Here is a 461,373-nt window from a genome sequence, read left to right as displayed (position 1 = left end):
TTATCATAGTTGAAACGCAAACCGGGCAGCACATGGATCTCGTCGGTAATAGCCCAGTCTACCTGCGCAAAGATTGCTGCACCGGTAGTCTGTAACCTCGATTTGGTTTTGATACCGTAGCCGTCGAACAAGCCCGGCGTTTTCCATTTATCACTGGTGGTGCTTTGAGAAAAACGCCACTGTGCATTGCCCGATTCTTCGATGTGTACAGGATCGGTCTTCAGATCCTGCTTGATCGCAAATACACCGATCACACCACTTAGGCGATTGGAAAAGTTACCGGCATAACGCACTTCCTGTGTCCATTGCTGGTGCTTGGAAGTGGCCTGCGATAGTTGTAATACAGCGAGACCAGTAAAGTCCCGGTCGTTCGAGGGATCCCAGTTCCAGTAACGCCAGGCGGTCGTAGAGGTAAGCGTTCCTTTACCCAGCTTGACATCGATGTTCACCGAAGCGCCGCCCAGGTCATTACCTGAACGCCAGGTAGTATTGTGATCGATCAACCGTTCGAAAGGATTGCGGCTGGGCAACTGGTAATTGAGGTCTTTAATAATGTTGTCAAATTGGCGATAAGCAGCACGCTGCGTAGTCACCACACCAGCCACCACCTGTGCGTAGCCATCAGGGCGCTGGCGCGAAAGATCGCCGGTAGCAGTAATAGTTACCTTATCGCTCGGCGTAAACAACAGCTGACCACGAACACCGAGGTTGTTCAGGTCGTTCGTATGTTTTTGAGTCGCTACATTATAGATCAAGCCATCACGTTGAGTACCGGAAAAAGAAAGACGACCAGCCAGCTTTTTAGCGATCAGGCCGCCAGTTACGGAAGCCTTGGCTTGAATATATCCGAAGTTGCCATAGCTCGCTTCAAAAGTAGCACCTGGGGTAAAAGAAGGTTTACGGGTAGTGATGTTGAAAGCACCAGCCGTGGTATTCTTTCCAAAGAGCGTACCCTGAGGGCCGCGCAGCACTTCAATTTGCTCCACATCGATAAAATCGAGCGTAGTGGCGGCGGGACGGGCAAAATATACCCCATCAACATAAAACCCTACGCCGGGATCGATACCATCGTTGGTCAATCCAAAAGTTGAGCCCAAACCCCGCACATTCAGGGTCGTATTACGGGGATTTGAAGAATACAATTGAACGGTGGGTATCAGTTCCTTCAAGCGGTTTACATTAAAAGCACCGGTAGCTTCCACCTGGGCGCCACCGACCACAGAGATCGGAATGGGCACATCCTGCGCTGTTTCCAGACGCCGGCGCGAAGTAATGACGACTTCGGTCAGGTGACTATCACGTGCCAGTACTATATTCAGCGCCTCAGCCGACAACGAGGTCACTTCTATATCATGAGGCTTAAAGCCCACCGAGGTGATGCGGAGAACGAAAGGCAGCGATTTCTTTACAGCAATACTGAATAGTCCTTTATCATCAGCAATAGCATTGGCATTGGAGCCTTTGATCCAAAGCGTAGCGCCAGCGACCGGCAAACCGGTACTGTCTTTCACAACACCCGACAACACTTGCTGTGCAGCGGCTTTTTGCACCAGTAAAAAGAGGGGTAAAACAAGGAAAATCAACTTTCTCATACACAAAAAAGTTAAGGCATTAGTTAGTGGTTACTTAATCATCAGGTTCGTTACATATAGTGGGTGCACGTTGCCCGACGAAGTAAAGATAATGCAGAAATCATACAGTCTACCAATTTAGTAGGTAAAAGATTTTACTATTTGACCAAAGTCTATTACTTTAGTAGGTAATTATAACAGTCATGGTCTATACCATCACAACGGGATCTTCTATTAATCTACTCTTATACAGCTGTATAGCAGGATCCATCCTGCTCACGCCCGTGGCTTATTATGCAATCAGACTAATCAGGAAAAGAATGCGCCTCGTCAAATCGCAGGCCTTGCTGTTGGAAGAAGACTTCATTCCCTGAACAGCGTAAATACTTACTGCACCCAAAAGCAGTACTACTCCCCACCGCCGGCCTCGGTCCTCATTATTAACCACATATGTTGTAGATTTATACAAAACACTACGGCATGCCTATGGCCTCACCCGGCGTATCGGTGATCATTTGTTGTTATAACAGCACAGACCGGCTCGAAGCCACGCTTCAACACCTCGCCGCACAGCAGGTACCGGCTTCACTGTCCTGGGAGGTCCTGGTGATCGACAATGCCTCCACCGATAATACAGCGGTATTTGCCCAAAACACCTGGCAGCAAACCGGCGCCACCACGCCGCTGCGCGTTATTCATGAGCCACGCGCCGGTCAGCACTATGCCCGCAACAAAGGCGTGGCAGAAGCACAATATGAGACATTGGTGTTTTGCGACGATGACAACTGGTTGTGTAAAGCGTACGTTGCCACTGCTTTTGAAGTAATGGCCGGCGATGCCGCCATCGGCGCGGCAGGCGGCCGCAATGAACCAGTGAGCAATATTGAAACATACCCCGACTGGTTTCCAACCTATCGGGACAAATACGCCCTCGGCACACCAGCCACCGCATCCGGCGACGTATCCCAGAAAGGCTTTGTACTCGGCGCCGGCATGATCACGCGACGGACGCTTTTTCACCAGATGTTTGAAGAGCGCTACCCATCCCTGCTCAATGGACGCAATGGCGAAACACTCACTACCGGCGACGATTTCGAATATTGCAAACGGCTCTTGCTGCGGGGATATAAACTATACTACGATGAGCGGCTGTTGCTCCATCATTTCATACCGCGCGAACGGCTTACTATACCCTACCGTGAACGGCTGATGGACGGCATATTGCAGGCTGGCATCGTGCTGCAGGAATACGACCATGCCCTGCGCTTTTACAGGCGCAACAGGCATAAGAACCGTTGGCGGTTATTACTGCTTACTCCCTTTCGCATATGGCTGGCCCAAAAGGGATGGTCCAAACGGGTAATCGAAGAAGAAAAGCTTACCTTGTTCTATACAGCCCCCATCGCCTGGAACCCGCACCCCGTACGTACACCCATCAAAAAGTTTATGTACAGGCGCTAAACACCGCCACCTGTACCAACTGCAAGATCCAAAAACAATCAGCCAATGGGAAAACAACAAGCCAGCTACAAAATATTCTCCTTCTACAAAGGCAATGTAAATCCGCGTGTACCGCGTTATCAAAAAGCCGTATTCCGTTACTTTGGCCAAACTGTGCACCAGGTAGTGCGGGAGGATTTTGACCATGGTGATTTTCTCAACCATATCTGCCGCACAGAAACCGGGGTAGATTACCTCATCTTCTTCGACATAGACTGTGTGCCGGTCAGCAAAGCCTGGATAGGCTGGTTGCTCAGCGATCTGCAGCAACCACGCACCATCGCAGGGGCGGCACAAACAGCCAATCACCTGCGCAATGGAGAAAACCTGTACGTAGGTCCATTCTTCTTCGGCATATCGACCGCTTATCTTAAAGCATTGAACTATCCCGATATGCGGCTTACCGACACCATGGATGCCGGTCAAAACCTTACGGAAGTAATACAGCAAGAGGGAGGACATGTCAAATACTGGTGGCCCACACAAATAGAGAAAAAGGAATGGACCCTTTACCATCCCGTACACAACAGCTTTGGCCCGGGCACTACCTACGACAACCTGGTGTACCACGCCTTCTACTCACGTTTCGACCTGGCCGATCGCTTTATACTAAAATCAAAATCACTGTTGAAAGGTTCGTTCTACGGATACTGGTGGCCCTGGACAAAAGTGCCTTAGCAACTACCGCAGCAACAAGAAGAGTAATACAGGATACAATACCCACTTCACTGTTTTTCGCGTATTGAGCCGGTAAAAATGTAAAGGCTGCACGCGGCCGTCATCGTGAAATCTTTCCCCGATACCTTGTACCCGGCCACGCTGAAGATTCCCCACCAACATCCCCGTTTCGTATACCAGTCGCAACGCAAGCACATACCCCAGCATGGCTATGCTGCCCACCTGCCCTCTTTTAAAAGCCTGGATAGCAGTAGCGAGCACTTCGATGACCAGCACACCAGCTACGAATGAGAGAAGCATTCCAATTGCCGCAGGTTTAATGAACAGCAACAGCATGAATACTGGCAAACACAAGAGCAGCGTTTCTGGCGTATTGAAAAAGTCACGGTACGTATATCGTGGGTTAAGCTGGCCCAGCCAGCTATTGCCCAATCCATACCGAAAGGTTCTCCGGAAATCGGGCTTGCCACCGTGCCACCACGGGTGCCGTACAACAGCTGCAGGCAGACATTTATAATCGACACCACCGTTACTTTCACGGATGCGCAACAAAAGATCAATGTCTTCTCCGCCACCTGCCGCCGGGTACTGCGGCGAAAACCGCAACGATCCCATTGCCCGGCGACTGATCATGATGTTCGCAGTAGCCCCCCAGGCATAATGTGCACGCCGCCGGGCAATATCGAAAATATCCATGGCGCCCGTTGCCACAATAGCCCGGGTAAAATCCGTATCAGCCGCAGGCAACTCTACCAGACCGATAAAACCCGTTGCGCCGGGCGCCGAAAGGGCCGCGGCAGTATACACTTCCAGCAGGTCGGGCGCCACCGTTACATCATCATCGAGCAGCAACACCCAATCGCCGTTACCCGCGTCTATGCCATCATTTCGCGTGGCAGAGGCGCCGAGATTCTGCGCATGGTGCAGCAGGATTACATCCGTATCATTCACCAATGTAAGGATCGTAGCAGGAATTACAGCAGCCGGATCATCCACCACCAGGTAAAACCGGATGATCGCCGCCGGGGGCCGCCTCAGTTGCAGCATGGGCAGCAGGTAATGTTCATCGGGCCGGTACGAGGGAATGACCACATCAATGCTTATCTTCATGAACAATACATTTATGTACAAGACCCTGCCAGCGTTATGCGGGCGAAACATTCATCACCTAATGTAAAACATTAATCGCAAGAAGGGCCACACCATGAAAGCATATTTTACCATCTGCTCCAACAACTACCTGGCCTATGCATCCGTATTGGGCAGCTCACTGCGGATTGCCGAACCCGGAGCTTCCTTCTACTTGTTTCTCTGCGACGAAAAAGCACCGAACATAGACTATACCACCATCGCCGATCAAGTAATCCCACTGGCTGCTATTGAACCCCGCTTGCACGAACTCGCCGGCAAATACAATATCATCGAACTCAACACCTGCGTAAAACCTCATGTATTCCAATACCTGCTGACAGAAAAGAACTTCGACCAGGTTATATACCTCGATCCCGATATTTACGTATATAACAACCTTTCACCTAGCTTGCAGGTAGCTTTCGAAAACGCCTCCATACTCCTTACCCCCCATATCTATACTGCCATCCCCCTCGATGGCAAGCAACCACAGGAGTCGGTATTCCTCAACTTCGGTATCTACAACCTCGGATTCATAGCCGTTAAAAAGAATGAAGAAGTTAATCGCTTTCTAGCCTGGTGGAAAGAAAGAACCTATCAGCAGGGCTTTATCGATGTATACAATGGCATCTTCGTAGATCAGCTGCCGATCAACCTGGTACCCATCTTATTCAAAGGAGTACATATACTCCAGGACCATGGACTCAATATGGCGCCCTGGAACCTGCACGAGCGAATACTCAGCCAACAGGGCAAACAATACCTCGTCAACGAGCAAACCACCCTCAAGTTCTATCACTTTAGTTCTTTCAAACCCGGCAGGATCGAATTGCCCACCGCACGATACAACCGTTATAACCTCTCCGACCGGCCCGATCTGCTCGCGCTTTACCAGGCTTATGGAGAAGCACTCACACAGGCCGGCTACGGACAATACCACCTGCTCCCCTGCTCGTACGACAAGCCAAAAAAGAAAAAATGGTTCAGTAAGTAACCCTACCACCATTCCTTTTCACCATACCAATGCTTCCTGAATTTCTTCCAGCTGAATCGCCAGTACACCCACCAGCCAAGATGCTGTCTGATCAAACCAGGTTTGTGCCGGATGAACAAAACATCCCGCTCGCGGGAGGAAAAACCCGTCATATTGTATTGCACAATATCGACAGCATGCCAGGATCGGCGATACTGCCCATTACCCCATAGCTGTATATTGAGCGCATAATCCGCGAAGATTCGGTATTGAAGATCGTATTGATAACGGTGAAACACGCTGGCCGGGTAAAACACCGCTTGGTGATTTACACAATATTTAGCCAAGCGGTATTTGCTGAACGGGCCTCCCAGCAGCTCATACGAGGGCCGCGGCTCCTCCCGGTACACAGGTACACTGTTGGCATAGTAGATAGTATCCTCCTCCTTCAGCAAGGATACCAGCTCTGCAAAGCCGGGCAGCAAACGGTCATCCGTACCCAAAAAATGGATCCACCGCCCCCTGGCCATCTTGACGCCTTTGTTCAAGGCATCGTATATCCCTTTATCCGGTTCACTGATCCAGGACAATGGCAATACGATTTCTCCTTTCAACAACTGCACGGTATGGTCATCGCTTGCCCCATCAACAACTACAACTTCAAGGTCATCGATCGCTAAGGCACGAATGGAATCCAGGCAGGCTGTCAGCTGATCGCCCGCCTGGTAGGCGGCGATCACAATACTGATCGTTGGCGTCCTGCTAGCTGCGTTCATTCTCTATGTTACCGATTTTTATACTGTTAAAAAACTTATTTTTAGTACAGCGCCTGTAAATAGTAATGATGATATGACATACACGGTACATTCTCCCGTTCTGTTGTTGATCTTTAACCGGCCCGATAAAGGGGCGCAGGTATTCGAACGCATCCGGCAGGCAAAGCCCGCCCGACTGTACATAGCAGCCGACGCACCCCGGCCCGGAAATGAACAGGACAAAACGCTGTGCCACCAGGCACGCGCCATCATTGAACAAGTTGATTGGGATTGCCAATTGCATACACGCTTCCTCGATCAGCACCGGGGCTGCCGCATCGCCGTATCCGATGCCATTACCTGGTTCTTCCAGGCCGAAGAAGAAGGCATCATCCTCGAAGACGACTGCCTGCCATCCGTTAGCTTCTTCACGTTCTGCGATGCACTCCTGTCAACATACCGGCACGATCAACGAATTCATACCATCACAGGCACCAACCTGCAGCACGGACGTCAATGGGGCGAAGCGAGTTATTACTTTTCACGCTACAGCAACGTATGGGGATGGGCCAGCTGGCGCCGGGTTTGGAACCAATACGATCGCGACCTGCAGCAATACGACGAACAGAAAGTGCCGGCATTGTTGCGCACGATATTCAATGACCAGTTCCTTATCAAGGACTGGACCGAAAACTTCAAACGGCTGAAAGCAGGAGACATCGACACCTGGGATCACCAGCTCAACTTCCTCACCTTCTTCGAACATGCGCTTTGTATAACCCCCAACGTTAACCTCATCAGCAATATCGGCTTTGGCGGCCAGGCAACACATACCCATCAAACCGACAGCCAGCACGCCAACCTGCCTGCCGGTGAGCTCACGAACATCATTCACCCCACGCACATGATCCCCCAACCCGAAGCTGATTATTTTTTTCTGGCCAAAGAACATGACCTCGCCGAACGCTGGCGCATTTACAACAAACCCAAAAAAAGATTCAGGAGATGGCTGAAACATTTTTATCAACCGCCCAACCAGTCTGTTTAAGACCGTTGCTGCAGGCAGCATGCTTCGACTGAATGGTCTCATTATACTTCTGCTCGTTTTCCCCAATACGAAAACGGGAATTGTAATCATGATGAAGATGGTAACAAATAGCGGCGAGCTTCAGCCGCCTCTTTAAAACACCGGCATTGATCAGTCGGGCGGCAAACTCACAATCTTCCCAACCCCAGCCCTGGAAATCATTGTCGTAACCATTGATGGCAATATAGTCTTTCCGCCAGAAGGCCAGGTTACAGGCTTTGATATTGGCCGAGCTGTAAGGATTTGACCGGATCATCGGCGACAGTGCAGGAAGCCTGATCGCATTGAACCGGTTCGATACACCACGCGACAGGCAATGCAGGTGCTCTACCGAACCGGCCAGCACATTCGCTGTGGTTGCCGGCGTAAGGATCACCCGGCTCCCCTGCACAAACATAGACTCCCGGCGGGTTTGCAAATGATCCTCAACAAATCGTGGATGTAAAACGATGTCGCCGTCTACCTGGATGATGTAGTCGGCAGTAGCCTCCTTCATTACCTTATTTAGAATAAGGCTCTTCCGAAAGCCCTTATCTTCCTGCCAGGCGTAGGTGATGGGCACCTTGAACAGTGGCCTGAACCAGTCTATCAGCTTTCTAGTGGCTACGGTCGACCCATCATCGGCGATGAGGATCTCATCGGGCACCCGTGTTTGTCGTAAAATACTCTGTAATAAAGTCTTGAGCGCACCGGGCCAGTTATACGTAGAGATCAAGATACCTACCGAGGAATCCTTAAGCATGTGGATGTTATTGGTGAATACAGGTTCTGGATTAGAGGGGGCAAACAAGGGCAGAAAACAGCAGGGGGACGGATAAAAAAAGATAGGCTTTCAAGGTGCACGGCGCCGGACAGAACAGCAGATAGTTGGCCAGATCCCGGAATTTCAACGCACACGCCTGGCCAGGTTGAAATACCAGCGTTGACTCAAATTACTGAATATTATTATGTTTTCAAGTTTTTATATCAAAAAAATACAATACCCGTTATCGTTGTCTGCCGGTTTTTGATTTATATCATATCGGTCCCCAACACGCTGTTTTGCCTCCCGATCTGGCCCAAGCCCCCCTCCCAACGGGTATTTCCGCCTTGCGTAACCCATTTTTCCCGTTACCGGCAACAATCGCATAACGACCGGTCTACCTTGCGCCACAGATTTAAAACCGATTATGAACATGCAACGCTACACTGCATTATTACTGGCCGGCCTATTCTTATTAGGCGGTCCCGTATGGGCTCAACAAGGCACCGGCACTATTAAAGGTCACATTACAACCAATGATGATAGGTCCGCTGCCTGGGTAACCGTACTCCTGAAAGGCACTAAGAGAACCGTTAGCTCCGACGAGCAGGGCAACTTTATTATTAAGAATGTAAAGGCAGGCACTTACCAACTGGAAGCAAGCCTGATCGGCTATGAAAGCTCCACGAAAGAAGTAACGGTAGAAGAAAACAAAACCGTAACCATCAGCATTCCCCTCAGCGTGTCCAACCGCGAACTGCAGGAAGTGATCGTACGCAGCAGCAAAGGCGTCTACAACGCCAAACAAGGCTCGGCATCACTCCGCCTCAACGAACCCCTGCTCGAAGCACCGCAGAACATCCAGGTAGTCACCAGTGCCAACCTGGCCGATCAGCAGGTGATCAGCATGAGCGATGGCGTGATCCGCAATATCAGCGGTGCCGTTCGTCTGGAACATTGGGGCGATATGTATACCAACATCCACATGCGCGGATCGCAGATACAGGCCTTCCGCAATGGCTTCAACGTAGTAAGCTCCTTCTGGGGGCCGCTCACCGAAGACATGAGCATCGTGGACCACATTGAGTTTGTAAAAGGTCCCGCCGGCTTCATGCTCGCCAATGGCGACCCCAGCGGTATGTACAACGTGGTAACCAAAAAGCCCACTGGTCAGTCGAAAGGAGAAGCCAGCCTTACTGTAGGCAGCTATGACCTGTACCGTGCCGCGCTCGACCTCGACGGCAAACTGAGCAAGGATGGCAAATTGCTTTATCGCCTCAACCTTGCTGCCCAGAACAAAAAATCATTCCGCGATTTTGAATACAACAACCGCTATACGTTTGCACCGGTGATCTCGTACCAGGTGGATGAAAAAACAAAGATCACGGCCGAGTATGTGCTGCAAAATGCACGCATGTCCGATGTAGGCTCATTCTATGTATTCAACCCCAACGGTTATGCAGCCTTGCCCCGCAACACCACTTTCCTGCAGCCTGGCCTCGAGCCAACGAAGATCAACGACCACAGCTTTTCCGTAAATGTTCAGCACGATCTTAACGAAGACTGGAAGCTCACCGCACAGGCTGCCTATTACAACTATCAACAAAAGGGCACCAGCATGTGGCCGGGCGCTGTAAATCCCGACGGTAAAGTCATCCGCAGTGTAGGACTTTGGGATGCCAAAAGCGAAATGACCCTTGCACAGGTATTCGTAAATGGGAAACTGCAAACCGGCTCGGTACAACACCGCATCCTCGGTGGCCTCGATATGGGCAACAAACAATACTTTGCCGACTGGTCGCAATCGCACGCGCTCGATTCTGTGGGCGCAGAGTTCGATCCCCTCAACCCCAACTATGGAACACCGGTAAACGGCTTTCCGGTATGGGACCGTTCACTGAGCCTCGAAGCAAGATCGAGAAATGCCGGTGGCGATATCAACCAGCGTTATACAGGCATTTATGTGTCCGACGAACTGGGCTTTTTTGACAATACTGTACGCCTTACCCTCGCGGGCCGTTACACCTACGTAAGTCAGTCCAACTTCGGCGGAGCCGCCGAAGAAGCCAAACGCGTAACACCCCGTATCGGATTAAGTGTAAACCTCGACAGGAATACCACCGTATACGGCTTGTATGACGAAGCATTCTTACCACAGGCCGGTCATACCAGGGATAACAGTAAGATCCGTCCTATTACCGGTGGCAATATCGAGTTCGGTATCAAACGCGACTGGTTCAATGGCCGCTGGAATACCACCGCCTCTATCTACCGCATCATCAAGAACAACGAATTGACGGCAGATCCTACCAACGGAAGCAATGAGAACTACAGTGTCGTGATCGGACAGAAAAAAGCCGAAGGCTTTGAGCTGGACATACGCGGTACCCTCATCAAGAACCTGAACATCGTAGCCAACTACGCCTATACCGATGGTAAATTTACCGAGGTAGCCCCCGGAACGATCTATAAGGTAGGACAGGTTGTACCTGGATTCTCCAGGCACACCGTAAACAGCTGGGTGAACTACAAGTTATCCAACGGTCCGCTGAAAGGACTCGGTATATCTGGAGGCTTTACCTGGTTGCTCGATCGCGCAACGGCCGAATGGAGCGAAAAGCCCTTCAGCCAGGACTTGCCCGATTACTTCAAACTCGATGCCGGGCTCTTCTACGAAAAAGACAGGATCAAGCTTAGCCTGAACGTGTTTAACGTGCTCGATAAATACCTCTACACAGGTAGCTACTATGATTGGCTGAGCGCCTTCTACTGGCAGGCAGAAGCACCCCGCACCGTTCGTTTCGGCATCAACTACAAGTTTTAAAGAACCTTTGATAAAAACACCGAAGCCCCGCCTCCGGCGGGGCTTTTACATTGACCTTTTACGGGCTCTTCACAGTGCAGGGATTGGCAGCCCTTTTGCTGCAAAAAAGGTAATGACGCCCCACACCGATACAATACAACAGCAGCAGCAAAGACACCTGCTCGTGCAACTGCTGCAAAAACAGGGCATTACCGATCAACGCTTGCTAAGGGCCATCGCCGTCGTGCCCCGCCATCTCTTTATGCCCGACGCCCTGCAACACAAAGCCTACGAGAACAAAGCCTTTCCCATCGGCGAAGAACAAACCATCTCTCAACCTTATACGGTTGCTTACATGACAACCCTGCTGGAAGTAATGCCGGGAGAAAAGATATTGGAGATCGGCACTGGCAGCGCTTACCAGGCCGCCCTGCTGGCCGAGATGGGCGCCGATGTGTACACCATAGAAAGGCAAAAGAAATTATTCGATCGCTATAAGCAGTTCGATTACCTGCAACGATACCGTCGCCTGCATTGCTTTTACGGAGATGGTTACAAGGGACTGCCAGCCATAGCCCCCTTCGATAAGATACTCATCACCGCCGCTCCTCCGGGTATTCCCGAAGAACTTGGCACGCAATTAAAAACAGGTGGCTGGATGGTAGCGCCCGTAGGGCCTGCCGGCATGCAGCGTATGCTGCGCCTTACCAAACTGGCCAATGGAGAATTGACAGAAGAAGTATTCGACAAATTTGCCTTTGTACCCATGCTTAAAGGAAAACAGTAGACACGCCAACCCATAAAAAAACCATCCGGATGGATGGCTTGGCTCTCCCCTGAGCAAAAAAGGTTTTCCAGGGATTGAATCATTGTGTAACAAAGGAAAAGGCTAATGGACAAAAAGGTTATCCGTTTACAGATTGGTTCTTTCTCTTTTTACCGGTCTCCGCTTTTCGGGCCAGGAGTTGCCGTTCCGTGAGCTTGTAGATCTCTTCCATCTTTACCCCCACCAGTTTGCTGATCGCATACAACTCCCCCATCTCCAGTTTATCCAGTTGCTCGGTCAGCCGCGTCAATCGCCGGTGACTTGAATTAAGATCGGCAGCGATCACGCTCTTCGGAATATAGTTGAACAGCTGCGAGAATTCGGTTATTCTACCGACCTCGATCATCGTTTTGATGATATCGTATCTGTTATCCTTATTCATACAGGTTAGATGGACGAAGGTCGGGAGAACTTTTTTAACAGCCATCGTCACACCGTCACTAATAACTTTCACTTCATCACTTTCTTTCGCACAGGGCGAACTTTCATCATAACACCGCATACCTTTTTTCATACTACCCCATAATTTCCAAAAGAACACTTCATCACTTTCAGAGGGTCGCCTGCCCGTTAGCCACTGCCACCAAAAATCGTATCCACACAGCATTCTATTCAATCATGCGCCGCCCCCAACACCATGCGCATCCGCATCACATCACCGGCCGCTCCCACACGCATTACGCACCAGATTGCTAAGTTTTTTAGTACGTTTGCAGTACAACACTCCCACACTACAGACACTATAGCTGAAATACGTAACCGAAACTGGTTACCGGCCCTGTATTGCTTTTCCGAAAACAAAACCCTGAAGAACCCTGATAAAATAACCACAACCCATGTACCTGAATTGTAAAACATATTTCAGCCTGAAGTATGGCACCTTTTCAACCGAAGCCCTGGTAAAAGAGGGCGAAGAAAAAGGTATACCAGCCATGGCCCTTACCAACATCAACAGTACGGCTGATGCCTGGCCATTCGTGGCCCGGTGCCGCGAAGCCGGCATCAAACCCGTACTGGGTGCCGAAATACGCAACGGCGACGAACTGCTTTATATATTGATCGCCGCCAACAACAAAGGCTTTGAATGGATCAACAGTTTCCTCTCCGCCCACCTGCGCGAGAACAAACCTTTCCCCGCCCCTACCGCCATCACCACCTTCTTTTATGCCGCCGATGATGGCTTTGTCATCTATCCACTCGGCGCCAAGCCATTCGAGACATTGCTGCGCCATGAACGCATCGGTGTACGGCCCGCAGAGGTCAATAAACTGCACGGCATCGCTCCTGCGCACCGCGATAAACTCGTGATCCGTCAGCCAGTCACCTTCCGCGATCCCGATCACCACGCCGTACACCGCCTGCTGCGCGCCATCGACCACAACGTCGTAGCCTCCAAACTACCGGCAGCAGCCGTGTGCGATGCAACGGAATGTTTTCTGCCACAGGAAACCCTGCTTCGCGCATTTGCCGATCACCCGGTACTCATCACCAATACGCTGCGCCTGCTCGAAGCCTGCCATATTGAAATGGATCCTGCCGCCCGGAAGAACAAGAAGTATTTCACCACCTGTATCGAAGACGATGCCAGCCTCCTCCACAAGCTGGCACTCGATGGCCTGCGGCAACGGTATGGCAGGAACAAGGTGGCGGCAGAACGTGTCGAAAAGGAACTGAAAGTGATCCACGAACTCGGCTTCACGGCTTACTTTCTCATCGCCTGGGACATTATCCGCTATGCCCGTAGCCGTGGCTTTTACCATGTAGGCCGCGGTAGCGGCGCCAACAGCATCGTAGCGTACTGCCTCAACATCACCGATGTGGATCCCATCGAACTCAACTTATACTTCGAACGGTTCCTCAATCCCGAACGTACCTCACCGCCCGACTTCGACATCGATTTCTCCTGGCTCGATCGCGATGAGATCATCGACTATATCTTCAAGCGGTATGGCGAACAATATGTGGCCCTCGTAGGCGCCTATGTTACCTTCCAGGAGAGGGCCGTGGTGCGGGAACTGGGCAAAGTATATGGCCTGCCCGATGAAGAGATACAGGGACTGTCCAGGCTACCCTACGTAACACCGGCAGCCTTCAGCGCCTGGCAGCAACTGCAGGCCGATGCCACCAGCCTCGACGACTTTCACAAAGGTGTAGCCTATTACCAGGCCAACAATATACCCGTAAACTATCCGGCCATTATCGTGAGGCTCGCCCAAAAATACCGGCTTACCCACGAGGCAACGACTGCCCTCCAGCAATCGCCCCTCGCCCTGGGTATTGTCGACAGCATCGTATGGCAGTTGCTTTACTACAGTCGCTTCATCCATAATTTTCCCAGCCACATCAGCATCCACGCCGGCGGTATGCTCATCAGCGAAAAGCCTATCCACGCTTACAGCGCCACCTTCTTTCCGCCTAAAGGGTTTCCTACCACGCAGGTCGATATGCATGTGGCAGAAGATACCGGGCTCGACAAACTCGATATCCTCAGTCAGCGTGGCCTGGGTCATATCAAAGAAACCGTAAAGCTAGTATACGAAAACCAGGGCGTGCGCATACAGATCGACGAGGTAGAGAAGTTCAAGAAAGATCCGCTGGTAAAAAAGAGGCTGCGCTCCGTCAACACTATCGGCTGCTTCTATATCGAAAGCCCCGCCATGCGGCAGCTGCTCAGCAAGCTGCGCTGCGATACCTACGAAGCACTGGTGGTAGCCAGTTCCATTATACGGCCCGGCGTGGCCAGCAGCGGCATGATGCGCGAATACATCGTCCGCTACCTGAAGCCCGAAGAAATAAAGTACCTGCACCCCGTGATGGAAGAGATACTGGGCGAAACCTTTGGCGTGATGGTGTTTCAGGAAGATGTGATGAAAGTAGCCCACCACTTCGGCGGCTTCAGCCTCGCCCAGGCCGATACCCTGCGCAGGGCCATGAGCGGCAAATACCGCAGCAACAACCGTTTTGCCCTCATGAAAGAAACCTTCTTCCGCAATTGCGCCGAAAAAGGACATACGGCCGAACTCGCCGCCGAAGTATGGCGGCAAATGGAATCTTTTGCCGGCTATAGTTTCTGCAAAGCGCATTCTGCCAGTTTCGCTGTCGAGAGCTTCCAGGACCTCTACCTCAAAACCTATTACCCCATCGAGTTCATGGTGGGTGTCATCAACAATTTCGGCGGCTTCTATAGTACAGAGCTTTATTTCATCGAGCTGCGCAAGGCCGGTGGCATCGCCTGCCTGCCCTGCGTCAACAACAGCGAATACCTTACCTCCATCCAGGGAAAAGAGGTGCATGCCGGATTGGTGCACCTCAAGAACCTCGAACAGTCGGTCGCGTTCTACATTGTCAACGAACGCAGGCGGCATGGCCCCTACCTCAACCTGCAGGATTTCATTGCGCGCACAGCCGTTCCACCCGAAGCGCTCGATATCCTCATTTCGGTAGGGGCCTTTCGCTTTACCGGCAAATCGAAAAAACAATTGTTGTGGGAAGCCAATTTCTTACAAAAACGGTATACTACACCTGCCCTGCCCAATACCCTATTTGCCGAGAAACCGATGCATTTTCAGTTGCCCGAACTCATCGACAATCCCATCGATGATATGTATGATGAAATGGAGATCATGGGCTTTCCCTTCCGCAATCCGTTTGCGCTGATGGAAGCCACCACTACCAAAGGAGTGGCCGCCACCGAACTGCACCAGCACCTGGGCCGGCAGGTAGACATGATCCTCTACTTCATCGATTATAAAGTAGTGCCCACGGCCAACAATACACAGATGTCTTTTGGCGCCTTCCTCGATGAGCACATGAACTGGGTCGATACCGTACATTTCCCACCGGCCTTCCGCCAGTATCCGTTAAAAGGAAAAGGTTTCTACCACGTACGTGGCAAGGTGGTGGAAGATTTCGGCTACTATAGCCTCGAAGTACAGCACCTCGAAAAACTGGGCTACAAACAAAGAACTTACGCCAATCTCTAAGTGATGATACTCGCCGATCAACGACATATCGCCCATTTCGACCTCGACACCTTCTTCGTATCGGTCGAGTGCCTCAAGGACAGCCGCCTCAAAGGCAAACCCGTACTGATCGGTGGCAGTGGCGACCGCGGCGTGGTGGCCTCCTGCAGTTACGAAGCCCGTAAATTCGGCATCCATTCGGCCATGCCCATGAAACTGGCCCGCCGGCTTTGTCCACAGGCCGTCATCCGGCAGGGCGATATGGAATCATACAGCCAGTACTCCCGGCTCGTAACAGCCGTGATGGCCGATACCGTGCCCCTCTTCGAAAAAGCCTCCATCGATGAGTTCTACATCGACCTCACCGGGATGGATAAGTATTTCGGCAGCCTGCAGTTTACCGCCGACCTCAAAAAGAAAGTGATCAAAGAAAGCGGGCTGCCCATCTCGTATGCCCTGGCCGGCAATAAGCTGATCAGCAAGGTAGCCACCAACGAAGGCAAGCCCAATGCCGAAATGTGTGTAGCCTGGGGCGAAGAGAAAAGCTTCCTCGCTCCCCTCAGTGTGGCCAAAATGCCCGGCGTAGGCAAGGAAACCGCCTTCCTGCTGCTGAAGATGGGCGTGGAAACCATCCGGGTATTGAGTGAGATACCCATCGAGATGCTAACCAACCTGCTCGGTAAGCACGGACAGTCACTGTGGCGCAAGGCCCAGGGCCTCGATGAAACACCCGTGGTACCGTACCACGAACAAAAATCGATCTCTACCGAAAACACCTTTCAGCAGGACACGATCGATATTGCCTGGCTGCATGCCCAGCTGGTACGCATGACCGAACAGATCGCTTTTCAATTGCGCAATGAGAACAAACTCACCGGCTGCGTCACCGTCAAACTGCGCTACTCCAATTTCGATACCGTCACCAAACAAAAGAGCATTGCCTTCACCGCGGCCGACCACAAACTGCAAAAAGTAGTACGCGAACTATTCGACAAGCTCTACGAGCGGCGTATGCTGGTAAGGCTGGTGGGCGTGCGCTTTACCCAGCTGGTGCCCGGCAACGACCAGATCAATATGTTTGAAGACACCGAACACCAGGTACAGCTGTACCAGGCCATCGACAGCATCAAAAAACAATACGGCGAGCGGCTGCTGGTACGCGGCAGCGGACTATAACCGGCAGCCAGCCTCGCCGCCACCGGCGAAAGCCTGCCCATCAGCAGGAAATCGTTCGCTCCGGCATATTATTTTGCCTAATTTTCCGTTTTCAGCAGCACATCAAGCGACCCATGAACAAAACCGGAATTGTACTCAGCGGAGGCGGCGTAAGAGGCTTTGCCCACCTTGGCCTGCTAAAACTACTCGATGAAATTGGATTGAAGCCCTATGCCATATCCGGCACCAGTGCCGGGGCCATAGCCGGTGCCATGTACCTGGCCGGGCATTCGCCCGAGGCCATCCTCGGCATCCTGAAACAAAATGCCTACTTCGGCTGGTCCAACCTGCTGTGGCACAAAGACGGATTCTTTTCCATGCAGCCCCTGCTGCGCAGCCTCCAGAAACATATCCCCCAGAATAGTTTTGAAAGCCTGGCAGCCCGCTTCTTCGTCACCGCCACCGATTTCACACACGGCAAACAGGCGGTATTTTCCAGTGGCCCACTCTATGAACCCGTCATAGCAGCAGCCTCGGTGCCCGTGGTGTTTGCCCCGGTCAAGATCGGCGACAGCCTGCTGGTAGATGGCGGCCTGCTCAACAATTTCCCCATAGATCCCTTACTGCCGATCTGCGATCAGATCATCGGCAGCCACGTCAACAAATTACCGTCGGGCCACAACGTGATGAACCCCGTAGGCAAAATGAACATCCTCGAAAAATGTTTTCATATGGCTATCGCCGGTTCCGTAGAAGCTAAATTTGAACATTGCGCGGTATTGATAGAACCCGACCTATCCCGTTTCAGCATGTTCGATGTAAAGAAAGCAGAGGAAGTATTTGAAGCAGGATATGTGGCAGCGGCGAAAGTAAAAGGCAAGCTGGAGAAACTGATGCAGCCAGCCTGATCGCCGGCAGCAGCACCCGATCCCGAACGTCGCGTGGCCTTCACTCGAAATTCCGTTAACTTTAGCAGGCATACTACCATTACTGCTAAAAAACGATACCATGCTGCCAGTAAAGCCGTTTCTTGCCACGATCGCCGCACTGCTGACCACTTGCCTCGCCATAGGCCAATCTGGCCTTAAAAGCGACCAGGAGCCCTTCCGGCCGTTGCTGCACTTTACGCCGCAGGCGCATTGGATCAATGATCCTAACGGCATGGTATACCACGATGGCACCTACCACCTCTTTTTTCAATATTATCCCGATGGTACCAAATGGGGACCCATGCACTGGGGCCATGCCACCAGCACCGACCTGTTGCAATGGCGCGAGCACCCCATCGCATTGTACCCCGATAGCCTCGGCTATATCTTTTCCGGCAGCGCCGTCGTCGATGCACAAAACACATCCGGCTTCGGCAAAGACGGGCAGCTGCCCCTGGTAGCCATCTTCACCCACCACGATCCCACGGGCGAAAAGAACCATACCGGAAAGTTCCAGCATCAAAGCCTTGCCTATAGTATCGATAACGGCAACACCTGGATCAAGTACGCCGGCAATCCCGTGATCCCCAATCCCGGTATCATCGATTTCCGCGATCCCAAAGTAAGCTGGCACGAACCCACGAAACAATGGATCATGACACTCGCTACCAAAGACCGCATCACGTTTTACTCCTCCCCCAATTTGAAAGAGTGGACCAAAGAAAGTGAGTTCGGCGAAAAGCTGGGCGCCCACGGTGGCGTATGGGAATGCCCCGACCTGTTCACCCTTACCCAGGCAGGCGTGCAAAAATGGATACTGATCGTCAACATCAATCCCGGCGGCCCCAATGGCGGATCGGCCACCCAATATTTTATTGGACAATTCGACGGACATCAGTTCACCCCCGACGATGAACAAACGCGCTGGCTCGATTATGGTCCCGATGAATACGCCGGCGTCATTTTCAGCAATACCGGCAAGCGGCGGATATTTATGGGCTGGATGAGCAACTGGGATTATGCCGACCGCGTGCCCACCGCCACCTGGCGCGGCGCCATGACCCTCCCGCGCGACCTGCAACTCGTTAAAACAAGCGATGGCTACCGCGTGGCCTCCCTGCCTTCTCCCGAAGTGAATAAACGCGCCAAACTGCTCACAGAGCGCCGCAACGTCGATATGCACCTGGACAAAGTACCCTTCGTAACACCACCCAATACGCCCTATGCCATCACCCTTAGGGGAGCTCGCCTGCAGGAATTCTCCGTACGACTGTTCAATGACGCCGGAGAAGAACTGATCGTCGGGTACGACCAGCAAAAAGGTCAATGGTATATCGACCGCGGCAAGGCCGGACAAAAAGATTTTGCCAATGGCTTTGCCCGCAGGCATGTGGCGGCACGCTTTACCAACTCCCCGCAATGGGATCTCCGGCTCATCATCGATAAAACCTCCATTGAATTGTTTGCCGATGGCGGCTTAACAACCATGACCTCGATCTTCTTTCCCACAACCTTGCTAAACAAAAGCCAGTTATTAGCTACCGGTCCAGTCAAGGCCGACATCACGCAGGTGCATACATTTTCGCCAGATTGATCCGCATATTATACCTGTTCAGCCAGTAAAACATTCACTACAGCCGTTTGTGCCGCACAATCGGGCATCTGCAACTGTTTGTGCCCTTTCTTTGCCCCGATTATACCTGATAAATGAACACCCAACACAGCACAACGGCATTCGAGCGCCAGCTGAGGGATCGGGTATCGGCTTATTTCGAAGTCAACCATTGCTCGAAAAAAGCCAATACGACCGCCTGGATCAAAACCTGGTCTCTCCTGGCAGTCTGGGTCCTTACGCTCGGCCTCCTGTATACCATCAAGACCTCCTTTGCTGGTTACCTGGGCCTGTACCTGCTGCACGGAATCGCGGCCCTGCTGGTCGTGTTCAATATCGGACACGATGCGGTACACCAAACACTGTCACACAAAAGCTGGATCAACACTGCCTGGGGCTACACCTTCAACCTCATCGGCGGCAACAGGTATGCCTGGCACCTGAAGCACAACCTCGCGCACCATTCCGCCACCAATATCCACCAATACGATCTGGATATCGAGACCACACCCCTCTTTCGCGTATCGCCCCATAGCCGGTATCGCCGGCATTACCGCTATCAGCATCTATACATATTGCCGTTATACTGCTTGATGTCGCTGCTGCTCGTATTCGTGATGGACTTCAAAGCGATGATGCTGATGCGGTACAACCGATCCCTGCGAACCCGGGTAATCAAATGGATCGGCCTGATCGCCGGCAAACTCCTGTATATCGGATACATCATCGTACTACCGGTATACACTTTACCCCTTACTGCAGGCGAAGTAGTGACCTGTTTCCTCCTGATGCACGCCCTGGTAGGCCTGCTCATATCCCTGGTCTTATTACCTTCTCACTTCATAGCGCCGGTGGCTTATTATGAACCATCCGAAACAGGTGGTCTGCCCTCCACCTGGACCATTCACCAACTATTGACAACCGTCGATATAGCGCCCCGCAGCCGGCTATTGAATGCAACCGTAGGTGGGTTAAACGCCAATGTGATACACCATATATTTCCAGCCATCCACCATTGCCATTTTCTGCCCCTCGTAAAGATCCTGGCAAAAACGGCCGCAGACCATCATATACCCTACTACCAGTATTCATTATGGAAGGGGATGCGGCAGCATATGGCCTACCTCAAAAAAATGGGGCAACCCGAAAACATTCATCATCCTTAACTCATCATATGTCGCCACAGCCTACCGGTATAGAACAACTAGATGCAGCCATCGCTACAGCATGGGCCAATATCTTTCAGTCGTCCTGGGCAACACGGTTCACCAATGAACGTGTGCGCAAAGACAAAAAGATCTATGCCCTCTACCTTACCCAGGTGTATCATTACGCTTATCACACGCCCCGCGTATTGGCGCTGGCAGGCGCCAACTTCAGCAACACCGATATCCACCTCATGCAGCATTGCTTTGAACATGCACTGGAAGAAACCGGTCATGAACTGATGGCCCTGCACGACCTCAAGGCCCTCGGAGCGGGTTATTGCGAGACCACCCTCCCGAAGATGCTGCCAGCCACAGAAGCCATGATCGGGTATGTGAAATGCCTCGCCACCAGCGATACACCTTACCGCGTATTGGGGTATAGTTATTGGATCGAACGACCCTACCGCTACATACTCTCGTTCATGGAGCAATTGGAAAAGGAGATGGAGCTCACCAAAAGTCAGCTCTCCTTTTACTACAACCACCTGCACATCGATCAAAAGCATGGGGCCGATATAGAGCAGATCCTGTTGCGCGTATGCCAAACCGAGGCACAATGGAATGCCATCGTTGAAGCATCCATAAAAAGCATGCAGCTCATGGCCGGCATGCTGCAGGAGATCATCTCTGCCTACGAACAACTCGATAGCTCCGCCACCCATTTCTCAGCTATACAATCGATCCAATAAGCATGCATTTCGGAATCATCTCTCCACCCGTACCTGGCCACCTGTATCCCAATGGGATGATCGCCCGCGAACTCATCAACAGGGGATATCGGGTAACGATCTACAATATTCCCGATACGCAGCCATTGATAGAAGCATTGGGCATCGGTTTTCATCCGATAGCTACCGAAAGGTTCCCACTCAATACCTGGCATACCAGCTGGGCGCCTGCCCGCACAGGCAGCAACCTATGGCGGCATTACCATGTGCTCAAACAACATATTGCCATCGCCAAAGCGATGCTGGAAGAATTGCCTGCGCTGATCAGTCAGCACGGCATTGATGTGCTGCTCGTCGATCAGTTGCAGCCGCAGGGAGCGGCACTGGCAGCACAAGCCGATATCCCCTTCTTAACCCTGTGTTCCATACTTCCGATTGCCGTGCGGCGCGATGGCAGAATGCCACCGGCCTTTGCCTGGTGGCATCCCACGGGCACACCACTCAACGGTTTGCTCAACCGGGCGGCACACCGCGCAGCGGCCCTTTTTTCAACACCCTACCTACGCATGGTAAACCACCAAATGCGGCAATGGCAATTGCCGGCATACAACAGCCTCAACGATACCTTTAGCCCCTTACTGCAGCTGGGTGTGATACCTGCCGCCTTCGATTATCCCGAAGCAGCCCAACCTCCCCACTATATCCCTTGTGGTCCGTTTGTAGAAAAACGCGAGCAGGTTCCATTTCCCTGGGCTTCCTTTAATAAAGACAGCCGGCCACTCATCTATGTATCGATGGGCACCATCCGCAACAGCATCGCGCCTGTTTACAAAGCCTTGCTGAAGGCGCTGGAGAAGTTTACAGCCTACAAAGTAGTGTTGTCGCTGGGTGGTTGGACAGGCAATACCATAGAGCTGGACGAAATTCCCCGCAATATCCTGGTAGTCGGCTATGCCCCACAACCGGAATTATTAGCCCAGGCTGTTCTCTGCATCACCCACGCCGGACCCGGCACCGTCATGGAGTGCGTACACCATGGGGTGCCGATGGTATGCATACCCGTTACCGACGATCAGCCGGCCATGGCTGCGCGGGTCGAGTACCACGCCATCGGGCGGCGGATACCCTGGCGCAAAGTGAATGCCGCCAAATTGGAAAGGGCCATACGCGAAGTATTGACCGATGCTCGGTTCACGGAAAAATGCCGGCAATTATCGGCCACCATCCAAAAGGACAGCGGAGCTTCCAAAGCGGCCGATGCCATCGAAGCCGCTCTGAAGATCAGGCCCCTGACGGTTCCGGCTACACAAACAGTTTAAAACCAGCTCCGGCACATTCATGGCTGCAAACAAGTGGTTCATCCGAAATCACTGGCAAACGAGGTAGTTCAACGGTATTTTACGGCCATTGGTCCGAAATAAATACTGGTCATACCTCATGAAATACAGAACAATATATTTATTACCGATCAGCCTGTTGGCATTTGGCGTCGGCTGTAAACTAAGCGCCGGAAAACTACAGGATGCTGGTAGTAAAATAGCTAGTAGCACCGGCCAATACGACGAATCAATAAGAATTGAATTGGTAGAAGTTTACCATGAAGCCCAATGGGAAGTGCGCTCCTGGGAACGAAACTATTCTGATTATATCGGTTTTAAAAAGGGCTCCGAAACCGATCCCGAGAACGCTGACGTCCGCCGTTACTTGTGGCTAACCTATGAATTGAATACCGGCAAAATCTCCTTTAAGGTCAAGGGCCTTGAAGAAAAGTTGAATAATGGCAATAGCTTACTCCAAAAACAGGTCGAAGCTTACTTAAAAGCCATCAAATCATTGCTGGAGGTAGCAGAACAGGTGAAGTCCTATTACAAGAAGACCAATTACAAAGATGATGCGCTGCTAAAGGGCAAAGCCCTGCACACACAACTGACCAATGCGTTTGTTGTCTATTTCAAAGCAGAAGAGCAAGTGAACGATATGCTCGAAGCACTTGAGAAAAAAGAACTGGAAGATATGCTGATCGAATCCAAAGATAAACGGCCGGTCAAATACAAAGCACTTCTGGTGTATAAATCGGCAAGAGTCTTACTGGACGCCACCCAGGCGAAAGGAGAAAAGCCGGACACGGCAGCCATCATCCACGCAAGTGCCAGCTATGAAAAAGAATTGGAGAAGCTGCAGGTATTACTGGCAAAAGAAAAGGGTCACGCGTCAAAAGCACCGCTGTTGACCAACGCTGAAAACTTCTTTGGTGCCTGCAATAACCTGCTTATCACCAGCAAAAACCTAACGCGCACATTCAAGCAACCCAGGGTGCAAAGGGAGAAGATCGAAGACCTTCGCACATCGCTCGTAAATGACTATAATAGTGTGGCAGAATATTTCAGTTACGTGCGCGGTATTGAACTGTAACCGCATCGTCAATCGCCGCTTTCCCGCTGACAAAGCACCTCATTACATTACGTTCAAAGACACCAAACGAAAAGGCCCTGGCGATTGTTTGCCCGGGCCTTTGCCTTGATAGCAAATTGATAACTGTTAAAACCTGAAAGCCACGCTGGCGATAAAGTTCAAAGGTTTCTGCGGACTACCATTCGTATTCCAGAACTGCTCATCCGTCAGGTTATTGCCTTTTAAGGAGATGCGGTATTTAACCTGATCATAGAAGATCGCAGCGTTGATCAGGGTGTAGGCAGGTAATTTGAACACGTTGGTCGATTCGAACCAGGAGTCGCCTACATAGTTACCACCGGCACCAAAACCCAAACCACGGGCTTTACCCTGCCGCAGCGTATAGCTTACCCAGATATTGCCCACATGACGGGGGCTGAAGGTGATGTACTTACCTTCCAATGCAGCAGCAGCCTTGCTATATCGGTTTTCGTTGAAAGCATACCCCGCAACGATATTCAAACCCAATACCGGGTTGGCAATCACTTCTGCATCAAAACCCTTGCTGTTTTGTGTACCATCCTGCACAGTAAAGTTCTTGCCATTGATCACTTCGATACGCGTGGAGTTGGTAACCGCAATATCATACAGGCTCACACTGCCGCTCAGTTTGTTCTTCAGCAGTTCAAACTTCACACCACCTTCCCACTGATTACCGTATTGCGGCTTCAGCTCGAGGATCGTATTATCAGGCTGTGTAGCGGGAGCCAGGTTCACAAAGCCGTTTACATAGTTACCGAAAACAGACAGCTGGTCGGGAATAAGCTGGTACACCAGGCCCAGCTTGGGCGAAAGCGAGTTCTGATTGTAGGCGCCTACGAATTTACCGGTGGCCGGGGTAAAGGTACCATCAGTCGTAAAACGGTCGAAGCGCAAGCTCAGCATGGCCATCAACTGCGGCGTGATGTTGAACACATCAGAAACATAGGCGCTGTAATTGATTTGTTTGGTGCTCGTGGTGGCAAAACCCTTCTGGCCCGAGAGCAATTCCAATGTAGGTACGCTCAGGTCTTTGGAAGGCGTTTTACGGATATTCAGGGTATCGTAGTTCACCGTTGCCCGGTAAAGCTCGTTATAGTTGTAATTGTAATCAAGGCCCACCACAATCCTGTTGCGCATGGAACCGATCAGGAAGTCGCCGATGAAATTCTGCTGCAACTGGATATTGCCAAAGGTCTCAGGCGTTTGGTTACGCACCACCCGGGCAAAAGTAGAGTCGTTCATCATGGTCAGCGAGGTCCAGTACAAGTGCTTGTAAAAACCTTCCGAATACAGGAAATTGGTTTGTGATTTCCAGCCATTGGAGATCTTATAGGTAGCCTGTGCCTGCACATTGTTGATACCATTGGCGACATCCACGCTATTGTTGATCATAGAACTCTTGTAGCCTAAAGGCAGGTCCTTGAAGTTGCGGGCCGTAATATTGTTCAGGTTGCCCAGCGCCAGCGAAACGACAGTATAATTGCTTCTGGTGATCTCAGCCTCGATATCAAACGTAAGGCGATCGTTGACGATATACGTAAAGCTCGGCGCGAATGTATAGTTCTTAGCGTATCCCTGGTCCTGGAACGAACCTTCCGATTGAGCCGCGGCATTCAGGCGGAACAGTGCCGCCTTCTCCTTATTGAGCGGCGTATTGATATCGGCCGTGATCCGGGCAAGTTCAAAACTGCCCGCCGCCAGGCTCACCTCACCACCAAATTCATCGTACGGCTTCTTGGTAACATAGTTGAACACACCACCGAATGTGATGTTCCGGTTACCGCCAAATAGGGTACCCGAGGGGCCCTTGATCGCTTCTACCCTTTCGAGAATGATTGGGTTCAGGGGAACAATGGCGCTGGTCATCATCCCATTCCGCATACCGATCGAGTTGGCAAAGCCGCGCATGCTCATACCCTGAGAACCACCGGCAGCAAAATTGGGTACAGCGCCGGGAATATTACGGTACATGTCCTGGCGTTCCACCACTACTTGTTCCTGCGCCAGCTGACGGCCAACCACACTATATACTTGCGGGTTCTCCAGGTTACGGAGCGGCAGGCGCGCCACCTGGTCGGAGTTCTTATTGGCGAATTTGTTCTTGGCATTCGTGATCACTACTTCCTGCAGCTGCGTATTGGAAACAGTGAGTTGTAAGGAAACGCCGGTGATCTTGTCTTTTTCCACGACCACTTCCTGCACCAGGGTTTCATAGCCGATCAGCGAAACCTCCAGTTGATAGGTGCCGGTAGCTACTTTGTAAATCGCGAAAGAACCGTCTTCTTCAGTAATGGCAGTTTTATTGGAACCTTTCAATTGTACGGTTACAGAAGAGGCCGGCTTCTGGTCATTCGTCTTTATTTGTCCTTTAATAGTCCCCGATTCCGGGTTATTGGCAAAAACATAGAGGGGTAACAGAAAAAAGAGAACACGAAAAAGTTGCTTCATAAACAGGGAGGAAATTTCCGGCAAAGGTGCCCCCTGGAAAGGAGCCGCGCCTTCGCAATCGGGAAATCTCTTTACGAAATAAGAAACCTTTCTGTTCAAAATCTATCTCATCAGGTACATTTTGCCGTAACCGTTGTTGAAATACTGCGCGGTGTTGTCATTATCCGCTTTATACTTATCCAGCGATTTTCCGTTCAGCGTGGTCACCACACGGTATAAATACACACCATTGGCCAGTTTCTGACCGTACTGATCCGTGCCATCCCACTTAAACTCAGTAATATTTCTTCCAATATGTACCGGTCCCAGTTCGGCCATCGTAATTTCCCGCACGATCTTTCCCGTTACAGTCAGTATCTGCACTTTCAGGTTCTGCGGCAGTTCGCTGCCCGTTAAGGTAAACACAAAGGCTGTTGACGTGCTGAACGGGTTGGGATAGTTCAGCAGGTTCGAGATCATCGCTTTGTTGATCACTTTGAAAGCCACGCGGTAATCCCTGCCGGCCTTATTGCCACTCTCGTCCCTCCCCCTCACATGCAATTCGTATTCGTCACCCTCGGGATTGAGCTGATGGGTGAAAGCCGGGGTAAAATCCAGCACAGCCGAATTGTCTTTGCCACTGGTAGCCGGCGTAAACCGTAAGGTGTCATTGTCAACCTTAAACTCGCGCATGGTGCCATTGGGATATTTCACTTCCAAAGCCAACAGGCTGGTATCACTCAACAACAGGTGTTTGGCATCATCTTTCAACCGTATCTGTATGTGCGGTCTCGCCGATACGATATCGCGGTTGAGGATATGCACCCCATCGAACGTAACATCGAGGAAGGGATTCGTGTTATCCGGTTTCACATAAAAGTTACGGTACAGGAAATTATTGAAATGATATTGCTCAAACTGGTCATTGTCCGGGTTCACCTCTATATACAGGGTATTGTTGCCCACATACTCCTGGGTGGGAATATCCAGTTTCAGCTGTATGGTATCGCCCGAAACAAGTGCCTTTTGCTTCGGATAAGGAATTACATGCGGTACATTGTTGTGATCGGTGATCACTACTTTGATCTTCACACTGTCAAAATCATAATGACTCAGATTCTTATAAGCTATCCTGAACTTAAGCGCCTCGCCGATCTCGAGCGAATCCTTCCCCTCAAAATGCAGGTTGGCAGCAAGCGCTCCTTCGGGCAGCGGTTTGTAAAACACGCGCCAGTAATCGAGCTGGAAAGGGGTAAGGCGGATGGAATCCACATTGCGCATCCTCAACCGCATAAAGGGATATGTTTTGGCGTCCACATTCCGCAGATCCACATGCACATCGCCCTTGCCCAGTGTAAACAGCTTTTGTTCCGAAAACGTTTTGGTAATGCCGATCACATCGACGGTAGGCTGGTCGGTGGAAGGCGTTTCGAGCGACCGGCCCTTCCAGTCAACTTCAGTCCACGCAGCGGCCGGACCGAAGATGGGTGAATTGATATATCCAAGGGTGTCCGGTGTATAACACTCCACTGTCAAATTAACCCGGCTTGTAAGTTCTTTACCCACATCCCATTTCGGCACAAAAGAGGCATTGTCTCCTTTCTTGTATACGAAGGCCCAGGGAACGGATTTATAGACGGAATCGATATCGATGAAGCCAGCTTCCAGCAATTTATGGTACAACGACCTGTTGGCACCATACAGGAGTGTATCGTTCTTCCAGGTTTGTATGTACGACTGTGGGTTATTATGAAATGTACTCTTCACAACTACATAAGAGCCTACGGGGATACTGTCCATAAAGTCCATCATCAGTTTCCTGGTCTCAGGGTAGAGGTATTCGAATTCAAAATTGTACCACCTTGTTTTATGACAATTGGAAGAGCCGCTTTTGAACCGGTATAGATTATCAGGTATGGAGCCACCGTTGTCTTTTACGTTGATCCAGGGTTTAAACGTTACCGAGTCGAAAACATGAAACACCAGGGAATTGCCCACGCAAACACTCGCCATCATATCCCTGTCGTTCACTGTTACCCAGTATTCATCTTCCGTGTTGCAGGTACCGCCCCAGATGCAGTTCTTGATCTGGATCTTGTTCTTTCTTTTACCATATTTCCATTGGCGGCTACCCGCTTCCAGGTAAATACGCTCTCCGCCAGATTGTTCGTGCTGGAAAAAGTGCGATTGATTGTACCCTTCTACGTCTTTCATAAACGCGAAAGACTGGTTGAACCATTGGTAAGCACCGCCATTTACCGGCACGGGCGAAATACGCCAGTAATACACGGTACTGTCTTTGTAAGTAAGTTCAGGATCGTACTCGACAATACCGCCGGAGGCCGAGATTACCCGGCTTTTTTTATCGAGCGAGTTAAATTCGGCGCTCGTATCTATTTCCACCACATAGTCCTTCAATACGCTGAATGGATCGGCCGTGGTGGCGTAAAGTTTTTGCGTAGGTTCCTTGATGATCGAAAGATGGTAAGGGTAGGCCGGCCTCGCTTCATCCTGGAAAATATTGATCTCTTTAACAGCGGTATTATTACTTTCCGACACTTCATCGATAGCCCCTTCTTCATCGATCGTAACGGTGAGGATATGCCTTCCCTTATCGCGCGTGGCCACAATAGGAATATTGATGGTCACCGAATCACTGTGCGGAATGCCTGCTATTTTCTCTCGGTACACCACGGTAGTAGATCCGTCCGGGTATTGCTGTTTTACCTGCACTACGATGGGCTGGTCGGTCGCTTTACCCAGGTTCATCAGCCCCACCTTCATTTGAAAATGTGTTTCCGCGATCGATACAAAGGAGGGATTTATCCTGATCGATGATTCCTCTACCACATAATCGGGTTTGGCCTGTCCGTTGATACGTATGGCCGGGTCGCCATGAATGGTGATCTGCTCCATGTGTATCCTGCTCATAAAACCGGTGGCCCCGCCATCGAGCATGCGCTGAAAGGCATCGCGGGTCGTTTCACCCAGCGATTTTCCGGCATTGGCGGCGGTTATTTCCTGGTACAGCCTGGTGAGGTAGTAATGCAGGGTACCGATTTCGCCATAGTGGGTGCTGGCCACAAAGGCAATACTGCCGCGTTGTTTGGCGAGCACGAATTTCTCCGACAGGGTTTCGTTCGAAGTAAAACGTTGCCGGTAAAAAGTATAGAAATTACCCGCATTACAACCATTCACCAGGAATACGGGGTACTTGCCCTGGTTGTTATAGTTCTGCGGATTGTCGAGGTTAAACTCCAGCGTGGTGGCCGACGAGTGACCGAAATAGTTGAGCACGCTGAGGCCTTCGGAAAAAAGCTTCGAGATCTGATCACTGGCAAACTGATCGGAGGTATTGGCGGAGGTTTTGCAAAAGTTAGCCACCTTACCACCAAACGAAGGCCCTTCAGACATTTGCTTATACATGCCCATGTAGTTGCACACCACCGTGCCATGGTGGGCATCGCTGATGCCGGTAACCTGCACCATGTTTTTCATCCAGGCGCGGCCGGCAATGGTATTGGGTGCATTTTGCTGGGCGTTCTCATACTCCTTCACCTTCGCCAGGTAGTCTTCGATCTCGCTGCCGTGCACAACCGACAACCGGCCGATCGGCGTTACCGGGATCGTGCTCGACGTGGTAAGCGTGGTCATCAGGTTATCCGAAGCGGGGTAGCCAAAAGTAGGTACCAGATTGAGCTGGTCAGTAATAGGATCAGTGATGTTTCGCTGGTAATGCACGTAATGCATCCCCCGCCCCATCAGCAGCACATATTTTAATTCCCTCGAAAACTTTTCTCGTTCATAGCGAATAAAATTCCTGACCGAAAGCGGGTGTTTCTTGATACCAAATGCAAACTGATCGACCAGTTCATCGATCTCGGCCACCAGCACTTTAAAACCGCCGCCTTGCACCGATTCGCGATAAGCTTTATAATCAAGTACGGGATTATTACCCGCCGAGCCTTTATACAAAGAGGGATGTGTAATGATCAGGTAATTGCCTTGTTGGGCAGCCTGCGAAAAATCGGTAAAGGTTTTGGAGACCAATTCATTCACCATCCGCACGTTGCCTGCTTCGGCATTTACCAGTATCAGGTCGCGTGCTGTCGCGAGGCCTGGCAAAGCAAAGGAGATGTATCCAGGACGGGCAGTCAGGTTGCCCACGTAACGTTCGCCCGAGGCCCTATCGTATAACACAGGCGGCGTACTTCCATAGTCAAACTCGGTAATCTCTAAATGATAGCCCGCAGCTTTGGCGGGCAGTTTGAATTTAAAATTCTTTACCCCACCAAACTTGAAGAGGCGCGGATAGGTGATGTCGAAATAGGAAATGACCATCCGGTCGGTGCCAACGGCCGAGGCATTGGCAAACACCACATCGAACGTGCCGCTTTTAATGCGGTCATTGGGTAAAGTAACAGCCGTATGCAGGTCGTAGAAATAATTCATGGATTCATCCTTGACCAGCGAATTATTGACAGTGACTTTTATGTTCCGGGCATTCATGGCATTGCCGCTGGCCCCAAAGCGCATGGTGGCATCCGGGCCTCCTGCAAACACCTGTAAGTTGCTCACCTTCGCAACGAGATCACTGCCGGGCGCAATTGGGTTTGAAGACCAATATTCACCCCGGTCGTAGGCAGATGAATACAGGTATTCATTTAAGACAGACGCCCATCCCAGGTTCTGAGTATTCCTGAAATAATTACCGTAGGTGTAGGTCAACCATTCTTCCACAGGGGGCACCGGACCGCTGAGGTTGTTGACTACTGGCTGGTACTTCGACCCCGATTCGTCGGTATTGACGCTCAGAAAATACACCACGGTATCGGTGATCAGGTTATAGCGATCGGTATGTTGAAAAGCAGCATCAAAATACAGAGCCCGGTCTGGCGCACCATCATTGGGTTCGGCATAAAACTCGAGATAACCGGTAGCAGGCAAAGGCCCATTGGGTACCGAAGGATAAAAGGGAACGGGCTGGCCGTTGCGCCAAAGTTCAAAATACTGTACAGCGGTATTACCAAGCCCCACGGCATCGAGGGTAGCTTTGGAAATGCGCGTTACCCCTTCATTCGCCACTTTGAATTTATAATACGTTTGGTTGAATTTGATCCACTCGTTGTTATACGACTGTCCCTGGCCCTGCAGGGCAACCAACAAAAGCAATAACGTATATAACTTTTTCATAGAAGATCAGAAATGTGTTCAAAGCAAATCGAGCCAAAACAACCACAAAAAAGCATCCTTAATCCATATGCGAAAGTAAAATCGGTTAAAATGTCAATAATAGCTGTGCGACCATTGAAAATCAAGGTTGACCGGCAGCGGTAGAGTGGTTAAAAACACGAAGGCCCGGACGATGTCCGGGCCATTGGGCTATTTACATAGTAAGTATTAGAATAATCTTTCCTGCGGAGGCTTCACCCCTTCCAGGCGAAGGTACACGGTAGTTTGTCCGCGGTGGTGAGTCTGGTGTTCAAAAGCCTTTACTACTGTTTCACCTTTGGTGAGGTCGAAGCGGCCAAACAGTTTGATCTTTTCACTTTGCTGGGCGGGTGTGAGTTTTTTAATGGAAGCGATCATGTAATCGTATCCGGCCAATACCAGTTTGGTAATGTTCGCTTTCGATTTATCGGTCGTTGATTTCTCCAAACCGGTTACAGGAGGTTTCTCTCCGAGCGCTGTAGCCGCAAACATGTAGTTGGCATCGGTGAGGTGCAACATTTGTTCGGCAAAGGAGCGCATATCGGGCGTTGGCTTGAAACCATATCCCGAATCGGGCATCGCATCCAGATACTCTTTGGTGTAGGCTTTCGCCCTTTCCCATTCTTTAATAACGTCGTCGGTGGAAGATTGGCCTTGAGCGGCAATAGCGCCGGCAGTCAGTAAAAACAAGAAGGCCCATGTTCTGAGCATTTTCATACCTGATTGTTTTTTGAGTTGGTTACTAAGATGAAGTGATTGAGAGCAGTTCTCAAATCTTTATCGAAAGTAGCGAATTCGCGATCATAAAATTGACCACATATCAACAACTGTTTTGGGTTGCAATCCAATTGCGGGGCCTGTAAACCTATCCTTCCAGCTAATAAAAAAGCCGCTCGGATGGAGCGGCTTCTTTATATGTACCCGGGAAGGGAGTTGAACCCTTACTCGCCTTTCGGCAAACAGGATTTTAAGTCCTGCGCGTCTACCGATTCCGCCACCCGGGTGTCACTAGTGACGTAAAGGGAAAAAAAAAGCAGATACTAATGTAATCTGCTTTTTTTCTCTGAGCGGAAGACCGGGCTCGAACCGGCCACCCCGACCTTGGCAAGGTCGTGCTCTACCAAATGAGCTACTTCCGCTTATGAACTCACATCCGTGTAATCTTCAGTGAGTCAGTGTTTTATCTTTTTAAAGAGCTTGCTTCGTGATTGGGAGTGCAAAGATAGATAACTAATTGAAATCTCAAAATCTTTTTAAAATTTTTCTGATCTTTTTTCAATCAGTTATTTGTACTCCGGAGTATACAAAGTATTGGAAGGCACGTTCACTTCGGGCTTTCCTTTATAGCTGTGTTTGTACAGGCTATAGCAACCGCCCAATACAAAAGCTACCAAACAAAATACTTGCAGGTAAAACAAGAATACAGAGGAGTCAACCCAACTGCTCTTGAAGTCTTTACTCTTTGTGTGTTCTATCTCTTGATGTTGATCCATAATCAATTAAGTGATTGCGATGCAAAAATAATGATCCAATTGAAAAAATCAGCTTTTCTTGCCAACAATTTCTGCAAAGGTTTTCTTTCCTTCTACAAAGTGGCTCCAGACAACGCTTTTATGCAAATATCCCTGCAATTTTCCTGTGCGGGTAGGAGGAAAAACGCTTTGTTTTTGCTTGAAAAGCCACCAACTTATAAAAGCGACATGTGCTTTGAACACCGCGGTGAAATATTTTCCTTCGCCAGCAAATAACGATTTAAAAGCAGAAACAGTATCCAGCCAGAAACGATATAATATTTTCCAGGTAGCCATGCCGGCCGGCATATTCTTCGCCATCATGATGAGGTTGTTGCGGAAATTCAAAAACACTTTCTTCGAATTTCCTTTGGGCAACGTGCCACCACCTACATGGTATACTACCGACTGCGGACAAACATATACCTGGTGACCTGCCAGCTGCAAACGCCAGCACAGGTCGATCTCTTCCTGGTGTGCGAAGAAGAACTCATCCAGACCGCCCATTTCATGATACAACGACGCCCGAATGAACATCGCCGCGCCACTGGCCCAGAAGATCGGCGCCGCATCATCATACTGTCCCCTATCGGCTTCACAGAAATCGAACACACGGCCACGGGCCATGGGATAACCGAGGTAATCGAGCCAGCCGCCTGCAGCGCCTGCATATTCGAATAACAGGCGGTTATGGAACTGTAATAATTTGGGCTGGCAGGCTCCGATCGTCCTATCCCCTTCCATCAGCGCGATCACCGGTTCAATCCATCCCGGTGTTACTTCCACATCCGAATTGAGCAATACATAATAGTCGCCCTTTACCTGTTTCAGCCCTTCATTGTACCCTTTCGCAAAGCCGTAGTTGCCGCCGTTGCGCACGATCTGCACCTGGGGATAGTTGGTTTCTACAAAAGCGATGGAGTCATCGGTCGAAGCATTGTCGATCACGACGATGTTCCGGTTCGTCCAGGTAGAAGCCTGTACCGAAGGCAGGAACTGCTCCAGGAATTTGCGTCCATTCCAGTTCAGGATGGCTATGGATACCGAAGGTTGATTCATATAAGTAATCGGGGCGTCCGTTGTTACGGGATGCAAAGGAACGCATTTTATCAATTCTTAGTATTTTCCAACGTCTATACTACAGATTTACAACAACTTTATTAATTAGTTACATTGCAACCGGTACCGGATGTCGTTTCATCCGGTACAACCCAACAAAAACCGGCCTGTACATGATTAGACCGCTGTTAAACTGGAGAACGGGATTAGCCATCATCGCCATCGCCATCGTGAGTGGTACCATCTTCTATTCGCAGTTCCTCGCCAGGCGTATCGCCCAGGAAGAGCGACAAAAAGTGGCGCAATGGGTAGAAGCCGGCAAACTATTGCTGAACGATACTACGGGCATGAGCGATAAGCTGGTCAGCATCATCATCTCCGAAAACAGGACCATCCCCATTATCGAGACCGACGAGCACAACAATATCACCCAGTACATCAACCTCGACTCGGCCAGCATTGCGCAAGACACAAACTATGTCAAAGAAAAGCTCAAAGAATTTGCCAAGCAGAACGATCCTATCGGCTGGGCGGATCCGCGCGACAGTACGCGCATCAATAATTATTACTACGGACACACTACCCTATTGAACCAGGTGGCTTATTATCCGCTGGTGCAATTGCTGATCGTAAGTCTGTTTATTATCATTACGCTTACCGCACTCACCACCAGTTTCAAATCGTCGCAGAACCAGGTATGGGCGGGCATGGCGAAGGAAACGGCGCATCAGTTGGGCACGCCCCTCACCTCCTTGCAGGGCTGGGTGGAAATGATGCGTGATATGCCCGGCAATGAAAAGCTGGTGGCGGAGATGGAGAAGGACGTGGGCAGACTCAAGCTGGTATCCGACAGGTTTGGCAAGATCGGCAGTACGCCGCACCTGGAGCAGCACAATGTGGTGGCGCAGGTGGGCACCATGATCGAGTACATCCGCAAGCGGGCTCCCGGTAAAGTATCGTTTACGCTCGATACGGCGGGCATGGACAATATTCCGGCACATATATCGCCTCCGCTGTTCGACTGGGTGATCGAAAACCTGTTGAAGAATGCGTTGGATGCGATGGAGGGCAAGGGAAGTATTGCGGTGCAGGTAAAGCAGCAGGGGGAAGAAGTATTGATCGATGTGACTGATTCGGGCAAGGGCATTGCGCGGCAGAATATCCATAAAGTGTTCAAACCTGGCTTTACGACGAAGAAGCGTGGCTGGGGGCTTGGATTAAGCCTCAGCAGGCGGATTATCGTGCAGTACCACAAGGGGCAACTGTTTGTAAAGCAATCTGAACTGAACAAAGGGACCACATTCCGGATTGTTCTAAAAAAATAAAGAACTTTTTTCGCCAATTGCATTTTTATAACAGAAACGTGCTACATTTGCCTCCCGAATTTCAGATTACGGTCTGAAAAACGGAAAGGTCGCCCAGGTGTTGAAATTGGTAGACAAGCCACTTTGAGGTGGTGGTGCTTTCACCGGCGTGCTGGTTCGAATCCAGTCCTGGGCACACAGACCCCTTGTAAATAATTGATTTACAAGGGGTTTTTACTTTTAGGTTTGTCGATTTCGTTCGTTTTCTTTCGCTTTTGCCCGCTTTTTCTGACACCTAAATGACACTCAAAATGACACTCAAATTTTCCTCCGGGAAGCGGCACTTTGTCAGCAAACAAACATCATTATTTCTTAGTCGAATTTTCTCCAACATTTTACTCCAAGTCGATTCAAGATTTATTCTCCCTCCAACCGGTAGCCCCAATTCAATGTTCATGGCATTAAGGTTGAGCAATTCTTTTACCTTTTAATCTTGTGAAGTATGAATTTTTGGAAGAAACGGAATAAGAAAGGTGACAAGATCTATTTTCATTATGATTTTGGGCGTGGTAAAGGCCAGCGACCAGTCACCGGTGTATTTGTTTACACCAAGCCCAAAAACCAAATAGAAAAGAATCATAATAAGGAAGCTCTTGCTTTGCTGGAAACGAAAAAGTCAGAACTCATTTTAGACAGACAGGCCATCGGTAGTAGCTTCATGCCTTCACATAAATTCAAAAGTAATTTCCTGGATTATTACGAGGAATATGTGAGGTTAAACAAGAAGGAAAATAATCGACATGTTCAGGGTAGCCTCAATCATTTCCGTGAATTCTTAAATAAAGAAGCCAACCAAGACGTTAAAAGTATATCACCACTTGAGATAACTGAGAATCTCTGTAAAAGATATAGGCAATATCTTTTAGATAATTTCAACGGAGACACCCCTGCCAACTACTATGCTAGATTCAAACGTTGTATGGCAGCAGCAACCAAAGATGGTTATTACCGCATTAATCCTTGCGAAGATGTTAAATCAAAAACCAATCCATCCAAAAATCTGAAAGAGATTCTGGAAGTAGATGAGTACTTATTATTACTCAAAACTCCATTCTTTAATCAGGAAATTGCAGAAGCTTTTATATTCTGTTGCTATACCGGTCTGCGCTACGTAGATGTATATACCCTTAGTTGGGGACAAATCAAAGAAAACAAACTGGTCACAAGAATTATTCAGGCAAAAACCGGCCAGCCGGTTGAATTAACCCTCCATCCTATAGCAAAAGCGATTCTTAAACGAAGAAAAGAAAACAAACCCGAGGCGGATCCAAATGAAAAAATATTCCTACTGTTAACCAATGATGGTTGTAACAAAGCACTGCAGCAATGGGTGGATCGAGCAAGAATAAAAAAGCATATCACCTGGTCATGCGCTCGTCTCAGTTTTTCAATTCTTTTGCAAGATCAATTAGTGGATAATGCGACAGTAGCTTATTTATTAGGCCATACCAGTACGGAACATGTGAACAGGACATATAAAAGACACCGGCCAAAGGATCAATCCAAAACAATAGATCTACTTCCGTCGCCAGATCTTTTACCCTACTTTCTTCAACTTTAAAGCACCAGCGGCTACTTTCAACTTGGATGGCTGACCGGATAAAAAATGATCAAGGTCTTCCTTTTTAAAATAGCCGCTGCTGTTTTTATAAATGCCATATTCTTCGCATTTTATTGCAAATTGCGTTCTTCCCAAATTGCAATAAATCAAAGCCTCTTCCGGTTTTAAATATGGCTTAAAGCATAGAGCTATCGATCGCATTACCAGCAATTCATCATTTTTTATCATTTTTTCACTGTTTTCTACAACATGATAAACGAAACTGGAAAATACAATGAATTATCCTTGATTTAATCCGGGAAATATCTATTTGCTTAATTTGATGTAAGATGAATTAGAAAAAGTAGATAGAAAACTCATCTATTATTCAAGGCGCTCTGAGCTATCCGAAATAAATTTGGGGGTATTTTTTCCTTTTGCAAGGTACATGGTATAATACCGTGCTTTATAGCTTTCTCCTTGAACTCTTGTTCGTCTACGTTTTTATATGATGTAATGAATGCAATTCCATAGGGCTGGTCTCTCACCAATTTTTCCTTTTCATACCAAGCATTCGCTGCTCTCAGATATCTACAAATATCATCTTCTATACTTTCAGGGGATAGTCCAATCGTCAAAAATACATGATGTCTATAATACTCATCCATTATTACTCGCCAATAAGAATCGATAGTTTCTCTATCTTCGAATTCCTCCTTACTGAAAACTATAGTTGAGGAGTCGTCACCAAATTCAGGCGAATGAGGCAAGTACCCATGAATATGGGTAATTTCAACATCCGCAAATTTCTTAAATAAATCAAGAGGACTTGAGTTTTTTACGCTTAAACCATTAGTTTGAAGATACCATTCCAAAACACTGTCAAAATTATATGTGACAATGTGATTCACATTTCCCCGCATTTTTCCTACCATCAATGAAGTTATAGCAATCAAAAGGTCTTTTTTTGCCATTCCAAAATCAAATTCAATGCCTTCGTATAGTTTTTCTTTAACTAACGACAAATACCGTAATCCACTTTTATCTTTAATCTTCGACGATGCCCTTTTTAAATCCGTATCAGTAGTTATGGCATAACCAGGCAACACTTCTTTTGCACACCTGCTTACTAAATTGGTCCAATCAGGAAGATCAAGCCCCTTCGAAGCACCCGAACCGAGCATTAAACCAAGACATCCCTGCTTCAAATAGGAGCTTAGTAGATCAATACATTTATCTACATCGTCCATGTATTCCTCCAAGTTCAACCCGTAATAATTATTCATCGTCCAAAAGATTTTGAGAACTTAAAAATGTACTTTTTTCTAGACTTTTGATTTCTGAGAAATATAAATAGATATACCTAAGAAGCGCTAAATCCTCTAAATAAGTTTCTCGCTTAAGCCAAAATCTGAAGTTACCGATTCTGTCAAAAGATAATTCTATTTGACCTTTTGCGCCTTTCTTATCAATGTCCTTGTGTAAAAGATCACACTTTACTCTAAGCGCTGTTGCTTCAATTGATATTTCAGTACTGGAATTTAAAACATCATAAATTTTGGAGTTAAGGGGATTTACGCCTAACAAGCTTACCTTATTCGCATTAGCAGACTCTTTAACTTCAGCAGTATATTTTGTTATATCAATATTAAATCCTTTTCTTTCAATAGATGTCACTCTTTCTCCATTGACCCTGTCTTTCAGATAAGACAAAACTGATGGAACATTTGATTTCAAAAACTTTGGGAAAATGCCCTTTTCTTTAAAAGATTTCTCGATATACTTTGAGAACTTTGAATATGGAAAGCAAAGAAACCAAACACTCGAATCTGGATTAACTTTGCCATAATAAAAGTCATACCAATAATACACGGAACCCTTAACTTTTCTACTAATATTGCTAGTCAACAACGTTTCACTTCCGAAAGGCGACTCAAATTCCATTTGCATGTGAAACAATCCATCGCCCTTTGATTTGGAACCGCTTAAAACCTCACATTCATAGTGCCTGTCAAACACTTCAGGTATGCTATTCCAATTTCTTAATTTCTCGGATTCGAAGAAAAGTAAATAATAGTGATGCGATGTTGCAATAATAGATTCAATCATAGTTCATGAAGATGAGCTTAAGGAAATAAGTAGCCATGCCGATGTTCTTTCTTTTTTGGAATCGCCAAATAAGCGGGTACTGTCATTTGTTTCTCGAATTAGTTGATCAAGTGCAAATCTCACCTTGCTTTTAATCTCATTGCCTTGGAACGAATTTCTCTCAATATCATACAAAACTCCAGACTTACTATAATCCCCTTTCGGTAACCGATTCTTGTCCGAATTATCAAGATACAATTCAAGCTCGCCTACAAAAAAATTGTACACCATGTCCCCAACAACGATACAATTATAAAAACGCGTTTTTAAATCTTCATCCTTATCGTCTTCAAGCGCTTCTCTAATTCTTTTAAAAAGATAAGCATTTTGATTTTGATCAGCAATTTTATCGAGCACTAAGAGGAATTTCTTCCTGGCCTTGTTAAACCTCTCGGGAAGAGTTCCAGTTTCGTTTAAAGCGGTGATTATAAGGGTGCGCAAGATATATTGTCTTAAATCAGTTGCGACAGTAGTAACCGTCGACCAAGACGCCCAAATTGATTGTAGATATACTTCAACCTGCCTACTATAAATGTAAGAGTAGTCAATAACGTGTACGAATATTTCGGTAATGTCTTTGTAATGATTTAGTATAATCTCTTTAAGTTGTGGTGCAGATGGTAGATTATACTTTTTCTTCCTAGATGTATCCGTCTTTAACTCATTTATTTCTTTTTGATTACTAGGATAACTTAGTGATCCATAATAAGAATGATTGACACAATACCTAAATAAAACAAAAATAAAGAAATCCTTATAAGTCGTATTTGAAGGAAGGCCTCTTTTATTTATACTTTGAAAAACATCCGCCAGCTTTTGAAGATATTGCTCAAGCCATTTCTCGTAATCTCCGTTTTTAGAATTATGAAGAGGTAATAGAAGATTATTTAAAATCAATCGGACATGGTTATGAATAATTTCGTGGGTATAATTAATTACATTCCATTGAAGAGAGTTCGCCTCCACTAATACTTGAAGTGCGGCGGTTGCCGAAAAATCATATTCCCTAAATCCGAGTCTTCCACTAAAAAAAGCTAATCTAATAAAAAAATCACTCGGCAAAGACTTTAATGTCCTTAGAGGATTAGACTCCTTCAAAACACTATTCCGCACTGAGTCCTTTTTCCAAATCTCGACATCATGTCCCGAAAGGGACATGAATGAATTGAGAATGTTTAAATCCGAAAGCATACTAGATCCATATAGACAATCGTCGATGCTTTCAAACGGCAGGAAATAGAATGCACTTTCCAATTGCACAAGTAGCTCCGTTAAAGAAGAAATTGCAGAGCCTACCCCCAATAATGAATGTCTTTGAATTATTCCAAAATGATCAAATAACGGGAAGGTTCCTGAGTAAGTTTGGCTATAAACATACGAAAGAGCAGAGTTAAACTGAATCAATCGTCCGTTATAGTCATTTATAAGTTCCTCACGTATTTTAAGAAATGTATTATCTCTTAATACATCATCCGATTTCTCATTATAAGAATCATAAATAGATTTTAAATGGAAATTTTCAGGCACAAAATCTAAATCTCCATATAAAAAGGACAGGTCATTAATAAGCGCCAAGCTCGCATCAACAGTTTTGCAATGTTTCTCGTAGTATCTCGGCGTGAATTTTTTGGATGCACTTAGAAATTTATTCGCAGATAGGATAAATTCTGAAACGGTGAACTTCAAATGTAAAGGAAGCTTATCTGAAACCGTTATCGATATTTGATCAGCGACCGAAGTGTGATGATCCAACTGCGAATAAGGGAATTTGTGTTTTAATATCTTATTATCCTTAATACGCCAAGTTTCAGAAGCTGTAATATTCGCCTCTTGCTTGAGCTTCTCAATAATTTGTTTGGAGACCTCTCTCTTAGCTGGACGTTCTATTATGACCACATTCGCAAGCCCCAGAGAAAACCATATTTCATTATCAAGTTGAAGACTGCTAACTAATTCCTCGAGAATGGGAAAAATCTTAGGAACCATCAAAAACGTTATCAGTGTTCCATCTTCAAGTTCAGGCCGAGCTGACACGCCATCTTGTTTAACGGAAAACAAAGGGCTACTAATAAATGAATTAGCTAGTTGTAAAGAACTAGGATCCTCATCCGCGAAGTGAATTATAGCATCAGAATAATTGGGAAAACCTGTATCAACGCCTTCTACAACAAGAAAGAAACGAAAAATTTGACTCAAACTATTCCTGATTGATCCAAATCCTTAGATCGTCAGATTCTACATTGAAGTTAATCTCGCCAATATGCAATCCAGAAAATTCATGAACGATAGATTGGGGAACGAGGGGTTTGTTAGCTATACGTTCAGAGCTTAAACCATGCCCTTCATGAGATCCATCAGAAGCACCAATATAGTTAGCTTGCGGTTGACCGAAACCACCAAAGTACTCAAATTGAGTAGCCCAAATACTATATAATTGCTTCTTGGTAGGCATGTAAACTTAAATGGGACAGCGAAATTAGCAGAAATCTATGACAATCGATAGATAAGGGGTTAAAAAATTTTTTTTAAAACTCAAAATAAGTTTTTCCGCCAGATGTGAAAAATTCCAATAAACTACTAGTCAGTCACTTACAACAGCAAAAAAGGTTGGCATTCAGAGGGTAGTGAAATCTATTGCTAATGTAAAAGTATTTAACAATTGGCCAAAACCAAATTATACACCAAATAGCCTTATACTGTGGAAAACGTTATGAGTACCCGAAAAAGGTAAGGTTTCTCCCTATTCTATCAAAACGGCATAGACGCATCTTTGCATACTTTACAATCAAACATCACACCCTCAAATATTGAATACCTCAACTTATAATCGTCCTGAATAATCTTTCCGAGTACTCCCCCCTCACTCTGAAAAATCGCGTTAAAACACCCCCACATTTGCTTTAAGAATATGTAGAGAATGGAAAGGGGAAAAACATTAGGCATTCCGGTGGTTAGACCACTTCCAAAGCCAAATTACGTTACCGCTGAGGATCTACAGGAATTCAAAAAAGAGCTCTTGGTATCCATAAAAGCATTGATAGCCAGTATGCCAGATCAACCCAGTAAAAGATGGCTGAAGACCTATGAGGTAATGGAAATACTAAATCTTTCTGCCGGAACGCTCCAAACGCTTAGAAACAACGGTATTATTCCCTTTTCCAAAATTGGCGGTATCCTCTATTATGATGCTGACGAAATCAATAAGGTGATTGAACAGCAAAAAGGTTCTCCTATCGCCAAATACAAGAAATCGGCAACCCATAATAAAAAACAATAAACTATGAATACAGCTTTCCGATTATCGCCTACGATCCCCCCGCCTGTAGAACAGGTAAGGATCTACTTTAATCAAAAAGGAATGACTTCGGAAGAAGCCGAATGTTTCTTTCTTTTTTACGAAAAAAAGGGCTGGAAAGGGCGACGAGGAGATTTTCTTAAAAACTGGAAAAATCCCGCATATCAATGGATCGCGTGTATTCTCAAACATGAACCCTGGAGATACAATAAATCAATTCATTAACAATCGGCAAATAATATTTAACAGACCATGTACTATATATGCAAATTCACAAATTCATTGACGGTCTATGATGGAACTAAACATACCAGCCGGCAATTAGAACCCTCGGAGGTGGAACTTATAAAGAAGCTATTCCCCGAACTAATTCCGGAAACTAAGCTTTTAGCAGCAATCCAGATATCGCCTATAAATCCAAACAAGCTTCAACAATTAGAAAAAAACAAAAGCCAAGGCCCGCCAAAGAAAAATACACCAGGTCAATAAATTCTGTAGCATTTAAAGTATCAAATTATGCAGCAAAAGGCGAGGGAAATTTGGGTTGGAATTGCACCGGAAGATTTCAAGCAATTTGGGACTACTTTAAAGAAAGTAGAGGCAACCAACATTTTTCCTATACTCTTCGCTGAAGATGATTTCAAACAAATCGCCGAAAACACCTTCGTAAAAGGAAATGACCAGGTAATAAAGGTTTTCTACCAAGAAAGCAAATGGCAATTTCAAAACTTAAGAAATACGGAAGATCGCGGTTCCCTGATTCAATTTATTGCCAACCGCTGGAGTAATGAAAAGATTCAATTATGCAACAGCCCATCTATTTTATTTCTCGCCTCGACAGTAGCGAACGAATATTATACCTCGCACATAAAAACTCTCAAACAAGACCACAAAACCCATTTGCACCTTAACCCACCGGCTCCAAAACAAAAACGAATTCGATGAATAAAACCTTAAAAGAATACATGCCGATTTGGTAACCTAAAAATGCAGAATTAAACAAAATCCCATGGATTCAATAATTAACTGTAAAAACCTAGAACGACTATTGATAGAATTAGGATTTAACAATCCCAAAGAAATCTGTCAGAGTGCCTGCGAGTGGGCTGGGATACCAATCAATCGCCCCCCAGCGCCTAATGCGCATGTTCTAACCAGTACATGCACTGATCAGGACATCTACTACATTTTCACCATCGGCCAAAATTCAAACAGCACTTGGTTCATCCATTCAATTAGTGCCTCCTATCAAATGGATACCGAGCGCAATATTGAAGGCGTGAAGGTGATTGGCAAAGAATATTTTGAAAATGGCCAAATGCTACCAGGGAAATCAATAATTGACAAAGAAGTATTGGAGATGCTTGAATTGGAAAACATTGCCGAACGTCAATATAGACTGACAAACCATATTCCTGCGCCTTCAAACAATCTGAAACGAAGACTATAAATTCCAATAATACTTCCTTAAAGGCTGAAAGCCGGTTCCCCTGGACGGAACGGGAAGGGTGATCGCGCCGCTTTGGGCGCGCGAAGCAAGATGTATTGTTGTCAGCAATAAAGCGGGGAAGTCGAAAATGGGTAGAAGGAAGGCCAAGAATAATGAAGCACTGAAACACAAATTATTCACCAGAGTGAACGATTCAAAATTCAAGGAGTTTCAGGAACTACTTAAAAAAAATCCTCAGAATGACATGAGCAGTATGCTTCGATCTATTCTCTACAATACACCTGTTATTGTTTATACTAAAGATAAAACAGTAGATCTGCTTTTAGAGGAGTTAGCAGCCCTCCGAAGTGAAATAAAAGCAATTGGAGTAAATATCAATCAAATGACCAGATACTTCAATACTTACCCAGACCAACGACAAAAGGAATTCTATGCAAAAATTGGTTTTTCGGCTTTCCTCCGGATGGAAAATAAAATGGACCAGACCGTAGATCTAATTTCAAAACTTGGAAAAAAGTGGTTGTCCGAATAAAAAGTGGAAAATCGGTTCGTGGTGTTTTAAGTTATAATGAGAAAAAAGTAAGTGCAGGAAAAGCAGAATTGATACTTGCCTCAAGATTTGCGTGTGATTTGTCAGATTTAGGGTTTTCTGAAAAGTTAGCACGATTTGAAAGACTAAATAGCTTTAATCCCAAAGTCAAAACAAACACCCTGCACTTATCTCTAAATTTCTCGCCTTATGATAAAATAGATAGTGAAAAAATGCAAATGGTAGCCTGGGACTATATGCAAAGGATAGGATTCGGGAATCAGCCATATTTGGTTTACAAACACGAAGATGCAAATCATCCTCACATTCATATTGTCACAACTACTATTAGACCCGATGGATCACCAATCAATTTGCACAATATTGGAAAGCAATTATCAGAGCCAGCTCGAAAGGCCATTGAAATGGAATTTGATCTGATTCCTGCCGAATCTATGAAGAATAGTAAAACCCTACCCATAGACAGCAATGCCGGCACAAAACAACGAATATCGACAATTGTGCGAGAAGTAGTAAATAGCTACCACTTTTCATCACTTGACGAATTGAATTATATTCTAAAGCAATACAACATAACTGCCGACCCCGGCCGACCAGACAGCAGGATTCGCAATAACCACGGTTTAATATATTCAGATATCGACAAACATGGGACACGCACAGGCGTGGCTATTAAAGCGAGTTCTATATACGACCGACCTACGTTAAAAACGCTTGAAAAGAAGTTTTTCAAGGAAAAAGACAAAAAGCATCTTTATACAAGTCATTCTATAAAAACAATAAATTCTTTCCTCTCCACTAAAAAAACAATCTCCCTTTCAGAAATGCAAGAGTGGTTTGAAAAGAAACGAATCGATATTGATTTTATAAGGAACACAAATGGGGGCATAGAAGATCTTCTTATAGTTGACAATGTGAAAAAGGTAGTTCTTTCTGGCAAAGAAATAAATATTACAGTCAACCAGGTCATTGCCAAACTCCACGCCATAGCAGATATAGAACAAACTAAGACAAAATCATCTATCAACGGAAATAAAGAACAACAAGGAAACACACAAGCCGCAACATCTCCTTCTGTGTTGGAACTCCTTAATAAGCTCCTCGCAAGCGACTACGATCCAACAGCTCAATTGCCTGAGTTCATTAAAAAGAAAAGAAAGAAAAAAAGAAAGAAGCCATAGCAATATTATCCTTGAGTGATTGAAAATGTGTGAATATGCAAACAGGAGAAAATGCGCAGTCGCTGCGCCAGATACTTGATTTTATACGATTTGGGAGTATTTTTCTTTTACTGATCCACTATTACAGTGTATGCTATCCAGCTATTGTGGAGCTGAAGTTGAATGTTGAAATTGTCAACAAAGTTTGCTACAAACTTGCATCCAATTTTTCATTTTTAGGTGGAGTACACAAACCCAAAATCACTATTCTGATATTTCTGGCAATCTCCCTTTTCGGGATTAAAGGAAAGAAAAACGAAAAACTCACATCCCATTTAATAACGCTGTATTTAGTTATTGGACTTCTTTTTTTCTTTGCTTCTACATTCCTGTTAGACATTCAATTTCCTCCAACTAATGTCGCCGGAATGTATGTCGGGGTCACAAGTGTGGGTTATATTCTCATCCTTACAGGTGCAACAAAAGCAAGTCGTTTGTTACGGCTAAAAAACAAGAATGACGTTTTTAACGATCTTAACGAAACGTTCCCACAAACAGAGGAAAGGATAGAAAATGAATATTCTCTGAATTTCGAGATGGAATACTCCTTAAAGGGGAAAATCAGAAAAGGCTATATAAACTTCATAAACATATTCAGAGGAACAATCTGCGCGGGAACACCCGGAAGCGGCAAATCATTCTACTTTTTCCGTGAAGTTCTTTCCCAACTAACTAGCAAGGGATTTACATTTTGTTTATACGATTTGAAATTTCCCGATCTCTCAATAATACTCTACAATCATGTTCGAAAGAATCTCCATAAGTATCCAGTAGCACCAAAATTCTATATTATCAACTTTGACAACCTTGCTATAACACACCAATGCAATGTACTATATCCAGAATCGATGCTAGATCTTTCCGACGCCACGGAAAGTAGCAGAACATTGTTACTAGCCCTAAATTCTGATTGGAAAAAAAAGCAAGGCGATTTCTTCACGGAAAGTGCAATCAATTTTACTACAGCATTATTCTGGTTCCTGAGGAAATATGAAAATGGCCGGTATTGCTCCCTGCCACATGCAATTGAACTCTCAACTGTCGACTATGACAAATTATTTCCCGTACTCTCAATGGAAAAATCCATCGATGTATTACTCAATCCCTTTATCTCCGCATATTTACGATCTGCTACTGACCAGCTAGAAGGGCAAATCGCTTCTGCAAAAATTGCATTAGCAAGGTTAGTTTCTCCAAACTTGTATTATGTATTAAGCGGATCTGACTTCACACTAGATATTAATAATCCCACGGATCCAAAAATACTTTGCCTTGGTAGCAATCCTGCAAAACAAGCAACCTACGGTGCAGTAATTAGTTTATATCTCGAAAGAATGCATAAGCTGATTAATAAGAAAGGGCAAAGACCATGCGCCTTAGTTTATGATGAATTTGCAAGCCTGACCTCAAATGTTGATTATCTAATAAGTACTGCACGTTCAAATTTAGTTGCAGTGTTTCTTGGACTTCAGGACATGTCGCAATTAACACGGGACTACGGTAAAGAAATGGCAGAAGTAATTGTTAATGTGTGTGGCAATATAATTAGCGGCCAGGTACTTGGTGAAAGTGCAAAAACCCTTAGTGAAAGAATTGGAAAAGTTAACCAGGATAAAGAATCTCTTTCTATTAACGCAAATGATACTTCCTTAAGCAAAAGCACACAACTTGATAATGCTGTGCCTATATCAAGAATATCAAATTTAAGTAGTGGCGAATTCGTTGGTACTGTTTCTGATACTCCTACCCAGCAGATAAAAAAAAAGCCTTCTATTGCCGCATTATTAACGATCCACAAGCCATTAAAAAAGAAGAGCAGGAATATGAACAATTTCCAACAATTCGAAATATTGACGAGCACACTGTAATGCAAAATTACTACCAAATAAAGCAGGACATCAAAGACTTGATTGAAAAAGAAATGGCAAAGATAAAATCTGATCCAGGCGCTAAAAATCCGGAGAGTAAATCAAAGAAACCCAAAAGGGATAATAGAAGCAGATAAAAGCATTTTATAACTTAAATTATAATGTATGAATTATGAAAATTATGATTATTTAACTGAGACAGTACTACCAAGGTTTGGTGTTGGGGGTACATTTGACAAAAAACTGGAACAAGAAATGAGCTTGCCAACACTTCCTTCAACAATCGAATTGCGAGCAGCAACTACTTTCAACGAAAACAAAATGGAGTACAATTTCCGTCTCGATTATAACGAAGATAAGGAAAGATACTTTTTGAATTCTGTAGATGCAACCATTACAAGAAAGGATGGAACAAGCGAAAGTCAAATGTTCCGGTTGTACAACCAGTCTGGTTTAAATATTGAGCAAATGCACAATGTTGTTGAAGGTCGATTTGCCTGGCGGGAGTATATGAAATGGGACTCTGAACTTCAGCAATCAACAAAACAATCTGGATGGTTCTTTAAAGACACAAACAGGTTGGATGACGAAGGCAAGCCAATGATTCGCGTATTAAACGATGATGTTTCAAAATTTAACCTGATTACCGCATTGGGTGATATTCCATTAAACATTAGTCAAAAAGAGAAAAACGATCTTATAAGAGATTTGAAACAGGGCAACGAGGTTTCTCCCTTTATTAAACTTCCTAATGGAAACCGCGAAAAAGTGAGTGTCGTCGTTCACCCACAAAAAGGATTGCAGGTATTCAATAGCCAGGGAGAAAAACTGAGGTTTAGAAAGGTAGACAACAATGTGATTGCCATGGATAGTGGAAAAGTTAGCGAAAAAACTCTCCAGCTTATCGAAAAGGCTAAAGACCAGGAAACCGGACAAGCGGTTGATATGAATACAGGAAAAGGTAAAGGACGAAAAGCTAGTTAGCCGTTTACAAACCTAAAATGCGAGGCACAAAGGGGCAAATCTTGCTCCTTTGTGTATTTTTAAGAGAAATTATTTGCGAATAGTCTTTAAATTTATATAAAACCTATCTAACTATGAAACCACTAGCTACCATTTGCATTTTTGCATCGATCTTCTATAGTTGTTCGAATGGCCTCTCAAAAAGCGATGCTCTAAACATTATTGCAAAAGACTATCCCAAAGAAATTTACTACCAAGTCTTCACACTGGACCCCAATCATGTCAAGAAAATGCAGGACGCAGGATTCGTTTCGGAAGGGTTTGTCAGAATTGAACCCTATAACGGTGCTTTTACTAACAATAAAATAGTCTTCACAACAAAATCGCAAAACCTTTTGCTTCCTACACCCGATAAAGAACAAGAGAGACAAATTCAGCGAGTAAAAACTGCAGAACATCATTTACTCGAAGTGACGGATTTGCAACTTTCGGAAGATAAAGCAATGGTGGAATATTCATATCAGGTACGGAATCTTACACCATATTCCAAGTTGTATAAAAAAAAGCTCGTTGAAAATGAACATAGGAAAACAAAAGCCTATTTCATAAAGGATGGTAACAACTGGAGATTAGATCGCACTGGCGGCTTAGAATACCTGGTAGAATAAAACCTTAATTAACAAGACAGATAAGTAAACACCCATGCAAAAGCATGGGTGTTTTTATTTTAATAACTAGCATCCAATTAAAAATACCATAACACGAAAGAAACTTAAATATGAAAAATACAATTTCCGCAAAAGTAGATCCTGTATTACGTCTTACAAAGAAAGAAGTAGAAAACCCTCAAACGGTATTCGTCGACTTTATTTCGCACTTCCACTTACATGAAATTAGGGACGATTTATGGAAATGGCTTTGCGCTGCAATCACTAGCGACAACGTTTGGGTGCCTGATGGGTATTCGAGGAGCAACCTGGTATTTCTTTATGAAAATTTAGAAAAGCTTATCGAGGCCGTCTACGTTGTATATGAAAAACCACCGCACAAGAAACGCGAAGGAAAGCCCAGCAATCAAAAATGAATACTTTCAGTTAATTATGTCGCAATTAATCAATCCCCAAGTCTTCATGCATTTTTCGCCAATCGTTCCCAAATTCTATAATTTTTAATGCAGCTTCTCTTTTTTCTTCTGGTAAACATTGAATACAAGTAGGATATTCGAGCCCTTTGTAAAACCGTTTGCAATTAGGGCACAATTCCATCCTTTTTATATCAAAATTAAATGCGCATTTTTTACATGCAGTAATAGTATCCTCAAAAGAAAGATATTTAATACAGTCATTTAGATAAAGCAAAAACGCCTCCCTCTCAATCGTTTTAGAATCTTTAGTTTTGGCGCGTCCTCTTTGTAACCAATATCTAATATTTGATAGGTTATGCTTATTTCTCCATTGATCCTTTGATACAAAGCACTTATCTCTAGCTTCAACGTCATCTTCATTCTCAAGAAACTTTGAAATGAGCTCATCCACTGACCTGATAACTGTATCATCAAACTCCTCGTGACATACTGGACAGCGATATTTCGGAAGTATTTTCTTTCTTTCCCTAAGGCTGCTTCTCTTACAATTTGGACACAAAGGAACTGGCACATAATCATAATTTTGTATTATATACCTTTGTAAGTCGCCTTTATCAACTTCGGGCTTAGTGTTGATATACTCTTTCGTATATTCACTTGTAATATCTCTTAAATACTCGGAATATTTTCTTGGATGAGAATGATGCTGTATCGTTAATGTATCTGCACTGCTGCATATCTCACACTTATCTTTAAGAAATCCGGACCTTCTTTCCTTCCAGTCTTTTGTTTCCCAAGACCTTTGTCCTTCTTTAAAATCCTTCCAATATTGTACCTGGGCGAAGTCTATTTCGATTTCGCCATTTGTCAACTTATCCCTTAGCTCTATGAGCTCACCATATGTCAACATATAATTCTTAACTTATTCGATTATACACGTATTGTCTATCAAGCTAGTTGCTAACAGCTGCATTGCCGTATCCATATCGCGGAGATACAGCTAATTTAACTTTATTTACAAAACGTAACAGCAATTTTTTTGAAAAATAGCTGCATATTCCTTCATTTTAGGAAGTCTGTACTAAATACCACTAAAACCCTCAGTGGTGTCGGCAAATCAGATGTAATTGTTTAACTTCGGGGCCTATTGGCATAACCCCGGCTGTTGATCTGATCATTGTTTTATGAAACGTTATCATTTATTGGTAGTAGATGATGATCTTGATGATCACGAACTCATTCGATTTGCCCTCTCGCAAATCGCAACAAATATCATTGTAGAATTTGCAACAAGTGGCCTACAAGCACTCAACTGGCTAGGTTATAATTACTCCGCTGTCGATATGATCCTGCTGGATCTAAATATGCCCGTCATGAATGGTGTGGAATTCCTTCAAAGGAAGCAAAGCTTGCCTGATATTTCTGAAATACCAGTAATTATCCATTCGACGAATATTCAAATTGCTTTGAAAGAACGTGTTTGCACACCTGATGTTAAGAAAATAATTACGAAAGCGTCTTCAATGGATAAATTTATAGAAAATCTCAATGAAGCTTTGCAAGCATGCCTCTAGGCTGTTCCGAGAGAAGGGCCAATAGTTTCATTAATTTTGTATCGTCATTTGAATTCTGAATGACTGAATCAGAATGCTTTTACTTCCTTTGCAGTTTTGTCATCTCTCAACCCTAAAAATGACTGGTGACGAAGATCCCCGGACGGGGTCCTTTCTAAGAATTTAACCTGGCATACTAACTTCGGCTTCACCCATTGGACAAAATCCACTTTTCGGCGGCCCCATCGACCAGTTGAGGAGAGATTCGGAATTTCTGGAAAGGGGCATTTTTTGACAAATAATGGGTTGAGTTTTGCCATAATATCCTTCTGACTATTCCTATTAAAACCAGTTCCTACTTGTCCCTGAAATACTAGTTTATTTCGTTTGTATGCACCGAGAACAAGAGCACTAAACAGGCTCGGTGAACCCTCGTTTTTAGTATATCCACATACTATCATTTCCTCATCAACAACAGCTTTCACTTTTAGCCAATCTTTTGACCGATCGCCTGGAGCATATGTAGAGTCTTGTCGCTTTGCAATAATCCCTTCTAAACCTTGTTTTCTCGCTTGCTTAAAAAACGCTACTCCTTTAGCTTCTACCTCATCGGAGAATAATAATACATTGGATTTCGGCATAATTGAACGCAGCTTAGTACGTCGTTCCCTCAAAGGCAAATTCATTAGATCGTCCCCGTCATACCAGAGCAAGTCAAAAATATAATAGTAGAGGTTTCCATCTGCAGGAGAATTCCAATTCTGAAGGTCATTAAAAACCGAAACTCCCTTTGAATTTAACACTACAACTTCACCATCGACAATAGCATTTACTTTCCATTTTTTTAGCGCATCACTTATCGGAAAAAAACGAGCTGAATAATCTTTCAGGTTTCGACTATGCAATAAAACTTTCCCTTTTTCAACGTATGAAATTATGCGATACCCATCCAGCTTCATTTCAAATGCCCATTCTTCGTTATTAAACGGTTTGTCGGTAATGGTCGCTAACATGGGTCTTATATTCCTTGGCATTTTCATATCTGAAGGAAGTTTAACGGTGCATCAAAATCAATGGGTTTTAATTGCCAGAAATGCTCAGGAAACTTTTGTCTAAAATACTTCTCATCGGTGGCGCTGGCATTAAGATTGGAATTATAGAACTCAAGCAAATGAAGATATTCGCGGCAAAATTTGCTAAATTCGTCAAGGGAGGCTTGTTCTAAGGCTTTGATAATGACATCCTTATTATATAGTCCGCCACCCAGGCTATTTTCCTGTATCAATTCCCACACTTCCATGCTCAAATACGACTAAATTCCTATGCCAGCAGTAGTTTTAACTCGGGTCTCATTCTGCTTCCCGAGCTGGCATGTAAATTTTGTAGCAATATTAAACAAACACATATTTTATGGCAGACAATCCAAATAAGAAGAAAGCAGATGGCAAACGAGTAAGTCAACAACCGCACGAACAAGCGTATCAAAAAAGGAAAAAGTCGCAAAAAAGCACTAAGTCTAAAACCAGTAAAAAGAAATAGAAACGAATAGCCACTTTTAAGTGGCTTTTTGTTTTAAGACGTGACTTGAAATCAAATGACGACAAATTGGTCTTAAATAGAAATCAACCGTGATTTTAGAGGGTATATACCTAAGGTACCCGAACAAACAACATAAAAAGAAAAAAATATTGGACCTAAAAACTAGGTATAACGATCTTTTCATAATTTTCCTATATCAAATCTTATCTGTTAACCGCCTTCAGATTCCAGTTCCCAAGCGAATAAACCATGTTATAAGCTATAAGATTGCCGTTAGTAATGACGTGATAACACATATCAAAATCGAAATATGTGTTGATTAAATCTTTGTACCTTTGAAAAGTCTTAGGTAACCTGGAAAGCTTCTTTAATGCCCGACCAAAACAAACACGCTGAGGAATATTCACTTCTGCTTATTAGAGCTGGATCGGAAGCTGCTTTCAATGAATATTATGAAAGCAATTTCCAGGCATTTTTCATTTTTACGTTCAGGCTTGTTAATGAAGAAGAAATAGCCAAGGACATTGTATCCGAAACTTTTGCTACCTGTTGGGCGTTGAAAACTCGCTTTATGACAATGGCGGATATTAATGCTTACATGTATGTGACTTGTAGAAACAAAGCGTACAATTTTCTAAAATACGGCAGTGGATTTAAGAACAAAAAGGAAATTGCGGTCGATGATCCAGTTCAGCTTTCCGAAGAAATTGATGATTGTATAATTAATGGCATTATTCGGAATGAATTTTTACGCCAGTTAAACGATGAGGTGGAAAAACTTCCAGAACAGAGAAAGCTAGTGATCAAACTCTTCTTCTTTAAAGAATACTCCCTCGATGAAATTGCTAAAGAACTAAACATCACCTACCAACATGCGAAGGTTGTAAAATCTCAAGCCCTTGCTCAACTTCGCACTTTTTTAAAATTAATTGCTATATTAAGTTTTACCAGCAATCAATTGATTCTCAATCTAGTTAATGATAATTTCATATTATAATAACAAATATATAATATTGAAATTTACCTTTCGCATTACTACTTGTTTTATGCAGGGAGAGGCCAGTGTATAGACACACCTCAATATTGTTTATTTAAAGATAAGGGACTGCAATGTTTAACAAGGCGAACCAAATCAGTGAGCTTATTATTAAGTTCACTAAAGGAGAATTATCTGCTATTGAACAGGAAGAACTCGAAAAATTCATTCAACATTCACCTCAGAATGCAGAATTATTCAGAGAGTTAACTACCAACGAAGGCATTGAATCACTTTTGCAACTTTCAGCAAGAGCAAAGGCAATACAAGCCGCCACACCATCTCCAATTTCAAATTCCAAGGTCGTCCACATAAGAAGACAAAAATCGAACAGACTTTTTTACTATGTCGCAGCCGCTGCTGCAGTTATAATCATCATAACAACGGCAGTCTATATTAATTTACAAAATGAAAGCGCCGATAAAAGCATTGTGACTGCTGAACCTGGACTTCCCACTCCTTCACCAGGCCGCGCAAAAGCCATACTTAGGCTGGCTGACAATTCTATCATCGATTTAGACAGCGCAATTACTGGAATTATTGCACGTCAGGGAAACAGTGCAATTAGTAAATCGTCGGAAGGATCGCTACAATACTCACGATTACAAGGCACATTAAACTCGGATACTAATATACTTGAAACTCCTGTTGGAGGATATTATCAAATTAAATTGGAAGATGGTACTCTTGTCTGGATAAATGCTGCCTCAAAACTCCGTTACCCTACTGCGTTTACCGGCTCCGAACGAAGGGTACATTTAACCGGGGAAGCATATTTTCAGGTCGCCAAAGATTCAAAGCGACCTTTCTACGTTAACATTGATGACAAAGTTCAGGTTCAAGTTCTCGGAACACATTTCAACATCAATGGATATTACGATGAAGGAGAGATTAAAACCACTCTGCTGGAAGGAAGTGTAAAAGTATCAATTCAAAATCCTGATCAAAAGGAGTCTAAAACCTCTTTAGTACTCCAACCAGGTCAACAGGCCAAATATGATGAAATTCAGAATCACGGTCAGCTTTCAGTAGTCAAAGGTGCCGACTTAGACGGAGTAATTAGTTGGAAAGAGGGTTATTTCTCCTTTGAAAATACACCGATTACGACAGTAATGAAAGAACTCAGCAGGTGGTATCCTATTGAAGTTATCTACCCTAATGGGATTCCCAAAACAAAGGTTTCAGCCTATATCAAACGCGATCAACCCGCTCCCACAGTTCTAAAACTATTTGGCATCGCTAGCGACAAATTAAAAATTCAGGGAAACCAAATATTAGTCTACCCATAAACTATATAAAATGAAACGATTCCTGTTAATAATACAAATCTGCTTCGCATTTATCTTACAATCTTCAGCCCAGGATCATCTTGAAGAACCTGTGATCTGGAATTGGGAAGTAACGAAAAAGTCCGACAAAACCTATGAAGTAAAGTTCGTCGCAAATATTTCTAAGTCCTGGCACATTTATTCGCAGAATTTATCAAAAGACGCACCTGCTACACCAACGACATTTTCTTTTCTAAAGAATCCATTGATATTAATTGAGGGCAAACCAAATGAAATTGGTAAAAAGATAATTAAGAATGAACCGGTAATGAACGTTGACATTGCCTACTATGCAAATAAAGTGGAATTTGTTCAGGAAGTAAAGGTTAAAGGCAACGTTAAAACGAATTTAAGAGGTACTATTTCTTTTCAAGCCTGTACAAATACATTTTGCTTACCACCGGATGAGAAAACTTTTGAGCTGGCCTTTCAATAGCTAATACAGAGTCATGAAAAACACTGGGAAATTCAGAGAGCCTCGGAACTCCGTCAACCCGTTTCGGAGGGTAATACTATTTTCTCCGGGGCTTTCTTCTCCCATTTTGAAAGACCACAAAAATTCCATTTGCACATAAAATAAACCAATAAATGATCAAAATTAACCCGCAACCCCAATCAAATCGCCATCACCTGAAAGCTCCAATATCATCGTTCCCGACATTGCTCATTAGACTTTATCCCACGCATCACGTAGGTTCACTACGATTTTCAAAGCGTAGCACAACCTATTAAGCCTTTCCTAAAAGTTGATTAATTTAATCGAGGTCTGGAGCTGCAATCTCGAGTAGTTTCCACCAAAAATAGAAAGCCGGAAGTGTCATCACCACTCCCGGCTGGTATTCCGTTAACGGAATCTATTTTGGGGACCGTCGCGTATTTCGAGCAATGTTCACCCAAAACTTAACAAATTTATGAATTTCCAGACTATTGACTCGGAAGGCTTTTATCAAGCTGGCCGGCCAAAAATCAGTCATCCAATTAGTCGTAAAAACCTATTTCCAGGGAAACAAGTAAAAAAGATTATGAAGCTACTTTCACTCATAATTACCATTTGTTGCCTCCAAGCCAGCGCCATCGGATTAGGGCAAGGTACTATAACCCTGAAAGTATCCAATCAACCTGTATCGGAAGTGTTGAAAATGCTACGAAAGCAGGTAAAAATGCAGTTTGTCGTGGTTGATCCAGAACTCAAAGGGAGTACCCCTGTTACATTGAATTTGACAAACGTCACCATGGAAGAAGCGTTGCAAAAACTTTTTGAGAATCAACCTTATACTTATACAATCACCGACAAAGTGATTGTCATTAAAAAACGACCTACCCAGGATCCAGACCCGGCAAAAGATGGAAAAACAATAAGTGTGACCGGGAAAGTATTAAATGATGAGGGTGAACCAGTCCCCTCTGCCAGCATTAGAATAAAGGGCACAAACGAGGGAACAACAACTAACGAAAATGGTGTATTCTCAATTAAGACAAATGATAACGCGATACTAGTTATAAGTGGGGTTAATATTGAGACCATGGAAACGAGCGTTAATGGTAGAGAAAAACTTACTGTATTCGCAAAAACGCAAGTTAGTCCTCTCGAAGAAGTGGTTTCAAAAGGATATTACAAGGAAAAGAAATTAACAAGTGTAGGTAATGTTTCCAAAGTTTCAGGTGATGAACTTAGAAGACAACCAATCGGTAATCCGCTTATTGGATTACAAGGTCGAGTCCCAGGACTTGAGGTTACTCAAATTTCTGGAGTGCCAGGAAAAGCTCCAACACTAAGGATAAGAGGACGAAATAGTTTACTTAGTGGATTGAACCCACTTTATGTAATAGATGGCGTCCCACAGTATAATGGAGTTAGTAAAGGTAACTCCACCTTAGACAATCAATTTTTGGTTAGTAGTGTAGGCGTTCCGGGCACCCAATTCTACGGCCTTAGTAGCGCTGATATTGAGAGTATCGAAATATTAAAAGATGCAGATGCAACGGCTATTTATGGTAGCAGGGGTGCAAATGGAGTTATTCTGATTACAACCAAAAAGGCAAAAGCTGGTCCTTCAGAATTGCGAACAGACTTTGCCATGTCTTTCGGGATAAGTCAACCATCAAACAGATATGACCTTCTTTTCACAAAAGATTATCTCCAAATGAGAAAAGAAGCATATCAAAATGATCGCATTACAAATATCCCTTCTAATGCTTATGATATCAATGGAACCTGGGACTCATTGAAATATACAGATTGGCAAAAAGAGTTGTTAGGAAGTTCCGCAAAATATTACGACGTACAAGCTTCCATAAGCGGCAATTCTGGAAATATAAATTATCTGTTAGGAATTAATTATCATAAGGAAGAAACTCCCTTCATTGGAACTTTTTCTGATGAAAGAAAATCGCTACACCTGAACCTAAATCATTTAAATCGGGATAAGCGTTTAAGTATGAATTTTTCCCTTCTTTATTCGATAAACAAGAACACTTTGCCATCCAATGATTTAACGGCGGTTGCAATTTCTCTACCCCCTAACGCTCCCAATCTCTACAATGGAGATGGATCGTTAAATTGGGAAAATGGTACCTGGACAAATCCCTTAAGTTATCTATATAGAATCGGCAAAGGAGATAACTCTTTTTTGAACGCAAATTTAGAACTAGGTTATAGAATAATCAAAAACTTAAACATTAAAGTTAACCTGGGGTATAATACAAACAATCTTCATCAGAATAATATTGTTTACAAACAAGCCTATGAACCTGATAATATTTTTGCAGAATCGGAAAACTCCGAAGGATTTTCAACAATATCCAATTTTTCAACAGAACCGATACTTGAATACAAAGCCAAAATTAACCAGATAAATATTCAGGCATTAGTAGGTGCATCATACGCACAACAGGAACATAGCTATAGGGCAGTTCAAGGTATAGGCTTTACTTCCGATGAACTTATTGAAAATGTAACCTCTGCAAGCAAAGTAACGGTTCTAGGAGTTAGAGAAAGCAAATATAAATACGCCGCTACATTCGCTCGACTAAATTTCAATCACTCAAGCAAATACTTAGTCAATCTAACCGCTAGAAGAGATGGGAGCAGCAGATTTGGGCCCAACCGAAGGTATTCAAACTTTTACTCATTAGGTGCAGGTTGGGTATTTACCAATGAAGAATTTCTAAAAAATGCGTTTCCGGTGTTAAGTTATGGAAAACTTCGAGGAAGTTACGGAACAACAGGTAATGATCAAATTGGCGACTACCAATATTTGGAAACGTATAGCACTAATATAAACAATGCTAATACCTATTATGGAATGGTTGCTATGAGTCCTTCCAGGCTTGTGAACCCTGTATTTAGTTGGGAAAAAGTACAAAAGACAGAAGGTGGACTAGAGCTAGGATTATTAAATGATAAACTAATGCTCAGCTTTAGTTACTTCTACAATAAATCATCAAATCAACTTCTAAGTTACAAACTGCCGATCACAACAGGTTTCACTTCTGTTATAAGTAATATACCTGCTGAAATAGTAAATAGAGGCTTAGAAATTGAAACAACAATCGAGATACTAAAAAATAAAGCTCTTTCGTGGAAGTTGACAGGAAACATCACATTTCTAAAGAATGAATTGACAAAATATGATGATCTACCAAACTCGCCGTACGCTTCAGAATATGTTGTTGGGGAACCATTATCAATACTAAAACGATATGAATTTAATGGAGTAAATCGATCCACTGGCCTTTATCAATTTAAAGACCTCAATAACGATGGTCGAATTTCTTCTTTGGACAGGCTATACTTAGTGGATCCTAGTAGAGACTTATATGGCGGAATCTCGAACACATTGAATTATAAAAGATTCTCTTTGCTGTTTACGTTTCAGTTCGTCCATCAGCCTAAAGGAATTAAATTCAATACTAATTTTGCTGTACCTGGTTCAATGTTTAATCAACCGTCAGTTGTTATGGAGAGATGGCGAAAAGAAGGGGATTCAACAACAATTCAAAAGTTCACAACAAGCGGTGCTGCATATAACAGATACATTTTAAGTAACGCCGGATATGAAAATGCCTCATTTATAAGGCTTAAAACTTTGGTCCTTTCATATGATATAATAAAACCTACTCAACGCCCCAGAACTCTGTCTCAATTAACAATCCAATTCCAAGCACAAAACCTATTTACAATAACAGGGTATAATGGCCTTGATCCAGAAAATCAAGGATTATTTCCGCCATTGAAGACCTATGTCTTCGCTTTGAAAGCAGGTTTTTGACCTTAAGTATAAGACAAAACAAGAATGCTAAAACTTAATACAATTTCAAATGAGAATAGATATTACGCTTCGAAAGCTACTTTCGAAGCACAAACATACATGCCTTACACTTACCTTATTAAGCATATCATTGATATCTTGTGAGAAACTAGTTAACGTGCCTCCTCCTAACAATGAACTTGTGACGGAATCAATGTTTGCAAGTAATAGCACTGCAAATTCGGCGGCGCTAGGGCTTTATCAAAAAGTGTCAGACCTGAACATTTCATACGACCTCACAAGAATACTTGGACTCTACAGTGACGAACTACTTCTTTACAACCAATCTACAAATGACATAGATTTATACAGAAATGATCTTCAACCTGACAATCCGTATGCTTATTCTATGTGGAATTCGCTTTATCAAATGAGTTATCACGCCAATAGTCTAATTAACGGGATCAAAAACAGCGAAAGCTTAAATGCCAACCTAAAGAATCAAATCATTGGCGAATCGCTATTCTTTCGCGGCCTTTGCCATTTTTGGCTATTCTCTCTTTATGGAGAAATTCCACTTCAAATTTCCACTGATTATACTGTAAATGCGAAATTAAATAGGAGCGATTCCTCCTCAGTCATTTCTAATATTATTCAAGATTTATTAGAATCTGAAAAGCTCGTAAATGAATCTTATGTTGGCAAAGATGGCCTAACTACTACCAATGAAAAAGGCAGAGTTAATAAGATAGTAGTGAAATCATTGTTATCGAAAGTGTACCTTCAGATCGGTAACTATGAAAAAGCAGTTGAATATTCAACGCAAGTAATTAATTCAGGTTTGTTTTCAACAACATCAGAATTGACTACATTCTTTCTTAAGAATAGCAATGAAGCTATTTTTCAAATAACAATTGAGCCAAATAACACCACAGATGCTATAAATTTCGTTTTAACCACAACTCCAACAGATGTATCACTTGACACCTCTTTTGTCAAAACGTTTTCACCAGAGGATCAAAGAGTTCAAAGCTGGGTTGGATCTCTTGATGTAGATGATAATCGGTATTATTTTCCATACAAATATAAAAATGCGTCAGTAACGGACCCCAGCACAGAATACTTAACACTTCTTAGGATTAGTGAGCAATATCTAATCAGAGCGGAGGCGCTAGCAAAAAACAATAAGTTGGAAGACGCTAAGATTGATTTAAACAAAATTAGAAATAGAAGTGGATTACCAAATACCGCCGCAGTAACACAAGAAACTCTAGTTGATTCCATTTATCAGGAAGTTAAATGGGAAACATTTGGTGAATGGATGAATGGATGGCTTGCACTCAAAAGATACTCCAAATTCGACGCTCACATGAGCGAAATTTCAGCAATGAAGGGTGGACAATGGCAACCATATAAACGAGTATTCCCAGTTCCACAGCGAGAAATCGACGCAAATCGCAATTTGCTGCCTCAGAACAAGGAGTATTAATCCGGAAAGTCTCAGTCCATCTGCTTATAGGGTTGCAAGATTCTAGTGAATTATACCTCCGCATATTGCCAATAATCCAATCATGACAGCGTAATCGTCCGTTGCGACTATTATTGCTCAAACTATTTATCGCTGAATACAATGAAAAATCTGTTGTTCTTTTTTTCTTTATTCATGTCTTCGATAGCTGGACGTGCACAACATCCCATCGTCATAAATATGATGGACACAAGTAAAGTGGTCATAAGTAAGCATATCTACGGACACTTTGCCGAACACCTGGGTAGGTGTGTATACGATGGACTGTTGAGGAATGGAACACCCCGGAAAGATATGATTGCGGCTCTAAGAAAAATTAGAATACCTAATCTCCGATGGCCGGGAGGCTGTTTCGCTGACGAATATCATTGGCGTAACGGCATTGGGCCTCAAGATAAGCGCCCGAAAACAGTAAATACAACATGGGGAATGGTAGTGGAGGATAATAGTTTCGGAACCCATGAGTTCTTGGATCTGTGCGAACAAATAGGTGCTGAACCATATCTGGCCGGAAATATGGGCAGTGGTACACCCCAGGAAATGGCAGACTGGATCGAGTACATGAATTATGGGGGCATAAGTACGCTAACAAATTTACGCAGCCGTAATGGTCATCCAAATCAATATGGCGTAAGCTGGTGGGGCGTAGGGAATGAAAGCTGGGGCTGCGGCGGGGATATGACCCCCGAACACTATTCGAATCTGTATAAGCAATATGCTAATTTTTGTAAAAGCTATCCGGGTGTCCCTCGTCTTAAAAAAATAGTTTCCGGCGCAAATGCTGACGATTATCGGTGGACAGAGGTAGTCATGAAAAACATCCCGATTCACCTGATGTGGGGGCTGTCTTTGCATTACTATACTTGGCTTACAGGAAACTGGCCACCTACGGGTGGATCTACTAATTTTCCAAAGTCTGAATACACTACAGCAATGCGCCAGGCCTGGCGTATGGATGAAATAGTGACCAAACACAGCGCAATTATGGATCAGTACGACCCCCTGAAAAACATCGCTTTAGTGGTCGATGAATGGGGAATTTGGGTGAAGCAGGAACCGGATCAGGGATTACTCTATCAGCAGAATTCCCTCCGCGACGCTCTTCTTGCTGCCCTTACATTGAATATTTTTAACAATCACGCTGACCGTGTCCGTGGTGCCAACCTTGCTCAGGTAGCGAATGTTATTCATTCAATAGTCCTGACAAGCGGTGATAGCATGCTATTGACTCCAACTTATCACGTATTTGACTTATATAAAGTCCATCAGGACAGCCGACATATACTAGTTAAATATACTTCCCCATCCTACGTCCATGAAAAGGATACGATTGCATGTCTCAGTGTTTCTGCCTCCCGGGATAGTATTGGTCATATCCATGTTTCCCTTGTAAATATGGATGTGGAGAAATCATTAGATGTCTCAATACCCATATCAGGCCGAACAATATCCGGACAGATAATAACCTCCCCAAAAGTTACCGATCATAATACATTTGGCGATCCGGATAAGGTGGTTATTAAACCTTTCAATGGATTTTTAAAACAGGAAAAGACGGTTCAGGTCCTCCTTCCGCCGAAATCCATTGTCGTCCTGGAAGCAAGAGATGGAGTAGTACTTACATCGAATTCAATCGCCCCTGAATCAAATTCCACACAAATAAATAAAGCAGTAATAAAAAATAAGCAATGAAAGCACACCTTAATAAAATAATCGCATCCATCATATTTTTCCTGGCAATCAGTGAAATTGCCTTCTCCCAAAGTTTACCAGATGGTAGGAAGTATTTACAAATAGGTGATACCATGCCAGACTACACGTTTACAAACGTGAAAGATTATGCACAGTCAAACGTAAAAGTAACAGACTTTAAAGGGAAGTGGCTTGTACTAGATTTATGGAATAAGGGATGTTTGAGTTGTATCGAAAGTTTTCCGCATGTGGAATCATTACGTCAACAATTAGCAAACAAGGTACAGATTCTAATGGTTGGTCTTATGGACAAAGACCGTGGAATAGAAAGAATATATAATGAACACAAAAAATACTACAATTTAGAAATAGCGCACACCTTTGACTCAGCTTTTTTTAAGAAGTATAATATCAGAAACGGTCCTTACATAATTATAATTTCACCTGATGGAGTTATTAAAGGAATTACCGTTGGTTATACGGCTTCTGACATGGAAATGTTCCTGTCAGGTAAAACTCCAGCTCTTAATCCTGCATATAGCAAAATAGAGCGACTTAAAGCCATTGCGTCATATAAAAAGACCGATCTCTTTCTAACAAACAATAATGGTGGTACCGATACAGCATTTCTATTTCGGTCGTTGCTATCTAAGTGGAATAGGAATATGGCAGTAGATGTCAATTCTCTGAATATGCCTAGTGAATGCGGACCTGGCTGCTTTCAAGTATTGGGCGTTTCACTAGAATGGCTTTGTAAATTAGCATACCTAGGCGTATTCACCTGGGACCTTCCCGGAGACAGGGACGGATCAGATAAAGAAGTTTTATACGGAACATTTTGGCCAACACTAATCGTAAAAGAAAAGCAAAAGCGGCTTTTCTATGTTAATACAACAACTGATGAAGGAATATACTGTTATAGCTTAAAGACACCCGGCAACCAATCAAGTATTGCTAAAATACAATCGATAATGAGGAACGATTTAGCCAATTATTTCGGCATCAAAGCTAAGGTAATTCACAAAAGATTTCCTTACTGGAAAATTAGTGTAAACCGAAAAGCTCTTTCAAACCCCAATGACTCAATACAAGATGTCAGGGAACACAACTTAGCACAATTCTCAATTTCAAATTCAGAAATAATAAATCTCCAGAACTATCTCGCAAGTCACTTCCGCTCAGAAGACCGGATTTTTATTGTCGACAAAAAAGATGTCGACAAAAAGATATCCTTAAATTTCCAAGGAAAGCTCAATGAATTTGAGGTCTTTCGATCTTTGTTAAAAGAAAATGGAATCACCTTAAAATTGAAGAAAAAGAAAATGCGAGCTCTCGTTATAAAAGATTAAACAAATCACCCTTTTTAAACTAAGGCCAAATATTTTTAAACAAAGGGGTATTACAAGTAGTTGCATTTGTTCTCCCTAAATATATCCTCTTACTATCAGGGGTAGTACAGATAGGATTAGTCGAAACACCCGAGCAATCTGTTTCTTCCTCAACAAGTACACATTGGGAAGGGGATGCGCCCGAAGCGGGAATCAGAAAATAATAATAGTCTTGATATATATTATCGGCTTTAAAGGCTGAAAATCCAGCAATAATAACGCACAACAAAGTTATACCAAGGAAAAACGTAAACTGTTTCATAGTTAACTTTTATAATTTCAGTTATTCTTATGATTCTTGTTTTTTTCAATAGTTAAGACAAGCGGCTCTAAGATTTAGAGCCGCTTGTAATCCTACTAAGGATTAGTTGCTTTGAACAAAGGAGTGTTACACGCGGTAGCGCTTGTCCTGGCTTGATAAATCCTTTTGGAGTTGGGAGTTTCGCAAATAGGATTGGTAGTAATTAAGCCGCAATCTGTTTCTTGCTCGACAAGTACGCATTGTGCAGCTGTTCCACCGGAAGCAGGAACGAAGTAATAATAATAGTCAAGAGCAGTTTTTTCAGCTTTGAAAGCTGAGAATCCGGCAATTGCAACGCAAAGCAAAGTTGCGCCCAGGAACATTTTAAAACGTTTCATAAACAAGGCTGCTTTTTAAGGAAAAGCAATAAACTTTGATTTTGACTGCCTACTTTTTTTGTTGGTGGTTTTCGGCTATGACCACATTGTACGTACAAACGACTTTAGATATTATGAAGGAATATATACAGCAAAGCCATTACTCTATACAGTCTAATCATGGCATTCTCAAATTCAAAGGTTTTAAACATAGGCTAGAATTTTCGCCACTTCGTAGGGCATAAACCCGTCTGCCACTCGGTGTTATGCAAATTGGATCACCGGGAGAATAGAGACAATCAGTTTCCAACTCCACAAAAACACATTGGGCCGGAATTGAACTATGAGACGGTTCCAGGAAGTAGTAGTATTCAAATACCAGCACTTTCGACCTCGCGGCCAATGTACATACGAGAATTAAAGTTCCTGCAGTGGTAATAATAAAAGCTTTAAACTTTTTCATCGTAAACAATTTAAGTTATCATTCGCCTTCCGCGAAAGCTCCACAATGATATTAATGATAATATCAAAAAACCAGCATTAAAGTAGACGTGCTGTGTCCACGTCATTAGCCTTATAATACCACCACAGTTACATGGAAGCCTTTCCTTAGTTTGCAGCAGAATGATAATGTACGCAAGGAATACTGCCATTAAAACCGTAGCAAGTTGTAACCCCAACTTTCGATACTTTGGAATTACCATTAAGACTGAAATCAATATTTCCGAAACAGGTACAGCATAGGAAATGAACCCAGCAATCCATTCTTGCCTGAAAACATCAAATAAGCTGTTATAAAAAAGCCGATTATTGATAAAAAGCTTGTCAAAAGCCGTATATATATACAATCCAAAATATAATCCACACACAATATCAATAAACATCTCTTTGCTGGACAATCGGCGGCCAGGAATATTTATTCTAACAGTGTTCATAGAACCATTAATTATTGGTTGTTATATTCTTTTTTAAATATCCTTAAGGAATGAAAGTAACATGCTAGCCGAAACTTCGCCTCCATGCACAACCTTTAGTTTCTTTTTCTTGTCATACAATACGAAATAAGGAGTTGCTGTTGGCTTATAAAGCTTAAGGAAACTATACTGGTAATCCCATCCTAAATGAAAATTTGGATAATTATCTGTTTTGTAATATTCCCTAAATACACGAAGTCTTTCAAGCGGATCATGGGTAATAAAGTAAAAGTTTACATTCTTCAACGAATCCATATTCCTGATCCAGTCAGCAGTTTCACTTTGACAATGATCACAATCAGGACTAAAGTACACGAGTGCCACAGGTTTACCTCCGGGAATATCCCTCGTGTTGAATTTGGTTGCACTATCTATTTGCAACACTTCAAATTCAGCGATGGTCGGTCTTTTATCCCTTTCGGCACATGATACTATACCAGCAATCCATACAAGAATATAAATACTACATATTGAACTGTTCATTACTTAAAACTTTTATGCTGCTGTCGGCATTTTGTTATCTTCCTTAGACTTCTTTTCTTCTACACTAACTTCGTTAGCCGCCTGGTAGATCCTCTCGAATAATATTGCTCCAAAGCTTAACAAAAGGACCATCGAAAACAATTGGTAACGTAATACGATCGGTGCCGCAATCAGACTAAAACCAAAACTTACAAACCAGGTTAACAACGCCAAGCAAATTATCCGATTTTCCACTCTGTTGCACCGCTTAAAAACAGGAAATAACCCCGTCCCGATTAACATAAACAAGAAAAAAGAATTAATACCAGCCATAATCATAGGGTAAGCAAATACAGGCCTAATCTCCTTGTTACCAGATTTCAAAACAGGTGATTTAAAATGAAACCATTGTTGAATCTGTCGATCTACAGAGTCGCTTTTCAGGTTATAGGTCCCCAGAAATTCAGGAGGCGGAGATCCATACCACTTCAAGTTTTGCCATAAAAAGTTTTTAGCATAGTCTATTGGATGTTTAGTAATTAAGTATTTGGCGTAGTCTGCATACAATCCGCTCACCGATGCCCACATTTTGAAATAAGGTGTGATTGTATCACCCTTGTACTTCTCAAATAGATATTGCTTTAACGGGCTGCCGTCCACCCACATATAGTATAAAGCGACAGATGAATCTGGTCTTACCTTGAGCTTGCTTATCGAATCAATATGCTTAGTAACCATTTGGTGAAGCCTGGTAAATGGTTCAGGAGCTGGTGATTCTTTACTCATATCCATTGTTCTATACATAATCATCGCATTATTCGCCATGATCCATCCACTGAAGGCCGAGAATGTTTTCTCTCCAGTAATTGTTTTATAGGATGTCATTGTACTGTTAACAAACATTGCAATGAAAAGACCCGCTAAACCTAGACTAGCTATTTTTACCCGCCAATCATACCTGGCACACAAAAAAACTGCAATAGTTATAATTGGATAGTAGAGGGCATTATATCGAATAGTAAATAAGACAAAAAGTAGTATGCCGTGCGTAATTATTAACGTTCGATTTGGCTTGTATAACACCCAAATCAATTGGGTAAACCAGACCAGTGAAAATCCAGTAAATATAGCATCGCTCAACACATAATTGCTAATACTAAGCAGAGCAGGGTTTACACAGAAAAATAACAACATCAGCCATTGTATCGGTTTTCCAGGCTTTAGCAAAAACAAAACTGTAAAATAGAAATAGAGCAGTGAAGATTGAAGAATCAGGTATTGAATGGACACCAATACTAAATCCGAATGGCTGAATATATTTATCAATCGTAAAAACTTAGCGTATCCAATCGGCCAGATATTAATGTCATAGTTGCGAACCGCGGTATCCAAGTATACAAAGGAATCAAACATAAAATTGGCAAAAGGATAGAACCATTTGAAGACAGCAAATTGCAAGATGGAAAGCACAACAAAAATCCAGAAAAGCTTCTTTTGCTTCACAAACATATATTCTTTGAATGATTCCCGAGCAATCGCTATTGACTCAGGTGCAGTTCCATCTAATCCTCCCTGGCTGGACTTTTCCTCGTGATATTCCTGCTCCGTATTTATCTCCCAAAGATTGGCTTTGCTTGTAACGCCTTCGCAAATATTATCAACAGCTACCATTGCAGTCAACATACTATGGTCTGTATTGTTGTACTTGTGCATACCGTTTCTGCCGACCAGGAACAGGTTTGGGAAATCATTCAAATAATTTTGAATCACCTCAAAACGATCATATGTACCAAAATAAGCCGGGTAAGTTTTTTCCATCCGGTTGACGGTGCTGTCCAACACATCCTCAACAGTAATCAAGTTCATCTGAATTAATTCCTGTATAGCCAACTTTTTAATTTCTTCATCTGTCATATTCCAAATGGGATCTCCTTTTGTACAAAAGTATTCGAGCCCTAACCATACCGTATCAGGATCGGCTACCATGTAAGGGCCCCAGTTGTTATAGACCTGCATCCTTGCAACTTTAACATCCCTCTCCTGGATGTAGATCCAACTGTCCTTGGGAGTCTCTATGGTCATTTTCTTGACCAGTACCCCGGCATATACAAAATCCCTATAAATAAGCCCTTCAGCTACGTCTTTCACCTCTGCAGGTATTTCCCCTTCCATCCCGGCGATCAATTCCTTTATAGGCATGGTACTAAAAAAGTAATCACCTTCCAGCATTTCATGCTTTCCTGTAATACTATTATATGCAGTAATTCCAGTGACTTTATTGCCAGCAGTATGAATCTTTGTCACCTCATAATTTGAAACAACATTTCCTCCAAGGATCTCGACCTGTCTTGCAACTTCTTCCCACATTGCACCAGCTCCGGTAGCAGGATATAAGAATTGCTCAATCAGACTTGTTTCAGTGTTCTTTTGGTTAATATCCTGGCTTCCTTTCCTCTTTCCCTTTGTCAATGCCTTAGCAGCATGCAGTACTGCTTTGCTAAGTGAAACTCCTTTTACACGTTGCGCTCCCCAATCCGCGGATATATTTTTGCAATCAATTCCCCATACTTTCTCAGTATAATCTTTAAAAAAGATTCGATATAAAACATTTCCAAACTTATTGATCATGAAATCTTCAAGGCTATTTTGTGGTTTTTTCGGAAATAGCCTGGCATATAAGTATGAAAAGATTATTTTGATAGTCGTCCAAATTCCTAATTGTCCTAGGGTAGCAATTGACAATTGAATCGGATACATAAAGAACTGACGAAGGAAATATATGCGTGTGAGTCGTTGTATTACGATCATGGATTTCGCTGGAGGTAACCCATTTCCAGTTTCATCTTCTGCTGTAGTCAGAAATTCTCCCGTATCTATAACTCTAGACTTATTCTGATAACTAATTGTAAGCTTTTTGTCATTCGATGTGTGCAGCGGCATAATATTCGTCCACCAGTTCATTACCCTATCACTCTTAGAAAAGAATCGGTGCGGACCGAAGTCCATTTTATTGCCTTTATAGTTAACTGTCTTAGAAATCCCACCTACCTGCTTATCTTTCTCTAATACAATCGGCTTTACGTCTGTACGTTTGAGTAATTCATATGCGGCAGTTAGTCCAGCCGGCCCGGCACCAATAATGATCGCTTTTTTTTGCATCGGAACAAGGTTTAATGGAATGGTACGAAATGAGAACGGTCAAAAATCCGGGTGCCAATACAAAGTCTCAAATGCAATGGAAATATGTCATGGTATTAACACCCCGGATTAAGTATGTCGATTACTACACGAACTCTAGTGTTTTAAAAACAACCATGCAGCAAGAGCTGCCTGGTTGTCATTAAACATTGCTGCATAACACGAGCCTTTACCATGTTATATTATGAAAAAAGTAAACTTTAAATCTAACACAGCATTACACAATGCCTTTTTAAAAAATAAATCTTCAGGAATTCAATGCTATCGTTTAGGGGAGTGCTTTCTGTTACGATAACTAAGGTACATCCGAAAAACATTGAGTTCAGTAATTTGTAAAAGTTTCAAAAATAAATACAGTTTGCATTACAATAACTATATCATATACCTGTAGTTGCAATAATATTTACTTCGAAGATTAATGAAAGCAAAAGGACATATCAGAAAAAAGACAATCTAAGTATGATAAAAAACGAGAAGAACCGTTCGCATCAAAGCACTTTTTATTTTCTCGGGAAAATATCGATATTAGCGTTGCTGCAATTCGCTACTAAACCTATTCCTTTTTCTAATCCATTCACACATTAAACTTAGCATTAATGCAAATAACTGATAGAAATACAGCTATTCGCTTACTTATACCTTCAAATCACCTGGCGTTTTCTATTGACGGAACCGACTTAGAACTATCTAAACTCAAACCCCACCTTCAGGATACATTAAACAATCTTAGAAGTGACTTCAGGAGCAAAATTCAATTTCTTACCAATCCACTATTTGACAATTTTCTGAGCACTTCAAAAAATGGATGTACCCCTAGAGAAGAGGATTACGAAATAAACCAAAGCGGTACTTTTATACGGTCCTCTGGAAAAGGACAAACAACAACAATCTTCTACCAGGTTCAACTTTCAGGATGCAAAAAGAAATCAGATTTCAACGGCACGCTTATTATCCTGAATACATTATCGTCACTTTCTCAACCCTTCCTAATATTCTTCTGCATTGTTGAGAATAATAAAATAAACTCCTATTTGACGAGCGATGCAATTAGAAAAGGCATTCAGCCGAAAAGTTTTACTTCAAATGTCTCAGACCTGTTATTATACCTTAATCATACTTCATTTGAAACAAAAGTAGTTCCGGGCGCCAGTACATTGAATCATGGGGGAATTACTTACCATAATAAAACAATTTTACCAGTTGAGTTTTTATTTAATGCATAGTTGATTGAACAACTTTGCCTTTAAGATAGGGGGAAGCATTTATATGGCATTATCCAGTATAACCGATACGTTGGCCCTAACGGTAATAATTACCGCGCGTAGAACTACTTGGATACAAATGAAATAAATCCTTACATTGCGACAAGATTCCCCCAGTTTTCTTGACCTGTTATAGTTAACCTAACGCCTTTTTATTAACTAAAGTCAACGTTTATGGCAGAGCCTTGGAGTGCTAATCCACAAACGGAGGAGGATTTTATTGCCAGGTTAAAAGCAGGAGATGAGGATGCATTTAAAAGCATTTATACGCATTTTTCAAGCCAGCTCTACCTGTTCGCATACAAACAAATCTCTGATAGCCAGGAGTCTGAAGATATTGTAAGCAAAGCATTTATTAGCTTGCATGGAAATATTCAGAAATATTCTACTGTATTGCACATTCGCAACTCTCTTTATGTTTCGGTGAGTAATATGTGTTCGTCATTTCGTCGAAACAGACTCGTTCGTAAAAGAAAACTTCGGTCGATGTATTCCGGCGAAGTGCAGTCCCCTATCCTGACAGAAATTATTTATAATGAATTCATTAATGAACTTTACCAACTAGTAAAAAAGCTTCCTGAAGATCAAAAATCCATTATTGAAAAACTTGTAACCGAAGGAAAAAGTGTTACCGAAATTGCCAACGAGTTGCAAATTTCCGTAAATAACGTACGAGTGAAACATCATCGCGCATTGCTTTTCTTAAGAGCCCTCGCAGTAGTCCAAAAAATAAAATCCGGCATTACAATCATAATCTAGCTCATTTTCAACACATTACAAAACAAAAGAAATAAATACCGTACAGCTATAAAAAAAAGTTGTCATTTCTTGTAATGAAATGGAGATTCAGGATAAATAATAACAACAGTATTAATATCTCACGATCACAAATCCAACATGGAGAAAAGTGAACGGATAGAATGGTTATTTTTAAAAGCTCAATCAGAGGATCTTACCGAGGAAGAAATGGGGGTTTTGGCAAATTGGGTACAAGAAGATCCCAGGAATTTGGATTTCATTAATAGGATCACCGAGCAGCCTATTAAACATGATTTCGAAATTCTATCATCCTACAATCAGGATGCCGGTTGGGACGATTTAAAAAAAAGTATTAGTGCTCCTGGCACCGCGCATTCGCGTAAATACCAATGGTATTTCCTTCGGATAGCATTAGCGGCAATATTTATTGGGGCCGTTTGCTCGCTCATCTGGATACAAGTATGGTACAGCAAGGAAAAGAGCATTGAGGCAAACACTTTATTTAATCTTGACACTGTTTCAACAAGTAATGAATCAATTTTGATATTAAGTGATGGTTCTATATTGAAACTGGATAGTTTAAAACCAAATCAAAGTGTCCGACAGGCAGGAGTTGTTGTCACGAAAATAAACACGCGGGAATTAAATGTCAGAAACGATAATAATACAGTCAATGAGACCTTTAATCTCCTTAAGACCGCAAATGTAGCGAGCTGGAAGATTCACCTGCCGGATGGTTCAATAGCGTGGTTAAATGAGGGATCAGTTCTGAGATTTCCTGTCCAATTCAAAACAAATAGAGTTCTACATCTATTTGGCGAAGGGTTCTTTGATGTCAAAGAAATTAAGGTTAATACTGGAGTTGTTCCATTTAGCATTACACTTCCAGATAATTCACAAATACAGGTAATGGGAACGAGGTTTAATGTGAAAGCATATGACAAAGAAAGGACTATGACAGCATTGGTTTCAGGAACAGTTGTGGTTAACTATAAAAATAAACGGGCAATTCTGAAACCTGGTCAGGCATGTGTTAAAGACACGACAGCTTTTCAAGTTAAAAAAGTAGATACGAATATTGTCACAAAATGGATGGATGCCTATAGATGTTCTCCTTGTAATTTTCGGCAACTGCTTTTAGGCATTCAAGAAAAGTACGAAGTGAATATTTATGTCGAGCCCGGTTTGGAAAATATCACATTTGCATTACAAGGAAATATTATGGGTGACATGCCCTTGGAAGTTTTCCTTAAACACCTGGAAAGCTATCTTTTAGAAGACGAGGTACAATTCGATCTAAAAGGTAATCTTGTTACCGTAGCCAGAATACGAAAACAAAAGAAAGGGAATGCAAATCACAGTATTAAAGATTCTTTAAATAAACAGTAATTAAATGACCCGCAGGGTGTATCTACACCCTGCTTTTTTGGGCCAAATACATTACTATAAAATATATGTGAAAACTGAATTTACCTTAGCTCATGAAAGAAAATAAAACCAAAAGAGATCCGACTCACAACAATATTCATCTTTCTAAAGCGAGCAATGAATCAATGGAGGATGGAACAAGGTACTTGCCATGACTTTGATTTACTGCGAACGTACCGAGACCCAAGGGGAATCGGACTCGGCCAAACGTTGGGTCGTCATTTTCATCAACAGTACCTTCTATTTCCCACTAATCAAATTCGGACGGAATGTTTCTACATTCTGTTTCACAGGTAATCTTTTACTGACAATCCATTCTGGTTAAGAGGTAAACGGGATCGCGCGGCCCGTCGATGAATTAGTTAGAATTAGTGAACCTCATGACTTCTCTGGTTATAACTAATCATCCAGCTAATATCTCCAGTTCGGGGATTTAGTGCGCCTGTATTGTGGTCGTAACGGGCACACAGTATAATGTTGTACTAAATATCCATGAATAGATTAAAGCAAGTGACTTCTTTTTCAGTAATGTTTGTACAGCAATTGCCAGCCTGGGTGTTTCTACGGTTATCACGTATTAAAGCGGCCGGGGAGTATGTTTACTCTCCGGCTTTGTCAAACCTCAAAAAGATTGCCCTTAGGGCACCGAACAAACTAATTCTGTCTAGCTGATAAATAGCATATGACAGGACATTTACATGATTTTCGCGAGATCTTCATTAAATGGAAAAAAAACTGAATGGAAATGGAATGCCATCCAGTACGGAACTGTTGTCTAACAGATCCAAGCCTTGAACAGTAAAACACAACCGGGGAGCTAAAACAAAAGTGATAGATAACACTCTCCGGTTGTTTTTACTTTCCAACTGTTTTTAAATTGTATCTCAAAACAATCAGTTCCGACAAATAAACCTACTTATGAGAAATATTTTAACACTAATCCTTACACTTCTTGGGCTCTCTTGTAGCAAGAATTCAACCATAAGAGAAAATCCGGTTCCGGGGCAATCAACTAATATTCCGCAGGTATTACAAGATAAAGCAGACGATTATGCTTACTATAAATGGTCCGGAAATGCTGATGCAACACAAGACACAGTGTTCTTCAACTATACTGAGTCAAATATACAAGCTGATAGTACAGTATATCGACGAGAGGTATTGGATAAATATGCCACCGATGCCTTTAGATACGTTTTCAGCTCGGAAAAAGATAAGCCTAAGACCTGGGAGAATTTGTGGTATTTCTTTAATGTTCAATTCTTTTCCGACAGCCAGGACACAGTGATAATATTCAAATATCCATTAAAAGATAACTCAATGTTTTTCTTTTAATAATTTATCTACACCCAACCAATCTCCAGAAACAGAATAATCGGATAAAAAACCGAAATGATAGTTACTGCCGTGAAATGAATACGTGCAGAAGGAAATTCTATTGCTCAGCCCTCAAACAATGATCCTTATATGAAACAAGCGATTTTACTTGTGCTAGTTCTAATGATGTCTTTCAATCAAATTATCGCCCAATCCTCCACTATTTTGCCTTCAGTATCTACCCCAAGCGTAAAGGATAGACTGATACTGTTTGCCAATGCCTTTTGCGATTCATTTTATATAACACTAAATAAATTCAATACCAAAAAATACAAGGAAAATGCAAAAATTAAGTTCATCGTTAAATTAAAAGCAGATTCAGCGGAAAAATGCATATATAAATCAACCTGGGAAGGATGGCGAAAAATAATCGGCAGTTTCGTAACAGCTGACAGCACCTTCTACTACTCAGGGCTTGAAGTTATATTCTACGATAAAACACAAAGACCGTTTCGGTTTAACCATACGTATTCCCAAAAAGAAATATCGGAGTTAACTCGTCAAAAACGTCCAACGATTGACGAGCTATCAAAACAGTTAAAACTTCTAATTGAACATTCATTACTAATTAACGATAGTGGATTAGTTGTGTTAACAAAACAATCAATCGATCTTACACTTTTTAAAGATTCGGCAGTATGTGCAAATCAACAAATGGTAGATAATCTAGGCTTACGAATTACAAAGTTTCTAATGGCTTTTCTTCAACAAAACCAATTTCACCACTACCAGGCTAACCTTTATATTATTCGCCCCCCAGGAATAAAGATCGCCAAGTTCACAAGCCCCCAAACAAACATTTCAATAAAACAAACCACCACGACTACAGGACTTAAAACGAGAAATTTGCCAATTATTAACAGAGCACAAATCTTTTCAACAGCCATGATGGCCACGATGTCGGTACGTACATTCAGAAGCGATGGAGACTCTGCAAATTATATCAATTTGGAGTTACATGATGACATGAACTTGGAGGACATCGACACACTTGGACTATGGACCTACGGTTGGGGAATTCTTTTGGCTGACTTTATTGGAGATAGCCTGGAGGTTTATAAAGAAGTACGATTTACTAAATATGGACGCTATAATACATTGAAAGAGTACTCTCAGTCTTTGGTGCATCCCAATCCTTACCTCATTAGCAAAGAAGTTTTTGACGTTCCCATGAAGATTAAATTGTTTAATGCACGCTGCTGGCAATTACGTGACGGATTGGGAAAGCTAGAAATCCGAGGCAAGAAATTAGTCTTAAATCTAAAATGCAGTGTCCATTGGTTCAAAAAAGGGATAGCACAAATACAAATGCAGCTAGTAAATGATGGATTTGCCAAATTCGTCCTGGCCTACATACTACGCAATCAACTTTCAAATTATACAGGCTTCGAAGTTGTTTGGGAAAACGAAGAGTCGCACAATAGGCTTTCCTTTGATTATAACTGGAAGAATCCCATTTTCAGCGATATGCTGGAATTGCAAATAAATAATACAGAAACAACGACACTTTAGTAATTAACAAAACGGGCGTCCCTAGACAAACAACACCTTTTAAGTGAGTAAACCATTAAATATGACCAAATATGCCATACTAGCAATTATTATATTGGCTGCTATTATCGAAACTTTTATCGTCGCAAAAAGTTGCACAAGCAACATTAATTTCACTAACCATACCGAAACTCGCGATTTCTTTACTCCAGAGGACTTCACCCTTCAGGAGCGCGCATCATTATTCAGACATACATTGGGAGTAATAAATAGTTGCAGAGTGGTGAAGAATCATCCAGATAATCTGCAGACACTTAAATTTACTTTAATGTCCGAACTTCCACTGGAAGATATGATAAGGCCATTAATTGATGCTGCTACCTGGGCAAATGCTGTATTAGCGAAGGATTTTGTGTTAGCTGACAGCACTGTGAAGTACCAATCAATAAACTTTTGCCTCTGCGACACTCTTTATTCAAAACGGGAATGCACTTCACTTTACAGCTATAGTATTGAAGAAATGCCTACAGCAACGCGAGGCTCCTACGAAAAAAGTCTACTCTTGTTAGATGTAATTTCTAAAACTATTGCAGCCTTTCCGCCAGCACTCGATACGACGAACGGTAATTATATCTTTACAATTCCAAGGAAGGAAGCGGAAGATATTCCTTGGCAGAATTTAATCGCCGAAAGTGAAGATTTTGCCCGGCTATTCTACGTGTACATAATAATCTGGGATAAAAACATCCGCAAAGTCACCTTCTCTTATCCAGGAACCTTTGATAAAGATCCCACGAATTACTTTAAAGTTACTTATGACCGAAATGACCATTTATTCAAAGGCATAAAATCAGTCATAGACTCTACTAAATACCCAGCAGATATTTACTACTAAAAACTTAACTCGAACAATCTTCAAATATCACTGAACATGAAATATGCTTTAGAGATTTTACTTTACGTATCTCTCATTTCCTGCAATAACCTGAATACTAAATTCGAAACAACAACAAAATTGCAATCAATTAACAACAAAATAAAACAGGATGAAAATTATAGTGCCATGGACAGGGCTATAATAATGTCTATGGCTTTACGGGGTCAATGCACAAATAAAATTAAAATCTATGCTGGTTATGATACATTAACTCGCGACAGTTCAGTAGTATTAATTTTAAAAGCATTATATCCACACAATATCTTTGAAAACAATTATGATTCCGTTCGCAACCGCTTCGCAACCCTTTCCCGGTATATTAATTATTTTGTCCTGAACGACACCTCCATTAAACATCGACAAGTCTATTATATTTTGAAAGACTTTAATGAGAAATCATTTAACAAGCAATTCACGGTCACCCTACCACCGCCGGGAAAGTATGGATATGTAGATTCTACGGAAGAGAAAATGCAAGCCTTTCTCGCACTTCTTGGAAAAGGAACTGCAGAGGTTCTTTCTAATAATATTGAGTTTACCCAAAACACAAGCTATTCAAGCAATATAAATTTACCACTGTTCTTTTCAGATGTCACAAGGGGACTGGCCCGTGCTGGGTATATAAACTTCATGCATAAAGACAAGATCTGCGATACACTTTCCTTTACTTACAAGAACTCGGATGAAAACGGCCATTTGGTTGTAACCAAATTAATATATCCAAGAAACCACCAAGATTTTACTTCATTACGGGATGTAATAGATCAGGAAGTACTTTATTCAACATCAGTGCCGCCAGCAATGATGAAAAACGAATAACACAATCCTTTTTTAAATTTCTTGATAAATTGTAAATTAGATAAACCTTATTCCGATGATATCCCTCGATATACGAATCACAAGACTCTTAGAATCTCATTTCGGCATCTATTATACGCTGAAAAACACCTGCATTTCGCTTGCTGACACGACCATCGTAACGTCGGCGCGATTGGAAAATAGTGTCTGCGCCTGTACTGAATCCATTACACCGATAGAGTTTATCAGGAACCATCATATTCGTCACATGGGAGATATTCATCAAATAGATGGAAAATTATTGTGGCAATTGTTTCAAAAAGGTAAAGCAGAAATCTATATCAATCTTGATGATCATTTATTCTGGTATAATAGATTAACCAACAAAAAAAATAAAGCTCCCGGCGAAACTATTCTGAAAACCGAATTTGAAACACACAGAGTAGTATTGACGCCTTTAAATTCACCGGGAGACTTTCTTCAATTTTCGATACAATATAAGCGCGAATACGAACTGACAAAAGGCTATATTAAACCTGGTCTTTTAAGGCAGGTTCAAATAGCGTTAGGCGATCGCCTTTTTTCTTAGATCACTTGGTAAAACATTAAATTGCCTCCTGAATGCAGCAGTCATGTTCGTTGCGTGATTATAGCCACATTTTCTCGCTATTTGAGCTATTGGCAAATCAGTCTCTTTGAGCAAATTGGCCGCCTGTTCCAAACGTGCAATAGTTAGAAATTTAAACGGACCCTGACCATATAGCTGTTTGAAGCCATATTTTAAAGTAGGCTCGTCTAAATCTACAATCTTACTCAGTTGGGGAATACGATAATGTACCTGAAAGTCTTTCAGAATCAAATCATGCGCATTTTGAAGTTTGGCTTTCGCTTCTTCGCCGATGTTACGTTGCATAGAATAAGGTTTTTTGTTTGAAATAAGGTTTATTTAAGCACCAATTTAAAGGATAATAATATTCCGATCAGGAGCGTGATCAAAAAGATTTCTTTATGAAACTTCCTAACAACTATCAAACTTATAAATCACCTAAAACTATTTGAACAAAAGAATTTAATATTATGAAGCTATATTCAAAACAGATAATTGTATTCCTGGCATTAATACCTATTTCATCAACTTCTTCTCTATCCCAAGAAACCACAGATCCTGTAGATTCAACTAGTAACCACTGTATAGATTCATCAGTAAAGTCAAAAAATCTCGACGTTCAAAATCCTCTACTCTCATTACCCCCTCATCGAGGTTGCCTCTTTGCGCCTCCATCAAAAAAACAACTATGTTGGGAGAGGAAAATTGCCAGGAAATTCAGGAAAACAAATAAATAATTGTAAGCAGAAATGCTAACTCTAAAATCAGTAGCATGGAAATTCCTGACCTGATAAAAGTATATATTAAGCAGCAGCTAGGCGAACAACTAACAAAGGAAGAGCAGCTATTGTGGGAATCGTATAGGGCCTTGTATCCTTTAGATGCCAACACACTGTTTGAAAATGACTATTTAACAGAAATGGCCCGGGAAAAACGCAAAATGCCTTCATTGGAGAATTTCCTTGATCACTTTAAGCCTCAGATTACACTTTCCAATCCCCCAAAAGGTGATAGCTAATCCCCCTATAATGTTAGCTCCCTACGCCCATAGTTGTTGCAATTCCCTACCTGGCAGCATTGCCATACCCGTTTTTTAACGGGGTGGATTCACCAGAAAATGACGGTTTCGGGATTAAAATATTTTAATTACATTTTTATTTAGAAATGATTTTGGTATTTTATATAACGGTTGCGTATATGATAGAAGCGACAATACATGACAAGGATCGCATTGTACAAATTCTCGCAAGATCATTCGAGAATAATAAAAGTGTGAACTATGTTCTACCTGGAGGATCCGATAATGTTTTCCGGATAAAACATTTGATGGATTATTCTTTTAATATGTGCTTTAACAATGGAAATATTTTTCTATCTGAAGATAAAGACGCATGTGTCCTCACTCTGTACCCTCACAAATCTAAATATCACATAAAACGGTTTCTGTGGGATTTAAAGCTAATTTTTTTCGCCTTTGGAATATCCCAGCTACCGAAGGTGTTAAAAAGGGAAAAAACGATAGCCAAGGCAAAGGATAAAGTACCCCAGCTTTATATATGGTTTATTGGAGTAGATCCGTCCCAACAACGAAAGGGAATAGGATCAAAATTGTTGAAAGAAGTACTACTCAAGGCGAGAGCCGAAAAACTCCCAATTTACCTTGAAACATCCACCCTCGAAAACATACCGTGGTACCTAAAACACGGATTTGACGTTTACCATACCCATGATTTCACGTATCGGCTTTTCTTTCTGAAAACCAAATAATCTCGCCAATATGCTGGTATTTGGCACGCAAATGCACATTGTCACCTTTGTGCTTATATGTGTTGAGGTAGCTGTGCTCCTCTCTCTGATTACACACGGGTTGATCAGGCCTGATGATCGAAATACATTACTCAATTCCATATTAGTACTTATATTAATCTGCTATAATATTACCGGCGGGCTTTTACCAGATCCTAAACTTGATGGTTCAGTCTTTTTGCAAAATTGTATCGCCTATGGTACTGGGTTTTTAGGACCGACATACTTTCCATTTTATGTTTACTCCGCTTTTGGCCTGGAAAAGATGAAATTCCATATCATAACGGGCGTAAGCCTGTTTTTATTGATACCTTATATTTTATTCATAATCCTCTACGCTTATTACGGGCAAATCAGAACCGCCCAGTACGTCCTAGTTGTTCCGGTTTTTTATGCAATTTGGGTCATTACATCAGTGGTAAAATCGATAAAACACAAGTACGGAGGTCAATCAAATAGCAGCTCAATCGTTGAAACAACAATATTGATCCTCAGCTTGTCGCCTTGGGTTTTTCTCCCGGTCATAGACTTCGTTGGCGCCGGACAGGCAATAGAAGTAATTTCTATGAATTCTGGATTTTTACTGCTATTTATATTTCAACTTAAGCAGAATATTGAAACCCTTAGGAAAGAGCATAAGAAAGCTATATCAATTCCTGAACAACAAACAACTGATACAACAAATATTCATCCGCGTTCACTCAATGGAAGTCTTAAGAATTATAATTTAACCAAAAGAGAATTGGAAATAGTGACATTAATCGCTAACGGGTACACATACAAAAGAATTGCTACAGAATTGTATATTTCCGATAAAACAGTTAAGAAACATTCTGAACATATCTTCGCTAAAATGAACGTCAACAACAAATTTGAACTCCTAATCAAGATAAATAGCTCACAACAGGAACAATCGGAATAACAATTTCGACCCTAACGCCCGTTTTGTCGTCCAAAGTTAACTTATCCGATATCCGTAGATCCGATTGTGTTTTATAACGCCTCGTAAGAAGTTCCAATTGCTTTCTTATGATTTCAATAGAATAACTTCCGTTTTTATTACCATTTCGTTGTGAGGAATGTAATCCATGCCCGTTATCCTCGATAATACAATGCAAGGCATCCTGTACTTTCTCAATTTTTACCTGGAGGAAGCCACGATAAGGCAAACTCGTAAAGCCATGCTTAATTGAGTTTTCAATAAATGGTTGAAGAATCATTGGTGGAATATAAACCATGTCATTTCTATTGTAAACATTTAACTCGTAATCAAACCCATTCTCAAACCGACTTACCTCCACCTGCAGATAGGCATCAAGCACCTCCAACTCATCCTTTAGTAGTACATATGTTTTTCTGGTATTTTTAAGAACTACTCTAAAAAGTGCCGCCAGCTTTCCGGTATATTCTACTGCCAAACCGGGGTTGCTTTTCGATAGACTTTGAGCGATTGTAAGAGAGTTGAATAAAAAATGAGGTTCCATTTGAATTCTTGACAATTGTTGCTGAAAAGAAATTTCGTTCAACTCAGCTCGTAACCTTCCCCGACGATAAATTAAATACATTACGAGGAGAAACAATGCAATAGAAACAGACAATGCAAAAAGAATTACCTTTTGCTGATAATTAATTTTCTCTTGCGTGGAATTCTGAAATTTCAACTTTGCAATCGCATCATCTTTCTCTTTCGTTTTATACTGTCCCTCAATTGTCCTGGCTTTTTCAATTAAAGATGAATCATATGCTATTTGCCGATAATACAAATTGGAATCCATTGCTTTTAGTCCTTCGAACAATTTACCCTGGTTCCTTAACAGTTCAGACCTCAATTGCCAAACGTCTGAAGTCAAAAAGCTAGCTCCCGGGGTTTCCCGAATCAAATCAACACTATCCAGGCATCTTGATGCTTCTGTATACTTTTTGCTTTTTGCTAAGGCATATGCCAAAGCATAATAGGATTCAGGATTGTATAAATTCATTTGTTGCAAAATGGGCTTAGCCGCATACATGTAACTAAGCCCCTCGGGGATCTTATTTCTTTGAATTAGTGAAATCCCCAAACTATGGGTTTGTACAGCCTTAAACACCGGATTTATTACTGGATCAGCTTGAACGAATTTCAAAAAATGTTCCGCAGAGTCTATTTGATTTGTAGCTTGATAATTTATGGCGATTGCATTTGCAAACGCCGCTCTTAGTTGAGGATCACTTTCACTACTGTCGAAACCTTTTCTAGCAAACTTCATTGCGTTTGCATAATCTCCAATTTGTAAGTAACACTCGCATAAGCGAGAATACAATTCAAGCGGAGTACGCATGTTAACTTCTTTGCATAAATATAGAGCCTCGTGACTCACAGAGATAACGGAATCCCAGTTTTTCTGAACGCTATAGAGGGTTGCCAGCCTGATTTTTGATTTAATCACATTTTGTGAAATACTATCAGTCTTATTTGCCTCATCCATTGCATTTACTATAAACCATTTTGCGCTATCGTAGTCCTTCCGAACAATTTTTTCGCTGGACTTAGCCAAGGACCAATTAAACTTAGCGTTCGGCGATGAATTATTTACTAGAGGTTGCAAGCTATCAAGAACCCTGGCCATACTATCAGCTTCAAACCTTCGAAGCATAGGAAGAACCTCCTTTTGAATAATCTCTATTAAGGTTTCATTCGCAATTGTATTTTCATGCGTCCTTTTTTTATCAGTGCACGCAAGAAGCAAACAAATAATAAGCAGTGAGTTAACTGTTTTCATTATTCCCACCTTTATAAAAGTTTAATATTTCATCCTTACGATAACCACTTACTGGAATTTGGCTGCGATCCTTCAAAATAAAAAAGCCACTCTTATCATAATAATCTATTGCTCTTCTGTTTACGATACACGACTTATGCGGTCTTGCAAAATCTGTACGATGCAACAAAAGGTCTTCATACTTTTTTATGTTTCCCGAAACCATAATCTTTTCCCCGGTAAAAAGAATAAACGTTGTGTAGCTCCCTTTGCCAATACAATGACTTATTTCTGATACTTGAATAGTCTTGGTAAAATTCTGGCTATTAAGAGTTACAGAATCTTCTTCTGTAGACTTTTGGTTAGTCGCCAATATTCTTTGATCAGCCAATAACGCTTTTTGAAATGCAGACTTCAATTCAGGGATGCTAATTGGTTTCAATAGGTAGTCAAGCGCACCGTATTTAATTGCACGAATACCATATTCTTCGAATGCGGTTAGAAATATTATTCTGAGGGTGCTGGCTCTTGGCACCAGGTCTAATAGGTCAAAAGCCGTTCTATTGGAGGTAAGATTAATATCCAACAACAGGATATCCGGGTTGTTAGAGTTAATAAGAGAAATCGCCTCGTCAACATCCCCACAGCTACCTACAACTGTCAACTGTGGAAAGTTACTCGTAATCGCTAATTCCAGCTCTTTCCTTATAATCCACTCATTTTCAATAATTAGGACTTTGTTTTGCATGGATAGGTGCTTTCAATCGACATTTGCTGACCTAAATATATTGATTTTTGTCAAATCAATCGTATACCCACCTCCGTTAGCCCCACTTGTGAAAAAAAGACCACTATACGTTGTAAAACTGCCTGCACTCGTGAATTCTCTCAATTTCTAGTCTTTCGTTCCCGTACATTCGATACCACCCTGGTTTTCCTTAAAATACGCCAAAAGGCGTACAGAAAACCGACCTCTGCCGTATTGTTTTTGGCTCTTTATAATAGGAAATTTGGAAAATAATCTTCATCCTAAAATGTACGTGCTATGAACACCGGGGAAAGCTCTGGTAATGTACCAGAAAATTTATTAGGAGGCTTTTTTGCAGAAGTAAAGAACCTTAAAACCACTCAAAGCGACCAATTTCATCAAACGCTTACTGCTTTAGGCATATGTCGACGCTACCTGGAAGACCACTGCGGCGAGATTCTACGAAACGGGTTTAGGTCGCAAGAAGATGAGATCGTCTTTTTCAAAAAGGTCCGACCAACTATCCTGGGTAACTGGCTGTATTTTAGCCAAAAGTATCAACTGCTTATCCGACGCCCTATTGGGTCCCAAAGCATGTGGGAACAATTTATTCATGATGAAACCGCCGTCGCTGCGCATTATTTTAGTGCGAATGCTGCACTTTATCACTACTTCCGATCCCAAAGCACTCATTTTGATACTCATTACTTTGTTAGGCAAAACGCTCACAAGCTGAACGAAACACAAACGGACATTATTATAGACAAATCAAATACAACAGGATATGATCTGGTATTTGCAAAATTTATATCCAATGAAATGATAATTCAACTACTGCAGGAATGGCGTACCAATCCCGCAACGGCTGGACAAAATGAGACAGTTCCCCAGGTGCGAAAATTAGAATGGACCGACAGCAAAGCTCTACTAACTGAATTTGCATATGCCTGTAAGTTTACCGGTGTTTTCAACAATGGTAAAGCCAGCATGCAAAATATAATAGAGTACTTTGAATACATATTTAGTGTAAATCTTGGAAATCACTCTCGTACTTTTCAAGAAATTTTAGCCAGGAAAATGGGATATGCAACGGGCTTAAATAGGCTTACCAAAAGTTACCTGGACAACATTGAAATCATACAGGAACGCCACCGTCCGAAAAAGTAACATTCTTGCTCAAAAACAAACTTTCTTTCCGTGTACTCGGTCATAACTCTGAAATGCCGGCCTTTCTACGACGCATATTTGCATAAGAACAAAACGATAATGTTAATGCAAAATGTCTAGTATGTTAGTACAACTTGAAGGAATGGGAAGCTATTTAATAATAGCGATTGTGTTTTTGGGACTTTATATATGGTTTTTATCCAGGTTAGGAGTATTTAAACAAAAAACGAGTATTGCAACAACGGGTGGAAGCCTTTCAGCGACGCCACCAGATATTATTCCCAGATCAAATCTAGCTTCGGGTCGTGTAGAAATGTCCTTGCCTCCTGATACGCCCGGTATAGGAGTATCCGAAGCCGAGGATGTAGATGATCTCGAATTTGTAAATGAAGATCTGGATAATCTTTTATTAAGAGAGGCTGAATTTGTTGTAGAGAAAATACAGGATCAGCTAAAGCACGTGGCATCCAATCCTCCTAACCCGGAAGAAGTTACCTCCAAAATAAGATCTATTATAAATCCATATCAATTATTTAATGACACCGAATATTACGGAGCAATTAACACTTTTATAGCTCTATCGGTTGAGAGAGAATGCGGAATTCAACTTTCGTCGGATGAAATAAAGGCACTTTGGAATTGATGCTGCGGATTGTGGTTTTTGGTGAAGATGAGCCCGTCTGCGTGAGAATGATTTTGAGTTGAGAAATGCAGGCGGGCTTTTATTTTCGGAATTATAACAAAAAAAGAATAAAAGTATTGTTTATGTGGTGTTTGAAATTGAGGAAATACTCTAAATTATCGAAAGCTTCTATTGTTTCTTTTGGTCTCCTTTTATTTAGCGTTAGTTCAAAAGCTCAGGCAGGAGACGGAGTAGGTGGCATCCAAAAGGCTACCGAACTTGTCCAATCCTATTTCGACGTTGGTACAACTTTGCTTTACGTTATTGGTGCAGTAAGCGGCCTGGTAGGTGCCGTAAAGGTTTACCAAAAATGGAGCAGCGGTGAACAAGACGCGCAAAAAAGCGCAAGCGCCTGGTTTGGTGCGTGCATTTTCCTTGTTGTGGTTGCTACCGTACTTGAGTCGTTCTTCGGGGTGTAATTGAATCAATAATGTATAAGATAAACAAAGGCATAAACCGAAGCATCGAATTCAAAGGCATACAGGCACAGTATATTATTTATTTAGCATTAGGTCTGGTTGGGTTGTTACTATCTTTCGCGTTATTATACATGTTTGGTGTAAACCTCTATGTGTGCCTCTTGATTATCATCCCTTCTGGTGCGGTACTATACTTTACTGTGCAAAGGTATAGTCGCAGGTATGGAGAGCATGGACTTGTCAAAAAAGTCGCATCTAAACAGCTCCCACGCAGCATTTGCACAAGAACAAGACATTGTTTTCTAAAATTAATCGTCATTGGCAATGAAAAGGGTTAAACGTTTTGAGGAGTGTCTACCTATACTTAAGGTTGAAAATGATTGCCTATTATCGAAAAAAGGTGACATTACAATATCCTTTGAGCTTGTACTTCCCGAAATATTTACACTTTCTTCAGTGGAATATGAATCACTCCACCAAACGTGGGTCAAGGCTATTCGGGTACTACCGACTCATTCGATTTTGCAAAAACAAGATTGGTATTTAAAAGGTAATTACCAGGCCGATTTTTCTGAGGAGAAAACATTCTTATCGCATAGCAGTGAAAAGTATTTTAATGAAAGACCATATTTAAACCATAAATGTTACATCTATCTGACAAAGAAGCCCCTACTCTCACGACCACCGACTGCCTTAAATAGTATTCTTCTAAGAAATTCGATGGTTCCTTCACAATCACTTGATGCACGTGAAATAAGTGCCTTTTTAGATAAAACCGGCCAATTTGCAAAAATTCTTGAAGACAGTGGGTTTATTAAAGTTAGACAATTATCGGGCGACGAACTGGTCGGCAGTAACCAAGTACCTGGACTACTGGAGAAGTATTGTTTTCTCCTCAATGAAAATGATCCTCCCGCGATCAAGGACATTCAAATTAACGAAGATCTGCGTATAGGAGATTTCTATTTACAATGCTTCAGTATGGCTGATGTCGAAAACCTGCCACCCCAATGCGATAGCAAGACGTACTACGAAAAATATTCGACAGATCAAACTCGCTTTCCAATTTCATTCGCTGCGCCGTTAGGCCAATTATTGTCCTGCAATCATATATATAATCAATACATTATAATTGAGGATCCCCAGGTCACACTTAAAAAGCTGGAGAACAAAAGGCTTCGATTACAGTCGCTCTCGCTCTACTCGCGGCAAAACTCAATTGGCACGGAAGCTATCAGTGATTTTTTGAATGAGTCCATCAGCCAGCAAAGAATACCAATTAAGGCTCATTTTAATGTATTCGCCTGGACTGACAATAAAGACGATATCAAGGAAATCAGAAATAGCATTTCCGCTGCCCTTGCAAAATTGGATGCACGAGCAAAACAAGAGACAGTAATAGCACCGCAATTGTTTTTTGCCGGCATTCCTGGTGCGGCTAGTGAATTACCCCTTCACGACACGTTTGACACATTTGCCGAACAAGCTGTATGTTTTTTCATTCAGGAAACAAACTACCGAACCTCCTTATCACCGGTTGGGATGAGATTAGGTGATCGTTTAACCGGATATCCATTAATGGTGGACATATCGGACGAATATATCCTTAAAGGAATTTCAAATAATAGGAACAAATTTATTCTTGCACCAAGTGGCGGAGGTAAAAGTTTCTTTTGTTGCCATTACCTTAGGAGTTACCTCGAAACAGGAGCCCACTGCGTGGTTGTCGATGTCGGTCATAGCTACAAGGGACTATGTGATATAGTCAATGGGTATTACTTCACATATTCAGAAGATAATCCAATCAGATTTAATCCCTTTTTCATTGACGAAGAAGGGCTTGACACAGAAAAAAAAGAAAGTATTAAAGCTTTACTCGTCGCACTTTGGAAAAAAGAAGATGAATCATACACCCGTTCTGAATATGTCTCCCTCAGCAACGCGATACAGAACTACTACTTTCTGCTGCAAACAAGAGTTGACATTTTCCCTTGCTTTGACAGCTTTTACGAATTCCTTCGCGACGACTTTTCCAAAGTGCTCTCAAATGAAGGAGTTAAAGATCGTCAATTTGACATCGATAATTTCCTATATGTACTCAAACCTTTCTACAAGGGAGGGGAATATGACTATTTACTAAATGCAAAAGAAAACTTAGACCTTCTAAATACCAGGTTCATAGTGTTCGAATTGGACGCAATTAAGGATCATCCTATCCTACTGCCAATCGTTATGATTATTACAATGTCCGTATTCATTAATAAAATGAGAAAGCTAAAGGGTATACGGAAAATTATTCTTGTAGAAGAAGCGTGGAAAGCAATAGCAAGAGATGCGAGTGCTGAGTATATCAGATACCTGTCGAAAACTGTAAGAAAACATTTTGGCGAATTGGTAATGGTTAGTCAGGAGGTGGAAGATATAATCAGCTCCACAATCATTAAGGACGCAATCATTAATAACAGTGATATAAAAATCCTGTTGGACCAATCCAAATATCTAAACAAATTCGACCGGATACAGGAGCTACTTGGACTTACCGATAAAGACAAAACTCTAATACTATCCATGAATAAGGCAAACGATTCATCGAAAAAGTATAAAGATGTTTTCATTTCAATTGGTGGAATTATCAGCAAAGTCTACAGAACTGAAGTAAGTCTCCAGGAATACCTCGCCTACACTACTGAAGAAAAGGAAAAACTTCAAGTACAACTGTATGCCCGGAAATATGGAAGTATCCAAAAAGGCATAGCGGCACTGGCTAATGAAATTCAGTTAAAATTAGCAGCTTAATGTTTGAATAAAATATAGTTTATGGGCCTTCGATTTCACAAATTGTTCTTTTTGCTATTATTTATCGGATCTATTGTTCCTAGCAGATCGTTTTCACAAGACATCATAATTGAAGCTATAAAAGAAGCCGCAAAAAAAGTCATCCGGGCCATCGACTTAAAAGTACAGCGTGAACAAAATCGGACAATAGACCTTCAAAATATTCAAAAGAAGCTGGAGAATTTACTTACAAAGCTAAAACTAGAAGAAATCGCCGAATGGACAAATAGGCAAAAGGAAATCTACCAGGAATACTTCGATGAATTATGGAGGATGAAGTCCGTATTGGCTTACTACAGTCAGCTTAAGGATATCACCAGCACGCAGAAGCAATTGCTTTCCGAATACAAAAGAGCTTATGGGATTGTTATCAAAGATCCACATTTTTCATCCAATGAAAGAGAGTATATCATAGGAGTATATAGCAATATTCTTGAAGCGAGCCTCAACGATGTCAATGATATCATTTCAATAATGAATTCGTTCACGGTTCAAATGTCAGATGCCGACCGACTGAAAATGATTAATGAAACTGCAAATTCAATGGAGAAGCATTTATCAGCCTTACGCTCTTTTAACGAACGCAATTTGGTACTGAGCCTCCAAAGAGGTAATGCCAAACAACAACTGGAAAGCCTGAAAAAGATTCGAGACTTCTAAAATCAAAGTAATGCAAGACATTGAGGGAATCATTAGAGAACATGCCAGAATTCTAAGGGACAAAGGATATAATGAAAAGGCGTTAAATAATGGTGAAGAAGATGGTATGTACAAAACCCATTTACGGATTGCCGTACAGGATATATTAGATAAAGACATTGTTTTGTTTGATAACGAGCACTTATCAGTAAAGATGTTCGGCAGCTTTAATCATGGCCAGGACAAGGTACTATTCGATTTTACTTATGAGTTCAACTCATTTAATAATTCCCTCACACTTAAACAACTTGAGGCAACATTAAATAAGGTTCCGCTGGCAATACATATTGATGGATTTGAAGACCTATGGCATTCAAGAGACATATATGAAAGGCTGAAAGAATTTTCTATAAATATAAACCAGGCGCTTGATTATCAAGAGAGACAGGTAAAAAGCGAAGTAATAAAATCTTTTGCTTCCTGTATAACTGAGCTTGGATATGAAAACGCCTCGATCAAACCACCCGGCTGGATTCACAGGAAACTTAATAAAATCGACCAATCTGTGAGTATGAAGGATAAAACCAGGCATTTTTTCAACCTACAGACTGATCTAAAGGGTGATTTGCCCTATGGTCCAATTAGGACCAAAATTCACTGCCTATACATTCCGGAAATCCCCAGGATCAATACCACAGGTCTGTTCCTCCAAATACAGGATTGCAAACATTCCATAACTCTCAAACCAGGTGAACAAATTCCATCTGTGAAAGAAGTTACAAACCTGATGCAAAATAAGCTAGATCTGGCACGTGCAAGAAGTATAACAGATGCCTGCAAATTGAAAGAAACTACTTCTCAGGAGTGCAAACCTAAACGCTAACCAATGTTTCTGAAGTTCATATTCTCTGCCATCCTGGTCACAATCTCAGTTACGAGTCACAGTCAAACCTGGGACGAATGGTTCAGGCAAAAAAAGACCCAACGAAAGTACAATATTGAGCAGATTGTGAAGCAACAAGCATACATATCTTTCTTAAAAGAAGGATACAAAATCGTTAAATCAGGACTGGATCTCTACGGACAACTTAAACAGGGCGATTTCAATTTGCATGATTTATTCTTTATGAGTTTAAATACCACAAAGCCGTCAGTGTCCAATTATTCCCCTGTGCAAGAAACCCTTAAGACGGCCAAAGATATCAATATACTAAACTCAAGACTAAATAAACTTCTTAATAGGGCTCAAAGCAACTTTAATATTGAGGAAGCCTCGAATATATCTTTTCAGCAAAATAAAATGCTTGACATGCTATCGGACGATTTGATAGACTTGAATAATGTTTTAAAAAACGAAGAAACCACCATGAGTGACAACGAACGCCTGCATCGAATAACAGTCATCTATGAAAGAGTAAAAGATAAGCATGTCTGGGTGACCACTGTTTATAATCAATGTTCCCTTCTTGACAATCAGAGATTTTTTGCAAAAAGAGAAGTAGAGAATCTTAAAATGTTGCATAAATAAAGTCTGAACTAATGAAACAATTATTTGCCCGATTATGCATTTGTATGTTGCTTTTATCCAGCCTTCCCAACATCGTTAAAGCACAGAATTTCGAATTGGAACAACTAATCCTAAATATTCAAAAGCTTAATCAATTGAAGGAAATTCTGAGTCAAATGAAGGATGGTTATGAAATCCTTACAAAAGGATACAACACAGTTAAAAATCTATCAGAGTCTAATTTCAATTTACACAATCTCTTTTTAAGTGCACTTTGGGAAGCGAGTCCGACAGTTAAAAAGTACCATAAAGTTGTTGAAATAGTAAATATGCAACGAAAAATAGTTAAAAGCTGCAGAAGCCTTCTATTTGATAGTGATCTACGCTTAATATTTCAGCAAAAAGAACTTTCATATATGAAAGAGGTCTTAAAGTCTATTCTTGACCGCTCTGTTAAAAATATGGAAGAACTGCTTCTGGTAATAACAGCAGGAAAAGTCAGGATGAATGATGCTGAACGGCTAACAGCAATTGATGGAGTTTTTGAAAGAAATGCCCGTTTGCTAGAATCCGTATCAACATTCATTGATAGGGTAAAACTAATGGGCATGCAACGGAAGAATCAACTAAAAGAAAACAATACTATTAACAAGCTATATGAATACTCCAAATAATTATATGCGACATGTTGGATCAGTCTCACTTTTGCTCATCCTCCTCTTCCTAATTCCGAACTTTGCATTATCTCAAACTATCAACGAAGAAGTTACTTCATTTCACAAGGTACTGGGCAATTTGTATAAGAACATAATACCATTAGCTGGCGATTTACTTCAGGCTTCAATTGCAATCGGTGGATTCGGTGCGATATGGTATATCGGAGTAAGAGTATGGAAACATCTGGCGGCAGCAGAGCCCATAGATTTCTTTCCTCTATTTAGGCCATTCGTAATTACACTGGTCCTCAGTTTTTACCCAATTTTTCTTGGTCTACTAAACGGGATTCTTTATCCAACAGTCGCCGCAACAAATGACATGGTAAAAAGAGAAAACGATGCTGTATACGTACTCCTTGAAAAACGTGGGGATGCAATACTTAAGAGTGAGGAATGGAAAACGCTCGCAGGCGGAATAGGGAATGATGATGAAGAATGGAGAAAGTATGGAAAGGAAGAAGACATTGGCGAAAACTCTCTTAGTCAAGGAGCATCGTTTTCAATTGCCTTGCTGACTAATGGAATAACGTATGTTATAAAACTACTTATTGCTATCATCCTTGAAACTGTATATTATGCTGCTTCATTGTGTATTGACGCTATGCGAACCTTCCAACTTCTTATTTTATCAATTTTGGGCCCCTTTGTTTTATCGTTATCAATTTACGATGGTTTTCATCAGGCCCTTGTATCCTGGATTGGGCGATACATTAATATCTACCTATGGCTGCCCGTAGCGAACATTTTTGGAGCCTTAATATCCAAAATACAACAAGGCATGCTTGAAATTAGCATTGATGATATGGCTAATGGGAACCTCATAGGTTTTGGCCAAACGGATATTGGATATTTTATATTTCTCATTATCGCAATTCTTGGTTATTTCAGCATCCCCAATGTGGCCAACTATATCGTCCAGGCTTCGGGAGCTGCCCCGCTGGCATCGAAGATAACATCTACAATTTTAATGGCTAAGGGAGCGATGGGGAAATAAGAATATTTCTAATTTAAAAAGGTGACCTGTGTTTCAACAACTCAAAAATATCGACACGGCATTCAAATATGTGAGACTTATCAGTGTGCTTATCATTTTAGCAAGCACTGGGATATCTATTTATTCCATCATGTATACAATGAAATTGTTAAGAGAGAAGGAAAAGCGAATATTCGTAATTGCAAACGGAAAAGTGTTCGAGGCTTTTGCTGAACAACGCGGTAATATGTGGCCAATTGAAATCAGGGATCATGTCAAAATGTTTCATTTCTACTTTTATACTTTACAACCCGATGAAAAGGTCATAAAAAGGAACATTGATAAATCGCTACACCTGGCCGACAATACAGCAAGCAAAGAATATGACAATTTAAGAGAAAACGGTTATTACACTTCTGTAATCGCGGCAAGCATTAGCCAGGAAATTGAAATGGACAGTGTTGAAGTAGATATTAACAAAACGCCATGGAGATTCACTTACAGGGGCAAATTAAAAATTATCCGCTCAAGCTCAATTGTAACCAGGTCCTTAATAACAGAAGGAACAGTGCGTGTCACCCAGGCTTCGGACAATAACCCCCACGGCTTGCAGATTGAACGCTGGCATGTCTTAGAAAATAAGGATTTAATTGAAACCAAAAGATAAATATGATTTTCAACTTCAAACGTAAACAGTCGAAAGTTGTTGGAAACAACCAATCTATACCTAAAGAGGATTGGAACCTAATCATCAATTCGGTCCGCGTCAAATTTTGTGCAAAAATGACTTCGTGGGAAAACCGGTTAACTTATAAACAAAGAAAACTTGCATTTGGAACCATAGCTGCATTGTTTATCCTATATTTCTCATACACCTTCTGCAGTAGCATTTTTTCCATTCCGAGAATTAAAAGCATTTTCCCCCAAGACCAACGGATTCCAATCGCTCCTGATATTTCCTTGCCTGAAAAGGCCAATAGAAAAGACACAACCTCTAAGAGTTCTCCCCTTAAAGATTCAAACTTATTTAAATAACTAAACATTATGTCACAACTTAAAAGTAAACGAAGGAAAATTGTTGTTCTCGCTGGCTGCTGTATCATTCCGATTCTAGTTATCTGTTTTGTCATTTATCGTTTATCCCCCAGGAGTAGTAATAAAGATGAAACCAGCGAAAAAGTTAAGACCGGCTTTAACAAGAATCTGCCCAATCCTAAAATTAAGGACAAGAGCAAAAACAAACTCGAAATCTATATGCAAGCGCAGGAAGATTCTTTGCTTAAAGCAAAAAATAATACCAAAGAAGAAAATTACTGGGATCTAAGCCCCGCTGATGACACTTTGGAAATTCCTGATAATAACACTGAAGATAGAAAACTGAAAGCTCTATCTGAGCAAGAGCATAAAATCAAAGAGCAGCTAGAACAAATAGACAAGGAGTTAGCAGCTAGCGCAAGGAATCGCCCACGAGATTTTGAAACACAGAACGAAACAAGGTCTACCAGTAAATCAGATGCAGAGATAAAAAGATTAGAAAAACTACTGGAAGCCACTTATGCCACTCAAACTTCCAGCGATCCGGAGCTGGAAAAGTTTGACCAGATGCTAAATAAGATAGTTGCCCTCCAGAATCCAGCACCAGCACTAAGTGAAGTGTCGGATAGCACCGAAATTAACCAGGTGCTTATTGCACCAACAAACAGTGAGAAAACGAATGAATTGTTTTTTGGTTTGGAAACTGAGACATTATCTCCAACTACTCTAAAACCATCTATTGCAGCAATTGTTAATACGGATCAAATAATTCAAGAAGGATCCGCAGTAGAACTAAGGCTAAAACAAGATATCTATATAGATAACACCAAAATACCATCGAACCAAACTGTTTTTGGGGTTTGCAGTCTTTCAGGCCAAAGAGCAATAATTAATGTCGAAAGGATAGTCTTTAACAACGTAATCTTCCCGGTAAAACTTAAGGCTTATGATTTAGATGGATTGCTTGGTATAAATATTCAAAGTTCAACCGCCGGAACAGCAGTAAAGGAAAGCATGGGACGTTCTCTACAGAACTTTAATCCGTCAATATCAGGACAAATCGCTGCAACGGGTATCCAAACTATACAACAATTTGTTAACAAAAAAGTAAGAACTCCCAAAGCCATGCTTAAAGCGGGCCATCAAATATTATTACAGTAATAAATATTCCAAATAAAATAAATTCTTCATAATGAAAGATATTATTTCCACTCTAGTGTTTTTGATTATTTCGGCTTTAGGTTTCGCTCAAGTTGGGACCGTGGGGACATTGCAGCCAATAAACACTCATCATATTGAAATCGGAGATCGAGCTACGACAGTAATCATTTTCCCATGGGCAATAAAAGACGTCGATCGGGGAATTAAAGAGATTGCCGCTTTCAAAAGTCCGAATGTAGAGAATATTTTAAGAGTAAAAGCAAAACAACCGTTTACTACGAGTAGCAACTTGCATGTAATCACTTCTGACGGAATTGTTTACCCATTTACAATCTCCTATAAAGAAACTCCAGCTAATACTACATACAATGTGAATTTAACAGACTCTTCGTATTCTTTACTTAGATTCCAAAATGCCAGTAGTTTTAACAATAGAGAGATTCGATCAATTGTTCAGCAAATCAAGAACAGAGGCACTCGGATGCATAGACGAATAATAAATGGATGTATAAAATTATCAATTAGCGGTATATTTCTCAAAGACAATTCAATTTACTTGAAAACCGAGTTTCAAAACCGTACTCTTGTCCCTTTCGAAGTAGACTGGGCAAAACTCTACATTACTGATAAAAAACAGGCTAAAAATACTTCCAAGCAGAGTTCCACGATTGACTTAGTATATAAAGATGATTTACCAGTTGTTACAGGGAAAGGAATTGATACCTGGATAGTTGCTTTCAAACAGCGATCAATACCGCGTGGACGAAAACTGATATTGGAAGTTCAAGAAAAGAACGGTGGCAGAAACCTCATTATTGAAATTCGGAATAAGGATCTTTATAAGGCTATTAAACTCTAGTTAATGTCTCAATTGTTTCAGAATTTTACGCAGGAAACAAACAGGCTCCTTGATGCGGTCCTATTTTACGCAGAACAAGACGCAAAGTTCGCAATTAATAGTCCGTTTTCAAATAAGAGTGATGCTGCAAGACTGAAACTGGAGTTTTTAAAAGACTTACTGAAAACGTTCAATAAAGATCTATCTAAACCAGAAAGAAATACCCGTGCCTTTATAAGAAATGAAATTCGAAAAGTTAGAGTCAAAGCGCACCCAACGTTTTTGAACTATTTAGTTAATGGCCAACTAACAAGGTGGCTAATTAACTCCATTTTACTGAGACAAAATATTATTGATGACTTTTCGAAACGTCTTGACGCTCACACAAAATCTGCCAGTGTAAAGGAAAATGTCCAACACCTCAGTATTCATCTTAAACAAGCAGGTTTTACTCTGGATATTGATAATTATTTGGAGAAAATGTTAATGCAGGGATTGCCCAAATTTCATTTAAGATATGCCGATCTGCAAAACCCGTCTACTGATTTTGTTTTACACTTCAAACGGATAGAAGGGTCCGCTACCTATGTCTTTGAAACATTCGACGCTGCTTTACGAGCGAATTGGGAGCAATCAATAAGCAAACCGAGTAACTCAAACTGGAAAGTGTTTTCTCATCAAAACGAAGTTCTGTTTTCGGCAAAAAAAGCAGCAAACCTTGTTTCAGGCCGATCCGTTATGGTTGACCAGGCAACGAATCACTGGGCAATAATTGATAATACACATAAGCTAACAAAGCATATTTATATACAATTCGACCTTGCTGCAGAACTTAACAAACTCCCAATCAAATTCAAAAATGTAGAAAAGAACCAAATTATAAACGCTTTGAATAACGGAGAATCTAAAGAGATTCAGGTTAGAATAAATGGCGAAACTAAAAAAGTTCAATTACTAGCATTTCCACAAGAACAAAAACTAAGAATTATTGATTACAGGGGTGAATTAATGGATTATAAGGACCTAGGCAATTCACAAGATTTAAACCTAAAAAAAGCCGTCGAAGTACTTAATAAGAGTATTGATAATGTTATCAAAGTTGATTTTAAGAAAGGAATCAGATAAATGAAAACGACTAATGGGATATACTAACCCATAGTAAGAGGCAAAAGAAAACCGCGAAAATAGCGGCTGCCCAGACATTTCCAAACCCAACACAACAAAAAAGCGCACAAAACGAGTGCGCTTTTTTGTTTTCCCACCCTTCGGGGGCGGCTCGTTGATGTTTTATTTTTTTACCTCCACCCGCCCCCGCCAATCATTAGGGTTTGGAAAATGCTCCGGGCGGCGCCGCTGTTTTTTTCTCATCTTTTGCCTCTTACTATGGGCAAGTATATCTAACAATTATGGGCAAAAACAGCACAATAAAGGAAAACCATTTAGTCACTCTAAAACTTCAATATGAATCCATCCGAAAAGAATATTCAAGTATTTACACGCTGTCCAGTGACAGGCATTATTCTGGAAACTCCGTTGGAAATTTCTAAATTATGCTTCTGGTATCAAGAGCAGGTCGCGCATACTGTAAGCACATTCACAGTACAATTATTTCTGAAACATCTTTTATTGTATGGAGGTTATGTGCATAGAAATTACCCTGAAAAAGGGTGTTTTTGCCTTAACGCTGATCATCAGCTCACATCTGACCAGGTAGCCATTTCTCAGATTTATTATCAAGGGCAACTTATTTACAATCAATAAAACCAACACAAATATGAAAGACAATAAACCTTCTATTGAATATTGGAATGTTGTGGTACATAAGCCGCCCTTAAATGGGTTTAACAACATCTCAAGAGTTCCATGCATAATTGTTCAAGACGATGAAGAGTTCATAACTCAAACTACCACTCCACAAGAAGCTACCTTTTGGTCAGTCAGAATAACTGACAAGTCCGGCGAAACATTTACCATCGCTGATTGCAAAGAAGAAGCAACTGCCATTGATTTTCAGAATTGGATCCTTTATATCCTAAAATTACTAACCGGTCAACGCTTTCTCTAGGTTCACCTATCCCAATCTTTTACTTAACTATTTAATTATTGCATAATGACACCATCTTCATTAGCGGAATACCTACATTTCGCCTTCGATCACCGCTTTCCAGTATTAATTAAAGGAAAACCTGGTATTGGCAAATCGGATATTGTATCACAAGCTGCAAATGCTACTGGAGCTGAATTAATAATTTCTCACCCTGTAGTTAGCGATCCAACTGACTACAAAGGCCTACCATTTCCAAATAAGAAAGGCACAGCGGATTTTCTGCCTTTCGGTGACCTTCACAAAATCATAGCCGCTAAAGAACCGACAATATTTTTTCTGGACGATCTTGGACAAGCATCTACTAGTGTGCAGGCTGCATGTATGCAGTTACTTTTAGCCCGACGAATAAACGACCACAAGGTTAGTGATGCTGTTACATTTGTTTCTGCCACAAACCGAAGAGAAGACAAAGCAGGTGTCGGTGGTCTTCTCGAACCTATTAAATCTCGATTTGCATCAATAATTGAGTTGGAAGTAGATGCTGAGGACTGGATCAATTGGGCTCTTGTTAACGATATGCCTATTGAATTAATTGCTTTTATTAAATTCAGACCGAATATCCTTACCGAATTTACAGCCACCAAAGAAATTGTAAACTCGCCTTCTCCAAGAACCATTACTTCCGTTGGCCGGCAGCAAAAAGCAGGATTGTCGTATTCACTAGAGTTTGAGGTTTTTAAAGGCGCTGCTGGAGAAACTTTTGCAATAGAATACTCAAATTTCTTAACACTATACAGGCATTTACCTTCCCTTGATGAAATTATCATGAATCCACATAAAGCGCCTGTTCCTGATGATCCTGGAATTTTATATGCGATTGGGAATGGACTTGCTAATAAGATGAGTGAACAAAACATTGGGTCGATTTCAATTTATCTTAAACGATTTCCTGAAGAAAATGCCTTTGCCTGCATGACTGCCGCTACTATCAGGGACAGAAGCCTTAGAAATACAAAAGCGTTTATCCAATGGGCCGCAGACTATCCCAGCTTCCTGAACTAAAACTTCCTTGTCATGAACGCAGAACTCAAAATCAAGAAAGCCAAAGTTCAACTGATTATGGAACAGCCATTTTTTGCAAGCCTGGCACTTCGCTTCAAATATGTTGCCGATTTGTCCATCAAAACAGCAGTTACCGATGGAATAAATATCTGGTATAATCCCGAATACATTGATTCAATATCGACAGAAGAAGTGAAAGGAGTAATTGCACATGAAATTATGCATGTAACAATGCTTCATCATACTCGACGGAATCAGAGAAATATAAAAAGATGGAATGACGCTACAGACTACGCCATTAATCCTTTGTTACTTGCTTCAAAGTTCAATCTCCCTTCTAATGTCCTAGTAAATCCTGATTTTGAAGGAAGAAGTGCGGAATACATTTATGAACGATTACCCCAGGACGATTACGGCGACGAAAATGAACGTTCAAATGGAGAAGGTACAGGTGATGTATTAGATCTGCCCAATAATGAAAATCGTCAACAAACTGAAGCCCAAATAAAACAAGCAATCGCACAGGCCACCTTAATAGCAGAGAAGCAAGGTTGTATGCCTTGCCACCTAAAAAGAATGGTTGAAGACGTTCTTGAGCCTAAGATTTCCTGGCAAGAGGTACTGACCCGATTCTTATCAGAAGTTGCAAGGAATGATTATTCTTGGATAAAACCATCACCACGTTATCTTAGTCAAAATCTATACCTACCTATACTAGAATCCATAGAAGTTGGTAGAGTCACGTTAATAGTGGATACCTCATCAAGCATCTCCAACAAAACTATAAGCCAGTTTTCGGCAGAAGTATTTGATATTGTCAACACGTTTAATATTGGTTTGGATATACTGTATGTTGATGCAGAAGTACAATCTATTCAAAGGATAGAACAAGATGAACCAATTCACCTGGAACCAAAGGGTGGTGGCGGAACAGACTTTAAGCCAGGTTTTGTATATATCGAAGAACATGATCTTCAACCTAAAGCCGTAGTTTATCTAACTGACGGCTGTTGTAATAGCTTCCCACAAGAGCCAGACATGCCCGTCCTATGGGCCAAAGTTTACGACTACGAATTTAATCCACCGTTTGGCGAGGTGATCTGCATCGTGTAGCCTAATCTTAATTATTTAATCGAAAATTATTTACAGATGAAAAACTTATCTGAAAGGGCCTTATTGGTTAATATTAAAATATCCCAATGGAGCGCACGCAAGTACGACAAAACTGTATCACATGAAATAGAAAAAACACACAATGCACACGACGCTGGTAGATTTAATAAAAATCTGATCAAAGAAGAAGAATTATCAGCGATTAAGAAAGTCGCAAGTGCAACCAGAACGTTATTATACGATAATTCTCTTCCCTGGGGCGACAATGGCGATCGCCTGTTGCCAACATCCAACTACTTCGAGTTTTTAAATCAGTTCTCTAAGTACAAAGAGGACTTCAATTCAAAAGTTGACTTATTTATTCGGGCTTATCCTTCATTAAAAGAAGAAGCAAAGGCCCGTTTGAATGGGATGTTTAGGGAACAGGATTACCCATCACATTCTGACATGAAACGGAAATTCAGCATGGATATGACTTTTATGCCGATTTCGAACATTTCTGATTTCAGGCTCAATGTTGACCAGGAGGAAGTAGACAATATTAAGTCAAACATTGAGGCTGAGATTTATCAACGCATTTCTGATGCAACCAAAAATATTTGGTCGCGAATACGAGATGCCGTGCAACATATGGTTGAGAAACTAAAGGAACATGATGCAGTTTTTCGGGACAGCCTGGTAAACAATATTGAAGATTTAATTGAAACCTTGCCAAGATTAAACTTTACGGGAGATCGTGATATTTCAAATGTCATTGAAAATATGAAGGATCTAATAGTTGATCCTGACGATCTGAGACATGATACACGACTTCGCAAGCAAAAAGCAGATCAGGCCGAAGCAATCCTTTCCACTGTGGGTGCCTTTCTCAATTGCTAAAACAGGGAGACATTTATGCACAGGAAAATCAGTTCAAATCTTCTCTTTGACCCAGGAGCCGACTCTAGCAACAGTAAATATACCAGTAGAAACAAAGATTTTGTTTTTGACATTATGGATGCTATTTCTTCGCCGATATTAACATTCAGTATGCTCTGGGCAGACCTAATACCAAATAGGCTGTTTAACCAAGTAATCACTGCTAGAATGATCTCATTAATGAAAAGTGAAGAATTGGCTTCATACGTTGAGTGCTCAATTTATCTCTACACAAGATCACATGAATCGCCGATGGATAACGATTGGACAGATATTTATACCCACGTATGTTGCCAGACTCTCGAACAGTGGTTCGGGGAAGATCACTGGGATATAGTAAAAGCTCCAAGACGATTGAGTGAATGGCAGGAATCAAAACTTAAACGGCTACGGCAACACATTTATAAAAAGCGGCGGGAATTGATGAAACTGAAAATTAGAGCTGAAGAAAAAATCGAGAAAGTCCCCACAGAAGTTCCAAAAACTACTTCGCAACCAGCTAAGCCAAAAGTGCAACAAGCCTCATTCAAATTCTGAAGACTTACAACTTCATTTTAATCATTTAAATAATTAAAAAATGGAAACAAAACAAATTAGCTCGGAAGAAACCGTGCAAACTGTCTTATTGCCTATTGACCTTGTTGATGTGGATCCCAATCAGCCACGAAAAACCATGGAGGAAATTGAAGAAATGGGTTTGTCAATTAAGTCGGTCGGAAAGGTTATTCAACCAATTGGAGTACGGCCTAATGGTACACGATTTAGATTAATATATGGCCATAGAAGATTATTGGGTTCTACCGCCGCCGGGAAGACCGAAATCCCAGCAACTATTTATGACGTAAGTGATGAAGAAGCAAAAATCATCCAAATCGTTGAAAATTTACAACGTGTAGACCTTCATCCTATGCAGCAAGCAACAGGTTTTCATAACCTGGCACAAACGGAGAAATTGGGAGTCGAAGAAATTGCTCGAAGAGTTGGTAAAACTATTTATTTCGTTCGCCAGCAATTAAAGCTTAATGATTTAACACCGCAATGGCAATCTATTTTCCTACGTAATGGTATTCCATTAGGAGTAGCATTACAAATTTGTCTTCTCCCTGCCGAAACTCAACAATATTTGTATGATGAACAAGTATCGGAAGAAGATGAAAAGTCAGACCATCCAGATATTAGTATCAATACTTATATTTTTACCAGGTACAAGGGAAATTTAGCACAGGCTGCATTTGACTTGTCAGATGCAGAACTCGATATCAAAATGGGATCCTGCCATACCTGCCCCTTTAATTCCGCTTGTGGGGTTTTATTTCCGGAAGAAGAAAACAAACCCCGATGTTCTAATATTAAATGTTTTCAGAACAAAACTGCGTTGCATATCGAGAAGGAAATAGCAAAAGCTAAAGAAGACCCAACGACTATTTTCGTCTATGATGGCGAAATGCCAGATGAAGACATTAAACGACTTCACGACGATGGAATTGAGGCAAACATTGTTGGATACGGAGAAGAGTACAGGTATATAAAAGAACCGCAGAAGCCAGATTGGAATACGTTCTCTCAGGCGCTAAAAAAGCGCAAAGTCCCTGCCAAAGAAATTAAAGAAGAATTTGTAAAGTCTGAGCAAGAATATTCTGAAAAAAAAGACAAATTCGAGAAATTGCTTTCATCTTCTAAGATAAAGAAGGCATTTATAATTTCTTCCAATACTCCAACCGATGAAGGCAAATATGCTTACGTGGAATATATACCTAAAGCTACCGCGAATGCAGCTAAGAAAGCAATTGCATCAGGGGAGGCTTCAATACAGGTTATTGATAATGAAATTGAAAGGCTTCAATCGCGTGAAGCAAGGGCCAGGGAGCTTGACCAGGAGAAGATTCAGCGTAAGATTGCGGAAGCTGTGAATGCCGATACAAATATTGGACGCATACCCAAGCAATCAACCAGTGCGGATAATTTACTGATCAATTACTTAATCATTGAACACATACCATATCACTTGAAAGCAGCATTGAATAAAGTAGTTAAACTTCCTGCATTGAAAGAGCCAGCAACTTTTGATGAATTTAAGAATGGATTAAGACGTTTAAATAAAATGCAGATTACCTACCTACTCAGGAGAGTTATCACTGAAAAGAATAGCACCAACTTGCCGAATACTCGCGGCGGATACGCATTTAGACTCATGGCTGAAAGCTTAGGGTCAATTCCTATTGTTGACTTCGAAAAACAACAAAAGGAGATTGCTAACAAACGGCAAGCCGGTGTCAATAAAGCAATCGGAATTTTAAAAGAGCAGAAAAAGGAAACTCAGAAGAAAGGAAAACAGAAGGAGAACAACAAGCAAAATAATAAGGTCAAGAACCTCCCCGGAAAGCCAACCAAAGCAAAAGCAGCATAGCAATCCCATTTCATTGCCTCATCGATGAAAAAAGAAATTTCCCTGAAGGAGCTTCATGGAGAATTGGCAATCTACTTTAACTGGTCGGCTAATGCCTTAGTTCCAATATTTCCAGGCGCCTCAGATCTCTATCTGAAAAACAATTTTGAAACTATTCATAAAGTTGGACAAAGCCTGATGCGGTCAATAAATTATTTACCCGGGACCATTTACCGGGGTATAATACTGAAAGACCCAGTAGCCACAATTAATCCTCATAAAAAATTGATGCATTTGTCATTTAGCACTGAGAAATCCGTAGCAATACACTTTGCTGATACCAATGGATTCGGTGCGGGAATAATGGATGTGGCTACCAGGCTTGGCACTTACGGGTATGTTATTGAGTATTGGCCAAAGATCTCCGAGATTCTTTTTCACTATGACTTCATGTCTATACTTCCATATGCTGAATCATTCTCCTTACTTGGAATGGATGGAATATTAGAAGTTAACAGCCTAATGCGTCAAAGAGAAATAATAATACTTCAACCATCTAATCCATTTACTAATATTTTACCTGTCCGAAATATTTAATCATCCACAAAATTCTTTTTTATGAGAATTTCAGAATCGCCCACATTATGGGTAATAATTAAAGCAACAACTTACTCAAAGCAGAGTAGTTGCAACTTCATTCTGGTGCATTTGTCAATCGGTTATTGCAACCATTTAAAAAGCATATTGAAAAGGGTATCGGAAGAAGATACGCCAAACTTCTACTGTCTTAATATTTGGGACGCACCATTTGGGTGGTTTGTCCATACAGCACAAGATGAAATTGAAGCTTTTTTATCCGATGAAGGGGTCAACTGGTCTTTCATATCATTTGATAGCCATAATGAAATAAGGGATTTCACCAAACCCAATCAGAAGTTTATGTTTAAAGAGCAATATATATCCTTTTTCAAAGGCGGAACCGCAATGTTCCAGGCATATACTGACGAGACCAATGACGACTATCACTCAGTTGAATTTCCATTACATGAAATGATTTCCCTTCTTGAAAAAACATGATGACAATGGGTAATAGACTTGAAGAGGCCGCAAATCAATATCGAAAAAAGGGCTACTCTATTGTTTTCATCAATTCAGTTAAGAAAGCGATTCACAAGTGGAAGCAACATAATAGATTAGTTATTTCGGAGAATAAATTACATCGAATGTTAGCACTTCCTGAATGCTTTGGGATAGCAGTAATATGTGGTTGCATTAGCGGAAACCTCGAAGTAATTGATATCGATGAAAAGAATAATAGAAACGGTAAAGCAATTCTGGATCGCTTTTTATGCTCGCTCGACAGATATTCACCGGAACTAGTTGCGAAATTAGTAATAGCGCGAACGAAAAACTATGGCTTTCATTTGATGTACAAAAGCAAGGATGTTCAATCAAGTACGATTTTAGCGAGACGTCTGGAAACTAACAAAGGATTATGTATTGAAAAAAGAAAGCTCAAAACACTTGTTGAATCAATTGGCAATGAAAGTTACATTATCGTAGAACCAACACCCGGTTATTCTTTTGTTCAGCACGATCTGATGAATGTTCCGAACATATCAGAAAGAGATCGCCTTGAAATTTGGAGAATTGCAAGATCATTTAATGAATATAAGGCACCTTCCAAAATTTCAGCATGTAAATTAAGAGGGAGGCAATATAACATAGAAAGCCCTTGCGACGATTATAATTTGAGAGGCGATATTCTAGGATTATTGCAAAAACATGGTTGGGTAATCGTAAAGACAGAAAAGGAGCGAACCTTTCTGCGTCGCCCTGGTGATACTGACCACCTCACTTCCGGAGATTTTCACCACAAACTTGGATTATTCACGGTAATGACGACGAACTCAGAGTTTAAACGAAAAAAAGGATACAAGCCCTATGCTGTATTCGCCATCCTGGAATGTAATGGCAATTTTCAACTTGCCGCGAGAATGCTCGTGGAGCAAGGATATGGTGTTGCATATAAGGCCAGGATAAAATCATAATGAAATTAAAAATAATCGTTATGGAAACAGTTGAAATATTAGGCGAAATGTGTCATTTAGAATTTAGCCTATATGAAAATGGCACAATTTCAATAACAGCAGTCAGAATAGCGGACGATTCCCCTTGGTGTGTACCTACTGTTAATTGGACCCAAAATTGGCGAGCTGAATATTATGCATACCGAATGAGGTTTCCCACTGTAGTAATTAAGAACTACAGCGAAAATGAAGGTGTATTTCAAAATTTGGTGAATGAAAAAGTAATTATACCTGGAACAAATGTCGAAGGCACCAATGGAACAGTTAAAACTGGTATATTGACATTAAAGTGGCAAACAATTGCCCAAGAGCAGCTTGACAATTACGGCACTCAATACTAAAAACATTAGCATTTTACAGTTTTTTTGTATTTTCGCATTATGGAGCGCGATCCAAGATATATGATGGTGAATGTGGGAATTAAAAATGGTACGCTATTGACATTTCGAGATGTCTTTATGAAAACCGGATTTCCTAAGACTATCCTGGCAAAGTTTCTTGGAACAAATAATAATCGTATGAGCCGACTCATACTGGAGCCTAGGGATATGGATCTATGGGAGGTTGAAAAAATAGCAGCCTATTTCGATGTGTCAATGGCAGAAATGTGCAGAGTAGTAATAACAAAGTGACGAACATCGGCCAAACCCGATCCAGCGTTCTTTAATTGTAACATTTCGTCACTTAAATTGTGTCGGAGCGACCCACTAATTGTATTGGTCTTATCATTTCTTTGTATTATGAAAAAGATAAGCCAGCCTTCAATTTTAACATGGAAAAAAGTTCGTCATTTTAGGCACTTGTTCCAATTAGGAATTGTCTCGGAACTATCGTTGGCAAACTTTCTAAATATCCACAGAAAGAAATTCCATTATTTAATAAATCATCCTCAACAATTGTCCTGTCAACAAATGTTAAACATCGACCACTTTTTAAACGTCAAAGAAGATACAACCTTTGATTTAATTGCTGATCAGACCGCATTTTCGCTAGAGAAATATAACCTGCGTTGGAATGAAGATCACAATAAATTTGGGTTTATCTATAAAAGAAGGAAAATGCGAAGGTCATAGACCAAGAGCCATAAACTTATGACTCTTGGCTTTTTTAAGGAACTAGCAATGTTAATCCATCCCAATTTGCTTCTTAAGTTCATCCCAAAACTGATCCACGTTCTTTTCAACTTTGTCATACTCTTCAAAAGTGGAGGCTGGTATTCTAACTTCAGCCAGGCTCTCTGGATTGGGGAATGTTTTGTCATAAAGCTCCTGACCCGCCTTACTAACTCGATTACCGTTAAAAAGGTCGCAAATCACGCAAGCTAATCTGTACGTTTTTTGTTCATCATTTGTCATGATAAGTTTCATTTTTTAATGTTGATTGATTCCTATCAGTACAATTGAAAACCGTGATGAGCTAACAAGATTTTGGTAAATATATTTTTGCAAGCATGTGTCAAATTCTAACTTTTAGGACGTTAACCGGTAATTGCCGGCCAATGCCTTTTCTTGCAATTTCCTTAACGCCCTATTTTTATAAACAAGAAGCGACTCCTTGCTCAGTTGGAGTTGTAGTGCAGCCTCTTCATTAGTTAACCCCTCTTTAAAAAGGAGAGTGGCTACTTGCTGCAGTTTTGGGGTTAGCTGAGCTATAAGAGACTGGAGGTGCAGCATCAAATCTCTCTTTTCCAGGTTGTGCATTAAATATGGGTCAACTTGACCTATTTCCTCTTTCAATTCTCCAACCGTAACCGGTCGCTTCTTCCTAAGCCATGAAATGCATTTATTTCTAATGATAACTACCAAAAATGCCTTTGCATGCTCAATAGAATTAAATTTATTACCATCATAGGAAAGCTCTATAGCCAATTTGGCTAAACATTCTCCGAGGATTTCTTCGGCCACAATTTCATTATGTATAATGCGTATTGCAATTCTTTTTAGTCTCTCAAACTCCTTATGGTATATTTCAGAAAGCCATTGATCCAATACGGAAACCGGGACATTTGTTCGCATAATACCAGGTATATAATAGCAGTTGCATGGTTCTAAATACCAATATTTATTGTATCGAACGTATGAACCGACTGTTTATACCGGCATGGGTATTAAATAGTTATTAGTTTAGAATTATTCCCATTTCCCCTAGAAATCTTACCTTTAGCCCGATAGGGGCAAAAGCGAATAAAAGTGAATGAAAAACAGGGCAATTATTGACTTGTTTTTATTTTGACACCCATTTGACACTTTTTATTTACAAGGAATTATATACCAGGATGTTGAGAATCCAGTCCTGGGCACACAGAAAAATCTTCTAAGTCTTCGATTTAGAAGATTTTTTCTTTTATGGCTGTGCCAACTTCTCCGGTTATGTACGCTTCCTAACTGACGAGTTTGTAACCTACGCCCCGAACGTTCATGATCTTTACCTCTGGGTCGTGCCGGAGGTATTTTCTTAAACGGGTGATGAATACATCGAGGCTGCGACCGGTGAAGAAATCATCATTGCCCCAGATATGTAGTAGAATGGATTTACGATCCATGACCTGGTTGCGGTTGAGCAGGAAAAGTTTTAACAGTTCGGCCTCGCGTGCGGTGAGGGAAATCGACTGGCCCTGGTGCTGCAGTACGGCCTGGTGATAGAGAAAGATGTATTGTGCGCCGATGGGCAATGGGCTGCCCGTATGGGTATTTTCTGCGATGAGTGTTCGACTTTTGCTGAGCAGCGCTTTGATGCGCACCACCAGCTCTTCCATACTGAAAGGCTTTTTGAGGTAGTCGTTTCCCCCGCTTTCGAAGCCGGTCACCACATCCTGTGGCAACGATTTCGCCGTAAGAAACAACAAAGGCGTTTCCATATCGGTCGTGCGCAGCTGCCGCGCCCAGGCAAAACCATCGGCATCAGGCAGCATCACATCGAGCAGGATCACATCGGGTCGTTGGCTGTAATAAGCTTCCAGACCGGCAGCACCGGTAGCATGGTGCTCCACGGCGAAGCCCCTGCTTTCAAGGCTTTCCCGCACAATCTCCGCGAGGTTGGGCTCGTCTTCGATAAACAATATGGTGCGTTTGCCGCTCATAACTGCCAGGCTATTTTAAAGATACTTCCTTTGCCGGGCGTGCTCTCGGCCATACACCAGCCCCCATGCCGCTCGATGATATGCTTTACATAGTTGAGGCCAAGGCCATACCCCTTCACTTTGTGAATATTACCGGAAGGTACACGATAAAATTTATCAAATACATGCTGCAGGTCGCCCGCGGCAATACCGATGCCATCGTCTTTTACACTGATGAAGTTGTAACCGTTCTCCCGGTAAAAGCAGATATCGATGACCACCTTATCGGCCGAGTATTTAACGGCATTATCGATGAGGTTGTTAACGACATTGTACAGGTGTACCCGATCGGCTTGTACACTGGTCGTGCCTGCCAGGTTCAGGTAGTGAAAGGCTATTTCTTTACTACCTGCCAGCGTATGGCGGCTGGTTATGGATTCCACCATCTCATTTACATCGATAGCCTCCGGATTGAGTGCAAAATCCTGCCGCTCATACACGGACAGGTTCAGGATCTTGTTCACCATTTCGGTGAGGCGTTGCAGCTCTTCCCGGGAGATGTTCAGATACCGCTTCGTTTTCTCAGGGCATTGCAGCGCACCGAAACCCTCCAGGGCATCTACGGCAGCCGTGATGGTCGCGATGGGCGTCTTCAGCTCGTGCGAGATATTGCTGATGAAATCGTTCTTGATGGCCGATAACTTTTTCTCGCGGCGAATGATCCGCAATAGATACCACAATGCCAATACAACAATTGTGAGCAGTATCAGAGAAGCGATCACCATCCCGATCATTTTGCCCAACAGGTAATTGAAAGGCGGCCTGAACAATGCACGCACATAATTTACATCCGTCTCGGCCCTGTAGGTCGGAAATGATTTGGTGATGATGGGGTACCGCAATCGCAGGCTGTCCGGGAAACGACTGCGGTTGAGTGTACTGTCTTCATCGGCCATCAGAAACAGGAAGGGCTCCCTGATATCCCTTTCGGCCAATAGCTCCAGGTAAATCGGTCGCAGTCGTGCAGTATCGAAGCCGAACTCCCTTGCCTTATTGTCTATATAATGACCAATGGCCTGCGTACGGAAAAATACAATATGCCGCTCCAGGTCTTCTTCGCGGTAGGTTTTTGTAAACCGGCGGGCGACCAATTCTTTGACAGAATCGGACTGTGACAGGATCGGTTCATTGACCTGCTTGAGGGAGAATGAAAAACGATCTTTCTTATTGAGCTTGTCCGCCACCATATAGACCCAACTACTATCCTCCATTTTCCAGCTACTGGTGATCATTACCCTATTGGTGTCCATGACATACCGATAGATCATTTCTTCGATGGTATCGTTGCGCTGCCTGAATTCCGTTTTTATGGCATCTTCGAAAGCAAGGTTGGCGTCCTTCTCGAAGCGTTCCTTATTGACCTGGTAATAGTTTACGAGCCACCCGCTTTGCAGTGCCAGCACCACTGCTACCGCAGCGACACAGACAATAAAGATAACCCGGGTGTTTCGGTTCATAGATACCAAATGTAGTACCCTGCCGGCAAGCTTCCCATTCCCGTTAACATAAATTAACAAAGACTAACAATGCCGATAACTATGTTTGCTGCGGTTGAGCCGGAGTTTTGCAAAAAGCTCACTCATATGCGCACGTTATTCACTATACTGCTGATCTCAATTACCCTGTTGGCAAAGACCCAGCCTTTGCTGAAAGTTGGCGACCTTTTTCCCGATCTGATGATCCGCCCCCTGCTCAATGCCCCGATTAAATCGTTGGACGTACGGACAGCTCAAAATAAATTGCTGATCCTGAATTTCTGGGGAACCTGGTGCAGCCCCTGCCTGCCGGAAATGGACAGTCTGGCCAGGCTGCAGGTGAAGAATGCCGGGCAGATTCAAGTGATCGCCATCTCCAATGAGCCGGTAGAGAGATTGCAGAAATACCTGCAACGCAAGCCTTCCACCTTATGGCTTGCCTCCGACACCACCAGCAACCTGTACACCCAATTTGCTTTTTCGTATGTAGGACAGTCGGCCATCATCGATCAGCAGCACCGGGTGATCGCCCTGGTACGGACCGACTCCATCAATCAGGCCATGATCGATCGACTGGTACGCAAGCTACCCATCCACTCTTCTGCAGAAACAGGGATACACAAGAATGCCGAAGACGAGACCTTTGCGGTGGATACCAGTATGGGAACACAGTTTATCTGGGGATCGTACCGCAAGGATCTGCCCAGTATGTCGAAATCATACAAGAAGACTGCTTTCGAAGGACGCCGGCTCACTTTTGTAAACATGTGCGTACCCAGTATATACCAGGCTTTGTATGGACTGTCGTACCAACAGGTGATCTTTGAAGTACCCCAGAAGGAAGTGTGCAGTTGGGAACAAAAGAACCGTTTGGCTTTTTGCTTTGATGTACTGGTGAAACCGGAGCAGACAGACAGTCTCAAGACCATCATGCTGCACCTGTTGACCAGGCTCTCCCCCATCAAAACAAAAATGGAACAGCGCGAAATGCCGGTATATGTATTGCGCCGCCTGCCCGATGCTACCACCTGGAAAGAATCGACCAATACCACAGATTCATATAGCTTCAGTGGCCGGGGTTTCGAAGGAAAAGGCATTCAGCTCAAGCCTTTCGTGGATTATATCGCCAATGAACTGCAATTACCGGTGATCGACGAGACGGGGCTTACGAGCCGCTACGATATCGTAACCAGCAATGTATTGCGGACGGTGGAAGAAGTGCGGGCAGCTTTGCAAAAGCTGGGACTCACTGTTGAGAAAACGACCCGTAAAATGGATGCGTTGATCATCTATCAGTAAGCGCCTTACCTACCAACCACCTCCTTTAATGAATTCCTCATTGTTGCGTATTGAATCATCACGTCTATTTCATCCCACCCGTAAGAAGTGGTCCAGTCGGCCGAAGGGATGCATTGATCATAGAGCGCCTGAGCCGCTTTGGTGTCATTGGTCAATATATTGATCCATCCGAGACTGTACCGCACCATTTCCAGTACTTTAGGAACAATTATGGGATTAGTACCGTCTTTGTATTTTTCATATATAGCCTTGGCAGCTAGCAGGATCTTTGTGGCCTCCTCGATCTTGTAGTCGTGCAGCAGATCATAAGCCTTATCTAGCTCCTTGCCTGCGTTGTTGAGCTCTACATATTCCGGGACATTTTTGGCATCTGCAATTTCGCCCCATTTCAGTTGATGCCTTTCAGCATAGTCACTATAAAGAGCAGTCAGTATCGTATCGATCTTGGCGTAAGCTTTATTCATGGCATATTTTTCGATACTCTTTCCGATATCTGTAGCGGTTCTTAAGTAATCGCTGATCTCCTTTTCCGTAATGAAATACTGGGGAACAAAATTTAAACTACCCCTCGCGCTAAAGTTCTTGTAATAGTTCACTTTTTCAGTCTCGTTTTCTCTGGTAATGGGCACGGAGTATAGGACACGCTGATTGCTGTCGAGAATTTCTACCCGGCAGGGAAATTGAAAGGTATAATCGATCACCAACCCTCGCTCCGTTTTCTTGATACCATTCATTTCAACCTGACTGATTCCCGGCGCTATAACCGCTATATACATTTGCGGGGCTTCGCGCGTGAACTTTACTTTCACGTAGCTATTCCTGAAGTACATCCCATCCATCTGCATCTGGGAATGATTTCCGTAGTGTGTTAACTTCTGAGGCAGATTGAGCTGGTAGGTATTTTCTTTTGTCAGATTTTGGATAATGGCAGGATAAGGAACTTTCTTAAACGACAGGTGGTATTTGATCTTTACATTCTCCTGAGAATAAACCGATAGGCCTGTTATTATGGCCAATACAAATAAGACGAGGGGTTTCATTGTACAGTTTATTGGTTATAGTTATATAATACCCTAAACTATACAATTAATCGTACACTTACAATAGCGATTGTCATTTATTGTTAGTAATCATCCAATTATGCAGATTCCTGTCCTGGCCACAAAAAAGGGGATGTATCTCACTTTCGATACACCCCCTTTCGTTTGGAGCAGGAGTTGTAAAATCGGACATCACTTTGTAACCACACAAGTCAATACCGTAGGCAAGCCCCTGGCTCTTTCATTTCCTGAAATCTCATAAACAACTCCCGAGATGACAACTGTATCGTTAATCTTTACTGATATAGAGGGCAAATTACAAACCCACAAACGCACATATTTTGAAGTGCTCAGGAAAGTACTTGGTCCATTACTTATCAAAACTGCATACTCATCAACCAACACCTCCTTGATCGTTCTCCCACTACTAATTTGCCCACACCCCGAAGAGTCAAGGACATACTTCCTATTAAACCGCAGCGTGTCATATTTATTAACCTGCTTCGTTTGATCCCCACTGGCCCCTGACCCGGAATCATTCGATTGGGTTGGTTCGCTATTGCATGTCACCAAACCTACAACCCAAAAAAATGCGAAAAGGATGTACCGATCCATTGTTATCGTATCTTGGTTACTATAAAAATACAACATCAAGGCAGGTTATGAACCCCGAAAGCAATAGCATCCCCAATATCGGCATTGAAAATATTGGAAGCAAGACCAAGTCGCATCATGTTACCAAAGGCTTCATCACCCTGCCCTGCTGGGAGGGCCATTATTTGTACGACGCTGCCGACCGCCTGAAAAAAGATAAAGTGGTAACCAATGGTCGCATTGAGCTTTGGGTGGATGCAATGATCGATGAAAACAATAGCATCCAATATTTAGCGGAACAGATCAATGCCTATCACTATTTGGTTGAACAACAGGAAACGATCAGACATGCTGTTCTGCAAAAACTCAAAGAGAATTTCCCTGATTTATTGGCCAATGAATATGCCTCCTGGGATCACAACGAACCTTATTTCCCGAAACCAGCCGAGCTCACTGATGAATTTGACTTTAAGAACTACATCGGACCTGCTTCAATCAGAATCACTGAAGACGTGAAAGATGGATCAGCCTATGTAATCTGGACTTTCAGATGTCGTTGGGATATCGAACATGGGCTTGATTTTACTATGCATGAAAAAAGGGTAATTGAAATTGCTACCGAGGCCGACCCTTGGAAGATCTATCAGGACAATGGCACCTTCGAACAAAAACAACAGGACTACAAGCAGTGGGAGCGCACCTATCAACCTCCTACACCAAAAAAATGGTGGAAGTTTTGGTAACTTGCCACGCAATTGCAAAAACCTCCCACGAACATGTCCTCCCCACTCCACCCCGACCTATCCCTCGCCAGCCAGCTCCTATATGAACCGGCCGGACTCACCATCACCCACCACCGCACCGAACCCGAAAGCCAGGAATACAGCGCCTGCAGTTTCCAGCTCAACCTCAAAAAAGTACAGTTCAGGGTCGCAAAGATCACACCCACCAAAAACGGACAATTCGTTGCCATCTGGAGAAGAAACAAAAAAGGCATCACCCAGCCCTTCGAAGCAACAGATGATATCGACTTCCTCATCATCAGCGCAAGAAACAATGACCAGGCCGGTCAGTTCCTATTCCCCAAACCCGTGCTGATCGAACAGGCCATCATCTCCACCCCACAAAAAGAAGGCAAACGCGGCATCCGCATCTACCCTCCCTGGGATACCCCCACCAGCAAACAAGCCGCCCAAACACAGCGCTGGCAAGCCGCCTGGTTCGCGCTGCTCCTCCCACAACCCACCCACCTACAATTAATAAAAAGATTATTCTGTGACATCTAATAGGCCTTCGCTCCCGCACTTCGTTACACAAAACAGCAGAAGCTCCCCAAACGCGCCAACAATCTCCCCACACGCATCTCATTTATTGTATATCCGTTAGGAATGTTCGAAGCAATAGTCTCAAACAATTGTTCACTTCGCCAAATAAACCGGTCGCATCGGCGAGATTGGTATAGTAATTGCGAATTTCCAAAACTATCAATCCTCCCTGTTTAAACCCGGCACTTCCAATAAAGGCTCTGAACTTTCACACGTAACACCCCACGGAGTGAAACAGCCCATGTATTAGCTAAGCGCCTGCTATTATCTTATTGAATCTCATCAGCACAACAAGAACAACGATGCAAAGCATCTGCATGATCTTGGTAGCACCACTATCGGGTTATGTGACACTTTATTTTTTAACGATGGACTAAACTCTACGAATTTCACTATGAAGAAACTACTCCTGTTCCTGAGTATGTTGATCACCCTGTCTGTAGCTGCTCAGCATGTACCCAAAAGCCTCGTAGCCGCCAACGGCACCTTTATCGGATTTTACCAGTACACACCCACCAATTACAACGCCAACCCCAACACCAAGTATCCGCTCATTATCTTTTTGCACGGGGTCAGCGAAAGAGGTAACGGCACCACCGAACTCAAAAAAGCCATCGGGCTCGGCGTGCCCGCCGCCATTGAAATGGGTCATACCATGACCTTTACCTGGAACGGCAAAACCGAAACCTTCATCGTGTTAACACCTCAGCTGTCTTATAATTATGGTGGCTGGGAACCCTTTCACGTGCAGGAAATGATCAATTATGCCAAGCGCAACCTGCGCATCGATGAAAACCGCATTCTCCTCACAGGCCTCAGCCTCGGAGGCAGCGGCGTATGGGGCTATCCCGGTTCTTCGCTCGATGCCGCCAAACAACTCGCCGGCATCGGCGTATGCTGCGGCGTTTGCACCTGGAATACCAATTACAACCACATCGTCAATGCCAAACTGCCCGTATGGGCCTTCCACGCCATGGACGATTACACCGTACTGGCCAGCTGTACACAAAACGCCATCGCCTCCATCAATAACCTGAACCCGGCCGTAAAACCTTACGCCACCTATTATCCCACAGGTGGCCATTGGATCTGGAATTCCGTGTATGACGTAACCACCAACACCCAAAACCCCAGCTTGTACGAATGGTTCATGGCGCAGAACAAAAGTCTGCCCGTCAACAAACGCCCCGTCGCCAATGCCGGTGGCGATATCAATACCACACCCGCCTCGGCCACCGTTACCCTGAACGGTAACAAATCGACCGATGCCGATGGCAAACTGGTACGCTACATCTGGAAAAAACTCAGCGGACCCAATGCCGGCACCATCGTTACGCCGGTATCTTCCTCCAACGGCACAACGCTCGTAACCGGACTCACCATTGCCGGCACCTACCAATATGAACTGAAAGTAGTGGACGAGCGTTGCGACTGGACCATGGACACCGTGAACGTGGTAGTATCCGCCGGTCCGCCCCCAGCCAACAACAAAGCACCCATCCCCTATGCAGGTACCGATATCACCGTGCAGCAACCCGCTAACCAGGTAACGCTCAAAGGCTCTGCCACCGATCCCGACGGCAGCATCATCAGCTATTCCTGGCTCAAGGTGAGCGGCCCCGCCGGCGCCAATATTGAAAGCCCCAACAGCGCTACTACACAAGTAACCGGTCTGCTGGTAGGTGATTATGTATTTAAACTGATCGTGGTAGACGATAAGAACGTAACCGCCAGCGATGACATCAAAGTATCGCTGCTGGCCACCGATGGCAGAGGATCAACCGGTGTAAACCCCGGCCCCAACGTCACCCTTACCTTGCCCACCAACTCACTCACGCTCGATGGCACCGCCTCGTACGATCCTTTTGGTGGAAAGATCAATGGATGGAGATGGATCAAACTCAGCGGCCCCGCAGCCGGCACCGTTACCAATACCGGCGTAGCCGTAACCACCGCTACCGGTCTCGTAGAAGGCTCCTATGTATTCCAGCTCACCACCTGGAACAGCCAGTGGGAACCCAAATCGGCCACCAAGATCGTGACCGTTCAAAAAGGCAATGGCAATCCGCCACCGGTTACGAACATCGCTAAAGCAGGGCCCGATCAAACCATTCAACTACCCGTCAACAGCGTAACGCTGAACGGTTCCGGATCGGTTGACCCGAATGGTCCCTTATCCGGATCTACCTGGAGCAAACTCAGTGGCCCCGCCGGTGAAAAGATCACCAACGCGACAGCACTCACCACTACGGTAACCAGCCTCGCCGCCGGCACCTACCAATTCATATTGCAGGTATACGACACCCGCTGGAACCCATCGTCCGATACCATGATCGTCACCGTGAAGCCGGCCATAACAACACCGCCACCAGCCAATCCGAAACGCATCGCCAATGCAGGGGCCGATCAAACCATCAAACTGCCCACCAACAGCATTACCTTGAATGGTGCTGCTTCGGTTGATGCCAAGGGTCCTTTGAAAGGCATTGCATGGTTGAAAATCGGCGGACCAACTGCAGGCACCATCGCCGACGCCAAAGCGCTTACTACCACGGCGACGGGCCTCACCGCAGGCACTTATCAGTACCGCTTGCTGGTGTACAGTTCCGATTGGGTACCGTCTGACGATACCGTACTCGTGACCGTACAACAAGGCAGCACCGGCGGCGGCAACCCCGGCAACGGCAATGGCACCATCACCAATGCAGGGGCCGATAAAACGATCCAGTTACCTACCAACAGTACTGTACTTGATGGCTCAGCCTCTAAAGATCCTACCGGAGCTATCAAACAATGGTTCTGGAAAAAGATCAGCGGACCCAATGGAGAAAAGATCACCAATGCAGGCACTGAGAAAGCCACCGTCAGCAATCTCGCAGCCGGCACTTACCTCTTCAGCCTTACCTGCTGGGGTAATAACTGGCGGCCATTCTCCGACACGATGCAGTTGAAAGTGCTCGCCGCAGGTGCCACCGCCCGCACCACCAATGAAACCATAACAACAACAGTCACCACCAGGGCCGATATCGAAACCCTGCTGCCGGTGGAAGATAAACTCACGCTGTATCCCAACCCGGCATCCGGACAGGTCAACGTTCAAACAGTCAGCAATACCAACGGAGCTGCCTACCTGAATATATACGACATGACCGGCAAACTGGTGAAGAAGGTCCAGTTCCAGAAAGGGCAACCACTGCACCAGCAGGTATTGAACATCACCACGCTGAAGCCGGGCCTGTATCAGGTAGAAGCAGTGATAAATAACGCAACGAGTATCAAAGCGAAATTTGTGAAGCAATAAGGAAACTATCCAATAACTATGATAAAAGAAGGGTGCCTGCCTCCTCTGAGACAGGCACCCTTTCTCTTTTTAATCAAACTATTATTGCGCTGGAGTCAAAGAGAACGGCCGGTCGCTCTTTTGAATACCACGGCTCTCCTGCGGCTTTGCCCCCATCGTAAACTCGAGCAAACCGCCATTAACAATATCGCTGTGCGTGATGTAGTTTTTGGAATAAGCCGCACCATTGAGTAAGGCCGATTGTATGTATACATTATCGGCACTGTTGCCATTGGCCTTGATCACCAGCTGCTTCCCATTCTCCAACGTGATCGTCACTTTCTTGAACAGCGGGCTGCCCATTACATATTGATCCGTACCTGGGCACACACTGTAAAAACCCAGCGCACTCAATACATACCAGGAAGAAGTTTGCCCCTGATCCTCATCGCCCGGATAACCATTTTCAGTAGCATTGTACAAACGCTTCATTACCTCGCGCGCATGGAACTGCGATTTCCAGGGCGCTCCGGCATAATTGTACAAATAGATCATATGCTGAATAGGCTGGTTACCGTGTGCATACTGCCCCATGTTCGCCATCGCCATTTCGGTCATTTCATGAATAGGCCGGCCATAAGTACCTACCTTGAAAGTATTTGGCTGAGAAAACACAGAATCCATTTTCGTAACAAAAGCTTTGTCGCCACCGAGCAATCCGATCAACCCCTGTACATCATGAAACACCGACCACAACCAATGCCAGGCCGCCCCTTCGGTAAAGGGTCCACCCCACTCCGTAGGGTCGAAGTTCGGCGACCAATTCCCTTTGGCATCGCGACCGCGCATGAAACCGGTCGTAGAGTCAAACACGTTGCGGTAATTGTACATCTGCTTTTTGAAGATACCTTCATGAAAGGGCGCATTCACCGCTTTGGCCAACTGATAACCACAAAAATCATCGTACGCATATTCGAGGGTCTTGGCCGTAGCTTCACCTACCTGCGGGTAAGGCACATAGCCCAACTGATAATATTCCTTCCAGCCATGACGGCCATTGGCGGGTCCCCACGGACCTTTATTCGTCGCTTCATGCAAATAAGCGTCGAGCGCTTTTTGCGGGTCGAAGGTGCGGATGCCTTTTACCCACGCATCGGTGAGCAAGGAGATGGCATGATTACCGATCATGCTTCCGCCCTCGCCGGGAAACGACCAGGCAGGCAACCAACCACACTGCTCCTGCGCCGACAGCAAGGCCTGCATATAGCGGCCATGCATGGCAGGATGCAGGATCGTGTTGAGGGGAAACTGTGCACGGAACGTATCCCAGAATCCCGTATCGGTATACATATAGCCATAGTAGATCTTTCCATCGTACGGACTATAATAATATGGCTTGCCATCTTTATCGTATTCGAAGAACATGCGCGAGAACAAACTGGCCCGGAAGAAGCAGGAATAAAAAGTAGCCTTGTTCTCCTCCGAATCATCTTCCACCAATACTTTGGATAAGTATTTGTTCCAGGTATTGGTAGCAGCACGCTTCGTATCGTCGAAGGTTTTGAAAGAGCCCAGTTCTCTATCGAGGTTGAGGGTGGCCTGTTCGGTACTGATGTAAGAAGAAGCGACCTTCACCTGCACCTGCTCACCATCCTTAAACTGAAGATAAGCCCCTACTCCTTCGCCTTCTGCACCAGCTGCTCCGGCCTGTACAGTGTTCTTGCGGTTCTCCCAGGTACCATGGGCGGTGAACGGCTTATCAAACACCGCCACGAAGTAATTGCGGAAATTGCCGGGCCGGTAATGACCATTGGTGACATAACCGATGATCTTGCGTTCTTCGGGAATGATCTTTACCATGCTCAGTTTGGTATAGCCATCGAGCACGAGAAAAGCGGATTGTTTTTTAGGGAAACTGAAGCGCAGGTGTGCGCCACGCTCGGTGGGGGTTACTTCAGTCACGACGGCATTGTCGAGCTTTACGCGGTAGTAGTCGGGCCGCGCCGTTTCATTGGCATGCGAGAAGCCGGTAGCCCTCGCCTCCTCTCCTACCTGCAGCGTGCCGATCACCGGCATAAAGGAGAATACGGCATAATCATTCGACCAGGAGCTGCATTGGTGCGCCTGCTGAAAACCGCGGATGGTCTTTTTGGTGTACTGATACTTCCAGCCATCGCCGTTGTTGCCGGTTTGCGGTGTCCAGGTGTTCATGCCAAAAGGAAGGGCCACAGTGGGGTACGTATTACCCCGCGTAAGATCGAAGGAAGAATTGGTGCCCTGTAAGGTGTTCACATATTTAACAAGGTCGGGCTGCCGGGCAAAGATCGTTTTACTCAATAGCAAGGCAGCAAGGAGGATACTCCGTTTCATAGTTAGTGCTGGTTCGTTGTTTTTGTACCTTTCACATCATTGTGCCCCTCAAATATAATATTATCCCGCAAAAATCGGCAATAAAATAAAGCACCTCATTTCCACCTAAATCGCTTTAGTTAAGGCACTTCAGCGTACCAGGCACATAGTTGAAGAACAATCTCTACACCACACAATGATGCTACCGGTTGCATTAAAACATGATAACATTTTTACGGAAACTACGTGTACACCTATACGGTAAATGATCTATATTTGAAATACACTTCACATGTACATAGGGTAAGTCACAGCAACACGCTCCATCTTTATCTGATCCTGCAATAGGCGCTGGCAACAGAGCCGGTCATGCTATTGCCATTACGGAAAGGAGTATCCCAAAAATCCATCAAAGAGTAGGGCGCAATGCCGGAATGCGAAAAAGAAGGCAACTATTATCAACCTTGTATATGAAAAGAATCCACCTTGCCATCCTGGCACTGGCCATGTTATGCGCAGCCGCGTGTAAAAAGCAGGCCACCGAAACAGCCAACCCAATCACCTCCGATGCGGAAGTTCAAACCCTCGCCGCCGCACCAGCCTGCCAGCCCGGTTTTTATGACCTGGCCGTTGACCCGGCCACCGGCAACAGCTTCCTGTACAAAGTAACCGGATCACCCTCCGCAGGTCCCGTTACCGTAACACCAGTACTCGGCAGCCTGGGCACGCACCAGTTACTTACCTGCGGCGGTGCGCCCATCCGCTTTGCCACCGGCCTTTCGTTCGATCCCACTACCGGCGTATTCTGGGGCACCACCGGCGTGGCACCGAGCTCGCCCGCCAACCATATCCTCAAGTTTGTAGACCCCAACTGCGTGTCGGTAACACCCGCCATCAACAGTTGCGGCCTCGCCCTCAACCTGAGCGATGTGGAGAGGGATCCCACCACCGGTGCCTTCTATGCCATCAACCGCGGCACTGTATCGCCCAACAACCGGGTGGTGAAGCTGGGCCTGCCGGGCGCACCTACCGTTAATTGCCTGCCCAACCCGCTGTCGCCCAGCTTGTTCCTCCGCGGCCTGACCGTGCACAACAATGGCAAGCTCTATGTGATGGCGGTGACCGGCACCACCGGCCGCCTGCTCGATGTGAGTAAGGTAAGCGGACTTATTACCGCCACCTATAGCTATCCCGGCCCCATTACGCCTGCACCCGGCGTCAACATACCCGAAATGGGCCTGCACCACGATTCAGTATGCGTAAACCGGTTCATCACCGGCAATTATGATCCTATCGGCCTGGCTACGCTCATGACCGATGGCATACCGGCCGGCTTACCCGGCGGGCCCGTATACGCGCCATTGTCGGGCGTATTACCGCGTACCGTCGACTTTGCAAGACCCTGATAATCAGGCGAACCAGGGCTTAGCACCTAATGCATGTGAAGTGGGGCCGACCGTTCTGGTCGGCCCTTGTTGTTTATAGGATTAACCCGTACCCAAGGCCTGGGTAACCGCTGGGTGAATCAAGAATAAAAAGTGGCATACACCAGAGATATTCCAGATATACTTTAGAGATATACCAGAGATGAACCGCATCTAAAAGATGTGGTATATCTGTGTCTTGTCTCTCTTTAATAGCTAGTTTAAAACTCAGTTATTACAAAAATCACCCAGGGTTTACTCACCGGCTACTATCGGCCCACCCAGACAATCACCGAAGCCCTTACATTTGCACCTGATGAAGAAAGCGTTAGCCTCTTTTGAACAGGTTTTTATAGTACGCCATCTGCTAAAGTGGACCCTCATCGCCATTCCCGTTGCCCTCGTGACCGCCTCGCTGGTAGCCCTGTTCCTCTGGCTGCTCGACGTGGTAACCGGCTGGCAATGGCAGCAAGGCTGGCTGCTATACCTGCTGCCGCTCGCCGGCATCGGTATTTACCTGCTCTATAAACTGTATGGGAAGGATGCCGAAAAAGGCAATAACCTGATCATGGAGGAGATCCACGAACCCGGTGGCGGCGTACCCGTGCGCATGGCGCCCCTGGTGTTGGTCACCACGCTCATCACCCACCTTTTTGGCGGATCGGCTGGCCGTGAGGGCACCGCCGTACAAATGGGAGGCAGCATGGCTTCGTTGCTGGGCAAATGGTTCAAGCTACCCAAGGAAGATGTTCGCATCATACTGATGATGGGTATCGCTGCTGGTTTCGGCGCTGTATTCGGCACACCGCTTACCGGCGCCATCTTCGCGCTCGAAGTACTCGCTATCGGCCGCATCAAGTACGACGCGCTCATACCCTGCCTTATCGCTGCCGTGTTTGCCGATATCGTGTGCAGCGCCTGGGGCATTCAGCATACCAGCTATTATATCAACCTGCAGCCCTCCCTTACGCATGAAGGCGAGCTGTTCCGGTTCCAGGTCTATACTATTTTAAAAGTGGTGGTAGCCGGTATTGCCTATGGCCTGGCGGCCTGGTTATTCATTCAACTGCTGCACCTCATCAAAGCACAAATGCTTCGCTTAGTGCCTGGCCGCAAATGGCTGATACCGGTTATCGGTGGCGTTGCGATCATTGTGCTCACCCTGGTACTCGGCACCCGCGATTACCTGGGCCTCGGCGTGATCTCGAAAAACCTCGGCGGCGTTTCTATCACCAATGCCTTCAATATTGACGGCGTACATACCTGGAGCTGGTGGTGGAAACTATTGTTTACCGCTATTACATTGGGTTGTGGTTTCAAAGGTGGCGAAGTAACGCCCTTGTTCTTCATCGGTGCAGCACTCGGCAATACACTCGCAACATTGATGGGTGCACCGGTCGACCTGTTTGCCGGTCTTGGTTTTATCGCCGTATTTGCCGCCGCTACCAATACACCCATTGCGTGTACCTTGATGGGCGTGGAATTGTTTGGCACCGATAATGCACTCTACTATGCCATCGCCTGCTTTACGGCATATTATTTCAGTGGACATGCCGGCATCTACTCAGCCCAACGCACGGCTGTTGCCAAAACTACTTACACCAATAAATAAGGGTCGCTGCGAGGCAACGACCCTTTGGGTAAGCACGATCTCCAATTATTTTGTGGCCGGGTGTTGTTCATCCCGCTGAACAAGCCTCATCAGGGCACATTATTGTCCGGTGGTGAACAGCGCATAACTCACACCTACCTGCATCACCCTGTTCTTTTCATCCTGCCAGAAATTAGATAAAGACAAATTGTAACGTGCATAGGCCGACAGCTTTTCATTGAAGCGATAGCCGGCGCCAAAGCCCCAGGAGAAATCCGTTTTCTTCACAATGTCCTGGATGTCTTCCTTAACGCCATCCACTTTATCGGTGGCTTTCAACAGAAAACCGATCTGCGGACCCGTTTCACCAAAGAAACCCGAACGCGTGGTGTACTTTACCAGAACCGGGATCTGCAGGTAACTGGAGATCGTTTTATCGTCCCCTTTGCCTTCCCAGTTGGCACCCTGCATGGACAAATACATTTCGGGTTGCAGGCTCCACGCACCTTTCAACGGCACTTGTGCATAGCCACCCACATGGATGCTCACACGCGTTTTATAACCTTCTACATCCTTACCACCAAACGTGGCAAAGTTCAGGCCACCCTTGGCTCCAATGGAAATCTGCGCACTGGCTGCAACCGACAAACCCAACATCAACAGTAAATACGTTAACTTTTTCATGACTTAAAGATCAAATGGTTATTTAATGCGGAGCAAAGCTATAGCGAAGCGCAGGCTGCGCCCAGTACTGTTGTGTAGTTGGTATTAAAAAGCGAGCAGCCTGCTACCAAAAGGAAGCAGGCTGTCATCCGCAAAAACTATAGTTATCGTGAAAGTCTTAATCTATTTTATGGAGATACTCATTCAGGAATTTTTTCGGTGGTTGACCGGTGATCTTCTTGAATACCCGGTTGAAAGTGACGGCGTTGGTAAAGCCTGTTTGGTAAGCCACCGTAGCGATGCTGTCGAAATCCTGCGCCACGATCTTCTTGCAGGCTTCGTTCACCCGCACTTCATTCAGGAAAGTAATATAGGTTTTACGGGTATGCTTTTTAAAATAGCGGCAAAAAGCCTGGGGTGTTAAATGCGCTATCGAAGCGATCTGATGCAGACTGATGTTTTCGGTATAATGCGTCATTGTGTATTGGTACACATCGTTCATCCGCAAACCTTCCGATTCGCTGATCGAATATTCTGCCCCCGAATTGGCGAGTGTTTTATACTTCTTGATGGTCGTCATCAGTTGCAGCAACTGAATAAAAGTGGCCAGGCGCATACCATTGCGTGCTTCTTTGGCCTGCAACATCTTATCGGTTACCTGCTGCTTATAGGCGAGCGGTATCTGCATACCGGCAGCGGTGGATTCAAAGAATTTCTTCACCCCCTTCATTTCGGGCAGGTGCAGCAAGTGACTGAACAATCCCTCGGGATCCACAAACATAGTAATGGCGTGGGTCTCCTTCCTGCTGCGCTTTTCGAAATAAGCGGGATCGCTTTTGAAGAGGTGGGGCTGGTTGGCGCCTATGATATAAATATCGCCGGGCTTGAAACGCTGCATCGAATTACCCGCGATCAAAGTGCCTTCGCCCTTGATCACCCAGGTGATCTGTATCTCATTATGACGGTGCAGGTGATTGTAGAAATAGGGCAAAATATCTTCCTGCACGATAATGGAATGATCGGTAGCTACTGGTATCGTAAACTGTACAACTTTCATACTTAACCAATATTACCACCTTTTTTTGAATTCAAAACGCACAGGGTTAATATCGGTAAATAACTGGATTAAATCGTGCAGGTGACACTTTTTCCATCCAGTCTCCCCTCCTTCCTAAATCATTGGGTATTTGTCCTTAACAGGCTATAGCATCGGGCGCTCCGGTCGCATAGAAGTCATGTTAAAATTCATTCAATGCTCCTTGCGAAAACATCCGTAAAAGACACCTCCTTACCTGCTGACGGGCCGTTACCAATTCTGCCTGATCCTTATCCAATCTTAACCCTTTTACGAATGGTCAGCTTCGAATCGATTTTTTGCTGAACTTCCGTGCCACAAGCATACTGCCGTCATTATTACACTCATCAACCTAATCAACTCATCACCTGCTATGAACAAAGCCCTGCGATTAATCTGTTTCCTATCCATTGGATTGGCAATACCAGGCGCTGATGGATGGGCACAAACATCGGCCCTCTACCAGCAAACCAGCGAAGTCAACAACCTGATGGTTCAATATGATGCCGACCGCGGCAGCCTCAGCCGCTTCTACGCGGTAGAAGGTTCACCCGATCGTCGCAACCGCTTGCTTCAATTACAAAACGATTACCTGAAGCAATTGCAGCAATTGAAATTCGAATCACTGCCCGTAGGATCCAAAGCCGACTACTTATTATTTAAAAGAAATATGGATGAGCAGGTGCGCCTGCTGCAGGAAGAAGAAGCTGAATATACACAACTCGCTCCCTGGTTCTCTTTCAGCGAAAAGATCTACGAAATAGAACGCATCCGCCGCCGCGGCACCCAGCAGGACGCACAGAAGCTGGCCGCCACGGCCAATGCACTCTCCGCAGAGATCAGTGGCTTTGCCAAAAAGCTCGACAAAGAAGGCGCCATCGACATCAACCTCAGTCGCCGGGCAGGTGGCATCCTCCGCGGATTGCAATACTCCGTTAAGAGTGTCAATGATTTTTATACCGGTTACGACCCTTCCTTCAGCTGGTGGACGCCCGAGCCTTTCAAAAAGCTCGACAATGCCTTGAGTGATTATGCCAAATCCTGGCAGCAGAAAGAGAAATCCGCCCCCGGCGGCAAAGACGATGGCAGCGGTATCATCGGCTATCCCATCGGACAAAAAGAACTGGTGCGCCAGCTGCAGGCCGAAATGATCCCGTACACGCCCGAAGAGCTGGTCGACATTGCCAACAAAGAGTTTGCCTGGTGCGATGCAGAAATGCTGAAAGCCTCCCGCGAAATGGGTTTTGGCGACGACTGGAAGAAAGCCGTGGAAAAAGTAAAGAACTCGTATGTGCCGCCCGGCAAACAGCCCGAGGCCATCATGAAGCTCTATAACGAAAGCATCGACTTCCTCAAGAAGAACAAACTCATCACCATACCACCTCTGGCCGAAGAAACCTGGCGCATGAGTATGATGAGTCCTCAACGCCAATTGGTAAGCCCCTTCTTCCTCGGTGGTGAAATGCTCATCATCTCCTACCCCACCCATACCATGGCCGAAGACGACAAGCTCATGAGCATGCGTGGTAATAATCCGCATTTCTCCCGTGCAACAGTGCACCATGAATTGATTGCCGGTCACCACCTGCAGGGCTTCATGAACAACCGCTATAAATCATACCGCAATTTCAATACCCCCTTCTGGACCGAAGGATGGGCCCTGTACTGGGAACTGATACTGTGGGATATGAAATTCCCGCAATCGCCCGAAGACCGCATCGGTATGCTGTTCTGGCGCATGCACCGTTGCGCGCGCATTATCTTTTCGCTCAACTACCACCTCAACAAATGGACGCCCCAGCAATGCATCGACTTTTTGGTTGACCGTGTATGCCACGAGCGTGCCAATGCGGAAGGTGAAGTACGTCGCTCCTTTACCGGAGGCTATGGTCCCCTGTATCAGCTTGCTTATATGATCGGTGGTCTCCAGTTCTACAATATGAAGAAGGAACTGGTAGACAGCGGTAAAATGACCTACAAGCAATACCACGATGCCGTGATGCAGGAAAACGCCATGCCCGTAGAAATGCTGCGCGTGATCCTCGAAAACCAAAACGTATCGAAAGACTTCAAGACCAACTGGCGATTCTATTCAAAATAAATACAGCCGTTGTGCAAGCATGACCTTCCCGGCCATGCTGTACGACGCTGATTGACCCAACCATAGTATCATGACCACCCAATCCATTGCACTCACCAGCCTGCTGCTGGCAGGTTTCGTTGCTGCACAGGCACAGCCGCAGCCCGCTACCGCCTACCGGCCTTCACGTGAAGAGATCCTGCAGCGTTACCGCGAGGCGGCCCTGCTCGATAGCACGGCCCGCAATACCGTCTTCAAATCATTCGTGCAGCCCAACTGGCAGGCCGATCAGAAGAGCTTCTGGTACCGGAACAACCTCAAAGACAGCGCTACCGAATACATTTATGTAGACGCTGCCAGCGGCAAGAAGGCCCCCGCCTTCGATCATGCCCAACTGGCTGCTGCCCTCAGCAAAGCAGCGGGCAAAACCATCCCAGCCAGCCGGCTTGGCATCAACACGCTTGTGTTCGACAGCAAAGCCAAAACAGTGAGCTTCCGTCTCCAGCAACAATGGTATAAGTATGATGCAGCGCAGCAAAGCTGTGTAAGCACTACGGCTCCCGATACTACCGCAGCCAACGCGCAAAACCCGCGCAGGCGTTCACGTTGGGAGCGCAACAGCCGGCCCGACAGCACGTCGCCTGATAAGCAATGGGTATGGACTATCAAAGACTACAATGTATACATAAGGCCTGCAACTGGCGGTAAAGCTGTTCAATATACTACTGACGGCAGCAAAGACAAACCCTATGATCATTTGTTCTGGAGTCCCGACAGCAAGTACGCCATTGGCTATAAGACCGATCCACGCGAACAGAAAGAGGTGTACTATGTGCTAACGTCGCAGCCCAATACCATGCGTGGCCAGCTGCGTTCGCAACGGTATGCACAGCCCGGTGATGAATTTACCAGCTATGAGATGTACACCTTCAACGTAGCCAGCAAAAAAGCAACGAAGGTCAATACGGAGAAGTATGACTTCCTCGGTGCTCCCTATATACGCTGGCGTAAAGACAATCGCTACTTTACCTATGAGAAAGCCGACCGTGGCCATCAACGCTTCCGCATCATCGAGGTAGATAGCGAAACCGGCAATACCCGCAACGTCATCGACGAGCAAACCAATACCTTCATTTACGAGCAGCGCATCTTCACCCATTACCTGCCCGACACTGATGAGATCATCTGGAGTTCGGAAAAAGATGGCTGGCGCCATCTCTATCTCGTAAACGTAGCCACCGGAACGATCAAAAATGCGATCACAACCGGCGACTGGGTGGTGCGCGACATCGACAGCATCGACGAAAAGAAAAGAGAAGTATGGTTCCGCGCCAGTGGCATGCAAGCTGGTGAAGATCCTTACAACGTACATTTCTACCGCATTAGCTTCGATGGTAAAAAGCTGGTGTCCCTTACGCCTGCCGTCGGCAACCACACTATAAACTGGTCGCCCGACAGGAAGTATTTCACCGACACGTATTCTGCGCCCGCTGTAGCGCCCATTACCACGCTCAACCGTACGGCAGATGGCAAGCAGGTGATTGAGCTTGAGAAAGCCGACATCAGCGCTTATCTCGCCCTGGGCATTCAGCTGCCCGAGGTGTTCGTAGCGAAAGCGAGAGATGGCAAAACCGACATCTGGGGTGTGGTATGTCGCCCCCGCAACTATGATCCCAACAAGAAGTATCCCGTAATCGAAAATATCTATGCTGGTCCGCAGGATGCCTTTGTCCCCAAGAGTTTCATGAGTTATGGCGAAATGCAAAGCATGGCCGAGTTGGGTTTCATCGTGGTGCAGTGCGATGGCATGGGTACGGCCAATCGTTCTAAAGCATTTCATGATGTATGCTGGAAGAACCTCGCCGATGCCGGTTTGCCCGATCGCATACTGTGGATCAAAGCACTGGCCGCCAAATATCCTTATGTAGATGTAGACCGTGTAGGTTTATATGGCACATCTGCAGGCGGACAAAACTCCGCCGGCGCGCTCCTCTTCCACCCTGAGTTTTATAAAGCGGCCGTATCGGCCTGTGGCTGTCACGATAACCGTGTGGACAAGCAATGGTGGAACGAACAGTGGATGGGCTATCCCATAGGCAAGCATTATGAAGAGCAATCCAATATTACCAATGCCGCTAAGCTGCAGGGCAAACTCTTGCTGATCGTTGGAGAAGCCGATACCAATGTACCACCCGAGAGCACTTACCGGCTGGCCGATGCACTGATCAAATCGAACAAGATGTTCGATTTCCTCACCGTGCCCGGCATGGGACATAGCGATGGCGGTCCATATGGAAGGAAGAAGAAGCGCGACTTCTTCGTGAAGGAATTGCTGGGCGTTGACCCGCCCGATCGCAATATTGGGGAGATCAGGTAACCCTCTATTTTTCATAGTAACCATAAAAGCATGTTCAGATCCCGTGTATCCTTATTGTTGTTTGTGTTGATGGCTGGCGGCCCTATCGCTTTTAGCCAGCAGCTCCGCTTTACTGTATCGATGGAGCAGCCGGCCACGCATTACTTTCACGTAGAGCTGCAATGCAGCGGCATCAAGGGTGATGCTACCGAGTTCAAGATGCCTGTGTGGACGCCCGGCTATTACCAGCGGATGGACTATGCTAAAAACGTAGAACACTTCACCGTAAAGAATGCCAAAGGCGATACACTGGCCTGGATGCAAAGCGGCAATGGCTGGCAGGTACAACACGGCAAGCAAAAGGCCTTTACCATCAGCTATGATGTAAAAACAACAAGGCTTTTCGTGGCCAATCCCTATATCGATGAAGAGCGTGCGTTCATCAGACCGACCGGTGTATTCATACATCCTGCCGGGAAGATCAACCTCCCTTCTACTGTGCAAATAAAACCCTGGAGCGGTTGGGCCAATGTGGCGACGGGACTCGACTCTATAGCGGGTAAACCATTCACGTATACAGCACCTAATTTCGATGTACTGTATGATAGTCCGTTCCTGATCGGCAATCTCGAAGAACTGCCTGCCTTCAAAGTCAAGGGCATCACCCATCGCTTTATCGGTTACAAGATGGGCAACTTCGATAAGCAGGGATTCATGAACGAGCTGCAAAAGATCGTAACCGCCGGCACGGAGCTTATAGGCGATATTCCCTACAAGCATTATACATTCTTATCCATAAGTCCCAACGGCATGGGTGGCATCGAGCAATTGAACTCTACCGCCGTCTCCTTCAACGGAGAAAGTCTGGAGAAACCCGAATCGCGCAAGCGCGTGCTGAACTTCCTCGCCCATGAGTACTTCCACCACTACAATGTAAAGCGGATACGTCCGGTTGAACTCGGACCATTCGATTACGACAATGGCAGTCGTACCAACTCGCTGTGGGTGTCGGAAGGACTTACTGTCTACTACGAGTATTTGCTGGTGAAGCGTACAGGCCTCATGTCAGAGACAGACATATTCGGTAACCTGCGCAACAACATCGCGGCTTATGAAAAAGGCGTGGGCAAAACCTATCAGTCGCTGCAACAGGCCAGTTACAATACCTGGTCCGACGGGCCTTTTGGCCGCAAAGACGACAAGGTGAATAAAACGATCTCTTATTACGATAAGGGGCCGGCCGTTGGCCTGCTGTTCGACTTTGCTATCCGCCATCATACACAAAACAAAAAGTCGCTCGATGATGTGATGCGCACGCTGTACCGCAAGTATTACCAACAGCAAAAGAGAGGATTTACCGAGCAGGAGTTGAAGGATGCCATTACCGAAGCGGCTGGCGCTCCACTCAATGAATTGTTCGACTATATCTACACCACGAAGGAATTAGATTATAACAAGTACCTGAGCTATGCCGGGCTCACGATCGATTTGACGGGCGAGAAACCTACTTATGCGATCTCCCGCGTTCCCAATCCCGATGCCCTGCAGCAGCAGATACTGCGTTCGTGGCTGGGAGAATAAAACAATGTGCGCCAATAATAAAAGCGGGTGTCTCAACAGCGTGAAGAGACACCCGCTTTTTTATGTGGTACTTATAACCCGATTCTTTTTATTTCCACGTAATCTTCACCAGCACCACGCCTTGACGCTGCAGTAGAACAGGAACCAGCAGCAATCCATCCTTCGATGCATTGCCCGTACTCACAGCTGTTTGTTCCAGCTGACCGGCCTTTTCCAGTGTTGCTATCTGCGCTGCCGTGGGTTGCTGCGGTGAGCCCATCTGTTTCCACACCTCATAAGAATTGCTGTGCTTTTTATCGACCGTGTATTGGGTGATGGTGACCGTTTTGGCAGACAACCCTTTCAATTGCAGGTTCACGGGCTCAGACTTACCATCAAGATCATCGTCGTGATAGTTCCATAACATCACCGTGGCCAGTTTCTTATCGTAAGCGGCCAGCGCGCCAATATCGGTGGTGGGTTTGCGCACGCCCGAGTCGCGGATGCTCATTAAAGGATACATGCGGTTGCTCGCCACGTCAACCCGCTTTCCCTTCATCATGCCAAACATGCGGAAGATATTCAGTACCGGCTTATCGACTCCATTGGTAGCCAGGTCACGGAATCCATAAAACCAGGGCTGATCTTCGAATTCAAAGGACCAGGATACAGCACCGAGGAAATTGACCTTGAAGTGATCGGCCAGTAAATACTTGCGGGCAAAGGATGCGGCAGTATAGGAAGAATACATGGTACCGTTGCGATAGGCATTCTCCGGATTGGTAGCCATACCACAGGCGGCACATCCTTCGGGATCCGATTCGCCGATCACGATCGGCAGGTCTTTCACCGCCGGTGTATTGGCCACGATCTCAAAACCCTTGCTGATATCCTTTAACTGATTGGAGATGCCCATACGTACATGGCCATCCACCACCCGCGGTGCTCCTTTAGCATGGAAGGCGATGAAGTCGATGGGCGTTCCCTTTTTACCCGTTACATAGTTGTTGCCGGTAGCTACGTGCTCGAGGAAGGTGCGCAGGAACTTCTCCGACACATTCCAGGAAGGCCCCGTTACATGTGGGCCACCAATGCGCGCCGCCGGCAATGCCCGCTTCACGGCATCGGCTGTATAGTCGTACAACTTGCAATATTCTTCTACAGTGCTCTGCCAATAGCCATTGCCATTTGGTTCGTTCCAGAGTTCCCAGTACCAGCTGGCCACTTCTTTTTTACCATAACGCTCTACACAATGCTTTACCCATTCGTACACCAGGTTGCCCCATTTCGAATAATCCTTAGGCGGATGTGCCCAACCGGTGAAGACTTCTTTATACGGCTGACCAGGCTTCCAGTAATGACGATAAGGCTGCGGCTTTACCGATAAGGCTTCGGGCATAAAACCGATCTGCGCCAGCGGCTTCATGCCGCGCTGTACATAGGTATCGAATATGCTGTCCACGATGCGCCAGTTGTACACCGGGTTGCCCTGCGCATCTTCGGTATAGGCATTGGTAGAGCCCCATTTAAGTGCGGCTTGTCCGTCGCCGGAGGTGAGCAGGTTGTGTGCCCGTACATACACTGGCACCGGGCTCAGCGCGGCCAGTTCACTCAGCAACTTCTTCCCATCCTTCATGTAAGTATAGTTGGGCTCATCATAGCCAAACCAGGCCCACACCGGCTTCATATCACCGATAGGTTGGTCGAAGGCGACCTTTACCTGTACCGTATCATCCTGGGCAAATGCGGGCGTAGCAGCGTAGACTAATGAGAACAGTGCGGCGATGGCAATGCGTTTCATAATTCGTTAGTTTAATCCGATCTCGATGAACCACCCTATCAGGGCGGCAACTTACTGTTTGAAGTGTCAATTTAACAATTAAGCAGGCAATTACACCATTGTAAAAGACAATTATTTCCTTACCGGTTGAGCCAGGTGGAGGTTGGCCTCTAAAGGCAGGCGCCTGCGGTTGGCTTCTTATTTTTCCGGCCATGCAAGACTAAAAACGGGTCGCCGCCAGCGGCGGCAAAAGACTTGGCAGCAACGGTAAGCGCATGCCACCCTCGCCATTTCCCCGCTACGGCCTATCTTTGCGGCTTATGAAAGCATTTTTGTTCGACCTGAACGGCACGATGATCGACGACATGGACTATCATATCAAAGCCTGGCACACCATTCTCAACAATTTAGGTGCAAATATTTCTCTCGAGCGTACGAAGGAAGAATGCTATGGCAAGAACCATGAATTACTCGAACGCATATTTCCCGGCAGGTTCACCAATAGTGAAAAAGACAGCATGAGCTACGCCAAGGAAGAGCAGTACCAGCGTGAATTTCGTCCTCAGCTCAAACTCATCAAGGGGCTCGACCAGTTTCTTGAAAAAGCTCATCAGCAGCATATCCCCATGGCCATCGGATCGGCGGCCATCACGTTCAATATCGATTTTGTACTGGACGGACTTAACCTCCGGCATTATTTCGGCAGCATCATCAGCGCAGATAATGTAGTGAAAAGCAAACCCGATGCGGAGACATACTTAAAATGCGCAGCGGCTTTACAGGTTGACCCCGCCAACTGCATCGTATTTGAAGATGCGCCCAAAGGTGTAGAGTCGGCGCAGAATGCCGGCATGCAGGCCGTGGTGATCACTTCCATGCATACCAAAGAAGAGTTCGCCGCTTACAACAACATCATCGGTTTCATCGAAGATTATACGGCTCCCTGGCTCAACGAGCAATTACTGGGCGCCTGATTCCCCATCGTCTTACGACCCCACTTTAAATAACAACAGCAGGCCATCTAGGCCTGCTGTCATGTTTATAAGCTGTACGCCAGGGGCGTATTATTGTTTACCAGAACCGCACATAGAGTGCTGCGAGGATGATCAGGGTAGCTACGATCAAAGCGAGTGTAGCAGGTTTTACCTTGAACATAGAACCATCGATATCGAATGCTTTGGGGTTTACTTTCGGACCACCAAGGCTGATACCCACCATCACAGCTACGGTAATGAAGAATGACCAGCCCATATTGATGAGGAACGGAATTTCGGTGATAGTCTTCACCACGCCACCTTCCATTTTCTCATACGTAAAGGCCGTGTACATCCAGGTTTCTTTACCGAAGAGACTAACTGCATAGTTATTGAAGAAGATAGCCAGGGCAAATCCGAGGATCACACCCACGAGGGCAGCCGTACCGGTGGTACGCTTCCAGAACATACCCAGGATGAACATCGCGAATACACCGGGGCTGATGAAGCCTGTGTACTTCTGAATGAAGGTGAAACCACCTTCACCACCAATACCCAGGGTATCTTTCCAGGTAAAGATCAAAGAGATCAGGATGGCGGCTACAACAGTCAAACGACCGATCCACACCATCTTCTTTTCGTCCAGATCCTTGCTAATGTATTTCTTATGGATATCGAGCGTATAGATGGTAGAGATACTGTTCAGTTTACCAGCCAGCGAGGCAATGATAGCTGCCGTAAGCGCCGCGATCGACAAGCCTTTCAAACCATTGGGCAAAAAGCCGAGGATGGCAGAGTAAGCACCGTCTTTGCTTTCCAGCTGAGGCAGGTGACCATTCTTGTACAGTACCCAGGCTGCGATACCAGGCAACATCACGATCAAAGGCATCAACAGTTTCAGGAAACCGGCAAAGAGGATACCTGTACGCGCCGTGGTAAGGTCGGCACCCAGGGCACGCTGCGTGATATATTGGTTACAACCCCAATAGTTCAGGTTCACGATCCACTGGCCAGCGAAGTACATCGCAATACCGGGCAACACCACATACTTCTGCACCTGCAGGTTCAACGGGTCGCTGAGCGTAGTTGTCGTGGCAGCCGGTTTGTCGAGTATCATCTTAAAGTGCTCAGGCGAATCGGCCAGCAGCGCTTTAAAACCATCGATGGCGCCATGTCCCACACCCATCTTTTCAGCCACCACCGTAAGAGCGAGATAAGTAGTAGCAAGACCACCAACGATCAACACCGCTACCTGTATTACATCGGTATAACCAATTACCTTCATACCTCCGAGGGTAATGATCAGGGCACATATGGCCAGGGCAATCATGATGGCATGGAGATAAGCTCCTCCCAACAAACCATTGATGGCTACTGCACCCAGGTAAAGGATAGAAGTAAGGTTTACGAATACATAGAGGAATAACCAAAACACCGCCATAATCAACGCCACGGTTTCATTGTACCGCGTTTTGAGGAACTGCGGCATGGTATAGATCTTGTTCTTGAGGTAGATCGGGATGAACCAGATGGCGATGATGATCAAAGCCAGTGCTGCAATCCATTCGTAAGCAGCTACCGCTGTACCTACGAAGAAACCTTCACCACTCATACCGATGAACTGCTCGGCAGAGATATTGGAAGCGATCAGCGAAGCGCCAATGGCCCACCAGGTCAGTGATCCCTCGGCCAGGAAGAAGTCTTTGGTATCCATCGTAGCCTTCTTTTTGCGACGATAGATCCAGTAACCGTAAGACCCAACCAGGATGAAATAGAAAATGATAATGAGATAGTCGTAATACTCCAGCTTGTTATTCATACGCAGTAACCGATTAGAAGGTGGTTATTTAAGTTGGTTAATAAATAGTGAGAAAGGCTTGGACTGTTGCAGAGAATAACGACTGTTAGTATGACCAATACTGACTGAGGATATTTTCATATGCAAAGCACTTTTCAAACGTGAAAAATAGCGATTATTTTCTTAATTATTGTCCTAATCGGATCAATGATTCGTCCAGGTTTATCATTTTTTTAGACAAATAGTCTACAATTTTCCAGGATATCTGACATAGGTATCAAAATAAAGGCACCTGCCTGGTGAGCAAGATGCCTTTAAGCTTTTAACTTATGTATTATAATGTGTCATCATAACACCCGTTGTCCGGCTACCGATACTTTATTAGCAAGTAGTGTTAACTTTTTAACCGCCTGCCCTATCCGCACCGACAACGTCTGTTGTCTTATTTATAATAGATCTCGTTCCAGCGCAGCTCATTTTTGAACTGGTACAGGTTCGTGTCTTTATTGATGAGCACGAACTCGATGCCGGCCATTTCTGCGAGGTCTTGTAAATATTCGGAGCTCAGGTTCTGACTGTAACCGGTATGGTGTGCACCACCGGCCAGTATCCAGGCTGCACAGGCTGTTTTAATATCCGGTAATGGCTTCCACAATACACGGGCTACCGGCAGCTTGGGCAGGTCATGTTCGGGCTTCACGGCTTCTACTTCATTCACCAGCATACGGAAGCGGTTGCCCATATCGATGAGTGATGCATTGAGCGCGTTGCCGGCTGCGCTGTTGAATACGAGGCGCACCGGATCGGCCTTGCCGCCAATGCCCAGGGGATGGATCTCGCAGGAGGCTTTGCCATCGGCAATAGACTCACAGATCTCCAGCATGTGCGCACCCAATACCAGTGAATTGGTAGGATTGAAATGATAGGTATAATCTTCCATAAAGGAGTTGCCACCGGGCAGGCCCTGTGCCATCACCTTCATAGCACGTACGAGGGCGGCTGTTTTCCAGTCGCCTTCGCCGGCAAAGCCGTAACCACTGCCCATGAGGCGCTGCGCGGCGATACCAGGCAATTGTACCATGCCGTGCAGGTCTTCGAAGGTGTCGGAGAACCCTTTGAAGTTACCCTGCTCGAGGAATGCACGGAGGCCCAACTCGATCTTCGCGGCATCGCGGATCGATTGGTAGCTGGCGCCGCCTTTCTTCAATACATCGGCTACTTTATAACGATCGTTGTATTCCTGAACCAGCTTATCAACTGATGCGTCGCTTACTTCATCGATCACTTTTACGAGGTCGCCGATACCATGGGTATTGACAGAGAATCCAAACTTGTATTCAGCTTCTACTTTATCGCCATCGGTCACCGCCACATAACGCATGTTGTCGCCAAAGCGTACGAAGCGTGCGCCCTGCCAGTCGTTCCAGCCGGCGGCTACGCGGGCCCATACGTTGATGCGCTCCAGTACTTCTTCATCCTGCCAGTGGCCCACCACAACCTTGCGGTTGAGGCGCATGCGCGTCATGATGAATCCAAACTCGCGGTCGCCATGGGCGCTCTGGTTCAGGTTCATGAAGTCCATGTCGATATCATTCCAGGGGATATCGCGGTTGAACTGGGTATGTAAATGCAGTAAAGGCTTGTTGAGGATCTTCAGGCCGCCGATCCACATCTTGGCGGGAGAAAAAGTGTGCATCCAGGCAATGATACCGATACAGTTCTCTGCTGTATTGGCTTCCTGGCATATTTTAAAGATCTCTTCGGGCGATTTTACCGTGGGCTTCCACAATACCGTTACCGGTATCTTAGAAGATGCGTTCAGGGATTTGGCAATCGTTTGAGCGTTTTCAGCCACTTGCTTCAACGTCTCCGGGCCATACAGATGCTGACTTCCTGTTACAAACCAAACTTCCAATGTCTTTAAGTTGATCATCTATTGGGTGTTTTACTGATTTTGAATGTAATGATAAGCTACCGGCCGGTTTATACCTGGCCATAATAGGAATCGGGTCCGTGCTTGCGCTCGAAGTGCTTCCTGATGAGGGCTTCCTTAAGGCGTGGCGCCTTGGGATTGATCTGTTCGGTAAGCAGGGCCATCTGGGCCACACTCTCCAGCACCGCGCTGTTGTAAACGGCTTTGGCAGCAGTTTTACCCCAGGTAAAGGGCGCGTGATTACCTACCAGGATCATCTCCACCTCTTCATAGGTGAGACCTTTTTCCTGAAAGCAATTGATGATCTGGAACCCTGTCTCGTGCTCATAATCGCCTTTGATCATCGCATCGTCCATCGGCGGCGCACAGGGTATATCGACCGTATTGTGATCGGCATGCGTAGTGCCGAAGATGGGAATGTCGCGTTGCGCTTGCGCCCAGGCAGTGGCATAGGTAGAATGCGTGTGTACGATGCCGCCGATCTTTTCCCAATGCTTGTAGAGCACGGCATGGGTCTTCGTGTCGGACGAAGGGCGCATGGTGCCTTCTACGGTTTTGGCATCGAAATCGACGATCACCATACTACCGGGCGAAAGGTCTTTGTAGGGAACGCCACTGGGCTTAATGGCAAATACACCGGCCTGGCGGTCTACGGCACTCACATTACCGAAGGTAAAGAGCACCAGCCCCAGGGCAGGTAATTGCATATTGGCTTCGTAAGCTTCCTCGCGTATATGTTGATAACGGCTCATTGATCTTTAGGTGTGGAGTTGGATACTATACATTGTCTTCTACGAAGTTGCCGAGTGTATGATACTGGCGGTAACGCTTTGCATACAGGGGCACTTTTTGCTGATCGGGGAAGTATTCGGCATCGAACCCCTGCCCCATGGCTGCCATGGCTTCTTCTACTTTGGGGTAGATGCCAGCAGCTGTAGCGGCAAACATGGCTGCACCGGCAGCACAGGTTTGTTCGGAGCGGTGTATGCGGATGGGCATGTTCATGACATCGGCCATCATTTGCATGATAAAGGGCGACTTGCGGGCAACGCCACCCAGGCCGATCAATCCTTTCACCGGTACGCCTTCGTTGTTGAAGCGATCCACAATGCTCTTGGCGCCAAAGCAGGTAGCTTCTACCACCGAGCGGAATACGCGGGGCGCATCGCTGCCGAGGCCAAGGTTACTGATAGCCCCTTTCAGGAGTTGGTTAGCATCGGGCGTACGGCGGCCGTTGAACCAATCGACAGCCAGTTCACTATGGTCGTCGAAAGGCAGTTGCTCCGCCTGCTGTGCCAGTGTGGGGATGATCCTGCCAATGGTCTCTTCGGCCAGTTTGGCCGCAGTTTCTTTATCTACGAGGGTCGACTGGGCGAGCACCGTTTGTACGGGCCAGGCCAGCAGGTTACGGAACCAGGCATAGGCATCACCAAAGGCGGACTGACCGGCTTCGAGCCCGATCATACCGGGTATGATGGAACCATCTACCTGTCCGCAGATGCCTTTTACCAGCTTCCCTTCCATGTCGGCTTTGGGCGCCACCAGCATATCGCAGGTAGAAGTACCCATTACCTTACTCAGGTAATATGGTTCGATCTGACCGCCCACGGCGCCCATATGACAATCGAACGCACCTACTCCAATGACTACTTCGGTAGAGAGGCCGAGTCTTTCGGCCCAGGCTCCGCTCAGGGAACCTGCCGCTTGTGCGGAGGTATAAGTATCCTTGAACAATCTTGTAGTGAAACCTTTCAGTAACGGATCGAGGGAGGTAAAGAACTCATCAGGGGGCAGTCCACCAAACTCAGCCGCCCAGAGCGACTTGTGGCCGGCAGAACAAACTCCGCGGCGTACATCCTGAGCGCGCTTGCCACCGGTGAGCAGGAAGGGGATCCAATCGCAATGCTCTACCCACGAATGGGTGGCTTTGCGCACCTGCTCGTCTGCCCTTAATATATGCAACAACTTGGCCCAAAACCACTCGGAGGAATAGATGCCGCCCACATATTGCAGGTAGTTGACATCGAATTTCTGCGCATGGGCATTGATTTCTGCTGCCTCTTTTACCGAGGTATGGTCTTTCCACAACACGAACATGGCATTGGGATTCTGTTCAAAACCGGGCAGCAGGGCCAGGGGGGTACCGGTTTCATCGACCGCAATGGGGGTAGAACCGGTAGTATCGATGGAAATGGCTTTTACCTGGGCAGCCACGGAAGGACCGGCCTGTTGCAAACAGCTTTTGATGCTTTGCTCCAACCCTTCCACATAATCCAGCGGGTGCTGGCGGAACTGGTTGGCGGCAGCATTGCAATAAAGACCATCTTTCCAGCGGGGATAATGAAAAACGGCAGCGGCAATCTCATTACCATTGGCAGCATTCACTATGATGGAGCGTACAGAATCTGTTCCGTAATCGACTCCTATAACGTATTGTTCCTTTTTCATTCGGCAATTCGTGTCAAGATAACACTTATCTATTTAGGTGCAAAAGAATTAACAAAAAATGACTTTACCAAATACCCCGGTAACGGGTACGGCCGCTTTCCCGGGCAGGCCTTCCTGCTGTAGCGGCCAGGCGGGATTTACCTGGGTTGTTACCGGCATGTTAACATCGGATACGGCACAAATCTAACAAAGTAAGGGAATTAGCAAGGGTCAAAATATGCTTTACCTTATACAGATAGTAACCAGTTTAACCCCTGCCCGGTTCCACCTGCTACCCTGCCCGCCGGGCCCGGTAAGGCCGGCATAATAATTAAATGTATGTATGACAATTATTGATCAAAATATGTTAATTTGGCTCCCACTTGCAACTGCTGTATGAAAAGAACCTTCCTTTTTTACGGGCCGGCCGGCTGGTCAGCTCTCCGACACTCCTACTGCCTGTTGCGGCAGGTTCTTTCCCTATCGCATATCACCTTTAGTCTTATTATTTCATCTTATTTTCAGTACCGGCTGTCTACCAGCCCATCCCTGATCAAGATTCAAACAACTATTGACGTATGAAGCAATTGTTTATCCTTCCGCTCGCTTTGTCGGCCTGCCTTGCCGGCTTTGCCCAGAATGAGATCACCGTGCAGGCCGACTCGGCCAAAACCCTCATCAGCAAACAGATCTACGGTCACTTTGCCGAGCACCTTGGCCGTTGTGTGTATGGTGGGTTTTATGTTGGTGAAAACAGTAAGATACCCAACACGGCTGGTGTACGCAACGATGTGGTGGCGGCCCTGAAGAAATTAAAGATCGCCAACCTGCGCTGGCCCGGTGGCTGCTTTGCCGATACTTACCATTGGAAAGACGGCATTGGCCCCAAAGACAAACGCCCCACGATCGTGAACACCTGGTGGGGTGGCGTAACGGAAAACAACAGCTTCGGCACACACGACTTTTTAAATATGTGCGAACTGATCGGTACTGACCCTTACCTCGCCGGCAACGTAGGCAGTGGTACGGTACAGGAACTCACCGATTGGGTACAATATGTAAACTTCGCCGGCGAAAGCCCCATGAGTGGTTTGCGCAGGCAAAATGGCCGCGAAAAACCCTGGAACGTGAAGTACTGGGGCGTAGGTAATGAAGCCTGGGGTTGCGGTGGCAATATGCGGCCCGAATACTATGCCGATACCTATCGCAAATACGCTACGTTCATGACCGGCTGGAGCGAAGGCGGCATCTTCCGTATCGCTTCCGGCGCCAACTCGTCTGATTTTAACTGGACCGAAGTGCTGATGCGCAACATACCCCGCAACATGGTACAGGGTATCGCATTACACCACTACTCGGTGATCGACTGGAATAGAAAAGGTCCGGCCACCGGCTTTAGCGAAGACCAATATTTCACGACCATGGAAAGAGCCCTCCTGATGGATTCGCTGGTGATCAAGCACTCGGCCATCATGGACAAATACGATCCACGCAAAAACGTAGCCCTCGTTGTAGATGAGTGGGGCGGCTGGTACGATGTAGAACCAGGCACCAACCCCGGCTTCCTCTATCAGCAGAACACCATGCGCGATGCCATGATCGCCGGTGTAACCCTCAACATCTTCCACAACCACGCCGACCGCGTGCGCATGGCCAACCTGGCGCAAACCATCAACGTGTTGCAAGCCGTACTGCTCACCAACGAAGAGAAGGTGATCCTCACACCTACCTACCACGTCATGGAGATGTACAATGTGCACCAGGATGCCAGATTGCTGCCCATCAAGATCAAGACGAACAAATACAAACTGGGCAACCGTGAATTGCCGGCAGTCTCCTGTTCGGCTTCACGTGATTCTGTTGGCAACACCCATATATCGCTGGTGAACATCGATGCAGCCAAAGAACAAACCATCACCCTCAACCTCCAGGGCGGAAAGATTACCGGCGTAACCGGCAGGATACTGGCATCGGCCAAAGTACAGGACTATAATACCTTTGAAAGTCCGGAGAAGATAAAACCAACAGCCTTCAACGGCGCTTCTTTAAAAGGCACTACCCTTTCGGTAAAACTGCCACCGGCCTCAGTCGTGGTACTTGAACTGAAATAACATTTATTACGAATCATGATCGCAATACAACCAATGAAGACAATCGTATCACTGCTGGCTGCGGGCTGCCTGAGCACGGGTCAGTTACTGGCTCAGACCAACCCGGTTTTCACCGTCAATGCTGCCCAGATCAAAACACCGGTGCAGAAGACCATGTGGGGTATCTTTTTTGAAGACATCAATTTTGGTGCAGACGGTGGCATCTACGCCGAACTGGTCAAGAACCGCTCTTTTGAATTTGCGGCCCCGCTCATGGGCTGGAAAGAACTGCGCCAGAACAATGCCAATGGCAGTATCCTCATCAATAACCGGGGCGAACAATTGAACAATCCCCGCTTTGCCAGATTTACCGTGCGTTCTGCTGCCGGTTATGGCATCAGCAATGAAGGTTTCCGCGGCATGGGCATCAAACAGGGCGAAGGCTACGACTTCTCCTTACAGGCCCGTGTAGTGGAAGGCAATGTAACGTTGCGGGTAGAACTGGTGAATGCCGCCAATGAAAAGATCGCTTCCACCAGCCTACCGCTCAGCGGCAAAGACTGGAAGAAATATACCGGTACGCTCACGGCTTCTGCTACCGAAGCAAAGGCCAAACTGAATATCTGGTTCGAAGGCACCGGTATCATCGATGCCGACATCATTTCCCTGTTCCCGCAAAAGACCTGGAAGAACAGGCCCGGCGGTCTGCGGGCCGACCTGGTGCAGCTGCTGGCTGATATGAAACCCGGCTTCCTCCGCTTTCCCGGTGGCTGTATCGTAGAAGGCCGGGAGCTCGCCACCCGCTACCAATGGAAAAAGACGATTGGTGCGGTGGATGACCGTGAGGTGATCGTAAACCGCTGGAATACCGAATTCCGCCATAAGCTGACGCCCGATTACTTCCAATCATTCGGACTGGGCTTTTATGAATACTTCCTGCTGTCGGAAGACATCGGCGCCGAACCATTGCCGATCCTGAACTGTGGCATGGCCTGCCAGTTCAACTCCAGCGAAGTAGTACCTGCGGAAGAACTCGATCCATATATCCAGGATGCGCTGGACCTTATTGAATTTGCCAACGGCACTACCGACAGCAAATGGGGTAAGGTGCGTGCTGCCATGGGCCACCCCGCCCCCTTCAACCTGAAGCTGATGGGCGTAGGCAATGAGCAATGGGGCGAGCAATATGTAGAGCGCTACAAGTTGTTTGCGAAGGCCATCAAAGCCAAATATCCCGAGGTGAAGCTGGTAAGCAGTCTGGGCCCCAATCCCAATGGCGAATTATTCGACTACCTCGATCCTGTTCTGCGCGGATTGAAGGCCGATATCCTCGACGAGCATTACTATCGTGCGCCGGACTGGTTCCTGAACCAGGCAAAACGTTATGATAACTATGATCGCAACGGGCCCAAGATCTTTGCCGGTGAATATGCCGCACAGAGCAAGGCCATCGCCAGTGCAGAGAACAGCAATAACTGGCAATGTGCCCTATCTGAAGCCGCTTTCATGACCGGTTTGGAGCGCAATGCAGATGTGGTGCACATGGCTTCTTATGCACCTTTGTTTGCCCATGCAGAAGGCTGGCAGTGGACACCCGACCTCATCTGGTTCAACAACCTGCAGTCGTATGGCACGCCCAATTACTACGTGCAAAAAATGTATTCTGCCAACAGAGGCACCCATGTGGTATCAACAACATTAAACAATGAAACGGCCGCCGGCCAGATCGGTCTGTACGCCAATGCCGTGATCGATACCGTATCCAAAGAAGTAATCGTTAAGATCGTGAATACCAGCGCCACTCCGCAAACCAGTGAGGTAGTGATCAATGGCGTGAAGAAGCTCGACAAATCAGCCGCGATCGAAGTACTTAAATCAGGCGACCTGCAATTGGCCAACACTTTTGCACGGCCGGCCGGTATCAGTCCGCAGCAACAAACCATTGCCCTGAAAGGAAAGAAACTGCCGGTAACCCTGGCGCCTTATTCCTTCCAGGTGATCCGTGTAAAAATGTTATAACCCGTTTATAGAGATGCGCCCATTACCCCTGTTTCTAATCCTGTTTTGTTTGCCGGCACTTTCGCTTGTTGCGCAAAGCAATATCGGCGTACACGACCCGGTGATGATCAGGCAGGATAGCACCTATTATCTGTTCTGCACCGGCAGGGGCATTAGTGTGTTTTCTTCGAAAGACAGGGTTAACTGGCAAAAGGAGAAGCCCGTATTCGATACCCTGCCCTGGGGCGTACAGGCCGTACCTGGTTTTAAGAACCATATCTGGGCGCCCGACATCTCGTATCACAATGGCCTGTATTATCTCTTTTATTCCGTATCGACCTTTGGCAAAAACACTTCCTGCATCGGCGTGGCTACCAACAAGACCTTACACCCCGGCGACCCTGCTTTTAAGTGGGTTGACCATGGTAAGGTGATCGAGTCCATACCGGGCAGGGATATGTGGAACGCCATCGATCCCAATGTGATCTGGGATGAGCAGGACCAGCCCTGGCTGGCCTTCGGTTCTTTCTGGAACGGCCTAAAACTGGTGAAGCTGAATAAAACACTCACGGCGATCGACACGCCGCAGCAGTGGCATCCACTTGCCAGCAGAAAGATCAATTACTATCAACCCGATTCGAACGCCGGCGACGGCGCCATAGAAGCCCCTTTCCTTTTCCGGAAAGGGGCTTATTATTATCTCTTTGCTTCGGTCGATTACTGTTGCAAAGGGGCGCAAAGCACCTATAAAATGATCGTGGGCCGTTCGGAGAAGCTCACCGGTCCCTACCTCGATAAAGCAGGCGTTCCGCTGGTGAAAAGTGGCGGCACACTACTGCTGCAGGGCGATACGGATTGGCATGGCGTAGGGCACAATGCCGTATGCAGTTTTGATGGCGTGGACTACCTCGTGTTTCATGGGTACGATGCCAAAGACCGCGGTCGCTCCAGGCTGCGTATTGAAAAACTCTCCTGGGTCGATGGCTGGCCCCTGGTACAGCAACCCTGATCGCTAAGTGACTGGCGCCAGGCTCGCTGGCTCACTCCAATCTGCGTTGGTTACCGATTCCTGTATAGACTGCGGGACGTCTCAATTTCTTCCGCCTATCCCCCCATCCCGGACTCCCTGTGCGGCTCAGCGCCCACTGCCATTACAGTTCCTTTTCCGTATATTGCTATATGGGCAACCCATCGCGCAGGGTCCGCTCCTGCATCCTTTTTGAAACCAATTCGTTGATATGAAACAGTTGATGTTGATGTTACTCTTGTGTACGGCCATCGGTGCTGACGCACAACGCTACCAGGCCGATGATGTAACGGGCACCTGGCTCACGGGCGACAAATCGGGCCAGATCCACATCTACAAGAACGGCAGTAAATACTACGGCAGGATCGCCGGCGGCAACAAGAAAACCAACAAAGAGCATTTCGACGTACACAATCCCGACCCCGCCCGGAGAAAGGATTCGCTGATGGGACTGGTGCTGCTGAAGAACTTCGAGTATGATGAGGACGGCAAATGGACCAGCGGCACCATCTACGATCCGAAGAGCGGCAAAACCTATAGCTGCAACATGAGCCTGTCTGACAAGAATACCCTGCGCATTCGTGGCTATATAGGCATCAGTTTACTGGGGCGCACGGAAGTATGGACCCGTCTTCGATAGGGTCAACGGTCGTTTCGCGTTGGCATCTCTTTACTTGGGTGCACAGAAATTTGGCCCCGTCTTAAATAGGGACAGCTGTCGTTACCCGTCGGTATCAATTTAGCGTGATACACAGAAATTTTGGCGTCCTGAATAGAACCAACAATTGTATCCCGATTGCTTGCGGCAACCGGGCATTGCATCAGGAAACCTCCGGAACCTTAGATCAGGTTGTGTGCGTTGGGAATGATGTTAAGGAAGTTGTGGAACTTCGAATTGTACTTCCTCTTATCCAGCTTATAGTAAAAGGCGCCTCGTTTGGAGCTTTCCTTCTCCTTTTCTTTTTGTTTAACCAGCAAACCGGTAGAAAGCACCTTCCGGCTGAAATTTCGTTTGTCGATCTCCGCGTCATAGATACCCTCGTACAGCGTTTGCAGCTGCGGCAGGGTGAACTTGTCGGGCAGGAGTTCGAACAGGATGGGATGCAGGGCAGCCTTGTACTGGAGCCTTGCCTTGGCCATCTCGATCATTTCGCTGTGGTCGAAGATGAGTTTGGGATGCTTACGGATAGGGAACCACTCGGCATGGTACTCATCATTAATCTGTTGCTGGTATTTACGGATATCAATGAGGCTGAAGTAGGTAATGGAAGCAGTGCGCTCCGCCGGATCCCGGCTGGGATCGCCGAAGGCATGGAGTTGTTCCATATAAACACCGCTTAACCCGGTTAGTTCTTTCAATACGCGGGCGGCGGCATCTTCAAAGCTTTCCGTTTGTTTTACGAAGCCCCCCATGAGGCTCCACTTGCCTCTTTCGGGTTCAAAACCACGCTGAATGAGTAACAATTTTAGTTCCTGTCCATCGAATCCAAATATGATACAGTCTACGGCTACAAGCAATCGGGATTGTTGAGAGTAACGTTTCATTGGCAGTTGAAATATGGATAAAAATAGTAAAGTTTATACTTTGTCAAACTTTTTTGCTGACAAGCTTGCACAATTTCCCTTAATTTGGTTGGTGTTCTAACCTCAAACGTATGCGCAATACCTTAGCCTTTCCATTACTTATTTTTATTTCTTCTATACTTGTATCCTGCCAAACGACCATGACACCCGATCAACTGAAGCAATCCATCAGCGAACGGCTTGACCAAACGGAAGGCAAGTTTGCCGTAGCCTTCAAAGACCTCAGCACCGGCACTACCCTGCTGCTCCATGCCGACAGCAGCTTCCATGCAGCCAGTACCATGAAGACACCCGTATTGATCGAAGTGTACAAACAGGCGGCGGCCGGGAAGTTGTCGCTTAGCGATTCCATCCTCCTAAAGAACGAGTTCCACAGCATCGTCGACAGCAGCCTGTTTTCCCTCAATCCGGAGGACGATAGCGAAAAGCAGTTGTATGACATGATCGGCACCAAAAGAACCCTGTATGACCTGGTATACGATATGATCATCATGAGCAGCAACCTGGCTACCAATATCGTGATTGAGATGGTGGGCGCGCCCAACGTGATGGAAACCATGCGGAGCATGGGCGCTAACAAGATGCAGGTACTAAGAGGCGTGGAAGACAGCAAGGCCTACCAGCAAGGGCTTAACAATACTACTACGGCCGCCGACCAGCTGCTGATCTTTGAACAGATTGCACTGGGTAAAGCGGTCGACTCCGCCTCCTCTGCCGCGATGACCAGGATATTGCTCGATCAACAATTCAATGAAGTGATCCCCGCCCGGCTGCCCGCCGGAGTGAAAGTGGCACATAAAACCGGAAACATCACCGGCGTACAGCACGACTGCGGCATCGTATTCCTGCCCGATGGAAGACAGTATGTACTGGTACTGTTGTCGAAGCAACTGAAAGATGAAAAAGCAGGCATCGCCGCCATGGCTGAGGTGTCAGAGATGATCTACAAGTTCGTGACGGCAGGGCAATAACAATACACAACTTATTTTGCGGTACGGCGCATCCTATGCCGCACGATCGTCACCACCGGAACGATCACCCAAATTATATTGATCGCCATGGAAGGATAGGCATGGTGAACGGCGGTGTTCACAATGAGCAGCGCACTGCCCACGATATTGAGCGCATAGTAAGCTACCGAGTCAGTGGCCAACTTCTTATTCACATTCAGGATATAAGCTACGAGCACAAACAGAGAACCCACCCACCCTAAAATTTCTACCAGCATAGTATATTGATATTGATCATTAACGGAGAACAAAATAAGGAAAAGTATACATTATGTTAAGATACTATCCTTAACTTCGGAACGCCCTAATATACGCACATGAGTTCCCAGCAATTGCCTGATTCAGCTAGTCTGTCGTCCGTGACGCCGCCACCCGATGCCGCTTCCTGGACGGAACAGACACGCTTGCTGAAGATGGTGCTGGAAGGATGCCCACCCGACCGCTTATTACCGGCCATCGCCGGCTGGATCGAACAACAATCCTTCGCAAAGGTTCATGTCTTGATAGGCATTGCAGATCGCTTTGGTCAGCACATTACCAAAGCCTATACCGCCTCCTTGCCTTACGGAATCGTCAACGCTGTAGAACAGCAGCCGGTGGCCTTGTTTACCGCCTCATTGCCCGAAGAGGAAGAGCTGCCAGACCTGGATCAACACCCATACTGGCAACCCGTAGCGCATCTCCTGAAAGACCAGGACATCGTTTCCCTGATCACCATACCGCTGATTAACAGCGAAGAGCAGATCGCCGGCTTGGTCTTTCTCTTTCTGCCTGCCACGACACAGTATGGCTCCACCGACCGGGAACTCATTGCACTCGCCGGCAATATGATCCTGCTGTCGCTTTCGCGCGCCTTGCAAAGCAACTACAACCAGCAGCTCATCGAGCGGGAAAAGATCGCCCGGGAAGAAGTGAACAAAGCAGAGATGCTGGCCCAGCTCGCCGTGGATGGCGCAGGGGCAGGCACCTTCAACGTCAATCTCACCGACAACTATATAGAATACTCTCCGCTGCTGGCGAAGATCCTGACCGGGCAATATACACCCGGCTTAAGCCGCAACGCCCTAATAGAAAACATACATCCGGCCGATAAAGATATTCGCGATGAAGCTTACCGGCTGGCCACGCAAACCGGTCGCCTCAGTTACGAAGTCCGTTTCATCTGGCACGACGGCTCCATACACTGGATCAAGGCCATGGGCACTTACCTGCCCGGCGCCGATGGACGCGATGCTCATTTCGCAGGCATCGTACTCGACATCACGCCCGAGATAAAAGCAAGGGAAGAACAACAACGTTTGTTGGCACTGGTGGAGAACAGTGCCGATTACATGGCCATTGGCAACAAAGAAGGCAAACTACTCTACATTAATGAAGCAGGTAAACACCTGCTCGGCATCATGCCCGATCAGGATACCAGCAACCTAACCAATCGCGACTTTGCCTCCCCCGAAGAACTGGAAAGAGTAAAGCGCGATATATTACCCATCGTAAACGAAAAAGGAACCTGGTCTGGAACCATCCACCTGCGTCATTTCAAGACCGGTGAAAACATTCCCTGTCATGCCGAATACACTTCCATCACCGATCCCAAGACCGGCGAATACCTCGGCAGGGGTGCCACCATGCGCGATCTGCGGCCCGAACTGGCCGCCCGCCAAGCGCTGCAGGAAAGTGAACAAAGGTTTCGCTCCATGATCGAAAAAGCACCCATTGCGATGGGTGTACTTAAAGGCGACCAACTCATCGTAGAGGTCTGCAACCAGGAAATGCTGGCCTTTTGGAACAAAACGCCTGCGGTGATCGGTTTGCCTTTCGAAGAAGCATTGCCCGAGATCAAGGGCCAGCCATTTCCCGACATGATGCGGGGTGTCATGAAAAGCGGTAAAGCTTATTATGGTTTCGAGACCCTGGCCCGGCTGAATCGCAATGGCCAGTTGGAAGACTGCTATTTCAACTTCGTATACGCGCCCTTTCAGGAGGGCGAAAAAATAACGGGCGTACAGGTCGTGGCCAGCGAGGTCACCGCCCAGGTACAGGCCAAGAAAGCATTGGAAGCCAGTGAAGAGCGGTTCCGCAATTTCATCCACAGCGCTCCCGTACCCATAGCCTTGTATACCGGTCGCGAAATGCGCATCCGGATTGCCAATGAGTCCGTATTGCACACCTGGAACCGCGACGCCACCGTCATCGGCAAAACCTTTCTCGAAGCATTACCCGAACTGGAAGGCACTCCCTGGATGGGCATACTGCAACAGGTATACGATACCGGCATTCCCTTTACCGCTACAGAAGAGCGCGTCGACCTCCTGCAACACGGCAAGCTGGAAATGTTTTATTTCAACTTTACCTATAAACCATTGTACGATGGACAGGGTAAAATATTTGGTGTGATCAACACCGCAGCCGATGTTACCAAACTGGTGCTGGCACGCCAGCAGTTGATGCAAACACAGGCCCAGTTGCACAGCGCCATCGAATCGGCACAGATGGCTACCTGGCGCATCGACCTGGCAGCAGGTATCGCCTACTTCTCGCCGCGCCTGCGCTCCTGGTTTGGCTTCAGCACCGATGAGATCAAACTCGAACCCGGATTTGCAGCAATTCACCCGGCCGACCGGCCACGGGTGTTGAGCAAACTGCAATCGATTTTGACCGGCAATAGCAATGACTACTCGGATGAATACAGGGTATTGAACCAGCAGGATCAAACCGTTTACTTCATTCGCGTAACTGCTAGAGTGTACCGCCACGAAAATGGCGAGCCGTATGAACTGGCAGGCGTGGCCATGGACATCACGAGCCAAAAGCTGATGGAGCAAAAGCTGGAGCAATTGGTGCAGCAACGTACCGAAGAATTGAGCCGGGCCAACCAGCACCTCAAACAATCGAATGAAGAACTCGAGCAGTTTGCCTATGTGGCATCACACGATCTGCAGGAGCCGCTCCGCAAGATCCGCATATTCTCGGGCATGCTCATGAACCAGCTGCAGCTATTACCAGAGCAACACCGCCATTCAGACCTATTGGAGAAAGTTATCTCTTCAGCCGAACGAATGAGCCAGCTCATCATGGACCTGCTGAACTACTCGCATATCACCAAGAAAGAAGAATTGTTTCAACCGGTCGACCTGAATATGGTCCTGCAACAGGTGCGGGAAGATTTTGAATTGCTGATCAAACAGAAAGAAGCGATCATCGATATCAGTGAGCTGCCGGTCATTGAGGCCATTCCGCTGCAGATGAACCAATTGTTCTATAACCTAACGGGCAATGCACTAAAGTTCACCAGCACCGGCAAACGGCCTCATGTAAAGATCAGCGCAAGAAAGGCTGTCGAGGAAGACCTGGCTGCCCACCCCGCACTTACCGGCAAGGAGTACTGGCTCATCACTATATCCGATAACGGTATCGGGTTTGAACCCGGCATGTCCAAACTCATCTTCACCATCTTTCAGCGCCTGCATCCTAAGAACAGGTTCGAAGGAACAGGCATAGGCCTGGCGCTTTGCAAAAGAATATTACTGACCCATGGAGGCGCCATCGAAGCCACCGGCGAACCCGGCGAAGGCGCCATTTTTACGTTACTACTACCGACGCACCAGGCATAACGGGCACCTCGCTTCTCCCCTACCTACACCTTCGCAGCCGGTTTCTTTTTCAACCGTGTCACCCCTTCCTCAACCTCAGGCCCCGCTTCTACCTTAACAGGCGCTTTCTTCTTCAACCTTGCCACACCCCAGTCGGAAAGACTTACCAGCAAGGCTTGCATGGAGCGTCCGTCTGTCGTCAATTCATACTCCACCCGTGGCGGCACTTCGGCATACACGATCCGCTTCACCAATCCATCACTCTCCAGCTCACGCAGCTGTAGCACCAGCATGCGCTCCGAAACACCCACCAGTCCCTTACGCAATTCATTGTAACGCAACTTCCCGGGCAGCAAACGCATCAGGATTCCGGGCTTCCACCGGCCACCGATGAGCGATAGCGTGTGCGCCATGCCGCAATGTGCATCGATAGAGTTCCTGTTCTTCGTATTCGTCGAGTTCAGCTTCCTCATACTTACATTTTTGTTAGTACTTAACAATTTTAGCGGTACTGGCAAATGTAAGCCGATGCCGGTAGTTTTGCAAACAACAAAATACACACAATATGAAACGCCTTGAAAACAAAGTAGCCCTGGTAACCGGTGGCAGCCGCGGCATTGGAGCCGGTATCGTAAAACGTCTCGCCGCCGAAGGTGCGAAAGTTGCCTTCACGTATGCCCAATCGGCACAGGCCGCTGCCGAAGTATTAGCCGTCACGGAAGCAGCCGGCAGCAAAGCCATCGCCATCGTAGCCGACAATCACTCCACCGACGCCCTGCCCCGCGCCGTAGAAGAAACCGTGAAAACCTTCGGCCGCATCGACATACTCGTCAACAACGCCGGCATGTTCAGTCTCAATACCATTGAAGATTACAGTCTGCAGGAATATGACGACATGATGAACGTGAATGTGCGGGCCGTATTCCTCGCTTCGCAGGCAGCTGCGCGGCATATGCAGGCCGGCAGCCGCATCATCACCATCGGCAGCAATATGGCCGACCGTGTTTCCGACTCGCATGGCGCGCTCTATGCCATGAGCAAGTCGGCCCTTATCGGCCTCAACAAAGGCATTGCGCGCGACCTGGGGCCCAAAGGCATCACCGTCAACCTGGTGCAGCCTGGCCCTATCGACACCGACATGAACCCCGCCAGCGCACCCCATGCCGAAGGCTTGCGCAGCCGCATGGCCATACCGAAATACGGCACCCCGGCACAGATAGCAGGCCTTGTGGCCTATCTCGCCAGCGAAGAAAGCGGCTTCATGACCGGCACCGCCCTTACCATGGATGGAGGATACAATATCTAATCCTTACGCGTCATGCGGTATTTCTTGGGACTCATACCAATGATCTTCCGGAAGCGCTTCGAGAAGTAATAGGGATCATCAAAACCCATGCTCATAGCAATGGACTTTACCGATTTGTCGGTGAAGTCCAGCTGCTGTGTGGCCTTCTGCATCTTGAGCTGGATAAAATAATCGATGGGCGCATAACCTGTTTTTTGTTTGAACAGACTTGAAAAACGCGAAGCAGAGTAATTGTAATGTTTGCATAGATCGGTGAGGGTAATGTTCTCACTGATATGCTGGTGCATGTAAAGAATAGCACTATCGATGCTATCGGGCTTATCCTGCGATTGCTGCGGATAATGCCGTGGATTATAGATAAAGAGCGAGATGAAATGTGAAAGGCACATATTGGTGAACACCAGGTTATCCAAACTATAACCGAGTTCCAGCGACTTATACATCTTGGTGAAAATCCCTGTTACCTCCTCGTGGATCTTTACATAGCTGGGCTTGAAATGTTTTTGTACTATTTGCATGTTGTTGAACTCGGGCAAACTCTCTCCACCAAAATGTATCCAGTAGATCGTCCAGGGATCTTCATCGCTGCTGCCATAGGCATGCTCTACATGCTGCGGCAAAATGAAGAACTCATTGGCGCCTATCTCATAACGTTTATCTTCCAGCTGGTACCAGCCTTTTCCATCCACACAATAGAACAGGAAGTTCTCGGGCAACCCCTTCTTACGATAGGTATAATGCTTCTCAGCTTTGGGATAATAGCCCAAACTGCAGGGGTACAGCTTAGACAGCAGCGGATTGTTGAGTACCCTGGTCTTGATCACCGTTTTGGGGATCTCGATGCGCTGCCTGCCCAGGCCATGCCAGATATTCTTGTGGGAGCCGATTTTGTTCGCAACACTCATAGTAAGACAAGTTATCGCCGATGATAGTGCTAATTTAAATGAACTTCATCGATTGGCCGATTAAACCTGTTAGACGCCTTTCGCCAGCGGGAACTTTCTGTGGAGTTAGGGTGTAAGCATCACCAACACATCCTGCCTCCTGCTTTCGGGCAGCACTTTCAGAGAAACCAGTTTGCCTGCCCGCAATTCAGCTTCTACCGTTGTATTATAGGGCGCATGCAGTTTGAAACGAACATCCTGCTGCTGAGGCCAGGCCGGGAAAAGCAATATCTTCCGGTCATCCACCTGCATCAGCATTTCCTGCACACCGATCAAGCCGCTGCCGCCCCAGTTGTGGTCGGGCACCCAATCGTACCCCGGCCCCCAGAAGGCGGGAAATCGACGGCCGGCATTCTGCAGTTTAAGGCTGGTGAGTTGCCAGGCCTCTTCACGCAGTCCTAAGCGGGCGGCAAAAATATTATCCTGTTTCCAGCCGATATGGCTCCTGAATTTCAAAGCAAAGGTGTCGTAGCGCCAGGTATTGATAGCGGTATCCAGCCCCGGTTTACCAACGCCAAAAAGGCCCCAGGGATAAACCGGGTATAGTTGTGGTGACTCTACATTGTTTACCCGCTCCCACAACTTCGCCGGCGCAATGGTCGTGTATGCACTGTACTGCATAAAGCTGATGGGCGGTATACGCTGCAACAACCCCTGCCAGTACACGCGTTGATCGGGGGTGCCATAGTTTGCCGGCAGTTGCAACAACCGCTCCGTGATCACCCGCAAGCCCGCTGCCGTAGAGCTGGCATTATAAGCCATCTTGAAAGTCTCTGCTGCCGATCCCGGATACAATACCAATTTACCGGCGCCATCCAACGCCTTGGAGCCACGCAGTCTGGCGCGGTACTGATAATGCTCATCGAAGAAACGCAGACAGCTTTCAATGAAAGGCACATATTCCTTAATGTCCTTACCAGTATACCGTTGCGCATCGAGCATCATGAGGCAGAATTCCAGTACCGTATCCCATTCGTACTCGAGCCAGGGATTGAATTCAACGCCCTTATCAAAACCAGCAGGTCGCTTCTGACCATACTCGGCAATATTGGGCAACCCAAAACTTTCCATCTGCTCCGTAAAGCAGGCGCCTGCATGGCCCCAGTATACTTTCGAACGAAGCTCTGCATTGTGGAGAATACGCGTGTAGAAGTCCAACTGCGATTGCAGCATATCCCAATCACCATTTTTGATCATGGGATAATAGACGAGCCGTTGGTTTTGCATGGTATGCAATCCTCCACCCCAGTTGCGGAAATCGGGGGTAAAGGAAAGTGCAGTGTCTGTATACACCGGATCAACGGTCAGCAAACCACCATTGAACTTGGTAGGCCAGGAGCCTGTAGCATTCAAGGCCAGCATATAGCGGAACAACTGGTAATTGCGCCCGATCTCCCATGACCTGGGATCACGGCGTTCGGGATCGATCTGTACATAACTTCTTTGCCAGAAGGAAGTCCACCAGGACTGCGTTTGTTGAAACGCTGCCATCTTCACACCACGTGTAATGGCATGTAGTGAATCAAGTCCCTGCCTCCACTGTGCATTCGAAGACGTTGAAGCTGTATGTAGCTGTAGGGTCAAAGCATGCTTAATAGCGGGTCTGTCAGACTTCAACACCCAGCCTTTGTAATCGGTACCGGCATATACACCTGCTGTGGTTCCGGCTGGAGTAAATCCGCCGCCGGAGAAGCTGCCGCCAGATTGCAGATTAAAGAGAGGATTGTACAATTGATCCTTCACACTATCCATACCCTGCACGGCAACCGTGGCGTCGAAAACGGTGGTAGCTTGATTACGGTGATAAAACAACACGTCAGGTCCTGTAAAGGCAATGCTATCCTTAGGAGCAATATTGTTTTTGGGCGCAGCCCATTTCCAGGAAGTACCCCAATTGACCCGTCCTGTCAGCGGCCTGTCGCGGTAACGCCAGCTTTCATAAGTAGCCGTAGCGGCAATCTTTTTATTGCTGTAGATCGCGATATGCACCACGGGATGATACACATCTACCCAGATGCGCACAGTACCTTTTTGGCTACCTGCCGATCCTTCTACGGTAATATAACCCTCTTGCAAGTGTAGCTCCTGCTTGAAATCGGTACCGGTAAAAATATTGGGAGACAGCTGCAAGCGAATGCGCCCCGCTTTCAATAAACTGTTGTTTTCGTCGAAGCTGCCGCTGCGCGATGCATAGATCAGCAGCTCGCCTTTTTCTACCCACACATTCAGGCCAATATCACCACCACCGCAGGGCATTGACTCCGATGCATTATTGCTGGGAGATGTCCACACGATGTTGTAGGCCGACAGGTTGGCGTTCTGTGCTTTCACAAAAAAGCCCATCACACCAGTAAGCAGGAAGAGTATACAGGTTTGTTTCATTATTTTCCGATAGAGACCTCTACATCCCCGATCAACCCTGCAGGCAACAAAGGTTTACCCTGCAATCTGAATGGAGCGGTAGTCCAGGTGATACGTTTTTCTTTCGGTAACCGCTCGTCGCCTATCAGCCTGTTGCCCCAGGTATTGGTCACAGCCACTTCGATCTTGTTTTCACCCGGACGCACAGCTTTGGAAATATCAAGTTCATACGGAGCCGTCCAGATGGTACCAAAATCAATGCCATTCACTTTTACTGTTGCGATATTGGCAACATCCCTGAACCGGACGGTCGCCCGCACCTCGTCATCTCTTTTATTGATAAAGGTGGTGCTATAAATGGCCGTGCCGGAATAGTAGCGGATCGTCGAATCGGTATTGTCAGCCCAACTGGTCAGCGCCGGAAAAGCAACCGGCTGAGCCGGACCACCCAGTGCAGGATCGAAACTAACCTGCCAGTTCGTCAACGTCATACTTACAGTGGGAGGCATAAAAATGGGCGTGTTCCTTTGATACGTAACCTTTTTTCGAAACACCAGGAATACGGAACCATTTGGCGGCAAATAAACATCCACCTTCGTTCTGTCAGCTTCGGCTATCCAACGTCCCTCCTCTTTAATAGAACCATTTACAGGATCCCAAATCTCCGGCTGCTTTCCCTTCACACGCAGCGACACCTTTAGTCCGCGTGCTGTATTCGATTGATTCGAGATAAAGTAAATATCGAAATCCTTCCCCTGCCGGTGCGTCCACGCAACGTTGCCCGTCTGCTTTCCTTCCTGGTCAGTAATGATTACATCTTTCTCTACGCCCAAACTAGTAAAATCTTCCTGCTGGTAAGCACCCATGATCAGTTTCCCTTTCGGAGGCGCCGTCTTTTTGATACTCATACCAGTCAGCTCGTTCAATGACTTATTCTCCAGCCTTTCCTGCAAAGAAGGTGATTGCCTGGGCGCATCCACCATCACCACAGTACCCCCGGCTTTTACAAGTTGTGCGATCTTCTTCTCAACAGCAACAGTCATATAGCTGGCATCCGGATTCAAAGCATGCGCACCGGGTATAACCAACACACCATAACTCGCCCCACCCGGCAACACGATCCGCTTGTTCTTAACAGTGGCCATCAATAAGGCATCCGGATTGATGGCATCATAGGCATATCCTCGTAAGGGATCCACCCAGTTCTCCGGATCGGCCATATTCGCAGAATGCGTAACACCCGCCGGCAACTGACGCAAGGGCGTACCTTCATTGGCAAGGCGCCGCCGTTCTTCGTCCGCCCGCTCTTTGCCCATTATACCCGGTAACGAATTCACCAGCCTGTACGGCAACACCGAACGCCTCGGCAATTCCTCCCCCGTAAAGACAGCCACATCCGTAACCGGTTTTCCCAATTGCAACAGGGCCTGGCAACGTTGCAAATATTCCATCCAGGCCTTACCCTGGTTCCACCAGGTTTGGTCGCGCTGAAAATATACGCCTACGCCATCGAGCGTCATGCCCGGCTTGCGGTCTGTCCACGGATTGTGCGTGAATACATGCAACACGAGGCGGTTAGCGCCCAGGGCAAAGTTGCGATCGCCCACTACTTTCATCATACCCGGATGCTCACCCCAGTTCATGCGTACCGACGTAAAGCTCTCCGCCGGCACAATGTTCTTACCATATATATGAGCGCCCGATATCGCATCGAGCATATCATTTGGTTTATCGTGGGTCGGACTGTTTAGCCAAAACTCCCCCATCGGCATATCCACATGCCGGTACTGCTGCATGCCATCGCTCATCATGGTAGGCGCTATACTCTCCGCACTGAACTGCATGCCTTTATCATGCGCCAGCTTATTGAGCGTGCCGTAGAAATTATCCACGACCAGGCCCGCGATCGTTTGGCGCACATCGTATAAGAAGCCTTCGGATACCGCTGCACTCTCTACCGGAATACCGGCCATACTCAGCAGGTAAGGACTAAGATCATACCCCCGCCGCTTCTTAAACTCAGCGGCAAACAAAGGGCTCCAGTTCTGGCTGCCACATTCCCAGCTGTCGATATAGAATATCTTGATGACCTCTTTGGCCAACTCAGGACCAGCTACCCGCAGGGCTTCACCAAACCATTTATCAAATTGCAAACTGATCGCTGCCGGATTGAACTTATCGCACTCCAGCCCCTTGCCTGCGCCCGCAGTAGCATTGGTGTGGCCGGTGGAAGTATGTCCTATCCGCACAATGATCCAGTTACCTGCCGGGGCCTCCCAGGTCAGGTTACCCGAAGCATCCATTTTATCACGCAGGTAAACGATCGAATTCAGCGGTACACATACCGAATCCGGCACCTGGCCCACCGTCGTCTTTCTGCTTACCCGCCACATCGATCCGTTCTTGCTCTCGAACTGATTCACCACCGGCTCATCAGACAGATAGATGCCCGACACTTTCAGCGAAGGTTTCCACTTGGCCGCATCGAGGTCCTCCGCACCAGGCTCAGACCCCGCTTTATCATACACAAACCGGAAGTACATAGCTGTTACCGCCGGTATGGAATGCGTTACGTCTTCATCCGTATCCTGCCAGCCGTGACGAGGCGGCTCCAGCCGCGTGTGCGTCGTAAATTCTTCGCCATCATTGCTCACCTGCACCAGCAACCGGTGTGCCTGCACATTGTTGCCACCACTGCGTATCCGGATGGAGCGACAGGTAAACGGCTGCGGGTATTTATATTGGATCCAGCAGGCGGAATCACTCTTAAACCCGTCTTTTCCGCCATTATCAAAAGCCAGGAACTGCGCCCTGGCGCCGGGTAAGCTGGAAGTAACCCGCGGTATCAATACCGTGTCGCTATAGGGCTGTATGCAATTGGCCGGATAGGCCAGCACGGCAATGTCTTTGTAATAATCTTCGTTGGTTTCCGGCTGAGACAGCGAGACTTCTACCTTGCCGCCTCCCTTTACATATTCCTTGGTCCATACCACTTTTTGCATCGAAAGCTCTGGCGTTATCCAGGGCCCTCCGGCGAGCGCAAATCCATCCGCAACATGAAAGGCGATCTTTACCCCTACCCGCTTCGCTTCTTCCAGCGCAAAACGCACCATGCCCCACCACTCGGGGCTCAGCTGTCGCGCTGCCGGCTCATACAGGGAGGGAGAAGCAGTGTCTTTGATACAGGCCAGGTAGGCCCCGCCGACACCTGCCCGCTGCATCGCTTCGAGGTCGGCCGTAATGCCCGCCTTCGAAACGCCGGCATGCATCCAGTACCACATCACCCAGGGTTTGGCGCTGGCAGGAGGCTGCTGAAACAGGCGGTCCGATAAGGGGCCTGAAGTATCTCTCCAAACAGGAGCAGTGGCATTATTAGTAAGATATTCCTGTAACGGAGCCGTTGCACGCGCTGCAAACGGCTGTTGCATTGGGTAGGAGGAAGTGAGGTCCGCATTGTCCCTTAACCACGAATTCACCTGCCATAGGGATAGCAGGCCCGCAATCATGAGTAAACTCTTGTGCATCATATGAAAGCCTTATCGCGTGTGAAGTTATGTCAACTAAAGGTTTCCAATAAAAAAAACGGGGCCAACGGAGAACCGTTACCCCAACTTGCTTGCTTTTTGCTATATGAAAACGCTTGACTGACCCGGCATTACCGGGAACAGGTAATTACCATTTGAGAGTTTAAAATTACAGGGAGGGCCCGGGCCGGCAAATGGCATATCCGGGCAAGATGATGGAATATTTACCTATTTTTCGTGGAGCTGCTCGCGGGCGCGCCTGCCCCACCGCGGAAGGCTTATCTCTCTACAGGAAGCACCTGCCCCGCTACCGCGTAAGCTTCTCCACCTCGCTCACATAGGCCGGCCCCACGGGCAAGCTGGTTTTACCGACCCACACGTTGTTCCGGTCAACCTTCGAGATATGGCTTTTGCCAACAATAAATGACCGGTGAATGCGAATGAACAACGGGGCTGGCAATAGGGCTTCCGCTTCGGCCATCGTGAGCCGTGACAGTATTTTCGATTGTGCCAGCACAAACTCAACATAGTTGCCATTGCTTTCAACGTATAGCAATTCGTTAAGATTGATGCGCACCTGCTCGTAACCACTTTTTACAAAGATGGTGGTTGGCGGCGCGCCTTCAGTAGCTGGGGCGGACGCCTGCCCATTTTCCTTTTTCCGGTATTCGTATTGTTGCAGGGCTTTGTTACAGGCCTTCAGAAAACGCGCCTGCGAAAAGGGCTTCAGCAGGTAATCGATCGCGTCCAGTTCAAAGCTCTGTACGGCATGTTCGCTGTAGGCGGTTGTAAAGATCACCATTGGTGGGTCGGGCAAGGCACGCAGAAACTCGATGCCCGAGATATCCGGCATTTTGATGTCGAGGAATAGCAGGTCCACCTGCTCCCGCTGCAGGTAGCCAAGCGCCTCGAATGGGCTCGCAAAAACGGCCTGCAGTTCCAGGAACGGTATTTTACCTGCCAGGGCTTTCACCACCTCCAGGGCAATCGGTTCATCATCGATGGCAATAGCTTTCAACATATCACTTTAAGTCATTTGATCTTAAGGGCCGGTTTTTCTGTACCTTTGGGGTTCAGCATCATCTGCACCACCTTACCTTGCGCATCCAGCTCGAACCTGATCCTGAACTCATGCTCATTACTCAGGAAAAAATGGGTATTGTCCAGTGCCAGCAACTCCGAAGCCGGGCCACGCTCCGGCCGGGCGATCAGCCGCCCATGCTCCAACGCCAGCACCACCACTACCCCATTGGCAGTAATACGGTACGTGCCTTCGTACTTCCTGAGCACCGATGTATCGACAGGCACCGCCTTCAGCATCACCGGCAAACTATAAGGCTGCCGCAATACAACAGCCAGCAGCCTGCGCGCAATCTCTTCCCGGCTCATCGTTTCCATATTACTCAATACCACAATGCAAACATCCTCTTTGGGCAACATCCAAAATGCACTCCTGAACCCAAAGATACCCCCGCTGTGCGAAACCACCCGTCGACCAAAGACCGAATCGGTCATCCAGCCATACCCATATTTATTCTTACGTGGCAGCCAGGCGCTATCCAGCCAGTGCTGCGGTATTATCACCCGGCTCTTTAAGCCCCGGTACCACTGGTACAGGTCGCCGGCTGTTGAATAAATGGAGCCGGCCGACCAGGGCACGGTAGAGTCCACCACCGGCGCTTTCTTCGATGGCGCCTCGGAGGAGTCGGCATAATAACCAATAGCTTTATCAACGCTCACCAGGTTCCGGAAATCAAACGCGCTGTGCCGCATACCCAACGGCGTAAACACATATTTCCGCATAGCCTGTTCATAGCTTAGGCCGGTCTTCTTTTCGATGATGCCACCCAGCAAAAAATACCCCGCATTGCAATAGCTCCAACCCGTACCCGGTGCAAAATCGAGCGGCTGATCTTTGAATACCCGTATGATCTCTTCCTGGCTGAAGGACCGCGCCGTTTGTTCCTCCATCAATTCTACATCCCGCGTATAATCCCACAGTCCCGCCGTATGCGTCAACAAATGACCGATGGTGATACTGTCGCCATGCGGAAACCCGGGATAGAACTGTTGCAGCTTATCTGTCAACGACAGTTTGCCGGCAATTACTAACTGTCCGATCAGCGTAGACGTAAAAGGTTTGGTCACCGACGCGATCTGGTAGAGTGTATTGGTATCATTCAGGCTGCGCTGCTGCTGATCCTTGAACCCATACCCCTGGTGCAGCAGCACCTTTCCTTTTTGCGCCACCAGTATGGTGCCGCTGAATTTCCCCTGGTCGCGCCAGGCTTGCATCAGCCGGTCAAGCCGGTAAACGGTACTATCCTGGGCATGGGCATGACAGGCAAGGCCCAGTAGCCCCGCTAATAGAAAGATTTTCATCCGTAATTATTTTAAGGTTGAAGGGAGAGTTGAACGGTGAACTCGTGGCCGTTATTCTGAATGAAGAGCTGATGCCTGCCGGGGTAAATAAGCGCCAGTCGTTCCCGCACGTTTTGTAATCCTACGCCGGAGTGCTCGCGCTCAGGATCACCATGTGCATGGGCATTCATACTATTGCGCACTTCAAACTGCAAGGCGGAGCCCGAACAAACCAGTGATACTTTTACCCACGAAGGCTGGCGAAGGCTGATGCCATGCTTGAAAGCATTTTCTACAAAGGGGATCAGCAGCATCGGGGCAATCACCTGCGGACATATTTCCGATGTAATATCGCTTTCGATCGTAATGCCCGGCTGCGATTGAACCCGCAATTGCTGCAGCGAGAGGTAATTGGCAAGGTATTCTTTCTCTCTTTCCAGCGGAATGAAATCCTGCAGGTTATCGTGCAGCATAAAACGCATCATATCGCCCAATTGCTGAATACCGGCCGCTGCATCCGGGGCATGCTCCCGCAGTGCCGTACCATACAAAGTATTTAAAGCATTGAACAGAAAATGGGGATTGATCTGCGAACGCAGGAACTGAAGATCGGCTTTCGATTTCACCAACTCCTTCTGTACACCGCGCAATTGCAGTATCCTGTCTTTCCGCTCGCGATACAGGAACCAGGAAACTGGAATGGTAACCACCCATTGGGTAAGAAAACAATTCAGGAAGGCTATGAACAATCCATGAGGAATGTCCATCCCCCTGATCAAAAAGAAGGGAAAAGTACATAGCCCGGTAAACAGCAGCAGGTCACCTACCGTACGGAGCTCCCAGAAGTCCTCCCGCTTTTTTCGCGGAAAAACATAGTAGGTATTGATCATGAATACCAGGAAGGTTGGCGGAATGAACAGGCAGAAAAAGACCATAAACTTATACGTAATCCCCCAGACTACCCCTACAGCAACAATCACAACACAATAGAGAAGGGCAAACAGCGTGCATTGATTGGCAATCAGCACGCGATAGGCTCTGGAAGCGCCCGGGCGATCGATATAATGAACGAGCAACGCCCGGATACCCAGGATCATCGTCCAAATGCAAACACTCACAGCAGCAGCACCTGTACCGGTCCACAAATTGGTGAGCGGACGGTCATTGTACCCAAACAAAGACAGCGTTTGAAAATGCCCGTAATTAAATAACCAGGGATGCGCCAGGCTGGTCAACGCATTCACACCGAGGGCCAGTAGAAACGCCAGTACAAGGAGCGACACGATGCCCGCCATCAGTTTGCGTAAAATGCCAACGGTGGCTTCTTTGAACGACACCTTACAAAACAAAGGGATCACCACCCGGCTGATAGCGAAATAACTCAATAACAGCAAAGCACCGGCGCCCACCTGCGGCATTAGGACATTCGTAGCGTAATGGAACGACAACCCATTCGTACGATACGTAACACCAAAGATGGAATCAATATCCCCGTCTGTAAGAAAGAACAACGGCCGCACGCAATAGGCCGCCCACATGATGAATAGCATACAGGCAAGCACCGTTTCATGTTGCAACCAGCGGAGCTTTCCGGGTGCGGCAACAGTATTTTCGGATGAGTTAATATCGATAGAAGTCATGTTAATTTCTTTTCAGCAAGATTACTCCATCGCTGCGCACGCTTCCTGTAAATGTTACCAAATGGGCTAAAAATGGGACGAATCCGGACACATAAAAACTCATCACACACAAAGCAGGTCTTATGCCCGAAAACAACCAGGCACTTCCCGTGAAAACACGGTAGGGCAGTTAGTGCCGGCAGGATAAATTGAGCCCCACATAACAACCTATGACAACCAAACAAATCCATGCACCGGTCGTGATCATTGGAGGAGGGCCGGCAGGCGCCGCCACAGCCCTTGCCCTCGCAAGGTTGGGCGTACCCGCCATGATCCTCGAAACACACAACAACGCCTACAAGCCCAACGAGATCATACCGGCCAATGCCTACCCCTTGCTCCGCCAGCTCGGCATCGAATACATCTTGCACGACACACAACATCGGCCACATGTCGAAAACCGTTTTACACAAGGCGATACGTGCACCAAAGAATGCCAGCAAGGATACCAGCACCCAGGCAGGGGATCGCTCATCAATCGCACCTATTTCGAAAAACAATTACGCTGGGCGGTAGAACGCCTGAAAGTGCCCTGGCTGGGAGGATGCAGCTTTATTGGCTATGAAGACAAGCAAGATGAAATAAATATTACAGTAGGCACTTCTCAGGGAGAGCAATGGAATATACAAGCCGCCTTTGCGGTGGATGCCAGCGGCAGAGCAGCCTGCCTGGCCCGTGCAGCGGGCGCTAAAAGGCTATACTTCGACCAACTGACTGCTTATTGCATGAAGTGGCCTGGCACACCACAATCCTTGCGCAATGCCACGATCTTCGAAGCTACCGGGAATGGCTGGTGGTACGCTACACCGGAGAAAGGTCAACAGTTTTCACTCAGTTTTATGACAGATGCCGACCTGCATGAACAGGCATCCCGTCGATCGGCGCAATGGCTCAGCGCTGAACTGGCCGCAACGACCTACCTGAAAACCTGGCTGGCAACTAATGCAGACCGTAGGCAGCTATTGGCCGCTACGAGATCAGCAGCTACCTCTATCCTTGATCCGGTATGCACCGCAAACTGGCTCGCCGTTGGCGATGCCGCCTCCACTGGCGATCCGATCATCACCTACGGGATTGCAGGCGCCCTGCAAAATGCCTTGCAGGCAGCCATCACGATCAAGGCACACCTTACCGGCGATAGAGCGGCCCTTGCCACCTATGCACATGCACACATCGCAGCATTTAATGAGCAGCAGGCAAAACAACAGCAATACTATACAGCGCAAACGCTGTGGAAGGATCAGCCATTCTGGCAACGCCGGTTAATAGGCGCGTCCTATGAGAGTAGCAAACCTTAATTTTCATCGCATCACAGGCATCCAAACGGTCATATCCGTAGCGCCCCGGTTGGCCCAGGCGTAATAAGGGATCAAAGTCAGCGAAATCGGAGTGGTCTTTGTAGCCACTTCCCGATACAAGCCACCAGCGGCAGCATGCGTCAATATTTTACCTTGTCCTTTCAAGGCCATCAGGTTGCCACCCGCCACCTGCATGGGCACGGGCTTCAGCACGGTACTAACCGGAATGGCTACATCAAACACACTGGCGCCACCAGCCATGTCGGGCGACTCCAGGCAATACACCACCGGCCCACGCTTCACCGCTACCTGATTGCGCGTTTCTTCTACGAGGTGATGCGATTCCAGCAAGGTAGCCGGCATATCCATGTCGAGCACGACCTCATCTGTTGCTTCCCAGTGGCGCCTTACCACGGCATACCCCTGCTCTACCACATGCTGCGCAGAGCCTCCGGCCGCCAACGAATATTTCCGGCACCAGCCAGGAATACGTACCCGCACAGCATAGTTCGCGGGCAACCCTTCTATACTGATCCGCACCCTCCCATCCCAGGGATAATTGGTAACCTGCTTCACGCGCACCTGGCGGCCACCAGGTAACGTAGTCGTTAATTCACTCCCGCCATAGAGGTTCACCTGCACAACAGAATCGGCCAGGCTGTAAACGTAATTGCTTACCTCAGCTACCGTACGTACCGTATTGGGCGGACAACAATTCGACAAACCAATATACTCCTGCCTGCCTCCCATCCAACGCAATTGATACGGATAATCCTTCGAAGCCGCCAGCGGATTGGTATAGAAATATTTGCTGCCATCCATGCTTACACCCGACAACACACTGTTGTACAAAGCAAGCTCTACGATATCCGCATACTTGCCATCACCGGTCATTTGCAGCATACGCCAGTTCCACAATACATTGCCGATATTGGCGCAGGTTTCATTGTGCGCACTCAGGTTGGGCAACTGGTAATCCTTTCCGTAAGACTGATGCACTTTCTGCACCGTATCGGGATTGTAAGAAGCACCATCCACCGAAACCCCGTCGTACAACGCACCACAGCCGCCCGTTACATACATTTTATGGTTCACCACATTATCCCACATACTGTTTAAAGCTGGCAACAGCGAACTATCACCCGTCTCCGTATACACATCGGCCACACCGGCAAACAGGTAATTGGCCCGTACGGCATGCCCGGCCACTTTTTGCATTTGGCGAAAGGGAGCCCGGTCCGAATTGTCATCCGTACCCTCCGTCAAACCCCGTATATCGATCAGCTTTTGGGCCAGCGTAAGGTACTTCGCTTCCTGCGTGGTACGGTACAGTTCAATGATGCCCATATAATGCGAGGGACAAATAGCATTGCGCGCCTGCTCGGGCGTAGCCCTGGTATAAAAGCCGATCAGGAAATCACCGGCCTTCTTCGCCACCTGCAGCAAACTGGTTTTGCCGGTTGCCCGGAAGTGCACGCAGGCAGCCGTCATCAGATGACCGATGTTATAAGCCTCGAAGCTCAGGCGATCGTCGAACTGCTTGCGCGAGCCCGTACGCTTTTGCTCTATCACCGATTTGGTATAGATATAGCCATCATCACGCTGTCCTTTGGCGATCACTCCAATCGCCCGGTCCATCATAAGATCCAGTTGCGGATCATGCGTAGCGGCATACATGGCCGCCATCGCTTCCAGTGTTTTATAGAAATCACCATCATGAAACGAAGGCCCCTTGTGCGCACCGGTATCCAAACCGGCAGCGATCTCGAAATTCTTAAAAGCATGACTACGTTGCGCATCCATGTAGATATTCCACATGCCCGGCACCATTACCTCTTTACATACATTGAAACGCTCGGCCCAAAACCCCTGCGTCCACTTCACCTCACCCAAACCCGGCGCATACAAAACAGCATGCTTGCTATGGGCGGTATTGGTAAGCGCCTTGTTCTGCGCCTGCACATTCCCCGTCAGGGCAATCGTACAGGCTACCGGCAACAGCATCTTCAACATGATCTATGATTTATTGATCGAACAATATTTACTTACTGGCTTTATAAGCCACCTCATACTCCACCCCGGGTTGCACTGTCAATTCATAGCGGTTGCTGCCCAACGATTGAATCGCAGCCGTTTTGCAGGTCGGCCTGGAGGCACTATTGAAACGTAAAGTACCAACGCCGGCCGCACCTTTCACTTGCAATTTAGTAGCGCTGCAATACATTTTCACTGCACCACCCGGCACCGGCACATCGCCCTCCATCCACTGCAAACCACCCAATACCGGCGTGATCGAATAGGTCTTATAACCCGGCGAAGTTGGCTGCACTCCGAGGTAATAACGGCCCAGCAAATACAGCGGACTCGCCCCCCAGGCATGGCACAAACTCTTGCCGAATGGCCGGCCATACATGGCATAATGCTCCACACCCTTTTTAGCCGGATTGTATTCTTCCCAAAAGGAGGTAGCGCCGAGGCTCAGCATACCGCCCCAGTAGTCCTTCATCTCTTTCAATACATACGATTGCTCGCCCATGGCACAAAGCGCTTCCAGCTCGTAAAAGCGCATATAAGGAGTAGTGATCTTCGGCACCTCCTTGTTCAGCAATACATGGGTTTTAACGCCCTCCGCTTGTTGCGGCGTAAAATAGTTGAAGAAGATGCCAAACATATTCGCATACCTTGTAACATGATCGGCCGGTATACCATTTACCCGGCTATGTACCAGGGCCTGCTTCGCATCGTTCCAGTAGATAGAAAATAGCTTCTTGCGCAGATCGGCGCCCAGTTGCTGATATTTTGCAGCACCTGTTTCATCGTTGGCAATGCCCGCACAAAGCGCCATTGTTTCCAGGCTGCGGCACAACAGCATTTGTTCAAAACTCACTTCCCCTTTCTTACTCAGGCCTTCTGCCCAGTCAATAAACACCCAATCGCCCGACAGCCCTTCCATCAAACCATCTTTATTACGACGGCCAAGGCAGTACTCCATCAAACTTTGCATACGGGGATACAATTGTGTCAGGAAAGCCTTATCGCCCGTATAGGTATAATAATCGTAGATGCCGAGAAACCAGTAAAAGGTATAATCCATGATGGTATTGATATGGCTGCTCACCGGATCCTTACCCCGCAAGGATAGCAATGTTCTGCGCACCGAAGCCTCATCGAAGAACAGGTAATAGTTCATGAGATAGCTTTGGTAAGCATCGCCACTCCATATCCAGCGGTCGCGTTTGATGCCATCGATGAAGAACTCCCGCGTATTCAGTTGCAAAGTATATTTCGACACCTCGTATATCCTGTTCACCTGCTCGTCCGAGCACTTGAAACTGCCCCGCTGCTTTACCGGCAGGTATTCATAAAACATCGAAACGCTGTCGACACCAACACCAGGGCCCATTTCAATATTTACATAGCGGAAAGCTTTCGACAAATTGGTCATAATAGCACCCTTGCCGTTACCCTCCACCTCCAGCTTATCGAGTGTCTCACAACCTTCGGGCGATAGGGCCTCTTCTTTCGATTCACCATAGTAGATCGTAATAGGTCCTTTGCCACGAACACCACGCAGGGATAAATACCCGAAGGTCTCTTTCCCGAAATCTACCAGCAGGCTGTTCCCTTTCCGTTCCACCGCCACCGGTTCCGCCGAAGCCAGTGATAGCCGGAACTCCGAAGGGAGTGTCTGCGGGTCATTGAAATTCCAACTGCCCGCCGTAAGCCAGGTAGTGCCGCTTTGGTCACTCACCTTGCCCGTTTCATCGATCCACTCCTTGTCTTCATAAGTAACCAGCCACGAAGCATCCGAAACGATCGTGCGTCCCTTTACATAAATGGCCGGCACCTTATCCTGGTTATGGACTTTTATATTGATCTTGTGTTTACCGGCCGGGATCGTTACGATAGCAGGCGTACCCGGCAGCATCTTCGAGTCGAGCTTTACATTGTAATTTCCTTCGGCATAAATGTGCATCTCTTCAGGCTCCGTCAGGTTGAACTCTTTGTGAAAATCCATCAACACATAATGCGCGTCCATCCTCCAGAACGGAGGGAAAAAGGCTCCCTTCTCGGTACGGCGGTTCTGCATCTTGTTACTCAACCAGATCTCATAGTCGCCCGGATACCAGATCCAGGTAGCCTGTTGCGCATACATGGCATGGGCAACAAAAAGGGTCAAGACAGCAAACAGGAAATATTTTTTCATATCAGGCAATGATTAATGATGTCCATTAAAGAAAATTTAGAGGCCCCCGTTTACCTGGCTTTTTCCACCGGCACTTCATTGATCGCCTGTTGGCTGCGCACGGCAGGCACCGTTTGCAGCAATAACAGCCAGGTTGCTTCCAGACCCGCGGCCTGCTTGACGCTATCAGCCACCTGCGGACCGTTATTCGTCCATACGTTATCCGGACCATTCGCATTCTGCAAAAACTTTTCCGCAGGGCACCAATTGTCCTTCACGGTATAGTTGGCCGTGCCTTCATCCGTATAGAGATAAAACCAATGCGTGGGAATATGCGCATAAGGCGCATTGTAAATACTGTCGATGCGGTTGCCGGCAATCACCGAACCCGGCTGGGCCGACAAAGTATAAATACCCGCCACATCGTACATATGCTTTGCGTAGTGATGGATGTAATTGCTTTCAATGCGGTTGTTGCGCATGGCATTGACGGTTTGGGTCCAGCCCCACCCCACACAAATGCCCGAGTAAGGCAGTTCCCGCAACTCGTTGTGCTGGATTTGTATACCCTGTACATACCCCGCACTGATACCCGGACATCCCCAATCTTCATTGGCAGTGGCATGCACCAGGTTGTTACGGATAATTAGATTCCGACAGAGCTCACGCTCGTCGGCTGGCTTATAAGGAAGATGCGTTTCAAAAGCCTCTTCCGAAAAAACACCGGCCTGAATGGCAGTGCCGCTGATATTGGTAAATACACAGCCGGCCATATAATCGAGATAGGTTCCCTTCCGGTAGTCGATACCAGTGGCGCCCAGCTCACTGAACCGGCATCCGATAAAAGAAGTATGGCTTACATAAGATAATTGCACCGCAGCAGGCTGCCGGCCAATCCAGGCCTGGTTCTCCAACCCCTTTTTATCGGGCGTACCCGGCACTTTGAGCTTATAGGCATCCAGCATATACATGCCCGCCTGCAAAGGCACATGTCCTTGTTGTGAAGGACGCAACCAGGTACTGTGCTTAAATGAAATATTCCTGATGTGCACATTGGTTACGGGGTTCTCGGCCGTCCCTTCTATCCGCAATAGGGTTTCGAGGAAGGGAACAATGACACTTTCCTTGCTCATATCTTCACCGGGCAGTGGCCGGTAATATACTTTGCGTTGTTGTTTATCGAGGAACCATTCGCCCGCCTCGTCGAGTAACTGTATGGCATTGGTAAGATAAAAAGCAGAATTACCCGTTTGTTGGGAGAGCCAGGGAGCCGGCCAGGGATGCTCGCTTTGAATACGGCTTTCCGGCTGATGAAAACTAAGTCGCGTACTGTCGCCATACACTTCAACCTTCTTTACGCGCAGTACGGCAATCGCCCACCATTGATGGATCAGCATTTCCAATCCCGGCGCTGTCAGCAACGACGGCACCCTGGGAGTAGGTATCCAGCATTGCTCCTTAGCATGATCCCACGACAGGATGCGGTTCATACTGTCACCATTCCGGTCACGGGCACGCACCGCTTTTCGATCATTGATATACAGCTGCCGGAAATCCAATACATCATCGCCCCTCATCGGAGCATCGGCCACCCACACAGCCCCTTTCGAAGCAGCAGGTAAACCAGGCACGGTGCCGGAAACTTTCTTCCAACCAGTAACAGCCACACCGCCACTCAACACAGGCTGCTCACCAGCTGCCGCTTCAATACTCAGCGGACTCTCCGCAGTGCCAGCATCTTCGGGTCTGATGAAAACGGGTTCGGGCAGTGTGTACACGCCTCCATGAAGTACAATGCGAATACCATGCGCAGCAGCGGGGTCCTGCAGGCGTCGCATCTCCCGCGCCTGCCGCAAGGCCGCTTGCAACGAGGCCTTCGGCGAAGCCGCTGAACCCGGGTTCTTATCCGAGCCATCAGTAGCCACCCAGATCTGCGCCTGCATACAAACAGGCAGCAGCGAAACAAATAGTATGAATAAAATACGTTTCATGCTAAATTCATAACCCAACCAACCGCCACCTGCCGCTCACTGAAACACCGACTTCAAATACTTCGTATTCGCCCCATAGTTCACCTTCACATTAGTGGGCTGCTTCGCATCACGGCTTCTTTCCACCACCAGCCAGCCGCTCCATTTCATTTTATCGAGTGTTTGTTTGATCTTCTTCATATCAACCGCAGGATCGTTCTCCAGCCAAACCCCATCCTTATTGGTGATGTGAATCTGGCAGATCCGGTGACGCCCCAGCGTCTTCAACTCCTTACTCACATCACGCCCCGCGCCAATAGCATCGGCTACATTGAAGTAGATCCTGATACCCGGCGAGCCGATCTCCTTCAGTACCTTCACCTGCTCTTCAGCCGATAGCGGTGTCTCGATACCGATCACTACACCGGCGGCCACGGCCATCTTACCGGCCTCTCTCAGCCTTTCCACCACTTTGGCGCGCAGGCCGGGTTGCTTCACCAGGTCGCACTGCACACCCATGGGTAAAAAGGCCACTTTCACCTGCATCAACTGCATCGTTTTAATGCAGTCTTCAATGCTTTGCTTGTATTCATCCCTTTCACAAAACGACTGCGCATAGTAGCCAGTCATCGCCAGCGAAGGGATCTCGATATTGAGTTCTTTGATCTTGTTGAGGTATAGTTGGCGTACAGAATCATTGAGCAGCTGGTTATCGAACGTCACCCGCTTGCCCAATCCGCCCATGTCGACCTCCACCCCATCGGCACCAAGGTCCTTCGTGAGTTGCAAAGCACCCAGCTTCTGCCGCTTCAACAGCATCAGGTCTATGAGCGCGATCTTATAGCGAGGGTGCTGCTGAGCGGGCGCAATCCCGGGCAGCAATAGCAGGCTAAACAAAACTCCGGCAATAAAAGCAGGTCCGTTAATCATCACTTGGTTTGAGTGTTTCGGTACGGGCGCCAGGCCACACACCATTCACAATAGGTTTCAGCACCAGTTTCGAAGGATCGACCTTCACATATTTGATCCGCTCCCGCCGCCAGGTGTACACGAAATGCACCATACCATCCGGCGTTTGAATAACGGAAGGATAGCTATATTGACTCACCGGCGAATCTTCCAGCACCAGCGCCGCAAACCAGTTCTTGCCATCTTTGGAAATGGCCACATTGAGCGGCGTGCGCGCCCCCTTGGCTTCCTTACCGGGTGGCAACACATGATTATATACCAGCAGCTGCCGTCCGTCTTTGAGCGTCACCGCATCGGTACCGGAATTATTATTCGGCAAATTGCTGGGCACCATGGGCGACCAGGTTTTTCCCCCATCGGCCGACCACGACTCTACCACGGCCCTGTTGCGGCTGCGGCACAGCACCTGCCACCTGCCGTCGGCATACGTGAGGATACTGGGCTGTATCGCATTGATCGTTTTACCATCATTGATAGGCCCCACCTTTCTCCAGGTACGTCCCCAATCGCTCGTTACTTCAAAATGAACCCTCCAGCCATTGCCTTCCGTACTCGAAGCACACCACAGTTCATTGCCAAATAGAAGAGGTTTATTCTTAACAGGGCCCAGGAATCCTTCGGGCAATTCTTCCCGCGGCCCCCAGGTAACACCATGGTCTTTGGATCGCTTCATATACCCCTTCCAGGTAGCCACCCGCGAACCGATCTTGTAAAACAGCAACAGCTCGCCGTTGGGCGCCTGGTACAAAACAGGATTATAACAGGGAAAGCGCGTAGTATCGTTGATGATGCCATCAGCTACCATCACAGGTTTTGTCCAATGCCCCTTTTCCAGTGCACTGGTCCAGATGCACACATCTTTATACCCTTCCTTCGTGCCACCAAACCAGGCAGTCAGCAACCCTTTGGGGGTTTGTACGATCGTTGAGGCATGACTTTCGGGAAAAGAAGCCCTGTCAAAAACAAATACATCTTCCACTATACCTTTCCTGTAAGGAACAGTAACACTAAAATCATAACTGCCGGAGCCAATGGCAAACACCTGGTAACGGCCGTCGGTCCGCACAAAACGAACGCCAGAACGGTCACCTATCACCTTACCCCTTTCCAACACATCACTGGCATCATGAGCAGGCACATATACTTCAGCCGTCGTGTTTGCAGGAATACGGATACGCCACCTGAAACCATTGCGCGCCGCCCCAACCTTCCAATGGCTCAGCACCTCACCATAAGGGGTGCGATAGCGTGCATAGACCGAGTCGAGCCCATCAATTCGATCAGGCCGCATAATGATCTTTTTGAAAGCCACGGCCGAATCATCGCTGCGGATGCCCGCCAGGTGCTCATAGAACCAGGTCAGCAGATCACCCAGCAGCATCACATGGTTTTGTGAGTTCATTTGCGGATTGGCCGTATTACCATTCCACAACTCCCAGATCGTCGTAGCGCCGTTCCTGGCCATATAACCCCAACTGGGATAGCTCGTGTTGGAAGCCAGCGTATAGGCAATATCGCTGCGATCAAAGGCCGATAACCCGCGCATCAGGTACTGCGTACCAATGACACCGGTGCTGATGTGCATATGGTTTTCGATCTTGATCTTGTTGTAAACATTATTGAAAACCGCCTCCCTTGCACTATCGGGCGTAATGCCAAAATGCAAAGGCAGCAGGTTGGCCGTTACCGTATTGTTGTCGTAATATTTAGTCTTTGGATTATAGAACTTGTCCTGGAAAGCGGCTTTGATGCCTGCAGCCAGCGATGCATAGGCAACGCCATCAGCCTCTATCCCTTGCAACCGGGCAAACTGCTGCATAATACGCAACAGCCGGTAATAATAGGCAGTAGCGATCAATTCACCTTTCGTAGTCCGGGTACTGTCTTTCGATTTGATCAGTTCCAGCGACTCCGGCGGCACGCACCAGTCGCCGTATTTGTCTTTGGTAAGAATATTATTGCGCAAGTACTTCTGCTGCATATACCCCATCCATTTCTTCATGAATGGATAATGCTTCACCACCGATTGGCGATCGCCATATTGTTGATACAGCATTTGGGCCACCAGGATATACACACCCGGCCACGTAACATTGTCGCTGTAATAATTCCAGAAAGCAGGCGCCACATCAGGGATCGCCCCTTCGGCCGTTTGCGATTCCTGAATATCATCCAGCCATTTCGTATACAAAGCAGCATTGTCAAAAAGAAAACTCTCTCCCAGCGCACCGGCAGCACGGTCGCCCAGCCAGGGCTGTCGCTCATTGCGCTGCGGACAATCGATCGGCATCCCTTTATAATTGGAAGCAATACCCCGCCACGCATTGGTATAGATGCGATTGATCGTGGCATTCGAACTACGGAATTGGCCTGTCGTAGCCACCGCATCATATATCTGCTGACCTTCAAAATCATTCACCGTAGGCACACCGGGAAACCCGCTCACCTCTACATAGCGAAAGCCATGATACACAAAAGCCGGGTGCCAGGTCTCAACCGCCCCACCTTTCAAAGTATAAATATCCGTCACCTTCGCATCGCGCAGGTTGGCCACATACAATTCACCGTTCTGTTGTAAACTTTCTGCAAAGCGCAGTTGCACCCGCTCACCCCGCCGGCCTTTTACCCGCAGCTGCAACCAGCCGGCAAAATTCACGCCCATATCGATGACATATCGATCACTATCGAGCTTCTTCACCGAAACAGGCTTAAACCGGTCCATCACTTTCATTGGCTGGCTCCGCTGCGCAACCAGCTTTCCTTCCGGTGCCGCAACCAACTCAGCCCCCATCCAGCCCACATCGTTGAAGCCCACATTATTCCAACCCGGCATTTCTTTCGTGGCATCATATTCCTCGCCATCGTATTCATTATTCGTTCTGATGGGACCATCCACCTGCAACTTCCAGCTTTCATCGCTCACGATCGTTTTACGCGAGCCATCCGCATATTCAATGACCAGTTGCAGCAATAACTTGGGATAGCCAAACGTATTGATCTTTGCCGGCTTGTAATCCTGCCGCATCGTAAAATAGCGGCCATTCCCCACCACGGCGCCAATGGCATTGGCGCCACCTTTCACCATACCCGTAACATCATATGTATTGTACAAAACCGATTTTCGATAATCTGTTGGGTTGGGCGCCAGCACCTGGTCCCCCACCTTCTTACCATTCACAAACAATTCATACAAGCCAAGCCCAACGACATAGACCGTCGCCCGCTTTACTGCACCTTCCGACTGAAACCCTTTTCTAAAATAACGGGCCGACAACCTCGACCATTGCGACACACTATCCCATGTAGAGGCTTTGTCGTAGCCGATCCATTTCGCCGTCCAGTCGCCCGGTTTCAATAAACCCATCGACCAGCGCGCCGGCGCACTCCAGCCACTATTACCTTTATTGGTATACACCCTTACTTTCCAGAAACAATCGGCGCCACTCACCAATGCCTTGCCCGCATAAGGCAAAAGGACAGACTGGTCCGAGCTAACCTTTCGGGAAGTCCACAGATCTCCCTCTCCCGTCGCCAGTTTCTGCGCCGTAGATGCAACCAGGATCTCATAACCCGTTTGCACCACATTGCGTTGCGTTGCTTCCAGCTGCCAGCTTAAACGCGGCTGTTCAGCATCGATGCCAAGCGGCTCCGTCAGCATTTCGCATTGCAGCGCTTTCACCTGCACTGATTGCGCATACACGGGCAAACCAGCGCTCAGGAACAAAACGCATAGCAGGACAAGGTATCGTTGAAACATAATCATGGTTGAGTAACATTGAAATTGAAGTACAATACCAGCTCTTTCGCGCGACGCTGGTCCTTCTCATAATCATAGAAGATATTCTTCAGCCCCATAGGACCGGTCGTTTCATTACGCTGCGTTTTGGTACCGATGCCCGCGATCCCCTGCATAAAAGAAATATCGCCAGAGGGAAAGTAGAGCATATAGTTTTTCCATTGGTCTTCTTTCCATGCAGGCGTAAACAGGCGCAGGAATGTATCTTCATTGTCCGTCACTACCGTAAACGACTGCGCATCGGCAATAAACTTACACCAATACATATTCGCATGGTAGCCCTTGAACTCAGGATACACCCAGCTTTCGCCAGTCTCCGTGCCATTATAGTCTTTATGCCATACCCCGAAACGGGTGCCTTTTAACCGGTTCTTCCATACACGGTAGGGACCCGCTCCCATATACTCCACGGCTTTGATACGGTTTTCAGGGAACGAAAAATTAACGCCCACAAAGGAGGTAAAATAAGCGTCAGGAAAATATACAACTTTTAGCCTGATCCAGCCCGAAGGATAGATCGTCCATTCCATAGTATTATAACCGTTCTTTCGCTCAAAACTAGAAGCGATCACAAGGCGCCCGCGATCATATCGATGCGTAAAGCCCTGGAAATTATTGACTCCCTCCTGCAACACCGGGCCGTTATTGAAAGGAATCTCCCCTTTTCCATTGCGCACATACGAGAGCAAGCCGGTTCGCTGATGAATACCGACCTCAACGCCCCCTGCTTTAATACGATACAGCGAATCGACAATATCCAGCTCCACAGAGCCGCTACCCGTTGTATCCACCAGAGCGGCAGCCACCGTAGCCGGCCGCACGATCGGAAAACTCCAGGTAAACAACTCCTTACCATAAGGATCAGTCGCTGTAACATACAAAGCGTCATAGGTAGACCAATTAGCAGGAAGTACCAATCGCAGCTCACCTTTTTCACCAGGCGCTACCGTGGGCGCTTTCGCCGTCCCTTTCGCATCCAGCGACTTATCAGCCACCCACTTCGTAAGCTGCCAGCTGAACGTACATTGATTGATATTGGTATAGAAATAACGGTTCTCCAAACGAATACTGCCGTCAAACTGCGGCGTTATCTCCCGGCGCTCCAACACCACCGGGCTCCACACTTCTTTGATTGTATAAAAGCTGCCCTCTTTCTCATGGTACGGCCCCACAATACCATCGGCCCCGCGGTTCTTATCCGTATCGAGCAGGCCGTTTTTATCGGAGCGCACCACGCCCTGGTCTGCAAAATCCCATAGAAAGCCACCGGCCGACAAAGGCTCATGCCACATCGCCTCCCAATAATCCTGCAAACCCGCACCATGCCCGCCGTCGTACCAGCCATGCAAAAACTCAGTAGGCATCACGATCTCCCGGCCGTTATTGTAATTGCCGATCCCGTAATTGAACTCGCGATAATGCTGCGTATCGAAACCGCCAAACAACTGCCAGGGATGCACCACCGGCCTTTGCTGAATATCTCCTTCTGTAAATAGATGATCCAGCTCGAAATTATGTCCGCCCTCATTGCCGTTGGCCCAAAAGATAATGGAAGGATGGTTGACATCATGGGCCAGCATCTCCGCCACCCGTTTAGTACCGGTAGGCGTATCATAGTGCCCGTGCCAGCCCGCCAGCTCATCCATTACAAACAAGCCCAGCGAATCGCACACATCGAGAAAATGTCCGTCGGGCGGATAATGACTCATGCGCACCGCATTCATATTCATCTCCTTCATCAACAGCACGTCTTTGATACTGATATCTTTACTCGTAGTCCGGCCAGAGCTGGGCCAGAAGGAATGACGGTTCACACCCTTCATCTTCACTTTCACACCATTCACATATATGCCATCCCGCTGTTTCACTTCCACCGTCCGGAACCCGATCCTTTGCTTGATCCGGTGTACAGCCTTACCCTTCCGCACCAGCGTAAACACCAGCTCATACAGCCGCGGAAACTCCGGCGACCAGGCCTTAACACCTGCGTATTTATTGGTAACAACCACCGGCACCACCCCATCTCCCAGCACCAAAGTCTGAGCTGCACCAAACGGTTTACCGTCAATAGTCGTAAGCTGAGTAGTCAACACATCTCCTTTCAACGCACTCACCGTCACCACGCGCGCCGTAAGCTGACCATTGGCCCGCGCGTCGATAGCCACCTCATTAATATACACACCCGGCAAAGCCTCCAGGTATACCGGCCGAAAGATGCCGCCGAAGATCCAGAAGTCAGCCTTGCGCTCGGCTTCGTTAACAGACCCATTGGCCGAATGCTTGGCCACCGTAACCTCCAACAGGTTCTCGCCGCCCACTTTCAAAAGTGACGTAATATCATATTTGAAAGCATAGAAGGCGCCCTCATGTACTGGCCCGGCCACCTGCCCGTTGATCTTCACCTCCGTATCCGTCATCGAACCTTCGAAAACGATGCGTATTACTTTACCTGCCCACGACGCCGGCACCCGGAACTTATACTTGTACAACCCTTTTTCCTTACCACGCACACTGTCCTTATCGAAGCCATAATTGTATTTACCAAAACCCTGTAACTCCCAGCACGAAGGCACAGGAATAGTCGTCCACTTGCCCGACTTGCTGCCATCGGTACAAAAGAAATCCCAGTCAACGGTATGATCATTACCAGTGCCCGACAAATACAACAATTCCGTCTGCTGCGCAAAACCTCGCGCAACAGTCATACAACTCAATAATATGATCAGCGTTCTCAGCATCCTGTTCATTTAGAAAACGATCTTCTGCAATTGATCGGCACTTCCTTTCTTAAATCCATTCACCCACACACTCAGCCCCTTGCCGCGGTTATACTTCGTACCGGCCTTATCCCAGATGACGGTGATCGATTTACCCCGGTACCAAACCTTGTCCAGGCAAAACCAATCCCACTTGCCCGCTGGCAATAACGGATTCACCTCGATCTGGTCATCAGCACGGGGCCGCAGGCCCACCAGGCCGGTAATGATAAGGTCATTGAAAGTGGAATGGTTGTAGTAGCGGCTGCGCTCTTCATCTCCCTTCAGCCAGTAACCCGTTTTCTCATCGAGATACTCGCCGATATAAGGACGGCCGCGATAGTATTGCGACTCTACATAGGTATTCAGTTGTTTGAACCAATCCGCATTCGACACAACCTGTTGCTGGTAATTATTCAGCACATTGGCCAGCGCCGTCAGGGTTTGTGCCGTGGCAAAAGGCCACACCGCCCCATCCCACTCGCACTTACAGCAGCCATGCGTACGGAAAGCAGGGTGACTGCGATCCGCCGTCGTCAACCCAAAGGGCGCACAAAAGGTCTTTGTATCGTTGAGCGTACTCCAGGCAGCTTCATAACCTGCGTCGGGCAAATTGAAATACCAGGGAATAAAACCGATCGCTTCTTTTACATGAGCCAAACTGTCCGACTCTTTGCGCACCTCAAAGAATTGCCGGTCGCTGCTCCATAGCTTTTGCTGCACCAGTTGCTTCATCGTATCCGCCTTGCGCGTAAACAAAGCCGCCGTACCCGCATCGCCTTTCAACCTGGCAATAGCGGCCAGCGCCTTTGCATTACCATACATATAGCTATTGATGGTCGGGCGCGCATTCTTCTCACGCCGCCCGCCGCTGATCGTTTCCTCCATCCCATCCTTTACATCACTTTGCCAAAACAACCCGTTCGGCAACCGGCGTTCGCCTTCCCACACGGCATAGTCTTTTTGCAGATCGGGCAACAGGTTGGTGAGATACTCCTTATTGCCACTTACCAGGTAACGATTGTAAATGGCATCTGCCGCCCAGCTGCTGAAACCATGTAATTTCTTCATGGGCCGTCCGCTGTCGCCCCGCAGCCACACATGCACATACTGGTCGAGGTATTGTTGATCGCGCAGCCAGCGGCCTTCATAGAGATGATGACCCAGCGCGCAACTGATCAGGTTATACTTATCCGCATATGAACGGTTCACCAGGAATTCGGTAAAGGCGTAGCCAACCGGCGTTTGCTTGATATGCTTACGCAGGGTCCACCACCGGTAATAATAGATCTCCTGCACATTCGCCTGCGGACATTCAAACAACGGAATATTTTTCTCCATCCATTGCCAGGCGCTGTCGTTGGGGATCGCCTGCACAATGTTCTCATCCTCCATCTTGTTGAAATAATCAACATAATGCTTAAAAGTGCCCGGTTGCAACACAGTCCCCCGCTCAACCGACAAGGATCGATGAGTTGCACATCCGGCAATCACCACCAAAACCGGAACAATAAAATATAAACTGATTCGCTTCATGTCATTTTAATGGGCGCCCGCAAGCACCATCCTTATTGGGGTTTCGCAATCAAATAACCAATACTGAACACCGCCTCTTTGATGCGCCTACCGGCATCGGGCAAGTCTGTAAAATTATCAGCCGGCGTATCGGCTGTCGGGAACCGGCGCACCTCACCTGTCCGGAATACAATACGCTCCACCGCATGCAGCGGTGCAAACATCACCTGCGCACCGATGGCCTTACCATTAATGTTCATGGTATACATACGCGCAGCGGTATTGATATCGACCTTGAAATCGTAACGCTTGCCCGGTTCGTACTTCAGCAACGTCTTGTACCGCGCACCCGACTTCGACACCAGCACACTATCGGCGCCAAACGTAAACCGTACACCCGGCGTACCTGCAGCATTGGCCAGTTCAATATCCAGCTGTCCATGATCGTTCTGAGACGGTGTCACCGAAAACTCAAGATGCATCTTCGTGGCAGGAGGCAACACCCGCTCCGCCTTCGCATAGTCATGCGCATCGCCATCCTTTAGCACCAGCGCACGTGCACCGCCTGCATCAACAACCCCGGTACGTGCCCACACGGGGCTGTAGGTGTTCCAGTATTGTAGAGCCTCTCCAGCCCCCAGCTTCGAGAAATCTTCCGCCACGGCGCCAGCCGCTTTCTCCGTCACAGGAACCGGTACCGATGCCACCCAGATGTCTTCTTTATTCATACTGTAGCTTACCCACAGCTTCCCATCGGGCGGAACGCCATCGCCTCCCTGGATACCCCGCACATACTGCGGACCATACGATTTATAGTTACCGCCATAGCGCATGGGCGATATCTCACCATTAACAAGCAGCAGGTTCTTGAAGTTGAGTCCATCATCACTCACCGAAAGCGCCAATGGCCAGCGGAACTCCGAAGGGTTGTATACCGTAGCATACTTCCCATCCTCCGTACGCTGCCCCCATATCTTGGCATTACTGTTCACGAAACCCGGCGCCCGCAACGGGTTAAAGAGCCAGCTCTTCCCCTCGTCGGTACTGATAGAAGTAAGCGCATGTTTCCATAGGCCCACCACCCTGCCATCGGGCAGGTGGTAAAAACAAAAAGCCTTGTATTCTTTCTTTACAGGGATCAATGGATCGTCCCGGTCCGCCTCCTCATTCCATTGCTGCATCATCAACGGCTTCGACAACAGCTCGTCGCAAGCCGCTACAAAGTCCTTATCCGCGCTGCTCTTGTAAAAAGGATAAGCACTGTTCTTCTCATTAAAATCGTGGTTATACCTGATAAAGTAGATAGCACCGAAACTGCCATCTGTTTTGATCTCCCGCACCACACGCCCTACCCCATTACCATCATTGGGATCATCTTTCTGGTCCATCGCAATACCGTAATACGCCAGTGCCAGCAGTTTCTTGTTAGAGGCCGTATAGAAACCCATGCGCTGGTGCATCACCGCATACAGGTCATGCGCCACACCTTCCCGGTCCTTTTTCTTAAACCCATCAGGCACTTTATAAGGGGGAAAGAGCACCACGGGATCATTCCAGCGATAACCATCTTTCGAGGTCACCAGCAGGGTTTGCCCCGGCGGCACATGTTCACCCACCGGGTTGCTAAGGTACTCGAGATAAAAAGTATTGTTCCAGTAAGCCAGCATGGGCGCGTGGTTATACGTCCAGCCAAAACTATGCGCCGCCTCTTTGAGGTCTCTGTGCGCCCGCATCACTTGTACATTGTGTACGCCCATCGCCAGCGGCAGTCGCCCGTCGTGATAATCAACATTGGCCAGCTGCCCGCCGGTATAATGAGCCGTATCCTGCTTCAGTAGACCAAACAAGGTTTCCTCAGATGCGCTGAACACCGTACCATGCTTATGCCCCTCTGGCACCTGCACGGTTCCCGCCGCAGGCGTAAACGATTTGAAATCCGTCGTCTTCACCGCATCATACTTCTTTGACCGGTAAGCGTCGAAATACACCAGCCATTCACTACCTATCCTCACCACCGAAGGTCCTTCGGTAAAGGATTCCGTAAACGCAGCGGTAACGCCGGTATAAGGCCCCAGGGCCGAGCGGCCATAGGCAACCTTGATATTCCTGTTGGGTCTTGTATTATCCTTCAGCACCAGCACATAATCCTGTACACCTCTTTGAACGATCGTGGCATCGATCACACTGAAACCAGGGTCCAGGAAAAGCTTAGTAGGGGTAAAGGTCTTGAAATCGGCAGTCGTGGTCACATACATCCGGTGGTTATTGTTATCCTCTTCGATGCCCTTTTCAAAACGGCCCGGAATCGCCGAAGCCCAGATGATAATGAATTGCCTGCCCACCGAATCATAAAAGATCTCCGGCGCCCACACATTCACCACCTCCTTCTCCTGCTCCATCACCGGAATAAAGCGTTGCTCTCTCCAATGCACGAGGTCTTTCGAATAAGCATACCCAAACCCTTTATCGCCGCGCCAGCTGCTGGTCCACACCAAATGGAAAGTACCATCCGGACCCTGCGCGATCGAAGGGTCGCGCATCACTTTCTGCTTGCCAACAGCGGGCGTAAGAAAGGTCTTGTTTACATCCTGCCAGCGCTTGCCATCATAGCTGTACAGGAACCGCAATCCATCGGTAGCCGGTTCGCGAAACGAAGAGAACAGATAAACCTGGTCTTGCCTTATATCATTTGCGGTCTCGAGTATCAGCACCCAGTCGTTGCCTGCCGCCGGCTCACCAGGCGGATCAAACAAAGCAATGCCCGTATTGGCCAGCACACCGGCATCCTGCCGGTTGCCGGTACGCGGGTCAAACCAATAAGCACGAACATGCTTACCCGCAATGCCCCCCATCGCCACCCGGAACGGCTTTCCGGTATAAGTATACAGCCACGCGAAGTCCTTACCACGCAAAGCCACCACCCTGTCATACCGCTCGCCGTTACCGGGCACCAGCGCAGGGTCAGCCACCGCCTCATAATAAGGTTTCGACAACACCAGCTGTTGGAGGAATTTCATTTGGGTTGCCCCCGCCGCCTGCATTGCTGGCTCCCAGTATAGTTTAGCGCCGTAGGCACGGTCTTTATCGCCTGTATGGTAGAACTGCATAACTGCGCTATGGCCATACGTAAACCCAGCGCCGCCCGAAAGCGTATTCCAATAAGCATACCGTCGCACATCGGCATCATTCCAGAAACGCTCCGTCGTATCATGCAAACCCTCCGGAATGCCTTCATACGAAGGCTCGCCATCCATCGTGGGTTTCAACAGCTGCCGCTTCCTGTCCTCCTCTATATATCGCCAGTTGTCTTCACCATAATGTGTTTCCCCCTTGCTCGTATCCTGCGCATAGTTCCGGTGCCCACTCTGGAACATGTTGAAGTCGAGCCAGGATTCGTTATGGAACCACCGCGAAGAAGTAGTGCGCCCGCGGGGATGAAAAGTAATAAGATGGTTTTTATCGATTGATCGAAGTGTGCTGCCGATCTGGTTCCATACCTTGATGGAATCACTGCCGGGAATATCTCCCCCATTCAGCCAGATGATATTCGATTTGTTCTTATAACGGTTAGCCAGGAAGCTGGCATACTGTTTAGCCGCACCCTCCTTCACCCAGCCATTCTTCACATTCGTGCCCCACACCGGCACCAGCGCCATATAGATCCCCCGCTGGGCGGCCTGGTCGATCACATAGTCCACATGATCCCAGAAATCGTATTGCGCAGCATCCGCAGCATTATTACCACGCGTTACACGAGGCCTGGCCACATCTTCATGCACCAGTGCCGAATCACCATAGGCATTCACCGCCTTCCGTACATCATGCAGCACCATCACCTGGATCACATTAAAGCCCTGTTGCTTTCGTTGCTCCAGGTATTGTACCGATTCTTCACGCGTTAGCTTGATGAACAACAGCCAGCCCGTATCGCCCAGCCAAAAGAAAGGCGCACCGTTCTGCGAAACGAAATACCGCCCATTGGGCGACACCTTCAACCTCGGAAGCGGCGTCTCCTGCGCTTGCGCAAAAACTACAACCAGTAAAAATGTTAGAATGCCAGATAAGAGCTTCATGCGCGATTATTTTTTCTTCAGCCACAACACCCAGCTGCCACGGTCAGGTTTCTGAATAGATATAGACTTACCGCCTTTCACGGATTCTTTCGTGTATTTGACAACACCGCTCAGAGCATTGATCCAGGCAACGCGATAACTGCCAGCCTCAATCACGGCATCAACTGACCCTTTGTCTTTCGCCAGGTCCTGGATCACATAACCCATTTGCGCATTATGCAGCATCCATTGCCTGCCGGCCAGTTCCTCCGAGATCACCGGCCTCATCGTAGCGATCGCTTGCAATGCAGCACCATCGCTCAATACTAGCGAAGGCATCGAACCACCCGCCATCAACACCGCACAGCCATAACGATCATAGGCATCGCCCGAATAGATCACCGCTTTGCCCGGATACTTCGTGCGGTATTCAAGTACAGACCTGTATACCTGCTCGGCCGAAGTTGCTTTCGGCTTCAGCAAGCGGGCATGTTGCCGCGGCGCCAGCTGCTGACCACCTTGCGGGGCATACGCAGAACCATCCTGCTGGTAATGCCAGTAGCGGATATCGATTACATCCACCACCGCAGTGCGCCGCGGATCGGCCAGTATCGCATCCTGCACATCTTTGGTAGTACTAAGACCAATCAGCGGGTGCTTACCCGTTTCCCGCTCCCACGCAGCGATCTCATCCAGCCAGAACTGCACAAAATGCAGGGGACCGGTGTACTCCGCACCAATCAGGTGCAGCACGCCGTTATTATCCGTAAAGTTATTGAGGCATTGCCGTATATAGGCTTTGTGCAAAGCACGGCGCACCGGATGGGCAGTATCATAAAACTGATCTGCCATAAAGATGCGTTTGTCACCGGCATAGGGCACCGGCTCGGGGAAACCCGTATTGTTGATATTGTTGGCAGGGCGCCACGGAAAATCCGCATAATGCGCACCAGCCTCGATAATATTATGCTGAAAATAATGCTGATGTATCAGCAGCAAACCTTTCTGATCGGCCAACTCAGCAAACTGCCGAAGCCGCCGCCAGTACCAGTCATTGTATTTTGTAAGATCGTATTTACTCAACCCATCCCAGGCCGCACCCTGTCCGCTACGCGCAAAAGGCAGCTCATAAAACGGCGCCCACACTTCTCCATCCATCCGGCGAATGCGTTCGTGATCATCCCGCCTGCGCTCATACCACAAACCATAATTATGATCGAGCGCCAGCACATGATCCGCTTGCATAGAATCCGTCAGCACACCCAGGTCGTCCGTGAGGCCCCTTCCTGTTTTACCTGGCACAAACCGTGTGATCGCTGGCTTCATTTTATCCAACGCATAACGCCGCGCACTGCCGCTCCACCAGGGTTCATCGCTACGCATGCCAGCCACCAACGCCGTACCGCGCACCAGCCTGCCATTTACCAATTGCAGCGGTGCACTCAACGTAGGCGTCACAACTGGTTTCACCCCTATGTCATCGATACGCCGCACACCCGCACCGTCAGTAAGCAATGGCTGCCGCCTAATAGCGTCCCCAATAAACTCCAGCAACGTCTTCGCCGGTGCCACCGCCTGCGCCGTCAATTGCTGCGCCACCGCTACGGTCGGACTGCTCGAAGCTTCCGACTCCATCGGCATCACCTGCACACGGGTATCCACCACCGCACCAAGTCTTTCTTTCAGCTGGGCATAATATAAACTCCTTGGTTCAATGCTGTTATTCGACTCCCCCCAATAGCCATCTCCGGCAAACTGGCTCCAGGAACCCAACGCCCAGTTATTGGCCGTCGGCGGCTTGTAGCAATCGATACGGGCCGCACTGCAATTCCACAACACCCCATTGGCAATATTCCACCCTGCACCCTGCCCGTCCTGACCGCGGTTCAACAAACTGATCGCGCCACCATCCACATTCACCACATCAAACAATACCCCGGCGCTCCAGCTATCGATACCACCGCTAAAACCAAAAGGCTGCTTCGACTCGCACTGTACAAACGCCGTAGGCCCCGCCGCACAAAAGCCAGTCGCAAAATCATGCATACCATACTCGGCATAGCAACGCTGAAACAACACCTGTTGCCCCGCCGTAAAAAAACTATTGCGCCGCTCGCCGCCAATTTCAGAAACCGGCAGCAGCGACATACAATCTTCTACGGTAACCCGTGAAACCGTTTCACCAACAGCTACAGCCGATCCGGCAAAATGCCTGAACACCACTTGTCGCACCCACGCGTCCCGGGTATCATCTATCGTAATGGCCATCCAACGATGGGACTCATCTTTCTCATTGTCTTTATTGAACGTTGAAACCAGCTGCATGCCTTCCACCCCACATTGCGATATACGCCCCGGCCATTGAAGCGCCGACACCGTACCACCACCATAACGTTGATCCAGCGCAGCCGTCAATGGAGCATTCAGCTCCAGCACATCACCCTTCACACTCATCACCGTACGTACCCACTGCAATTCCCGCTGCCCCGGCTTCCAGCCCAATGAAGTGATCCCACCACCAAAATGATCAGTACCCAAAGCAGCGATCCATGCCGCCGTACAGGCACGCGTAATCACCACCTCATCACCAGCCTTCAAACCATGCCCCGCCGCCACACGCACAGCCATCGCATTCACCGGCACATACCCATCAGCCACCGCCACGGGCGTTTTCAACTTCTTATCGCCCTTACCCGCAATCCTGATCAGCGTAGCACGGTCCAGCCCCTCTCCAACAATTACTGTTGCCGCGCCTTGACCGCGCAACACCACACCGCCCGTATGCAGTACTAAGCTGCCGCCAACGTGGTATTCACCGGCTTGCAGCAACACAGCGCCGCGAACACCATCTTTATCAAGGGGTAAATTGCTTACATAGTCGATCGCCGCCTGTATACGCCGTGTAGCATCGCCCGTAACTACCGGCACCACCACTTTCACCGGCGCCATAGGAATGACCTTCTCACCCGCAGCATAACCGCAATACGAGAAGTCCGGCACGCGGTTACCCAGCGAATCCGGTGTGTATTGTAAACGTCCGTTCGCATAGAAGATCGGTGCAGGGGGAGGCTTTACCCCTTTTTGCGCCGGCAGGGTCCGGAACAATAACAGGCAAACGCAGGTGAGAACGATTGGCAGAACTATCTTACTCAAGTCGATCGTAGTTTAGAATCCTAAATTAAGTAAGTCGCAGGGTTGCTTAAAAAGACTTTGCCCCCATTCAACAGCAGGGGCAAAGCAGCACAAAAATCTATTGTCGGCCGGGGGCAAACATCAAAGCCCCCTGTAAGACCATCCCGCGAGACGGTCCGCTTGATCAAAATCCTTTTTTCGCCGCAGCCACCACAGGTTGAACCCCTTTCGCAGGTACCAGGCTGTTCAGGTACTCTTCAATATTGGTATAGCCGCTTTTGCTTTTCGCATAGGCAGCAGCATCCGCCGCATTGTTCGCATTCAAACCGCGGGCCTTCTCCCAGTCGTCAGGAATACCATCATTGTCACTGTCCTTATAAGGATTGCCCTTGTAGTCGGGATAACCGCCTACCTGACTGGGATCGGTGATGATACCGATCTTATAAGAGTCGATAGGCATCCGGCGATGTTTGAACTGCGTTTCGGGCAGCTTCACGCCATCTTTATAAGCGATCTTACCCGTTCTCACCTGCTCGGAGATGCGCACATCTACCGGGTCTCTCCGGGGCAAAGTAGCCCCCGCATTCGCCAGCACATATTCGCGAGCCTGCTTCGCATCCACAACAGTCACTACCGGCATCGGCAACGGTTTGTCGAATTTCATATAGGCCTTGTGCTCGCCCGCATCCTTTTCATCTTCCACCTGCACACCACCAGCCCAGTTATCGCTGGAAATGGCATCATACCCTTCCATGATATTGCCGTTCACATAAGCACGGCCATAGACATGGTATTTCAGTTTGCTGCGCCCACTCTCGGGCTTGATGATACGATGTCCCACCGGGTTATTCTTAGGCGTAGCCGGCCCGGGTTGATAATAGTTATTGATAATATTGAACTGGCCGCGATAGTCACTGCCGTCCATAGAACGGTGCACCCAGTTGAACACAACATTGTTCACGAAATTGAAAGTACCATACCAGCCGATCGAAGGATTGCGACCGGTATTATTGGCCCACAGGTTACGCATGAACGTACAGTTCTCGCCACCCAGGGTACTGCCGAATGAGTGATTCCAGGTATCCAGCGCTTCTGCAAAGATGCTGTTCTGGATCGTGATATTCACCGTAGGCAGCTTTTGTTCGATCGCACCGGTACTGTCATTGTACATATGCCGGTACATGCTCATGTTCTCATCGAGGCCCCAGCTGGCCGACACGTGGTCGATCATGATATTGCCGATCGGGTTGCCGCCAATGGCATCATCCCTTCTGCCTACCCAGGTTTCACCCCGGCGAAAACGCATGAAACGGATGATCACATCGTGCGTATTGATCCATACGGTTTCTCCCGCCACACAAACACCATCACCGGGAGCCGATTGACCCGCAATCGTGATATAAGGAGCACGAATGATCAACGGCGTCTTGAGCCGTATGATACCCGCCACATTGAACACCACCACACGCGCACCACCCTGCTCACAGGCCCAGCGCAAACTGCCCGGCCCCTCGTCGTTCAGGTTGGTCACCACGATCACCTTGCCGCCACGGCCGCCAAAACTGTATTTACCGCCGCCTTCAGCGCCGGGAAATGCCGGGATAGTTGCCTGCGGCAGATCATCAGCCTTAGCCGCCCAGGGTATATAAGGCTTTCCATGTCGCGCATCATCCTGTATGATCGGGTACGCTTTGGCCCAGGCCTCATCCGAACGGATACGCGCTTCATTCAACATTGAGTCCGACGACTTCTGCACATCAGGAGGAATAGTAGGATACTGAGCCTTGGCAGCATGTGCTGCGATCAAAAGCCCCAGCACCGGAATTGTTTTCACAAGTGTTTTCATCAAAAGAGTGGTTAATGAACATCTATAGATAGTAGCTTGCCTATTTCAAAGGATCAAAACCGCCGCCCCAGGTATTGCTTTGAACAATATTGGGATTATTGGTCATCGTTGCCGGTGGAATACCGAAGAAATAATACTCGGGCTTCCAGTTGATGGCATACTTGGTATCGAGATTGCCAAACACCAGTTCGAAATAATTGGTATAAGCAACATCGAGGTCAACTTTATCACGATAGTTCGGACTGGCAGGATTGGCGAAATCTGCCGCCGATGGAATGCCCGCACCCGTCTTCAGATTGATCGTTACTTTTTGACGGCGGGTACCGTTCAACACCGATTCAATCTTCTTCCAGCGACGCAGGTCCCAGAAACGTTTGCCTTCAAAAGCAAATTCAATCCTTCTCTCAAACAGGATGGCATCGAAAAGCTCAGCCCTCGACATGCCCGACTTTAAACCATACAATGATCCTCCGCCTGCCTGAAGGCCCGCTCTCTTACGTACTGCCACCAAACCGGTATAAGCTTCCTGGTCAGCAGCCACCCTGCCGATACCCGCAGCACATTCCGCCAGGTTCAGCAATACTTCCGCATAACGGATCTCCATCCAGTCGGTACCACTATACTGCACGTTCGAAATATCCACCGTGGGGTTGATCGCTTTGCGGGTATAGAAACCAGTATTGGTCGCCTTATTCTCTACCGTCTTGTTGGCGGCATAATAAGTCCACAACTTATAATTCGCATTACCATTGATAGGCCAGTTCACGCCATTGTAACCAATCGTCTTGTCAAAACGGGGATCCCTGTTCTTATAAAACAATTGATCCGAGTAAGCATACGCAGAAGTAGCGTCGCCCGGCAGCTTACCGTCTTTCATCGGGTAAGCCTTCACCATCTCCCACGAAGGCTGGTTCGAGCCGCCGCCTGTACCAAGGTACGAGGGACGGGTAGAATTATCATAGCCATTGTTCTTCTTCACCTGGTCGCCGGTAGCAGTATTATATCCCGTGATCATAACTGCCTCCGGGTTGTTGACTTCGGAGAACCACATAGCATCGTACGAAGCGTGCAATCCAAAACCACCACCATCCAGCAAGGTCTTCGCCTGCAGGTTGGCATCATAGGCTCTTTGCCACCTGGCCACATCATCACCAGGATTGAACTGCGGACTGGCATAGGTCATCAATACCCTTCCTTTGAAGGCAGCCGCAGCGCCGCTCGTAATGCGGCCCCAATCGGCCGAAGCCGTATACTTGGCAGGCAGCCAGGCAATGGCACTATCGAGGTCCTTTACGATCTGATCGATGCACTCCGCAGTTGTATTACGTGGCCGCAAGGCTTCCGCCTTCGCCTGCTCTCCTACCGCATCCAAAGCAGTAGTCACCAGCGGCACACCACCATACAAACGCACCAGGTCAAAGTAGCGGTAGGCACGGAAGAAAAAGGCATGGGCCTTCAGACGCTTCTTCGTGTCGGCCGGTAAAATACCCGCATCCACATCGCGCAGCAACATATTGATCACACGGATCCTTCCGTAGTTATTATTTGCATTTAACCCTGTGCCAATATCTCCCACATCAGACGTAGTGACCGTACCCTCGAAGAATTTGCTTTCGCCATACGATTCATCACTCAAACTCGTAGCCGAACCCGAGATACTGCCGCCAGTGAGATTGGAGTTACCACCCCAGCCAGGAAGGTTGTTCTCGTAGATATAGTCGATATTCAGTTTCACCAGCGTCGAGTCGTTGTAGATCAATTCGCCGGGAATACTTTTCTGATCATACTTGTCCAGCACTTTATTACAGGCTGCCAGCGACAACAATGAGGCAACACCGGCAGTGAGAGCTATTTTATTTACAAGGATCGTTTTCATTGTTACAATCGTTTACAGTTAAAACCCTAAGTTTAAACCAAGCGAAACCGTCCGGATAGACGGATACACATCGTAGGCTGCCGAATTATCCCGGTACGAGTACGGATTGTACAGGTTGATCGGGTTGGTGGCAACCACGAAGGCGCGGGCGCTACCCAGGCCAGCCGCATTGGTCCAGCGGATGGGCAGCGTATAACTCAGGTTGATGTTGGCGATGCGCCAGGCGAAAGAACTCACAAACCAGAAAGAAGAAGGCTTGTCATAGTTTTCAGAATAGTAAGGATTGGGATATTTTGCATTCGGATTATCCGGGCTCCACACATCCTTCCAAAACTCCGGACGATTCGAGGTAGCCGTTCCCTTTTTGTAGGCACTGCCTTCCAGCATATCCTGACCGCCAAACGCCATACCACTCACCACACTTAAGCTCAGGGTCTTGTAACTCACGCCAAAGTTGAAGCCCAACTGATAATGATTGTCAGCTTTGGGCGCTAAATAATCCAGGTCTTCTTCGGTGATCTTACCATCAGGTCCGCTGTATTGACCATTCACCTTAGGGCCACGTACATCCTCATAATAAAGCATACCGGGCTTGGGCGTTTGTCCAAAGATGGTATAGCCCGGGTTCTTCGCAACATAATCATCCACTTGTTGCTGCGAACGGAACATACCGAGGTAGCGGTAACCCATCTTGCCCAGGTCGCTCGACCGGTTGGCGGCATCGAGATAAGTACCCACATTACCCAGCGGCTGCGCCAGGATGATCAGCCTGTTATCGGCCCAGGAAAGGAAAGTATTGATATTGTAAGAAAGATCCCTGGTGATATTATCCTTCCAGCCGATCGACAATTCGTAACCAAAGCTTTTCGATTCACCAAAGTTTTCAGGAGGCAGGTTGCCACCGATCAGCAAAGAGGCGCCGGAAGTCAAAGTACTCAACTGGTTGGTGCGGTGATCGAGGAACGCATCGGCAGTCACCGACAGACGGCTGCTCAGGAACTGAAGATCAAGCCCTGCATTGTATTTTGTATTGTCATCCCACCTGATCTGGTAGTTGGCGATGGCCGTGTTGGGAAGGATCGCATATCCCCTGTCTGCATTGCCGCCAAATACAGGGGCCTTACCGGTTTGGGCTGCGTAGTTGGGCAGGTATTGGAACCCCTTGGTATTGTCGGTACCCAGCCAACCGATCGAAGCACGCACCTTCATGAAATCGATGAACGACACATTGCGCTTAAAGAACTCTTCCTGTGAAGCTACCCAGCCCAATGAGAAAGAAGGGAAATAACCCCAGCGGTATTCAGGCGCAAAGTTCGGATTCGCATCTGCACGTATAGAAAACTCTGCCAGGTACTTGCTGGCATAGTTGTAATTGAGGCGGCCTACATAGGCCAACCGGCCAAATTCAGTTTGGGTTTCATCGGTCGTGTTGGTGCCAAGGGCATAGTTCATATTGTCATCACCACCATTGATCACTCCTTCGCGCATGGCGTTCACGGCATCGGTTTCAGTTTCCGCCTGCTCGTAGCCCGCGAAGATCGAGAACTGATGGTCACCAAAGCTGCGCTCATAATTTAACGTAGCGTTCAGCTGGTAACGGTCGGCATAAGAAGGACTGATACGCACCCGGTCGCCATTGCTGAGCGTAATGGCATTGATGGGTGTACCGCCAAAAATATGGCTATGATCACCCAGCATGCTGAAACGGTACACGGTATACCGTGTACCAAACTGTTTACCAAAAGTATTGTCGAGGTTCTTACTGTAATTGACGCCGGCCCTCAACCCTTTGATGAAGGGTACTTCATAGTTCAGGGTTGCCTGTACATTCAAACCGTTGGTACGCGTAACCGTAGTATTGTTGGAACGTTGTATCTCGAAGAAGTGAAAATTCTCTACCTGGCTGTTCGTGGCCGAAGTCAGCAACACGGGCAAGCCATCTACGTAATAAGGATTGAACATCGGCGTACCAACCAACGTCTTCACGTCGTTATCGGCACTTTCACTGCCCTGCTTATTGTAATAACGTTTGTTTTGAGAAACATCGCCGCTCACCGACAGTCCTAGTTTCAACCCCGTGGTCAGCTTGATATCGGAACTGGCGCGGAACGTCCAGCGATCGGTATTGATATTATCGAAGTTCGATGTTTGGTTGATATAAGAAACACCGGCGAAATAAGTAGCCTTTTCCGAACCGCCGCTGATATTAAGCGCATGACGCATCGTCGTGGCAGGTTGCCAGGCCTCTTCCAGCCAATTGGTGCTGTTGTTTTTGAAATGCTCCAGTTCATCATCGGTATACCAGCGCGCATCGGTCTTGTATCCATTGGTTCCGTCAGCGATATAGTTCTTTTCCGCCATCACCAGGCTATTCAGGTAAGTAGCCTGTTGCAAACCATTCATCATCCTGGGCAGTTGCGCCGCATCCGCAATACCATATGACACCGTGTAGTTGATCTTCGGCGCACCCGCTTTACCTCTTTTGGTACGCACCACTACAACACCATTGGCGCCGAGGATACCATACACAGCCGCGGCGGCATCTTTTAAAACGGAAATATTCTCTATCTCAGACGCATCCAGTGCATTGAAATCATCCGGCGTGCGGATGATGTCGTCGATCACATAGATCGGGTTGGTAGACTGACCATCTTTTACAAAGAACGAAGGATTGCGGATGGTGATCGTAGCATTATCACCGGGACGGCCAAAACCGCCCGACACATTCACCCCCGCCATCTGTCCACGCAAAGCAGCCGACATGCTGCCCACCGGCAGATCCTGTATCTCTTTCATGGGCACAGTGGCTACCGCGCCCGTGAGGTGGATCTTCTTTTGCGCACCATACCCTACTACCACCACATCTTCCAGCTGCTTCTTGTCTTCAGCCAGCGTGATCGTCAGGTTGGTTCGCTCACCCACAGTCGTTTCCTGGTAAGCCATGCCAACATAAGTAAATTTCAATACCGACTCATTGCCCGACACCAGTATCGAAAACTGGCCCTTCGCATCCGTCAGCGTCGTCTGGTTCGTGCCCTTCAATCCAATGGTCACCCCTGGCAGAGGCTCCTTGGAGTCCTGGTTGTAAACAGTGCCCGTTACAGTTTTTTGCTGCGCCATGGCACAGAACGAGCCAAAGATGGCCAGCATCAGCAACATCAACCGGTTAAAAATTTGTGGGAACTTCATATGGCATCTAGTTTTTGGTATCCTGTTCCTGCAGCAGACCAGGAACATAAATGAATAGCTTTTTTGAAACTTGATTGAATGCTTATCGGGCGGCTTTCTCTTTCTTCCTTATTTCCCAGGCCTCTCGTTCTTTCTTCAGATCATATCCTTGTGCAGCGAGATAATTGTTGATACGTCCTTTATACTTACCAAACCACCAATGCTTTTTGTCAGATGATTCGGCGTCCATGGCATGATCGCGCGCTTCCACCAGCCAGGAATAGATTTGTTTCTTTTGTTCTTCCGTCAGGGAGGGGATCATATCGAGGTGGGCCTGGTACGTAGTGGGCAACACGCGGTACGTCATACCATCTTTTACTTGTTCGATTTGTTCATCGGTCAACACCATCTTCAACTGATCGATATATACGGAATGCTGGCGGGCCAGGTTTGCTTCTTTGTCGGCCTCTTCCTGCTTAACCGATTCGTCCAGCGCCTCTTTTGTGAGACCTGTGTTTTGCTTCAGTTGCTGCACCTTTAGCTTGCTGCCTTCATGAAGCTGGTTCAGTGCGCGGTACTGCGAAGCAATAATATCCTGTGCCTGCTTAAACTTCTTTTCGTCTTTGATAGCAAGCGCAGCAACAATCTTGCCCGCCCGCTCATGCACCACACGTACATAAGCAGTGTCTTCAGCAACAACAGTTGTCTGTTGAGCCTGAACACTGCCAGCATGTATAACCAGGAAACAAATAATAACAGCCTTATAGGTGGGATGAAGAATAGCCGCTTCAATGACAAGCAAATACCGTTTCATGAAGGATCTTTTTAATCGTTAGGCACAAATGGCAACTATAAAATCGAAGGCCATTCAAGCAAGCTAAAGGTACTGGCGTGCCCTACCGAAAACAATGTAAAGTTTCACTAAAATGATGGAATATTTTACTAAAAGGATAGCTGCATCACCATAGAGAAAAAGGGGTTATTTTTTAACGGAACGGATAGTGACCGAACCGCCTTGCAAACCTGCCGCAGTCGCTTCGATGGTAATGTCGCCGCCTACCCTGCCCGATTGGATGATCGCCAGGCACAAACCATGGTACGCCTTGTGTTCCTTGCCTTTAAACGATTCCAGGCTGGCCTGGTAACCATTGTCCATGGCAGCCAGCGAACCGTTACCTGTCAGATTTACCTTTATCGAAGGGTCCGCATCCTGTACTATGCTGCCCTTTTCATCCAAAATACGGATGGTTATAAAAGAAAGATCCTTGCCGTCGGCATGGATAATCTTCCTGTCGGGTATCAATTCCAGCCGGAAAGCTTTTCCGGCAGTTTTGATCGTCTTTTCCAGCACTGTTTCACCGCCCCTGCGCGACACCGCCCGCAGCTCGCCGGCCTCGAAAGGCACCCGCCACATCACATGCAGGTCATCACCATTTTTCCGTTGCACACCCAGCGACCGGCCGTTGAGAAAAAGCTCCACCTCATCGGCCTGGTTATAATACGCCCACACATCCACCACCTGCCCCGGCTGCCAGTTCCAATGCGGAAACACATGCAGCACCGGCTTATTCGTCCACTCACTTTGATACAGGTAATACACGTCTTTGGGAAAGCCCGCCAGGTCCACAATGCCATAATACGAACTCCGCGCCGGCCAGGGATAAGGCACCGGCTCGCCGAGATAATCGAAACCCGTCCACACAAACAGCCCCGATAGAAAAGGATGCTTTTTGATGATCTTCCACGTCGTTTCATGGGTAGATCCCCAATAGGCAGCCACCTGGTCAAAGGCCGATACGGTAAGATCAGCATTCCCGCCTTCCACATATTTCATGGGAGATTTCTGCGGCCAGAATTTCATGGTATCCGAAGGAAGATCATAATGCCCCCGCGTAGCCAGGGCCGACATATTTTCCGTGGCCAAAAAGGCTTTGCCGGGATAATGCTTTTGAAAGTCGGCATACACTTCGTGATGATAGTTCAACCCCACCACATCAAATACGCCCGACTGATACATGAAGTTCTTCGCTGGGTTCCATTCGCTCAGCGCAGCGATCACCGGCCTCGTAGTGTCCAGTGCTTTCACAATATCCACCAGCTCCCGCGTAAGCGTGATGCCCGTGCTATCGAATTGCTCTCTTATTTCATTGCCTATGCTCCACAAAAACACCGAAGGATGGTTGCGATCGCGTTTCACCTGGTCTTCCAGGTCGCGCCGGTGCCACTCGGGGAAATCGGCATAATAGTCGAACTTGTTTTTCTTCTTCCGCCACATATCAAACGCTTCATCGATCACCAGTAATCCCATCCTGTCGCATAAGTCCAGCAGCTCCGGCGCCGGTGGATTGTGCGCCGTACGGATCGCATTGGCGCCCATCGCTTTCATGATCTCCAGTTGCCGCTCCATCGCCCGCACGTTCACCGCCGCGCCCAAAGCGCCCAGGTCATGGTGCATACACACACCCAGGATCTTCAACGGCTCGTCATTCAGAAAAAATCCTTTATCGGCGTCGAACCGGAAATACCGCACGCCAAATGTCGTAGCATATTTGTCGATCACTTTACCGCCCTGCACTATACTGGTTACCGCCCTGTACAAATAGGGTCTGTTCACCGACCACAATTGAGGCGCAGCAACCTGCAAAGGCACCACTACGGCCTGCAAAGAGTCATGTAACACCACATCCTTCAAACCCTTTTCAGCTACTACCCTGCCCTTTGCATCGATGATCTTAGTGATCACTTCAACATATGGCGCCTGCTGCCCCACCCTGCGCAACTGCAACGCAACGCGAACGCTGGCAGCCTGCTTGGTAATAACCGGTGTCGTAACATAACTACCCCATTGATCCACCGCCACCCGATCCGTCACCACTACGCGCACATTGCGGTAAATGCCCGACCCTGTGTACCACCGCGAATTAGGTTGCTGACTATTATCCACCTTCACCGCGATCACATTAGCCACGTTCGGCTTCTGCAGGTAAGGCGTCAGGTCATATCCGAAAGAGATGTAGCCATTGGGCCGCTTGCCCAGGTAATGGCCATTGATCCATACTTCACTGTTGCGATAAATGCCATCAAACTCGATGGCCACCTGTTTACCCGCCAATCCGGCCGGCAACACAAACTTTTTACGGTACCAGCCGAAACCACCGGGCAACGAACCACCCTGATTGGTAGCAGGATGCTTCTCGTCGAAGCTGCCCTCGATGCTCCAGTCATGCGGCACATCCAGTACCCGCCAGCTTGCATCGTTGTAAGCAGCGGCGAAGGCCGCACTATCATTCCCCAGCCTGAACTTCCAGCCATAGTTGAAATCAATAACCCTTCGTTGGGCACACACAACACCCACACAAAAGAACACCAACAGGAAAGCCGTATATTTTTTAGCAGAAACCATAATAGAAAGATTGAGCCCACACCTTACTTTACAAACGAAATATTGCTTTTACCCTGATCAACAGACGTTGCCACCGCAATACCACGCTGATCTTTCTTGTTCACCGCACAGTAAAAATGATATACAATGCCTTTGTGTTTTACCACAAATGACTTGTGGGCAAAACGGTCATCATACGGTTCACTGCTCTTGATGAGGTCATCGCCCTGCCAGTCGGTCCAGTGCACCAGGTCGTACGAACACGCAAACCGGTTGAAAGCATCTTTGCGCCCCGTCCAGAAAGCACCGAAATAGAACATCACATACACATCACCAATCCGTTGGATCACCGCATCGCCGGTAATCCCCGCTGGGTGATGCATCACCGGCTCAACCTCAAATCGCTTCCAGTGCACCATATCATTCGAAACGGCCATACCGATGCGCTCAAACCAGCGCGTCTTGATATTATTGACCGCCGAATCGCCATTGGCATTGTAATACATCACAAAAGGATAACCCGTTTTCTTTTCTTTATCCCAGATCACCGTACTCTTGAATTGCTTTTTATTCTCCCACCACCGTACATCGGTATCCTTTGAGGTCAAAACCGGAGCCGGCAACCGTTGCCACTCATGCGCCTTCCAGGGCGACCCCTTGGTATAAGCCATCCCGATCGACAACAGGCCCGCCTCATACCCCTTTTCTGCACCACCGATATACGACATCCAGTATTTGCCGCTATACTTTTGCAATGCATAACTACCACCCCAGGTCATGTCCTGCAAAACGGGATAACCCGCCCGCTGGTTACCATCCCATTGGGAGGAGTCAGCCATCGAAAGCAGTTTACCTTTGGGCGTCCATTGCAACAGGTCCTTGCTTTCCGACAACCAGGTTTCATAGCCACGGCCATCGAACACGATATAGGTCATGTACCAGGTATCGCCTTTGCGAAAAACTGTCGGACAGTCGATCTTCTTCGAATCATCCGCCGGCACTACGACCATACCATATTTGAAAGGAGTTTTGATCTCCCCGTAAATACGTTGCATCACCGAATCGGCCACCAACTGCTGACCTTGAGCCCCCAGCATACAGCCAATCCAGCAAGCCAGCAACGCAATTAGATAGTCTCTTCTAAGCATAAGTTATTATTGAAAATCCATACCATCCACAGCCCAATTGTATTGCAGGGTCAGGGATAATCATCCGCCACCCCACCTGCATTTTAGTGTCAATAGTACCTTTATCGTTGGCAATATAAACAACCTGTTCCTTTCCATGCAAGATAAAAGACCTATAACTTCGGACCACTGGTAAAACCATCCACCGACAAACCCTGCACATTTTCAGTAACTAACGGACTGCCCCGCTTTACATTGATCCGCACCTTGTGCAACTCAACATCTTTGGCCTTGCGTATCGTAATGCCCTGCTCAGCTTCAAAGTAGGCATCACTCAAGCTGAATTCCTGCACCGGCATTTCTTCCAGGCCATTGATGTAAAGTGCCGTCTTGGTATAGGCAGTAATATTGCTGAGCCGGATATTGCGGAAAACCGGCGTTCTTTCACTCACTGGTTCAACCGGCACTTTGGCATATTCCATATCCAGTACGATCGCCTGGTCGCGGATATTCTTCATGATGATATTGTCCACCCGGATAACTTCCACCACACCACCACGGCCACGCGCCGTTTTGATGCGGATGCCACGGTCGGTACCGTCAAACACACAATTGCTGATGGTAATATTCCTGACACCGCCGCTCATTTCGCTGCCGATCACTACGCCGCCATGTCCGCTAAGCATAGTACAATTCGTAATGGTATAGTTCTGTGCGGGCGCTGCCTTGGTGCGGCCCGGCACATCCTTGCCCGATTTGATCGTGATACAATCATCGCCCACACTGATATGGCAATTGCTGATGTGCACGTATTTGCACGACTCGGGATTGATGCCGTCTGTATTGGGCGAAGGAGGATTGTTGATGGTAACACCGGTCACCGTTACATTCTCGCAGAACTCCGGATTCACGGTCCAGAACGGCGAGTTGCGAATGGTGATGCCCTCGATCAACACGTTCTTGCAGAACATGGGCTGAATAAACGGGGGACGCAGAAAGCCCCGTTTCATTTGTTTTGGGTCATCGGGCAGCAGGATGTCTTTGTTCAGACCATCAAAGATCAACTGCCACTTACTACGCTCCTGCCCTTCTTTGTAGCCTTCCACAAAATGCCACCACTTACGGCCATGGCCATCGATGATACCACGCCCTTTGATGGCAATATTCTCCGCCTCATACGCATAGAACAGGGGCGAAAAGCTGGTCACATCAACACCTTCATACCGGCTCTTCACCATGGGCAGGTAGTCGTCGAAGTCGTCGCTGAAATGCAACTCAGCACCGGCATCGATCAGGATGGTGATATTGCTTTTCAGGTGGATCGGCCCGGTAAGGTATTTCCCGGCAGGAAAGTACACCGTACCGCCGCCTGCCTTGGAAGCGGCGGCAATGGCTTTGGCGATGGCGGCAGTGGCCTTGCGGCTGCTGTCGTTGTGCGCGCCATACTTGACGACGTTATAATAAGATTGTCCAAAGCTACCGGCAGAAACGGCCAGACAGGAAAAGAGAACAAGGATTGGCAGAACACATTTCATATGGCAATGATGAAGATTCAAAACAATCGGGCACACCTGATAACATCATGAGCCCCAACCTATTCGCATTAAAGGTAGTAGACTGGCGTCCTCAGGCAATGTCACGAATGGCTGAAATGATGGACTATTTTACTATTCTCCGGCGGCCCGGGCGGCACGCAAAAGGCCGTTTCGCATCCTCGCAACTGGCCGTAAACCAGAAACTTAAAGTGCGGGTTGGAATACTCCAACTCCTGTTTGCAACATTGATTAATGATAAATTTGGTATAGCAGCTATCCTTTTTCTGTAAAACCAAAAAACCTTATCGCTATGCAAAAGAAAATTGCCGAAGCGGCGCAGGAGAAATTAAAGACCGCCGCCGTCCTCATCCTGAAGGACATCCACATTCATTATTCCATACCCCAGCTGAGCCGCATCGTCGAGCTCGATGAGCCCACCCTTAAGTATGGGTTCAAGCAGATGTATGGCACTGGCCCCTACGAGTACCTGCAGGTGGCCCGACTGAAAGAAGCAGCCTCGCTCATTAAAGAGACCGACCTGCCCATTGCAGAGATCGCGCATCGTTGTGGCTACAATCATGCCACGAACCTCACGGCCGCATTCCGCAGAAAGTTCCAGATGCTTCCCAGTGACCTCCGGAAGAAAATATTACCAGAGGCATAGACCATCAACATTCGAAACCCCAACACCAGCACTAGAACCCGGCTCGTAACAAAGGCCGGGTTTATTGTTGGCAGTAAGTAGTAAGCCCGGCGGGGCTTCAGCTGCTTCCGCCGTTGCCACTACCTCCATCGCCAAAGGTCCTTCTTCCGGTTTGAGCACCAGTATGCCTTCAGCGTCTACTACCAACTCAGCAGGTGCAGCGCTCGCAATAGCCGCCACCCGCCTGTCAAATTCCGCCAGCAACTCCGCCTGCAGTTCAATGACCTCCGGCGAAAGCAATTCCGTCTCCTGTTCCATTACGTCCGGCGATAGCAGCCCCACTTTCAGATCCCCCACCTCCGTCGATACCAGCTCCGTTTCGTGGTCCGTCATTTCCGGCGTAATCTCCCTCACCTCCCGCACCATCTTCTCCTGCGAAGTTCCGCTCAGCTCCTCCTCCGTCACCGCTTCCGAAGACCGATCGGCCCTACCCATGTCCACCTCCGTGGCCGCCACCCCATTATCGCCCCCAGCAGCATCCTCCAAAGCCGCCACCCAGGCCGGTTCCACCGCGCAGGCAAAACACGGCTGCTCCTGCACCAACAACGCCGCCATCTCCGCCCGGTTCAGTTCAATCTGCTGCACTTCCTGCACATTCCAGCATTTCATCATCCGCATCGAACCGCCCTTCACCTCTTTCCACCCTTTCGCCGTCGTCTCGTAATACTCGATGCCCCAAAGCCAGAACCCCGCCATGCCGGCATGCTCCTGCAGCAGGTGTTCCACCTCGAAAGACGCGCAATGCTTATTGCCGATCGGATGATATTCACTGTGGATCAGGTCACGTACAAAGTTCCGCTTCCCGAAGTCGATATAGACCAGTCCGGATACAATTCTATAATGCGTGGCCCTTTCAGGCATTTTCTTTTTACGCCTGAGGCGGAAACCCGGCATCGACACCCGTACCCTGTCATCCTGTATCCGGTGACTATCGGGCAGGTTCACCGGCAACAGGTCATCCAATGAAGTCTTCTTGTTGAATTCGAAACCATCCAATAGGCTAAGGTCCGTCTCCGTCAGTTTCCGCTCACCCCAACCACTCACGGGATCGCGCTGCAAAGCGCCCAGCAGCCAGGTGCACATCCGCCACGATAAACTGTGCAGCCGCAGGCCGTCAGCCGCATTGCCCATCGCCTGCCTGAAAAGCTTACCCGCCGCCGAAGCCCGGCCAAATTCCGCTGCCTGCCGCCGCGAGCCGGCAAACTGATGCCCATGCTTCATCTGCCAGGCGTTCGGACTCCCCTTTTCTTTACAATAGGTTTCTCCCTCAAACTCATAAAAGCTGAAGCCCCCGGCGGAACCCCGCAACTTTAAAAGACCAACAACCTTTGCCATGTGATAAGTTTTAATGATGAATAATACCGTACTGCACCAACCGCCCGGATTCACCAAACGGAAGACATCCCTATCTTAATAGGATGCAAAACCCACCCATATTCCATAAATAAAACATATCTTTTTTCACTACTATCTGTTTTAACGATACAGTTAGAATACGGAAAAACAAAAGAGGTAGATTTGCCTACCTATAACCCCCACCCACACCGTGAAAAATATCTTCAAAGGACGCTTCTGGAACTACGGCAAATGGTTTGTCGTATTGTTTTTTGCCATGCTCATTTTCAGGCTTGCCTATGGATACATTACCAGCAGCCTGTCGCAGGGTGGCGATTATTCTTCCGACTATTTTGACGGGGTAGCGAACCTGCGGAAAAACTATGCCAGTGAAAAGCAATACTTAAAAAACGACGTTCCCGCAGATGCCCAAAACGCATCCTCCCAGAAATACGAGAAAACGGCCTCGATAAAATCGAAGAGCGCTCAGTTTGAGGAAGGTGTAAAACAGATCAATAGCGAGACCAGCAAATTTGGAGGAGTTGTTCAATATGAAAAGAATACGGGCAATAAAGGCAATCGGGAAATTCACTTGCTGATCGGGATCAGCCCTGATAAGTTCGACAGTTTCTATGTGAAGATCCAGCACATCGGCGATGTTAAAGCAAAAGAAGTAACCAAGGTTGATAAAACAAATGAATACCGGCAGTTGAATGCCAAAAAGGCATCGCTGGAGAAAACGCTCGCCTCCTTAAATGAACTCAAAGCCAAAGGCGGCGTGATCAGTGATTTTGTGGCCCTGCACGATAAGATCCTGGAAATAGAAACCCAGCTGCAGGCACTGGGGGTAGAACTGGGTAATTTTGATACGGAAAATGAGTTTTGCACGGTGAAGTTTTCGCTCTACGAAGGCGCCACGCACAAAGGCGTACCATTTATCCAACGGTTAAAAGTAGCCCTCGAATGGACCATCGATTATTACGCCGTATTGATGGTTTGTTTGTTTGGGGCAGCGCTCACTGTATTATTCCTGCTGCTCATTCTCGATAAACTCAATGTGATGAAAGTATTGAACAAATGATCAGGGGGCTCTCCCCCTGCCCACCTCCCGCCACCTCCCTGGCCCCCGTCTATTCACTCCCCGTTCAATTCCCGGGTACTCCCCGGGTAAGTCGTGGTCATCTCAACAGGAACTCAATACGAACCGCGAGGGAACTCAAAAGGAACCGTGAAGCAACTGCCCTCAAAAGCAGGCCCAATGCGGAAATTCTCCGAATTAAACTGGCAAACCCAGCCCCATAGCGGACTTGATCAGAATCGCACAAAACAAAGACCGCCCAGCCCCAACTAAAGCGCCTCCAGGTCCACCCGAAGCGCCATATGGCGATCCACTTTATGCCCCGCTCCCCCACCCCACCCTAAAAAACTGAGGGCCGCCCAAAAGGGCAGCCCTGCACTTAAAACTAACAGAGAAGAGAAAAACATTCTTCAACAACCGGAACCCGGTTGAGCAACACAAATGCGCGGCAGAACCAGACACGCAGGCCCGGCCGCAGAAACCCTGTTAGTCAGGAATCTTATCTCGAATGCAAAAAATAACCGTCTTATGAATGGTAAAGCATCAGCAGTACAGAAAGTAGCGCATAGGTGCAGTAATGACAATACATTGGAAGATCCAAGGCATTCTCTCATGTGACAGTTAGTTTAAAACCCGATACACGATAAATATATCAAAAAAACCGATCGGTGCCACAAGCGTACAGAAAAACTTAGCACATAAAAATGGCCGATCACCCCAAAAGGCAGATCAGCCATCATAAACTACTTAACAATCAATATACAGACGGTTAATTATTCGAAGATCCAATCAACTTCCTGCCTGCTGCTTTTATCCTGCAGGCCCGCATCATACACCCGCAGCGGCGCCTCCTCTGCCGCAAATCCCAGCAACAGGCACGCGCCCTTCGCCAGCTGCAACACATTCTTACCCGGTTTAAAAGAGTAAGTATGGATGTTGATCGCCGGCAGCCCCTCGATAAACACACCATTCGCCACCTTCACCTCTGCCTGCCCATAATCATTGGCCGCCGCATTTGTCTCCAGTTCCGGCGCAGGCAGCAACCCCGGCTTTTTGCCGGCAAAGAATCCCACCAGTAATTTCACCGGCTTCTCCGTAGTGAACGAAACCGTAGTCCCCTCCCGCACCTGCTGTGCCCAGTTGGTTTGGATCCCCTCCAGTTGCGCCAGCTCAGGAATCACGCGCTTGAGCGTAAACAAACTATCGCCAAACGTGCGTGCACCGGGCACCGCCGCATAGCGCCCCACCACAACACCCCGCACATCCACCAACGCCGCAGCCAGCACCGGGTCAGCCACCCTTACGGCATTCACAGCAGTCCCCAGCGAATCGATGCGCCTGTTCAGTTGCACCAATTCCTTTTCAAACTCCGGCAAAACCTCCCACCAGTTCTTATAAGTTGCATTCACCCCTCTGAAAGGAATTTTGCGTTGTTGCGTTTGCATACTGTTCGCATATCGGTAAGTGCTTTTGGTAAGATCGGTGAGTTTCCTGTACCACGAAACACTCGCCTCCAGCGGACTCACCACCTGCTTCAGGTCATTGAGATCACCACTGTATTTATACCGCAGCGCCTTCATGGCCGCCAATGCTTTATAAGCATAGTGATTGGCCAAAGCCTGGTAGATCAGCATATCATTCTTCAGCCGGATAAATTCTTCCTGGTTGCGCGTAACACCTTCCCCGGCCGCTTCAATGGCGTCCACCGCCAGTTGGCCATGCGCCCGCACCTCACTGATCACCGTCAGCGGTGTTTCACCAATATGCGGCAACCCCTTCCAGTCTTTCTCGGCATATTCGATCAGCATCTCTCCCTCCGGACCTTCCGAATTATACAACAACTCAAAGAGCCCAAACCGTTTTGGGTTCACCAGCTGCGGCATCGTCATACCCAGCGTCAGCGTTTGCCGGTTACCATCCGTAATCCCAAATCGGCGCAACAATTTCGGCGCAATCTCGCCCGACTCCTCGTAGGCTTTCAATAGCTGCTTCCCCTGCTCCACACTGCAACCATAGCGTTCCGCCAACTGGCCCGCCCAGTAATCCACCTCACCACCACGCTCACGCTGAGCATCCCACGCATAGCGCGCCCACTCGCGGTACCAGATCCAATCACGCTCCACCTGCAACAGCAAACCATGCGACGTGCTATCCGCCGCATATGGCCAGTCCCAGTAAGAAGCCTGCGGATACAAATGCAAACCATTTGCTTCATACGTCGAGTGCATCGCCTGCACCGACTTTTGTATAAAATCCGCCGACCCATACCGGAAAGGTTCGAGGTTGGCGAGGATATGTACATTCTCGATCTGCACCGTACCAATACGGCTCAGGGTACGATGCAACTCCGCCCAGGGGCCGCGTGGCGTATAGGTCGTCAACGCTTCACCGTTGAACTTCGCCTCAGTATATAAGTTCTTGTACAAAGGCAAGGCCTCCTTCATCACCGCCGGCGCATCCGTATCATGCGCCCTTAACACGATCGGCGGCTCATCCGTTCTGCCCAAGGCTTTCAGCCCATCCCGTACACCGGGAATAATAGTCTTGGTAAACCACTCAACATCATCTTTGCCCACCCCTTCCATCGCTTCGCCCAGACAAACAAGCAAGCCAACGTTCGGATACTTCTCTACAAAAGCAGCGATCGACTTGCGCGTATAATCGGCAATGAGTGGGGTGATGGGTCGCTCCCGGTCCTGCGTCTTGATGCCATGATGTTCCGCAAAAGGTTTGGACACGATGATATTGTAAAACATCTGGATCACCCAGATGCCGCGCTTATCGGCCTCCTGCGTAAGGAAGCGGTACATCTCTTCATTCTTTTTAAAAGTAGCCTCATCCACTTCCACTGCATAAGGATAATCCTTCAGCTTCACCAAAGAAGCAAAAGGATGACCATTCCACAGGTACAGCGAATTGTACCGGTTGGCTACCAGCGTATCGAGATATTGCAACCACAATTTCTTATCATAGAACCAGGGGAATGTTTCGGGCGTATAAGGGTACTCGTATACCGTACGACCCGGCAGGTAATAAGGCTTCTGTACACCAATGCAGGTGCCCCGCAAAACCATCTGCGGACGATCACGCAGATCGATGGCATCGGGCAACGCTTTCGCGCGCCGCACCTGCTCAGCCAGCTCCAGGCAACCATACAAAGCCCCCGAAGCATCAGCTCCCGCAATGAGGATCACATTCGATCGCCGCCTGATCACAAAGCCCTCCTTGCCCAGCTTTGCCGTATCTACCCCAAACTGCTTCACGTACGCCAATACCGCGGCTTCCTTGAGCGTACCCGCCAGTATCTGCGGCGTGCGACCACCATAACTGGCTTTCTTCGCGATCACCACCTGGTAACCCGTTTCCTGCAAAGCCTTGCTGATCTGTTCCGTGCCATAGGCAATACGCGCCACGGCATCATGGCGCACCACCACAGCAAAAGGCTTCTTCTGCGCCCACACCGGAGCCGCCATCACTACGCCTGATAAGATCAGGAAATACCTGCACATCCAACGCATCATAAGTCGATCGATTAGAGAATATCAGCCAATAAAATAGATTGTTTGCCATCCGAGCGATAGGCAGCCTCCACGCAGGCCATGGTATCGATAGCATCTTCTACGGAATTATCCGGGCGCTCACGCTTGCCCGCAGCCACCTCCATCAGTTGGCGCATGCAGCCCATGAAAGCATGAGGAAACCAGTTCCCTTCCAAAGCAACAGACTGCCACACTGGTTCAACACCTTCCTGCAACACCACATACTCCAGCCTGTCTGCTTGCCCGTGGGGATAATCCATCAACACACCCAGGTGAATACGGATAGCTCCCTTCGTGCCTTCCAGCTTAATGAACGAATGTTGGTGCTGCAAGCCATATACATGACAATGATTGGTAAGAATATTGGCACGCAGCCAATCGCCATAATCCAGCACGATACTGCTGCGCACCGAAGCCAGCTCCTGCATCAAAGGATGCTTCACCGTTTTGGCAAACACACCCACAGGATTACCGGCCAACTGGCGTATCAGGTCGATGTAATGAATACTATGATAGAGAATTTCTACGCGGGGAGAAGAAAAAAGAAATGGCCAGAGGTTCCAGGGCGTATGCACATTTACATTCACTTCAATATCACACAACTCACCGATCGTACCGGCATCGATCAGCGCACGCGCCACCTCGATAAAGGGAGCATACCGCAGTTGAAAGTTGACAGCCGCCACCAGTTGTTTTGATCTTGCCAGTGCCACTATCTCTTTCGCCTGCGCATAATCCATCCCCATCGGCTTCTGCATCAGCACCAACGAGCCGGCCGGCAACACCGTCAACAACTTCGTAAGATGATCGGCCGGCACCGCAATATCATAGATACCGCTACTCCCCGCCGCAGCCACCAGGCCGCCAAGGGTATCAAACACCGCGGGAATGCCAAATCGATCCGCAGTAGCTTGCGCCTTCGCCACGTCGATATCATAAATGCCCGCAACCGGGTAACCCGCCAGCTGATAAGCCGGCAAATGCGCGTCATTAACAATACCACCCGCCCCGATAATATAAATAAAAGGAGAACTCATTAATATGCAGATCTTTTAGTGCGAAACCGCATCATCACCCAGGTAATTACCCACCGTGAGCACGATCACCGCAACAGTCAATACAAAGAGCGCAGTCCCCAGCTTTAGCCTGGTCGCCTTGCTGCTACTGCTCCACTCCTTCAGCAAAATGCCTGCAATGGAACTCAACAATACCAGCATGATCATGTGAATAGCCCAGCTGCTGAATTTATAACTGCCCATGCGCAAATGTCCCAATCCATAAAAGAAGAATTGGCCATACCACAACAGGCCCGTCAGTGCCGCCATCGCAAAGTTCATGCCCAGCACACCACTTACGCCAACAGTTGCCCGCGCGGCTCCCACCGAAGCACTTACAGGTTTTCTATCCCCGCTCGCACTGGCATCATGGCCAGCGCCCGCTAGAACACCTCCACCGGTATATTCACCCAAGGTCTTCTCCTTGTTATGGAGATATAAACAATACAACAACGTTGTAACAAATGCTCCTGCATTCGAAAAGATATAGATCACATTGCCCTGAAAATTGCCCGCACCATAACGCGCAGCAATATCGGCAATCGGTTTACCCTGGTCCAGCGAAAAGCCATACACGGCAGAAAGAATGCCTGCCAGCAAACACAAAGGCAACCCTTTGCTCAAGGAGAAACCGCCGCCCGCAACATGCGCCTGCGCAAGGTCCTTCTCTTTACTCCTTCCCGCAACACCGCATATAGCAATGCCCAAAGCGCCCAGCGCAATACCCGTCATCACCCAGCCTGCCCCCGTTTTATCAAACACCGCACTGAGTTCGCCCCGCACCAACGGCGGAATCAGCGTTCCCAGCACACACGAAATACCAACAGAAATAGCATAGGTAAGCGAGAACCCAACATAGCGGATCGCCATGCCAAAAGCTGTACCGCCTACGCCATATGCCATCCCAAGCGCAAAGGTCTTCCACAACACATCCGCCGGCGCCTCCCGCAATACCGTCCCCAGTTGCGGGATGGTGAGCCACGCAACGATCACCGGCAACAACAGCCAGCACACCGAAGCCTGCGCCAGCCAGTAGGTTTGCCACGACCAGCCCAGCACCTTCTTCTGCGGCGTATAACAAAGCGCCGCGCTAGAAGCGCCTACAGAATGAAACAGCACACCGGCCAATACTTCCATGGTTTACGGGATTTATGATCGCACTAAGGTTGCAATCGGTAGTAGGATAATGCGTTGGTGTAAAATACTTTTTCCAGCGAAGATCGATCCAGCAGCGAGGTTAAAACCTCCTTATAATTGCGCCAGGCATCCGCATAGCTGCCAGCCAGCAAACACACCGGCCAGTCACCGCCACAGCAAACCCTGCTCACGCCAAAATGCTCCAGCACAAATTCCACATACGGCGCAATATCATCGGCCGTCCAATCCGCCCCTTTCTGTGCAGTAATACCCAATCCGGATACTTTCACATGAAATGGCAAATGCGCCGCCGCTGCCTTCATCAATTCCCCCCAGAGGCCAAAACGTTCGCCACTGGCAATAGGGGGCTGACAGCAATGATCGAAGATCATCGAAAGCGTTGGCACTCTCTCCGCTACCGCTTGCGCGGTTTCGATATGTTCAGGCTTAACACCCACCACGTCATAGCTAATACCATGACGCGCCAGAATACCAAGACTCTCGATCACCGTCGGCTGCAACAGCCAGCGCACATCCGCCTCATCATGAATAAGGTGACGCACACCCTTGAACAAGGGATTAAGTCCATATTGTTCCTTTAGTAATCGTTCAGTAAGTACTGGATCCGTCAGTGGCAACCAGCCCACCACCCCCTTTAGCCAGGGATGTGCCGCAGCCACCCGCAGCATATAATCGGTCTCCTCCGTATTGTTGGCCGCCTGCACCAGCACGCCGCCGGTAACACCAGCCACCAGCCGCGCAGGCTCCAGTTCACCCAGTAAATAATTGCGGTTCAGAATAGAGGTATTGCCTTCCAGCCAGGAATAGCGGACCTTCGAAAGATCCCAGATATGAATATGTGTATCGATGACATTCATATGGCAATATAAAGCAAAGCTTACAAACGTACAGCACTATCGAGGGCAACCAAACCAAACTGGCGTTCGATCACGGCATTGTGCTCGCCCAGTACGGGAGCACCGGTTTTGGAAACCAGTAGATGACCATCTACACGGATGGGACACCGCGTTGTAGTAATGCTCAAACCATTGCTCGTTTTCACCACCATCTCCATATTGAGCACCTTGTATCCTTCTTCATTCAGTAACTCTTCATAGTTCAGCACCCGCGCACACCAGATGTCGGCCGGCTCCAGGATGCCGAGCCAATGTTCCGTTGGTTCGCTCACCAGGTGCGACGCCAGGATCGACTTGATCTCATCCCGCTTGCTGAACCAGTCGGCCGGTTGGGCAAATTGCTCCAGCGGCTTACAACCCAGCAGGCTCGCCAGCGTAAGGATATTGCCCATCGCCAGCGACAAATAACCGTTGGCGGTTTTGTAAACGCCGTACGGGGCAGCGATATAAGCATGCGCCGCATTCACCGCACTACGCACCGGTAGCTGACCACCATCATTGAAATACGCTGTCAACACCTCAAATTGGAAATCAAGAATGCTTTCCAGCATACTCACCTGTACCAGCGCGCCCTCGCCACTGATGGTGCGGCGATACAAACAGGCCAGAATGCCCTGCGCGATATGCGTGCCGGCAAAAATATCTACCACCGCCACCCCCATCGGGGTAGGCGCTTCCTTATCGTTATTGCTCAGCCAGGTAAGTCCCGAAACCGCCTGCAACAGCAAGTCCTGTCCGGGCAAATGATTCCACGGCCCTTCTGTACCATATCCACTCACTTCAGCGTAAACGATCGAGGGATTGATACGCTTCACCGTTTCATAATCCAGCCCGATACGCTCCATCACCCCGGGCCTGAAATTGTGCATCATCACATCCGCCTTTGCGATCAGCCTCTTGATCTTCTCCAGGTCTTCCGGCTGCTTCAGGTCCGCCGCATAACTTTGTTTGTTGCGGTTGATCGCATGGAAGATCGTCGACTCACCTTCGATCATCACGTCCGATACATATAGGTACCGGCAGATATCGCCGGTTTCCGGTTTCTCGATCTTGATCACCTGCGCGCCCATATCTGCCAGGCGTAAAGCCGCCGATGGCCCCGACAGGAACTGACTGAAATCAAGTACTATGATATCCTGCAATAATTGCATGGCTCAGTTTTCGTTGAGTAAGTTTTGGATGATGTCCTCGTTGTGCGCCCCCAAACCGGGAGCTGCTTTGCCCGAGGTCAATATCTTTCCATTGATACGGATGGGGCAACGCGTGGTAACGATCTCTTTCCGGTTCGACGCATGGATCGTTTGTTCCATCCGCAAATGCTGGTAACCCGTGTGGCCCGTCAGCTTCTTCCAGTCCAGCACTTCCATGGCCCACAAATGATGTTCGTGCAGCTTCGCCAGCCACACCTGCGAACTATGATGCACCACATGGGCCGAAATGATCCGCTTGATCTCATCGCGGTTCACAAAAGCATGCGCCGCTGTATAGTTCGATAGTTCAATGCAGTGTAAAGCCGTGGCCAGTGTAGCCAGATCGCTCATAGCGATCGCAATAAAGCCATTGGCCGTCGCATACAAGCCATAGGGTGCGCTCAGCAACGGGTGACCGTTGTTGACACTGCTCCGCCTCGGCAGTTGCCCGCCATTATGATACGTAGTCAGTAATTCGAATTGAAAGTCCAGCAACGATTCCAGCAGGCTCACTTCTATCAGCGCGCCCTTCCCCGTTTTGTGTCGCCTGATCAACCCGGCAAGAATGCCTTGCACCAATTGAGCGCCGCACAAACTATCGGCGATCGATAAGCCAAAGGGTACCGGATCGTTATCATCGTTGCCCGTAGTATACATCAACCCGGCCAGCGACTGCACCAGCAGGTCCTGCCCCGGCTTATCTTTCCAGGGGCCTACCTTTCCATAACCGGAGATCTCCCCATACACGATGCGCGGATTGATCTGTTGCACGGCAGCATAGTCGAGGCCCGCACGCTTCATTACCCCGGGCCTGAAATTATGTGTCACCACATCGGCCTTACGGATCAGCTTTTTCACCAGCTCCAGTTCTTCCGAATTACGCAGGTCGGCCGTAAAACTTTCCTTATTGCGGTTGATGGTATGGAACAGCATCGAGCTCTCATCGGCCCACAGGTTTTTGATCGATAACTTGCGACCTGCATCCCCTACGCCCGGCCGCTCGATCTTGATCACGCGAGCGCCGAGGTCGGCCAGGCGCAAACCGGCCGAAGGCCCCGAAAGGTATTGACTGAACTCCAGCACGATCAAGCCATCAAGTGGTAAAGGTTTCATAGAGCCAAAGTTTCTTTTTTAGCCAGGCTCTGCCTGTACAATTTATTCATCGCCTCCAGCACACTCGCCGGGTTGCCACCATCGCGCAAATACTGGTGCAGCGGATCGCCGGCATGGTCCTGAAAATAGAGATAGCCATGATAACGCGGACGCATATAGGCCCGCTGCAACGCCGGCAGCGTATGCTGAAAATAACGGTGTGTAATACGGTTGGCCTCATCGTTCACCCAGGCATTCAGGTGCCCCGGCTGTCCGCCATTTTGCGCGTAGATGCCCGCCTGCCAGGTCGGGGAAGCCAGCAACTCCGCAAAACGCAAAGCCGCTTCATGATGCACACTGGAAGCCGAAATCGCGAGACCTGTGCCACCCAGGGTCGTTTGCAGCTTTTGCCCCAGCCCGAAATTCACCACATCTGCATAATGCAACAGGTGCTGCCCATAACCCGAGCGCGCGTAGTTTGAATAACCATACGCAAAAGGACAATACCAATAGTCATTGGTACGGCTCATGCGCTCTGCCACCGCAATAGGGTTACAGGTAAAGAACAGCGGATCGATATTGGCATACAACTGCCGCATCACCGCAAGGGCCTGCAGCCCCGTAGCTTTGTCGATCACTTCATCGGGCTGTTGAAAAGGCTCCTGCCCGCAGGCAATACAAAAAGTATAGAAGTTCATCAGCAGGTCGATGGGTATGGCAGGCACCGCCACCTTCCCTTTCGCCGCCAGTGCAATCACCTCCTGCCAGCTTTGCGGCACAGGGGTATCATTCGCATGCAGCAGGTCCTGGCGGTAGCTCGCCACCGGTGTAGCCGCATCGATGGCCAGCGCCCATTGGTGACCCTTGTAATAATAGCTTACATGCGAGAGGCCAACACAGTTGCGGGCCTGCTCGTCGAGATAGGTTTTGGAAAGATGCTGGTCGAGAGGCAGCACACATTCAGTGGCCGCTGCACAGCCCACCCACGGGTGATCGATGATCAGCAGGTCGTACAGTCCCGTCAGCTTCTCCAGCGGATAATCTGCGAAGTGCTGTAAGCTTCTCTTCTCCCAAACGATCTCCGTATGGGGAAACAATTCATGGAATCGTTGAGAGGCCGCCAGCAACGGGGTGATGCCCCTGCTGTGCGACCAGGTAATGCCTTTAAGCGTAATATTTGCCATAACAGCTATTGAGCTTGTTTTTCCACGAGTAATAAATGTTCGCATACCATCACCAGTTCCTGGTATTGATTGAAGACCTCTACCAATTCAGTCACAAGTCCATATTGCGGTTTCTTATGATCGGCCTTGTTGCTGATGGTCACCTTTACCGAGATGGTATCGCCAATGAAAACAGGCCGCGTAAATCGCAGGCGCTCGTAACCATAGGTCATTGATACCTCATTGATCACATGGGCCGTAAGCCCCACCGCAACGGTAAAGATCAGCGTACCATGCGCGATGCGCTTTTTGAAAGGCTGGGTCTTACACCATTCCTCATCCATATGGTGCGGAAAGAAATCGCCCGATTGTCCTGCATGCAAAACAATGTCCGTCTCCGTGATCGTTCGGCCCATCGTCGTACGCAACTCGCCAATATCAAACGCTTCAAAGTATTTTTTCAGGAACATAATACAATGAAGTTAGTAGCAGCGGGATGGGCTACCAATGTCAGGTCTTACTGAAATGATGGAATATTTTACTATGAGCAGGTCATAGCAAGTAAAAAGACAGAGAGGTATGAAGGGGCAACAAAGATCAGTTGGTGGACTGCGGAACCTGCTTCAGGCGCACGAAGCCGCCGCTCAGGTGATCGATCTTCATATCGAACACCGCATCATGGGGCGAAGAAGCGAGCAGGCCGCCGATGATGCCGAAGAAAAAGCTGGCCATCATCACATCGCCAGACGCCGCATTGACTTTGGCCTTGCCGGTAAAAAGGAAGTCATCGTTCTTCTTTTCAAGAGGATAGTAACCGTAGTCGGTGGCGATATAAGGCTTGCCCTCATATACCAGGGCGTATAGGTCTTTAGACTTTACTTTCACCGGCTTGCCGGCCGCAGAATCGGGGATACTTACTTTTTCGGGAATACCGTTCTTGCCCAAAGCGACTGTAGCATTCGTAACCTCGGGTTGCTGCTGCACGAAGGCCTCGAATGACCTGTATACACCTTCACGGTAAGTAGCCGTATTGTACACGGGCAGCTTGCGCTTTTGCACGCTGTCGTAGGCAATAATATCGGCTAAACTGTAGTCCTGCTGGTCGGTAGGTTCCTTGACCAGGTTCTGCGCTAAAAAATCACCGATCGTTTTACTGCCCCTTCTGAACATGGCGCGGGTAACGTCCATAGAACTCACTAGGATCACGGTATCGATGCGGTCGATAGCCCGGTAGCCTGCCGGTGATTGAGCAAACAGATCGGCCCTGAAATAACAATACCCCTTTTCACTCATGGCCTTCGTTACCTCGGCAAAGCTCAGGCTGCGCAGCAGCAAAACCAGTTCGCCATTTGCGGCAGACGTATCGATGAGCTCACGAAATACATGCTGCATCTGAGCGGCGATGGGCGTTACCGGCCGCACAAAGGCCTTCCGGTTAAAAGCACCCAGCTGCACGATACCCATATCGCTACTGTCGGCCCTGCCATCTACTAAACGGAATGAATTATACCGGCTATGAGCCACCTTCTGCTCGGGCAGGGTGATGTTGAAATCTTCGCTGGTCCGTTGAGCTATGGAAGTAAAACAGGTGCCTAAAAACAAGGCAGCAGTAACAGCAGGGAGGTGCAGGCGCATAACGTTCGGTTTGGGGTGTCGAAATGAGCTGGCCCAGGGTCTACCCCCGGCCGTTACGAAAGTAATACTAAAGAAGCCGAAATTCAACGGCCAGACACAAAAAAAGTGGCCGCCGGCTGCGCCGGCGGCCACACATCATATGTAATATATTTAACGTGCAACAACCCACCTTACTGCTTCACTCACCTGACCATCGCCGGTGATCAGTGCAAGGTAAATGCCATTGCTCAGGCCGGTTTGTACAGCGTAATCAGCCTGTCCGCGTGCCGGCAGCTTATAGCTTTTTACTTCTACCCCCTGCATATTGTAGATATGCAACGTGGCATTATTGACGGCGCCGGGCACAAAATACTTGAAGCTGGTACTCGAAGAAGAAGGATTGGGGCTGATCGCGCTCAATACGAGGCGGTCAGCTGTCTGCAAAGCACTCAGGCGGTTGGCGATCAGGTTGGCCAGTTGCGCTTTCAGTTCAACGACCTCCTTTTGCAAAGCCGTCACTTCTGCATTGGTCGATTGAACCGCTAGGGTACTCCTGTACACATTGCCGGCCGCATCGATCACCAAAGCATCACCACTACCCTGCGGCAGTTGCTCAAAACGCACAGTCTCTTTTACATGCAATTTGGCGGTCGGACTCTTCGTATTAATACCAATATTACCACCCTCTGCAATACGCATCCGCTCGATAAAGGGATTGCCGCCCGCAGTAAACGATTGAGAACCCGTATAGAATCGGATCTTGCCAAAATTGGGCTTTAGACCGTCATAGTATTCTGGCCCGGCAACAAAGGCCAGTCCACTATCAACATGGTTCTTCAACAACAGGGTATTCTTGAAATCATTGATCACATTGTAAGTTGGACCATGCAAAGCCAGCGTCCCAATATGTTCAGCATTGCCGTCCATCGATTCAAACCGGATGCCGGTAAGCGCATCATTGCCGGTAGAGGTATTGTTCAGACTGATCAGGAAACGCCGGTCAACAGTACCATAACTGTGGCCATTGCTTTTAATGGTCAAAACATGGTTGGGACTGGCAACACCCAGTCCTACATTGCCCGCCGTATCGATCACCATCTTCTCGGTATTGTTGGTGCGAAAACGAAGCTTCTCCGCATTCAACGTGCCCAGGAAGTTGGAAGCAGAGACGCTATTACCGGTCAAAGACCAGCCACCACCGCTGCCAAGCGTTGCAGCATCCCGCCAGAACACATTTCCTGCCGTATCCTGAACCATCACCCGGTTGTAGGTACTATTTTGCAAAAGGCCGCCAAAGCGCAACGTACCGGTCGTATGCAATTGTGCAGCTGGCGCATTCGTGCCAATACCCACCGACACCGGACTAAGTCCCAAGGACTTATTTACCGGGTATAGCCGGTTGGTATCCGCGCTCACCCAGCCTTGTGAAAACGCCTGGTTACAACAGATCAAAGCAAACGATAGGTAGAAAATTTTCTTCATATTTAAATATTAAATCATAAATGGAAAACAAATTTAACTCCGGGCCGCCTTCTCGTCCAGCGGATTCTAATAACTGCAGCCTAAAACCAATAAGTGAAGTAAAAACGGAGGGTCAGAGCGCCAGTTTATCCAGGAACGCCCCTTTGCGGCGCTGGGCGATCTCCAGTTCAGTGCCATCCGACATCACCACGATGCCAATTTTACCTTTACGGTAACTCTTGATAAAGCGCAGATGAATGATCGTACCGTGATGGATGCGGCAGAAACTGTTGGCATCCAGCACCTCTTCATAATAACCAATATTGCGGGAAGAAACGATCTTGGTCTTGTCGGCCAGGTAAAAGACAGTATAAGAACTATCCGACTGGCACCATACGATGTCCGCAGTCTCGATAAATTCATACCCGTTCAGCGTAGAAATGCTGATCTTTTTTCCTTGCCCGCCGGGTTGCCCCAGGTTCTGGATCAACGATTCAATGGTTTGTTGACGCACCTTCAGGGAAAGACTATTCCGGGCCCGGCTCACCGCTTCTTCAAATTGAGCGATGCCGATAGGTTTCAGTAAATAATCTACAGCAGCGTATCGAATGGCCTCCAGCGCATAGTGATCATAAGCGGTAACGATGATGAGCGAAAAATTACGGAACGATAATTTCTTCAGCACATCAAAACAGGTACCGTCTGCCAGTTGAATATCCATAAATACGAGATCGGGCATGGTCGATTCTATCAGAGCCACAGCCTCCGCCACATGCCCCGCGTGGCCGTTTACCTGCAGGTCTTCCGCCAGCCGTTGGATCAGGTTCTCCAGCACCTGCACATTTTTTTGATCGTCTTCGATCAGCACTGTCTTGATCAGCATAGCTATTCGTTTTCAGCGGGAAAAATGATTTGCACTTCAGTACCGTCTGCCGGCGTCGCATGATCACGGCGGTCGGTGACCTGCAATATTATCTTATTTTTTCGGATACTGTTGATCAGTTGAATGCGCCCCTCCGTTACACGATGCCCCATCGACAAGTGGCGGTAACCAGCCTTCGCCTTCATACTCTGGGAGGCATGTAAACCAACTCCATCATCCACGATCAGGCACTCCAGGCAATCTCCCTTCATCGAAAATTGCACGCTTACGGTACCCATCCGGTTTCGGAGTGGCGAAATACCGTGTTTGATGGCATTTTCTACATATGGTTGCAGGATCATGGAAGGAACGAAAAAATCCTGCTTCCTGACACCCGGCCCAACCAGGATCTCATAGCACATCCGTTCACCCAGCCGCATCTGCTCCAGTTCGAGATAAAGTTCCAGCATGCCTATTTCATCCTCGAGTGGTACCAGGGCCGAAGAACTCATCTGCAGCGTTTTTCGGATCAACAGGGAAAATCGGTGCAAGTATAGGTTAGCATTTTCAACGTCTGCTGTCAGTATATAATGCTGGATCGAATTGAGGCAGTTAAAGATGAAATGCGGATTCATTTGCGCCCGCAGCGCCATGATCTCAAGGTCATACAATTTCTTATTTACCTGGTACAGCTCCTCTTTCTTTTGTTGCCGCCGGCGGTAAAACAGGTAAATCAGGAATCCCACGATCGAAACGCTTAGCAGGTACGATAACATAATAAACCATCCCTGTTTCCAGAAAGGGGGTTGATGGGCAATAAAAAGACTTTTACTCGCAACTGCCACATTGGTTTGCTTGCTGAAGGCCGCAACCTGCAGTGCATATTCTCCATAGGGAAGAGCCGAAAGGGAGATCTTATTGTTGATCAACGGAAACCACTGGTCGTCTGCGCCGTCCAGTCGGTATTGATAGTACACATTGCTTCCATGTCGAAAAGCAATACTGGCAAACTCTACCGTCAGATTCTTTTGCTGCTTAAGCAATAAACTATCCTCAACCGGTATGCTTACATTATCGGCCAGCACGCGATCGATCACGATGGTGGGAGAGAAAAAAGACGTACCTCGATAACTCTTTGGGAAATAAGAAATACCCCGCGCCGTAGCAGCCCAAATATGATCATCGGCTGCAGCCACCTGGCTCACGGCATCCGATACAAGACCGTCGTTTTCAGTGATCGATAACAGCGAAAAGTCCAGACTATCTTTCAACCATTGATAGGTGATCTTCGCAATGCCCTTATCCGTCGAAACCCAGGCCGTTGATCCTTCGAGGAACACATGCCGGCAGTTATTGCTCAACAAACCATCGCGCATCGAAATACTTCTTGACCGGCCTTTCCGGTATACCACAACGCCCTGCTGGGTCGCTGCCCAAAGCACACTGTCCGGCCCAACCGCAACCTGGTTCACAATACCCGATAGCAGGGAATCGCCCGCTCCCATTCTGCTCATTACCCCATGATCCGATAGATAAACACCTTGCAAAGTGCTAAAATAGTATCGGTCGCCCGTACCCGCAATACTCGTAGCCCGGCCCTTGTACGGATGCGAGATCACCGGCGATCCCCAACGATACCGCATCACACCGGAAGCACCCGCCATCAGCACAACGGAATCGCTCTCGATCAGCGTTTCTTTAAAGCCACCCAATTTCCAGGCCCTCTCTACAAATTGATCAGGCATAAGGCGGAAGACACCGCCATCGGTAGTCACCACAAGATCCTTATGTAGCGGCTTAATATCCAACACCCGGTTAAACTTATTACGCTCAGCCCAGGCCAATAGTGGCCGGGTAACATACGTGGCAGGGTCGATCAGCACAATATTCCCATCGGTAAATCCTGCAGCCAATGAATGTGGCCCCACAACCTTTATGCATTTGATATCGCTTTCACCCACGCTCTTGTCGCTGGCCAGCGAATAAAAATCAAGATTAGGAAGATAAAACACCCCCTCACTGGCCGTGGTAACCCAATACCCTCCCTCTTTATCTTTCAGGAGAGAAGTACAATAGCTATTCGGCAAATAATACCTTACTTGTCTGTCCGGCTGTCTGAAATGATCGATCCTGATCAGGCCTTTGTTACGCGTGCACATCCACATTGTAGAATCGTTTTCACACAAAAGGTAATTGACATCATTTTCCCGGTCGATATTCAATCCCAGGTCCTTGAAAGATAAGAGCCGTTGAATACCATTGAAGTCTGCATAAAACAACGACTTCCCATTGTGGAAAACGGCAGACCGTGCACCTTTCAAAACGGATTGGAAAGAGACAGCCGTGTAAGCAGCAAGAAAAGCATCTCCTTCGTTGTCAAAGGCCCAGTCCCTGGTTGTCCGCCTGGTCCGCAAACTAACCAGCGATGTCTTATCATTCAAAACTGTATAGTAATAATTAACCCCTTCGCCCGAAGCTCTCAGGAACGGCTTATTGAACATGTCCTGAAAGACTTCAGCCTTTTTAAACCTGCCGGAGAATTGCCAATGCCCCGGATCGCTCTTAGAGATATAGTTTCCACAGTAAGAAACATTGTCTTTCATATAAAAGGCAGGCAGGTGAATAGAGTCAGTCATCAGGTCCTCCGCAATAGAATAGACACCCTGGCAATCCAGGCTGGTGATGGTCCCATTCCAATAAACTGCCGGAACGCCCGACAAAGTAATAAACCACACAGCACCATGCAGGTCCACAAACAACTTGAGAATATCGTTGTCAGGCAAACCATCGACTTTGGAAAAATTCCTGAACGTACGCCCGTCAAACCGGCTCACACCCTGGTTGGTGGCAAACCAGATAAACCCCTGGCGATCCTGAGTGCAATGATACACCACAGCTCCTGGCAGGCCATCTTTCATCGTAAATTTCCGGGAAACAGGGGCCTGCGCATGGAGTGCTTCACCAGCAAAGGTTAATAGGAAGGAAACCAATAAAAAGGATCGGAAATAAACAGACATACAGTAGGTGGCGGTTAAACGATTCCGGATTACCAACGGAAATCCCGGCCAAGATAGGGCAATTATTTAGAACGTTCACCCGCGCCAGACAGACTACCCTAATGGTTGAAGTCACTGCCTATACCCGTATCCGATATAGGCATACCAGCTACCCCTACTCCAAATGCATTTTCTGTAACCTGAGTTTCACCGACTTGATGCCCTGGGTATAATTCCGCTTCGCCTCGCCGATCACGATGTCCCGGTGCGGGTTGAGGTTGTCCGCATATTCATCCGACCATAAACCGATCGCCACGATCACCGGCAACAGGTCAATCCCTTTCTGTGTTAAGCTGTAGATCACCTTTTGTTTGTGCAGTTTGCTCTTCTTCTTGGTAATGATCTTTTGTTGTTCGAGCGTGTTGAGCCGGTCGGCCAGGATATTCGTGGAAATACCCTCTGCCGACTCCAGGAACTCGCTGTAATAGCGCTTCCCGAAGAACATCAGATCCCGGATAATAAGCAGCGTCCACTTATCACCAAAGATCTCCAACCCATAATTCAGGGGGCAGTCAGACCGCATAGGCACAAACATTAAACTACTTGCAAATGTAAAGTAGTTTTTTTGTACTTTTGCTATTCACTTGTAAAATACAAGTGGTTTATTTTTATGAAAAGAGTCGTAATAACCGGCCTGGGGGCACTTACCCCACTGGGCAATGATGTAGCCACCTTTGGCGATAATCTGTTTGCCGGGAAAAGCGGCGCCGGACCAATCACCCGGTTCGACGCTACCCTGTTCAAGACCCGTTTCGCCTGCGAACTGAAAGGATTCAACGCAGCCGATCACCTCGACAAGGGCGACATCCGCAAATCAGATGCCTTTACACAATACGCCATGGTAGCTGCCGATCAGGCAGTAAAAGATTCAGGCCTCGATTTTTCCAAAATGGATCCGTTCGCAACCGGCGTGATCTGGGGCTCAGGCAATGGTGGAATGGCCACCTTCGAAGAGCAGGTAAAGGAATATGCCACGGGCAACTTCGTACCACGCTTCAGTCCTTATTTCTGCCCTAAGATCATCGTAAACATAGCGGCCGGCCTCATCTCCATGAAGTACGGATTAATGGGCATCAACTATGCCACAGTATCCGCTTGCGCTACTTCTAACACCGCCATCATGGATGCCTTCAACTATATCCGTTGGGGCAAAGCCAAAGTAATGATCACTGGCGGATCGGAAGCCCCCGTCACCGAAGCATCCATCGGCGGATTCAGCTCCATGAAAGCACTTTCCACCCGTAATGAGGAACCGGAAACAGCCTCTCGTCCCTTCGACGTTAGCCGCGACGGATTTGTAATGGGTGAAGGCGCCGGCGCCCTCATCCTCGAAGAATACGAACACGCCAAACAACGTGGTGCAAAAATATATGCCGAACTGGCCGGCGCAGCAATGACCGCCGACGCCTACCACATGACAGCCACCCACCCCGAAGGCCTGGGCGCATACATGGGCATGAAGTTCGCACTCGAAGACGGAGGTCTTAACACAGAAGATGTAGACTACCTCAACACACACGCCACCTCTACACCTGTAGGCGACCTCAGTGAGGTATCGGCCGTGGCACGCCTTTTTTCAGAAAAGGATAACGTGTCGATCAGCGCTACCAAGTCGATGACCGGTCACCTGCTCGGCGGAGCGGGCGCCATCGAGGCCATCGCGGCTATCCTGAGCATCCAGCGTTCATTGATACCGCCTACAATCAACCTCACCAATCCCGATCCTGCGATTCCAACCTGGCTCGATATTGTGAAGGGAACCACCATCGAAAAGAACGTAGATGTTGCCATGAGCAATACCTTCGGCTTTGGTGGCCACAATGGTATCGTGGTGTTCAAGAAGATCTAAGCAATTAAAGCGATCGCATAAAAAAGGGCTGACCGGCATCACCGGTCAGCCCTACATATTTAAAGGCAGTCCTCCAATTCCTTACTCGCCATCCAGCGCCTTGATGCCGCCGTTCGTGAACTCGATCTTCCGTTGCTTGTACAAACCACCCGTCGTCATCTTGAAGGTCTTCTTGCTCATACCGAAAAAGCCATAGATCTCATCGGGCGATGATTTATCGTTATAAGGCAGGTAACCATCATTCTCTTTCAGCAACCGCAGCACCTTGGCCGCTTCGTCCTCTACGCGTTGAAAGCCTGGTTTGCCCAGCACCACATCGATCAGGTTATCGGGGTGAATGCGCTTGATATATCCTTTGAACACATACCCTTCCGAGAGGTGGCGGTAGATCTCATTATGATGCAGCACACCGGTATGCTTATGATTGATGATCATCACATAGCCGATGTCCGTACGGCGCCACACCGTGAGGTCAACGATATCCATTTCCTTCACGGTAAGGTCATCGTTGCTCAGGAACGGGTCGATCTTTTCCGTAGCGGCCACACGCCCTGTTTGGTCATCGATATAGATCTTGACAAGGTAGCGGCCACCGGGACGCATACCCATAAGTTGCTTCGATTTGGGAACGAAAATATCCTTCATCAAACCCCAGTTCAGGAAAGCCCCTTGCGGGGTCACTGAAACAGCTTCAAGCATCACGATCTCGCCCACCACACCGAAAGGCTTCTGCGTAGTTGCGATCAAACGCTGCTCGGAATCATGGTATAAAAAAACGGAAAGCTCATCGCCTTCCTTGGCCCCACGGGGCACAAAACGCTTCGGCAACAGGATGCCCTTATCGCCATCTTCCAGGTACACGCCAAACTCGACGGTACGTATCACCTTCAAGGTGTTATATTCTCCAACTCTGATCATAAAATTTCAACAATGGCCTTTCGGCACAATAATTCGGCGCAAAGGTAGGTCTTATTTGTCAGCGGGATAGTGAATACCGGCAGCATTACGGATTTTATCGAGCACATCCATCAGCAACAGCGTATCCACAAAGCTCATAACAGGGCTCTCCGTCAACCCTTTCCGCAAACAATCGTTCACGTGCCGGGCCTCGTAATGGTAGCCGAACCCTTCCGCTTTCGACACCTCTATCACTTCCCTGGTATCGAGCCTTCCCGGATACCATTCCAGCCTGGCAGCGGTATCGAAAAAGCGGGTGGTGAGGCGCAAACGTCCGGCCGAGCCACATATATCCGCTTCGGTGGCCAGGTCCGTGGCAAAGGTGGAAAAGAGTTGCGCCACAGCGCCGTCCTTATACTTAAACAAAACAGCACACTGTTCATCCACACCCGTCGCAGCCGGCGTCATGGTAGCCTCGATCGAATCGGGCTTACCAAGCACACTCAGCGCGAGGAAAGCATTGTAAATGCCGATGTCCATGATGCTACCACCACCCAGCGCAGGATCGTATAGTCGCGGAGAGATAGGGGGCAGTGGCCTGAATCCAAAATTAACCAGCACACTTTTGATCGTACCCAGCTTCCCATCCTTCAGTAACGCCTGCAGGGTAGAGTATTGGGGCAAAAACTTCGACCAAAGCGCTTCCATCAGGAACACCTTCTTCTCTCGGGCTTTATCGATCATAACCCTCGATTGCCGGCTATTCAATGCGAAAGGTTTCTCGCACAACACCGCCTTACCATGGTCAAGGCACAGCAGGGTATGCTCAAAATGCAAACTATGCGGCGTGGCGATGTAGATGACATCTACCTCCGGGTTGTTCACCAGCGCTTCATAACTATCATGCAAATGTTCTACAGGAAATGCTTCGGCAAAGGCTTTAGCCTTGTCGATGCTGCGCGAACCAACGGCCACCAGTTTGGCGTCGTTGATGAGCAGGAGGTCGGCAGCAAACTTTTTGGCGATATGCCCGCATCCAAGGATGCCCCAGCGAATGATCTTCTCCATATGAATCGTTTATTACGGCGTTAAAAATAGCAAACAGGCAGCAGAGCTATTGATTATTTTTCCCCGCATGGTGACCTTACCGGTGGAATATTATCTTTGCGCCCATGCAAACAATAACCGGCAAACAAGTATTGGTATTAGGCGCCAACTCCGATGTAGCTAAAGAAGCCATAAAGCTCTATGTGGCACAGGGACACCAGGTAGTCGCCGCCTCCCGCAGTACCAACGAGCTGAACCGGTTTGTAGCCACCCAAATACCGGTGCCCGCACAGGTAGAGGTGCGTTATTTCGACGCCACGGACTTCGACACCCACCAGGCGTTTTATGACAACCTGCCGGCCAAACCGCAGATCGTATTGTATGCAGCTGGATTCCAGGTCACGAATGACGAAGCGCTGGTAAGCTGGCCCGGTACATTCCAGATGATGAAAGTGCATTATGGCGGTGCGGTATCAATCCTCAACATCATTGCCATGGATGCATCCAATCAAAAGCTGGAACGCATCATTGGCCTAAGCTCGCTGTCTGGCGTGCGCGGCCGCAAAAGCAACTTTGTATACGGAAGCACCAAAGCGGCATTTACTACTTACCTCGCCGGACTGCGTCAATACCTTTCCACACGTAAGATCACCGTCAACGCAATCGTGGCCGGATACATCCGCAGTAAAATGACGGCCCACCTCGACCTGCCCGAGTCGCTCCTGCTCGAACCGTCCTACATCGCCAACGCCATCGTCCATGCCCCCAAACGATTCACCATCGTGCCCGGCTTCAAATGGAAGATCATCTACAACATCCTCCAACTCCTGCCCGAAAGCCTCGTCGCTAAATTGCCATAACACTCCTTTAAGAATAATCAAGAGGGCTTAACCAAACCAGTTAAGCCCTTTTGCATTTTATAGGCCCCCGAATCTTCTTATTGCACTACCAACGGCTGGATACTTCTGCCACCGCTGCCATTGCTCACAGTAACAAAGTATACACCTGCCTTCACCCCCTTCACAGCCACCGGCACATAATGTACACCCGCAGCAAACACCTTATTCGCCAACTGATGCACCAGCCTTCCGTCAACTCCCATTAAGCTCACCCGCAGCTGTTGCGCTGTTGCCAGCGATAGCTTTACCGTCGACATACCGGTTGCCGGGTTCGGGAAAACCACCGGCGAAGCATCGATCGCAGGAACAGTCGCTGCACTCGTAGCGACCCTGCTGCCCACCGCACCGCTGCACAACGCTTCCGTCGGGGTATTACCCGTGATCTCGATCCAGTCGATATTCGCAAATTCTGCCGCCGCCGTCGTTTCAATGCGGATCTTATTCGTACCGGCTACCAGGTTCACGGTGATATTACCAGTCGTAGTCCAGGTTGTCCAGGCACTCGTTTTCGGGAAGGCCGCCGCACCATTCACTTCAGCGCCATTGACCAACAGGCGTGCAGTGGTGGCACTTTGCGAACCCGCGTTGGCATACCGCCAGCGCAGGGTATAGCTGCCCGCAGCACCGGCCCGCACCGCCCAGGTGATGCCTTTGGCACTCGCATTACTAAGGTTAACATAGTAGCCGCCATCCGCGCCTGTATAGGTATTCTGCCTCGAACCATCCGCACTGCAATAACCAGTACCCGTGCCCGATTTATCATCGATCCGCAACGTGGTACCACCGCCGCCCGAAGTGATGAAGTTGGCAGTCACCGAAGTATTCGCATTGATCGTAACCGTCGTGGTAGCACTGGAACCACTCGCTCCCCCACTCCAGCTGCTGAAACTATAGCCACTGGCCGGAGTGGCCGTGAGTGTCACCACCGTGCCCGCCGCATACGAAGCAGCGTTCGGACTCCTCGTGATCGTACCACCCGCCGCAGGCGAAGCAGTCGTCGTCAGCGTAAAGGTACTTCCACCGCTATTGGTGAAATTGGCCGTCACCGTCTTGTTGCTGTTCATCGTCACAGTCACCGAGGCAGCACTACCCGAAGCATCACCACTCCAGCCGGTAAATGTGTAACCACTCGCAGCAGTAGCTGTCAGCGTAACCACGGTTCCTGAATTATACGAAGTAGCATTCGGACTCCGCGCTACACTGCCGCCCGCCGCAGGCGATGCACTCGTAGTAAGCGTATAGGTCGTAGTAGTGGCCCCCGATTCAATCGCTCCCAGGTCAGGTGCCGACCCATTGTACGTAATACCGGTAGACGTAACACCGGTATTGATGAGGTCACTGCCGCTCGCCAGGTTAAGGAACCCACCGCTCACAGGGCTCGCATTGGCACCCGGCGACAAGCTCACAAAATCAGCCGCCGTCACCGTAAAACCACCAGCCGCACCCTGAAAGGAATTAGGCGCTGTAGCAGTGCCTATGATGCGATCATTGGAGCCGCTCAGGTACGAAAGATTGTTCTTGAACACACTGGTGCCGCCATCGAAGTTGAAGTTGCGCTCCGTATTGCTGTAACCGGTATTGTTGGTCATCTCGATGGTGCCCAGGTTTCTATTGTACGTGAAACCATGTTTACCATTGCTGAAAGCAACACAGCGGCGCACGATATGATTAACGGAGATATCCTCCCCGCCGAGTTTGAAACCATTCTTATCCCCGTTGCCCGAAGTAGACCCATCCGTAAGCCGGCCATTGGAATGCGCAATACAGCCTTCTAAAGTCACAGCGCCAATTGGCCCCGTATCAGGTTTCGTATACAGATCCCACCCATCATCGATATTGTGGTGCGAAACACAATTGCGGAACACATTGCCATTGCCGCTTGTGAGTTTCGCAGCGAAACCATCAGCATCTTCATTATCGGGATCTTTGTTGTCGTAGGCCTCGCAATTCAGGATCAGGTTGTTCGAAGGCCACTGACTGATAGTAGTGTAATTGGTATTGTACCGGCTTAGCTGCAACCCACTATCCGCATTCTTTCGGAAGATGCAGCTTTCAATGGTATTGTTATCACCCGAAAGCAATAACCCGTTATCACCGGCGCTTTCAATGATCAGCCCTTTCAGGTGCCAGTAACTGCCATCGAGGACAATCCCTCTGTTGGAAGTAGAGATAGCCATCCCCGCAAAACTGAGCACCGGCACTTCGCTGTTGTACGCAAAGATCTTCTTGGTAGCGCCCGACGATCCGCTGTTTGCTTCAGCAATAACGACCGTAGCCGTAATGTTGTAAGTGCCGCCGCGTAGGTAAATGGTACCACCCGCTCCAACAGTGGCAATAGCGTTCTGTAAAGTAGTGGGAGCCGAAATGGAAGTACCGCTGTTCGACGCACTTCCGGTAGGAGAAACATACAAAGTTTGCCGGGCCATAGCGCTCATAACAACGCATAGCATGCCCAGCATGAGGCATAGATGTTTTTTCATGCAACAAGCTGTTTTAATGATTAAATAAATAAAAGGTCTGTATAACAGGCAGCCTGCATGCATAAGCATCCGAGGGCAAAATGTTCTGCAAAACAGTTTGCTGCTTGGTATTCTATGCCGGTAAAAGATCAGCTGTTAAGCGATAGGAAAGATAAAGAGGGGTTATCCTGTTCCTGAACACGAACAAGCAATCGCTGTTAGGCCAATCAAGTATGGAGTGGAGAAGTTGCTAAGGAGTCCTGCGGCCTGTTTTGGTAAACTACACCTGCTCACCGTTGCACAACTACAGGAAATAAATCGAATATTAAGTTATACAGAAACCTAACGGCAACGCTAAATATACCGGGCTTTATTTACGCAATCGTTCCCGGCAATAGCTAATCGCAGAGGTGCCAAAGACGATCAACCGCCATCCGCACCGGCGCCATCAGATCAGGGAAATACCAAGTCCGGCCAATGCTTTTTCCCCCTTACCCGTCATAATAACCGTGCGCTCCTGGGGTTTCCTGCGCAGCCAGTTCTGGTTAAGCATATGGTCAAGCAGTGCAGCTCCCAAAGCCCCGGCCAGGTGATGTTTCCGCTCCGTCCAGTCAAGACAGGGTTTGGCAAAATGCCGTTTCTGTTGCTGCAGGCCGGCGATGCCGATGCCCAGATCCTCAAACCATTGAACGCCACGGGTGGTGAGGCGATATTCATCTTCCTCCGGACGGATGATCTTTTGCACCAACAAACCATGGGTGATCTTTACCGCCACCTTTCCCGCCAGGTGATCGTAGCAGGTGCGGGCAAACCGTATATCACCATTGTTCAGCACGGGTGCCGGCCCTTCCTTCATTGGGGAAGGCATCAGGTTACTCAATGCTTCAACAGCATACGCTACTTTGTCTTTTGCATAACGATAGTAGCGGTGCTTCCCCTGCTTTTCTACTTTCAGCAAGCCGGCGTCGATCATCCTGGACAGGTGATTGCTGGCCGACTGCGGCGACAGGTTAGCGGTGAGCGCCAGTTCGCCGGCCGTATAAGCCCTGCCATCCAGTAAACTCCAGAGAATACGCGCCCGGGCAGGCTCCCCGATCAGGCTGGCAATGGAGGTAAACCGGTCAATGGATTCCATACTTCATTGTTGAATGAATTGTATACCACCAAAGGTAGCTATTATTGTTTCCGAAAAACGATACAATCATGCATCAACCGGTATTATTCCGGCAATCGGAGATCAACGACCCGTACGCTTATTACAGGCAATATCTTGATCAACACCCTGTTTGGTTCGATGCTCCGAACAAGTTGTGGATCCTGTATGGGTACAACGATTGCACATCCCTGCTTCATCACCCGCAAGCTTACATACCTCAACCTGCAGAACCTGAAAAAGGAACCTATAACAACGAAGCACAATTACTCTTGCGTTTCCTCATCCGGCTGGGCAATCCTCCCCGGCACGCCGCACACCGGGAGATCGCCATGGAGTTATTCAAGGTATTTCAACCTTCACCAACCGGTCAGTTACTCGAAAAACTCCTTAAAGGGATAAACTTACACGTACCGCTGGATTGGGTATGCACTGTATCCAAACGACTGCCGGCGTTACAACTGGTAGATGGATTCGGGTTTACACCACAGCAGCAGGAAACCATACTCGGCTATTTACCCGCCCTGGTGCAGATCATGTTGCCGGCGAAGAGCGAAGAACAGGTAAAGGAGATCAATGAAGCAGCACAAATACTGTATCCTATAGTAAGCCAGCATATCGGCAGCCATGAAAAACTAACCATCAACGCGAGCAGCAACCCGGCAGGTGATCCCGCGCACACCATGCAAATAGCCACGGCCAACCTGTTGGGATTGCTGATCCAAAGTTACGATGCCGGAAACGGCTTATTGAGCCATGCCCTGCTGCAGGCATTGGCAACACAGCAGAATGATCACCATCAAACATTTCAGGAACACAAGTATGTGCACCGGTTCATTACGGAAACGCTTCGCTACCGCGCGCCCAATCACCACACCCGCCGCCTACTGCAGGCTCCTGTTCAGTTAAAAGGACAGGTGCTTCCGCAGGGCGCCATGGTGGTACTGGTACTCGCTGCCGCCAACCGCGATCCCAATCAATTTATCCGCCCGGAACAGTTCGATCCATACCGCAACAACAATGATCATATCGCATTCGGTACAGGTGCGCACGCCTGTATCGCCCGGCATATCATCGTGCCGCTCGCTGCCGATATGCTCACCTGGATCTTTGCCCGCTACAGGAGAATTGAATTGTACGATCAAACGATCGAATTCGAGCCACTCATTCATGTGAGGCTACCGCGTAAAATAATAGTGAAACTCACCACCTGAATTATACACTCCAGCCCATCTACCTTTCAATGGCCACCAATAAAAAAAGCCATCCTGCAAGTAAGCGGGATGACTTTCCTGACCCTATGGTCAGCAGATATTTTGATGGAACATACTCCGGTTAGGCGATACTAACCTGAAGTGTCCATGAATGATCTGTAGATTTCATGAATACCTCCTTTTTCTTTGGTTATTGGGAAGACTAAAGTTAAGGGAAATCAGTTATGCGCGGGGTAGCCAGGTAAATTTTAACTTTACCATTGTAATGGCAAAACAGAGCGCAGGAATCCTTCTGTACAGGAACATCCACAACAAGCTGGAAGTACTACTGGTTTTTCCGGGCGGGCCCTATTTCTCGAAGAAAGACAACGGCAGCTGGACCATTCCCAAAGGGGAATTTGAACCTACTGAAGCACCCTTGCAGGCCGCCATCCGTGAGCTGGAAGAAGAGACCGGTTACCGCACCAACGGCGACTTCATCGAATTAACGCCCATTAAACAAAAAGGCGGCAAGATTGCTCATTGCTGGGCCCACGAAGGCAACCTCGACGAAACCGCTATCATAAGTAATACCTTTGAGCTGGAATGGCCGCCGGCATCGGGCAGGCGGCAAACCTATCCCGAAATAGCCAAAGCTGCCTGGTTCACGGTAGAAGCGGCCAGTCTTAAGATCAACGAACGCCAGTTGCCGCTGCTGGAAGAATTGGCACAAATAATCGGCAGTTAAACCTGTTTTAGTAAATTACCGCAGGTTATGAAAGAGATCGAAGATATCATACAAGCATACAGGAAGGCAAGTGAGGCAGGCAAGCAAACTGCCCTGGCCACCGTAGTACACGTAGAAGGCTCCTCCTACCGCCGGCCAGGCGCCCGGATGCTCGTTACCGACGACGGACAACTCACCGGCGCCATCAGCGGCGGCTGCCTCGAAGGCGACGCCCTGCGGAAAGCGCTGCTGGCCATTGCACAACAAAAGAACAAGCTCGTTACCTACGACACTTCCGACGAAGACGACCTGCAGTTTGGCGTTCAGCTGGGCTGCAATGGCATCGTGCACATCCTGTTTGAACCCATCAACGCCGCCGATCCCCTGCACCCCATCGCATTGCTCGAAAAAGCCTCGCTGGCAGGCGAAGCAACGGTCATGGTAACCCTGTTTTCGCTCGACGCTTACGACGGCATACAGCCTGGCACCTGTGCCTTGCAGGCGCACGGTGTACTCAATAGTCGCATCACCGATCCACACCTCATGGCAGCCCTGCTGCCCGATGTACAGCATACGCTCGACTGCCGCACCTCTTATATTCATCAATACCAGTTTGACCTGCATACCGTGAGCGCCCTTGTAGAATGGGTAGCTCCACCGGTCTCGCTCATCATTGCCGGCGCCGGCAACGATGTATTTCCACTGGTAAAGATGGCACAGATCGCCGGCTGGCATATCACCGTAGCCGACGGCCGGCCCAGCCATGCCAATCGCCAGCGTTTTCCCGAGGTGAGGCATTTGCTCACCGCCAAACCCGAAGCGGTATTGGAACAAATGACCACCGGCCTGCAAACAGCCGTTGTGCTGATGACGCACAATTACAACTACGACAAGGCGATGCTGAACGGCTTGCTGCAAAAACAGCTTGGGTATATCGGCGTACTGGGCCCGCTGCGCAAATTGGAAAGGATGTTCCAGGAGCTGGAAGAGGAAACAGGGCGCACCATCGACGCGGGTGCCCGGCAAAATATCTATGGACCTACCGGTCTCGATATCGGCGCCGAAACCGCGGAAGAAATAGCCCTGTCCATCATGGCCGAGATCAAGATGGTCATGCAGGGAAAATCGGGCCTGCCCCTGCGCGATAAAGACGGAGCCATCCACGAGCCAGTCAAAACTACCCTGCCGGAAAAGATAAGCAGTACTGAAAAAAGGAACAGCGACCCCATCACCTGCGCCGTTACCAGTGAGCTACACGATCCTAATGCATCAACAGTATGAATACAGCCGTCCTGATGTTGGCAGCAGGCGCTTCAACACGCATGGGCCAACCCAAAATGTTTCTTACTTATAAGGGCAAGACCTTTCTGCAAAGAACGGCCGAAGCTGCCACAGCAGTAAGCGACCAATGTTATGCAGTGGCAGGTTCATTAGCCGGAGAGATCACCCTCGCCTTGCGCCCTTACAACGTGAAGGTCATTAACAATCCCCTGTGGCAAAACGGCATGGGATCATCCATAGCAGCCGGCATGGAAGGCATTGCGCAAGCCGGCATTACCCCCGGCGCCATCCTCATCACCGTTTGCGACCAGCCTTTCATCGATGACAACTTACTACAGGAAATGATCAACACCCTGCAGAGATCCGGTAAGGGGATCATCGCCTGCACCTACAACGACACCATCGGCACACCGGTACTCTTTACGCCCACCTATTTCCCTTTGCTCGCCCAGCTCGGCGGTCAGCATGGCGCTAAGAAACTCGTGCAACAGAACCCCGATGATGTAGCCAGCATACCTTTCCCATTGGGTGGCTTTGATATTGATACACCGGAAGATTACGAAAGGCTTCAGCAGCTTTGATCATCAATAACTTCATTCAACTTTATTGAACTGCTAACCGGCCATACCGCTGAATGGAATGCCAAAATAGCTGAATATAATCACCTGCCCCGCCGCCATATTCCGGCCGAAATGCTTAGCATTGTAGCCTCAAATTGCACACCATGACAAGCCGGTCCTTATTACTGTCCCTCTTATCCATGAGCATACTGACCAGTGTTGCCTGTAAATCGGGCGGACAGTCAACCGGCAGCGCTCCTGCAACACCCGTAGCGCCAGGTGCTCAGCCAGTACTGGTGTCCAAACAATTCAGCTTTACCGAAGGCCCCGCCGTCGACAAAGCGGGCAATATCTTCTTTACCGATCAACCCAATGATAAGATCTGGAAATACGATACCGAAGGCAAGCTCAGCCTCTTCCTCGATAAAACCGGCCGTGCCAATGGCTTGTATTTCGATCGCAAAGGCCAGCTCATCGCCTGTGCCGATGCCAACAACGAACTATGGTCCATAACACCCGAAGGAAAGTCAACCATCCTCATGGACAACTATCAAGGTAAAAAGATGAACGGCCCCAATGACCTCTGGATCGATAAAACGAACGGCATCTTCTTTACCGATCCCTATTATCAACGTGACTACTGGACCCGCAAAACACCCGAGCTCGACAAAATGCACGTGTACTATCTCGCAGCCGGCACGCGCACACCGGTGGTGGTGGCCGACAGCTTTGCACGCCCTAACGGCATCGTAGGTTCCAAAGACGGTAAGATCATGTACGTAGCTGATATCGGCGCCGGAAAGATCTATAAGTACACCGTTGAAAAAGATGCCCGCCTCACCAACCGTACCCTGTTTGCATCACAAACCGCCGATGGCATCACGCTCGACAACCAGGGCAACCTCTATGCAGCCGGCAATGGCGTTACAGTGTACAACCCGAAAGGAGAAAAGATCCAGCATATACCTATCCCTGAAAAGTGGACAGCCAACCTTTGTTTTGGCGGACCCAAAAGAGACGTACTATTCATCACCGCCTCCACCGCAGTATACACTTTACAAATGCAGGTGAAAGGCATCGAATAAACATATCCTGAAGCCCGGAGCAGATCATCCCCCCACTTATCTGTTTCATAAATCATTATTACTCACCAACACCAGTTGAATCCAATGTGTGCATTATTGAATCGTTCGCTATTGCTGGCATCTATGCTGCCCCTTGGGCTGATGGCTCAAAACAATACCAAGGCGCCTGCCGCAGTATTGCCTGTTCCATCCTCCGCCCAGCTCAAATGGCATGAAATGGAAATGAATGCCTTTGTGCATTTCACCACCAACACCTTCACAGATAAAGAGTGGGGCTATGGCGATGAACAACCATCCATCTTCAACCCTACCCAGGCCGATGCGGGCCAATGGGCACGTACATTGAAAGAGACCGGTTTCAAGACCATGATCCTTACCTGCAAGCACCACGATGGATTTTGTCTCTGGCCCAGCAAATACACAGAACACTCTGTGAAAAACAGCCCTTATAAAAATGGCAAGGGCGATATCGTACGCGATGCCAGAGATGCCGCAAAGAAATACGGACTTCAGTTTGGCGTGTACCTCTCCCCCTGGGATCGAAACCGCGCCGATTACGGACAGCCCTCGTATGTCGAATATTACCGCAACCAACTGAAAGAATTGTTTACCACGTACGGCCCTGTCTTTGAAATGTGGTTCGATGGCGCCAATGGCGGCGATGGCTACTACGGCGGTGCCAAAGAGAAAAGGAGCATCAAAGGAGCCACGTATTATGATTGGCCCACAACGCTCGACATGGTGCGCAAGATGGAACCAAACGTAATCTTCTTCAGCGATGCTGGTCCGGGCGTAAGATGGGTGGGCAACGAACGCGGCGTGGCCGGAGAAACGAATTGGAACACCATCACAACAGATACGTTATATGCAGGCAAGCCCAATATCGAAAAACTACTCAATACAGGCTCGCCCGATGGCACCAAATGGGTACCGGCCGAAGTAGATGTATCGATCAGACCAGGCTGGTTCTATCATGCCAAAGAAGACAAGGAGGTAAAAACACCCGAGCAACTGTTCGATATCTACCTCACCTCAGTTGGCCGAGGCTCTACCCTGCTGCTCAACGTACCGCCCGATCGTCGCGGCCTGTTCCACGAGAACGATGTCAAATCACTCTATGGCTTTGCAACTTTGGTAAAGCAAAGGTTCTCCAAAAACCTCGCGGTAAAGGCTCCTGTAAAAGCCGATAGTTACCGGGGCAACCAGACCGCCTTCGCAGCCCGTAACCTCACCGATGGCAACAAAGAAACCTATTGGACCACCAACGATGATATAACCACCGGCCAGCTCGAAGTAACATTGCCGGCCAATTCCACTGTCAGCTATATTGTGTTGCAGGAATACATTAAACTGGGGCAGCGCGTACAATCCTTTACAATAGAAGCCTGGCAGGATGGAACGTGGAAAAAAATAACCGATGGCACCACCATCGGCTATAAACGCATTCTGAAGATAGATCCCGTCAGCATCGGCAAGATCCGGATAAACATCACAGGTTCAAAAGCCTGTCCTGTCATATCCAACCTGGCCATTTATTAAACCAGAGGCGGCAGCAACCGGCATAGGGGTGTCATTGCGTGGCACAAGCCCGGCATGATTTGAAAGAGTTGAACTAAGCCCGACTGCCGGCACCCTTCGCTTAATGGGCAGAGTATGTTATTTTAGCAAACTGAAACGTTTTCGTGATCAGTTCTTTCCGGCGATGCAAAAAGATTTAATTTGGGCCAAACAGACCCATTGCTCATGAACCATCTTTTGCGCGCCATTGTAACAGTACTAACCATTACTCTTTATCTAAGCCCCTTGCAGGCACAGCAAAAAGGCCCACGCTTTAAAGTGATCGGCTTTTATACCGCAAAAAACGACCAGGCCCATATCAGCTATGTGCACGAAGCCAATAAATGGCTGGCACAGGCAGCCGCCGAAAACAATTTTCAGTACGACTCCACCAACAATTGGAACAATATGAATACAGACTACCTGGCACAATACCAGGTAGTCTTGTTTTTAGATACCCGGCCCGACTCGGCCAGTCAGCGAACCGCCTTCCAGCAATACATGGAAAACGGCGGCGCCTGGATCGGCTTCCACTTTGCCGGCTTTGCCCTTAGTCCCTCAGCCTATCCGCAAAACTGGGACTGGTACCACAATCAATTCATCGGCGCGGGCCAATACAAAGGCAATACCTGGCGACCAACATCGGCAGTATTACGCGTGGAAGATAAAAAACACCCTTCCGTGAAAGGATTGCCCACCACCTTCTCATCGGCCCCCAACGAATGGTATAGCTGGCAGCTCGACCTGCGCAAGAATCCCGATATCAATATCCTCCTTTCCATCGACTCTACCAGTTTTCCCTTAGGCACCGGCCCTAAAAGTTGGGAGATCTGGCACAGTGGTTACTTCCCCGTGGCCTGGACCAACAAAAAATACCGCATGGTGTACGTGAACATGGGACACAATGATATCGACTACGAAGGACGCACCAATAAGGAACTATCGTTCACCTATGCCAACGCATTCCAGCGCCAGCTCATTCTCAATACCCTGAAGTGGATGGGCAAGTCTAAAAGAAAAAAATAAGTAGCGGCTATAGTACAGACATGGCTACCTGCACAATGTTCTCCAGCATATCTCGGCTGGCAGTTTCAGACCTGGCAGCCACCCTGATGCCTGTATAGGTATTGAAGAGAAAACTGGCAAGTGCTGTGGGACTATGAATCTTGCTGATCTGCCCCTTGTCCTGCCCCCGCAGGATGGCCGTTGCAAAGATGACCTCCGTTCTGTTACGGTTGGCCGTCACGATCGCCATTACCTTTGAATCGTGCAAAGCGAGTTCACTGGTGGTATTGACCATAAAACAACCCTGTGTAAAGCGCCTGGCAAGACTCTCTTCCACGGCCTGCATCAATATTTGCTGAATAGCCACCCGAACATCCGGCGCATGGCCAAGCTTATCTTCCAATACAGCCTCATTGATGGTACGGTACAATTCCAAAGCTTTTATGAAAAGCCCGTGCTTGTCGCCAAACGTATCATACAGGCTCGACCGGCTTAAACCAACATAATCTACCAGATCCTGCGCCGAAGTTCCATTGTATCCTTTATTCCAGAAAAGCTGCATAGCCTTCTTCAGCACCTCCTGCTCATCAAAAACTTTAGTACGTGCCATACGTGGTCATTTATGAACCAAAATTACTAATCAGGAACGAATGTTCCAGATTAAGGCAAAAAAATCACATCACGGTATTGACAGTCAGGCCGCCATCTACCACCAGCTCAGTACCTGTGATAAAGCTGGAATCGTCTGAGGCAAGGAATAAAACCGCTTTGGCAATCTCCTCGGGCTGGGCAAACCGTTTCAGCAATATCTTCTGTCCCAATGCATTACCAAGACCCTCCACCTGTTCTTTTTCAAGACCCAGTTTGCCGTATAAGGGAGTAGCAACCGGGCCGGGAGAGATGGCATTTACGCGGATCTTTCTCACTGCCAGTTCACCGGCCAATACTTTGCTGATCGACAGCAAAGCTGCTTTAGAGGCCGCATAGATACTGCTGCCGGGAGCTGCCAGGGTAGCATTTACAGAAGTATTGAAGATTACCGAGCCACCATCATTCAGCAGGGACAACAATTGTTGCAGTGTGAAATAAGTACCCTTTACGTTGGCATTCATCAGTTGATCATAATGTGCTTCCGTTACGTCCTGGATAGGTGCAAAAGCAGCAGCGCCGGCGTTCAGGAACAGGACATCAATTTTTCCGAATTGGTTACGCACCTCAGATTCCAGTTCCTTTATGGAAGCAAGATTTGACTGATCGGCAACTACCCCCTTTGCACCCAACTCATTGGCAGCCTTTTCGGTAGCGGCTCCATTACGGCCGGTCACAACTACTTGTGCACCGCTGTCGATCAAGGCTTTTGCAGCTGCATAACCAATACCACTATTACCACCGGTAACAACGGCCATTTTTCCTGTAAGACCTTTCATGATGTTCATTTTTTCTGTTTGATAAAACAAAGCTACAAATACTGGAACGATCATTCCAAATATTCTTTGTTAATTCCTTCTTAACGGGTCGGGGCGCGCCGGATAAGCAAATGGCCGGTCATTACAGGCACCTGTTCCAAAACCGGGATGAGGGAAGGATAAGCGTAGGATAATCGCTTAGAATGCCAGGAATCTCTGAAATGGGAAGCGGGGCCATCTATTGAAAGACGACCCCGCTTCTTGATGGTCTTGCCGGTGCGCAGTTAGTTATTCTATCCGCTTAACTGATCTTGTTTACAACCAGGTTATCATAATAAATATATCCAGTAGTCGAGGACATCCAATGAGCCTCACTTCCACCACGGAACGTATGGAAAGTAACCTTCTTGATCAATCGCTGTGCGTCGTTGGTCGTCCACCGGATGGGGATATCCAATAAGGTAGTGCCATCGATAATGATTTGGGCGCGGCCATTGGTGCTCGTACCGGTATTGCTCTTGATGTACATATGCACATGGTAGGTTTGCCCTTTGTTAAGGCTGCCCGTGGAGGGATAAGATTTACCGAAGTTATCGCCAAAATCATCGGGCTGATCTTTGTAATACAAATAAGGGTGAAAATAGACGCGGCTACCATTATTGTACCACATAAGCCGGAGAGACCCGCCGTTGCCATCCCATCCGGGATCGCCGCCGGTATTGCCTTCACCCACCGAGAAGCCAAAGCCCAGTTTGCCGCCACGGCTCCAATCAAAGGCGCTGTGAAAGCGGATATCGAAGTCGAGCTCATAGGCCGAACCGTCCGATACATCGATGTTGCCGATGATGCCACCGGCGCTCGATAGCGCATTGGGTTCAAGGGTAACACGCAGATTACCATTCGAGATCATGGAACGACTTTCATTCCATCCGCTGATGTTGCCGAAGTCGGCCGAAGCCTGGGCCGTCGTGTACGTGCTGCCATTGGCATAACTATTCCAGTTCTCTGAAAAACTGCTGTTGACGGCATTGATTTCGACGTCTTCAGGAGTTCCCCGAACAGCCGATACATCTGCTGGTTCCTCCACGGCAGATTGTTTTTGACAGGATACAATTGATAAACTAAGAACAAATAGGCAAGCTGCCGTAAAAAATTGTTTGCTGGATTTGATTTGCATTTTTCTTCATTTACTTGGATAGATGTATAATTGAGACAAGACCATACAGATATACACAGGCATTAATGCGCCCGCGAGAGCGATCGGCAGTAAAGTCAATTGAAGTTAGATGTACAAGAATGCACCCTGAATGGTCGTTGCAAAGCGCAGTAGACAGTAAAGATATTCAACCACTCAACTGATACGGCAAGCCTTTTTGGCAATATTGTCATCCGGATATGCAACCGCTCTTGCTAAAGCGTTTCAGCCGAAACTAACAAAAAAACGAGGCTGCCTCATAGAGACAGCCCCGTTTGGTTATGGTCTTGCCGGTGCGCAGTTAGTTATTCTATCCGCTTAACTGATCTTGTTTACAACAAGGTTATCATAGTAGATGTATCCCACGGTCGATGACATCCAGTAATCCTGGCTGCCACCACGGAACGTGTGGAAGGTAACATTCCTGATCAATCGCTGTGCATCGTTGGTCGTCCACCGGATTGGAATATCCAGCAGGGTGGTACCATCGATGATGATCTGGGCGCGTCCATTGGTGCTGCTACCGGTGTTGCTCTTGATGTACATATGTACATGGTAGGTCTGACTTTTGTTGAGGCTGCCCGATGATGGATACGATTTACCGAAGTTGTCGCCATACTGGCCTGGCTGATCCCTGTAATACACATAAGGATGGAAATACACGCGGCCATTGTTATTGTACCACATGAGGCGCAACGTACCGCCATTGCCATCCCATGCCGGGTCACCGCCCGCATTACCCTCGCCAATCGCAAAGCCGAAACCCAGCTTGCCGCCGCGGCTCCAGTCGAAGGCACTGTGAAAACGGATATCGTAATCGAGTTCGTAGGCCGAGCCATCCGATACGTCGATATTGCTAACGATACCACCTGCGCCAGACAGCGCATTGGGTTCGAGGGTAACACGCAGGTTACCGTTGGAGATCATTGAACGTCCCTGGTTCCATCCGCTGATGTTGCCGAAATCGGCCGAAGCCTGAGCTGTTGTGTACTGGCTGCCATGGGTGTAGCTGTCCCAGTTCTCGGAAAAGCTACTGTTGATGGCATTCAGTTCCACGTCTTCAGGAGTGCCTCCTGCGACAGCATCCTCGGCAGGTTGCTCCTTGATCGATTGTTTTTGACAGGACACAATGGATAAACAAAGGATAAGCAGGCATGCAGCCGTTACATGGTGTTTGCTGGTTTTGATTTGCATTTTTTCTTCATTTAATTGGATAGGAATATAATTGAGACAAGACCATACAGATGTATACGGGCTTGCATTCGCCCGGGCGGGCGTTTCGGTAGCAAATCACTTGAGGAAAGATGAACACTGCTGCGCCTGGGAAAAACGGCAAGCGGCGCGGCATAGAAAGAAAGATAGTCAACAATATTATCCGATTTGTACCCTGCATTGGCTATTTAGTAAGCTCAATATTCTTCAATTGCCTGCAAAGGCCCGCCCATTCGCCGGTTATTTGCTATTTTTACGCCCATTATTCTATAAAAATTATATAGAAATGGCCGTGAAAGTCTTAGTTGTCAAGTTAGGAACAGCTGTCATCAGTAACCAGGATGGAAATATCGATACCGGCATCATTAAGAAAGTAGCTGAAGAGATTGCCCTGCTCAGCAAAAAATACCGCCTCGTACTGGTAAGTAGCGGTGCCGTAGGCAGTGGAAAGAAGTTTCTGAAAGATTATAAAGGAACCTTGTCCGAACGCAAAGCCGCTGCCGCAGTAGGCAACCCCATTCTCATTCAACTATATGCCCAATACTTCCGACCGCATGGCATCACCGTAGCCCAGGCCTTGTGCGAAAGAGTACACTTCTCCAACCGCAAGCAGTTCCTCCAACTGAAAGAGACCTTCACCACATTCTGGGAAAATGGCATTGTACCCGTTGTGAATGAGAATGACCTCGTCAGTAATGTGGAGATCAAATTCTCCGACAACGACGAACTGGCTACACTCATCGCCATCGGTTTCGATGCCTCAGCCCTGATACTATGTACTTCTTCAGGCGGCCTGCTCGACGACAAGAAACAGGTGATACCACGCATCGACAAAGTAGCTTCCGTGATGAAATACGTAAGCACCGAAACAAGCGGGCTCGGTCTGGGCGGCATGATCTCCAAACTCACTTTTACGCGACTGGCCAACTCGCTGGGTATACAGGTAGTGATCTGCGGACTGAAAGGTGAAAAACCTTTATCGTCTGCACTCGAAGGTCGCAATGGCTCCTACTTCGTACCGCAAGCCTCTACGCTCGGCGCCCGCCAGAAATGGCTGGCTAGTGGCTCGGTAACCCTGGGTACCATTCATGTAGATAAAGGAGCCGCCAAAGCCTTGCAGGCCCGCAAAAGCTTGCTGACGGTAGGCATTACCCAGGCCAAAGGGAAATTTGGCGCAGGTGAAGTAGTGCAGATAGTTGATGAAGAAGGAACGATCCTCGGCGTAGCCAAAACAAAGGCCGATGTAAAAGCCATCAATAGTCAGCTCACCGTAAAGAATGTGATCGCTGCCCATGCAGACGATATTGTATTATTCTATTAAGATCAGTGATGAAAACGATATTACCCCTCCTCGCGAAGACACACAAGGCCGCTACCAGCTTACAGGCACTCAGCGGCAAACAATTGCAGCAAACATTACGCTCACTGGCAGAAGAGCTGGTGAAGCAATCCGCCACACTACTCAAAGCCAATGCCCTTGATCTCGCTAAACAGGATCCAGGCAACCCACGCAACGACCGCTTACTGCTCACCCCAGAACGCATCAAAAATATCGCCAGCAGCATTAAGAAGGTGGCCGGCCTCCCCGACCCTACCGGTCAGGTATTGGCCAAGCGCACCCTGCCCAACGGCTTGCAACTGGAAAAGATCAGCGTACCACTCGGCGTAGTGGGCGCCATCTATGAATCAAGGCCCAATGTAACATTTGATATCGCAGCGCTTTGCCTGCGCAGCCGCAACGCCTGCGTACTGAAGGGAAGCAGCGAAGCCGCCCATACCAACGAAGCCGGTGTGAAGATCATAAAGAAAGTATTGAAAGACCAGGGCATCAATCCCGAAGTGGTAGCATTACTACCTCCTGCCAGGGAAGTAGTGGATCAACTGTTCACCGCCACCCAATACATCGATGTATTGATACCCCGCGGGTCGGATAGCCTCATCCAATATGTTCGCAAGAACAGCCTGGTACCCGTGATTGAAACGGGCGCCGGCGTTTGCCATGTGTACGTACACAGCAAGGCCGATGCGCAGATGGCGGCGCAGATCGTGGTCAATGCCAAAACCTCCCGCCCATCCGTTTGCAATGCTATGGATACCCTCCTGATCGACAAAAGCATTGCCGGCAAGGTGCTAAAGCTTATCCAACCTGGTTTCAAAGAAAAAGAAGTAGAAGTATTTGCTGATACAAAGGCACACGCAATACTGAAGAACTATCCTCATCTGCAAAAAGCAAAACCGGCCGACTTCGACCGGGAGTTCCTGAGCCAGAAATGCGCCATTAAAGTTGTGGACGACATTGAGGAAGCACTGGCCCATATCGCGATCCACTCTACCAAACATTCCGAAGCCATTGTATCGGCCGATAAAGCAGTGAGCGAACGCTTTATCCGCGAAGTAGATGCAGCCGCTGTATACAGCAATGCCTCCACCCGTTTTACCGACGGTGAGGAGTTTGGCCTCGGGGCCGAGATCGGCATCTCCACACAGAAACTGCATGCACGCGGACCGTTCGCGCTTGAGAAACTTGTAACCGAAAAATGGGTAATTCGCGGCAAGGGGCAGATCAGGTAACGCCATCGTCATCGCCCCGGGGCTTTACAAACCGATGGCCTGCAGAAAAGCCTCCTTATAGTTGCTCCCTATCGGCACTTCAATCCGCCCGATAAAGATCCTGTTGCCCTCGATATGGGAGATAGCAGCCTTATTGATGATAAAAGACCGGTGAACGCGGATAAAACGACTGCCTGGCAATTGTTGCTCCACAGCCGTAAAGGTCATGGCCGGCATCAGCGTCTGTTGCTTCAGGACGATCTTCGTATAGTTGCCGTTCGCCTCGGCATAAAGTATATCGTTGTACAGCACTTTATAGATCTTACTATCGATGCGGATAAACGTATAGTCCTCTTCTTTTACATCCGCAATGGCGGAGGTACCTAGTGGTGGCCTGCTGAGTTGGGCGATCGCCTTGTCGACCGCTACAATGAACCGGTCGAGCGAAAAAGGCTTTAGCAGGTAATCGCAGGCCGCCAGATCGAAGGCATTGACCGCATATTCCTTATAGGCTGTCGTAAAGATCACTTCAGGTGGATCCTTCAGTGTTTTCAGGAACGCAATACCATCCAATACTGGCATATTGATATCGAGAAAGAGAATATCGATCTTTTGCTGCTCCAGCACCGCTTTGGCTTCCAGCGCATTGGCGCAACTCGCCACCACGTTGAGATGTGGCAGGTGTTTGCAATAGCTTTCAATGATCTCCCGCGCAATCGGTTCATCATCGGCAATAAGACAATCATACCTGTTCATGCGATTCGTTATTTTTTGATCCTCAATTGCAAGGACACTTTATAACTGTCATCCTCATCTTCAATATCGAGCTGATACTGATTTTCATACAATAGCTCAAGGCGCTTGCGCACATTATCGAGGCCAAAGCCGCTATGCACATTCAATATACCCCTTTCTCCTTTATCTGTCTTGTTGGAATTCTTAATGGCAAAAAGAATGGAATTACCCCAGATCTTCAGCTTGATATCGATATAGATCTCCTGTTGAGTCGTATTCTTGGCATGCTTGAAAGCATTCTCGATGAAGATGATCAGCAGCAAGGGGGCGATCTTGATCTTTGGATCGATATGATACTCGAACTCTGTGGTAAGCACAAGCTTCTCTCCGATGCGGATCTTCTCAAAATCTATATAATTATGAATATACTCCATCTCGCTCTGCAACGGCACAAACTGCTCGCGCGCATCGTAAACCGAATAGCGCAGCAGATCGGAGAGCTTCAATAGCAAGGGCGGCACCTTTTCGTGCCGGGTAAGTGATATACCGTAAATATTATTGAGGGTATTGAACAGAAAATGCGGGCTCAGCTGGCTTTGCAACAACTTGAGCTCACTATGGCTTTGCGCCGCATCTGCCCGTGCATCCTGTAACTGGCCCGATACCGTATAGCGTACCAGTTTGATCATGATCCCCGTGGCTATACTCAGGATCAGCGAACTTGCCGCCAGCAGGAAGAATGGCAAAAAGAATCTAGTGTTGACCGACAGCGCGCCGAACATAAACATGGAGAGTAAACTGGCCAGCATTACGACGCCCAGCGTAATAAAGATCTTGGTGGGGATCCTCGAAAACCGCTTAGTCCATATCTGCGAAACATAGCGACCGATATAAACGCCAACGATAAAATAAACCGTGATAAAGAAAACGATCAACCCTTCCTCCCTGACGTTCAAGGCATCCACATAAAAACTGGCAATCACCGCCAGGGGGATAGCGGCAGCAGCCAGGACCAGCAGGTACAGGGTATTCTTCTTTGTCTTTGACATTGCTTCTTTGATCTTCATAATACTTTTTTACAGTAGAGGGAATGGTGCAAATGTGCCCCGGCCCGTTCATACTACGAAACCGGCCTGACAAACAGCCGCTCCCCCATGCCAGACGCTCACTCCAACGGGACGAATCTTTTGATCAGCCAAAAACCACCTTTCGTCCGCCTCCGCCCCTGTTACAACATGTTTATTTCCATAACCTCCCGGTCCTAAGCAAATTTGCCTCATTCCATACCACGCTACAATCAACAAGCCATGAAATTTTGCTTTACACTTTTAAGTACACTCAGCCTCCTCATCCTGTCGCAGACCGCACCAGCGCAGGAAACCAACCGGTCTATCAGCGGCCTGGTCAAAGATATACAAAATGAACCGGCGCCAAATGCCACCATCCGCCTGCTGCAGGCGGCAGACTCTGCCGTAGTACAGACGAAGATGGCCAAAGGCAATGGCCGCTTCGAATTTACCGGCCTGAACAAAGGAACGTATCTCCTATCCATCACCGCCGCAGGCATGAAACCTTATACCAGCAGCCCCCTTGCCCTCACCGATCAACGCGCCGCCATCTCGTTGCCGGCAGTCATACTGGTGCCCAATAAAAAGGGGAATCTCCAGGAAGTAACGGTAACGGCTAAAAAACCGCTGATCGAACAGGATATCGACAAAACAATTGTGAACGTCGAATCTATGGTCAGCGCCTCCACCAGTAACACCCTCGAAGTACTGGAAAAAACGCCCGGCATCATCGTAGACGCCAACGGAGAGATCAGCCTCAATGGCGCCAACGGCGTCAACGTACTGATCGATGGCCGCCCCACCTATATGAGCGGGCGCGATCTGGCAGCCTACCTGCGTTCCTTACCCGGCGGTATGCTCGATAAGATAGAACTGATGCCCAACCCACCAGCCAAATACGACGCCAATGGCGGCGCCATCATCAACATCAGACTGAAACGAAAAAGAACGCAGGGATACGTGGGTAGTGTTAACCTCAACTACAACCAGGGTAAACTGGCCAGAAGCTACAATTCGCTTAACCTGAACTACGTGAACCGGAAGGTCAACGTGTTTGGCAACTTCAGCTACGGACGCTATTCAGATTATTATGACGACGTAAGTAATCGCTCCTTCTATACGGGCAGTACCCAAAAGAATAGCGGTGTAGAACTCCGCACCTACTCCACTTCCGGCAGCAATGAGTGGACAGGCAGGATGGGCATGGACTATACGCTGTCACCAAAAACAACGATCGGCATGATTGTAAATGGAGGAGGCCGCCGCCGTCTTGAAGAGATCGAATACACGACCAATAGTTACACGATTGCCGGCACCACCGACTCTATCGGCCTGGGCACTACCGACAACCGCAGCACCTGGCAACCATTGGGCGTTAACCTGAACTTCCAACATAAGTTCGACAACAATGGTCGGGAGTTCACCGCCGATATCAACTATATCAATTACCACAGTACGGGGAATCAATTGTTGGAAAACGAAGTCAACCTTCCCTCCGGCGATCCCATCAGCAACAGCGACTTCTTGTACCGCCTGCCCTCCGATATCGACATCTATACCGCCCGGGCCGACTACTCTCATCCGCTGAAGAACAAAGCAAGCATTTCAGGAGGCTGGAAATCGAGCCTGGTAGAAAACGATAACCTCTCGGAATATTTCGCCCTGCAGGGGAATACAGAATTGCCCGACTACGGCCGCTCGAACCACTTCATTTACCGCGAGAATATCAACGCGGCCTACATCAACGGCCGTAAAGACTGGAAAAGATTTGGCATGCAGCTTGGTCTGCGCGTGGAGCATACGCATACCAACGGCCAACAAATGGGCAATGCAATAGTAGCCGGCTCCTCCTTCAGCAACGATTACACCGGACTGTTCCCCACTGTCTTTTTATCGTACAAACTGGACAGTCTTGCCAAACATAACCTTACTGTAAACTATTCCAGGCGCATCAATCGGCCCGGTTACCAACAGCTGAATCCCTTTCTGTTCTTTGTAGACCAGTATTCGTTCAGCACCGGCAACCCCACACTGAAACCAGCATACGGCAATTCTTTACAGGTCGGCTACCGCTATAAGCAACTTTTCAACGCCATATTCAACGTTGAACGTATTACGGATGGATTCTATGGTGCACAACGGGTTGAAGACAATACCATCATCACCCGGTCGGAAAATATCGGTACCCGGCAAATGATTGCCTTGCTTACCTACACCACTCTGAACCCCACCAAGTGGTGGAACTTCACCTTCCAGCTGGCGGGAGCGCAGTTCAGGACAAGCGGGCAACTATATTCCGAAAAACTCGACCTCAAACAACTCACCTGGCGCACCACCTGGATGAACCAGTTCCGCATTGGCAAAGACTGGAGCGGTGAACTCTTTGCCGCCTACAATGCGCCGAACATCAACTGGCAAAGAAAGGTACAATCACGCTACTGGGTGAACATCGCACTGCAAAAGAAAGTATTGAAAGGAAAAGGCAACCTGAAAGTGAATGTAGAAGACATCTTCCACAGCCTGAAGTGGCAGGAAGAAACAAAAGGATTGAAACAAGCCACCATGGTACGTACCAGCACGAACGATACACAGCGTGTAGGCCTTTCGTTCAGCTATAGCTTTGGCAAGGAAACCTTCGCCCGCAAACGTCGTTACAACGACAACACCGCAGATGATGTAAAGGAAAGGGCACAGTAAACAAGTATGCAGTGCATACTGGCAACATCGGGAACGTCGAATGCTCATACGGTTAGGAGCGGGTGTGGTAGCCCGCTCTTACCATTTATAAATTATTGGATATCCGGTACCGCCAGCAGGATGCCGCCAAACAACAGGAAGGCCCAGAGCAGCGTCCAGAGAATATTGAAGAACTGGGCGCCAATAAAGGCCAGGGCCGGCCGGCCACCATCGATCTTAACGAGATCGCCAAAACGAGCCTCCAAACCGATCGCTACAAAGGCCAGCGAAAACCACACTGTGCGAAGGCTGCCGAGTATGCCGCCAACCGACTTTGCCGTATCAGCTGGTATGTAGAAGGAAAACAGTAAAGAGGCTACAATAAAACCAAGTACGAACTTGGGGAAACGCTCCCACACAACGCCGAGGCCCGGTTTCTCACCACCAACGGCTTTTTGCCCCGTCGCCTTGCCATTGTTGCGGTACGTCCACCAGATGGCTATAAAGAAGGCTGCAACGCCGATGAGCACATTCTGCGAGAACTTGATAATTACGCCCGCCTTGAGCGCCGCAGGGCCTACCAGCGCAGCAGCAGCTGTAACGGTGGCCGTTGTATCCAGGGTACCACCCAGCCAGGCGCCTCCTACTACTTCAGGGATATTCAGCACCTTCACCAGCCAGGGTTGCAATATCATCATAGGTATGGCTACCAGCAACACCAGCGTAGTCACATAAGATAATTTCTTTTTATCGCCCTTGATCGCGCCGGCAGCAACGATAGCGGCCGATACGCCACAGATGGCCACGGCAGAGGCGAGGATCACACCAAATTCATCATCTACTTTAAGTTTGCGGCTAAACCATAAGGCAAAGAACCAGACCACACTCACCACCAGCACCGATTGTAATATGCCTGGCAAGCCGGCTTTCACGATATCAGTAAACAATACACTGCTGCCCAGGATCACCAATCCTGTTTTGATGAAGAATTCCGAACGGGCCGCTTGACGCAGCCAATCAGGAATGGTAGTGAGGTTACCAATCAGCAAGCCAATGATCAGGGCAAAGACCACATATTCCACCCCATAATAACTGATCGATTTATTACCGGCAATGATCAGAGAAGCAATTCCTATTATGAACACCAGGCTAAAGCCCGCCAGGTATTTTTTGATGCTTCCGCCAGACAGTCCGATGGCGATGGAAGAAAGAACAGCCAGCAATACCCCAATACCTGCAATGAGGGAAAGGTTGGCGCCCGTAAGCACTTTGCCCAACAGATCGTCCGTTGAAGCCCATTGATAAACAGGAACTGTGAACTTAAACCCGGTAGCAAAAGAAACAACGGCCAGCGCCGTCAATATGATGGTGCCGCCAATCAGCACCGCCCACCAGTCTTCGGTAAGGCTTTTCAGGAATGGTTTACGCGGGGCATCCAGCGCTAAGGTTTCGCTCTGAACGGGGGTAGTTGGTACGGCGGTATTTTCCAAAGACATCTTAGTTGTTTTGATCAGTGTGCAAGGTTAATCAGCCCAAATATACCGTCTGCCTGCCAAACAGCCATATTCTACCTGTTTTGTAGAGATACAACGCCTCCCGTCTCGCTGCCTCCATCCGGCATCCTTCCAAGCCACCTGGCGGAAATTACCACCGGCAAGTGTCATAACTCTTTGATCCAAACAGGGTCGTGTCCTGTGCATGAAAATTCAATTAAAATCTGTTGGATCGGTTAATCGTAAACCATAGCACCGGGCCGACAACTATAAACGATTAAATATGAAGACTCATCTATTGATCCTAACTATTGTAGCACTGCTTACTGCCTGTAGCGACCGCCCCGCTGCAGGCGACACAACAAAAGCCGGAGAAGACGTAGTATCCATTGCCAAAGAGGCTTACCTCTACGGGCTACCGATCGTATTGATGGACATTACCCGCCGGCAAATGAACAATCCGCAAACGGGCACCCTCTATGCCGAACCAAACCATTTCCGCCACAACTCCGAATTCCCCGATGCCAGTTTCCGGAATGTGGTACGCCCCAATGCCGACACCTACTATTCCATTGCTTTTCTGGATCTCTCCAAAGGCCCATTAACGCTTTCTGTGCCCGATACCAAAGGCCGCTACTATATGTTGCCGATGATGGATGCCTACACCAATGTATTCGCCGCACCCGGCACGCGCACCACGGGCAATCAGGCCCACACCTTCCTGGTAGCAGGCCCTCAATATGCCGGAGCCACTCCCGCCGGCACGCAATTGATACAGGCGCCTACAGATATGGTTTGGATCATTGGCCGCACACAGGTCAATAGTAAACAAGATGGGGACCGTATTGTAATCCCGCTTCAAAAGCAATTCATACTGGCTCCCTCCGGCCTGCCGGGACAAAAGAACACCGGCCCGGTCATCGCCGGCGACACCAGCTTCCCCAAAGGCGATCCCAATGCCATCGTGGCAGCTATGCCGGTAGAAACATTTTTCCAGTATGTCAACGCCCTGCTGTATAAGTATCCACCGCCAGCCGCAGACAGTGCGGTACTGCGCAGATTCGCCCATATCAATGTAGGCCCCGGCAAAAAATTCGAGCTGCACCATATCCCCTCGGGTGAACAGGAAGCAGTAAGCGCCCTTCCCAAAGAGATCGCTGATGCTTTCGACCAAAGCCTTAATGATAAGACCGGCCTGGTAAGCGGCTGGAACATTGGCCACAAAGTGATCGGCACTTATGGAACAGACTATTTGAGCCGGGCCGCAGTGGCGCATTTCGGATTGGGCGCCAATCTCCGGGAAGATGCCATTTACCCATCGGCCGGCTTCGATGCTACCGGCCAGCCGCTCGATGGCGCCAATCGTTATGTATTGCATTTTGAGAAAGGTAAAACACCCCCGGCCAACGCATTCTGGTCGCTCACGATGTACGACCCCGCCGGTTATTTTGTCGGCAATCCCATCAACCGATACACGCTCGGCGATCGCAGCAAACTAACGGTAAACGCAGATGGATCAACCGACATCTACCTGCAAAAGGACAATCCCGGCAAAGAGAAAGAAAGCAATTGGTTGCCCGCGCCACCTGGTCCGTTCAATATCCTGATGCGGGTTTACTGGCCCAAAGAGGATATGCTCAACAGAACATGGACGCCGCCAGGTATTCAGAAACTACCCTAAAGCAAAGCGGCCTCTATCATAAGACAGAGGCCGCTTTACTATCTATTCGAACTATTTCAGATCAATGGTTACCTTATCGATCTTCCCGGTGTAAGCAAAAGGCATTTTATAGGTAAAATCGACCGGCGAACCTACATCCTGCCCGATATCCAGTCCTTCACCAAGGCTGAATTGAATAGGGATCGTCTTTTCCAGTCGGCCCTTGGCGACCTCTTTACCATTGGCCGTCATCGTGATGGTTCCGCCCTTACCCAAACCTCCGCCATCATAGGCAAAATTGACCACCAGGGTTACTTTGCCTTTTGACAGGGCTGCTTTCCCCGCAAACGTGGGGCGGGCCGCTGCCAGGTAATTGTACACAAACGTCGGTTTCCCATCACGGAGATACAATCCATAGCCGCCTTCCAAACCACCATGGGTAACGATCATACCATTGGCATTCGAGGCCGGCACTTCAAATTCTGCTGTAATTGTCCACGATTTATTCGTCATCGGAGGAGACGCAGCATCAGGAAGGCCAATCGTACCTGGATAATAAGTCATCGACTTACGATGCCCTATCAGACTCGGCCGCCCCATCAATTCGGCATTGAAGCGAATGGTGCCTCGCCAGTCGAGCGGCAAAACGTTGTATTTCGCCGCCTCTACCCACCACAGATCCTGCAGTTGCCGGAGCTTCTCCGGGTTGCTGGCCGCGAGATCGTTTGCCTGACTGAAATCTTCGTCAACATGATACAGTTCCCACTTCTGCTGGTCAGGATCAAACTTATCCCTATTGGGATTCCATGGCACAAACGACATCGCAGAGGCCATCCAGCCATGACTATACATACCCCGGTTAACGCCTAACTCAAAATACTGAACTTCGCGACGGTCCTTTGCCTGAGCACTATCGCGGGGAAAACTATAAGCAAAACTGGTCCCTTCAATGGGTTTCTGCTCTATACCATTCAAAACATCTGGCGCCGTTATATTGCACACTTCATAAATAGTAGGCACAATATCGATCGTATGCACAAACTGACTTCTCAGGCCACCTTTATCTTTAACCTTTGCCGGCCAATCGATGATCAACGGATTGCGGGTGCCGCCGAAATGACTGGCCACCTGCTTGGTCCATTGAAAAGGCGTATTCATGGCCCAGGCCCACTGACTGGTAAAGTGATTAAAGTGTTTAGGTCCGCCGATCTCATCATAGGCCTTCAAATTATCTTCCCACTTTTCAGGAAACCCGTTGAAGAAGAGATTCTCATTCAATGAACCTTCCAGACCACCTTCCGCACTGGAACCATTATCTCCTGCGATATAAATGATCATGGTATTGTCTGCATCCGGCAATTGTTTTACCGCCTCTACAATGCGTCCCATTTCATAGTCACATTGAGCGCCATAAGCGGCAAATACCTCCATCATGCGGGCATATAGTTTCTTCTGTTGGGCATTGAGTGAGCTCCAGGCAGGCAGGCTCGCAGGTCGTGGCGTCAACTTGGTGCCGGCCGGAATAACGCCTTTGGACTTTTGCCGTTCGAATGTCTTTTCCCGGTAGGCATCCCAACCATCATCAAACTGCCCCTTGAATTTATCGATCCAGGACTTGGGCGCCTGATGTGGTGCATGGGTGGCGCCTGGCGCTACATAGAGAAAGAAAGGTTTATCGGGTGCGATGCTTTTCATTTTGCGCACCCAGGCTATAGCGTGATCGGCCAGGTCGGTGGTAAGGTGGTACGCCGGATCTTTGGACGACGGCACAAGATCACGGTTTTCGAAGAGGATAGGATTCCAGTGGTTCATATCGCCTGCATTGAAACCATAGAAATAATCAAAACCCAAACCATTGGCCCACCGGTCAAACGGCCCTGCAGCACTTAGCTCCCAGGGTGGCGTATTGTGATTTTTGCCGATCCAGGCTGTTGAATATCCGTTTTGCCTCAACACCTCCCCTACGGTGCCACAACTCCGGGGCAATACACAAGTATATCCTTCATAGCCCGTAGCCACTTCGGTAATGCTTGCAAACGCAGCCGAATGATGATTACGGCCGGTGATGAGCGCAGCACGTGTAGGTGAACACAAAGCGGTAGTGTGAAAACGATTGTAGCGCAACCCCTCTGCCGCGAGCTTGTCCATCGTAGGCGATGGCACGCCCCCGCCAAAGGTGCTGAATTGGCCAAAACCAGCATCGTCCAGCAGGATCAATAAGATATTCGGAGCCCCCTTGGGCGCCTGCACCATTTGGGGAAATTGTGCCGGATCCGATTCCAGGTAGGTACGGCCCACATTGCCGGGAAAATGAAAATCGGGTCTTGGTAAAATGCGCGGCGTAGATGGCTGTTGCCCGAAGGATAAAAAACTAATGGTCAATGCCGTTGCCACAGCCATCGACCGCATACGCAGGGTGCGTTTCATAGTGTCCTGTTTTGAATAAACAAGGACACCAGCCGGACTACATTTCCGCCAACAAATTTTACTTCACCGTACTGATCACCGCCACCCATCCCCCACCGGAGGCCATTTTCATTTTAATGGTCTCGCCCTTACGTACCTGCCTGCTCTCGATCTTATAGTCAACAGCATATTTGCCGGCGTTGATGCCATCCGTGAGGATATCGATCCTGTAATTGCCTTCGGGCAAAAAGTCGAGTGTAGCATTCAGTGTCCGCTCTTCCCAATCGGTCATGGCGCCGACATACCATTTGTCACCATGCTGGCGGGCAACAGCTGCATAGGAGCCAATCTTACCGGCCAAAGGCACCGTCTTATTCCAGGTAGTGGGTATGCCAGCAATGAAGCAGGTAAAGACTGTATCCAAGAGGTAAAGCGAAGGCGTTTCTGCGAGCATCTGCAAAGGTGCTTCATACATCACATACATAGCAGCCTGGTGAGCTCGGGTACCGCGGCTCATGGGCTCATTGAACGACACCTGGAATCCCTTCTTCACCGAATTGCGCATGGCGCCAGGAGTATAGTCCATCGGCCCTGCTGTCATTCTTGTAAAAGGAAGCGTAAGGTTGTGCTCGGGGGTGATGTAATCGGCCCACTTATTATTCTCCAATCCTTTCACACCTTCGTAATTGATGACGTTGGGATACTTTCTGTTAAGCCCAACGGGTTTGTATGCACCATGATAATCTACCAGTAACTTTCTGTCGAAACAAGCCCTGGCCACACGCTCGTACCAGTTTACAGTGTATTGATCGGCTCGCTGTATGAAGTCGACCTTGATCCCTTTAACGCCCCACTCCACAAAACGATCGAGTACAGAATCCATCTTCTCATCAATGGGCCGCCACAGGCTCCACAGGATGATACCTACACCTTTGCCGGCCCCATAGCGTACCAGCTCAGGTACATCGATGCCTTTGCGCGGCGCACTGACGTCGGTAGTGGTACGCGACCAGCCTTCATCGAGGATCACATAGTCCAGCCCGAAACGGGCAGCAAAATCTATATAGTATTTGTAAGTGTCGTTGTTGATGCCCGATTCGAAGTTTACGCCAAACAGGTTATTGGCATTGTACCAATCCCAGGCCACTTTGCCGGGTTTGATCCAACTGAAGTCACCAGCAACAACGGGCGAAGCCAGTTGAAACACCAACTCATTCGACAACAAAGCGGCATCATCGGGCGCGATCATCAGCAAACGCCAGGGCAATGTTCTTTTCCCATTCGTATTGGCGATGTAAGCCGCTTTCTCGGCGAGCACTTCGCGGCGGTCGGTACGCGGCGCTACAAAACTCTTCAATACAGCCGGCGGAAATACGCCTTCCAGCTTGCCGCCACCTTTGGGTGTCAGGAAGAGATTAGGATAATCATATAGATCCGACTCGGAGATCACCACCTTAGTGCCGGCAGGAGTTGTTTGGTACAAAGGCAGGTAAGCATATTTCTGTGGCGGAATGGTATCGAGTTGTTTTTTGCTGAACAATGCCTCATAGTGAGAAATGAATTCCGGATTGCTCTCATCGGGCCACCAGGCCTGATTGGACGGATCGAGTTGAAAGCTAACCGTTTCCTGATCGACCTTAACAGATGCGTCCTTTTTATCCAGCTCAAAACGATAAGCAACCCCATTGTTGAAAGCACGGAATGTAAGCGCGATACCACCCGAAAACGAAAGCCTCAGCTGCCTATACGTATTGGGGATGCGACTGTTCTTTACAGGCACCACAGAAAAGATAGTATCTGCATTGGCCGTAGCAGACTGCTTCAGCAGCTTTGTTTTGACGCCGGGAAATACCTCACCGTTGGTAGTAATGGAAATAACCGACGGCTTTAAAATAACTTCATTCCTGTACACCACACTCCAGGTGATCGTACCGCCGGCACTTACCTTAATCACAATATTTCCATCGGGTGAGCGCAGTTCATGATCGGCAGCCTGGGCCACAGCCACACAAAAGAACAAAGCAATAAACAGGCTGGTCAGCTTACCGAAATAGCGTTGTTGATCTAATACCATGGAGATTCCTTTTAAGAACCGCCAATTTACACCAGCCTTTCAACATGGATTGGTAGGATATTAACCAGGAATGAGCGGATTTAAACTTATTGAAAAGCAGCTTAAATAGCGGTAAATTTGAATACAACCCCTAAGCATGAGATATTGCCTGACGATCCTCCTCTTCCTCGCCTTTCTCAACAGCTCACTGGCGCAGCCACAGGTCACCATCACGCTCATCACCGATACAGGGGTCAAAAGGACCAATCTGCTGCAGTTCAACATCGCTCAGGCCGGCAACTCCGTCATCAGCTTCAACTACAACAACTTCCGCAAAGACGGCCGGTATAATAATTCAAACCTATACCAACACAACGAACGGCTTCAAACCGGGCAATACATGACGACCATCCACCTTTCCGGTGAAAAAGACGAACAGGTATCCGACACCCTGCTCATTGATTCCTCCACAGCACGGGTAGAGATATTCCTGTATCTCAGCGCTACAGCTTCCAACGACTTTATCAAAGAGGTCAAAACCCTCATTTATCAAAAAGAGGCAGACCACCTGCAGTTTGCCCCGATTGAAACCACCAGTCCCGGCAACAAAGCAGCTTTTAATATCACCAACAAAAGCCAGTATACCATCCTCAGTTATCCCAACCCTGCTTTCTTCTTTGGCAAGCTGCATGAACAAATTGGGCGCGACCGTTGGGCGGCCCATTACCCCAAAAACATCGACGGCAGGTTCTGCGACACCACTGCCGCGCCCCATCCCCTGCAGAGCGGTGCGGCTGCTACCGCCTGGACACCTCTGAAAGAACATTGCCGCACCTATCGTTTCACCCGCCCTGGTAAATATTTTTTCGACCTGTTGTATACCCTCGACGAACCATATACCAACCGGCAGGAAGGCCCCACCATCATTACACGCCGTAAAATCTACCGGAAGATCCATGAATTCTCCGTGTACGCCACTGCCAAAGCATAATCAGGCAAACCGACGGCTCCCTTACAAATACCTATATTTGACCCGCATTAAAGCTGGTCCAATATTCTTAATTCAATAGCAAATCATGTCGATGAAACTTACCGCAACAGTCATTACCTGCATTTTCTTAGCCTCCTGCGCCTCCAATAGCTCCCCCAAAGAAGAGGTTAAAACAGATTCCACCAAACAGGAAGAAAAAGAAAGCGTAATGAGCTGCTATCAATATGCCAGCAAGGCCGATACCGTGATCCTGCGCCTGCTGCATATTAAAGACAATATCACCGGAGTACTGGTATATAAACTCGATGGCAAAGACCAAAACAAAGGCACCATCCAGGGCCACATGCAGGACAGCCTGTTTGTTGCCAACTATTCCTTCATTTCCGAAGGGCAGGCATCCGAAAGGCAGGTTGCCTTTAAACTGGTCAATGGCACATTCGTTGAAGGGTATGGAGAGTCGGTTACAGAAAATGACAGAGTACGGTTCAAAGATTTAAAAACACTGAACTTTGATGGCATCATCAAACTGTCTCCCGTAAAATGCGAATAGTGCAACTATCACTGCGATATTCACAATAAGCACCTCGTCATAACCGCCATGCTATTCAAAAAAACCGTAGGAAGGTTTGCAGGTTCAAGTGCTCAGCCCCAAGACAGCATTTCTATTTCAACGGAAGGCCGGCCAATTCCCCCTGCGTCTTTTTTCGTGCTGCTCCTGATTTACCGACCCGTTTGCGCCCCATCCCATAACGAACCCGCAACCATCGTTGATTACGAATAGATTATGGTGCAATTGGCCGCCAATCCCTTGGCCACTCGCAATGTTGTACCTTACATTTGCGTCGGTCACCAATCTGAACCATTATGAACATTGAGGTAGCGCTACAGGCCATATTGCCCAAGGAACGCATTCGTTGTAAGCTGATCGACCTGGTAACCTTTGCGGCCGACGCAGGCTTCTATTCGCTGCGTCCCAAAGCAGTCGTCAACCCGGTATCGGAAGAAGAGATACGCGCCCTGTTCGCCTTTTCGCACCGGCATACTATTCCCCTCACCTTTCGCACCGCAGGCACCAGTCTTTCCGGGCAATCCATCACCGATGGCATCCTGGTCGACCTCAGCAAGTTCTGGAACACGATCCGCATTGAAGAGAATGGCGCCTTCGTGCGTGTGCAACCCGGCATCACCGGCGGCATGGTGAATGCCTACCTTAAAAAACACGCCCGCAAGATAGGTCCCGATCCAGCCAGTATCAACTCGGCCATGATGGGCGGCATCATCTCCAACAATGCCAGCGGCATGTGCTGCGGCGTACAAAAGAACTCCTACCATACCGTCCAGCATATACGCTTTATGCTGCCCAATGGCGCTACTTTTACAACAGAAGTGGCGGCAGATTATGAACGCTTCATGCGTGAATGTCCGGCCCTTGCGGCCAGCCTCACGGCCTTGCGACATGAAATACTCGCCAGTCCGCAACTTTTCGAACTCATCCGGAGCAAATACAAAACCAAGAATACGGTAGGATACTCGGTGAATGCGATGATAGATTATGAGCTACCACTGGATATCATGGCGCATCTGCTCGTAGGGGCCGAAGGCACCCTCGGCTTCATATCCGAAGCAGTGTTGCACACCGTGCCCGATTATCCGGAAAAATCAACGGCACTGCTCTGCTTCACCGATATACAACAAGCCTGCAGCGCCATCGAGCCACTCATCGCATCAGGTGCGGAAGCGGTGGAACTGATGGACAATGCCTCTTTACGCTCCGTAGCCCATTTACCCGGCATACCCGAAATACTCGCCGCATTGCCACCTACCGGCGTAGCCCTGCTGACCGAATACCAGGGCTTCACCAAAGAAGAAGTGCAGCGCAAGAATGAGAAATTCCTCGAGCTGCTGCCGGACAGCCTGTTTGCCATAGCACCTAAATTCACCAGCGATCCTGCCGAACAGGCATTTCTCTGGAAGATCCGCAAGGGCATGTTCCCATCGGTAGGCGCCATGCGCAAAAGCGGCACGACAGTTATCCTCGAAGACATTGCAGTGCCCGTGGCGCAACTCGGCAATGCCATCCTCAACCTCCAGGTATTGTTCGACAAATATGGTTACCACGATGCCATCATATTCGGCCACGCCAAAGATGGTAACATCCATTTTGTAGTAACCCAATCATTCAATACACCCGCAGAGATAGAACGATATGATGCGTTCATCCGCGAAGTAGTACAATTGGTAACCCGCCAATACCAGGGAGCGCTGAAAGCCGAACATGGTACCGGCCGAAATATGGCACCCTTTGTGGAAACGGAGTGGGGGCCCGATATCTACCGCATCATGAAAACGCTGAAGCAGCAGGCCGACCCTAAGAACCTGTTGAATCCCGGCGTACTGATCAATAGTGATGCCCAGGCACATATACAACACCTCAAGGCCCTGCCCGGCGTGGAAGAGGAAGTAGACAAATGTATCGAGTGCGGCTTCTGCGAACACAAATGCCCCAGCCGTGACCTCACCATGACGCCCCGCCGAAGGATCGTGGCGCGCCGCGAACTGGCGTTGATGCGCGAGAACGGCAATAAAAAAGAATACGATCTATTACTAGATCAATACCAATACGACGGACTCTCCACCTGCGCCGTCGACGGACTATGTGCCGAAGCCTGCCCTGTACACATCAACACAGGCACGCTGGTAAAAAGACTGCGTAATGAGAACCATGATAAAACGGCCAATGCCGCGGCCATGCGGGTCGCGAAGAACTTTGGAACCGTAGCTGCCAGTGTTAGTGTAGGATTGAGGTCGGCCGCGCTGGTCAATCGCCTGCTGGGCAAAAACACGGTATTGCGGGTAACCAAGGGATTGAAGAAAGTAGTACCGGCCACGCCGCTTTGGTCAAACCAATTAGTTCCCTCTTCCATTGGCGTTGCCCGTAAACTGGCCAACACCGTACAGGCACCAAAAACAGTTGTGTATTTCACGACCTGTATCAATAGAACTATGGGAGGTTCCACCACCCATAAAAAGACCATCGCCGAAACGATGGTAAACGTAGCCGCCAAAAGCGGTATAAAAATGATCATACCGGACAAACTGGAAAGTGCTTGCTGCGGACAGATATTCTCTTCCAAAGGATTCAACCAGGCATTCATACACACCGCCAATGAAACGGTAGCACGTCTGTACAACTGGACAGCGAAGGGCAGCTACCCCGTGGTGCTCGATCTCAGCTCCTGTACCTATACCATCCGCAATTGCCGCAACCAACTCAGCGAAGAAAACAAGGCAAAATTCGATGCACTCACCCTGCTCGACACGGTCGACTTCATGGCCGACTACCTGTTGCCGGCAGCACCCATACGTACCAAAAAGCAAAGCATTGTATTGCACCCCGTGTGTACATTACAAAAAACGGGACAGGAAACGATGTTCCTGAAAATTGCACAGCAGCTAGCGCATGAAGTGAAAGTACCGGTACATGCCGGTTGCTGCGGAATGGCGGGCGATCGTGGATTCCTGTTTCCCGAATTGACTAAATCTGCCACTGCCCCCGAAGCGGCGGAAGTGAACCTATGCAATTACGATGGGTATTACTCCAGCTCGAAGACTTGCGAAATAGCTTTATCGGAAGCTACCGGCAAGAATTATGAGTCGATCATCTACTTGCTCGATGAGTGTTTGTAGGATAGCTAGACCCCAGCCTTACGCACAACATCCAGCGTTTTGCGCAAACCGGTTTCAGCAACCTGCTGCAGGTCCTGCTTCCAGTATTCGGGATTGTAGAGCTCCAGCGATACACAGCCAGTGAAGCCGGTGCCTTTGAGGTCCTTGAGTATTTTGGGTAAAGGCAGTATGCCATCACCAGGATATACCCGGTGTTTATCTTCCAACTGGTCTACTGCCGGCGAAGCAGGCGCATCCGCAAACTGAAAGATGGCAATAGACTTACCACTAATTAGCGGCAGGCCCTCGAATCCGCCTTCGGAGATATGCATATGATAGGTATCGGGGATGATCATAGCGCCGGGATGATTGGCATCGAGGGCAACGCCCATTGCCTGCCCCATGGTTTTGAGCGGGAAGAACTTCACAAATACGAGGGCGGGATGAATATTGAAATCCTTCAATCCCATTTCCAGCAACTCACGGTAGCGGGCAGCCACATATTTCTGATCCCACTTCTCCCCTACGGTATTGGGAATGGTTTGAATATGTTGTGAGCCGATATCCGCTGCCATACGCATGCGGCGGCGCGTATCTTTCAGCGAAGCGTCAAAGGCATCTTTGCCGGGCGGCAGGGCATTCCATAGGCCGATCACACTGGGCACAAACAAACCAAGGTCTTTAATCTTTTTGCCCAGGTCTTTCAGGTTGCCGCCGTCGGCTTCATACTTTTCCAGTTCACCATCCCAGGGTTCGATAGCGTCAAAACCTGCTTTGGCAGCAATTTTCACTTTATCCTCGAGCGAGGCCGGGCGTATAGTAGCCGTGTCGAGGCAAATGGGCCAGGGACTTACGCCCTTCTGGTATCGTTTAGCCTTTTGAGTAGTTGATTGTTCTGCAGCAAGTATGGCAATCGGTGCGGCAGCACCCAGGCCAGCCATCGTTGTAAGGGATAAGAATTGTTTCCTGTTCATGATGAGTGTGTTACTGAAAAGTACTAATCTTCCGGGAAAATGGCCGGATTTGTGTTTATATTGTTCATCCGACAATATCAAACACCATGAAAAGGCTGAATACGCTTATTCTTTTATTGATTGCGATTACAGTATCCACTTCCTTCATCAAGCCACCCGCAGAAGACGAAAGATTCATCTACTGCATTGTCGACCCCCAAAAGCAGGACCTGCTCTTCTATTGGAAAGACGACCAGGGTAAAATATTGGGAAGCATTCAGCGCTTAAAAGATCATGTGGAAGGAAAAAGCCAGCAACTGGTATTTGCCATGAACGGCGGCATGTACCAGGAAGATGGCACACCGGTAGGACTATATATACAGGAACAAAAGACGCTTAAAAAGATCAATAAAGCCAATGCGAGCGGCAACTTCTACATGAAGCCAAACGGCATTCTTTATGTCAGCACGGATGGCAAAGCTTCCATATGCCGAACAGAAGATTTTATTAATAATGGGAAGATCAAATATGCCACTCAGTCGGGTCCGATGCTGCTGATCGATGGCAAACACCATTCGGCATTTACGAAAGGATCTATCAATATTAACATCCGCAATGGCGTGGGCATTCTGCCCGGCAACAAACTACTCTTTGCCATGTCGAAGGGAGGCGTCAACTTCTACGACTTCGCGGAATTCTTTAAACAACAGGGCTGCCTCAACGCCCTTTACCTCGACGGCTTTGTATCAAGAACCTACCTGCCCGAACAGAACTGCCTGCAAACCGATGGCAACTTTGGGGTCATCATCGGCGTGGTGAAGCCGAAATAAAACATCAATACGCAGCACAGGCAGCCCTACGTTATCCCTACGCGGATCGCATGCAAACCACTCACACCTTGCAGTGGCTCCAGCTCCAGTTCTTCCAGGCCTTCCTGGAATATGCCAGTCTCCTGCAGGTATTGCAGGTATGGGAGGTAATCGGCCAGGTCGTTGCGGTTAAAATAGATGATGGCCAGTTTATCGGGCTGGGTAAGTCTTTCACCCGTGCTGCGCACGTGCACCTTATCTATGCGCTTCTTGATCATTTGGTAACGGATATTGTAAGCGCCTTCTACATCGAAGCGGCGTTCGTCCGTACGGAAACTGATATCGATCGTATGGTCGTGTACAAAGATCAATTGGGTGGTGCGCAGCGGCACCGGCATCTCCGGCATCAGCTCGCGCGTAATACGGGCAATCGCGGCCATCGACGACAATTGCCACAATCTTATACCCTTCAGGTAAAAATGATCGAATGGTTTATCGGGCGCTATCGATTGACCAATATAACAATCATACTCCAACCCATCGGTGCGGAACTTTTCAAAATAACAGGGATACAATTGCTGCAATTGTGCGTTCTCGGCATCCAGGTAATTACTGATCGCGTTGTTGATCATTTGCATGGATTGTTCCAGCGCGCGCCGGTTGGTAAATACGGCACTATCCGCGCCTTCGATCATCGCTCGGTATTGACGGATGGTTTGTGCCGCATCGGGATGTTGTACCATAAGATGATCGAGCCAGGCTTCTACCTCGATCGCCAGGTAATGATTAATGCTGGCTTCATCTGCAGCGCCGAGTATGTCGCCGGACAATAGTTGTTGCCATTTCCGGATGGTAAAAAATACCTGGTCCATCAGCGAAGAGCTGTGCACGGCCTGCAGTTGCGTGAGCGTCGCCTGCAAAAGTTGCAGGTGCGTGGTCAGGTCGGCCCGGATGGCCGTATTGCGTTCCACACTAGAATTGCGGATATCGATCGCCCCATAGATCGGATGCAACCCGTTGAATTGAATGCCCACCTGTGCGGCCGGCAATTGTTTTTTCTTTTGGTACAGGTGCTGCCAGGCAGCTTCGCGGAATTTCCAGCGTACTGCCGGTTGGATCGACGTGTATTTCTCTCTGATAATATCGTCGATCTCGAGGGCAAACTCGTCGATATACACCTGCAGGATCTGCCCGATGGCGGGCAAGGCTGTTTCAAGCAGCGCCATCGCCTGTTCATCGAACTGTTCATCGCCCATGGTATACATGCAAAAAGTACCCACCATTTTATCGCCATTAAAAATGGGCATCGTAGCCATCGAGCGCACGCCGGCCTTTACAAAATGTGAAAGCCAGCCTCTGCCTTCGGTGCTTTCCGCTTGCACATCGCGCGAAAAGAATGATTTCGGATTGGCGGCATAACCCGCGGCCTGTTGCTCGAATTGCTCCGGCGTGAGGTTACTATCGCCCCATACGCTATACAAAATACCCGTGCCGCCTACCTCGTAACCATATACGTATTTCCCATTCACCTGCACCAGCGGGAAAAGATCGAATTGAATATGATTGTTGCGCACCAATGTCTTCAGCGACCGTATGATAGTGCGGTAACCCGCCTCCTGTTCATCGCGTTTGCGCGACAACTTTACCTCCCGCAGGTTATTGAGCGCGTGCTGGCCCGTAACATCCGTAATGGTGGCAATGGAGATGCCGGTAAAGTGGAACAGATCGAGCGGCAAAGCGCTTTCCAACGCATCGTACCCCGCCCCTTCCTGCAACCATTGATGAAGCCGGGTAAGGTCAAGTGGTGGCAATGCTCCTTTGGGTACCACGTCGATAAAGTCGGCATTGATGCTGATGGTGTAATATTGAAGCAGGTCGGTAGCCGGGTTGAGGTAAGCATGATAATAATCGTTCTGCCTCGATTGAAAATGATAAAGCTTTCTCAGCACATAGGTGTAGACCATCTGCAGTTGTTCGCGCCGGAAATCCTCGGGCGAACGATGGGCAAGGTCGATCTTATACAATTGAATGAGATCATAAAAAGCATTGGTGCCATAAAACATCACCGGCTGTACGGGTACCCACAACGACCACATCATCGCCTTACCCGACTCGCCCGGTGTAAGGCAGGCATACATCCATTCGAGCAATTCCTCGTACTGCTGTATCGCTGCTACCGGAATTTCATCGGGCAACCCGGGATGGGCCTCGAACCGGTCAAGCACCTGCCGGTAAAAATGCCGGCGTACGGTTGGCTCGTCTACCACCATTTTGCGTAGCCAGTGAAGAAAGGGAGTAAAGGAAATAGAACAGGATAGGCCACGCTCGGACCAGGAAGGATCAGAATAATCGAGGACCTGCTTTTTCATGGTATGGCTTTAAGATAGCAACGATGATGCAATGTACAGAAATCCTTTGGGTCGACTACCACCACAGATGCCTGATTATCACCAACATTGACCATACAACAGGGATAAGCCGACCAAGGCTCAAAAAAAACATTAAAAAAGTTACCGGTTGCCTTGGTTACCTGGACTGCATCGTCCGTTATAATATCAAAGGATAAGGTTTAATGGTTAACGAATTTGATTAGTGTACGCCCTGCATTTCCATGCGGGGTTTTTTTTATCCCTTGAGTATTTTATTGATCTCACCGTACGAGGTCAGCCCCGCTGTAAATCCAAAGGTCCCCCTGCTATGCAATTCCTCCGCCGCCCTTAAAAATCCGCTATAAGCAGCTCTTGCCAGTGAAGAGCCCAGGCTTACCCGTTTTACACCCAGCGCTTCCAGATCGTTCAGCGACAAACCCGTCATCCCCAAACCCACCACTACGTTCACGGGCTTTGGCGCTACCGCCTTCACGACGGTCACGATCTCCTCACGGGTTGAAAGACCCGGGGCAAACAATACATCGGCGCCTGCTGCGGCAAAGGCCTCCAGGCGTCGTATTGTATCGTTCAGATCGGGGCGGCCATTGATGAGGTTTTCTGCCCTGGCCGTGAGTGTAAAGGGAAAGGGCAGGCTCCTCGCTGCCTGTACAGCTGCCTTTACCCGTTCTACCGACAGCTCGAATGGATAGATCGGATCATCGGGCCGGCCGGTGGAATCTTCGATGGATCCACCCACCAGCCCTGCAGCCGCAGCTGCCAGGATGGTGTAGGCACAATCCTCTGGGCGGTCGCCATAACCATTTTCAAGATCACCCGCCACCGGCAAGGTCGTGGCTTGTACAATAGCACTGGCATTGGCCAGGGTGTCTTCCCGCGTCAAGGCTCCTTCTCCATCAGGTTTACCCAGGGAGAAAGCAACGCCGGCACTGGTGGTAGCCAGGGCTTCAAATCCAAGTGCTGTAAGCATTTTTGCAGAACCCGCATCCCAGGGATTCGGGAAAGCGAATATACCGGGCCGTTCATGCAGGGCCCTGAAGGTGACAGCTTTGTTCACCTGCGTTTCTGTGTAGGTCGGTTTCATTTTTCAATAGCTATTTAGTGAACGCCGGCATGCGGCCAACGAATAGGAAAGGTACGCATAACATCCGTTAAGCGAAACCCCCTTTCCGTTAAGTGAGCCCCAAAAGCATCGCCATTTGACGTACATTAGCAACTTTTCCGGCTATCCGGGTCCGCCACCAAGATCCTTACCCTGTCGCAACTTCGTAAACTGCTTGTATGCCATCACCAACATTGAAATCGCTTCAACAACGTATAGAAGCCCTCGAACAGGAGAATGCACTGCTGCGCCAGGGACTGCACTCCTTACCGGCCGGCCGCGCCGTAACCGTTCCCGAACCCATGCAACCGCTATTCGATGTGGCGCAGGCTACCGTGCGCGAATACTTCAAAGGGTTTAAGATGGACCCTACCAAGGGCACCATCGAGATCAACGACCAGCGGTACGTATTGGTGCGCGCCTCTGCGTTCTCCAAAGGATTCCTCGAAACCATTCAACGCCTTTATGCCGATAAAGGAGAGAGTGAGGCATTTGCCATTGGCCGCAACTTCCTGTTCGATTATGCGCATGTAATAGGGCTGCACGATGCCCGCGACTTTCATGAGCGCATGCACGTTACCGATCCCATTGCCAAATTATCGGCCGGTCCCATCCACTTTGCCTGGTCGGGCTGGGCCTTTGTGGATATATCGCCCGAAAGCAATCCCTCACCCGACGACAACTTCTGCCTCATCTATGACCATCCCTACTCCTTCGAGGCGGATTCGTGGAAAAGAGCAGGCGCCGTTTCCAAAGAACCCGTTTGCATCATGAATGCCGGCTATTCATCCGGCTGGTGCGAACAAAGCTTCGGCATCCCGCTCACCGCTGTGGAAGTAAGCTGCACTGCACGGGGCGATGATCGCTGCACTTTCATCATGGCCCCACCCCATAAGATGCCCGAACACCTGGCACGGTTCAACGCAGTACACCAAAAGCAATACGCCACCCAAACGAATCAAAATATCCCTACCTTCTTCGAACGCAAGAAAGTAGAGGAAGAAATGGAACGATCGCGGATACTGGCCGAAGAATCGGCCCAGGCAAAGTCCGACTTCGTCGCCAACATGAGCCACGAACTGCGTACGCCATTGGGCGCCATCCTTGGCTTCACCGATCTTTTACAGAAGACCTCACTCGACGCAGCCCAAAAAGATTATCTCGAAGCCATCCATACCTCGGGCAAAACCCTGCTCTCGATTATCAACGATATACTCGACCTGTCCAAACTGGACGCCGGTAAATTTCAAACCGAATCCATACCGTTCAGCATACCCGAACTGATGCATTCGCTGCAGGTCATGTTCTCGACCAAAGCAGCCGGCAAAGATCTTCGCCTCAGTTGCAGCGTAGATATGGGCATCAGCTTTCCCGTACTCGGCGACCCTATGCGCCTTACCCAGATACTGGTGAACCTGATGGGCAATGCCATTAAATTCACCGAAGCCGGAGGCGTGTATATAAACTGCCTCATACAACAGGAAACCGAGGAAACTGTAGAATTACATTTCAGCGTGCGCGACACCGGTATTGGCATACCAGCCGATAAGATCAGTGCTATATTCGAAAGGTTTACCCAGGTCGATACCCATATCACCCGCAAATACGGCGGCACCGGACTCGGCCTCGCCATCACCAAACAACTGGTTGAACTATTGGGTGGCACCATTTCCATCACCAGTAAGGAAGGTACCGGTACCGAATGCAGCTTCACCATCACCTATCAGAAATCGCACGAACTGCATCAAACCCTGGTGCGGGAAGCAACGATCCATAGAGATTACCTGGCACTGAAGAAAATATTGATCGTGGAAGACAACCAGATGAACCAGAAGCTCACGTCCATCATCCTGCAAAGCCAGGGCTTTGAAGTGTCGGTGGCCCGTAATGGTAAAAAGGCCATAGAGTACCTGCGCGAACGGCAGGCCGATCTCATCTTGATGGATATACAAATGCCGGTGATGGATGGTTACCGCACCACTCAATTGATCCGTGATGAGCTGCACCTCGCTACGCCCATCATTGCCATGACGGCGCATGCGTTATCGGGTGAAAGAGAAAAATGTCTGCAGGCCGGCATGAACGACTATCTCGCCAAGCCATTCAAAGAAAACGACCTGCTCGATAAGATCGCCCACTGGGCCAGAAACCTGCAACAACAATATGGCGGAAAACAAGCTAGCACAAACTTGCCGCGCATAGACTTAAGTTTTCTGCAACAGCAAACGCGCAACAACAAAACCTTCATCCGGGAAATGATCAGCATCTTCCTCAACCAGAATCCGCGCGAGATCACTAAACTTCAAAACGCCATCAACAAGGCCGACTATAAAACCATCTACAAAACAGCCCACTCCTTACGCAATACCATTGGTTTCTTCGGACTCACACCAGCCATTGGTGCCGAGTTGCTGGCCATAGAAAAACAGGCCATGGCTGGAGAAGACACCAGCGGTTTGCAGGAATTGTTCGACAAGATCCATGCAATTTGTAAACAGGCAGTAACAGACCTGAAGGGATTGGAGCTATAAAACTGTTCCACCATCAGCCGCCTTGCACGGGAACAGATCGCCGGCCAGCTCAGGATAGTGCTGCGCGTAAACCGGAACGAGTTCATCAGGTATATGCTCTTTCAGGTGCATCGTGCACCAGCCAATGATGGTATCTATGAGCCTTCTCAACGAGCGGCCTTTCTCCGTTAAACCATACACCACTACCTGCGGCGCCTTTGCCTTCAGCACCGTTCTCGTCAACAGCCCATCAGCTTCCAGCTCACGCAATTGTTCGGCAAGCACCTTCCGGCTTATCGAAGGCATCTGTTGCTGCAGGAGATTGAACCGGTTCACTTCCTTTTCGACCAGGTGCAGCAGGATGGGCTTCCACTTGCCCGCAATCAGCGCAGAAAATTTCGTCATCACACAATGATCGGCATCATAATGAAGAGGTGTCATACGCATCCCATTAAAGAAAGTTAAAGGTAACCATTTGGAAACTTATTGCGGGCGGGGAATCTATGGACCAACTTTGTCGAAAATACAAACCATGAAACAAAAAGTAGCTCTGTACGGCATCAGTTTAATGATCATGACAAGTCTGCACCATGCGTATGGCGCCTGGCTGTATGGCACGCCCTGGCGATTACACATGCTGGCGTTCAGCCTGCCGGTCATTATCCTGAATTGGATCTACGTAAAACAAACGCGCTACAGCAAAGCGCTCTATTATCTCTTTTGCACCGCCAACCTGGTGCTCAGCATTTGGTTCATCGGCTTGTATGAGGGAGTCTACAATCACCTGTTCAAAAACCTGTTGTTTTTCGCGGGCGTAAATGGACAAACCATGGCAAGTTTATTTCCACCCCCTATGTATGAGATGCCCAATGACTTTCTATTTGAACTAACCGGGGTATTGCAAGCCTTGCTGGTGATACCACTTGGGTATTATTTCATTGTGATGGTGGCGAGTCAGCGAATGAGGAGGCAGAACGGCCATTAACCTGCTTCAGCTGGCTGTGAACGGTAGCGCTGCCGTTCACACCAATCGCTGCGCCATCAGTGTCATGAACTCATCTTTCTTCCGCGGCGAAATGGCAATCATAGTACCGTCGTTCATCACCGCATAGCCGCCATCAGCCTTCACGAGTTTCTTCACTTCTTTCATATTGACCATATAAGAATTGTGCAGGCGGAAAAAACCATGATCGGTTAGCAGCAATTCATATTCCTTAAGATTCTTACACACCATCAGGTGGCCACCGCCCTTCATGAAGAAAGTAGTATACGGCCCCTTTGCTTCCAGCCGCATGATCTGGCTCAGCGGCACAAACTCTACTCCTTCCGAAGTAGACAAACTAATGGAAAAGTCTTCGCCCGAAGGACGTTTGATGTTCTTCATCAGGAGCTCCAGCTTATGGTCTTTCTCCCGGTCCTGCAAGCGTTCCAAAGCTTTGGATACCGCTGTTTGCAGTTCCTCAAAATTGATCGGCTTTAATAAATAATCGATGGCGCTTACCTTGATGGCCTGGATGGCATAATGATCGAAGGCAGTGGTGAAGATGATCTCAAAGTCGCGGTGCTTTACTTGCTGCAACACATCGAATCCAGTGGCAGTTTGCAGTTCAATGTCCATGAAAACGACCTGGGGCTGCTGACGGTCTATCAGCGCCACGGCGTCTTCAAGTACAGCGGCCGTACCGGCCAAAGCAATCTCCGGACAAAATTCGACAAGCAGATGTTGCAGAAAGTCGCTGTTCATTGATTCGTCTTCAACGATAACGGCTTTGTATTTCATAGCAAAAGTTTATTCCAGTGTGATCCGGCCCCACGGTCCAACCCTACACTTTATCGAACAGGGGCTGTGGTATCTCCAGCGTCGCACTATTGCTGGCTACCCCATGCTCTTCATGCACCTGCTTCAGGTTCACGATCTTGCGGCTACCCTGCGCATTAAACAATTCAATGCGTCGCTGCAGCATGCTCTCTTCGCCATTGGTGAGGCCCTTTCGCTTCGTGAGTTTATCCGCTTCCTGTCGCGTGCTTCCGTTATCCGTCACCTTCACCACCAGGCGGTCGGCCTCATTGGTGAACTCCACACACAGTTTACCCCGGTGGCCATTGGTAAGGTTGAGCACGCCTTTGTACAGCGCCTCTTCGACCAGGCTATGTGTTAACAACGGCAATATCTTAGCGCTCTGCGAGCCCGGCGTAACCTTCACCTCGTAGTCAAATTTATCGTGGAAACGGCAATGTTCCAACCAAAGGTATTCACTCACCAGTTCGGCTTCATCTTTCACACTGATTGATAGCTCATCGCCGTAGTTGATCACTTTACGCAGGAACAGGGAGAACCGCCCGATATACTGCAAAGACGCTTTTTTATCATCGCCCGTAATAAAGTATTGAATGGAATTGAGTGAATTGAACAGAAAATGCGGGTTCATCCTGGCCTGTAATATCTTCAGCTTGAGCAATTGGTTCATCTGCTCTATCTGCGCATTCTTCTCATTCAGTTCGCGGTTCAGCTTTTGCTTGGTCTGAAAGCGGTTATACAGCACCAATGCCAACACCACCGCCGATCCCAGCAACACGAGGATGATATTCCGGAAGGAGCGGTGCTTCTGCACCTCTACGGCCGTATCCATCAGTCGCTTGGTCACGATCTCTTTTTCGAGCGATACCAGGTCGAGCGCAGGCGCACTTTCCTGTACATTCTCAAACACCAGGTCCTTCACTTCCGAACCAAGGTGACGCGATATGATGGAACCTGCTTTCATCCTGAACAGATCTGAAGAGAAATATTCATCCATCACCGGCTTCCAGTCCGACCGCGCCGGCATGATCGCCGCAAAGCCCTGGCGCCGGCTCGACAACACCGTTTGTCTTTTTACCCGGATACCTTTTTGCAAAGCCACGATATAAACCGATAGCGGCACATAACCAAATCCTTTATTATCGGAAGCGATGGTGCGCATCACCTCATAATCTTCTTCTTTGTAGATAACGGGCAGCGAGGGAAAGAAATTCGATCGGAGCGACAACACATCTTCCGTCATCGTAGTGCCCGCCATGGTATAGGCCCGCATTTCGCGCAACCGGCCGGTAAACTCCTGCGAGGTGGCGTACATAGGCTCGCGGTTGTTCGTGACCAGCACATTGAGGTCGGGCATATAAGGTTGGGTGAACTGCACTTCTTTCAGGCGATCGGGGGTGATCGAAAAGTACGACCAGCCAAAAATGCCGGGCATGGTGCTGCTCTTTACCTTGGTGTAAATACTGTCGAAAGAACCGGCGGGCTGCCATACAATGCTGAGGTCGATCCCGTACTTGAGCAGCAGCCACGACTTCATCGATTCCATGATCTCGTACTCCACCCCTTCCAGCACACCGTCGCGGTTCACATATATAAAAGGTTCGATATCATCCCAAAAAGCGGTAACCGTACCCTTCTTGTTTTTGAACACCTCCTCCCAGCTATCGCCGCGTACACCCGCAGGCTGTGCCTGAACGATCATCGTCAACACCAAAAATCCCGTCATAACCGCTAAACCCTTAATCATCGCCAGGCTCCTCATGTATTGGTTTGTTTTAACAAAGATGGCAAAACTATCATCAAACCGGGAGTTCACTTAACGGATGGCCCTTTTGACTTAACGGATGAACCCCCATCTTGAGTGGTGCCCTGCCCGTTTTTGGGGATTGGGCGGATAGGCCAACCTTTTGCGATGCGCACCGCATCGGATGCAGGCAACGGCAAGAGCCGGCTACCGGTCCAACCACAGGCTTCGGCCCTTGCACCAGAACCAACCAATAGGGCACTCCACCACCCGTAACAGGCACCTCAGGCCGCTGAACATTCCGCATCCCCATCCCGGCAACCACAAACCGCCGCATTGCCGGCCACCTCACTACCGCCCTGCCCCAACTCCCCCCTGATCTGTCCACCGCAACCCTTTGCCCCTTCCATTAAGCCAATCCATGCATTCATTAACTGCCACCACTGCAGGCCCCGATCCGCCACTAATTTCAACCCATCAAACAAAAACATCCTCTACATGAAACACATAGGCATCATCGGGGCAGGCATCAGCGGACTCACCACTGCCAAAGCATTTATCGAAAAAGGATATAAAGTAACTATACTCGAAAAAGCGGCCGACCTCGGCGGCGTGTGGGAAAAGAGCCGGTCTTATATCGGCGTCGCCACACAAACTACCCGCGATGAATATGCATTCTCCGATTTCCCGATGCCTGCCGAATATCCCCAATGGCCTACCGGCGACCAGGTACAGGCCTACCTGCGTGGTTACGCCATCAACAAACAGGTATACCAGCACATCTGGTTCAATACCCGCGTTGACCAGCTGCGTTATGCACAAAATGGCTGGGAAGCCTCTTTCACCGACCTGGCCGAAAACACAAACCATCAGATCCGCTTTGATTTCGTAGCCGTATGCACTGGCACCTTTCACAAACCGTATACGCCCTCCTTTGCAGGCATCGATAGTTTCATGAAAGCAGGCGGACAATTACTCCACAGCAGTGAGGTGAAAGACGAGTCGATCCTGCGCAACAAAGCGGTTGCCGTCGTAGGATTTGCCAAATCCGCCACCGATATCGCCACCCTTGCAGCCGGCATCAGCCAAAGCACTACCCTATTATACCGCAAAGCACAATGGAAAGTTCCGCGCTTCTTCGGTAACAAGATCAATATGCGCTTCCTGTTGTTTTCGCGACTCTCGGAAGCCTTCTTCAATGCACCGCGTAAATCTCTATCGCAGCAATTGCTGCATACCGTTGGGCGGCCGATTGTATGGGCACAATGGCGCGGACTCGAAGCCTTACTCAAATGGCAGTTCAAACTCAAAGCCTGCGACATGGTGCCGCAACACCGCATCGAAGACCAGATCAGTTGCAGCCTCGGTGTAGCACCGGAGGGCTTTTATGAGCAGGTACAAAAAGGAAATATCAAGGCACACCGTACTGAGATTGAGCGCATCGAAGGCAAACAGGTCAGACTGAAGAATGGTGCTACCATTACCGCCGATTTGCTCGTATGTGGTACCGGCTTTACACAGGAGCTGCCTTTCCTGGAAGAGAGCTACCGCAAACTGATCATGTCTTCCAACGGGCGCTTCCGGCTGTTCCGCAACATCATTCATCCGCTGGTGCCCCAACTGGGTTTTGTAGGTTTCAACTCCAGCCTGTTCACCACCCTCACCTCCGAAGTAGCCGCGAACTGGCTGGTCCGTTATATGGAGAATACGCTTAAGCTGCCCACCTCTTCGGCCATCAATGCCGATATGGAATACATGGACGACTGGCGTCAGCTTACCCGGCCGATAGCCGCTGAATTTGGAGGCACCTGTATAGCCCCCTTCAACTATATGCACCTCGACCAACTGATGACGGATATGGGATTACCGGTGAAAACATCCCGCTGGCCTGCTGCTTACCTGAAGCCCATTAACCCCGCAGACTACCATCAGCTGCTGCGTGGTGCACAAAAGGAAATACCCGGCAAACCCTTACCCAAGGCCGAGTACCAGTTCTATTGATCCGTTAAGCAGGTTGCTTTATTCATTAAACGGCCAACCGAAACCACCACTCCCTACCGCAACTTTGTATTGTAAAATCAGTAACCACGAAAACAATCATTAATTAAAAAACCGAAGTATGAAAAAAGTAAGTGTTATTCTTTCGATGCTTGTGCTGGCCACCACTGCCTCCATTGCACAAGGCAAAGTACAATTGCAAGACTTTCATGTAAAACTGAATGATGGCGCCAATACCATCCGTGTGCCCAACAATGGCGGAACTATTCAACTGGTAAAACGCGGCGATAAATTTTCCGAAGTCGTGTACACCGATGCAGCAGGCACCAGCAGCCGCTTGAGCCCGGTAAGACCCGGTAGCAATGTAGCGCCGCAACCAGCCTGCAAGTATCCTATCCCCGATGCGTGTTACGCCATCCCCAACAACCAGAAGATCGGCATGTGCATTTGCCGGCCCACTGATATCAAGAGTAATGACGACTTTACAGTAACCCTGTTGTTGCCAGCCGTACAAAAAGTACGCGAGGCAGCCAATCGTTAGGAGCAGGGGGAGGAAATGGAGCCCGGTTGCCGCAAGGCGCCGGGCTTATTGGCTTGCAGCCGTTAATAACGTAATGATCGTTGGGGGATGATCGCTGAGTAGTTGCGCGGTCCAGCCTGGTGAGGCCAGTTTATCCAATATCAGGAATAAAGCCAGGCCCTCTTCCTGCGACCATTGGTTCCTTTTGCGTCGCATACCATCTACCGATGTAGCATAATCAAACTTGCCGCCCGAAGGATGTTGCAACCAATAGAATCCGGTATACTGCCCCAATCCTTCCATCGTGAGAAAAATATCATCCAGCCGCTGCAGGATAGCACGATCGCCGGTAAACCAGGTAGCCTGCCGGCGTTGCAGCAGGGTCAATGCTTCACGCGTCAACCGCTTCATCGCAGGCGTATCCGTTGCAAAGGCCGCTTCATAAAACTTGTCTGCTTCTGCGCGCCACTGCCGGTGGTACGTGCTGTCGCCTTTAAAAAGGTCCTGTACAATATCGTCCGACAAAGGCACATCGCCGAAGGAATGTTCTTTTTCTATAGCCGTAACCGCAGCGCCCATACCTGTTTGTTGCCTTGTATGGGCAAACTCATGCAGAAAGACGGCAGTAACCAAATTGCCGATACCTAGGGTTTTGCTCTCCACCCCTGCCTGCTTCCAATAGCCCGGCACAGCCATCACAAAAAATGGATGGTCGGCACTATCGGCGCCTGCAAATGACATCAGTCCTACCGGTATCGTTTGTCCGTCGGGAATACGCAGCTGGCGATGGTGTTTAGCTGTCCACCAATGCAGGGCAGCCCACGAAAAGCCTGGCCCTCCAATGGCCATCGCCGTATCTCCGGGCCTGGAATCGCCGGTTGTGTACCAGGCAGTATCGTCGTACAAAAAGATACGGGGAGCAGCCATCGAGTCAACACCCAGCTTATCGCGGCATACCAGGTTCCAGGCATCAAACCATTGCGACACGCCGGCCATTGCCGCAGGTGCCGCCGCCTTTACGGGTTTAGCGGCCCTGTCTCCGCAGGCAGCCATCAATAATATCACCATAAACAAACAGGCAGGAACCCGCATAACTATTTTTGTTTGTAAGATATCATTTGTGCGGTCATTGAACGAATCAAAAATAACGGCCGCCCATTCGCCTGATTATTGAAAAACTGTTAATAACTTCCAGCCGCCGCCCAAAAGGCCAACTTGACAATTATCGTCCTACGGGCGGCCGGCCCAACCAACCGGCTTTAACGATAAACACATGAGAAAACCCATTATTAATCAATTTTAATCTCCCCATGATTCGATCCAAACACTGCTTGAGTCTATCACTGCTCTTCCTGTTGAGCACGGGAATTACCCGCGCCCAATCGGTGCCCACGCCAAAAGAACATTTCGGATTCAACATCGGCGATAATTACCAGCTCGCCACGTATTCCCAAACGGAAGCCTATTTCAAGAAACTCGCGGCAACCTCCAATCGCACTAAACTGGTCGATATGGGACGAACCGAAGAAGGCCGTACCCAATGGATGCTAGTGGTGTCATCGCCCGACAATATCGCCAAACTCGATCATTATAGAAAGATCTCCCAGCTGCTGGCCCATGCCGAAGACATCACCGACGAACAGGCAAGAGCACTGGCCGCAGAAGGTAAAGCGGTGATCTGGATCGATGGCGGACTCCATGCTACCGAAACGGTAGGCGCTCACCAGCTCATCGAAACAGCGTATACGCTCACCAGCCGCAAGGACGCCGAAACCATGCGCATCCTCGACAATACCATCATCCTGCTGGTGCATGCCAATCCCGATGGACAGGAACTGGTATCCAATTGGTATATGCGCGAAGCCAAACCCGAAAAGCGCTCACTCAATTCATTACCCCGCCTCTATGAAAAATATGCGGGGCACGATAACAACCGCGACTTCTTCATGGCCAACCTGAAGGAAACGCAGAATATGAACCGCCAGCTGTACATCGAATGGCTGCCGCAGATCATGTACAACCACCACCAGGCAGGCCCGGCAGGTTCAGTAGTAGCAGGCGCGCCTTATCGCGATCCCTTCAACTATGTATTCGACCCATTGCTCATGACCAGTCTCGACGCAGTTGGCGCCGCCATGATCAACCGCCTCAACGTTGAGGGCAAACCGGGTTATACCCAACGCACCGGCTCTACCTTTTCTACCTGGTACAACGGCGGATTGCGCACCACTACCTATTTCCACAACATCATAGGGTTGCTTACGGAGATCATCGGCAGCCCCACCCCTTCTGAAGTACCGCTGGTACCCCAAAGATTGATACCCGACGGCGCTACGCCCAACCCGGTGACGCCGCAGAAATGGTATTTCCGTCAGTCGATCGATTATTCCATTTCACTCAATTATGCTGTATTGAACTACGCCACCCGCTACCGCGATGAGCTGTTGTACAACATCTATAAGATGGGACGCAATTCCATCGAGCGTGGCAGCAAGGATTATTGGGGATTATCGCCCAAACGCATAGACGCCATCAATACCGCCTACCAGAACGACCAGAAGAAGAATGCCGCGGCAAGAGGCAGTCAGGCCCTCTCTACAGAAGCCCCCGGTGGTGCATTCCGCCAGGGTGGAGTACCGGTTAAATACTTCGATTCCATTATGAAGGACAGGGCAACCCGCGACCCGCGTGGTTTCATCCTGCCCGCCGACCAGTCTGATTTCCCTACGGCTACCAAATTCATCAATGCGCTGGTTCGTACAGGCGTACTGGTGCACAAAGCAACTGCCGACTTTACCATAAATGGAAAGAAATACCCTGCCGGCTCCTATGTAGTGAAAACCAACCAGGCATTTCGCCCGCACGTGCTCGATATGTTCGAGCCGCAGGATCACCCCAATGATTTCCGCTATCCCGGTGGACCACCCGTGGCGCCTTATGATGCTGCCGGCTGGACCCTTGCCTACCTGATGGGCGTTGAATTTGATCGCCTCACCGAAGACTTCGATGGTCCGTTCCAGCGCGTGCCCTATGGCGAATTACAGCAACCGGCGGCGCAACCCGCCAAAGCATCGGCAGGTTATGTGCTCAACAGTGCAGCCAACAATTCGTTCCTGGTGGTCAATGACCTGCTCAAGGCAGGCGCACCGGTGTTCCGTACCAAGGAAGGCGGCAATGGCTATGCAGCCGGTTCCTTCTTCGTCCCCGCAGGCGGCAAAGCCAAAGGGATTATTGAAAAGGGTGCTGCCGAATATGGGATAACGTCGGCCACTATAGCCAAACGACCTGCTGGTTTGAAACCAGTAAAGCAACTACGTATAGCCCTCTGGGATACCTATGGCGGTTCGATGCCATCCGGCTGGTTGCGTTTTCTGTTTGAGCAATTCCACTTCGATGCCGACGTGATCTATCCGCCCACGATCGACTCGGGCGGATTGAGCGCTAAATATGATGTGATCGTATTTGTAGGCGGCGCAATCCCCGCAGCAGGCGGAGAAGGTGGCGGCCGGTTTGGTGGCGGTGGATTTGGCGGTCCTCAAAACGACAGCATCCCCGATGAGTTCCGTGGCCGTCGCGGCCGAATCACGGCCGACAAGTCGGTTCCTGAACTGAAGAAATTCCTCGAGGCAGGCGGTCAGGTTGTTACCATTGGTTCGAGCACCAGCCTTGCTTATCACCTGAAACTACCAGTACGCAATGCGCTGGTGGAAATGGTGAATGGTGAAGAACAACGACTGCCAAACGAGAAATATTATATACCCGGCAGCGTATTACGTGCCAGCATCGACAGTACCCAAAAAGCGACCTGGGGACTGCCCACCGCCTGCGACATCTATTTCGATGCCAGTCCGGTGTTCACGCTTTCTCCTGACGCACTGGCCAAAGGAACGGTAAAGCCTTTGGTTTGGTTCACGAACGGCAAACCGCTGCGCAGCGGCTGGGCCTGGGGCCAGGCCTATTTGCAGGGTGGCGTAACCGCGTTTGAGGCGCAGGTAGGAAAAGGAAAGCTCTATGCTTTTGGACCAGAGATCACCTTCCGCGCACAAACGCATGGTACGTTCAAAATGCTGTTCAACCAACTGATCGGCGTGGCGGAATAACCAGGTTTTCTACCCGGAATAGCCAGCTTACCGATCAGGCTATCAGATTATCAACCAACGCTTTAATTTCGAATATCAGCGTTTTCAAATCATAGATCAACGTTTTCAATTCACAAAAAAAGACCGCGGGCTGCGCCCGCGGTCTTTTGGTTTATCCGAAGATGTGCTCACTATTATCCGCAGATTTGAACACTTTTATTCATTCATCTGCCCTCGCTCCGCAAGGTCAATCACCCTCCTTCGCCTCTCCATCTACAAATCACCTAAAACACTGGCAGCCAGGCACCTTACAGTATATCCGGAAGCCATGCTTTATTGTAGCAGACTTGCCTGAAAAGCCTATTAAACTTTATACAGAATGGCACTGGAGTGCACTAAAACAGGCAGTCTTACATAGTGAGCCAGTGCAACCCTCAGTGAATACGGGTGCATATTCCAGGCAAGGTTGCGCCCATTAACCGCGCATTCGCTACCAACTCCACGAGCATTCCGAGCGGCTTTACGGGCATCCGGGGCGGACAGGATGACGAGGCAAGAAATGAATGAGATCGGGCCTTCCCGGGGCTCTAATGAGCGAAGCAGGGCCTCCAGGAGTCGCCAGCCCTCTTCTACATGCGATAGCAAGGCATTTGAGCTCTTCCCAATCCCGGAGCTGAAACATAGGTGATCAGGCCCGGGCAACAAAAGTTAGCACAACAGACAATTTCGGGCCTGCCGTACCGTGAATGATCGATTCCAGGCTTTCCCGCCTTTCATCCCCTTGTCGGTTTTGTTCTATTTCCGCGAAAACGGCGGCGATAGCTTTGTGAGGAAATGAAAGCCATGAAAACAATACTCTTCTCCACCTTGCTCGGCACACTCCTGGTAGCACAGGCATTCATGCCCTTGCAGGCAAAGCCCTCCCGTACCAGTCGCACCGGTAAGGAATTGTTTGAACGTCATTGCAAACTCTGTCACGGAAAAGACGGCACCAAAGGATTCCTCGGTGCCAAAAACCTCCAGACAAGCCAGTTGGATGAAGAAACCTTGTACACCACCATTGCCAAGGGGAGAAAGGTAATGCCGGCCTGGGAGAAAAAACTGGATACAGCCGAACTGCAACTGGTAGTAGCCTACGTTAAAACATTGCGCAAATAATGTAAGAATACCTCCATCACTAAACGAATTATCTTCTACAAAGCATCACCATGAAAAATAAACCCATGACATATCTCATCATCGTTGCCGCCACCCTCAGCACCAGCCTTGCCGCCGGCCTCTTTTACGCCTACTCCTGTTCGGTGAATCCAGGTCTTGGCCGCCTGGCCGACGCCGACTACCTCAATGCCATGCAATCCATCAACCGCGCCATCCTCAATCCCGTATTCTTCGCCACCTTCCTCGGTACGGTCATTTTGTTGCCACTCGCAACCTGGCTCAGTTACGCACCACAACCCAGCAAACAGTTCTGGTATTTCCTGGCTGCCGCCCTCCTCTACATCGTTGGTGTATTTGGCGTCACCATCGCCGGTAATGTACCCCTTAATGATGCCCTCGACAAAATCAATATTCCCGCATCCACCGCTGAACAGTTGTCTCAGCATCGGCAGGCTTTTGAAGCTCGGTGGAATATGTTTCATAGCATCCGCACCGTTGCCAATGTACTCAGTGCCTTAATGGCCATACTGGGATGCCTGGCGAATCGCTGAACCTACATCCACGTAAACGGATCGCCCGAAGCGATATGGGTAACTGTTAGCGCAGGTATTTTAGGTTGTAACCAATCAACGAACCATTCCATGCCGGGCTCTTCGCTCACGCTGTGGCCCAGCACGATCAGGGCTGTTTTACCGCCCAGCAAACGGCTATCACGGATGTACTCGGCCGTTTCCCATTCCGACAACTCTCCTACCACCAGCACATCCGGCTGCAGTGTTTCGGCAGCGTTCACCTGCCGCTGTCCGCCCCAGGCGCCCGGCAACAAAGCAATGCGTGAGCAGGATTGATTGAGATCTCCGATCACCCGCAGGTGGGTAATGCCCAACGAAGATTTAAGATGCTGCACGAGCTGTTGCAGCGACACGGGAGGGATCGTCAATATCAACTCGCCTGTTTTGTAGTAAGGGAGCCAGTTGGCTCTTTTGGCCACACCATAACTGATGGCATCCGGCTTCAGCGAATGACAGTAATCGTGAAAACGCCATACCGTGATGCCGCGCTTCGCCAGCAGGTCGAGCTTTTGCTGAACGACTCTATTATCCTTCACCCAGCCGGTATCGTCCTTGTGATTGTAGAAAGTAGGTTCGTGCGCGATGATGAAATTCGCCTTTAGCCTGGCAGCTTCTTCGATCACTTTGATCGTGGCGAACATGGTGGTAATGATACCCGTTACCGGCTGATCTGCCTTGCCGGCTTTGATGGTATCGACCGTGTCTTTGATGGGCTGCAGGTTACCCTCTTTCAAAATGAGGTTGATGATATCCTGTACTGTCGGCGCAGCAGAAGCGCCACCGGCGGCGAAACCGGCGAGTGGAGAACCCAAAAGGGCCAGACCACCCGCCGCCGCTACTGTATTGATGAGAAATGATCTTCGATGAAGGAGAGACAATTCATTATTCAGGGACGAGGTGTTCATATAGCATGTGTTGTGCTATAAATATAGAACAATCCATCCTTAATACTCTACGTGATAATCCTTTTTGAAAGGCTGACTGCTCCAGGCCTTCTTCGAGGTCCAGTCGGCAGGCGCCTCCGTCCAGAAAGCATGCGTAGCCGGCAATCCCAAAGGCAGAAAACCCAGCGTTGCCATGTATAAACTGCCGGTAGAGGTATAATAGTCCGCTATCATAGGCTGGTGACCGCAGAAACCCAGCACCAGCCAACCATTCGCGTCGAAATTATTGCATTGATCAAACATGCGGTGCATCACCGCCGTTAGCCCGCAGCGAACCTGTGCAGGCACTACTCCTTCCGGCAGCTTGTCCATCAGTGCCGATTGGGCCAACGCCTGAAAGGCTGCCGTACGGTAAGTGACCGATCTTCCAAAGGCAGGATAACTGCCATCGGGGGCGATGAAGCGCTCCAGGAACTCGGCATAGCGCACCATCCTTTTCAACGCCAGTTCATATTCCTCTTCCTTGGCGCGCTTGTTATCGACCAGCACTTTGAAAAAGTCGACCAGCATGGGATGGATCACATAACTGTTGTAGTAGTCCAGGCTAAACGACGGACCATCACTGTAAAAGCCATCGCCCTCATACCATTCCAGTATCTTTCGCTTGGCTATTTCAATGCGCGCCGGATCGGGTTGCTCGCCCACGCTCAACAGGAACACTTCGTTGATACCAGCAAACAACAGCCAGTTATTATACGCCCCCGTGCGTGTACGCAGGGTCTTGAATTCTTCGATCACCCGTTGTTTGGTAACCGCATCGAGCGGCTCCCACAGCGCCTTCGGTGCACGCAGAAATGCCTGCGCGATATAGGCAGCGTCTACAATGGGCTGGTTCTCGCTCCTAAAGTTGAGGTAATCCGGATTCGAGGGATCTACCCCGTTGGCAATGCCTTTCAGCAATGCCTTGCGCAAAGTAGCCCGCTGCTGCCCTTCTTTAGTCTCATCATCAGGAAGGGCCAGCCAGGGCGCTACACCGGCCATCGTGCGTCCTACCGCTTCGAGGTAAGTCACCTTGTCGGCGTTCAACGCATAAGTAGGCGACTTCTCCACCGGCATATTCTTCTTCAACGTACCATTGGCGAGGTTCAGGATCACCGGCGATGCCATTTTGTACAACAGCTCGCTCCAGTAGGCGCGGTCCTGCACACCGGTCGTTTTCACTTCGGCAACAACCGTCTTCGTTTCTGTGCGCGGCGCCTTTTTCGATTGCGCCTGGGCCCCAACCCCGGCACACAACAATACCACCGGAGCCATCCATAAATTAGCGGCAAATTTCATGATCACCATTATCGGTAAATGAATAAATGTAAAGTTTTTACCCTTTGGCAAACAGGGACTCGCCTTTCAGCAAACGATCGTACCTGTTCAACGCCTCGAGGAAATAATAATCGGCATACACCAGCGGCACATCGATCTCGCCGTTGTGGGGAATGCTGCCCACGCAATGCATCAACAGGAAATTACCGTTGGTGCCGGGCTTCGCACGGTAGGCATCGCTGCCCAGCGAATGTAGCATCTTGATCGCAGCGTTCTTGTACTCCTTACTTTTAGCGCCGCTTACATACGTACTCAATTCAAACAGGGCCGACGCTACGATCGCAGCAGCCGAAGCGTCGCGGTACGATTGCGTTACTTTGCGAGCGTTGGAATTAACACCGGGCGTATAGCCAGCCTGGTTCGCATTGAAATCCCAGTAAGGCACTTTATCGGCCGGCAGGTTCTTGTGGCGGATGAAGAAATCGGCCATGCCCTGGGCCGTCTTCAGGAAGCGCGGGTCCCTGGTTTCGCGGTACACCATGGTGAAGCCATAAATACCCCAGGCCTGGCCCCTCGACCAGGTAGAGTTATCAGCATAACCCTGTGCAGTTTCCTGACCAGCTACCTTTCCGTTGATGGTATCGTAACACACAACATGAAACGAACTATAATCTTTCCTGATCTGGTACTTCATGGTATTCACGGCATGTGATACGGCAACATGGCGGTATGAGGTATCGCCCGTTACCTTCGAGGCAAAGAACAGCAATTCCAGGTTCATCATGTTATCGATGATCACCGGGAAATTATAGGTCTTGTTACCATGCCAGGATTTGAAAGTATTCCACGACTTGATACAACCGGTGGTTGGATTGAAACGTGTACTTAAAGAACGGGCCGATTGCACCAGGATATTTTTGTAGGCATCGTTGCCGGTTTGCTGGTAAGCATTGCCATAACTGCAATACATCATGAAGCCAAGATCATGGTGCCCGGTAAAGGTTTTTAGTGGTTCCAGTTGCTCGGTCCAGGTACGCGCAGCAGTTTTCATCTCCGTATCTTCCATATACTCATAGGCATTCCACAAGCTACCGGGAAAGAAACCCGGTGTCCAGTCGTACATGTTCGTAGTTACGAGTTTACCAGCCTTATTGATCGTACGCGGAAAAGCGTTCTGCTTGTTACCGGTTTCCTGCAGCATCGTCTTCAACTGCTTGTTGGCATACTTGAAATTCTCTTTTACAAAATCGGCCTCGCTGTTGCGCGTCGTAAAGCCAAGCAGGCACAGCGACAAAATACCGGCACACACAAACATTTGCTTCATGAAAAATAATTTACTTGTTAGGAATTTGGTTTCGGGTAAACACAAAACGATAACGCCCTTTCAGCGATTGCTTTTTAGCAGTGAGCGACAACCGGTACAACTCATTGCCCCATACCCTTGACAGGCGCACATCCGTTTGCGGGATCGTTTCTACGGTAGCGTTAAAAAGGCTGGCATCGTATTGCAACTGGATGGCTGTGCCATTTTTAATCAACACCACGGAACCTGCCTTCGATACATCCGGTCTGGCCCAGGTCATAAAGTTTACCTGGTTGGCCTGCTTTTGCGCGCTTAGTTCAAACACATCCTCCAACACCAGCGCCTGAGGTTGCAGGGTGTAATACCGCATCCAGCTTTTCACGGCTGCATTTTGCTGATAAGCGCCGGCTATATTGAGACTGAACTTATTCTTATTTGCATCGAACGCCACATTGGACGCCTTATACTGCGCTCCGAATGGCTGCGACTCACCATTTATCATTGGTAGGTTATGGTAATTACTTTGCATTGTCCAGATCGTATAACGGTCGTTGCTGAAGGTTTGCTTGCTGTAGGTACCCACCCCTACATCGATGATCACCGGCAGCGTATCCACATAAAGAGAGAAAGAACCTACATCGTTGTGATTATGGCTTTCGTTATTGAAACCACCCTTCGCCGCAAAGAAGAATCCATTACTGTTCTTCATATAACAGAACTGAGTTTCGGGATACCAGGTAAAGGCATTGACAGGTAATGCAGGTGAAGCAGACAATACTTCGCGATAAGTGGTCAGGTTCTCGATCGTGCGAAAGAAATCGCGGACGGCATTGACAGTATAGCTCCCTTTATTCGCCGCAGCAAGATAGGCAGCAAAAGCTTGCATATCGCGGCTTTGCACAGCCTTACCATAACGATAGATAACGCCGGGCTCCCCGCCCCCTTTCGCAGAAGCATCTGCAAAATTGACCACCCAACCGTTCCCTACATAACTACGCGCAATATAATCCCCCATGCTTTTGATCATGGGTTCCTGGAAGATGCTGAGCTGCCCCCGGCTGGCATTGCTCAACAGCTGAAGATAGTCGTACAACTTACCCGCAGCATGGCCCCAGTACGACGGTCCTTCTTCGCAAGCCCCGTCTTCATGGGTATAATTGATGAACTCATCCACACTCTGCATAGTACGATAAACCGCAGCAGCCAGCTTGTCTTTATCTTCTTCCAATAGTAAAAAGCAGGCAAGCACATTCGAATTGCACCAGGGATTCCAGTTATTGACCATCATGCCTGGTTTATAATTGAGCGCCTGCCACCAGTAGTCGCTGCGGGCCATATAAGGTACCAGTATACGATTCGTGATCTCCTGTTTCAAACGTGCAGCGATAACAGGATTTACTTTATCAAACTCCTGGCGAAAAAAATACCAGGTCCAGGAAAGAAAAGACCCTAAGTCGCCCGAAGTAAGATCTATGATCTCTTCCCGGTAATCCGGCAAGTTTCTTTTGTTCTTCTGAGCAGTAAGATGGGCCGATAGCGCCCACGACGACATATCGCAGGTTTGCCACAAGCCATTGATGATCTGATCGAGGAAGCGTCCCTTGCCTTCTGCCAGTTCTGCAAACACCAGGTTACTCAGGGCTACATTATTGTCCTGGAAGGGCGTTTCCATGGCGAGCCGGCTGCCTGTACGCTCATAAGCGAGATAATCTGTTGCCTTTACTACTTTCCAATTGTAGTTTAAAGCAGCTTCTCCGTCCTTGATCAAAGCCGCTTTTAGCGGGCCGGTTAGCATATCCCACCCCTTGCGATCGGTATAGGCCGGGTATTTTACCCAGGCAGCCGCGGGCACCAAACTAGCTTTCACCTGCGCCAGCGAGGCTTTCTTTTGCAACAGGTTGCGCGGCTCATGAGAAAAGGCTGCCAGGCAGGCCAGCAGAACAGGTAACAGGAACAGTTTTTTCATCATATAAACAATCATTATAGGGCCACTAAAATAAACCTATCTATGCACAAGTCGAAGAGCACCCGCCGGCCCCCTAAATAAAGGCCCTCAATCTTAATCGCCTATTAATGCTGCAACAAAAAGCGAAGGAAAAAGCACCCGTTCCCCCCGGAACAGGTGCTTATGTCTAACATATCTGCTGCTTATGGAGCTATTTAAAACGGCCGGTTATTGCGGCCATCCGTCATTTTGTTTCAAAGCAGGGTTACGCTCGATCTCTGCCGCAGGGATCGCCCACGTGTAGAGATAATCGCCGCCCCAGGTGTAAGGCACAGTACTTTGTCCCCACACCTGCTGCACACCACTGCCGGTTTTGAAGGTGCTGCTCTTCCAGCTCTTCCAACGCAGTTCATCAAAATAATTGATGCCTTCGTTGGGGAACTCCACACGACGCTCGTTGCGGATGCGCTCGGTCATCTCTGTTTGACCGGCCACGAAAGTTCCTTTTGTATTATCAGCCTGCTGCAAAGCTGGCATATTAACCCTTGCACGCACTTCATTCACTTTGGCGATAGCGCCGGGTACATCACCCTGTTCATTCAAGGCTTCTGCCCACATCAGCAACACATCCGCATAACGGATCAATGGCTGATCGATAGGACCAAAGCTGCGGTCGAGCAATTCATTATTATTCTCCCCCACAAACTTGCGGTAGAGATAATAGAAGAAAGCTTGCGTATCGGTACGGTAGTCGAGTGTAGGTGAATTCTCCGAACGGTAAGGGAAACGGCTGATCACCGTTTGGTTGATGGCCGTGCCACCCAATACTCCATTGAAAGTAGAATACGGCGTGATCACGTTCGCCGCCAGGCGCGGATCGCGGTTCTCATACGCGGCCTTGATGCGCGCTTCGTTACCCACGGGGAGATATTGGCTCATGTCGGCACCGCGGCCGGCTGCTGCTGTTTTCTCGGCAGCAGAGAGGTTATCACGCAGGAAGAATACCTGACGAGCTTCCGGCTTCATCGCAGAATAACCAGGCAACACATCATCCCAGTTGAACTTGCTGCCATCGGCCTTCTCATACAGGTCGACCAGGTTGGGCGATACGAGATACGTGTTCCAGTTGAAACCAAAGGAAGAGCGGCCACCGCAATAGAACTGCGTCGTGGAACCGAGGTTGGCTACCGCGATATTCTGCAAGGAGAAGATCATCTCCGGCGCTCTTTCATTCGCTTCTTTGAACAACTGCGTATAATTACCAAACAACGTATAACCCTGTTTCTTTACCGAATCGAAATCAACCGCCGCCTTGTTCCAATCCTTCATGTACATATACACTTTACCACGCAGGGCAAAAGCGGCACCGCGGGTCGCACGCCCGTTGTCGGAGCCGCTGGTATAGCGGCTGGGCAGTTCAGGTTCATTGATCGCATCGGTAAGGTCTTTCAACACCACATTCCATACTTCCGCCTCGGTAGAGCGGGCCTTGGTGAAGGCATCATAAGGTGTAGGCTCCAGGTAGATGGGCACCCCCTTCCACACCTGGTTCAACCGGAAATAATAGTACGCGCGCAGGAATTTGGATTCAGCGATAAAGCGTGCCTTGCGCGCAGCGCTCGAAGGCGATTTCGCCGGAATGTTCGCAATGGCATCATTGGCCCGGATCACGCCTTCATAGAAGTTTCGCCAGTTGCCGCTGAACAATCCATTACCAGGGGTAATGGTGCCCTGCATCATACCTTCTGCATCGCGTGTTTGCCCGCTGAAGGAAAAACGGTCGTACTGATAGATCTCCAGTCCGGAAGCGCCGCCCGATTGATAACCCAGGCGCAGCGCATTGTAAATACCATTCACACCCACCTCCGTGAGGTTATCGGTGGTCCACATATTTTCAGAAGCCAGCTGGTCGTAAGGAACTTTGTCCAGCAGATCCTTCTTACAGCTTGCCAGCGACAAGGCCAGCACAGCATTGACCCATATAAACTTTTTCATGTTCCAAAGCATTTTGATAGTTAGAAAGTAAGGTTCACACCAAAATTGAACTGCCGCATCGTGGGGTAACTCACACCACTGCCGATCTCAGGATCAAGGCCCGGGAAGGAAGTGATCATCAGCAGGTTTTCGCCGGAGAAATAAACACGCGCCCTTTGCAGGAATGCTTTTTTCATCCAGGTATCGGGAAGGTTGTAACCTACCTGCAGGTTCTTCAACTTGATCCAGCTGGCATTGTACAACCAGTAATCGCTCGCCACGCCCCGATTTTGGGGATCGCTTGCTTTCAAACGTGTATACTTCGCATTGATATTGGTGCGGGGATCATCGGGTGTAGCCGGATCATAGAAATAGTGATCGTTGGCATACAAGGTCGAGAACGCATTACCATTCGTAACGAATGAGTTGTTGTAGTTATCGGCATTCCAGTAGAACTTGTGTCCTGCAGCACCGGCCCAGATCATGGAGAAATCAAACTGGCGCCAGGTGAGCTCTGTATTGAAACCAAAGATAACCTTGGGCAAGGCAGAAGAACCGGCAAAATAACGATCGAAGGAGTTACCATAATCGCCATCACCATTCAGGTCGGCATACACGAGGTCGCCATACCAGATAGATGTTTTGCTCACACCATTGGCCGGGCGCAAAGGATGCCCTGCAGCGATCATGGCTTTGGCCCAGTCGAGATCGGCCTGTGTGCGGATCATACCATCACGCGGACCACCATTCACATTCACACTACCATCTGCATTCGTATAAGTGGCGCTGCCACGGTATACCTGGTACAGATAATATTCATCGATCTTGCGACCTTCTACCCTTCTTGTTTCACTACCGGTAGAAACGGCGCCCAGGTTGCTTTGGTAAACATTGTTACCGCCCGCATCTTTCACCCAGCCTTCCTGCAGTTTGCCTTTGAACTTCGTTACTTCATTCAAGTTGTAGGCAACGTTGCCAGCCACACTGAAGCTTACCTCACTGATCCTGCCACGATAGCCAAGGTTCAGTTCCACGCCTTTATTGGTTACTTCGGCACCATTCACCGTTGGAGCCGATGCAATACCAGCTGTTAACGGAATGGGCGGTACATTGAGGATATCGGACGTAATGCGCTTGTAGAAGTTCAGTTCGAAGAACAATTTATTGCCCCACAGCGAGCCTTCCACGCCAATATCGGTATTGGTAGAAGTTTCCCACTTCAGATCTGGGTTGGCATAGCTACCAACAGCCACACCACCTACCTGTACGTTGTTGAACGAATAGAGGCGGGTTACATAACCACTCTGCCAATCGTAGTTGCCGCTGGCATTGTTGCCCAGCTGTCCCCACGAAGCACGCAGCTTCAGGTTGCTGAGCCAGCCACGTGTATGCTCCATGAAATCCTCTTCCGAGATACGCCAGCCGGCAGATACTGAAGGGAACAGGCCCCAGCGTGTATCGGGCGAAAAGCGGGAAACGCCATCATAACGCAGGTTACCTTCCAACAGGTATTTGCCTTTGTAGGCATAGTTCACACGGCCAAACCAGGAACGGATGCCATAGTCCGACTCACCACCATTAATGGTAGTGGGTGTCAATACCGCACCAGGTGTGGTAAGATCATAATCGATCAAGCCGGTTTTGGTAGTGTTGAAATTGTAGACATTGTAATAAAGCTGGTTGTAACCTACCAGGCCACCGAGGTCGTGGTCGCCGATAGAAGTAGCATACCTCAATACGTTATCGAACGTGAGCTGGTAGTTCTTGTCGAAACTGTAATAGGTAGTGGCGTTGGCCAGGGAAGGCAAACCGGTCTTTAACTGATCAGTAGCAAAATCATACCGCAGGCTCACATCCGGATTGGTGTGGGAGTTGTATTCATTTTGCCTGATCTGGTAATTCACTTTGCTTTCAAAGGTGAGTCCCTTCATGATATGCGCTGTAGCATACAGGGTCGTATTGAAACGGGTCGTTTGGTCACCGCCTTCGGTGTTGTTCAGGAATGCGAGTATATTATTGGCAGTACCCGATTCACCAGGTGCCTGCGGAAATCCGTACCGGCCATTCCAGTAAGGAACAATGCCCGGGGTAGACTGGCGCAGGAAGTTGAAGGCGCTGGAAGTATTACCCATTTCAAAGTTCTGTACAGAACCAAAGGTCTGCGTACCCAGTGTCAGGAATTTATTCACTTTCGCATCGAGGTTGGCGCGGAACTGATAACGTTTGGTGCCCGAGTTTTCGATGGTACCCTTGTTATCGAGGTAGCCGATAGACACCAGGTATCCTACCCGATCGGTACCGCCATTGATGGAAATGCTATGGTTTTGCAGGAAGCGGTTGTTGAACAACTCAGCAGCCTGGTCAACATTGGGATAAGCGATAGAATTGGGAACACCGATCGCGTTGAGCTGGTTCGGGATCTTGCTGGCCGAATCCCAGGCATTGATGGTACCCACGGCAAAAGGCGCCGCCTGGCCCACATTGATATAGCCCTCATTCATCAAACGCATATGTTGTGCATAGTTCGAAACGAACTTGGGCATATTCATGGGCTGTGTCATCGACATATTGCCGCTGTAAGTAACGGTCATTCTATTCTTCAACCCTTTCTTGGTCGTGATCAGGATCACGCCATTGGCGGCCAGGGTACCGTAGATAGAAGCCGAAGCCGCGTCTTTCAATACGGTCACGCTTTCGATATCGAGCGGGTTCACCGCATCCATCACACCAATGATCCCATCCACTACGACGAGCGGAGAGTTGTTGCTGCTCATGGTGCCGGTACCGCGCACGCGGATGGTAGCACCATCGCCGCGTGGGTCGCCCGAGCCCTGCATTACCGATACACCCGGCATAAGGCCCGAAAGCGCGGAAGATACGTTCGTGATGGGCCGGTCGGCAATTTGCTTGGCCGATACAGTAGCTACTGCACCCGTCATGTTTGCGCGTTTCTGGGTGGCATACCCTACCACCACCACATCATTCATAGCGCCATTCTTGTTCTTTAAGGAAACGGAAATATTCGATTGCTGGCCTACCACGATTTCAGTGGCTTCAAAGCCAACCGCCGACAACATCAGCACATCACTGGCTGCTGCGTTCAGGGTATACTTACCCACTTCATCGGTGCTGCCACCAACTTTTGTATTCTTCAGGGAAACAGAAACACCGGGTATAGGCTTCCCGGCTTCATCCGTTACAACCACCGTAACGGGTTTGGATTGGGCCATCAACAAGGCAGGAAAAAGCAAGCTAACCAACAACCCCCACAAGTACCTTACCGGGAGCCTGGTGCAATCAGTTTTAAGCAGCATAACCAGTTGTTTTAATGATATGAAATGAACGAACTGATGCTGCACTGGGGCATAGCAGGTCAAACACCTTCAGGAGGCAGCATCGTTCTGATTGCAATATGGGCGGGGCAACAGCGAAGCGGGGGTGACTATCCTAAAAGAATGGGGGGAATATCTTAAACGGCCTGCAACAGCATGATTATCAATAAATACTTTTTGCTGGAATTTTAGCACGGGCGCAAGGAGCCATGACATTCCCCCCTAACTTTACAGTCCATCACATTGAGGTATGATTGGTGTATCTGCTTGTCGAACCGTATCAAGAACAACTTTCGGAGTGCTACTGCTCTGGTTGGCGTGTATGCCCGCCGCCAAGGCCCAGCAACTGGCCTTCAACCACCTGACCGTCGAGAACGGATTGCTGAGCAATTCAGTACTTTCCATCGCGCAGGATCAGCAGGGCTTCCTCTGGTTTGGTACGTCCATCGGCCTCACGCGCTACGATGGCGCCCGCTTCAAGATCTATAAATCGATCGGTAAAGACACGCAAAGCCTGTCTTCCAATAACATTACCACCCTTTACCGCGACGCACAGAACAACTTATGGATCGGCACCTCCGGCGGTCTCGATCGCTACGACCCCAAAACAGACGCCTTTGAGCGTATCTGGATCAATGGGAAAAGGATGGGTAATATATATAGTATCATCCAGGATAAACAACAGCGCCTTTGGATAGGCAGCACCCAGGGCTTGCACCTGCTTACCGACCCCGGCAAAAGAAACTTCCAATCCTTTTACCCTTCTGCCGATAGCAACAATAGCATTGCCGGCAACATCATCCGGGCTCTTCATGAAGACCACCAGGGACGCCTCTGGGTGGGCACCAACAATGGGCTCACGCGCCTGCAATGGATCAACGGGAAGATCAGTTGTACCAATTTCCATCATCAACCCGGCAACGCACAGAGCCTCAGCGCAGATTATATTACGACCATTGCAGAAGATGAAGCCCGGAACCTCTGGATCGGCACGCAGCATGACGGCATCAACCAGTATCTTCCCGCCACCAATACTTTCAAAACCTGGTCGCATGCTAACAACCAACCGGGTATTATCAATAACAACATCCGGATAATTCTGGCCACCAGTCGTGGCCAGCTATGGGTAGGCACCCAGGAAGGCCTCAGCATCATCGATCCCCATACCGGGGCCATCAGTTCCTATCAACAGGAAGCAGGCAATAAAAAAAGCCTGAGTCAGAATTCTATTTACAGCATCCTCGAAGATGCCAACGGCTCCATCTGGGTAGGCACTTATTTCGGGGGAGCCAACAGCACCTATTCGTACAGCACGCCCTTTCAAACCATCCAGAACAACCAGCACAGCGGCAGCCTCAGCAACAATGTGGTGAGCAGCATGGTGGAAGATCAGCTGCACAACCTGTGGATTGGTACCGAAGGCGGCGGCCTCAACTATTACGACCGCAACACGGGAACCTTCACGGCTTACAAGAACAATAGCCGCGAGGCGGGAAGCCTTGGCTCGAACCTCGTAAAAGTGGTTTACCTCGATAAGGACGGCAATCCCTGGTGCGGTACCCACGGCGGCGGCCTTAACGTGTACGACCGGCAACAACACAAGTTCATCCGGTACCTGTACAAGGAAAGCGACCCTAACTCACTTACCACCGAGATCACTTCCATCACAGAAGATGCCTTGGGTCGTTTGTGGATCGTGAGCCAGGCAGGCATATCCATCTATCAACGCAACGGCACACAACTGGTGGGTGATAACCTGCGCTCCACCGTATCGCCCCTGCCCGGCCAGGCAGCAAACGTATACACCGATAAGGCTGGCAATGTATGGATCGCCGGCGTACCCGGCCTCTATAAAATTACCGGCCAGCAAAGCGCGAAAATAGATTCTGTTCATTATATCAACTGCATCCGGGAGGACCGGGAAGGACGGATTTGGCTGGGACTCAGTTACAACGGACTGGCACAATACGATCCCCACCGCGGGGTATACGCCCAGTATGGCAAAAAATTATTACCAGCCAATACCAATGTCGTGGGTATCCTCGATGATGAGCAAGGCAATCTATGGTTGAGCAGCAATATGGGATTGATCAAATACAATCCATCGCAAAACACCGCGCAAACCTATACCATGAGCGATGGGCTCGCCGGCAATGAATTTAATTTCAATGCCTACCTCCGCGATAGCCGGGGTAATATGTATTTCGGCGGCTTCAATGGCATCACCCATTTCACGCCCGCCCGCGTAGAAACCAACCAATACACGGCACCGGTCATATTTACCGGCCTCAGGCTTTTCAACAATCCCGTCGCCATCAACGACGATAGCAGGATACTCAGCGAAAACATTGCACTTTCCCCTACCCTCACCTTTCGCTATAACCAGGATGTATTCACCATCGAATATGCCTTGCTGAACTATATCAAAAGCAGCAAGAATAAATACGCCTATCAACTCGAAGGGTTCGATAAGGGATGGAACGAGGTGACCACCAATGCGGCCACGTACACCAACTTGCCCGCAGGCACTTATACCTTTCGCGTAAAAGGCGCCAACAACGACGGTATCTGGAGCCAGCCTGCCAGCATCACCATCAAAGTATTGCCTCCCTTCTGGCTCACGTGGTGGGCGTTTTGTATTTACATCCTGGCACTGGCGGCATTACTATTCCTCGTGGTGCGCTACCTCTTCCTGCGTGCCTTATTGAAAAAGGAAGATGAACTGCACCAGGTAAAGCTCAACTTCTTCACCAACGTATCGCACGAAATACGTACCCACCTTACGCTGATCATGGCGCCCATCGAAAAGATGATCGACTACAAACACAACGATCCGTTTGTGCAGCAACAGCTGAGCCAGGTCAAGAACAACTCCAACCGCCTGCTGAAACTGGTGAGCGAACTGATGGACTTCCGCAAAGCCGAAACCAGCCACCTGCAATTGCATATTGCCCGCCACAACCTGGTACCCTTTCTGCAGGAGATCTATGTGAGCTTCCGCGAAATGTCGCTCGCCAAAGAGATCAATATGTCCTTTATCCATAACACGGAGGACATGCATCTCTACTTCGACCGCGAACAATTGGAGAAAGTATTCTTCAACCTGCTGGCCAATGCCTTCAAGTTCACCCCGGCAGGAGGTCGTATCATCCTCCTGGCCGAGCAAAAGGATAATATCGTTACCGTTACGGTTACCGACAACGGCCGCGGCATTGCTCCCGAATACATCGACAAGCTGTTCACGAATTTCTTCCAGGTGGCCGACCACGGCCAGCAAAATACCGGTTATGGTATCGGCCTCGCCCTCAGCAGGAATATCGTGGAATTACACAAGGGCACCATCAAAGTGGAGAGCGACCCGGCTACCCAGGGCCGGGAAGGCAAAACCGTATTCACCGTAACATTGCGGCAGGGCAACCTCCATTTGCAGGCAACCGACACCACGCAGCCCGTCACGACCGAACCAGGCTACGAAGTGCAGATCATCTCCACACAAAAGCCCGCCCTTCCTGCACAAGAGCCTGCACCGTTAAAGCCATTCACCCTGCTGATCGCAGAAGACAATGAGCAATTGCGCCAACTGATCAAAGACACTTTCATTGCAGAGTACAATATTCTCGAATATCCTGATGGCGCAGCGGCCTGGCATGCAGCCACCGAGCAAATACCGGACCTCATCATCAGTGATGTGATGATGCCGGAGATGGACGGTTTCACCTTATGCGAAAAACTGAAGACCGATGAACGCACCAGCCATATTCCTGTTATACTGCTCACGGCGAAGAGCACGCAGAGCGACCAGGTAAGCGGACTCGAAACGGGCGCCGACCTCTACCTCACCAAGCCCTTCAGCACCAAAGTGCTCCAGCTCAACGTACGCAACCTGCTCGCGGCGCGCGAAAAGATGCGGCAGAAGTTTTCGAGCCAGCTCAGTACACCGCCTGCTTCCGATGGCATAGCCACTGTTGCGGCTGTAAAGGATGTATTACCCAATACCATCGACCAGGAGTTCCTGCAAAAAATAATTGGCCTGGTAGAGGAGCATATGGATGATCCGGAATTTGGGGTTGAGATGCTCACCCGCAAAGTGGCGATGAGTGCGCCGGTATTGTATAAGAAGATCAAAGCGGTAACCGATATGTCGGTCAATGAGTTTGTGAAATCCATCCGCCTGCGCAAGGCGGCCGAACTGTTGGCCCAAAAGCAACTCACTGTATACGAAGTGGCATTCGCCGTGGGCTACAACGACCGTAAATACTTCAGCCGCGAGTTCAAGAAGCAATACGGCAAAACGCCCAGCGAGTATGCCGACGTAGAACCTGAATAACTGCCTGCCTCCTGAACATCAACGCCATTCATGCTGCGGTAGCAGCTATCCGTCCTGTATAAATGATTACCGGGCAAATCGGGCAACTGGCTGGGTACATTACTGCTACATTCGGGTGCCCTATTACAACCACCTCCCATGAACACCAGTCAACACAATACACAGGGCCGTGCCGGCAATGGCTCCTTGTTCTGGCGCAACCTGTTCTTCACCATCCTGCAACCCGGCATGGTTTGCGGATTTTTTCCCTGGCTTATCGCCCGGGAACAATACCGCACTGCACTCAACACTCCTCTTAGCGTCGACCAATATGCCGGCATCATCGTATTTATCGCAGGGGTTGCCATCACGCTGCATTGCATCACGCGCTTTGCACTCGATGGCCGAGGTACGTTGTCGCCCGCCGACCCTACCCGGCAACTGGTGATATCGGGCCTCTACAAATACTCGCGCAATCCTATGTACATTGGGGTGATGTTCACCCTTATCGGAGAATCTTTATTTACCCGGTCAACAGGCCTTTGGGCCTATAGCCTGTTCATCTTTACGGCCTTCAATATATTCATCATGGGATGGGAAGAACCCCGCCTCCGCAAGGATTTCGGATCCGCTTACGAGGATTATTGCCGTAAGGTGCGCAGATGGTTATGAGACCTACTCGATCGTAAACCAGGTATAACCATTAGCCGGAATGGTAACTGGCAGTGATATGGAATAATCACGCTGCAAAGCATAGCTCTTGATAGCACCACCCTTCTCCCGGAGCTTCGCCTGTGTCGTGAGACCGGCATAATACAGTGGCACTTTTACAGACCGTGTAATGGGATTGCTCAGCGGATTGAACAATAACAACATGCCTTTGGTCTTCAGTCCGGCGTTCACATGCAGCCAGCCATCCCAGTCGCGGCCATCGGCGCGGCGCAGGTGAAGGATATCGGCATTCAGGATATCCCGGTACTGCTTGTACCAGTCTATCACACCAGTCACCATCTTGCGCGTCTCTTCCGTATCGAACAAACGCGGGCCACGATAGCAGGCCTGCACACCGGCACCATAATATTGTATCATCAATTGTTCATAATCCTTCAGGTGTTCCGACAAGGGTTCCAGCACCGCTTCGGGACCACCACCCTGGTATTTGGTGAGCGGCACAAAACCCCATCCCATAGAAGGCGTTTTATCCCAGGTGCCATCAAATATATTCTGGCGGTTCAATACCATCTGCTGTTCGCGTGGCAGGGAGAAGTTTACCTCCCGGTAGCCAACAGCAATCTTATTGGAGCCGTCGAGAAAATACCAGTCGGGCGCGTTGATGTACACACCACGGGCATTACACCAGTGGTACAACTCCTTTTGCAGTTCCATTTGCCGCCACTGCGAATCATCCAGTCCGCGGTGGCCCGGGTGCATGGTAGAAGCGCATACATCACCGGGATAGGGACCATCGTTCTCAAAGAGGTCGAACCCGGTAGCGCTGATAAAGGTTTTCAACCTGGCAATATAACCCAGGCCCCAGGCGCTGCCGAGGCAGGGAGCATTGCCAAAGAACGCGCCGCCCGGTTTACCGGTGGCAGGGTCGATCACATCGGTAGCATCGTCGATGCGGCGGGAACTGAACAAAGAATAACTGCCGATGAATATCTTTTTGCTGTGCGCATAATCGGCCAGCTGTTTCCAGCGCTGGATATTGGCAACCGAGGTATCTTCCATATTGCAATGACTGCCAAAACTCAGGATGAGCGCTTCGTAGCCGGTGGCCGCACATTGGTCGATGGCGGTACGCACCTGTTCGTCGTTCTTGCTCACGAGGTGCATGAAGATGGGATTGGCCGTTACCCAGGGAGCTATGGTACGGTACATTTTGCGGATGGCCAGTCCTCGCCGTTCACGGTCGTAACTATCCATCAACAATTCATAAGATCTTACAGAGTTCAAGGTTTCACCCGCAGCCAGCTGCACACCGGGCGCCTTCGAAGGATATACTTCCAGCACACAGGGTGTTTCGTAATTGTAGTTGACCTGTGAGGTATAGGCAGGATCGGTTTTCCAGTGCAGGGTTTGATCGCTGATATCGTAGCGCATGGCGTTGTTGAACGCGTAATTGGTTTCCACATAAATACCGGCCGGCTTTTTCATTTGGGCCGGACTCCCCACTACCGCACTCTCCTCCTCTACCATACCGAGTATTTCATTCACCACGCGGTCCACCTTCACAGCCAGGGTGCCTTTGTTAACGACTGTTAGCGACTTACAAAGGAGGGGAATGCCATCGAACAGTTCATACGATACAAATACAGAAAGTCCGCGCAGGGCGTCGAGGTTTGACTGGTATTCAAAAACGAGTTGTTTACCCGCAGCTGGCCGGGATTGTCCGGTCCACATTGTCGAGCGCCAGGGCAATAACGGCTTTAGGTCGCGCACCTCGTGGCGTACATAATGGAAGCTGCTGTCTCCGGGCTTCAAGGCATCTACCCAATCGGGCCGCAGGTAGGCATTTTCGCGCTGACCATATAAGCCACCCACATTGTACTCCTTGCCATCGATGGTGAGCCTTGCCTCGGCCTTTACGGCCCGCAGTAATTGCTGACCGTTGACAAGGTTGCGGTAATCGATGCAGGCCACATCGGGAGCCAAACGAAACCGGCGTTCCACCAGGCCGTTGGTGAGCACGATGTCCTTGTTGTTATTATTGACAGACGCTTTCGCCGTAACGGGACGTACCAGCCAATCGGTTGATGGCAGTACACCACTTGCAGGCGACTGGGCGGTCGCAACGGCAGCGCTCATCGAAATAAATAGGATAAAGAATAGCAATCGTGGAAGGAGGCCAAAGTTGAGCATGGATGAAGTTTGAATCTACACCCACAAATTCCTTCTTTTTCGGCAGCCAGCCATCATCCGGCCCCAATTTGCGCAACCGGTTGAATCTTTTTATATAATAACTTTGGGCACGACATTATAAATCGCTGGTATTATGACAAAACTGGAACAGGCTTTTAATCTTTTTGATACCTATAACCAACAGGACCCTTCGGAGGTAATATGGAATGGACAGAATTATCCAGCTGAATATTTTTATGCCATTAAGTTGTATGAGTGGGTTAAAAAGCTTGACCCGGAAGCCAGTGAGTCGCTTTTACTCGCTTCCAGGTGCCAGCACATAGGACGATGGGAAATTGCCAGAAAAGCTTATCCAGAAGGGCGGGTGGGTTACCTGAGATGGCGAAACGACCTTTCGAAATTCCACGCGCAAAAAGCAGCAGAGATATTGCAGCAGCTTGGATATGAAATGGACATGATCGACCGGGTCAAAGAAATTGTATTGAAGAAGCAGCTTAAAACGAATACCGAAGTGCAAACAATGGAGAATGCACTTTGCCTGGTGTTTCTTGAATTCCAATACGATGACCTGATAAAAAAGCAGCCAGCCGAAAAGATGATAGACATACTGCAAAAAACATGGGCTAAAATGAGTGACTCCGGAAGACAGGTTGCCTTATCGCTCACTTATAGAGAGGCCGGTAAGACGCTATTGAACAAAGCCCTGGAAAGTGCCGGCTCATAGAGGTTAAGTTCTTTTACCAGCATCATTCATTTCTCGTAGATCATCTTAAACCCCAATTCCCGCGCCAGCTTACCATAATATTGTTTCACGTCTCTTTCCACCAGGTACATTTTCTGGTATTGCTGGCAAAACTGGAAGTAAAGCAGGTCGAGGAAGGTGCTGGGCATAAAATCGATCGTTTTCTCGTAACCCGAGATCGCGAGCGCCCCGGTGCGACGCATAAACTTGTTCAGGTCGCGCCGCATCACGTAAAAGGTTTCGCAACTGCCGAAATGGATGATCTTGTTGGCAGCCTTACCTTCCAGCATCTCCGCAATCTCTTCCAGCCGCATCGTCACCCGCTTGCCCACATGCAGGCGGCCCGCATTGCCATGAAAAGCAAGGTATAGAATGCTATACTGATTATACCGCTTGAGCGTACATTCTTTGATCAGGTTCTCAAACTCCTGCTTGGAGGAACATTGGCGATGGGTATGCAAAACATTCTTCTTGCTATAGGAATTGTGCTCCAGGAACTCCAGGGCGGTCTTGATGCTGCGGCGGTCGCGCAGGTCATTGGTCCAGTTGCCTTCAATACAAAAGATGTTCTTGTGTTTGGACTTGGCGATTTTCATGTGGTATTGATTGATCAGGAAATCGTTCAAAAATAATATTTAGTATCTTAGAATACAATAAATACCATCAACTAACCGCATGAAAAACACCCTTACAGTGTCAATTATGTCTTCGGACCCCGAAGACATACGGCAACTCCGGCAAACGGCCGGAAAATCGACCAGCGAAGTCCAGGTTGAAGAAGCCAGTATCGAAACACAGCCCGGCGTAGCAGAAACGATCAGCGTGCTTTCGCTCGTGATCTCCTTTGCCTCCGGCATTGGCTCGCAACTGGTGGCTTCCTGGATCTACGACCGGTTCAAATCAAAAAAAGAAAAGCCGGCCATAGAGATATACATCAATGGCGCCAAAGTTTCTACAGAAGCCGAGATCAAAGCGGCCATAGAAAAGGAAAGCAACCCTGCCACGCCATAAACAATTCCACACCTTGAATTGGAACACCCACTTTCGGATACAACAAAGCGGCGGGATCTTAGAAGAATCGGCGCTGCCCGAAATAGATGCCAATAATATCGAGGATGTAAAGACCCTCTTCAGCAAGCTGGTGCAAAGACTGCTGAACGATGAGCTCATAGACAACGCCGACGACATCGACCTCTTGCTCATCGATCAACAGGAGATAGCTGCCTTCGTGGTCAAAGGCAACCAGAAACATGCCATCTGCCTGAGCATAGGCACCATACGGGCTGTATGGAACCTCTTGTTACTGTCGCTGGCCGACAAAGAAACATTTCTCAATTACCCCGGCGATGACAAGGTGGATTATGAAGTAGCACAAAGATTTACCAAAGAACTCCTGACCGGCCCCTCCATCACCCCCTCTCTGCATTATCCCCACGACTTCGAACGGCCCAAAGTATACCAGAACATTACAGCAGAAAGGCTGGAAGCGGTAGGCCTGTTGTACAACGCCATCATCGACTATATCCTGCACCACGAGGCGATGCACATTACGCGGCAACACCCCTCCTATTTCAACGCGCTCAACAACGAAACATTCATTGATGAAACCACGATAAAGCAAAAAGCATTGCAGGTGTACCAGTTCTTTGAGATCGACGCCGACCTCGCAGCGCTTGGCTACAATATCACCAGCCATCCTGAGTTCAAAGAACCAGCGGCCATTACCGAATTTGAACGCAAGGATTTCTTTTTCTCGGAGTTGTTCTGCTATGTGCTGGTGCAGCAGCTGTTTGACCTCGATACGGCCAAAGAGATCAACAGCCAGTTAAAGGCCTGCCATCCACCGCCAGTATTCAGGGCCATGTTCTTCTCCAACCTGTTGCGGCAATATTTCCGTAAATATGCCATCATCGCCGAAGAAGACATATTCGACCAGCAGAACAAAGCATGGTACGAGTCGAGCCGCATTGCCGTGAAGCTGGGCTTTCCCGAAGGCAGGTGGCACGGCAGCCATATGAACGACGTTCCATTTGCATTGATCGACCAATGGGTCGACGAATTCAATGTCTTCCAGGAAATGATCGACATAGAAGACCAGGCAGAAAGTCTGCGCCAATTCAAAGCTTACCTGGATAAAGAACAATAGTAGTTGTCATCCATACACGTATTGACCATTGCTTTGTCGATTTTACCCAACAGGGTCAGCGGCGTACCGTCTACAGCCAAAGAAGCTAATTTTATAGCTGCCAAACAAAACACCCGCTTCATGACACGCACCAACACCATCCTGGCCTGCGCAGCAGCCCTGCCCCTGATACTAGCAGCAAGCTCCGGTAGCATCGACGACACGTCCTTCAGCCAATACCACGACAGTACGGCCAAAGCGCTGTACATACCGCCCAAAATTTACCGTATACCGGAAAACAACGACTATAACAGCAACGAAAGCGAATACAGTTATAAACGGATGGTACAATCCGACAATATCGCCATCTTCTGGAACAAGGAATTTGGAGACGATCCCACGATCAATGCCGACGCTACCAAACGCTTCAATCCCCAGGAATCGCTGAAAGAACTGGAACGCTTTTATGACTTCTATGTCAACCAGCTCAAACTGGTACAGAAAGGCAAGTCCATTTCCGACAAATACAAAGTGCTGCTGTATGTAATAGGCGGCACCGAAGGCACCGCCTTCGGCGGTGGTATCGAAAACAAAGTAGGCGGCTTGTGGACACCTGCCAAGCGCATGAACAAAGCGCCTTACGGCGCATTGGCCCACGAGTTGGGGCACTCCTTCCAGTTTCTCGCCTCCACCGACAATGGCCGCGGCCCACGCGGGGCTATCATGGAAATGTCGGCCCAGTACATGCTTTGGCAGGTATATCCCGAATGGATGACCTTCGAAAATTATCACCTGGTCGACTTCATGAAGAAAACGCACTATGCCTTTCTGCACCCTACCAATATGTACCACTCTCCCTATGTATTGGAGTATTGGTCCAACAAGCATGGTATAGAATTCTTCGGCAATCTCTGCCGCGCCACACAGGAGGGGGAAGATCCCGTAACTACCTACAAACGCATTACCAATCTAAACCAGGAACAGTTCAACGATGAGATGTTCGATGCCGTTCGCCGTTTCATCACCTGGGATATGCCACGCATCGAAAAAGTGGCCAGGCCCTATGCCAACCAGCATACCACGTCGCTGAAACCAACCACCGACGGCTGGTACCGCATCGACTCCCTGCGTTGTCCGCAGAACTATGGATACAATGGCATCAAACTGAAAGTGCCTGCAAAAGGCGGAAAGATCAAATTGAACTTCAAAGGACTTGCAGGAGCAGATGGATACAATAAAGTAAAGACCGATAAAGCGGGCTGGCGTTATGGTTTTGTGGCCTATCAAAAAGACGGCACGCGGGTATATGGAAAGATGGAGAAGGATGCCGAAGCTGCCACCAGCTTCAAAGTACCAAAAGACACGGAATACCTGTGGCTGGTCGTGAGCGGCGCGCCAACAGAACATTGGCCGGTATCGATGGGTCGCCCCGGAGGCCGCAACAACAACGGCGAAGCGCCCAAGCCCAATCCCGAAGAACAGTGGCCTTACCAAATCAAACTTACGGGCACCACGATCGACGATTCGGCGATCGCACCTGCTACAAAATAATCCGGATGAATGTAAGTTCCCGCTCTCTTATTGAGCGGGCTTTCTTTTTTGAGAGGCATCCACGACACTTTCATGCCGGCCACCGGTTAACCATACGCCCAACTGGTAGCCGGTTATAGAATAACCCGTCGCCCCAGCAGTAGGCGGTTCACCCGGCCAGCCATTACCCCGGTCACTCCTACTGTAAACCGGTAGCCGACCTAACTGGCCAGCCATTTCTTGAACACGGGCGTTTTATCCCTGCTGAGGTCGATCACAAACTTATGGTTAGGCTCTTTGAGTTTGATCAGCATCTTGGCATTCTCCATCGGCTTTACGGCAGCGATCGCATTGATGTTGATGATGTATTGCCGGTTGGCCCGGTAAAAGACCTGGGGGTCGAGCAGTTCCTCGATCTCGTCCAGCGTATTGAAATCCACCAGAAACCTTTCGCCGTTAAAAAGATAGAGGTAGTTTAATACTTCTTTCGTAAAGCACGCTACATCCTGCGTTAACACGGGCTTCCATTGGTTGCGCATATTCACCAGGAAACGTTGTTTATAAGCAGCCGCTATACTACCCGGGTTCAATAGTTGTTTCATCAGCTCGCCCATATCTGCCGGCACTCCTGCGTTCCTTGCAATGACCGATCTGCATTTGGCGATTGCTTTCTCCAGTTCAATATCTTCAATGGGCTTCAGCAGGTAATCGACCCCATTCACCTTAAAAGCGCGGATGGCATATTCATCATAGGCCGTAGTGAATACCACGGGACAACTGAGTTGCACATGTTCAAACAGGTCAAAACTTACCCCATCGCTCAACTGAATATCCATGAACAACAGATCAGGTGGTGGATTCGACTCAAACCATTTGAGCGCCGCCCTCAGGCTGGGCAGCATATCGATAACCTCGATATCCTTAGCGATCTTGCCAATCTTACTCTTTAGCAGCTGCCCGATGATCGCTTCGTCTTCTATGATTAACGCCCTCATATCAATGGTATTTTAATCGTATAACGCGTGGTCGATTCTTCAATGATCATTCTCTTTTTAGTCAGGTAACGATACAAGGACTGCAGGTTAGATAGTCCCTGTTTGTTCGAAGACTCGATCACCGTTTTCTTTTGGAGATTGTTCGTAATTACAAGATAGTCTCCCTCCCGGAAAATGTCCACCACCAGCGGCGATTCCGCGTCGATGACATTGTGCTTGATGGCGTTTTCCACCATGTTCTGCAAAGTTACCGGTACGATCTTGAAATACCGTGCGTCCTCGTCGTGCTTGATATTGACCTCCAGACCATTCCGGAACCGTGTTTGCTGCAAATCGATATACACCTGCACAAAATTGATCTCCTCATGAAGCGTCACCAGTTCACTATCCCGGCTCTTGAGAATATACCGGTAGATCTTCGACATCTGCTTGAGGAAATTGCCTGCCATCGCCTGGTCGGTTTCGATGAGACCGGAAAGCGAGGTCAGCGAATTGAACAGAAAATGGGGATTCAACTGCTGCTTCAGGCTTTCGTACATGGCCAGCGCCTTCTCCTTTTCCAGTAACTGGGCTTTTCCTTTTAATTCCAGCACCTCTTTTTGCTGATGCATCCGGTACCGGTATACACCATACACCAGGGCCGATGACGACAGCAACATCAGCAACAGGAACCACCCCGTTTTGTAAAATACCGTATCGACATGGATGGGCAGCAGTTGCTCCCCGCCTGTCCAATGGTCGCGGTCGCTCGAAGCCTTTACGCGGAACACATAATCACCACCCGGCACCCGGCTGAACTCGGCAAAACGATTGCGCGTATAGGTCCACTCCTCGTCGAGCCCATCCAGTTTATAGGCATACCAGGTGCCATCTGCATTCTCGAAATTGATGGCCGTAAAACCCACCCGGAACATATTTTGATCCTGCCCCAAGGAGAAACCCACATCACTAAAAGGAAGTGCTGGTTGATCGGGCATGCCAAACGAAGTAATGAAGGCATTCAGGGACTTCTGCTCGCTGACGAAATCGAGAGGATTGAAGCGGACATAGCCGTTCTGCGTGGGCATAATGATCTCCCCATTACGCAGTGTGGTGCCGGAATGCTCCGGCATTTCGATAGAAGGTAACCCATGCTGCAGTCCGAAGGAAGTAAAATAACGCCGGCTGCTGTCCAACATCATCAGCCCACTGCCCGTGCCGATCCACAGCCGGTTCAGGGCATCTACTTCCAGCGCCGAAATACTGTTATTTACTAGGCCGTTGGAGTGATTGAAATTCCGGATAGTCAAATTGGTTGGTTCGATGGCCGACAATCCATGGAAGGTGCTGATCCAAACCACGCCATCCCGGTCTTCTTTAATATCGACAATGATGTTGCCGCTGATACCGGGCTCTTTACCCGTGGAGGCCATCCAATGGTACGAATTGCCCGAACGGGGGTCGTACATACCAAGGCCTTCACTGTTAAAACCCAGCCAATAGCGGCCCCGGCTATCCTGCATCAACTTACGCCCGCCATAACCGGCAAAGCGGTTCAGACCGGGAAAGGACGCTATGCTGTGAAACTTCTTTTCGCGGAAGTCGTAATAATAGAAGCCATCCCTGTCGCGCGTGCCAAACCAAAACCGGCCTTCACGGTCACGGTCGAGTGAAAAGTAAAAGACGGCGGGGATACTGTCTGCCTCCTCAAAAAACTCCATCTTACCCGTCGATTGGTTATACCGGTTGATCCCCGCACCGGTAGCGATCCAGACATTATTATCTTCATCGCACAACACACCCCGGATTGAATTGTAGTAGATCGCCGGCGCTTTCCCTTCCCGGTTATTCCATTCCGTATATTTTCCTTGCCGCGGGTCGAACCGCACTACCCCATCGAGTGTACCCAGCCATAGATTGCCCTGGCGGTCCTCTGTCGCTACACGCGCAATACGTCGGTTGAGTTTATCAGGGTCTTTATCGAAAGCAGGAATGATATGAAACAGGTTCTTGTCGGGGTTTACATAGTTCACCCCATTATTGCCACCGATCCACAGCATACCTTCCCGGTCGCAGAAGATGAAATGGTGCAGGTAGGTGGAAGGCGACCATATTTTCTGTGGATCGTGATTGAAGCGTTCAAAACCGCCGGTTGCGTCATTATAGAGTAGCAGACCGTCCAATTGAGTAGCCAGCCATATACGCCCCTTGCTATCGGCTTTCAGATCGGCGAAATTGAAAATGGTTTGATCGCCCGAAGGCACTTGCGCATCGAACACGGTAAATTGACTGAGGTCTGCCGAAAGCCGCACGAGACGCGCCGCGCCTATACCTGCCACCCAGATCTGGCCGCCTGCGCCGGCCTGCACTTTGGCAACCCGCATCTCCGCCAGCGGTCCTGTGAGCACCCGTTCCAGCTTTTCTGTTTTCCAATCAAACCGAAGCAGCCCCGCGCGGCTGCCGATATACAATACATTACCCTGGCGCAATAAGGAATTCAGCCGCATGCCCAACAAGGTATCGCGACCCTTATTATAGAAACTGGCCTGCTTCTTATTCGGGTTATAGGCTACCAGACCGCTGTGCGTGGCGAGCAGTACCAGGTCTTTATCGATCACGGCCATATCGGCCACCCAATAACCTTCCAGCGCCTTAATACGGCGGAAGCGATCGGCTGAAGCATCGTACTCCAGCAGGCCGCTCTCATGGCCTGCCAGGAACCTGCCGGCACTGTCGACCACCATGCTGCGCACCACCGAAGGCGGGATGGTCGTGCTATCTCCGGCAACATGTGCATAGGTCTTTACTTCGTAGCCATCGAAACGGTTGAGGCCCGAGAGCGACGAGAACCAAAGGAAACCACGGGCATCCTGGCCGATGGCTTCAATATGGCCATTGCTGAGGCCGTCGGCTACCGTCAGCTTCCGGAAGGAAAGCCGCGACGACTGGGCATCTGCCCCGAAAAAACACGCCAAATACAGGAATAGGGAATAGAGCCTTCGCATAGTGCCTCAAATATATCACTACCACGCAGATGGAAAAATATGGAAAGGTAAACCCGCTAAAAATAAATTGAAACGTCGAAATAAGCATTTAAAAGGTAGATGCCCCAAACGCCTCTATTTGATAAATCCGGATAGCTTCCCGGACCATTGAAAAATACTGCCAATTGCCCGGTAGCCGCTACGAAAAACAGAGCCCGCCATTACCCCTTCCACTCTTCTACGCCTCGTTGGCTTTTTTCTACAAATTAACCGGCCCAACCTACAACCATCAGCGATAAATTTTCAATAGCCCTCCCGGCTTTTCAATTTTGCCTCAACAAAAAACAAATGCCAATCATTAAACTCAACACAACGAATATGAAACAATTCTTTTTGCTGTTATTGCTTGCTACAGGTATTTCAACAGCCATTGCCCAGATGCCCAAAGCCATCAATTACCAGGCCGTTGCCCGCAATGCCCAGGGACAGGCACTCGTGAACCAGGCCATCAAAGTTCGTTTAAGCATTATCAGCAGTGCCAGCGGCAGCCCCACCCTCTACAGTGAAACCCGCAATGTTACAACCAATGCACTCGGCTTGTTCAATGTGCAGATCGGCGGACCGGGTGCGCAAGCCACCTCCGGCAGTTTTACCAACATCGACTGGGTTAGCAATTCCGTCGCAGCCAAAAGCCTTAAAGTAGAACTGGACATCAACAATACGGGCGCTTTCACCGATATGGGAAGCCAATCGCTGGCTACCGTCCCCTATTCCTTTGCAGCCGATCAGGCCGTAAATGCCCTAAAGATCAATGGAAATCCGGTCGCCGAATCAGCCCCTGATCCCGGCGATCTGTTAAGATGGAACGGATCAGCCTGGATATCTGCACCTTCTGCGGCAACCCACATCATTAGCCAAAATATAATCAACCAAACTCTGGTCGGCGGAAGCCTCGCGTTTCAATTTCTCGGCGCCACCAAAGAGATCACGCTCAAAGCCGGCCAGACCATTATCGCAACGTTTGCCGCTTCCATAGGAGCAACCGGCCCAATTAATAACCTCGGAATAAATCCGGCCTATCAAAATACCGCCGGCAGCAACATCATCGCTTTTAATGCTACCAACTACCACACCATTAACCTCAACGCTCGCACGCTTGTTGTAGCTCATGGAGCTTTACACGTGGTAACTTCCGGAGGCAATCCGGCTATTGGAACTATAGATGCCGGAACTTATCGCATAGGTCTTGGAATTCGCAACTTATCCGGACAAGCCTTAAATCAGAATGACGTGATCAATGGCACCATCACGATCCAATAAATCAACTCAATCATGGTCCCACTCAAACAATCCATAGCAGGGCTCTTCATGAGCCTTGCCTTTATGGCGCCATCGCAGGCGCAGCAAGTAAGTCCACAAACCATCGGCAGCGCAGGCACTTCACAACTGGCAGGCGGCATCCTGCTCGAAAGCAATGTTGGCGAACTCACGGTAGCCGCCCTCAGTACTACCGCATTTATGTACACACCCGGCTTCCTGCAGCCGGACAAAGGCACCACCAGTTCTATTCCGGCAATAAACGATGTAGTGCTCAACAGCGGCGCCGGCATCGACCTGGCTGGTACCTCGTTCAAAGCCGGCAATGCCATGATCGATTTTACGGTGGGTGAAGCAGTAAGTGTAACCCACCAGAACGCCACCACCATGCTTACCCAGGGCATCCTTCAGCCTATGAGCCAGCAACTGGCACTACCGGTTTCCGGACTCACCTTCACTGCCAAACGCATCAGCCCGGCGCTGGTACAGCTTAACTGGAAAACCATCAGCGAAGAAAGCAATGCCGGTTTCTTCATTGAAAGGAAGAACAACAATGAAGCCCAATTCCAGACCATCCGGTTTGCCCCCTCCAAATCGACCGGCGGCAACAGCAGCTTCTCCCTCGATTATGCGGCTACCGATACCAATAGCACTACCGGCAAAGCCTGGTACCGCATCCGGCAGGAAGATATCGATGGAAGGGCCACCTGGTCGGCCATACGGCTGGTGGAAGGGAATAGCACACAAAGCACTTCGCTCAAAGCCTACCCCGTACCGGCCATTGGCTATTTTAACGTACTGGCGGAAGGCATTGAACAGGATCAGCTACAAGTATTCGATCTCAACGGCAAGCTGCTGCAACAGCGCTCTATACAAGCAGGCGTCAGTCAACGCATCAGCAACCTGTTGCCCGGCACCTACATGATAAGGCTGACCGTTCATAAAGAATTGGTGGCAAAAGTGATAGTGCAATGAGTTTATCGTAAATTGTCGCATAAACACCATCGTCATGACCAAAGCCACTACCTTATTCTTAGGCCTGTTCCTCTTTGCAGCCAGCGCCTGGGCACAAACACCACCGCCTGCACAAGACGTACTGACGGAAGCTACCGCCAAAGCCGCCAAAGAGAACAAGAAAGTATTTATCATCTTCCACGCCTCCTGGTGCGGCTGGTGCCACCGCATGGACAGCATCATGAACAATGCCAACTGCAAAAAACTGTTCGATGACAACTTCGTAGTGCGCCACCTGGTAGTGATGGAAGCAAAAGGGAAAGAACACCTCGAAAACGCCGGAGGTAAAGAATTGATGGAAAAATACCACGGCAAAGGGAAAGGAATCCCCTACTGGCTCATTTTTGACGGTAGTGGAAAGCTCGTGGCAGACTGCAACATGCGTCCCGCTGGCGCCGGCCTCGATCAGCCCGGCGAGAACATTGGTTGCCCCGCTACCGAACAGGAAGTAGCCGCATTTGTGAAGGTATTGAAACAAACCACGAAGCTCAATGCCGACCAGCTCGCCGTCATTGAAAAGAATTTTATTAAGAAGTAATATAGAAGCCTGCCTCCCCGGAGGCGGGCTTTCCTATTAGCAGATCCCTAATGCTTAACCGAAGAGGGCGACATTCCAAAGCGGTGCTTAAAAGAACGGCTGAAGTGCGAAACACTTTCGAAACCACTGCCAAAGCTGGCTTCGCTGATCGAATTTCCTTTATCCACCAAGAGACGCATCGCCAGATCGAGCCGCTTTTCCAACAACCATTTTCCGGGAGTAGTATCATAGATCTTTTGAAAGTCGCGCTTAAAAGTTGCCAGGCTCCTATTACTCAATTGCGCAAACTGTTCCAGTTTCAGGTTAAAGCGATAATTATCATCCATCACCCTTTGCAGCGAAAGGTGTTGGGGCTCATTCATCAAAGAGCTGAAATAAGACACCAATTCCCCATTCTTCGGATTGTCTGCAATCATCAGTATCAACTCCTTGAATTTCAGTTCCAGCAAAGAACGATCAGGCTCCTGCGTTCCCGCAAAATAATACGAGACAGAAAGAAAAAAAGCGGCCAGCGTATCGCTGCTATCCAACACCATCACCGGCTGGTATTGCATGAACTCCTTGCTCAACGGTTTCACCCTTGACTTTAACGTATTGTAAATGAATTCATCTGGTATAAAAAACAAGACCACACAAAACCCCTGTTCCAAAAAGTTCTCGAATATCCAGGCCCCTTTTCTCACAAACACACAGGTATCCTTTCCTATATCATAGGCTTTGTCGGCCGTATGCCAGATCTTCCTGCCCTCGATCACATAAAATAAATAATTATACTGACTCCAAAGGCTTGCAAACTTCGACTTCATGAGCCTTGCCTCCAGCGGACAATTAAAAACAGTGATCAGCGAATCGCTGCAATTGAATTGGCGATAAAATCGGGGATGCTGCAGTACGCTATCGTAGAAATTTACCATACATCAAGAGTCACTTCAATATACAAAAAATAGCGAAATGAGCTTTTCAGGCATAAGAATGAGCCTTTGGGCAAAATCATGCTTTCCCAAAAACAATAGCTTTGGTTAAAACAATAAAGATGAATCCGAACAAACAATTATGGGAAAAAGGTGACTTCACCCGTATAGCCGATACGATGCGCGAAAGCGGTACCGCGCTGGTAGCCAAAATAGGGATCACTCCCCACACCAAAGTACTGGACCTCGGTTGCGGAGATGGCACCACCGCCATACCCGAAGCCCAACTGGGCGCTGATGTTACGGGTATCGATATCGCCGAAAACCTGGTGGCGGCCGGCAATGCCCGGGCAAAAGCAGCAGGCCTTTCCAATTGTAGCTTTCGGCAAGGCGATGCCACCGACCTGAATGGGACGCCTGATCATAGCTTCGACCTCACCGTCAGTATCTTTGGCGCCATGTTCGCCCCCAAGCCCTTCGATGCAGCCAGCGAAATGGTGCGGGTTACCAAACCCGGAGGGCGTATTGTGATGGGTAACTGGATCCCCGGCGATCCCACCCTGGTAGCTCAGATATTAAAGATCAGCTCCGCTTATACGCCTCCGCCGCCCGAAGGTTTTGTGAGTCCGATGTTATGGGGTATGGAACAGCATGTTACCGAGCGCTTTGGCAAAGCGGGTGTACCACCGGAAAACATCTCTTTCGAAAGGGAAACATTTACCTTCCAGGGCCCATTCCCGCCTTCGGAACTGGTGCATAGGTTCAGGACTTTTTATGGCCCCACCATGAACGCATTTGAAGCCGCGGAAAAAAATGGCAAGACGGCCGACCTGCAGCGCGAATTAGAGTCCCTGTTCGACAGTCAGAACAAAAGCGATTCCGCCAGCAGCACTTCCATTCCGGCCACCTTCCTGTTGGTAACCGTAAAATTGTAGCAATCGGTCAAACGAGGACTGGCAATCATCAACAATACAGCCACTGAGTGATCAGTGGCTTTTTTATTGATCCCCTGCACCACAGGACACGGCAGGACGGTAAACCCTCCAAGCTCCACTATATTCGGCATCAAAGGCTTGTATGGGCCGGCCTAAGACTGCAACCTGTGCGTTGGCCCCAAGCCTTATTCATCATTCAATCCGCTTGCTAACAATGAAAAGATTGCTATTGCTATCCGCAGCTATGGAGATCAGTATGTCCATGGCCGTCGCCCAGGTACAGGTACAACAACTCACCACAGAAAACCTCACCAACCCCATTGGCCTCGACAATACGCAACCACGCTTCAGCTGGCAGTTGCAATCCAACAAACGCAACGTGTTGCAAACGGCCTACGAGATCAAGGTGGGCACCGACGCGAAGATCAAAGGCAATGGCATATGGACCAGCGGAAAGGTCAGTAGCGATCAGTCGCTCCTCATTCCTTATAATGGTAGCTCCCTGACCTCCGGTAAACGCTATTACTGGCAGGTGCGCGTGTGGGACAACCAGGGCAACACTTCACCCTGGAGTACGCCGGCCTATTGGCAAACGGCCCTGCTGCAACCCACCGACTGGAAGGCCAGCTGGATCACGCAGGGCTTCGACGACAATGGGCCGCGGGTATCTCCCCTCTTTCGCAAAGAGTTCACCAGCGGTAAAAAGGTCAGTCGGGCCACTGCTTATATAACGGCGCATGGTATGTACGAAGCACAAATCAATGGCAAGCGGGTGGGCGATGCTTACCTCACCCCCGGCTGGACCAGCTATAACAAGCGACTGCAATACCAGGTGTACGACGTAACCGGCCTGGTGCAACAAGGCAACAATGCCATCGGCGTAACACTCGGCAATGGCTGGTACCGCAGCTACCTTGCCTGGTCCAATAGCAAAGATCATTATGGAACCGATGTAGCCCTGTTGCTGCAACTCGATATCACCTACACCGATGGCACCACGCAAAGCGTCGTTAGTGATGAAAGCTGGAAGTCTTCCACAGGCTCCATCCGTTATTCCGAAGTGTACCACGGTGAAACCGTCGACGCGCGCCTCGATAAGAAAGGCTGGAGCACCGCCGGCTTCAACGACCGTGACTGGATCCCGGCAAGGAAAGAGAACTACACCAAATCAACCCTGCTCGCAACCTATAACGAACCGGTAAAAAAACACGAGACCTTCAAGCCCCTCCGTGTATTCAAAACACCCCAGGGCGAACAGGTCCTCGACTATGGCCAAAACCTGGTTGGCTGGGTAGTGGTAAAAGCAAGCGGCAAAAGCGGCGACTCCATTACCCTCTCGCATGCCGAGGTGATGGAAAAGAACGGTAACTTCTACACAGAGAATCTGCGTGCCGCCAAAGCAGAGAACACCTACGTACTGAAAGGGGAAGGCGAAGAAACCTTCGAACCGCATTTCACCTGGCAGGGTTTCCGTTATGTACGGGTAAAAGGATATCCCGGAACCATCAACCCCGACAATTTCACGGCAGTTGCACTTTATTCCGATATGAAACCCACGGGCACCTTCACCTCTTCGAACCCACTGCTCAACCAACTGCAGCACAACATTGAATGGGGGCTGAAGGGGAACTTCCTCGACGTACCAACCGATTGCCCGCAACGCGATGAACGCCTGGGCTGGACCGGCGACGCACAGGTATTCTTCCGTACCGCCTCCTTCCTGCGAGGCGTTGGCAACTTCTTCGACAAATGGATGAAAGATGTAGCTGCCGATCAATTGCCAACGGGCGCCGTACCACACGTAATCCCTAACGTACTCGGCAAACAAGGCGGTAGCGCCGGCTGGAGCGATGTAGCCACCATCATACCCTGGGAAATGTACCTCGCTTATGGCGATAAAAAGATACTCGAACAACAATACCCCTCGATGAAGGCGTGGGTCGGTTACATGAGCAGTCAGAGCACCGAACAACTTTGGAACAAAGGCGGGCATTTTGGCGACTGGCTTTTTTATAGTGTCAACGACGACCGCGACGGGCACTCGGCCATCACCAACAAATACCTCATCGCCCAGTGCTTCTATGCCTATTCGACGCAATTGCTCATCAATGCAGCCACCGTCTTGGGCAACACACAAGACGTAGCCACCTATACCACCCAGCTCAACAACATCAAAGAAGCTTTCCGCAAGGAATACACCACGCCCAACGGCGCTACCACCAGCAATACACAAACCTCCTATGTACTGGCCCTGCAGTTCGATATGCTGCCCGAAGCGCAACGCCAGCAGGCCGCCGACAGGTTGGTTAAGAACATCAAGCAATATGGCAATCACCTTACCACGGGCTTCCTGGGCACACCCTATCTCTGCCACGTGCTGAGCCGCTTCGGATATACCGATATTGCCTACAGTTTATTGCTGCAGGAAACCTACCCCTCCTGGTTATACCCGGTAAAAATGGGCGCCACCACCATCTGGGAGCGTTGGGATGGCATGAAGCCAGACAGCACCTTCCAAACGCCTTCCATGAACTCCTTTAATCACTACGCCTATGGCGCCATCGGCGATTGGATGTACCGCGTTATGGTTGGCATCGACACAGATGATGATGGAGTGGGCTACAAGAAGATCACCATCAAACCACATATCGGGCAAAAGATCACCAACGCAGGTGCTGCTTATGATACCCGTTACGGCAAACTATCGTCGGCCTGGAAGGTCGAAAACGGCAAGCTGCTGCTTGATGTAGAGATACCGGCCAACACCACTGCCACGATCTATATACCAGCCAACAACGCCGGCGATATACTGGAAAGCGATCGCCCGCTCGTCAGCGGCAATGAACTGCAGGTAGCAGGCACGGAACCCGGTTACGTGAAACTGAAAGCAGGTTCCGGTATCTATCGGTTCTCCACCAAATGGGATAGTAAAAAATAACCAGGAAGCATTAACCATTTCAATAAATCGTATCCCATTGCCCCCTGCCGAAAGCAGGGGGCATTTACGTATTACTACTGGGTTTATTAAATGCGCAGTGCTGCTGAAAAAACAATGCGGCCGCACCTGTTCTTTTGTACATGAAAAAGAACATCTGTCAACTGCTGGCTGGTTGTCTGTTTGCCTCCAGCATGGCCGCACAAACACCACAGGCCGTCGACCTGCCCCTGCTTAACAAGGATATTCCGGTAATACCGCCAACGATAGAAGCCCTGCACCGGGCCTTTACCCGGCAAACAACCTATGGAGATAAATTCATCGATGCGGAATTATTGAACCCCGTGTATGAAGAAGTGAAACAACTGGTCGCCGCCCTGCACGCCCCCGCTATCAAAGCCACCATGAACGCCCACCCTCGCACCGACATGCCCGACACGGTCTATTTCGAAGACCTCCGTTGGAAGCTGGCCTTACGCCCGCCGGTTAACAAGAACACCATCGCCAATGCCTCCACCAGCGACACGAGCCTGAAAAGAAAGCTGTACCAGCTCATCGAATTGCAACAAGCCTTCGACTGGCAATCCTACTACAAAGAATACGACAGGCTGGAAAAAACATACCAGGACAAAGAAAATGTCCTGCCCGGAGAGAACAACCTTGAAAAGGTCCGGAAGAAACTAACGCTGCAACAACAGTTATTCGAACAGCAACGGAAGCTATGGGTAACGAAGCTGGAACAATACACGGTAGCCTTCAACAAGCTGCAAACATTACTGGAACATGCAGGCTATCAAAGAGGAAACGGATCAACCAATGCAGTTCAAAAACTACTGACCGATGTACAAGCGAGGGCACTGGAGTCGATAGAAAAGCTGGTATGGAAAGAAATGCTGCTCGTTCAAAAAGCAGAACTGCTGTACGCGGATCTCCAGGTACTAAGCTCTTATTAGTCTCTTCCATAATCGTCTCCGCCTAACATAAAAAGAGGCTGCATCAAAATAGGATGCAGCCTCTTCTAACTAAGACACCCGATGGATTGAGTCAGTCGTTTAAACGTTTTGAAGTCCCTTGTTCAATCCTGATCCATCCTTCACATTACAATCGCACAAATTCCACGCGCCTGTTCTTCGCCTTGCCTGCCGCAGTGTTATTATCAGCAATAGGCGCCGATTCTCCTTTACCCTCCGTTTGCAAGCGCCCCTCTTCGATGCCATAATCCTTGACGAGGCTATTCTGCACCGCCACCGAACGCCTTCTCGACAGATCGAGGTTCTTTTGCACATCACCATCGCTATCGGTATGGCCGATGATCTTCACCTTCAGCGTAGGATTCTCTTTCAGCACTGCTGCCAGCTCTTTCAAAACCCCGGCGCTTTCGGGCTTGATGCGGTCGGCATCCACATCGAACAGGATGCCATTGGTGACCAGGCGTCCTTCAGTCAGCAATTTGCTGCGCATATCGGGCGTACCTTCCGCCAGCTTGAGGTTCGACACAAAAATACCCAGCTGATCTTCCGTATACAATGACGACTCCACGCTGAACCCGGTTCTGTTGATGCCCACTTTTGAAGGAACGCCCAACGGAATATCGAAGATCTTCTCTCCATTGATCCAATACCGCACCCGCTGTTGCTGCACCCATACCGACAAATGCAATACGCCCCCGTTATCAGTAACTGCCTTGATCTCTTTAGGCGCATTCGAAAAGTGAGTACTTCCCTTAACATAACTCTTCAATGATACTGACAAGGGCTTTCCTTCGCCCGCCGGCATCAATACAAGCGCTACTTCGTTCAGCGCATCCTGGTTCACCACATAGGAGTTGACATTGGCGTCACCCGCCAGCAGCTCCAGTAATTTGATCTCCACTTCCGGATATACATACCCCCCTTCACCCGAAAACTTCAGCATCAGATCAGCCTCCATGGTAAAACTAGCCGGCAATTTCTTAAAGGCGGGCGAAGCAAAGCGGCTGCCGGGAAATAACCGGAACCATTTACCGGGCATACGTTCCACCGTTACCGTCTCACCGCGGTTATTACTCACCCATTTCAGCGGCAGCTCGCCCACTGCATCTCCCGCAAAATCTTCGAGGTATAAAATATTATCCCCGGGAATAAAATCGTACCGGCTGTAGGCGCCCAGCTGGCAGCAAGCCATCAACGGCAAACCCACCAGCACCAAAAGGATCAACTTCTTCATTGCTATGTTGTTTTTAAATATTACTACCAATTGCGTTGTACTTTATAAGATCCTTTGATCTTCACAACGCCGATGTGACTACCTGTGGCGGTTTCCACAACGCCCGCCTGTTCAACAGCAAACTCACCAGCCACATACTTCTTTCCACCCTGTTCAAATTCCTGCACCGAAACGGTTCCTTTGCTATCACGCACGGCAGAACCATCTTCATAGACCGACACATACATTTTCTGCAGGTCCGGCTCGGCATATTCGAACGTCACCTGTTTCGATTCTGTTTCCTCCATCGCCCAGGGATAAACCCCGTCGGCCTTGCGGCCAGGCTTCCGCGGCAACAGGAAAACGATCTGCGGAATATCTTGCGATAGGCGAAGACTGCCGATAGAGAACTGTCCCGTTTCATCCATGGCCGTAGCCATGCCCTTATAGGTTTTGGAGGGCCGACCATCGATACTGATGTGAATACCCTCAGGCCCCGCCGCAGCCCCGCCAAACTCCTCGTCCTTATCAGGTTTGCTGCACGACAGCCATACCATGATCATTGCCAGCAACCAAACCGGCACCGAATACACCGCTATTATCTTTTTCATCCTATAGGTTTTAAAGTGGAGCAAAACTATCAAGCTGTCAGGCGACATTTATTAGTAGTAGTACGTAGTTCTCAAAATACGTAGACAGTAAAGGTCCTTGCTCTACGTGTTACTACTGAATTTGAAGTACGCGTAGTGGCACGGAAAAAGACCACGCGATTACGCAGGAATTTTGCCGCACAAGAAATCTCAACGATATGATACGTATACATGTGATGCTCCTTAGTCTGATCTTCTGTGCACTTACCGCCTGTAGCAAAAAGACAGACAATACACAACCCACCCCGTCGGGCACAGGCGTTAACAGGCCACAGGGCCAGTCGCTGGGCGATGTAACAGAAAAAACAATTGGCGTGGAAGGTGGTAAGATACAATCCGAAGACGGCCAGGTAGAGGTCATCATACCCGCCGGAGCACTCACCAAAGAAACAACCATCGGGATAGAACCTGTATCGCGCACCCTAGTAGACCGTAGCGAGAATGAGCAACTGCCCGCTTACCGACTTAGGCCACACAACCAGCAGTTCCAAAAGCCGGTAACGATACGCTTCCATTATCCGATCGCCTCGCTGGCCAATATTGCCTACCAGGACGACAAAGGCAAATGGCGCGGCATGCCCAACCTGCAAAAGGATGAAAGCGCCAAAACGGTATCGGTGCAGTCAACCCATTTCAGCGATTGGACCACTTATGAAAGTATATACCTCGAACCAAAAGAACCCATCATGGTAGAGGTGGGAAAAACGCTGCACCTGAAAGTGATGACCGTTACCCCTATGGGATTGACCGAAGAAGACCAGGCCAACAAAGAATACTACCTCGATGAGCCAAGCCCAATACCGGCACCCGTCGATTGGCGGATCGTGAACGGCCCCGGCAATGGAACCATTTTTAATGTACCAACGAGGGCAACAGGGATCTTTACGGCGCCCGCTACCCTGCCGCTTAAAAACCCGGTGGAAGTAGAAGCAACAGTGACCCTCAAAACGAAGGGTAATGTGTTGCTGTTTGCCAACATCACCATTACCGAACCGGTGAAACCAGGCATCGACCTGAAGGTCAACGGTGGGCCCTGGATCCATTTTTCCGACGAATCATTCATGTCGGGCCAATCCTATTTTGCCAGCGATGGTGATTTCCCCTACGACCGCCATTCACTCTATATCCGGATTGAAGGAGGTAAGGCAAAAGGAACCGGCACCTGGGCATGGAACGACCTTCCTGATACGGAGAACCCCACCACTTTCGAATACATCGCCAAGCAACCCGCGCCCCGCACTACCTATGAACACCGTTTCATGAATAACCCTTTCGACATCTGGCATATGAGCCCCGGATTCATTCGCATTACAGCTTACGCCAAAGATGCGATGGGCGACACCTGGGCTACCGGAGAATTCCTCATAGAAAAATCTACCCCGTATATTGAAGACAGCGATGGTTTTCCGCCGCCTTCCCGCCTGGAAGGAAGATTCAAATTGAGAGTGGATTAGAAAGAACAATGGCCCGCAGGTGCGGGCCATTGTTCTTAAAGTAAAAACCAAAACAAGGTTCGGTCTTCTTATTCTACACAGATAACAGTAACTACTTCCAGTTCGGGTTTTGCTTCAAAGCAGGGTTCAACTGAATTTCACCCGAAGGCACCGGATACAGGTAGTCTTTTGTTTCATCAAACTTCTTGGAGATATTCTTATTGATCAGCACATTGCCACCATTCACGCCGTTCTCCAGTTCGATCTCCGTACCCAGCTTCAGGTAATGCAAACCAGGCTCGGTCGGCTTGGTACCGTTATAGATCCAGATGTCGGCCTTGCCATCTGCATCGAGATCAAACTTACCGATGCCATTAAAGTACATGCCCTTGAAAGGTTGCGTGATCAGGTGACCTTCCTTCCAACGCATCAGGTCATTCCAACGAAAGTTTTCCATTACAAACTCTACCCTTCTTTCGCGGCGGATCTCGAGAATAACGCCTTTATTGCTACCACTCACATTTTTGTATTGCGCCGCGAGATAAGCGTCGGGGCTGGCATTGGCCGCTGCCATATCCAGGTTGGGCATCCCAACACGATCGCGCGTTAAACGGATCGTTTTATCAATATCACTCTGTTGCAAAGTACCCAGCTCGGCTTTTGCCTCGGCCAGGTTCAGCAATACTTCCGCAAAACGGAAGATCATGAGCGGATTGTACGATTTCGTAAAACTATCGTCTGCCTCACCCGTCACATACTTGGTAACATGATAACCGGTAACCGTAGCACCAAAATCCGGGAAACGTTTTACGGTACTATTGATGCGGGTATAGCCAGGCGTGCGGATGGTTTGCGCCAACCTTGGATCGCGGCTCACTGTTTCCTTGGCAAAAGGCAGCGTGTCATAACGGTCGATATCCGTAAAGCGGCTTCCATCCGCCATCAGGTAACTGTTCACCAGTTTCTTCTCCAGACCCGGCTTGCCGTAAGACGGCGTGATGGTGTAGTAGTTCACATTATGAAAGAGTTGCAGACTGCTGCTGTACTGGCGCGCCAGCAACACTTCATTGGGGTTCACCGCATAGGAAGCAAACAGGTCACGATACGGCTGCGCCGATCCTTTGAAAATAGAATAACCGCCGTTGGTGATCAGGTCTTCCGAAGCCTTCACACATTCATTGAGGAACTTGTCGGCATCAGGCAAACTGAACTCCGTATGGTACCTTCTGAACGTGCCTTCAAAAAGGCAGATACGCGACTTCAAGGCGAGGGCAGTCCATTTCGTCACCTCGGCCACCTTCCGGGAAGTCTCGGCATTGGCAATGGCAAAATCAATATCTGCCAGCACAGAATCCATGATCAGCGTACGGGGGTCACGCGGCTTCTGCAAGCTCACCGTATCATTCGGTTCGATCACCTTGCCATACCAGGGCACATCACCAAAGCGTGCCACCATATTGAAGTAAAAGTAGGCCCGGAAGAATTTGGCCACCGCCAGGTACTTTTTGGTAATGGACGCATCCAAACCGCCACGCTGATGATTTTGAATAAAGTAGTTCACGTTGCGCAACTCCCCCCAGCTCCAGCCGCCGCCACTAACGGGGATCGTACGGTTGCCGGTGAGCTCAACGGGCAAAGAGTTTTTGATCACATTGTCGATGCCTTCGTTGTACAAACTAAACCCTCTGTCGTCATTGTCGGCATTGGGCAACATACGATCGTAAAAGGAGCGCACATACAAGCTCAGCTCCGTTTCGGAACGGAAGGCAGTTGTTGGAGATATTTGAGAAAGCGGTTGCCGGTCGAGGAAGTCTTTTTTACAGCCGGTCATCACCAGCAACAGCACGGGCAACGTTATATAAATGAATTGTCTTTTCATGATTGACGATTTAAAAGGATCAGAAAGAAAGGTCCAAACCAAAAGCATACGATTTCATGAACGGATATACACGTCCGTTGGTCTCGGCACCAGCTTGCTCAGGATCGATGTAGTCCGTATCCAGCTTTGTGAGGGTGAACAGGTTTTCACCAGTCACATACACGCGGCAATTGCTGAAACCAAGTTTTCTCAGCAATCCGGCTGGCAGTGAGTAGCCCACACTCAGGTTCTTGAGCCGGATGTAGGCAAGGTCCTGCATGTATTTATCCGTTGGCTGGCGCATGGTGCCACCGTCGTTCAACGCCTCATAACTCCTCAACAGCGGAAAATAAGCATTGGTATTGGTCTTGCTCCAGATCTTATCGGTAAATCCGTTTGGTGTAAAGGAATAATAAGCCCTTGAATAAGGTCCCCAGAATTTATCGGCATTGTTGCCGGGATACCAGTTCTGTTTACCGATACCCTGAAGGAAGAACGATACGTCGAAATTATTCCAGGAAGCGTTACCGGTAATACCAAAAGAATAACGGGGCAGCGAGTTACCGATCACCCGCATATCACCGGGATTGGTAAGGGTATTTGCACCATTGTTGATGATCGAGTCGCCATTGAGGTCCTTGAACTTCAGATCGCCCGCACGAAGACGATTCCATTCGCCCGCCGAACTCCTGATCTGGCGATACACCAGGCTCTGGCTTACTTTATCTGCATTGAGTTTCGAAGCCTCTTCGTCCGTCGCGAAATAACCATCCGTGATATAGCCCCAAATCTCACCCAATTGTTTGCCCACGTAGTGATCGCTGAGACGAAGCGTTGGGTTATTGAAACTGGTGATCTCGGCCGTGTAGTCGGACAAAACACCGCCAATGCTCCAGCTCAGGTCTTTACCACCTACTTTATTGCTTTGCTGCCAGGTAAGGGAAAGTTCAAAACCTTTGGTCAACAGGTCACCGGTATTCTGTGCAGGCGAAGAAGCACCAAAAACAGCCGATAAAGTGGGCCCGGGCGTCAGCATATCGACCGTCTTACGGCGATAGATATCAAACGATCCTACCAGGCGGTTACGCAGCAAACCGATATCCAGACCGAGGTTCACGGAATTGGTCTTTTCCCAGGTAATATCGGCACTCAGTGGCGTAGGCGCGTTCAACACCTGTGCGCGGGCGCCATCGATGAGCCAGCTGCTTTGACCACTTCCCATTACTTCTGTGGAGGGATAGAAATTGCTCGTTAGCTGATTGCCCAGGGTACCGTAAGAGCCTCTCAACTTCAGGTCCGATACAACATCCTTCAAAGGTTCGAAGAACTCTTCGTTGCTGATACGCCAGCCTGCCGATACAGATGGGAAGAATCCGAAACGCTTACCCTTGGGGAAGCGGGAAGTACCATCGTAACGGCCATTCAGCTCCAGCAGGTATTTGCCATCGAAGTCGTAGTTCAACCGGCCAAAGAAACCCAACAAGGCCCACTCGTTCGAATTGCCGGTAGCGAGGTTGGTACCCGTACCCAGGTCCAGTTCGTTCAAGTCTTCCGACAAAAGGTCCGATCGCTCACCGCGCAGGGTCTTGTACGTACGGAACTCCTGGTTGTATCCCGCCATTACTTTAAATCCATGCTTGCTGATCTTCTTTTCATAAGTACCAAAAGCGTTGACCACATGGTATTGATCGAGGCGCAGTATCTCATAGAAACGGTCGTTACCCACATAACTGGTCACACCGGGGTAAATAGACCATGGCGCTTTCGTTCTCCGCGAGATCTCATGTGTATTGACACCGGGCGTTACCGGGTTCAATTCATAGGTATAGTTAGCATTGAGCTCGAGTCCTTTGGCTACTTTGAAGGTAGCACCTACGGTATTGGTAGCATTGTAATTGCGGTTCTCCCCTTTCGATTTGCCATACAACAGGTCGGCATAGATGCCATCACCGATCGTATAGTTGTTCAGTTCTGTACGATAGGTAGCCGTACCATCGGGATTAACGGGCACATAAGACGGCAACGCATGCACGGTAATGGACACGAAATTGCTGTTGTATCCCCAACCCGGGTAACTGTATTTATCAATACTCAATTGCGTGTTGGTGTATAAGGTCATCCAGGGCGTTACCCGGGCGTTGATCTTTGCCCGGAAGTTATACGCATTGTACTGGTCCTGGTTCACCTGCATCATGCCCTTCTGCTGTTGAAAGCGGCCCGAGAGGTAGTAATCCACTTTTTCGCTGCTGCCCGATACGCTCAGCGTGTGCTGCATCGAAGGTGAATAATCGCGGAACATCGTGCTCCACCAATCAGTGTTGCCGTAATAGATGTACATATCCTTGCCGTTGCGGTTGTCTACAACAACCGAAGGCAATGACTTATCAGTTTGACGTTTCTTCAACTCTTCATAATCCTTATCCGTATAGCGGGTATAGGTGTTGCCTGTACTGCGCAGGAAAGCAGAGTCCATCATCTTCGCCACATCATACCCATCGGTCATGAAATCAGTACGCACGGTGGGTGTTTGCCAGCTGAAGTTATTGCTGTAGTTCACGATGATTTTACCCTTCTTCGCCGTTTTGGTGGTAACCAGTATCACACCGAAGGCGGCCCGGGCGCCATAGATGGCTGCCGCCGAGGCATCTTTCAGCACAGAGATGTTTTCAATATCGCGCGGGTTGATCATATTGATATTACCCGGCACACCATCTACTAATACCAGCGGAGCGCCAGTGCCGCCTGTAACGGTGGCAAAACCCCGCACATTAAATGTGCCTCCTGATCCTGGATGGCCGTCACCAAACGTAATGTTCAAACCTGGTACCTTACCCTGCAAAGCTTGTGAAGCATTGGCAACCGGCCGGTCGCGGATCGCCTTCGCATCTACCTGCCCTACAGCGCCGGTAAGGTTGGCTTTCTTTTGCGTGCCATAGCCCACGACCACCACATCGGTCAACTGCGAACTGGTGCTGAGGAGCTGCACCGACAGGATGATCGGCTTACCCTCATAGCGATAGCCCTTCAACTCCTGCTTTTCAAAACCAAGGTGCGACACGACGAACGTGTAAGTACCGCCCGTAGCCAGGTCGGTAAAGGAAAAAGCCCCCTCCCCATCGGTTTGGGAAGTAGCGCTGAATGAAGCGCTTTTGTTTTCAACAGTAACGGTAGCGCCTGCAACAGGTTCGTTCTTTTCGTCACGAACGATACCCCGGGCAGCAGCAGCTTGCTGAGCCTGCCCGTAATGGCTGAACAGTAAACTGCCCAACAGACATAAGCATGTTAGCAATCGGTTTAAATTTCTAGTCATGGAAGGATGATTAAATTGATGGATTGAGTTCTATCTGGAAAATGTAAATACGATGTACTGCTTATTTTTTCGCGCGCAATGATACGATGCTATCCTCTGCGAAAAGGCGGGGTAATAATTTGATAACAGTAGGTACGACACTTAATTTACAGAAAGAAAATACAGCGTGAACAAACAAACGATTGCACAAAATGGAGCACAGAATGTTCGTGCATGTTTGGCAAAAAAACGATCCCGAAACACCAATGAAGCCAGCAGGAAAACGCATTCTGTCCAAAAACTTCCACAATACACCTCGCCGTTACGAACCAAGGCAATGCACCTACGGGTTAGCCCTTATATGGATAGGATTTAACATAAAACTTCCGGATTTCTTTATATATTTAATCAGCGACTACTCCTCCATCGATCAAGATCAACTTCGAACACTTTTTTACGGCATCCGAACACTGGCTCCACATTCCCGATGTGCAGACATCCTGTGCACCGGCAGAGCATCCTATTCAATCGTTTAAACCTTATCCGCAATGGAACACTTACCATTCCTATCCAAAACGGACCGTGAGCTGGTCCGTAAAGCCGCAGGCATTATTGCCAAAGACCTGAGCAGGCATTACAGTATCCCCGACCTCGCAGAAATGGTCTGGGTCAACAGGTCGAAACTGCAGAAGATATTCACGGCAGCATACGGTAAAGGCCCGTATGAGTACCTCGCCAACCTGAGGATCGAAAAAGCACAAACTTTATTGCTGGAAGGCATGAATCTGAAACAGATCAGCATTCAGATCGGTTTCACCGGTGAATTGTCGGAAGCCAACTTCATCCGCTTTTTCAAACGGAAGACCGGCCAAACGCCTGGTTCGTGGAAAGAAAATCAAATGAAAATGACGGGGTAAGCGCTAACGCTATCGGGTATCTATTATTAATCAATCTTTTAAAGATATTTTCTTCGGCCGTTAGATTTTCGGTCGAAACATTTAATCCTGCCCTTTAGGTCCGCATTCCAAAATCTGGCTACCTTCGTAAGACGCCAATACATAAACGTATGTCCAGTTCACTACGATTCATTGCCGTATTGATCATCGGGTTCGTGCCGCAATTTGCTGTTGCGCAAACGACCGTATCACCAACAATTCTCTACCTGCAGGAATACAGAAAAGCACCAGCCAGGATCATCGATTTTAATTACAATAAACTGCTTGTAATTGACAATGGCCCGCAATCGAATCCACGACTATATGACGTATTGAACCAAAGTATTACAGCTATCCCCTATCAGGGACGCGTCATGAGTGGTTATGTAACACCACAGGGTGCTGTATTTTGCACAAGGCCATCAGGCGCTTCGGCAATCGATAGCATTTATGATTTCAACAACGGTACTTTAATAAGCGTGGCACAGAGCGATACCAGTACCCTGAAAGCGGCCGGCAGCTTTTGCATCTGGGCAAAGACTTCCGCTTCAGCGGGCATCTCACTGGTGGACAGCCTTTTCCTGCGTGATCTGTCAACACAGACCAACACACTCGTTACCCATTACGCGCTTGATCACACGGCTGGCCTGGGGACAAGCAATGAAATAGCAGCCAATGGTTTGGTCGCCTACATCGACTCCACCCAAAACCTGGTAAAATACCTGAACAACAGCCACACTGTCTTAACCACCTATCCGGGCACCATTTCGATAGGAGCAGCAAACCCACTCTCCGATGGGCATAATATAGTATACACTGTCAAAGACGAATCGACAACCTATGCCGTCACCACCGGCCCACAGGGTGACGCAGGGCTAACCATGCCTACGAGGGATTGGCATGCCTCTCCACAAACCGGATACCAGGTCAACAACAAGTTTGTTGCATTCATTCGCACCGGTTATTTCTCACCGGAAGTACCATTTTTCACCAATCAATTGTGGCTAAGAGATACACTCGGCGTGCAGGCGCAGGTACCGACCGGCACGGCCACCAGCTTCTCCCTGGATCATTTGAATCCACACGGAGACATCATGCTCCAATCGCGCTACGGCAATACATTTAGGATCATCAGGTTGCTGCTACCCCGGTTAGGCAGCACGATTTATCAAATAGATACTGCAGCAGGCAAAACGTATTACCGCGACACAACCTGGTACATCGCAATCGATAGTACACTTTATACACTGAAAAGCACACTGGAAGAACCGCCTCCTGTACCACAATGGCAGGCGCTGAAAGCAACCTATTGCCAGACAGCAGGAGCACAGAAAGTGAAGATCATGAACTTGCCTGCAGACACCAGCAAGACCCACGTCAGGGTCCAATTGAGCGGCATAGCATTACCGGTAAACCTGGCCGACAGCACCGTCACTTTCAGTCCTGCGGCACTATCCACCGGCACACAAACATTTGACGTGACCTACACCAACGGCCATGCCTCGTCTTCCGGCAATGCCACCTTCATCGTGATTACAGCCGTTACCCCGCTGGTAAAATTATCGACAGATGTTACAAACGTACCAGTCTTGCCAACCCCGGTCATTCTTACTGCAACCAATATGGCAGGAGGTGGCACCACTCCCCAATATACATTCGCAAAAGACCGTGCATTTACCAGTATCCTGCAGGCGCAAAGTACCAGCAATCAACTAACACTTTCATCCGGCAACCTCGCTATTGGCTCCAACAAGATCTACGCAAGGATGACCACCAGCGATACCTGTTATACAGTAGCGTCTGCGGTCGACAGCGTCGTCATAACGCGGTCACTGTTCTCAGGCATAGTCGATCCTGATGGAAGCAAACAAACGATACGGGTACTCCCTAACCCTTTCTATAGGTGGATCATGGTAACTGGTCTGGACCGCTCGAAGTCCTATTTGATCACCCTCACTCGCTCAAACGGCCAACAGGTGTTTCAGCGACCCGTTATCAATTCCTTTTTCGCTGAATTCCATCTATCAGAAACACAAAAAGGTCTTTACATCCTGACCATCTACGACAAAACGAACGACCGGATACTGGGCAACATGCGCTTATTGAGGATGTAAAAGCCCAAGGCACCTCGTTTATCAGTATAATCCTGCTGCTTTAACGGTGAAACGGGCGGTCCGGACCACTACGTGATCAATTGTTGGTAAGTTGTACTTCAAACAACAAGCCATGAAAGATCATGAATGGGCCATGCCGGGAGCTGTTGTCATCCCCAAAGCAACCAATGCATTGAAGCAGGGAGGTATTAAGTTATGATTGGGATATTAGAACGCATATGGGAAAACCTGTTGGCGAGAACTGAAGGACCTTTCAACCTGCGCTTCTTTCTTCAGCCAACGGTATCGATCATCTTTGCCATACGGGCCGCCTTGAAAGATGCAAAGGCAGGTAATGTTCCTTACCTATGGCGTTACTTCAAAGCGCCCAAGCCCGAAAGGAAAAGAATCGTTCGTGAAGTATGGACGGATGTCGGGAGGATCTTTATCATTGGCACCATACTCGATATCGTATACCAGCTCGTCATCTTATTCAGGGATAAAACGGAGGATGCTTTTTACCCGTTCGAATCATTGCTGGTAGCTTTCCTGCTGGCCATCATTCCCTACCTGCTGCTACGTGGCCCCGTGAACAGGTTGGTACGGCGGTTCCTCAAAAAGAAAGAGGACACGCATTCCGGCTGACTCAGGAGGGCCAGGCTGGCATTCCGCTAGGCACTTACCTTAACAGGACTTGGCTTTTGCACAAATCGCTGTTGCAAATACTTTCGTACGGGCACATCCACATACCTGTATACCACGTAAGCCAGTGCGATGAGCAGTGGGGTACCTACTACCGTGATCACCAGCATTTGCGGGAGCGAGGGCTTCACCTTTTCCACGTAGCTCAAAAACACCCAGATGAACGGGTAGTGAACCATATACAGCGTATAAGAGATATTACCCGAAAAACGGCAGAAGCCTGCGGCGCTTTTAGAGAGCGTGGCGCCGGCGCCCAGGGCTACCAACAAGGGCAGGTACAGGACGATCACCACCGGATCAATGATCTTATTGTACTCCTCAACAAAAGGTATAAGGAAAGTAAGTGACAGGAGAATCCCCACTGCGGCAAAACCAAGTCTCGACTTGATGATCCAGTTGCAACGGTATACGAGCATGCCGGCCAGGAAGGAAAAAGCAACCCGCACCCCGCCGCCATGAATATTGTCGCCACTCCAGCCTACACCCAGGTTGCCATATACCTGTGCCTCCCAAAACAAGGCAATAGCAGCTAATCCGGCAAGCACCCACAACCATTTCTTAGAGAGTCGCACCAGCACGAAGGCATAAACGATATTGGCGATGTATTCCCAGAACAAAGACCAGGTGGGTGGGTTGAGGTGAAAGTTGTTGAAATACCGTTCACGTACCAGGGGAAAAGGCACCATGAAACAGGAAGCAATGAATAGCAGGAAAAGATTGCCGGCATATTTCGTCCATATCTGGCTAAAAGGGTCCAGCACAAACAATACCAGCCCCAATAGGGAGGTAATCACCACCAAAGGATGAAGACGAATGAGACGCAGTTTGAAAAATGATAATACACCCATCTTCGATAACCGGTCGTCGTAAGCATAAGCGATGACGAAGCCAGAGAGGCAGAAGAAGAAATCCACAGCCAGGTAGGCGTGGGCAATAAAGTTGTTTTTGGGGTCGGGAATAGCGATCTCCATGAAGTGGAAGATAACCACGGCGATGGCCGCTACGCCGCGCAGGCCGTCCAGGATCTCAAAATGCTGCCGGGTGGTTGGCAGGCTCGTCGAAGCAGGGTGTTGGATCATGCCGCAAACATAAGGCAAACAGCATTTCCACCCAACCCGGGGTAAAAAGATTGAATCAAATTGGAGAAAGATTGAAACGGGTCAGGCGGCCAGGGGTGCCCTTCCCAACATCGCCGCATTGGAATACCACCAAAACGCTTCCGGAATGCCTGTAAAAAGTTCTACCGTTACCTGCTTGACTGACATTTCACCTCGCAGGCTTATACCGCGGTAACTCATCTCTTTTCCTGTTGTCAAACGTCCTAATTCTATATTTTTGGGCATGCAAGAACAATTCACCACACTACTGGCAAAATTAAAAGCCAATACTGCCTCCTTCAAAGAGGTGATTGAATTTATCGAAACTTATTACCAGCATCAGCCCACCGCCTTCAACAATGGCGAAGCGCGTAACGAAGCCACGCAAAACCAGGGCAGCGCCAAGGTCTTCTCTTTTGCAAAATTGAACAACCTGAGTAAGGAAGACACCTTGTACCTGTTTGCAGAACATTACCAATCGGTATTGAATACGCCCGGCGCCACCGACCACCAGAACATCCGCCAGTTCATGCAGCACGGCTGGCCCGGCGTCGTGTTTGAAGGACAGGCCCTCACGGCTAAATAAAGAAATCGGCAACCACCGCAAAACATACAAGAAAGGCTATGGTTCCCTATCCCATAGCCTTCTTTCTTTTACGACGATGCAGCTTCAGAGTCTTCCTTCGCTCAGGGAAGTATGTTTACCTGCCCAATCGCCATCACCTCATCACAACTGGTGATGCCATAGACCATATATGTTCTGGCGCCATTACCGTAAGCTTCCAATATGCTGAGGGGAATATATACTTTGAGACTGGTGGAATTGACATCATGCGCCGGCGGTGAGGTATGCACATCGGCCAGCCCCGCAGTTGACCACCGGATATTCTTGAAGTGAAAGAATTTACCCGTCACCTCTCCATAAGGATTGCCGCCGCCCGACTTCGAGAAATTGCCGCCAACGGTACCAACTACCTGCGTATTGGGTTGGTTGATCACATAAAACTCTTTTTTGGGGCCCGCGATATCTGTACCCTCGATCTTCAGCTGAAAGGTCATTTTACGAGCCGGCCGGGTAGGTATATGTACACCGCCAGGGGATGGCACGGTGCAATTGTTCAGGTCGCAGTAGTCTTTTGGCGGCAGGTAAAAGATCAGTCCGCCGCAGATCGCATTCAACAAGCGCTTGGCACTCGTTACTTTGGCGCCATTGATGTACACCCGCAAGGATTCAAAATACTGATCATTGCCATAGATCCCGGGAATTCCGCAGGACATCACCACCGAATCGCCGGGTTGTACGGCATATTGATATTGCTGTTGCCCGAATGTATAACAGATATTGTTGATCGACGGAATGCCCACGAACCGGCTGTTGCTATCGGCTGTCACCATCTTGTCATTGATCTTCACCCGGAACTTGCCGTAATCGAAACCGCGGTAAACGGTATCCCCTCCCCCCGTCACCAACTTATAGGGCACTTTCACTACCAGTTGGGTGGCCGTAGCGCTCACCACATCAACCGACATGACCGTATCTGAGACAGTTACCCCATAACCTCTGATGCTGACAATATTATCAGCGGCATTTGCACTAAAACCCGTACCCGTAATGGTTACTTCCTTCCCCCAGAAAGCATAGGCTGGTGTAGCCCCGGAGATCTTTAAAGTGCCCGTATTGCCGCCGCCACCGGGATTACCACCACCCGGATTACCTCCTCCCCCATTGCCCGAAGGTGGATTATCGTCTTTATTGCAGGAGGCGGTGATGAGGAAGCAGGCCATACCGGCCGCTATCAGGTGCTTGAAGTTCATGGCGAATAGTATTTACAGTTATTGATCGGTGATACCAGAAAGGTTACCGTACAAAATTCCGCAGCATAGCGACTGGAATCAACCCCAATAAGGGGGATGCATACCGGCCCCTCGCCGGAGGCCACCTGAACACCAGAATACCACAACCCGGCCATTGTGGAAGGTGGGTGAAATGCTTATATTACAGGAGAAACACTTACCAGGTCGGGTAATGACAAAACACGCCTTCGCACGATCTTTCCTCTTCGCTCTTACCTGTTTGTTGTACCATACCACGCAGGCGCAATACTATTTCGATAAGCTCACGGAAGAACACGGACTATCCGATAACCGGGTTACCAGTTTACTCAAAGACAAAACCGGCTTTCTATGGATTGGCACCAGGAATGGGCTGAACCGTTACGACGGCAATACCTTTAGCGTGTTCAGACCCAATGCCGGCAATTGTATCTCCAATGAAGAGATCACCGACATCGTACAAGACACAAGCGGCAGGATATGGGTATCTACCCTCAATGGCCTTAACAGCTACAACCCAAAAACAAATCATTGGGAAACCTTAAAGCCCACCGGCGGCAGGGACGGCATTCCCAACTATATTATCTGGGACCTTCATGCAGATGAGAAGAACCGCCTCTGGATCGTATCGGATGTTTGGCAACTATCGGTGTACGATCCCGCTACAAAGAAGATCCGTTACTTCGACGACTGGCCTGCCATTCATCAACAACCGCCATTCGACAGTTTTCCGCGTTACCGGTCGATACAGAAGATAACGGACAGGAATGAACAGGAGTACTGGCTGGGCACCACCATAGGTTTGTTCTCTGTCAACAAACAATCCGGCAAACTCCGCTTCTACGGCGCCGGTTTTAGTGGCACCGTAAAAGACCTGCAATATGATCGTACTACCCAAAGCGCCTTCCTCGTAACCGAGCATGGGCAGCTGTTCTGTTACGATGAAAAGGCCAACCGTTATGCGGAGATCAAAATCACCAACCAGGCCTACCCGGCCACACATTGGAACAAAGCCGATCCGGGATCGAACACCCTGCACCTGGCCCACCCGCTCGGTATGCTTGCCGTGAACAAAATATCGAAAGAAGCCATCGTTATCCGGCATCAGCCAACCTTATCTTCCACCCTGCTGCCGGGCGGCGCCAACGCCATCTACACCGATAAAGAGGGTATCGTCTGGGCCGGCACCAACAATGGCATCTGCTATTACAACAGTCACAACAAGGCAGCCAGCTTTATTCCGCTGGCCATTACGTCGGATAAGGCTGGTATCGACAACATGAGCGCTGCCTGTTACGACGAAGTTAACAACCAGTATTTCGTCACCGCGCTGGATACACCAGCCCTCTTTGTCATCAACGCCAACAACGGCCACATCAGTACCATACGATCTATAGACGGGAAGCCCCTTTCGTCCTGTACCAATATCCTCCGCGACCGGCAGGGCACCATCTGGCTGCTGACGGAGACCACCGTCTATCGTTACGACCGCGCAAAAGATCGCTTCGTCGTTTTCCCTACGCCCAATAAAAATGAACCCGTCATCTTCCACGATATACTCGAAGACAAACAAGGCAATTACTGGCTGGCCACCTGGCAGGGCGGTATGTATTTTTACCAGCCTAAGACACAAACATTTCGTCACTACACAATACAGGAAGGCGTATCCTGGGCCAATACCACTTCCCTCCTGAACGATCCGGCAGACAGTGCCCTGTGGATCGGCTCCTTTACGGTGGGGGTAAGCCGATATGACCTGGCAACACACCAAAAGATCATCTATGCCGAAACCGACAGTGTGCCGGAATACATGCAACTAACCCTCGTGAGAGACATGATACCTGGCGCCGCCGGCCGTATATGGATAGCCACTTATGGAGCAGGCTTGTATTATTACCAGCCCAATCGACCTTATCATCAAACACTAACACAGATAACCGCCAAAGAAGGGCTCACCAGCAGCAGCTATTACGCGCTCGCCTCCAATGGCCTGAACAGGTTATGGCTCTTAAAAAGCAAAGGCATCAGCGTGCTGGACAGCAGCGGCCGTTTCCTGTATGAAGTACCGCGTCATCCCGCCATGAGTTTCTCCAACTACGTACCCGATGTACGCTACCCTAAACGCATCAGCTATAACAACACCAACAACGAATTATTGGTCCCCGTATCGGGCGGATTGCTCCTGCTGTATCCCGACCATTCGCTTCCACCGGCATCCTTCCCGGTGGTGCTCACTAATTTATCTGTAGAAGGCCGTACCGTTACATACGACTCCAGCTTTTACGGGGCCGGGAACATAGAGATACCGTATCGCCACAACACCCTCTCTTTTCAATTTGCAGCGCTCCATTATCGCCCGGGCAGGGTAATACAGTATGAGTACAAGCTGCACGAGCACGAAGCTGCCTGGAGGCCCGCAGGCACATCCAGCAACCTCCACTTCTCCGACCTGTCTGCCGGGCACTACACGTTTATGCTCAGGGCCAGGGATGCGACAGGCACCTACTCGTCCAATACACTTATCTACCGGTTCAGGATCATTCCGCCCTTCTGGCAAACGGGGTGGTTCATCAGCTTGGTGGCCCTCGCGGCTGCCTATGGATTCTATGCGTGGACCCTTTATCTGCGCCGCAAACTCAAAGCACAGCAGATTTTGAACTACTTTGCCACCTCGCTGTACGGACAAAATACGGTAGAGGACATCTGTTGGGATGTGGCGAAAAACTGTATCAGCAAACTCCAGTTCGTGGATTGCATGGTATACATTTATGACCCGCGGCGGAAAGTACTGGTGCAGAAAGCGGCCAATGGCCCCAAGAGTCCTGCCAAACACGAGATCATCAACCCGCTGGAGATACCCCTGGGAAAGGGCATTGTGGGAGCGGTGGCACAGAGTCGACAGGCAGCCATCATACCCGACACCTCGAAAGACCACCGTTATATAGTCGATGACGAAAGGAGGTATTCCGAGATCACCGTGCCGGTGTTGGTTGACGGTCAGGTATTCGGCATCATCGATTCCGAGCACCCGCGCCGTCATTACTATAAAAAACACCACCTGAAGTTATTGCAGGAAATAGCCGCCATCTGTGCCAACAAGATATCGAAGTACATCATAGAAGAGCGGTTACGATCTAAAATATCCAGAGATCTGCATGATGAAATCGGATCAGCCCTCACTTCCATCAATGTGCTCAGCAAAGTGGCCTTGAAAAAATCGCCCACCGATACGGAGGTCAACGGTTACCTGCACAAGATCCAGGACTCCACCTATTCCACGATGGAAAGCATGAGCGATATCGTGTGGGCCATCAACCCGAAAAATGACAAACTGGAAGCATTATCGAGCCGCATGAAAGAGTTCGCCGCCGACATCTGTGAAGCCCAGGGCATCGCACTCACCTTTCAGTTACCGGCCGAACTGGAGCAGCTCCCCATCGACCTGGCCAACCGGAAGAACCTCTTCCTCGTATTTAAGGAAGCCGTCAACAATGCGGTAAAGCACAGTCATTGCACGGCACTGCATATTGAGTTGACGAAGGTCAACAACCGGCTGAGGATGACCCTGCGCGACAATGGCGTCGGGTTTACTAAAACAACTGTGTTGCCTGGCAATGGGCTTAATAATATCGAAACACGGGTGGCAGAATGCAATGGAACACTGCGGATAGAAACCGGCCCACAGCAGGGCACTACGGTGGAACTGGAGATTCCCCTCCCCTTTTTGGGGGAAACAACAGAAACCTAAACCTATTAATTTTGAATAGTGATCACGATTCAGGTATATGAAGACAATGCTGCATTAAGGCATGGACTGGAACAATTGCTTTCCTTCTCGGGCGATTTTGCCGTTACGGGCAGTTTCGACAATTGCCTGCAGGCCGAAGCGGAAGTAAAACAGAGTCCGCCCGATGTGATCCTGATGGATATCGACATGCCGGGGATGACGGGCATCGAAGCCGTCAAAAAGATCCGGGCCATCAATACCAAAGTGCAGATATTGATGCTGACCGTGTTTGATGACAACACCCATATACTGGAAGCCATTTGTGCGGGCGCATCGGGGTATATGCTCAAGAAGAATGTATCGGAAAAACTGATCCCCGCCATCAACGAGCTGCTGGCCGAGGGAGCCTCGCTCAGCCCTTCTGTGGCCAAAATGATCATTGCCTCGATGCAGCAGCCCACTACTAAGCAACAATACGACTTCACCAACCGGGAGCAGGAAATACTGGCCCTGCTATGCAAGGGTAATAGCTACAAGATGATTGCGGCCGAATTGGGTATCGCCTTCGAGACCGTTCGCTCCTACATCAAGAAGATATATGAAAAACTGCAGGTACATTCTGCTACCGAGGCTGTGAGCAAGGCGATCAATGAGAAATTGATATAAGGTCTTGGGAGTCTTTCACGGAACCCGATTAAATAGTACCTTACAAACTGGTATGGACAAACTCCTGCAATCCTTCGCTGCCCTCCCCGACACCCTGGCATGGCCGATCTTCCTGATCGAGAACCTGCTGTTGACGGTTTTAGTACTCATCATTGGACGTATTATTCAACGCCGCTACGATCCACAGGCTGTTACACCCTATGCTTACAGCCGGCGTGAATGGCTGATCTGCGCAATCACCAACGTGCTCAACACTGTAGTTACCTATGCTGGGTACTGGCTCTGGAAGCAGGGCATTATCGTGACCGGCACCTCTTTATCCTGGGTCATCCCATTTGACTTTCTGTTCCTGTTTCTCGCGATGGACCTGCTCATGTACATCTTTCATTTCCTGATACACAAAACGGTACTCTATAAGATCATACATAGTTTGCACCACGAGGCGGTGCATCCCAAGCCGATGGACCTATTCATCCTGCACCCTATAGAAACCCTGTCCTTCGGTGCGCTCTGGTTGATATTGCTGGTCTGTTATCCGTTCAATATCTGGGCAATCATCATTTACCTGATTGTAAACCTTGTATTCGGACTCACCGGCCACCTCGGCATAGAGCCATTGCCGGCCGCTGTACGCCGCCTGCCGGTATTGAACATACTCGGCACCTCCACCTTTCACCATGACCATCACGCAGACGTTTCCTATAACTTCGGCTTTTACACCAACCTCTGGGACCGCCTGTTCGGCACCTGGAAGCAGCAGTAAATTGATCCGTTATGACAACACATCCCATCATCGACCGACACAATGACTCAGGCAGCATCGTCATAAAGCACAAAACAATTGAGTGGACATTGCCTGACGGTGACAATATATCTATCAACCTGGGAACAGTTGGAGTCATCGGCATTTACACTACCGATAGCGGCCCTTATGCCGACGATTGGTTCCTCGCCTTTGTGCACAGCAACGGTGCCTGGCAGGAAATTTCGGTGTATGCCGATGGATACGATGAACTCACGAGCTACTTGTCTGGCCTCTACGATACTGATTTAACTACTCCATCATTGACAAGTTCTACAGTGTGGGCCTCGGCAATCCGTTATCCAAAACATCTCGCCGGAAAAGAACTTTTTGTACTTCAGCCCCCCAAGGGTTATAAGCCACCCACCAACCTGCTTCAAATCCTGAAATCCGGGTTGGGTATAGGCGCATATGGGAAAGATTGGGAAATGGCCTTAACGGATTGGGTGAAAAGTGAGTTGGAAAAGACAGGAACTTAGACACCACTACTTGAATGCAATAAATAGTTCTCACTATAATATCTCAGAACATTCCATGGAATTAATTTTCGTCAACAATGGCACTTTATAAAGGCAACCTTAAAGACAATGACCAGTTCAAAGTTCTCTTTGAAAACACGGTAATGATGGTCGGGCATATTTACGAATCAGCCTATTGCATTAACAAACTTACAGGAGAAGAATTCGGAATATTCGAGTTTGATTACGACCCAACCTGCGCATTGGTGGGAAGGAACAATGATTGGTGCCTGATTGGTGGAGAAGTGCTCGTATTGAAGATATGGGCAGATAGGTCGCTCCGGTTATTGGATGCTTGCGAAGACATATTCGCACTGAAATCTATTGATGAATACACCGTTCATATTTTGACTGACCCATGGGACGACAACGCTGCCATTTGGGAACTAACGATTGACTTGAAAAAACTGACACACCCCGTGTCGCTGATGAAGATCAGGGACTTTAAGGAGTATATTGACAAACCGTACACAGATGATGTAGAATGGTAAAAGCTGACAACAAGTTCCATCAATAGGCCCATCGTCCTGCTTCAATGCCCGCTGTATAGCAAACAGCCTCCATCGTTACTCCAGCAACCCCTGAATCTTCTTAGCATCCTCCAGGCTGTACTGCGTTTTTGCAGCGTCATAGTTGGCAATAAACTTCCCGATATAGGCTTTACCCTTTTTCTTAAGCACATTCTTTTCAGAGGCAATCTTGGCAATAAAGAACTTGAATGACAATTGCACATTGGCCGGCGCCTTCTTTTCCCATTCCTCCGCAAAGGCAATGGCCTTGTCGGGCTTGTTCATCTTGTAAGCCAGCAACTCAATAGGCCGCCTGAAATAAAAGAAATTACCCTTGTAAGATGCGGGATCATTCAGGTACTTCGTCCAGTATTCAAGCGCAATATCATACTCGTTGATCCGCTCATACAACTGAGCGGCACTGGAATTAAACTGATCATCGACCTTCAGGTTCTTCTTAAAATATTCGAGGTAACTCTTTGCCTGGTCTTTATTCGTGATGATCCCGAAGGCCAGATCCATGATAGCATTTCTATCAGCCTTTGCATCGGTACCATAGATCTTATTGATCCTTTCCAGGGTACTCTCAATCAAAACTGTAGGATCCTTGTGAATGCTCCGCAGGGAATCCGCCAGGCGTCTGTCCCATCCGTTGGGCTGGTAATAATCAGAGAAAATAAAACCAAGCCCATTGGCAAGCCCCATACCGGCCACTCCACTGTGGTCGGCCTCATACACCTCGTGCTTCACCTTCAAACACGGATTACTGTTGGTACGAAACAGGCTATCGAGCTTCATCCCTGAGCGCAGCCTCGAAGTGGCGTCTCTCGTACCAGATGCCACGAAGTAATAATTATTATTCGGAAAAGGCTCCTTGCTGTAATTGATGTATTGCTCCAACTCATTACCAAAGAGGTTTTGGCTCAGGCAGATCACGCCCCTGAAGGCGGCCGGGTTGGCCGTCATGGCATTCTGTGCAAACGTGGCACCATCTGAATGGCCCACCAGGATGCTGAAAACCGGGGCGCTGTATTTTCGGGTAATATGCTCCGGTACTTCCTTGGTGAGGTAATCGTTAAATTTCTTATTCGATCCCGTAAAGGCACCGGTATTCAAATTAGGCGTCAGGTCGTTCGACCGGTTGGGACTATTGATGCCTACCACAATACATTTGGGAATAACGTCGAAATCCAGCAGTTTGGCCACATCGCTCACGACAGGTTCAAACATCCAGTTCTCATCCAGCACATAGATGACGGGGTATTTATCCGCCGGTTTAAAATCATCCGGTAAATAAATCTTGATAGTTCGCTTCGCATTCAGCGACACGGACTGAATGGTGTCTACATAATAATTACGGGCAAAGGCTTTCCTATTCGGTACACTATCCGTTTGCGCGTTTGCTGCGCCAACCAGTATGGTCAGGAAAATAGCGAGGAAGGGTGTTTTCATTACTATCCAATTATCCTGCTAAATACGAACTCCCCCGATTGGCAGAATTGTACTTTTCAGACAATTGAAGAACTTTAGCTCACGCCCTTTGCTCTTGGGCCGGCTGCTTGGCCACTGCACCGGTCTCAAATTCAAGATAAACACTGACGCCCGCCCCGGGGTCGCTTTCTATTTCCATTTTACCCTGCATAGCCTTGGTCCGGGCCGCCAGGCTCTGTAATCCCATGCCGTTGGTGTTTGAATCAGCTTTCGCAAAACCAACGCCATTATCCTGTACGGTAATAGACAAAACAGCGTCACGCAGGTTCACCTGCACAATGGCCTCGCTGGCCTGGGCGTGTTTGATAATATTATTGATCAGTTCCTGCACGATGCGGTAAACCGATAGTTCGAAGTGACTGTTATAGCGTTCGATGTCGCCCCAGGAGTCATATTGAAAGGTAAGCGTGCTACTGCTCACATTGCCGCAATAACGTCTCAGCGCTTCATCGAGGCCGTGCTGCAATAAGACTTCCGGCATGAGGTTGTGCGAAGTCTTCCGTACCTCACCTGTAGCTTCGTCGAGCAATTTCACTGTTTGGCGGTAATGGGCCGATTGCTCAACGCCTTGCTCCTTGCGCACAATGCTGCCCAGGTGCATTTTGGCCGCGGCCAGCATACCGGCAATGCCATCATGCAGGTCTTTCGCAATGCGGCTGCGTTCCTTCTCCTCCCCCTGCATCAGGGCTTCCAGCATGTCAATTTCCTGTTGCTTATGTAGTGCATCGAGCTTTAAGGCGAATGCTTTTTTGCGGTTGCTGCTCTGAATATAAAACACAGCGGCGATCAGTAGCATCACAACAAGTCCGGCCAGCGCATAGAAGACATTCCGGTTGCTTTTTTCCAGCGCCAGGTCTTTTTGGGTGAGCTGTAACTGTTTTTCGGACAGCGCCTTTTCTTTTTGCGCCCATTGAAAACGGGACTCCACCTCAGCAATGGTCCTCGTGTTTTGCCGGGAATAAAAAGAATCCTTATAAGCAAAGTATTTGGTGCGATATGCGTAGGCTTCTTTATAATTGCCGGTTGAAAAATTCAACTGGGCGATCCGATCATATATACTGAACAGATGGAAAAAGCTGGTATCCGCTTCCGCCCTTTGCTTCAGGGTATCCAGAATATTTTTCTGACTCCTGATATCCTTTTTCAGTTCATAAGCATCAGCCAGCTCCAGACCCGCAGCGATATAATTGGCAGGATCAATTTTGGCCGAATACAGCATTGACTTTTTTGCTGCCGCTATGGCTGAATCCGGTTCATTTACCTTGGCCCAGGCGGCTGCCAGATGCGAATAGGCCTTGATGATAAGCATAGGATCTTCCTGGTGCGGCAGAAAACGTTTCGCTTTTTGCGCCGCCTCCAGCGCGCCTTTGTAATCCTTCGACTGGTTAAGAATATAACTTAAGCCGGTATGAGCAGTTACAATATAATCGCTATCGTTTAAGGAAGTCGCCAGTTCAACTGCTTTCCGGGAATAAGACAACGCCTTGGCATACTCCCTTCTGTTGGCATAACCGGTACCCACATTTTCATACAACCTTGCCAGTTTGCCAGGTTCTGTTTTGGATTTCTCCAGCACCTGGATGCCCTTTAAGAAATAATGGATCGCACTGTCGCCCAAGCCCAGCATATCGAAATTATATCCCATATTGATATAACAAAGAATAATACCCCGGGTCCGGTTGATCCGTTCAAAATGGGCTACGGCTTTCTGTGCATAATCGATCCCCTCCTGGTTGCGGCCTTCGTGCCCGACCAAATAACCCAATCTGGCGTAGCTGGAACCCATACCAAAGTCATATCCTATACGGGCACTTTTTTCAAGGGTGATGTTGAATACTTCTTTTGCTTTGGGATTATCAAAATTGATCAGCTCAACCCCATAGTTCATCAGCGCGTTGATTCCGGCCGTATCATTGGACTGTGCAATTAATTGCTGGAGATCGGCCTTTTTATCCTGTGAAAAGAGACCAGAAAAAGCAAAGACAAGCAATGCCGCCAGGGCATATTTTCTTATTGGCATAATTAAACTTGATCGCGTGTGCGGCTAAATTAGGAAATCCACCCTTTTCCGGCAAGGTCATGCCTGTACAAAGCGTTATTTTCGCAGCATCAGTTGTAAATTATCCTGCTCCAACACCACTTACATCCTCCATGAACGCACTGAAGTCTGGTATAGATATATTATTGGCCAACCCACCTGATTGGAAAAACAGCAGGATTGGCTTGGTGACGAATCATGCAGCCTGCACCGCGACCTTCCAGCCCGTTCGCCAGGCTTTGTTGGAAGCCGGGTTTAAGATCACCAGGTTGTTTTCACCGGAACATGGCCTGGATACGATCGGCGTAGATGGGGCGGAAATGCGGGATGTGATCGATCCATTGACCCGTCTTCCGGTGACGAGCCTGTATGGCAGCAAACTGGCGCCCGATCAGCATGACCTGGCGGAACTGGACCTGATATTGTTCGATATTCCGGATATCGGATGCCGTTTCTATACTTATTTGTGGACGATGACCCAGGTGATGGAAGCCTGTGCGGTGCATGGCAAGCAGCTGGTGATCGCCGACAGGCCGAATCCCTTATCGGGCAGGCTGGACCTGGCAGAAGGTCCTATGCTGGATGAGCGCTACAACAGCAGCTTTATCGGACGGTGGAGCATTCCCATCAGGCATAGCTGTACGCTGGGCGAACTGGCGCTTTATTTCAAGTCGACCGGTAGCAGTGAGATACTACGGGCAAATGCCAATGCCTTTGAATTGGAGGTCATTCGTTGTCAAAACTGGCAGCGTTCCTCATTCTACCCGCAGCAGCACTTTTCTTTTGTGCCGACATCTCCGGCGATACCTTGTTTTGAGTCGGCTTTATTATATCCGGGCCTGGGCCTGCTGGAGGCTACGAATATCAGTGAGGGAAGAGGAACGGCCACACCATTCCGTGTTGCCGGCGCTCCGTGGATGGATGGCGCGCGTATTGCTGAGCTGGTGAATGAAATACAACCCAATGGCGTCGTTGCCCGGCCGGTCAGCTTTAAACCTGCCGAAGGAAAATATGCCAATCAAAAATGCAATGGCATCATGCTGCACGTTACTGATCCGGCTGTCTTCAGGCCGGTTGGGCTGGGGTGGCTGCTGATCCGCATCATCAAACAACACCATCCCGACTCCTTCATCTGGGCACCTTATCCTACCTACGTAAACCAAAGCGGCGCCCGGCATCTCGACCTACTCACTGGAATAAAAGATGCCGAATCGGCTGTAGCTGGATCAGGAGAAAATAGCTTCGAAGACATCGGCCGTTATACTGATCCTGGAGATTGGAAAGATAAAGTAACTCCACATTTACTGTATTAGGATAGTACGCCCCCAGCCAGTCTAAACCCATCCGGACTAATAACCGTACATACAAAGCATTTAACTAATCTTTTGCCGTTGGTGGCGGAGGGATAGTTTCTGGGAACTTATAGTATTTGCCAAAAAACGTCGAATCTCGAATTACTTTCTCCGACAATTCTACAAGTTCTACAGAACCAGACTTTAACCCAGAAACTTTCGACAATTTGAAATATGACTGTTCAATTGGGTCATAGAATGCAATAAAACAATTGAATCCCTTAACAAAATACGAATTGACATAACTATACCTGGGGCTTGCTTCGTCAAAAAACACTACAGACAAGCTATCACCCGACCTATCATAATACGACTTAGTTGCAAATCTTTTTGTCATTTGATAGACAAAAAAAGGAACTACTTTTTCGTAATCAGATAATACATCACCAGTCCGAGCAAAAGAATGACTAAGCGCAAAGCCAGTTGTATCTTTTGATCTATATATTCCGCTGTCTGAGATAATTTCATTAAACCTTATCGAATCGCCGCCAATTAAGGGTTCGATGCGGACACGCCTATACTTTGTTCCTGGCGGGTATTCATAGCGAATTACTAGAGCCCTATTGGGTACTATGGTATCGTGATCATAGTAGTCAAAGTAATACTTCGCTTCATGGACTGTTTCACTCGCACAGCCAAAATGTAGAGAATAGAACAAAACAGCAAAACAGCGAAATATTACTCTTTTTTCCATGATACTTTTCCATTTTCAGGATCAACCGATATTAAAGATCCGCTGAAGGACCACATTACGTTCTTAATCTGATTGCTAGAATATCCAGCGTCAATCTGGCTCGAAATTGTCTTTAAAACGCCATACGCCTGAGCTGGCCACAATGACTCACTTCCATTTTGATTAATAAAATATCGCTTGCTTACTTCATAATGATCTCCATGAACGTCAAGAAGTGAGTATATCCCTGTTGGTAACATCTTCTTAGTCCATTCAGACAAGTTCGAAGCATTTATTTTCTTATCATCCATCCAATCCCCAGTCACAAAATCAGCGTGAATAAAACTCTCATGGACTATTGCCTTTGAAAGATTCATAAGTGTGTTTTCACCAAAACCATATCCTTTCTTAGCTAATGAAATATTTATGTCTATACTGCCAGCTGAATTTCCTTTGGTTGTCGTCGAACTCTTCGTATCATGATTGCCCGTAGCATAGCTTATATTCATCCCCTTCTTATCATACTTACCTTGTTTTTTAAATGTCACACCAAAAACAGTCTGCCCCTTTTTCGCATATTGACCCAAAAACTTTTTTCCTTCCTTTGTCTTTGCAAACAGCTCCATCGCCTTTTCCTGGTCTACACTCATCTTCCCCTTTCCAATAGAATCGCCGTTTATATCGATCAACAGTACAGGATTATTGCCAGCATACTGATAGGGGGACATTGGATTATATTTCTCTGCAAATCTATCCTGCACAAAGAACCTCCCAATCTGATTATCATACATCCTCGCTCCGTAATCATACCATTCCAGGCCGGAGCCATCGCTAAACTCCTTATCCTGCTTCTCCTTTCCATTATACAGATGCCGATTTCTTAATTTTCCATACGCCTGAGAGGAAATTCCTGCCATCGTAAGCCCAAAAGGATAATAATGAGTCTCTTCCAGCAGCGGCCCCGTATAATGCCGCACCTTCAGGTTATCAAAAAACACATCCCAGTTCTGCGTTTCATTACTTACATAAATATACAAAAATCCATTGCGCGTCATCGTAATACCCTGCCTAGCCAACGGCAACAAAGCATCCGGACCTCCCACCGGATCTGCACCGCTACCCCCCGACACATACTTCAACTGCTCATCCAACAGGATCCAATTCAGGTATGCCTTTGGCTTTGAGGACTGTGCAGGGTTATTGCCAGACCGAAAACCGGTCAACGCGCCCAATAATGGGCTGTTACCTGGATTACTGAGCGTGGCTAATGCTCCTTTACTCTCCCCCGCCACGCCGACGACACCACCCGCCAGGACCGATAATATCTCCGATACAGGATCATTATAAGACCCCGCCACTCCCCCACTCCGGTACAGGTACTTTACCGCCACATCCACCTTATCTCCACTCATTACCTTCAACACCAATGCCGGCCCAACCTTATTGCCACTACCATTCAGCCTAGCTACATAATCATTAGGCGTAGTGGTTGTATCTACGGGATATCCGCCCGGCACGCCCGCCTTTGCAAACGCCGTTTGCGGGATATTGTAAAACAAACTATTCTCCTTTGCCCGATACGCCATTTCCATTGAGGCAAGGTATTCAGCCGTATCCCGCTGCTGCGTCAACACCATGCGCACATTACCCAAATGATCCCTTAGAAAATAATCATTCATAAACCGGTAAGCACTATCTCCATTCAATCCATATTTCCGTGCATAGCGCGTACGCCCCTCTTCATGAGCCACAAACTGCAACGTATCATTTTCATAAACCGTCCCACCCAGGTAGAGTGTTGTATTGTCGGGCTTTCCCGTTTCCTGTACCAATTTCCGCCTTTTATTCCCTGCTGCATCGTAGGTATAACTGATCGTACCCTTTACCGCCCCCGTGGCCGTGCGCATAATGATGCTCTTCGGCAAATTGAGGTGATTATACACGATGTCTTCGGCGCTCGCTGTACCAATATCTTTATTCCGGTCTTTCTTCAAGTTCCCATTCCCATCATAGATATAATCCACCGCCCCAACCGATTTAGTACCCAAGGCCGTCATGTAGGTTGATGAACTCCGGAAGTCGCCCAGCCTGGTCTGCGGATCGTTCACCCGGTCCCACACGCCCTGCAGGCGGTTGCTATTGCCATTATTGCAATACGTATACAGCAGGCTATCGATCAACAAGCTCGCACCTGCCTTCCACCCCCACTGGTTCATCGTAATGATATTGCCATTGGCATCGTAAGTAATTCCGGTCGTACTGAAATTCAGTCCGGCGTTGAGGTTGAAGGCATTGCCCGTAAACTGTTTGAAGCTGGCATTGCTGAGCCTGTTCACCGCATCGTACGTAAAATCATAACGCCGCACCCTCCCGTCGCCCGTACTCTTCCATAGCATGCCGGCAATATTGCCATTGTATTGCGCTGCCGCGTAGGGATTCGCGGTATTGTTGATGGAGAGGGTGGTATCGTTGTAGGCCAGGTCAAACCCAAACCAGTTGGCTATACTAATTGTGTCTTTGGCATAAGTTCTGTTGGCCCCCAGCATCCAGCCCCGTACATTGTAATCGTATTGCAGGTTCTCCAACGCGCCTCCGGCAGGTCCCTTGCCCGGCGCTACTAGTTTCTTCTTAAGCTGCCCGAGAGCATTATAATGGCTAATGGCCAGTGTGTCCTCTGGCATATTGATGACTAATCCGTTGACAGAACTATTGATCGATTTGCGGGTAGCCACCAGCCTGCCCAACTCGTCGTAGGTCATTTTAGTCACCACCGTATGGGTTTGTGGATTGGTGCCTTTTTTCTGATAGCGCACTACAACCGTGAGGGGCTGACCACTAAAGCTATATTGCGTTGTAGTAATATCACAACCGTCGGTTACATTTTCCGCCTTCACCTGTACCGGCCTTTTCTGTTCGTCGTAAAATGTGGTGGTAACCAATGCTTCGACTCCATCTGTATTCTTGACGATGGTCCCCGTCATCAAACCCCGGGTATTGACCGTTGCCGCTACCGCCTGCGGATAGGGCCAGGCCGTATTACTGGCCGCCGCAAAACTGCTGTTAAAACTATTGTCGAAACTGCGAAAATCTGCCGGCACTCCATTCGCCCACACATAATCATCATAATAGGTTATCGTGATCACATTACTATAGGCCACCACCGGAAAGCTTTGCGACAAGGTGTACATCGGCAATGCCCCGGCAGGGGTATATGTCTCAAACCGTCCAAGGTTCTGGCTATTCAAAAAGGCTTGCATCGACGCCTGTGTGATATAAGTACCATTAACATACTTGCCGGTGTAGACCGGCCTGTTGAGCGCATCGTACTTGGTAAACAACCAGGTATTAGATACCCGCATATTGGAATCCTGCGTCAGTACCGGACGATCCCACCGGTCGTACACCGTCCACACTTCCCCTGCTCCCGGTATCTTACTCCGGATATTTTGCTTACGGTTGTTGTACTCGTAGCGAAAACATTGCTCACTCAGCACTACGTTACCGTTCCAGCTCAGGTTCCAGGCATTGGCGGCCAATAACTCCACTCCGCGGGGCTGAATCACCAGCCGTAAATTCTCAAAATCGTCATACGCATAATACGTGCAAAGCCAACCACTGTGTCCACTCCCATTGCCATTGTCGGCCGCCGCCGTAAGCTGCACTTTCCTGAGCACCACCTTGCCTTTCTTGTTCTTGTACTCGATCACTTGTTTGCTGTGTTCGTCTATCGAGATATTCTTCTCCAACTCTCCAGCCGGGAAAATGGAACTCGTACTGTAAGCACCCCAACCATTGACCACATCCGTTACTGTCCAGTCGCGTACACTGTCGGCCATACTATTTAGGCAATATTTTGTTTTGACCGACCGCCGGTTCGCCTCATTACTTTGTCCCGCCGTTCCCACCCAGGAGTTACCTGCAGGAAAGACTTCCAGCACCCGGTTCAAAGGAGATGCTTCCATCACCGATACCCCGTAAGCCCAATTGCGGGTAGTGCCTCCTGCATTTGTTTCATTGGTCTGTCCGACCAGCTGCCCATTGTAAAAATGCGCCTGCTGCGCAAATGGGTTCAACTTAAATGCGCCATTGTCCAAGTTAGCATTGCCACCTGCGTTATTCGCAGCAAATGGAAGGTATTGCACCACTTCCCTTCCCAGGCTATCATATACCACTGTTGTAACCAGATCTACGGCGCCGGCCGCTGAAATGAGGTTAGCGGCATCTGTATTCAGCGCTCCCCGCTTCACCACCGTCTGCAAAGGTCTGCCAAGCCCATCGAAGTAAACCGTGGTCTGCTTTACATCCTTCACCGGTCGCGTGCGCAATGCTGCCGCGCTTGTATCGGGCGCCACCGCATCCCAGGTGCGGATATAGTTTATCCGGCCATTGTTGATGTAATCGGAAGGCAACGGACGGGGCGTTTGTGCTGCGGCCCTCGTCACCAACACACAACCCACAATAAGCAGTATAGAGTTTTTCATAAGCAGCAAGCAGTTAGTTTTCCAGGATGGGCACATAGGTGCATAAAGACACTATCAAGAAATATCCACAAAGCAGATCTGAATGCTATGATTTAGCTCACAACATTCGACATACCTGTCATATCCGATCTATCCTATTTGAAAAACAACAAAACTGCTTCGGCGTACTAAGAGCGGGAGAACTATTTTTCTTAAAATACCCAATTACGTGCCTTACAGCTTCCCGGGAGGAAGCGATCAAGGCCAACCTAGCCATCCTTTTGGAGATACTAACATTTCCTTCGAATCTATCATACAACCATATTCCCGATACCGGGAATATGGTCAATGCAGTACCGGTGGCGTAAAACACCCTACCCCACCCCCAATATTTTCGCACTCCCCACATATGGCGCCTGACGCACATAGTCAGCCGATTCCATGATACCATAACAAATGCCTATTGAGAGTACAAGGCTAAAATCGATATCGGGTGGAAATACCTGCAGCGTTAACTCCTTATCAATAGCCGGAGCCCCCTTCACGATGGGGTACCAGTCTGACCGGAACACTTCAACAGGTATATTGTCATACGCCTTGTGCGAAGGCAGGTATTTGATCTTCTCAAAGAAACCGTCCTTGGCCACTGCGCCTGCTGTGATCCTATGTGATAGATCCTTCTTACCATCGGGATAAAGGTCAGGCACCACCCCCCAGGCAACGACCAGCTGGAACATCGCATAATTATCAGGTGTAAATAAATTGATGGCAGGCATCAGCGCCGGGATCTGCACCCTGGCCGATCCCGTCTCCCGGCTTATACTAAACTCGACCGGACTACGCACCACCGAATCGAATAACGCTTTCTTATTAAGCGGGAAACCTTTTATAACGATCGGATTGACCGACAGCTTCACCGTACGCTTGCCGAGGTTGCTTTCGGTATCGAGCACCTGCACCGCCTTCAGTGATGATGCCAACGGGCCCGAAATATTATAATCTGCCATCGGCAATTGCGCATGGATCACTTTGCGGATCCATTTGCCCGCGGTAGACCGGCCACTGAACTCCGCATTGTTGCGCCGAAGCATGTGTAATTGAGGATCGTTTTGGACCTTGTATTTGGAGGGGCCTCCTGGTTCACGCACTACAATGCCTTCCACTCCACGCATCTTATAATAAGAGAGCCCGCCCAGTTTGCCTTCCAAACCGTGGGGACCTTTCAGCTTTGCCATAAGAGAAAGTTTTAGGTTAAGTAATACCAATTCCTGAGAACTCCGGGAGTTGTCCGTATCTAAGTTATAGCATTTATTAATTATATACAAATAAAATAATATAATTAACCCAGAGATAAACCAGATCTAAAAGATGTGTCTTATATCTGAAATATCTCTGGTATATCTCTAGTATATCACTGCAACAAGTAAAGAATTACTGGCGCCTTACCCGGCCAGCACCCGGGAATAACCCCAAAATTGGTCGCTAAGGAAGCGGGAGCAAAACGTCCGATGGCAGGAAGGTCTATGGCTGCGAAATCCTTTTAATTAGCCCTAACCCCGCCAGTCATCAACAAGGTTGCAATCCAGAAGCTGGAGAACCAAATAGCGCAATCGGTTGCGCATTCCAGTACTACCACCTTCCGCAACGTAACTACGTGCTTTCATACAATACCCTTTTCCACAGGTTCAATGTGAACTTAGTCCCCAGACCCTCAATCGCCGACTGTATTCCAACTGTATAGCGCGGCAATTGACTCGGTCCACATCGCTCAACAACCTGCTAAATCAACCGGGATCGGCATGATATCAATCAATAGTCTCAGTGGACTGGAGAATCACCAGCGGCGCTACTCAGTTTGCCCGGTGTAGGACAATTACAAAAAAAAATTACCTTAGTGACAGATTATGATTGCCTGCCATTCTACTAACGACACAGAACTGTTTCGACGCATCAGCATTGGAGACGAGCTGGCGTTCAAGGAATATTTCCATCTCCACAAGGTCGAATTGTTTAAAGTCATCATCCGGCTCACCAAATCACAAGCCCTTACGGAAGAGATCATACAGGAAATCTTTATTGGCCTTTGGGTCAGCAGGCAGCATTTGAGTAAGGTAGAAGACCCGGCAGCCTACCTTTACCGCATCCTCCTGAATAAAACGGCCACCTATCTTAAGAAAGAAGTAAACCAGGAAAGGATCATCCGCGCCGCCAGCCTGCTTTACAAGCAACCAGGCAATAACAATACCGAACAGGCCATCGAGGCCAAAGAGTACTTACAATGGATTGAAAAAGCCCTCGACCAATTACCACCTCAACAAAGAATTGTTTACCAGTTGAGCCGGCAACAGGGCCTAACCAATGACGAAATTGCCGGACAATTGCATATCTCTCCCCATACCGTCAGAAGCCACCTGGCAAAAGCAATGGGATTTATCAGGACCTATTTAGGCGATATCGCCATGGTGCTCGCTTTGGTGGCAGAATTCATGCACCCTAAGCAGTAAGTTGCCTGCGTTTTTCTGCTGCTGAAATGAACTCCCTACCAACTGTCATCTTTTTTTTCATTTCCACTCATCAGTTTTCCTGTATCGCCACTCTATAGTATAGGGCACCGCCACTTTTGGCAGCCCTTCAGTTTCATTAAACCTAATAACTATGATTTCAACAGATAGGTTAAAGGATTTATTAAGGCTTTATGCCGATAATGCCGCGACCGACGAAGAGGTCCGGGAAATGCTTTCCCTTTTACGCCAGGATACCAATGACCAGGCGCTCGGATCCCTTATTGGAGCGTTAAGAGAAGAAACTAAAGACGATGCATTGACCACCCCCGTTGATTGGGAGGCCATGTGGACATCTATCCACCAGCCGGCCCTGCAAGCACCAACCCCTGTTAAAAAAATGTATTGGTGGCGTATGGCTGCAGCTGTCCTAATCACGCTTGGCATTGCTTCGTACCTGTGGGTTACTTATCGCACAGTACCTGGTTCAGCCATCGTACAGTCCGTTCCTGCCCAGGACACTCCCAAGGACATTCGCCCCGGCAGTGACAAAGCTGTTCTGATACTGGCCGATGGCTCGGAAATTACCCTCGACAGCACTACACAGGGCAGGCTGGCGACGCAAGGCAACGCCGATATCATAAAAGCAACCAACGGACAGCTGGTGTATAAGAGAACCGGCAGTGCAGATAATGAAGTTTTATACAATACCATGAAAACGCCTCGTGGCGGCCAATACAGCCTCGTGCTGCCAGATGGTAGTAAGGTGTGGCTGAATGCCATTTCCTCTATCCGTTACCCCACCTTTTTTAAAGGCGATGCAAGAAATGTGGAGATAACCGGCGAAGCCTATTTTGAAGTAGCGAAAGATCCCTTACATCCTTTTAAAGTGGCTGTTCATTCCGCTTCCGGTAAGGAGCGTATGCATGTAGAAGTACTCGGAACCCATTTTAACATCAATGCTTATAGTGATGAACCTGTAGCGAGCACTACCCTGCTGGAAGGCAGTGTGAAGCTAAGCGGGTTGGAAGGAAGCAGGGTCATTAAACCCGGCCAGCAGGCACAGGTAACTGATAGCGGAAAGCTTACCATGAACCAGACCGTCAACGTTGGCGAAGTAATGGCCTGGAAAGACGGCTATTTTGTTTTCCGCGATACAGAGCTGCAAACCATCATGCGCCAGATCATGCGCTGGTATGATGTGGAGGTGAAATACGAGGGGAATACAGCTGCCCGCTACTTTACTGCCGAGATCTCCAGAAATAAAACCTTATCCGGCGTGCTGAAAATATTAGAACTGAGCAATATTCATTTTAAGCTGGAAGGACGTGTATTAACCGTCATTTCCTGATCTCTGATACCACAAAAAATGTCACATGAGAAGAGTATAGCTATGATGGTTGCATAAGTACAAAAAAACCGCTCCGGGGTCGAGACCGGAGCGGCAATAAGTATGGGCCAGCCAATAAATACAATCTTGGAGAACTGCTTATTAATTAACCCAAACAAAACAAAGGTATGCATTTGAAGGCACTCTTTGTCCCGCCACAAACGGGATTTACCAAAACCTGCCTGCCGGCGAGGCAGGCGCTGTTGATTATGAAGTTGACCGCAATTATGCTTCTCACGATCTGCATGCAGGTAAGCGCCGGGGTCTATTCCCAGACGGTTACCATGTCGGGGAAAAACATCTCGCTGGAGAAGGTATTCAAGGAGATCAAAAAACAAACCGGCTATGATTTCTGGTATGAAGGGAAACTGATCCGGCAGGCTAAAAAAGTGGATATACAGGCCCTGAACAGTTCGCTGGAACAAGTGCTGCAGCTGTGCTTTAAAGATCAGCCTTTAACCTTTGCCATCATAGAGAAAACAGTGGTTGTAAAACCCAAACCTATTGACAACGTTGAGGTGAAGGATACGCCTATACCATTGCTTACTATAACCGGAACGGTGGCCGGAGAAACCGGCAAACCATTGGAAGGCGCTTCTGTATCCTTAAAAGGAACCGACAAAGGCACCGTTACCGATGCCAGGGGGAACTTCTCCCTGCAAATACCTGAAGGGGGCGGCATGCTGGTCATTTCTTTCGTCGGGTATCAAACCAGGGAAATTAAGGTTTCCAAATCGGAGACGCTGCAGATCAGCCTCAAGCTGGCGGACTCGAAGACGGAAGAAATTGTAGTAGTGGGATACGGTACGCAAAAGCGCAAAGAAGTATCCGGCGCGGTAGCTTCTGTAAAAGTGGCGGAATTAAGTGCCAATGCATCGAACAACCTGACGTCCGCGCTACAGGGTCGCGTACCGGGTGTATCCGTAGAATCGAATGGAGGTGCTCCGGGAGCGGGTTTGTCCATCACCATCCGGGGATCGGGCACTTTGGGTAACAATAACCCGCTGGTAGTCATTGATGGTATTCCTTTCGGAAGCCTGGATGGTCTCAACCCTTCCGACATCCAAAATATCGACATCCTGAAAGATGCCTCCGCTGCGAATATCTATGGTGCAAGGGCTGCAGGCGGCGTAATTATGGTGACCACCAAAACCGGCCGCAAAAACACTTCGCCCAAAATACAGTTCAATGCTGTGTACGGTCAAAACAGTATCCCCAAAAGGATCTCTGTCATGAACAGCGAGCAGATCGCTAAAATATTCAATGATAACGGCGGTGCCTACCCAACAGGCAATGGTGTCAATACCAACTGGCAGGAGGAGATCTTCCGTACTGCCCCCAACTTCAAGGCGAATATGGATCTCACGGGCGGGTCAGAGAATTTCCTCTACAGCCTGTCTGGCAGCTACCTGAAGCAAACAGGCGCTGTTATCCACTCCGATTTCTCCAGTGCCAACTTCAGGATAAAATCAGTGTATGAAAAAGGCCGGGTGAAAGTGGGTGAAACTTTTATCTATAATAAAACCGGTGGCCGTAACTATGCAGGCGGCAGCGCCGACCAGACGCATAGTACTATCATCACATCACTGGTGGCCTCTCCTACCGTACCGGTTTACGACCCCACCAATACCAATGGCGGATGGGGCATGCGGCCGGCTGCTTTGAAGAACCTTACCAACATTGTGGCTTTCCTCGATGCAACGCGCAACAATAGCAACAATGCCAGTATTATCGTAGATGCGTTTGCCGAGATCAGGTTGATCGATCAATTGAAATACCGGTTAAACGTTGGCTATTCCAATAACCGGGGCTATCAAAACAATTACCTGAACCCCTATTCCGATGGCAGTACCACCCTCAACAAACCACAAACAGGCAGGGGCTCTTCGCTTACCAATCAGTGGCTGGTAGAAAACATTCTTAGCTATGAGAAAACCCTCGGGGTTCACCATTTCTCGTTAATGGCGGGTTATGCGGCGCAAAGGGATAGTTCGGATGGTTTTGGTGTTTCCGCGTATTATCCGTCATTAGACCTGTACGGTATATCTGCAGCTACTTCCTGGGACAAGCCTTACGGTTCCACCAGCACCAGTACGAGAACTTCACAATTCGGAAGGATCACTTACGCCTACGATAGCCGGTATTCTTTGTACGCGTCACTGCGCCAGGATGCCTCCTCCATATTCGATCCTGCTTATAACAAAGGCACTTTCTATGGTGTATCAGCAGCTTGGGACGTGAGCAATGAAGAGTTCTTCAAACAATCTGCCCTCAGCAACGTCATCGACTTCCTCAAGATCCGCGGCGGTGTTGGTACACTCGGCAATGACCTCATTGACTTGTATACCACCCAGGCACTGTTGAGAACCAACCTCAACTTCCTCACGGATGGCGGTATGATCATCGGCAGTATTCCCAGCGGTGCACAATCACCCAAAAACCTTACCTGGGAAAAATCAAACACGGTTAATATCGGATTTGATGCCACCCTGTTGAGCAACCGACTGAACATCGTTTTTGACTGGTTCAAAAAGCAATCCGAGGGTGTTTTGCTTAGCGTGCCCATTCCTTTAAGTACGGGTATCAATGGCGCTCCCCCGGTCAATGCAGGTAATATCAACAACACCGGTATCGAGTTAAGCATCAACTACGGCGAAAAGAAAAAAGACTGGTCCTACAACATCGGCTGGAATATGTCGGCCATGAAAAACAAAATGGTGGCCGTAACCATTGGCAGCGGCAACCAGCAATTTGGCGACCTGCAACGGGGTATTGTAGATTATGCCCTCGGCAGCTTTTTCCTGATCAAAAACCTGGGCACGTTTAAAACACAACAGGAAGTAGATGCCTATACCGGCCACAGTGGTAACAAAATACAACCGAACGCAAAACCGGGTGATCTTAAGTTTGAAGATTATAACAAAGATGGCATCATCGACAACAACGATCAGCAATACGTAGGCTCTCCCATCCCCTCATTTGAAACAGGACTTAGCGCTAATGCCTCCTGGAAGAGCTTTGATATTAACCTGCTGCTGCAAGGCGTATTTGGCAATAAGATTTACAACGGACCGCGCTACTGGATGGAAAAAATGAATGAATACACCAACTTCTCCAGCGATGCCTTGAATGCGTGGTCACCCAGCAATAGCAGTTCTAATTTCCCCCGCTTCATTTTGGCTGATCCAAACCTGAATGCCAGGCAGAATAGCGACCGTTGGCTGGAAGAGGGTTCGTATGTCCGTTTGAAGCGTGTAGAACTGGGTTATACTTTATCACCCGCATTTACTAAAACCAAGTTGGGTATCGAGCGGGCAAGGTTTTATGCATCTGCAGAAAATTTGTTTACGATTACAAAATACAGTGGTTACAACCCTGACCTGGGCAATGGTGGCAATCCATTGAGCAGAGGTAATGACTGGGGCGGATTTCCCATTCAACGGGCTATTATGGCAGGTATCACTGTATCTTTTTAATGTTTAACAACTTTCAATCTTACACAATGACGAACAACATATTTAAGCTGACTTTTATAACCATTGCCGCTTCCGCGGTGATCATCGTGGGATGTAAAAAAAGCTTTCTGGAAACCAGCAACCCCAACCAGCTTACAGAAGATAAGTTTTGGAAAACGGAAGCTGATGTAAAGTCGGCGGTCGCTTCCGTATATAGTCCTATGCGGTTGCCGCTGAGCGGCTATTGGGGCGCCTTCAGGGGATACCAGGACATCAATGCCCTGGGCGACGATGTACTGACCATTCCCGGCGGAGAACCTTCTACCACCCAGGTTGCTTATTTTATCAATGACGCCAAAAACGGCGACATACAAGACATCTTCTCGAAATTGTACAGCGCTATTTACCGGGCCAACCTGGTTATTGAAAATGCCGGCAAGGCCAATTTAGATGCTACACTGACGAAAAGCTACCAGGCTGAGGCAAAGTTTCTGCGGGGCCTGAGCTATTTCCTGTTGGCCTCCAACTTTGGCGACGTGCCGCTGAAGACCACTGTAGCTCAGTCTTCGGAGGATGCTTTTATTCCTGCGTCGCCGATGGCCACTGTGTACCAGCAGGCCATCAAAGATTTTACCGAATCGGCGGGCGACCTGCCAGTGACAAGACCTGCAGGCGATAAAGGCAGGATCACGCAAGGCGCTGTTTATGCATTTCTCGGCAAAGCCTACTTGTACATTAAAGATTATGGCAAGGCAGAAAGCACATTGGCAAAGCTGCTTACGGCGCCTTACGATTACGACCTCGTCAGCAACTTTGAAGATAATTTTACCGACAAGAAGGAATTCAACAAAGAGTCGGTGCTGGAATGGGTGTATGGGCCTTATAATAGCCAGTATAGCCCCTGGAACGAAGAAAGCGGTGGCAATGCGATGTACAACTATCGCCCGCAGCTTACCGGTAGTCCGGCCAGCGGTGGTTGGTTCAAGTACATCCCTTCCCAGTTCCTGGTAAAGGAGTTCAAAAAAGAATTGAGACCCGGCGGCTCGGATACCAAATTTGATAAAAGAATGTATGCCACGCTCATGTGGAAGTATTCCGATTTCGGCGAAACCGATGCCACCTGGTATGATAACAAATCATTCGACGCGTTGTGGGCAGCTGCAGCCACCAGCATCGACCGGTTTGAACCGATCTATAAAAACTTCTCGGAAGGTAAATTCCTGAATAAGAAGTTCACCAGTGCCTGGCGCGATGCCAACGGGGGCGACAACTATTGGTCGGCCGTTCCTTCTACCGCCAATGTAGAGGTGATGCGTTTTGCCGAAGTGTTGCTGCTGCATGCCGAAGCGGCTTTACTGAACAACCATCCCGACATTGCCCTGCAGAGCATCAACAGGATCAGGCAAAGAGCGGGTTTAACCACGAAAGTAGCGGCAGATTTTCCGGCTGCTGCCGACCTGATGAATGAACTGAGGCACCAGAAATTGCTGGAGTTCTATTTTGAGCAGAACAGGTGGAACGATCTGAAAAGATGGTTCCCGGCTGCTGCTGACCTTAAGGCCTATATGGCTTCGCACCTTAAGCAGGGGGCCGACAAAGTAGAGAGCAAGCATTATATATTCCCGATACCCGCGGCAGAGTTGCAAACCAACAACAAGCTTACACAAAATCCGCTATGGAAGTAACGAAGCGCTGTTTTTTACAGATACTGCAAGCCCAGCTTGCAGTATCTTTTTTCCTGCTATTGTTGCCAGCCTGCAGGTCGGGCTGCGACGTAAAACTAATATCGGTAAAGGAGCCATCGTCAACGGGCAATGTACTGATGAAAAAGATACAGGTAGTGAGCCATGAAAAGGCTGATCTGCTGGTACGATATTGGGAAACCCGAAACAGCCAACAAGTTTTTGTTACACCGGTTTCGATTGCCAAAGAAGATCATTCTTTTTCCCTGCTATTTCTTAACCCCGCCAGCACGTATGCGTATGAAGTGGTAGCCCGGCACAAGGAATGTGAAAACACCGTAGTTGGTTCCGGAACATTTGACACAAAGGAAATACCGGCTGGTATGCAGGAAATGATCATGCCGGCAGAAATGCAGCCATCTTTGCCAGACAAATTTCAACACGGCTATGTGTTAACTGCCCGTCGTGATCCACCCGGGCAATTGTACCTGACGGATGCAAAAGGGAATTTAGCCTGGTACCATACCATTGGAGATGCCGGGTTTAAAGTGGCACATTATACGAACAACAACACCATTTTGGCTATCGTAGCCCCACTATCCTACCCTACCAGCTATGGTGATCAGATACTGGAAATATCGCTCGCGGGGGATACGGTTTTTCAATTAAAGAAGGGAGAAAAAGGACTCGACAAAACCATTCACCACGATGTTTTCTACAACGCCTCCCAGCAACTGGTGACCATAACGCTGGAGAAAAAGGTATATGATCTGCGTAGCGTGAGTGGCACCCTATCAGATACGGTAACCGGCGACGGTATACTGGTGCTCGATAAAAAGGGCAATAAAGTATGGAGCTGGTCGGTGTTTGATGTTGTGGACCCGTTGAGTGATCCGCATATTGTAAGGGACAAGGCCGACTGGCTGCATGCCAACAGTTTGAGTTTGGATACCGACGGGAACTATTTGCTATCATTCTATTTATCGGGCCAGATATGGAAAATTGATGCAAAGAATGGCAAGCTCATCTGGAAGATGGGCCGGGATGCCGACTTTACTTTTTCACCCGGCGGTCCATTTACCGAGTCGCATGCAGTACACCGCACTTCAAAGAATCAGTTGATGCTGTTTGAGAACGGCGTGGCCAAACGGCAATCGAGTGTATTGGTATATACATTGGATGAAGCTGACCGCAAAGCGCATGTTGACCTTTCACTTCCGTTGCCCATCAATCTTTACAGCGAAAGAATGGGGAGCGCCTATTTCGTGGGCGATTCCAGTATGCTGGTTTGCAGCTCGCAGGCCAACTCCGTTTCATTAGCAGGCAAAAACGGTGAAATACTATGGCGTATCAGAACCGGTTTTATTCCTTACCGGGCTGAGTTTATTGACAGCCTGCCTTTACAGCAATAAATAAAAATACTCGTATGAAATTAACCTATGCGATATTGGCTTGTTGTGTGCTGGTCGGTATTGGTATATACACCGTATCCTGCAACAACAACGAAATAGGAAAGATGGCAAAGGAGTCTGTACCTGCGCAGGTTACCAATTTGTTTTACCTCGACTCCACCAAAATCCCGGCCGGACAATACGGCGAGGCGGTCCGGTATGGCAGGGACTTAATGATGCGCACATCGTACCTGATAGGTCCCGATGGTGTGAACGGCCGTTATACCAACAACAAAATGAACTGTACCAATTGCCACCAGGATGGTGGTACCAAACCTTATTCTTTCAACCTGCAAACCAGTTTCAGGAGATACCCAGAATACCGGGCCAGGGAAGGAAGGGTATTGTCGCTGGCAGAGCGTGTCAACAATTGCATAATGCGACCGCACCTGGGCAAGCCATTACCGTTGGATGGTAAAGAAATGATCGCCTTTCTATCTTACCTCAAATGGATCAGCGACACCTCGCAGGTAGCCATGAATACGCCCGGTGTAAAAGGTCTGGAGATCACCTTCCCGGATACGGCAGCCAACTCTGTCACCGGTGGGCAACTATACATTTCGCATTGCGCCAGGTGTCATGGACAAAACGGAGAGGGAGTGATGCAGCCCGACAATGTTGCTTATGTGTACCCGCCTCTGTGGGGAGAGAAATCGTACCAGCCGGGCTCGAGCATGCACCGGGTGATCAAGATGGCGCAATGGTTGGTAGCGAATATGCCGCATGATTCGGCTACCTATCTTAAACCTCTACTCAGGGCTGACGAGGCGTTGGATATCGCCGCTTTTGTCAACAACGACGCTATCCATAATCGTTCGAAGGTGCAAGAGTTTCAGTATCCCAATCTCGAGGAAAAAGCGATCGATTACGACCGGGGGCCTTTTGCCGATACGTTCTCCATCTCTCAGCATAAGTATGGCCCTTTTCCTCCCATTATAAAGCATTGGAAGGCCAAGGGGAAAAAGCCGGCTTATTAGGTCCGGTTTATGCAAATGCGATCAAGTTCTTTAATCAACAGTCTACCCAACCTGGTTTCTGTTGACAAAAAATATCAGAGTTCATTTATCGAAGGCTTACACAATCTTTTCTCATAAGCGGCAATCAGTGTTACGCTACGAGGGGGCTTTCCAGCCCCTTCTTATTTTTGCACTCAGGCTGCCTTCTTAAAATCTTTTTGAGCATGACCCTAAAAAGCATTTCTAAAATAGCGATCCTGCTGTTGGCTTCCGTTTTTATCCTGCCGGATCTGTTTGGTCAATGGAATGTTCAGACCAATTATCTCAAGGTCCATATCGATCAGCGGGGCTATATCACCAGCATGAAAAACAGGACGGTAACTCCGAACCGGGAGTTTAGTCCGGCCGGGAAGCCATCGCCGTTGTTGTTGCTGTACGATGGGATTAATAAAAAATACTACCCTCCTGTAAAGGCAGTTTACCAAACCGCGCAGCAAAGGATCGTCCTCACTTATGCGAATGGGTCGGTGGCGCAGGTGCGGCTGGAGCCGCAGGATAAATACCTGAAGCTGACCTTGCAGTCGCTGACGAACCGAAAGAACATTGAAGGCATTCAATGGGGGCCGTACCATACCAACATCAATAACCTGCTGGGTGAGATCATTGGCGTGGCCCGGGATACCAGCGAGGCGGTCAACTATGCCATCGGTATGCTTGCCTTAAACGACAATACCCTAGGCGGGTTGTCCACGACGGTAGGCGACGCTGCGCCCTTTCAGTATATCATTCATACCCCAGATACCAAACGCTTCCCCTTACCTGATTCCTTGCACGAAGGGCAGGTATTTAGCTTGGGCGGTAATGGTATCAGCGATGTAGCGTTCTATGCGCATAAGGAGCCCTGGTACCGCATACTGTATGGCAATGCCGCACAGGTAGACCCTAAAGGTCAAATTTCGGTGGCGTATCACTCACGGGACCGGTCGCGCAAGAGAGATATCCTGTTTTCACTGATCCCGCATATGGCGGCCAACGTTCCCAACCATATCGAGGTACAGCCTCTGCCGGGTGTAGATTATATAGGTTCATCCATAGCGTTGTGGGGCAGTCCGGATAGTACGGCACTGATGGATGTGGTGCAGCGCATCGTGTTGAATGAAAAACTCCCCTACCCTACGGTGAATGGAAAATGGGTGAAGGCCCCTGCCGCTTATGTGCCGGACCTGTTGACGAGCGGCAAACGCTACGATAGCACTATCGCCTACACGAAGCGATTAGGGTTTAAAGCGATCAGTTTATATGACCAGGACTTTCTGAGACCCGATCGTGGCAACGGGGGATATATTGACGGACGCAACTTCGAAAAACAGCCTATTAAGATGACAGCGGGCAATTTGTCGCACAAAGCATTTGCGGCGTTGGCATCGCGGGAAGGCATCATCATTGGGCGTACGCCGATTACCAATTCGCTGGCGCCCGGTACGATGGATGCGAGTCCGGTACCCAGCGACAGCCTTTGTTATCAGCAAAAGCGCTTGCTGGCCCGGCCTATCAGCGCTACCGATACCATCATTGTGGTGAATGATCCCAAACACCTGGAAGAGATAGCTAGTTGGGAGGGGCATTGCGCCGAGCTGAATATGATCAGGATCGGCAAGGAACTGATCCATTACTTAGGGGTATCTGACAAGGCCCCTTATCGATTACTGAATGTAAAGCGTGGTTATTGGAAAACAACCCCAGCCACACACCAATCGGGCGATACGGTCTATAAGCTTCAGGTGACAATCAATTACGGGTACGAGGGGTTGATCCCCAATATGCAGTTGCAGGATGAAATTGCCAAACACTATGCGGATGTTTGCGCGATCAACGGACTGGCCTATTTTGATTTCGACGGACAGGAATTCCTGTTCAACAGCGGACATGGTTATTATTCCACTAAGCGGTTCTTTAGAAAAATGTTTGAGAGCGCCGCAGCTGCTGGCGTTCCCTATATCCGTTTTACGGGGGCTACTTTGTCGGAGGGCTCCTGGCATTATCAGAGTATCTGGAATGTAGGTGGGGGGAAGAATTTGTATGACGTTGACACGCGGGAATGGGGAAGCACTATGAGCCAGGGCAAAGACCTGCGCGATGTAACCTATGCTAATTTCTTCCCGATCGGTATGGGCGGCAATTTCCCGATCAAAGCCAACTCTACGGTGGAGCAATATGAACATATACAAGCCATTTCAGTAGGCTTCGGTACCACGTACAGTTTGACGATAAACCAGCAGGATGTTGAAAGCTGTCCGCAAAAAGAAGCCATTTTCCATACCATCAGGACCTGGGAAAATGCCAGGGCAGCCAATGCCTTCCCGCGCTGGGTGAAGGCCATATTGCGAGATGCAACGAAGTCGTTTCGTTTGGTGCAACTGAATGCTGATAATTGGGATTTGTATGAGGTTACGAGCAATGGGGTTGGTCGAGTGTTGGTGGCAGCTTTAACGAGGCAGCGGGGGTATTAGGGGGTATTTTAAATATCCAATATAGCCTGCAGGTTAGAGTCGATTGGTGCTGAAGTAGCTGATGTTTAACTTTCCAATAGCCATCCAGTTTTACCAATCCTATGGTAATCCTGTTCCTCATGCTTCTCAGTACACGATCATCAATGCCAATTGCCTGAAATTGGATGATGGCGCAAGCAAATCCAATGGATTCACCTTCCTGAATGTCTATCATTTCAAACATGACCTTAACCCGCTCTTCGTTTAGTGATGTAAGCCAGTCAGTAATAACAGCAGCCCATTCGGTTAGTCCAACGGAGACGCCTTTACCCCACATATCAAAGGTGACAACATTTTCGTCATATAAGCCAATCATGCCGGGGATATCTTTCTCAAATGCAGCCGTCTGGTAGTATGGAAAGAAGTCTGCTATATATTGAATTCCGTTTTGCATAATAAGAATTTAAAGCGTTGCTTTGTTGAATGGCAAGTGGCATGGGCACTTTCAAACAGCCCTCAAGGGGTTTATCTGGATTAAAACAAAGAGCATTTTCTCCAGCTGCGTTTTACGTGTTTCCTGATAGGATGCCGGATATAGTGATAGCAGTTCGGGCAGAAGCTCTCTCCTGATCGCTGTTTTGGCAGTTTCTCTGAAATCAACGCCAATACTACCTTCCAGGTAAAGCTGGCCGAATGCTATCGCCACAATAGCGGCGTCGATACCAGTCATATAGCGGCTTGCCATACTGTCGTGGGAAAGGTACGGGCCGAGTTTCTCAATATCCGTTTCCGCTATGTTAAAAGAGGGATAACCCCAATAGTCAATTTGTTCCGCTAAATAGCGATGGGGATTTTCCTGCAGGTTATTTTTTCGCCATTGAGCAAACCCTGCATAGCAGTCTGCACCATCATCATTACCAAATGGCCCGGTCTCTTCAATGGGACTGAAAAAGAATTCTTCGTCCATTAACCGCTTTGCGTTGGGGTGGGCCTTCTCAAAATCCGGGCTATATTCTGACATATGTTGGTGAAGTTATCGGAAACAACACAATTGTTTGCACAAAAAAAGGAGGCCATCTTGCGAAGACTTATTCATACGGTTTGTGGAGATGGTCAACGTTCCATAAGCCCCTTTCTCATTTTAATGATTTCCAAGTAGCATAATTAAACAAATTAAATACCTCTAACCTACAAAGGATTATTGTCGAAGCGTATCGCTAGGGAAACAGACCACCATTTATCTTGAGTAATCTTTCTGGCTACGATGACTTGCAACGGTAGCCATTCTACATGAATAATATTTATGAATTTCACAATACCACTAGTAACAAACTAGGTGCTTTATCAATATAAACAATGCGATATGTCTACATATACCCTCAAGGTAGCCTCCGTTTTCTAGGGTCGTCCTAAAGGCATTGACCTAATTCTGCGTTTTTCCACAAAATCTTACATTAATCCCTTTTAGAAACCTAGATGATAGTAAAAAAAGTTGGAGTTATCATTTTATCGACCGAATTTTAATCACCGATTATGGTTGGAAATGATATTATTTCAATTTCATAGAAAGAAAAGCCATCATTTAGAGTATAACAGGTATAGGTTAGTGTTCTGTGTTTACTTACTCCACCAGGTAAAAACTAGCACAATATCTGGATATCTACTATTAAGACAGCACATACCCCGTTTAGTCGTCTCCATGGCTGTCGCAGTTAATAATGACCGCGCCGAAGATTATCTAAGATTACCTATATTTGGTCGAAACTTACCGTTTGATCGAAAGATTAATTATTACAAATCCTAAAAGGGCTTTAAAGGAAAAGGGTGTGGCCACTTGGTTTCCATACTACGCCGGATTTTCAACCAATTTCGTTTCTAGTATCATCAATTCAGCAGGGCTTCCGAGTAATAGTACTATCGGCGATCCGTGGAATGGAAGCGGCACGACCACTAGTACTGCGGCTAGGTTAGGCAATCATAGCTGGGGTGGAGATTTAAATCCCGTAATGGTAATTGCCGCGAAAGCCGGATTATTTAACAAATCGGATCTGTCATGTATCGAGCCCTTAACGGCTGATATCGTTTCTAATGCCCTAATGCAGAAGAATGTGTTAAATCATGACGACGGTATTCGAAATTGGTTTAAGGGAACGGGAGCACATGCTTTGCGGAAATTAGAGCGATCAATTTACAAGATATTAGTCGAGCCAAATCAATCATCGTTTCTATCCAACGAACAGATTGAATCCCTATCCAGTATTGCTGCTTTTTTCTATGTTGGCCTTTTTAGGACGATAAAAAGATTTGTTCTGCCTTTTACAGCTTCTAATCCAACTTGGATAAAGATTGCTAAATCAACTGAAGAACACATTAATCTTTCACATTCAAAAGTCTATCAACATTTTGAAGAAGAGGTAAGTTTAATGATAGAGGCACTGAAGGAAGATAACAGCCCGCATATCAATATTGGAAACTCTGAACTTAGGATCAGATCATCATGTGAGATGCATACGGCTGAAGAATCCAGTGATCTCATACTTAGTTCTCCACCATACTGCACAAGAATCGACTATGCTGTTGCAACCCTGCCGGAGTTGGCTATCATTGGATTCCGAATCGCAGACTTCAATTTGTTGAGAAAAAAGCTAATTGGAAGTTCTACCGTTCCAAAACATGCTCTTGAACATAACCCCAATTGGGGTGAAACTTGCAATGAATTTCTCCGCGCATTATATCAACACCCATCAAAGGCGAGCAAAACATATTATTACAAAAGTCATCTCCAATATTTCCACTCTATTTTTTTATCTCTAGAAAAGATAGAACGCGCATTAAAACCAGCCGGGGCGTGTGTATTGGTAGTACAGGATTCATATTACAAAGACATTCACAATGACTTGACTTCCATTACAGTAGAAATGGCTTCACACCATGGTCTCCGGTTAAAAAGAAGGGACGATTTTGTTTCAGAGAAAAATATGGCAAAGGTTCATCCTGAAATCAGAAAGTATAGGAACGATCCGATTGCTACTGAAAGCGTTTTATGTTTTACTAAATAAGTTTTATGCCAGAACAAAATTCTGTTATTGAATTAATCAATGCAATAGAAAGTAAACTTGAAAAAGTACATACGCAGAGTCTCGATTTGTCGTTCAATGAAATTCTCGACATGAAAAAAGAGGGCGAACTGAGAATAGATCCTGAATTCCAACGGGTGTTTCGATGGAGCGAAGGTGCTAGATCGCGCTTTATTGAATCTCTACTACTAGAAATGCCTGTGCCCCCGATTTATGTCATAGAGGAGGAAGATGGGAAATATCTCCTAATTGATGGATTGCAGCGGATTTCATCCTATTTGCATTTGAGAGGAGAACTAGTGGCAACTCACCTAGACCCTGCAGTTAACCAGGGAGATAAGCTTAGGTTAACTGATTGCGACATTGTTACTGAATTGAATGGCAAAACTTTTGAAGAATTAGGCTCAGCTCTTCAAATTCGGTTAAAAAGGGCGTTCGTCCGAGTGGAAGTAGTGAGAAAAGGAAGCGATCCTCGATTCAAATACCATATGTTCAAACGGTTAAATACCGGCGGGCAACTTCTTAGTGAACAGCAAATTAGAAATTGCACTATTCGATTACTTAATGTAAGATTCAATGAGTTTATTATTGATTTAAGTAAACGTGAAAACTTCAAAACTTGTATTCAGAATTTAACTAGCGAACAATTTTTGGATGCATACGACCAAGAACTGGTACTTAGATATTTCGCCCTAAAAAATTATAGAGACAACTTCAAGCATGATCTTGCGGATTTTTTAACCGATTACATGGAAGGAGTATCAGACCCTGACATTAGTTTACCTTTCGATTACGAAAAAGAGGAAGAAAACTTCGAAACGACTTTTGCGATACTCGCTAACTCCATGGGTGAACTTGCATTCGGCTATGCAAATAAGAAAAAGAAAATCGTCCGAGGGTTTGGCATTTACCAATTTGAGGCTTTCGCCATAGGATTACAGGCCTCGATTGCCCAGTGGAACTCAAATGATGAGGCTTCAATGCAACGGTTAAAAGAGCTAATCACTGAGATCAAAACTAATGACACATTTATTGGATTAGTAACTGGAGGCGGAAAAAATTCCAGCGGTCAACTCAGGGAGAGAATTCAGTTTGTTGAACGAATGTTGGTAAATGGTTAAAATATGGATATACCGGCACTTTGGGCAGAAATGGAAGCAGAATATAGTTGGCGGATTGATGAAATTCGTTTTTTTCATAACCAAATTCAGAAATTAACTAATACGCAGGAGCGTGATCAATACCGCCGGGCATTAGTTTTATTACTATATGCCCACTACGAAGGTTTTTGCAAATTTGCATTTACCTTTTATGTGAATGCTATCAACAAAGAAAATATCCTGTGCAAGGAAGCTAATTATGCAATCGCCGCAGCTTCGCTTGAGGACCTTTTTGGAGCACTTAGACATCCCGAGAAAAAATGTCCTGAATTCAAGAATCAATTGCCAGACGACATTAAGTTGCATATTTTTTCTCGTAACCGTGAGTTTGTGGAGCGATCCAAAGAGTTTGAAAACCGTCCTGTTTCTATCCCGGATCAAGTGGTAGACATGGAATCGAATTTAAAACCGGTGGTTCTTAGAAAAAATCTGTTCAAACTTGGATTTCCTCACGATGGCCTTCAGCATATTGAATCCGACATAAGCCAACTCCTAGCAAACCGAAACAGTATAGCACATGGAACATCACGACATGCAATTAGCCTTAAATTATACCAAGATCTACAGAAGGCTGCATGGAATGTTATGGCGACAGTTAAGTCCTACGTTATGCAAGCTTTACAAAACCGCGAATTCTTAAGAACATAATTACCCTTTCATAATCCGATAAATTGTCGAATTGCAGAACTTTGACAATTTTATAGCAATAGTATTTGTGCTGATGACCTGAAAATGTAGTGGGTATCGTTTGCTTGACTGTACTTGTAGATGTACTTCAGAACCTTTTGATCTTAATGCAGCCTATTTTCAGGCAAACTTCTCCGCAAGCACTAACTCAAAAAAAACGAACGAAAAGCTCGGTCAAGTGGAGTCGAGGGGACTCGAACCCCTGTCCAAATATCCTCCGAAAGCTTTCTACATGTTTATTTGATTATTACTTGTATGGAACAGGCAGTAAATCAACTAACCAACCTGCATCTTAGCTGACGGGTTTTAACCTATCGGCATAGCCTACGGCTTCAGCAATCTGTGTTTGTTTTGAGTTGGCGTTGGGGCTTGGTGACAGATCAACCAGTTAATCGGTCCAAATGACTATCTAATCGCCAATTAGATAGTCATGGCATACTGAGCTATGATTTAGTGGGCGAAGTATTGTACTCTACATATTTTTTCTAACATCAAAGTAGCCTGAAAATTATTCTAACTAACGGTCCGGTCTTATCTGGACAAAAAATTCCCCGGAAGACGCAAGCCTTCTTCACTCGACACGACTTTGAGCATCACCTTTTGAAGCCCCTTGGGAATCAGGTCGATTTCTGTCTGCGTAAGCGGCTGAAGCAGCTCAATGAATTCATCCTCGTCATCATAGTAACCGAACTGCAATACCCATCTGTTATCCGGTAGTAACCGGACCGCCATTTCCTTGTCCTCTTCATAAAGATGCACCTTTATTACTGCCCACTGATCGTCGTCCTCATCTTCAAAGTAAACATCGACGGTATCTTTGCTAAGTACTTCAGTTACAATCTTCTCCACCAGGGAGCCAGGATGATTTTTTATCAGTTCTTCGTATGTCATGTTGTTTGCCAAAGTTGCTACAAAGATAATGAGTGCCAGTCTTCATTTGCAAAAGAAGCGCTACAAACTTTCCTGGATTGCCACCATTACCTTTCACGGCAAAGGTTGTACCTGGCTTACTCAACTATATCTATCAGGGCCTGAAACAGGTTTAAAGGATATTCTGCTATTCGATTGCACAGGTATAAATACCATTCTTTACCATATACTAAATATAGTTTTGCAGAATAGCCTTCTTCTTTCAGCTGTAATAATTGATCGTATTGTATTCCATACAGGCTTTCGAATTCATACACATCGGACTTGGTTTTATATTGCTGAATTAGCGCCTTCGCCTCATGTTGAATCCTCTTGTCATGTGTTGCAATAGAACACAAATGGTTTTCCGACAACAATTTGTCAACATAACCCAAATACACGTGGTCTAATTCTTCCCCCCTCGGCAATGAGAGCCCTGTTGGAGTTTCAAAAGCTCCCTTTACAATCCTGATCCTACCTTTGTTTTTAATTACCTCCTTGAAATCGTCCTGGGTCCTGTGTAAATAAGCCTGCAACGTAATGGCAACATTTGGATGAACTTTGACAATTTCATTATAAACATGTAGTACGGCATCAGTTCTTCCCGCATCTTCAGCACTAATTATAACTTCTATATTTCCTTTTGCAGCTTCCTGACAAATTAAATTCAAATTATGGCGACATAGATCAGTAGAAACCGTTAGCCCTATATGGGATAAGTCAAGTGATATGGTTGAATAAAGTTTTTGCTGCTTAATCTCCTGGCATATTTTAATGAATTCGTCTCTGGCTGCGTTTGCTTCTATCTCCGTTCTTGTGCTTTCACCCATAAATTCAATAGAGCACTTAAACCCCTTTTCATTTTGAAGCTTTACTTTGCCTATCGTTTCTTCCAATGTCTCTCCGCCAATGTACCTGTCAGCCGCTTTTTTTAGCACATGAAACAGCTTTGGATTGGACAAAATATATGCCTTAGCCTCTTCATTTAATGCAGCTTTTCGCAAAGCCATAGCGCCCAGGTTTAGTAACTCATTTTCCATACATTTCAATTAGGTGATTGTGTGAGATATTGTTTGACGAAAGTATAGCCAAACAAAAAACGGTGAATTGACCTATGTTAAGGAATTATGGCTTTCCTGATCCTGCTTAAGCTTTCAGCGCGAATCCCTAAATAACTGGCTATTTTATTACCCGGAATATGCTTTACTATATTCGCATCTTTTTCCAGTAACGCTTTGTAGCGTTCTTCGGCTGATAAAATTAAAAAGTCCTTTTCACGTTTTGCCCTTGACAGAAATAACTGTTGGGCAATATGCAGACTTAAGTGACTCGAAAGCAATGAAGCCTGATTTGCCTGCAATAAGCTTTCTTTTTGAATGATACTGACGCTGCAGGTAGTAAGTGTTGTAACCTGAACATCTGATGGTTGTTGAAGCAGGAAAGAAGTATAAGCGCAAAAGAACGCACCAGGAAAAACAAATTCAAGTATCCTTTCTTCTTCGCCCTTCACAATACTGATTTGAACTATTCCTTCGGTTAAAAGAAAGATCTTATTCTCTATCGCACCATATTTTGTTAGCGCAGTATTCGCCGTAACACTTCTATGAGATACTTCAAAGGGCAGGGAAAAATCTAGGTCTTTGTAAGCGGGTAAATGCTGTTTAATAATGGTCTCGATTGTCATTATGGAGATTCTACTGGTATTTAGGCTAATAAGGCAGTAATAAAGTTAGCCGTTTTTAATCAGTAAGATCTGACCATCCGGTAGAGATGAAAAAACGAAAAAGCCCTCCCGGTAAATCGGGAAGGCTCTATGGGAATATTGTCACGTTTTTACTCACGGAATTCTCACGAAAATAGCCCGTCTTCAATATCAAAGTGCATGGTAGTGCAATCTATGAAATTAGCTATCAGCAAGCGTTTTAAACGAAAAAGCCCACCAGAGCTATATTCCAGTGTGCTATAAGAGGGTGGAGTCCGCCGGCAGATTGTCGAACCAATTAAAGGAATTCATTAAGCGTATAAGTGTTGTAAAACAATTGATAGATAAAATATCGCTCATCTCCAATGTGTAAGAACCATTATGCAATAAGGCTGTGGCTAAATGGATTTGAGATTGAAATTGTGCTGGGGATCTTCACCAAGTTTCTATATTCGCAATATAGCTCACGTATAAATAACTTTCATATTTATGAGGAAAGCGTTTTCCACGATAATAATTATCCTTGCTGTTGTTGCGATGTTGTCGTTTGCCGCTTACTATTGGGCCATTTACTCCATGGGCAAAAATTTTGTACACGAACCTCTGCCGGAAGGACATAGCAATGTGGTACCTGCGGAATCAATGCCCAATCGGGTTACCTTTCCTACTTCTTATTCCAAACTGGGACTAGATACAACATTGGGAAAATACCTATCGCAGCATCCACATTACAGGCTACCAGATACTGTTAATTTACCTGCGCCAGTTGAATGTGGTTGCGATTGTGGTGATTTTGACCAGAAGATTTATTTTGATGCCAAGCCCAGAGAAATATATGTAGTTACCTATGCTGTTGGTGAAACAACCGGAGGTGTTATCGATGTTGTATTTACGTTCAAAAACGCGCAATGGACTTGTTCGAAATCATATTACCTGGATAGTACCGAAAAGGCGCGGATGATAAACCGGCTTGAGCGGGAAGTGTTGAGTAAGATGTAAAATAAAGTTGCCTGAAAAATTTGTATAAAACTCCTGCTCTATCTGGACAAAAAATTTCCCCACTCGATACGACCTTGAGCATAACCTTTTGAAGACCTTTGGGAATCAGATTGACCTCCGGCTGAGTAAGCGGCTGAAGCAGTTCAATGAATTCATCCTCGTCGTCATAGCATCCAAACTGCAATACCGATCTGTTATCAGATAGCAACCGGAGCGCCACCTCCTTGTCCTCTTCATATACATGCACTTTTATTACTGCCCATTGTTCGTATCCCTCATCTTCAAAGGAAACCTCAACGGTATCTTTGCTCACTACTTCTGTCACGATCTTCGCCACTAGGGAGCCATGCTTTTTTACCCGTTCTTCATATGTCGTTTTGTTCGCTAAAAAATAACAATATCCACTACTTGCATCTAAACGTCATAATTACGAATCATATCCAATCAATCCTACCGGATTCGAACCTGAAACCAATTCATTCTAAAGACATAAAACATCTTCAAAAGATCAATTCGATTCCTTAAAACACAGAACCCGCTACAGGAGCGGGTTCTGCTATTTCGTGGAGTCGAGGGGACTCGAACCCCTGTCCAAACATATCCTCCAAAAGCTTTCTACATGTTTATTTGATTATTACTTGTCGGGGACGGGCAGGAAACCAACAAACCAACCTGATCCTTAGCTGGATAGTCTTAAGCTACCGGCACAGCCTACGGCAGCAGCAATCTGTATTTGTTTTGAGTCGGCGGCGGGGCTTGGTAACAGATCAACCGGCCCGGCGGCCCAAATGACTATCTAATCACTGATTAGGCAGCCATGGCATACTGAGTATTGCCATTTGAGTTTTGAATATTCAGATTAACGTGCTAATTATCCAACGCACGACATGCTTACACTTTCAAAGATCTACGCTGTCAAAACCAATACGACCCCATCACTTTCGCTGAGCGTTTCAGCGATTGTAGTCTGCAAAAGTAATACATTTTCAGCAATTTCTGGTAATCAGGCGGTAACCGGGGCGACAGGCGGAGGTCGTGTTTTTTTGGGGTGGGAGAATGGTAGTGGACCCTGGGTGAGGCGGTCGTTGTTGCTACCGAGTTTGATCAACAGGCTGAGTCAGCAGGCAGAGGCGGTTGTTTTTGGGGGAGGTTGATCGGCTGGTCCGTTGCCAGAACCGGTAGCCGGAAACGGGAGGCTGAGGCAAGCGGTCCCAGGTAAATGGGCGTTTTGTGCGGGAAAAGAAAAGGCCCCTGTGGAAACAGGGGCCGTTAACCAAAACTAACTGCTATGAGAAAACTCTATGTAAAACTTACTAAGTACTTTTTGTTCGATTGCCTGATGACACAAAGTAACGCCACGTTTACCCCGTTTGGAAATGCTTTTGGACGAATTGCACGTTTGACTTAGTAAAACGTAGGAAATGGCAGATGGACGGAGAAACCCTCCCAAGGCACGCCAAAACCCGCTACCAGCCTGCAATCAAACCCATATCAACCAATAACCACTTCGTGGTATTTTAGGTACCCGCATTTGACACGGCACCTGGCTTCTTAAGTACTTATTATAGACACACCACAAAGCACAATTCCGCCACCACCATTTAACAAAAATCAAAACGGGCTGCAAGCACTCTGCCTGCAGCCCGTTTCCAATATCTTAACGAAGCTCCTTTATTTGAACAGATAACGCCAGAAGTCCAAGCCGATCGCATAGGCCATCAAGCCCAGCAACAGCACCATACCCACCATTTGGGCATACTCCATGAACTTATCACCCGGCTTACGGCCTGTGATCATTTCATACAGCGTAAACAGTACGTGACCGCCATCCAGCGCCGGTATCGGCAGCATGTTCATGAATGCCAGCACCACGCTCAGCAGCGCCGTCATGCTCCAAAACAGCTCCCAATCCCACTGCGATCCAAACATATTACCTATGCTCAAAAAGCTACCCAGCGACTCGCTCGCCTTCACCTCTTCCGAGGTGAACAGCAGCTTAAAGTTCTTCACGTTCATCACCAGGTTCTCCCAGCCCTTGTGTACGCCGGCAGGGAAGGCAGGCAGAAAATCATACTTCTGTTTGTAAGATCCAGCCAGATCCTCTGTGGAGACGTAGAATCCAATACGACCCGTCGTATCAGCCTTGGCCTTTACGATGACCGTATCCTTGCCGCGCAGCACCGTCAACGCCACTTCCTTGCTCTTCAATTTCGGCACCTGCGCCAGGTATTCGTCGTAATACGTCACCGGTGTGCTGTCAACCGCCAGCACCTGGTCACCTTTATACAGGGAGTCCTGCGTAAACTTGCCTACGCCCGAAAACACCGTATCTACGATCGGCGCCACACGTGGCTTCACAAAGGTGCCTTTTGATTTGATCAGGCTATTAATGGTACCCTTTGGCAGTTCGAGGTTAATGATCTGTCCATTACGATTCACTTGCACCGATTTACCCTCATCGAGGATCAGATCGCGCGTGAGGGAATAATAATCTTTTACAGGCTTGTTATCGATGCTAACAAATACGTCTCCATTCTTCAGACCCACCTTTTCGCTGATGGGGCTCACCATGATTCCATGCTTCAGGTTCGACATCGGCAAACGGTTCTCACCCCATACCCACAGGATCATCGCAAACAGGAAGAATCCCAGCAACAGGTTCACGGTAACCCCGCCGATCATGATGATCAGGCGCTGCCAGGCTGGCTTACTCCTGAACTCCCAGGGCTGCGGCGCCTGCTTCATTTGTTCTTTGTCCATGCTCTCATCGATCATACCGCTGATCTTTACATAACCACCCAGCGGCAACCAGCCGATGCCGTACACCGTTTCACCAATCTTCTTTTTGAACAAGGAAAACCAGGGATCGAAAAAGAGGTAGAATTTCTCTACGCGGCACTTAAACCATTTGGCGGGCAAAAAGTGACCCATCTCATGCAGGATCACCAATATCGATAAGGAAAGGATCAGTTGCAAAGCCTTGGTTCCGACGGAAGCCCAGTCAATGGCCAAAATTGTGATCATAATCGTGAATAGTCAGTCGTGAATCGCGTGAGGTTGCAACAGCAAAACGCCTGCTCCCCTTCACTCCTGCCTTTACTTTAGAGTTTTTTATTTTATTTCCAGATCTAATCGCTGTTTGCCTGCCTTTCATCCCGGATCTACACTTTTACAACCTGCACATTCCGGAAAGGCATTCAAAACCGCAGTCCTTAATCCCAAATATCCTATAATAAATGGGATATCCATGCCGCTCAACCAAATTCGTATATTATTAACGGAAAATACAACCCTCTTCTGATGCGAACCGTATTGAAAATCAGAGCTTAATTACCGAAGCGGCGAAATTACGGGCCTCAGCGTCGCTTTCATAGTACTCTTCCAGGGTAGGCTTTTCAATAAAGGGTACCTGCTGCATGGTACGCTCGATCAGGTCGGTCATGTCCAGGAACCCGATACGGTTGCGTAAAAAGGCAAACACCGCGATCTCGTTGGCCGCATTCAATACGCAGGGCACATTACCGCCCTGGAACAGGGCATCGGTGGCCAGTACCAGGTTGCGGAAGGTCTTGGTATCCGGCTCCTCGAACGTGAGCTGGGCCGGTTTGCGGAAATTATAACGGGGGAAACTATTGGGCAGCCGGTGCGGGAAGGTGAGCGCATACTGGATGGGCAGCTTCATATCGGGAAGTCCCATTTGCGCCTTGATGCTGCCATCTTCAAACTGCACCATGCTATGGATAATACTTTGGGGATGCACCTGCACCGAAACCTGGTCGGGCTGCAGGTTGAACAGCCAGCGGGCTTCAATCATCTCCAGCCCCTTATTCATCAGGGTAGCCGAGTCGATCGTGATCTTCGCCCCCATATTCCAGTTGGGATGCTGCAGCGCATGATCGCGCTTTACATTCACGAGGTAATTGGGCTTTTTGCCGAGGAAAGGTCCGCCCGAAGCGGTCAGGATCACCTTCTCGATCATATTGCGGGTTTCCCCTACCAGGCACTGGAAGATGGCCGAGTGCTCCGAATCGACGGGAATGATGGGTGCGCGGTATTCCACTGCTTTCTGCATCACGATATCACCTGCCACCACGAGGGTCTCTTTGTTGGCCAGTGCAATGGCCTTACCCTGCTCTACGGCCCGCAAGGTGGGTTTTAAACCGGCAAAGCCTACAATGGCTGCCAGCATCACATCGTAGACATCCATCGATGCCACTTCTTCGAGTGCGGCTTCACCGGCAAACACCTTCGTATCGGTATGCGCCAGCGCCGCCTTTACATGGGGGTACTTGCGCTCGTCGCCAATCACTACAATATTCGGATTGAAACGCAATGCCTGCTCCACCAGCAACTCGTCATTGCTGTGTGCCGTCAGCACCTCTGCCGTAAATTTATCGGGATGCTGGGCAATCACGTCCAGCGTTTGTGTACCGATCGATCCTGTAGATCCAAATAAAGCTATGCGTTTCTGCGGAAAACTATTTGACATGAACCGGTTTTTGAAAATAGCTTAATACTTACCAAATAAAGCCCGGCCGGAAGATAGAAAAATATCCCCACAACCAGGGGCCCTTCCCTACTCTACATACTTTTCCAGGGCTGTTGCAATCTTACGGTCGTTACTCAGGCGGGGTACTTTGTTTTGTCCGCCCAGCTTTCCGATCGACTTCATATAATCTATGAACCCGTTCTTCTTCACCGTACGGATGTGCAGTGGCAATAAGATATTACCGGTTATGAGATCGTTATAATAGATGTTTTTATTGCGGAGAAAATTATCCACCCTATGCGCAAAGCGGGCTATATCGGCCGGCTTGTTCTCGAACTCGATAAACCACTCATGGTACGATTTGCCATTACCCTGGGTGATCATGGGCGCTACCGTAAACTCGGTGATGTGTACACCCTCTTCTTCCGCCGCTTTGATGAGACTGTACTCTACTTCTTCGCCGATCACGTGCTCGCCAAAGGCTGAAATGAAGTGCTTGATGCGGCCCGTTACCACAATGCGGTAAGGGTCGGTCGATACGAACTTCACGGTATCGCCGATATTGTAGCCCCAGAGGCCTGCGTTGTTGTTGATGATGAGGGCGTAATTCTCTCCCACTTTCACATCCTTCAAACTAAGGCGTGTAGGCGAATTGGAGAATACCTCGTTGGCTGGTATGAACTCAAAGTAAATGCCACTGTTCGTATTCAACAGCAGGCCCTCTGCATTCTGCGAATCCTGGAAGGCCATAAAACCTTCCGAAGCAGGGAATGTCTCGATGGCATGGATCTGCTTACCGATGCTTTCAAACAGCTTATTACGGTAAGGCTCGAAGTTGACGCCACCGTGTACCAGTACCGAGAAATTGGGGAAGATGTCTTTGATCTTTTTACCCGTAAGCTGATGTAAACGGTCGTAATACATCTGCATCCACGGTGGTATGCCGCTGATGAGCGTCATATCCTGGTCGATCGTTTCGGCTACGATGCGGTCGAGCTTGGTTTCCCAGTCTTCGATACAATTGGTTTCGTACGAAGGCAGCTGGTTCTTACGCAGGTAATTGGGCACATGGTGGTTCACAATACCACTCAGGCGGCCGGTGGGGATGCCCCCTACGCGGTCCAGCTCCGGACTGCCACTTAAAAAGATCATTTTACCATTGGTGAACTGGCTATTGCCGGTTTCAGCAATATAACAAAGCAGCGCATTGCGTGCACTGTTGATATGGTTGGAAATAGACTCTTTGGAAATGGGTATGTACTTGACGCCGCTGGTAGTACCCGAGGTTTTGGCCAGGTAGATCGGCTTGCCCTTCCACAGGATGTTGTGGCGGCCCTCCTTGATCTTTTCAATATAAGGCTTGAACTGCTCGTAGTCGCGGATGGGTATGGATTGAATGAACTCCTCGTACACCGAAACGTTCTGGAGCTGATGATCCTTCCCGAACTCAGTAGTCTTACCTACCTTCAACAGTTCCTTCAGAATATTTTCCTGGTCTGCCACAGCCGAGGTCATTCCCTTCCGCACACCCTTATATACATAATTGGCAAATGGTTTTGCCAGTAAAGATTTGATTTGCATAAGTTTAATCTAAGGCGCAATCACACGAAATTAGGGTTAATTCACTTACGAAAAAAGCTAATCTACCCACTACCGGCGGGGCCAAATAAGCACAACGAATTGGATTAGAGTCACATTAGAAAGCTCCCTGCTTAACGCCCAACAAAACGATACGAATCACACATTATTATATAGGCCCCTGGCGGTCGCCAGCCACCCATCATACAGCAAAAGAGCTACCCACCCGGTTCAAGCCTTCGGGCTCCTCCATGGTCCACCCCACAACAGATGCATTGTGTCCGCCGCCCCCAGGAAAACCTTCAGGGTCAGCTCTACTGCGATCCCAATACCGTGTGCCGTGCCCACCACACCTCCCAAGGCTCCTGGGGCCTGCTTTCCGGCGCCCCCCAACTCCTTGCCTCCACACTTCCTCAACTGCCACTGGACAAGCGTCCCTGAGACTAAGCAACTTGTCCACATCTCCCCAGACCAGCTTTCGGGCCCGCCTCAAGGCTTTCACCAAGCTCCTGGAATCCTGCACCACCCGCTAACTGCCTGGTTTTTACACCGCTAACAATAAGCTTCAAAATCGGCCCGCGCCATATTATTGTGTATATTTGCCGCCCTAAAGGCAGAAAGACTGGAAGTAATCGACAGATGTTAAAAAAAATTGCCGAAAAGCCCGTGTAATCTGCCTTAATCATATTACCTTTGCACTCCTAATTTTTGGAAAGTTATGTTAGCAATAGTTAAAATAGCCGGTCAGCAATTTAAGGTTCAGAAGGACCAAACTTTGTATGTTCCTCATGTAGACGGTAACGCCGGTGATAAAGTAGAATTCGCAGAAGTACTGCTGGTAAGCGCAGACGGAAATCTGTCTGTAGGTACTGCAGTAAAGGCAACCGTTAAAGCCGAAATCGTTGGTCAGGTACAAGGTGACAAAGTGATCGCCTTCAAAATGAAAAGAAGGAAGGGTTTCCGCAAGAAACACGGTCACCGTACTCACTACACAAAAATTAAAGTAACAGATATCGCTTAATAGTGATCCTACTTGAAAAGACGCCGGCTTGCACAACAGGTCTGCTTCTTTCCAACACTTAAATTTTTCAAATCTTCAAATCAGTTCATCATGGCACATAAAAAAGGGGAAGGTAGTGTAAAGAACGGCCGCGACTCCCAGAGCAAACGCCTTGGCGTTAAGATCTACGGCGGTCAACCTGCTATTTCCGGTAACATCATCGTTCGTCAACGCGGTACTTCTTATCATCCTGGTAAGAACGTAGGTGTAGGAAGAGACTTCACACTGTTTGCCTTAAACGACGGTGTAGTTGAGTTCAGAAAAACGAAAGATGATAAAACTGTTGTAAGCGTACTTCCAGTGGCATAAGATATTTTTTTTACAAATTGTAAAAAAAGTTTTGGCGGTTTCAAATTAGTTTCTATTTTTATGGTAGTATTTATTTACTAACCATTTTAAATTCACAAAACATGGCAACTAAGAAAAAAGCCGCAAAGAAAGCTGCAAAGAAAGCCGCTCCTAAGAAGAAAGCTGCTCCAAAGAAAAAAGCTGCTAAGAAAGCTGCTAAGAAGTAACTTCTTAAGAACGCAGAAAATATCAAGTCCCGGACACAATCCGGGACTTTTTTTGTTTATATACAGTACCGGATACTCCCCGCAAAATCAAGCTCCGCCTGCATTTCAGCCAAGATCGACCACCATGCGTATGCGCCGGCGATCGCCTGTCAACGGATCTGAAACAGATCTGGCCTCGCAAAAAAACGGTGATATCAATACGCCCCCGCTCCTACACTCATCACTCTTCACCACGCTGTCCACTTGAATGCGCAGATCGTGCCGATGCATGTGGGGATCATATGCTGTCTGGAATAAAAGTGATGGAGGTGGCGTCGCGTGCCGGGATCGTACTCGGTGAAGAAACGAATGTACTGGTCGTTCCGCTGCATCTCGGGATCGCACCCTGCCGGGAGCGAATGTACTGATCATGCCGCGGCGCGTCGGGATTGCACCAATGCTTTTATGTTTTTGCTTTCCCTTCCCTACTTTTGCCACATGACCATCGACAATTCCTATATAGCCGACCAGTTTGACCTGCTGGCCAAACTCATGGACATTCACGGAGAAAACAGTTTCAAATCCAAAACATACTCCGTTGCAGCCTTCAATATCGAAAAGATGACCGACAACCTCGCCAACCTGCCCGCCACCCAACTGTTCGGCGTGAAAGGTATCGGTGACTCTGTCGGTAAGAAGATCATCGAAATGGTACAGAACGATGGTCGCCTCAGTGTACTGGAAGAATACATTACCAAAACGCCACCCGGCATTATCGAAATGCTGCAGATCAAAGGCATCGGCCCTAAAAAGATCGCTACCATCTGGAAAGAAATGGGGGTTGAAACCATTGGCGAACTACTCTATGCCTGCAACGAGAACCGCCTCATGTTGTACAAAGGCTTTGGTGAGAAAACACAGAAGAACGTTCAGGACTCCATCGAATTCTATATGCGCAGCCAGGGCAGTCACCTCTATGCCGATATAGAAAGCTACGCACAGACCATTGAAAAAACACTGGCCGCACAGTTCTCCCCGGCGCTCCTCTCCCCCACGGGCGAGTACCGCCGCCAGCAGGAGATCATCGACCAGCTCGCCTGGGTAACGACCGCCACCATCCCCGAACTGCAGGCCTTTCTCGAAGCCAACAACTTCAGCACCGTCGAGAGCAGCGATGCCATCCTCACGGTACGCGGTCCCGAAAATGTACCCCTCAAATTCTACCACGCTCCCGAAAACCTGTTCTATAAGGTATTGTTCACTACCACCAGTACCGACGATTTCGCACAGGCATGGCAGGCTTTACCCGGCTGGGATACCAACGCCACTTATCTTTCGGAAGAAGCCATTTTCACTCAAACCAATATCCCGTATATCGTTCCCGCTATGCGCGAAAGCGCCGGCATCCTCACCAGCCGCCGTATACCGGCTACCCTTATACAGCCTGGCGATATCAAAGCCATCATCCACAGCCATAGCGACTGGAGCGACGGCGCCAACACCATCGAAGAGATGGCCCAGGCAGCCATCGCCAAAGGATTCGAATACCTCGTCATCAGCGACCACAGCAAAAGCGCCTTCTACGCCAAAGGCCTCTCCGAAGAGCGCATCAAAGAGCAACACTACTATATCGAGGAGCTCAATAAGAAATACGCTCCCTTCAAAATATTCAAAAGCATCGAGTGCGATATCCTCAACGATGGTTCACTCGACTATTCCAACAACGTACTTGGCACTTTCGACCTCGTCATCGCTTCTGTACACTCGAACCTCAAGATGACCGAAGAAAAGGCCATGGGCCGCGTAATGGCAGCCATTCAGAACCCGTACACCACCATCCTCGGCCACATGACCGGCCGCCTGTTGCTGAGCCGTCCCGGTTACCCGCTCGATCATAAACTGATCATCGACACCTGTGCCGCCAACAACGTAGTGGTTGAACTCAATGCTCACCCCCGCCGCCTCGATATCGACTGGCGCTGGATCGACTATGCGCTCGAAAAGAACGTATTGCTATCTATCGATCCCGATGCCCACTCGGTAGCAGGGTATGACGATTGCCGTTATGGCGTGCTGGCCGCCCAAAAAGGGGGCCTCACCGCCGACCGCAATCTATCGAGCTTTACCCTGCCCGCTTTCGAGGCCTTCCTGGCCGCCCGCAAGGCAGCTAAAGGGATCTAGCGCACAAAACGATACGACCTTGTCCAATGCGTGCAGCGCCAACAGGTATGTTGGCGCTGCACGCGTGATCGATCATCTACAGGGTTGCGCTCCCCATCAATGTGAATATTAATTACTGCCAGCGCCCTCCGCGAAACAAGACCATGAGGATATAGGCCAGGTATAACATCGCTGGCACGAAGATTACCAGCAACAGAAGTTTGGCAGCTACCGGATACTGGTGGCTCTGCAGCCAGAGGCCGCCGGTGAGCACGATCGTCAGCACGCCCAGTATTGTCATCCATAGACCCGCGTTGTAATCACTCACCGTATTATCGCCCAAGCCAATCACAAAGAAATAAAGAATGACCAGGGCAGCCACGGCATCTACGGCCCACATGATCCAGAATAAGATCATATTCCGTTGCTTTTATTGATCAAGGCTTCCATGATGTTCAACATCGCATACATCGTTTTACCTGCCAGCGGATCATTGAACAGCGTCATTTGCGGAGCCTCGCCAAAATACAATCCGTGTGAGGTAAGCATGTTCAGCCGCGCGTAACCATTTGCAGGGGCACCCGGGCGTTCGCCCTCCCAGGGACCAATATGCGGTACGATCTCATAACCATATCGAATAACATCATCGATCCTGGTACTGATCTCCGCATCTTCCTGATCCAGCACCACACCACCACCTGCATAATTATAATAGCGCGCCGTATGATCAGTATATACAGCCAGGAGGTCTACTCCCCCATTCAGCGCCACTTCAACCACCATACCGTAGATCTTTACCGGGGATGGTGGCAGATCGCCAAGCTGGCGCAGAAAATGGCTGGCCTGCAGGTAATGACGCGACTCCAGTGCCGGCGTACCAACAATGGCACGCAGCGCCTGTATCGCTTCGTCCGGGTGACCGGTGTCCAGACTGTGTTTGGCTTGTTTAAATAAGTTCCAGGGCATTCCTTCGGCATTCACGCCGGCCCATTGGTTAAGGGGAAGGTCACCAAACAACATATCTCTGACCGTTGTTTGTTCGGGAGCTTGTTCAAGTGTTGTGTTCATGGCAAATGATTATAGAATAATATTAAGAAGCGCTGATCATCAAAGAATAAGCTGTGGCCCGGTGCGTGTGCCCCGTTTTCCGCACGAGGATGATCTCGCGTTGGCTCACAGCCTCAAACGGAAGTGGAAAATCGGCTTGTTTGATAAAACGGGCCGTATAAGTCCTGTATACAGAAAGGATGATCCGGCCAAGCAGTGAATGCATTTTATTGGCCATAAAGGTGATTGTTCTTTTCATATTGAGGGTTTAATTCGTTTGCTCCCTCAAAGATGTTCACTAAACCAGCGTTTGCATAATATTACCTCGCAAATGGTAGGAACCAGCTAATAAACCGTAGAAAAAACCCGGTAAACGGCATTTCAATGCCCCCATTCCCCCCACCAACAGTTTCCTAGATCACTACTTTTCCCTGCTTTACATCATACACGGCAAGGCTCTTCCTGGCAGGCCCGGTCAACACCTCTCCCGTAAAAGAGAAACGCGATCCATGGCAGGGGCAATCCCACGACTTCTCCGCATTGTTCCACTGCACCGTACACTTGATATGCGTGCAGCCCGGATCGATTGCATACACCTTGCCCCGCTCGTCTTTATAGATACCCATCTTCTTTCCTTCAAACTCTACGATGCGCCCCTCACCCGGCGCCATATCGGCCAGTGCCGGCAACTTTTCCTGCGGGAACAATCCACCTACCCATTTGCCGGCCACATCGGCCGCTTCCTTTACAAAATTGGCGAACCCTGCTACCGGTTTAATGCGGTTGGGATCGAGCAGTTCTTCCAACTCACTGGCTCCGCTCACGATCAGGTCGCGCAACAGCATCCCCGACAACGTTCCATAGATCATTCCATTGCCACCGAACCCCGTGGCCACATAGATATTGCCCGGATGCCCGGGCAGGTGACCGATGTAGGGTAAGCCATCCGTTGGTTCAAAATACTGTGAGGACCATTTATAAGGAATGGAAGCCACTTCGAAATAATTGCGCACATGACTTTCCAGTCGCCTGAAGCAGGCTTCTGTATTGTCTTCATGACCCGTTTTATGATCTTCCCCACCCACGATCAGGTATTTTTCGCCATTCACCTCTTCGGTGCGGTAATAATGGTAGGGATCGTGCATATCATAAGCCACCGCATCGGGATACCCATCGCCCTTCAGTTTCACGCCCAGCACATAACTGCGGTAAGGCGCACATCGAAAATGCAGCAGGTTTACGCCCGGTGGTATATGCGTTGCATAGATCAGCTGCCGGCATTTGATGTTGCCCTTGGTAGTGATCACTTCGATGGTCTCGTTGTCTTCTGCATGCAGCACGCGGCAGCCTTGCAACAGCACACCACCTGCCGCTTCAAAGGCCTTTGCTATGCCATGCAGGTATTGAAGCGGATGGAACTGCGCCTGGCCTTCCCATATCGAGATCTGGTGGTACGGAATGGGCAGCACCGTTTCATTGACCAGGCCAACCGCCACACCAGCTTCTTTCGACGCCGCGATAATCGACTCCAGCGCTGAGCTTTCTTCTTCGGTGGTAGAAAACAAGTAACCCGGCAGCTCCCTGAACTTACAGGCGATATTGTAGCGTTCTATATTCGATTTGATGAGGTCGATGGATTGCCGCGCCCCCCGGGCGATCAGCTGCGCATCTTCTGCCGAAAAGTTTTGTTTGATCTGCGCGTACGAAGAATCCATAAATGTATTCAGGTGCGCCGTGGTACCGCCTGTAGTACCAAACCCAATATTGTGCGCTTCCACCACTACACAACGTTTGCCCGCCTGTTGCAACAGCAAGGCTGTGGTAATACCTGTAATGCCGCCTCCCACGATCACCACATCCTGTATGCCTACAGGAATAAAGGCCGCACGCGAAACAAACTCCGTGACTGAAGTTTGCCATATACTTTCGCAGGCTCCATCTCGTAACATAACGATTGTTTTTTATGATCTGTCAATATGAAAAAAGACGGCCGCGAGGCCGTCCCACAAACCCCAATGTTATTGAAGTTTGACTCTGCAAGATTCCAATTGTTGCTGATGGGCCTTGAGTTTGGGCAAAGCTTCATCAGCAAATTTTCTCACGCCTTTGTTTTTTGCTGCGTCCGACTCGGCCGCAAAACGGCTTATGTCTGCAGCATTCCGGGTTACCATTTTTTCAACCCACTGCCGGTCAAAAGCAGCACCGGCGAGATTTTTCAGTTCTTCATAGCTACCATCGGAGAACCTGCGACCAGTATCGGGCCGCTTTTCGTCCTTCGCCAATTCCAATAGCCTCCGGTGCATCGCATGCTGATCATCTGCAATGACCTGGGCTACCTGCTTTACGGTTGCATTGGCGCCTTGCTGTAACGCCAGCTCTGCCAGTGATATCGTTTCTTCGGTACGCCCTAATGCATCGTCAACAAAGTTCTTATTGGCAGCCGTCGTATCCACGACCACCTGTTGCGGAAACTTTGTACTGGGGTCAACATGCTCAGCGACCATCTGCGAATCGACTGGCCGCTCCTGTACATCGGGCTGGCCATCACCGCCGCAGCCGGTCAGCATACCGGTTGCCATTATCAATACTATCAACGCATAATACTTCATAAGATCGATTCGTCGTGTCAGGTAATGATCCCGTCGAGGATAAAGGGGATCTTCTGGATATAGGTTTCATCGTAATCCCAGCCACTGCCGGGTATCTTGAACAACTGCCACACGTGGTTCTGCAACCTCACCAGCGTAAACATATACCGGCGGTTGGCGGCGAAGATCTCATACACCAGATAGCCTGCCGTATGGTCGGCATGAAAACCGAAATGGATTTGTTTGCCGTTCTCTTCTTCTTCGAGCCAGGTGAGCGTCTTTTTACCCCAATCGAAGAAATAGAGGTGTTCTACCTTTTTGCCGATCGTGGCAGCCAGACTGGTAAATCCAACATCCTGCTCCACCCACTCGCCGCTTTCCACATCCATAAAGAAGATGTTCTCATAACCGTCTTCAAACACCGCATGAAACATGCAGTGTACGGGATGGGTCATCTCGTTCAACTCCACCCGCTGGGTAGTTCCGTCGACTTGTAATTCTAGCGTGTGTTCCATATCAAAGCAATGTTCATAGTGACATAATTAAGCCCTGCTGCGCCGGCTCCTTTTGGCAGGCGCTTTCTTCGCGGCCTTTTTCTTAGCGGCTTTTTTCGGAGCAGCTTTCTTTTTAGGAGCGGCTTTTTTCTTAGCGGCAGCTTTTTTAACTGCCCTTTTCCCGCTGCTGGCTTTCGTGGGGACTTTAGCGCCTTTATCACGTGCTTCTGAAAGTCCGATCGCGATTGCCTGCGCACGACTTTTCACTGTTCCCCCTTTGCCGCCCGGGCCCGACTTCAAGGTTCCCTTCTTTCTGCGCCGCATGGCGCTGGCCACCGATTTCTCAGCTCCTTTTGAATACTTAGCCATAACATCAGTATTATTTAATGGGCACCAACACCCGGTCGCACGAACCATCCACCGCCGGCCGGCGCAAAGCACCTTTCATCAATTCTATAAAAAGGATACCGCCTTCAAGCCTGGCCGATGCCGATTCAACATCTTCCGGCAACAGGAAACTCCGGCAAAAAGGCTCAATACAGAACTCCTTTTTATAAAAGTGGTGTACTGCTTCGTATTGTTCGGGAACGCAACTAACACCACCTTTTATGACCAGCACATCGTCTTCCAGCAAAACCTGCAGGTCGCAGGATTTATAACCGGGTAATGCCAGTTCCATAATATACCCGGCTGTCAGTTCCGCAATATTGATGGCCGGTTTACCGGGAGCGCTCATCTCCCCCCGCAACTCTTCCTGCAAATGATCCATATCGGAAAAACATCCGCAGAAAGTGCGCACCAGTGCGTGATCCTCAATCCTTGATAAACCTGTTGCATTCATACAAATAGTGTCCTTATAACACTAGTTATAAAATTCTCATGCCATCTTCAAAATGTGATCTGATGACTTCCCGCCATTATTTGTGCATCGCGAAATGTGGCTACGAGGAAGTCCTTCTACAAATCAACCCATGCGCTCAACACCTCACGGAATGGTATCGTTTTTAACTGCTTAAATTATCCGTTTAACCATAAAAAGGATATTTATGCAACACAATGAAGAACTGATAGAAGTGCTGAATGACCTTGTTCGCATCAATAACGATCGCATAGAAGGTTATGAAAAAGCCATCAATGAAACCAAGGATATCGATGCCGACCTCCGTACACTCTTCCGTCGTATGGCCGACCAAAGCCGCCAGGCCAAAGCCGAGCTGGTACAGGAAGTGCAAAAACAAGGTGGCGGGGCCGATACCAACAGCACCACCAACTCGGGTAAGATATACCGGGCGTGGATGGGCGTAAAAGCAACATTCTCCGGTAAGGACCGCAAATCAGTGCTGGCCGCCTGCGAATTCGGGGAAGATGCTGCACAAAAAGCTTATAAGGAAGCACTAGAATCGGAATCCACCATGGATGCGGATGTGCGCCAGCTTATTGTAAAGCAACAGGCATCCCTGAAAGAATCACATGACCTTATTAAAAGGCAGCGCGATATGCAGGCTGCGAATAAATAGCAACGAAATACCCACAAGAGATCAAATCAAGCAGTAAAATAAACCACACATGAAAAAGTACATGCACAAATGGACACTCCTTCTGATGCTGGCAGGTAGTTTGATAGTAGCTTGTCAGGACGAATCAAAACCTGAAGAAAGCAAAGAAGTAGCAGAAGAAAAGAATGAGGATAAATTCAAGACAGACTCATCAGAAGACAAGGCTGCCTTTGTAGTAGATGCCGTTTCGGGCAATATTGCAGAAGTGAAACTGGCCCAGCTCGCGATCGAAAAATCCTCCGACAAAGAGATCAAAGACATCGCAAAGTCGCTGGAAGCCGACCACACTGCCGCACTGAACGACCTGAGAACGCTGGCCACCAATAAGGCCATCAGCATTCCTACGGACGAGCCTGATAAAACAAAAGAACAGATCAAAGACCTGAGCGACGATCAGCCGGCAGACTTCAACAAGAACTGGGTGAAGGCACTGATGGATAAACACGAAAAGACGATCAGTGATTACGAAAAGGAATTGAACAACTCGAAAGATGAAGACATCAAGGCCTGGATCACCAAGGTGCTCCCTGTTATCCGCACCCACCACGACAAGTTAATGGCAATCAACTCAAGGGTTAAAAAATAAGTTTTTCATAAGGCACATTGGACTTTACAAGGGCTGGTTTCTACCGGCCTTTCTTTTTGCCCGCTCCTCACCTGCACAAGCCATTACCGTCTTTAAAAGCCTTTCCCAGCCCCAACAGGAAGCTCAGCCTATCACCCCCACGCTACCTCAAACCCAGCCAATGATGCCCGTAAAGCATCTCTCAAAGCCGTTCCGTGCATCCCACCCGATCGCGCACTCCATCCACCGGGTGTTCCTCATTCTGTTGACATTTCTCTACTTCCGCCATCCAAAAACAGATGGCAATATTTTTTTATACCATTCCTAAAAGCGAAAATGCTTAAGGATCAATCCAATCAATTACCCTATTTGAAGAGCCTCACGAACTGCCTGAATAAGATCAGGACAGGAGGTTACACCGAAAGCTTTAAGAGAGTGGCAAAAGGTCTGCGCGCCCAACACTCCCAACAGGTTTATCCGCCTGGCGCCTACCGGATCATCAACACCTTCCAGTTTGAAGGCCTTTCGCGCCCCGGCCAAAATGCCGTGATCAGCATCATTGAAACTATCGATGGCCTTAAAGGCACCTTAGTGAACGCGCCTGTATTCCCCTTAAGAAATAATAAATGAGGTTGTTTCAACCAGCCGGTCAACTACCGGCGGGGAAACAACCTCATGGTGTAGTGTCTGTGTTACCCTTTAATAATTGTCAATTGGCTCTGATCAAACCGAGCAATAATGAAATCACCGCCAGTACGATCAGAATATGGATAAGCCCGGAGGCACTGTATACGAAGAACCCCAGGATCCAACCTATCACAAGGATTACAGCGATAAGATATAAGATACTCCTCATGTTGAAATGTTTACCAATACCTATAAAAATCTCACGCCCTTCGGCGCCTGGTAACACATTTCTTAGTTCTGTAGATGCTTTTCCCCACGAATGTTCAATTGTTGACTATTTACATTCCTTCAAAGGTCAATTCTTTACACGGCATGCTTCTTTTCCACATATACTTATGAAGCACGTCAGCTCATTTTTCAGGATACTCAAGAAAGCAGCCCTCGCCTTCATCGAAGACAATGGCTTCAAGCTAAGTGCATCTCTTTCCTACTACACTGTATTCTCTATTGGCCCCATACTCATCATTATCATCTCGCTCGTGGGCATCTTTCTGGGCCGTGATGCCGTGCAAGGCAGGGTGTATGAACAGGTAAAGGGATTTATCGGCAGCAGCGCAGCCGTACAGCTCCAGGAGATCATCAAGAACATTGAATACTCGCAGTTCAAGACCACCGGCCTCGTTATCGGCATCATTATGCTGCTCTTTGGCGCCAGCGGGGTGTTTACCGAAATACAGGATTCGGTGAATCGTATCTGGTCTATCAAAGCGAAGCCACAGAAAGGCTGGCTCAAGTTCATCATCAACCGCCTGCTCTCCTTTTCGCTGGTGGTGGGTATGGGATTCATCATGCTCGTGTCATTGCTCATCAGCACGGCGCTCGATGCCCTCAGTGGTTTTCTGCAGCGGTTCTTTTCCGAAGACATCATTGTGCTCTTTTATATACTGAACATCATCATCGTGATTGCCGTGATCACCGTTCTGTTCGCCATCATTTTCAAAGTACTTCCCGACGCCACCATTCATTGGCGGGATGTGATCAAAGGCTCACTCTTTACCGCTATCCTTTTTATGGGAGGAAAATTCCTCATCAGCTTCTACATCAGCCGTTCCAATGTGGGTGTTACGTATGGGGCCGCCGCTACCATCGTCATCATTCTGCTCTGGGTGTATTACTCATCGGTAATACTCTACTTCGGGGCCGAATACACCAAGTGTTACGCCGTAGAAGCCGGATCGGGCATCAAACCCAAAGACACCGCCGTCTTTGTGGTGAAGCAGGAAGCCAAGGAGATTCCCCCATCGTATCTCGATACATAAAACAACTGAATACAATGCACCTTCGCTCCGATAAACCATACGCGTTATTACGGCATGGGCTGGCCCACATTTATCCATCCATCCGGAAAGACATTAAAGCCGATGTGGCCATCATCGGCGCAGGCATTACAGGCGCCCTCATCGGGTGGCACCTTATACAACAAGGCATTCAACCTGTGATCGTCGACCGGCGGCACGCCGGCACCGGCAGCACCGCTGCCAGCACTTCCCTGCTTCAATACGAGATCGACACACCCTTGCACAAACTTATCGGCCTCGTGGGCGAAAAGAACGCCGTGCTCAGCTACCTGCTGTGCAGGCAGGCCATCTACGACCTGCATGAGATATGCAAACAGCTGCCGGCGCAGCCCAGCTTTATCCTGCGTCCCAGTTTCCAGTTCGCCTCTTACAACAACCACGTCAAAGAACTCGAAAAGGAATACTTTCTGCGCAAACGGGCAGGCTTCAACCTGCAGCTGCTCAGCAACGACGACATCACCCGTCTTTTCGGCTTCTCCAAACCGGGCGGCCTGCTCTCGGCCGACGGCGCCATTACAGAAGCCTACGAACTCACGCACGCCCTGCTCAAGCACGCACAGGATAAAGGTGCGATCGTGTACGACAATACCATGGTGACCCAGGTGGAATACGAAGACCACGGCGTAACCCTGCAAACGGAATGGGGATCAAAGATCACCGCAAAGAAACTCATCATCGCCTGCGGCTACGAATCGCAGCAATATCTGCCGAAAAAAATTGAGCGATTGCACTCCACCTATGCCATCATCAGCGAACCCTTCTTCGCCAAAGAGTTCTGGCACGAGAACGCGCTGATCTGGGAAACGGCCAATCCCTATTTGTATATCCGCGCCTCGGCCGATCAACGTATACTCGTGGGCGGTAAGGACGATGCGTTCTACAACCCCAACCGGCGCGATGCCAATATTGCCCGCAAAACACAACAACTCGAAAGCTCTTTCACCCGGCTCTTTCCCCAGATACCCTTGCGTACGGACTTCGCCTGGGCAGGTACCTTTGCCAGTACAAAAGATGGTTTGCCCCTGATCGGCACCATACCCGAGCGGCCACATACCTGGTTTGCCCTGGGGTTTGGCGGCAACGGCATCACCTTCAGCCTCATTGCCGCACAGATCATCAGCGATTTATTATCAGGCCGCAAAAACGGCAACAGCCAGCTCTTTCAATTCGACCGCAAAGGAGCCGGGGTGGCATAGGTTTGGTAACCATACTCCAAACGAAGGATATGAAAAATCTAACCCGCCCGGCTTTCATACTGGCGATGATAGGGACCGTTTTGATACTAATCGGTCTCGTGGCCATGCCACGCTTTGAAATGGGCACCTATATCATGTATGCAGGTTTCCTGCTGGCAGGCATCTTTTGGTTATGGGCCATCTGGGACGTGATCTCTGCCCCCGATCTGAAGTATTACCAGAAAATGTTCTGGCTCATCCTAACGGTCTCCGTCCCTGTGATGGGTGGATTACTCTTTTACATCATGCACCAGAAAAGCAATAAGATCGTTACCTAAAAAAGGGAAACCGCCAAGTTTCCCTTTCATCATATCCGTTTATGAAGCTCTTTTAATATCCAAGATTCTTCAGGCAGCCTTTCAGGTTGTTTCCGTCCTTCAGCACCATATAGAACAAATCGCCCAGCTTCTTCACCCGCTTCGCAATATTGTAGATGGTAAACTGCGAAGGATGCAATCCGCTCTTTACTTCTTTCCACAATAAAGGTGTAGATACCGATGCAGCCGGCACCGGCCGCAAGCTATAGGCAGATGCCAGCGTTTGCCCTTTCGAATTTTGCAGGTAATCTACGTAGATCTTAGGTCCCCGTTTCTTTAAAGATCGTTCAAGCGATGTGATACCGGGCAACTGCTCCTGCACCAGCGTTGCTACGATGTGCGCAAACTCTCTCGCCATTTCATAGGTATAGCGGGCGTTCAATGGAACGTACACATGCAGTCCGGTAGCGCCCGAGGTTTTGCAGTAGCTCACCGCCCCTGCCCGGTTCAGTACTTCCTGTACCGCCTGCGCCACCGACACGACCTGATCGAAGGTATTTTTATCCGACGGATCGATATCGATCATGAGGTAAGTAGGTTTGTCGGGTGAGCGCGTTGTCGAATTCCAGGGGTTCATTTCGATGCAACCCAGGTTGGCCAGGTACAATAAAGTGGCTTTATCGTTACAGACGATGTAGTTCACTGTTTTTTGTGAAGACTCCGCAAACACATCGTACGACTTCAACCAGTCCGGCCCGTCCTCTGCCGCGTCTTTATGATAGAACCCTTTATCGGTGATGCCATTGGGATTCCGTTTCAGCGACAGCGGCCGGTTCTTCAGGTATGGAAGGATCACATCGGCCATAGATTCATAATACGCGATCACATCCCCCTTGGTGATCTGTTCTTCCGGAAAATAGATCTTCGACAAATTGGTCAGCTTGAGCGACCGCCGGTTGATAGTGACGATACTATCTTTAACTTCTTTTACTGCCATACAACACATTTAAGCTTGATATACTTTAACCCCCACAGCAATCGGGCCGTGCGGTACGGAGTGAGCGCCACTACCAGCAATGGAGCAGGCCCCCACTATTGGACAGCGCATAAGACCAGGTCTCTACGACGCCTTCCGTTTCTTCGTTTCCAGGCTGGCCTTCAGTTGCGACATCAGGTCTTTGGCACGCGAGTGCACCACCTTCATATGAGGTGCAGCCACCTTGCGACCCTTCGCCTTGGCCTTGATCAGCTTCATCAGCTTATCGGCATACGTATCTTTATAGGCCGAAATATCAAACTCTTCGGTAAGCTGATCGATCAGCGACAATGCCATCTTCAATTCGGTGGGCTTGCTCGTGAGCTTGGGTATGTTGAGGTCTTTGGGCCGACGCACTTCCTCTGCGAACCTGATCTTCTGCAATACCAGCACTTCCTCCCCTGCCCTGATCAAACACAGACTTTCCTTGCTGCGCAAAACAAAGCTGCCCAATCCCGCCTGACCGGTCTTCTTCAATGCACTCCACAATAAAGCATAGGCCCTGGCGCCCGACTTATCGGGCTCGATGTAATAAGGCGTTTCATACAACATCGCGTCCACGGCCGACTCCTCCACAAAGGCCATGATATCGATATTCTTCGTTTTCTCGGGCGCTGCTTTTTTAAAATCATCATCGGTCAACACCACATAACGCCCATCGAGGTTATAGGCCTTCACGATGTTGGCCCAGGGCACTACTTTGCCCGACTTCTCATTGACCCGTTGGAATTTAATGTTCGCATGGTCTTTCTTATCCAGCATATCCAGGTCGAGATCGCTTTCCTGGATCGCGCTGTATAATTTGATCGGTATGTTCACCAGCCCAAAGCCGATGGTACCACTCCATATTGCACGCATAACAATTGGTTTTTGAACATACCACCATAAAAATGCTGCCGCCCTTCCTCACAACAGCCAGCCCCCAGCGACCATTTGCAGCAGCTTTGGCATAAAATGATGATTCACTGTAGATACCACTACACAAACCAGGGCAATTCTGCCTTTATTCCACAGTTACTACAGGAGGAATATGAATTGATTAAAGATTAACAGCACACAGGCGCGTACCCCTTGTAGAAAAAGCAACAGCGGCCGTATCGCCTGAAGGGAATAGCACAAATAAAAAAACTTGATTGAAAACGAAAAAAGAACAACATGAAAAATGCAACCAGCAGCTTAAAACGAATACTGTTATTAGCAGCATTTACAGGCACATTGAGTGCCGCCATGGCGCAGCAGCAACAAACTACCACGGAGAAGTCGCTTCAGCCAAAATTCGGCATTAAAGGGGGCGTAAACCTCAGTAACCTGTATGTCGATGATGTGGAAGACGAGAATATGAAAGTCGGCGTAAACGTGGGCGTGTTTGCCAAGATACCGGTTACCAAAGGATTCTCTGTACAACCCGAACTTTTGTACAGCAGCAAAGGCGCCAAGATCAAATACGACAACCTGTTTGGCGAAGGTGAATACCGCTTCAACCTCAATTATGTTGAGCTGCCGGTATTGGCGGTGGTTAACCTGGGTAATAACTTCAACATCCATGCAGGTCCCTACGTGAGTCTCCTTACATCGGCCAATATCAAGCGCCTCAATGCGGAAGACGGGGAAGTCGATGACATCGCCGACCTCGATACCGACAATTTCAAACGCTTCGATTATGGTCTCGTGGGCGGTATTGGGTTCGACATCGAGAATTTCACCCTGGGTGCCCGGTATAACTATGGCCTCAACGAAATTGGCGATGGCGGCGTAGCCGGCCAGGCAACAAAGAATTCCAAGAACAGCGCCTTCACTTTTTACATTGGCATAGGTTTCTGATCAAACGATCCGGATCCCACAATTAAAATGGCCTGGTGGAATTTCCACCAGGCCATTTTAGTTCTATAGGTGCTTAATAACTTATGCTTTAAAAGAGATCACGAAGGTGGTGCCGCTGCCCACCACCGAATGCACATCTACCTCGGCATTGTGGGCCTGCAATATATTGAGGGTAGCGGCAAGGCCCAGGCCCAACCCATTGCGTTTGGAGGTAAAATAAGGTTCGAACAAACGTTCCAGGTTATCTTCCGTAATACCCGATCCATTATCCGTGATGCGTACTTCACAGGCATTGCCATCGGCCACCATGGCCACCGTAAGTCTGCCTACTTCTTCCTCCATCGCTTCTACGGCATTGATGATGATATTGAGGAAGGCGATCTTCAGTTTATCCTTGTCGGCTGCAATGACCAGTATATCATCTGGATAACGGATCTGCAATTTGATGTTCTTGAGTACGATGCGGTCCATGGCTGCCGTAATGCTTTCATCCAGGATATCCTGTAAGGAGGTTGGCCGCAACATCATTTCGGAAGGGCGGGCTGTATCGAGCAGTTCGGAGATGATGGCGCCAATACGTTTTGCATTGCGTTGGATGATGCCGTAATAATTTTCCTGCGACTCATCGATCTCTGCTACCCGCAGGTGATCCAGTGAAAGGTGGATATTCGTCAGTGGGTTCCTGATCTCATGGGCCAGCGTGCGTGCGAGCCGGCCGGTGGCGGCCAGCTTTTCGGCCATCAGCACCGTCTTCTCGGCCTTGCGCAGGCCTGTTATATCATGCAGGATGCCCTGTACATACTGCGAACCGTCGGGCCGCTCGATCATCGTGGCCGAGAAGATGCAGGTACGCTCTTCGTTGTCTCTGTTGAGCAGGTCGGTCTCCACATCATCCAGCTCGCCTGTTTGCAGTAATAGCTTCAGGGTTTCAGCGTCAACCTTTTCGATCATGAGGTCGTAAAAACTCATGTCCGTCAGTTCTTCGGCGGTGTACCCCAGCAACAAGGCAGTCGCTGCATTGACGGCAAAGAACCGTAGCTGTGTATCGGCCAGGAATATGGCGTCTTTCGATCGCTCAAAGATATTCCGGTATTTCTGTTCATTATCGCGCAGCGCCTTCAGGGAGCGAGCTTTCTCCAGCGTATAGCGGATGCAGCGCTCCATTTTTTCCGTGGTCAGCTCCGACTTGATCAGGTAATCGGCTGCACCAACGCGCATGGCTTCAATATCCACCGCATGGTTGCCCTTTCCTGTCAGCAGGATCATCGGGGCCTCGCAATCGCGCTCTACGGCTTCCCGCAACAGATCGAGCCCCGTTTTAGCACCCAGGAAATAATCTATGAAATAGAGATCGTACCGTTTATGGCAGATATGATCCAATGCCTCCTGGTATTTGTAACACCAGTCTACGATGAAGTTCCCTCCGTTGATATCTTTGATGATACTGTTGGTCAGAAAGAAATCGTCTTCATCGTCGTCCACAACCAGAATGCGCAATGGGTCAGCAGAAATAAACATAGCTATATATTAATGGGCCTGCATTTCAGGTAAAATGATAGAGAATGTAGATCCCTTACCGGGTACGCCCGAGGCCATGATCAACCCTTTATGGTTGTCGGTGATCTTACGGCAGATCGCCAATCCCATTCCCGACCCCGGATATTCAGCTTTGCCATGCAATCGCTGAAACAGCTGGAATATCTTTTCCGCATATACTTCTTCAAAGCCGATCCCGTTGTCTGCCACCATGATCCGGTAATAAGGATTGCTATTGCGCAACTTGAGTTTCTCTTTCTCCGTTTGCGTAAGCAGGGTACTGCTGATGGTGACCACCGGCAGCACATCCTGGCGGCGGAACTTGATCGCATTGCTCAGCAGGTTGCTGAACAACTGGCGCATTTGCGTGGTTACCACTTCCACCACTGGGAGGTTAAGTACCTGCACTTCACCTTTACCGCCATCCACTTCCAGGTCCTGGTCGTTTACCACTTCCTGCACGATTTCCTGCAGGCTTTTCCTTTCGAACGGGAACTGTGTACGCGTAACCCGCGAAAACTCCAGCAGGTTCTCGATCAGGATCCGCATGTTCTCGGCCGATGCCATCATCCGGTTGAGGTACAAACTGCCCTCATCCGTCAGTTGGTCGGCACATTTGTTTCTGAGGCGCTCACCGAAGGTAGTTAGTTTCCGCAAGGGTTCCTGCAGATCATGCGATGCCACATAGGCAAACTCTTCCAGCTCCTGGTTCGAGCGGTTCAGTTCCTGCACCTTCACTTCCAGCTCCTGTTCATACTCCTTCAGGCGCGTGATATCACGCACCGTTCCCAACACTTTGGCCGGCATGCCCTGCTGGTCTTTCAACACTTTCCCAAATACTTCCACAGCCTTCACGGAGCCGTCTTTGGTGATCAGCATCGATTGTCGTACATAGGTTTCGCCGTTATTGATGATCTCCTGGATCGCATTATTCGCTTTACGTACTTCTTCCGGTTGCATGTGCAGCCGGTAAAACTCAAATAGGTCTATCCCGTCCTTGCGGTCATGGTGGCCATAACCCAGCAGCTGGAACATACCATCCGACCAGGTCATTTTGTTGGTTGCCATGTCGAGCTCCCAGTTCCCTACGTTCAGAAACTCTTCCTTCTGCCCCACAATACGTTTATAGTGCATGAGGTCGTGCAGCATCTGTGTTTTCTCCGTAACGTCGCGGTTGATCGCCACGCCCTTTACCACTTCTCCGCTGCCGTTCAGCACAAATTTCATTTTAATGTTGATGATGCGCTGTTGATGCTGGTGCGTGGTGATCCGGTAGGTATATTCAAAAGGGGTCTTCGTGGCAATCGCATTGCTGCGGATATGCCTGAATTCCTCCGCGTCATGCGGATGTACGTGACTAAGGTAAAACTCGTCTGACAACTGGGGCGCAGCCCGGTGGTCGTATCCCATGATTCGGTACATCCCCTCGGACCAAGAGACGTTATCGGTTGCCACATCCCACTGCCAGGTACCGAATTGTAAGAGTTCTTCCGTATCATTCATCAACTCCCTGAGCTTATTGATATGGCTGGTTTCTTCAAGGGTCATGATATTGGTTTAGCGATTATTCAGCTCCTGATAAAGCTTGATCTTATTGTATAAAGTCTTTCGGTCGATATTCAATAAACGGGCTGCCTTGCTTTTGTTGAAATTGGTTTCCTTGAGGGCTTTGAGGATCATTTCATACTCCAGGTCGATGGAGGCTTCCTTCAGGCTATTCTCTCCAAATTGCTTGCGCAACGGAGAAGTAGCGATCGTATCATGTATTGGCACTACCGGCGTGGGCGCTTCCACGATCGCATCGGGATTGTGCTCAAACAACAGCTTGCGGTAATTGCTGATCTCAAATGGCAGGCTACGGTCTTCCACGTATTCGCCATCGGTGAGCAGGGCCGCGCGCTTCACGACATTCTTCAATTCACGGAGGTTTCCATGCCATACATAGTTGCGGAAGATCTCTTCCACCTCGGGCGAGAAGCCCCGGATACGTTTCTGCAGGCTTTCATTGGCCTTTTGCAGAAAGTGACGGGCAAAGACCATAATATCTTCTTTACGCTGCCGCAGTGGTGGCACTTCGATCGTAAACTCGTTGAACCGGTGAAAAAGGTCTTCCCGGAACTTGCCTTTCTGGGCAGCATCCCACAGGCGCTCATTACTCGCAATGAGGATGCGCACATCGAGTGATATGTCTTTGATGCCCCCTACCCGGCGCATCTTACGCTCCTGGATCACCCGTAGCAGCGACACCTGTATTTCGTAAGAGAGGTTCGCAATTTCATCGAGAAAGATGGTTCCGCCATTGGCCAGCTCGAAACTACCAGACTTCTGGTTAATGGCACCGGTAAAGGCGCCTTTCTCATGTCCAAACAATTCACTGCCGGCCAGCTCTTTCGACAGAGCGCCGCAATCGATGGCCACAAACGGAAAAGCCGACCGCTTGCTGCGCTTGTGGATCTCCTGCGCAATGGCTTCTTTACCACTGCCACTTTCGCCATAGATGATCACGCTGTAGTCCGTAGGTCCTACCAGGATGATCTGATCCATGATCTGTTGAAACACGGCACTCGTGCCGAATATATAATCACTGTTGGAGGTAAAACCTTTCTTCTTATCCACCACATGATCCACGGCCGCCGCAGCGGTTCCATTGCCGCCAACCGGTGGTGGCACAGCCGCCGGGCTGGCATTCAGGGCCGATTGGATGGTATTGAGGATCTCTTCGGGAAACAGGGGCTTGGTCACATAATCATACGCGCCCATCTTCATCACATCAACAGCTGTCTTGAGGTCATTATAGCCTGTTATGATGATCACTGGCAATGCAGGATATTTTTCCTTGATCTTCAGCAACATGGTTTTACCATCCACTCCCTCCAGCCGGTAATCACACAACACCAGGTCAAAATCAGTTATTTCATCTAGCAGTTCAAGCGCCTTCTTGGCGGTATATGATTCATGCGTCTCGTACCCATGCTTGGTAAGGAACTTGTTCATTAAGAAGCATATGTCGCGGTCGTCATCAATCACTAATATTTTAGACATATTAAGTGGGTTTACTGGTGTAATGAAGGAATTAATGAGTGTTTAGCTTTTGTGTATATAAATTTAGCGCCACAGTGCCCGCATCTGGGCCGTTGGTATGCGGAGCAGCTCGCGGTACTTGGCCACCGTTCTCCTCGCTATCTTGTACCCTTTGCGTGCCAGCACCACTACCAGCTGGTGATCGGTAAAGGGCGACTTCTTATCTTCGGCTGCGATGGCTTCTTCCAACGCATATTGAATGATACGGTTGCTGATCACCTCCCCTTCTACATTGGCCATGCCTTCGGAAAAGAGGTCCTTCAACAGTATATTTCCAAATGGAGTAGCCGCATATTTGTTGCTGGTAATGCGGGATACCGTCGATATATCCACCCCGATCTCCAGGGCGATATTCTTGAGGATCATGGGGCGCAGCAACAAGGGATCGCCCTCTTTGAAATACTCGTACTGCCATTTTACGATGGTCTTCATGATCTTCAGCATCGTACTTTCGCGCTGCTGGATGGCCGACACAAACCATTCCGCCGCCTGCAGCTTGCTCTTCATGTATTGCTCGGCTGCCTTGTCCTTTTTGGCGCACTGGCTTTTCACCGTTTCCATCCACGAATGGTTGATGTGCAGGGATGCAGAGCGCTGCCGCGCCAACGACACTTCGATATTATCTCCTTCTACGGTAATGATGAAGTCGGGAATGATATAGTTCTTGGCTACCGGTTCTTCGAGGCGTACATTGATAGGTTGCAACTGCAGGGAAGCCACCAGTTCGAGGATGATCCTGAACTCGTCCTCTTCCAGCTTCAGGCATTCCCGCACCTTCTCCAGCTGACGGTTCTTCAGGTCGGTATAGTGATCGCGGATCAATTTCAGCGCAGCTGCTACATCCGGCTGCGCCGTGTTCATCCGCTCCAATTGCAGCAACAGACATTCCCGTATGTCGCGGGCTCCCACACCGGGCGGATCCAGGCTCTGGATCGTTTTCAACACCGCTTCCAGGTCCGTGCCTTCGATCCATTCGCCAAACTTGAACGACATATCTTCTGCCAGGGTCGACAATGTTTGTTCCAGCATACCACTCTCGTTGAGCGAATCGATGATATAACAGGCACGGGAAAATTCCTGCTCACCCAATAGCAGCAGCCGGCATTGCTCTTTCAGTTGCTGCCTGAAATCGGCTGTTTGCACCAACGGGCGCTCAGGTATATCTTCGCCCGAAAAATAATTGGCATATTCTACTTTGTAGTCGGGGATATCGTCGTAGCCAAACTCCTCCCAATCGGCAAAATCCTGTACCGCCTCTTTTTCGTCTTTTAATGCATTCTCATCATTCTTCGTTTCCTCCAACAATGGATTCTCTTCTATTTCCTGTTCGATGCGATGCTCCAGCTCCAGCGTATTCAGGTGAAACAAATTCAACAGCTGAATCTGCTGGGGCAGTATGCGGACCTGTTGCTTTTGTGTAAGATGTTGATGGATCATGTCAAAAGATTGTAGTGTTTATACTACAAGCCTTACTCCAAAAAATAGTTTTTCTTCCAAAAACAGCGTAAATGCTGTATTTTACTGGGATACAATAGTTTTTTCGTGTTTCTGGACCGTTAAACAAGCCCACCCATCTGTAGAACAAATTACACAATTTGGGGAAAACCAGCGCATGAAATTCAGGTTCCAATATATCTACGGGCTCTTCATTCTGTCATTTGGCATCCTCACCGTGCTCGCCCTGATGTTTTACAAACGGCTTTCCGATTCAACTTTAGTATCGAATGAGGTGGAGCGCAACTACCAAACGATGGTACTGCTGGGGCAGGTTGACGCTTACCTGAAAGAGGCGATCAATGCCGAGCACGCTTTTATGCTCGTCCGCGACAGCAGTCTCCTCGAGCCTGTATGGACCAGTGCAGCCCGCATAAAACCGATCATAGATTCCCTCAAACCGTTGGTGAATGGACAAAGTACGCAGGCCGTGAACCTTACCCGACTGGAGGGCCTCGTCACGACCCGGCTCAGCATGGCCAAAGACAATATCGCCAAAGCCGCCAGAAACACCGACTCCGGCAACCTGTCGCAGCGGCTGTTGCAAACCAGGGTGAATATGGCCGACTACCAACAGCTATACGAGCGTATGCAAGCAATCGAAACAGCCGCCAAAAGGGCGAGCGATTCGCAAAAGCTCATCAGCCAGCGCAATGCGCCCAATTATCTATACGCGACCTTCATCTTCTCAGCGATCTGCCTTACCATTTCCTTTATGTTCATCATCCGCGAGCTCACGAAACGGCTCGAATTTCAGCAGCAGTTGCAGCAGCAGGTAGGCAGCCTCAACCGGGCCAATGCCGAGTTGGAGCAACTCACCAACATTGCCTCGCATCACCTGCAGGAACCCCTGCGCAAGATCCAGACCTTCTCGAACCAGGTCACCACCCGCTTTAAGGACCTGCCCGAAGAAGTGAACCTGCTATTGGGTAAAATGGATGCTTCGGCCAGGCATATGCATGGCCTCACCCGCGATATGGTGCGCTACTCGAGCCTTATCAATACATCGGAGACGCTGCTGCAGATAGACCTCAATTATGTGTTGATGAAAGTGGCTGAGCAGATGGATGAAAAACTTACCATTCGCCAGGCAAGGCTGGTCATCACCAATACACTCCCTGTCATCAAGGGCATCCCTTCGCAATTGGCCATCCTCTTTGAGCAACTGATCGACAATTCGATCAAGTTTGCGCGGAAGGATGTATCGCCGGTCATTACCATCACGCATGAAGGTCTTACCGGCAATAAGATCAGTGAAAAGATCGTATCTGTGTTGCTGGGTGGAACTGCGTATCACAAGATCACGATCTCGGATAACGGCATGGGCTTCGACAATAAATACGTGGATAAGATGTTCTACCTTTTCCAGAAACTTGAATCGCCCCAGGGCATTTACCAAAGCAAAGGCATCGGCCTGCCCATGGTACAGCGCATCATGATCAATCACGGCGGCAATGTAACAGCCAGTGGCATCGCCGGTGAAGGCGCCGTGTTCACCCTTTATTTTCCGCTACAGCGATAAGCTTACAACGCGCTGCACAACGCTACACGCTCCCTCTTCAGCAGTCTTTGTAGATCAAAATCCCCACGCTTTCAATGGTACAAGTGTTGCCCTTCTGGATGAAAGGCCACACAACATTCATCCATGGAAACATTTACCTGGGGTATCATTGGCCCCGGCAATATAGCCACTGAATTTGCTGACGATCTGGAACACCTCAAAGGCGTACATCACCGCATTGGCGCGGTACTCTCGCACCACCTCGACAAGGCAGCTGATTTTGCTGAAAAGGAAAACGCACCGCAGTACTTCGACCACCTCGAATCATTCCTCACGCATGCAAAGGTGGATGCCGTTTATATTGCAACACCGCATCCCCTGCATCACCGGGAAACCATTGCCTGCCTGCAGCGCAAACTGCCGGTATTGTGCGAAAAACCCATGGCCATGAACAGCCGGCAGGTGAAAGAAATGGTGGAAGCGGCCGAAGCAAACAACACCTTCCTGATGGAAGCCATGTGGATCCGTTTTCTACCCAGCATCAACAAAGTGCTGGACCTGATCGATTGCGACGCCATCGGGAAGATAATATCTATCAAAGCCGACCTGAGTTATAAAGCCCCCGAAGATCCGCAAAGCCGGTACTTCGATCCCTCGCTCGGTGGCGGCTCCCTGCTCGATCTTGGCATCTATCCCATTTTCCTGGCGCATTTGCTGCTGGGTAAGCCAGTTACTATACAGGCACGATCGATCTTATCCGATAAGAGCATCGATAAAGCCACCATCGCACTATTTGGGTATGGCAATGCAGCCTATGCCAGCATCGAGTCATCGCTGGTCACGCAAACAGACCGTTCCGCGACGATCTATGGCGAAAGAGGGCGCATCCATATTGCTTCTCCCTGGAATGAAAAACCGGCAGAGATCAAACTGGAATCTTATGATGGAGAATCTATTCAATACCCCTGCGAATGGCCGGGGCGCGGGTTACAGTTTGAAGCAGCTGAAGTGTATCGCTGTCTCCACCAGCATAAACTATACAGTGAACAGTTCTGTCACTCCTTCAGCCTGGATCTCGCGACAACGCTCGACGCTATACGGGAACAAACAGGCATCCGTTATCCCGCCGATCAACCATCAAAACACGCTATATGAAATACCGTCCTGAAAGAAATACCCGACCAAAGCTTTACCTTTGTCGACAACCACGATAGCCAGCCAGGTCAATCCCTGGAGTCCTATGTAGATTATTTGTTTCAGCCCCTCGCCTATGCATTGATCCTGCTACGGGTAAAAGGATTTCCCGGCATTTTCTATCCGCATTTGTTCGGGGCAGACTATTCTCTTGAAAAAGAAGAAAATAATTTTAACGTAAAAATAGCACCAACACCCTCGCTCGAAGTGCTGATTTTGGTACGTCAATTGCTTTCTTTTGGTGATGAATACGATTACTTCGACCATCCCAATACAATTGGTTGGGTAAGAAAAGGTTCCGATGATAATAAATTATCCGGTTGTGCAGTTTTAATAAGCAACGGAAGTGAAGGGAACAAGGTCATGGAGCTGGGAAATCGTTTCGCACACAAAACCTTTACCGATATCACCGGTAACCGGCCTGAAAAGTTGACAACAGACGAGTTTGGAAAAGCCGAGTTCCTCGTAAATGGCGAATCAGTATCCGTATGGATCCTGGAAGAACAGCCAGCCTTATCCAACAACATCTAAGTCAGTAGTTTTTATGCCAGGAATGGTGAAGGCCCTTAACGGATCAATGGGCTTAAAACAACGTTAAATGATGCAAACAATTGTTTAAAACGCAAGAATCATAAACAAGAAACGGATCATGTAGACCTTTCGGTATCCTTGAATAAACCAGCAACTATAGAAAGGACCAGAAACCAGAAAGTTGCCTCTATTTACGGAGCCGCTGCTCACAGCAAGGGAAGTTGATCCATTGTAAACATTAAAACACAATGAGTATGCTACGCTGGACAGTGATTTTTTTAATTATTGCGCTCATCTCTGCCCTTTTTGGATTTGGGGACATTGCTGCAGGGACCGCTACAACTGGAAAATTCCTGTTTTTTGTCTTTTTCGCCATGTTTTTTCTTTCAACGTCCTTTGGTAATATAGAACCTAAAAAGAACAGTTGAGTTGTACATCTTACTATGTAAAAAAGTGCAGTGTTTCTACTGCACTTTTTTTATGGTGTTATCAAAGAAAAGCCCGGTGTTTTCACCACCGGGCTTAAAACAACCAAATCAACGTCCGCCGCGAAAAAATATATAGCTGTCGTTACAGCGAATCTTTCGGTATCTTCTTTTCCGTTCTTTCCGAATCTGGGATCGGAGAATCGATCTCGGGATCTGTTCTTTGCGTTGAATTACCCGATGATTGTTCGTCTACCGGTTCCTCGCTCCATTTATTTTGTGCTTCACTGTTCGTGATGTCATTTTCCTGGTTGGTTACTTTCGGATTGTGCTGCTGCTTGCCGCCCGGATGTTTTGGATTCTTTTCATCGTATCCACTTTGGGCGGTGCCGGCCTGCGTGTTTGCATTGTTGGTTACCCCCGGATCAAAAGCTGTTGATCTCTTCTCCTGCTTATCCGAAGGGCGCTGATCGCTGCTCTTACCTTGTTGGACGGTTTGAGGCGATTTATCTTGTTTTGTCTTCGATTTCGGATCTTTTATAACCATAACTAATAATTGAATGATGAAGATTATAGAGTCACTGTCACAATAGGGAAGGTCAAAAAAACCATACCGGTCGATGGCAACGCCAGGCCGGGAAAACATTCCCCAGTACGGCCTTTTTGCCGGGTCATTATTCCACATGCATTATAGAAAGCCGGTAATCCGTGGCCGCAATTCTACAGCCCTTCCCTACCTCAGTATTATCCACCTGTAGGGCTTCCTGCACGCAGCCGCGGGCGCAGCTCATGTTGACCAGCTACCGTATTTTCCGAAACAGGGATCCACCGCTCTTAAAAAACTGGCAGGAATTTGTTGATTTTTAGAGCCTTTAAAGGCCCATTCTCTACATTTGTCTAAAATGTATCACCACCGCCATGCAGAAATTTTTTATCCTCATCGCAGAAGATGATGCAGATGATCGATTCTTATTACAAACGGCCTTTGAGGAGAACGGCTTTACCGATACACTCGAATTTGTAGAGAACGGGATCGAATTGATTGAATACCTATCCAATTTGTCGAAGCAAAAAACGCTCGACATACACTATCCGGGTTTCATACTGCTTGATCTGAACATGCCAAAGAAAGATGGCAGGGAGGTGTTGAAGGAGATCAAACAACATCCTGAATTGAAGAAGATTCCGGTGATCATTTTTACGACCACCAAAAATGAGCATGAAATAAAACGTTGTTACGAGTTGGGCGCCAATACCTATGTGGTAAAGCCGGTAAGCTTCGATGCCCTGGTGAGAGTGATCCGGGAGATCAGGAGTTATTGGTTCAACACGGCGTCTATTCCGGCTTAGCCGTCGGCTCTTTTTTACGGGACGCAAACTTTTTTACCAGTCCGCCAATGATCACACCCGCTGCACCAGCAGCAACACGGGTCGCGACATTCCTAACCAGGAAACTGCCGATCAAACCAGTGAGCAGGCCGCTTCCTTTAAATAGTTTCTTCTTTACCAGCATATCTACAGCCAGTCCTATCCCTGTTTTGATCGCGGGATTTTTAGCGCCCAGGGCTGTGATGCCGCCAATGGCCGAAAGGATGGTCCCTACCGGCGCCAACTTTTCCTTTACTTCCCTAATCCTGCCATTCAACTCCTGTTTCTTTACATCGAGCTGTTTACGCAACCGCTCTTGCTCGCGTATCAGATCTTCATAATTATTGATCACCGGTTTACTCATACACTTTGCGGATAATAAAGTTCCTGAAACCAATCATTAGCTTTTTGCGGAATAACCAGATCAATACCATCGACAATAAAAAAAGACCAGCTACCAGGAAATATCCTGCAATGGTGCTGTTCAGCAACTGGCCCAGCCAGGTACCTATTGCCAGGCCAATAAAGAGGATCACAAATATACCGATGATGAAAACGGCCATGAAGGTGACCACCGAAGACGCAACACCCGACCCTTTATCAGTGATGTTTACCAGAGTAAGCTTATAGTAAGTTTCAAGGAAATCCATGACATTGTCGGCCAGGTTATCGCTGGCCTCGGTGTCCTTCACTTCTGCGTATTGTATGTCCTCTGTTTTTTGGCGCATAGCTGGTCTTTTTTTAGATCAATGAAATCCTGGTAGCGCAAGGCTTAACCGAGATTCTCTTTTACCCTGTTATACTTGTTGCCTGCTTCTGCAGCAAGATCTTCAGCTTTTTCTTTGCCAGCATTGAACAGGTCGCCCAGGGTATTGGCCCAATCGCCGCAATTGCTTTTTATTTTCTTTCTGAGTTCACTACCTTTATCGGGAGCTACTAACATTCCAATCACTACGCCGGCGGCAGCGGCACCCACAATACCTAATAATACTTTTGTTGTTGTAGTCATTTTAAATAGTTTTAGATTATTGAATGATGTTTATATTAGTAAAAAGAATGCCGCCCACCGACAACCAATCTATCGGGGAGAATAATCCACACAACTTTCCGGCACTCTTTTTCGTTACAATACCTTACTAATTAAATCAATAACCTGGCATTGGCTACTAAGAAGAAGATATTGATCATTGATGACGAACAAGATCTCTGCCTGTTGATGAAGTCGTACTTCGTGAAAAAGGATTATGATGTATACAGCGCGTCCAACCTCAAAGAAGGGCTTACGCAAATGCAACAGGTGCAGCCAGACATCCTCTTTCTCGACAACAACCTCCCCGATGGGATCGGCTGGACGAGCGTAGAACGCTTCCTGGCTGTAAACCCTGCTTTGCGGCTTTTCCTGATGAGTGGTTACCCGCCTACCTTCCCCAATATCCCGGGGTTCTCCTATGAAGTGTTAATCAAGCCCATCTCTTTCTCTGATCTTGAAATCTTGTAAGGATTCCTCAGTTTAACGTCCAACGGACGCCCAGGAAGCCCCGTATGCCCTGGTTGGGTGCGTATACATAGTTGGGGTCGAAAGTGAGCCCATAGGGGTTCTCTGGCGTTTGTAGCACTACTGTGGTAGGTATATCGGGCTGGCCGGGTACCGGGTTGGGTATGGGCTGACCAGGACCGTACTGTACGTTCTTATCGAACGGATCGTGCGACCTGGCGATCAGGAAGGGCGCATTGCGCGCCGGCGTCCAGTTCAACAGGTTTTTGATACCTCCATATATTTCTACGCCGTGACCAAGCTTTTTGGTAAGCTGAATATTCTGAATGCTCCATACCGGCGAGCGTGGACTGCGCGGATCGGTATTCGACAGCAGGGGCAGATCCATCGGACCATAGATATTTCCTGTGTAGTCCATTACCCAACCGCCACGTGGCAATGTATATGACAATGACCAATTCCCACTCCACTTTTCCGTGAGCAGTTGTTGCTTACGTTCTTTCACACCCGAAGCATCTTTTTCCACAATCGTAACATCCTGCCGGGTAACCCCGACATGACCGCGCAATGAATTGGTGAATCCGAATTCGGCATTCACACTTCCGCCCTGCGATATGGAATAACCCCGCAGGTTGCTGTAACGGATCTCATCGGGATTGGAATAATCGGGTAATATCCGGTTGGTGAAATGCGTATACCAGAGCGAGGCGTCGATGTTGATCCAGAAGCCCGGTGTGTAGATCTTCTTAACGTAGTTGAGGTTTACATTGTAGCTCCTTTCGGGCTTGAGTTCGCCTTCTATCACCACCTTGCGGGCGCCGGTGAGCGCTGCGTGGTCTTCGGTGAAAAGATTTACCACCCTGAAGCCGGTCCCTGCATTGAGGCGAAGCACATCATTGGGCCCAATGGTGTATTTCCAGGCGCCTCTTGGGGTAAAGATATTTCCATGCACCGGGTGATAATCCCAGCGGGCGCCCAGCAACAAGGTATGGCCGCCGTTAAGCGATATCTCATCCTGCAGCAACACACCAGGCAAGGCGGTACGCTCCGGTTTATTGGTATAGCCAGCCTGGTCGAGTGTAGCCGGCGTATTGTCATCATAATAGGTGTACCGGAATACCGCGCCGGCCAGGAGGTCGTGGTTGCCCAGCGTTTTATCCCAGGTGAGCTGTCCAAAGCCCACCTGCTGACCAGCATTGTAGGCCGTAGTTCCATACACGGAACGTTGGGTGTGGGAATTGAAGGAATAGGAGAATAACAGCTTCTCCTTTACCGGCAACTGGTAATTGCCGATGAGTTCTATCCGCGAGGTATAAATGCTTTCTGCATACAAACTGTCGCCGCCGCGAAAGCTTTTGTTCCACCGCATATCACCACCCCAGCGATCTTCATATACATAGCGCAGGGCAATATTGGCCACCCTGCCCTCCCGGCGTTGAAATGCATACTTGTTGAATGCCGATATCCGGTTTTGGAGGGTTACATCAGTGAAGCCATCCCCATTCTTATCGTATGGATGGGTATAGTTGAAATAGTTTACGCCGAGCAAAGAGGTCACCTTTTTCGAGGGTTTGAATTTGACGGCTGCATCGATATTGTATTCATTCCAGGTGGTAGAGGACAGGTCAATGGAGACCAACGGAGCTTTGGCGGGATTTTTTGTGATCACGTTGATGAGGCCACCGATGGCTTCTGAACCATATAGGGAGGAAGCCGGGCCTTTCACTACTTCGATTCTTTCTACCAGCGAATTCGGAATACCCGATAGTCCGTATACCGACGACAAACTACTTACGATGGGCATACCATCGATGAGCACCATCGTGTAGGGACCTTCAAGTCCGTTGATATGTATATCACCCGTGTTGCAAATATTACAGTTCAACTGAGGTCGTACGCCGTTTACCTGTTGCAACGCATCGAAGATGGAGGGCGTAGGATTGCGGCGAAAGAATTGCGGGGTATAAACCTCTACGGGAACGGGGCTTGCCATTTTCTGCACCGCCTTCATGGTGCCGGTTACCACCACATCCGACAGTACGCCACTATTGGTGGAGAGGTTGATGTAGAGTGCCTTACTTCCATCGTTGACCAGGAGCGTATCGGCCTTAAAACCGATCATACTAACGATCACGGAAACGGGAAATTCCGTGCGGCCAAAGGTAAACCGGCCGTCACGGCCGGTGATCGCTTTTTGCGTGCCTGCCACTACGGTGGCTCCGGCCAGCGTTTCGCCGCTGCTTTTGTCTCGGACAATGCCGTGCAGGGCAGTTTCCTGCCCCTGCACGACCATCACCAGTAAACAAGATAACCCTGTGTAGAACCATTTTTTCATGCCTATACTTTTATGCTATACTTTAAAACGTGAAACTTTTTATTCCCTGTCCACTATGCTTCACTCTTCTCATTCTTTATCATCACCTAAACATATTTTTAGTCTTGTCTAAATTTTAGTTTAGTCAAATTTAATAATAATATTAGAATAAGCAAAAAGCAAATGCAGGAAATTGCCGGGGGTGCTGTAAAACGGCTTCTTCCGGGATAAGCCTCCCGGCGGCAGAGTGGTATTTTTAAATCAGTGGGGGGAGTAAAGCCGGGGGCCGTTTAGCGCGTGGTAAATCAAGGAACGGATCGGACCAGTTTCGGGGCCGGGGACAGGTCAGGCGCTGGAATTTAGCGCAGAAGCAAAGCCTGCCGGCACTTTTTATATTGTTATTTCTCACTTAAACCGCAGATATTTAACGAGTTGCGAGGGGATATTTCGTGCAGAATGGCACTGAGGTTTTCGCAGTATTCGCGGATAATGCACGACAACTCCCTGATAGATACCCTGGTACCTCTATGCTGGCAGCACCGGTAAATAACCCGAATGGCACTGTTCAGGCAACTCCAGTGCGGGTTTCCCTAGGGATCAGTGCGGTTTGCAGGCAATATCCATAGAGTTTCACATGGAGTCCGCGTACATACAACACGGCCTATCGATAACCATCGCTTCATAACGCAACAAGCGCCTAAACGCCGCGCGGGTCCCGGGAACCCGGGAGCCGCGCGGCGTAAATTATCTTACTTATCCATTGCTCAGGAACGTTTCTTCTGCAAGGCATTGAGAAACACATACTCGAAGGCTACCAGCCAGCTCTTTTCGGCCATGCGGTGCATATCGCCATTCAACTGAAAACGATGCCCCACATTCAGTTTAGCATTGCTGTTGAAGATCAGCTGCACGGCAGGCGCCAGGTCGAGGTAATGCTGCTTGCGGTCGAGGGTTTGCTGCCCCAACAGTTCAACATACACATTGAGGTTGACCTGCTTGTAACTGGTGTATTCACGGGGCAATACCAGGTACCCGGCCGACAGGCTATAATTCAACGCCTGCCAGGGATAGGCCTCCCCGATGTATTTCGGTTTCTTCGTGGTTACCTGCGCAAAACTTCCGGTACCGGAAATTGCCAGCTTATCCCACAACTGGGTAACGATAATACCGCCCATCACGCCGCTCTGGTCGCCATCGAGCGATACTTCCTCATATACCGCCGGATTGACGCTGTGCGTAGCTTCAGCAAAGGCCGCCATCCTGAAATGCTGGTGCACATCATCGATGGACAGGAAACGGTACTTGGTATACAGCCTTACACTTTCCCAGCGAACATTCGTGGAGTACATGTCGGAGAATGTACCCGCCACATGCACCATCCACTGTTTGTTGAGGCCCAACATGACCTCTGGTGTATGGCGTTGCTCTACACGGTCGCTGTGCAGGCTTCTCAACCACTTCGTACTCCATTTCGCGCTGATCGATTTTGCCGGCATATTCGAAGCCGGCTCACTAAACACATACAGCTCCTGCGTATGCCCGGCTACCGATACCAGCACAGCCATTATCGTCACGAACAATGATCTCTTCATGGGCGGCTGGTTTTACAGGTTTGATTCAAGTAGTTTGTTCAGTTCCGCTTCGGTTGGATCTATGGCGATCACCTTGCCTTGCTTATCCAGCAGGAATGCGGAAGGCAGCGCTTCGATATTCCAGGCCACGGCCGTTTTACCTTCCCAGCCACCGGGCTCATTTACCTGTATCCAGGTGATCTGATCGGCCGCTACGGCCTTTTTCCAGGCCTTCTTGTCTTCATCGAGGCTGATGCCGTAGATCTCAAAGCCTTTGGTTTTATAAGCACCGTAGGCTTTACGAAGTCCGGGCATTGCCTTACGGCAGGGACCGCACCAGGATGCCCAAAAATCAACCAGTACAACTTTGCCTTTGAGGTCGGCTAATTTTACCAGTTTTCCCTGGGCGTTGGGGATGGCAACGGTTGGTGCCTGATCGCCTTTCTTCGGTTGGGCTTTGGCTGTTGAAACCGCTCCCGCTATGATCAAACAAACGAATAATAATTGCTTCATGGGGAAATAAGTTGAACCTGCCTTGCGCAAACAGGTACATCGCCCTGGTGCGCAAGACAGGTAAATATCATTAAATAGTAACGTGGTAAATACGGCTGTCGGCAGCGATGCCTTCTTTCGTGCAGCAGGCTTGCGCCTTACCGGTCTTTACACAGCTCATGCTGGTAGCAGCACTGTACTTTTTGAACTCCTTCGCTGTTACAAAATCCTTGTCCACAAGCGTGATGGCCTTTTCTCCCTGCAAGGTTTGCTTGCCTATATTGAGGAAGTGAAAGGTTTTGCCATCGATCTGCACATGGGCATCATTTTGCACATCTACTTTGTCGAATACACCCGTCACTTTCAATTTAGCCACTGAGAAGCCGGCGTCTTCCACCGCTTTCTTCATGACATCGAAGTCTACAGACACCCCGTCTTTGAATTCAACCAGGAAGGAGGAGGTCTTTATATCGACCTTTACACTTTGTACAAAGGCTACCTGTTCCAATGCTTTGTTGATCGCTTTGGTACACATGGCGCAGGTTAACCCTGCGGCCTGTAAACTGGCGTTTTTGAACTGTGCCTGTGAGCTTATACCTGCCAGCACCACCACCAGTACTAAGAGCATTCTTTTCATACAACTTAATTTATGGTGGATTAATGATGGTGGTTGGATTCTTTCTGCGCTTCTTTTTCCGCGGCTTTGGCAGCAGCGGCCTTGCGGTCGTACTTGCAGCATTCATGCAGCTTGTCGTAAGCGGCATCATCGGCAGTAAGGTCACGGGTATCGTAACCAGCAGCGGCAATGGCCTGCTGGATCTTTTCGTTGCTGCTTTTCGCTGTGCTATAAGACACGGTCAATTTCTTGCTGTCGACATCCCAGGAAGCGGCAGTAGCGCCGGAATCTTTGGCAGCTTTTTCAATCGTCTTTTTGCACATGCCGCATTCGCCCCATACTTTAAAGGTTTCTTTTTTGACCAGGGGATCGGTCTTTTTCTGGGCGTTTACACTGAAGGAGGCGAATACTACAAATAATAGGGAGAGTACAATATGTTGCGTTTTCATAATTGTTCAATTAAGTGAATTTGATGAATAGAATTATAGTAGACCTAAATAGCCATTTCACCAGGAAGCTGTGGCGCAGCTTATAGGTGCATGAGGTTAACCAGCATCAAATCCTGAAAACGCAATTGCGGAGATAGACTTCGTTGAGTCGCCCGTTGGGCGGAGAATGGTATTGTAAAGACCGGTAGTGGTCTTCGCCAGCGGAAGGTAAATGGTAGCTGGAAGTGGTTACAGGCACTTCAGCAGGTGTTGCCATCAAGGCCACCTGCGCCTGTACCAGACGGTGCTCGTCCTGCAGCTTTACGAGTTTGTATTCCGTATGGCAGCAGCCCTTTTTTGTAGCCGACATACCACACTTGCCACACACATCATGGTCATCATAGCCTACTTCTACCGAGGCGATCCGCCCCATGCAATAATGTATGTTCACCACTACCCCACTGGCGATGGTTACATACAAAATGGCTAATATGGCGATGATGGCCTTCTTCATTCAGGTTACAAATGTACCGCGTAATTTCCTAAAAAGGAAGCAGGGTTGTTGCCGAACCTCTGCTTTAACATAAAAACCACATCTTTAGGTCTTTATTAACTGCTGGCCAACAATTGATTAGTCAACAGACAGCTGGTTCGTCAATAACCCTGCTTCGGGGGAACTACCTTCGGTATCGCTTACTTCGTAAGGTGATAGTTGATATAGATGGTCTTCCCTTCAAAATAGATATCGTCCTGCAGCACCAGTGAATTGTCGGTCACTGATTTAATGGTGAGTTTATAACCATCGGTGATCTTGGCTGGCTTTACACCGCCGGGCATTTTCTTGAAGGAAAAAGTGGGTACTCCATTTTCTGTGGCCACGCCCCAGAAAATGGGTCGTTCACCAGCAACACAATCCTGTCCCGCAGGCAATGTGTAGGTGCCGTTGCCGCTGGCAACGAGATTCCACTGACTGCCGACAAAGCAACTATAAGGTGCATCATCAAATACGGTAACCTTAAATCCTTTACTGGAGATGCCCTCGAAATCGATATTCTGTACCGTCCAGTTGCCGCTCACCTTTACCTTACCACCGCCATCGGGTGCAGCTACCTTGCTGGTAGAGCAAGCGCTGAAAATTAAAAGCAGCAATGAAAAGGCTGTAACGGAAAGAATCCCTTTGTTTTTCATATTTATCATTTTTCGTAAGTGATATTATACAACAATATGCAAATTATGCTCCAAAAGCAACAGCCCGGATAAACACCCGGAAAAAACGCTGCACCTCAACTCTTATTATAACAATTGGTGGCCGGTTTGTGGCATATTGTACCAATATGCCTTTCCAGGGCCTGCTGCTATTTCTACATTCGTTCTTATAATTTATATGCCATGGAAAGAAGAGTATTTGAAAACCCACTGATCAAAGACAAGGTTACCCTTCTCAAAAGCAGCGAAGAAACCAACGGCGCCTACACCCTGGTGGAAGTAGAGTTGCTGGCCGGGGGCGGCAATGACCTGCATTACCACACCAGCTTTACCGAAGAGTTCACGGCCATTGAAGGCACGGTAAGTATTGGTTTTGGCAAAAGCAACCTGCACCTGAAGCCGGGTGAAAAAGCACTTGCCCGCATCGACCAGCTTCACCGATTTTATAATGCCAGTAACAGTACCATCCGATTTGAAGTAAAACTGGTGCCAGGATCGGTCGAGTTTGAAAAGGGGCTTGCGATTGGCTATGGCCTGGCTACCGATGGCCTTACCAACAAACACGGCATTCCCAAAAAACTGGATCACCTCGCCGTATTACTTGACCTTACCAACACACGGCTTACCGGCATATACGGTCTCATCATCCCGTTCCTGTTATACCGTGCCAGGAAGGCGAGGAACAAAGGCATTCTTGCTGATCTGGAAAACCGTTACTGGCATCAAACGACGCCAAAGCCGGTTACGGCACAGCCTGCCGCTGTAAACGCTTAAGCTGCGGGCATCATCAATGGCCGCCGTTGTTGCCTGATACAACAAGCAGAGATGCCCCTTTTATTATAGGAGATACATTTCGCGCTGTAAATATTAGTTCACGAAACTCCAGAATATACCCACCCTGATATGCAATCCCGGATAGGGATAGTCGATGGTGGGTATATTGTTTTTGGTGAAACCTCCCTCGGACCAATTGAAGGTATTGAGGTTTTCGGCCCGTATATAAGCATTGAAGCTCTTGATGCGGAAGTGCATGTATGCAGCCATTTCGGGCGTATTCAGCTTTACAGTAAGATTGTCCTGGTAGAAATACTGCCCCAGCAAGGGTGAATAATTGGGTGCCTTGTAGCCGGTGAAATATTTAGCCTCCAGGCCAAAGGCGATGTTCAGGTTCTTGAACCCCAGGTTGCCATCGTACCCGATCATGTTACGCGTGGTTATGAGCGGTACGTTTACAGGACCATCCCCTGCCCTTTGCTGTAATATGAGCCAGATGCGCCAGTTCCAGCCGCGGCGGCCCAGCATGATCTGTTTTTCGCCGGTTATCCGCAACAGGTTGAACAAGGAAGATGATTGCGCCGGTTGCAAATAGGAAGAGAAATACGAGAGGTTGGTAACAAGATAATAGCTGCCCGATAAACGCAGCTTGTAACGAGGCTGATCGAGCGATGCAAAGATGTGCGTGATATTTTCTTTGTTAAATGTCCGGGCCTCTGCCCCCGGCAGGTAAAAACTGCTAGCCTGGTCATACACGAAAGAGGGTGTGCGGTTGGTATTCTGAAAGCCAACGCGCAGGTAACCGACCTTGGGGCCCAGGTAACGCTGCAGGCTCGCCAGTGCATCGTAATCGCCGGCGTTGAAGCCACTTACATAAAACTTTCCGGCCAATTCGATATCCCATTTCTTATTTCTGGTACGATTGCGGTATTCGCCGTGTATCCAGATGTTCTGCTCCCGGGGGGTTGACCTGCCCGAGTCGAGGTTGCCCTGCAACAACTGCAGGGCGGCGCCTACTTTTACGAATTGCTGGGAGTTCTTTGCATCGGGAAACGAATAAATCGAAAAATCATTCACCAGGTCTTTCCAGTAATCCTGAATAAAGAAGGTGTCTTTCGGAACGATCAGATCATAATTGTTCTTATAATAAGCTGAATCAGTGATGCCCTGGTCTTTGAACCTGTACTTATAAGTACTGTAACTGATGGTATGTTCCAACCTTAAGCGCGGATAAAAAAGCTTTATCACAGAGCTATCTGTAACGATTGAATCTTTCTGTCCCACCAGATCATACTGTTGCCGCATGAGGTAGGTGGCATTCGTGAAAAACGCTCCCGTTGCGATCGAATAATTGAAAAAGTTGCGGCTGTTCACCGTTTGCTGACCAATCTTGGTAGGAATATTGGAGCGCTCTTCGTAACCGGTGGCATCCAGGTAATTCTTGTCGGTGGCGATGCCCCCGCTTTCTCCCGACTGCAATTTGTTCCCTGCTATAGCAATATAATTGGTGTACCGTTTATTTTTCGTCTGGTACCAGGAGGTAAAGCGGTAGTTGTTGTGATTGGTGCTCTGGTTCTGGAACAGGCCCAGCGAGTTGATGAGCCTGTATTGAAAGCTCAGGTTCCAGTTGGGCTTCAGGTTTTGCGTGTGAAACACGTTGATGAGCTGCTCGGCCCTCGATCCCAATACATAATGCAGTTCCGTATAAGGCCGGGTGGTGTTGAAGAACCTGGTTTCGGCAATGTTGAAGTTGTAATTATCATAGGCATGGAATCCATGATCCCAGCCCGATTGCATATTGGGCGTAAACAGCAGACTGCGGGAAGCGTTTCCGATATTGCCGAGGTGCTGATTGTACCAGGGCAAAGGCACTTTGCGGGAGAAGTCGTAGATCACCGAATCGAATCCCCGCATGCGGCTCGAATCGAGGTAGCGGAAACTGATGGTGATGGAATCTTCCAACCCGGTCCGGTGAATTACGCTATCGCCACCGCCCCCTCTGCCAGCGCCGGCAAAATTGGAGCCCATTCCTTTCAGCCTGTCAATGGCCCCACCCTGGGCCCGGGCAGTAGTCACCAATCCGGCCGTTAAGAGGGCTATTCCAATAAATATGATAATTATCCTCGCCACTGGTGCCTTAAAATTTGGGGATCAAATTACTGATTAATACCGGCCTGCCGGTTATACAAAAGTTAAACCTGTTGTTACAATGCCGCCACTAATTGTTTAAAGATGGCCGACAATTTCGGTTCTGCCGCAGCGGCAGCTTCCAATACCTCCTGGTGGGTGATCACATTGTCTTCTTCCCGGATGCCCAGATCGGTGATGATACTAATGGCTACCACCGGCAATCCCATATGGATAGCGACGATCACTTCCTGCACGGTACTCATACCCACCGCATCGCCGCCCAGGGCATGGATCATCTTGTATTCGGCCCTGGTTTCGAAGGTAGGTCCGGTTACACCGAAATAAACACCCTGCTGCAGGGGCACCTGCAGGGAGTCAGCAATATTTTTAACCTTTTGTTGAAGTGCTTTACTGTAAGGTTCGCTCATATCCGGAAAGCGCGGCCCCAGGTCGCCATGGTTTTTACCCAGCAACGGGTTTATAATGGCCAGGCTGATATGATCGGTGATCAACATCAGGTCGCCCACCCTGAAGTTTGGGTTTACTCCGCCTGCCGCATTCGATATCAGCAGGTGCTGAATGCCGAGGAACTTCATCGTGCGGATGGGATAAGTGACCTGTTCGGCCGTATAGCCTTCATAAAAGTGAAAGCGTCCTGCCATGGCCACTACCCGACGGCCGTTCAATTTGCCGAAGAGCAGCTTGCCCGAATGGCCTTCCACGGTCGACACGGGAAAGTGCGGGATATTGGCGTAGGGTATTTCTTTCTCCACTTCCATCTCATTGGCAAAATTGCCCAAACCACTGCCGAGTACAATTCCAGCTTCGGGGGTATGCGGATAATGCTGTTGAATGAATGCCGTCGTTTCGCGTAACTGTTGGATTAAATCAGCCATAATGGCCGCGAAGATAGTTCGAAATCGATGATCAGCTTGCTATTCATACCTATAAAAGTCACAAAACTCCTCATCACAGAGGAGGCCCCGTAGCAGCGGATGCTTCAGAACATCCTGGTAGTCCATCCAACGGCCATCGACCCTTATTTTGCGGTATACCAGCCTGATTCCGTGGCTGTAATCGACATACCAATCCACATGTCCCGTATAAAGCGGCTGTATCGGCGTGCCATCCGGCTTATGCCAGCCATAGATCGCTACGCGGTGCGGGCGCGGGTCGCGCGGTACTTTGCCCGAGATCACCACGTCTTTTTTGATGCCCCCGATCAACCCGGGCCGCTGGCGCCGCTGCCCTTCGATCATGAGGTGGTGATGCCAGAACGTAACGACGCTATCGCGGTAGGCAAACAAGGGTATTGGCTCCAATTGGACGGTCGATTGTAAGTAAATATTATTGACCATCTTCCGGGTAGGCAGAAAGCAATGTAGTCCGTCTGCGATCAGCTGGGCTGCCATAGGGGTTAATGGTATACGGGCAAAGTCGGCATTGCTGCCGATGGATAAATAATCAGGCGCCACATAATAAACGGCCTGGTGCGCCTGCCCCAACGAATCGACCACTTCAGCCTTTACTTTTATGAAGTGCTTCAGAAAGGGCGGAATATTGCCCGACAACACTTCGCGTACAGCCAGCACTTCGCGGTCTTCCCGGCTCATCGGGATAACCTTTTGGTAAAATGCCGAGCCGGTGAGGCCGTCTGCAGGACGCACCGGGATGGTGATGTATTGGTTGCTGCGACAGGACGCCATTAAAATCAAAACACCAATTATTAATTTATTCATATGTGGGACCATGCAGGTTGAATAGCGCGCTAAGATGGGAATATCAGGGAAATAGAAAGGTAATCGAACTGCATGATCAGGATATTTGTGATTTTTATATTCCCCCTTTCTGACCTATTTTCGCCAAAATTTTTTCTGCATGAATCTCCACGAATACCAGGCTAAAGAGTTACTCAAGAAATACAATGTTCCTGTACAGGAAGGTATCCCCGTCGACAGAGCTGATGCGGCTGAAGAAGCTTATAAGAATCTCAAGGTCCAGTTTGGCAACGCTTTCGCTGTGGTGAAAGCCCAGATCCACGCCGGCGGGCGCGGTAAGGGTAAGATCCAGGGTACCGAGCAACGCGGTGTAGCCGTTGGTAAGAGTGCAGAAGAGGTCAAGCAGATCGCTTCCAATATCCTGGGTGGTACCCTGGTAACCATTCAAACTGGTGCTGCCGGTAAACTCGTCAACAAAGTATTGGTTGCACAGGACGTTTACTATCCTGGCCCCAACCCCATTAAAGAATTCTACCTGTCTATCCTGCTCGACCGCGGTCGTGGCCAGAATGTGATCATGTACAGCACCGAAGGCGGTATGGACATTGAAGAAGTGGCGCACAATACCCCCGAGAAGATCTTCAAAGAGTGGGTACATCCCGGTGGCGGCCTCCAGGCCTTCCAGGCCCGTAAGATCGCTTTCAACCTGGGACTGAAAGGTGAAGCCTTCAAGAACTGCGTTAAGTTCGTTACCAACTTATACAACGCTTATGTGGGTCTCGATTGCAGCATGCTCGAGATCAACCCTCTCTTCAAAACTTCCGATGAAAAGATCATCGCGGTGGATTGTAAGATGAATCTCGACGACAATTCCCTGATGCGCCACCCCGAACTCGAGGCAATGCGCGACATCAGCGAAGAAGATCCTACTGAAGTAGAAGCCGGTAAGTTCAACCTGAACTTCGTAAAGCTCGATGGTAACGTAGGTTGTATGGTTAACGGCGCGGGCCTCGCCATGGCGACTATGGATATGATCAAGCTGAGTGGTGGTGAACCAGCCAACTTCCTCGACGTAGGTGGTACTGCCAATGCCACAACGGTTGAAGCAGGTTTCCGTATCATCCTGAAAGATCCCAAGGTAAAAGCCATCCTCATCAATATCTTCGGCGGTATCGTTCGTTGCGATCGTGTGGCGCAGGGTGTTATCGATGCGTACAAATCCATCGGCAATATCGAAGTTCCGATCATCGTACGTTTGCAAGGAACCAATGCAGAAGAAGCCAAGAAGCTGATCGAAGAAAGCGGCCTGAAAGTACAGTCTGCTATTCTGCTCAGTGAAGCGGCAGCCCTGGTGGGCAAAGCAGTTGCTTAATCTTTCCCGGTATAAATTATCTGAAGGTCGCTGGTTTCCGGCGACCTTCTTTTTTAGATAGGTTTGCGACAGGCCCCGGCCGGCTATTTTTTTGCGGGCGAAGCATCTGACACAAACTTCATCAACAGGGATACAACGCCGGTGACACTCGTGAGCACCGCTCCCACCCGCTTGAATGCCTCCTCCTGCGTAATGAACAGGAATATGCCTGTCAGCAGCATCAGCAGGAGCAACACCATTCTTACCTGTTGCCATCTGCCGGCCTTCAATGACTGTTTCCTGAGTTCCTGTTCTTCCGGCTGCTCAGCCCGGTTGAGGATAAAATAACGAAACGCCGGACTCAACATGTGAATTCGTCCATCATAAACGATCACCAACTCGCGTTTAAGCAGCCTGAATATACCCTCTGTATTCTTATAATTCACGACCCCATACTGTGCCAGGTTCATCAACAATAGTTTATCCTCATTGCTGCACGATTTCCATAATTCTCCAAAGAACACCTTGCAACTGTCGGCCTGATTCATGATCTGCGCTTCCATTAATTCAGCCTTATTGGTCGATAACCGGCCGTCATTCCTGGAATAACCAGCCCTGAAATAGTCCCGCAGGCAGGCATGCCCGCCGGTCTCGATCTTTTCCAAATACCTGTTGCGATCATAACATTGTTGCAGAAATTCACTGTCCCTAATGGGAGGGAAAGGACTTCCGGCTGCCCGCCCCTTTTCCTGCCAATGAACAAACCTCAGCGAGAAGAAACGATAAATGGTCATCCTGATGAGGGCGATGATACCGTACGCGATCAGAAACCCGATCACCATGAGCAGGAACTTGATGACGGGGCGCTGGACCATCACATACCGGTCTGGCATCTTTGATCGAATCAGCAACGGATCAACCGTTGTATCCTTTCTGGCAAACATCGCTTCCCGCGAAGGATGCCACAGGAACTCAAGCGTATCTTTCAGCCTGTTGTCCCAGCTCCATTGCCTGTCGGAAGACAAATTGCGTAGTGCCGGATAATTCAACGGGTCTTTTTTGTTGGCGATAATTCCGTTGACCATTTCAAGATAGAAGTTCTCCGCTTTGTTATTCAGAATGGCCGCATCCTGCCTGGTAACCTGTGCGGCGCCGATGGCTGGCCTGCTGACCTTTTCATCATAGAGCGTATAAATTCCCCTGGCATAAGCGATAGTATCAATGTAACGATGGCTGACAACGTTGACATCATGGCTTTGCAGAAAGTGGTATATGGAGGGCTTCCTGTTCTGCAGTTTTGAAGCAAGGTATAATTGTTCCTTCTTTACAGATTGCCTGATCTCGTGGTTTTGGGCATACCAGGTAAATAAAATAGCCGGCAGGGAGGAGATGCATTGGGTAAGCAGGAATATAAAGATCGCGTGCCAGTACAGGTAATCCCACTTCATCCACCGCCAAACCGGCCACCAGGATATCTGCCGGAGAATACGACCGAACCTGTTGAACCGCCATGGCGGACTGACTGGAAATAGGCTGTAGTAAAGTTGTTCAACCCTCCCCTTACGATCGGTCAATACCAATGCCAGTGCACAAACACAAGCCTGAAACAGAAAGAAGGACCATCCGGCACCTACGGGTATACCGGCACAGTAGCCTACCGCCAGCGTACCTGCACCTTGCAACACAATAATCGCAACAATTCGTATGTGAAGTATATCCTGTTCCTGCTTCAGTATGGTATTGTAATAGGAACGAAGCGCAGCCAGCACCGCCAGCACATTCAACGGTGTAAGACAACCGATAAAGAATAGCAGATAGGCATCTGCCCCATTCAGCCAAAGCCAGAATAAGGCCTGGTATAGGACCATGAATAAGCATCCCGCTTTGTAATAGGGCCTTAAGCCCGATCTGGGCAACATCCATTGGGCATATTCGGCCGGTGAAAACAGTACATGCCGGTTGGGAATCCAGTATAACACCAACATGCCCAGGATCACCATTGCCGCACAGACAGGCAAACACAACAACGCAAAAGCCAGTATACGCAGGTGTACGGCTATGTAATAGCTTTCATCATACATCGTAACCAGGAAGAGGGAACTGCTTTTCAAGGGATGTATGAAAATAGAATGGGGTCTGCTGTACAGCAATATATTACGCAATACCGTATCCTGGTGACCGGCAATGGCTTCCAGCACGGGCCTGCGTGCACCAGTTTCCTCAATAAAATTGTCTTTCAGGGCTTTTCGAAGGTCCGAGTGCGTGTACATGCTACCCGCACTATCCATGAGGCAGTAACTATATCCGGAAGACATGATCACCTGCTGCAATGAATACAGGTGAGTACTCATGGCCAAAACCTGGTAAGCAGTCCGGCTTCTGATGGAGAGGTTTATTTCGAAGTCTCCATTGGTCCAGCTGTTCACCGGCTCCATGGCCAGCAATAAGGTATCATCGGGGCGGTTGCCTTTGAATGCCTGATAATAACGGCGGTCGCTTACTTTGATAAACTTAATAGACCATGGTTCATCGATCTGCACTTTCAATGTTTGCTTACCCTCCCGGTCGATCCAGCTCATCCGGTTAAAATAGGCATAGGTATTATCGCGTCCTGCTTTCACCTTTCCGTTGGAGAGCGCACTGTCCCACCAGGGCATATGGTAAACCGAACCGGTCTCTTTGCGCAACTCCAACATAGGTTGACCAGGAGGGTATTGTTTGCCGGCTACTGCACTATCCAGCTGCCGGTCAAAAAAAGCCATTTGGTCGCCAGCCATCTCCAGCTCGTGCTGCAGGCTGTTTTCTATCTGGCCCGACAACTTCCTGAGTCCCCCGGCAATCTCTTTATCAGAGCGCATCAATAATAACACGTGTACAATGATCAGTGCGATCATGGCCATTCCAATGGCTACCGAAATAGCCCCAGGGTAAAATCCCGGGACCGGAGGGTCTCTTTCCGGTTCATGAAATACAATTTCAGGAAGGGAAGACCGAGTACCAACAGCAGCAGCAGGATGATAACCGGGTATACTATTTTTACAGGAATGGTGTTGATCTGAGCATGGTAAGTACTCTCTCTTACCACCCCGCAAAGTATAACCTCCTGCCGCTCCAGCATCACCGACCAGGCAAAGAGCTTGTACGGAACTCCTTTTAACGCAACATCGGTGATCTGGGGAAAACCGCCTCCCTTTTGCAACAGGAGCAGGCTATCTCCATTCAACTTTTCCAACATCCCGAACTCCTCCCCGCCATATAGTACCAAACCATTTTGCTGGCCGGTATTTACCAACAGGAAGCCTTCAAAAAATTCTTTCCGGTAACCGAGGCAGGGGTCGAGCAAACTGCTGATGGGCGTGGAAACCTCCACTATTCTCGTGTGAATGGCATCGTAGATAGGGTATACTATTTGCCAGGCTCCGGCGTACATGAAATAGGCAGACGTATCGGTTAATGGAATAGGTTCGCCCGCTCTTTTTTCCACCAGCGTATCTACATGAACAGGCTCGGGCAACATCGTTCCCGCAGGCGTCAGGCGCTTAAGCTGCTCTTGCAGTGCCAAATCATTTTCCTTTTCCTGAAGCTTCCGGATGGAAGTGCCATACAACCGGCGTAAGTTGGTGTTTCCCGTTTGCACATTGGTCTGGATCCGCCTGAGCAGGGAAAATCCATATTGATGAAGTGCACTCCTTTGTGATGGGATATAATAGAAATAGTACAGACTTAAGAAGCAGGCAAATAATAAAAAGACTGCCAACAAGAAGGCGATATTGCGTTTACCCGGCATAACATGGAGATTGAGACCAATGGCCGGTACGGAGCGTCCAAGACGGAAGATTCGACTAATTAAAGCTAACGCAATTAAGCATACGTGACAATACCACTTTGGTAGTATAAGCGGCTTACAGATCGCCGCCCATATGGCGTTTCAGCAGGCTGATCACTGAGCCCATGTAGCGATGGGTCTTTTGAAGTAGTTGTTCATAGACTGCAGGCTGTACCGCGGCAGGCTTTTGCTCGAGGGGGAAGGTGTATTTACTGTCTTTTTTATCGGCCTCCAGCTGGCGGATAACAAACTGGTATCCTTCGGGCTTCACCGCGATGTCCATTTGCAGGGCCACCGGCACATTGAAGCCCGAAAGCCCGTGCGAGAGCCGAACGATGATATGGCCTTTGGCGGTATGCACGGCATCTATAAATGCCACTGAATCCCAATGAACAATAAAAGGCAGGAGGAAGAATGCTTTGGCCCGTTGAGTGAGCAGGGTATCGGGAACGCTCAGCGATATCTGCTGATTGTATTCGTATTGGTCGGCGCCGTTGCGTGGCAACTGTGCTACCGCTACACTGCACTGGATCAGCAATATGAAGAGGAGATATCGCATGCTACTACAAGGTAGAAAAACAATTGATATTTTTCACAAATATATGCATGACTGCACACAGGGCTTTACAGGTGGTTTGGCCTGCTTATCCTGTTGGGGGTTGGGCAAGGTATACGCCTGGCCTGCTTTAATAGATATTTGCCCGAAAATCATCCTGCGGACAAAATACGATGCATCCGTTTTTCGTTACTGCTCTACAGTATCCATTAGTCAACATAAACCACTCATTGCCGTATGAAAAGCCCAGTCAAGATCTTCTTTGGTATCCTCTTCGTTAGCTACATCCTGTTGTACAGCATCATGGCACTCATCAGCTAAGGGGTCTGGGTTGCCAGTTTCAGCATGCTGTTGTTAACAGCCTGCGTATCTTCGTTGTATGCTTCCTATCCAGATCAGGACCATTCAACCGGCCGATAATCCGGCACTGGCCATCATCATTCGCAATACCCTCACCGAATTTGGCGCTAACCATCCCGGTACCGTTTATTACGACAGCACCACTGATGCCTTATTTGAGTTATTCCAAACACCTGGCAGTTCCTATTTTGTCGCCAGCCGCGACGGACAGCTCCTTGGCGGAGCAGGCATCTTTCCCTCCGAAGGATTGCCGGCAGGCACCTGCGAACTGGTGAAAATGTACCTCGTGACCGAGGCACGGGGCCTGGGGCTGGGCAAACAGCTGATAGAGGAAGCCCTCGCCTTTGCGAAAGAAGCTGGCTACCAACAGGTTTACCTCGAAACTATGCCCGAGCTCAGTAAAGCAGTCAGTGTGTATGAGAAATTCGGGTTCCGCTACCTCGATGGCCCACTTGGCAATACGGGGCATTTTGGGTGCGATATCTGGATGCTGAAGGAGTTGTAGGAACTTTCACGGCAGGCGGGATCGTTCGTTGGGTTAACAGGAGCCTATCCCGGGCGCCACTCAGGCACTTACTTTCACTTCATAGATGGGACTGAAAAGATACATTTTGCCGGTGCTCACTTCCTGGCACTGGTAGCGCTTGCGCAGCTTCTTGCCTTTCTTAAAGATGCGCCCCTCTCCGATGTCGAACAATTGCCCTTCGGGTACTTCTTCCACCAACACCAGTCCATTGCTACGGTCGTATTTCCGCAATACCCGCATCAGGTTCTCATCGGCGCAACTGCTTGCCGGCAGGTCGTGCAGCGACTTACCGATGGCCTGTTGTATATCGGCCGGGAAGATCCCTTCTTTCAGGAACTCGGCCAGCAAGGTGGCATATAGACTCTTCCATTCGCGGCCATGCGATTGTACTTTGTTGCCGTATTGGGTAAATGTAACGAGGTGGGCAAGCTCGTGCACCAGGGTGATCAGGAATGCATAAGGGTTGAGGGTGCCATTGACGCTGATGCGGTGCGTTTTGTATTGCGTGGCATGGCGGTAATCGCCCAGCACCGACTTACGCTCCTGGGTGATCGTGAGGTGAACATTGTACTGATGAAGATAATCCAACACTTTATGTACCGCCGTTTCGGGAATGAAACGGCGCAGGTAATCAAGTGGGGCTTCCTGTTTAGGCATTCTTGTTCTGCTTGCTGAGTTTCATGGCTATAGAAGCCTCGGTAAGGGTGTATAAGAAATACAGGCCCATAAAACCAAGTACGCCGCCCGAGTTAACTTCCTTGCCGGATGACACAATATAAATTAATGCTGCCACGCCGCATACGGCCATCTTGATGAGCATACTGCCTTTCAACGCACGCAGAAAAGCATGGATGTTCTTATTCTTCAACGCACGGGTGTGCTGGTAGAAAGAAAAAGCCGTGAGTATCACCAGCAGGATATTGCCTGCGATGAGGATATCGGCATCCACATTCCATTTGGCCAGCAGCGACCGGCCCAAAACGAAGAATGCGCTGGTGAGGAGAAATATGATCGTAATCGGTAAAAAAGCCTTTGTCGCTGTTTTATTATCCATAATAGCACTGCTCATTTGCCTGCAAAGGTAATGAGCAGCGTGGAACAGGAAAATAATATCCCGTCCCCGCTATTTCATTCAAAATGAGGGGTTCATATGACCAACAAACTAAATGAGCTATCAGGCGCCGGCCAGTACAGCCTTTTCGGTTTGTTTGTCGGCCCTGCCGTTGGAGGATGCTTGTGGTGCAACTGGTTCCGCGCCGGTCATATGGCACTGGCCATTGAAGTTGGCGCTGGGCTCAATTTGCAGTTTGCCTGCATGGAGGTTGCCGTTTACCTGGCTGCCACCTTTGAGCTGCAGCAATTCTTTTACGCGGATGGTACCCGTTACCTTGCCCATGATGTCGGCTTGCTGACCGGCGATATCGCCATTCACGACGCCGTTGGAACCAATTACCACCTTGGCGGTGCAATTGATATTACCTTGTAAAACACCATCGATGCGGATGTCGCCACTGCTGTTGATGTCGCCTTTGAGGGTAGTGCCGGCTGCAATGATGCTGGCGCCGCTTGGTGTGGGCGTTTCTGGGGAGGTCTCGGATTTGGACTTTTGGTTGAACATATGAACTGGTTTTTAATGAGTTTGGATATATCAGTAAGTCGAACTACAATTTCTCAATAAACTGGCTGCCAGCTAGCTGCACAATTCGTTCCGCACTCTATTCGTCGATCGTTTCCGGCTTGGGAATATCAAGCGCTGTGGTATCGAGCTTCACGGTCACGTTGCCCTGCAACACGCTCTTCACATTCTCCAGGTATTGGCCGCGCTGGTGCATTACCTGCTCCAGCGAATCGGTCCTCATTTTCAGCTCCCGCAACTCACGTGTGGCATTCACATCGCCATACCCCGGTATGTACATCCTGAGCGGGGTAAAAACGATCAGTGCCACGGTAAGGCCCGTCACTAATACAAAAATGGTGCTAAGAAGTACATAAACGCTGAGGCGTGATAACTTAAACGTAACAACCTCTTCGTAAGTATCATCGTTCATCACTACCAGGCGGTAGCGGTTTTGTAGTCTTTTTAAAGTGGAATTGGCATCGAATTTGGCCATACAGAGGTTTTTCAGCGCTTTAAAGGTAACAAGATAGACGGAAAAGCACACCAACGTGTGAACAAAAAAATAAAGTCTACTTTCGACAATATTATTCTTGAAAATCAGTTATGAAGGGTTTAGTTTGCGGATCAATGACGGTATTAAAAAGGATCATTTTACTCCTGTTTTTGGCGTATGCCTGGTTGCCGGAATGTGCTGGCCAGCAGCCCTTACTTTCTTTTGACCTGAAAGGTAAACCCAAGAAGTACGAAGACAAAAAGTTACGCTCCGAAAAGACGGGCGATAAGAAGTGGAAGTTCCCCCGGACCTTTACTCAAAATACCGTTACCAAGTTCAATTGGCACTTCAATGCCCAAGCCCGCCTCGAAGAGATCATCGAGCGCGCCAAACTGGGTTATAAAGACGATTTCACACAATTACTTACCTTTTACAACTACAGCCTCCAGCAAACTTCACAGGATAAAGACCTCGATTCTGTCATTTATAAGGTTAATACCGGTATCCTCATCCATGACCTCCGCACCTCCTGGACCGACAACCTGTACATGCTCATGGGCAAGGCCTATTATTATAAGAACATTCTAGATACCGCCCACCAGACCTTTCAATACATCAACTATATCTTTTCGCCCCGCGAAAAAGACGGTTACGATATTCCCATCGGCAGTAATGCCACCGAAGGCGGTAATGCGTTCTCCATCTCTACAAAAGAAAAGAACGATCTGCTGCACAAGGCCTGGAGCCGTCCGCCCAGCCGCAACGAGTCGTTCATCTGGCAAATAAGGACATACCTCGCGAAAGATGAAACACCGGAAGCAGCCGGACTCATAGAAACGCTGAAGCACGATCCCAATTTTCCCGACAGGCTGGAAACCGACCTGTACGAAATGCAGGCCCTGTATTTCTATAAACAACAATTGTATGATAGTGCAGCTGTTTACCTGGAAAAGGCTTTACCCAATGCCGAAAACAACCAGGAGCAGGCACGCTGGGAATATTTGATCGCTCAACTATACGAGCGTTCAAAGGATCACGAAAAGGCGAAGGAGTTTTACGACCGCGCCAGCGCTCATACTTACAATCCGGTATTAGACGTATATGCGCGCCTCAATAGCATCCGCCAGAACAAAGGTGATGAAAAAGCCATCCAGGAAAACATCAACGACCTGGTTAAGATGGCCCGTCGCGATAAATATGTGAACTACCGCGATATTATCTATTTCGCGGCGGCGCAGATGGAACTGGAGCGCAACAATGTCGCCGGCGCCAAAGCGCTGTTGCTGAAAGCTACCCGGTCGGCCAATCCCAACGGCGACAATGTCAACAAGTCGAAAGCCTTTTTGATGCTGGGAAATCTCTCGTACGTCGGCAAGCAATTCAAAGACGCCAAGAATTATTACGACAGCGTATCGGTACTCGACTCCAGTATGCTGAGCCAGCAATTGTTCGACACCCGTAAAACGGCGTTGACACGCGTGGTACATCAATTAAATATCATTGAAAGACAGGATAGCCTGCAACGAATTGCCAACATGCCCGAAGCTGACAGGGAGGCTTATGTACGTAAGCTTGCCAAGCAGTTCCGCAAGCAGCAGGGCCTCAAGGAAGAGGACAACGGCGGCGCCACCGGCGGCACCGATAACCGCGACCTTACCCGCAATAACGCTCCCCTGCCCGATCTCTTTGGCAGTAATGATACCAAGGGCGACTGGTATTTCAACAATGCCGGTCTGAAATCAAAAGGCTATACGGATTTCAGGCGTTTATGGGGCACCAGGCCCAATGTCGACAACTGGCGCCGCATGGCATCGGTTCGCCAGAATGGTATTCAAACCAACAGCAACGAGCCCATCACCGGCGACCCGGCCACCGGCAATACCGGTGCAGATGGCGCCGCGCCCAATGATCTCAGTTATGAAGGGTTGATCGGTAACCTGCCGCTAGATGATAAGAAAATGGCTGCCTCCAACGATTCGATCGAAAGAGCGCAACTGGCTTTAGGCATCGCTTATATCGAAGGCCTGGAAGAGTATGCCACCGCCATCTCGGTACTGGAAGGATTTCTGGAGCGTTTCGGTTATAGCAGCCAGCGTGCGGAAGCCTTGTTCCACCTCTATTATTGCTATACCAAAATGGGCCTCACTGCCAGCGCCGAAAAGGTAGCTGCGGAGTTGAAGCTGAAATACTCCGGTACGCAGTTCGAACAGGCGGTGACCAATCCGAAGGGCAGTCCCGCGGATAACGCTGCCAAAGCTGCCATGACACGCCAGTACGAGCATGTGTACAACCTTTTCATCGAGGGTAATTTTACCGAAGCGCTTTCCCAAAAGAAACTGGCCGATAGCCTCTATGGCACCAATTACTGGACGCCCCAGTTGTTGTATATCCAGTCTGTATATTTTATCCGCCAACGGCTCGACGACTCGGCCAAAGTAGCGCTTACGCATATCGTGAACATGTATGCCAATACGCCAATGGCCGAAAAGGCAAAGACGATGATCGATGTATTGAGCCGCCGCGCACAGATCGAGGACTACCTGACCAAATTACAGATCGAACGTCCGAAAGATGATAGCCTGACGGTGATCGATGACTCGCCGGTGCAGCCTGTAGTGGTCGCTAAACCAGCCGTAGATTCTGCTGCCGTGGTAAAAGAAGAACAGGCCCGTATCATTGAAACCACCACCAAAGCCAGTACGGTGAAACCCGATGCCCCGCAAAACCAGGGCAAGACTCCTATTGCTACCGACAAAATCAAAGGCAACCCGTTGGTCGTTACCGCTACCCCTATCCCCCAGCAACCAGCTGTGGATAGTGTGCGCAAGGATCCCGTAGCGCCTGTAAAAGACAGCGTGGTAAGGGCCAGGGAGGTTATCGTTGCCCCGGGCAAACCAGCCTTCCTGTATGACCCTAATGCCACGCACATGGTGGTGCTCCTGCTTACCAAGGTGGATCCTGTGTACATTACCGAAGCACGCAATGCCTTCAACCGTTACAACAAGGAGAAATATTACAACAAGACCTACCAGATTGGCAATGTGCCTATGTCCGATACGGTAAGGATGATGACCATCAACAGCTTTGAGAACGCCCAGGCAGCGATCGAGTACATGGAGAAGGCGAAGAAATCGGCCCCTGCCGACCTCATCCCCTGGCTACCGGCGGCCAAATACAGCTTCGTGATCCTTACCGATGCCAACCTGGGAACCCTGGTGAGCACCAAAGACGTGGAAACTTACCGGTTGTTCCTGCAGCAGATGTTCCCCGGAAAATTCTGATAAAATGAAGTTTTAACAGTTCCATTACGTACGTTTGACGCAAACTTGCTTTGATAAACAAAGAATTATAAATTAGCCGATAACTGACTGTTTTTCCTGTTTTACTTTAAGTACGATTTTTGCATCCAGATCAGCAACCCTTACTAAAAGATTATATATCATATGACCCGTCCTGTCAAGATCTTCTGGCGCATATTCCTGTATGGCACACTTGCCATCGTATTGTTCTTCCTGCTCATCAACTGGGGCGTTTTTGGCAAAATGCCTTCCCTGGCCGAGTTGGAGAACCCCTCCATCACCCTCGCCTCCGAGGTGTTTGGTGACGATGGTACACCTATGGGCAAATACTATCGCGAGCGCGGCAACCGGAGCTACGTTAAATACAACGATATCTCCAAACACGTGATCGACGCCCTGGTGGCCACGGAAGATAAACGCTTTTACGAACACTCTGGCATAGACGGTATCCGCCTCGCTAAAGCCGTCACTACGCTTGGCCGTGACGGTGGTGCGAGCACCATCTCCCAGCAGCTTGCCCTGAACATGTTCGATGAGCGGGCCACCAACCCAGTTAGCCGGGTGCTGCAAAAGCTCAAGGAAAACATCATCGCCATTAAGCTCGAGCGCAACTTCACCAAACAGGAGATCATAGCGCTTTACCTCAATACGGTTCCTTTCAGTGATAACGTATACGGTATCCGCAACGCTTCCCGCACTTTCTTCTCGAAAGAACCCGATCGCCTCACCATCGAAGAAGCTGCGGTGTTGGTGGGTATGCAAAAAGCAACCGGCACCTATAATCCAAGAACAAATTACAAAGCCGCCTTTGATCGCCGCAACACCGTACTGGAGCTGATGGCGCGGAACAGTAAGATCACAGAAGGCGAAGCCGCCAGGTTGAAGAAAGAGCCCATTCGCCTCAACTATAAAAAAATGGATGAGAACAATGGTATCGCTCCTTACTTCCTCGATGTGATCCGCGAAGAATTGAAGAAATGGGCGAAAGACCATAAGAAGCCCAACGGCGATGAATACGATATCTATGCAGATGGTCTGCACATCTATACTTCTATCAACCCGCGCATGCAGATCTATGCCGAGGAAGCCGTAGCCAAACACCTGCCCGTATTGCAGCGCGCATTGGCAGCTCAACGCTCGCTTAAAACAGATGCGGTATGGAAAGGCCATGAAAAGATCCTCGAGGGCTATATGAAGAGCAGCCAGCGGTGGAGGAATCTGAAAGAGGACGGCCTGAGCGATGCCGAGATCAAGAAGACCTTCTACCAAAAGACCCAAATGAAGGTATTTGCCTGGAATCCCAAGCGCGAGAAAGACACGGTGATGACACCGATGGACTCTATCAAATACAACCGCGAAATGATGCAGGCCTCCTTTATGGTGATGGATCCGTTGAGCGGACAAGTGAAAGCCTGGGTAGGCGGTATCGATTTCAAGAACTATAAATACGACCACGTAAACCTGCGCACCAAACGCCAGGTGGGTTCATCGATTAAGCCATTCCTCTACGCCCTGGCGGTAGAAGAATATGGTTTTACCCCCGAAACACAGTGTGAGAACACGCAGCAATATTTCCCCGGGTCGGGATATGTGCCCGCCAAGAACAGGGGCCGCACGGGTACCCGCACCATGGCCAGCGGACTGGCCTGGTCGGTCAATGAAGTAGCGGCTTATATCATCAAGCAAACTACACCACAACGATTTGCCGACTTCCTCAAGCAGATCAACATACCTACCAAAGTAGAACCCTTCCCCTCTATTTGTCTCGGTACCACCGATCTTTCGTTGTACGAGATGATGTGGGGCTATACCATGTTCCCTTCGGGTGGTTTCAGCACCAAACCCATTTACATTACCCGTATCGAAGACAAGAACGGAAATGTGCTGGAGCTGTTCAATGCGGAGCGCAAGGAAGTGATCAGCCAAACAACAGCCTATACCATGGCCCGGATGATGCAGGGACCTGTTGACTACGGTACTGCCGCCGGTTTGCGTGCACGGCTAGGCGCCGCAGAAATGGGTGGTAAAACAGGTACTACCAACGACAACTCCGATGCCTGGTTCTTCGGATTTACACCTCAGTTGATGGCAGGAACCTGGATCGGTTGTGATGACCGTTTCGTGCGCCTCGATGGTGGTCTTGGTGAAGGTGGACGTGCCGCAAGGCCTATCTGGGAATACTTCTTCCAAAAAGTGTATGCCGATAAAACACTTGGCCTCGATAAACAAGCCCGTTTCGTGCAACCTGAGAACATGCGTAGCGAAGGTCTTTATGATGGATATAACTTAGCCGACCGCACGCCCGATCCCGGCGCTGAAGGCGAGAATGTAGGCAATGGTACCGCCGATGAATACCTCAGCACGCCAGATACGCAGAACATCCCTACCGACTCCAAACAGGCGATAGAAGAACAAAAGATATTGGAAGAAGCCGTTAAGCCCAAAAACCAGGTGCCGGTGAAGAAAGATGAACCAGCCAAAGAAGAAGTGAAGACCGACGAACAAAAAAAAAAGGGACTCTTCCGTCGCATCTTCGGCGGTAAAAAAGACAAGGATCCCAACAAACAGTAACAGTTAAAACTCTTGACATAAAGCAAAGGCCCGGCAACAATGTTACCGGGCCTTTGCTTTTAATGGGTTGCTGTATTAAGCCCCTTTACGCCGCAATTGAAAGATCAACAGGGCAAAGGTTACGGCCATATACAGTACAAATGACAGCCACATAAACAGTTATAAATAGGGGGTTAGTAAATGGGAACCAGCCTCATAACGATGAGCGCTGTTATTTATTATACCTGAATTCCGCACCCTTCATCAGCGGGTGCCTGCCCAACAGTCCATTTTCATCGACCTGCAGCGAGAAGTTGTTGAAAAACACTTCCATGAGCCAGGGCTCGAACCTGAACTCGAAAAAATTATGCGTACTATCCGCAACAGGAAAAGTAGAATAACGCTCGGGGCAGAATTCGAACAGCAAGGAGACTGAGTCCAGGCGTAGCTTCGGCAATACGATCATGCCTTTTTTGTCGGTCATCAGGGATTGATCGCTTCCGGGAGAGAACTTCGCATGCACATAAGACAGCAAAAAAGCATTGCTGTCGATGATGCGGATCGTGGTATGATTGCCCGGTACCGCTTTGCTGGTAACCAGCGCAAAATCCTTCGCGGGCTGCGGCCGGCTGTTGAAGATCAGCTTTCCATCCTTCACCTGCCATTGACCGGTTCCATAACGGTCCAGTGCACCATAAGAAAAGAAGAATTGAAAAGAAGAATCAGCATTCAGCTTGAAGCCGGAAGCGACTTCCATCACACCCCGCAGATAATACTCACCAGTCATAGATAAAGTTTTTTGTCCCTGCAGATGCAGAGTGGGAAATAATAGCAGGGTGATCAACACCCTCGATATGAAACTTCGTAATATCATTCCACTGCAAAGTAAAGCAGGCTCACCTCCCTATTTAAAACCCACTTAGTGAACAGTGCCGTTTATTTAATGAATGGTAGCAAACGACCTATGAATTGCAGCGGGGGCGGCCAACGTCTATTAACAACAGGTTCCGGCCGCCGAATGGCCAGTGCCGGCTAACAAGCAACTGTTTCCGCTGATAATCAATAGCATACACATCATTCAAGAATACTTCCCGAGGCATTTACCTCAGGTCAATGATTAAGTCAGTTCATCCTGCGGTTTCGACAGAAGGTCCCAATTCCCTTCCCTTCCGTCTCTAAATAGGATAGCTTTAGTAACACTAAAACAAAACTGCATGAAATGCCAACTACTCACAGCAACCTTGCTGTTATGCCTTCATATTAACGGACAGGCGCAACTTACAACCGCCCCCGAAGGAGGTAACAAGAAAGCATCCATCAGCGAAAACATAGGCGTTACCGACGTCTCTATTGAATACTGCCGGCCAGGTGTAAAAGGCCGCGAAGGCAAGATCTGGGGACAGCTCGTGCACAAGGGATATGCCGACCTTGGCTTTGGTACCAGTAAGCACGCTCCCTGGCGGGCAGGGGCCAACGAGAATACCGTCATTGAATTTTCTACCCCGGTGATGATACAGGGCAAGCCACTCCCGGCCGGCCAGTATGGATTGTTCATTGCGTATGATTCACTCAGCTCCACCCTGATATTATCAAAGAACCATACCTCCTGGGGCAGTTTCTTTTACGATGATAAAGAAGATGCACTCCGCATCCCCATTCAACCAGTATCGCTGGATAAGAGCGTAGAATGGCTCAGGTTCGAGTTTCTCGATCAAACCGACTCATCGGCAACAATAGCCCTGGAGTGGGAAAAACTACGGTTTCCGTTCCGTGTGGAAACAGACCACATCAACCTGCAACTTGCTTCCTTCCGCAATGAATTGCGCAGCGAAAAGAGTTTCTCGAGCGGATGGCAAAACTGGAACCAGGCCGCCGCTTATTGTGTAGTCAACAACGTTAACCTGAAAGAAGCCCTCGCCTGGGCCGATCAGGCGATCAGCGGGCCGTTCGTGGGCACCAGCAATTTCAATACACTCTCGACCAAAGCACAGATACTTTCGAAGCTCAACCGGCAGGCCGAAGCTGATGCCCTGATGAAAGAGGCGTTGCCTTTGGGTACTGCTCCACAGATACACAACTATGCACGCCAGTTATTACAACAGAAGAAGTACAAAGAGGCTTTCGATGCCTTTAAATTGAATTACGATAAAACGCCCAATGTATTTACGACCAATATGGGTATGATGCGGGGGTACTCGGCCCTGGCCAATTATAAGAAAGCCGCAGAGTATGCGCAGAAAGCGTTGCCGCAGGCGCCTGATAAAGTCAATAAAGATAATGTACAGAGAATGCTCCTGCTGCTGCAGGAAGGTAAAGACGTGAACTAACAGAGAAGGATCGCCTTGCCTGGCGGGCCTAGCGCCTCCGGGCAAGGTTTGTATCTTTTAATTGCAGCCCAGGAGCTCACACAGCTTCGCTTGCAGGCCTTCGCCACGCAGGTTCTTACCGATGATCTTGCCATTGGGATCGATGAGGAAGTTTTGCGGTATGCCTTGCACGCGATACATCTGTGCTACTTCATTGCTCCAGAACTTGAGGTCGCTGACATGCGTCCAGGTAAGGTTATCGTCCTTGATAGCCTGCAACCAAGGTTGCTTTTCGCGGTCGAGCGAAACGCCCAGCACGGTGAAGTTTTTATCCTTGAACTTATTGAAAGCATTGACCACGTTGGGGTTCTCCACCCGGCACGGGCGGCACCAGCTGGCCCAAAAATCGATCAATACATATTTGCCACGGAAGGAGGCCAGCGTAACCGGCTTGCCGGTTGTGTCGGCTTGTGTAAAATCCATCGCATCCGAACCGATGGCACCAATCTTATTATCGTCGATGCGTTGTTTCAAGATCTTTCCGTAGAAGCCCTCCTTTCCGGTTTCCGCCAACAGGTTGTAGTTTTTTTCCAGCACGGAGATGTCCTGTTCCAGCTCGCTGGTAACCACCAGCACGAAAGGAGCCACCGGCGATGTCTTTCGCTCGGTCACGAATTGTTCCAACGTAGCCTTGATGGAATTTACATGGGCCATATAGGCCACCATGATCGAATCACCAGGCTGTACATTGGGCTTTGCATACAATTGCTGGTTCATTTCTGTAAGCTTACGGAAAAGCGGATTGAAGGTATTCTGGAAGGCCACAAAATCATTGTGAATGGATGAGCCTTTGATGTCCAGCTGCTGCACCTGCTCTATATTTCCTTCTACAGTTACCTGGTCGTTACCGATGAACAGCATGGCCTTTTTTTGAACGCCATCGAAGTTCAACTGATAGAGGTTAGCTTCTTTGATAGTTCCTTTCAGTTCGAAACCGCCATGAACGACCTTGCCGCGCGACAAAGTATCCGTGGGGTTATTGACATCGGTAAGCGTTACTTTCGAAGCTTCGGGCAGCCCCGTCACTTTTCCTTTGATCACAAACCCGGTTTGCGCCAGTAAGCCCAAGGGCAATAATGCTATCAGTACCAGTAACTGCTTCATAGAGAACTACTTATTTGAATGTCTTTGCTGTAGGATATTTACAACCGACTGTAAATTATGACCTTTTGCGTTAAGTAAAATCAAATAATGGAACAGGAGATCGGCCGCTTCGTTCAGGAACAGTTCGTCGTTGTTGTCCTTAGCCTCGATCACGGTTTCCACGGCTTCCTCCCCTACTTTCTGGGCAATCTTGTTGATCCCTTTGCCAAAGAGGGAACGCACGTATGATTTCTCATCACTGCTCTTCTTACGCAGTTCGATGATATCTTCCAGGTAGTAAAGAAAATCTTCCGAATGGTTGCGTTCGCTCCAGCAGGTATCAGCCCCCGTGTGGCAGGTAGGCCCCAGTGGCTGTGCTTTAATGAGAATGGTGTCGTCGTCGCAATCGGACAGTATTTCCTTTACCAGCAGGTGGTTGCCACTCTCCTCGCCTTTCGTCCACAGGCGTTGCTTGCTGCGGCTAAAAAAAGTAACCTTGCCCTCGGACATAGTTTTTTTAACCGCCTCTTCATTCATGAAACCCAGCATCAAAACTTTATGGGTCTTGAAGTCCTGCACAATGGCAGGTACGAGTCCGTCGGCATATTTCTTATAATCTACTTTCATCATTGTTCGTTTCCTTTATCGGCTTTCCTGGCCTTTAGTGATTCCATCAATTCCTCCTGCTTTTCCAGAAGGCGGGCACGTCGGATGCGTTCGCGGTCGGCTTGTTTATTTTTCATGCAAAAAAACAAGTAAAGAGCCACTATGAGTTCGATGAGGATCATGCAGGCCTGATGGCTATTTGTTTGCCCTGCAAATATCCCTTTAATTCCGGAATACTGATCTCCTTAAAATGGAAGATGCTGGCGGCCAATGCAGCGTCGGCTTTGCCCTGGCCAAATACATCCACAAAATGCTCCATGGTGCCACCGCCGCCACTGGCGATCACCGGCACCGGCAGGGCTTCTGCCAGCCTGCGGGTAATATCGAGCGCAAAGCCTTGTTTGGTACCATCATGGTTCATGGAGGTAAGCAGAATCTCCCCAGCGCCGAGCTCCACGCCCTGCCTGGCCCAATCGAAGCATTTCGCTTCGGTCTTTACGCGACCGCCATTAAGGTACACATACCACTCCCCGTCGGCTTCCAGGCGGGTATCGATGGCCAGTACCACGCATTGGCTTCCAAACTCTTTGGCCAGCTCGCCGATCAGTTCCGGACGTTTAAAGGCTGCCGTGTTCACCGATATCTTGTCGGCTCCGTTCTGCAACAACACCTGCACGTCTTCCACGCTGCTGATGCCACCGCCCACAGTAAAGGGAATATTGATATGGTGCGAAATGCGGTTCACCAGTTCGCTCAGCGTCTTACGACGCTCGTTGGTGGCCGTGATATCGAGAAACACCAGCTCATCCGCACCCTGCTGCGCATACAATGCTCCCAACTCCACGGGATCACCGGCATCTCTTAAGTTCACAAAATTGGTTCCCTTCACGGTACGACCGTCCTTGATATCGAGGCAGGGGATAATACGCTTTGTTAACACCTTATTCGTTTTATGGTCTTATAATGTAGCCAGATCCTTGATCGTGATACGGCCTTCATAGATCGCTTTGCCAATGATGACGCCACTGCAGCCGATCGCTTTCAACTCCAATACATCGTCCATATTGCTGACGCCGCCGCTGGCTATGAAATGCAGGTCGGGGAATTTGGTAATGATGTTCTTGTAGAGATCGATAGAAGGTCCCTGCAATAAACCGTCTTTGCTCACGTCGGTGCAGAATAGCTGCTGCACGCCATGCCCGATATATTTCTGAATGAAATCATAGATCCATACATCGGTGGTTTCGAGCCAGCCGGCTACGGCGATCTTTTCGTCTTTCACATCGGCGCCCAGCAGGAACTTATCGGCCCCATAGGTCAGCAGCCACTTTACGAACTCCTGTTCGTTCTTGACAGCAATGCTACCCACCGTTGCCAAAGCGGCACCGGAGTTGAAAACAATGTTCACGTCCTTGTCGGTCTTGATGCCGCCACCAAAATCAATGACCATACTGGTTTTTGCCGCGATGGTTTCCAGCACTTTCCAGTTCTTTACTGCACCGGCCTTGGCACCGTCGAGGTCAACCAGGTGCAACCTTTTTAAACCGGCATCCTGGAATTCGAGCGCTACTTCGAGCGGATGCTCATTGTATATTTTCTTTCGTTCGTAATCACCCTGGGTAAGGCGTACACATTTTCCGTCAATAATATCGATGGCAGGGATGATCTGCATGGTTCGCTGTAACTGTTTTTCCATTTTAATGAATTCGAGGCCATACTTGTGCCAGGTGGCGCCGGTAGCCTGCATACCAAATTTCTTGTAGATGGATGTGGCATTCAGGCGCGCGTTGCACCACATGGAGTGCATGCCATGATGCCTGGCCCAGTCGATCACATACTGCAACAGGGTCGACCCATAACCTTTTCCCTGATGATGCACGCTGGTAGCAAACTTGCGGAATTGCACCTGCTTCCCCTCAACGAACACCGATATTACCGATACCAGTTCGCTCTTTTCATACACGCCCCAATGCATGCCATGCTCATCGAGATCGAGCTTCACGAAGTCGATCGACTCGCTGGGATACATCACTGCTTGGCGCATATGCCACACATCGGGCAAAGGGACATTTTTGATCTCCATATTACAGGCTCAGAAAGTTTTTTAATAATTGCTCACCCACCTTGGCACTTTTCTCGGGGTGAAACTGCAGTCCATAGAAATTGTCTTTGTGCAGGCCGGCGCTGTAAGGCTGCACATAATCGGTGGTAGCGATGGTATGTTCACCGAGCGCCGCATAAAACCCATGCACAAAATAGCAGTAGCTGTTCTCCGCCACGTCTTTTGTGAGGTCCGTCTTCAGGTTGTAGATCGAGTTCCATCCTATCTGGGGCACTTTGAGTGCGCTGCCAGCCTGGGGCCTGAACTGCTTTACGTGTTCCGGAAAGATGCCCAGGCATGTTGTATCGTTCTCCTCACTGTAAGCACACATCAACTGCATACCCAGGCAGATGCCCAGCACGGGCTGCTCCAATTGCCTGATCACCTCATCGAGACCGCGCTCTTTGAGGTAGCGCATGGCACTGCTGGCCTCCCCTACTCCGGGAAAAATGACTTTGCCCGCGTTGCGGATCTGCTCATGGTCATCCGTTACCACAGCCTCCACACCGATCCTTTCCAACGCATACAATACAGATTGGATATTGCCCGCATTGTATTTAACGATCACTAAACTCATACGTATTATTGTAACACCTTTTTCAAAAATTGTTGTACAGTACCCTTTACGTCCTCCTGCCCATCGAGCGCTTTGATAAAAGCTGTTCCGATGATAGCACCCTGGGCATGTTTACAGGCGGCTTCGAAACTGGCCTTGTCTTTAATACCAAACCCTACGAGTACGGAGTTCTTCAGTTTCAGGTCCTGCAGCTTTTGCAGGTAAGCACTCACATCTCCCATATCCTTATCCTTACCCGTTGTGGAAGAAGAAGATACGGCGTATAGAAAACCCGTGCTCAATGCATCTAGGCGCTTGACGCGCTCTACCGAAGTTTCGGGGGTTACGAGGAAGATAAAATCAAGTCCGTACTTCTTTATGACCGCACCATATTCTGTCTCAAACTCGTATTCGGGCAGGTCGGGCAATATCAGTCCGTCGACGCCGGCGGCTGCCGCATCGGCACAGAACTTCTCAAAGCCGTATTGCAATACGGGATTCATGTATCCCATCAGTATCACCGGCACGCGGATGGGCTCCTCGCCTGCGCTGCTGCGCATTTCCTTTAATTGTTCGAATAAGGTCTGGATCGTCATGCCATTGGCCAGTGCAACGGTGCTGCTGGCCTGGATCACCGGCCCATCCGCCAGCGGGTCGCTGTAAGGCATTCCAAGCTCGATGAGATCGGCGCCATTGTTCTGCAAGGCCCGCATTACCTCCAGGGTACTGTTTAGCTTCGGATAACCTGCTGTACAGTAGATATTGAGCACATGATCTTTTTTCCGGTTGAATAGGTCCTGTATCCTGCTCATGATAGATGCTTGTATACTTGTTGTTGTCTTTAAATTGGTTTAACCGCGCTCCTCCATGGCCTTCATATAGGTGGCCAGGTCCTTGTCGCCGCGGCCCGAGAGGCAAAGCACCACTACGTCGGATGGCTTGAAGGATAATTGTTTCAAAGCCGATAAGGCATGGGCCGATTCCAGCGCCGGAATGATCCCTTCCATCCTGGCCAGGTTGAAGGCAGCATCAAGGGCTTCTTCATCGGTAGCACTTAAGAAGGTAGCACGACCGGTTTCATACAAATGCGCATGCAACGGTCCGATACCCGGATAATCGAGCCCCGCAGAAATACTGTGCGGCTCTACCACCTGTCCGTCGGCTGTTTGCATCACCAGGCTTTTGCTGCCATGCAACACACCGGGTTTGCCCAATTGGGTAGTGGCAGCGCTAAGGCCGCTATGTACACCATGACCTGCCGCTTCGATGGCAACGAGATTCACGGAAAACTCTTCGAGAAAATGGTAAAAAGCGCCGGCTGCATTACTGCCGCCACCCACACAGGCCAGCACGTACGCAGGAAATTCACTGCCAGTCTCTTCCTTCAATTGCTTGCGGATCTCTTCACTGATCACGCTTTGAAAGCGGGCTACCATATCGGGGTAAGGATGCGGACCTACCACACTGCCAATGATGTAATGGGTATCTTCGGGATTGTTGATCCAGTCGCGGATCGCTTCGTTGGTAGCATCCTTCAAGGTTTTGCTGCCACTGGTGGCAGGGATCACCGTCGCCCCCAGCATCTTCATGCGTGCCACGTTGGGCGCCTGGCGTTCGATGTCTTTTTCACCCATGTACACGATACACTGAATGCCCTTCAATGCACAAACGGTGGCGGTGGCAACACCATGTTGTCCGGCGCCGGTTTCGGCGATGATCCGCTTCTTACCCAGCTTTTCGGCCAGCAGTATCTGTCCAATGGTATTGTTGATCTTATGGGCGCCCGTATGACACAGGTCCTCGCGCTTGAGGTAGATCTTCGTATTGTATTGAGCACTGAGCCTCTTGGCGAGGTACAAGGGCGTAGGACGCCCGACATAATCTTTCAGCAGTGCATGGAACTCTTTCTGGAAAGACTCCTCATACATGATCTGTATATATCGGTTCTTTAACTCTTCCACATTGCGGTGCAGCATTTCGGGAATATAAGCACCACCGAAATTGCCATAGTACCCGAATATATTGGGCTGCTGATACGTGCCCTTATATTGGGCCAGGGGCATTTTGCGATTGATCATGATTCAACTATTTATTGTTCCTGCGCCTGGTCGTTACAATGGGCTTCTGATCACCCTGGCTGCAACGTCGAAACACAGCTATCGTTATCAAATATGCGTCGGTTACTGTTCGATGGGGTTTGCCGGTGTTTCCAATACCAGCTGGAGGAATTTCAGGTCGAGCCACTTGCCAAACTTGTATCCCACTTCCCTGAACAGCGCCACTTCTTTAAATCCGAAACTTTCATGCAGTTTAACACTCGCGTCATTGCTGGCATCGATGCCGGCCAGGATGGTATGCATATTCAGTTGGCGGGCTGCTTCGATGAGTGGTGGCATCAGCAGCTTGCCAATTCCTTTACCACGCTGATCGGCCGCCACATATATCGAGTTCTCTACTGAATATTTGTAGGCCGCCCAGGCCCTGAAGGGACCGATCGAACTAAATCCTACTACTTTTCCATCTTCCACGGCTACAAAAACAGGGAAGCCCTGCTGCACTTTGGTATCCCACCACTGCTTGCGCATGGCCGGCGTATGGGCGTTGTAATCATACACGGCTGTGGTGTTTACAATAATGTCATTGTAGATCGTCAATATTTCCGGGAGGTCTGTTTCCTCCGCTATCCGAATGCTGATCATAATTTATTTTGTTGCCCGGTTCTTATTACTGCTTCATGTGTTCGATAAAAGGCCGCAGCTTTTCCATGTCCTTGACACCGGGACTTACTTCGAACTTGCTGTTGATATCGATGGCAAATAAGGCTTTGGCTACAGGTTGTTGTTCAAAGGCTTTCAACTCTGCTTCATCGCCTGGCTCAATACCGCCGCTGAGGAAGAAGGGTTTGCCGATGGAACTGTTCTTCAACACGCTCCAATCGAATTTCTTGCCGGTGCCGCCATAGCCGGCTCCCATGGTGTCGAACATGAACATATCGCATACATCCATATAAGGGCGGATCATCCAGTCTACACTATCGTTGTCGCTCAATCTGAAGGCTTTGACCACCGAAACATAGTCGGCGATCTTTTCACAGAACTTCGGCGATTCATCGCCATGCAGCTGCACCATGTGCAGGCGGCATTCATCTACCAGGTGCAGTACTTCCTCGATCGACGAGTTGACAAACACCCCTACTTTATTGATGTTGTTCACCTTGCGGATCTGTGTAATCGTCATGTGCTTGAACACATACCGCGGACTCTTAGGATAAAAAATAAAGCCGGCAAACGTTGCTCCCAAACCAGCCAGCTGATCTACCTGGTCGGGTTGCGTCATACCGCAGACTTTTACTCTCATGGGTCATTCGATTTTAAGTGTTAGTGTTAATCGGCAAACAACCGCGTCTGCATGCGGTGTTCCATCATTTAGTACATCGACTGCACAAACTGCTCAAATGCCTTGGCGGGGTTAGGTTCTTTCATAAAATTCTCCCCGATCAGGAAACCCCGGAAACCGTTGTCGCGGAACAGCCGGATGTTCTCTACCGAAGAGATCCCGCTTTCGGCCACTTTCACTTTCCCGGTGGGGATGCGTTGCGCCATAGCCAGGCTTCTTTCAATATCCACCACAAAGGTCTTGAGGTTGCGGTTATTGATACCTACCAGCTCCGTTTCATCGCAAATATGGCCCAACTCTTCTTCATCGTGCAGTTCGAGCAATACTTCCAGTTGCAGGCTTTGGGCAAAAGTAGCCAATCGCTTCACGTCAGCTGGTGTCAGGCAGGCTGCGATCAGCAATATCACATCGGCTCCCATGGCCCTTGCTTCTACGATCTGGTATTCGTCAATGATAAACTCCTTTCTCAGGATGGGGATCTGGTTCACCCGTGCCTTGATCAGGTCTTCCGTACTGCCGCCAAAGAATTCGGTATCTGTCAGCACCGACAAACCCGATGCGCCAAACTTTGTGTAAGCGCTGGTTACTTCCACTACATCGGCGTTTCCATTGATCACTCCCTTCGAGGGCGACTTACGCTTGAATTCAGCAATGATGCCCGTCTTCTCATCATTCAACAGAAACTCTTTCAGTGACAATACCCGGCGGGTAAATGCAGGGCTCTTCTCCAGTTCGGCCGTACTCATGGCTTTCTTCCTTTCCGCTACCTCTATTCTTTTGTGCGCTATGATCTTGTCCAGAATATTCATGAATCCGTGTGTTGTATGTATTAACCGGGGCTCAACGCGCCGGCATTTTATTGCAAAGCTACCAGTTTGCTCAATGCGGCCCTTGCCTTGCCGCTTTCCAGGCTATCGACCGCCGCCGCATAGGCATCATCATACTTCTTGAAGTTACCGGTACAGTGCAGTGCCATCGCGGCATTGGCCAGCACCACGGCATTTTGTGCCCAGCTGCCTTTGCCATCCAGTATCGTCAGGAATATTTTGGCACTCTCCTCTACTGAATTGCCACCCAATATATCAGTTGCCGATACCATGCGCTTGCCCAGTTGTTCGGGCGTCATCACCCGCTCACCGGCATTGGTGATCACTTTGGTATCATTGGTAAGGGATATTTCATCGTAACCATCCAGACCATGGATGATCGTAAAGGCTTTGTCGTTTTGCTGCAACAGGTAGTTGTAGATGCGCGCCATCTCGAGGCTGTACACACCTACCAGTTGAAAGGCGGGGGCGGCGGGGTTCACCATTGGCCCCAGCATATTGAAGAAGGTACGCACACCCAGGTTTTTACGGATGGGGGCTACCGTTTTCAATGCGGGATGAAACAGGGGCGCGTGTAAGAAACATATGTTTGCTTCCTCTACTTCCCGTTTCAGTTGTGCCGGATCGTTCTTGAATTTATAACCCAGCTGTTCCATCACATTCGATGCACCGCTGATGGAAGTAGCGCCGTAGTTGCCGTGCTTGGACACCTTTTGACCAGTACCAGCCACGATAAAACAGGCCAGGGTAGAGATATTGAACGTATTCTTGCCATCGCCGCCGGTACCTACGATATCGATGGTAGCATGTCCGTTGAGATCGACCGGCACACACAACTCGAGCAAGGCATCCTGAAAACCCTGCAGTTCTTCGATGGTGATGCTGCGCATCAGGTATACGGTCATGAAGGCCGTTACTTCATGCTCGTTGTATATCCCCTTACCGATATTCACCAGCACTTCTTTAGCAGTGGCCCGGCTGAGCGTCTTGTGTTCAAACAACAGTTGTAGTATCTTTTTCATACTTAGTTTTTCAACCAGTTACGTAATATTTGTTCGCCCATGGGGGTCAATACACTTTCGGGATGGAACTGCACGCCCTGTACATCGTATTGCTTATGCTGCAGCGCCATGATGAAATTGTTGGCATCGCGCGCAGTAACCTCCAGTTCTTTTGGGAAACCTTCTTCGCTGATCACCCAGCTGTGATAACGGCCCACTTCAATTTCAGCAGGCATGTCTTTGAACAACGGCGCCTTGGCGTCGATGATCTGGCAGGGTGTAGCTACGCCATGGTACACGGTACTCAGGTTCACCAGCTTGCCGCCAAAGGATTGGCCGATGGCCTGGTGCCCAAGGCATACACCCAGGATGGATTTGGTGGCTGCGTACTCTTTCAGGAGCGGCAGCAACAAGCCGGCTTCTTCCGGTATACCCGGACCGGGTGAAAGAATGATCTTATCGTAATCTTTTACTTTCTCCAAAGGGATCTGGTCATTGCGAAACACCTCTACTTTCTGGTGCAGTATCTTTTCTACCAGGTGCACCAGGTTGTAGGTGAAAGAATCGTAATTGTCAAAAACTAATATCCGGGCCAATGTTTGAGTTTTTTAAATGTTTAGTACTGCCTGCTCCTCTCCTGTTCCTGCTGCCTCTTTCATTTAATCCGTTGCTGCGGGTTGTATACAGCCATTACTTCGAGATCTCTTCCGCAAAAACGATCGCTTTCTTTAAAGCTCCCAGTTTGTTATTTACTTCCTGCAATTCGCTTTCGGGTTTGCTGGCAGCTACCACGCCTGCACCTGCCTGGTAAAACAGTGTGTTCTGCCGGCTCAGGAAGGTGCGGATCATGATCGCGTGCACACAGGTTCCATCGAAGCCCATAAAGCCAATAGCACCTCCGTAATAGCTGCGGGTAGTGGGCTCATACGAATCGATGAGCTCCATCGCCCTGAACTTAGGCGCACCACTAAGCGTACCAGCCGGGAAGGTCTTCGCCATCAGTTCAAAAGGATTGGCGTTGGGCCGCACTTTTCCCGTCACTTCACTCACCAGGTGGATCACGTGACTGTAATATTGTACTTCGCGGTAATGCTCTACGACCACCTCATCACAAACTCGGCTGAGGTCATTGCGTGCCAGGTCAACCAGCATCACGTGTTCAGCGTTCTCTTTGGCATCTTTCAGCAAACGGTCGGCTTCCAGCTTATCGGTCTCATCATCGCCGGTACGTTTGAAGGTGCCTGCAATGGGGTGTACCACCGCTCTGCCCTGTTGAATAAGTATCTGTGATTCGGGAGAAGAGCCGAGTAGTTTATAATCGCCGTAATCGAAGAAGAAGAGATAAGGAGAAGGGTTGATGCTGCGAAGCGCGCGATATACATTGAACTCATCACCCCGGAAGGATTGCTGGAAGCGACGGCTCAATACGATCTGGAACACATCGCCCCGGAAGCAGCTCTGGATACCTTTGGTCACCATGTCGCGGTAAGCTTCATCGGTCATATTCGAGATCTCCTCGCCCAATGGCTTAAAGGGATAGACCGGAACGTCCTTGCTACGGATCAGGGATTCTACCACCGACAGTTCGCTATCGAGCCCATTGACCACATTCTCACAAATGAACAGCTCGTCTTTGTAATGATTGATAACGATCACGTATTGGTACAGGCGATAGCGCATCAGAGGAATATCCGGCGTCGTGGCGCCCGATTTCAACCCGATGGTATCGAAGAACTGAACGGCATCGAAAGTAGTGTAGCCGTACAGGCCCTGGGCAAAACGGCTTTCCTTGGTGGAGGCGCCGCTTACTTCAAAGCGCTGCATGAAGTTCCACAGCAATTGCGGCACTTCCTGTACATTGTTCACGGCTATCTTTTCGGGTTTTTCGCCAGGCCACTTGAATTCGATGCTACGGGTGGAAGTGATCTCCATACCCGCGATGGCATTGATACAAATGAAGGAATAACTGTTATCGGCCGCATGGTGATCGGTGCTTTCCAGCAGCACGGTATCCCTGAATCGATCCCGCACACGCAGGTAGATACCAACAGGAGTGTACACATCGGCCAGCATTTTTTTACAGTTCGTCTGAATAGCTATTTTTTTCATGCCTGGTCCCTCGAAAAGAAATTAATGATTGATAAAGAATAAAATAAAAAAGCCCCGATTGTACATCGGGGCCCTGAATATAGTGTCATAAACAACAATAGCAGCGTTACAAGCCCCGGATAGAGTTTGTATGCCACCACCACTGATTATTTTGTTTGTTCAGTACCATATTGCAAATATGCGGTAGCAAATCGATTATTCCAAAAAAAATACAAGATCGATAGACTATCACCGCAGAATAAACTGGTATCAGCGTTATGTAAATTACCCGGATACTGCATCTATACACCTAAACACACCTTACATGAAAATTAACCTCACAACAATTGCCCTCGCCATGCTGCTGGTCGCCACTGCCTGTAGCAGCGCTAAAAAGACACAAATCGAATCTGCAGGAGGTAGTAGCTATCCGAAACTCCCTGGTAGCCGCGACTATGCCATGCTCGACGATAAATCGTTTAAACTCACCGCAATTACGGACGATTCGACCTATGGGTACACCGTCAAAAGCCCCATCATGGTAGGCGGCGGCCTCATGAATGGGGCAGCAAACGAACAACGCTACTTAAATGGCTTACAAGGCCCCAATGGGGAAACCATCAGTTACCATCGACTGGGGAGCTGCTGCCCATTCAAAACGAAAAATGGGCTACTGGGCGATGGAGGACTGCTGGACAAATATGAAGTGACCTGGGAAGGTCAGGACAAACCAGTGATCCTTTTCATTAATATGTACGACGCCGGCGATCTCAAAGCCCCCAAAGGATTTACCTTTAGGCAATGAACCCTATCGTTTTTATCCTTCCTGGCCTTTACGACTCGGGCCCTCAGCACTGGCAAACACATTGGGAACAGACCTACGGCTTTACCCGCATCCGGCAACGGGATTGGGATACGCCCGTGTGCGCGGACTGGCTCCAAACAATCGATGGCATAGTATCTCAGCAACCGCTTGACCAAGTGATCCTGGTGGGGCATAGTCTTGCGTGCAGCACCATTGTACGATGGGCAACAGCCTACGACCGCACCATCAAGGGCGCCTTACTGGTAGGCCCCAGCGATGTAGAAGCCCCCAGTTATCCGCCCGGCACCACTGGCTTTATGCCGATGCCGCTCCATAAGCTGCCCTTTCCGTCCATTACGGTAGCCAGCACCAACGACGAGTATGTGAGCATCGAAAGGGCACAACAGTTTGCCGACGCCTGGGGCAGCCGCCTGGTAAATGTTGGCGATTACGGGCATATCAATAGCACCTCCAACCTGGGCTTATGGCCCGAAGGCATGGCCCTGCTGAAGCAATTGTATTAAATTGCACGTTCAACGCAAATGATTATTCACCCAAATGATGTCGCATGTTGATCAAGCACAAGGAAGGAAAAGTTAAGAGCATGTTCTATGTGGAAGAGGATGGAAAAATACTGGCAGAAATGGTGTATTCCAAACCTTCGCCCAATAAGATGGTCATTGAACATACCGAGGTAGATGAATCGCTGGGCGGCAAGGGAGTAGGCAAACAACTGGTGTATGCCGGCGTGGAATTTGCCCGCACCAATAACCTGAAGATCGTTCCCCTCTGCCCTTTCGCTAAAAAAGTATTGGACCGCACACCAGAATGGCAGGACGTGCTGGCCTGACCATCAGGTACTAAAAATAAAATAGCCTTTAACTGGTACTGGACACCATCGTCCGCTTTCAGTTAAAGGCTATTTCTGTATACAGTAACCGCGACGTCTGGCCATTGGGCAAGACGCACGGCCGGAATTGCTTCCCCGAAAAGATGCCCGCGCTTACAACACCCCCTTTGTACTGGGCAGGTAATTGCTGAGCGGATCGCGCTTCACCGCCATCTTAATGGCTTTTGCAAAGGCCTTGAAGATCGCTTCTATCTTGTGATGCTCATTATCGCCATGGCATTCTATGTTTAGGTTGCATTTCGCCGCATCGGAGAATGACTTGAAGAAATGGAAGAACATCTCGGTTGGCATATCGCCCACATATTCGCGTTTGAACTCTGTATTCCATACGATCCAGTTGCGCCCGCCGAAGTCGATCAGTACTTTCGCATCCGCCTCATCCATGGGCAACGCAAATCCATAACGCTCCATGCCCCGCTTATCGGCCAATGCCAGCGCAAAGGCTTCGCCCAACGCAATGCCGGTATCTTCAATGGTATGGTGTTCATCGATGTGCAGGTCGCCGTTTGAACGGATGGTGAGATCCATTTTACCATGACGGGCTATCTGATCCAGCATATGATCGAAGAAACCCAGTCCGGTCACGATCTGCGCCCTTCCGCTGCCATCTACGTTGAGCTCGATCTTGATCTGCGTTTCATTGGTATTGCGTTCGTGTATTACCTGGCGCAGGCCCAGTTTCAGGAACTTGTAGATATCGCTCCAGAGGGTTGTTTCCAGAGCAATAACAGGCTGCAGCTCGGCCACCTTGTCTTTGATCTCTCCGGAACCCAACGTGGCATCATTGTTCAACCAGATGGCTTTGCAGCCCATGTTCTTGGCCAATTGTACATCGGTAATACGGTCGCCGATCACGAAAGAGTTGGCGATATCATAAGCCGGATTATTGAGGTATTGCGTAAGCATACCGGTACCGGGCTTACGGGTAGGCGCATTGTCTTTGGGAAAACTCCGGTCAATATATGTGGCGCTGAAATGAATGCCCTCTCCTTCCAGACTCTTCATCACCAAGTTGTGCAGCGGCCAGAAAGTATCTTCCGGAAATGCCGCCGTGCCCAAGCCATCCTGGTTGGTCACGATCACCAGTTCATAATCGAACTCGCGGGCAATTCTGCCCATGAATTCAAACATACCCGGATAAAAGGTGAGCTTATCATAAGAATCCAACTGATAGGTAGGAGGAGCTTCATTGATCAAAGTGCCATCCCGGTCAATAAACAATACGCGCTTCATGAAAATGTATTTATTTGATCTTGGCACGGATCGCTTTCACTTCCGCCGGCGCGATCAAACTCGCCTTGTTGCCAAAACTGTTGCGAATATAAGTAGTAACATCCGCAATCTCCTGATCGGTGAGATAATCGTGGGCAGCCATTACGTTGTCGTAAGTTTCACCATCCACTTCCACACCTTTCATGCCTTTTATGATGAGTTCCACCAACCGCTTTTTATCGCCCGTTACCCAGGTAGTTTTCACCAGGCCGGGTGTCATATTGGGTACGCCGCTTCCATCCTGTTGATGGCAGGGCAAACAATAAGTATCATATACTTTTTTACCATTCTCCAGCACTTTCTTAGGTACGGGCTTCGGTTTGGTTTGAGCGGCCATCAGCAACAGGGTGCCGGCACAGGTGATCAGCAGGAATGACTTTCGCATAGCAAGTGTATTTTATTTATTAGTGTACATAACTTTCCAGAGACGTCCTTTCTTATCGTCGGAGATATAGAGTGAACCATCAGGCCCTTGTGCGAGTCCGCAGGGACGATACAATGACTTCGCAGGCTCTCTGAAACCACCCGCAAATCCATCGGCAAAGATCTCATAGTCGCCGCTGGGCATACCGTCTTTAAATGGCAGGAACACGACAAAGTAACCTGCCTGTGGTTTCGGTGCTCTGTTCCAGGAACCATGAAAGGCAACAAATGCACCATTGCGGTATTTCTCAGGGAACTGATTGCCTGTATAGAACAACAATGCATTGGGCGCCCAGTGACCAGGGAAGGCATAGATGGGTTTCTTTTTATCGGCACAACGACCTTCTTTCTTTTTATCGCCGCCATATTCAGGTGCCAGTACTTTCTTATTCTGCTGCCAGTCGAAGTAGCAATAAGGCCAGCCGAAATCGTCGCCCTTGTTAATGCGGAACAGTTCTTCTGCAGGCAGCTCGGCGCTTTCATCTTCATTATACAGTTCAGGAAATAAGGAGTTCAGGTTGTCCCGGCCATGTTGCATGGCGTACAGGCTATTGGTCGCCTGGTTCCAATCGAGCCCCATGATATTGCGAATGCCGGTGGCATAGCGGATACCTTCCGGGTAACTTTGGTTGAGCTTGTCGGCCTTGAACTGCCATACCCCTCCTACCGAATCGAGCAGCGGACAGGGGTCGGGTGATGGAGAACCTTTTTTGCGGTCCTCGATCTGGCAGGCATTGGAAGGGGCGCCAATATTGACATAAATATTGCCTTCATTATCAAGCACCAGCGATTTGGTATTGTGGGTATTGCGGTCGATGAGGCCCGTAATGATGCGTTCCGGCGACTCGGGATTGATCACTTCCTGTTGCTCATTCAGTTTATACCGGAACACTTCCTTGTTGGAGGAGGCATAGAGATAACCATCCTTGATCGTGATGCCGGTACCGGCATAATTGCCGAAGGAAGTAACCTGATCCGCAACGCCATCTTTATTGGTATCGCGCAGGCGCAGGATGCCTTTGCCATTTTTCAAACGGAACAACATGACGTACAGATCACCATTGGCGGCCGTAACGATATGCCGGGCCCGCCCTACCGTATCGGCCACTACCACGGCCTTAAAACCGGCGGGCAAGGTAATACCGCCATTCACTTCTGCCGGGATGCGTTTGCCTCGTCTTAGTTTAACCTGTGTAGTATCATTGGCCCAAACAGTAAAGCCAGTCAGCAGCAAAGCCGATAATAATCCGCCAATACGTTTCATGTTGCTCGTTTTCGTTGAATATTTGTAATAAATGATTTGCTATTGCGCCGCAAACTTATTCAACGCGTTCACCAGTGCTACGTTCTCCGCTTCGGTACCTACGGTAATTCGCAGGCATCCTTCACACAACATCACTTTGCTGCGGTCACGCACTACAATGCCTTCCGTCAGCAAATAATCATAGATCGCTTTTGCATCGGTAACCTGCACCAGCAAAAAGTTGGCATCCGAAGGATACACCTGCTTTACCACAGGCACCGTAGGCAATACCCTTTCCAACTCGCCGCGTTGTTTCACGATCTCTTTGATCATATCGTTCACCTGCCCCACTTCTTCCAGCGCCTGCAATACGAGGTCCTGCGATGCCTGGTTGATATTGTAAGGCGGTTTTACTTTATTCATTACATCGATGATCTCTACCGATGAGAAGGCGATACCCACCCGTAATGCTGCCAGGCCCCAGGCCTTCGACAAGGTTTGCATCACCACCAGGTTCGGATAGTCTGCCATCTCCTGCGTAAAAGACCTGAACCTCGAGAAATTTATATAAGCCTCATCGATCACGATCAGTCCGAAGTAATTGTTCAGCAACACTTCAATATCATCACGCTCCAGCGAATTACCTGTCGGGTTGTTGGGCGAGCAGATGAAGATCATTTTGGTATTATCATCTACCGCTTCTTCGATGGCCGGGAGGTCCAGCTGAAAGGCCGGCGTCAGCGGCACTTTCTTTATGGCCACATCATTGATGTTGGCACTCACTTCGTACATACCATAAGTGGGCGGACAAATAATGATATTATCCTTTCCGGGATCGCAAAAAGCCCGCATCAGCACATCGATACACTCATCACTGCCGTTGCCCAAAAAGATTCGCTCGGCCGGTACGCCTTTTATTTCGCTCAGTTTCTCTTTCACCTTCTTTTGCAAAGGATCGGGATAGCGGTTGTACCATTTACGGAGGGGCGAGCCGAGACTATTCTCATTGGCATCGAGGTATACACTGGCTTCCCCTTTAAATTCATCTCTGGCCGAGGAATAAGGCACCAGTTTCTTGATATTATCTCTCAGTATATTATTAAGATCAAAGCTCATGGATTACATTTTGTTGCTGCTGCAGCCAGGAGAACCGGTCAAAGCATCAGCAGGATTCAGAACAAGGATTCCTTCGTCATAGCTGCATTTACTTGCCCATCCGCACACGTACGGCATTGGCATGGGCTTCGAGCCCTTCTGCTTCTGCCATCAGTTCTACGGTGCGGCCAATCATCTGCAGGCCCTGCCGGGTAAGCTGTTGAAAGGTGATCTTCTTGACGAAGCTGTCAACACTCACTCCGCTATAGGCTTTTGCATAACCATTGGTGGGCAGTGTATGGTTGGTGCCGCTGGCATAATCGCCTACACTCTCGGGCGAATAATGGCCGAGGAATACAGAACCCGCATTCACTACCTGGCGGGCCAGCACACCGGCATTGTCGCAGGCAAGGATGAGGTGTTCTGCGGCATACTCATTCAGGAGTTCCAAGGCTGTTGCCTCCTCCGTAATGACAAAGATCTTACTGTTCTCCAGCGCTTTTGCCGCCAGGTCTTTCCGGGGCAATACCGCCAGTTGCGTATCGAGCTCCTGCTGCACCTTCGCTACCAGTTGCTTTTCGCGCACCACCAGGATCACCTGGCTATCTACTCCGTGTTCAGCCTGGCTCAGCAGGTCGGCCGCTACAAATGATGCATTGGCACTCGCATCTGCATACACAGCCACCTCACTGGGGCCTGCAGGCATATCGATCGCAATCCCTTCCTGCTGTATCAGTTGTTTGGCACAGGTTACATATTGATTGCCCGGTCCAAATATTTTCGACACTTTCGGGATGGTAGCGGTACCATAAGCCATGGCGCCGATTGCCTGTACCCCACCCGCCTTAAATACTTTCGTTACGCCTACCGCTTCGGCTGCAAACAGGATGGCCGGATGCAGCTTGCCCTGCTTATCGGGCGGCGAACACAATACGATCTCTTTACAGCCCGCCAGCCTGGCCGGTACACCCAGCATCAGGATGGTCGAGAACAAAGGCGCCGTACCGCCGGGAATATACAAGCCTACTTTTTCGATGGCCACCGCTTTTCGCCAGCATTGTACGCCAGGCATCGTTTCCACCATCTCCGGTTCACTCAACTGCCTGCGATGAAAAGTTTCAATATTTGCTTTGGCAGTAAGGATCGCCGTCTTCAATGCTTCGTCGAGCGAGGACGCTGCATCCCTAAACTCGGACTCAGATACTTGCAGATCGTCGACAACAGCTTTGTCAAATTGCAGGGTCAGCGCTTTCACCGCTGCATCGCCGCCGGTTTTCACCTGTTGCAGGATGCCGCTCACAATTTCCTCCAGTCTCGCCGCCTCTGCTACCGGCCGTTGCAGCAATGTATTCCATTCGCTGCGGGCCGGGTTGTCATATACTTTCATAAACGCGTAATATTATTGTGCTTTTCGATTGTATTGATACCCTGGTTTACCGGTGTATTCATTTAGATTATCATCTTTTCAATAGGCACCACCAGGATACCTTGTGCACCGGCAGCTTTCAATTGCTCGATGATGTCCCAAAAGGTATCTTCACTCAATACGCTGTGCACGCTGCTCCATCCCTGCTCGGCCAGCGGCAGCACGGTGGGGCTCTTCATACCCGGCAACAGGCCAATGATCTCTTTCAGTTTATCGTTGGGTGCATTGAGCAATACATACTTGGTTCTTTTCGCCTTCTTCACAGCGCGGATGCGGAACAGGAGTTTGTCGAGCAACTGTTGTTGCCCAGCATCGAGCAGGTTGTTCTTGATAAGCACCGATTGCGACTGCAGGATGGTCTCTACTTCTTTCAGACCATTCATAAACAAGGTAGAGCCGCTGCTTACCAGATCAGCCACTACGTCGGCCAGCCCGATACCGGGTGCGATCTCTACGGAGCCGCTGATCTCGTGGATCTCAGCTTCCACCTTATTCTTTTTCAGGAATTCATTGACGAGGAAAGGATAGCTGGTGGCGATGCGTTTGCCCTGGAGAGACGATACGCCGGTATATTCCTGCCCGCGGGGTATCGCTACAGCCAGGCGGCACTTTCCAAAGCCCAGTTTTTCTACGATCTCAGCCTTCTTGTTTTTTTCAAACAACACGTTTTCGCCTACAATACCAATATCGGCAACACCATCTTCCACGTATTGAGGGATATCGTCATCACGGAGAAAAAACACTTCGAGGGGGAAATTATCGGCTTCGGTGCGCAGGCGGTCTTTTACATTGCGCAGGTCGATACCGCATTCTTTCAGTAATTGAACAGAATCTTCGTACAGGCGTCCTGACTTCTGAATCGCTATTCGTAACATAGTGTTGTGTTTGTAGGCCTTGCTGGGGCCGCTGGTATATTTTAAAAAGTTCGGATGATCGAAAAACAAAAAGGGCTTACCTGTGGTAAGCCCTGAATATGATATGGCACTGAACAAAGCACCACCGGCCTACCTGGAAGGGTAAGTATGATGATGGTGATGTATGTGCGTAAATATGTTCATTTCGAGTCGCAAAAATAATACATCCGCGCGTTTGACAAAAAATATTTTTATCCGGACCAGATTCTCCGGGAAATAACCGGAAGGCTATGTCTCAATCAGCTGTTGCTGAAGCAATTCCTACACCGATACCACCACCTGTCACAATCAGGCGGAAAAGCAAGACCCGGGGTGCCTAACTTGTCACCGCATCACAGGGTAAGTGGCGGTATGGCGTCTAAAACCTCATCTGCCGCTTACTAGCGCAATCACTAACAATTCATAAACGCTTCATTCATGAGAAAACTACTACCGGTCGTTTTACTGTTTGCAGTCGCCTGGTGCCAGGCACAGGACGAAGGCTACCAAACACCTCCCAAAGCCATCGCTGATCTTTTATTGGCAAAACCCACTCCTGCCGTAAGCATAGATGGCAATGCCGATTTGATGCTGCTGATGGAACGCAACAGCTATCCTTCGGTGGAAGAGCTGGCGCAGCCCGAACTCCGCATCGCTGGTCAGCGCATCAACCCCAACAACTTTGCGCCCAGCCGCCAGAACTTCATCAACAACTTCATACTGAAAGACATCAGGAGCGGAAAGGAATTTCCGGTATCGGGCCTTCCCGCGGGCATGCTGGCCGGTAATGTGAGCTGGAGCCCCAATGAAAAAAAGATCGCCTTTACCAATACCTCCAATAAGCAGGTAGACCTGTATGTGATCGATGTAGCCACCCGCAAAGCCAGCAAGGTCAATAAGCAGGCACTCAATGTGATCCTCGGACAGGAGTTCATCTGGATGGATGACAATACGCTGCTCTATAAGGCCATCCTGAAACCGGCCAGCGCGGCTCCTGCCAGATCGCTCATGCCATCGGGGCCCACCGTGCAGCAGAACCTGGGTAAGGTAGCACCCAGCCGTACCTACCAGGATCTTATCAAAACGCCCTACGATGAACAGCTGTTCGAGTTCTACGCCATGGCCCAGCTGGTAAAGAATGTAAACGGAACGGAGACTAAAGTGGGGCAGCCAGCTATTTATACTACGCTGTCCGTTTCGCCCGATAAGAAATACATGCTCACCCGCACCATCAGAAAGCCTTACTCCTACCTCGTACCGGCCTTTGGTTTCAACTCAACCGTGAGCATTGTTGACCCAACAGGCAAACCGGTGAAGGTGCTTGCAGAGATACCATCGTCCGAGCTTTCCCCTTCTGGCTACGACAACATACTCAATGCTCCCCGTGGGTTTGAATGGCGCGATGATGAAGGCGCTACCGTTGTGTGGGCCGAACCACTTGATAGTGGTATCTATAAAAAGAAAAGCGATTACCACGATATCGTGTATTCATTGAATGCCCCTTTTACGGGATCTCCCAAAGAACTCCTGAAAACTACTTGGCGCTTTGGCGGCATTACCTGGGGCAATGAAAACCTCGCATTGGTGAGCGAACGTTTGCAGAGCAAACAAAGCGTACGCATGAGCCTCTACAATCCGGCTACCGGTTCGTTCGAAACCCTGCAGGAGCGCAATATGACAGATGCCTATGGCAATCCCGGATCACCCATTACGGTAAAAAATAAATACGGCCGCCAGGTGATCAGGACCATTGACGGGGGCAGCAAGCTGCTGATGAACAATCCCGTGGGCAGTTCACCAAAGGGCGACCTTCCCTTCCTCGCCAAATTCGATCTCAAGACCAAACAGAACGAGATCATCTGGCGTAGCCAGGAAGGCGCTTATGAAACCGTTACCGATGTGCTGGATGCCGATAAACTGGTGTTGCTGACGCGTCGCGAGTCGCAGAAAGACATGCCCAACTATTATATCAAGAACCTGGTGCTGCGCATAGCCGATAAACCCATCACCAGCTTTGCCAATCCCTATCCCGGACTGGAGGGCGTTAGCAAACAAAAGGTATCGTACAAAAGGGCTGATGGCGTTGACCTCACCGGCGACCTTTACCTGCCGAAGAATTACGATCCTAAAAAGGATGGTCCCTTACCCGTATTGATGTGGGCCTATCCCCGCGAGTTCAACTCTGCTGCCGATGCGGCACAGGTGCGCGGCTCCAAAGACCGCTTCACGATGGTGAGTTACGGCGGACCGGTGTTCTGGGTAACGCAAGGGTATGCCGTACTCGACAATGCGGAGTTTCCGATCGTGGCTACCAATGCCGACAAAAAACCAAACGACAATTTTGTAGACCAGCTGCGAATGAATGCAGAGGCCGCCATCAATAAACTGGCCGATCTCGGTGTGGGCGACCGCAACCGCGTGGCCGTAGGTGGCCATAGCTATGGCGCTTTCATGACGGCCAACCTGCTGGCGCATACCAGCTTATTCAAAGCAGGTATTGCCCGCAGCGGAGCGTATAACCGCACGCTGACGCCATTCGGTTTCCAGAATGAAGACCGTACCTACTGGCAGGCGCCTGAACTCTACAATGGCATGAGCCCCTTCAGCTATGCCGACAAGATCAAAACACCGTTGCTGCTGGTACATGGAGAGATGGACGATAACCCCGGCACCTTCCCCATCCAGAGCGAACGTTTATTCAATGCCGTAAAAGGACATGGCGGCACCGTTCGTTTTGTAAGTCTGCCTTACGAAGCACACGGTTATCGCGGTAAAGAGAATTTATTGCATTTGCTGTACGAGCAAAATGCCTGGCTGGAGAAGTATGTAAAGAATGCCGACAAGAACGGCACCGGGGGCGCCGGTAAAAAGGGATTCTAATAAATAGTCGATACGACATATGCGAAGGCGGCACTGCGGTGTCGCCTTTTGCATATCATGTCTGGCTATAGCACACCAACAACCGCACTACATGCGAAAACACGCACGTTGCCATAAAAAAGAAGGTCTTCTCAATTGTTGTGCGACTTGAGAAGACCTTCTAACTCTACAACCAAAAACAACCAATCAACACATTTTTCGGAATGCTTTCCAATATCACGTGGTTATGAAGTATACTATTGTAACAATCATTTATCGTGCCCGGGTTCCCCTATTGTGTTAAAGAAATGCAAAAGCAAAAATCTTTTGTACCTTCCTGTTATCTAAAAACCTACAGTATCCATGAGATCATTCTTACTGCTAACGACACTTGCCGTTGCCTGCATCGGCGCTAACGCACAGAAAAATAATACGTTCAACGGGCTCGATGTAAACCTTGGGAATATTTACCGGGTATCACCTGCTAAAACACGCTCCATCAGTCCCGAAAATTTTACTGGCGAGCCTGGTAAAGGAGGTATGGCCACGATGGAGAACGGATCGGCCAGGAACGAGGCCCGCGAACTGGGGCAGGGCTGGAAAGTAAGTCCGTTTGTGGTAGTAAAGAAAGGAACCACCTTCACCTTGGGGGAGATCAACGGCTCCGGCTCGATCCAGCATATCTGGATGACACCTACCGGCAACTGGCGTTTTTCCATACTTCGTTTTTATTGGGATGATGAAAAAGAACCTTCGGTAGAAGTACCGGTGGGAGATTTTTTCGGCATGGGATGGGGCAGCTACGCCCCACTCAATTCACTGGCCGTAACTGTTAATCCCGGCAGCGCCTTCAATTGCTATTGGCCGATGCCCTTCCGCAAAAAATGCCGCGTCACGCTCGAGAACATAGCCACCGAAGACATGCGCATTTATTACCAGATCGATTATACGCTTACGGAAGTACCCGACGATGCTGCTTATTTCCACGCCCAGTTCAGGCGTGCTAACCCTACGAAGGGCGCCTTGTACACGCTTATCGACAATATCAAAGGCAAAGGACAATACGTAGGCACCTATATGGCTTATGGCATCCGCAACAACGGCTGGTGGGGCGAAGGGGAGATCAAATTTTTCATGGATGGCGACACCCAGTACCCCACGATCAATGGCACTGGCACAGAGGACTACTTCTGCGGCTCTTACAACTTCGATGTAAAAGGGAAATACCAGGAGTTCTCGACAGCTTACGCCGGCCTTCACCAGGTGATAAGGCCCGATGGACTATATACTTCACAACAACGTTTTGGCATGTACCGCTGGCATATTACCGATCCGGTACGTTTTGAAAAAGACCTGAAGATCACTATCCAGGACCTCGGCTGGAAAAGTGGTGGCCGCTACCTGCAGCAACAGTCCGATATCAGCTCGGTGGTATTCTGGTACCAGCTGGAACCGCATGCGTCGTTCCCCAAACTGCCCGTGAAAGACGAACTCGAACAAAACTGATCACCGTGATGCACGCAAATGTGTAACAGATGTTGTGAAGATCGTGCAGGCATTACCCCACATGGGCGCCCTGGTTACCGCCTGAAGTCAGCATAAAAAAAGAGGGTCTTCCGGTGAATCGGAAGACCCATTAGAAGAGACTGATTTAACCCCCTAAACCCGTCTTACTAAATCTTACTAAAAGAGCAGCAAGCTGCTATTTTCCTTGACATTCCTCAAAGCCCGATCGTTGCAGCCTTCTGATAAATTTTAAGGAACGGAATGCTCTCAAGCCCAACTATTCACTTTCTTCACGGCCTTAAACCGAACAGGCGGTGTAATAAAAACGAACACCTCACCCGCGCCAACCATCTACAAACATTTGTATATCAATATATAATATAACTGGCACCTTTTTTAATCCCTATACGGGCGAAAGCTTTTATCCACCCATTGGTAAATAAGAAGATATGTTCAAGAACCATCTAAAAACTGCCTGGCGTAACCTCAAAAAGAATAAGTTCTACTCGGCCATCAACATTGCCGGACTAACCGCCGGCCTCGCTATCGGAATACTTATCCTGCTGTGGGTACAGGATGAACTCAGTTATGATGGTTTTCATGATAAGGCTGCTGATATCTACAAACTCGAGAACCAAGTAGGCACCGGCGCCAGCATCCAGATATGGACCACCAATGTTGCGCCCATTGGCAAAATGGGTAAGGAACAGTTACCCGTCATTAAGGACATGGCCCGTATCTCTTATGGCAACTTTTTTTTCAAACTGGCCTATAAAGACAAGCGTATTGATGTGCGCGATCCGGCGAGCGCCGATGCCAGCATCTTCACCTTGTTCAACTTTCCACTGATCAAAGGCGATAAAGCAAATCCATTCCCGGATGCCAACAGCATCGTACTCACTGAATCGGTCGCCAACAGCTATTTCGGTAAAGAAGACCCCATCGGCAAAGTGATCATTGGCGACGGTCAAACCAACCTCACCGTAACCGGTGTGATCAAAGACCTGCCCCGGAACTCCACATTCAAATTCGATGTATTGTTCCCGATGCAGCTGTACGCCGATCGTCAATACCAGGGCCGTACCGATGGCCGCACGGTCGACAATGACTTCCACCAGTTCAGCATCCAGACTTATTTCCAGCTGCAACCCGGCACCGACCTCAACAAGCTGGCTACCGATCTCCGCAATATTCACCTGCGCAACAAAGCAGATGATACCGATATCAAATACCAATTTCTGCAGATTACCCGTGCGCACCTGTTCCGTTCGGATGGTACAGAAGCCGGCATGGAAACAGTACGTATGTTCGCATGGATCGCCTTTATCGTGCTGGTGATCGCCTGCATCAATTATGTAAACCTTAGTACAGCCCGGTCTATGCTTCGTGCACGCGAGGTAAGCATGCGTAAGATCGTAGGCGCCGCACGCTGGCAGCTATTTCTTCAATTCATTATAGAAACGACCCTCCTTTTCATGCTGGCCTCGGTGCTGGCCCTGGGCGTTATCCATATCCTGTTGCCCCAATTCAACCAGCTATCGGGAAAAACGCTCGAATTGAACCTGCTCGATGGCAAGCTGTGGTTCTTACTGGCTGTCACCATCCTCAGCTCGGTGGTCGTATCAAGCATCTACCCTGCCCTGCTGCTTTCATCCTTTGAACCGCTGAAAGTACTGAAAGGCAAAATGAATACCGGCATCAGTGATGCCTTGTTCAGAAAGGCACTGGTAGTAGTGCAGTTTGCCTGCTCCGTAGCCCTCATCATCGGCACGCTCGTCATCAGCCAGCAACTATCTTACATAAAGTCGCGCAACCTTGGTTACAACAAAGAGAATGTATTTGGTATGTGGATCAAGGATGGAGGTACTAAATTCAATACTGTTCGAAGCACCCTGATGGCACAACCCGGTGTGCTGGATGTAACCTGCGCCGATGGCAACCTCATTAATCTCGGCAACCAAACCGGCAACAACTGGTGGGATGGCAAAGGCGCCAATGAAACTATGATGATGCGCCCTGTGGGGGTTACCAACGACTTCATTCCCTTTTTCAAAATGGACCTGGTGGCCGGCAAAAATTTCAGCGGCACACCGGCAGACTCTACGGCTTTTATTCTGAATGAAACGGCCATTAAGCAGGCTGGCATCAAAGACCCCATCGGCAAACAATTCAAATTGTGGGAAACTACGGGCACCATTGTGGGCGTGGTCAAAGACTTCCATTTTGCTTCGATGAAGAATAAAATAGAACCTTCGATCTTCTACCTGAAGAAATGGCCCAATGCCCTTGTGTATGTTAAAACCACCGGCAAAGACGCCGGCAAGGCCATTGCGGCGGCAGAAAAAGTATGGAAGGAATACAATGCCGACCTGCCTTTCCGCTATACATTTATGGATGAAGCGTTCAATTCGCTGTATGAAAACGAAACACGTACCAGCACGATCTTCAACATCTTTGCGGTGATCGCCATTGTGATCTGCTGCCTCGGCCTGCTGGGCCTTGCCACGTATACAGCACAGGTACGCACTCGCGAGATCGGTATCCGGAAGGTATTGGGAGCGAGTGTAAGCGGCATTATCCGTTTACTCGCCAGGGATTTCATTACACTTGTGCTCGTGGGTATCGTTATCGCCGTTCCGGTTGCCTGGTACGCGATGAACAACTGGTTGCAGGATTTTGCCTACAAAGCCAATATAGGCTGGGCGGTATTCCTGGTGGCCGGCGTCATCGCCATCCTGATAGCCCTTGTTACCATCAGTTTCCAATCTATTAAAGCCGCACTGGCCAACCCGGTGAAGACTTTAAGAAGCGAATAATACACAGGCCCCGTAGCCCGGTAATGTCATTGGCCATGTAAAAACAAAAAAGGGAAGCATCGAAAGATGTTTCCCTTTTCATTTATTATTACCGAATCGGACGGGCCGACCGGTCGCTTACTTCTTCTTATCGGCCCTTGCCTTCAGCTCGGTAACCGGAATGGTGATCAGTCTGCCAACCTGTTCCTTACCACGGTAGGTAACCAATTTCATGAAACCTGCATCTTTGGGCACCACCACCGCACTGCCGCTGTATTTAGGATAGAAACGGTCGGGGAAAGAGTTGTCGAAGCTGTAGTAAATGTCGAGCCCTTCCAGCTGCTGACTGAAGGTTACGCCGATGGCTCCATTAGCCGTTTTGGCAGCATTGATAATGGGCTCATACATACTGGGCGCATATTTCTTCTCGGCCACATCATAACGCTTGAAATGCTGCTCAACCCGGCCGATAAAATTGTTCCAGTCCTTCTTGTCCTTCGGCGACCACACCGCCTCAGCCACGGCAAAAGCACGGGGCCAGGTCATGTATTGCTGATGGCGCAGATTATATACCTGTTCGGTCCATAAGTTGGCCTGTCCGCCTTTGATCAGTTTGGGGTTCACACCATCTGGTACAGGTTCGAATTTATACGAATCTTTCAGCAGTACCTGGCTGTACACGGGAGGCTCGATAGCCGGATCTCCCTGGCGCAGATCGATGTACACATGGTTGTTGGGGCTCATCACGACTTCATGGCCCGCAGCAGCCGCTTCTTTGCCACCTTTATTGCCTCTCCAGCTCATCACAGCCGCACCGGGTGCCAGACCGCCTTCAAGGATCTCGTCCCAGCCCATCATCTTCTTGCCTTTCGCCTCGATGATCTTCCCGATGCGTTTTACAAAATAGCTCTGTACCTCGTGCAGGTCTTTCAGCTTTTCTTTTTCCATCAGTTGTTTGATGGCATCACTTTTCTCCCAGAAGTTCTTGGCACACTCATCGCCTCCCATATGGATATATCCAAAGGGAAATAGTTCGGCCACTTCGGTGAAGACTTTATCCATGAACGAGTACACCTGTTCGTTGGCAGGGCAAAGCGTATTATCGACCAGTGCATAGAAGGTGCCATCGCCATTCCATTGCATGAATTTATCTCCGGAGCTTACCCGGTAATTACCAGGCGTACAGGAAAGCTCGGGATACGCGGCTACTGCTGCCATGCTATGACCGGGTATATCAATCTCGGGAAGAATATTGACGAAACGCTCACCGGCATACTTCACCAGCTCGCGGATATCCTCATGGGTATAGAAACCGCCATAGTTAACAGGCTCATCGGCTTCGGGGGCGCTGAAGCCTCCGAAATGGCCCGTTTTCTCGACTCTCCAGGCGCCAACGGAAGTCAGCTTTGGCAGGCTCTTGATCTCAATGCGCCAGCCCTGGTCGTCGGTAAGGTGCAGGTGCAGCATATTGTATTTGTACTTTACCATATCGTCGATGAATTGCTTCACCTGCTCTTTGGTAAAGAAATGGCGTGATACGTCGAACATCAATCCCCTCCAGCCAAAGCGGGGGTAATCGGTCACTTTAACCGCAGGTACAGCCCAGCTTTTTTGGCTTACGGTTGTTTTGCTTTCGATCTCTTTGGGGAACAGTTGCAGCAGGGTTTGAATGCCATAAAAAAGTCCTGCCGGATAATTGGCCTTTACGGTTACGGCTGCAGGAGACACTTCCAGGCGGTACCCTTCAGTACCCAGTTCCATATCTTCCGCTTTATTGAGAACGAAGCTCACCAGGTTGGTACGCGTAGCGGCCGCTGTGGTTTGAACGGTTGCTTTATAACCGGTGGCCTTGCGCACCTGGTCGGCAAAGAGGTTGGCCACCCGCAATACATCGGGATGGCGGTCGGCCGCTTCAATTCGTGTGCTGCCGGAGAACTGGAAGCTGCCGGTCCGTTTCTCCAGAGAAACGGGTTCGGGAATGATCGCTACATCGGTAGCCTGTTGTGCAAGCATGGGGAGAACGATTAAGAGATAAAGGATAACGAGTGAGCCTTTTTTCATACGCTGATGATTTATACAAACAAGATAATAGGGCTAAAAATAGGGAATAATTATAGAAAAGGCGGCTAAGCACAAGGAAGCAGCCAACTCAACCGGTTGATAAAAGTAAAATGGCAGGTGAAGCGATGGCCCACTGCAATGCTCAAAACTTTTCTTGGCCGGGGGTGTACGATTGCCCGTATTGCCGTATCTTTCGAAAAAACTAGCGAACACATGAAAAAATTTCTCGTCCCCACTGATTTCTCCGATACTTCTAAAAATGCAGCCAAATATGCAGCACAGGCTGTAGCAGGAGTAGCGGGTGCAACCATCATTCTCTACAATGTGTCCGATAAGATCGCTGCAGGTGCCGATGGCTCACTGCTTACCGAAACTGACGACGACAGGGCACTCATCCTGGGCAATGCCCTGCAACAGCTGAAAGACGAGATTCAGCCCTTTGCAGGTGGCGCAGCTATCAGCACCGTGCTGGAATATGGTTCATCCCTTGTTGAGAATATGGAGCGTTACGTACGCCACTACGATATCGATATGGTGATCATGGGTATCACCGGTGCTACCCGGCTCGAGCAGATCTTCATCGGCAGCAACACCCTCGACATGGTGAACACTGCTATCTGCCCCGTACTGATCGTACCGCCAGACGCCAATTTCCGCCAGATCAAGACCGTGGTACTGGCCAGCGACCTCAAGGATGTAGCCACTACAACCCCCGTTGCTCCCATCAGGTCGGTACTCGACATCTTCAAACCCACCTTGCACATCGTGAACGTAGACCACGAACACTATGTAGCCGTGACCGACGAATACAAAGCCGAAGCCGACATACTGGGCAGCATGCTGGCCGAGTACAAACCCGAGTTCTTCTTTATCCGCCAATACGACTTCCTCGACGCGATCAGTCAGTATGCGCAGGATAAGAGCATCGACCTCATCATCACTGTTCCCAAGAAGAACTCCTTCCTGGGTGGCTTGTTCAAGACCAGCCACACCAAGCGCCTGGCCTACCATAGCCACGTACCCATTGTAGCTATCCACGAATAGAACTACCTGAAATATTATAGAAAGCGTTCCGTGGCTGACGGAACGCTTTTTATTTGCGCCGGACTTCAGTAACTTGTTATCATTAACCGCTCACCATGCTCAACTTCGGTCATATCGTATTTTACGAAGTAGCTATTCAGCTCAGCTTTTCCAAGGCCGCAGAAGTATTGTTCATCAGTCAGCCCGCCATTTCAAAACATATCCAGACGCTCGAGAAACAATATAAAGTGAGCCTCTTTGAGCGAAAGGGCAATTCCGTATCGCTGACTACCGAAGGCAAAATACTGCTCGAATACATCGTCAAGGGACGCGAACTGCAACGCCAGCTCGAGTTCGATATCACCCGGCAAAAAGACATCAACATCGCCAAAGGATCGCTCACGCTGGGCACCAGCACCACGATATCGCTCTACGTAATACCTCCTGTATTTTCCTCTTTCCATCAACAGTACCCCAACATCGAACTCACCCTCGTGAACCGGAACTCGGAGAGCATCCTGAAGGCATTACTGGATCATGAAATTGACCTGGCCATTACCCAGGGAAAGAACAATATCAACACCGTCAAATACCAATACTTCCTCACCGACGAAGTAATACCGGTATGCAGTGCACGCAGCGAGCTTGCCAGGAAGAAAGTGATACTACCCGAAGACCTCAAAAAGATACCGGTCGCATTACGCGAACGCGGATCGGGCACCCTATCGGCCGTTACCGAAGCCTTGCAGAAATGCAAACTCAGCATTGCCGATATCAAACAACGCATCGTACTGGGTGGCACAGAAGCCCTCAAGAATTTCCTGCTCGATGACACCTGCCTGGGTTTTCTGCCACTGCGCTCAGTAGCCAGGCAATTGAAGAATGGCGAACTGATAAGACTCAATATACCCGGCATTTCCATACAGCGCCCGTTTTACTTCGTACAACGTCGCGGATCGGAAGCCGATCGCATCAACCAGCAATTCATCAAACTGGCTACCTCCTACTACAGTAAGAGTACCGGTCGCAGCGAAGGCCGTGCCAAACACTGACCGTCGCGTTGCCAACGGGCCACAGCAGGGCCAAAGTTTGAGGCAAACCCGTTACCCGCCTGCATCAGGTTACTGGTCATAACTTTTAGTTATAGCATATAAGCAAACGGTATCACCTGCTTGCGCCAGGAGAGATACTTTTGTATTGTTCAAAGCCGCTACCATGCAAACAGTACAACAGTTTACCTCCTTATCTCACCTATCCTGCTCACAATGCGGACATAAGTACGATGCCTTTGAAGTGCACAGCTTTGCGCCCTGCTGTAACCAGCCATTGGTGGCCAACTACGACATACCTGAAACATTCACCAGGAACCTGCTCCGTGGCCGCGAGGCGAATATGTGGCGTTACCGCGAGGTGTTGCCAGTGATGGACCCCGCCAACATTGTAACGCTGGGAGAAGGGATGACCCCCATCCTCACGCCACGGCACCTGCGCGAAAAATACGGCATGCCATCGCTGTTCATCAAAGATGAATCACTCAACCCAACAGGCTCATTTAAAGCACGTGGGTTAAGTGCCGCCGTATCGAAGGCTAAAGAAGCAGGTGCGCATACCTGTATAGTACCTACGGCAGGTAATGCCGGTGGTGCGCTGGCCGCCTATTGTGCAGCGGCTGGATTGAAAGCTATCGTAGTGATGCCGCGTCATACACCCAAAGTGTTTAAGGATGAATGCAACCTGTATGGGGCAGAGCTGATACTGGTGGATGGCCTCATCAGCGATTGTGCAAAGAAGGTAGCGGAGATGAAACAAACCACCGATT

Annotated in this window: 365 protein-coding genes, 3 tRNA genes and 1 other RNA gene (2 of these 369 cut by a window edge); 182 read left to right on the top strand and 187 right to left on the bottom strand. The window is 48.4% G+C overall.

Annotated elements, in window-relative coordinates; all coding sequences use genetic code 11:
* Positions 1-1,592, bottom strand: partial view of a TonB-dependent receptor gene (locus tag P2H89_RS19235; RefSeq protein WP_275829827.1) — the 5' portion only. The gene continues 961 nt to the left of window position 1, outside the view; only the first 1,592 of its 2,553 coding nucleotides appear in the window; the start codon lies at positions 1,590-1,592; the stop codon falls past the left edge of the window.
* A 182-nt stretch (positions 1,593-1,774) separates the two neighbouring features.
* On the opposite strand from P2H89_RS19235, the gene P2H89_RS19230 reads away from it, so the two are divergent.
* From P2H89_RS19230 to P2H89_RS19220, 3 genes are all read left to right on the top strand, one after another.
* A complete protein-coding gene (locus P2H89_RS19230) occupies positions 1,775-1,945 on the top strand; it encodes a hypothetical protein (RefSeq protein ID WP_275829825.1) in 171 nt (56 codons plus the stop codon).
* Between the two features lie 106 nt (positions 1,946-2,051).
* Complete coding sequence (locus tag P2H89_RS19225; protein WP_275829824.1) at positions 2,052-3,032, top strand: glycosyltransferase; 981 nt, start codon at positions 2,052-2,054, stop codon at positions 3,030-3,032.
* 45 nt (positions 3,033-3,077) lie between these two features.
* Positions 3,078-3,749 carry a hypothetical protein gene (locus tag P2H89_RS19220; protein WP_275829822.1) on the top strand — a complete coding sequence of 224 codons (672 nt, stop codon included), beginning with the start codon at positions 3,078-3,080 and terminating at the stop codon, positions 3,747-3,749.
* A 3-nt stretch (positions 3,750-3,752) separates the two neighbouring features.
* On the opposite strand, the gene P2H89_RS19215 is transcribed toward P2H89_RS19220, so the two are convergent.
* A complete protein-coding gene (locus P2H89_RS19215) occupies positions 3,753-4,859 on the bottom strand; it encodes a glycosyltransferase family 2 protein (RefSeq protein WP_275829820.1) in 1,107 nt (368 codons plus the stop codon).
* Between the two features lie 94 nt (positions 4,860-4,953).
* Between P2H89_RS19215 and P2H89_RS19210 the strand changes: the two genes are divergently transcribed.
* On the top strand, positions 4,954-5,874 hold the full coding sequence (locus tag P2H89_RS19210) for a hypothetical protein (RefSeq protein WP_275829817.1): 921 nt from the start codon (positions 4,954-4,956) through the stop codon (positions 5,872-5,874).
* A gap of 2 nt (positions 5,875-5,876) precedes the next feature.
* Here the strand turns inward: P2H89_RS19210 and P2H89_RS19205 are convergent, their stop codons facing one another.
* Positions 5,877-6,629: a glycosyltransferase gene (locus P2H89_RS19205; RefSeq protein WP_275829815.1), complete on the bottom strand. Its 753-nt coding sequence runs from the start codon at positions 6,627-6,629 to the stop codon at positions 5,877-5,879.
* A gap of 73 nt (positions 6,630-6,702) precedes the next feature.
* Here P2H89_RS19205 and P2H89_RS19200 point away from each other — a divergent pair, with 73 nt between their 5' ends.
* The gene (locus tag P2H89_RS19200) at positions 6,703-7,656 is read left to right on the top strand and encodes a hypothetical protein (RefSeq protein ID WP_275829813.1); all 954 of its coding nucleotides are present in this window, start codon (positions 6,703-6,705) and stop codon (positions 7,654-7,656) included.
* On the opposite strand, the gene P2H89_RS19195 is transcribed toward P2H89_RS19200, so the two are convergent.
* Positions 7,607-8,437: a glycosyltransferase family 2 protein gene (locus P2H89_RS19195; RefSeq protein WP_275829811.1), complete on the bottom strand. Its 831-nt coding sequence runs from the start codon at positions 8,435-8,437 to the stop codon at positions 7,607-7,609. The genes P2H89_RS19200 and P2H89_RS19195 overlap by 50 nt on opposite strands.
* A 433-nt stretch (positions 8,438-8,870) precedes the next feature.
* On the opposite strand from P2H89_RS19195, the gene P2H89_RS19190 reads away from it, so the two are divergent.
* Both P2H89_RS19190 and P2H89_RS19185 read left to right on the top strand, forming a co-directional pair.
* Positions 8,871-11,261, top strand: a complete 2,391-nt coding sequence (locus tag P2H89_RS19190) for a TonB-dependent siderophore receptor (protein WP_275829809.1) — start codon at positions 8,871-8,873, stop codon at positions 11,259-11,261.
* 112 nt (positions 11,262-11,373) lie between these two features.
* Complete coding sequence (locus P2H89_RS19185; RefSeq protein WP_275829807.1) at positions 11,374-12,027, top strand: protein-L-isoaspartate(D-aspartate) O-methyltransferase; 654 nt, start codon at positions 11,374-11,376, stop codon at positions 12,025-12,027.
* A 118-nt stretch (positions 12,028-12,145) separates the two neighbouring features.
* Here P2H89_RS19185 and P2H89_RS19180 read toward each other — a convergent pair whose 3' ends face one another.
* Complete coding sequence (locus P2H89_RS19180; protein ID WP_275829805.1) at positions 12,146-12,448, bottom strand: hypothetical protein; 303 nt, start codon at positions 12,446-12,448, stop codon at positions 12,146-12,148.
* Positions 12,449-12,902: 454 nt separating this feature from the next.
* Between P2H89_RS19180 and dnaE the strand changes: the two genes are divergently transcribed.
* The 8 genes from dnaE (at position 12,903) to P2H89_RS19140 (ending at position 24,012) form a co-directional block, all read left to right on the top strand.
* On the top strand, positions 12,903-16,049 hold the full coding sequence (gene dnaE, locus P2H89_RS19175) for a DNA polymerase III subunit alpha (RefSeq protein WP_275829803.1): 3,147 nt from the start codon (positions 12,903-12,905) through the stop codon (positions 16,047-16,049).
* Between the two features lie 3 nt (positions 16,050-16,052).
* The gene (gene dinB / locus P2H89_RS19170) at positions 16,053-17,204 is read left to right on the top strand and encodes a DNA polymerase IV (RefSeq protein WP_275829801.1); all 1,152 of its coding nucleotides are present in this window, start codon (positions 16,053-16,055) and stop codon (positions 17,202-17,204) included.
* Positions 17,205-17,317: 113 nt separating this feature from the next.
* On the top strand, positions 17,318-18,091 hold the full coding sequence (locus tag P2H89_RS19165) for a patatin-like phospholipase family protein (protein ID WP_275829799.1): 774 nt from the start codon (positions 17,318-17,320) through the stop codon (positions 18,089-18,091).
* A gap of 100 nt (positions 18,092-18,191) precedes the next feature.
* The gene (locus P2H89_RS19160) at positions 18,192-19,706 is read left to right on the top strand and encodes a glycoside hydrolase family 32 protein (RefSeq protein WP_275829797.1); all 1,515 of its coding nucleotides are present in this window, start codon (positions 18,192-18,194) and stop codon (positions 19,704-19,706) included.
* A 113-nt stretch (positions 19,707-19,819) separates the two neighbouring features.
* Entirely contained in the window at positions 19,820-20,890 is a 1,071-nt protein-coding gene (locus P2H89_RS19155) for an acyl-CoA desaturase (protein WP_275829795.1), read from the top strand.
* A gap of 8 nt (positions 20,891-20,898) precedes the next feature.
* Positions 20,899-21,621, top strand: coding sequence for an iron-containing redox enzyme family protein (locus P2H89_RS19150; RefSeq protein WP_275829793.1), 723 nt, complete (start codon positions 20,899-20,901; stop codon positions 21,619-21,621).
* Positions 21,622-21,623: 2 nt separating this feature from the next.
* Entirely contained in the window at positions 21,624-22,919 is a 1,296-nt protein-coding gene (locus P2H89_RS19145; RefSeq protein ID WP_275829791.1) for a glycosyltransferase, read from the top strand.
* Between the two features lie 118 nt (positions 22,920-23,037).
* Positions 23,038-24,012, top strand: coding sequence for a DUF3829 domain-containing protein (locus tag P2H89_RS19140; protein WP_275829789.1), 975 nt, complete (start codon positions 23,038-23,040; stop codon positions 24,010-24,012).
* 126 nt (positions 24,013-24,138) lie between these two features.
* Here P2H89_RS19140 and P2H89_RS19135 read toward each other — a convergent pair whose 3' ends face one another.
* From P2H89_RS19135 to P2H89_RS19105, 7 genes are all read right to left on the bottom strand, one after another.
* Positions 24,139-26,481 carry a TonB-dependent receptor gene (locus P2H89_RS19135; protein ID WP_275829787.1) on the bottom strand — a complete coding sequence of 781 codons (2,343 nt, stop codon included), beginning with the start codon at positions 26,479-26,481 and terminating at the stop codon, positions 24,139-24,141.
* Positions 26,482-26,583: 102 nt separating this feature from the next.
* Positions 26,584-31,653: a C25 family cysteine peptidase gene (locus P2H89_RS19130; protein WP_275829785.1), complete on the bottom strand. Its 5,070-nt coding sequence runs from the start codon at positions 31,651-31,653 to the stop codon at positions 26,584-26,586.
* A 207-nt stretch (positions 31,654-31,860) separates the two neighbouring features.
* On the bottom strand, positions 31,861-32,388 hold the full coding sequence (locus P2H89_RS19125; RefSeq protein WP_275829783.1) for a DinB family protein: 528 nt from the start codon (positions 32,386-32,388) through the stop codon (positions 31,861-31,863).
* Positions 32,389-32,589: 201 nt separating this feature from the next.
* Positions 32,590-32,675 (bottom strand) — tRNA-Leu (locus P2H89_RS19120).
* Between the two features lie 62 nt (positions 32,676-32,737).
* A tRNA-Gly gene (locus tag P2H89_RS19115) sits at positions 32,738-32,810 on the bottom strand.
* A gap of 144 nt (positions 32,811-32,954) precedes the next feature.
* Entirely contained in the window at positions 32,955-33,164 is a 210-nt protein-coding gene (locus tag P2H89_RS19110) for a hypothetical protein (RefSeq protein ID WP_275829781.1), read from the bottom strand.
* A gap of 48 nt (positions 33,165-33,212) precedes the next feature.
* Positions 33,213-34,241 carry a glycosyltransferase family 2 protein gene (locus P2H89_RS19105; RefSeq protein WP_275829779.1) on the bottom strand — a complete coding sequence of 343 codons (1,029 nt, stop codon included), beginning with the start codon at positions 34,239-34,241 and terminating at the stop codon, positions 33,213-33,215.
* Between the two features lie 173 nt (positions 34,242-34,414).
* On the opposite strand from P2H89_RS19105, the gene P2H89_RS19100 reads away from it, so the two are divergent.
* From P2H89_RS19100 to P2H89_RS19090, 3 genes are all read left to right on the top strand, one after another.
* On the top strand, positions 34,415-35,566 hold the full coding sequence (locus P2H89_RS19100) for a HAMP domain-containing sensor histidine kinase (protein ID WP_275829777.1): 1,152 nt from the start codon (positions 34,415-34,417) through the stop codon (positions 35,564-35,566).
* A gap of 91 nt (positions 35,567-35,657) precedes the next feature.
* Positions 35,658-35,741, top strand: a tRNA-Leu gene (locus tag P2H89_RS19095).
* A gap of 306 nt (positions 35,742-36,047) precedes the next feature.
* A complete protein-coding gene (locus P2H89_RS19090; protein WP_275829775.1) occupies positions 36,048-37,166 on the top strand; it encodes a site-specific integrase in 1,119 nt (372 codons plus the stop codon).
* Here P2H89_RS19090 and P2H89_RS19085 read toward each other — a convergent pair.
* The 5 genes from P2H89_RS19085 to P2H89_RS19065 form a co-directional block, all read right to left on the bottom strand.
* On the bottom strand, positions 37,143-37,394 hold the full coding sequence (locus P2H89_RS19085; RefSeq protein WP_275829774.1) for a hypothetical protein: 252 nt from the start codon (positions 37,392-37,394) through the stop codon (positions 37,143-37,145). The genes P2H89_RS19090 and P2H89_RS19085 overlap by 24 nt on opposite strands.
* Positions 37,395-37,522: 128 nt before the next feature.
* Positions 37,523-38,431 (bottom strand): SIR2 family protein, encoded by a 909-nt coding sequence (locus P2H89_RS19080; protein ID WP_275829772.1) that lies wholly within the window; start codon positions 38,429-38,431, stop codon positions 37,523-37,525.
* Positions 38,424-39,254, bottom strand: coding sequence for a hypothetical protein (locus P2H89_RS19075; protein ID WP_275829770.1), 831 nt, complete (start codon positions 39,252-39,254; stop codon positions 38,424-38,426). The genes P2H89_RS19080 and P2H89_RS19075 overlap by 8 nt, the downstream gene beginning before the upstream one ends.
* A gap of 3 nt (positions 39,255-39,257) precedes the next feature.
* Positions 39,258-41,489, bottom strand: coding sequence for a hypothetical protein (locus tag P2H89_RS19070; protein ID WP_275829768.1), 2,232 nt, complete (start codon positions 41,487-41,489; stop codon positions 39,258-39,260).
* A 1-nt stretch (position 41,490) separates the two neighbouring features.
* The gene (locus P2H89_RS19065; RefSeq protein ID WP_275829766.1) at positions 41,491-41,745 is read right to left on the bottom strand and encodes a hypothetical protein; all 255 of its coding nucleotides are present in this window, start codon (positions 41,743-41,745) and stop codon (positions 41,491-41,493) included.
* 465 nt (positions 41,746-42,210) lie between these two features.
* Here P2H89_RS19065 and P2H89_RS19060 point away from each other — a divergent pair, with 465 nt between their 5' ends.
* From P2H89_RS19060 to P2H89_RS19015, 10 genes are all read left to right on the top strand, one after another.
* Positions 42,211-42,570 carry a helix-turn-helix domain-containing protein gene (locus P2H89_RS19060; protein WP_275829764.1) on the top strand — a complete coding sequence of 120 codons (360 nt, stop codon included), beginning with the start codon at positions 42,211-42,213 and terminating at the stop codon, positions 42,568-42,570.
* Between the two features lie 3 nt (positions 42,571-42,573).
* Complete coding sequence (locus P2H89_RS19055) at positions 42,574-42,813, top strand: hypothetical protein (protein WP_275829762.1); 240 nt, start codon at positions 42,574-42,576, stop codon at positions 42,811-42,813.
* Positions 42,814-43,104: 291 nt separating this feature from the next.
* On the top strand, positions 43,105-43,533 hold the full coding sequence (locus tag P2H89_RS19050) for a hypothetical protein (RefSeq protein WP_275829761.1): 429 nt from the start codon (positions 43,105-43,107) through the stop codon (positions 43,531-43,533).
* Between the two features lie 64 nt (positions 43,534-43,597).
* Positions 43,598-44,038 (top strand): hypothetical protein, encoded by a 441-nt coding sequence (locus tag P2H89_RS19045; RefSeq protein ID WP_275829759.1) that lies wholly within the window; start codon positions 43,598-43,600, stop codon positions 44,036-44,038.
* A 58-nt stretch (positions 44,039-44,096) separates the two neighbouring features.
* Positions 44,097-44,570, top strand: a complete 474-nt coding sequence (gene mobC / locus P2H89_RS19040) for a plasmid mobilization relaxosome protein MobC (RefSeq protein WP_275829757.1) — start codon at positions 44,097-44,099, stop codon at positions 44,568-44,570.
* Positions 44,555-45,769 carry a relaxase/mobilization nuclease domain-containing protein gene (locus tag P2H89_RS19035; RefSeq protein WP_275829755.1) on the top strand — a complete coding sequence of 405 codons (1,215 nt, stop codon included), beginning with the start codon at positions 44,555-44,557 and terminating at the stop codon, positions 45,767-45,769. The genes mobC and P2H89_RS19035 overlap by 16 nt, the downstream gene beginning before the upstream one ends.
* 35 nt (positions 45,770-45,804) lie before the next feature.
* The gene (locus P2H89_RS19030) at positions 45,805-47,676 is read left to right on the top strand and encodes a YWFCY domain-containing protein (protein WP_275829753.1); all 1,872 of its coding nucleotides are present in this window, start codon (positions 45,805-45,807) and stop codon (positions 47,674-47,676) included.
* Positions 47,677-47,841: 165 nt separating this feature from the next.
* The gene (locus P2H89_RS19025) at positions 47,842-48,660 is read left to right on the top strand and encodes a hypothetical protein (protein ID WP_275829751.1); all 819 of its coding nucleotides are present in this window, start codon (positions 47,842-47,844) and stop codon (positions 48,658-48,660) included.
* 113 nt (positions 48,661-48,773) lie between these two features.
* The gene (locus tag P2H89_RS19020; RefSeq protein WP_275829749.1) at positions 48,774-49,307 is read left to right on the top strand and encodes a hypothetical protein; all 534 of its coding nucleotides are present in this window, start codon (positions 48,774-48,776) and stop codon (positions 49,305-49,307) included.
* Between the two features lie 110 nt (positions 49,308-49,417).
* Positions 49,418-49,723 carry a hypothetical protein gene (locus P2H89_RS19015; protein ID WP_275829747.1) on the top strand — a complete coding sequence of 102 codons (306 nt, stop codon included), beginning with the start codon at positions 49,418-49,420 and terminating at the stop codon, positions 49,721-49,723.
* A gap of 25 nt (positions 49,724-49,748) precedes the next feature.
* Here P2H89_RS19015 and P2H89_RS19010 read toward each other — a convergent pair whose 3' ends face one another.
* Positions 49,749-50,633, bottom strand: coding sequence for a hypothetical protein (locus P2H89_RS19010; RefSeq protein WP_275829745.1), 885 nt, complete (start codon positions 50,631-50,633; stop codon positions 49,749-49,751).
* A gap of 274 nt (positions 50,634-50,907) precedes the next feature.
* Between P2H89_RS19010 and P2H89_RS19005 the strand changes: the two genes are divergently transcribed.
* Positions 50,908-51,297 (top strand): response regulator, encoded by a 390-nt coding sequence (locus P2H89_RS19005; RefSeq protein WP_275829743.1) that lies wholly within the window; start codon positions 50,908-50,910, stop codon positions 51,295-51,297.
* Positions 51,298-51,365: 68 nt separating this feature from the next.
* Here the strand turns inward: P2H89_RS19005 and ligD (P2H89_RS19000) are convergent, their stop codons facing one another.
* Both ligD (P2H89_RS19000) and P2H89_RS18995 read right to left on the bottom strand, forming a co-directional pair.
* Complete coding sequence (gene ligD / locus P2H89_RS19000) at positions 51,366-52,289, bottom strand: non-homologous end-joining DNA ligase (RefSeq protein ID WP_275829741.1); 924 nt, start codon at positions 52,287-52,289, stop codon at positions 51,366-51,368.
* A 23-nt stretch (positions 52,290-52,312) separates the two neighbouring features.
* Positions 52,313-52,582 carry a hypothetical protein gene (locus P2H89_RS18995; RefSeq protein ID WP_275829739.1) on the bottom strand — a complete coding sequence of 90 codons (270 nt, stop codon included), beginning with the start codon at positions 52,580-52,582 and terminating at the stop codon, positions 52,313-52,315.
* Positions 52,583-52,686: 104 nt separating this feature from the next.
* Between P2H89_RS18995 and P2H89_RS18990 the strand changes: the two genes are divergently transcribed.
* The 8 genes from P2H89_RS18990 to P2H89_RS18955 all read left to right on the top strand — a co-directional run bounded on the left by P2H89_RS18990 (position 52,687) and on the right by P2H89_RS18955 (position 63,998).
* On the top strand, positions 52,687-52,815 hold the full coding sequence (locus P2H89_RS18990) for a hypothetical protein (protein ID WP_275829737.1): 129 nt from the start codon (positions 52,687-52,689) through the stop codon (positions 52,813-52,815).
* Positions 52,816-53,185: 370 nt separating this feature from the next.
* A complete protein-coding gene (locus tag P2H89_RS18985; protein WP_275829736.1) occupies positions 53,186-53,812 on the top strand; it encodes a sigma-70 family RNA polymerase sigma factor in 627 nt (208 codons plus the stop codon).
* 113 nt (positions 53,813-53,925) lie between these two features.
* Entirely contained in the window at positions 53,926-55,140 is a 1,215-nt protein-coding gene (locus P2H89_RS18980; protein ID WP_275829734.1) for a FecR family protein, read from the top strand.
* Positions 55,141-55,150: 10 nt separating this feature from the next.
* Positions 55,151-55,615, top strand: a complete 465-nt coding sequence (locus P2H89_RS18975) for a protein-disulfide reductase DsbD domain-containing protein (RefSeq protein WP_275829732.1) — start codon at positions 55,151-55,153, stop codon at positions 55,613-55,615.
* Positions 55,616-56,090: 475 nt separating this feature from the next.
* On the top strand, positions 56,091-59,450 hold the full coding sequence (locus tag P2H89_RS18970; protein ID WP_275829730.1) for a SusC/RagA family TonB-linked outer membrane protein: 3,360 nt from the start codon (positions 56,091-56,093) through the stop codon (positions 59,448-59,450).
* Positions 59,451-59,607: 157 nt separating this feature from the next.
* Positions 59,608-60,918, top strand: coding sequence for a RagB/SusD family nutrient uptake outer membrane protein (locus P2H89_RS18965; RefSeq protein ID WP_275829728.1), 1,311 nt, complete (start codon positions 59,608-59,610; stop codon positions 60,916-60,918).
* 141 nt (positions 60,919-61,059) lie between these two features.
* Positions 61,060-62,649: an alpha-L-arabinofuranosidase C-terminal domain-containing protein gene (locus P2H89_RS18960; RefSeq protein WP_275829726.1), complete on the top strand. Its 1,590-nt coding sequence runs from the start codon at positions 61,060-61,062 to the stop codon at positions 62,647-62,649.
* Positions 62,646-63,998 (top strand): thioredoxin-like domain-containing protein, encoded by a 1,353-nt coding sequence (locus P2H89_RS18955; RefSeq protein WP_275829725.1) that lies wholly within the window; start codon positions 62,646-62,648, stop codon positions 63,996-63,998. Before P2H89_RS18960 ends, P2H89_RS18955 begins: the two co-directional genes overlap by 4 nt.
* Before the next feature lie 396 nt (positions 63,999-64,394).
* Here the strand turns inward: P2H89_RS18955 and P2H89_RS18950 are convergent, their stop codons facing one another.
* The 3 genes from P2H89_RS18950 to P2H89_RS18940 form a co-directional block, all read right to left on the bottom strand.
* A complete protein-coding gene (locus P2H89_RS18950; protein ID WP_275829723.1) occupies positions 64,395-64,676 on the bottom strand; it encodes a hypothetical protein in 282 nt (93 codons plus the stop codon).
* Between the two features lie 947 nt (positions 64,677-65,623).
* On the bottom strand, positions 65,624-66,112 hold the full coding sequence (locus tag P2H89_RS18945; RefSeq protein ID WP_275829721.1) for a thioredoxin-like domain-containing protein: 489 nt from the start codon (positions 66,110-66,112) through the stop codon (positions 65,624-65,626).
* Positions 66,113-66,124: 12 nt separating this feature from the next.
* Positions 66,125-69,250, bottom strand: coding sequence for an NAD(P)/FAD-dependent oxidoreductase (locus P2H89_RS18940; protein WP_275829719.1), 3,126 nt, complete (start codon positions 69,248-69,250; stop codon positions 66,125-66,127).
* 635 nt (positions 69,251-69,885) lie between these two features.
* Here P2H89_RS18940 and P2H89_RS18935 point away from each other — a divergent pair.
* From P2H89_RS18935 to P2H89_RS18900, 8 genes are all read left to right on the top strand, one after another.
* Positions 69,886-70,512, top strand: coding sequence for a hypothetical protein (locus P2H89_RS18935; protein ID WP_275829717.1), 627 nt, complete (start codon positions 69,886-69,888; stop codon positions 70,510-70,512).
* Positions 70,513-70,725: 213 nt separating this feature from the next.
* Positions 70,726-71,310: a sigma-70 family RNA polymerase sigma factor gene (locus tag P2H89_RS18930; protein WP_275829715.1), complete on the top strand. Its 585-nt coding sequence runs from the start codon at positions 70,726-70,728 to the stop codon at positions 71,308-71,310.
* Between the two features lie 138 nt (positions 71,311-71,448).
* Complete coding sequence (locus tag P2H89_RS18925) at positions 71,449-72,699, top strand: FecR family protein (protein ID WP_275829713.1); 1,251 nt, start codon at positions 71,449-71,451, stop codon at positions 72,697-72,699.
* A 957-nt stretch (positions 72,700-73,656) separates the two neighbouring features.
* Entirely contained in the window at positions 73,657-74,073 is a 417-nt protein-coding gene (locus P2H89_RS18920; protein WP_275829711.1) for a hypothetical protein, read from the top strand.
* A gap of 132 nt (positions 74,074-74,205) precedes the next feature.
* Positions 74,206-75,627, top strand: coding sequence for a hypothetical protein (locus P2H89_RS18915; RefSeq protein WP_275829709.1), 1,422 nt, complete (start codon positions 74,206-74,208; stop codon positions 75,625-75,627).
* A gap of 61 nt (positions 75,628-75,688) precedes the next feature.
* On the top strand, positions 75,689-76,501 hold the full coding sequence (locus P2H89_RS18910) for a hypothetical protein (RefSeq protein ID WP_275829708.1): 813 nt from the start codon (positions 75,689-75,691) through the stop codon (positions 76,499-76,501).
* A gap of 36 nt (positions 76,502-76,537) precedes the next feature.
* A complete protein-coding gene (locus tag P2H89_RS18905) occupies positions 76,538-77,362 on the top strand; it encodes a hypothetical protein (protein WP_275829706.1) in 825 nt (274 codons plus the stop codon).
* A gap of 55 nt (positions 77,363-77,417) precedes the next feature.
* Complete coding sequence (locus tag P2H89_RS18900; protein ID WP_275829704.1) at positions 77,418-77,930, top strand: hypothetical protein; 513 nt, start codon at positions 77,418-77,420, stop codon at positions 77,928-77,930.
* Here P2H89_RS18900 and P2H89_RS18895 read toward each other — a convergent pair.
* Positions 77,907-78,254 (bottom strand): AraC family transcriptional regulator, encoded by a 348-nt coding sequence (locus tag P2H89_RS18895; protein WP_275829703.1) that lies wholly within the window; start codon positions 78,252-78,254, stop codon positions 77,907-77,909. The genes P2H89_RS18900 and P2H89_RS18895 overlap by 24 nt on opposite strands.
* Before the next feature lie 466 nt (positions 78,255-78,720).
* Here P2H89_RS18895 and P2H89_RS18890 point away from each other — a divergent pair, with 466 nt between their 5' ends.
* The 3 genes from P2H89_RS18890 (at position 78,721) to P2H89_RS18880 (ending at position 80,676) form a co-directional block, all read left to right on the top strand.
* Positions 78,721-78,966, top strand: coding sequence for a hypothetical protein (locus tag P2H89_RS18890; RefSeq protein WP_275829701.1), 246 nt, complete (start codon positions 78,721-78,723; stop codon positions 78,964-78,966).
* Positions 78,967-79,145: 179 nt separating this feature from the next.
* Positions 79,146-79,715: a GNAT family N-acetyltransferase gene (locus P2H89_RS18885; protein ID WP_275829699.1), complete on the top strand. Its 570-nt coding sequence runs from the start codon at positions 79,146-79,148 to the stop codon at positions 79,713-79,715.
* 10 nt (positions 79,716-79,725) lie between these two features.
* A complete protein-coding gene (locus P2H89_RS18880) occupies positions 79,726-80,676 on the top strand; it encodes a LuxR C-terminal-related transcriptional regulator (protein ID WP_275829697.1) in 951 nt (316 codons plus the stop codon).
* Here the strand turns inward: P2H89_RS18880 and P2H89_RS18875 are convergent.
* Both P2H89_RS18875 and P2H89_RS18870 read right to left on the bottom strand, forming a co-directional pair.
* A complete protein-coding gene (locus P2H89_RS18875) occupies positions 80,639-82,513 on the bottom strand; it encodes a histidine kinase (RefSeq protein WP_275829695.1) in 1,875 nt (624 codons plus the stop codon). The two genes, P2H89_RS18880 and P2H89_RS18875, sit on opposite strands and share 38 nt — an antisense overlap.
* On the bottom strand, positions 82,500-83,240 hold the full coding sequence (locus tag P2H89_RS18870; RefSeq protein ID WP_275829693.1) for a LytTR family DNA-binding domain-containing protein: 741 nt from the start codon (positions 83,238-83,240) through the stop codon (positions 82,500-82,502). Before P2H89_RS18870 ends, P2H89_RS18875 begins: the two co-directional genes overlap by 14 nt.
* Positions 83,241-83,537: 297 nt before the next feature.
* On the opposite strand from P2H89_RS18870, the gene P2H89_RS18865 reads away from it, so the two are divergent.
* The 11 genes from P2H89_RS18865 to traK all read left to right on the top strand — a co-directional run bounded on the left by P2H89_RS18865 (position 83,538) and on the right by traK (position 92,845).
* Positions 83,538-84,407 (top strand): RteC domain-containing protein, encoded by an 870-nt coding sequence (locus P2H89_RS18865; RefSeq protein ID WP_275829691.1) that lies wholly within the window; start codon positions 83,538-83,540, stop codon positions 84,405-84,407.
* A 121-nt stretch (positions 84,408-84,528) separates the two neighbouring features.
* Complete coding sequence (locus tag P2H89_RS18860; protein ID WP_275829689.1) at positions 84,529-85,050, top strand: hypothetical protein; 522 nt, start codon at positions 84,529-84,531, stop codon at positions 85,048-85,050.
* 122 nt (positions 85,051-85,172) lie between these two features.
* Positions 85,173-85,508, top strand: a complete 336-nt coding sequence (locus P2H89_RS18855) for a DUF4134 domain-containing protein (protein WP_275829687.1) — start codon at positions 85,173-85,175, stop codon at positions 85,506-85,508.
* An 11-nt stretch (positions 85,509-85,519) separates the two neighbouring features.
* A complete protein-coding gene (locus tag P2H89_RS18850) occupies positions 85,520-85,846 on the top strand; it encodes a DUF4133 domain-containing protein (RefSeq protein WP_275829685.1) in 327 nt (108 codons plus the stop codon).
* Positions 85,833-88,304: a TraG family conjugative transposon ATPase gene (locus tag P2H89_RS18845; RefSeq protein WP_275829683.1), complete on the top strand. Its 2,472-nt coding sequence runs from the start codon at positions 85,833-85,835 to the stop codon at positions 88,302-88,304. Before P2H89_RS18850 ends, P2H89_RS18845 begins: the two co-directional genes overlap by 14 nt.
* 21 nt (positions 88,305-88,325) lie before the next feature.
* Positions 88,326-89,003, top strand: coding sequence for a conjugal transfer protein TraI (locus tag P2H89_RS18840; RefSeq protein WP_275829681.1), 678 nt, complete (start codon positions 88,326-88,328; stop codon positions 89,001-89,003).
* 10 nt (positions 89,004-89,013) lie between these two features.
* On the top strand, positions 89,014-89,865 hold the full coding sequence (locus P2H89_RS18835; protein ID WP_275829680.1) for a hypothetical protein: 852 nt from the start codon (positions 89,014-89,016) through the stop codon (positions 89,863-89,865).
* A 126-nt stretch (positions 89,866-89,991) separates the two neighbouring features.
* The gene (locus tag P2H89_RS18830; protein WP_275829678.1) at positions 89,992-90,510 is read left to right on the top strand and encodes a hypothetical protein; all 519 of its coding nucleotides are present in this window, start codon (positions 89,992-89,994) and stop codon (positions 90,508-90,510) included.
* An 11-nt stretch (positions 90,511-90,521) separates the two neighbouring features.
* Entirely contained in the window at positions 90,522-91,163 is a 642-nt protein-coding gene (locus P2H89_RS18825) for a TerB family tellurite resistance protein (protein WP_275829676.1), read from the top strand.
* Positions 91,147-92,199, top strand: a complete 1,053-nt coding sequence (gene traJ, locus P2H89_RS18820; RefSeq protein ID WP_275829674.1) for a conjugative transposon protein TraJ — start codon at positions 91,147-91,149, stop codon at positions 92,197-92,199. The genes P2H89_RS18825 and traJ overlap by 17 nt, the downstream gene beginning before the upstream one ends.
* A gap of 28 nt (positions 92,200-92,227) precedes the next feature.
* On the top strand, positions 92,228-92,845 hold the full coding sequence (gene traK, locus P2H89_RS18815) for a conjugative transposon protein TraK (RefSeq protein ID WP_275829672.1): 618 nt from the start codon (positions 92,228-92,230) through the stop codon (positions 92,843-92,845).
* A 142-nt stretch (positions 92,846-92,987) separates the two neighbouring features.
* On the opposite strand, the gene P2H89_RS18810 is transcribed toward traK, so the two are convergent.
* On the bottom strand, positions 92,988-93,221 hold the full coding sequence (locus tag P2H89_RS18810) for a hypothetical protein (protein ID WP_275829670.1): 234 nt from the start codon (positions 93,219-93,221) through the stop codon (positions 92,988-92,990).
* A 1-nt stretch (position 93,222) separates the two neighbouring features.
* Here P2H89_RS18810 and traM point away from each other — a divergent pair, with 1 nt between their 5' ends.
* The 14 genes from traM (at position 93,223) to P2H89_RS18740 (ending at position 105,169) form a co-directional block, all read left to right on the top strand.
* The gene (gene traM / locus P2H89_RS18805) at positions 93,223-94,374 is read left to right on the top strand and encodes a conjugative transposon protein TraM (protein WP_275829668.1); all 1,152 of its coding nucleotides are present in this window, start codon (positions 93,223-93,225) and stop codon (positions 94,372-94,374) included.
* Between the two features lie 31 nt (positions 94,375-94,405).
* On the top strand, positions 94,406-95,233 hold the full coding sequence (traN, locus tag P2H89_RS18800) for a conjugative transposon protein TraN (protein ID WP_275829666.1): 828 nt from the start codon (positions 94,406-94,408) through the stop codon (positions 95,231-95,233).
* Positions 95,234-95,236: 3 nt separating this feature from the next.
* Positions 95,237-96,337, top strand: a complete 1,101-nt coding sequence (locus P2H89_RS18795; RefSeq protein WP_275829664.1) for a hypothetical protein — start codon at positions 95,237-95,239, stop codon at positions 96,335-96,337.
* 336 nt (positions 96,338-96,673) lie between these two features.
* On the top strand, positions 96,674-96,973 hold the full coding sequence (locus P2H89_RS18790; protein WP_275829662.1) for a hypothetical protein: 300 nt from the start codon (positions 96,674-96,676) through the stop codon (positions 96,971-96,973).
* 13 nt (positions 96,974-96,986) lie between these two features.
* Complete coding sequence (locus P2H89_RS18785) at positions 96,987-97,277, top strand: hypothetical protein (protein WP_275829660.1); 291 nt, start codon at positions 96,987-96,989, stop codon at positions 97,275-97,277.
* 45 nt (positions 97,278-97,322) lie between these two features.
* Entirely contained in the window at positions 97,323-98,321 is a 999-nt protein-coding gene (locus P2H89_RS18780) for an ATP-binding protein (protein ID WP_275829658.1), read from the top strand.
* A 12-nt stretch (positions 98,322-98,333) separates the two neighbouring features.
* A complete protein-coding gene (locus tag P2H89_RS18775; protein WP_275829656.1) occupies positions 98,334-99,434 on the top strand; it encodes a VWA-like domain-containing protein in 1,101 nt (366 codons plus the stop codon).
* A 36-nt stretch (positions 99,435-99,470) separates the two neighbouring features.
* On the top strand, positions 99,471-100,313 hold the full coding sequence (locus tag P2H89_RS18770) for a DUF3150 domain-containing protein (protein WP_275829654.1): 843 nt from the start codon (positions 99,471-99,473) through the stop codon (positions 100,311-100,313).
* Between the two features lie 15 nt (positions 100,314-100,328).
* Positions 100,329-100,889: a hypothetical protein gene (locus P2H89_RS18765; protein ID WP_275829652.1), complete on the top strand. Its 561-nt coding sequence runs from the start codon at positions 100,329-100,331 to the stop codon at positions 100,887-100,889.
* A gap of 40 nt (positions 100,890-100,929) precedes the next feature.
* Positions 100,930-102,759 (top strand): ParB/RepB/Spo0J family partition protein, encoded by a 1,830-nt coding sequence (locus P2H89_RS18760; RefSeq protein ID WP_275829650.1) that lies wholly within the window; start codon positions 100,930-100,932, stop codon positions 102,757-102,759.
* A gap of 24 nt (positions 102,760-102,783) precedes the next feature.
* Complete coding sequence (locus P2H89_RS18755; protein WP_275829649.1) at positions 102,784-103,335, top strand: hypothetical protein; 552 nt, start codon at positions 102,784-102,786, stop codon at positions 103,333-103,335.
* A 21-nt stretch (positions 103,336-103,356) separates the two neighbouring features.
* Complete coding sequence (locus tag P2H89_RS18750) at positions 103,357-103,815, top strand: hypothetical protein (protein ID WP_275829647.1); 459 nt, start codon at positions 103,357-103,359, stop codon at positions 103,813-103,815.
* Between the two features lie 5 nt (positions 103,816-103,820).
* The gene (locus tag P2H89_RS18745) at positions 103,821-104,789 is read left to right on the top strand and encodes a bifunctional DNA primase/polymerase (protein WP_275829645.1); all 969 of its coding nucleotides are present in this window, start codon (positions 103,821-103,823) and stop codon (positions 104,787-104,789) included.
* A 20-nt stretch (positions 104,790-104,809) separates the two neighbouring features.
* On the top strand, positions 104,810-105,169 hold the full coding sequence (locus P2H89_RS18740; protein ID WP_275829643.1) for a hypothetical protein: 360 nt from the start codon (positions 104,810-104,812) through the stop codon (positions 105,167-105,169).
* A gap of 783 nt (positions 105,170-105,952) precedes the next feature.
* On the opposite strand, the gene P2H89_RS18735 is transcribed toward P2H89_RS18740, so the two are convergent.
* The 4 genes from P2H89_RS18735 to P2H89_RS18720 form a co-directional block, all read right to left on the bottom strand.
* Positions 105,953-106,195: a hypothetical protein gene (locus tag P2H89_RS18735; RefSeq protein ID WP_275829641.1), complete on the bottom strand. Its 243-nt coding sequence runs from the start codon at positions 106,193-106,195 to the stop codon at positions 105,953-105,955.
* 102 nt (positions 106,196-106,297) lie between these two features.
* Positions 106,298-106,843, bottom strand: coding sequence for a sigma-70 family RNA polymerase sigma factor (locus tag P2H89_RS18730; protein WP_275829639.1), 546 nt, complete (start codon positions 106,841-106,843; stop codon positions 106,298-106,300).
* Between the two features lie 365 nt (positions 106,844-107,208).
* The gene (locus P2H89_RS18725) at positions 107,209-107,907 is read right to left on the bottom strand and encodes a response regulator transcription factor (RefSeq protein ID WP_275829638.1); all 699 of its coding nucleotides are present in this window, start codon (positions 107,905-107,907) and stop codon (positions 107,209-107,211) included.
* Complete coding sequence (locus P2H89_RS18720) at positions 107,904-109,403, bottom strand: ATP-binding protein (protein ID WP_275829636.1); 1,500 nt, start codon at positions 109,401-109,403, stop codon at positions 107,904-107,906. The genes P2H89_RS18725 and P2H89_RS18720 overlap by 4 nt, the downstream gene beginning before the upstream one ends.
* Positions 109,404-109,529: 126 nt before the next feature.
* Here P2H89_RS18720 and P2H89_RS18715 point away from each other — a divergent pair, with 126 nt between their 5' ends.
* Entirely contained in the window at positions 109,530-110,720 is a 1,191-nt protein-coding gene (locus P2H89_RS18715; protein WP_275829634.1) for a DUF3738 domain-containing protein, read from the top strand.
* A 5-nt stretch (positions 110,721-110,725) separates the two neighbouring features.
* On the opposite strand, the gene P2H89_RS18710 is transcribed toward P2H89_RS18715, so the two are convergent.
* On the bottom strand, positions 110,726-111,760 hold the full coding sequence (locus P2H89_RS18710) for a hypothetical protein (protein ID WP_275829632.1): 1,035 nt from the start codon (positions 111,758-111,760) through the stop codon (positions 110,726-110,728).
* A gap of 662 nt (positions 111,761-112,422) precedes the next feature.
* Here P2H89_RS18710 and P2H89_RS18705 point away from each other — a divergent pair.
* The 3 genes from P2H89_RS18705 (at position 112,423) to P2H89_RS18695 (ending at position 116,980) form a co-directional block, all read left to right on the top strand.
* Positions 112,423-113,097 (top strand): hypothetical protein, encoded by a 675-nt coding sequence (locus tag P2H89_RS18705; RefSeq protein ID WP_275829630.1) that lies wholly within the window; start codon positions 112,423-112,425, stop codon positions 113,095-113,097.
* Positions 113,098-113,130: 33 nt separating this feature from the next.
* Positions 113,131-113,640, top strand: a complete 510-nt coding sequence (locus P2H89_RS18700) for a MepB family protein (RefSeq protein ID WP_275829628.1) — start codon at positions 113,131-113,133, stop codon at positions 113,638-113,640.
* 433 nt (positions 113,641-114,073) lie between these two features.
* The gene (locus tag P2H89_RS18695) at positions 114,074-116,980 is read left to right on the top strand and encodes a T9SS type A sorting domain-containing protein (protein ID WP_275829627.1); all 2,907 of its coding nucleotides are present in this window, start codon (positions 114,074-114,076) and stop codon (positions 116,978-116,980) included.
* A gap of 81 nt (positions 116,981-117,061) precedes the next feature.
* Here the strand turns inward: P2H89_RS18695 and P2H89_RS18690 are convergent, their stop codons facing one another.
* Positions 117,062-119,329 carry a GH92 family glycosyl hydrolase gene (locus P2H89_RS18690; protein WP_275829625.1) on the bottom strand — a complete coding sequence of 756 codons (2,268 nt, stop codon included), beginning with the start codon at positions 119,327-119,329 and terminating at the stop codon, positions 117,062-117,064.
* Positions 119,330-119,778: 449 nt separating this feature from the next.
* On the opposite strand from P2H89_RS18690, the gene P2H89_RS18685 reads away from it, so the two are divergent.
* Both P2H89_RS18685 and P2H89_RS18680 read left to right on the top strand, forming a co-directional pair.
* A complete protein-coding gene (locus P2H89_RS18685; RefSeq protein WP_275829623.1) occupies positions 119,779-120,714 on the top strand; it encodes a hypothetical protein in 936 nt (311 codons plus the stop codon).
* Between the two features lie 334 nt (positions 120,715-121,048).
* Positions 121,049-122,344 (top strand): voltage-gated chloride channel family protein, encoded by a 1,296-nt coding sequence (locus tag P2H89_RS18680; RefSeq protein WP_275829622.1) that lies wholly within the window; start codon positions 121,049-121,051, stop codon positions 122,342-122,344.
* Positions 122,345-122,443: 99 nt separating this feature from the next.
* Here P2H89_RS18680 and P2H89_RS18675 read toward each other — a convergent pair whose 3' ends face one another.
* Both P2H89_RS18675 and P2H89_RS18670 read right to left on the bottom strand, forming a co-directional pair.
* On the bottom strand, positions 122,444-123,007 hold the full coding sequence (locus P2H89_RS18675; RefSeq protein ID WP_275829619.1) for a porin family protein: 564 nt from the start codon (positions 123,005-123,007) through the stop codon (positions 122,444-122,446).
* Positions 123,008-123,164: 157 nt separating this feature from the next.
* Positions 123,165-124,043 (bottom strand): AraC family transcriptional regulator, encoded by an 879-nt coding sequence (locus P2H89_RS18670; protein WP_275829617.1) that lies wholly within the window; start codon positions 124,041-124,043, stop codon positions 123,165-123,167.
* Between the two features lie 391 nt (positions 124,044-124,434).
* On the opposite strand from P2H89_RS18670, the gene P2H89_RS18665 reads away from it, so the two are divergent.
* From P2H89_RS18665 to P2H89_RS18655, 3 genes are all read left to right on the top strand, one after another.
* The gene (locus P2H89_RS18665) at positions 124,435-126,162 is read left to right on the top strand and encodes a DUF885 family protein (protein WP_275829615.1); all 1,728 of its coding nucleotides are present in this window, start codon (positions 124,435-124,437) and stop codon (positions 126,160-126,162) included.
* A 70-nt stretch (positions 126,163-126,232) separates the two neighbouring features.
* Positions 126,233-128,518 carry a S9 family peptidase gene (locus P2H89_RS18660; protein ID WP_275829614.1) on the top strand — a complete coding sequence of 762 codons (2,286 nt, stop codon included), beginning with the start codon at positions 126,233-126,235 and terminating at the stop codon, positions 128,516-128,518.
* Between the two features lie 30 nt (positions 128,519-128,548).
* Complete coding sequence (locus P2H89_RS18655) at positions 128,549-130,078, top strand: hypothetical protein (protein WP_275829612.1); 1,530 nt, start codon at positions 128,549-128,551, stop codon at positions 130,076-130,078.
* Positions 130,079-130,166: 88 nt separating this feature from the next.
* Here the strand turns inward: P2H89_RS18655 and P2H89_RS18650 are convergent, their stop codons facing one another.
* Positions 130,167-131,858 carry a beta-xylosidase gene (locus tag P2H89_RS18650; protein WP_275829610.1) on the bottom strand — a complete coding sequence of 564 codons (1,692 nt, stop codon included), beginning with the start codon at positions 131,856-131,858 and terminating at the stop codon, positions 130,167-130,169.
* Positions 131,859-132,157: 299 nt separating this feature from the next.
* On the opposite strand from P2H89_RS18650, the gene P2H89_RS18645 reads away from it, so the two are divergent.
* The gene (locus tag P2H89_RS18645) at positions 132,158-132,811 is read left to right on the top strand and encodes an HAD family phosphatase (protein ID WP_275829608.1); all 654 of its coding nucleotides are present in this window, start codon (positions 132,158-132,160) and stop codon (positions 132,809-132,811) included.
* 97 nt (positions 132,812-132,908) lie between these two features.
* On the opposite strand, the gene P2H89_RS18640 is transcribed toward P2H89_RS18645, so the two are convergent.
* The 4 genes from P2H89_RS18640 to P2H89_RS18625 form a co-directional block, all read right to left on the bottom strand.
* A complete protein-coding gene (locus P2H89_RS18640) occupies positions 132,909-134,630 on the bottom strand; it encodes a sodium/solute symporter (protein WP_275829606.1) in 1,722 nt (573 codons plus the stop codon).
* Positions 134,631-135,051: 421 nt separating this feature from the next.
* Positions 135,052-136,542, bottom strand: a complete 1,491-nt coding sequence (araA, locus tag P2H89_RS18635; protein WP_275829604.1) for an L-arabinose isomerase — start codon at positions 136,540-136,542, stop codon at positions 135,052-135,054.
* Positions 136,543-136,592: 50 nt separating this feature from the next.
* On the bottom strand, positions 136,593-137,294 hold the full coding sequence (locus P2H89_RS18630) for an L-ribulose-5-phosphate 4-epimerase (RefSeq protein ID WP_275829602.1): 702 nt from the start codon (positions 137,292-137,294) through the stop codon (positions 136,593-136,595).
* A 25-nt stretch (positions 137,295-137,319) separates the two neighbouring features.
* On the bottom strand, positions 137,320-138,990 hold the full coding sequence (locus P2H89_RS18625; protein WP_275829600.1) for a ribulokinase: 1,671 nt from the start codon (positions 138,988-138,990) through the stop codon (positions 137,320-137,322).
* Positions 138,991-139,547: 557 nt separating this feature from the next.
* On the opposite strand from P2H89_RS18625, the gene P2H89_RS18620 reads away from it, so the two are divergent.
* From P2H89_RS18620 to P2H89_RS18605, 4 genes are all read left to right on the top strand, one after another.
* Complete coding sequence (locus tag P2H89_RS18620) at positions 139,548-141,080, top strand: alpha-L-arabinofuranosidase C-terminal domain-containing protein (RefSeq protein WP_275829598.1); 1,533 nt, start codon at positions 139,548-139,550, stop codon at positions 141,078-141,080.
* A gap of 33 nt (positions 141,081-141,113) precedes the next feature.
* A complete protein-coding gene (locus P2H89_RS18615; RefSeq protein ID WP_275829597.1) occupies positions 141,114-143,078 on the top strand; it encodes an alpha-L-arabinofuranosidase C-terminal domain-containing protein in 1,965 nt (654 codons plus the stop codon).
* A 13-nt stretch (positions 143,079-143,091) separates the two neighbouring features.
* A complete protein-coding gene (locus P2H89_RS18610) occupies positions 143,092-144,066 on the top strand; it encodes an arabinan endo-1,5-alpha-L-arabinosidase (RefSeq protein WP_275829595.1) in 975 nt (324 codons plus the stop codon).
* 229 nt (positions 144,067-144,295) lie between these two features.
* Positions 144,296-144,724: a DUF2147 domain-containing protein gene (locus P2H89_RS18605; RefSeq protein ID WP_275829593.1), complete on the top strand. Its 429-nt coding sequence runs from the start codon at positions 144,296-144,298 to the stop codon at positions 144,722-144,724.
* A 200-nt stretch (positions 144,725-144,924) separates the two neighbouring features.
* On the opposite strand, the gene P2H89_RS18600 is transcribed toward P2H89_RS18605, so the two are convergent.
* The gene (locus tag P2H89_RS18600) at positions 144,925-145,629 is read right to left on the bottom strand and encodes an NUDIX domain-containing protein (RefSeq protein WP_275829590.1); all 705 of its coding nucleotides are present in this window, start codon (positions 145,627-145,629) and stop codon (positions 144,925-144,927) included.
* Between the two features lie 110 nt (positions 145,630-145,739).
* Between P2H89_RS18600 and P2H89_RS18595 the strand changes: the two genes are divergently transcribed.
* The gene (locus P2H89_RS18595; RefSeq protein WP_275829588.1) at positions 145,740-146,639 is read left to right on the top strand and encodes a serine hydrolase; all 900 of its coding nucleotides are present in this window, start codon (positions 145,740-145,742) and stop codon (positions 146,637-146,639) included.
* An 11-nt stretch (positions 146,640-146,650) separates the two neighbouring features.
* Here the strand turns inward: P2H89_RS18595 and P2H89_RS18590 are convergent, their stop codons facing one another.
* Positions 146,651-146,896 carry a hypothetical protein gene (locus tag P2H89_RS18590; protein WP_275829586.1) on the bottom strand — a complete coding sequence of 82 codons (246 nt, stop codon included), beginning with the start codon at positions 146,894-146,896 and terminating at the stop codon, positions 146,651-146,653.
* A 99-nt stretch (positions 146,897-146,995) separates the two neighbouring features.
* Here P2H89_RS18590 and P2H89_RS18585 point away from each other — a divergent pair, with 99 nt between their 5' ends.
* Positions 146,996-150,289, top strand: a complete 3,294-nt coding sequence (locus P2H89_RS18585) for a PAS domain S-box protein (protein WP_275829584.1) — start codon at positions 146,996-146,998, stop codon at positions 150,287-150,289.
* A 23-nt stretch (positions 150,290-150,312) separates the two neighbouring features.
* Here the strand turns inward: P2H89_RS18585 and P2H89_RS18580 are convergent, their stop codons facing one another.
* Positions 150,313-150,741, bottom strand: a complete 429-nt coding sequence (locus P2H89_RS18580) for a winged helix-turn-helix transcriptional regulator (protein ID WP_275829582.1) — start codon at positions 150,739-150,741, stop codon at positions 150,313-150,315.
* A gap of 92 nt (positions 150,742-150,833) precedes the next feature.
* Here P2H89_RS18580 and P2H89_RS18575 point away from each other — a divergent pair, with 92 nt between their 5' ends.
* Positions 150,834-151,574, top strand: coding sequence for a 3-oxoacyl-ACP reductase family protein (locus tag P2H89_RS18575; protein ID WP_275829580.1), 741 nt, complete (start codon positions 150,834-150,836; stop codon positions 151,572-151,574).
* On the opposite strand, the gene P2H89_RS18570 is transcribed toward P2H89_RS18575, so the two are convergent.
* From P2H89_RS18570 to P2H89_RS18545, 6 genes are all read right to left on the bottom strand, one after another.
* Positions 151,571-152,479, bottom strand: a complete 909-nt coding sequence (locus P2H89_RS18570) for an AraC family transcriptional regulator (RefSeq protein WP_275829578.1) — start codon at positions 152,477-152,479, stop codon at positions 151,571-151,573. The genes P2H89_RS18575 and P2H89_RS18570 overlap by 4 nt on opposite strands.
* Before the next feature lie 105 nt (positions 152,480-152,584).
* Complete coding sequence (locus tag P2H89_RS18565; RefSeq protein WP_275829576.1) at positions 152,585-154,900, bottom strand: DUF5703 domain-containing protein; 2,316 nt, start codon at positions 154,898-154,900, stop codon at positions 152,585-152,587.
* Positions 154,900-158,406, bottom strand: coding sequence for a glycosyl hydrolase (locus tag P2H89_RS18560; protein ID WP_275829574.1), 3,507 nt, complete (start codon positions 158,404-158,406; stop codon positions 154,900-154,902). Before P2H89_RS18560 ends, P2H89_RS18565 begins: the two co-directional genes overlap by 1 nt.
* Positions 158,407-158,710: 304 nt before the next feature.
* Positions 158,711-159,424: a LytTR family DNA-binding domain-containing protein gene (locus P2H89_RS18555; RefSeq protein WP_275829572.1), complete on the bottom strand. Its 714-nt coding sequence runs from the start codon at positions 159,422-159,424 to the stop codon at positions 158,711-158,713.
* 11 nt (positions 159,425-159,435) lie between these two features.
* The gene (locus P2H89_RS18550) at positions 159,436-160,785 is read right to left on the bottom strand and encodes a serine hydrolase (protein WP_275829570.1); all 1,350 of its coding nucleotides are present in this window, start codon (positions 160,783-160,785) and stop codon (positions 159,436-159,438) included.
* Between the two features lie 11 nt (positions 160,786-160,796).
* On the bottom strand, positions 160,797-162,404 hold the full coding sequence (locus tag P2H89_RS18545; RefSeq protein WP_275829568.1) for a histidine kinase: 1,608 nt from the start codon (positions 162,402-162,404) through the stop codon (positions 160,797-160,799).
* A gap of 209 nt (positions 162,405-162,613) precedes the next feature.
* Between P2H89_RS18545 and P2H89_RS18540 the strand changes: the two genes are divergently transcribed.
* On the top strand, positions 162,614-163,741 hold the full coding sequence (locus P2H89_RS18540; protein ID WP_275829566.1) for an FAD-dependent monooxygenase: 1,128 nt from the start codon (positions 162,614-162,616) through the stop codon (positions 163,739-163,741).
* Between the two features lie 3 nt (positions 163,742-163,744).
* On the opposite strand, the gene P2H89_RS18535 is transcribed toward P2H89_RS18540, so the two are convergent.
* From P2H89_RS18535 to P2H89_RS18460, 16 genes are all read right to left on the bottom strand, one after another.
* Positions 163,745-165,754, bottom strand: coding sequence for a glycoside hydrolase family 127 protein (locus tag P2H89_RS18535; protein ID WP_275829564.1), 2,010 nt, complete (start codon positions 165,752-165,754; stop codon positions 163,745-163,747).
* A gap of 28 nt (positions 165,755-165,782) precedes the next feature.
* Positions 165,783-167,948 (bottom strand): alpha-rhamnosidase, encoded by a 2,166-nt coding sequence (locus tag P2H89_RS18530; protein ID WP_275829562.1) that lies wholly within the window; start codon positions 167,946-167,948, stop codon positions 165,783-165,785.
* 50 nt (positions 167,949-167,998) lie between these two features.
* Positions 167,999-169,918, bottom strand: a complete 1,920-nt coding sequence (locus P2H89_RS18525; RefSeq protein WP_275829560.1) for a right-handed parallel beta-helix repeat-containing protein — start codon at positions 169,916-169,918, stop codon at positions 167,999-168,001.
* A gap of 36 nt (positions 169,919-169,954) precedes the next feature.
* The gene (locus P2H89_RS18520) at positions 169,955-170,827 is read right to left on the bottom strand and encodes a sugar phosphate isomerase/epimerase family protein (RefSeq protein ID WP_275829558.1); all 873 of its coding nucleotides are present in this window, start codon (positions 170,825-170,827) and stop codon (positions 169,955-169,957) included.
* On the bottom strand, positions 170,820-174,623 hold the full coding sequence (locus tag P2H89_RS18515) for a family 78 glycoside hydrolase catalytic domain (protein WP_275829556.1): 3,804 nt from the start codon (positions 174,621-174,623) through the stop codon (positions 170,820-170,822). The genes P2H89_RS18520 and P2H89_RS18515 overlap by 8 nt, the downstream gene beginning before the upstream one ends.
* 2 nt (positions 174,624-174,625) lie before the next feature.
* Positions 174,626-177,400, bottom strand: a complete 2,775-nt coding sequence (locus P2H89_RS18510) for a glycoside hydrolase family 2 TIM barrel-domain containing protein (RefSeq protein ID WP_275829554.1) — start codon at positions 177,398-177,400, stop codon at positions 174,626-174,628.
* A 9-nt stretch (positions 177,401-177,409) separates the two neighbouring features.
* On the bottom strand, positions 177,410-178,954 hold the full coding sequence (locus P2H89_RS18505; RefSeq protein WP_275829552.1) for a glycosyl hydrolase family 65 protein: 1,545 nt from the start codon (positions 178,952-178,954) through the stop codon (positions 177,410-177,412).
* 32 nt (positions 178,955-178,986) lie between these two features.
* On the bottom strand, positions 178,987-183,006 hold the full coding sequence (locus tag P2H89_RS18500; RefSeq protein ID WP_275829550.1) for a DUF4038 domain-containing protein: 4,020 nt from the start codon (positions 183,004-183,006) through the stop codon (positions 178,987-178,989).
* A 6-nt stretch (positions 183,007-183,012) separates the two neighbouring features.
* Positions 183,013-186,138 carry a DUF6298 domain-containing protein gene (locus P2H89_RS18495; protein WP_275829548.1) on the bottom strand — a complete coding sequence of 1,042 codons (3,126 nt, stop codon included), beginning with the start codon at positions 186,136-186,138 and terminating at the stop codon, positions 183,013-183,015.
* 163 nt (positions 186,139-186,301) lie between these two features.
* Complete coding sequence (locus P2H89_RS18490) at positions 186,302-187,963, bottom strand: polysaccharide lyase (protein WP_275829546.1); 1,662 nt, start codon at positions 187,961-187,963, stop codon at positions 186,302-186,304.
* A 40-nt stretch (positions 187,964-188,003) separates the two neighbouring features.
* Complete coding sequence (locus P2H89_RS18485; protein WP_275829544.1) at positions 188,004-189,839, bottom strand: RagB/SusD family nutrient uptake outer membrane protein; 1,836 nt, start codon at positions 189,837-189,839, stop codon at positions 188,004-188,006.
* 18 nt (positions 189,840-189,857) lie between these two features.
* Positions 189,858-193,028 (bottom strand): TonB-dependent receptor, encoded by a 3,171-nt coding sequence (locus P2H89_RS18480; protein ID WP_275829542.1) that lies wholly within the window; start codon positions 193,026-193,028, stop codon positions 189,858-189,860.
* Positions 193,029-193,110: 82 nt separating this feature from the next.
* The gene (locus P2H89_RS18475; protein ID WP_275829540.1) at positions 193,111-193,821 is read right to left on the bottom strand and encodes a DUF3826 domain-containing protein; all 711 of its coding nucleotides are present in this window, start codon (positions 193,819-193,821) and stop codon (positions 193,111-193,113) included.
* A gap of 165 nt (positions 193,822-193,986) precedes the next feature.
* The gene (locus tag P2H89_RS18470) at positions 193,987-196,410 is read right to left on the bottom strand and encodes a glycoside hydrolase family 2 TIM barrel-domain containing protein (protein WP_275829538.1); all 2,424 of its coding nucleotides are present in this window, start codon (positions 196,408-196,410) and stop codon (positions 193,987-193,989) included.
* A gap of 23 nt (positions 196,411-196,433) precedes the next feature.
* Positions 196,434-197,537, bottom strand: coding sequence for a glycosylase (locus tag P2H89_RS18465; protein ID WP_275829536.1), 1,104 nt, complete (start codon positions 197,535-197,537; stop codon positions 196,434-196,436).
* 152 nt (positions 197,538-197,689) lie between these two features.
* Positions 197,690-199,051, bottom strand: coding sequence for a glycoside hydrolase family 28 protein (locus tag P2H89_RS18460; protein WP_275829533.1), 1,362 nt, complete (start codon positions 199,049-199,051; stop codon positions 197,690-197,692).
* A 310-nt stretch (positions 199,052-199,361) separates the two neighbouring features.
* Between P2H89_RS18460 and P2H89_RS18455 the strand changes: the two genes are divergently transcribed.
* Positions 199,362-199,715: an AraC family transcriptional regulator gene (locus P2H89_RS18455; RefSeq protein ID WP_275829531.1), complete on the top strand. Its 354-nt coding sequence runs from the start codon at positions 199,362-199,364 to the stop codon at positions 199,713-199,715.
* Here P2H89_RS18455 and P2H89_RS18450 read toward each other — a convergent pair.
* Entirely contained in the window at positions 199,701-201,089 is a 1,389-nt protein-coding gene (locus P2H89_RS18450; RefSeq protein WP_275829529.1) for a hypothetical protein, read from the bottom strand. The genes P2H89_RS18455 and P2H89_RS18450 overlap by 15 nt on opposite strands.
* Positions 201,090-201,300: 211 nt before the next feature.
* Between P2H89_RS18450 and P2H89_RS18445 the strand changes: the two genes are divergently transcribed.
* On the top strand, positions 201,301-202,170 hold the full coding sequence (locus tag P2H89_RS18445; protein WP_275829527.1) for a DUF4349 domain-containing protein: 870 nt from the start codon (positions 201,301-201,303) through the stop codon (positions 202,168-202,170).
* Positions 202,171-202,940: 770 nt separating this feature from the next.
* Here the strand turns inward: P2H89_RS18445 and P2H89_RS18440 are convergent.
* The 13 genes from P2H89_RS18440 to P2H89_RS18380 form a co-directional block, all read right to left on the bottom strand.
* The gene (locus tag P2H89_RS18440) at positions 202,941-205,688 is read right to left on the bottom strand and encodes a hypothetical protein (protein ID WP_275829525.1); all 2,748 of its coding nucleotides are present in this window, start codon (positions 205,686-205,688) and stop codon (positions 202,941-202,943) included.
* A gap of 11 nt (positions 205,689-205,699) precedes the next feature.
* On the bottom strand, positions 205,700-206,743 hold the full coding sequence (locus tag P2H89_RS18435; protein ID WP_275829523.1) for a Gfo/Idh/MocA family oxidoreductase: 1,044 nt from the start codon (positions 206,741-206,743) through the stop codon (positions 205,700-205,702).
* Between the two features lie 15 nt (positions 206,744-206,758).
* Positions 206,759-207,898 carry an L-rhamnose/proton symporter RhaT gene (locus tag P2H89_RS18430; RefSeq protein WP_275829521.1) on the bottom strand — a complete coding sequence of 380 codons (1,140 nt, stop codon included), beginning with the start codon at positions 207,896-207,898 and terminating at the stop codon, positions 206,759-206,761.
* A gap of 23 nt (positions 207,899-207,921) precedes the next feature.
* Positions 207,922-208,776: an amidohydrolase family protein gene (locus tag P2H89_RS18425; RefSeq protein WP_275829519.1), complete on the bottom strand. Its 855-nt coding sequence runs from the start codon at positions 208,774-208,776 to the stop codon at positions 207,922-207,924.
* 20 nt (positions 208,777-208,796) lie between these two features.
* Positions 208,797-209,966 carry a CaiB/BaiF CoA-transferase family protein gene (locus P2H89_RS18420; RefSeq protein ID WP_275829517.1) on the bottom strand — a complete coding sequence of 390 codons (1,170 nt, stop codon included), beginning with the start codon at positions 209,964-209,966 and terminating at the stop codon, positions 208,797-208,799.
* A 3-nt stretch (positions 209,967-209,969) separates the two neighbouring features.
* Positions 209,970-211,118: a CaiB/BaiF CoA-transferase family protein gene (locus tag P2H89_RS18415; protein ID WP_275829515.1), complete on the bottom strand. Its 1,149-nt coding sequence runs from the start codon at positions 211,116-211,118 to the stop codon at positions 209,970-209,972.
* Positions 211,115-212,281, bottom strand: a complete 1,167-nt coding sequence (locus P2H89_RS18410) for an extracellular solute-binding protein (RefSeq protein ID WP_275829513.1) — start codon at positions 212,279-212,281, stop codon at positions 211,115-211,117. Before P2H89_RS18410 ends, P2H89_RS18415 begins: the two co-directional genes overlap by 4 nt.
* Positions 212,282-212,286: 5 nt before the next feature.
* Positions 212,287-212,730 carry a MaoC/PaaZ C-terminal domain-containing protein gene (locus tag P2H89_RS18405; protein WP_275829511.1) on the bottom strand — a complete coding sequence of 148 codons (444 nt, stop codon included), beginning with the start codon at positions 212,728-212,730 and terminating at the stop codon, positions 212,287-212,289.
* Between the two features lie 127 nt (positions 212,731-212,857).
* Positions 212,858-213,895 carry a hypothetical protein gene (locus P2H89_RS18400; protein WP_275829509.1) on the bottom strand — a complete coding sequence of 346 codons (1,038 nt, stop codon included), beginning with the start codon at positions 213,893-213,895 and terminating at the stop codon, positions 212,858-212,860.
* A gap of 150 nt (positions 213,896-214,045) precedes the next feature.
* Positions 214,046-215,356, bottom strand: coding sequence for a T9SS type A sorting domain-containing protein (locus tag P2H89_RS18395; RefSeq protein ID WP_275829507.1), 1,311 nt, complete (start codon positions 215,354-215,356; stop codon positions 214,046-214,048).
* Positions 215,357-215,468: 112 nt separating this feature from the next.
* A complete protein-coding gene (locus tag P2H89_RS18390; RefSeq protein ID WP_275829505.1) occupies positions 215,469-216,218 on the bottom strand; it encodes a LytTR family DNA-binding domain-containing protein in 750 nt (249 codons plus the stop codon).
* A gap of 2 nt (positions 216,219-216,220) precedes the next feature.
* Positions 216,221-219,214: a histidine kinase gene (locus tag P2H89_RS18385; protein WP_275829504.1), complete on the bottom strand. Its 2,994-nt coding sequence runs from the start codon at positions 219,212-219,214 to the stop codon at positions 216,221-216,223.
* A 154-nt stretch (positions 219,215-219,368) separates the two neighbouring features.
* Entirely contained in the window at positions 219,369-219,776 is a 408-nt protein-coding gene (locus tag P2H89_RS18380; RefSeq protein ID WP_275829502.1) for a helix-turn-helix domain-containing protein, read from the bottom strand.
* Positions 219,777-219,863: 87 nt separating this feature from the next.
* Between P2H89_RS18380 and fabF the strand changes: the two genes are divergently transcribed.
* Positions 219,864-221,102 (top strand): beta-ketoacyl-ACP synthase II, encoded by a 1,239-nt coding sequence (gene fabF, locus P2H89_RS18375; protein WP_275829500.1) that lies wholly within the window; start codon positions 219,864-219,866, stop codon positions 221,100-221,102.
* A gap of 81 nt (positions 221,103-221,183) precedes the next feature.
* On the opposite strand, the gene P2H89_RS18370 is transcribed toward fabF, so the two are convergent.
* Both P2H89_RS18370 and P2H89_RS18365 read right to left on the bottom strand, forming a co-directional pair.
* The gene (locus P2H89_RS18370; protein WP_275829498.1) at positions 221,184-222,020 is read right to left on the bottom strand and encodes a S1-like domain-containing RNA-binding protein; all 837 of its coding nucleotides are present in this window, start codon (positions 222,018-222,020) and stop codon (positions 221,184-221,186) included.
* A 51-nt stretch (positions 222,021-222,071) separates the two neighbouring features.
* On the bottom strand, positions 222,072-223,067 hold the full coding sequence (locus P2H89_RS18365) for a Gfo/Idh/MocA family oxidoreductase (RefSeq protein ID WP_275829496.1): 996 nt from the start codon (positions 223,065-223,067) through the stop codon (positions 222,072-222,074).
* 104 nt (positions 223,068-223,171) lie between these two features.
* On the opposite strand from P2H89_RS18365, the gene P2H89_RS18360 reads away from it, so the two are divergent.
* Complete coding sequence (locus P2H89_RS18360) at positions 223,172-223,906, top strand: SDR family NAD(P)-dependent oxidoreductase (RefSeq protein WP_275829494.1); 735 nt, start codon at positions 223,172-223,174, stop codon at positions 223,904-223,906.
* Positions 223,907-223,983: 77 nt separating this feature from the next.
* Here the strand turns inward: P2H89_RS18360 and P2H89_RS18355 are convergent, their stop codons facing one another.
* Together P2H89_RS18355 and P2H89_RS18350 are read right to left on the bottom strand one after the other, a co-directional pair.
* On the bottom strand, positions 223,984-226,425 hold the full coding sequence (locus tag P2H89_RS18355) for a carbohydrate-binding protein (RefSeq protein ID WP_275829492.1): 2,442 nt from the start codon (positions 226,423-226,425) through the stop codon (positions 223,984-223,986).
* Positions 226,426-226,852: 427 nt separating this feature from the next.
* A complete protein-coding gene (locus P2H89_RS18350) occupies positions 226,853-227,539 on the bottom strand; it encodes a helix-turn-helix transcriptional regulator (RefSeq protein ID WP_275829490.1) in 687 nt (228 codons plus the stop codon).
* A gap of 68 nt (positions 227,540-227,607) precedes the next feature.
* Here P2H89_RS18350 and P2H89_RS18345 point away from each other — a divergent pair, with 68 nt between their 5' ends.
* The 7 genes from P2H89_RS18345 (at position 227,608) to P2H89_RS18315 (ending at position 234,986) form a co-directional block, all read left to right on the top strand.
* Positions 227,608-228,771, top strand: coding sequence for a cytochrome P450 (locus P2H89_RS18345; protein WP_275829488.1), 1,164 nt, complete (start codon positions 227,608-227,610; stop codon positions 228,769-228,771).
* 265 nt (positions 228,772-229,036) lie between these two features.
* Positions 229,037-229,498: an NUDIX domain-containing protein gene (locus P2H89_RS18340; protein ID WP_275829486.1), complete on the top strand. Its 462-nt coding sequence runs from the start codon at positions 229,037-229,039 to the stop codon at positions 229,496-229,498.
* A gap of 27 nt (positions 229,499-229,525) precedes the next feature.
* A complete protein-coding gene (locus P2H89_RS18335) occupies positions 229,526-230,758 on the top strand; it encodes an XdhC/CoxI family protein (RefSeq protein ID WP_275829484.1) in 1,233 nt (410 codons plus the stop codon).
* Positions 230,755-231,339 (top strand): nucleotidyltransferase family protein, encoded by a 585-nt coding sequence (locus P2H89_RS18330; RefSeq protein WP_275829483.1) that lies wholly within the window; start codon positions 230,755-230,757, stop codon positions 231,337-231,339. Before P2H89_RS18335 ends, P2H89_RS18330 begins: the two co-directional genes overlap by 4 nt.
* 143 nt (positions 231,340-231,482) lie before the next feature.
* Positions 231,483-232,403, top strand: coding sequence for an SMP-30/gluconolactonase/LRE family protein (locus P2H89_RS18325; RefSeq protein ID WP_275829482.1), 921 nt, complete (start codon positions 231,483-231,485; stop codon positions 232,401-232,403).
* Between the two features lie 84 nt (positions 232,404-232,487).
* Positions 232,488-233,942 carry an alpha-L-fucosidase gene (locus tag P2H89_RS18320; protein ID WP_275829481.1) on the top strand — a complete coding sequence of 485 codons (1,455 nt, stop codon included), beginning with the start codon at positions 232,488-232,490 and terminating at the stop codon, positions 233,940-233,942.
* A 204-nt stretch (positions 233,943-234,146) separates the two neighbouring features.
* Entirely contained in the window at positions 234,147-234,986 is an 840-nt protein-coding gene (locus P2H89_RS18315; protein WP_275829480.1) for a ThuA domain-containing protein, read from the top strand.
* A gap of 7 nt (positions 234,987-234,993) precedes the next feature.
* Here the strand turns inward: P2H89_RS18315 and P2H89_RS18310 are convergent, their stop codons facing one another.
* From P2H89_RS18310 to P2H89_RS18295, 4 genes are all read right to left on the bottom strand, one after another.
* Complete coding sequence (locus P2H89_RS18310; protein ID WP_275829479.1) at positions 234,994-235,575, bottom strand: TetR/AcrR family transcriptional regulator; 582 nt, start codon at positions 235,573-235,575, stop codon at positions 234,994-234,996.
* A 64-nt stretch (positions 235,576-235,639) separates the two neighbouring features.
* Positions 235,640-236,401, bottom strand: coding sequence for an SDR family oxidoreductase (locus P2H89_RS18305; RefSeq protein WP_275829478.1), 762 nt, complete (start codon positions 236,399-236,401; stop codon positions 235,640-235,642).
* Positions 236,402-236,672: 271 nt separating this feature from the next.
* Complete coding sequence (locus P2H89_RS18300; RefSeq protein ID WP_275829477.1) at positions 236,673-237,458, bottom strand: polysaccharide lyase; 786 nt, start codon at positions 237,456-237,458, stop codon at positions 236,673-236,675.
* 426 nt (positions 237,459-237,884) lie between these two features.
* Entirely contained in the window at positions 237,885-238,760 is an 876-nt protein-coding gene (locus tag P2H89_RS18295; RefSeq protein ID WP_275829476.1) for a polysaccharide lyase, read from the bottom strand.
* A 304-nt stretch (positions 238,761-239,064) separates the two neighbouring features.
* On the opposite strand from P2H89_RS18295, the gene proB reads away from it, so the two are divergent.
* Together proB and P2H89_RS18285 are read left to right on the top strand one after the other, a co-directional pair.
* Positions 239,065-240,099, top strand: a complete 1,035-nt coding sequence (gene proB, locus P2H89_RS18290) for a glutamate 5-kinase (RefSeq protein ID WP_275829475.1) — start codon at positions 239,065-239,067, stop codon at positions 240,097-240,099.
* Between the two features lie 8 nt (positions 240,100-240,107).
* The gene (locus P2H89_RS18285; protein WP_275829474.1) at positions 240,108-241,349 is read left to right on the top strand and encodes a glutamate-5-semialdehyde dehydrogenase; all 1,242 of its coding nucleotides are present in this window, start codon (positions 240,108-240,110) and stop codon (positions 241,347-241,349) included.
* 24 nt (positions 241,350-241,373) lie between these two features.
* Here the strand turns inward: P2H89_RS18285 and P2H89_RS18280 are convergent, their stop codons facing one another.
* Together P2H89_RS18280 and P2H89_RS18275 are read right to left on the bottom strand one after the other, a co-directional pair.
* Positions 241,374-242,084 (bottom strand): LytTR family DNA-binding domain-containing protein, encoded by a 711-nt coding sequence (locus tag P2H89_RS18280; RefSeq protein ID WP_275829473.1) that lies wholly within the window; start codon positions 242,082-242,084, stop codon positions 241,374-241,376.
* Positions 242,085-242,092: 8 nt separating this feature from the next.
* Positions 242,093-243,130: a histidine kinase gene (locus tag P2H89_RS18275; RefSeq protein ID WP_275829472.1), complete on the bottom strand. Its 1,038-nt coding sequence runs from the start codon at positions 243,128-243,130 to the stop codon at positions 242,093-242,095.
* A 240-nt stretch (positions 243,131-243,370) separates the two neighbouring features.
* Here P2H89_RS18275 and P2H89_RS18270 point away from each other — a divergent pair, with 240 nt between their 5' ends.
* Positions 243,371-245,827 (top strand): outer membrane beta-barrel protein, encoded by a 2,457-nt coding sequence (locus tag P2H89_RS18270; RefSeq protein WP_275829471.1) that lies wholly within the window; start codon positions 243,371-243,373, stop codon positions 245,825-245,827.
* A gap of 92 nt (positions 245,828-245,919) precedes the next feature.
* Here P2H89_RS18270 and P2H89_RS18265 read toward each other — a convergent pair whose 3' ends face one another.
* Positions 245,920-247,302: a putative sulfate exporter family transporter gene (locus P2H89_RS18265; RefSeq protein WP_275829470.1), complete on the bottom strand. Its 1,383-nt coding sequence runs from the start codon at positions 247,300-247,302 to the stop codon at positions 245,920-245,922.
* A 280-nt stretch (positions 247,303-247,582) separates the two neighbouring features.
* Between P2H89_RS18265 and P2H89_RS18260 the strand changes: the two genes are divergently transcribed.
* Positions 247,583-248,980 (top strand): DUF1254 domain-containing protein, encoded by a 1,398-nt coding sequence (locus P2H89_RS18260; protein WP_275829469.1) that lies wholly within the window; start codon positions 247,583-247,585, stop codon positions 248,978-248,980.
* Between the two features lie 51 nt (positions 248,981-249,031).
* On the opposite strand, the gene P2H89_RS18255 is transcribed toward P2H89_RS18260, so the two are convergent.
* Complete coding sequence (locus tag P2H89_RS18255; RefSeq protein WP_275829468.1) at positions 249,032-251,386, bottom strand: arylsulfatase; 2,355 nt, start codon at positions 251,384-251,386, stop codon at positions 249,032-249,034.
* A gap of 58 nt (positions 251,387-251,444) precedes the next feature.
* Entirely contained in the window at positions 251,445-253,439 is a 1,995-nt protein-coding gene (locus P2H89_RS18250; RefSeq protein ID WP_275829467.1) for a glycoside hydrolase family 97 protein, read from the bottom strand.
* A 136-nt stretch (positions 253,440-253,575) separates the two neighbouring features.
* Between P2H89_RS18250 and P2H89_RS18245 the strand changes: the two genes are divergently transcribed.
* The 3 genes from P2H89_RS18245 to P2H89_RS18235 all read left to right on the top strand — a co-directional run bounded on the left by P2H89_RS18245 (position 253,576) and on the right by P2H89_RS18235 (position 258,096).
* Positions 253,576-254,409 (top strand): hypothetical protein, encoded by an 834-nt coding sequence (locus P2H89_RS18245; protein WP_275829465.1) that lies wholly within the window; start codon positions 253,576-253,578, stop codon positions 254,407-254,409.
* Positions 254,410-254,500: 91 nt separating this feature from the next.
* Positions 254,501-254,959: a hypothetical protein gene (locus P2H89_RS18240; protein ID WP_275829463.1), complete on the top strand. Its 459-nt coding sequence runs from the start codon at positions 254,501-254,503 to the stop codon at positions 254,957-254,959.
* 314 nt (positions 254,960-255,273) lie between these two features.
* The gene (locus tag P2H89_RS18235; RefSeq protein ID WP_275829461.1) at positions 255,274-258,096 is read left to right on the top strand and encodes an FAD-binding and (Fe-S)-binding domain-containing protein; all 2,823 of its coding nucleotides are present in this window, start codon (positions 255,274-255,276) and stop codon (positions 258,094-258,096) included.
* A 5-nt stretch (positions 258,097-258,101) separates the two neighbouring features.
* Here P2H89_RS18235 and P2H89_RS18230 read toward each other — a convergent pair whose 3' ends face one another.
* Positions 258,102-259,049, bottom strand: coding sequence for a sugar phosphate isomerase/epimerase (locus tag P2H89_RS18230; protein ID WP_275829459.1), 948 nt, complete (start codon positions 259,047-259,049; stop codon positions 258,102-258,104).
* An 86-nt stretch (positions 259,050-259,135) separates the two neighbouring features.
* Here P2H89_RS18230 and P2H89_RS18225 point away from each other — a divergent pair, with 86 nt between their 5' ends.
* Positions 259,136-259,858 (top strand): phosphodiester glycosidase family protein, encoded by a 723-nt coding sequence (locus P2H89_RS18225; protein ID WP_275829457.1) that lies wholly within the window; start codon positions 259,136-259,138, stop codon positions 259,856-259,858.
* Between the two features lie 26 nt (positions 259,859-259,884).
* Here P2H89_RS18225 and P2H89_RS18220 read toward each other — a convergent pair whose 3' ends face one another.
* A complete protein-coding gene (locus P2H89_RS18220) occupies positions 259,885-262,206 on the bottom strand; it encodes a GAF domain-containing protein (RefSeq protein ID WP_275829455.1) in 2,322 nt (773 codons plus the stop codon).
* Positions 262,207-262,462: 256 nt separating this feature from the next.
* Positions 262,463-263,308: an isocitrate lyase/phosphoenolpyruvate mutase family protein gene (locus P2H89_RS18215; RefSeq protein ID WP_275829453.1), complete on the bottom strand. Its 846-nt coding sequence runs from the start codon at positions 263,306-263,308 to the stop codon at positions 262,463-262,465.
* A 197-nt stretch (positions 263,309-263,505) separates the two neighbouring features.
* On the opposite strand from P2H89_RS18215, the gene P2H89_RS18210 reads away from it, so the two are divergent.
* The gene (locus P2H89_RS18210) at positions 263,506-265,857 is read left to right on the top strand and encodes a response regulator (protein ID WP_275829451.1); all 2,352 of its coding nucleotides are present in this window, start codon (positions 263,506-263,508) and stop codon (positions 265,855-265,857) included.
* Here P2H89_RS18210 and P2H89_RS18205 read toward each other — a convergent pair.
* Positions 265,852-266,277 (bottom strand): helix-turn-helix domain-containing protein, encoded by a 426-nt coding sequence (locus P2H89_RS18205; RefSeq protein ID WP_275829449.1) that lies wholly within the window; start codon positions 266,275-266,277, stop codon positions 265,852-265,854. The two genes, P2H89_RS18210 and P2H89_RS18205, sit on opposite strands and share 6 nt — an antisense overlap.
* 91 nt (positions 266,278-266,368) lie before the next feature.
* On the opposite strand from P2H89_RS18205, the gene P2H89_RS18200 reads away from it, so the two are divergent.
* Positions 266,369-266,821: a hypothetical protein gene (locus tag P2H89_RS18200; protein WP_275829447.1), complete on the top strand. Its 453-nt coding sequence runs from the start codon at positions 266,369-266,371 to the stop codon at positions 266,819-266,821.
* A gap of 36 nt (positions 266,822-266,857) precedes the next feature.
* Here the strand turns inward: P2H89_RS18200 and P2H89_RS18195 are convergent, their stop codons facing one another.
* Together P2H89_RS18195 and P2H89_RS18190 are read right to left on the bottom strand one after the other, a co-directional pair.
* On the bottom strand, positions 266,858-267,616 hold the full coding sequence (locus P2H89_RS18195) for a LytTR family DNA-binding domain-containing protein (protein WP_275829445.1): 759 nt from the start codon (positions 267,614-267,616) through the stop codon (positions 266,858-266,860).
* A gap of 43 nt (positions 267,617-267,659) precedes the next feature.
* Positions 267,660-269,360, bottom strand: a complete 1,701-nt coding sequence (locus tag P2H89_RS18190) for a histidine kinase (protein WP_275829443.1) — start codon at positions 269,358-269,360, stop codon at positions 267,660-267,662.
* 516 nt (positions 269,361-269,876) lie between these two features.
* Here P2H89_RS18190 and P2H89_RS18185 point away from each other — a divergent pair.
* Positions 269,877-271,379 carry an NAD(P)-binding domain-containing protein gene (locus tag P2H89_RS18185; RefSeq protein ID WP_275829441.1) on the top strand — a complete coding sequence of 501 codons (1,503 nt, stop codon included), beginning with the start codon at positions 269,877-269,879 and terminating at the stop codon, positions 271,377-271,379.
* A 118-nt stretch (positions 271,380-271,497) separates the two neighbouring features.
* On the top strand, positions 271,498-271,917 hold the full coding sequence (locus tag P2H89_RS18180; protein ID WP_275829439.1) for a hypothetical protein: 420 nt from the start codon (positions 271,498-271,500) through the stop codon (positions 271,915-271,917).
* A 45-nt stretch (positions 271,918-271,962) separates the two neighbouring features.
* On the opposite strand, the gene P2H89_RS18175 is transcribed toward P2H89_RS18180, so the two are convergent.
* Complete coding sequence (locus P2H89_RS18175; RefSeq protein ID WP_275829437.1) at positions 271,963-272,988, bottom strand: hypothetical protein; 1,026 nt, start codon at positions 272,986-272,988, stop codon at positions 271,963-271,965.
* A 239-nt stretch (positions 272,989-273,227) separates the two neighbouring features.
* Here P2H89_RS18175 and P2H89_RS18170 point away from each other — a divergent pair, with 239 nt between their 5' ends.
* The 3 genes from P2H89_RS18170 to P2H89_RS18160 all read left to right on the top strand — a co-directional run bounded on the left by P2H89_RS18170 (position 273,228) and on the right by P2H89_RS18160 (position 277,684).
* Positions 273,228-275,996 carry a M14 metallopeptidase family protein gene (locus P2H89_RS18170; RefSeq protein ID WP_275829435.1) on the top strand — a complete coding sequence of 923 codons (2,769 nt, stop codon included), beginning with the start codon at positions 273,228-273,230 and terminating at the stop codon, positions 275,994-275,996.
* A gap of 822 nt (positions 275,997-276,818) precedes the next feature.
* Positions 276,819-277,133 (top strand): cytochrome c, encoded by a 315-nt coding sequence (locus P2H89_RS18165; RefSeq protein WP_275829433.1) that lies wholly within the window; start codon positions 276,819-276,821, stop codon positions 277,131-277,133.
* A gap of 65 nt (positions 277,134-277,198) precedes the next feature.
* The gene (locus P2H89_RS18160; RefSeq protein WP_275829432.1) at positions 277,199-277,684 is read left to right on the top strand and encodes an anthrone oxygenase family protein; all 486 of its coding nucleotides are present in this window, start codon (positions 277,199-277,201) and stop codon (positions 277,682-277,684) included.
* Between the two features lie 2 nt (positions 277,685-277,686).
* On the opposite strand, the gene P2H89_RS18155 is transcribed toward P2H89_RS18160, so the two are convergent.
* The 6 genes from P2H89_RS18155 to P2H89_RS18130 form a co-directional block, all read right to left on the bottom strand.
* Complete coding sequence (locus tag P2H89_RS18155; protein WP_275829430.1) at positions 277,687-278,610, bottom strand: Nif3-like dinuclear metal center hexameric protein; 924 nt, start codon at positions 278,608-278,610, stop codon at positions 277,687-277,689.
* A gap of 39 nt (positions 278,611-278,649) precedes the next feature.
* Positions 278,650-279,927, bottom strand: a complete 1,278-nt coding sequence (locus P2H89_RS18150) for a DUF2264 domain-containing protein (protein ID WP_275829428.1) — start codon at positions 279,925-279,927, stop codon at positions 278,650-278,652.
* 37 nt (positions 279,928-279,964) lie between these two features.
* Complete coding sequence (locus tag P2H89_RS18145) at positions 279,965-281,230, bottom strand: glycoside hydrolase family 88 protein (RefSeq protein WP_275829426.1); 1,266 nt, start codon at positions 281,228-281,230, stop codon at positions 279,965-279,967.
* A 10-nt stretch (positions 281,231-281,240) separates the two neighbouring features.
* Positions 281,241-283,178 carry a heparinase II/III family protein gene (locus P2H89_RS18140; RefSeq protein WP_275829424.1) on the bottom strand — a complete coding sequence of 646 codons (1,938 nt, stop codon included), beginning with the start codon at positions 283,176-283,178 and terminating at the stop codon, positions 281,241-281,243.
* Between the two features lie 204 nt (positions 283,179-283,382).
* Positions 283,383-285,149 (bottom strand): RagB/SusD family nutrient uptake outer membrane protein, encoded by a 1,767-nt coding sequence (locus tag P2H89_RS18135; RefSeq protein WP_275829422.1) that lies wholly within the window; start codon positions 285,147-285,149, stop codon positions 283,383-283,385.
* A 20-nt stretch (positions 285,150-285,169) separates the two neighbouring features.
* Positions 285,170-288,442, bottom strand: coding sequence for a TonB-dependent receptor (locus tag P2H89_RS18130; protein WP_275829420.1), 3,273 nt, complete (start codon positions 288,440-288,442; stop codon positions 285,170-285,172).
* Positions 288,443-288,782: 340 nt separating this feature from the next.
* On the opposite strand from P2H89_RS18130, the gene P2H89_RS18125 reads away from it, so the two are divergent.
* Positions 288,783-292,787, top strand: a complete 4,005-nt coding sequence (locus P2H89_RS18125) for a hybrid sensor histidine kinase/response regulator transcription factor (RefSeq protein WP_275829418.1) — start codon at positions 288,783-288,785, stop codon at positions 292,785-292,787.
* Positions 292,788-292,925: 138 nt separating this feature from the next.
* A complete protein-coding gene (locus P2H89_RS18120; RefSeq protein ID WP_275829416.1) occupies positions 292,926-293,438 on the top strand; it encodes an isoprenylcysteine carboxylmethyltransferase family protein in 513 nt (170 codons plus the stop codon).
* Between the two features lie 3 nt (positions 293,439-293,441).
* On the opposite strand, the gene P2H89_RS18115 is transcribed toward P2H89_RS18120, so the two are convergent.
* Positions 293,442-295,628 carry an alpha-galactosidase gene (locus P2H89_RS18115; RefSeq protein WP_275829414.1) on the bottom strand — a complete coding sequence of 729 codons (2,187 nt, stop codon included), beginning with the start codon at positions 295,626-295,628 and terminating at the stop codon, positions 293,442-293,444.
* Between the two features lie 133 nt (positions 295,629-295,761).
* On the opposite strand from P2H89_RS18115, the gene P2H89_RS18110 reads away from it, so the two are divergent.
* Positions 295,762-296,352 carry a DUF4202 domain-containing protein gene (locus tag P2H89_RS18110; RefSeq protein WP_275829412.1) on the top strand — a complete coding sequence of 197 codons (591 nt, stop codon included), beginning with the start codon at positions 295,762-295,764 and terminating at the stop codon, positions 296,350-296,352.
* A gap of 26 nt (positions 296,353-296,378) precedes the next feature.
* Here the strand turns inward: P2H89_RS18110 and P2H89_RS18105 are convergent, their stop codons facing one another.
* Positions 296,379-296,966, bottom strand: a complete 588-nt coding sequence (locus P2H89_RS18105) for a DUF6642 family protein (RefSeq protein WP_275829410.1) — start codon at positions 296,964-296,966, stop codon at positions 296,379-296,381.
* Positions 296,967-297,045: 79 nt separating this feature from the next.
* On the opposite strand from P2H89_RS18105, the gene P2H89_RS18100 reads away from it, so the two are divergent.
* From P2H89_RS18100 to P2H89_RS18090, 3 genes are all read left to right on the top strand, one after another.
* The gene (locus P2H89_RS18100) at positions 297,046-297,381 is read left to right on the top strand and encodes a hypothetical protein (protein ID WP_275829408.1); all 336 of its coding nucleotides are present in this window, start codon (positions 297,046-297,048) and stop codon (positions 297,379-297,381) included.
* Positions 297,382-297,394: 13 nt separating this feature from the next.
* Positions 297,395-298,516, top strand: coding sequence for a hypothetical protein (locus P2H89_RS18095; protein ID WP_275829406.1), 1,122 nt, complete (start codon positions 297,395-297,397; stop codon positions 298,514-298,516).
* Positions 298,517-298,636: 120 nt separating this feature from the next.
* Positions 298,637-300,046, top strand: a complete 1,410-nt coding sequence (locus P2H89_RS18090; RefSeq protein WP_275829404.1) for a DUF6055 domain-containing protein — start codon at positions 298,637-298,639, stop codon at positions 300,044-300,046.
* Positions 300,047-300,246: 200 nt separating this feature from the next.
* On the opposite strand, the gene P2H89_RS18085 is transcribed toward P2H89_RS18090, so the two are convergent.
* Together P2H89_RS18085 and P2H89_RS18080 are read right to left on the bottom strand one after the other, a co-directional pair.
* Positions 300,247-301,020 (bottom strand): LytTR family DNA-binding domain-containing protein, encoded by a 774-nt coding sequence (locus tag P2H89_RS18085; RefSeq protein ID WP_275829402.1) that lies wholly within the window; start codon positions 301,018-301,020, stop codon positions 300,247-300,249.
* Positions 301,017-304,004: a two-component regulator propeller domain-containing protein gene (locus P2H89_RS18080; protein WP_275829399.1), complete on the bottom strand. Its 2,988-nt coding sequence runs from the start codon at positions 304,002-304,004 to the stop codon at positions 301,017-301,019. Before P2H89_RS18080 ends, P2H89_RS18085 begins: the two co-directional genes overlap by 4 nt.
* A gap of 357 nt (positions 304,005-304,361) precedes the next feature.
* Between P2H89_RS18080 and P2H89_RS18075 the strand changes: the two genes are divergently transcribed.
* The 3 genes from P2H89_RS18075 to P2H89_RS18065 are packed head-to-tail and all read left to right on the top strand — an operon-like array spanning position 304,362 to position 306,852.
* Positions 304,362-305,303, top strand: a complete 942-nt coding sequence (locus tag P2H89_RS18075) for a hypothetical protein (RefSeq protein ID WP_275829397.1) — start codon at positions 304,362-304,364, stop codon at positions 305,301-305,303.
* Positions 305,304-305,315: 12 nt separating this feature from the next.
* Positions 305,316-306,275: a T9SS type A sorting domain-containing protein gene (locus P2H89_RS18070; RefSeq protein ID WP_275829394.1), complete on the top strand. Its 960-nt coding sequence runs from the start codon at positions 305,316-305,318 to the stop codon at positions 306,273-306,275.
* A 34-nt stretch (positions 306,276-306,309) separates the two neighbouring features.
* Positions 306,310-306,852: a thioredoxin family protein gene (locus P2H89_RS18065; protein ID WP_275829392.1), complete on the top strand. Its 543-nt coding sequence runs from the start codon at positions 306,310-306,312 to the stop codon at positions 306,850-306,852.
* Positions 306,853-306,899: 47 nt separating this feature from the next.
* On the opposite strand, the gene P2H89_RS18060 is transcribed toward P2H89_RS18065, so the two are convergent.
* Positions 306,900-307,766 carry an AraC family transcriptional regulator gene (locus tag P2H89_RS18060; RefSeq protein WP_275829391.1) on the bottom strand — a complete coding sequence of 289 codons (867 nt, stop codon included), beginning with the start codon at positions 307,764-307,766 and terminating at the stop codon, positions 306,900-306,902.
* A gap of 119 nt (positions 307,767-307,885) precedes the next feature.
* On the opposite strand from P2H89_RS18060, the gene P2H89_RS18055 reads away from it, so the two are divergent.
* From P2H89_RS18055 to P2H89_RS18045, 3 genes are all read left to right on the top strand, one after another.
* Positions 307,886-308,698 (top strand): class I SAM-dependent methyltransferase, encoded by an 813-nt coding sequence (locus P2H89_RS18055; RefSeq protein WP_275829389.1) that lies wholly within the window; start codon positions 307,886-307,888, stop codon positions 308,696-308,698.
* Between the two features lie 214 nt (positions 308,699-308,912).
* Positions 308,913-311,636 carry an alpha-L-rhamnosidase gene (locus P2H89_RS18050; protein WP_275829387.1) on the top strand — a complete coding sequence of 908 codons (2,724 nt, stop codon included), beginning with the start codon at positions 308,913-308,915 and terminating at the stop codon, positions 311,634-311,636.
* Between the two features lie 140 nt (positions 311,637-311,776).
* Positions 311,777-312,586 carry a hypothetical protein gene (locus tag P2H89_RS18045; protein ID WP_275829385.1) on the top strand — a complete coding sequence of 270 codons (810 nt, stop codon included), beginning with the start codon at positions 311,777-311,779 and terminating at the stop codon, positions 312,584-312,586.
* Positions 312,587-312,731: 145 nt separating this feature from the next.
* On the opposite strand, the gene P2H89_RS18040 is transcribed toward P2H89_RS18045, so the two are convergent.
* Both P2H89_RS18040 and P2H89_RS18035 read right to left on the bottom strand, forming a co-directional pair.
* Positions 312,732-313,838 (bottom strand): OmpA family protein, encoded by a 1,107-nt coding sequence (locus P2H89_RS18040; RefSeq protein WP_275829383.1) that lies wholly within the window; start codon positions 313,836-313,838, stop codon positions 312,732-312,734.
* 23 nt (positions 313,839-313,861) lie between these two features.
* On the bottom strand, positions 313,862-314,428 hold the full coding sequence (locus P2H89_RS18035) for a hypothetical protein (protein WP_275829382.1): 567 nt from the start codon (positions 314,426-314,428) through the stop codon (positions 313,862-313,864).
* Between the two features lie 197 nt (positions 314,429-314,625).
* Here P2H89_RS18035 and P2H89_RS18030 point away from each other — a divergent pair, with 197 nt between their 5' ends.
* A complete protein-coding gene (locus P2H89_RS18030; RefSeq protein WP_275829380.1) occupies positions 314,626-315,921 on the top strand; it encodes a hypothetical protein in 1,296 nt (431 codons plus the stop codon).
* A 91-nt stretch (positions 315,922-316,012) separates the two neighbouring features.
* Here P2H89_RS18030 and P2H89_RS18025 read toward each other — a convergent pair whose 3' ends face one another.
* Together P2H89_RS18025 and P2H89_RS18020 are read right to left on the bottom strand one after the other, a co-directional pair.
* The gene (locus tag P2H89_RS18025) at positions 316,013-317,779 is read right to left on the bottom strand and encodes a RagB/SusD family nutrient uptake outer membrane protein (protein ID WP_275829378.1); all 1,767 of its coding nucleotides are present in this window, start codon (positions 317,777-317,779) and stop codon (positions 316,013-316,015) included.
* A gap of 19 nt (positions 317,780-317,798) precedes the next feature.
* Positions 317,799-321,068, bottom strand: a complete 3,270-nt coding sequence (locus tag P2H89_RS18020) for a TonB-dependent receptor (RefSeq protein WP_275829376.1) — start codon at positions 321,066-321,068, stop codon at positions 317,799-317,801.
* 527 nt (positions 321,069-321,595) lie between these two features.
* Between P2H89_RS18020 and P2H89_RS18015 the strand changes: the two genes are divergently transcribed.
* The 3 genes from P2H89_RS18015 to P2H89_RS18005 all read left to right on the top strand — a co-directional run bounded on the left by P2H89_RS18015 (position 321,596) and on the right by P2H89_RS18005 (position 324,720).
* Positions 321,596-321,964: an AraC family transcriptional regulator gene (locus tag P2H89_RS18015; protein WP_275829374.1), complete on the top strand. Its 369-nt coding sequence runs from the start codon at positions 321,596-321,598 to the stop codon at positions 321,962-321,964.
* Between the two features lie 149 nt (positions 321,965-322,113).
* Positions 322,114-324,096: a hypothetical protein gene (locus P2H89_RS18010; RefSeq protein WP_275829372.1), complete on the top strand. Its 1,983-nt coding sequence runs from the start codon at positions 322,114-322,116 to the stop codon at positions 324,094-324,096.
* Positions 324,097-324,291: 195 nt separating this feature from the next.
* Positions 324,292-324,720, top strand: a complete 429-nt coding sequence (locus tag P2H89_RS18005) for a hypothetical protein (protein WP_275829370.1) — start codon at positions 324,292-324,294, stop codon at positions 324,718-324,720.
* Between the two features lie 26 nt (positions 324,721-324,746).
* Here P2H89_RS18005 and P2H89_RS18000 read toward each other — a convergent pair whose 3' ends face one another.
* A complete protein-coding gene (locus tag P2H89_RS18000) occupies positions 324,747-325,856 on the bottom strand; it encodes an acyltransferase (protein ID WP_275829368.1) in 1,110 nt (369 codons plus the stop codon).
* 262 nt (positions 325,857-326,118) lie between these two features.
* On the opposite strand from P2H89_RS18000, the gene P2H89_RS17995 reads away from it, so the two are divergent.
* On the top strand, positions 326,119-326,460 hold the full coding sequence (locus tag P2H89_RS17995; RefSeq protein WP_275829366.1) for a HopJ type III effector protein: 342 nt from the start codon (positions 326,119-326,121) through the stop codon (positions 326,458-326,460).
* A gap of 101 nt (positions 326,461-326,561) precedes the next feature.
* Here the strand turns inward: P2H89_RS17995 and P2H89_RS17990 are convergent, their stop codons facing one another.
* Positions 326,562-327,689, bottom strand: coding sequence for an IPT/TIG domain-containing protein (locus P2H89_RS17990; RefSeq protein WP_275829364.1), 1,128 nt, complete (start codon positions 327,687-327,689; stop codon positions 326,562-326,564).
* Between the two features lie 211 nt (positions 327,690-327,900).
* Here P2H89_RS17990 and P2H89_RS17985 point away from each other — a divergent pair, with 211 nt between their 5' ends.
* The 5 genes from P2H89_RS17985 (at position 327,901) to P2H89_RS17965 (ending at position 333,911) form a co-directional block, all read left to right on the top strand.
* Complete coding sequence (locus tag P2H89_RS17985; RefSeq protein ID WP_275829362.1) at positions 327,901-331,455, top strand: two-component regulator propeller domain-containing protein; 3,555 nt, start codon at positions 327,901-327,903, stop codon at positions 331,453-331,455.
* 18 nt (positions 331,456-331,473) lie between these two features.
* Positions 331,474-332,100, top strand: a complete 627-nt coding sequence (locus P2H89_RS17980; RefSeq protein ID WP_275829361.1) for a response regulator transcription factor — start codon at positions 331,474-331,476, stop codon at positions 332,098-332,100.
* A 52-nt stretch (positions 332,101-332,152) separates the two neighbouring features.
* Complete coding sequence (locus P2H89_RS17975; RefSeq protein ID WP_275829359.1) at positions 332,153-332,863, top strand: sterol desaturase family protein; 711 nt, start codon at positions 332,153-332,155, stop codon at positions 332,861-332,863.
* 11 nt (positions 332,864-332,874) lie between these two features.
* Entirely contained in the window at positions 332,875-333,381 is a 507-nt protein-coding gene (locus P2H89_RS17970; protein ID WP_275829357.1) for a hypothetical protein, read from the top strand.
* 77 nt (positions 333,382-333,458) lie between these two features.
* Positions 333,459-333,911 carry a hypothetical protein gene (locus tag P2H89_RS17965; RefSeq protein WP_275829355.1) on the top strand — a complete coding sequence of 151 codons (453 nt, stop codon included), beginning with the start codon at positions 333,459-333,461 and terminating at the stop codon, positions 333,909-333,911.
* Positions 333,912-333,986: 75 nt separating this feature from the next.
* Here P2H89_RS17965 and P2H89_RS17960 read toward each other — a convergent pair whose 3' ends face one another.
* A complete protein-coding gene (locus P2H89_RS17960; protein ID WP_275829353.1) occupies positions 333,987-335,381 on the bottom strand; it encodes an alpha/beta hydrolase-fold protein in 1,395 nt (464 codons plus the stop codon).
* Positions 335,382-335,460: 79 nt separating this feature from the next.
* Positions 335,461-337,440 (bottom strand): sensor histidine kinase, encoded by a 1,980-nt coding sequence (locus tag P2H89_RS17955; protein ID WP_275829351.1) that lies wholly within the window; start codon positions 337,438-337,440, stop codon positions 335,461-335,463.
* A 131-nt stretch (positions 337,441-337,571) separates the two neighbouring features.
* On the opposite strand from P2H89_RS17955, the gene P2H89_RS17950 reads away from it, so the two are divergent.
* On the top strand, positions 337,572-338,771 hold the full coding sequence (locus tag P2H89_RS17950; protein WP_275829349.1) for a DUF1343 domain-containing protein: 1,200 nt from the start codon (positions 337,572-337,574) through the stop codon (positions 338,769-338,771).
* A gap of 64 nt (positions 338,772-338,835) precedes the next feature.
* On the opposite strand, the gene P2H89_RS17945 is transcribed toward P2H89_RS17950, so the two are convergent.
* The 3 genes from P2H89_RS17945 to P2H89_RS17935 form a co-directional block, all read right to left on the bottom strand.
* The gene (locus P2H89_RS17945; protein ID WP_275829347.1) at positions 338,836-339,504 is read right to left on the bottom strand and encodes a hypothetical protein; all 669 of its coding nucleotides are present in this window, start codon (positions 339,502-339,504) and stop codon (positions 338,836-338,838) included.
* Positions 339,489-343,964, bottom strand: coding sequence for a DUF6443 domain-containing protein (locus tag P2H89_RS17940; RefSeq protein ID WP_275829345.1), 4,476 nt, complete (start codon positions 343,962-343,964; stop codon positions 339,489-339,491). Before P2H89_RS17940 ends, P2H89_RS17945 begins: the two co-directional genes overlap by 16 nt.
* A gap of 353 nt (positions 343,965-344,317) precedes the next feature.
* Complete coding sequence (locus tag P2H89_RS17935) at positions 344,318-345,178, bottom strand: hypothetical protein (RefSeq protein WP_275829343.1); 861 nt, start codon at positions 345,176-345,178, stop codon at positions 344,318-344,320.
* Positions 345,179-345,847: 669 nt separating this feature from the next.
* Here P2H89_RS17935 and P2H89_RS17930 point away from each other — a divergent pair.
* From P2H89_RS17930 to P2H89_RS17900, 7 genes are all read left to right on the top strand, one after another.
* Entirely contained in the window at positions 345,848-346,447 is a 600-nt protein-coding gene (locus P2H89_RS17930; protein WP_275829341.1) for an RNA polymerase sigma-70 factor, read from the top strand.
* 151 nt (positions 346,448-346,598) lie between these two features.
* On the top strand, positions 346,599-347,795 hold the full coding sequence (locus tag P2H89_RS17925; RefSeq protein WP_275829339.1) for a FecR family protein: 1,197 nt from the start codon (positions 346,599-346,601) through the stop codon (positions 347,793-347,795).
* Between the two features lie 266 nt (positions 347,796-348,061).
* Positions 348,062-351,310 carry a TonB-dependent receptor gene (locus P2H89_RS17920; protein ID WP_275829337.1) on the top strand — a complete coding sequence of 1,083 codons (3,249 nt, stop codon included), beginning with the start codon at positions 348,062-348,064 and terminating at the stop codon, positions 351,308-351,310.
* 26 nt (positions 351,311-351,336) lie between these two features.
* On the top strand, positions 351,337-352,974 hold the full coding sequence (locus P2H89_RS17915; protein ID WP_275829336.1) for a RagB/SusD family nutrient uptake outer membrane protein: 1,638 nt from the start codon (positions 351,337-351,339) through the stop codon (positions 352,972-352,974).
* On the top strand, positions 352,965-354,383 hold the full coding sequence (locus P2H89_RS17910) for an aryl-sulfate sulfotransferase (RefSeq protein WP_275829334.1): 1,419 nt from the start codon (positions 352,965-352,967) through the stop codon (positions 354,381-354,383). Before P2H89_RS17915 ends, P2H89_RS17910 begins: the two co-directional genes overlap by 10 nt.
* A gap of 14 nt (positions 354,384-354,397) precedes the next feature.
* Positions 354,398-355,399 carry a c-type cytochrome gene (locus P2H89_RS17905; RefSeq protein ID WP_275829332.1) on the top strand — a complete coding sequence of 334 codons (1,002 nt, stop codon included), beginning with the start codon at positions 354,398-354,400 and terminating at the stop codon, positions 355,397-355,399.
* 203 nt (positions 355,400-355,602) lie between these two features.
* Positions 355,603-357,888, top strand: coding sequence for a hypothetical protein (locus P2H89_RS17900; RefSeq protein ID WP_275829330.1), 2,286 nt, complete (start codon positions 355,603-355,605; stop codon positions 357,886-357,888).
* Here the strand turns inward: P2H89_RS17900 and P2H89_RS17895 are convergent.
* On the bottom strand, positions 357,827-358,321 hold the full coding sequence (locus P2H89_RS17895; RefSeq protein ID WP_275829328.1) for a nuclear transport factor 2 family protein: 495 nt from the start codon (positions 358,319-358,321) through the stop codon (positions 357,827-357,829). The genes P2H89_RS17900 and P2H89_RS17895 overlap by 62 nt on opposite strands.
* A 51-nt stretch (positions 358,322-358,372) precedes the next feature.
* Entirely contained in the window at positions 358,373-358,888 is a 516-nt protein-coding gene (locus P2H89_RS17890) for a hypothetical protein (RefSeq protein WP_275829326.1), read from the bottom strand.
* Between the two features lie 751 nt (positions 358,889-359,639).
* Between P2H89_RS17890 and P2H89_RS17885 the strand changes: the two genes are divergently transcribed.
* The 3 genes from P2H89_RS17885 to P2H89_RS17875 are packed head-to-tail and all read left to right on the top strand — an operon-like array spanning position 359,640 to position 362,752.
* On the top strand, positions 359,640-360,926 hold the full coding sequence (locus P2H89_RS17885; protein ID WP_275829324.1) for a hypothetical protein: 1,287 nt from the start codon (positions 359,640-359,642) through the stop codon (positions 360,924-360,926).
* 5 nt (positions 360,927-360,931) lie between these two features.
* Positions 360,932-362,065, top strand: coding sequence for a DUF262 domain-containing protein (locus tag P2H89_RS17880; protein WP_275829322.1), 1,134 nt, complete (start codon positions 360,932-360,934; stop codon positions 362,063-362,065).
* 3 nt (positions 362,066-362,068) lie between these two features.
* A complete protein-coding gene (locus tag P2H89_RS17875) occupies positions 362,069-362,752 on the top strand; it encodes an MAE_28990/MAE_18760 family HEPN-like nuclease (RefSeq protein ID WP_275829319.1) in 684 nt (227 codons plus the stop codon).
* Positions 362,753-363,322: 570 nt separating this feature from the next.
* Here P2H89_RS17875 and P2H89_RS17870 read toward each other — a convergent pair.
* The 3 genes from P2H89_RS17870 to P2H89_RS17860 form a co-directional block, all read right to left on the bottom strand.
* Positions 363,323-363,682 carry a hypothetical protein gene (locus tag P2H89_RS17870; protein WP_275829317.1) on the bottom strand — a complete coding sequence of 120 codons (360 nt, stop codon included), beginning with the start codon at positions 363,680-363,682 and terminating at the stop codon, positions 363,323-363,325.
* A 116-nt stretch (positions 363,683-363,798) separates the two neighbouring features.
* On the bottom strand, positions 363,799-364,740 hold the full coding sequence (locus tag P2H89_RS17865) for a proline dehydrogenase family protein (RefSeq protein WP_275829315.1): 942 nt from the start codon (positions 364,738-364,740) through the stop codon (positions 363,799-363,801).
* Between the two features lie 77 nt (positions 364,741-364,817).
* Positions 364,818-365,384 carry a Crp/Fnr family transcriptional regulator gene (locus P2H89_RS17860; protein ID WP_275829313.1) on the bottom strand — a complete coding sequence of 189 codons (567 nt, stop codon included), beginning with the start codon at positions 365,382-365,384 and terminating at the stop codon, positions 364,818-364,820.
* Between the two features lie 507 nt (positions 365,385-365,891).
* On the opposite strand from P2H89_RS17860, the gene P2H89_RS17855 reads away from it, so the two are divergent.
* On the top strand, positions 365,892-366,401 hold the full coding sequence (locus P2H89_RS17855) for a hypothetical protein (protein ID WP_275829311.1): 510 nt from the start codon (positions 365,892-365,894) through the stop codon (positions 366,399-366,401).
* Positions 366,402-366,962: 561 nt separating this feature from the next.
* Here P2H89_RS17855 and ssrA read toward each other — a convergent pair.
* The 4 genes from ssrA to P2H89_RS17835 all read right to left on the bottom strand — a co-directional run bounded on the left by ssrA (position 366,963) and on the right by P2H89_RS17835 (position 372,471).
* Positions 366,963-367,335, bottom strand: a transfer-messenger RNA (tmRNA) gene (gene ssrA, locus P2H89_RS17850).
* Positions 367,336-368,072: 737 nt separating this feature from the next.
* Positions 368,073-369,425, bottom strand: coding sequence for an RIP metalloprotease RseP (gene rseP / locus P2H89_RS17845; RefSeq protein WP_275829309.1), 1,353 nt, complete (start codon positions 369,423-369,425; stop codon positions 368,073-368,075).
* Positions 369,426-369,720: 295 nt separating this feature from the next.
* Positions 369,721-370,890 carry a 1-deoxy-D-xylulose-5-phosphate reductoisomerase gene (locus P2H89_RS17840; RefSeq protein WP_275829307.1) on the bottom strand — a complete coding sequence of 390 codons (1,170 nt, stop codon included), beginning with the start codon at positions 370,888-370,890 and terminating at the stop codon, positions 369,721-369,723.
* 87 nt (positions 370,891-370,977) lie between these two features.
* Positions 370,978-372,471 (bottom strand): GH3 auxin-responsive promoter family protein, encoded by a 1,494-nt coding sequence (locus P2H89_RS17835; protein ID WP_275829305.1) that lies wholly within the window; start codon positions 372,469-372,471, stop codon positions 370,978-370,980.
* Between the two features lie 715 nt (positions 372,472-373,186).
* Here P2H89_RS17835 and rplU point away from each other — a divergent pair.
* From rplU to P2H89_RS17820, 3 genes are all read left to right on the top strand, one after another.
* Positions 373,187-373,489, top strand: coding sequence for a 50S ribosomal protein L21 (gene rplU / locus P2H89_RS17830; protein ID WP_275829303.1), 303 nt, complete (start codon positions 373,187-373,189; stop codon positions 373,487-373,489).
* Positions 373,490-373,579: 90 nt separating this feature from the next.
* Entirely contained in the window at positions 373,580-373,837 is a 258-nt protein-coding gene (gene rpmA / locus P2H89_RS17825; protein ID WP_275829301.1) for a 50S ribosomal protein L27, read from the top strand.
* A gap of 683 nt (positions 373,838-374,520) precedes the next feature.
* Complete coding sequence (locus P2H89_RS17820; RefSeq protein WP_275829299.1) at positions 374,521-376,203, top strand: DNA polymerase/3'-5' exonuclease PolX; 1,683 nt, start codon at positions 374,521-374,523, stop codon at positions 376,201-376,203.
* A 112-nt stretch (positions 376,204-376,315) separates the two neighbouring features.
* Here P2H89_RS17820 and P2H89_RS17815 read toward each other — a convergent pair whose 3' ends face one another.
* The 8 genes from P2H89_RS17815 to P2H89_RS17780 form a co-directional block, all read right to left on the bottom strand.
* Positions 376,316-376,600: a hypothetical protein gene (locus P2H89_RS17815; protein ID WP_275829297.1), complete on the bottom strand. Its 285-nt coding sequence runs from the start codon at positions 376,598-376,600 to the stop codon at positions 376,316-376,318.
* Entirely contained in the window at positions 376,597-377,250 is a 654-nt protein-coding gene (locus P2H89_RS17810) for a hypothetical protein (RefSeq protein WP_275829295.1), read from the bottom strand. Before P2H89_RS17810 ends, P2H89_RS17815 begins: the two co-directional genes overlap by 4 nt.
* 22 nt (positions 377,251-377,272) lie before the next feature.
* Entirely contained in the window at positions 377,273-377,488 is a 216-nt protein-coding gene (locus P2H89_RS17805) for a hypothetical protein (protein WP_275829293.1), read from the bottom strand.
* A 154-nt stretch (positions 377,489-377,642) separates the two neighbouring features.
* The gene (locus tag P2H89_RS17800) at positions 377,643-379,178 is read right to left on the bottom strand and encodes an FAD-dependent oxidoreductase (protein WP_275829291.1); all 1,536 of its coding nucleotides are present in this window, start codon (positions 379,176-379,178) and stop codon (positions 377,643-377,645) included.
* A 69-nt stretch (positions 379,179-379,247) separates the two neighbouring features.
* Complete coding sequence (locus P2H89_RS17795) at positions 379,248-379,838, bottom strand: DUF4142 domain-containing protein (protein ID WP_275829289.1); 591 nt, start codon at positions 379,836-379,838, stop codon at positions 379,248-379,250.
* Between the two features lie 17 nt (positions 379,839-379,855).
* On the bottom strand, positions 379,856-380,332 hold the full coding sequence (locus P2H89_RS17790) for a hypothetical protein (RefSeq protein WP_275829287.1): 477 nt from the start codon (positions 380,330-380,332) through the stop codon (positions 379,856-379,858).
* A 27-nt stretch (positions 380,333-380,359) separates the two neighbouring features.
* Positions 380,360-380,680, bottom strand: a complete 321-nt coding sequence (locus P2H89_RS17785) for a DUF6496 domain-containing protein (protein ID WP_275829285.1) — start codon at positions 380,678-380,680, stop codon at positions 380,360-380,362.
* 10 nt (positions 380,681-380,690) lie between these two features.
* Complete coding sequence (locus P2H89_RS17780) at positions 380,691-381,152, bottom strand: Hsp20/alpha crystallin family protein (RefSeq protein WP_275829283.1); 462 nt, start codon at positions 381,150-381,152, stop codon at positions 380,691-380,693.
* A gap of 205 nt (positions 381,153-381,357) precedes the next feature.
* Between P2H89_RS17780 and P2H89_RS17775 the strand changes: the two genes are divergently transcribed.
* The 3 genes from P2H89_RS17775 to P2H89_RS17765 all read left to right on the top strand — a co-directional run bounded on the left by P2H89_RS17775 (position 381,358) and on the right by P2H89_RS17765 (position 383,062).
* Positions 381,358-381,828, top strand: coding sequence for a PA2169 family four-helix-bundle protein (locus P2H89_RS17775; RefSeq protein WP_275829281.1), 471 nt, complete (start codon positions 381,358-381,360; stop codon positions 381,826-381,828).
* A 49-nt stretch (positions 381,829-381,877) separates the two neighbouring features.
* Positions 381,878-382,453, top strand: coding sequence for a DUF4142 domain-containing protein (locus P2H89_RS17770; RefSeq protein WP_275829279.1), 576 nt, complete (start codon positions 381,878-381,880; stop codon positions 382,451-382,453).
* Between the two features lie 315 nt (positions 382,454-382,768).
* Positions 382,769-383,062 carry a hypothetical protein gene (locus tag P2H89_RS17765; RefSeq protein WP_275829277.1) on the top strand — a complete coding sequence of 98 codons (294 nt, stop codon included), beginning with the start codon at positions 382,769-382,771 and terminating at the stop codon, positions 383,060-383,062.
* A 79-nt stretch (positions 383,063-383,141) separates the two neighbouring features.
* Here P2H89_RS17765 and P2H89_RS17760 read toward each other — a convergent pair whose 3' ends face one another.
* Positions 383,142-383,288 (bottom strand): lmo0937 family membrane protein, encoded by a 147-nt coding sequence (locus P2H89_RS17760; protein WP_275829275.1) that lies wholly within the window; start codon positions 383,286-383,288, stop codon positions 383,142-383,144.
* A 166-nt stretch (positions 383,289-383,454) separates the two neighbouring features.
* Here P2H89_RS17760 and P2H89_RS17755 point away from each other — a divergent pair, with 166 nt between their 5' ends.
* From P2H89_RS17755 to P2H89_RS17745, 3 genes are read left to right on the top strand one after another with little or no spacing between them, the layout of a single operon-like run.
* Positions 383,455-384,378 carry a YihY/virulence factor BrkB family protein gene (locus P2H89_RS17755; protein WP_275829273.1) on the top strand — a complete coding sequence of 308 codons (924 nt, stop codon included), beginning with the start codon at positions 383,455-383,457 and terminating at the stop codon, positions 384,376-384,378.
* 14 nt (positions 384,379-384,392) lie between these two features.
* On the top strand, positions 384,393-385,613 hold the full coding sequence (locus tag P2H89_RS17750; protein ID WP_275829272.1) for an FAD-dependent oxidoreductase: 1,221 nt from the start codon (positions 384,393-384,395) through the stop codon (positions 385,611-385,613).
* Positions 385,614-385,642: 29 nt separating this feature from the next.
* Positions 385,643-385,930: a hypothetical protein gene (locus tag P2H89_RS17745; RefSeq protein WP_275829270.1), complete on the top strand. Its 288-nt coding sequence runs from the start codon at positions 385,643-385,645 to the stop codon at positions 385,928-385,930.
* A 52-nt stretch (positions 385,931-385,982) separates the two neighbouring features.
* Here P2H89_RS17745 and ligD (P2H89_RS17740) read toward each other — a convergent pair whose 3' ends face one another.
* Both ligD (P2H89_RS17740) and P2H89_RS17735 read right to left on the bottom strand, forming a co-directional pair.
* Positions 385,983-386,906 (bottom strand): non-homologous end-joining DNA ligase, encoded by a 924-nt coding sequence (gene ligD / locus P2H89_RS17740; RefSeq protein WP_275829268.1) that lies wholly within the window; start codon positions 386,904-386,906, stop codon positions 385,983-385,985.
* A gap of 123 nt (positions 386,907-387,029) precedes the next feature.
* Entirely contained in the window at positions 387,030-387,803 is a 774-nt protein-coding gene (locus P2H89_RS17735; protein WP_275829266.1) for a Ku protein, read from the bottom strand.
* 297 nt (positions 387,804-388,100) lie between these two features.
* Between P2H89_RS17735 and P2H89_RS17730 the strand changes: the two genes are divergently transcribed.
* Complete coding sequence (locus P2H89_RS17730) at positions 388,101-388,766, top strand: porin family protein (protein WP_275829264.1); 666 nt, start codon at positions 388,101-388,103, stop codon at positions 388,764-388,766.
* An 81-nt stretch (positions 388,767-388,847) separates the two neighbouring features.
* Here the strand turns inward: P2H89_RS17730 and P2H89_RS17725 are convergent, their stop codons facing one another.
* The 4 genes from P2H89_RS17725 to rpoN form a co-directional block, all read right to left on the bottom strand.
* A complete protein-coding gene (locus P2H89_RS17725; RefSeq protein WP_275829262.1) occupies positions 388,848-390,284 on the bottom strand; it encodes a hybrid sensor histidine kinase/response regulator in 1,437 nt (478 codons plus the stop codon).
* 9 nt (positions 390,285-390,293) lie between these two features.
* Positions 390,294-391,850 carry a PAS domain-containing protein gene (locus P2H89_RS17720; RefSeq protein ID WP_275829261.1) on the bottom strand — a complete coding sequence of 519 codons (1,557 nt, stop codon included), beginning with the start codon at positions 391,848-391,850 and terminating at the stop codon, positions 390,294-390,296.
* 9 nt (positions 391,851-391,859) lie between these two features.
* Positions 391,860-393,344: a sigma-54 dependent transcriptional regulator gene (locus tag P2H89_RS17715; protein WP_275829259.1), complete on the bottom strand. Its 1,485-nt coding sequence runs from the start codon at positions 393,342-393,344 to the stop codon at positions 391,860-391,862.
* A 63-nt stretch (positions 393,345-393,407) separates the two neighbouring features.
* Positions 393,408-394,820 carry an RNA polymerase factor sigma-54 gene (gene rpoN, locus P2H89_RS17710; RefSeq protein ID WP_275829257.1) on the bottom strand — a complete coding sequence of 471 codons (1,413 nt, stop codon included), beginning with the start codon at positions 394,818-394,820 and terminating at the stop codon, positions 393,408-393,410.
* A 175-nt stretch (positions 394,821-394,995) separates the two neighbouring features.
* Between rpoN and P2H89_RS17705 the strand changes: the two genes are divergently transcribed.
* From P2H89_RS17705 to P2H89_RS17690, 4 genes are all read left to right on the top strand, one after another.
* Entirely contained in the window at positions 394,996-396,399 is a 1,404-nt protein-coding gene (locus P2H89_RS17705) for an ATP-binding protein (RefSeq protein WP_275829255.1), read from the top strand.
* 123 nt (positions 396,400-396,522) lie between these two features.
* Positions 396,523-397,533: a Gfo/Idh/MocA family oxidoreductase gene (locus P2H89_RS17700; RefSeq protein ID WP_275829253.1), complete on the top strand. Its 1,011-nt coding sequence runs from the start codon at positions 396,523-396,525 to the stop codon at positions 397,531-397,533.
* A 96-nt stretch (positions 397,534-397,629) separates the two neighbouring features.
* Entirely contained in the window at positions 397,630-398,103 is a 474-nt protein-coding gene (locus tag P2H89_RS17695) for an alpha-amylase domain-containing protein (protein WP_275829252.1), read from the top strand.
* Between the two features lie 254 nt (positions 398,104-398,357).
* Positions 398,358-398,531, top strand: a complete 174-nt coding sequence (locus tag P2H89_RS17690) for a DUF1328 domain-containing protein (RefSeq protein ID WP_275829249.1) — start codon at positions 398,358-398,360, stop codon at positions 398,529-398,531.
* 142 nt (positions 398,532-398,673) lie between these two features.
* Here P2H89_RS17690 and P2H89_RS17685 read toward each other — a convergent pair whose 3' ends face one another.
* Positions 398,674-399,075, bottom strand: coding sequence for a hypothetical protein (locus P2H89_RS17685; protein WP_275829247.1), 402 nt, complete (start codon positions 399,073-399,075; stop codon positions 398,674-398,676).
* A gap of 371 nt (positions 399,076-399,446) precedes the next feature.
* On the opposite strand from P2H89_RS17685, the gene P2H89_RS17680 reads away from it, so the two are divergent.
* Positions 399,447-399,878: a response regulator gene (locus tag P2H89_RS17680; protein WP_275829245.1), complete on the top strand. Its 432-nt coding sequence runs from the start codon at positions 399,447-399,449 to the stop codon at positions 399,876-399,878.
* Here the strand turns inward: P2H89_RS17680 and P2H89_RS17675 are convergent.
* The 3 genes from P2H89_RS17675 to P2H89_RS17665 are packed head-to-tail and all read right to left on the bottom strand — an operon-like array spanning position 399,865 to position 400,905.
* Positions 399,865-400,260 (bottom strand): hypothetical protein, encoded by a 396-nt coding sequence (locus P2H89_RS17675; protein ID WP_275829243.1) that lies wholly within the window; start codon positions 400,258-400,260, stop codon positions 399,865-399,867. The genes P2H89_RS17680 and P2H89_RS17675 overlap by 14 nt on opposite strands.
* Complete coding sequence (locus P2H89_RS17670) at positions 400,253-400,624, bottom strand: hypothetical protein (RefSeq protein WP_275829241.1); 372 nt, start codon at positions 400,622-400,624, stop codon at positions 400,253-400,255. The genes P2H89_RS17675 and P2H89_RS17670 overlap by 8 nt, the downstream gene beginning before the upstream one ends.
* Positions 400,625-400,668: 44 nt before the next feature.
* Positions 400,669-400,905, bottom strand: coding sequence for a YtxH domain-containing protein (locus tag P2H89_RS17665; RefSeq protein WP_275829239.1), 237 nt, complete (start codon positions 400,903-400,905; stop codon positions 400,669-400,671).
* 150 nt (positions 400,906-401,055) lie between these two features.
* Here P2H89_RS17665 and P2H89_RS17660 point away from each other — a divergent pair, with 150 nt between their 5' ends.
* Complete coding sequence (locus P2H89_RS17660; RefSeq protein WP_275829237.1) at positions 401,056-401,394, top strand: response regulator; 339 nt, start codon at positions 401,056-401,058, stop codon at positions 401,392-401,394.
* 7 nt (positions 401,395-401,401) lie between these two features.
* On the opposite strand, the gene P2H89_RS17655 is transcribed toward P2H89_RS17660, so the two are convergent.
* The 7 genes from P2H89_RS17655 to P2H89_RS17625 all read right to left on the bottom strand — a co-directional run bounded on the left by P2H89_RS17655 (position 401,402) and on the right by P2H89_RS17625 (position 408,000).
* The gene (locus tag P2H89_RS17655; RefSeq protein ID WP_275829235.1) at positions 401,402-403,726 is read right to left on the bottom strand and encodes a TonB-dependent receptor; all 2,325 of its coding nucleotides are present in this window, start codon (positions 403,724-403,726) and stop codon (positions 401,402-401,404) included.
* Positions 403,727-404,469: 743 nt separating this feature from the next.
* The gene (locus P2H89_RS17650) at positions 404,470-405,297 is read right to left on the bottom strand and encodes a hypothetical protein (RefSeq protein ID WP_275829233.1); all 828 of its coding nucleotides are present in this window, start codon (positions 405,295-405,297) and stop codon (positions 404,470-404,472) included.
* A 12-nt stretch (positions 405,298-405,309) separates the two neighbouring features.
* Positions 405,310-405,789 carry a TlpA disulfide reductase family protein gene (locus P2H89_RS17645; protein ID WP_275829230.1) on the bottom strand — a complete coding sequence of 160 codons (480 nt, stop codon included), beginning with the start codon at positions 405,787-405,789 and terminating at the stop codon, positions 405,310-405,312.
* A 70-nt stretch (positions 405,790-405,859) separates the two neighbouring features.
* On the bottom strand, positions 405,860-406,405 hold the full coding sequence (locus P2H89_RS17640; protein WP_275829228.1) for a heavy metal-associated domain-containing protein: 546 nt from the start codon (positions 406,403-406,405) through the stop codon (positions 405,860-405,862).
* 20 nt (positions 406,406-406,425) lie between these two features.
* Positions 406,426-406,833 carry a heavy-metal-associated domain-containing protein gene (locus P2H89_RS17635; RefSeq protein WP_275829225.1) on the bottom strand — a complete coding sequence of 136 codons (408 nt, stop codon included), beginning with the start codon at positions 406,831-406,833 and terminating at the stop codon, positions 406,426-406,428.
* 106 nt (positions 406,834-406,939) lie between these two features.
* Positions 406,940-407,326 carry a hypothetical protein gene (locus tag P2H89_RS17630; RefSeq protein WP_275829223.1) on the bottom strand — a complete coding sequence of 129 codons (387 nt, stop codon included), beginning with the start codon at positions 407,324-407,326 and terminating at the stop codon, positions 406,940-406,942.
* A gap of 179 nt (positions 407,327-407,505) precedes the next feature.
* Complete coding sequence (locus P2H89_RS17625) at positions 407,506-408,000, bottom strand: hypothetical protein (RefSeq protein WP_275829222.1); 495 nt, start codon at positions 407,998-408,000, stop codon at positions 407,506-407,508.
* 201 nt (positions 408,001-408,201) lie between these two features.
* Between P2H89_RS17625 and P2H89_RS17620 the strand changes: the two genes are divergently transcribed.
* Complete coding sequence (locus P2H89_RS17620) at positions 408,202-408,792, top strand: hypothetical protein (RefSeq protein ID WP_275829220.1); 591 nt, start codon at positions 408,202-408,204, stop codon at positions 408,790-408,792.
* A 93-nt stretch (positions 408,793-408,885) separates the two neighbouring features.
* Here the strand turns inward: P2H89_RS17620 and P2H89_RS17615 are convergent, their stop codons facing one another.
* From P2H89_RS17615 to P2H89_RS17605, 3 genes are all read right to left on the bottom strand, one after another.
* Positions 408,886-410,922: a putative porin gene (locus tag P2H89_RS17615; RefSeq protein WP_275829218.1), complete on the bottom strand. Its 2,037-nt coding sequence runs from the start codon at positions 410,920-410,922 to the stop codon at positions 408,886-408,888.
* Between the two features lie 74 nt (positions 410,923-410,996).
* A complete protein-coding gene (locus P2H89_RS17610) occupies positions 410,997-411,818 on the bottom strand; it encodes a purine-nucleoside phosphorylase (protein WP_275829215.1) in 822 nt (273 codons plus the stop codon).
* Between the two features lie 39 nt (positions 411,819-411,857).
* Complete coding sequence (locus P2H89_RS17605; RefSeq protein ID WP_275829214.1) at positions 411,858-412,661, bottom strand: hypothetical protein; 804 nt, start codon at positions 412,659-412,661, stop codon at positions 411,858-411,860.
* A gap of 139 nt (positions 412,662-412,800) precedes the next feature.
* Between P2H89_RS17605 and sucC the strand changes: the two genes are divergently transcribed.
* Positions 412,801-414,012 (top strand): ADP-forming succinate--CoA ligase subunit beta, encoded by a 1,212-nt coding sequence (sucC, locus tag P2H89_RS17600; RefSeq protein ID WP_275829212.1) that lies wholly within the window; start codon positions 412,801-412,803, stop codon positions 414,010-414,012.
* 83 nt (positions 414,013-414,095) lie between these two features.
* Here sucC and P2H89_RS17595 read toward each other — a convergent pair whose 3' ends face one another.
* The 3 genes from P2H89_RS17595 to P2H89_RS17585 all read right to left on the bottom strand — a co-directional run bounded on the left by P2H89_RS17595 (position 414,096) and on the right by P2H89_RS17585 (position 418,376).
* Complete coding sequence (locus P2H89_RS17595) at positions 414,096-416,885, bottom strand: hypothetical protein (RefSeq protein WP_275829210.1); 2,790 nt, start codon at positions 416,883-416,885, stop codon at positions 414,096-414,098.
* A 14-nt stretch (positions 416,886-416,899) separates the two neighbouring features.
* Positions 416,900-417,778 carry a hypothetical protein gene (locus P2H89_RS17590; RefSeq protein ID WP_275829208.1) on the bottom strand — a complete coding sequence of 293 codons (879 nt, stop codon included), beginning with the start codon at positions 417,776-417,778 and terminating at the stop codon, positions 416,900-416,902.
* A gap of 115 nt (positions 417,779-417,893) precedes the next feature.
* Complete coding sequence (locus P2H89_RS17585) at positions 417,894-418,376, bottom strand: hypothetical protein (RefSeq protein WP_275829206.1); 483 nt, start codon at positions 418,374-418,376, stop codon at positions 417,894-417,896.
* Positions 418,377-418,752: 376 nt separating this feature from the next.
* Between P2H89_RS17585 and P2H89_RS17580 the strand changes: the two genes are divergently transcribed.
* Positions 418,753-419,238 (top strand): GNAT family N-acetyltransferase, encoded by a 486-nt coding sequence (locus P2H89_RS17580; protein WP_275829204.1) that lies wholly within the window; start codon positions 418,753-418,755, stop codon positions 419,236-419,238.
* Between the two features lie 60 nt (positions 419,239-419,298).
* Here the strand turns inward: P2H89_RS17580 and P2H89_RS17575 are convergent, their stop codons facing one another.
* The 4 genes from P2H89_RS17575 to P2H89_RS17560 all read right to left on the bottom strand — a co-directional run bounded on the left by P2H89_RS17575 (position 419,299) and on the right by P2H89_RS17560 (position 421,370).
* Positions 419,299-419,916 (bottom strand): SprT-like domain-containing protein, encoded by a 618-nt coding sequence (locus P2H89_RS17575; protein WP_275829201.1) that lies wholly within the window; start codon positions 419,914-419,916, stop codon positions 419,299-419,301.
* The gene (locus tag P2H89_RS17570) at positions 419,909-420,328 is read right to left on the bottom strand and encodes a hypothetical protein (RefSeq protein ID WP_275829199.1); all 420 of its coding nucleotides are present in this window, start codon (positions 420,326-420,328) and stop codon (positions 419,909-419,911) included. Before P2H89_RS17570 ends, P2H89_RS17575 begins: the two co-directional genes overlap by 8 nt.
* A gap of 105 nt (positions 420,329-420,433) precedes the next feature.
* Positions 420,434-420,877, bottom strand: a complete 444-nt coding sequence (locus tag P2H89_RS17565) for a polymer-forming cytoskeletal protein (protein WP_275829197.1) — start codon at positions 420,875-420,877, stop codon at positions 420,434-420,436.
* A gap of 97 nt (positions 420,878-420,974) precedes the next feature.
* Positions 420,975-421,370: a hypothetical protein gene (locus P2H89_RS17560; protein WP_275829196.1), complete on the bottom strand. Its 396-nt coding sequence runs from the start codon at positions 421,368-421,370 to the stop codon at positions 420,975-420,977.
* A gap of 110 nt (positions 421,371-421,480) precedes the next feature.
* Here P2H89_RS17560 and P2H89_RS17555 point away from each other — a divergent pair, with 110 nt between their 5' ends.
* Positions 421,481-424,651, top strand: coding sequence for a hypothetical protein (locus tag P2H89_RS17555; RefSeq protein ID WP_275829194.1), 3,171 nt, complete (start codon positions 421,481-421,483; stop codon positions 424,649-424,651).
* A 162-nt stretch (positions 424,652-424,813) separates the two neighbouring features.
* A complete protein-coding gene (locus tag P2H89_RS17550; protein ID WP_275829192.1) occupies positions 424,814-427,240 on the top strand; it encodes a transglycosylase domain-containing protein in 2,427 nt (808 codons plus the stop codon).
* Between the two features lie 211 nt (positions 427,241-427,451).
* Here P2H89_RS17550 and P2H89_RS17545 read toward each other — a convergent pair whose 3' ends face one another.
* The gene (locus P2H89_RS17545; RefSeq protein ID WP_275829190.1) at positions 427,452-428,006 is read right to left on the bottom strand and encodes a hypothetical protein; all 555 of its coding nucleotides are present in this window, start codon (positions 428,004-428,006) and stop codon (positions 427,452-427,454) included.
* Positions 428,007-428,433: 427 nt separating this feature from the next.
* Between P2H89_RS17545 and P2H89_RS17540 the strand changes: the two genes are divergently transcribed.
* Positions 428,434-429,546 (top strand): DUF2911 domain-containing protein, encoded by a 1,113-nt coding sequence (locus P2H89_RS17540; RefSeq protein WP_275829189.1) that lies wholly within the window; start codon positions 428,434-428,436, stop codon positions 429,544-429,546.
* A gap of 57 nt (positions 429,547-429,603) precedes the next feature.
* Here P2H89_RS17540 and P2H89_RS17535 read toward each other — a convergent pair whose 3' ends face one another.
* The 13 genes from P2H89_RS17535 to P2H89_RS17475 all read right to left on the bottom strand — a co-directional run bounded on the left by P2H89_RS17535 (position 429,604) and on the right by P2H89_RS17475 (position 441,264).
* Positions 429,604-430,689: a TlpA disulfide reductase family protein gene (locus P2H89_RS17535; RefSeq protein ID WP_275829188.1), complete on the bottom strand. Its 1,086-nt coding sequence runs from the start codon at positions 430,687-430,689 to the stop codon at positions 429,604-429,606.
* Between the two features lie 6 nt (positions 430,690-430,695).
* Positions 430,696-431,298, bottom strand: coding sequence for a bifunctional phosphoribosyl-AMP cyclohydrolase/phosphoribosyl-ATP diphosphatase HisIE (gene hisIE, locus P2H89_RS17530; RefSeq protein WP_275829187.1), 603 nt, complete (start codon positions 431,296-431,298; stop codon positions 430,696-430,698).
* A 154-nt stretch (positions 431,299-431,452) separates the two neighbouring features.
* Positions 431,453-432,214, bottom strand: a complete 762-nt coding sequence (hisF, locus tag P2H89_RS17525; RefSeq protein WP_275829186.1) for an imidazole glycerol phosphate synthase subunit HisF — start codon at positions 432,212-432,214, stop codon at positions 431,453-431,455.
* An 18-nt stretch (positions 432,215-432,232) separates the two neighbouring features.
* Positions 432,233-433,357, bottom strand: a complete 1,125-nt coding sequence (hisA, locus tag P2H89_RS17520; protein WP_275829185.1) for a 1-(5-phosphoribosyl)-5-[(5-phosphoribosylamino)methylideneamino]imidazole-4-carboxamide isomerase — start codon at positions 433,355-433,357, stop codon at positions 432,233-432,235.
* 1 nt (position 433,358) lies between these two features.
* Positions 433,359-433,952 carry an imidazole glycerol phosphate synthase subunit HisH gene (gene hisH / locus P2H89_RS17515; RefSeq protein WP_275829184.1) on the bottom strand — a complete coding sequence of 198 codons (594 nt, stop codon included), beginning with the start codon at positions 433,950-433,952 and terminating at the stop codon, positions 433,359-433,361.
* 5 nt (positions 433,953-433,957) lie between these two features.
* On the bottom strand, positions 433,958-434,743 hold the full coding sequence (gene trpA / locus P2H89_RS17510; RefSeq protein WP_275829183.1) for a tryptophan synthase subunit alpha: 786 nt from the start codon (positions 434,741-434,743) through the stop codon (positions 433,958-433,960).
* A 39-nt stretch (positions 434,744-434,782) separates the two neighbouring features.
* Positions 434,783-435,994: a tryptophan synthase subunit beta gene (gene trpB / locus P2H89_RS17505; RefSeq protein ID WP_275830004.1), complete on the bottom strand. Its 1,212-nt coding sequence runs from the start codon at positions 435,992-435,994 to the stop codon at positions 434,783-434,785.
* A gap of 117 nt (positions 435,995-436,111) precedes the next feature.
* A complete protein-coding gene (locus P2H89_RS17500; RefSeq protein WP_275829182.1) occupies positions 436,112-436,630 on the bottom strand; it encodes a GNAT family N-acetyltransferase in 519 nt (172 codons plus the stop codon).
* A 25-nt stretch (positions 436,631-436,655) separates the two neighbouring features.
* Positions 436,656-437,288, bottom strand: coding sequence for a phosphoribosylanthranilate isomerase (locus tag P2H89_RS17495; protein ID WP_275829181.1), 633 nt, complete (start codon positions 437,286-437,288; stop codon positions 436,656-436,658).
* A gap of 68 nt (positions 437,289-437,356) precedes the next feature.
* Positions 437,357-438,136 carry an indole-3-glycerol phosphate synthase TrpC gene (gene trpC / locus P2H89_RS17490; RefSeq protein ID WP_275829180.1) on the bottom strand — a complete coding sequence of 260 codons (780 nt, stop codon included), beginning with the start codon at positions 438,134-438,136 and terminating at the stop codon, positions 437,357-437,359.
* A gap of 47 nt (positions 438,137-438,183) precedes the next feature.
* Entirely contained in the window at positions 438,184-439,176 is a 993-nt protein-coding gene (gene trpD, locus P2H89_RS17485) for an anthranilate phosphoribosyltransferase (protein WP_275829179.1), read from the bottom strand.
* Between the two features lie 2 nt (positions 439,177-439,178).
* Positions 439,179-439,751 carry an aminodeoxychorismate/anthranilate synthase component II gene (locus P2H89_RS17480; protein ID WP_275829178.1) on the bottom strand — a complete coding sequence of 191 codons (573 nt, stop codon included), beginning with the start codon at positions 439,749-439,751 and terminating at the stop codon, positions 439,179-439,181.
* 94 nt (positions 439,752-439,845) lie between these two features.
* Complete coding sequence (locus tag P2H89_RS17475; protein ID WP_275829177.1) at positions 439,846-441,264, bottom strand: anthranilate synthase component I family protein; 1,419 nt, start codon at positions 441,262-441,264, stop codon at positions 439,846-439,848.
* 304 nt (positions 441,265-441,568) lie between these two features.
* Here P2H89_RS17475 and P2H89_RS17470 point away from each other — a divergent pair, with 304 nt between their 5' ends.
* The 3 genes from P2H89_RS17470 to P2H89_RS17460 are packed head-to-tail and all read left to right on the top strand — an operon-like array spanning position 441,569 to position 442,898.
* On the top strand, positions 441,569-442,048 hold the full coding sequence (locus P2H89_RS17470; protein WP_275829176.1) for a hypothetical protein: 480 nt from the start codon (positions 441,569-441,571) through the stop codon (positions 442,046-442,048).
* Positions 442,045-442,572 (top strand): alpha/beta fold hydrolase, encoded by a 528-nt coding sequence (locus P2H89_RS17465; protein ID WP_275829174.1) that lies wholly within the window; start codon positions 442,045-442,047, stop codon positions 442,570-442,572. The genes P2H89_RS17470 and P2H89_RS17465 overlap by 4 nt, the downstream gene beginning before the upstream one ends.
* 44 nt (positions 442,573-442,616) lie before the next feature.
* Positions 442,617-442,898 carry a GNAT family N-acetyltransferase gene (locus P2H89_RS17460; RefSeq protein WP_275829172.1) on the top strand — a complete coding sequence of 94 codons (282 nt, stop codon included), beginning with the start codon at positions 442,617-442,619 and terminating at the stop codon, positions 442,896-442,898.
* 153 nt (positions 442,899-443,051) lie between these two features.
* On the opposite strand, the gene hisB is transcribed toward P2H89_RS17460, so the two are convergent.
* The 6 genes from hisB to hisG form a co-directional block, all read right to left on the bottom strand.
* Complete coding sequence (gene hisB, locus P2H89_RS17455) at positions 443,052-444,191, bottom strand: bifunctional histidinol-phosphatase/imidazoleglycerol-phosphate dehydratase HisB (protein WP_275829170.1); 1,140 nt, start codon at positions 444,189-444,191, stop codon at positions 443,052-443,054.
* Positions 444,192-444,201: 10 nt separating this feature from the next.
* Complete coding sequence (locus P2H89_RS17450; protein ID WP_275829169.1) at positions 444,202-444,615, bottom strand: cytochrome c; 414 nt, start codon at positions 444,613-444,615, stop codon at positions 444,202-444,204.
* Positions 444,616-444,627: 12 nt separating this feature from the next.
* Entirely contained in the window at positions 444,628-445,917 is a 1,290-nt protein-coding gene (locus P2H89_RS17445) for a PQQ-dependent sugar dehydrogenase (RefSeq protein WP_275829167.1), read from the bottom strand.
* A gap of 39 nt (positions 445,918-445,956) precedes the next feature.
* A complete protein-coding gene (hisC, locus tag P2H89_RS17440) occupies positions 445,957-447,012 on the bottom strand; it encodes a histidinol-phosphate transaminase (RefSeq protein WP_275829165.1) in 1,056 nt (351 codons plus the stop codon).
* An 88-nt stretch (positions 447,013-447,100) separates the two neighbouring features.
* Positions 447,101-448,378 carry a histidinol dehydrogenase gene (gene hisD, locus P2H89_RS17435; RefSeq protein WP_275829163.1) on the bottom strand — a complete coding sequence of 426 codons (1,278 nt, stop codon included), beginning with the start codon at positions 448,376-448,378 and terminating at the stop codon, positions 447,101-447,103.
* Between the two features lie 62 nt (positions 448,379-448,440).
* Positions 448,441-449,292, bottom strand: a complete 852-nt coding sequence (gene hisG, locus P2H89_RS17430; protein WP_275829161.1) for an ATP phosphoribosyltransferase — start codon at positions 449,290-449,292, stop codon at positions 448,441-448,443.
* 456 nt (positions 449,293-449,748) lie between these two features.
* Between hisG and P2H89_RS17425 the strand changes: the two genes are divergently transcribed.
* From P2H89_RS17425 to P2H89_RS17415, 3 genes are all read left to right on the top strand, one after another.
* A complete protein-coding gene (locus P2H89_RS17425; RefSeq protein WP_275829159.1) occupies positions 449,749-452,190 on the top strand; it encodes a prolyl oligopeptidase family serine peptidase in 2,442 nt (813 codons plus the stop codon).
* A gap of 342 nt (positions 452,191-452,532) precedes the next feature.
* Positions 452,533-453,675: a glycoside hydrolase family 172 protein gene (locus P2H89_RS17420; RefSeq protein WP_275829157.1), complete on the top strand. Its 1,143-nt coding sequence runs from the start codon at positions 452,533-452,535 to the stop codon at positions 453,673-453,675.
* A 449-nt stretch (positions 453,676-454,124) separates the two neighbouring features.
* On the top strand, positions 454,125-456,491 hold the full coding sequence (locus P2H89_RS17415) for an ABC transporter permease (protein ID WP_275829155.1): 2,367 nt from the start codon (positions 454,125-454,127) through the stop codon (positions 456,489-456,491).
* 117 nt (positions 456,492-456,608) lie between these two features.
* Here P2H89_RS17415 and P2H89_RS17410 read toward each other — a convergent pair whose 3' ends face one another.
* Positions 456,609-458,531 (bottom strand): beta-N-acetylhexosaminidase, encoded by a 1,923-nt coding sequence (locus tag P2H89_RS17410; protein ID WP_275829153.1) that lies wholly within the window; start codon positions 458,529-458,531, stop codon positions 456,609-456,611.
* Between the two features lie 213 nt (positions 458,532-458,744).
* Here P2H89_RS17410 and P2H89_RS17405 point away from each other — a divergent pair, with 213 nt between their 5' ends.
* From P2H89_RS17405 to P2H89_RS17395, 3 genes are all read left to right on the top strand, one after another.
* Positions 458,745-459,575 carry a universal stress protein gene (locus tag P2H89_RS17405; protein ID WP_275829151.1) on the top strand — a complete coding sequence of 277 codons (831 nt, stop codon included), beginning with the start codon at positions 458,745-458,747 and terminating at the stop codon, positions 459,573-459,575.
* A gap of 95 nt (positions 459,576-459,670) precedes the next feature.
* Positions 459,671-460,606 carry a LysR substrate-binding domain-containing protein gene (locus P2H89_RS17400; protein WP_275829149.1) on the top strand — a complete coding sequence of 312 codons (936 nt, stop codon included), beginning with the start codon at positions 459,671-459,673 and terminating at the stop codon, positions 460,604-460,606.
* Between the two features lie 163 nt (positions 460,607-460,769).
* Positions 460,770-461,373, top strand: partial view of a threonine synthase gene (locus P2H89_RS17395; protein ID WP_275829147.1) — the 5' portion only. The gene runs 572 nt beyond the window's last position; the window shows 604 of its 1,176 coding nt (coding positions 1-604); its start codon is at positions 460,770-460,772; its stop codon lies off the right edge, out of view.

Source organism: Paraflavitalea sp. CAU 1676 (genome assembly GCF_029223285.1).
Taxonomy (GTDB): Bacteria; Bacteroidota; Bacteroidia; order Chitinophagales; family Chitinophagaceae; genus Paraflavitalea.
Note: the sequence above shows the minus strand (reverse complement) of the source record. Positions and strands in the feature narration are given on the sequence as shown.

Bases quoted from the DNA above. Each gene is read 5' to 3' on its own strand.
- P2H89_RS18795 (WP_275829664.1), top strand. From the start codon at position 95,237: ATGTCTCAATTGTTTCAGAATTTTACGCAGGAAACAAACAGGCTCCTT.
- P2H89_RS17840 (WP_275829307.1), bottom strand. From the start codon at position 370,890: ATGTCAAATAGTTTTCCGCAGAAACGCATAGCTTTATTTGGATCTACA.
- P2H89_RS18735 (WP_275829641.1), bottom strand. From the start codon at position 106,195: ATGAAACTTATCATGACAAATGATGAACAAAAAACGTACAGATTAGCT.
- P2H89_RS18310 (WP_275829479.1), bottom strand. From the start codon at position 235,575: ATGGCACGTACTAAAGTTTTTGATGAGCAGGAGGTGCTGAAGAAGGCT.
- P2H89_RS18320 (WP_275829481.1), top strand. From the start codon at position 232,488: ATGTGTGCATTATTGAATCGTTCGCTATTGCTGGCATCTATGCTGCCC.
- P2H89_RS18370 (WP_275829498.1), bottom strand. From the start codon at position 222,020: ATGATCAGAGTTGGAGAATATAACACCTTGAAGGTGATACGTACCGTC.
- P2H89_RS18355 (WP_275829492.1), bottom strand. From the start codon at position 226,425: ATGAAAAAACATCTATGCCTCATGCTGGGCATGCTATGCGTTGTTATG.
- P2H89_RS17705 (WP_275829255.1), top strand. From the start codon at position 394,996: ATGAAATTCAGGTTCCAATATATCTACGGGCTCTTCATTCTGTCATTT.
- P2H89_RS17670 (WP_275829241.1), bottom strand. From the start codon at position 400,624: ATGCGCCAAAAAACAGAGGACATACAATACGCAGAAGTGAAGGACACC.
- P2H89_RS19030 (WP_275829753.1), top strand. From the start codon at position 45,805: ATGCAAACAGGAGAAAATGCGCAGTCGCTGCGCCAGATACTTGATTTT.
- hisH (WP_275829184.1), bottom strand. From the start codon at position 433,952: ATGAGTTTAGTGATCGTTAAATACAATGCGGGCAATATCCAATCTGTA.
- P2H89_RS19210 (WP_275829817.1), top strand. From the start codon at position 4,954: ATGAAAGCATATTTTACCATCTGCTCCAACAACTACCTGGCCTATGCA.
- P2H89_RS18220 (WP_275829455.1), bottom strand. From the start codon at position 262,206: ATGAAAAAGCAGGTCCTCGATTATTCTGATCCTTCCTGGTCCGAGCGT.
- P2H89_RS18985 (WP_275829736.1), top strand. From the start codon at position 53,186: ATGCCCGACCAAAACAAACACGCTGAGGAATATTCACTTCTGCTTATT.
- P2H89_RS17860 (WP_275829313.1), bottom strand. From the start codon at position 365,384: ATGACAATCGAGACCATTATTAAACAGCATTTACCCGCTTACAAAGAC.
- P2H89_RS19135 (WP_275829787.1), bottom strand. From the start codon at position 26,481: ATGAAGCAACTTTTTCGTGTTCTCTTTTTTCTGTTACCCCTCTATGTT.
- P2H89_RS17445 (WP_275829167.1), bottom strand. From the start codon at position 445,917: ATGAAACGTATTGGCGGATTATTATCGGCTTTGCTGCTGACTGGCTTT.
- P2H89_RS19220 (WP_275829822.1), top strand. From the start codon at position 3,078: ATGGGAAAACAACAAGCCAGCTACAAAATATTCTCCTTCTACAAAGGC.
- traN (WP_275829666.1), top strand. From the start codon at position 94,406: ATGAAAGATATTATTTCCACTCTAGTGTTTTTGATTATTTCGGCTTTA.
- P2H89_RS18180 (WP_275829439.1), top strand. From the start codon at position 271,498: ATGAAAAAAGTAAGTGTTATTCTTTCGATGCTTGTGCTGGCCACCACT.
- P2H89_RS18930 (WP_275829715.1), top strand. From the start codon at position 70,726: ATGGCAGAGCCTTGGAGTGCTAATCCACAAACGGAGGAGGATTTTATT.
- P2H89_RS18715 (WP_275829634.1), top strand. From the start codon at position 109,530: ATGCGCACGTTATTCACTATACTGCTGATCTCAATTACCCTGTTGGCA.
- P2H89_RS18945 (WP_275829721.1), bottom strand. From the start codon at position 66,112: ATGAACAGTTCAATATGTAGTATTTATATTCTTGTATGGATTGCTGGT.
- rseP (WP_275829309.1), bottom strand. From the start codon at position 369,425: ATGATCACAATTTTGGCCATTGACTGGGCTTCCGTCGGAACCAAGGCT.
- P2H89_RS18415 (WP_275829515.1), bottom strand. From the start codon at position 211,118: ATGAAACCTTTACCACTTGATGGCTTGATCGTGCTGGAGTTCAGTCAA.
- P2H89_RS17420 (WP_275829157.1), top strand. From the start codon at position 452,533: ATGAGATCATTCTTACTGCTAACGACACTTGCCGTTGCCTGCATCGGC.
- P2H89_RS19015 (WP_275829747.1), top strand. From the start codon at position 49,418: ATGAAAAATACAATTTCCGCAAAAGTAGATCCTGTATTACGTCTTACA.
- P2H89_RS18695 (WP_275829627.1), top strand. From the start codon at position 114,074: ATGAAGAAACTACTCCTGTTCCTGAGTATGTTGATCACCCTGTCTGTA.
- P2H89_RS17760 (WP_275829275.1), bottom strand. From the start codon at position 383,288: ATGAGGAGTATCTTATATCTTATCGCTGTAATCCTTGTGATAGGTTGG.
- hisG (WP_275829161.1), bottom strand. From the start codon at position 449,292: ATGTTACGAATAGCGATTCAGAAGTCAGGACGCCTGTACGAAGATTCT.
- P2H89_RS19140 (WP_275829789.1), top strand. From the start codon at position 23,038: ATGAAATACAGAACAATATATTTATTACCGATCAGCCTGTTGGCATTT.
- P2H89_RS18990 (WP_275829737.1), top strand. From the start codon at position 52,687: ATGGCAGACAATCCAAATAAGAAGAAAGCAGATGGCAAACGAGTAAGT.
- P2H89_RS18160 (WP_275829432.1), top strand. From the start codon at position 277,199: ATGACATATCTCATCATCGTTGCCGCCACCCTCAGCACCAGCCTTGCC.
- P2H89_RS17965 (WP_275829355.1), top strand. From the start codon at position 333,459: ATGGCACTTTATAAAGGCAACCTTAAAGACAATGACCAGTTCAAAGTT.
- P2H89_RS17460 (WP_275829172.1), top strand. From the start codon at position 442,617: ATGTTGATCAAGCACAAGGAAGGAAAAGTTAAGAGCATGTTCTATGTG.
- P2H89_RS18385 (WP_275829504.1), bottom strand. From the start codon at position 219,214: ATGTCTGTTTATTTCCGATCCTTTTTATTGGTTTCCTTCCTATTAACC.
- P2H89_RS18740 (WP_275829643.1), top strand. From the start codon at position 104,810: ATGGAAACAGTTGAAATATTAGGCGAAATGTGTCATTTAGAATTTAGC.
- P2H89_RS17685 (WP_275829247.1), bottom strand. From the start codon at position 399,075: ATGGTTATAAAAGATCCGAAATCGAAGACAAAACAAGATAAATCGCCT.
- P2H89_RS17950 (WP_275829349.1), top strand. From the start codon at position 337,572: ATGAACGCACTGAAGTCTGGTATAGATATATTATTGGCCAACCCACCT.
- P2H89_RS18435 (WP_275829523.1), bottom strand. From the start codon at position 206,743: ATGAGTTCTCCTTTTATTTATATTATCGGGGCGGGTGGTATTGTTAAT.
- P2H89_RS17875 (WP_275829319.1), top strand. From the start codon at position 362,069: ATGGATATACCGGCACTTTGGGCAGAAATGGAAGCAGAATATAGTTGG.
- P2H89_RS18845 (WP_275829683.1), top strand. From the start codon at position 85,833: ATGAAAAGGGTTAAACGTTTTGAGGAGTGTCTACCTATACTTAAGGTT.
- P2H89_RS18865 (WP_275829691.1), top strand. From the start codon at position 83,538: ATGAACACCGGGGAAAGCTCTGGTAATGTACCAGAAAATTTATTAGGA.
- hisB (WP_275829170.1), bottom strand. From the start codon at position 444,191: ATGAAGCGCGTATTGTTTATTGACCGGGATGGCACTTTGATCAATGAA.
- P2H89_RS19180 (WP_275829805.1), bottom strand. From the start codon at position 12,448: ATGAATAAGGATAACAGATACGATATCATCAAAACGATGATCGAGGTC.
- P2H89_RS18325 (WP_275829482.1), top strand. From the start codon at position 231,483: ATGACAAGCCGGTCCTTATTACTGTCCCTCTTATCCATGAGCATACTG.
- P2H89_RS17770 (WP_275829279.1), top strand. From the start codon at position 381,878: ATGAAAAAGTACATGCACAAATGGACACTCCTTCTGATGCTGGCAGGT.
- P2H89_RS18655 (WP_275829612.1), top strand. From the start codon at position 128,549: ATGTTCAGATCCCGTGTATCCTTATTGTTGTTTGTGTTGATGGCTGGC.
- P2H89_RS18365 (WP_275829496.1), bottom strand. From the start codon at position 223,067: ATGGAGAAGATCATTCGCTGGGGCATCCTTGGATGCGGGCATATCGCC.
- P2H89_RS18110 (WP_275829412.1), top strand. From the start codon at position 295,762: ATGACAAAACTGGAACAGGCTTTTAATCTTTTTGATACCTATAACCAA.
- P2H89_RS18650 (WP_275829610.1), bottom strand. From the start codon at position 131,858: ATGAAACGCATTGCCATCGCCGCACTGTTCTCATTAGTCTACGCTGCT.
- P2H89_RS17725 (WP_275829262.1), bottom strand. From the start codon at position 390,284: ATGTTTATTTCTGCTGACCCATTGCGCATTCTGGTTGTGGACGACGAT.
- P2H89_RS18570 (WP_275829578.1), bottom strand. From the start codon at position 152,479: ATGAGTGTTGCGAACAAAATCGGCTCCCACAAGAATATCTGGCATGGC.
- P2H89_RS17650 (WP_275829233.1), bottom strand. From the start codon at position 405,297: ATGAAGAGATCATTGTTCGTGACGATAATGGCTGTGCTGGTATCGGTA.
- P2H89_RS18790 (WP_275829662.1), top strand. From the start codon at position 96,674: ATGAATCCATCCGAAAAGAATATTCAAGTATTTACACGCTGTCCAGTG.
- P2H89_RS18450 (WP_275829529.1), bottom strand. From the start codon at position 201,089: ATGGCAAAGGTTGTTGGTCTTTTAAAGTTGCGGGGTTCCGCCGGGGGC.
- P2H89_RS17690 (WP_275829249.1), top strand. From the start codon at position 398,358: ATGCTACGCTGGACAGTGATTTTTTTAATTATTGCGCTCATCTCTGCC.
- P2H89_RS17785 (WP_275829285.1), bottom strand. From the start codon at position 380,680: ATGGCTAAGTATTCAAAAGGAGCTGAGAAATCGGTGGCCAGCGCCATG.
- P2H89_RS18685 (WP_275829623.1), top strand. From the start codon at position 119,779: ATGAAAAGAATCCACCTTGCCATCCTGGCACTGGCCATGTTATGCGCA.
- P2H89_RS19200 (WP_275829813.1), top strand. From the start codon at position 6,703: ATGACATACACGGTACATTCTCCCGTTCTGTTGTTGATCTTTAACCGG.
- P2H89_RS17900 (WP_275829330.1), top strand. From the start codon at position 355,603: ATGACCCTAAAAAGCATTTCTAAAATAGCGATCCTGCTGTTGGCTTCC.
- P2H89_RS17990 (WP_275829364.1), bottom strand. From the start codon at position 327,689: ATGAACTTCAAGCACCTGATAGCGGCCGGTATGGCCTGCTTCCTCATC.
- P2H89_RS17810 (WP_275829295.1), bottom strand. From the start codon at position 377,250: ATGAACACAACACTTGAACAAGCTCCCGAACAAACAACGGTCAGAGAT.
- P2H89_RS19215 (WP_275829820.1), bottom strand. From the start codon at position 4,859: ATGAAGATAAGCATTGATGTGGTCATTCCCTCGTACCGGCCCGATGAA.
- P2H89_RS18335 (WP_275829484.1), top strand. From the start codon at position 229,526: ATGAAAGAGATCGAAGATATCATACAAGCATACAGGAAGGCAAGTGAG.
- P2H89_RS17450 (WP_275829169.1), bottom strand. From the start codon at position 444,615: ATGCGAAAGTCATTCCTGCTGATCACCTGTGCCGGCACCCTGTTGCTG.
- P2H89_RS17675 (WP_275829243.1), bottom strand. From the start codon at position 400,260: ATGAGTAAACCGGTGATCAATAATTATGAAGATCTGATACGCGAGCAA.
- P2H89_RS19090 (WP_275829775.1), top strand. From the start codon at position 36,048: ATGAATTTTTGGAAGAAACGGAATAAGAAAGGTGACAAGATCTATTTT.
- P2H89_RS18665 (WP_275829615.1), top strand. From the start codon at position 124,435: ATGAACAAAGCCCTGCGATTAATCTGTTTCCTATCCATTGGATTGGCA.
- P2H89_RS17890 (WP_275829326.1), bottom strand. From the start codon at position 358,888: ATGTCAGAATATAGCCCGGATTTTGAGAAGGCCCACCCCAACGCAAAG.
- P2H89_RS18785 (WP_275829660.1), top strand. From the start codon at position 96,987: ATGAAAGACAATAAACCTTCTATTGAATATTGGAATGTTGTGGTACAT.
- P2H89_RS18340 (WP_275829486.1), top strand. From the start codon at position 229,037: ATGGCAAAACAGAGCGCAGGAATCCTTCTGTACAGGAACATCCACAAC.
- P2H89_RS18835 (WP_275829680.1), top strand. From the start codon at position 89,014: ATGCAAGACATTGAGGGAATCATTAGAGAACATGCCAGAATTCTAAGG.
- P2H89_RS18405 (WP_275829511.1), bottom strand. From the start codon at position 212,730: ATGTTCCTGAAAAAATACTTTGAAGCGTTTGATATTGGCGAGTTGCGT.
- P2H89_RS18115 (WP_275829414.1), bottom strand. From the start codon at position 295,628: ATGCTCAACTTTGGCCTCCTTCCACGATTGCTATTCTTTATCCTATTT.
- P2H89_RS17870 (WP_275829317.1), bottom strand. From the start codon at position 363,682: ATGACATACGAAGAACTGATAAAAAATCATCCTGGCTCCCTGGTGGAG.
- P2H89_RS18040 (WP_275829383.1), bottom strand. From the start codon at position 313,838: ATGAAGAAGTTGATCCTTTTGGTGCTGGTGGGTTTGCCGTTGATGGCT.
- P2H89_RS18690 (WP_275829625.1), bottom strand. From the start codon at position 119,329: ATGAAACGGAGTATCCTCCTTGCTGCCTTGCTATTGAGTAAAACGATC.
- P2H89_RS19110 (WP_275829781.1), bottom strand. From the start codon at position 33,164: ATGGATCAACATCAAGAGATAGAACACACAAAGAGTAAAGACTTCAAG.
- P2H89_RS18585 (WP_275829584.1), top strand. From the start codon at position 146,996: ATGAGTTCCCAGCAATTGCCTGATTCAGCTAGTCTGTCGTCCGTGACG.
- P2H89_RS18755 (WP_275829649.1), top strand. From the start codon at position 102,784: ATGAAAAAAGAAATTTCCCTGAAGGAGCTTCATGGAGAATTGGCAATC.
- P2H89_RS18295 (WP_275829476.1), bottom strand. From the start codon at position 238,760: ATGCAAATCAAAACCAGCAAACACCATGTAACGGCTGCATGCCTGCTT.
- P2H89_RS18535 (WP_275829564.1), bottom strand. From the start codon at position 165,754: ATGTTGAAGATGCTGTTGCCGGTAGCCTGTACGATTGCCCTGACGGGG.
- P2H89_RS18615 (WP_275829597.1), top strand. From the start codon at position 141,114: ATGAAGACAATCGTATCACTGCTGGCTGCGGGCTGCCTGAGCACGGGT.
- P2H89_RS18270 (WP_275829471.1), top strand. From the start codon at position 243,371: ATGAAATTTTGCTTTACACTTTTAAGTACACTCAGCCTCCTCATCCTG.
- P2H89_RS18195 (WP_275829445.1), bottom strand. From the start codon at position 267,616: ATGAAATACAAAGCCGTTATCGTTGAAGACGAATCAATGAACAGCGAC.
- P2H89_RS18425 (WP_275829519.1), bottom strand. From the start codon at position 208,776: ATGAATGTCATCGATACACATATTCATATCTGGGATCTTTCGAAGGTC.
- P2H89_RS19005 (WP_275829743.1), top strand. From the start codon at position 50,908: ATGAAACGTTATCATTTATTGGTAGTAGATGATGATCTTGATGATCAC.
- P2H89_RS18600 (WP_275829590.1), bottom strand. From the start codon at position 145,629: ATGAAACGTTACTCTCAACAATCCCGATTGCTTGTAGCCGTAGACTGT.
- P2H89_RS17835 (WP_275829305.1), bottom strand. From the start codon at position 372,471: ATGCAAATCAAATCTTTACTGGCAAAACCATTTGCCAATTATGTATAT.
- P2H89_RS18725 (WP_275829638.1), bottom strand. From the start codon at position 107,907: ATGAGCGGCAAACGCACCATATTGTTTATCGAAGACGAGCCCAACCTC.
- P2H89_RS17540 (WP_275829189.1), top strand. From the start codon at position 428,434: ATGAAATGCCAACTACTCACAGCAACCTTGCTGTTATGCCTTCATATT.
- P2H89_RS17625 (WP_275829222.1), bottom strand. From the start codon at position 408,000: ATGAAAAACAAAGGGATTCTTTCCGTTACAGCCTTTTCATTGCTGCTT.
- P2H89_RS18465 (WP_275829536.1), bottom strand. From the start codon at position 197,537: ATGCTTAGAAGAGACTATCTAATTGCGTTGCTGGCTTGCTGGATTGGC.
- P2H89_RS18955 (WP_275829725.1), top strand. From the start codon at position 62,646: ATGAAAGCACACCTTAATAAAATAATCGCATCCATCATATTTTTCCTG.
- P2H89_RS17815 (WP_275829297.1), bottom strand. From the start codon at position 376,600: ATGATCTTATTCTGGATCATGTGGGCCGTAGATGCCGTGGCTGCCCTG.
- P2H89_RS18705 (WP_275829630.1), top strand. From the start codon at position 112,423: ATGAACCCCGAAAGCAATAGCATCCCCAATATCGGCATTGAAAATATT.
- trpC (WP_275829180.1), bottom strand. From the start codon at position 438,136: ATGAATATTCTGGACAAGATCATAGCGCACAAAAGAATAGAGGTAGCG.
- P2H89_RS17970 (WP_275829357.1), top strand. From the start codon at position 332,875: ATGACAACACATCCCATCATCGACCGACACAATGACTCAGGCAGCATC.
- P2H89_RS18580 (WP_275829582.1), bottom strand. From the start codon at position 150,741: ATGAGGAAGCTGAACTCGACGAATACGAAGAACAGGAACTCTATCGAT.
- P2H89_RS18545 (WP_275829568.1), bottom strand. From the start codon at position 162,404: ATGACTTCTATCGATATTAACTCATCCGAAAATACTGTTGCCGCACCC.
- P2H89_RS18230 (WP_275829459.1), bottom strand. From the start codon at position 259,049: ATGAACAGGAAACAATTCTTATCCCTTACAACGATGGCTGGCCTGGGT.
- P2H89_RS18330 (WP_275829483.1), top strand. From the start codon at position 230,755: ATGAATACAGCCGTCCTGATGTTGGCAGCAGGCGCTTCAACACGCATG.
- P2H89_RS19205 (WP_275829815.1), bottom strand. From the start codon at position 6,629: ATGAACGCAGCTAGCAGGACGCCAACGATCAGTATTGTGATCGCCGCC.
- P2H89_RS17640 (WP_275829228.1), bottom strand. From the start codon at position 406,405: ATGAAAAGAATGCTCTTAGTACTGGTGGTGGTGCTGGCAGGTATAAGC.
- araA (WP_275829604.1), bottom strand. From the start codon at position 136,542: ATGATCAACTTAAAGACATTGGAAGTTTGGTTTGTAACAGGAAGTCAG.
- P2H89_RS18100 (WP_275829408.1), top strand. From the start codon at position 297,046: ATGAAAAACACCCTTACAGTGTCAATTATGTCTTCGGACCCCGAAGAC.
- P2H89_RS18205 (WP_275829449.1), bottom strand. From the start codon at position 266,277: ATGACACCTCTTCATTATGATGCCGATCATTGTGTGATGACGAAATTT.
- P2H89_RS17750 (WP_275829272.1), top strand. From the start codon at position 384,393: ATGCACCTTCGCTCCGATAAACCATACGCGTTATTACGGCATGGGCTG.
- P2H89_RS17920 (WP_275829337.1), top strand. From the start codon at position 348,062: ATGCTTCTCACGATCTGCATGCAGGTAAGCGCCGGGGTCTATTCCCAG.
- hisIE (WP_275829187.1), bottom strand. From the start codon at position 431,298: ATGATGAAAGTAGATTATAAGAAATATGCCGACGGACTCGTACCTGCC.
- P2H89_RS18055 (WP_275829389.1), top strand. From the start codon at position 307,886: ATGAATCCGAACAAACAATTATGGGAAAAAGGTGACTTCACCCGTATA.
- P2H89_RS18950 (WP_275829723.1), bottom strand. From the start codon at position 64,676: ATGAAACGTTTTAAAATGTTCCTGGGCGCAACTTTGCTTTGCGTTGCA.
- P2H89_RS17580 (WP_275829204.1), top strand. From the start codon at position 418,753: ATGCTTCCTATCCAGATCAGGACCATTCAACCGGCCGATAATCCGGCA.
- P2H89_RS18485 (WP_275829544.1), bottom strand. From the start codon at position 189,839: ATGAAAACGATCCTTGTAAATAAAATAGCTCTCACTGCCGGTGTTGCC.
- P2H89_RS18420 (WP_275829517.1), bottom strand. From the start codon at position 209,966: ATGCAATTATTGCAGGATATCATAGTACTTGATTTCAGTCAGTTCCTG.
- P2H89_RS18015 (WP_275829374.1), top strand. From the start codon at position 321,596: ATGGAACACTTACCATTCCTATCCAAAACGGACCGTGAGCTGGTCCGT.
- P2H89_RS18540 (WP_275829566.1), top strand. From the start codon at position 162,614: ATGACAACCAAACAAATCCATGCACCGGTCGTGATCATTGGAGGAGGG.
- P2H89_RS18505 (WP_275829552.1), bottom strand. From the start codon at position 178,954: ATGAAGCGAATCAGTTTATATTTTATTGTTCCGGTTTTGGTGGTGATT.
- P2H89_RS18395 (WP_275829507.1), bottom strand. From the start codon at position 215,356: ATGAAGAAAATTTTCTACCTATCGTTTGCTTTGATCTGTTGTAACCAG.
- P2H89_RS17925 (WP_275829339.1), top strand. From the start codon at position 346,599: ATGATTTCAACAGATAGGTTAAAGGATTTATTAAGGCTTTATGCCGAT.
- P2H89_RS18025 (WP_275829378.1), bottom strand. From the start codon at position 317,779: ATGAAAAGACAATTCATTTATATAACGTTGCCCGTGCTGTTGCTGGTG.
- P2H89_RS17680 (WP_275829245.1), top strand. From the start codon at position 399,447: ATGCAGAAATTTTTTATCCTCATCGCAGAAGATGATGCAGATGATCGA.
- P2H89_RS18720 (WP_275829636.1), bottom strand. From the start codon at position 109,403: ATGAACCGAAACACCCGGGTTATCTTTATTGTCTGTGTCGCTGCGGTA.
- P2H89_RS18760 (WP_275829650.1), top strand. From the start codon at position 100,930: ATGGAAACAAAACAAATTAGCTCGGAAGAAACCGTGCAAACTGTCTTA.
- P2H89_RS19225 (WP_275829824.1), top strand. From the start codon at position 2,052: ATGCCTATGGCCTCACCCGGCGTATCGGTGATCATTTGTTGTTATAAC.
- P2H89_RS17880 (WP_275829322.1), top strand. From the start codon at position 360,932: ATGCCAGAACAAAATTCTGTTATTGAATTAATCAATGCAATAGAAAGT.
- P2H89_RS17575 (WP_275829201.1), bottom strand. From the start codon at position 419,916: ATGCCTAAACAGGAAGCCCCACTTGATTACCTGCGCCGTTTCATTCCC.
- P2H89_RS18135 (WP_275829422.1), bottom strand. From the start codon at position 285,149: ATGAAAAAGTTTATATGGGTCAATGCTGTGCTGGCCTTGTCGCTGGCA.
- P2H89_RS18105 (WP_275829410.1), bottom strand. From the start codon at position 296,966: ATGAAAATCGCCAAGTCCAAACACAAGAACATCTTTTGTATTGAAGGC.
- P2H89_RS18520 (WP_275829558.1), bottom strand. From the start codon at position 170,827: ATGATTAACGGACCTGCTTTTATTGCCGGAGTTTTGTTTAGCCTGCTA.
- P2H89_RS19085 (WP_275829774.1), bottom strand. From the start codon at position 37,394: ATGATAAAAAATGATGAATTGCTGGTAATGCGATCGATAGCTCTATGC.
- P2H89_RS17805 (WP_275829293.1), bottom strand. From the start codon at position 377,488: ATGAAAAGAACAATCACCTTTATGGCCAATAAAATGCATTCACTGCTT.
- P2H89_RS17565 (WP_275829197.1), bottom strand. From the start codon at position 420,877: ATGTTCAACCAAAAGTCCAAATCCGAGACCTCCCCAGAAACGCCCACA.
- P2H89_RS18345 (WP_275829488.1), top strand. From the start codon at position 227,608: ATGCATCAACCGGTATTATTCCGGCAATCGGAGATCAACGACCCGTAC.
- P2H89_RS17585 (WP_275829206.1), bottom strand. From the start codon at position 418,376: ATGCGATATCTCCTCTTCATATTGCTGATCCAGTGCAGTGTAGCGGTA.
- P2H89_RS18860 (WP_275829689.1), top strand. From the start codon at position 84,529: ATGTTAGTACAACTTGAAGGAATGGGAAGCTATTTAATAATAGCGATT.
- P2H89_RS17995 (WP_275829366.1), top strand. From the start codon at position 326,119: ATGCAAGAACAATTCACCACACTACTGGCAAAATTAAAAGCCAATACT.
- P2H89_RS18940 (WP_275829719.1), bottom strand. From the start codon at position 69,250: ATGCAAAAAAAAGCGATCATTATTGGTGCCGGGCCGGCTGGACTAACT.
- hisA (WP_275829185.1), bottom strand. From the start codon at position 433,357: ATGGAGATCAAAAATGTCCCTTTGCCCGATGTGTGGCATATGCGCCAA.
- P2H89_RS17735 (WP_275829266.1), bottom strand. From the start codon at position 387,803: ATGCGTGCAATATGGAGTGGTACCATCGGCTTTGGGCTGGTGAACATA.
- P2H89_RS18515 (WP_275829556.1), bottom strand. From the start codon at position 174,623: ATGTTTCAACGATACCTTGTCCTGCTATGCGTTTTGTTCCTGAGCGCT.
- P2H89_RS17550 (WP_275829192.1), top strand. From the start codon at position 424,814: ATGACCCGTCCTGTCAAGATCTTCTGGCGCATATTCCTGTATGGCACA.
- ligD (WP_275829268.1), bottom strand. From the start codon at position 386,906: ATGGCAGTAAAAGAAGTTAAAGATAGTATCGTCACTATCAACCGGCGG.
- P2H89_RS18975 (WP_275829732.1), top strand. From the start codon at position 55,151: ATGAAACGATTCCTGTTAATAATACAAATCTGCTTCGCATTTATCTTA.
- P2H89_RS18660 (WP_275829614.1), top strand. From the start codon at position 126,233: ATGACCACCCAATCCATTGCACTCACCAGCCTGCTGCTGGCAGGTTTC.
- P2H89_RS18605 (WP_275829593.1), top strand. From the start codon at position 144,296: ATGAAACAGTTGATGTTGATGTTACTCTTGTGTACGGCCATCGGTGCT.
- P2H89_RS19155 (WP_275829795.1), top strand. From the start codon at position 19,820: ATGAACACCCAACACAGCACAACGGCATTCGAGCGCCAGCTGAGGGAT.
- P2H89_RS18175 (WP_275829437.1), bottom strand. From the start codon at position 272,988: ATGCGGGTTCCTGCCTGTTTGTTTATGGTGATATTATTGATGGCTGCC.
- P2H89_RS18045 (WP_275829385.1), top strand. From the start codon at position 311,777: ATGAAAAAGAACATCTGTCAACTGCTGGCTGGTTGTCTGTTTGCCTCC.
- P2H89_RS18255 (WP_275829468.1), bottom strand. From the start codon at position 251,386: ATGAAACGCACCCTGCGTATGCGGTCGATGGCTGTGGCAACGGCATTG.
- P2H89_RS18245 (WP_275829465.1), top strand. From the start codon at position 253,576: ATGAGATATTGCCTGACGATCCTCCTCTTCCTCGCCTTTCTCAACAGC.
- P2H89_RS18235 (WP_275829461.1), top strand. From the start codon at position 255,274: ATGAACATTGAGGTAGCGCTACAGGCCATATTGCCCAAGGAACGCATT.
- P2H89_RS19165 (WP_275829799.1), top strand. From the start codon at position 17,318: ATGAACAAAACCGGAATTGTACTCAGCGGAGGCGGCGTAAGAGGCTTT.
- P2H89_RS18730 (WP_275829639.1), bottom strand. From the start codon at position 106,843: ATGCGAACAAATGTCCCGGTTTCCGTATTGGATCAATGGCTTTCTGAA.
- P2H89_RS18900 (WP_275829704.1), top strand. From the start codon at position 77,418: ATGATATCCCTCGATATACGAATCACAAGACTCTTAGAATCTCATTTC.
- trpB (WP_275830004.1), bottom strand. From the start codon at position 435,994: ATGCCCCTGGCCCAATATAAGGGCACGTATCAGCAGCCCAATATATTC.
- P2H89_RS17620 (WP_275829220.1), top strand. From the start codon at position 408,202: ATGGAAAGAAGAGTATTTGAAAACCCACTGATCAAAGACAAGGTTACC.
- P2H89_RS18065 (WP_275829392.1), top strand. From the start codon at position 306,310: ATGACCAAAGCCACTACCTTATTCTTAGGCCTGTTCCTCTTTGCAGCC.
- P2H89_RS18285 (WP_275829474.1), top strand. From the start codon at position 240,108: ATGAAAACGATATTACCCCTCCTCGCGAAGACACACAAGGCCGCTACC.
- P2H89_RS18210 (WP_275829451.1), top strand. From the start codon at position 263,506: ATGCCATCACCAACATTGAAATCGCTTCAACAACGTATAGAAGCCCTC.
- P2H89_RS18855 (WP_275829687.1), top strand. From the start codon at position 85,173: ATGTGGTGTTTGAAATTGAGGAAATACTCTAAATTATCGAAAGCTTCT.
- P2H89_RS18360 (WP_275829494.1), top strand. From the start codon at position 223,172: ATGCAAACAATAACCGGCAAACAAGTATTGGTATTAGGCGCCAACTCC.
- P2H89_RS17545 (WP_275829190.1), bottom strand. From the start codon at position 428,006: ATGACTGGTGAGTATTATCTGCGGGGTGTGATGGAAGTCGCTTCCGGC.
- P2H89_RS18680 (WP_275829622.1), top strand. From the start codon at position 121,049: ATGAAGAAAGCGTTAGCCTCTTTTGAACAGGTTTTTATAGTACGCCAT.
- P2H89_RS18670 (WP_275829617.1), bottom strand. From the start codon at position 124,043: ATGAAAGTTGTACAGTTTACGATACCAGTAGCTACCGATCATTCCATT.
- P2H89_RS17570 (WP_275829199.1), bottom strand. From the start codon at position 420,328: ATGAGCAGTGCTATTATGGATAATAAAACAGCGACAAAGGCTTTTTTA.
- P2H89_RS17800 (WP_275829291.1), bottom strand. From the start codon at position 379,178: ATGTTACGAGATGGAGCCTGCGAAAGTATATGGCAAACTTCAGTCACG.
- P2H89_RS19055 (WP_275829762.1), top strand. From the start codon at position 42,574: ATGAATACAGCTTTCCGATTATCGCCTACGATCCCCCCGCCTGTAGAA.
- P2H89_RS18125 (WP_275829418.1), top strand. From the start codon at position 288,783: ATGCCCGCCGCCAAGGCCCAGCAACTGGCCTTCAACCACCTGACCGTC.
- P2H89_RS18645 (WP_275829608.1), top strand. From the start codon at position 132,158: ATGAAAGCATTTTTGTTCGACCTGAACGGCACGATGATCGACGACATG.
- P2H89_RS17410 (WP_275829153.1), bottom strand. From the start codon at position 458,531: ATGAAAAAAGGCTCACTCGTTATCCTTTATCTCTTAATCGTTCTCCCC.
- P2H89_RS18575 (WP_275829580.1), top strand. From the start codon at position 150,834: ATGAAACGCCTTGAAAACAAAGTAGCCCTGGTAACCGGTGGCAGCCGC.
- P2H89_RS18315 (WP_275829480.1), top strand. From the start codon at position 234,147: ATGAACCATCTTTTGCGCGCCATTGTAACAGTACTAACCATTACTCTT.
- P2H89_RS18980 (WP_275829734.1), top strand. From the start codon at position 53,926: ATGTTTAACAAGGCGAACCAAATCAGTGAGCTTATTATTAAGTTCACT.
- P2H89_RS18250 (WP_275829467.1), bottom strand. From the start codon at position 253,439: ATGGTATTAGATCAACAACGCTATTTCGGTAAGCTGACCAGCCTGTTT.
- P2H89_RS19010 (WP_275829745.1), bottom strand. From the start codon at position 50,633: ATGTTGACATATGGTGAGCTCATAGAGCTAAGGGATAAGTTGACAAAT.
- P2H89_RS19075 (WP_275829770.1), bottom strand. From the start codon at position 39,254: ATGATTGAATCTATTATTGCAACATCGCATCACTATTATTTACTTTTC.
- P2H89_RS19150 (WP_275829793.1), top strand. From the start codon at position 20,899: ATGTCGCCACAGCCTACCGGTATAGAACAACTAGATGCAGCCATCGCT.
- P2H89_RS17635 (WP_275829225.1), bottom strand. From the start codon at position 406,833: ATGAAAACGCAACATATTGTACTCTCCCTATTATTTGTAGTATTCGCC.
- P2H89_RS18675 (WP_275829619.1), bottom strand. From the start codon at position 123,007: ATGAAAAAGTTAACGTATTTACTGTTGATGTTGGGTTTGTCGGTTGCA.
- P2H89_RS18500 (WP_275829550.1), bottom strand. From the start codon at position 183,006: ATGAAGCTCTTATCTGGCATTCTAACATTTTTACTGGTTGTAGTTTTT.
- P2H89_RS18765 (WP_275829652.1), top strand. From the start codon at position 100,329: ATGCACAGGAAAATCAGTTCAAATCTTCTCTTTGACCCAGGAGCCGAC.
- P2H89_RS18880 (WP_275829697.1), top strand. From the start codon at position 79,726: ATGCTGGTATTTGGCACGCAAATGCACATTGTCACCTTTGTGCTTATA.
- P2H89_RS18915 (WP_275829709.1), top strand. From the start codon at position 74,206: ATGAAACAAGCGATTTTACTTGTGCTAGTTCTAATGATGTCTTTCAAT.
- P2H89_RS18770 (WP_275829654.1), top strand. From the start codon at position 99,471: ATGAAAAACTTATCTGAAAGGGCCTTATTGGTTAATATTAAAATATCC.
- P2H89_RS18070 (WP_275829394.1), top strand. From the start codon at position 305,316: ATGGTCCCACTCAAACAATCCATAGCAGGGCTCTTCATGAGCCTTGCC.
- P2H89_RS17915 (WP_275829336.1), top strand. From the start codon at position 351,337: ATGACGAACAACATATTTAAGCTGACTTTTATAACCATTGCCGCTTCC.
- P2H89_RS18870 (WP_275829693.1), bottom strand. From the start codon at position 83,240: ATGCAAAACAAAGTCCTAATTATTGAAAATGAGTGGATTATAAGGAAA.
- P2H89_RS17720 (WP_275829261.1), bottom strand. From the start codon at position 391,850: ATGACCCTTGAAGAAACCAGCCATATCAATAAGCTCAGGGAGTTGATG.
- P2H89_RS18970 (WP_275829730.1), top strand. From the start codon at position 56,091: ATGAATTTCCAGACTATTGACTCGGAAGGCTTTTATCAAGCTGGCCGG.
- P2H89_RS18810 (WP_275829670.1), bottom strand. From the start codon at position 93,221: ATGTTTAGTTATTTAAATAAGTTTGAATCTTTAAGGGGAGAACTCTTA.
- P2H89_RS18455 (WP_275829531.1), top strand. From the start codon at position 199,362: ATGCAAAAGAAAATTGCCGAAGCGGCGCAGGAGAAATTAAAGACCGCC.
- P2H89_RS18090 (WP_275829404.1), top strand. From the start codon at position 298,637: ATGACACGCACCAACACCATCCTGGCCTGCGCAGCAGCCCTGCCCCTG.
- rpmA (WP_275829301.1), top strand. From the start codon at position 373,580: ATGGCACATAAAAAAGGGGAAGGTAGTGTAAAGAACGGCCGCGACTCC.
- P2H89_RS18700 (WP_275829628.1), top strand. From the start codon at position 113,131: ATGTCCTCCCCACTCCACCCCGACCTATCCCTCGCCAGCCAGCTCCTA.
- P2H89_RS19060 (WP_275829764.1), top strand. From the start codon at position 42,211: ATGGAAAGGGGAAAAACATTAGGCATTCCGGTGGTTAGACCACTTCCA.
- P2H89_RS18010 (WP_275829372.1), top strand. From the start codon at position 322,114: ATGTCCAGTTCACTACGATTCATTGCCGTATTGATCATCGGGTTCGTG.
- P2H89_RS18085 (WP_275829402.1), bottom strand. From the start codon at position 301,020: ATGAGGGCGTTAATCATAGAAGACGAAGCGATCATCGGGCAGCTGCTA.
- P2H89_RS17655 (WP_275829235.1), bottom strand. From the start codon at position 403,726: ATGAAAAAATGGTTCTACACAGGGTTATCTTGTTTACTGGTGATGGTC.
- P2H89_RS17425 (WP_275829159.1), top strand. From the start codon at position 449,749: ATGAGAAAACTACTACCGGTCGTTTTACTGTTTGCAGTCGCCTGGTGC.
- P2H89_RS18410 (WP_275829513.1), bottom strand. From the start codon at position 212,281: ATGGCAAATATTACGCTTAAAGGCATTACCTGGTCGCACAGCAGGGGC.
- P2H89_RS17400 (WP_275829149.1), top strand. From the start codon at position 459,671: ATGCTCAACTTCGGTCATATCGTATTTTACGAAGTAGCTATTCAGCTC.
- P2H89_RS18155 (WP_275829430.1), bottom strand. From the start codon at position 278,610: ATGAACACCTCGTCCCTGAATAATGAATTGTCTCTCCTTCATCGAAGA.
- P2H89_RS19160 (WP_275829797.1), top strand. From the start codon at position 18,192: ATGCTGCCAGTAAAGCCGTTTCTTGCCACGATCGCCGCACTGCTGACC.
- P2H89_RS17470 (WP_275829176.1), top strand. From the start codon at position 441,569: ATGAAAATTAACCTCACAACAATTGCCCTCGCCATGCTGCTGGTCGCC.
- P2H89_RS18885 (WP_275829699.1), top strand. From the start codon at position 79,146: ATGATAGAAGCGACAATACATGACAAGGATCGCATTGTACAAATTCTC.
- P2H89_RS17500 (WP_275829182.1), bottom strand. From the start codon at position 436,630: ATGATCAGCATTCGGATAGCGGAGGAAACAGACCTCCCGGAAATATTG.
- P2H89_RS18120 (WP_275829416.1), top strand. From the start codon at position 292,926: ATGAACACCAGTCAACACAATACACAGGGCCGTGCCGGCAATGGCTCC.
- P2H89_RS17780 (WP_275829283.1), bottom strand. From the start codon at position 381,152: ATGAATGCAACAGGTTTATCAAGGATTGAGGATCACGCACTGGTGCGC.
- hisC (WP_275829165.1), bottom strand. From the start codon at position 447,012: ATGAGCTTTGATCTTAATAATATACTGAGAGATAATATCAAGAAACTG.
- P2H89_RS18625 (WP_275829600.1), bottom strand. From the start codon at position 138,990: ATGAAAAAGGAACAATACGTTATAGGAGTCGATTACGGAACAGATTCT.
- traJ (WP_275829674.1), top strand. From the start codon at position 91,147: ATGAATACTCCAAATAATTATATGCGACATGTTGGATCAGTCTCACTT.
- P2H89_RS17465 (WP_275829174.1), top strand. From the start codon at position 442,045: ATGAACCCTATCGTTTTTATCCTTCCTGGCCTTTACGACTCGGGCCCT.
- P2H89_RS18185 (WP_275829441.1), top strand. From the start codon at position 269,877: ATGAAACACATAGGCATCATCGGGGCAGGCATCAGCGGACTCACCACT.
- P2H89_RS18640 (WP_275829606.1), bottom strand. From the start codon at position 134,630: ATGAATAACAAGCTGGAGTATTACGACTATCTCATTATCATTTTCTAT.
- P2H89_RS18745 (WP_275829645.1), top strand. From the start codon at position 103,821: ATGGGTAATAGACTTGAAGAGGCCGCAAATCAATATCGAAAAAAGGGC.
- P2H89_RS17595 (WP_275829210.1), bottom strand. From the start codon at position 416,885: ATGATCGCACTGATCATTGTACACGTGTTATTATTGATGCGCTCTGAT.
- P2H89_RS17610 (WP_275829215.1), bottom strand. From the start codon at position 411,818: ATGGCTGATTTAATCCAACAGTTACGCGAAACGACGGCATTCATTCAA.
- rplU (WP_275829303.1), top strand. From the start codon at position 373,187: ATGTTAGCAATAGTTAAAATAGCCGGTCAGCAATTTAAGGTTCAGAAG.
- P2H89_RS17715 (WP_275829259.1), bottom strand. From the start codon at position 393,344: ATGTCTAAAATATTAGTGATTGATGACGACCGCGACATATGCTTCTTA.
- P2H89_RS17790 (WP_275829287.1), bottom strand. From the start codon at position 380,332: ATGGAACACACGCTAGAATTACAAGTCGACGGAACTACCCAGCGGGTG.
- trpD (WP_275829179.1), bottom strand. From the start codon at position 439,176: ATGAAAAAGATACTACAACTGTTGTTTGAACACAAGACGCTCAGCCGG.
- dinB (WP_275829801.1), top strand. From the start codon at position 16,053: ATGATACTCGCCGATCAACGACATATCGCCCATTTCGACCTCGACACC.
- P2H89_RS18825 (WP_275829676.1), top strand. From the start codon at position 90,522: ATGAAACAATTATTTGCCCGATTATGCATTTGTATGTTGCTTTTATCC.
- P2H89_RS18710 (WP_275829632.1), bottom strand. From the start codon at position 111,760: ATGAAACCCCTCGTCTTATTTGTATTGGCCATAATAACAGGCCTATCG.
- fabF (WP_275829500.1), top strand. From the start codon at position 219,864: ATGAAAAGAGTCGTAATAACCGGCCTGGGGGCACTTACCCCACTGGGC.
- P2H89_RS17755 (WP_275829273.1), top strand. From the start codon at position 383,455: ATGAAGCACGTCAGCTCATTTTTCAGGATACTCAAGAAAGCAGCCCTC.
- P2H89_RS17940 (WP_275829345.1), bottom strand. From the start codon at position 343,964: ATGAAAAACTCTATACTGCTTATTGTGGGTTGTGTGTTGGTGACGAGG.
- P2H89_RS18630 (WP_275829602.1), bottom strand. From the start codon at position 137,294: ATGAGCCGTTATCAACATATACGCGAGGAAGCTTACGAAGCCAATATG.
- P2H89_RS19230 (WP_275829825.1), top strand. From the start codon at position 1,775: ATGGTCTATACCATCACAACGGGATCTTCTATTAATCTACTCTTATAC.
- P2H89_RS17405 (WP_275829151.1), top strand. From the start codon at position 458,745: ATGAAAAAATTTCTCGTCCCCACTGATTTCTCCGATACTTCTAAAAAT.
- P2H89_RS17590 (WP_275829208.1), bottom strand. From the start codon at position 417,778: ATGCCGGGTAAACGCAATATCGCCTTCTTGTTGGCAGTCTTTTTATTA.
- hisD (WP_275829163.1), bottom strand. From the start codon at position 448,378: ATGAAAGTATATGACAACCCGGCCCGCAGCGAATGGAATACATTGCTG.
- P2H89_RS17555 (WP_275829194.1), top strand. From the start codon at position 421,481: ATGAAGGGTTTAGTTTGCGGATCAATGACGGTATTAAAAAGGATCATT.
- P2H89_RS18480 (WP_275829542.1), bottom strand. From the start codon at position 193,028: ATGAAGTTCCCACAAATTTTTAACCGGTTGATGTTGCTGATGCTGGCC.
- sucC (WP_275829212.1), top strand. From the start codon at position 412,801: ATGAATCTCCACGAATACCAGGCTAAAGAGTTACTCAAGAAATACAAT.
- P2H89_RS18595 (WP_275829588.1), top strand. From the start codon at position 145,740: ATGCGCAATACCTTAGCCTTTCCATTACTTATTTTTATTTCTTCTATA.
- P2H89_RS17955 (WP_275829351.1), bottom strand. From the start codon at position 337,440: ATGCCAATAAGAAAATATGCCCTGGCGGCATTGCTTGTCTTTGCTTTT.
- P2H89_RS18275 (WP_275829472.1), bottom strand. From the start codon at position 243,130: ATGAAGATCAAAGAAGCAATGTCAAAGACAAAGAAGAATACCCTGTAC.
- P2H89_RS19145 (WP_275829791.1), top strand. From the start codon at position 21,624: ATGCATTTCGGAATCATCTCTCCACCCGTACCTGGCCACCTGTATCCC.
- P2H89_RS18035 (WP_275829382.1), bottom strand. From the start codon at position 314,428: ATGAAAAAGATAATAGCGGTGTATTCGGTGCCGGTTTGGTTGCTGGCA.
- P2H89_RS18490 (WP_275829546.1), bottom strand. From the start codon at position 187,963: ATGAAAACACTTGTGAAAACAATTCCGGTGCTGGGGCTTTTGATCGCA.
- ligD (WP_275829741.1), bottom strand. From the start codon at position 52,289: ATGTTAGCGACCATTACCGACAAACCGTTTAATAACGAAGAATGGGCA.
- P2H89_RS18305 (WP_275829478.1), bottom strand. From the start codon at position 236,401: ATGAACATCATGAAAGGTCTTACAGGAAAAATGGCCGTTGTTACCGGT.
- P2H89_RS18215 (WP_275829453.1), bottom strand. From the start codon at position 263,308: ATGAAACCGACCTACACAGAAACGCAGGTGAACAAAGCTGTCACCTTC.
- P2H89_RS18525 (WP_275829560.1), bottom strand. From the start codon at position 169,918: ATGAAACGTATTTTATTCATACTATTTGTTTCGCTGCTGCCTGTTTGT.
- P2H89_RS17820 (WP_275829299.1), top strand. From the start codon at position 374,521: ATGACCATCGACAATTCCTATATAGCCGACCAGTTTGACCTGCTGGCC.
- P2H89_RS18470 (WP_275829538.1), bottom strand. From the start codon at position 196,410: ATGGTTTCTGCTAAAAAATATACGGCTTTCCTGTTGGTGTTCTTTTGT.
- P2H89_RS17795 (WP_275829289.1), bottom strand. From the start codon at position 379,838: ATGAAGTATTATGCGTTGATAGTATTGATAATGGCAACCGGTATGCTG.
- P2H89_RS18750 (WP_275829647.1), top strand. From the start codon at position 103,357: ATGAGAATTTCAGAATCGCCCACATTATGGGTAATAATTAAAGCAACA.
- proB (WP_275829475.1), top strand. From the start codon at position 239,065: ATGGCCGTGAAAGTCTTAGTTGTCAAGTTAGGAACAGCTGTCATCAGT.
- P2H89_RS19105 (WP_275829779.1), bottom strand. From the start codon at position 34,241: ATGAATCAACCTTCGGTATCCATAGCCATCCTGAACTGGAATGGACGC.
- P2H89_RS18590 (WP_275829586.1), bottom strand. From the start codon at position 146,896: ATGCTGGTAGAAATTTTAGGGTGGGTGGGTTCTCTGTTTGTGCTCGTA.
- P2H89_RS18530 (WP_275829562.1), bottom strand. From the start codon at position 167,948: ATGAAAAAATATTTCCTGTTTGCTGTCTTGACCCTTTTTGTTGCCCAT.
- P2H89_RS17855 (WP_275829311.1), top strand. From the start codon at position 365,892: ATGAGGAAAGCGTTTTCCACGATAATAATTATCCTTGCTGTTGTTGCG.
- P2H89_RS17985 (WP_275829362.1), top strand. From the start codon at position 327,901: ATGACAAAACACGCCTTCGCACGATCTTTCCTCTTCGCTCTTACCTGT.
- P2H89_RS17945 (WP_275829347.1), bottom strand. From the start codon at position 339,504: ATGGAAAAAAGAGTAATATTTCGCTGTTTTGCTGTTTTGTTCTATTCT.
- P2H89_RS18380 (WP_275829502.1), bottom strand. From the start codon at position 219,776: ATGCGGTCTGACTGCCCCCTGAATTATGGGTTGGAGATCTTTGGTGAT.
- P2H89_RS18925 (WP_275829713.1), top strand. From the start codon at position 71,449: ATGGAGAAAAGTGAACGGATAGAATGGTTATTTTTAAAAGCTCAATCA.
- rpoN (WP_275829257.1), bottom strand. From the start codon at position 394,820: ATGATCCATCAACATCTTACACAAAAGCAACAGGTCCGCATACTGCCC.
- P2H89_RS18280 (WP_275829473.1), bottom strand. From the start codon at position 242,084: ATGAACAGGTATGATTGTCTTATTGCCGATGATGAACCGATTGCGCGG.
- P2H89_RS18225 (WP_275829457.1), top strand. From the start codon at position 259,136: ATGAAAAGGCTGAATACGCTTATTCTTTTATTGATTGCGATTACAGTA.
- P2H89_RS18610 (WP_275829595.1), top strand. From the start codon at position 143,092: ATGCGCCCATTACCCCTGTTTCTAATCCTGTTTTGTTTGCCGGCACTT.
- P2H89_RS18200 (WP_275829447.1), top strand. From the start codon at position 266,369: ATGAAACAAAAAGTAGCTCTGTACGGCATCAGTTTAATGATCATGACA.
- P2H89_RS18875 (WP_275829695.1), bottom strand. From the start codon at position 82,513: ATGAAAACAGTTAACTCACTGCTTATTATTTGTTTGCTTCTTGCGTGC.
- P2H89_RS18440 (WP_275829525.1), bottom strand. From the start codon at position 205,688: ATGATGCGTTGGATGTGCAGGTATTTCCTGATCTTATCAGGCGTAGTG.
- P2H89_RS18550 (WP_275829570.1), bottom strand. From the start codon at position 160,785: ATGAAAATCTTTCTATTAGCGGGGCTACTGGGCCTTGCCTGTCATGCC.
- P2H89_RS18400 (WP_275829509.1), bottom strand. From the start codon at position 213,895: ATGCGCCTGCACCTCCCTGCTGTTACTGCTGCCTTGTTTTTAGGCACC.
- P2H89_RS17930 (WP_275829341.1), top strand. From the start codon at position 345,848: ATGATTGCCTGCCATTCTACTAACGACACAGAACTGTTTCGACGCATC.
- P2H89_RS18190 (WP_275829443.1), bottom strand. From the start codon at position 269,360: ATGACGGGATTTTTGGTGTTGACGATGATCGTTCAGGCACAGCCTGCG.
- P2H89_RS18935 (WP_275829717.1), top strand. From the start codon at position 69,886: ATGCAAATAACTGATAGAAATACAGCTATTCGCTTACTTATACCTTCA.
- P2H89_RS18060 (WP_275829391.1), bottom strand. From the start codon at position 307,766: ATGGTAAATTTCTACGATAGCGTACTGCAGCATCCCCGATTTTATCGC.
- P2H89_RS18265 (WP_275829470.1), bottom strand. From the start codon at position 247,302: ATGTCTTTGGAAAATACCGCCGTACCAACTACCCCCGTTCAGAGCGAA.
- P2H89_RS18460 (WP_275829533.1), bottom strand. From the start codon at position 199,051: ATGAAATGTGTTCTGCCAATCCTTGTTCTCTTTTCCTGTCTGGCCGTT.
- P2H89_RS17700 (WP_275829253.1), top strand. From the start codon at position 396,523: ATGGAAACATTTACCTGGGGTATCATTGGCCCCGGCAATATAGCCACT.
- P2H89_RS19065 (WP_275829766.1), bottom strand. From the start codon at position 41,745: ATGCCTACCAAGAAGCAATTATATAGTATTTGGGCTACTCAATTTGAG.
- P2H89_RS19020 (WP_275829749.1), top strand. From the start codon at position 48,774: ATGAAACCACTAGCTACCATTTGCATTTTTGCATCGATCTTCTATAGT.
- P2H89_RS18130 (WP_275829420.1), bottom strand. From the start codon at position 288,442: ATGCTGCTTAAAACTGATTGCACCAGGCTCCCGGTAAGGTACTTGTGG.
- P2H89_RS17775 (WP_275829281.1), top strand. From the start codon at position 381,358: ATGCAACACAATGAAGAACTGATAGAAGTGCTGAATGACCTTGTTCGC.
- P2H89_RS17560 (WP_275829196.1), bottom strand. From the start codon at position 421,370: ATGGCCAAATTCGATGCCAATTCCACTTTAAAAAGACTACAAAACCGC.
- P2H89_RS17910 (WP_275829334.1), top strand. From the start codon at position 352,965: ATGGAAGTAACGAAGCGCTGTTTTTTACAGATACTGCAAGCCCAGCTT.
- P2H89_RS18075 (WP_275829397.1), top strand. From the start codon at position 304,362: ATGAAACAATTCTTTTTGCTGTTATTGCTTGCTACAGGTATTTCAACA.
- P2H89_RS18260 (WP_275829469.1), top strand. From the start codon at position 247,583: ATGAAGACTCATCTATTGATCCTAACTATTGTAGCACTGCTTACTGCC.
- P2H89_RS17895 (WP_275829328.1), bottom strand. From the start codon at position 358,321: ATGCAAAACGGAATTCAATATATAGCAGACTTCTTTCCATACTACCAG.
- P2H89_RS18620 (WP_275829598.1), top strand. From the start codon at position 139,548: ATGAAGCAATTGTTTATCCTTCCGCTCGCTTTGTCGGCCTGCCTTGCC.
- P2H89_RS19130 (WP_275829785.1), bottom strand. From the start codon at position 31,653: ATGAAAAAGTTATATACGTTATTGCTTTTGTTGGTTGCCCTGCAGGGC.
- P2H89_RS19050 (WP_275829761.1), top strand. From the start codon at position 43,105: ATGCAGCAAAAGGCGAGGGAAATTTGGGTTGGAATTGCACCGGAAGAT.
- P2H89_RS18030 (WP_275829380.1), top strand. From the start codon at position 314,626: ATGATACGTATACATGTGATGCTCCTTAGTCTGATCTTCTGTGCACTT.
- P2H89_RS18165 (WP_275829433.1), top strand. From the start codon at position 276,819: ATGAAAACAATACTCTTCTCCACCTTGCTCGGCACACTCCTGGTAGCA.
- P2H89_RS17865 (WP_275829315.1), bottom strand. From the start codon at position 364,740: ATGGAAAATGAGTTACTAAACCTGGGCGCTATGGCTTTGCGAAAAGCT.
- P2H89_RS18140 (WP_275829424.1), bottom strand. From the start codon at position 283,178: ATGATGAAAAAACTGTTCCTGTTACCTGTTCTGCTGGCCTGCCTGGCA.
- P2H89_RS18560 (WP_275829574.1), bottom strand. From the start codon at position 158,406: ATGATGCACAAGAGTTTACTCATGATTGCGGGCCTGCTATCCCTATGG.
- P2H89_RS17630 (WP_275829223.1), bottom strand. From the start codon at position 407,326: ATGAAGAAGGCCATCATCGCCATATTAGCCATTTTGTATGTAACCATC.
- P2H89_RS18080 (WP_275829399.1), bottom strand. From the start codon at position 304,004: ATGCGAAGGCTCTATTCCCTATTCCTGTATTTGGCGTGTTTTTTCGGG.
- P2H89_RS18475 (WP_275829540.1), bottom strand. From the start codon at position 193,821: ATGAAACGGTATTTGCTTGTCATTGAAGCGGCTATTCTTCATCCCACC.
- P2H89_RS18510 (WP_275829554.1), bottom strand. From the start codon at position 177,400: ATGCTGAGAACGCTGATCATATTATTGAGTTGTATGACTGTTGCGCGA.
- P2H89_RS18240 (WP_275829463.1), top strand. From the start codon at position 254,501: ATGAAACTTACCGCAACAGTCATTACCTGCATTTTCTTAGCCTCCTGC.
- P2H89_RS19045 (WP_275829759.1), top strand. From the start codon at position 43,598: ATGGATTCAATAATTAACTGTAAAAACCTAGAACGACTATTGATAGAA.
- P2H89_RS18960 (WP_275829726.1), top strand. From the start codon at position 61,060: ATGAAAAATCTGTTGTTCTTTTTTTCTTTATTCATGTCTTCGATAGCT.
- P2H89_RS17665 (WP_275829239.1), bottom strand. From the start codon at position 400,905: ATGACTACAACAACAAAAGTATTATTAGGTATTGTGGGTGCCGCTGCC.
- P2H89_RS18020 (WP_275829376.1), bottom strand. From the start codon at position 321,068: ATGACTAGAAATTTAAACCGATTGCTAACATGCTTATGTCTGTTGGGC.
- P2H89_RS19185 (WP_275829807.1), top strand. From the start codon at position 11,374: ATGACGCCCCACACCGATACAATACAACAGCAGCAGCAAAGACACCTG.
- P2H89_RS19025 (WP_275829751.1), top strand. From the start codon at position 47,842: ATGAATTATGAAAATTATGATTATTTAACTGAGACAGTACTACCAAGG.
- P2H89_RS17730 (WP_275829264.1), top strand. From the start codon at position 388,101: ATGAAAAATGCAACCAGCAGCTTAAAACGAATACTGTTATTAGCAGCA.
- trpA (WP_275829183.1), bottom strand. From the start codon at position 434,743: ATGAGCAGGATACAGGACCTATTCAACCGGAAAAAAGATCATGTGCTC.
- P2H89_RS18920 (WP_275829711.1), top strand. From the start codon at position 73,657: ATGAGAAATATTTTAACACTAATCCTTACACTTCTTGGGCTCTCTTGT.
- P2H89_RS18005 (WP_275829370.1), top strand. From the start codon at position 324,292: ATGATTGGGATATTAGAACGCATATGGGAAAACCTGTTGGCGAGAACT.
- P2H89_RS18910 (WP_275829708.1), top strand. From the start codon at position 75,689: ATGACCAAATATGCCATACTAGCAATTATTATATTGGCTGCTATTATC.
- P2H89_RS17535 (WP_275829188.1), bottom strand. From the start codon at position 430,689: ATGAAGCAGTTACTGGTACTGATAGCATTATTGCCCTTGGGCTTACTG.
- P2H89_RS19190 (WP_275829809.1), top strand. From the start codon at position 8,871: ATGCAACGCTACACTGCATTATTACTGGCCGGCCTATTCTTATTAGGC.
- P2H89_RS19100 (WP_275829777.1), top strand. From the start codon at position 34,415: ATGATTAGACCGCTGTTAAACTGGAGAACGGGATTAGCCATCATCGCC.
- P2H89_RS18890 (WP_275829701.1), top strand. From the start codon at position 78,721: ATGGAAATTCCTGACCTGATAAAAGTATATATTAAGCAGCAGCTAGGC.
- P2H89_RS18430 (WP_275829521.1), bottom strand. From the start codon at position 207,898: ATGGAAGTATTGGCCGGTGTGCTGTTTCATTCTGTAGGCGCTTCTAGC.
- P2H89_RS17475 (WP_275829177.1), bottom strand. From the start codon at position 441,264: ATGAAAAAAATAGCTATTCAGACGAACTGTAAAAAAATGCTGGCCGAT.
- P2H89_RS18895 (WP_275829703.1), bottom strand. From the start codon at position 78,254: ATGCAACGTAACATCGGCGAAGAAGCGAAAGCCAAACTTCAAAATGCG.
- P2H89_RS18000 (WP_275829368.1), bottom strand. From the start codon at position 325,856: ATGATCCAACACCCTGCTTCGACGAGCCTGCCAACCACCCGGCAGCAT.
- P2H89_RS17605 (WP_275829214.1), bottom strand. From the start codon at position 412,661: ATGAATAAATTAATAATTGGTGTTTTGATTTTAATGGCGTCCTGTCGC.
- P2H89_RS19080 (WP_275829772.1), bottom strand. From the start codon at position 38,431: ATGAATAATTATTACGGGTTGAACTTGGAGGAATACATGGACGATGTA.
- P2H89_RS18840 (WP_275829681.1), top strand. From the start codon at position 88,326: ATGGGCCTTCGATTTCACAAATTGTTCTTTTTGCTATTATTTATCGGA.
- P2H89_RS17745 (WP_275829270.1), top strand. From the start codon at position 385,643: ATGAAAAATCTAACCCGCCCGGCTTTCATACTGGCGATGATAGGGACC.
- dnaE (WP_275829803.1), top strand. From the start codon at position 12,903: ATGTACCTGAATTGTAAAACATATTTCAGCCTGAAGTATGGCACCTTT.
- P2H89_RS17935 (WP_275829343.1), bottom strand. From the start codon at position 345,178: ATGGCAAAGCTGAAAGGTCCCCACGGTTTGGAAGGCAAACTGGGCGGG.
- P2H89_RS18565 (WP_275829576.1), bottom strand. From the start codon at position 154,900: ATGAAACAAACCTGTATACTCTTCCTGCTTACTGGTGTGATGGGCTTT.
- P2H89_RS17960 (WP_275829353.1), bottom strand. From the start codon at position 335,381: ATGAAAACACCCTTCCTCGCTATTTTCCTGACCATACTGGTTGGCGCA.
- P2H89_RS19195 (WP_275829811.1), bottom strand. From the start codon at position 8,437: ATGCTTAAGGATTCCTCGGTAGGTATCTTGATCTCTACGTATAACTGG.
- P2H89_RS19125 (WP_275829783.1), bottom strand. From the start codon at position 32,388: ATGAAAATGCTCAGAACATGGGCCTTCTTGTTTTTACTGACTGCCGGC.
- P2H89_RS18150 (WP_275829428.1), bottom strand. From the start codon at position 279,927: ATGAAATTTGCCGCTAATTTATGGATGGCTCCGGTGGTATTGTTGTGT.
- P2H89_RS17495 (WP_275829181.1), bottom strand. From the start codon at position 437,288: ATGAGAGTAAAAGTCTGCGGTATGACGCAACCCGACCAGGTAGATCAG.
- P2H89_RS18350 (WP_275829490.1), bottom strand. From the start codon at position 227,539: ATGGAATCCATTGACCGGTTTACCTCCATTGCCAGCCTGATCGGGGAG.
- P2H89_RS18780 (WP_275829658.1), top strand. From the start codon at position 97,323: ATGACACCATCTTCATTAGCGGAATACCTACATTTCGCCTTCGATCAC.
- P2H89_RS17905 (WP_275829332.1), top strand. From the start codon at position 354,398: ATGAAATTAACCTATGCGATATTGGCTTGTTGTGTGCTGGTCGGTATT.
- P2H89_RS18390 (WP_275829505.1), bottom strand. From the start codon at position 216,218: ATGCTGATCAAGACAGTGCTGATCGAAGACGATCAAAAAAATGTGCAG.
- P2H89_RS17415 (WP_275829155.1), top strand. From the start codon at position 454,125: ATGTTCAAGAACCATCTAAAAACTGCCTGGCGTAACCTCAAAAAGAAT.
- P2H89_RS18145 (WP_275829426.1), bottom strand. From the start codon at position 281,230: ATGAAGCAAATGTTTGTGTGTGCCGGTATTTTGTCGCTGTGCCTGCTT.
- P2H89_RS17645 (WP_275829230.1), bottom strand. From the start codon at position 405,789: ATGAAGCAATTATTATTCGTTTGTTTGATCATAGCGGGAGCGGTTTCA.
- P2H89_RS18050 (WP_275829387.1), top strand. From the start codon at position 308,913: ATGAAAAGATTGCTATTGCTATCCGCAGCTATGGAGATCAGTATGTCC.
- P2H89_RS18905 (WP_275829706.1), top strand. From the start codon at position 76,538: ATGAAATATGCTTTAGAGATTTTACTTTACGTATCTCTCATTTCCTGC.
- P2H89_RS17765 (WP_275829277.1), top strand. From the start codon at position 382,769: ATGCTTAAGGATCAATCCAATCAATTACCCTATTTGAAGAGCCTCACG.
- P2H89_RS18775 (WP_275829656.1), top strand. From the start codon at position 98,334: ATGAACGCAGAACTCAAAATCAAGAAAGCCAAAGTTCAACTGATTATG.
- P2H89_RS17975 (WP_275829359.1), top strand. From the start codon at position 332,153: ATGGACAAACTCCTGCAATCCTTCGCTGCCCTCCCCGACACCCTGGCA.
- P2H89_RS18555 (WP_275829572.1), bottom strand. From the start codon at position 159,424: ATGTTGAAAGCTATTGCCATCGATGATGAACCGATTGCCCTGGAGGTG.
- P2H89_RS18850 (WP_275829685.1), top strand. From the start codon at position 85,520: ATGTATAAGATAAACAAAGGCATAAACCGAAGCATCGAATTCAAAGGC.
- traM (WP_275829668.1), top strand. From the start codon at position 93,223: ATGTCACAACTTAAAAGTAAACGAAGGAAAATTGTTGTTCTCGCTGGC.